At 29.3% G+C, this 457229-nt stretch carries 353 protein-coding genes, 23 tRNA genes, 2 other RNA genes and 57 pseudogenes (1 of these 435 only partly in view); 287 read left to right on the forward strand and 148 right to left on the reverse strand.

Translation table 11 applies throughout. The features are described from left to right. The 5 genes from yidC to ACWUD1_RS02255 all read left to right on the forward strand — a co-directional run. Positions 1-1146, forward strand: the 3' portion of a protein-coding gene (gene yidC / locus ACWUD1_RS02235; protein ID WP_472756234.1) for a membrane protein insertase YidC. Its footprint begins 501 nt before the window's first position; 1146 of the gene's 1647 nt are visible here — the last part of the coding sequence; its start codon lies beyond the left edge, outside the window; its stop codon occupies positions 1144-1146. After that, positions 1143-1868, forward strand: a complete 726-nt coding sequence (jag, locus tag ACWUD1_RS02240) for an RNA-binding cell elongation regulator Jag/EloR (RefSeq protein ID WP_472756235.1) — start codon at positions 1143-1145, stop codon at positions 1866-1868. Before yidC ends, jag begins: the two co-directional genes overlap by 4 nt. 103 nt (positions 1869-1971) lie before the next feature. Further along, positions 1972-3027: an NAD-dependent epimerase/dehydratase family protein gene (locus ACWUD1_RS02245; protein ID WP_472756236.1), complete on the forward strand. Its 1056-nt coding sequence runs from the start codon at positions 1972-1974 to the stop codon at positions 3025-3027. 183 nt (positions 3028-3210) lie between these two features. After that, positions 3211-4290 carry a class II fructose-bisphosphate aldolase gene (gene fbaA / locus ACWUD1_RS02250; protein ID WP_472756237.1) on the forward strand — a complete coding sequence of 360 codons (1080 nt, stop codon included), beginning with the start codon at positions 3211-3213 and terminating at the stop codon, positions 4288-4290. Between the two features lie 250 nt (positions 4291-4540). Then, positions 4541-4951 carry an Hsp20/alpha crystallin family protein gene (locus tag ACWUD1_RS02255; protein WP_472756238.1) on the forward strand — a complete coding sequence of 137 codons (411 nt, stop codon included), beginning with the start codon at positions 4541-4543 and terminating at the stop codon, positions 4949-4951. Between the two features lie 36 nt (positions 4952-4987). Here the strand turns inward: ACWUD1_RS02255 and aspS are convergent, their stop codons facing one another. The 7 genes from aspS to ACWUD1_RS02290 are packed head-to-tail and all read right to left on the reverse strand — an operon-like array spanning position 4988 to position 11812. Further along, positions 4988-6736 carry an aspartate--tRNA ligase gene (gene aspS, locus ACWUD1_RS02260; protein ID WP_472756239.1) on the reverse strand — a complete coding sequence of 583 codons (1749 nt, stop codon included), beginning with the start codon at positions 6734-6736 and terminating at the stop codon, positions 4988-4990. A gap of 3 nt (positions 6737-6739) precedes the next feature. Further along, a complete protein-coding gene (locus ACWUD1_RS02265) occupies positions 6740-8860 on the reverse strand; it encodes a cation:proton antiporter domain-containing protein (protein WP_472756240.1) in 2121 nt (706 codons plus the stop codon). After that, positions 8857-9138 (reverse strand): HPr family phosphocarrier protein, encoded by a 282-nt coding sequence (locus tag ACWUD1_RS02270; protein ID WP_472756241.1) that lies wholly within the window; start codon positions 9136-9138, stop codon positions 8857-8859. The genes ACWUD1_RS02265 and ACWUD1_RS02270 overlap by 4 nt, the downstream gene beginning before the upstream one ends. 14 nt (positions 9139-9152) lie before the next feature. Beyond that, on the reverse strand, positions 9153-9449 hold the full coding sequence (locus ACWUD1_RS02275; RefSeq protein ID WP_472756242.1) for an HPF/RaiA family ribosome-associated protein: 297 nt from the start codon (positions 9447-9449) through the stop codon (positions 9153-9155). Then, positions 9424-10692, reverse strand: a complete 1269-nt coding sequence (rpoN, locus tag ACWUD1_RS02280) for an RNA polymerase factor sigma-54 (RefSeq protein WP_472756243.1) — start codon at positions 10690-10692, stop codon at positions 9424-9426. Before rpoN ends, ACWUD1_RS02275 begins: the two co-directional genes overlap by 26 nt. Positions 10693-10694: 2 nt before the next feature. Continuing rightward, positions 10695-11228: a chromate transporter gene (locus ACWUD1_RS02285; protein WP_472756244.1), complete on the reverse strand. Its 534-nt coding sequence runs from the start codon at positions 11226-11228 to the stop codon at positions 10695-10697. Beyond that, positions 11225-11812, reverse strand: a complete 588-nt coding sequence (locus ACWUD1_RS02290) for a chromate transporter (protein WP_472756245.1) — start codon at positions 11810-11812, stop codon at positions 11225-11227. The genes ACWUD1_RS02285 and ACWUD1_RS02290 overlap by 4 nt, the downstream gene beginning before the upstream one ends. Positions 11813-12001: 189 nt before the next feature. Between ACWUD1_RS02290 and ACWUD1_RS02295 the strand changes: the two genes are divergently transcribed. Next, positions 12002-12868: a mechanosensitive ion channel family protein gene (locus tag ACWUD1_RS02295; RefSeq protein ID WP_472756246.1), complete on the forward strand. Its 867-nt coding sequence runs from the start codon at positions 12002-12004 to the stop codon at positions 12866-12868. On the opposite strand, the gene ACWUD1_RS02300 is transcribed toward ACWUD1_RS02295, so the two are convergent. After that, a complete protein-coding gene (locus ACWUD1_RS02300) occupies positions 12865-14019 on the reverse strand; it encodes a glycosyltransferase (RefSeq protein ID WP_472756247.1) in 1155 nt (384 codons plus the stop codon). The genes ACWUD1_RS02295 and ACWUD1_RS02300 overlap by 4 nt on opposite strands. A gap of 59 nt (positions 14020-14078) precedes the next feature. Here ACWUD1_RS02300 and holA point away from each other — a divergent pair. Further along, positions 14079-15062: pseudogene (gene holA, locus ACWUD1_RS02305) on the forward strand (DNA polymerase III subunit delta). A gap of 33 nt (positions 15063-15095) precedes the next feature. On the opposite strand, the gene uvrC reads toward holA, so the two are convergent. Next, positions 15096-16904 carry an excinuclease ABC subunit UvrC gene (uvrC, locus tag ACWUD1_RS02310; RefSeq protein WP_472756248.1) on the reverse strand — a complete coding sequence of 603 codons (1809 nt, stop codon included), beginning with the start codon at positions 16902-16904 and terminating at the stop codon, positions 15096-15098. A gap of 110 nt (positions 16905-17014) precedes the next feature. On the opposite strand from uvrC, the gene ACWUD1_RS02315 reads away from it, so the two are divergent. From ACWUD1_RS02315 to ACWUD1_RS02330, 4 genes are all read left to right on the forward strand, one after another. Next, positions 17015-18532 (forward strand): fibronectin type III domain-containing protein, encoded by a 1518-nt coding sequence (locus ACWUD1_RS02315; RefSeq protein ID WP_472756249.1) that lies wholly within the window; start codon positions 17015-17017, stop codon positions 18530-18532. Next, positions 18525-19832 (forward strand): tetratricopeptide repeat protein, encoded by a 1308-nt coding sequence (locus ACWUD1_RS02320; RefSeq protein ID WP_472756250.1) that lies wholly within the window; start codon positions 18525-18527, stop codon positions 19830-19832. The genes ACWUD1_RS02315 and ACWUD1_RS02320 overlap by 8 nt, the downstream gene beginning before the upstream one ends. Positions 19833-19899: 67 nt before the next feature. Beyond that, positions 19900-19989 (forward strand) — tRNA-Ser (locus ACWUD1_RS02325). Positions 19990-20051: 62 nt separating this feature from the next. After that, positions 20052-20137: transfer RNA gene (locus ACWUD1_RS02330), tRNA-Ser, on the forward strand. Positions 20138-20174: 37 nt separating this feature from the next. On the opposite strand, the gene ACWUD1_RS02335 is transcribed toward ACWUD1_RS02330, so the two are convergent. Next, complete coding sequence (locus ACWUD1_RS02335; RefSeq protein WP_472756251.1) at positions 20175-20858, reverse strand: DUF3298 domain-containing protein; 684 nt, start codon at positions 20856-20858, stop codon at positions 20175-20177. A 127-nt stretch (positions 20859-20985) separates the two neighbouring features. Here ACWUD1_RS02335 and ACWUD1_RS02340 point away from each other — a divergent pair. The 17 genes and pseudogenes from ACWUD1_RS02340 to ACWUD1_RS02420 all read left to right on the forward strand — a co-directional run bounded on the left by ACWUD1_RS02340 (position 20986) and on the right by ACWUD1_RS02420 (position 33940). Next, positions 20986-21059, forward strand: a tRNA-Arg gene (locus ACWUD1_RS02340). A gap of 15 nt (positions 21060-21074) precedes the next feature. Next, positions 21075-21161 (forward strand) — tRNA-Ser (locus ACWUD1_RS02345). Positions 21162-21163: 2 nt separating this feature from the next. Then, positions 21164-21261: signal recognition particle sRNA small type (gene ffs / locus ACWUD1_RS02350), an RNA gene on the forward strand. Between the two features lie 171 nt (positions 21262-21432). Further along, complete coding sequence (gene dnaX, locus ACWUD1_RS02355) at positions 21433-23163, forward strand: DNA polymerase III subunit gamma/tau (RefSeq protein ID WP_472756252.1); 1731 nt, start codon at positions 21433-21435, stop codon at positions 23161-23163. 4 nt (positions 23164-23167) lie between these two features. Beyond that, on the forward strand, positions 23168-23467 hold the full coding sequence (locus ACWUD1_RS02360) for a YbaB/EbfC family nucleoid-associated protein (RefSeq protein ID WP_472756253.1): 300 nt from the start codon (positions 23168-23170) through the stop codon (positions 23465-23467). A gap of 2 nt (positions 23468-23469) precedes the next feature. Continuing rightward, on the forward strand, positions 23470-24054 hold the full coding sequence (gene recR / locus ACWUD1_RS02365) for a recombination mediator RecR (protein ID WP_472756254.1): 585 nt from the start codon (positions 23470-23472) through the stop codon (positions 24052-24054). 294 nt (positions 24055-24348) lie between these two features. Then, complete coding sequence (locus ACWUD1_RS02370) at positions 24349-24858, forward strand: nucleoside-diphosphate kinase (RefSeq protein ID WP_472756255.1); 510 nt, start codon at positions 24349-24351, stop codon at positions 24856-24858. A gap of 1 nt (position 24859) precedes the next feature. After that, positions 24860-25684 carry a DNA adenine methylase gene (locus tag ACWUD1_RS02375; protein ID WP_472756256.1) on the forward strand — a complete coding sequence of 275 codons (825 nt, stop codon included), beginning with the start codon at positions 24860-24862 and terminating at the stop codon, positions 25682-25684. 238 nt (positions 25685-25922) lie between these two features. Further along, positions 25923-26459 carry a hypothetical protein gene (locus tag ACWUD1_RS02380; protein ID WP_472756257.1) on the forward strand — a complete coding sequence of 179 codons (537 nt, stop codon included), beginning with the start codon at positions 25923-25925 and terminating at the stop codon, positions 26457-26459. Then, positions 26456-27160 carry an LptA/OstA family protein gene (locus tag ACWUD1_RS02385; protein WP_472756258.1) on the forward strand — a complete coding sequence of 235 codons (705 nt, stop codon included), beginning with the start codon at positions 26456-26458 and terminating at the stop codon, positions 27158-27160. Before ACWUD1_RS02380 ends, ACWUD1_RS02385 begins: the two co-directional genes overlap by 4 nt. Beyond that, positions 27105-27929: an LPS export ABC transporter ATP-binding protein gene (lptB, locus tag ACWUD1_RS02390; RefSeq protein WP_472756259.1), complete on the forward strand. Its 825-nt coding sequence runs from the start codon at positions 27105-27107 to the stop codon at positions 27927-27929. The genes ACWUD1_RS02385 and lptB overlap by 56 nt, the downstream gene beginning before the upstream one ends. Continuing rightward, positions 27926-28615, forward strand: coding sequence for a peptidoglycan editing factor PgeF (pgeF, locus tag ACWUD1_RS02395; protein ID WP_472756260.1), 690 nt, complete (start codon positions 27926-27928; stop codon positions 28613-28615). Before lptB ends, pgeF begins: the two co-directional genes overlap by 4 nt. Then, positions 28616-29362: a Nif3-like dinuclear metal center hexameric protein gene (locus ACWUD1_RS02400; RefSeq protein ID WP_472756261.1), complete on the forward strand. Its 747-nt coding sequence runs from the start codon at positions 28616-28618 to the stop codon at positions 29360-29362. 9 nt (positions 29363-29371) lie between these two features. Then, positions 29372-29884 carry a signal peptidase II gene (gene lspA, locus ACWUD1_RS02405; RefSeq protein WP_472756262.1) on the forward strand — a complete coding sequence of 171 codons (513 nt, stop codon included), beginning with the start codon at positions 29372-29374 and terminating at the stop codon, positions 29882-29884. Between the two features lie 238 nt (positions 29885-30122). Further along, on the forward strand, positions 30123-30941 hold the full coding sequence (locus ACWUD1_RS02410) for a YmdB family metallophosphoesterase (protein ID WP_472756263.1): 819 nt from the start codon (positions 30123-30125) through the stop codon (positions 30939-30941). A 63-nt stretch (positions 30942-31004) separates the two neighbouring features. After that, positions 31005-32284: pseudogene (gene murA, locus ACWUD1_RS02415) on the forward strand (UDP-N-acetylglucosamine 1-carboxyvinyltransferase). Between the two features lie 301 nt (positions 32285-32585). Beyond that, positions 32586-33940: pseudogene (locus tag ACWUD1_RS02420) on the forward strand (MATE family efflux transporter). 122 nt (positions 33941-34062) lie between these two features. Here ACWUD1_RS02420 and ACWUD1_RS02425 read toward each other — a convergent pair. Then, complete coding sequence (locus ACWUD1_RS02425; protein WP_472756264.1) at positions 34063-34455, reverse strand: hypothetical protein; 393 nt, start codon at positions 34453-34455, stop codon at positions 34063-34065. 407 nt (positions 34456-34862) lie between these two features. Between ACWUD1_RS02425 and tuf the strand changes: the two genes are divergently transcribed. The 31 genes and pseudogenes from tuf (at position 34863) to ACWUD1_RS02580 (ending at position 52181) form a co-directional block, all read left to right on the forward strand. Further along, entirely contained in the window at positions 34863-36047 is a 1185-nt protein-coding gene (gene tuf, locus ACWUD1_RS02430) for an elongation factor Tu (protein ID WP_472756265.1), read from the forward strand. A gap of 46 nt (positions 36048-36093) precedes the next feature. Then, positions 36094-36405, forward strand: a complete 312-nt coding sequence (rpsJ, locus tag ACWUD1_RS02435) for a 30S ribosomal protein S10 (RefSeq protein ID WP_472756266.1) — start codon at positions 36094-36096, stop codon at positions 36403-36405. Between the two features lie 35 nt (positions 36406-36440). Further along, on the forward strand, positions 36441-37070 hold the full coding sequence (gene rplC / locus ACWUD1_RS02440; RefSeq protein WP_472756267.1) for a 50S ribosomal protein L3: 630 nt from the start codon (positions 36441-36443) through the stop codon (positions 37068-37070). Between the two features lies 1 nt (position 37071). Beyond that, a complete protein-coding gene (gene rplD / locus ACWUD1_RS02445) occupies positions 37072-37701 on the forward strand; it encodes a 50S ribosomal protein L4 (RefSeq protein WP_472756268.1) in 630 nt (209 codons plus the stop codon). Positions 37702-37724: 23 nt separating this feature from the next. Continuing rightward, positions 37725-38021, forward strand: coding sequence for a 50S ribosomal protein L23 (gene rplW, locus ACWUD1_RS02450; protein WP_472756269.1), 297 nt, complete (start codon positions 37725-37727; stop codon positions 38019-38021). 18 nt (positions 38022-38039) lie between these two features. Continuing rightward, on the forward strand, positions 38040-38873 hold the full coding sequence (rplB, locus tag ACWUD1_RS02455) for a 50S ribosomal protein L2 (protein ID WP_472756270.1): 834 nt from the start codon (positions 38040-38042) through the stop codon (positions 38871-38873). 9 nt (positions 38874-38882) lie between these two features. Then, positions 38883-39160 (forward strand): annotated as a pseudogene (gene rpsS, locus ACWUD1_RS02460) (30S ribosomal protein S19). Between the two features lie 5 nt (positions 39161-39165). Next, positions 39166-39528 carry a 50S ribosomal protein L22 gene (gene rplV / locus ACWUD1_RS02465; protein WP_472756271.1) on the forward strand — a complete coding sequence of 121 codons (363 nt, stop codon included), beginning with the start codon at positions 39166-39168 and terminating at the stop codon, positions 39526-39528. 3 nt (positions 39529-39531) lie between these two features. Next, positions 39532-40365, forward strand: a complete 834-nt coding sequence (gene rpsC / locus ACWUD1_RS02470) for a 30S ribosomal protein S3 (protein WP_472756272.1) — start codon at positions 39532-39534, stop codon at positions 40363-40365. A 17-nt stretch (positions 40366-40382) separates the two neighbouring features. Further along, positions 40383-40799: a 50S ribosomal protein L16 gene (gene rplP, locus ACWUD1_RS02475; protein ID WP_472756273.1), complete on the forward strand. Its 417-nt coding sequence runs from the start codon at positions 40383-40385 to the stop codon at positions 40797-40799. A gap of 3 nt (positions 40800-40802) precedes the next feature. Next, entirely contained in the window at positions 40803-41003 is a 201-nt protein-coding gene (gene rpmC / locus ACWUD1_RS02480; RefSeq protein WP_472756274.1) for a 50S ribosomal protein L29, read from the forward strand. A 5-nt stretch (positions 41004-41008) separates the two neighbouring features. Next, positions 41009-41248, forward strand: a complete 240-nt coding sequence (rpsQ, locus tag ACWUD1_RS02485) for a 30S ribosomal protein S17 (RefSeq protein ID WP_472756275.1) — start codon at positions 41009-41011, stop codon at positions 41246-41248. 41 nt (positions 41249-41289) lie between these two features. Next, the gene (gene rplN, locus ACWUD1_RS02490; protein ID WP_472756276.1) at positions 41290-41658 is read left to right on the forward strand and encodes a 50S ribosomal protein L14; all 369 of its coding nucleotides are present in this window, start codon (positions 41290-41292) and stop codon (positions 41656-41658) included. An 11-nt stretch (positions 41659-41669) separates the two neighbouring features. Then, entirely contained in the window at positions 41670-41975 is a 306-nt protein-coding gene (rplX, locus tag ACWUD1_RS02495) for a 50S ribosomal protein L24 (protein ID WP_472756277.1), read from the forward strand. Positions 41976-41978: 3 nt separating this feature from the next. Continuing rightward, positions 41979-42527 (forward strand): 50S ribosomal protein L5, encoded by a 549-nt coding sequence (gene rplE / locus ACWUD1_RS02500; protein WP_472756278.1) that lies wholly within the window; start codon positions 41979-41981, stop codon positions 42525-42527. A gap of 14 nt (positions 42528-42541) precedes the next feature. Continuing rightward, positions 42542-42727 carry a type Z 30S ribosomal protein S14 gene (locus ACWUD1_RS02505; protein ID WP_472756279.1) on the forward strand — a complete coding sequence of 62 codons (186 nt, stop codon included), beginning with the start codon at positions 42542-42544 and terminating at the stop codon, positions 42725-42727. 9 nt (positions 42728-42736) lie between these two features. After that, positions 42737-43135, forward strand: a complete 399-nt coding sequence (gene rpsH, locus ACWUD1_RS02510; protein ID WP_472756280.1) for a 30S ribosomal protein S8 — start codon at positions 42737-42739, stop codon at positions 43133-43135. 21 nt (positions 43136-43156) lie between these two features. Next, positions 43157-43699, forward strand: coding sequence for a 50S ribosomal protein L6 (gene rplF / locus ACWUD1_RS02515; RefSeq protein ID WP_472756281.1), 543 nt, complete (start codon positions 43157-43159; stop codon positions 43697-43699). Positions 43700-43718: 19 nt separating this feature from the next. Further along, positions 43719-44078 (forward strand): 50S ribosomal protein L18, encoded by a 360-nt coding sequence (gene rplR, locus ACWUD1_RS02520; protein ID WP_472756282.1) that lies wholly within the window; start codon positions 43719-43721, stop codon positions 44076-44078. Continuing rightward, positions 44071-44586, forward strand: a complete 516-nt coding sequence (gene rpsE, locus ACWUD1_RS02525) for a 30S ribosomal protein S5 (protein ID WP_472756916.1) — start codon at positions 44071-44073, stop codon at positions 44584-44586. The genes rplR and rpsE overlap by 8 nt, the downstream gene beginning before the upstream one ends. 3 nt (positions 44587-44589) lie before the next feature. Then, a complete protein-coding gene (rpmD, locus tag ACWUD1_RS02530; protein ID WP_472756283.1) occupies positions 44590-44901 on the forward strand; it encodes a 50S ribosomal protein L30 in 312 nt (103 codons plus the stop codon). Continuing rightward, positions 44894-45331 (forward strand): 50S ribosomal protein L15, encoded by a 438-nt coding sequence (gene rplO / locus ACWUD1_RS02535; protein WP_472756284.1) that lies wholly within the window; start codon positions 44894-44896, stop codon positions 45329-45331. The genes rpmD and rplO overlap by 8 nt, the downstream gene beginning before the upstream one ends. Before the next feature lie 11 nt (positions 45332-45342). Further along, positions 45343-46647: a preprotein translocase subunit SecY gene (secY, locus tag ACWUD1_RS02540; RefSeq protein ID WP_472756285.1), complete on the forward strand. Its 1305-nt coding sequence runs from the start codon at positions 45343-45345 to the stop codon at positions 46645-46647. Positions 46648-46656: 9 nt separating this feature from the next. After that, positions 46657-46770 carry a 50S ribosomal protein L36 gene (gene rpmJ, locus ACWUD1_RS02545; RefSeq protein ID WP_472756286.1) on the forward strand — a complete coding sequence of 38 codons (114 nt, stop codon included), beginning with the start codon at positions 46657-46659 and terminating at the stop codon, positions 46768-46770. A gap of 9 nt (positions 46771-46779) precedes the next feature. Beyond that, positions 46780-47157, forward strand: a complete 378-nt coding sequence (gene rpsM, locus ACWUD1_RS02550; RefSeq protein WP_472756287.1) for a 30S ribosomal protein S13 — start codon at positions 46780-46782, stop codon at positions 47155-47157. 30 nt (positions 47158-47187) lie between these two features. Then, positions 47188-47576, forward strand: a pseudogene (gene rpsK / locus ACWUD1_RS02555) (30S ribosomal protein S11). A gap of 15 nt (positions 47577-47591) precedes the next feature. Continuing rightward, the gene (locus tag ACWUD1_RS02560) at positions 47592-48623 is read left to right on the forward strand and encodes a DNA-directed RNA polymerase subunit alpha (protein ID WP_472756288.1); all 1032 of its coding nucleotides are present in this window, start codon (positions 47592-47594) and stop codon (positions 48621-48623) included. Positions 48624-48641: 18 nt separating this feature from the next. Then, on the forward strand, positions 48642-49013 hold the full coding sequence (gene rplQ / locus ACWUD1_RS02565) for a 50S ribosomal protein L17 (RefSeq protein ID WP_472756289.1): 372 nt from the start codon (positions 48642-48644) through the stop codon (positions 49011-49013). Between the two features lie 73 nt (positions 49014-49086). After that, a complete protein-coding gene (gene rny, locus ACWUD1_RS02570) occupies positions 49087-50628 on the forward strand; it encodes a ribonuclease Y (protein WP_472756290.1) in 1542 nt (513 codons plus the stop codon). Next, the gene (locus ACWUD1_RS02575; RefSeq protein WP_472756291.1) at positions 50618-51409 is read left to right on the forward strand and encodes a TIGR00282 family metallophosphoesterase; all 792 of its coding nucleotides are present in this window, start codon (positions 50618-50620) and stop codon (positions 51407-51409) included. Before rny ends, ACWUD1_RS02575 begins: the two co-directional genes overlap by 11 nt. After that, the gene (locus ACWUD1_RS02580) at positions 51390-52181 is read left to right on the forward strand and encodes a TlyA family RNA methyltransferase (protein WP_472756292.1); all 792 of its coding nucleotides are present in this window, start codon (positions 51390-51392) and stop codon (positions 52179-52181) included. The genes ACWUD1_RS02575 and ACWUD1_RS02580 overlap by 20 nt, the downstream gene beginning before the upstream one ends. On the opposite strand, the gene ACWUD1_RS02585 is transcribed toward ACWUD1_RS02580, so the two are convergent. Next, a complete protein-coding gene (locus ACWUD1_RS02585; RefSeq protein ID WP_472756293.1) occupies positions 52178-52696 on the reverse strand; it encodes a GerMN domain-containing protein in 519 nt (172 codons plus the stop codon). The genes ACWUD1_RS02580 and ACWUD1_RS02585 overlap by 4 nt on opposite strands. Positions 52697-52722: 26 nt before the next feature. Further along, positions 52723-52935, reverse strand: a complete 213-nt coding sequence (locus tag ACWUD1_RS02590) for a hypothetical protein (RefSeq protein WP_472756294.1) — start codon at positions 52933-52935, stop codon at positions 52723-52725. 97 nt (positions 52936-53032) lie between these two features. On the opposite strand from ACWUD1_RS02590, the gene der reads away from it, so the two are divergent. The 7 genes from der (at position 53033) to trxB (ending at position 67352) form a co-directional block, all read left to right on the forward strand. Then, positions 53033-54355 carry a ribosome biogenesis GTPase Der gene (der, locus tag ACWUD1_RS02595; protein WP_472756295.1) on the forward strand — a complete coding sequence of 441 codons (1323 nt, stop codon included), beginning with the start codon at positions 53033-53035 and terminating at the stop codon, positions 54353-54355. Continuing rightward, the gene (locus ACWUD1_RS02600; RefSeq protein ID WP_472756296.1) at positions 54352-55611 is read left to right on the forward strand and encodes a hypothetical protein; all 1260 of its coding nucleotides are present in this window, start codon (positions 54352-54354) and stop codon (positions 55609-55611) included. The genes der and ACWUD1_RS02600 overlap by 4 nt, the downstream gene beginning before the upstream one ends. Before the next feature lie 5 nt (positions 55612-55616). Next, positions 55617-56306 carry an HAD family hydrolase gene (locus tag ACWUD1_RS02605; protein WP_472756297.1) on the forward strand — a complete coding sequence of 230 codons (690 nt, stop codon included), beginning with the start codon at positions 55617-55619 and terminating at the stop codon, positions 56304-56306. Between the two features lie 20 nt (positions 56307-56326). After that, complete coding sequence (locus tag ACWUD1_RS02610; RefSeq protein WP_472756298.1) at positions 56327-63016, forward strand: SpiroCoCo family coiled-coil protein; 6690 nt, start codon at positions 56327-56329, stop codon at positions 63014-63016. An 11-nt stretch (positions 63017-63027) separates the two neighbouring features. Then, entirely contained in the window at positions 63028-64578 is a 1551-nt protein-coding gene (gene pheS / locus ACWUD1_RS02615) for a phenylalanine--tRNA ligase subunit alpha (RefSeq protein WP_472756299.1), read from the forward strand. After that, positions 64571-66274, forward strand: coding sequence for a phenylalanine--tRNA ligase subunit beta (gene pheT / locus ACWUD1_RS02620; protein WP_472756300.1), 1704 nt, complete (start codon positions 64571-64573; stop codon positions 66272-66274). Before pheS ends, pheT begins: the two co-directional genes overlap by 8 nt. A 103-nt stretch (positions 66275-66377) precedes the next feature. Then, a complete protein-coding gene (trxB, locus tag ACWUD1_RS02625; protein ID WP_472756301.1) occupies positions 66378-67352 on the forward strand; it encodes a thioredoxin-disulfide reductase in 975 nt (324 codons plus the stop codon). 52 nt (positions 67353-67404) lie between these two features. Here trxB and rlmB read toward each other — a convergent pair whose 3' ends face one another. From rlmB to ACWUD1_RS02645, 4 genes and pseudogenes are all read right to left on the reverse strand, one after another. Further along, positions 67405-68130: a 23S rRNA (guanosine(2251)-2'-O)-methyltransferase RlmB gene (rlmB, locus tag ACWUD1_RS02630; protein ID WP_472756302.1), complete on the reverse strand. Its 726-nt coding sequence runs from the start codon at positions 68128-68130 to the stop codon at positions 67405-67407. A 1-nt stretch (position 68131) separates the two neighbouring features. Continuing rightward, positions 68132-69230, reverse strand: a pseudogene (gene dnaJ, locus ACWUD1_RS02635) (molecular chaperone DnaJ). Then, positions 69230-71128, reverse strand: coding sequence for a molecular chaperone DnaK (gene dnaK / locus ACWUD1_RS02640; RefSeq protein ID WP_472756303.1), 1899 nt, complete (start codon positions 71126-71128; stop codon positions 69230-69232). Before dnaK ends, dnaJ begins: the two are co-directional and overlap by 1 nt. Positions 71129-71157: 29 nt before the next feature. After that, positions 71158-71670, reverse strand: coding sequence for a nucleotide exchange factor GrpE (locus tag ACWUD1_RS02645; protein ID WP_472756917.1), 513 nt, complete (start codon positions 71668-71670; stop codon positions 71158-71160). 556 nt (positions 71671-72226) lie between these two features. Between ACWUD1_RS02645 and ACWUD1_RS02650 the strand changes: the two genes are divergently transcribed. The 4 genes from ACWUD1_RS02650 to ACWUD1_RS02665 all read left to right on the forward strand — a co-directional run bounded on the left by ACWUD1_RS02650 (position 72227) and on the right by ACWUD1_RS02665 (position 75651). Then, positions 72227-72322 carry a hypothetical protein gene (locus ACWUD1_RS02650; protein WP_472756918.1) on the forward strand — a complete coding sequence of 32 codons (96 nt, stop codon included), beginning with the start codon at positions 72227-72229 and terminating at the stop codon, positions 72320-72322. Positions 72323-72518: 196 nt separating this feature from the next. Then, entirely contained in the window at positions 72519-74072 is a 1554-nt protein-coding gene (gene nadE / locus ACWUD1_RS02655; RefSeq protein WP_472756304.1) for an NAD(+) synthase, read from the forward strand. Further along, complete coding sequence (locus tag ACWUD1_RS02660) at positions 74069-74647, forward strand: hypothetical protein (protein ID WP_472756305.1); 579 nt, start codon at positions 74069-74071, stop codon at positions 74645-74647. Before nadE ends, ACWUD1_RS02660 begins: the two co-directional genes overlap by 4 nt. Next, positions 74608-75651 carry a PP2C family protein-serine/threonine phosphatase gene (locus tag ACWUD1_RS02665; RefSeq protein WP_472756306.1) on the forward strand — a complete coding sequence of 348 codons (1044 nt, stop codon included), beginning with the start codon at positions 74608-74610 and terminating at the stop codon, positions 75649-75651. Before ACWUD1_RS02660 ends, ACWUD1_RS02665 begins: the two co-directional genes overlap by 40 nt. A gap of 82 nt (positions 75652-75733) precedes the next feature. On the opposite strand, the gene ACWUD1_RS02670 is transcribed toward ACWUD1_RS02665, so the two are convergent. Continuing rightward, positions 75734-76159, reverse strand: coding sequence for a hypothetical protein (locus ACWUD1_RS02670; RefSeq protein WP_472756307.1), 426 nt, complete (start codon positions 76157-76159; stop codon positions 75734-75736). A gap of 118 nt (positions 76160-76277) precedes the next feature. Between ACWUD1_RS02670 and ACWUD1_RS02675 the strand changes: the two genes are divergently transcribed. Together ACWUD1_RS02675 and ACWUD1_RS02680 are read left to right on the forward strand one after the other, a co-directional pair. Then, positions 76278-78002: a hypothetical protein gene (locus ACWUD1_RS02675; protein ID WP_472756308.1), complete on the forward strand. Its 1725-nt coding sequence runs from the start codon at positions 76278-76280 to the stop codon at positions 78000-78002. Between the two features lie 81 nt (positions 78003-78083). Beyond that, positions 78084-78863, forward strand: coding sequence for a type III pantothenate kinase (locus tag ACWUD1_RS02680; protein ID WP_472756309.1), 780 nt, complete (start codon positions 78084-78086; stop codon positions 78861-78863). Between the two features lie 29 nt (positions 78864-78892). Here the strand turns inward: ACWUD1_RS02680 and ACWUD1_RS02685 are convergent, their stop codons facing one another. Genes ACWUD1_RS02685 through ACWUD1_RS02695 form a run of 3 tightly spaced genes read right to left on the reverse strand, consistent with a single transcriptional unit; the run spans position 78893 to position 81582 of the window. Then, positions 78893-79699: a TIGR02757 family protein gene (locus tag ACWUD1_RS02685; protein ID WP_472756310.1), complete on the reverse strand. Its 807-nt coding sequence runs from the start codon at positions 79697-79699 to the stop codon at positions 78893-78895. Then, entirely contained in the window at positions 79686-80300 is a 615-nt protein-coding gene (locus tag ACWUD1_RS02690) for a glucosaminidase domain-containing protein (RefSeq protein ID WP_472756311.1), read from the reverse strand. The genes ACWUD1_RS02685 and ACWUD1_RS02690 overlap by 14 nt, the downstream gene beginning before the upstream one ends. Position 80301: 1 nt before the next feature. Next, positions 80302-81582: a hypothetical protein gene (locus ACWUD1_RS02695; RefSeq protein WP_472756312.1), complete on the reverse strand. Its 1281-nt coding sequence runs from the start codon at positions 81580-81582 to the stop codon at positions 80302-80304. 395 nt (positions 81583-81977) lie between these two features. On the opposite strand from ACWUD1_RS02695, the gene ACWUD1_RS02700 reads away from it, so the two are divergent. From ACWUD1_RS02700 to ACWUD1_RS02715, 4 genes are read left to right on the forward strand one after another with little or no spacing between them, the layout of a single operon-like run. Further along, positions 81978-82736 carry an MBL fold metallo-hydrolase gene (locus ACWUD1_RS02700; protein ID WP_472756313.1) on the forward strand — a complete coding sequence of 253 codons (759 nt, stop codon included), beginning with the start codon at positions 81978-81980 and terminating at the stop codon, positions 82734-82736. 14 nt (positions 82737-82750) lie between these two features. After that, positions 82751-83509 (forward strand): exodeoxyribonuclease III, encoded by a 759-nt coding sequence (gene xth, locus ACWUD1_RS02705; RefSeq protein WP_472756314.1) that lies wholly within the window; start codon positions 82751-82753, stop codon positions 83507-83509. A 32-nt stretch (positions 83510-83541) separates the two neighbouring features. Beyond that, entirely contained in the window at positions 83542-84291 is a 750-nt protein-coding gene (locus ACWUD1_RS02710; RefSeq protein ID WP_472756315.1) for a hypothetical protein, read from the forward strand. Next, positions 84288-87134, forward strand: a complete 2847-nt coding sequence (locus ACWUD1_RS02715) for a M16 family metallopeptidase (protein WP_472756316.1) — start codon at positions 84288-84290, stop codon at positions 87132-87134. Before ACWUD1_RS02710 ends, ACWUD1_RS02715 begins: the two co-directional genes overlap by 4 nt. 39 nt (positions 87135-87173) lie before the next feature. On the opposite strand, the gene ACWUD1_RS02720 is transcribed toward ACWUD1_RS02715, so the two are convergent. The 9 genes from ACWUD1_RS02720 to fusA (ACWUD1_RS02760) all read right to left on the reverse strand — a co-directional run bounded on the left by ACWUD1_RS02720 (position 87174) and on the right by fusA (ACWUD1_RS02760) (position 93050). Next, positions 87174-87860 carry a hypothetical protein gene (locus tag ACWUD1_RS02720; RefSeq protein ID WP_472756317.1) on the reverse strand — a complete coding sequence of 229 codons (687 nt, stop codon included), beginning with the start codon at positions 87858-87860 and terminating at the stop codon, positions 87174-87176. A 118-nt stretch (positions 87861-87978) separates the two neighbouring features. Then, positions 87979-88623, reverse strand: a complete 645-nt coding sequence (locus ACWUD1_RS02725) for a hypothetical protein (protein WP_472756318.1) — start codon at positions 88621-88623, stop codon at positions 87979-87981. 62 nt (positions 88624-88685) lie between these two features. Next, a tRNA-Glu gene (locus ACWUD1_RS02730) sits at positions 88686-88757 on the reverse strand. A gap of 6 nt (positions 88758-88763) precedes the next feature. Continuing rightward, positions 88764-88836: transfer RNA gene (locus ACWUD1_RS02735), tRNA-Lys, on the reverse strand. A gap of 111 nt (positions 88837-88947) precedes the next feature. Further along, positions 88948-89020, reverse strand: a tRNA-Lys gene (locus ACWUD1_RS02740). A 70-nt stretch (positions 89021-89090) separates the two neighbouring features. Continuing rightward, entirely contained in the window at positions 89091-89705 is a 615-nt protein-coding gene (locus ACWUD1_RS02745) for a tetratricopeptide repeat protein (protein WP_472756319.1), read from the reverse strand. Positions 89706-89735: 30 nt separating this feature from the next. Next, entirely contained in the window at positions 89736-90128 is a 393-nt protein-coding gene (locus ACWUD1_RS02750) for a bactofilin family protein (protein WP_472756320.1), read from the reverse strand. Positions 90129-90265: 137 nt separating this feature from the next. Continuing rightward, positions 90266-90961 (reverse strand): Bax inhibitor-1/YccA family protein, encoded by a 696-nt coding sequence (locus tag ACWUD1_RS02755; RefSeq protein WP_472756321.1) that lies wholly within the window; start codon positions 90959-90961, stop codon positions 90266-90268. 10 nt (positions 90962-90971) lie between these two features. Next, on the reverse strand, positions 90972-93050 hold the full coding sequence (gene fusA, locus ACWUD1_RS02760) for an elongation factor G (RefSeq protein ID WP_472756322.1): 2079 nt from the start codon (positions 93048-93050) through the stop codon (positions 90972-90974). A 433-nt stretch (positions 93051-93483) separates the two neighbouring features. Between fusA (ACWUD1_RS02760) and ACWUD1_RS02765 the strand changes: the two genes are divergently transcribed. From ACWUD1_RS02765 to ACWUD1_RS02795, 7 genes are all read left to right on the forward strand, one after another. Then, positions 93484-93711: a KTSC domain-containing protein gene (locus tag ACWUD1_RS02765; RefSeq protein ID WP_472756323.1), complete on the forward strand. Its 228-nt coding sequence runs from the start codon at positions 93484-93486 to the stop codon at positions 93709-93711. 159 nt (positions 93712-93870) lie between these two features. Continuing rightward, on the forward strand, positions 93871-94245 hold the full coding sequence (locus ACWUD1_RS02770) for a hypothetical protein (RefSeq protein ID WP_472756324.1): 375 nt from the start codon (positions 93871-93873) through the stop codon (positions 94243-94245). Positions 94246-94320: 75 nt separating this feature from the next. Further along, complete coding sequence (locus ACWUD1_RS02775; RefSeq protein ID WP_472756325.1) at positions 94321-95010, forward strand: hypothetical protein; 690 nt, start codon at positions 94321-94323, stop codon at positions 95008-95010. Positions 95011-95158: 148 nt separating this feature from the next. Then, on the forward strand, positions 95159-95698 hold the full coding sequence (locus ACWUD1_RS02780; protein WP_472756326.1) for a hypothetical protein: 540 nt from the start codon (positions 95159-95161) through the stop codon (positions 95696-95698). 114 nt (positions 95699-95812) lie between these two features. Continuing rightward, positions 95813-96448 (forward strand): hypothetical protein, encoded by a 636-nt coding sequence (locus ACWUD1_RS02785; RefSeq protein ID WP_472756919.1) that lies wholly within the window; start codon positions 95813-95815, stop codon positions 96446-96448. Positions 96449-96655: 207 nt separating this feature from the next. Continuing rightward, positions 96656-97876 (forward strand): ribose-phosphate pyrophosphokinase, encoded by a 1221-nt coding sequence (locus tag ACWUD1_RS02790; protein ID WP_472756920.1) that lies wholly within the window; start codon positions 96656-96658, stop codon positions 97874-97876. A gap of 4 nt (positions 97877-97880) precedes the next feature. Further along, positions 97881-99254 carry an FGGY-family carbohydrate kinase gene (locus tag ACWUD1_RS02795; RefSeq protein ID WP_472756327.1) on the forward strand — a complete coding sequence of 458 codons (1374 nt, stop codon included), beginning with the start codon at positions 97881-97883 and terminating at the stop codon, positions 99252-99254. Here ACWUD1_RS02795 and ACWUD1_RS02800 read toward each other — a convergent pair. The 6 genes and pseudogenes from ACWUD1_RS02800 to ACWUD1_RS02825 all read right to left on the reverse strand — a co-directional run bounded on the left by ACWUD1_RS02800 (position 99237) and on the right by ACWUD1_RS02825 (position 104478). Further along, the gene (locus ACWUD1_RS02800; protein ID WP_472756328.1) at positions 99237-99938 is read right to left on the reverse strand and encodes an SPOR domain-containing protein; all 702 of its coding nucleotides are present in this window, start codon (positions 99936-99938) and stop codon (positions 99237-99239) included. The two genes, ACWUD1_RS02795 and ACWUD1_RS02800, sit on opposite strands and share 18 nt — an antisense overlap. Next, entirely contained in the window at positions 99925-100530 is a 606-nt protein-coding gene (gene coaE, locus ACWUD1_RS02805) for a dephospho-CoA kinase (RefSeq protein ID WP_472756329.1), read from the reverse strand. Before coaE ends, ACWUD1_RS02800 begins: the two co-directional genes overlap by 14 nt. Then, positions 100503-103282: pseudogene (gene polA / locus ACWUD1_RS02810) on the reverse strand (DNA polymerase I). Before polA ends, coaE begins: the two are co-directional and overlap by 28 nt. Then, positions 103279-103677, reverse strand: a complete 399-nt coding sequence (locus tag ACWUD1_RS02815; protein WP_472756330.1) for a hypothetical protein — start codon at positions 103675-103677, stop codon at positions 103279-103281. Before ACWUD1_RS02815 ends, polA begins: the two are co-directional and overlap by 4 nt. After that, positions 103667-104086, reverse strand: coding sequence for a flagellar export chaperone FliS (gene fliS / locus ACWUD1_RS02820; protein WP_472756331.1), 420 nt, complete (start codon positions 104084-104086; stop codon positions 103667-103669). The genes ACWUD1_RS02815 and fliS overlap by 11 nt, the downstream gene beginning before the upstream one ends. Next, positions 104083-104478, reverse strand: coding sequence for a response regulator (locus tag ACWUD1_RS02825; RefSeq protein ID WP_472756332.1), 396 nt, complete (start codon positions 104476-104478; stop codon positions 104083-104085). The genes fliS and ACWUD1_RS02825 overlap by 4 nt, the downstream gene beginning before the upstream one ends. Positions 104479-104693: 215 nt before the next feature. Between ACWUD1_RS02825 and ligA the strand changes: the two genes are divergently transcribed. After that, positions 104694-106721 carry an NAD-dependent DNA ligase LigA gene (ligA, locus tag ACWUD1_RS02830; RefSeq protein ID WP_472756333.1) on the forward strand — a complete coding sequence of 676 codons (2028 nt, stop codon included), beginning with the start codon at positions 104694-104696 and terminating at the stop codon, positions 106719-106721. Position 106722: 1 nt separating this feature from the next. On the opposite strand, the gene ACWUD1_RS02835 is transcribed toward ligA, so the two are convergent. After that, entirely contained in the window at positions 106723-109197 is a 2475-nt protein-coding gene (locus ACWUD1_RS02835) for a coiled-coil domain-containing protein (RefSeq protein ID WP_472756334.1), read from the reverse strand. A gap of 272 nt (positions 109198-109469) precedes the next feature. On the opposite strand from ACWUD1_RS02835, the gene ACWUD1_RS02840 reads away from it, so the two are divergent. The 6 genes from ACWUD1_RS02840 to crr all read left to right on the forward strand — a co-directional run bounded on the left by ACWUD1_RS02840 (position 109470) and on the right by crr (position 115359). Further along, on the forward strand, positions 109470-111320 hold the full coding sequence (locus ACWUD1_RS02840; protein WP_472756335.1) for a hypothetical protein: 1851 nt from the start codon (positions 109470-109472) through the stop codon (positions 111318-111320). After that, positions 111307-111768 (forward strand): hypothetical protein, encoded by a 462-nt coding sequence (locus ACWUD1_RS02845; RefSeq protein ID WP_472756336.1) that lies wholly within the window; start codon positions 111307-111309, stop codon positions 111766-111768. Before ACWUD1_RS02840 ends, ACWUD1_RS02845 begins: the two co-directional genes overlap by 14 nt. Next, positions 111765-112628: a xanthine dehydrogenase family protein subunit M gene (locus tag ACWUD1_RS02850; RefSeq protein ID WP_472756337.1), complete on the forward strand. Its 864-nt coding sequence runs from the start codon at positions 111765-111767 to the stop codon at positions 112626-112628. The genes ACWUD1_RS02845 and ACWUD1_RS02850 overlap by 4 nt, the downstream gene beginning before the upstream one ends. Before the next feature lie 160 nt (positions 112629-112788). After that, positions 112789-113049 (forward strand): HPr family phosphocarrier protein, encoded by a 261-nt coding sequence (locus tag ACWUD1_RS02855; protein ID WP_472756338.1) that lies wholly within the window; start codon positions 112789-112791, stop codon positions 113047-113049. Between the two features lie 15 nt (positions 113050-113064). After that, positions 113065-114786, forward strand: a complete 1722-nt coding sequence (gene ptsP / locus ACWUD1_RS02860) for a phosphoenolpyruvate--protein phosphotransferase (RefSeq protein WP_472756339.1) — start codon at positions 113065-113067, stop codon at positions 114784-114786. A 3-nt stretch (positions 114787-114789) separates the two neighbouring features. Further along, a complete protein-coding gene (crr, locus tag ACWUD1_RS02865) occupies positions 114790-115359 on the forward strand; it encodes a PTS glucose transporter subunit IIA (protein WP_472756340.1) in 570 nt (189 codons plus the stop codon). A gap of 69 nt (positions 115360-115428) precedes the next feature. Here the strand turns inward: crr and htpG are convergent, their stop codons facing one another. After that, complete coding sequence (gene htpG, locus ACWUD1_RS02870; protein WP_472756341.1) at positions 115429-117276, reverse strand: molecular chaperone HtpG; 1848 nt, start codon at positions 117274-117276, stop codon at positions 115429-115431. Between the two features lie 121 nt (positions 117277-117397). On the opposite strand from htpG, the gene gnd reads away from it, so the two are divergent. Further along, positions 117398-118789 (forward strand): decarboxylating NADP(+)-dependent phosphogluconate dehydrogenase, encoded by a 1392-nt coding sequence (gene gnd / locus ACWUD1_RS02875; protein WP_472756342.1) that lies wholly within the window; start codon positions 117398-117400, stop codon positions 118787-118789. Positions 118790-118841: 52 nt separating this feature from the next. On the opposite strand, the gene ACWUD1_RS02880 is transcribed toward gnd, so the two are convergent. Beyond that, complete coding sequence (locus ACWUD1_RS02880; protein WP_472756343.1) at positions 118842-119384, reverse strand: BAPKO_0422 family outer member beta-barrel protein; 543 nt, start codon at positions 119382-119384, stop codon at positions 118842-118844. A 193-nt stretch (positions 119385-119577) separates the two neighbouring features. Here ACWUD1_RS02880 and ACWUD1_RS02885 point away from each other — a divergent pair, with 193 nt between their 5' ends. Then, positions 119578-119874, forward strand: coding sequence for a hypothetical protein (locus tag ACWUD1_RS02885; protein WP_472756344.1), 297 nt, complete (start codon positions 119578-119580; stop codon positions 119872-119874). Here ACWUD1_RS02885 and ACWUD1_RS02890 read toward each other — a convergent pair. Continuing rightward, positions 119855-120025 (reverse strand): hypothetical protein, encoded by a 171-nt coding sequence (locus ACWUD1_RS02890; RefSeq protein ID WP_472756345.1) that lies wholly within the window; start codon positions 120023-120025, stop codon positions 119855-119857. The genes ACWUD1_RS02885 and ACWUD1_RS02890 overlap by 20 nt on opposite strands. Positions 120026-120327: 302 nt before the next feature. Next, positions 120328-120840: a BAPKO_0422 family outer member beta-barrel protein gene (locus ACWUD1_RS02895; RefSeq protein WP_472756346.1), complete on the reverse strand. Its 513-nt coding sequence runs from the start codon at positions 120838-120840 to the stop codon at positions 120328-120330. A gap of 395 nt (positions 120841-121235) precedes the next feature. On the opposite strand from ACWUD1_RS02895, the gene ACWUD1_RS02900 reads away from it, so the two are divergent. The 8 genes from ACWUD1_RS02900 (at position 121236) to ACWUD1_RS02935 (ending at position 128968) form a co-directional block, all read left to right on the forward strand. After that, complete coding sequence (locus tag ACWUD1_RS02900; RefSeq protein WP_472756347.1) at positions 121236-121772, forward strand: chemotaxis protein CheW; 537 nt, start codon at positions 121236-121238, stop codon at positions 121770-121772. Positions 121773-121786: 14 nt separating this feature from the next. Next, positions 121787-122098, forward strand: a complete 312-nt coding sequence (locus ACWUD1_RS02905) for an STAS domain-containing protein (protein WP_472756348.1) — start codon at positions 121787-121789, stop codon at positions 122096-122098. A 24-nt stretch (positions 122099-122122) separates the two neighbouring features. Continuing rightward, positions 122123-124198 carry a chemotaxis protein CheA gene (locus ACWUD1_RS02910; protein ID WP_472756349.1) on the forward strand — a complete coding sequence of 692 codons (2076 nt, stop codon included), beginning with the start codon at positions 122123-122125 and terminating at the stop codon, positions 124196-124198. 69 nt (positions 124199-124267) lie between these two features. Next, positions 124268-125431 (forward strand): chemotaxis protein CheB, encoded by a 1164-nt coding sequence (locus ACWUD1_RS02915; protein WP_472756350.1) that lies wholly within the window; start codon positions 124268-124270, stop codon positions 125429-125431. After that, the gene (locus ACWUD1_RS02920) at positions 125421-127190 is read left to right on the forward strand and encodes a BB0569 family chemotaxis protein (protein WP_472756351.1); all 1770 of its coding nucleotides are present in this window, start codon (positions 125421-125423) and stop codon (positions 127188-127190) included. The genes ACWUD1_RS02915 and ACWUD1_RS02920 overlap by 11 nt, the downstream gene beginning before the upstream one ends. Before the next feature lie 37 nt (positions 127191-127227). Then, complete coding sequence (locus ACWUD1_RS02925; RefSeq protein WP_472756352.1) at positions 127228-127602, forward strand: response regulator; 375 nt, start codon at positions 127228-127230, stop codon at positions 127600-127602. Between the two features lie 275 nt (positions 127603-127877). Then, complete coding sequence (locus ACWUD1_RS02930) at positions 127878-128000, forward strand: M20/M25/M40 family metallo-hydrolase (protein ID WP_472756353.1); 123 nt, start codon at positions 127878-127880, stop codon at positions 127998-128000. A gap of 230 nt (positions 128001-128230) precedes the next feature. After that, a complete protein-coding gene (locus tag ACWUD1_RS02935) occupies positions 128231-128968 on the forward strand; it encodes a zinc-binding metallopeptidase family protein (protein WP_472756354.1) in 738 nt (245 codons plus the stop codon). 182 nt (positions 128969-129150) lie between these two features. Here the strand turns inward: ACWUD1_RS02935 and ACWUD1_RS02940 are convergent. Beyond that, positions 129151-129234 (reverse strand) — tRNA-Leu (locus ACWUD1_RS02940). Between the two features lie 8 nt (positions 129235-129242). Continuing rightward, positions 129243-129932: a UMP kinase gene (gene pyrH / locus ACWUD1_RS02945; RefSeq protein ID WP_472756355.1), complete on the reverse strand. Its 690-nt coding sequence runs from the start codon at positions 129930-129932 to the stop codon at positions 129243-129245. 207 nt (positions 129933-130139) lie between these two features. Between pyrH and ACWUD1_RS02950 the strand changes: the two are divergent. The 9 genes and pseudogenes from ACWUD1_RS02950 to recG all read left to right on the forward strand — a co-directional run bounded on the left by ACWUD1_RS02950 (position 130140) and on the right by recG (position 143199). Continuing rightward, positions 130140-131203, forward strand: a pseudogene (locus ACWUD1_RS02950) (glycosyltransferase family 2 protein). A 61-nt stretch (positions 131204-131264) separates the two neighbouring features. Next, positions 131265-132071: an ATP-binding cassette domain-containing protein gene (locus ACWUD1_RS02955; RefSeq protein ID WP_472756356.1), complete on the forward strand. Its 807-nt coding sequence runs from the start codon at positions 131265-131267 to the stop codon at positions 132069-132071. 4 nt (positions 132072-132075) lie between these two features. Beyond that, a complete protein-coding gene (locus tag ACWUD1_RS02960) occupies positions 132076-132936 on the forward strand; it encodes an ABC transporter permease (protein WP_472756357.1) in 861 nt (286 codons plus the stop codon). A gap of 315 nt (positions 132937-133251) precedes the next feature. Continuing rightward, positions 133252-134862: a glutamine hydrolyzing CTP synthase gene (pyrG, locus tag ACWUD1_RS02965; protein ID WP_472756358.1), complete on the forward strand. Its 1611-nt coding sequence runs from the start codon at positions 133252-133254 to the stop codon at positions 134860-134862. Positions 134863-134977: 115 nt separating this feature from the next. Next, positions 134978-135563 (forward strand): annotated as a pseudogene (locus ACWUD1_RS02970) (hypothetical protein). Positions 135564-135785: 222 nt separating this feature from the next. Then, a complete protein-coding gene (locus ACWUD1_RS02975) occupies positions 135786-136967 on the forward strand; it encodes a methyl-accepting chemotaxis protein (protein ID WP_472756359.1) in 1182 nt (393 codons plus the stop codon). 138 nt (positions 136968-137105) lie between these two features. Beyond that, positions 137106-140549 carry a DNA polymerase III subunit alpha gene (gene dnaE / locus ACWUD1_RS02980; protein ID WP_472756360.1) on the forward strand — a complete coding sequence of 1148 codons (3444 nt, stop codon included), beginning with the start codon at positions 137106-137108 and terminating at the stop codon, positions 140547-140549. A gap of 11 nt (positions 140550-140560) precedes the next feature. Beyond that, positions 140561-141133 carry a YggT family protein gene (locus ACWUD1_RS02985; protein ID WP_472756361.1) on the forward strand — a complete coding sequence of 191 codons (573 nt, stop codon included), beginning with the start codon at positions 140561-140563 and terminating at the stop codon, positions 141131-141133. 9 nt (positions 141134-141142) lie between these two features. After that, a pseudogene (gene recG / locus ACWUD1_RS02990) lies at positions 141143-143199 on the forward strand (ATP-dependent DNA helicase RecG). Between the two features lie 22 nt (positions 143200-143221). Here the strand turns inward: recG and ACWUD1_RS02995 are convergent. Then, a complete protein-coding gene (locus ACWUD1_RS02995; RefSeq protein ID WP_472756362.1) occupies positions 143222-144022 on the reverse strand; it encodes a M15 family metallopeptidase in 801 nt (266 codons plus the stop codon). Between the two features lie 119 nt (positions 144023-144141). Here ACWUD1_RS02995 and ACWUD1_RS03000 point away from each other — a divergent pair, with 119 nt between their 5' ends. The 3 genes and pseudogenes from ACWUD1_RS03000 (at position 144142) to murD (ending at position 148392) form a co-directional block, all read left to right on the forward strand. Beyond that, on the forward strand, positions 144142-145491 hold the full coding sequence (locus ACWUD1_RS03000) for an MATE family efflux transporter (RefSeq protein ID WP_472756363.1): 1350 nt from the start codon (positions 144142-144144) through the stop codon (positions 145489-145491). 178 nt (positions 145492-145669) lie between these two features. Further along, positions 145670-147013, forward strand: coding sequence for an MATE family efflux transporter (locus tag ACWUD1_RS03005; protein ID WP_472756364.1), 1344 nt, complete (start codon positions 145670-145672; stop codon positions 147011-147013). Between the two features lie 63 nt (positions 147014-147076). Next, positions 147077-148392: pseudogene (gene murD, locus ACWUD1_RS03010) on the forward strand (UDP-N-acetylmuramoyl-L-alanine--D-glutamate ligase). On the opposite strand, the gene ACWUD1_RS03015 reads toward murD, so the two are convergent. Next, positions 148364-149449: a lipid II:glycine glycyltransferase FemX gene (locus ACWUD1_RS03015; protein WP_472756365.1), complete on the reverse strand. Its 1086-nt coding sequence runs from the start codon at positions 149447-149449 to the stop codon at positions 148364-148366. The pseudogene murD and the gene ACWUD1_RS03015 overlap by 29 nt on opposite strands. Before the next feature lie 39 nt (positions 149450-149488). Further along, the gene (metG, locus tag ACWUD1_RS03020) at positions 149489-151681 is read right to left on the reverse strand and encodes a methionine--tRNA ligase (RefSeq protein WP_472756921.1); all 2193 of its coding nucleotides are present in this window, start codon (positions 151679-151681) and stop codon (positions 149489-149491) included. Positions 151682-151800: 119 nt separating this feature from the next. Between metG and pta the strand changes: the two genes are divergently transcribed. Further along, positions 151801-152850 (forward strand): phosphate acetyltransferase, encoded by a 1050-nt coding sequence (gene pta / locus ACWUD1_RS03025; protein WP_472756366.1) that lies wholly within the window; start codon positions 151801-151803, stop codon positions 152848-152850. Here pta and rsmA read toward each other — a convergent pair. Together rsmA and ACWUD1_RS03035 are read right to left on the reverse strand one after the other, a co-directional pair. Then, a complete protein-coding gene (gene rsmA, locus ACWUD1_RS03030) occupies positions 152821-153678 on the reverse strand; it encodes a 16S rRNA (adenine(1518)-N(6)/adenine(1519)-N(6))-dimethyltransferase RsmA (protein ID WP_472756367.1) in 858 nt (285 codons plus the stop codon). The genes pta and rsmA overlap by 30 nt on opposite strands. 18 nt (positions 153679-153696) lie before the next feature. Beyond that, on the reverse strand, positions 153697-154971 hold the full coding sequence (locus tag ACWUD1_RS03035; RefSeq protein WP_472756368.1) for a ComEC/Rec2 family competence protein: 1275 nt from the start codon (positions 154969-154971) through the stop codon (positions 153697-153699). Between the two features lie 117 nt (positions 154972-155088). Between ACWUD1_RS03035 and ACWUD1_RS03040 the strand changes: the two genes are divergently transcribed. Together ACWUD1_RS03040 and ACWUD1_RS03045 are read left to right on the forward strand one after the other, a co-directional pair. Beyond that, positions 155089-155793 carry a CPBP family intramembrane glutamic endopeptidase gene (locus ACWUD1_RS03040; RefSeq protein WP_472756369.1) on the forward strand — a complete coding sequence of 235 codons (705 nt, stop codon included), beginning with the start codon at positions 155089-155091 and terminating at the stop codon, positions 155791-155793. Between the two features lie 13 nt (positions 155794-155806). Then, on the forward strand, positions 155807-157738 hold the full coding sequence (locus ACWUD1_RS03045) for an AMP-binding protein (protein ID WP_472756370.1): 1932 nt from the start codon (positions 155807-155809) through the stop codon (positions 157736-157738). 59 nt (positions 157739-157797) lie between these two features. On the opposite strand, the gene argS is transcribed toward ACWUD1_RS03045, so the two are convergent. Genes argS through ACWUD1_RS03060 form a run of 3 tightly spaced genes read right to left on the reverse strand, consistent with a single transcriptional unit; the run spans position 157798 to position 162378 of the window. Next, the gene (argS, locus tag ACWUD1_RS03050) at positions 157798-159561 is read right to left on the reverse strand and encodes an arginine--tRNA ligase (protein ID WP_472756371.1); all 1764 of its coding nucleotides are present in this window, start codon (positions 159559-159561) and stop codon (positions 157798-157800) included. Then, on the reverse strand, positions 159551-160150 hold the full coding sequence (locus tag ACWUD1_RS03055) for a hypothetical protein (protein WP_472756372.1): 600 nt from the start codon (positions 160148-160150) through the stop codon (positions 159551-159553). The genes argS and ACWUD1_RS03055 overlap by 11 nt, the downstream gene beginning before the upstream one ends. Before the next feature lie 14 nt (positions 160151-160164). After that, the gene (locus ACWUD1_RS03060; protein ID WP_472756373.1) at positions 160165-162378 is read right to left on the reverse strand and encodes a methyl-accepting chemotaxis protein; all 2214 of its coding nucleotides are present in this window, start codon (positions 162376-162378) and stop codon (positions 160165-160167) included. A 198-nt stretch (positions 162379-162576) separates the two neighbouring features. Between ACWUD1_RS03060 and ACWUD1_RS03065 the strand changes: the two genes are divergently transcribed. After that, positions 162577-163806: a hypothetical protein gene (locus ACWUD1_RS03065; protein ID WP_472756374.1), complete on the forward strand. Its 1230-nt coding sequence runs from the start codon at positions 162577-162579 to the stop codon at positions 163804-163806. After that, on the forward strand, positions 163803-164777 hold the full coding sequence (locus tag ACWUD1_RS03070) for a methyl-accepting chemotaxis protein (RefSeq protein WP_472756375.1): 975 nt from the start codon (positions 163803-163805) through the stop codon (positions 164775-164777). The genes ACWUD1_RS03065 and ACWUD1_RS03070 overlap by 4 nt, the downstream gene beginning before the upstream one ends. A 41-nt stretch (positions 164778-164818) precedes the next feature. On the opposite strand, the gene murB is transcribed toward ACWUD1_RS03070, so the two are convergent. After that, entirely contained in the window at positions 164819-165742 is a 924-nt protein-coding gene (murB, locus tag ACWUD1_RS03075) for a UDP-N-acetylmuramate dehydrogenase (protein ID WP_472756376.1), read from the reverse strand. Between the two features lie 189 nt (positions 165743-165931). On the opposite strand from murB, the gene ACWUD1_RS03080 reads away from it, so the two are divergent. The 4 genes and pseudogenes from ACWUD1_RS03080 to ACWUD1_RS03095 all read left to right on the forward strand — a co-directional run bounded on the left by ACWUD1_RS03080 (position 165932) and on the right by ACWUD1_RS03095 (position 170952). Beyond that, positions 165932-167377, forward strand: a complete 1446-nt coding sequence (locus ACWUD1_RS03080) for a cysteine--tRNA ligase (protein WP_472756377.1) — start codon at positions 165932-165934, stop codon at positions 167375-167377. Positions 167378-167380: 3 nt separating this feature from the next. After that, a pseudogene (locus tag ACWUD1_RS03085) lies at positions 167381-168948 on the forward strand (IPT/TIG domain-containing protein). Beyond that, positions 168926-170179: a serine hydroxymethyltransferase gene (gene glyA, locus ACWUD1_RS03090; RefSeq protein WP_472756378.1), complete on the forward strand. Its 1254-nt coding sequence runs from the start codon at positions 168926-168928 to the stop codon at positions 170177-170179. Before ACWUD1_RS03085 ends, glyA begins: the two are co-directional and overlap by 23 nt. A gap of 29 nt (positions 170180-170208) precedes the next feature. Then, positions 170209-170952 carry a J domain-containing protein gene (locus ACWUD1_RS03095; RefSeq protein ID WP_472756922.1) on the forward strand — a complete coding sequence of 248 codons (744 nt, stop codon included), beginning with the start codon at positions 170209-170211 and terminating at the stop codon, positions 170950-170952. A 153-nt stretch (positions 170953-171105) separates the two neighbouring features. On the opposite strand, the gene ACWUD1_RS03100 is transcribed toward ACWUD1_RS03095, so the two are convergent. Beyond that, positions 171106-172950 carry an integrin-binding adhesin P66 family protein gene (locus ACWUD1_RS03100; protein ID WP_472756379.1) on the reverse strand — a complete coding sequence of 615 codons (1845 nt, stop codon included), beginning with the start codon at positions 172948-172950 and terminating at the stop codon, positions 171106-171108. 164 nt (positions 172951-173114) lie between these two features. Further along, positions 173115-174620 (reverse strand): lactate permease LctP family transporter, encoded by a 1506-nt coding sequence (locus tag ACWUD1_RS03105; protein WP_472756380.1) that lies wholly within the window; start codon positions 174618-174620, stop codon positions 173115-173117. A gap of 76 nt (positions 174621-174696) precedes the next feature. Here ACWUD1_RS03105 and ACWUD1_RS03110 point away from each other — a divergent pair. The 12 genes and pseudogenes from ACWUD1_RS03110 to ACWUD1_RS03165 form a co-directional block, all read left to right on the forward strand. Continuing rightward, positions 174697-175638, forward strand: a pseudogene (locus ACWUD1_RS03110) (D-alanyl-D-alanine carboxypeptidase family protein); the annotation flags it as partial. Positions 175639-175838: 200 nt separating this feature from the next. Further along, the gene (locus ACWUD1_RS03115; protein WP_472756381.1) at positions 175839-176330 is read left to right on the forward strand and encodes a chemotaxis protein CheD; all 492 of its coding nucleotides are present in this window, start codon (positions 175839-175841) and stop codon (positions 176328-176330) included. A gap of 233 nt (positions 176331-176563) precedes the next feature. Then, complete coding sequence (pepD, locus tag ACWUD1_RS03120) at positions 176564-177985, forward strand: beta-Ala-His dipeptidase (protein WP_472756382.1); 1422 nt, start codon at positions 176564-176566, stop codon at positions 177983-177985. A 98-nt stretch (positions 177986-178083) separates the two neighbouring features. After that, positions 178084-178155 (forward strand) — tRNA-His (locus ACWUD1_RS03125). Between the two features lie 17 nt (positions 178156-178172). After that, positions 178173-178246, forward strand: a tRNA-Arg gene (locus tag ACWUD1_RS03130). Between the two features lie 57 nt (positions 178247-178303). Further along, positions 178304-178384 (forward strand) — tRNA-Leu (locus ACWUD1_RS03135). 5 nt (positions 178385-178389) lie between these two features. After that, positions 178390-178461: transfer RNA gene (locus ACWUD1_RS03140), tRNA-Gly, on the forward strand. 47 nt (positions 178462-178508) lie between these two features. After that, positions 178509-179852 (forward strand): trigger factor, encoded by a 1344-nt coding sequence (gene tig, locus ACWUD1_RS03145; protein ID WP_472756383.1) that lies wholly within the window; start codon positions 178509-178511, stop codon positions 179850-179852. 14 nt (positions 179853-179866) lie between these two features. After that, positions 179867-180451: an ATP-dependent Clp endopeptidase proteolytic subunit ClpP gene (gene clpP / locus ACWUD1_RS03150; RefSeq protein WP_472756923.1), complete on the forward strand. Its 585-nt coding sequence runs from the start codon at positions 179867-179869 to the stop codon at positions 180449-180451. A gap of 23 nt (positions 180452-180474) precedes the next feature. Continuing rightward, complete coding sequence (clpX, locus tag ACWUD1_RS03155; RefSeq protein ID WP_472756384.1) at positions 180475-181779, forward strand: ATP-dependent protease ATP-binding subunit ClpX; 1305 nt, start codon at positions 180475-180477, stop codon at positions 181777-181779. Further along, positions 181754-184159 (forward strand): endopeptidase La, encoded by a 2406-nt coding sequence (lon, locus tag ACWUD1_RS03160; protein WP_472756385.1) that lies wholly within the window; start codon positions 181754-181756, stop codon positions 184157-184159. The genes clpX and lon overlap by 26 nt, the downstream gene beginning before the upstream one ends. Positions 184160-184209: 50 nt before the next feature. Next, positions 184210-184356 carry a hypothetical protein gene (locus ACWUD1_RS03165; RefSeq protein ID WP_472756386.1) on the forward strand — a complete coding sequence of 49 codons (147 nt, stop codon included), beginning with the start codon at positions 184210-184212 and terminating at the stop codon, positions 184354-184356. A gap of 112 nt (positions 184357-184468) precedes the next feature. Here ACWUD1_RS03165 and rpsD read toward each other — a convergent pair whose 3' ends face one another. The 3 genes from rpsD to ACWUD1_RS03180 all read right to left on the reverse strand — a co-directional run bounded on the left by rpsD (position 184469) and on the right by ACWUD1_RS03180 (position 186573). Next, positions 184469-185095: a 30S ribosomal protein S4 gene (rpsD, locus tag ACWUD1_RS03170; RefSeq protein ID WP_472756387.1), complete on the reverse strand. Its 627-nt coding sequence runs from the start codon at positions 185093-185095 to the stop codon at positions 184469-184471. 18 nt (positions 185096-185113) lie between these two features. After that, positions 185114-185187 (reverse strand) — tRNA-Met (locus ACWUD1_RS03175). A gap of 78 nt (positions 185188-185265) precedes the next feature. Further along, complete coding sequence (locus ACWUD1_RS03180; RefSeq protein WP_472756924.1) at positions 185266-186573, reverse strand: cation diffusion facilitator family transporter; 1308 nt, start codon at positions 186571-186573, stop codon at positions 185266-185268. A gap of 115 nt (positions 186574-186688) precedes the next feature. Here ACWUD1_RS03180 and ACWUD1_RS03185 point away from each other — a divergent pair, with 115 nt between their 5' ends. After that, positions 186689-187057, forward strand: coding sequence for a hypothetical protein (locus tag ACWUD1_RS03185; protein WP_472756388.1), 369 nt, complete (start codon positions 186689-186691; stop codon positions 187055-187057). A gap of 58 nt (positions 187058-187115) precedes the next feature. Here ACWUD1_RS03185 and cdd read toward each other — a convergent pair whose 3' ends face one another. Further along, positions 187116-187580, reverse strand: coding sequence for a cytidine deaminase (gene cdd / locus ACWUD1_RS03190; RefSeq protein WP_472756389.1), 465 nt, complete (start codon positions 187578-187580; stop codon positions 187116-187118). Between the two features lie 126 nt (positions 187581-187706). On the opposite strand from cdd, the gene ACWUD1_RS03195 reads away from it, so the two are divergent. After that, positions 187707-188669 carry a DHH family phosphoesterase gene (locus ACWUD1_RS03195; protein WP_472756390.1) on the forward strand — a complete coding sequence of 321 codons (963 nt, stop codon included), beginning with the start codon at positions 187707-187709 and terminating at the stop codon, positions 188667-188669. Here the strand turns inward: ACWUD1_RS03195 and ACWUD1_RS03200 are convergent. After that, positions 188656-190203, reverse strand: coding sequence for a glycoside hydrolase family 3 N-terminal domain-containing protein (locus ACWUD1_RS03200; RefSeq protein WP_472756391.1), 1548 nt, complete (start codon positions 190201-190203; stop codon positions 188656-188658). The genes ACWUD1_RS03195 and ACWUD1_RS03200 overlap by 14 nt on opposite strands. A 441-nt stretch (positions 190204-190644) precedes the next feature. Here ACWUD1_RS03200 and ACWUD1_RS03205 point away from each other — a divergent pair. Next, positions 190645-190718 (forward strand) — tRNA-Met (locus ACWUD1_RS03205). 13 nt (positions 190719-190731) lie between these two features. Continuing rightward, complete coding sequence (locus ACWUD1_RS03210) at positions 190732-191277, forward strand: DJ-1 family glyoxalase III (protein WP_472756392.1); 546 nt, start codon at positions 190732-190734, stop codon at positions 191275-191277. 171 nt (positions 191278-191448) lie between these two features. On the opposite strand, the gene ACWUD1_RS03215 is transcribed toward ACWUD1_RS03210, so the two are convergent. Both ACWUD1_RS03215 and mfd read right to left on the reverse strand, forming a co-directional pair. Beyond that, positions 191449-192663 carry an acetate kinase gene (locus ACWUD1_RS03215; RefSeq protein WP_472756393.1) on the reverse strand — a complete coding sequence of 405 codons (1215 nt, stop codon included), beginning with the start codon at positions 192661-192663 and terminating at the stop codon, positions 191449-191451. A 41-nt stretch (positions 192664-192704) separates the two neighbouring features. Then, positions 192705-196076: pseudogene (mfd, locus tag ACWUD1_RS03220) on the reverse strand (transcription-repair coupling factor). A gap of 97 nt (positions 196077-196173) precedes the next feature. Here mfd and ACWUD1_RS03225 point away from each other — a divergent pair. The 3 genes from ACWUD1_RS03225 to ACWUD1_RS03235 all read left to right on the forward strand — a co-directional run bounded on the left by ACWUD1_RS03225 (position 196174) and on the right by ACWUD1_RS03235 (position 199319). Next, complete coding sequence (locus tag ACWUD1_RS03225) at positions 196174-197136, forward strand: hypothetical protein (RefSeq protein ID WP_472756394.1); 963 nt, start codon at positions 196174-196176, stop codon at positions 197134-197136. Then, a complete protein-coding gene (locus ACWUD1_RS03230) occupies positions 197093-199174 on the forward strand; it encodes a LysM peptidoglycan-binding domain-containing protein (RefSeq protein ID WP_472756395.1) in 2082 nt (693 codons plus the stop codon). Before ACWUD1_RS03225 ends, ACWUD1_RS03230 begins: the two co-directional genes overlap by 44 nt. A gap of 73 nt (positions 199175-199247) precedes the next feature. Further along, a tRNA-Asn gene (locus ACWUD1_RS03235) sits at positions 199248-199319 on the forward strand. Positions 199320-199325: 6 nt separating this feature from the next. Here ACWUD1_RS03235 and rnmV read toward each other — a convergent pair. Both rnmV and ACWUD1_RS03245 read right to left on the reverse strand, forming a co-directional pair. Beyond that, complete coding sequence (gene rnmV / locus ACWUD1_RS03240; RefSeq protein ID WP_472756925.1) at positions 199326-199853, reverse strand: ribonuclease M5; 528 nt, start codon at positions 199851-199853, stop codon at positions 199326-199328. A gap of 3 nt (positions 199854-199856) precedes the next feature. Further along, positions 199857-201125 carry a M18 family aminopeptidase gene (locus ACWUD1_RS03245; RefSeq protein ID WP_472756396.1) on the reverse strand — a complete coding sequence of 423 codons (1269 nt, stop codon included), beginning with the start codon at positions 201123-201125 and terminating at the stop codon, positions 199857-199859. Between the two features lie 100 nt (positions 201126-201225). Between ACWUD1_RS03245 and ACWUD1_RS03250 the strand changes: the two genes are divergently transcribed. Continuing rightward, entirely contained in the window at positions 201226-201954 is a 729-nt protein-coding gene (locus ACWUD1_RS03250) for a hypothetical protein (RefSeq protein ID WP_472756397.1), read from the forward strand. Between the two features lie 59 nt (positions 201955-202013). Here the strand turns inward: ACWUD1_RS03250 and ACWUD1_RS03255 are convergent, their stop codons facing one another. Then, positions 202014-203861, reverse strand: a complete 1848-nt coding sequence (locus tag ACWUD1_RS03255) for a fructose-specific PTS transporter subunit EIIC (RefSeq protein ID WP_472756398.1) — start codon at positions 203859-203861, stop codon at positions 202014-202016. 135 nt (positions 203862-203996) lie between these two features. On the opposite strand from ACWUD1_RS03255, the gene pfkB reads away from it, so the two are divergent. Next, on the forward strand, positions 203997-204920 hold the full coding sequence (gene pfkB, locus ACWUD1_RS03260) for a 1-phosphofructokinase (protein ID WP_472756399.1): 924 nt from the start codon (positions 203997-203999) through the stop codon (positions 204918-204920). Between the two features lie 136 nt (positions 204921-205056). On the opposite strand, the gene ACWUD1_RS03265 is transcribed toward pfkB, so the two are convergent. The 5 genes and pseudogenes from ACWUD1_RS03265 to ACWUD1_RS03285 all read right to left on the reverse strand — a co-directional run bounded on the left by ACWUD1_RS03265 (position 205057) and on the right by ACWUD1_RS03285 (position 215133). Continuing rightward, a tRNA-Asp gene (locus ACWUD1_RS03265) sits at positions 205057-205130 on the reverse strand. 46 nt (positions 205131-205176) lie between these two features. Further along, positions 205177-207003: pseudogene (recD, locus tag ACWUD1_RS03270) on the reverse strand (exodeoxyribonuclease V subunit alpha). Between the two features lie 10 nt (positions 207004-207013). Next, positions 207014-210456, reverse strand: a pseudogene (gene recB / locus ACWUD1_RS03275) (exodeoxyribonuclease V subunit beta). A 10-nt stretch (positions 210457-210466) separates the two neighbouring features. Continuing rightward, positions 210467-213682 (reverse strand): exodeoxyribonuclease V subunit gamma, encoded by a 3216-nt coding sequence (locus tag ACWUD1_RS03280; RefSeq protein ID WP_472756400.1) that lies wholly within the window; start codon positions 213680-213682, stop codon positions 210467-210469. Positions 213683-213688: 6 nt separating this feature from the next. Further along, a pseudogene (locus ACWUD1_RS03285) lies at positions 213689-215133 on the reverse strand (nicotinate phosphoribosyltransferase). 201 nt (positions 215134-215334) lie between these two features. Between ACWUD1_RS03285 and zwf the strand changes: the two are divergent. Together zwf and ACWUD1_RS03295 are read left to right on the forward strand one after the other, a co-directional pair. Further along, positions 215335-216768 (forward strand): glucose-6-phosphate dehydrogenase, encoded by a 1434-nt coding sequence (gene zwf, locus ACWUD1_RS03290; RefSeq protein WP_472756401.1) that lies wholly within the window; start codon positions 215335-215337, stop codon positions 216766-216768. A gap of 677 nt (positions 216769-217445) precedes the next feature. Beyond that, positions 217446-218791: pseudogene (locus ACWUD1_RS03295) on the forward strand (Na+/H+ antiporter NhaC family protein). 30 nt (positions 218792-218821) lie between these two features. Here ACWUD1_RS03295 and ACWUD1_RS03300 read toward each other — a convergent pair. The 5 genes and pseudogenes from ACWUD1_RS03300 to ylqF all read right to left on the reverse strand — a co-directional run bounded on the left by ACWUD1_RS03300 (position 218822) and on the right by ylqF (position 223479). Next, positions 218822-219871: an ABC transporter substrate-binding protein gene (locus tag ACWUD1_RS03300; RefSeq protein WP_472756402.1), complete on the reverse strand. Its 1050-nt coding sequence runs from the start codon at positions 219869-219871 to the stop codon at positions 218822-218824. A gap of 17 nt (positions 219872-219888) precedes the next feature. After that, the gene (locus tag ACWUD1_RS03305; protein WP_472756403.1) at positions 219889-220680 is read right to left on the reverse strand and encodes an ABC transporter permease; all 792 of its coding nucleotides are present in this window, start codon (positions 220678-220680) and stop codon (positions 219889-219891) included. A 15-nt stretch (positions 220681-220695) separates the two neighbouring features. Next, positions 220696-221492 (reverse strand): annotated as a pseudogene (locus ACWUD1_RS03310) (ABC transporter permease). After that, positions 221485-222540: an ABC transporter ATP-binding protein gene (locus tag ACWUD1_RS03315; protein WP_472756404.1), complete on the reverse strand. Its 1056-nt coding sequence runs from the start codon at positions 222538-222540 to the stop codon at positions 221485-221487. Before ACWUD1_RS03315 ends, ACWUD1_RS03310 begins: the two are co-directional and overlap by 8 nt. 87 nt (positions 222541-222627) lie before the next feature. Then, a complete protein-coding gene (gene ylqF / locus ACWUD1_RS03320; protein ID WP_472756405.1) occupies positions 222628-223479 on the reverse strand; it encodes a ribosome biogenesis GTPase YlqF in 852 nt (283 codons plus the stop codon). A gap of 155 nt (positions 223480-223634) precedes the next feature. Between ylqF and ACWUD1_RS03325 the strand changes: the two genes are divergently transcribed. Together ACWUD1_RS03325 and ACWUD1_RS03330 are read left to right on the forward strand one after the other, a co-directional pair. Continuing rightward, the gene (locus ACWUD1_RS03325) at positions 223635-224330 is read left to right on the forward strand and encodes an N-acetylmannosamine-6-phosphate 2-epimerase (RefSeq protein ID WP_472756926.1); all 696 of its coding nucleotides are present in this window, start codon (positions 223635-223637) and stop codon (positions 224328-224330) included. 40 nt (positions 224331-224370) lie between these two features. After that, positions 224371-225912, forward strand: a pseudogene (locus tag ACWUD1_RS03330) (PTS transporter subunit EIIC). Between the two features lie 43 nt (positions 225913-225955). On the opposite strand, the pseudogene ACWUD1_RS03335 reads toward ACWUD1_RS03330, so the two are convergent. From ACWUD1_RS03335 to ACWUD1_RS03345, 3 genes and pseudogenes are all read right to left on the reverse strand, one after another. Next, a pseudogene (locus ACWUD1_RS03335) lies at positions 225956-226929 on the reverse strand (alpha/beta hydrolase). 63 nt (positions 226930-226992) lie between these two features. After that, positions 226993-227484, reverse strand: coding sequence for a transcriptional repressor (locus ACWUD1_RS03340; RefSeq protein ID WP_472756406.1), 492 nt, complete (start codon positions 227482-227484; stop codon positions 226993-226995). Between the two features lie 91 nt (positions 227485-227575). After that, entirely contained in the window at positions 227576-229264 is a 1689-nt protein-coding gene (locus ACWUD1_RS03345) for a histidine kinase (protein WP_472756407.1), read from the reverse strand. 240 nt (positions 229265-229504) lie between these two features. Here ACWUD1_RS03345 and groL point away from each other — a divergent pair, with 240 nt between their 5' ends. The 6 genes and pseudogenes from groL (at position 229505) to ACWUD1_RS03375 (ending at position 235703) form a co-directional block, all read left to right on the forward strand. Further along, positions 229505-231142: a chaperonin GroEL gene (gene groL / locus ACWUD1_RS03350; protein ID WP_472756408.1), complete on the forward strand. Its 1638-nt coding sequence runs from the start codon at positions 229505-229507 to the stop codon at positions 231140-231142. A gap of 58 nt (positions 231143-231200) precedes the next feature. Beyond that, the gene (locus ACWUD1_RS03355) at positions 231201-231497 is read left to right on the forward strand and encodes a hypothetical protein (RefSeq protein WP_472756409.1); all 297 of its coding nucleotides are present in this window, start codon (positions 231201-231203) and stop codon (positions 231495-231497) included. Positions 231498-231512: 15 nt separating this feature from the next. Beyond that, positions 231513-231821, forward strand: a complete 309-nt coding sequence (yajC, locus tag ACWUD1_RS03360; RefSeq protein ID WP_472756410.1) for a preprotein translocase subunit YajC — start codon at positions 231513-231515, stop codon at positions 231819-231821. 64 nt (positions 231822-231885) lie between these two features. After that, positions 231886-233646, forward strand: a complete 1761-nt coding sequence (gene secD, locus ACWUD1_RS03365) for a protein translocase subunit SecD (protein WP_472756411.1) — start codon at positions 231886-231888, stop codon at positions 233644-233646. Next, complete coding sequence (gene secF / locus ACWUD1_RS03370) at positions 233630-234529, forward strand: protein translocase subunit SecF (RefSeq protein ID WP_472756412.1); 900 nt, start codon at positions 233630-233632, stop codon at positions 234527-234529. Before secD ends, secF begins: the two co-directional genes overlap by 17 nt. A gap of 23 nt (positions 234530-234552) precedes the next feature. After that, positions 234553-235703, forward strand: a pseudogene (locus ACWUD1_RS03375) (hypothetical protein). 21 nt (positions 235704-235724) lie between these two features. Here the strand turns inward: ACWUD1_RS03375 and ACWUD1_RS03380 are convergent. Next, positions 235725-236563 (reverse strand): annotated as a pseudogene (locus ACWUD1_RS03380) (DnaJ domain-containing protein). 121 nt (positions 236564-236684) lie between these two features. On the opposite strand from ACWUD1_RS03380, the gene psgB reads away from it, so the two are divergent. Next, positions 236685-237824 carry a HemN-related non-iron pseudo-SAM protein PsgB gene (gene psgB, locus ACWUD1_RS03385; protein WP_472756413.1) on the forward strand — a complete coding sequence of 380 codons (1140 nt, stop codon included), beginning with the start codon at positions 236685-236687 and terminating at the stop codon, positions 237822-237824. Here the strand turns inward: psgB and rpiA are convergent. Beyond that, on the reverse strand, positions 237811-238494 hold the full coding sequence (gene rpiA / locus ACWUD1_RS03390) for a ribose 5-phosphate isomerase A (protein ID WP_472756414.1): 684 nt from the start codon (positions 238492-238494) through the stop codon (positions 237811-237813). The genes psgB and rpiA overlap by 14 nt on opposite strands. A 208-nt stretch (positions 238495-238702) precedes the next feature. On the opposite strand from rpiA, the gene gpmA reads away from it, so the two are divergent. After that, entirely contained in the window at positions 238703-239452 is a 750-nt protein-coding gene (gpmA, locus tag ACWUD1_RS03395; RefSeq protein WP_472756415.1) for a 2,3-diphosphoglycerate-dependent phosphoglycerate mutase, read from the forward strand. Positions 239453-239614: 162 nt separating this feature from the next. On the opposite strand, the pseudogene lysS reads toward gpmA, so the two are convergent. Continuing rightward, positions 239615-241179: pseudogene (lysS, locus tag ACWUD1_RS03400) on the reverse strand (lysine--tRNA ligase). An 84-nt stretch (positions 241180-241263) separates the two neighbouring features. Continuing rightward, positions 241264-242136 (reverse strand): GTPase Era, encoded by an 873-nt coding sequence (gene era / locus ACWUD1_RS03405; protein ID WP_472756416.1) that lies wholly within the window; start codon positions 242134-242136, stop codon positions 241264-241266. A gap of 77 nt (positions 242137-242213) precedes the next feature. Here era and ACWUD1_RS03410 point away from each other — a divergent pair, with 77 nt between their 5' ends. The 3 genes from ACWUD1_RS03410 to ACWUD1_RS03420 are packed head-to-tail and all read left to right on the forward strand — an operon-like array spanning position 242214 to position 243429. Beyond that, positions 242214-242540 (forward strand): hypothetical protein, encoded by a 327-nt coding sequence (locus ACWUD1_RS03410; protein ID WP_472756417.1) that lies wholly within the window; start codon positions 242214-242216, stop codon positions 242538-242540. A 47-nt stretch (positions 242541-242587) separates the two neighbouring features. Continuing rightward, positions 242588-243001 carry a hypothetical protein gene (locus ACWUD1_RS03415; protein WP_472756418.1) on the forward strand — a complete coding sequence of 138 codons (414 nt, stop codon included), beginning with the start codon at positions 242588-242590 and terminating at the stop codon, positions 242999-243001. 17 nt (positions 243002-243018) lie between these two features. Then, the gene (locus ACWUD1_RS03420; protein WP_472756927.1) at positions 243019-243429 is read left to right on the forward strand and encodes a DUF192 domain-containing protein; all 411 of its coding nucleotides are present in this window, start codon (positions 243019-243021) and stop codon (positions 243427-243429) included. Between the two features lie 7 nt (positions 243430-243436). Here ACWUD1_RS03420 and ACWUD1_RS03425 read toward each other — a convergent pair whose 3' ends face one another. Then, positions 243437-244087: a hypothetical protein gene (locus ACWUD1_RS03425; RefSeq protein ID WP_472756419.1), complete on the reverse strand. Its 651-nt coding sequence runs from the start codon at positions 244085-244087 to the stop codon at positions 243437-243439. A 44-nt stretch (positions 244088-244131) separates the two neighbouring features. Between ACWUD1_RS03425 and ACWUD1_RS03430 the strand changes: the two genes are divergently transcribed. The 8 genes and pseudogenes from ACWUD1_RS03430 to ACWUD1_RS03465 all read left to right on the forward strand — a co-directional run bounded on the left by ACWUD1_RS03430 (position 244132) and on the right by ACWUD1_RS03465 (position 252779). After that, complete coding sequence (locus ACWUD1_RS03430) at positions 244132-245091, forward strand: glycosyltransferase family protein (protein WP_472756420.1); 960 nt, start codon at positions 244132-244134, stop codon at positions 245089-245091. After that, the gene (locus tag ACWUD1_RS03435; protein WP_472756421.1) at positions 245084-246079 is read left to right on the forward strand and encodes an N-acetylmuramoyl-L-alanine amidase family protein; all 996 of its coding nucleotides are present in this window, start codon (positions 245084-245086) and stop codon (positions 246077-246079) included. The genes ACWUD1_RS03430 and ACWUD1_RS03435 overlap by 8 nt, the downstream gene beginning before the upstream one ends. Next, entirely contained in the window at positions 246069-246608 is a 540-nt protein-coding gene (locus ACWUD1_RS03440; RefSeq protein ID WP_472756422.1) for a flagellar filament outsheath protein, read from the forward strand. The genes ACWUD1_RS03435 and ACWUD1_RS03440 overlap by 11 nt, the downstream gene beginning before the upstream one ends. Positions 246609-246688: 80 nt before the next feature. Continuing rightward, positions 246689-247714 carry a flagellar filament outer layer protein FlaA gene (locus ACWUD1_RS03445; RefSeq protein WP_472756423.1) on the forward strand — a complete coding sequence of 342 codons (1026 nt, stop codon included), beginning with the start codon at positions 246689-246691 and terminating at the stop codon, positions 247712-247714. 109 nt (positions 247715-247823) lie between these two features. Then, positions 247824-250395: pseudogene (locus ACWUD1_RS03450) on the forward strand (chemotaxis protein CheW). 7 nt (positions 250396-250402) lie between these two features. Continuing rightward, on the forward strand, positions 250403-251788 hold the full coding sequence (locus tag ACWUD1_RS03455; protein WP_472756928.1) for a CheR family methyltransferase: 1386 nt from the start codon (positions 250403-250405) through the stop codon (positions 251786-251788). 11 nt (positions 251789-251799) lie between these two features. Then, positions 251800-252285 carry a chemotaxis protein CheX gene (locus tag ACWUD1_RS03460; protein WP_472756424.1) on the forward strand — a complete coding sequence of 162 codons (486 nt, stop codon included), beginning with the start codon at positions 251800-251802 and terminating at the stop codon, positions 252283-252285. A 53-nt stretch (positions 252286-252338) separates the two neighbouring features. Then, a complete protein-coding gene (locus ACWUD1_RS03465) occupies positions 252339-252779 on the forward strand; it encodes a response regulator (RefSeq protein ID WP_472756425.1) in 441 nt (146 codons plus the stop codon). A gap of 10 nt (positions 252780-252789) precedes the next feature. Here the strand turns inward: ACWUD1_RS03465 and ACWUD1_RS03470 are convergent, their stop codons facing one another. From ACWUD1_RS03470 to ACWUD1_RS03485, 4 genes are read right to left on the reverse strand one after another with little or no spacing between them, the layout of a single operon-like run. Beyond that, on the reverse strand, positions 252790-253305 hold the full coding sequence (locus ACWUD1_RS03470; protein WP_472756426.1) for a hypothetical protein: 516 nt from the start codon (positions 253303-253305) through the stop codon (positions 252790-252792). Continuing rightward, complete coding sequence (locus tag ACWUD1_RS03475; RefSeq protein WP_472756427.1) at positions 253302-254348, reverse strand: hypothetical protein; 1047 nt, start codon at positions 254346-254348, stop codon at positions 253302-253304. Before ACWUD1_RS03475 ends, ACWUD1_RS03470 begins: the two co-directional genes overlap by 4 nt. Then, positions 254342-255205: a hypothetical protein gene (locus tag ACWUD1_RS03480; protein WP_472756428.1), complete on the reverse strand. Its 864-nt coding sequence runs from the start codon at positions 255203-255205 to the stop codon at positions 254342-254344. Before ACWUD1_RS03480 ends, ACWUD1_RS03475 begins: the two co-directional genes overlap by 7 nt. Further along, positions 255202-255864, reverse strand: coding sequence for an HAD family hydrolase (locus ACWUD1_RS03485; protein WP_472756429.1), 663 nt, complete (start codon positions 255862-255864; stop codon positions 255202-255204). Before ACWUD1_RS03485 ends, ACWUD1_RS03480 begins: the two co-directional genes overlap by 4 nt. 219 nt (positions 255865-256083) lie before the next feature. Between ACWUD1_RS03485 and ACWUD1_RS03490 the strand changes: the two genes are divergently transcribed. The 5 genes and pseudogenes from ACWUD1_RS03490 (at position 256084) to ACWUD1_RS03510 (ending at position 264062) form a co-directional block, all read left to right on the forward strand. Then, positions 256084-257664 (forward strand): ABC transporter ATP-binding protein, encoded by a 1581-nt coding sequence (locus ACWUD1_RS03490; RefSeq protein ID WP_472756430.1) that lies wholly within the window; start codon positions 256084-256086, stop codon positions 257662-257664. After that, positions 257665-258822: an ABC transporter permease gene (locus ACWUD1_RS03495; protein ID WP_472756431.1), complete on the forward strand. Its 1158-nt coding sequence runs from the start codon at positions 257665-257667 to the stop codon at positions 258820-258822. Continuing rightward, on the forward strand, positions 258794-259720 hold the full coding sequence (locus ACWUD1_RS03500; RefSeq protein ID WP_472756432.1) for an ABC transporter permease: 927 nt from the start codon (positions 258794-258796) through the stop codon (positions 259718-259720). Before ACWUD1_RS03495 ends, ACWUD1_RS03500 begins: the two co-directional genes overlap by 29 nt. A 164-nt stretch (positions 259721-259884) precedes the next feature. Next, positions 259885-262121 (forward strand): annotated as a pseudogene (locus ACWUD1_RS03505) (methyl-accepting chemotaxis protein). A 39-nt stretch (positions 262122-262160) separates the two neighbouring features. Next, positions 262161-264062 carry a methyl-accepting chemotaxis protein gene (locus ACWUD1_RS03510; protein WP_472756929.1) on the forward strand — a complete coding sequence of 634 codons (1902 nt, stop codon included), beginning with the start codon at positions 262161-262163 and terminating at the stop codon, positions 264060-264062. 94 nt (positions 264063-264156) lie between these two features. Here the strand turns inward: ACWUD1_RS03510 and mnmA are convergent, their stop codons facing one another. After that, a complete protein-coding gene (gene mnmA, locus ACWUD1_RS03515; protein WP_472756433.1) occupies positions 264157-265221 on the reverse strand; it encodes a tRNA 2-thiouridine(34) synthase MnmA in 1065 nt (354 codons plus the stop codon). 105 nt (positions 265222-265326) lie between these two features. Here mnmA and ACWUD1_RS03520 point away from each other — a divergent pair, with 105 nt between their 5' ends. From ACWUD1_RS03520 to mvk, 6 genes are read left to right on the forward strand one after another with little or no spacing between them, the layout of a single operon-like run. Further along, positions 265327-266550 carry a hydroxymethylglutaryl-CoA synthase gene (locus tag ACWUD1_RS03520; RefSeq protein ID WP_472756434.1) on the forward strand — a complete coding sequence of 408 codons (1224 nt, stop codon included), beginning with the start codon at positions 265327-265329 and terminating at the stop codon, positions 266548-266550. Then, positions 266534-267598, forward strand: coding sequence for a type 2 isopentenyl-diphosphate Delta-isomerase (fni, locus tag ACWUD1_RS03525; RefSeq protein WP_472756930.1), 1065 nt, complete (start codon positions 266534-266536; stop codon positions 267596-267598). Before ACWUD1_RS03520 ends, fni begins: the two co-directional genes overlap by 17 nt. Continuing rightward, positions 267588-268844 carry a hydroxymethylglutaryl-CoA reductase, degradative gene (locus ACWUD1_RS03530; protein WP_472756435.1) on the forward strand — a complete coding sequence of 419 codons (1257 nt, stop codon included), beginning with the start codon at positions 267588-267590 and terminating at the stop codon, positions 268842-268844. The genes fni and ACWUD1_RS03530 overlap by 11 nt, the downstream gene beginning before the upstream one ends. Position 268845: 1 nt before the next feature. Beyond that, the gene (mvaD, locus tag ACWUD1_RS03535) at positions 268846-269784 is read left to right on the forward strand and encodes a diphosphomevalonate decarboxylase (RefSeq protein WP_472756436.1); all 939 of its coding nucleotides are present in this window, start codon (positions 268846-268848) and stop codon (positions 269782-269784) included. After that, positions 269775-270728, forward strand: a complete 954-nt coding sequence (locus ACWUD1_RS03540) for a GHMP family kinase ATP-binding protein (protein WP_472756437.1) — start codon at positions 269775-269777, stop codon at positions 270726-270728. Before mvaD ends, ACWUD1_RS03540 begins: the two co-directional genes overlap by 10 nt. Next, a complete protein-coding gene (mvk, locus tag ACWUD1_RS03545) occupies positions 270729-271625 on the forward strand; it encodes a mevalonate kinase (RefSeq protein ID WP_472756438.1) in 897 nt (298 codons plus the stop codon). A gap of 178 nt (positions 271626-271803) precedes the next feature. Here mvk and ACWUD1_RS03550 read toward each other — a convergent pair. Next, positions 271804-271877: transfer RNA gene (locus ACWUD1_RS03550), tRNA-Val, on the reverse strand. A 52-nt stretch (positions 271878-271929) separates the two neighbouring features. Next, positions 271930-272374: pseudogene (locus tag ACWUD1_RS03555) on the reverse strand (CAP domain-containing protein). Positions 272375-272444: 70 nt separating this feature from the next. Between ACWUD1_RS03555 and ACWUD1_RS03560 the strand changes: the two are divergent. From ACWUD1_RS03560 to rnc, 16 genes and pseudogenes are all read left to right on the forward strand, one after another. Continuing rightward, positions 272445-272968 (forward strand): annotated as a pseudogene (locus tag ACWUD1_RS03560) (Dps family protein). Positions 272969-273094: 126 nt separating this feature from the next. Next, positions 273095-275107, forward strand: a complete 2013-nt coding sequence (gene fusA / locus ACWUD1_RS03565; protein WP_472756439.1) for an elongation factor G — start codon at positions 273095-273097, stop codon at positions 275105-275107. A gap of 295 nt (positions 275108-275402) precedes the next feature. Further along, positions 275403-276611: a host adaptation transcriptional regulator BadR gene (badR, locus tag ACWUD1_RS03570; protein ID WP_472756440.1), complete on the forward strand. Its 1209-nt coding sequence runs from the start codon at positions 275403-275405 to the stop codon at positions 276609-276611. Positions 276612-276672: 61 nt separating this feature from the next. Next, complete coding sequence (gene ffh / locus ACWUD1_RS03575; protein WP_472756441.1) at positions 276673-278022, forward strand: signal recognition particle protein; 1350 nt, start codon at positions 276673-276675, stop codon at positions 278020-278022. Beyond that, positions 278019-278273 carry a 30S ribosomal protein S16 gene (gene rpsP, locus ACWUD1_RS03580; protein WP_472756442.1) on the forward strand — a complete coding sequence of 85 codons (255 nt, stop codon included), beginning with the start codon at positions 278019-278021 and terminating at the stop codon, positions 278271-278273. The genes ffh and rpsP overlap by 4 nt, the downstream gene beginning before the upstream one ends. A 9-nt stretch (positions 278274-278282) precedes the next feature. Then, on the forward strand, positions 278283-278531 hold the full coding sequence (locus ACWUD1_RS03585; protein WP_011772630.1) for a KH domain-containing protein: 249 nt from the start codon (positions 278283-278285) through the stop codon (positions 278529-278531). Positions 278532-278534: 3 nt separating this feature from the next. Then, the gene (gene rimM / locus ACWUD1_RS03590; RefSeq protein ID WP_472756443.1) at positions 278535-279035 is read left to right on the forward strand and encodes a ribosome maturation factor RimM; all 501 of its coding nucleotides are present in this window, start codon (positions 278535-278537) and stop codon (positions 279033-279035) included. Then, positions 279032-279751: a tRNA (guanosine(37)-N1)-methyltransferase TrmD gene (trmD, locus tag ACWUD1_RS03595; protein WP_472756444.1), complete on the forward strand. Its 720-nt coding sequence runs from the start codon at positions 279032-279034 to the stop codon at positions 279749-279751. Before rimM ends, trmD begins: the two co-directional genes overlap by 4 nt. Continuing rightward, positions 279729-280091: a 50S ribosomal protein L19 gene (gene rplS / locus ACWUD1_RS03600; RefSeq protein ID WP_472756445.1), complete on the forward strand. Its 363-nt coding sequence runs from the start codon at positions 279729-279731 to the stop codon at positions 280089-280091. The genes trmD and rplS overlap by 23 nt, the downstream gene beginning before the upstream one ends. Beyond that, positions 280069-280926 carry a hypothetical protein gene (locus tag ACWUD1_RS03605; protein ID WP_472756446.1) on the forward strand — a complete coding sequence of 286 codons (858 nt, stop codon included), beginning with the start codon at positions 280069-280071 and terminating at the stop codon, positions 280924-280926. The genes rplS and ACWUD1_RS03605 overlap by 23 nt, the downstream gene beginning before the upstream one ends. Continuing rightward, complete coding sequence (locus ACWUD1_RS03610; RefSeq protein WP_472756447.1) at positions 280923-281183, forward strand: EscU/YscU/HrcU family type III secretion system export apparatus switch protein; 261 nt, start codon at positions 280923-280925, stop codon at positions 281181-281183. The genes ACWUD1_RS03605 and ACWUD1_RS03610 overlap by 4 nt, the downstream gene beginning before the upstream one ends. 162 nt (positions 281184-281345) lie before the next feature. Further along, the gene (locus ACWUD1_RS03615; RefSeq protein WP_472756448.1) at positions 281346-281891 is read left to right on the forward strand and encodes a hypothetical protein; all 546 of its coding nucleotides are present in this window, start codon (positions 281346-281348) and stop codon (positions 281889-281891) included. A gap of 5 nt (positions 281892-281896) precedes the next feature. Next, positions 281897-282394, forward strand: coding sequence for a pantetheine-phosphate adenylyltransferase (coaD, locus tag ACWUD1_RS03620; RefSeq protein WP_472756931.1), 498 nt, complete (start codon positions 281897-281899; stop codon positions 282392-282394). Positions 282395-282444: 50 nt separating this feature from the next. Continuing rightward, positions 282445-282627 (forward strand): 50S ribosomal protein L32, encoded by a 183-nt coding sequence (rpmF, locus tag ACWUD1_RS03625; protein ID WP_472756449.1) that lies wholly within the window; start codon positions 282445-282447, stop codon positions 282625-282627. Between the two features lie 37 nt (positions 282628-282664). Then, entirely contained in the window at positions 282665-282892 is a 228-nt protein-coding gene (gene acpP, locus ACWUD1_RS03630) for an acyl carrier protein (protein ID WP_472756932.1), read from the forward strand. A gap of 66 nt (positions 282893-282958) precedes the next feature. Continuing rightward, on the forward strand, positions 282959-283630 hold the full coding sequence (gene rnc, locus ACWUD1_RS03635; protein ID WP_472756933.1) for a ribonuclease III: 672 nt from the start codon (positions 282959-282961) through the stop codon (positions 283628-283630). On the opposite strand, the gene ACWUD1_RS03640 is transcribed toward rnc, so the two are convergent. Beyond that, positions 283602-284825, reverse strand: coding sequence for a CCA tRNA nucleotidyltransferase (locus ACWUD1_RS03640; protein WP_472756450.1), 1224 nt, complete (start codon positions 284823-284825; stop codon positions 283602-283604). The genes rnc and ACWUD1_RS03640 overlap by 29 nt on opposite strands. 125 nt (positions 284826-284950) lie before the next feature. On the opposite strand from ACWUD1_RS03640, the gene ACWUD1_RS03645 reads away from it, so the two are divergent. The 18 genes and pseudogenes from ACWUD1_RS03645 to ACWUD1_RS03730 all read left to right on the forward strand — a co-directional run bounded on the left by ACWUD1_RS03645 (position 284951) and on the right by ACWUD1_RS03730 (position 303808). Further along, a complete protein-coding gene (locus ACWUD1_RS03645; protein WP_472756451.1) occupies positions 284951-286717 on the forward strand; it encodes a DUF5312 family protein in 1767 nt (588 codons plus the stop codon). A gap of 9 nt (positions 286718-286726) precedes the next feature. Further along, the gene (locus ACWUD1_RS03650; protein ID WP_472756452.1) at positions 286727-287047 is read left to right on the forward strand and encodes a hypothetical protein; all 321 of its coding nucleotides are present in this window, start codon (positions 286727-286729) and stop codon (positions 287045-287047) included. Between the two features lie 79 nt (positions 287048-287126). After that, positions 287127-287200 (forward strand) — tRNA-Thr (locus ACWUD1_RS03655). Between the two features lie 6 nt (positions 287201-287206). Beyond that, positions 287207-287288 (forward strand) — tRNA-Tyr (locus ACWUD1_RS03660). A 192-nt stretch (positions 287289-287480) separates the two neighbouring features. Beyond that, complete coding sequence (gene mltG, locus ACWUD1_RS03665; protein ID WP_472756453.1) at positions 287481-288515, forward strand: endolytic transglycosylase MltG; 1035 nt, start codon at positions 287481-287483, stop codon at positions 288513-288515. A 5-nt stretch (positions 288516-288520) separates the two neighbouring features. Next, a complete protein-coding gene (gene dnaG, locus ACWUD1_RS03670) occupies positions 288521-290290 on the forward strand; it encodes a DNA primase (RefSeq protein ID WP_472756454.1) in 1770 nt (589 codons plus the stop codon). Continuing rightward, entirely contained in the window at positions 290283-292181 is a 1899-nt protein-coding gene (gene rpoD / locus ACWUD1_RS03675) for an RNA polymerase sigma factor RpoD (RefSeq protein WP_472756455.1), read from the forward strand. Before dnaG ends, rpoD begins: the two co-directional genes overlap by 8 nt. A gap of 28 nt (positions 292182-292209) precedes the next feature. Continuing rightward, positions 292210-292968, forward strand: a complete 759-nt coding sequence (locus tag ACWUD1_RS03680) for a zinc ribbon domain-containing protein (RefSeq protein ID WP_472756456.1) — start codon at positions 292210-292212, stop codon at positions 292966-292968. Between the two features lie 19 nt (positions 292969-292987). Next, positions 292988-293330, forward strand: an RNA gene (gene rnpB / locus ACWUD1_RS03685) — RNase P RNA component class A. Between the two features lie 21 nt (positions 293331-293351). After that, positions 293352-294317 carry a tetratricopeptide repeat protein gene (locus ACWUD1_RS03690; RefSeq protein WP_472756457.1) on the forward strand — a complete coding sequence of 322 codons (966 nt, stop codon included), beginning with the start codon at positions 293352-293354 and terminating at the stop codon, positions 294315-294317. A gap of 12 nt (positions 294318-294329) precedes the next feature. After that, complete coding sequence (locus ACWUD1_RS03695; RefSeq protein ID WP_472756458.1) at positions 294330-295379, forward strand: MreB/Mrl family cell shape determining protein; 1050 nt, start codon at positions 294330-294332, stop codon at positions 295377-295379. 12 nt (positions 295380-295391) lie between these two features. Beyond that, positions 295392-296237: a rod shape-determining protein MreC gene (mreC, locus tag ACWUD1_RS03700; RefSeq protein WP_472756459.1), complete on the forward strand. Its 846-nt coding sequence runs from the start codon at positions 295392-295394 to the stop codon at positions 296235-296237. Beyond that, positions 296234-296715: pseudogene (locus tag ACWUD1_RS03705) on the forward strand (rod shape-determining protein MreD). Before mreC ends, ACWUD1_RS03705 begins: the two are co-directional and overlap by 4 nt. A gap of 2 nt (positions 296716-296717) precedes the next feature. Then, on the forward strand, positions 296718-298520 hold the full coding sequence (gene mrdA / locus ACWUD1_RS03710; RefSeq protein WP_472756460.1) for a penicillin-binding protein 2: 1803 nt from the start codon (positions 296718-296720) through the stop codon (positions 298518-298520). A 5-nt stretch (positions 298521-298525) separates the two neighbouring features. Then, positions 298526-299843: pseudogene (gene rodA / locus ACWUD1_RS03715) on the forward strand (rod shape-determining protein RodA). Positions 299844-300003: 160 nt separating this feature from the next. Next, positions 300004-301754: pseudogene (thrS, locus tag ACWUD1_RS03720) on the forward strand (threonine--tRNA ligase). A 16-nt stretch (positions 301755-301770) separates the two neighbouring features. Further along, positions 301771-302295, forward strand: a pseudogene (gene pgsA, locus ACWUD1_RS03725) (CDP-diacylglycerol--glycerol-3-phosphate 3-phosphatidyltransferase); the annotation flags it as partial. 72 nt (positions 302296-302367) lie between these two features. Next, a pseudogene (locus tag ACWUD1_RS03730) lies at positions 302368-303808 on the forward strand (hypothetical protein). Here ACWUD1_RS03730 and cyaB read toward each other — a convergent pair. Beyond that, positions 303785-304309, reverse strand: coding sequence for a class IV adenylate cyclase (gene cyaB / locus ACWUD1_RS03735; protein WP_472756461.1), 525 nt, complete (start codon positions 304307-304309; stop codon positions 303785-303787). The pseudogene ACWUD1_RS03730 and the gene cyaB overlap by 24 nt on opposite strands. 85 nt (positions 304310-304394) lie before the next feature. Between cyaB and ACWUD1_RS03740 the strand changes: the two genes are divergently transcribed. The 4 genes and pseudogenes from ACWUD1_RS03740 to ACWUD1_RS03755 all read left to right on the forward strand — a co-directional run bounded on the left by ACWUD1_RS03740 (position 304395) and on the right by ACWUD1_RS03755 (position 308889). Continuing rightward, complete coding sequence (locus ACWUD1_RS03740) at positions 304395-305714, forward strand: TrkH family potassium uptake protein (RefSeq protein WP_472756462.1); 1320 nt, start codon at positions 304395-304397, stop codon at positions 305712-305714. 6 nt (positions 305715-305720) lie between these two features. Then, positions 305721-306508 (forward strand): annotated as a pseudogene (locus ACWUD1_RS03745) (potassium channel family protein). Positions 306509-306523: 15 nt separating this feature from the next. Next, positions 306524-307495 carry a nucleotide-binding protein gene (locus ACWUD1_RS03750; protein WP_472756463.1) on the forward strand — a complete coding sequence of 324 codons (972 nt, stop codon included), beginning with the start codon at positions 306524-306526 and terminating at the stop codon, positions 307493-307495. Positions 307496-307530: 35 nt separating this feature from the next. Further along, positions 307531-308889, forward strand: coding sequence for an ATP-dependent 6-phosphofructokinase (locus tag ACWUD1_RS03755; RefSeq protein ID WP_472756464.1), 1359 nt, complete (start codon positions 307531-307533; stop codon positions 308887-308889). Between the two features lie 7 nt (positions 308890-308896). Here the strand turns inward: ACWUD1_RS03755 and ACWUD1_RS03760 are convergent, their stop codons facing one another. The 5 genes and pseudogenes from ACWUD1_RS03760 to ACWUD1_RS03780 all read right to left on the reverse strand — a co-directional run bounded on the left by ACWUD1_RS03760 (position 308897) and on the right by ACWUD1_RS03780 (position 316671). Continuing rightward, a complete protein-coding gene (locus tag ACWUD1_RS03760; protein ID WP_472756465.1) occupies positions 308897-310228 on the reverse strand; it encodes a CoA-disulfide reductase in 1332 nt (443 codons plus the stop codon). A gap of 21 nt (positions 310229-310249) precedes the next feature. Beyond that, positions 310250-311643 (reverse strand): annotated as a pseudogene (locus ACWUD1_RS03765) (L-cystine transporter). Between the two features lie 139 nt (positions 311644-311782). Continuing rightward, on the reverse strand, positions 311783-313372 hold the full coding sequence (locus ACWUD1_RS03770) for a glucose-6-phosphate isomerase (protein WP_472756466.1): 1590 nt from the start codon (positions 313370-313372) through the stop codon (positions 311783-311785). Between the two features lie 36 nt (positions 313373-313408). Further along, on the reverse strand, positions 313409-313813 hold the full coding sequence (locus ACWUD1_RS03775; RefSeq protein ID WP_472756467.1) for a ParB N-terminal domain-containing protein: 405 nt from the start codon (positions 313811-313813) through the stop codon (positions 313409-313411). A gap of 5 nt (positions 313814-313818) precedes the next feature. Further along, positions 313819-316671, reverse strand: a complete 2853-nt coding sequence (locus tag ACWUD1_RS03780) for a penicillin-binding protein 1A (RefSeq protein WP_472756468.1) — start codon at positions 316669-316671, stop codon at positions 313819-313821. 256 nt (positions 316672-316927) lie between these two features. Here ACWUD1_RS03780 and plzA point away from each other — a divergent pair, with 256 nt between their 5' ends. Next, a complete protein-coding gene (plzA, locus tag ACWUD1_RS03785; RefSeq protein ID WP_472756469.1) occupies positions 316928-317713 on the forward strand; it encodes a c-di-GMP-binding receptor PlzA in 786 nt (261 codons plus the stop codon). Between the two features lie 7 nt (positions 317714-317720). Then, positions 317721-318809, forward strand: coding sequence for a tetratricopeptide repeat protein (locus ACWUD1_RS03790; RefSeq protein WP_472756470.1), 1089 nt, complete (start codon positions 317721-317723; stop codon positions 318807-318809). A gap of 22 nt (positions 318810-318831) precedes the next feature. Here ACWUD1_RS03790 and ACWUD1_RS03795 read toward each other — a convergent pair whose 3' ends face one another. Then, positions 318832-319836 carry an L-threonylcarbamoyladenylate synthase gene (locus ACWUD1_RS03795; RefSeq protein WP_472756471.1) on the reverse strand — a complete coding sequence of 335 codons (1005 nt, stop codon included), beginning with the start codon at positions 319834-319836 and terminating at the stop codon, positions 318832-318834. A 152-nt stretch (positions 319837-319988) separates the two neighbouring features. Here ACWUD1_RS03795 and ACWUD1_RS03800 point away from each other — a divergent pair, with 152 nt between their 5' ends. Next, entirely contained in the window at positions 319989-320780 is a 792-nt protein-coding gene (locus ACWUD1_RS03800) for a septal ring lytic transglycosylase RlpA family protein (protein ID WP_472756472.1), read from the forward strand. Here the strand turns inward: ACWUD1_RS03800 and ACWUD1_RS03805 are convergent. Then, positions 320777-322843 carry an ATP-dependent DNA helicase gene (locus tag ACWUD1_RS03805; RefSeq protein ID WP_472756473.1) on the reverse strand — a complete coding sequence of 689 codons (2067 nt, stop codon included), beginning with the start codon at positions 322841-322843 and terminating at the stop codon, positions 320777-320779. The two genes, ACWUD1_RS03800 and ACWUD1_RS03805, sit on opposite strands and share 4 nt — an antisense overlap. Before the next feature lie 310 nt (positions 322844-323153). On the opposite strand from ACWUD1_RS03805, the pseudogene ACWUD1_RS03810 reads away from it, so the two are divergent. Beyond that, positions 323154-324154, forward strand: a pseudogene (locus ACWUD1_RS03810) (tRNA dihydrouridine synthase). After that, positions 324147-326776, forward strand: a pseudogene (valS, locus tag ACWUD1_RS03815) (valine--tRNA ligase). Before ACWUD1_RS03810 ends, valS begins: the two co-directional pseudogenes overlap by 8 nt. A 173-nt stretch (positions 326777-326949) precedes the next feature. Here valS and mnmC2 read toward each other — a convergent pair. After that, complete coding sequence (gene mnmC2, locus ACWUD1_RS03820) at positions 326950-327630, reverse strand: tRNA (5-methylaminomethyl-2-thiouridine)(34)-methyltransferase MnmC2 (RefSeq protein WP_472756474.1); 681 nt, start codon at positions 327628-327630, stop codon at positions 326950-326952. 216 nt (positions 327631-327846) lie between these two features. Then, on the reverse strand, positions 327847-328119 hold the full coding sequence (groES, locus tag ACWUD1_RS03825) for a co-chaperone GroES (RefSeq protein ID WP_472756475.1): 273 nt from the start codon (positions 328117-328119) through the stop codon (positions 327847-327849). Positions 328120-328261: 142 nt separating this feature from the next. Between groES and ACWUD1_RS03830 the strand changes: the two genes are divergently transcribed. The 3 genes and pseudogenes from ACWUD1_RS03830 to ACWUD1_RS03840 all read left to right on the forward strand — a co-directional run bounded on the left by ACWUD1_RS03830 (position 328262) and on the right by ACWUD1_RS03840 (position 333861). Then, positions 328262-329893: an ABC-F family ATP-binding cassette domain-containing protein gene (locus ACWUD1_RS03830; RefSeq protein ID WP_472756476.1), complete on the forward strand. Its 1632-nt coding sequence runs from the start codon at positions 328262-328264 to the stop codon at positions 329891-329893. 46 nt (positions 329894-329939) lie between these two features. Next, positions 329940-331622, forward strand: a complete 1683-nt coding sequence (locus ACWUD1_RS03835) for an outer membrane protein assembly factor BamB family protein (protein WP_472756934.1) — start codon at positions 329940-329942, stop codon at positions 331620-331622. A gap of 125 nt (positions 331623-331747) precedes the next feature. After that, a pseudogene (locus tag ACWUD1_RS03840) lies at positions 331748-333861 on the forward strand (P83/100 family protein). A 128-nt stretch (positions 333862-333989) separates the two neighbouring features. Here the strand turns inward: ACWUD1_RS03840 and ACWUD1_RS03845 are convergent. Both ACWUD1_RS03845 and ACWUD1_RS03850 read right to left on the reverse strand, forming a co-directional pair. Next, positions 333990-334061 (reverse strand) — tRNA-Pro (locus ACWUD1_RS03845). Positions 334062-334070: 9 nt separating this feature from the next. Continuing rightward, positions 334071-334144 (reverse strand) — tRNA-Arg (locus ACWUD1_RS03850). A gap of 83 nt (positions 334145-334227) precedes the next feature. Between ACWUD1_RS03850 and ACWUD1_RS03855 the strand changes: the two genes are divergently transcribed. Further along, positions 334228-334863, forward strand: coding sequence for an endonuclease III domain-containing protein (locus tag ACWUD1_RS03855; protein ID WP_472756477.1), 636 nt, complete (start codon positions 334228-334230; stop codon positions 334861-334863). A gap of 10 nt (positions 334864-334873) precedes the next feature. On the opposite strand, the gene ACWUD1_RS03860 is transcribed toward ACWUD1_RS03855, so the two are convergent. Genes ACWUD1_RS03860 through ACWUD1_RS03870 form a run of 3 tightly spaced genes read right to left on the reverse strand, consistent with a single transcriptional unit; the run spans position 334874 to position 337147 of the window. After that, positions 334874-335722, reverse strand: a complete 849-nt coding sequence (locus tag ACWUD1_RS03860; protein WP_472756478.1) for an ABC transporter permease subunit — start codon at positions 335720-335722, stop codon at positions 334874-334876. Beyond that, entirely contained in the window at positions 335722-336669 is a 948-nt protein-coding gene (locus tag ACWUD1_RS03865) for an ABC transporter permease subunit (RefSeq protein WP_472756479.1), read from the reverse strand. Before ACWUD1_RS03865 ends, ACWUD1_RS03860 begins: the two co-directional genes overlap by 1 nt. 25 nt (positions 336670-336694) lie before the next feature. Further along, a complete protein-coding gene (locus ACWUD1_RS03870; RefSeq protein ID WP_472756480.1) occupies positions 336695-337147 on the reverse strand; it encodes a septum formation initiator family protein in 453 nt (150 codons plus the stop codon). Positions 337148-337204: 57 nt separating this feature from the next. Between ACWUD1_RS03870 and ACWUD1_RS03875 the strand changes: the two genes are divergently transcribed. Beyond that, entirely contained in the window at positions 337205-338776 is a 1572-nt protein-coding gene (locus ACWUD1_RS03875) for a hypothetical protein (protein WP_472756481.1), read from the forward strand. A gap of 523 nt (positions 338777-339299) precedes the next feature. On the opposite strand, the gene ACWUD1_RS03880 is transcribed toward ACWUD1_RS03875, so the two are convergent. The 6 genes from ACWUD1_RS03880 to ACWUD1_RS03905 all read right to left on the reverse strand — a co-directional run bounded on the left by ACWUD1_RS03880 (position 339300) and on the right by ACWUD1_RS03905 (position 345861). After that, entirely contained in the window at positions 339300-340310 is a 1011-nt protein-coding gene (locus tag ACWUD1_RS03880; RefSeq protein ID WP_472756482.1) for a DUF4340 domain-containing protein, read from the reverse strand. 10 nt (positions 340311-340320) lie between these two features. Further along, the gene (locus ACWUD1_RS03885) at positions 340321-341823 is read right to left on the reverse strand and encodes a Gldg family protein (RefSeq protein ID WP_472756483.1); all 1503 of its coding nucleotides are present in this window, start codon (positions 341821-341823) and stop codon (positions 340321-340323) included. A 7-nt stretch (positions 341824-341830) separates the two neighbouring features. Then, positions 341831-342565: an ABC transporter permease gene (locus ACWUD1_RS03890; RefSeq protein WP_472756484.1), complete on the reverse strand. Its 735-nt coding sequence runs from the start codon at positions 342563-342565 to the stop codon at positions 341831-341833. Continuing rightward, entirely contained in the window at positions 342562-343488 is a 927-nt protein-coding gene (locus ACWUD1_RS03895) for an ABC transporter ATP-binding protein (protein WP_472756485.1), read from the reverse strand. The genes ACWUD1_RS03890 and ACWUD1_RS03895 overlap by 4 nt, the downstream gene beginning before the upstream one ends. Before the next feature lie 21 nt (positions 343489-343509). Next, entirely contained in the window at positions 343510-344469 is a 960-nt protein-coding gene (locus tag ACWUD1_RS03900) for a ribonuclease Z (RefSeq protein WP_472756486.1), read from the reverse strand. Between the two features lie 330 nt (positions 344470-344799). Further along, positions 344800-345861, reverse strand: a complete 1062-nt coding sequence (locus ACWUD1_RS03905) for an NAD(P)/FAD-dependent oxidoreductase (RefSeq protein ID WP_472756487.1) — start codon at positions 345859-345861, stop codon at positions 344800-344802. A 248-nt stretch (positions 345862-346109) separates the two neighbouring features. On the opposite strand from ACWUD1_RS03905, the gene ACWUD1_RS03910 reads away from it, so the two are divergent. From ACWUD1_RS03910 to ACWUD1_RS03920, 3 genes are all read left to right on the forward strand, one after another. After that, positions 346110-346703: an ATP-dependent Clp protease proteolytic subunit gene (locus ACWUD1_RS03910; protein ID WP_472756488.1), complete on the forward strand. Its 594-nt coding sequence runs from the start codon at positions 346110-346112 to the stop codon at positions 346701-346703. Positions 346704-347146: 443 nt separating this feature from the next. After that, on the forward strand, positions 347147-347407 hold the full coding sequence (locus ACWUD1_RS03915) for a hypothetical protein (RefSeq protein WP_472756489.1): 261 nt from the start codon (positions 347147-347149) through the stop codon (positions 347405-347407). 59 nt (positions 347408-347466) lie between these two features. Then, positions 347467-347550 (forward strand) — tRNA-Leu (locus ACWUD1_RS03920). A 1-nt stretch (position 347551) separates the two neighbouring features. Here the strand turns inward: ACWUD1_RS03920 and ACWUD1_RS03925 are convergent. Beyond that, entirely contained in the window at positions 347552-348427 is an 876-nt protein-coding gene (locus tag ACWUD1_RS03925; RefSeq protein ID WP_472756490.1) for an undecaprenyl phosphate translocase family protein, read from the reverse strand. 48 nt (positions 348428-348475) lie between these two features. Further along, positions 348476-348805, reverse strand: coding sequence for a nucleoside triphosphate pyrophosphohydrolase family protein (locus ACWUD1_RS03930; protein WP_472756491.1), 330 nt, complete (start codon positions 348803-348805; stop codon positions 348476-348478). Between the two features lie 105 nt (positions 348806-348910). On the opposite strand from ACWUD1_RS03930, the pseudogene ACWUD1_RS03935 reads away from it, so the two are divergent. After that, a pseudogene (locus ACWUD1_RS03935) lies at positions 348911-349797 on the forward strand (LysM peptidoglycan-binding domain-containing M23 family metallopeptidase). Between the two features lie 94 nt (positions 349798-349891). On the opposite strand, the gene ACWUD1_RS03940 reads toward ACWUD1_RS03935, so the two are convergent. The 14 genes and pseudogenes from ACWUD1_RS03940 to flgF all read right to left on the reverse strand — a co-directional run bounded on the left by ACWUD1_RS03940 (position 349892) and on the right by flgF (position 362726). Beyond that, entirely contained in the window at positions 349892-351247 is a 1356-nt protein-coding gene (locus ACWUD1_RS03940; protein WP_472756492.1) for a sigma-54-dependent transcriptional regulator, read from the reverse strand. Further along, positions 351240-352399, reverse strand: a pseudogene (locus ACWUD1_RS03945) (two-component system sensor histidine kinase NtrB). Before ACWUD1_RS03945 ends, ACWUD1_RS03940 begins: the two are co-directional and overlap by 8 nt. Beyond that, entirely contained in the window at positions 352399-353442 is a 1044-nt protein-coding gene (locus ACWUD1_RS03950; protein ID WP_472756493.1) for a hypothetical protein, read from the reverse strand. Before ACWUD1_RS03950 ends, ACWUD1_RS03945 begins: the two are co-directional and overlap by 1 nt. Before the next feature lie 8 nt (positions 353443-353450). After that, entirely contained in the window at positions 353451-353936 is a 486-nt protein-coding gene (locus tag ACWUD1_RS03955) for a CvpA family protein (RefSeq protein WP_472756494.1), read from the reverse strand. Beyond that, positions 353926-355014 carry an undecaprenyldiphospho-muramoylpentapeptide beta-N-acetylglucosaminyltransferase gene (murG, locus tag ACWUD1_RS03960; protein ID WP_472756495.1) on the reverse strand — a complete coding sequence of 363 codons (1089 nt, stop codon included), beginning with the start codon at positions 355012-355014 and terminating at the stop codon, positions 353926-353928. The genes ACWUD1_RS03955 and murG overlap by 11 nt, the downstream gene beginning before the upstream one ends. 188 nt (positions 355015-355202) lie before the next feature. Continuing rightward, positions 355203-355997, reverse strand: a complete 795-nt coding sequence (locus tag ACWUD1_RS03965; protein WP_472756496.1) for a pyridoxamine kinase — start codon at positions 355995-355997, stop codon at positions 355203-355205. After that, entirely contained in the window at positions 355994-357028 is a 1035-nt protein-coding gene (gene tsaD / locus ACWUD1_RS03970) for a tRNA (adenosine(37)-N6)-threonylcarbamoyltransferase complex transferase subunit TsaD (RefSeq protein WP_472756497.1), read from the reverse strand. Before tsaD ends, ACWUD1_RS03965 begins: the two co-directional genes overlap by 4 nt. After that, positions 356994-357920 carry a divergent polysaccharide deacetylase family protein gene (locus tag ACWUD1_RS03975; RefSeq protein WP_472756498.1) on the reverse strand — a complete coding sequence of 309 codons (927 nt, stop codon included), beginning with the start codon at positions 357918-357920 and terminating at the stop codon, positions 356994-356996. The genes tsaD and ACWUD1_RS03975 overlap by 35 nt, the downstream gene beginning before the upstream one ends. A gap of 25 nt (positions 357921-357945) precedes the next feature. Then, a complete protein-coding gene (locus tag ACWUD1_RS03980) occupies positions 357946-358749 on the reverse strand; it encodes a sigma-70 family RNA polymerase sigma factor (RefSeq protein WP_472756499.1) in 804 nt (267 codons plus the stop codon). Between the two features lie 123 nt (positions 358750-358872). Continuing rightward, on the reverse strand, positions 358873-359202 hold the full coding sequence (locus ACWUD1_RS03985; RefSeq protein ID WP_472756500.1) for a rod-binding protein: 330 nt from the start codon (positions 359200-359202) through the stop codon (positions 358873-358875). 2 nt (positions 359203-359204) lie between these two features. Further along, positions 359205-360200: a flagellar basal body P-ring protein FlgI gene (locus ACWUD1_RS03990; RefSeq protein WP_472756501.1), complete on the reverse strand. Its 996-nt coding sequence runs from the start codon at positions 360198-360200 to the stop codon at positions 359205-359207. A gap of 212 nt (positions 360201-360412) precedes the next feature. Further along, positions 360413-361072 (reverse strand): hypothetical protein, encoded by a 660-nt coding sequence (locus tag ACWUD1_RS03995; RefSeq protein WP_472756503.1) that lies wholly within the window; start codon positions 361070-361072, stop codon positions 360413-360415. Next, a pseudogene (gene flgG, locus ACWUD1_RS04000) lies at positions 361069-361865 on the reverse strand (flagellar basal-body rod protein FlgG). Before flgG ends, ACWUD1_RS03995 begins: the two are co-directional and overlap by 4 nt. Positions 361866-361877: 12 nt before the next feature. Next, on the reverse strand, positions 361878-362726 hold the full coding sequence (gene flgF / locus ACWUD1_RS04005; protein ID WP_472756504.1) for a flagellar basal-body rod protein FlgF: 849 nt from the start codon (positions 362724-362726) through the stop codon (positions 361878-361880). A gap of 271 nt (positions 362727-362997) precedes the next feature. On the opposite strand from flgF, the pseudogene ACWUD1_RS04010 reads away from it, so the two are divergent. From ACWUD1_RS04010 to ACWUD1_RS04095, 18 genes and pseudogenes are all read left to right on the forward strand, one after another. Beyond that, positions 362998-363534 (forward strand): annotated as a pseudogene (locus ACWUD1_RS04010) (DUF2147 domain-containing protein). A gap of 79 nt (positions 363535-363613) precedes the next feature. After that, on the forward strand, positions 363614-364147 hold the full coding sequence (locus tag ACWUD1_RS04015; RefSeq protein ID WP_472756505.1) for an adenine phosphoribosyltransferase: 534 nt from the start codon (positions 363614-363616) through the stop codon (positions 364145-364147). A 140-nt stretch (positions 364148-364287) separates the two neighbouring features. Beyond that, positions 364288-364602, forward strand: coding sequence for a 50S ribosomal protein L21 (gene rplU / locus ACWUD1_RS04020; protein ID WP_472756506.1), 315 nt, complete (start codon positions 364288-364290; stop codon positions 364600-364602). Then, positions 364602-364934 (forward strand): ribosomal-processing cysteine protease Prp, encoded by a 333-nt coding sequence (locus tag ACWUD1_RS04025; RefSeq protein WP_472756507.1) that lies wholly within the window; start codon positions 364602-364604, stop codon positions 364932-364934. The genes rplU and ACWUD1_RS04025 overlap by 1 nt, the downstream gene beginning before the upstream one ends. Then, positions 364921-365166, forward strand: coding sequence for a 50S ribosomal protein L27 (rpmA, locus tag ACWUD1_RS04030; RefSeq protein WP_472756508.1), 246 nt, complete (start codon positions 364921-364923; stop codon positions 365164-365166). Before ACWUD1_RS04025 ends, rpmA begins: the two co-directional genes overlap by 14 nt. Before the next feature lie 33 nt (positions 365167-365199). Continuing rightward, positions 365200-366183 carry a GTPase ObgE gene (gene obgE / locus ACWUD1_RS04035; protein ID WP_472756509.1) on the forward strand — a complete coding sequence of 328 codons (984 nt, stop codon included), beginning with the start codon at positions 365200-365202 and terminating at the stop codon, positions 366181-366183. A 74-nt stretch (positions 366184-366257) separates the two neighbouring features. Next, positions 366258-366830, forward strand: a complete 573-nt coding sequence (gene nadD / locus ACWUD1_RS04040) for a nicotinate (nicotinamide) nucleotide adenylyltransferase (RefSeq protein WP_472756510.1) — start codon at positions 366258-366260, stop codon at positions 366828-366830. After that, positions 366831-368012: an LCP family protein gene (locus ACWUD1_RS04045; RefSeq protein WP_472756511.1), complete on the forward strand. Its 1182-nt coding sequence runs from the start codon at positions 366831-366833 to the stop codon at positions 368010-368012. Beyond that, positions 367987-368337, forward strand: coding sequence for a ribosome silencing factor (gene rsfS, locus ACWUD1_RS04050; RefSeq protein ID WP_472756512.1), 351 nt, complete (start codon positions 367987-367989; stop codon positions 368335-368337). The genes ACWUD1_RS04045 and rsfS overlap by 26 nt, the downstream gene beginning before the upstream one ends. A gap of 111 nt (positions 368338-368448) precedes the next feature. Continuing rightward, the gene (gene spoVG / locus ACWUD1_RS04055) at positions 368449-368739 is read left to right on the forward strand and encodes a septation regulator SpoVG (RefSeq protein ID WP_472756513.1); all 291 of its coding nucleotides are present in this window, start codon (positions 368449-368451) and stop codon (positions 368737-368739) included. A gap of 64 nt (positions 368740-368803) precedes the next feature. After that, positions 368804-368875, forward strand: a tRNA-Gln gene (locus tag ACWUD1_RS04060). Positions 368876-368898: 23 nt separating this feature from the next. After that, on the forward strand, positions 368899-369447 hold the full coding sequence (locus ACWUD1_RS04065) for a 50S ribosomal protein L25/general stress protein Ctc (RefSeq protein WP_472756514.1): 549 nt from the start codon (positions 368899-368901) through the stop codon (positions 369445-369447). A 7-nt stretch (positions 369448-369454) separates the two neighbouring features. Next, positions 369455-370021 carry an aminoacyl-tRNA hydrolase gene (gene pth, locus ACWUD1_RS04070; RefSeq protein ID WP_472756515.1) on the forward strand — a complete coding sequence of 189 codons (567 nt, stop codon included), beginning with the start codon at positions 369455-369457 and terminating at the stop codon, positions 370019-370021. Continuing rightward, a complete protein-coding gene (gene tilS, locus ACWUD1_RS04075; RefSeq protein ID WP_472756516.1) occupies positions 370021-371337 on the forward strand; it encodes a tRNA lysidine(34) synthetase TilS in 1317 nt (438 codons plus the stop codon). Before pth ends, tilS begins: the two co-directional genes overlap by 1 nt. Beyond that, a pseudogene (gene ftsH, locus ACWUD1_RS04080) lies at positions 371334-373240 on the forward strand (ATP-dependent zinc metalloprotease FtsH). The gene tilS and the pseudogene ftsH overlap by 4 nt, the downstream one beginning before the upstream one ends. A gap of 20 nt (positions 373241-373260) precedes the next feature. After that, positions 373261-374737 (forward strand): annotated as a pseudogene (locus tag ACWUD1_RS04085) (hypothetical protein). A 19-nt stretch (positions 374738-374756) separates the two neighbouring features. After that, positions 374757-376394 (forward strand): S1C family serine protease, encoded by a 1638-nt coding sequence (locus ACWUD1_RS04090; protein ID WP_472756517.1) that lies wholly within the window; start codon positions 374757-374759, stop codon positions 376392-376394. A 44-nt stretch (positions 376395-376438) separates the two neighbouring features. Then, positions 376439-377539 carry a thymidine kinase gene (locus ACWUD1_RS04095; protein WP_472756518.1) on the forward strand — a complete coding sequence of 367 codons (1101 nt, stop codon included), beginning with the start codon at positions 376439-376441 and terminating at the stop codon, positions 377537-377539. Here ACWUD1_RS04095 and ACWUD1_RS04100 read toward each other — a convergent pair. Together ACWUD1_RS04100 and tmk are read right to left on the reverse strand one after the other, a co-directional pair. Beyond that, the gene (locus ACWUD1_RS04100) at positions 377536-378153 is read right to left on the reverse strand and encodes a hypothetical protein (RefSeq protein ID WP_472756519.1); all 618 of its coding nucleotides are present in this window, start codon (positions 378151-378153) and stop codon (positions 377536-377538) included. The genes ACWUD1_RS04095 and ACWUD1_RS04100 overlap by 4 nt on opposite strands. A gap of 49 nt (positions 378154-378202) precedes the next feature. Continuing rightward, positions 378203-378811, reverse strand: coding sequence for a dTMP kinase (tmk, locus tag ACWUD1_RS04105; RefSeq protein WP_472756520.1), 609 nt, complete (start codon positions 378809-378811; stop codon positions 378203-378205). A 76-nt stretch (positions 378812-378887) separates the two neighbouring features. Between tmk and ACWUD1_RS04110 the strand changes: the two are divergent. The 3 genes and pseudogenes from ACWUD1_RS04110 (at position 378888) to ACWUD1_RS04120 (ending at position 386322) form a co-directional block, all read left to right on the forward strand. After that, positions 378888-383282: pseudogene (locus ACWUD1_RS04110) on the forward strand (translocation/assembly module TamB domain-containing protein). A gap of 57 nt (positions 383283-383339) precedes the next feature. Continuing rightward, entirely contained in the window at positions 383340-385769 is a 2430-nt protein-coding gene (gene bamA / locus ACWUD1_RS04115) for an outer membrane protein assembly factor BamA (RefSeq protein WP_472756935.1), read from the forward strand. Positions 385770-385803: 34 nt separating this feature from the next. Next, positions 385804-386322: an OmpH/Skp family outer membrane protein gene (locus tag ACWUD1_RS04120; protein ID WP_472756521.1), complete on the forward strand. Its 519-nt coding sequence runs from the start codon at positions 385804-385806 to the stop codon at positions 386320-386322. A gap of 36 nt (positions 386323-386358) precedes the next feature. Here ACWUD1_RS04120 and ACWUD1_RS04125 read toward each other — a convergent pair whose 3' ends face one another. Beyond that, entirely contained in the window at positions 386359-386868 is a 510-nt protein-coding gene (locus tag ACWUD1_RS04125) for an STAS domain-containing protein (RefSeq protein ID WP_472756522.1), read from the reverse strand. A gap of 97 nt (positions 386869-386965) precedes the next feature. Between ACWUD1_RS04125 and mutS the strand changes: the two are divergent. The 15 genes and pseudogenes from mutS to ACWUD1_RS04200 all read left to right on the forward strand — a co-directional run bounded on the left by mutS (position 386966) and on the right by ACWUD1_RS04200 (position 406780). Then, a pseudogene (gene mutS / locus ACWUD1_RS04130) lies at positions 386966-389547 on the forward strand (DNA mismatch repair protein MutS). A 4-nt stretch (positions 389548-389551) separates the two neighbouring features. Beyond that, entirely contained in the window at positions 389552-390157 is a 606-nt protein-coding gene (locus ACWUD1_RS04135; RefSeq protein ID WP_472756523.1) for a type I phosphoribosyltransferase, read from the forward strand. Positions 390158-390271: 114 nt separating this feature from the next. Then, positions 390272-390703, forward strand: coding sequence for a ribosome maturation factor RimP (gene rimP / locus ACWUD1_RS04140; RefSeq protein ID WP_472756524.1), 432 nt, complete (start codon positions 390272-390274; stop codon positions 390701-390703). A gap of 13 nt (positions 390704-390716) precedes the next feature. Further along, complete coding sequence (gene nusA / locus ACWUD1_RS04145) at positions 390717-392162, forward strand: transcription termination factor NusA (RefSeq protein WP_472756525.1); 1446 nt, start codon at positions 390717-390719, stop codon at positions 392160-392162. Further along, positions 392143-394844: pseudogene (gene infB / locus ACWUD1_RS04150) on the forward strand (translation initiation factor IF-2). The gene nusA and the pseudogene infB overlap by 20 nt, the downstream one beginning before the upstream one ends. 24 nt (positions 394845-394868) lie before the next feature. Continuing rightward, complete coding sequence (gene rbfA / locus ACWUD1_RS04155) at positions 394869-395225, forward strand: 30S ribosome-binding factor RbfA (protein WP_472756526.1); 357 nt, start codon at positions 394869-394871, stop codon at positions 395223-395225. Positions 395226-395237: 12 nt separating this feature from the next. After that, positions 395238-396082 (forward strand): annotated as a pseudogene (truB, locus tag ACWUD1_RS04160) (tRNA pseudouridine(55) synthase TruB). Between the two features lie 319 nt (positions 396083-396401). Continuing rightward, the gene (gene rpsO, locus ACWUD1_RS04165; protein ID WP_472756527.1) at positions 396402-396668 is read left to right on the forward strand and encodes a 30S ribosomal protein S15; all 267 of its coding nucleotides are present in this window, start codon (positions 396402-396404) and stop codon (positions 396666-396668) included. Positions 396669-396681: 13 nt separating this feature from the next. Then, positions 396682-398841, forward strand: coding sequence for a polyribonucleotide nucleotidyltransferase (gene pnp, locus ACWUD1_RS04170; protein WP_472756528.1), 2160 nt, complete (start codon positions 396682-396684; stop codon positions 398839-398841). Positions 398842-398865: 24 nt separating this feature from the next. Beyond that, positions 398866-400365: a hypothetical protein gene (locus tag ACWUD1_RS04175; RefSeq protein WP_472756936.1), complete on the forward strand. Its 1500-nt coding sequence runs from the start codon at positions 398866-398868 to the stop codon at positions 400363-400365. Next, the gene (locus ACWUD1_RS04180) at positions 400340-401629 is read left to right on the forward strand and encodes an LptF/LptG family permease (RefSeq protein ID WP_472756529.1); all 1290 of its coding nucleotides are present in this window, start codon (positions 400340-400342) and stop codon (positions 401627-401629) included. The genes ACWUD1_RS04175 and ACWUD1_RS04180 overlap by 26 nt, the downstream gene beginning before the upstream one ends. Then, positions 401626-402693, forward strand: a complete 1068-nt coding sequence (locus ACWUD1_RS04185; RefSeq protein WP_472756530.1) for an LptF/LptG family permease — start codon at positions 401626-401628, stop codon at positions 402691-402693. The genes ACWUD1_RS04180 and ACWUD1_RS04185 overlap by 4 nt, the downstream gene beginning before the upstream one ends. A gap of 19 nt (positions 402694-402712) precedes the next feature. Further along, positions 402713-403840: a tRNA guanosine(34) transglycosylase Tgt gene (gene tgt, locus ACWUD1_RS04190; RefSeq protein WP_472756531.1), complete on the forward strand. Its 1128-nt coding sequence runs from the start codon at positions 402713-402715 to the stop codon at positions 403838-403840. Beyond that, a complete protein-coding gene (gene murJ / locus ACWUD1_RS04195; RefSeq protein WP_472756532.1) occupies positions 403833-405353 on the forward strand; it encodes a murein biosynthesis integral membrane protein MurJ in 1521 nt (506 codons plus the stop codon). Before tgt ends, murJ begins: the two co-directional genes overlap by 8 nt. Further along, the gene (locus ACWUD1_RS04200; RefSeq protein ID WP_472756533.1) at positions 405350-406780 is read left to right on the forward strand and encodes a HEAT repeat domain-containing protein; all 1431 of its coding nucleotides are present in this window, start codon (positions 405350-405352) and stop codon (positions 406778-406780) included. The genes murJ and ACWUD1_RS04200 overlap by 4 nt, the downstream gene beginning before the upstream one ends. Here ACWUD1_RS04200 and coaBC read toward each other — a convergent pair. Continuing rightward, positions 406774-407951 (reverse strand): annotated as a pseudogene (coaBC, locus tag ACWUD1_RS04205) (bifunctional phosphopantothenoylcysteine decarboxylase/phosphopantothenate--cysteine ligase CoaBC). The gene ACWUD1_RS04200 and the pseudogene coaBC overlap by 7 nt on opposite strands. Before the next feature lie 128 nt (positions 407952-408079). Between coaBC and ACWUD1_RS04210 the strand changes: the two are divergent. The 9 genes from ACWUD1_RS04210 to miaA are packed head-to-tail and all read left to right on the forward strand — an operon-like array spanning position 408080 to position 415441. Next, the gene (locus ACWUD1_RS04210) at positions 408080-408202 is read left to right on the forward strand and encodes a hypothetical protein (RefSeq protein ID WP_472756937.1); all 123 of its coding nucleotides are present in this window, start codon (positions 408080-408082) and stop codon (positions 408200-408202) included. Further along, the gene (panF, locus tag ACWUD1_RS04215) at positions 408195-409622 is read left to right on the forward strand and encodes a sodium/pantothenate symporter (protein ID WP_472756534.1); all 1428 of its coding nucleotides are present in this window, start codon (positions 408195-408197) and stop codon (positions 409620-409622) included. Before ACWUD1_RS04210 ends, panF begins: the two co-directional genes overlap by 8 nt. Before the next feature lie 7 nt (positions 409623-409629). Next, positions 409630-410592 (forward strand): pseudouridine synthase family protein, encoded by a 963-nt coding sequence (locus ACWUD1_RS04220; RefSeq protein WP_472756535.1) that lies wholly within the window; start codon positions 409630-409632, stop codon positions 410590-410592. Continuing rightward, positions 410570-411526 carry a hypothetical protein gene (locus tag ACWUD1_RS04225; protein ID WP_472756536.1) on the forward strand — a complete coding sequence of 319 codons (957 nt, stop codon included), beginning with the start codon at positions 410570-410572 and terminating at the stop codon, positions 411524-411526. The genes ACWUD1_RS04220 and ACWUD1_RS04225 overlap by 23 nt, the downstream gene beginning before the upstream one ends. Beyond that, entirely contained in the window at positions 411507-412913 is a 1407-nt protein-coding gene (gene murC / locus ACWUD1_RS04230; RefSeq protein WP_472756537.1) for a UDP-N-acetylmuramate--L-alanine ligase, read from the forward strand. Before ACWUD1_RS04225 ends, murC begins: the two co-directional genes overlap by 20 nt. 11 nt (positions 412914-412924) lie before the next feature. Further along, entirely contained in the window at positions 412925-413791 is an 867-nt protein-coding gene (locus ACWUD1_RS04235) for a YicC/YloC family endoribonuclease (RefSeq protein WP_472756538.1), read from the forward strand. After that, positions 413788-414324 carry a (d)CMP kinase gene (cmk, locus tag ACWUD1_RS04240; protein WP_472756539.1) on the forward strand — a complete coding sequence of 179 codons (537 nt, stop codon included), beginning with the start codon at positions 413788-413790 and terminating at the stop codon, positions 414322-414324. Before ACWUD1_RS04235 ends, cmk begins: the two co-directional genes overlap by 4 nt. A gap of 27 nt (positions 414325-414351) precedes the next feature. Further along, positions 414352-414549, forward strand: a complete 198-nt coding sequence (locus ACWUD1_RS04245; protein ID WP_472756540.1) for a DNA-directed RNA polymerase subunit omega — start codon at positions 414352-414354, stop codon at positions 414547-414549. Then, positions 414536-415441 (forward strand): tRNA (adenosine(37)-N6)-dimethylallyltransferase MiaA, encoded by a 906-nt coding sequence (miaA, locus tag ACWUD1_RS04250; RefSeq protein ID WP_472756541.1) that lies wholly within the window; start codon positions 414536-414538, stop codon positions 415439-415441. Before ACWUD1_RS04245 ends, miaA begins: the two co-directional genes overlap by 14 nt. A gap of 160 nt (positions 415442-415601) precedes the next feature. On the opposite strand, the gene ACWUD1_RS04255 is transcribed toward miaA, so the two are convergent. Next, a complete protein-coding gene (locus ACWUD1_RS04255) occupies positions 415602-415961 on the reverse strand; it encodes a hypothetical protein (RefSeq protein ID WP_472756542.1) in 360 nt (119 codons plus the stop codon). A 75-nt stretch (positions 415962-416036) separates the two neighbouring features. On the opposite strand from ACWUD1_RS04255, the pseudogene ACWUD1_RS04260 reads away from it, so the two are divergent. Continuing rightward, positions 416037-416583 (forward strand): annotated as a pseudogene (locus ACWUD1_RS04260) (outer membrane beta-barrel protein). Here the strand turns inward: ACWUD1_RS04260 and ACWUD1_RS04265 are convergent. The 5 genes from ACWUD1_RS04265 to topA all read right to left on the reverse strand — a co-directional run bounded on the left by ACWUD1_RS04265 (position 416576) and on the right by topA (position 424666). Next, entirely contained in the window at positions 416576-417373 is a 798-nt protein-coding gene (locus tag ACWUD1_RS04265) for a phosphodiester glycosidase family protein (protein WP_472756543.1), read from the reverse strand. The pseudogene ACWUD1_RS04260 and the gene ACWUD1_RS04265 overlap by 8 nt on opposite strands. Next, the gene (locus ACWUD1_RS04270) at positions 417366-417881 is read right to left on the reverse strand and encodes a hypothetical protein (RefSeq protein WP_472756544.1); all 516 of its coding nucleotides are present in this window, start codon (positions 417879-417881) and stop codon (positions 417366-417368) included. The genes ACWUD1_RS04265 and ACWUD1_RS04270 overlap by 8 nt, the downstream gene beginning before the upstream one ends. Before the next feature lie 114 nt (positions 417882-417995). Then, positions 417996-419450 carry a PTS transporter subunit EIIC gene (locus ACWUD1_RS04275; protein ID WP_472756545.1) on the reverse strand — a complete coding sequence of 485 codons (1455 nt, stop codon included), beginning with the start codon at positions 419448-419450 and terminating at the stop codon, positions 417996-417998. 185 nt (positions 419451-419635) lie between these two features. Further along, the gene (locus tag ACWUD1_RS04280) at positions 419636-422125 is read right to left on the reverse strand and encodes a helicase-related protein (RefSeq protein ID WP_472756546.1); all 2490 of its coding nucleotides are present in this window, start codon (positions 422123-422125) and stop codon (positions 419636-419638) included. Between the two features lie 3 nt (positions 422126-422128). Next, the gene (gene topA / locus ACWUD1_RS04285) at positions 422129-424666 is read right to left on the reverse strand and encodes a type I DNA topoisomerase (protein WP_472756547.1); all 2538 of its coding nucleotides are present in this window, start codon (positions 424664-424666) and stop codon (positions 422129-422131) included. A gap of 75 nt (positions 424667-424741) precedes the next feature. Here topA and sbcD point away from each other — a divergent pair, with 75 nt between their 5' ends. The 4 genes and pseudogenes from sbcD (at position 424742) to ACWUD1_RS04305 (ending at position 430436) form a co-directional block, all read left to right on the forward strand. Beyond that, the gene (gene sbcD, locus ACWUD1_RS04290) at positions 424742-425977 is read left to right on the forward strand and encodes an exonuclease subunit SbcD (RefSeq protein WP_472756548.1); all 1236 of its coding nucleotides are present in this window, start codon (positions 424742-424744) and stop codon (positions 425975-425977) included. Continuing rightward, a pseudogene (locus ACWUD1_RS04295) lies at positions 425964-428829 on the forward strand (AAA family ATPase). Before sbcD ends, ACWUD1_RS04295 begins: the two are co-directional and overlap by 14 nt. Positions 428830-428877: 48 nt before the next feature. Then, positions 428878-429807 (forward strand): ROK family protein, encoded by a 930-nt coding sequence (locus ACWUD1_RS04300; protein WP_472756549.1) that lies wholly within the window; start codon positions 428878-428880, stop codon positions 429805-429807. A gap of 9 nt (positions 429808-429816) precedes the next feature. Beyond that, positions 429817-430436, forward strand: a pseudogene (locus ACWUD1_RS04305) (copper homeostasis protein CutC). 81 nt (positions 430437-430517) lie between these two features. On the opposite strand, the gene ACWUD1_RS04310 reads toward ACWUD1_RS04305, so the two are convergent. The 4 genes and pseudogenes from ACWUD1_RS04310 to ACWUD1_RS04325 form a co-directional block, all read right to left on the reverse strand. Continuing rightward, entirely contained in the window at positions 430518-431342 is an 825-nt protein-coding gene (locus ACWUD1_RS04310) for a lipoprotein (RefSeq protein WP_472756550.1), read from the reverse strand. Beyond that, the gene (ileS, locus tag ACWUD1_RS04315; protein ID WP_472756551.1) at positions 431330-434476 is read right to left on the reverse strand and encodes an isoleucine--tRNA ligase; all 3147 of its coding nucleotides are present in this window, start codon (positions 434474-434476) and stop codon (positions 431330-431332) included. The genes ACWUD1_RS04310 and ileS overlap by 13 nt, the downstream gene beginning before the upstream one ends. Continuing rightward, a pseudogene (locus tag ACWUD1_RS04320) lies at positions 434461-436700 on the reverse strand (AAA family ATPase). Before ACWUD1_RS04320 ends, ileS begins: the two are co-directional and overlap by 16 nt. 16 nt (positions 436701-436716) lie before the next feature. After that, positions 436717-438429: a phospho-sugar mutase gene (locus ACWUD1_RS04325; RefSeq protein WP_472756552.1), complete on the reverse strand. Its 1713-nt coding sequence runs from the start codon at positions 438427-438429 to the stop codon at positions 436717-436719. Positions 438430-438552: 123 nt separating this feature from the next. On the opposite strand from ACWUD1_RS04325, the gene uvrB reads away from it, so the two are divergent. The 3 genes and pseudogenes from uvrB to ACWUD1_RS04340 all read left to right on the forward strand — a co-directional run bounded on the left by uvrB (position 438553) and on the right by ACWUD1_RS04340 (position 446799). Further along, a complete protein-coding gene (gene uvrB / locus ACWUD1_RS04330; RefSeq protein WP_472756553.1) occupies positions 438553-440520 on the forward strand; it encodes an excinuclease ABC subunit UvrB in 1968 nt (655 codons plus the stop codon). Between the two features lie 29 nt (positions 440521-440549). Beyond that, complete coding sequence (gene uvrA / locus ACWUD1_RS04335) at positions 440550-443390, forward strand: excinuclease ABC subunit UvrA (protein ID WP_472756554.1); 2841 nt, start codon at positions 440550-440552, stop codon at positions 443388-443390. Next, positions 443345-446799, forward strand: a pseudogene (locus tag ACWUD1_RS04340) (LPS-assembly protein LptD). Before uvrA ends, ACWUD1_RS04340 begins: the two are co-directional and overlap by 46 nt. A gap of 622 nt (positions 446800-447421) precedes the next feature. On the opposite strand, the pseudogene ACWUD1_RS04345 reads toward ACWUD1_RS04340, so the two are convergent. Beyond that, positions 447422-448015 (reverse strand): annotated as a pseudogene (locus ACWUD1_RS04345) (ribonuclease H1 domain-containing protein). A gap of 6 nt (positions 448016-448021) precedes the next feature. Continuing rightward, positions 448022-449623 (reverse strand): hypothetical protein, encoded by a 1602-nt coding sequence (locus ACWUD1_RS04350; RefSeq protein ID WP_472756555.1) that lies wholly within the window; start codon positions 449621-449623, stop codon positions 448022-448024. Positions 449624-449793: 170 nt separating this feature from the next. Between ACWUD1_RS04350 and arcA the strand changes: the two genes are divergently transcribed. From arcA to ACWUD1_RS04380, 6 genes and pseudogenes are all read left to right on the forward strand, one after another. Further along, positions 449794-451023 (forward strand): arginine deiminase, encoded by a 1230-nt coding sequence (gene arcA, locus ACWUD1_RS04355; protein ID WP_472756556.1) that lies wholly within the window; start codon positions 449794-449796, stop codon positions 451021-451023. Positions 451024-451049: 26 nt separating this feature from the next. Then, positions 451050-452044: pseudogene (gene argF, locus ACWUD1_RS04360) on the forward strand (ornithine carbamoyltransferase). 55 nt (positions 452045-452099) lie between these two features. Then, positions 452100-453513 (forward strand): annotated as a pseudogene (locus ACWUD1_RS04365) (YfcC family protein). Between the two features lie 26 nt (positions 453514-453539). Further along, positions 453540-453728, forward strand: a complete 189-nt coding sequence (locus tag ACWUD1_RS04370) for an amino acid kinase family protein (RefSeq protein WP_472756557.1) — start codon at positions 453540-453542, stop codon at positions 453726-453728. Then, entirely contained in the window at positions 453715-454203 is a 489-nt protein-coding gene (locus ACWUD1_RS04375; RefSeq protein ID WP_472756558.1) for a hypothetical protein, read from the forward strand. Before ACWUD1_RS04370 ends, ACWUD1_RS04375 begins: the two co-directional genes overlap by 14 nt. Before the next feature lie 14 nt (positions 454204-454217). Next, positions 454218-454397 (forward strand): hypothetical protein, encoded by a 180-nt coding sequence (locus ACWUD1_RS04380; RefSeq protein WP_472756559.1) that lies wholly within the window; start codon positions 454218-454220, stop codon positions 454395-454397. Between the two features lie 928 nt (positions 454398-455325). Here ACWUD1_RS04380 and ACWUD1_RS04385 read toward each other — a convergent pair. The 5 genes from ACWUD1_RS04385 to ACWUD1_RS04405 all read right to left on the reverse strand — a co-directional run bounded on the left by ACWUD1_RS04385 (position 455326) and on the right by ACWUD1_RS04405 (position 456877). Then, a complete protein-coding gene (locus ACWUD1_RS04385) occupies positions 455326-455469 on the reverse strand; it encodes a hypothetical protein (protein ID WP_472756560.1) in 144 nt (47 codons plus the stop codon). 113 nt (positions 455470-455582) lie between these two features. Beyond that, the gene (locus tag ACWUD1_RS04390) at positions 455583-455726 is read right to left on the reverse strand and encodes a hypothetical protein (protein WP_472756561.1); all 144 of its coding nucleotides are present in this window, start codon (positions 455724-455726) and stop codon (positions 455583-455585) included. Between the two features lie 92 nt (positions 455727-455818). After that, entirely contained in the window at positions 455819-455995 is a 177-nt protein-coding gene (locus ACWUD1_RS04395; RefSeq protein ID WP_472756562.1) for a hypothetical protein, read from the reverse strand. A 173-nt stretch (positions 455996-456168) separates the two neighbouring features. Beyond that, entirely contained in the window at positions 456169-456402 is a 234-nt protein-coding gene (locus tag ACWUD1_RS04400) for a hypothetical protein (RefSeq protein ID WP_472756563.1), read from the reverse strand. A 346-nt stretch (positions 456403-456748) separates the two neighbouring features. Beyond that, positions 456749-456877: a hypothetical protein gene (locus ACWUD1_RS04405; protein ID WP_472756564.1), complete on the reverse strand. Its 129-nt coding sequence runs from the start codon at positions 456875-456877 to the stop codon at positions 456749-456751. Positions 456878-457229 lie beyond the last annotated feature (352 nt).

A 457229-nucleotide genomic window follows, 5' to 3' on the forward strand; every position in this document is an offset into this window, starting at 1 on the left:
TATTTGATCAGACTAGAGGTCTTTTTAAATAATATTGATGTTAATGAGGCTATTGATATTGATGCTTATAAGTTTATATTAAGTTCTGATATTGAAAAATTAGGTGATAGAGGAAAGTTTCAATACAATAATTATTTATCTCAGGCTATTTATTATGATAATAAACTTAGATATGGTAAAGATGGTTTAAGTGTTATTAATCCTAAGTGGGTTGGCTCAAGTACTAAGTATTTTGAAGTTTTAGTTTCAAAAGCAAACATGAATATGGATATTGAATTTAAGCAAGAAAATAAAATTTTAAAAGCTTTTATTTTAAATAAAGTTGATGATAAAAAGATTGATGATACTTTTTATATTTATGCAGGGCCTAAAGATAATGGATATCTCAATATTTTTGATAAAGATACTCTTAATAGTTTTGGTTTGTCTGATACTGCATTTGGGATGTCTGTGGAGAAGGGTTCATTATACTTTATTCAAGTTCCTATGCAGTTGATAATGCAAACTTTTTATAATGTTATTCCCAATTGGGGGCTTTCAATAATGTTTTTAACAATTGTTGTAAGAATACTTATATTTCCTTTAACTTTTAAGAGTTTTAGGGCTACATCGGAACTTTCTAAATTACAACCTAAAATGAAAGAGATACAAGTAAAATTTAAAAATGATCCTAAGAGATTAAATGAAGAGATGGGCAAACTTTATAGAGAAGAAGGCGTTAATCCTCTTGGAGGGTGTTTGCCTGTTCTTTTGCAACTACCTGTGTTTTTTGCTCTTTATGGGCTTGTAAATAATTTCTTTTTACTAAGGGGGGCTAGTTTTATTCCGGGTTGGATTGATGATTTATCAATTGGTGATAGCATATATTATTTTGGGTATAAAGTTTTTTTATGGACTGATATTAGAATTTTACCTTTTATTATGATGATTACTCAGTTGTTCTCTACAATGATTAGTTCTAATGTTAATTTTAAGAGTCTTGGTTCACAACAAAAAGTTTTATATTTTGGTATGCCCATGATGTTTTTTTTCATACTTTATGATATGCCATCAGGACTTTTGATTTATTGGGTTACAACTAATGTTTTTACTATTTTGCAACAATACTATATAAAGATGATTGTATCTGAAAGGAGGAGCAGATGAGTTATGAATTTTATGGAAAAACAGAGCAAGAAGCAATTAAAAAGGCCATGAGAGATCTTGATTTAAGAGAAGGCGAATTTGATGTAGAGATTCTGGATAAAGAAAAAGTTGGATTTCTATTTAAAAAAGAAATGATTAAGATCAAAGTATCTCCTCATGTGAAGGAAGAAGTTACATTAAAGTCTAATGTTCAGATTAATGATAAGGTTTATGCTAAGGCTTTAGACTTTATTAAAGAAATGATAAATAAAATGGGTTATTGTGTTGAGTTGAAGATTGAATCCAAAGAAGGTGACTACATTAAGATTGGTATCGAGACAGACAGTCCAAATATATTGATTGGGAGAGAAGGAAAAAATTTGGATGCTCTACAGCTTTTAGCAAATGTTTATGTGTCTAGGCTTATTGGGGAGAATGGTAATTTTAATAGAATAATATTAGATATTGAAGATTATAGAGAAAGATTTAAATCAAGATTTATTAATTTGGCAATCAATTCTTTGCATAAGGTTAAGAGGAGTAGACGTTCTGTTCTTTTGCCAACCATGAATCCTTTTGAGAGAAGAATTATTCATACTACTTTAAATCGTTATAGTGATATTAAGACAGAGAGTGAAGGTGATGGAAATCTAAAGCGAGTTAGAATTTCTTATGTTAGAAATAGTAAATATAATAATAATTTTCGTAGTTATCACAAAAGGGATTCTAATATTAGAAAGTAAAAATCTTATTTCCTGATATTAGTAAACCAATAACTTATGATTAATTTAAGTTTTGATCAAAATTTAATTTTTTGTTTATATAGTAATGTATGGGGATTATTGTATGAAAGTGTTTTTAACAGGTGTTGCAGGATTTATTGGGTTTCATGTTGCCAAGAAGCTTGCTGATAGTGGGCATGAGGTCTTAGGTATTGATATCTTAAATGATTATTATGAACCTGATCTTAAATATGAAAGATTGAAAGTTTTAGGATTTGAACGTGATGATATCAATAGGAGAAGTGTTGTTCAGAGTAATAAATATAATAATTTAAGATTTATCTACCTTGATATCTTAAATAAAAAACAAATTATATCTATTTTTGGTGATTATAAATTTACGCATGTTTGTCATTTGGCAGCTCAGGCTGGTATTAGGGATAGCATTGAGAATCCCGATAGTTATATTTCAGTTAATATTGTTGGATTTTTTAATGTCATAGATGCATGCAGAATACATAAAAATTATATTGAGCATTTTGTTTATGCTTCAACATCTGCAGTATATGGCATAAATGAAAAAATGCCTTCAGATGAAGATAGTATTACTGATCATCCTTTAAATTTATATGCGGCTAGTAAGAAATCCAATGAAGTAATAGCTCATGCTTATAGCGCATCTTTTAATATTCCAACAACAGGATTAAGGTTTTTTACAGTTTATGGTCCTTATGGGCGACCTGATATGGCATTGCATTTGTTTGCGGATGGCATCGAAAAACAAACTCCCATTGATGTTTTCAATAATGGAAATATGGCTAGGGATTTTACATATGTAGATGATGTTGTAGATGCTGTTTATAATGTACTTCAAAAGCCAGCCCAAGGTGATAGTAATTTTGATGTACAAAATCCTAAATCTTCAAATTCAATTGCTCCTTATACAATATATAATGTGGGTACAGGAAATGCTATTAGATTGATGGATTTTATTAATGAGCTTGAAATAAATTTTGGAAAAAAGGCTTGTAAAAATTTTTTACCTATGCAAAAAGCAGATGTTATTGAGAGTTGTTGTAATGTTTCAAAACTTAAAAATGATTTTGCTTATGGATCTCTAATTTCTGTTAAGGAAGGAATTAAAAAATTTGCAAATTGGTATAAATCCAAGATTATCTAAGATAATTTAAGTAATTTTTTGGTAAGAGAATATTTTATTTATTAGTTTTTATGAATTTTGTTTGCCCGAAAATAGAGTCAATTTTTATTTAAAATAATATAATAAAAATATAAAGGTTATAAGAGTGTGTTATGAAAGATACACAATATATATGCCAATTTATGAGGCAGGAGGGTGTTATATATGGGTGTTTTAGATAAAATTAAGCCCGGAGTAGTTTATGGTAAGGAATTGCATACTTTGTATGAAATATGTAAGAGTGAAGGATTTGCAATTCCTGCAATTAACTGTATAGGTACAAATTCAATTAATACAGTTTTGGAAGCGGCAAAAGAAATTAATTCTCCGATTATGATACAATTTTCAAATGGTGGGTCTTCCTTTGTTGCTGGTAAAGGATTAAAGGTTGAAAATCCTCAAGGCACAGCTGTACTTGGGGCCATTTCAGGTGCTATGCATGTACATTTGATGGCGGAATATTATGGAGTTCCAGTTGTGCTTCATACGGATCATTGTGCAAAAAAATTAATACCTTGGGTTGAAGGGCTTTTGGAATATGGAGAAAAATATTATAAAGAGAACAATAAGCCTTTATTCTCCTCACATATGTTAGATTTGTCTGAAGAGCCAATTAAAGAAAATATTGAGATTTCAAAAAAATTTTTAGAGAGAATGTCTAAAATAGAAATGTTTTTAGAGATTGAACTTGGCATTACTGGTGGCGAGGAGGATGGTGTTGATAATTCAGATAGGGCGCATCATGAGTTATTTTCGACCCCTGAGGATATTTACTATGGATATTCTGAACTCATGAAAGTGAGTCCTAATTTTCAAATTGCAGCGGCTTTTGGAAATGTTCATGGTGTTTATAAACCTGGAAATGTTAAACTTACTCCTACGGTATTACGAGATGGACAAAATTACGTTAAGTCAAAAACCAATGCAAACAATCCAAAGCCTGTCTCATATGTGTTCCATGGGGGTTCTGGCTCTACAATGGAAGAGATTCAAGAAGCGCTTTCTTATGGTGTTGTGAAAATGAATATTGATACAGACACTCAATGGGCTGCTTGGGAAGGTATATTAAATTATTATAAGAAAAATGAAAATAGATTGCAAGGTCAACTTGGTGATGGTAGTGATGCTGATGTCCCAAATAAAAAATTTTATGATCCGAGAATGTGGCTTAGAGAATCTGAGATTAGTATGAAAGAACGTGTAAAGCTTGCTTGTAAGAACCTTAATAATATTAATCGAAATTAATGATTCAGGCAATTGAGTGTAATTAAGGAGTTGAATTTGTCGCCTGCAGGGGCGACTTTTTTCATTTATGTGTATTTATTATACATAAATAGGTTTTTTTTATATTTAATGTTCCATCTATTCTCATTGTGTTTTTATTGCAATTATATTTTTCATTTGTTTGTTTAAATATTAAGTAAATATTTAAGTTGAAGGCTTGGTATGGTTTTTGCTTGAAGTTTTATATGCATTAATAAAAAAGGAGTTTGATATGTGGTTAACAAATTATAAGAAAAATCTTTTGGATTTTTTAAATGATGATTTTGATTTTGTGAATTCTAGAGGTGTACAAGATGTTCCGGTTAATATTAAAGATGAAGGAGATTCATTCATTCTTGAAGCTTACTTGCCCGGAATAGATAAAAAAGATATTTCGGTTTTAATTAAAAATGATTATTTGACAATAGCTTATGAAACTGGAACTGAAACTGAGGAGCAACATAATAAATATTTGAGAGTAGAGAAAAGAGATATTTCTTTTTCAAGAAGTTTTAGATTGTCTGGTAATATTGATCAAAATAGGATCAAATCAGAACTAAAAAATGGTGTTTTGTTTATTAAGCTTCCTAAAATGGAAGAAGTCATTAAGAAGAGCAAAGAGAAAAAGATAGAAATTGACTAAAGATGCCATGGTATCTTTAGTTTTTATAATTTGATTTCATGCTTTAATAAACAAGTTTAATTCTTGTAATTGTTCATTTGAAATCTTAGAGGGAGATTTATCAAGTGGGCTGGCTGCGAATGAATTTTTTGGGAAAAGTATGACGTCTTTTATTGAACTTGAATGAGTCATGAGCATTAATAGTCTATCAATGCCAATAGCTATGCCCCCATGAATAGGAGCCCCATATTCTAGTGCCCTTAAAAAAAAGCCAAATCTCTCTTCTGCTAGTGTGTTTTTAAATCCCACTATGTTAAAAATTTTTTGTTGAAGTTCTCTTGTATGAATTCTGATTGAACCTGAACCAAGTTCCATGCCGTTTAATACAAGATCATAGACTTCCCCTAATACTTTACTTGGATTGCTTTCTAACATATGGATATGTTTTAGTTTAGGAAGTGAGAACATATGATGAGCTGCTTTATAGCTTTTTAACTCTTCATCGTATTCAAATAGTGGGAAATCATAAATCCATAAGAACTCAAATGTACTCTTGTTTGCGAGATTGAGTTCAGTTGCAACCTTGATTCTAACTTGTCCCATGGCTTTGCAAGCAATTTCCCATGAATCAGCTATAAAAAATATTATGTCGTTGTTTTCAAGTGAATAAGTGTCAATTAGAATTTGCTTTATTTCATTTAAAAATTTGGAAATGCCCCCTGTAAATTCATTATTCTCTATTTTTGTAAAGTAAAGGTTTTGTGCCTTATAAATTTTGGCATGTTCTTCTAGATTATTGATCTTACTTCTTGAAAAATTATGAGCTTGATTTTTGATTATAAGCGCTTTTATTGCACCTTTATTTTGTATTGCATCTTTAAAAACACTAAATGATGATTGCTTGAAGTGTGTGCTCATGTCTTGTATTAATAATTCATATCGGATATCTGGCTTGTCACTTCCATATGTATTCATTGCATATTCGTAGGTCATTTTTTTGAACTTTTTAGGTAAAGTAATATTTAGTGTATTTTTAAAAACTGTGAAAATAAGATTTTCTATTAAATTAAATATATTTTCTTTCTTTATAAAGCTCATTTCAAGGTCAAGTTGTGTGAATTCTGGTTGTCTGTCACCTCTTGAGTCTTCATCTCTGTAACATCTAGCTATTTGAAAGTATTTATCAAGTCCAGCTATCATTGTAAGTTGTTTATAAAGTTGTGGTGATTGCGGTAGTGCATAAAAATGACCTTTATGTATTCTTGATGGAACAAGAAAATCCCTTGCTCCTTCTGGCGTTGCTTTGACAAATGTTGGAGTTTCTAATTCTAGAAAATCTTTTTTTGCTAAGTAATTTCTAATTATGTGAATTACCTTACTTCTGAGTATTATTTTTTGTTTTTGTTCTTCTCGTCTTAAGTCTAAGTATCTATATTCAAGTCTTGTATTATCACTTGCATTATTATTGTCTTCAATCATAAAGGGCAATTCATTACATTTGGAAATTATGTGTATATTTTCTGCAAGTATTTCAAATGCCCCTGTTCTCATTTCTTTATTTACAAGTTCTGAAGGTCTTAATTCTAGTTTGCCTTGGACTTTAATGCAGTATTCCATTTTTATTTGTGATGCTATTTTTAAAAGTTCTTCATCATTTATTAGTACTTGTGCTTCATCATATCTATCTCTAAGATTAATAAAGGTAACTTTTCCATGATGTCTTATTTTTTTTACCCAAGCATTTATTTCTACTCTCTTATTTACAAGTTTATTGTTTATCTGATTGCATTTAATAATATTAAACATAATTTATCCTACTATTATATTATAAATTTCTTTGTTAGTTTTAGCTTTAAGCATTGCTTTTTTATTAGCTTCGACTTTGCCTACAATAGATGCTAAAATTCGAGGGTAATTAATATACTCTTTTGCTGGATATAATATTAATATGAAGATAAGACTTAGGTTCTTATCAATGGCATTAAAGTCAATCCCAGTATGACTGATGCCAATGGCAATATGCATTTTTTTAATTAAATTAGTCTTTAAGTGCGGTATTGCAAATCCTTCTTTAAGGGCTGTAGTTATGAGTTTTTCTCTTTTCATTAAGTCTTGTAATATTGCCTCTTTGTCAATGTCAACTTTTATTACATTCAGCAGTTCTCTGAGTACGTCAGTTTTATTGGTTGATTTTAAGTTTAAGATGATATTTTCCTCTTTAATTCTTTTATCTAATGCGATGTTACTTCGTATTTTGTAGTAATTGGTTGAGTAATCTAATTTTTGTGCCTTCTCAGCAACGGTTTTAACCTCATCAGTTATTCTTTCTAGATTTAAAATGGTTTCTCTAAATAAATCTTTTATGATGATTAGATGTTTGTTTGGGCATTCTAATGTAATTTTACTCCCTTCTCTTTTTATTGATATTGCAACGTCATTTCGTCTTGCGTTTATGTATTGAGAGAAATCATTTTTTACTTGTTGAGTGAAAAATCCTTCATTTCTGAGTTCATTCTTCAAGTCCCATACAAGTATTTTTGTTAGGTTGTCATATTTAAGTGATACCGTGATTTGAGTGTTATTTTCTGTTTTAATTTCTTTTCTTAGTCCATTTTTGTTTATTTGGAATAATAAATTGATTATTGGTGTTGCAATGATTGTTGGTAAGAATACTATTATTATGATTATTCCAAATATTTTTTGGCTTATAAATTCAGAAGATAATGCGACATTTGCAATAATTAGTGATATTTCTCCTCTTGGAACCATGCCAAAAGCTATTCTTAGTGAGCCTAATTTGTTAAAGCCCAAGAAACATGATGGAATAAAACAATATATAATTTTGGTTGCTATGGCTATGAAGCTAAGCAGAATTCCGAGCATTAATACTTCTTTTGATAATATTACATTGATGTCAGCCATAAGGCCTATTGATGTAAAGAATACTGGTATAAAAAACCTTTCAAATATTGTTAATTTATCATGAATTACACATACAATATCTGTTTTTGACATGGCAAGTCCAAATATGTAAGCTCCAATTACAAATGACATACCTAAATTTTGAAAAAAACTTGCAACGATAAAGGTAAAAGTAATAGTTATTACGGTTGCTAATGTGACACTGTTGAAGCTTTTGAGTAATTTTGAAATTGGTTCTGATAGTAAGATTAAGATGAATGTTAAACAAAACCAAATTAGTATATTTTTGATTGTAGCTGTAATTGAGATAGCAATATCAAGATCCGAGAGCGATCTTGATATTGTTATCACACTTGTCAGCATAATCATTGAAAGTACGTCATCAATTATTGAAGTTGATATTATTGTTACTCCTTCTGATGTGCTCATTTTTTTTCTAGCAGATAGAATGCTTGCAGCAATTCCCGCAGAAGAAGGAGTTGCAATAATTCCTATAAATAAAGCTGTGGGACTAATGAATTGCACATCAAATAGGATAGTGGATATCAATGCAAAGCTTGTAAAAGTGCCTATGACCTCTGTTATCCCTATTAATCCCCCACGTGGTAAAAATTTAAGGAATAATTTTAAATCAGTTTCAAGACCTGCCATGAAGAGTAAAATAATCGATGCTATTGTTGATATTGCAAATATTTCTTCATTTATTAAATAATTATCACCAACAGTAATGATTCCCGATGGAAATAATAAAGGTATTTTAATCTTACCAAGAAATGTTGGACTTAAGATTATGCCTGCTGTGATTTGTCCTATTACTTTTGGGATTCCGAATTTGCCTACTAAGTTTCCAAGTAAACTAGCTGATATTACAATTATTGCTAGACTCATTATGAAAGAAGAGATTTTAGCATCGATATTGTAACCGGTGTCTTTCATATAGTCTACCGAGCCAAATGAAAGGATCGGGTTTATAATAAATAATAATTGGTATAATATTTTTTTGTTCATTTTTTAATCTCTTTTTGAAAGTTTGATTTTAATAGATTTGATAGTTTATCACTTACTTCAGATTCTTCGTTGCCATCTACGATAACTGTTATTTTTTCTTTATATATGACCCCAAGTATCATAATTTCAACTGTAGATTTGGCATCAGCTTCTCGTCCATCTTCTGTTACTAGCTTTATATTACAAGAAGAATACTTACTTGCAAGTTCTGCTATCATACTTGATGGCCTTGAATGAAGTCCTTCTTTATGAGTTATTTCAATTGTTACCTGTTGCATTTATTTTTATTTGTTTATTTTAATGTTCCTCTTTTATCTTTTTCTTTGTTTGCTGAATTTTGTAATCTTTCTATTAAACGTTCTATCAATGCATATAATTCTTTCCCTTGCTCTTTAATATGTATGATTTTTCCCCAGTTGAAGTGAAGATGTGCATCTAAATCAAAAATATCATTTTCTTTTTTGATTGTTATTTTAAGACTTTCTGAGTTTTGTTTAATATGTATTTTAAGTTTTTCTAACTTTTTTATGATAAAGTCTTTTGTGGTATCGCTTAAATGATAATTAATAGATTGTATTGTAGGTTCCATAAAATTCCCCTTTAAATTTTAATTCATTTCTATATTTATTTACAGTTCTTCTTGAAATAGTGATTCCTTTGGATTTTAGTATAGCAGAAATTTGACTATCTACCATGTTTTTATTTTGTTCTAATATTCGCCTGATTATTATTTTAATGCTTAATTTTGAAAATTCATTTGTTTTGGCACCTCCAATTGAATTGAATAATTTTCTGATTGGTATTGTACCCCAATTAAATTGCAAATATTTATTTTTTATTGCTCTTGATATAGTTGATCTTGATAGATTAATTTTGACTGATATATCATCTAATTTCATTGGTCGTAGACTTTTAAATCCTCTTCTTAAAAATTCTTTTTGCAGTGTGTATATTGCTATTCCTATCTTAGCTAATGTTTCATCTCTGTATTTTAAAGATTCAATTAGCCATTTTGCTTGTTTATATTTTTTTGAATCTTTGATTTTTTGTTTTTTAATTTCTTTTTTAAAAATATTAACTTCTTTGATTTTAAGCTTAAGTTTATTGTCTTTGTTAATAACAATGATATCCGGTTCAATATAATCATTTGCATTGTCTTGATCTTGGAACTCAGATGTGGGGTTAGGATTGAGTTTAAGTTTAATTGTTTCAAGGGCATAATGTAAGTCTTGGGTGCTGATATTAAGCTCTTTTTTTAGCCTGTCTTGATTATTGTTAAGCAAATCTGCTCTTTTGAGGATTTGAATTATGTTAGTATCTAATTTGTGATGTTTTGCTTGTACTATTAATGATTCTATGATATTGGGTACACAGATTCCTATTGGATCAAATTTTTGAATTAGTGCGATTATCTTAGCTACTTGAGGACAATCTTCTTTTTTAAACAAATCATAGGGGTTAATTATATAAAATCCTTTGCTGTTTAGATTATTGATTATGATTTCTCCTATATTGATTTCAATTTGACTGAGTCTTTGAATTCTTAACTGTACTAGAAGATATTCTTTAAGAGAGGTCTTAAGTGATATTTTAGTTAGTGCAATTTCATGTTGTGTTTTATGATTATCATTTTTATATAGAAATTTTTTAAATCTATAGGATTTTAACGCTTCAAAAAATATTTTATTTTGATCTACTTGTAGATATTCATTATTTTCAATTTCGTCTGATATGATTTTTATCAATTCTTTTTGGGCAAGACTTATCATTTGGATTGTGTTAGTTTGCATTATTTGTAATTTTTGTGTTAGTTTTAAGTTTTGTTTAAGCATCTCTACATAAAAATATACATTATACCACTAAATATTATTAGTAGTGCAGTAGTAATATTTTTATAAAGTAATAAAACTATTAAGTTTAATCCTGCAAGTATAAAGCTTTTTAAAAATTCTGTGTTGTTATGACTTGTTTTTAAGAAAATACTTTCAATCATAATAACTATTGTCATTATCCATAATGCTATGATGACTGGTCTTAGGTGTTGAAGGTAGTAATTTATAAAGTTTATTTTATGCAGTATCAATGTTATAAGGGTAATGACTAGTATTGGTGCGGTTATTAAAGCTATTGTGGCAATTATTGCGCCAGGGATTCCACCTACTTTTGTACCCACATATGTTGCTATATTGGTGGCAATGGGACCAGGAGTGATTCTAGATATTGTGATGACATTAATAAATTCTTCTTTTGTAATCCATCCTTGATTATTAATAATTTCTTTATTTATAATTGTCGCTATTCCATTCCCCCCACCGAAATTTAGAATTCCTATTTTAAAAAATGTGATAAATAAATTTATTAAGATCAAATCCGCGGTACCTTTTTTTTAAAAAAAAAATTCTTAGTAGTATATGTTCCAGCACATATTAATAAAGTTACTAGCAGTATATATAATAGATCTATTTGAAATTTATATAGTATGTATGTGATTAATAAACAAGTTAGCCATTTGAGTATTGATCGATTTAGCATTTTTTTTGAGAATTCAAATATTATAGTTGACATTATGATCGTTGATGATATTTTTGCACCAGTGAGAAACTTTTGAAGATATATATTATTTGAATTTAAATTTATATAAAGTGCTAGTATTGTAATTACGACTATGGATGGTAGTATGCCAGCAAAAGTTAGTATAATTGCACCTTTAAATCCTTTAAGTTTTTTCCCAATTAAGAATGCAAAATTAATAGCTGTTACTCCAGGAATTACGTTTGATGTTGCAAGTATATTATTGAAATCTTGTTCAGATATTAATTTTTTTTTATCCACAATGATTTTTTTAATTTCAGAGATTATTAATAGTCCTCCGCCAACTGTAAGCGTTGTTATTTTCAATATAAGATAGAATAATGATAGTAATTCATGCGTTGTCTCTTTTGTTTTATTCATGTATCTTTTCTGTCCTAAAAGCCTTAAAAAAATTAGAAATAATGATGAGAATCAACTCACACTAATAAATAGTACCATATTATATCTATTTATTAATATAATTGCTTTGAGCAATAGTTTTTGTTTTGCTGATAGATTTTTTGAAGATTGTATTTTTTATTGTGTCTTTATACTATAATTTAATAATTGATGGATGAACAACAGGGAATATTAAGTTTATTTAAAGAAATATTTGCTTTTCATGATTATGCTAACAAGCTTTTTGAAGCCGTAGTAGGTTATGGATTGAAAGTTTTAGTAGCGCTGGTAATATGGTATATTCTAAGGTTTTTTTTAAATAAATTAAGTAAATTTTTTTTTAAGGCTTTCAGGAAATCCAAATTGCGAATCACGTTGGATTCTACTGTTTTTGATTTTTTTGAGTCATTTTTACAGGTAATGACAGATGTAGTACTCATTTTGATGATTGTGCCTTATTTTGGTGTTCCTACAACTTCTATTTGGGCTGTATTTGGTTCTTTGGGTCTTGCAATTGGTCTTGCTACTCAGGGGATTTTATCTAACTTCGTTAGTGGATTCGTTGTTTTAAATTCCAATTTTTTTAAAATAGGCGATTATATTAGCTGTGATGATATTGAGGGGCAGGTAAAGCATATTCAAATATTTTTTACCACACTTAGAACTGTGGATGGTAAGATTATTAAGATTCCAAATAGTAAGTTTACAAATACTTCAGTTATTAATTTTTCTACAAGTCCCAAAAGGAGGATTTCTTTCAATTTTCAAGTGCCTTATGATATAAATATTAGTTTACTTAAAAGCAAAGTAGAAAACTTGGCATTTTCATTCAATAAGAATCAATATGGTATTGAAATTCCGAGTGTTATTGTAACAGAATATACTCCTTGTTATATAATCATGCAGATAAGATGTTTTGTAAAAACTGAGTTTTTTTGGGACTTTCAATATTTTATAGCAGAAAATATTAAGGGTGTTTTAGATGATATGGGAATAAAATTTCCCATCCATGTCTTGGATTTTAGTAAGTTGCATTAACATTGTTGATTTGAGATTATTTCAGAATAATACTGTTCAATTCTTTCTATGAAAAATGAACTTGAAAACATTATAGATAACTCTTCGGTATTTTTCTTCAAAGTTTGTAATTTTTCGTCATTTTCTATTATATCTTTCATGTATTTATATATGTCTTCATAACGGTCTATTAAGAATCCGTTTATTCCTTGTTGAATTACATTTTTGTATATTATGTCATTAATAAGTATTGCAGGTATTCCAGCAGTTAAGGCTTCAATTATTGTCATTGGGTACACTTCACTGTTTGATAGACTTGCAAATACATCAGATATTTTGTAATAATAATACATTTCTTCCCAAGGTATTGTTCCAATTAGTATTATTTGTTTTTCAAGCCCATATTGTTTTTTAAATTGTCTTACCTTGGTTTCTTCTTGTCCCTTTCCTATTAAAATAAGCTTACAATTTTTATTCTCTATTAAAAGTTTTTTTAAGTGTTTAATTAAAAGGTATATATTTTTTTCTTTATTTATTCTACCAACAAAGATTATGATTTTATCATTTTTACTTATGCCATGTTTATTTAAAATTTCTTGTCTTTTCTCTTGGTTAAAATTTTTTATGAAAAGTTTTCTGTCTATCCCATTTGGTATGATTTTATAGTCAGCGTTTTTTGCAAAATGAAAATACCTATCACGTGCTTTAATAGATGGATAGATGAAATGATGAGTCTTATCATAAAATTTTTTCATTATTTTGTCAGGATTAGTCAAATATTTAAGAATCCCTAAGTAGTGTAGATAATAATTCCACATTGTATGGTTTGTGTGAACAATTGGGATATTGTATTCTAATGCCATCTTTTTTCCAATTTTGCCCATAACAAATTCTGAGTGTGTATGTATTATTTCAGGTTTATATTCTTGTATTACTTTTCTTATTTTTTTTTTGCTTGGAAATGCTATTTTGGCGTCTACTTTGTGATTCAATGAAATTGAGGGATATCTGTAAACGTTATTTTCTTTTATTAAATCTGTCTTGTGAGATTTTGGACAAAAAATATAGACACTATGACCTTTTGCTTCAAATCCTTCTTTAATCTGCTTTACAGACGTTGCAACACCGTTTTTGTCGGGGAGGTATGTATCTGTAAATATTGCAATTTTCATATTTGCCTCTCACAATTGAAGTATAACATATTTGTTATTTGAATTATAATTTTATTTAAATGAAAGAAATTTATTTACTTTTAGGCAAAGAACAGGGATTAAAAGAAACTTATTTAAATAATATCTTGAGTAAGTTAAGTGTTGATGATGCATGTGTTACTAAACTTTTTTTGTCAGATTTGTCATCCCTGGAGCTTTCTGAACGACTTTTAACCAACTCTATCTTTTCCAAGAGAGAAATTTTTATTATTTATGAGGCTGAAAACTTAAAAAATAAAAAAGATTTGGAGTTGATGTATAATACAGTCTTAAAATCTTTAAATAAGATTATTATTTTTATTTCTAATGAAAACTCAATCAATTTTGATCCTAAAGGTTCTATTAATTTAATTAAGAAAGTTTTTTATGAGTTATCTTATAATGATAGATTTTCATTTGTAAAGAAAAATTTTTTTGAGCTTGGGATTAAAATTACGGATTAAGCAATAAATTTAATGCTTTTTATGCTAGATGCTGACACTAAAGTTTTGCAATTTTATATAAATTCTTTTGCTCTTATAGTTAAGAATAAAATCATTGATGAACATGACATCAGTTCTTGGCTTAGTTTCGTACGTCCTGAAAATACTTTTTCCTTATTCGAGTCAATTCTGATGAAAAATCTAAAATGTTCTTTAGTTAAATTTAGAGCCATTCTGGCACAAGGTGAGGATTTGATTAATGTTTTAATGAGTCTTAGTTGGCAATTCAAAAAATTTTTAAAGGTTAAGATTGATTGTGAAAATTCACATAATATTTCACCTGTCTTTAAAAAGCATAAAATATTTGTCTCACTAGAAAAAGTTTATAAAATGGGATTTGAAAATTATTCAATTTTTGATATCAAATTTGTTTTGAAAATTCTACATAAATTTGACTTATATGCAAGAATTTATGGTAAAAATATGCACTTGAATTTGTCATATTTTATGATATTTATCTTATTAAGTCAGGATGATACCATGTTGAGTAGTTTTTCTTTCAAATCTGAATGTAATTTTTAAATATTTTCATTTAAGTATTTTCAATATATAAGACTAAGATTCTGTGGAATTTGTATGTTTTGAATTTTGCTCTTCTGAAAATTTTTTTATTTTTTTTGCGAGTTTGATGTTTATTTTAGTCTTTTTGGATATTTCATCTTCACTTAAAGGTAATATATCTTTATATGTTCCAAGTGTTTTTAAAATGTTTTTAGCTTTTTTCTTTCCAATCCCCTCTATCTGACTGTAATTCAATTTTATATCTTCTCGTAGTTTTTTGTTAAAGCCATTTGCTCTTCTGTGAGCTTCATCTCGAACGTTTTGTAATATTCTAAGGGCAGGATTTCCTTTTGGAAGTTTAATACCTTGTGTTTTATTAGGTAAAAATAATGTTTCTTCTTTTTTTGCTAGTGAACAAATAGTAATTTTATCTTCGATTTTTAGGCCTTTTAAAATGGAATACGCGGAATTTAATTGCCCTCGTCCTCCATCAATTAATACCAAATCGGGTAGTTCTAATTGTTCATTAATCAGTTTTGAATACCTCCTTGATACAACTTCTTGTATTGCCTTGTAATCATCAATCTCCCCATGATTTAATGAATTGATTTTATAAACCCTATATCCATCCTTGAAAGGTTGTCCCATTTTAAAGGTAACAAGTGATGCTACTGTTTTATGTCCATTAAGATGCGCAATATCAAATCCTTCAATTGTTTTTGGTAATTTTTTCATTTCACAAATGAGTTTTAAATTTTCTATTGCTTTATTTTTTTCATTATCATATGATTTCAGTGCGATTTTTGCATTAGAGATTGCCATTTCTATTATTTTTGTAGTGTCCTGAGTTTCTTCATAAATTATTTCAGGTTTTGTGTTTTTAAGTTCATTTATTAGTTTTGTGATATTTTCAGTTTTGATTTTTTTAAAAATATATATTTTATTGGGTACTATCATATTTATATGTGTATAGTATTGCGTTATAAATTCTGCTACTAGTTCATCCTCTTCGTATATACTTTCATCAAAATTTATGTCTTTTTTTACTAGTTTGCCGTCTTTATATTTAAGTATTACTATTACATTCAAATTATCGGTTTTATGAATATATATATAGTCTGCACTAAGTTTGTTCATTCTTGTAATTATTTGTGTTTGAGTTATCTCAATTAATGCTTTTCTAGTATTTTTTACTTTTAGTGCTGTTTCAAAATCTTCTTTTTTAATGGCTTCTTTCATTTTAAGTTCAATTTCATTCAAGAGTTCAGATATGTTTCCATTTAGGATAAGTTTTATTTTGTCCACTTCTTTTTTATATTCTTCTTCAAGGTCTTCTCTGTAACATACCCCAAGACATTGTCCCATGTGAAAATAAAGACAGGGAGTATATGATTTCTTTTTGCACTTTCTGGTTTTAAATGTTTTGTTGATGAAATCTAGCACTAAGTCTAAGTTTTTTGCATTGACATATGGACCAAAGTATTCACTTCTATCATTTATTATTTTCCTAGTCTTAAAGATTCTTGGATATTTCTCACGAGTAATTCTTATCATTGGATACCCTTTATCATCTTTTAACTTGATATTGTAATCTGGTTTGTGTTTTTTTATTAAATTGCATTCTAAGAGTAGAGCTTCATATTCACTGTTTGTGGTGATTATCTCTATATTTATTACGTTTTTCATTAGTATTTTTATTCGATTGTTGATTCTCTCTAGGAAGTAATGTTTAACTCTTGCTCTTAAATTTTTTGCTTTCCCAATATATAGTATTTTATTGTCTTTTGAATACATTTTATAACATCCACTTGTTGTTGGGAATTCTTGTACTTTTTTATATAAACTGTCCAAATGCTTTCTCATGTTGTGTCTATTGTTGCTTTTTAATAATGATTTTATTTTTGTGATATAATATTATATCAATATTTAGATTATTGTATAATTTTGTATTAAAAAATATCAAAAGGTCTGTAATGAGATTGATTTGTGTATTCGTGTTATTTTATCTTTGCGTTTTTAGTGCTTTTTCTCAAGAACTTAAATTGATTCTTGACTCCAAAGATGAATTTAAATTTATTCAAGAAGCTCATAACATTAGTTTTGCAAGAGATAGCAGAGGTATTCTTGGAATCTATTTGGATAGACATAGGGGGCTATTAGACATTAATAATGTTGATTTTAGATTAGAAATAGAAAAAGATAATAGTGTCAAGGATGCAGCCTCAAATTATTTTATTGATTTAAATAATGCAAAAATTTCAAATTCTTTCTATAATATTTCGGGTAGTTCTTTGATTTTTTATTCAAGCCGAAATACTGTTAAACTTAAGCCACTAACAAAAAAAGCTTTTTTTTATTCAGGTAATATGATTTCTGATTTTACTATTCAATTTTGGGCATATCGTTCTACTTCTATCACTGGAGAGGTTATTGTAAGTTGGAACGGTTATAAGAATATTAAGGGTGTATGGTTAGATCAGGCTATTCGGTTGGAAAGTGAAGGTGGTACTTTTGTTTGGAATTTTAATAATGTGTTTTTAAATGATAATGGAGAACCTATTAAGATTAAGCTTAAAAGTGATGATGATTTTATTCCAAAAGAGTGGCATTTGCATACTGTTCGGTATAGACAAAAGGATGGATTATTAGAATACCTAATAGATTCTAAGCCTCAATCTATAGCATATATTACTGCTGATAAAAAAGAGGGATCTGGATATTTATTGAATATTGGTAATTTTATTGATTTTACATTGGGACAGTATTTTACAGGAGCTATTGAAAATTTTGAGATTCATAAAAGCTTTGAAGACGTGCATAATGCTTTCTTTTCAAAGGAGATGGGATATATTATTACAAAACCAATCAAATTATCTAAAGATTATTCTCAGATTTTATCTGTTGAATTTGATAGTTATAAACCAAAAAATACAGATATTTTTTATTATTATAGGGTAGATAATAAAGTATTTTATGAAACAGAGCAGAATGGGGAGATAAAAAAGAATCTGACGGGAGATTGGATTCATTTTGATCCTAAAGGTGGGTTTTCTAAATTTGATGTATCAAAATATATTCAATTTAAGGTTGAATTTTATCCAAGCGGTAATCTTGTAGAAAGTCCATCTCTTTATGGAATGGTGATTACTTATATACCCGAGGCTGCACCTTTTCCACCACTAATAACAAAGGCTGTACCAGGGTCTGGCGAGATATTATTAGAATGGTTTCCTGTTATTAATAGTAATATTGGGGGTTATTATATTTATATTGGTGTTGCCCCTGGTAATTATTATGGTAAAGTTGGAAGTGTTTTTACATCCCCTATTGATGTTGGTAATCAAACTTCTTTTAGAATTACGGGTCTTGAAAATGGAAGGCTTTATTATATTAGTGTTGCATCTTATAATTTAGATAAGAGTGTAAATAATACATCTTTTTCAAAAGAGGTTTCTGTAAGGCCTATGGAGTTTTTTAAGCAAGATGAGTAGTATTGATTTTGAAAGTGCATTAGAGCTTTATAAAAAGGGTGATTTTAAGAATGCTCTTTCAAAGTTAGATGTTTTTGATGATAGTTTTGACTCTTTGGCTCTTAAATCTCTAATTTATTTTAAATTAAAAGATTATAAAGCGCTATTTTATGTATTAAATACTTATCCCATTTTAAAGGAATATAGGTTTTTAGTTGAACTTTTACATCATGGTAAATTTGAAGACCAAGAAGATGAACTTACTTATTTTCAAAATTATAATCTTGGTGTTTTTTATTTTGGACTTAAGAATTATAAGAAGTCTTTGAATTATTTTTTAAAAGTTAATAAGCAATGTCCTAGTTTCATTCAGGCCATTAATAATGCTGCTATTTTGTTTGAAGTGCTGGGTAGAAGAGATAAGGCTTTAAAGATGATAGCTAAAGCTTCTTGCGTGGATAAAAATAATGCCTTAATTAAATTAAATACCTGGTTTTTAAAAAATAATTGTATATTCAAAAATGTCAAACCATGTGAGATAGATAAAAGCTTTTCAGAGGTTAATCTTTCTCTTATTGTTAATTATTTAATGTATTATCTTTATTCTATTGGGGAGATAAGTAGTGCAATTAAATTTTCCGAGAGATTTTTAACAGATTCTAATTATTCTAAATATATTTGGCATAATAGAGCAACTATTTTACACAGCATAGGTAATATGACCCAAGCAACTAAATCTTATATGAAAGCTATTTTAAGTTTTCCTAATATTTATACAATATATAATATGCATATTGCTACAATAGACCTTTTAGGTTTTTCTCCTAAAAAATCTATTGATAGAATGTTATTAGATTATCCTAATATGGATTTGGTTTATTTTTATGCTTTTTTGTTTTTTTTAAGGAATCGTGATCTTGAAGATGCTTATTTTTATATGAAGAAACTTTGTGAAATTAGTCCGAATGTTTATTCTAATTTTTTAAATCTACTTGAATCTAGAGAAGATATTTTAATTGAAGAGTTGTTAAATGAGTTTGCAATGGCTTTAAAAGGCAAATGGCCTTTGGAATATTTGTTTTTTATTGATAATTCCTTGGATTTAAAAGGGCCCGTTTTTGTGTTTAATTATGATACTAGACTTTATTCATATCTTTGGAAGATTGGAGATGAGCATATTGAACTTAGAGCAGGTAATAATGAGGTAGAGATTATTAATACAATTTTCTCAGATGAGATTACAAGCATTAAATTTGATGTTGCTATTAAGGAAATTAAGGATTTAATAGAAGCTTATAGAGATTTTAGAATTAATTTTTAAATTTTGAAAATTAATTTTGTTGACAATGTAATGACTCTAATATACTATTTATTAGTATAGTTATAAAGGAGAGATGCCAGAGTGGTCGAATGGGGCTTCCTGCTAAGAAGTTGTCCTTTTAAAAAGGGGACCATGGGTTCGAATCCCATTCTCTCCGTAGGGATTTTTGTTGGAATTTCCAATAAAGATTTCTTTAGTTTATTAATGTGATAATAGTTTGGAGAGGTGGCAGAGTGGTTTAATGCTACGGTCTTGAAAACCGTCGTAGGTGAAGCCTACCGTGAGTTCGAATCTCACCCTCTCCGTTTTGTTATAAAATGGATTATCTATTTTTATTTTTCTTTAGTTTTCAGTATTGTGATCTATTGGAAATGTAAATTCAATTTTCCCATCTGCCCGTGATCGTATTATCATTGGATCGTAGAAAATTATCACATTATTATTTTTGAAGTAATATTTATATTGTCTGAAAGCTTCTTCAAATTCGGATTCGTTATTTTTACTGGTAGAGTCAACGTTAAATTTAATAAAGTCTTTTTTGACTTGTTCTCTTAGTACTTGCATTAAGGAATCTAATTGATCTTTTGAAATTATATCTGTAAGTTGTATTTTTTCTTTTCCACGTATGTTAATTGGATGATACGTTGTACGTCCATTTGCATTATACGATGCTATTGTATATTGTGAGTACAAAATAGATGTGATTTTAAGGTCTGGATTTTTGAATGTCTCAAAATTAGAATGATAATTGAATTCATAAGCGTGTTTTTGTGACTTTTGAGTTTTAAGAAATTCAGTTTCATTAATTTTCCATTTTTTTATAAGAGCTTCAACACTTAGTTTTAGGCCTTCTATAGTGGGAATTTTGGCATCTATATTAAAGATATTGTTATTTTCATCAGTTATGGTTTCTTTAATAGTTTTTGTTTCAATATGAATTTCAGCGCTTTCTATCTTTTTTTCGTGTTTTTTACATGATATTAATAATAATAATGTTGATATTAATATTGGAAGTTTAATTGTCATTTATTACTCCTTTTATTTTATTAATTAATGTTCTTATTTGTAAGAATAAATTTGACTATTTTATATAAACTTGACTTTATTGTAATAAATAATAATTTTTATTACAATTGAAGTTAAATGTTTGTTTGTGCCCATAGCTCAGCTGGATAGAGCATTAGATTGCGGTTCTGAAGGTCAGAGGTTCAAATCCTCTTGGGCACGAAAGTTATTGGTTTTGGAGAGATGGCCGAGTGGCTTAAGGCGCACGCTTGGAAAGCGTGTATATATGAAAGTGTATCATGGGTTCGAATCCCATTCTCTCCGATTCCTAGGATCCGCACTATTGGGGATTGCCTAACTCCGTCAGGACTGGAAGGTAGCAGCGGTAAGTAATTACTCAATGAGTGCGTACATCTTAGGATAAATTTATTATTTTTTTGGCTAGGCAGTTTGATTAAGTGTGTTTTATAAAATTCATGCTAAAAAGAATTGTGTTATATTTGACTTGCTTTAAGAATAATTTTTGTTATTTGAATGTTTTTAATTTTGTTAAATTTAAGGTTTAAGTGAGATTTGTTGGTGTATGGGGAGTGGGATGATATCTGCAAGAGGTACTGCCATTAAGAGGCGCCCAAAAGATTTTAATTCTCTTGAGGGGCAAGATTTTGTTGTTGAAACCTTAAAACATTCGATAGAAAATAATAAGATAGCAAATGCTTATATATTTTCAGGTCCACGAGGAGTTGGCAAGACTTCTTCTGCAAGAGCTTTTGCACGGTGTTTAAATTGCCATACAGGTCTAACAAGTATGCCTTGTGGTGTGTGTTTCAGTTGCAAATCTATTGATAATGATAATAGTATTGATATTGTTGAAATTGATGGAGCCTCCAATACTTCTGTTCAGGATGTTAGACAGATAAAAGAAGACATAATGTTTCCTCCTGCTAATTCCAGGTATAGAATTTATATTATTGATGAAATACATATGCTTTCAAATTCTGCTTTCAATGCTCTTTTAAAGACAATTGAAGAGCCGCCCCGTTATATTGTTTTTATTTTTGCTACCACAGAAGCACACAAGTTACCAGATACAATAAAGAGTAGGTGTCAGCATTTTAATTTTAGACTTTTGCCTTTAAGCAGGATTTATGAGATGTTAAGACATGTTTGTATTGAAGATAATATTAGGTACGAAGATGAGGCTTTAAGGTGGATTGCTTATAAAAGTGGAGGAAGTGTAAGAGATGCTTATACTCTCTTTGATCAAATTGTTTCATTGAGTAATTCTGACATTAAATTTGAACAGATTAAATCTAAGATGGGACTGACTGGAGATGAATTTTTGAAAAAGTTGGCCTTAAGTATTCTTAATGATGATTTAAAAGAATTACTCCATGTTTTAGATGCTGTCTTCTTAGCTGGGATTTCATGTGAACAATTTTTACTTGATGCGATTGAATTTTTTAGAGAGATTTTATTTTTAAAATTGGATATTCAAGATCTTACATTTATTGGTATTAAATCCAAGAGTTTAAGAGAAAAGTTGTTAGCTTTTGATTTAAAGCATGTTGAGAGAAGTATTGGTGTATTACTTGAGACCTATAGGGATTTGCAGTTTTCATTAAATCCTAAATATGAACTTGAGATTAATTTTATTAAAATACTTAGACTTAAAAATTATGTGCCCAACCATGTTTTAATTAAGCAAATTCAGGATATTGAAACTAAGGTGCTTGATGAAATTGGGTTTAGTGTTAGTGATGTTGATTTGGATACTGATTTAAAGGCCGATTTCAAACTTGATTTAAGGCCAGAATTAGATAATGTCTCTTTGATAGAACCTGAGCCTATGAAATTAGATTTGGATGACAAAATTAAGACTAAGTTGAAGAGTGAAGTTGAAGACCTGATACATGTTGATTCTAATATTGTTATTGATGCCGATTCTAGTGTTGAGCCTGATGTTGATTCTGATGATGGTGACATTGATGAGATTTTTGTGGAAACTAGAGATGGTTTTGATAAGGCGGATGATAATGATAGAATTAAAGAACGTTTTATTTATTTAGTATCTAAGTATGTTCAAACTTTGGTGTACTCAGGAGAGGTATTAATTGATAATGGAGTGCTTTATTATAAAATTTTTAGTGAATTTGAGTATAATCAGTTACAGGCTTATCATAATGAGATAAGAGCTGAATTTTACAGAGAATTTCCTAGATTGAGTATTATATTTCAGAAGCAGTTTAAGGAGAATGAGGATGAATTTGAGAATGAGGTATTGAGAATTAAAAATATTTTTGGAGCAAGTGAGGTGAAAGAGTAAGACAATGGCAGTAAATCCATTAGATTTTTTAAAGAATGTGTCAAATTTTAAAGATAATATTGATAATATTAAAAAAGAAATCTCTCAAGTTGTTGTTTATGGTAAAGCAGGAAGTGATGTCATTATTGTTGAGATGAATGGAGAATTTGTTGTTAAAAAAGTTTCAATCAAGGAAGAATTTTTTAGTGATTTAGATAATGGGGCCCTTGAACATATGTTGAAATCAGCTTTTAATGATGCTATTTCTAAGGTTAAAGAAGAAATAAAATCAAAAACCATGGGCTCTATTCCATTTGGGATTTAATTTTGATTATACAAGAATTAGTAGATTTGATTTCTAAATTACCAGGCATAGGCAAAAAAACGGCAACACGCATGGTTTATGATATTTTGTATAATGATGAAGGATATGCAAGGAGTTTGGGAGAGATTCTAACCAATCTTCATTTTAGAATCAAAAAGTGTAAAAATTGTTATAATTTTTCTGAAGAAGAGTTTTGTAGTATTTGCAAAGACATCAATAGAAATAAGGATATGATTTGTATTGTGGAAATGCCACAAGACTTAGAGGTTATTGAATCTACCGGGGAATATTATGGGCTTTATTTTGTGCTTCATGGTCATCTTGATCCTTTAAAAAATATTGGTCCAAGTAAGTTAAATCTTGATAAATTGGAAGACTATATTAAAAAACTTAGAACCCAGGAAGTGATTGTTGCTACAGAATTTAGTATAGAAGGCGATGTAACGGCCAATTATATTAGCAGTCTTTTAAAGGATTTAAATATTAATGTTACAAGAATAGCATCAGGCCTTCCTGTTGGGGGTAGTATTGGTAGTGCAGACAAGATTACTACTTTGAGAGCTTTGCGTTTAAGATTTAAGATGTAAATCTGAGCTATTTTATAGCATTTTTAAATTGTTTTTATTAATTTTAATTTATTGTAATGTATGTTGTTGGAGTTATAAGTTTAATTTTTTTTATAAAGATGTTTTTTAAGCCTAAGTCCATTTGTTGAGTTATTTTAATATTTATTTTATTGATGTCTTAAATTGTTGTATTAATAAATAAAAATTATTAAAAATAATAATTTTTATTTATTCTTGTGAAATTAATGTTTATAAAGTGTCCAAATTATGTCTTATAATTAACTTGAATTGTATTAAAACATTGGGAGGTTTTTTATGTCTACTTTGATACAAAGAACTTTATGTATTATTAAGCCTGATGGCGTTAAAAGGGGATTAATTGGCTATGTGATTTCTAGATTTGAAAGGGCGGGATTAAAAATTGTGGCCACTAAAATGACTTTAGTTAATAGAGAGATGGCTAAGGCACATTATTTGTATGATGATATTGCTTTAAGGCATGGTGAGTTTGTGTGGCAAGCTTTAATTGATTTTATAATGAGTTCGCCGGTTTTTGTATTCGTTGCCGAGGGTGTTGAAGCTATTGAGGTTGTTAGAAAGTTTTGTGGTACCACAGAGCCAAAAACGTCTCCTCCCGGCACAATAAGGGGTGATTTTGCTCATCATAGTTTTAATTATGCGAATGAAAAGAGGTTTGCAATTTATAATGTGATTCATGCTTCTGCTAATGCTGTTGATGCTCTTCGTGAAATACCCATTTGGTTTAAAGAAGATGAAATATTGACTTACGCGAGAGATGATGAGCTTGAACATTATTATGATTGATATGAATGTAAATATTGCAATAAGGCCTGTTTTAAAATGGGCAGGTGGTAAGCAAAATTTATTGAAATCTATTTTCAATAATATTCCTATTTCTTTCAATAATTATGTTGAACCTTTTGTTGGAGGTGGTGCATTATTTTTTGCATTGAATTTAAATAATTCAATTATTAATGATATTAATTCTAATTTAATTAATTTTTATAGAGAAATTGCTTATAATTTAGATAATTTTTTATTGGCAATTGAGAAGTATGATAATGTTCCTTTAGTTAAGGAGTATTATCTCTATATTAGGAATAGTTTTAATAATAAGGATTTGACTAATTTAGAAAGAGCATGCATTTTTCTTTATTTAAATAAAACTTGTTATAATGGTCTTTATAGAGAAAATGGAAATGGAAGATTTAATACTTCTTTTGGCAAATATAATCGGGTTAGTCTTTATGAAATTAAAAATTTGCAATTGGCATCTAAGCTTTTGCGGGAGGTAAAGGTTCTTAATCTGGATTTTTTTTGTTTGCTTGATTTTATAGAAAAGGATGATTTTGTTTATCTTGATCCCCCTTATATACCTTATTCAAAAACAAGTAATTTTACAAATTATAATAAGTATGGATTTGATTTTAAAATGCATGAAAAATTATTACATTTTTGTGACAAAATAGATAAGAAAGGGGCTAAGTTCTTACTTTCAAATTCTGATACTGATTTTAGTCTTCAGTTATATAAGAATTATAATATTACTTTTGTTGAGTCTAAGAGATCTATTAATTCAAATTCGGTTAGACGTGGTAATATAAGAGAGATTTTAGTGAAAAATTTTTAAGAGGATTATACAAATATTATTGTATTTTTGTGCAGTGTGAGTATTAATATTTAAAAAATAAGAAGTATTAATTTATGAATAATATGATATTATAAATTTTTTAAATTTAAGTGATGTTAAGTAATAATATATTTAAATTTATGAATGAAAGTCATGTTGAATTTTCGATATTCGCTTTTTGGTTGAAAAGCTTCAATATAGCGTATTGCAAGCTTAAGCAAGGATTTAGAGGACTTATATGATAAGATTTGTTTTATTGTATGTTTTTTTTTCTTTGTTTGTCTTAGGTTGTACGTTTGATTATACAGAGTATACGGGTAGAATGGGGGCTGCTAAGGAGACGCCTTCAATACAGATATTGGGAATTAGTTATCATAATATTGTAGGTGGAAAGAAACAAACGACATTGGAAGCCTTAAACTTTAATTATTTTCATTATTATAAAATTTATAGAGTTGATAATGGAAGATTTTTATACCATGCTTTGGAAAATCGAATTTCAGGTAAATTTAATAGTTTAGAAGGTTCGCATGTTACTAAAGATTTAGATATGAAAGATTCTGTGGAGTTAAAGGTAGAAGATGAGGATAATTATTATCTAATCAACACTAATAGACTTTTATGGAAAGATGACGAAAAAAAATTATCATCTCCTCCAAATGAATTGGTTTTTATTAGATTTAATGAGAGCAATATAACAGGGAATGGATTTTCGTATTTTGTTAAGAGCAATAATTTTTATTTTTATTCTGGTATCGAAGGATTTGTAAAATGAAAAGATTGATTATTTGCTTGGTTTATATTTCTTTTTTAAGTAGCTATGCACAGAATAAGGGAAATTTAGATAAATCTTCAGATGTACAAACAGTTAGAGATAAAGATTCTAAAAAAAAGAATGAATTTATTTTTAGGGCTGATTTCTCTCACGGTATTTTTTCTCCCCTTTATAGAAAAATTATTTTAAAGGGAAATCCTGAAGTAATTTCTGATGATTTCAGACTTAGAGCTGATGAAATTGAAATTTATGGTGAGGGAAGTTCTTATATTGAGGCTCGTGGTAACGTTTATTATGAGAATTATAAGGATAAGATGAATGTTAAGTCACAATTTTTATTTGTTAATAGAAAATTGGATAATTTTTATCTTCAACAAGGTGTTGAGCTTGAAGATTTAGAAAATGAACTTGTTGTTAAGGCTGAAAGAATTGAAGGTAGTCGTAAGACGAGTGTTTATATTATGCAGTATTCTGTTAAGATATATAAAGGTGATATTTTTGCTCGGGCTGAAAATGGTATTTATAATAAAGAAAAAAAGGAAGTTATTCTTGAAGGTGTTCCTGTAATTTATCAAGATGATAATTATTATTCTGCTTCAAGAATAATTTTGAATACTGAAACTAAAAAATATAATCTTGAGGGTGATGTTGAAGGTAGATTTACTCAAGTGGAGGGAGAAGTTCCTTCGCAGAAAAAATAGAACAAAGTTAATTAAAGAAAAACTTAACCTTGGCACTGTCAATGATATTATTCTTAAAGCAGATAATATTGTTAAAAGGTATGGTGAGAAGTTGGCTGTTAATGGCGTAACTATTGGTGTTCATAGGGGTGAGGTTGTAGGTTTGCTTGGACCTAATGGCGCTGGGAAAACTACAACATTTTATACCATTGTAGGTTTTATTAAAGCTAATGGTGGACGTGTTTTGCTTAATGAGCATGATGTCTCTAATCTTAATATGTATGAGCGAGCACGATTAGGAATCGTGTATTTGCCACAAGAACCATCTATTTTTAGAGAACTTACAGTTGAAGATAATATTTTAGTTGCTCTTGAAAGGCGCGAAGATTTATCACAGGCTGAACGTAAGATGGAGCTTGTGAATCTTCTTAAAGATTTTGAAATTAAGAGAATACAATATCAAAAGGCCTATACGCTTTCTGGTGGAGAGAGAAGACGAACTGAGATAGCAAGAGCTTTAGCAGTAAGTCCATATTTTTTATTGCTTGATGAACCTTTTGCAGGTATTGATCCTATCGCTATTGGAGATATAAAAGATATAATAAGGATTTTAAAAAGTAAAAATATTGGTGTTTTAATTACTGATCATAATGTAAGAGATGCGTTTGATATAATCGATAGAGCTTATATTATCTATCAAGGCCAAGTTCTTGATGCAGGAAATGTTGATTATATTATAAATAGTGAAAAGGCTAAAAAACTTTATCTTGGTGAAGAGTTTAGATTATGAGAGTAATAGAAAAAGAACTTTATTATGAATTCGAATTAGAGCCCGACGTTAAATTACTTTATACTAAGAAACCTTTTGATTTGGATATAAAGGATATTAGTAATGATAGTTTGAGCTTTGTTCCTAAAGATAAAAATATAAAATATTTAAAACAATTACACACAAATATTGTTTATAAAGTTTCTGATGGGTTTGTTAATTATCAAGAAGGTGATGGACTTGTATCTTCTTCCCCTGATGTTGCACTTCTTGCTTACTATGCAGATTGTCTTCCAATATACATGTTTGACAAATCAAAAAAATATATTGGACTTGCTCACAGTGGCTATAGAGGTAGTTTTAAGTTAATAATTTTAAAAATGTTACTTATGTTTGAGAATATGGGTTCTGATTTTGAAAATTTAAAAATTATATTTGGTCCTTGCAATAGATCATGTTGCTATGAGGTTTTGCCAGAATTTTTATCAGAGATAAATTTAAAATTTAGTAAAGAATTATTAAATATGTCTTTTTGTAAAAAGGATGATAAAATATATTTCAGCAATGTTGATTTTAATCTGGGATTGATTTCTAGCTTTAATTTAGATGTTGGGGATGTTCAAATGTGTACTTATTGTAATGAGAGTCTTTATTCTCATAGAAGATTAAGGGGAAGTAGAAGTTATGCTTTAATTTGGAGGACTTGATTGACTACTAGGGAGTTATCATTTTTTTTGGATGAAATATTTAGGGTAAATGATTATCGGAATATTGACAAAAGTCTTAATGGATTACAAGTAGGTAATTTGGAGAGTGAAGTTAAGAGAGTTGCTTTTGCTGTTGATGCAAATATGCCGACTTTAAGAGAAGCAAAAGATTATGATTTTTTAGTAACTCATCATGGTATTTTTTGGTCAAAGTCGGAAAAAATTATATCTGGAACGTATGCAAAAGTTAAATGGCTTATTGATAATAATTTATCACTTTATTGTGTGCATTTGCCGATGGATGCTCATCCTGATTATTCGCATAGCAAAGTACTCTCTGATTTTTTGGGTTTTCGTGATTCTATACCCTTTGCAAATTATAAGGGTGTCAATTTAGGTATTATTGCTACTGCTGATCTTAATTTTTCTGAAATTTTGAAGAGAATTGAGGCTCATAATAAACATATTCTTTATTATAGAAAATTTAAGGATCATGTTGAAAGGGTAGCAATTGTTAGTGGTTCTGGATATTCTTTTTTTCAGGAAGCATTAGAACTAGGTGTTGATTTGTTTATAACAGGAGATACTTCTCATCAGATATATTCTTTAGCTGAAGAGTATGATGTGAATTTAATATTTGCGGGACATTATTTTACTGAGACATTTGGTCTAATGAAGTTAATGGAAGATTTGAAGGGTAAAAGAGAATTAGATGTCAATTTTATTTTAAAAGATACTAATTTATAAGGATTGTATATGAATATCAATAGAGGAATATTAATTAATAATTTTGTGTTTATTTTCATTTTAGTTTTCCTTGATCAATGGTCTAAGTATTTAGTTGCTAAATATATTGATATAGGAGCTGAATATTTATCTTTTTTTGGAGATTTTTTTAAAATAATACATGTTAGGAATACTGGAATTTTGTTCTCATTAGGTGCTAATATTGATTCTAGTTTGAAGAATTTATTTTTTCTTATAATTCCTATTATTATTTTGATTTTCGTTTTTTGTTTTGCTTTAAAAGAAACTAATATGACAGCACGGATTGCTTTTATATTGATTTTATCTGGTGGTATTGGAAACATAACAGATAGACTTTTTAGGCCTTTAGGGGTTGTAGATTTCTTGGATGTGAAATTTTTTGGTATTTTTGGTCTTAAGAGATGGCCAACCTTTAATTTTGCAGACAGTTATGTTGTTATAGGAATAGCTTTATTTGTAATTTACGATTTGTTCACTAAAAATAAAAGTACTAATTTATGAAAATTTTATATTTTATTTTATGCTCATTGATTAATTTATCTTTAATGTTCTTGATTTTTTTCCTGGAGTTCCTTTTTATTGCTAGAATGAATATTATTGTTTCTTCTGTTTTTCAGTTTATGTTAGTTTTTTTTATGGTTGTTATTGCAATTGTTATAAGTTATTTTTTATCAAATATTATTTTGAAAAATATTATTCTTAAATTTTTTAAGTTGGATCAATAAAGAGAGAGGCCTTGGTGAGTTTGCGAATTTTAATTACTGGTGAAGTTGTAGGTAAACCTGGTATTGTTGTGATAAAAAATTTTTTATCGTCTTTTAAACAAAAGAAGGAAATTCATTTTGTGATATCTGGCAATAATTTTACTACAGGTTTTCGAGGGCTTTGCAAAAGGCATGCATTTTTGCTCAAGAAGTATGGCATTGATGTTTTGACTTTAGGGGAAAATGCATTTGTACGAGCTGGGCTTAGTGATGAACTTGATAAATATAATTTTATTTTAAAGCCTTTAAATTATCCTACCAAATTAAAAGGTTACTCTTATTTTATCTATAATGTTAATGGCAGTAAGCTTGCTGTTATTAGACTTGTTGGACAAACAGGAATTACAAAATATAATTTTAATAGTCCTTTTTTTGCTTTTGATTATTTTTATGAGAAAATTAAGTTACATACTAATAACATAATTGTTCTCTTTGATTCAAATACTACAGCCGAGATCAATGCTATGTTTTTTTATCTAAAATCTAGAGTTAGTGCTTGTTTGGGTATAGGTAAGAGAATATTAACAGCAAATCTTAGAATTTTTGATAGTACTGCAGTTATTACTGATCTTGGTAGAGTTGGTAGTTTAAATAGTGTTATTGGATATGTTCCTAAATTTGAGATAGAAAAATTCGTAAAGGGGTTATTAAGTAATAGATTTACCGAATCTTGGGATGGTCTTGGTTTTAATGGTGTTATGGTTGAGCTTGATGATGGAAAAGTTTTATCAGCCGAAGTCATAAGGGAATTTATTGATTTCGATGGTAGTAATTTTGAGGCTAGCAATATTTAAAAGAATTTCTTTAATTTTCTAAAATTTAAGGTTATATAAGCTTTATTTATTTTGGAGGTTGTGATGTATAGCTATCTTGTAGAAGGCGGTTTTAAAATAAGTGGAAAAATAACAGCTAGTGGGAATAAGAATGCGGCTTTGCCTTGCATTACGGCAGCTTTGCTTACAGATGAAGAAATTATTTTAGAAAATATTCCAAATATTAGAGATGTAGAGGTTATTTTAAATATTTTAAAGGATATAGGAGCTGATGTATTCAGGGAAGGTAATATCCTTAGATCAAGGCCTTAAATGTTGTAACAACCGAGATGAATTCTGCTTTGACGGATTTAATTAGGGCCTCAATTTTATTTGTAGGGCCTATGCTTGCTAGATGTGGTAGAATCGATATTGCCCCCCCTGGTGGAGACATTATCGGTAAAAGACGACTTGATACTCATTTTTACGGACTTGGAAAGCTCGGAGCGAGGCTCAAAGAGGGTGATCGAATTGTTTTAGAGATAAATAAGTTGGTTGGTGCTAAGATGTTTTTAGATGAAGCATCAGTTACTGCCACTGAGAATATTATTATGGCAGCTGTTCTTGCTTGTGGTGAGACTGTGATAATGAATGCTGCATGTGAACCACATGTGCAAGATTTGTGCAATATGTTAAATTCTATGGGTGCTAATATTTCTGGTATTGGTTCTAATATTATTCGAATAAAAGGTGTTAAAAGATTACGAGGAACTAGGTTTCGTATAGGGGCTGACTTTATGCAGGTGGGTTCTTTAGTTAGTCTTGCTGCATTAACAGGAGGCGAGCTTGAAATTAATAAAGCTAATCCTGAAAATTTTGCTTTAATAAGACATATATATTCAAAACTTGGTATTAGTTTTGAGTATGATGATCATAATATATATGTTAAAGGAAAACAGGATTTAAAGGTAAAATTAGATTTCGGGGGACATATTCCCAAAATTGATGATGGACCTTGGCCGGCTTTTCCAACAAATCTTATGAGTATAATGATAGTAACTGCTACTCAAGTTCATGGAACTGTTCTTATTTTTGAAAAAATGTTTGAATCAAGAATGTTTTTTGTGGATAAGCTTATTAAAATGGGCGCTCAGATTGTTTTATGTGATCCTCATCGTGTGGTAGTTACAGGAAAAACTGTTCTTAAGGGAGATTGCGTATCTTCTCCTGATGTTAGGGCTGGTATGTCTTTACTTATTGCAGCTCTTTGTGCTGAAGGCGAGAGTCGTATTCAAAATATTTATCAGATTGAGAGGGGATATGAAAATGTTGTTACCATGTTAAGTTCTTTGGGAGCAAAGATTAAGAGGGTAGAGGAAAAATAAAATTTTTATTTTTGATTTGAGTTTGATTATTTAACTAAAAGTCAATTTCTCTGTATTAAGAAAGACAAACTTATGGATGCTTTTATAAGTGTCTGGGGTTTACAAGTTATTTGTTTGACATATTACGTTCAAATAAAATATTTCGTTTATTATCTCTTTTGGCTGACTTTATAGATGAGGAATCTTTGTAAGTTGCAAAAATTACCATAAACTAATTTTATTTATCTTTTAAATTTAATCGTAAATATTATTATAAAATCTTGCAGTTTTGCCAGTATAATAAAATTTAAGGTGTTTATTTATGTCTGTAAGCAAAACTAGAACTAAGGTTAGGGAATTAATATTAGAAGGTAATGTATGTCGAGTTATTTTAGTGATCAGCTTTCCTATTATGGTAACTAATATTTTTCAGGCACTTTATGAGCTCGTGGATATGTTTTATGTGGGAAAGCTTGGAACTATGCCACTTGCCACCTTGTCTCTTATTGGTCCCCTTAATTTCCTTATTATGGTATTTGGTATGGGAATGGCTATAGGAAGCATGTCGTTAATGTCTAAATGTATTGGGGAGGAAACTTTTGCTAAATTTTCCAAATATGCAGGCCAATTAATATTTTTAAATTTTATGTTATCCTTGCTTGTTACAGTTTCCTTTTTGATATCTATGGATTTTATTTTAGATGCCATGAATGTAAAAGGAGAGCTTAGAGGACTTGCAAAATCTTATTTTTATATTGTGATTTATGCTGTACCTGTAATGTTTTTAAGTGTTTCTGTTATTTACATATTAAATTCTCAGGGAGAAACCTTAATTGCAATGATATTAATTTTGGTTGCAAATATTATCAACTTTGTTCTTATCCAATCCTAATGTTTACTTTTGATTTAGGTATTGCTGGTGCTGCTTGGTCTACCCTTTTTTCGAAATTGATGACAGTTGTGTCTTATTTTTTCTTTACTTATAAGTTAAATTACGGCCTTAAAGTTCATTTAAGGGATGTTATTCCAGATGTCGCTCTAATAAAAAATATCATTAATTTGGGACTTCCAGCAGCTTTTGGGCAGGTTATGGCTTCTCTTTCGTTTTTGATTTTTAATTACATTGTAATTAAAATTAGTCCAAAATTCTTAGCGGCTTATGGTATGTCTAATAATATTATTGCTTTTTTGCTTCTTCCTGGAGTAAGTATTGGTACTGGTATTGTTTCAATTGTTGGACAAAATCTTGGCGCAAAAAAAGTCCATAGGGTGGGAGACATATTAAAAAAGGGATTTTTTGTTACCTTAATAGTAATTTCGGCAATCGCTTTATTTGTGATCTTTTTCAGGGAGGCTATAATAGGAATCTTTACAGATGATCCGGAAGTTATTGGTTATGCTAATAATTATTTGTTATTAGCGTCGATTGGAACTATTGGGTTTGGATTGCAGCAAGTTTTCTTGGGAGGATTGGTTGGGTCAGGTCTTACAAAGGTTGTTATGATAATTGTTTGTATCCGTCTTTGGGTTGTTCGATTGTCAGCTGTCTTTATCTTTCAATATTTTGGCATCATAGAGAACTCTTTAGGATATGCTTTTGTAATCTCAAATTATGTGGCTTTAGGTATCTTTTTATGCTTAACTTTGACTAGATATTGGGAAAAGCATAATAGGTAAATTTGACCTGGTTTGTGTGTTAGTTTAATTGCAATTGCATAATAGATGAGTGTGTGAGGCAATAATTAAGAATCTAATCTTAATTACCCCTTAACTATATGATTATATGGAGCAGCCTTAAATCAGTCTTGTTTTAAAAATATATGAAACGTATTTTTTTGTTTTTTATTGATATTGATATTTACTTTAAAAGTTTTTTCTTCTCCTGACTTAAGTCCTCCGTTAATTATGTAACCAGTTTTATTTCCTTTTTTGAAAATAGCTAATGAATTTGGTTTTATGTCTGTTGTTTTGTTGTTTTTAAGAGTAATAATTAATTCATTTTTATTTTTGGTGGTATAAAATCTTATGATTTCAATCTTTTTTGTATTTTTTTGAAAACTGATAATATAAACGATCTCTTTTGCGGTTTCTTTTGATTTTACAAAATTGTTTTTTGTGCAGCATATAATTATAGATATAATTGATGGTATAATAATATTTAATAGTCTAGTTTTTAAAGCATTTTGAGACATCTTGTTATTGTATTATGATTTCGTAAATATCAAGTTTATTATAACCTTTAGTTATAAGTTTTAAAATAACTTGTAAATTTTGATATTCATATTTTTCAACTTAAGTCATTTTGAATCAGGTTTTTACAATGTATTGCTTGTTTGAAATAAATTTTATATTGATAGTATGAAGTGTATTGACTATATTCTAAATAATATGTAAACTAACTAAGTTGTTAAGGATTCTTTTAGAAAAACACGGAAATCGGGTCAATTTCTAAGAAATTATGTTTTTTTAATATGATAATTTTGCATTGTTGTTATAATCTTATTATCCTAATAAAGAAACAAAATAGGATTCTTAAAGTAAGAGTTTTGAAGATATAGATAGGTAAAGATTTAGAATACAAATTTTTTGGAGGTGATTCATGGCTAAGGAAGTTTTTCAAAGAACAAAGCCGCATATGAATGTGGGGACAATAGGGCACGTTGACCACGGTAAAACAACATTAACTGCGGCTATTAGTATTTATTGTTCAAAGGTCAATAAGGATGCTAAGGCGCTTAAGTACGAAGATATTGATAATGCACCTGAAGAGAAGGCTAGAGGAATAACAATTAATGCTAGACATATTGAGTATGAGACCGCAAATAGGCATTATGCTCACGTTGATTGTCCTGGACATGCTGATTATATTAAAAATATGATTACAGGTGCGGCTCAGATGGATGCTGCAATATTATTGGTTGCTGCTGATAGTGGGGCAGAGCCTCAAACAAAAGAGCATTTACTTCTTGCACAGCGAATGGGAATAAAGAAGATAATAGTATTTTTAAATAAATTAGATTTAGCAGATCCTGAACTTGTTGAACTTGTTGAAGTTGAAGTTTTGGAACTTGTTGAGAAATATGGATTTTCTGGTGAAACGCCAATAGTAAAGGGTTCAGCTTTTGGGGCTATGTCAAATCCTGATGATCCTGAAGCTACCAAATGCATAAAAGAACTTCTTGACACTATGGATAATTATTTTGATCTTCCTGAGAGAGATATTGATAAACCATTTTTGCTTGCAGTTGAAGATGTTTTCTCTATTTCTGGACGTGGTACTGTTGCTACTGGGCGTATTGAAAGAGGTCTTATTAAAGTTGGACAAGAAGTTGAAATTGTTGGAATTAGAGAAACTAGAAAGACAACTGTTACTGGTGTTGAAATGTTCCAAAAAATTCTTGAACAAGGTGAAGCAGGGGATAATGTTGGTCTTTTACTCAGAGGTATTGATAAAAAGGATGTTGAGAGAGGTCAAGTTATTGCTGCTGTTGGTACAATTACGCCCCATAAAAAGTTCAAGGCTTCTATATATTGTTTAACTAAGGAAGAAGGTGGAAGGCACAAGCCATTTTTTTCAGGCTATAGACCACAGTTTTTCTTTAGAACAACAGATGTTACAGGTATGGTTAGTTTAGAGGGTAAGGAAATGGTTATGCCTGGAGACAATGTTGATATTGTTGTAGAACTTATATCTTCAATTGCTATGGATAAAAATGTTGAGTTTGCTGTTAGAGAAGGTGGTAGAACTGTTGCTTCAGGAAGAATTCTTGAAATATTAGAGTAGTGTGGGTTTTAGAAGATTTTATATCTCTAAATTTTAGGAGAATAAATTGGTTACTAAAGATAAGATACGGGTAAGGCTATTTAGTTTTGATGTTAAGATATTAAATCAAAGTGCTGAATCTATTGTTAGGGCTGTTCAAAAGTCTAAGGCACAAATTAAGGGTCCTATTCCTTTGCCGACAAAAGTCAAAAAATATACTGTTTTGCGTTCTCCTCATGTGAATAAAAAATCAAGAGAACAGTTTGAAATGAGAACTCATAAGAGGCTTATTGATATTTTAGAGCCTACTTCTGCTTTAATGGACTCTCTAATGAAATTAGAGCTTCCTGCAGGAGTGGAGGTTGATATTAAGCAGTAAATAGATTTTTTAAGTTATGAATTTGAGGTGTTTTAATGTTGGGATTGATTGGAAAAAAAGTTGGCATGACGCAGGTCTTTCAAGGCAATGGGGTTGTAGTTCCTGTGACTGTGATAGAATTTGAACCCAATTATATTATAGGAAAAAAAACGGTAGAAAGAGATGGATATGATGCCTTGATAATGGGTTCTGTTGATCTTAAGAGTTCTAAGATTACAAAACCTATAAGAGGTCAATATAAAAATCTAGAGAATGTTGAGCCTAAGAGATACATTATAGAATGTAGGGGTCTTAGAGGTTATGATGCTGGTGATGAGGTTGGTCTTGATGCTTTCAGAGAAATTAAGTATGTGGATATTACTGGTACCACTAAGGGCAAAGGTTTTCAAGGCGCTATGAAAAGGCACAATTTTAGTGGGGGCCCATCTTCTCATGGTTCTAAATTTCACAGACATCTTGGTGGTACAGGTCAAGCTACTACGCCTGCTAGAACTTTTAAAGGAACCAAGATGTCTGGTAGAATGGGTGGTGAGCAACAAACTATTCAAAATCTTGAAGTTGTTTTTATTGATGAGGAAAAAAGAGCCCTTTTGGTAAAAGGAGCTGTGCCGGGAGTGAAGGGTTCTTTTGTTATTGTTAAAAAGGCAAAAAAAGTGGGTGTTTAGTATGGAAAGAAAAGTTTTTTCTAAGGATGGACAAGAACTTCGAACTATAGATTTAGAGGATAGAGTTTTTAATATCGATATTAGTTATGGTTCTATATATAATGCTATTAATAATGAGCTAGCTAATCTTAGAGTTGGGACAGCTTCAACTAAGACTAGGTCTGAGGTTAAGGGTAGCTCAAAGAAGCCTTGGAAACAAAAGGGTACAGGACGTGCCAGGGTTGGTACTAAGAGAAATCCAGTTTGGGTTGGTGGAGGCGTGGCTTTAGGACCAAAACCGAAGGATTATAGTTATAAACTTCCAAGGAAAGTTAAACGACTTGCTTTTAGATCTGTTTTAAGTTTATGTGCATCTGTGGAAGATAGATTGCAAATTATCGAGAATTTTACTATTGAATCAGGAAAGACGAAAGAGCTTGTTTTGATAATGAAAAATCTTATTAAGACTAGTGGTAAAACAGTAATTTTATTGGGGAATGATGATCAGATGGTTAAAAGGGCAGGAAGAAACATAAGGGATTTGAAAATTTTATCTTTTAATAGACTTAGAGTTGTTGATTTGTTTTATGCCAAAAATTTAATAGCACTTGAGTCTGCTGTTGATGGACTTAATGAGCTTTATGTTAAATAAGATATAGATGTAAGGGAAGAGTTATGAAAGCTTATGATATAATAATTTCGCCTATGCTTACTGAAAAAACTAATATTCAAAGAGAGAATATGAATGTTTATGCTTTTAAAGTCAGGAAGCAAGCAAATAAGAAAGAGATTGGTGCTGCAATTAAAGAGCTTTTCAATGTTACTCCAATATCATGCAATTTGCTTAATGTTAAGAGCAAGGTTAAGACGGTTGTGTCAAGAAAGGGGTATCCTATTGGTAAGGGGAAGACTTCTTCATGGAAAAAAGCGTATGTGTATCTTAAAAAAGAAGATAAGATAGATATTTTTTAATGGTTTTGGAGAGAGTATATGGGTATTAAGACTTATAGGCCAAAAACTTCATCTTTGCGTTATAAGACAACTTTATCTTTTGATGAGTTAAGCAAGGGTAATAAACCCTTAAAGTCTTTAACTAAAGGGAAGGTATCTAGGGCTGGAAGAGATTCTTCTGGGCGAATTAGTGTTAGAAGAAGAGGTGGAGGACATAAAAGGCGGTATAGGGAGATTGACTTTGGCAGAAGGGATAAGTTTGGCATACCTGCTCGAGTTATGTCTATTGAGTATGATCCAAATAGAAGTTCTAATATAGCTTTGCTTTTTTACAAGGATGGAGATAAGAGATATATTATTGCTCCTAAGGGTATTAAAGTAGGTGATATTTTGGAGAGTGGTCCTGCTGCTCCAATAAAAGTGGGCAATGCTTTGCCACTTGAAAATATTCCTGTTGGTAAAACAGTGCATAATATAGAGCTTAATGTTGGAAAAGGTGGGCAGCTTGTAAAAGGTGCTGGAGGTTATGCGATGGTACTTGCTTCGGAGGGAGATTATGTAACAGTTAAGCTCCCATCAGGTGAGATGCGCATGATTTTTAAGAAATGCATGGCTACTCTTGGAGAGGTTGGCAATGAGGATTATATGAATGTCTCTATCGGCAAAGCTGGTAAGAGCAGGTGGCTTGGAAAGAGGCCTAAGGTAAGAGGTGTTGCTATGAACCCTATTGACCACCCACATGGAGGTGGTGAGGGAAAGACTTCTGGTGGTCGTCATCCTGTATCTCCTTGGGGGCAGCCAACTAAGGGATATAAGACTAGGAAGAAAAATAAGTACTCAGATAAATTTATTATTAAGAGAAGAAATAAGTAGGAGCGTATAGTGGCGAGATCTATTAAAAAAGGACCTTTTATAGAAAAAAGTCTTTATCAAAAAGTTTTGGCTTCTTCTAGCAGAGAAAAAAGGGTAGTGATTAAAACCTATTCTAGGGCCTCAACAATAATTCCTGAAATGGTAAGTCTTACTATATCTGTTTACAATGGGAATCCTTTATTCCTGTGTATATTACTGAGGATCTTGTTGGGCATAAGCTTGGAGAATTTTCACCTACAAGAATTTTTAGGGGCCATGCTAAATCGGACAAGAAGGGAAGGAAATAGGGCTTATGGTTATAAATAGAAGATATACTGCAAAGGGTAAAAATTTACCATCTTCTCCAAAGAAGGTGAGGCCTATAGCTGATAATATACGAGGCAAGTCTTATACTGAAGCTGTTGCAATACTTTATTCTATGCCCAATAAGGGAGCTAAGCTTTTGGGCAAGGTGGTCAAATCGGCAGCATCAAATGCTATGTATCATAATAGGAATCTTTCTGAGGATATGATTTTTGTAAAGACAGTAATGGTAGATGACGGCAGGCGACGTAGGAGTATTTGGCCTAGAGCTAGAGGTAGAGCAGATAGGCTTATTAATAGAAGTTGTCATATTTTTGTTGAAGTTTATGAAAAGATGTATGGTGGAGAATAAGATATGGGTCAAAAAGTACATCCTTACAGTTTAAGAATTAAGATTAATAGGGATTGGAAATCAAAGTGGTATTTTGATAAAAAGTTATATTCTGAAATTCTTCACGAAGATTTCTTAATAAGACGAGAAATTATGAAGTTTCTTCAAGGAATTAGGTTTGATATTTCTGATATAGAGATTATTAGAAATAATCTTCAAAGAGTGACGGTGGTTATTTCTACCCCAAGGCCTGGTTCTGTTATTGGAGTTAAGGGTGCTAATCTTGAGAGAATTGGGCAATTATTAACTAGGAAAATATCTAAAAAAATTAATATTAAAATAAAAGAAATTAAGAAGCCAGAATTTGATGCTCAGATTGTTGCCAATGGAATAGCAAAACAGTTAGAAAATAGAGCTTCCTATAAGAAACTTTTAAAGTCTGCTCTTTTATCTTCTATTTCCAAGGGCATTCAAGGTGTAAAAATTAAAGTTGCAGGCAGACTTGGTGGGGCTGAGATTGCGAGAAGTTTTGAAGTTAAAGAGGGACGAGTTCCTTTGCATACTCTTAGAGCTAATATAGATTATGGTTTTGCTGAAGCTCAAACAACTTATGGTGTTATTGGTGTTAAGGTTTGGTTGTTTAAGGGAGAAGTTTTAGGTAAGCAAACTATTTCAGATGCTGGTCAGGTTATTAACAGAAAGTCCCCAAGAGATAGAAGTGAACATTTTGAGAAAAGTGGTAGGATAGATGATAGGGGTAAGAAGGTTATAAATGACGATAATTTTTCTAAAGAAAAACTAGAACTTGGATCTAAGTCCAGTAAAGATTTAAGGAAGAAAAGTGGTTTTGATGTCTAAAATTAAGGAGCGTTTAAATGTTAAGTCCTAAGAAGGTTAAATATAGGAAGAAGCAGAGGGGAAGACTTTCTGGGGAGGCTCAGAAGGGTAATGAAATATCTTTTGGAGAATATGGACTTGTTTCTCTTGAGACATATTTTATTACCGCAAGGCAAATTGAGGCGGCTCGTGTTGCTATGACTCGTAAAGTTAAAAGGGGAGGTAAGGTTTGGATTAGGATATTTCCGGATATTCCTTATACCAAAAAGCCAGCTGAAACTAGAATGGGTAAAGGCAAGGGGGGAGTTGATTATTGGAATGCTCCTGTTAAGCTTGGAACCGTTATGTTTGAGATGGCTGGAGTTCCTAAAGAGCTTGCTGAGTCAGCTATGATGCTTGCTAGTTCTAAGCTTCCGGTTAAAACTATCTTTGTAGTAAGGCGAGATTTGAGGTGAATTATGTTAAAAAAATTTAGAGATCTTAGTCTTGAAGATATGAAATCCAAGAGATTAGCTTTAAAAAAGGAATATATGGACTTAAGATTTAAGGCTGTGGTTGGTCATGTTGAAAATCCTTTAAAAAAAAGAGAGCTAAGGCGAGATATTGCAAGGCTTAATACAATGATTCATGAATACGCAATAGGTATTAGGAAGGTTTAATTGTTATGGCAAAAGAGAATAAGAGAGAGCTAATTGGAAAAGTTATTAGTGATAAGATGAATAAGACAATAGTTGTTGAGATTGTGCAAAGAAAAATGCATCCTATTTATCATAAGTACTTAAAGGTTAGTAAAAAAGTTAAGGCTCATGATGAGAAAGAAGAATCAAGAATTGGAGATAAGGTAAAGCTTATTGAAGCCAGGCCTATTAGTAAAGAGAAGAGATGGATGCTGGTTGAGATCTAGAAAAATCAAAGTAATTCCAATATTTATATAGGAGATTAATTATGGTACAGATGCAGACATATTTAACGGTTGCTGACAATACGGGTGGTAAGATAGCTCAGTGCATAAAGGTTCTTGGTGGTAGTAAAAAACGATATGCTAGGGTTGGAGACATAATAGTTATTGCTGTAAAGCAAGCAATTCCTAATTCACCTGTTAAGAAAGGGGATATTCATAAAGCTGTAGTTGTTAGAACATCGAAAGAGATAAGACGTAAGAATGGTACTTATGTTAGATTTGATGATAATGCATGTGTTATACTTGATGCCAATTTGAATCCAAGAGGTAAGAGAGTTTTTGGGCCTGTTGCAAGGGAACTAAGAGATGCTAATTTTATGAAAGTTGTTTCATTAGCTTCAGAGGTAATATAAGGGGTTATTTTATGAAGACGAAGTTGAAAGTAGGCGATAATGTGAAGATTATTTGTGGCAAGGATAAGGGGAAGACGGGTAAAATTATTAGTATAGATAGGAAGAATCTTAAGGTTATTGTTCAATCTTGCAATATAGTTAAAAAAGTTATCAAGGCAAGAACACCTCAAGAGAGGGGCAAGATAATTTCAAAGGAATCACCTCTAGACATTTCCAATGTAATGTTGTTTTCAAATGGGATAACTTCAAGGATAGGAATTAAATTTGAAAGTAATGAAAAAAAGAGATTCCTTAAAAAGAATGGGGAGAATGTTTAGATTATGAGTTATATTCCTGAATTAAAGAAGCATTATAAAAATAAGATTATAAAAGAGCTTGTTAGTGAATTTCAATATAAATCTATTATGCAAGCCCCCAAAATAGAAAAAATTGTTGTTTCTATGGGAGTAGGTGATGCTGTTAAGAATAAGAAGCTTTTAGATTCAGCTGTTTTTGAGCTTAGTCAGATTACTGGGCAGAAAGCTGTTAAGACAAAGGCTAAGAAAGCCATTGCTGGATTTAAGATTAGGCAGGGTCAAGAAATAGGTGCTAAAGTTACTCTTAGGGGTAACATTATGTATGAGTTCTTATATAAACTTATTAATTTAGCGTTACCTCGTGTTAAGGATTTTAGGGGTGTAGATAGTAATGCTTTTGATGGCAATGGTAATTATTCTTTTGGGATAGCAGAGCAAATAATATTTTCTGAAATAGATTATGATAAAATAGAAAGAATATCTGGCTTGAATGTTACAATCGTAACTACGGCTTTAAATGACAGAGAGGGTAAAGCTTTGCTTTCTAAGTTTGGTATGCCATTTAGCAGTTAAAGGAGTTTTTATTTATGGCTAAAAAGTCAATGATAGTTAAGGCCTTACGAAAGCCAAAATATAAAACAAGACAGAAAAATAGATGTAAGTTGTGTGGGCGTCCAAAGGGATATATGAGAGATTTTGGCATGTGTCGTATATGCTTTAGGAGTTATGCATCTACAGGATTGATTCCTGGTGTCTCAAAATCAAGCTGGTAAGGAGAATTTATGGCTGTTACGCATTCAGTAGGAGATATGTTAACTAAGATAAGAAATGCAAGTAGGGTTAAGCATGAATTTGTAGACTTAAAGATGTCTAAAATAAATAAGTCTATCTTAAGTATTCTCAAAGAAGAAGGATATATTAGAAATTATAATATCTTTGACAAGAAAGGAATTTCTTTTATTAGGGCAATACTACATTATGATAGCAAGAGGAATCCGGCTATAAATAGAATAGATGCTATTTCAACTCCTGGTAGAAAAGTTTATTCTTCATATAAGAATATGCCAAGGATAAAAAATGGATATGGCATATTAATAGTATCTTCTTCTAAAGGTGTTATTACTGGTAAACAAGCCAAGGAAAACAAAGTAGGCGGCGAGCTAATTTGCTCAGTTTGGTAAAGTTTAAGGGGGTAGGTAAATATGTCACGTATTGGTAAACTTCCTATAAAGATAATTGACTCTGTTAAAGTTGACATTAATGACAACGTAGTAACAGTTGAAGGAAAGAAGGGTAAATTAAGCCAAAAAATTAATAGTAGCATTAATGTTAAAGTTCAGGATAGCAGTATTATCGTTGAACGTTCCTTTGACGACAAACGAACAAGAGCTTTTCATGGACTTTATAGGAGTTTAATTTTTAATATGGTTAAGGGAGTATCTGATGGATTTTCAAAATCTCTTACTATCAATGGTATAGGGTATAGGGTTGAGCAACAAGGCAATAGTCTTTTTTTCAACTTGGGATATTCAACTCAATTTGAGTATGTAATTCCTGAAGGGATCAATATTAAACTTGATGGTAATACCAAAATTTCTGTTGAGGGTATAGATAAGTGTAGAGTTGGACAAGTAGCTGCTGAAATTAGAAGTTTGAAGGCTCCAGAACCATATAAGGGTAAAGGAATTAAATATGACAGTGAAATAATTAGACGAAAGATAGGAAAATCAGGGGTAAAAAAATAAGTTTTAGGTGCAAATATTTATGAAAAGAATAAAAGAAGCTGAAAAAAGAAATATAAAGCGTAAAAAAAGGATAAGGGCTAGAATTGGGTTTGGCGTTGCAGATAGGCCTAGAATTACAATTTTTAAGTCCAATAAATATTTTTATGCTCAAGTCATTGATGATATGGCAGGTCATACTCTTGCCAGTGTTTCTACCATTGAGAGAGATCTTAAATTGAATAAGAATATTGATGATGTAAAGAAACTTGGTGAGGTACTTGCAGAGAGACTGAAGGATAAGAAAATAAGTAGACTTGTTTTTGATAGAAATGGTTATAAATATCACGGTCTTATTGCAAGTTTTGCAACTTCTTTGCGTGAAGCCGGTATTGATGTTTAGGGGGGGAATTATAGTGGAATCTCAAGTTCATAAAAAGCAAATAGAGAAATTAATATCGCTCAATAGAGTTACTAAAGTTGTAAAGGGTGGAAGAAGGTTTTCTTTTTCTGCTTTTATGGTTGTTGGTGATGGCGAGGGTCAAGTTGGTTGGGGTTTTGGCAAGGCTAATGATGCTAGTGATGCAATCAAGAAAAGTTTGACTAATGCTAGGAAAAACTTAAGATTGATTCCTATTAGAAAAGGGACTCTTCCTCATATGGTTATTGGGGATTTTAAGAAAGCCAAGGTTTTAATTAAGCCAGCAACTCAAGGTACTGGCATTATTGCAGGTGGTCCTGTTCGTGCTGTCATGGAAGCATTAGGAGTGCATGATATTTTGAGTAAATCTCTTGGTTCAAATAATTCTATGAATGTAGTAAAAGCGACTTTTAAAGCATTTGATCTGGTTTTAGATGCTAGGAAAGTAGCACAGATAAGAGGTAAAACTTTAAGGACTTTATGGGGTTAGTTTATGATTAAGAGAAAATTGCGACTTCAACTTAAGAAGATTCGGTTTAAAGCTTCAAGAGCCAGAATTAAAAATAAAGCTTTTATTAAAAGAATGGAAAACAATAGGGAAATTCTTGGTAGAAGAGATAGCGAGGTTGAAGTTGAGCTTCGGAGGAGTCTTATTGGAAAATTAGACAGTAAGGTTAAGACGTTGAAGGCTTTGGGATTAAAGAGAATAGGAGATAAAAGGGTTCATACCTTAAATAAATCTATTCAAGGGATGCTTAACAGTGTAATTAGCATGGTGTTATTAAGTGAGGTAAAGAATGATTAAGTTAAGGAAACCTTTAGGGGCTAATAAGTCTCGAAAAATTGTTGGTAGGGGCCCAGGCTCTGGGCTTGGCAAGACTTCTGGTCGAGGGCAAAAAGGACAAAAGGCTAGAAATAGTTCGCCAAGGGTTGGCTTTGAAGGGGGGCAAACTCCTCTTTATAGGAGGCTTCCAAGAAGAGGTTTTTCCAATCATGACTATAAGGTTAGATATGAGATTGTAGGCCTTGAAGATATAGATAGAAAGTTTGAGGATGGGGATCTCGTAAATTATGATTCTTTGTTGCAAAAAGGGCTTATAGGTAAGGATAAAAAAAATATTAAGATTTTGGCTAATGGCAAACTCACTAAAAAGGTGAATTTTGAAGTTTCTCGTATGTCAAAGCCTGCTGAGGAATGCGCAACAAAGATTGGTTGTAATATTAAATTGATTTAGATGGTAGTAGAATGAGAGGTTTATTTTTTAATTTGTTGACACTTAAAGACTTAAGAGTTAAGTTTTTATTTACTTTGTTTATTCTTTTTATTTTTAGAGTGGGATTCTACTTACCAATACCAGGAATAGATCCTGTAGCTCTTAGAAGTCACTTTAAGTCCCAGTCAGATTTTTCCATTACCAATTATTTTGATTTTTTTTCAGGTGGTGCTTTTAGCAATTTTTCCATATTTATGCTTAGTATAGGTCCTTATATTTCAGCATCAATTATTATTCAGCTCCTTGTTTATTCTTTTCCTGCTCTTAAAAAGATGCAAGAAGAGGACAATGGAAGGAAAAAAGTAAAAAAATACACAAAATATTTAACTATTGTTGCAGCAATAGCTCAAGGATATGCTACTAGTGTTTATGCCAAAAGTATTCCAGGAGCACTTAATATACCTTTTTATAGATATATTTTTATTGCTATTTTAACGGTTACAACAGGTACTTTTGTCCTTTTATGGCTTGGCGAACAGATTAATCAGAGAGGAATTGGGAATGGTGTATCTTTGATAATTTTTTCAGGGATAGTGGTTAGACTTCAGGCAGCTTTATTTAATTTGTTTCAGAGCATGCGAGACCCATCTCAAAATATTAATCCTGTCTTTGTGATATTAGTACTAAGTATTTTCCTTTTAGTTGTAATATTAATTATATATGAATATAAAGCCCAAAGACGTATTGCTATTCATTATGCTAGAGTAAACTCACGTAGTACAGTTAGTTCATACTTGCCAATCAAGCTTAATCCGTCAGGTGTTTTGCCTGTTATTTTTGCATCTGTGCTTATTACTTTACCTTTGCAAATTTTGAATGGATTTTCTGAAACTTCTGTTATCTCACGACAAATTTTATCTTATTTAAGGCCTAACGGACTTTATTATACTATATTAAATGTAGTTTTAATTATAGGGTTTACATATTTTTATTCAAAAATACAATTGAGTCCTAAAGATATAAGTAATAATATTCGCAAAAACGGGGGAACCATTCCAGGTATAAAGGCAGACGAGATGGAAGGTTATTTGGATAAGATCATGAATAGGACATTATTTTCAGGGTCTATCTTTTTGTCTATTATTGCAATTATTCCATTTTTAGTGCAAAATATCTTTAGATTTCCTTATGATGTCTCAAGGATCATGGGTAGTTCCTCATTACTTATTATGGTAGGCGTAGCTCTTGATACGTTAATTCAGATTGATGCATATTTAAAGACTCAAGGATTGTCTCGTAGGACTGGTAAGAAATATGCTTTTTTGCAGAAAATTTAGGAGTAATTTATGAAAGTTAGGGTAAGTGTAAAGCCGATTTGTGAGAAATGTAAGGTAATAAAGAGAAAAGGTGTTTTAAGAATTATTTGTGATAATTTTAAACACAAGCAAAGACAAAGATAAGGGGAGAGAATGGCTAGAATAGCAGGAATAGATTTGCCGAATAACAAACAACTTCAGATAGCTCTTACATCTATTTATGGCATAGGAAGGGCTAGAGCTTTAGAGATTTGCAAGAAGACAGGTATTTTGCCAGACAAAAGAGCTAAAGATTTAGATAATGATGAAGTTAATAAGCTTAGAAAGATAATTGAGAGTGATTATGTTGTTGAAGGAAAACTTAGAAGTGAGCTAGCTATGTCTATTAAGAGACTTATGGATATTGCATGTTATAGGGGTCTTAGACATAGGAAAGGTTTGCCTTTAAGGGGTCAGAGAACTAAAACTAATGCAAGAACTAGGAAGGGCAAGAGAAAAACTGTGGCTAATAAAAAGATAGCTGCTAAATAAAGTTGTTTTATTTATGGAGGAGGGAGAAGTTTGAGTGCAAAAGTGTCAACTAATAAAAAAAAGATAAAGCGGAGTATTGGTGAGGGTAATGTTTATATACAGGCTACTTTTAATAACACAATTGTAACTGTGTCAGACATAAGAGGAAATGCTTTGGCTTGGGCGAGTGCAGGTGGGATGGGCTTTAAGGGTGCTAAAAAATCTACTCCTTATGCTGCTCAGATAACTGCGGAAGCGGCTTTAGGTAAGGTTAAAGATTTTGGCATTAATTATGTTCATGTTTTTGTCAAAGGGCCAGGAATTGGTAGAGAATCTGCTATACAGCAGTTGGTTCAGCAGGCATAATTGTCAAATCAATCTCAGATGTTACTCCAATACCACACAATGGGTGTAGACCTAAGAAAACTAGACGAGTTTAGTTAGAGGAGCTATTGATGTCTTTAGGAAAACTTTTAAAAGATTTTACTATACCTGACAGGATTGAGTTTTTAAGAGGAGAGGATGATGGCTCTTATGGAAAGTTTATAATATATCCTTTTGAGAAAGGCTTTGGTGTTACTGTTGGTAATACATTAAGGCGAGTTTTGTTATCTTCTGTTGAGGGATATGCTATTTCTGCTATGAGAATTCAGTCTAATCAAGGTGGATCTTTAAAGATTGTTTCAAGCGAATTTGATTTAATACCTGGGGTTGTAGAGGATACTCTTGAAGTAATTGCTAACATTAAAAATGTTCATTTAAAGTTGGATGAAGGAGTTAACAGTATGACGATCAATCTTTCTGTTAATGGGAGAGAGACTAATGTTTTAAAAGCATCCCATCTTGAGAGAGAGGGAATTGAAGTTTGTAATAAAGATTTAGTTATTGCGACACTTTCAAGTGATGCAAATTTAGATTTTGAGTTTCAAATTGATTATGGGAGAGGATATGTTTCCTCTGAACAGAATGCTAAGTATTTAGAAGAAGTTAACACTATTGCGCTTGATTCTATATTTTCCCCAATAGAGAAGGTGACATATTCTGTTGAAGATACTAGAGTTGGACAGAGATCTGATTATGATAAACTTGTTATAGAGATTTGGACAACGGGTGTCATTAGTGCTAAAGATGCAATTAAAAAGGCAGCATCTACTGTAAGGGAGTTTTTACTTCCATTGGTTAATTTCGAAGATAAAGTTGTACATTCTGTTGATGATTTTGAATTTAGAGATTCTGATATACTGAGTATGAGTATTGAAAAATTAAATTTATCTGTTCGGTCTCTTAATTGTTTAACTAAGGAAAATGTGAAGACTTTAGGAGAGCTTATTAGTAAGACCGCAGAGGAACTTTCAAAGGCTAGAAATTTTGGCAGAAAAAGTTTAGAAGAAATAGTTGAAAAGCTTAATGCTTATGGATTGTTTTTAGGCATGTCTAAGACAGAAGCTTTAAAAATATTAAGTAAGAGCGATAAAATATCTCGTTAAAAAGGAGATCATTTTTATATGAAAACGAAGGTAGGATTTAATAGATTAGATAGAAAGGCAAGTCATAGGAAGGCTCTTTTGAGAAATATGATAATTTCTCTTTTTAGACATGAAAGAATAACTTCTACTAAAGCAAAATTAAATGAAGCTAAAAGGTTTGCTGAGAAGTTAATTACCAGAGCTAAGGTTGATAGTGTGCATAATAGGAGAGAAGTGTCAAAATTTATACATGATAAATATATCCTTAATAAATTATTTACTAAAATTTCCCCTATCTTTAGAGAGAGAAAGGGTGGTTATACTAGGGTGATTAAGCTAGGACAAAGGTATGGGGATGCAGCTGAGATGGCAATTCTTGAACTAGTTGATAAAACCTTAGAAGAAAAGTAGTAGTCTTACACAATTAGATATTTTCTTTTAAAGTAATATTTAATTGGTTTGGTGGAATAGGGGGGTAAGTTATATGGAATATATTACTTTTTCTTCTATTCTTGCTGGTATCCTGGGTATTATCTTAGGTTTTGTGATAAGAATTATTTTAGGTAGATTTTCTTTATTAAATTTAGATAAAAAATTAAAGAAGATACAGGAAGAGTCATTCTTAGAGATAGAAAATGAAAGAAAACGAGTTATTTCACATGCAAAAGCACAAATGCTTAAAGAGAAGAACCAGCAAGATAGGGACATAAGAGAGAGAAAAAATGAGGTTTTTAATTTAGAAAGAAGATTATTGCAACGAGAAGAGACTTTAGACAAAAGGGTAGCGTCTCTTGATAAGCAGCAAGGCAGAATTGAATTTAAACTTAAAGAATGTGAACAAAAGGAAAGGGTAATACGCGATAAGGAATTATCTCTTGTTAAAAAGTTAGAAAATATTGCAGGTTTGACAAAAGAAGAAGCAAGAAAGATTGTAATTGAGAAGATTGAAAATGACGTTAAAAGAGATGCTCAAATTATTATCAATAAAAGTGAACAGGAAGCTCAACTTTTAGCAGATAAGGTCGCAAAAGAGATTTTGGTCTCTACTATGCAACGTATAGTGACAGAAGTTAGTTCTGAGTTTACAGTTACTTCTGTTGAACTACCTAATGATGAAATGAAAGGTAGAATCATCGGTAAAGAAGGGCGTAATATTAGGGTTCTTGAAACTTTAATAGGTGCAGATATTATTATTGATGATACCCCTGAGGCTGTCGTTATATCTTGTTTTGATCCCGTAAGAAAAGAGATAGCTAAGAGAACTCTTGAGAGACTTGTTGCAGATGGGAGAATTCATCCCGCAAGAATTGAAGAAATTGTTTATAGTGTTACTAATGAAATTAATAATATTATTCTTGAAGAAGGTGAGAAGGCAGTATTTGATTTAAATATACATGGATTTGATAAAAGACTCATTAAGGGACTTGGAAGACTTTACTTTAGAAGTAGTTATGGTCAGAATGTTTTAAGTCACTCAAAAGAAACAGCGATAATAGGAGAAATTTTAGCTAAAGAAATGAAATTGGATCCTATTGTTGTCAAAAGGGCATGTGTTTTACATGACATCGGAAAAGGTATGGAGAGTATTTCTGAGAATAGTGAGGGGCATGCTATTACAGGTGCTGAACTTGCTCAGAGTTGTGGTGAGAGTGATATTGTCGTTAATGCTATTGCTGCACATCATAATGAGATAAAGCCTGAGAGTTTAGAGGCTATTGTTGTTCAAATTGCCGATGCTATTTCTGCATCTCGACCTGGTGCAAGACGTGAGAGTTTAAACAATTATATAAGCAGACTTAAGAGGCTTGAAGAGATTGCGTATGGTTTTGAGGGTGTGCAAAAATGTTATGCAATCCAAGCAGGGCGTGAGGTTAGGATTATTGTTGACAATTTATTAGTTAATGATGATAAAGCTACTATGCTTGCAAGAGATATTGCAAAGAAAATAGAGATTGAGATGAGGTATCCTGGTAAAATAAAAGTTACTATTATTCGTGAGACTAGAGTTATCGAGTATGCAAGATAAAGATGTTATTCGATCTTTAATTATTGGAGATATTGTAGGTGATGGGGGACTTAAAAAGATTTTTTTTAATCTTAAGAGTCTTCAGGAGAAGTACAACATAGATTTAACAATTGTTAATGGAGAGAATTCTGCAGGTGGATTTGGCATTACTCCAGAGATAGCAGAAAACCTTTTTAAGGCAGGTGTAAATGTTATTACCACAGGTAATCATGTTTATGCTGATCATAGCATAAGGGAATATTTGGATAAGCAGGAATATGTTTTAAGACCAAATAACTTTTCAGATTTACTTGAAGGGCACGGATATTGCATTTTAAATGTTAAAAGTGAAAAGGTTGCTGTTGTAAATGTTCAAGGATTTTTAGGAATGACTTTCATTGTTAAAAATCCTTTTGAAAATATAAAAAAAGTTGTGAATATGATTAAAAATAAGGCTAAAACTATTTTTGTTGATTTTCATGCTGAGAGTAATTATGAAAAGGAAAGTTTTGGATATTTTTTAGATGGTTTGGTTACTGGAGTTGTTGGTACGCATACGCATGTAATGACTCAAGATGAGAGAATTTTAGATAAAGGAACTGCTTATATTAGTGACCTTGGGATGACTGGTAGTTTAAATTCTGTTATAGGCTTTAATCCTGAAATTTCTCTTAAAGGTTTGCTTGAATATGTAGCTTTGCGAACGGAAACTGTTGAAGAAGGTGTAATTATACAAGGAGTTGTTATTACTTCTCATTTAAAGACAGGACGTGCTTTAAAAATTGAAAGAATACAGAAATAGTTTATTAAATGTGCTTTGTAAGAATTATCCTAAATTTACAAGAGAAGAGTTAAGAATTTTAATTTTGACTGGAAGAGTGTATGTTAATTCTCATAGAGAACGAAATCCTAAAGTTTTGTTACTGAAGAATAGCAAAATACACTTAGTAGAAAATCAGTCTAGACAATTTGTTTCAAGAGGCGGAAGCAAGCTTCTTGAATCTTTAGAAGCATTTAAGATTATAGTTAGAGATAAGATTTGCATTGATGTTGGAGCTTCAACAGGTGGCTTTACAGATTGTCTTTTGCAAGAAGGTGCTAGGTTGGTTTATGCAGTTGATGTTGGATTTAATCAATTGTCTTATAAACTAAGGGTTGATCCAAGGGTTAGGGTTTTTGAAAAGACTAATATTTTTGATATCAAACAATTTGACATACAACCTAATTTAGCCGTTATTGATGTTTCTTTTAGATCTGTAATAAATATATGTGTGGAATTAATGGGCAGTCTTACTGATAAGCTTATTATTGCTCTTGTTAAACCTCAATTTGAGCTTAAGGGATTAAATTTAGATATAAAAGATTTTAATGGTATAGTTAAAAATAGATATTTAAATGAGATATTGGATAGAGTAATTAGAATATTTTATAATAATGATCTTCAAGTGAAGAATATATTAAAGCTTACAACTAAGGGGCGGAAAGGGAATCAAGAATTTATGTTTTTAGTTGTTAAAGATAATGATATAAGTCTTAATCAATCTCTTGTATTTCTTAGGGATATGAATTTTTAATATTTTGAAATTTTTTTATTATTTAAAATTCCTGAAAAGTTGAGATTTAAATCTTCAAATATTATTGGGCTATTTTCAATTTTTAAGGTGATTCCGTTAATACCTTGGATTTCAAGGCATGTTGAAATAATTTGTTTTACCTGATGAATTATTCCTTCGACTCCAAAGCTATTTTCATAAAACTCTTTGGATAAATTTATATGAGCAATTCCATCATTTATGCTTAAATTTAGTATCTTGGTATTGATAGGAATTAAACTTAAAAAATTATTTTTAAGTTCATATTCATTTGGACCTTTAATTAATGCTTTTAATGTTTCTTCAAGGATATTTTGATCATAATGAATAATTCTTTTGGTTCCTTGTTTGAAAAAATGTCCCTCAGAGGTAACTTTAATAAAATATAGCTTAACTTCTTTTTGGTTTTTTAAGTATTTTTGTCCTTGATATTTAAATTCTTCTTCAATTTTTTGTATTTCAGGTGGTTTGATTAAATAATTTTCATTATTAAACATTTTAATAGTTTCACTTTCTGTATGATCTAATTTTGCGTCGATTTCTTAGATTTTGATTCGATAAATTCAAAATTATGATTGTTATCAATTTGTTCAGTGAATATATCTCTAATTAATGAATTTTTAATTGTTAGTAATAAACACAATGTTGTTAGCATACTTGCAAATAATATTAAGAATATGTCTGTTTGAGTAAAATTACTTTTCTTTCGTCTGCTATTCTTTTTCTTTCTTATCAATTGAACATCCATTTATAATTGGCATAAAGGTATAATATTTGATAATATAAGATATTATAATAAAAATACCTACGTATAAGAAAGAGGCGGGTTAACTTTGGATAGTTCTACTAGAGTTCAAAATTATAAAAGTGTCCTTATTGCTGGCAGACCAAATGTTGGAAAATCTACTTTATTTAATAAACTTTTAAGTTTTAATAGGAGTATTACTGATAAGGTTTATGGTGTTACTAGGGATTTGGTAAGAGAAGTTTGCACTGTAGATTCTCATAAATTTTATTTGATTGATGCTGGTGGATTTACTCTTTTAAAGGATGAACTTAGCAAGGCTGTGGTTAATAAAGTTATAAGTTTACTTGATAGTGTTGACTTGATTTTACTTGTTCTAGACGTAAATGAAATGTTGTCAGAAGATTATGAACTTATTGAAAGGCTAAGAAAATATAGAGATAAGATAGTTTTGGTGTTAAATAAGGTAGATAGTCATCATAAGGAAGCTTTAACTTATGAATTCCAAAAATTGGGTTTTAGAGAGAATTTTTTGATTAGTGCAATTCATGGAAAGGGAATTAATAGCTTAAGAACTTTTTTGAAAAGTGTAGTGGGTAGTTTAAGTAGTGATGATAATAATATTGATGTTAAAATTGGTATTATAGGAAAGCCAAATTCGGGCAAATCTACTCTTATTAATTTTTTGGCCGGATATGAAGTTTCAATTGTATCTCCTGTGGCGGGAACCACTAGGGATTTTATTAAAGCAAAATTGCAAAGAAATGGCAAGACATTTGAGATTATTGATACGGCTGGAATAAGACGCAAATCAAGAGTAAATGAATCTATTGAGCATTATTCTGTCAGCAGGTCTTTAAGAGTCATTGATATGGTAGATATTGTTCTTCTGTTAATTGATCTTAAAGAAGATTTAACGACTCAAGATAAAAAAATAGCTCATTATGCAACTAAACGAGGCAAAGGAATTATTATGGTGTTTACCAAGTGGGATCTTGTAAAGTCAAAGAATGGTTATTTTGATGCTTTAAAGGAACGTGTTAGGTTTTTTTTCCCAATTTTAAATTTTGCCCCTATATTAAGAATATCTGTTCATAAGGAAGTAGGATTAGATAATCTTTTTAAAGAGGCCATTAAGTTAAAGAAGCAACTTGATCTTAAGATAAATACTTCTGATTTGAATAAGATGTTAGATTTATGGATTAAGGACTATCATTTAAATATTTCACATAAAGTGAAATATTTAACTCAGATTAGTGTTAATCCTGTTAAATTTATTTTATTTGCGAATAAGATAACTAATTTTCCAAATTCTTATTATAATTATTTAGTAAATAATATTCGTAAAATTGGCTATTATAATATTCCAATTTTAATAGAACTTAGGGACAAGACAAGAGACTTAAAGTGAGATATATATTTTTATTTTTGATAGTTGTTAATCTAAATCTCTTTGCATTTGAAAATTTTGTTTATGATTTTAGTGTCAGGTCCAATTATGCAAAATATTTCAGCTCAGATAGTACTACTTTCAATATAAAACCTAAAAAATATTATATTGCAGATAAGGTTTATGTTGAAGTATCAAGTTCAAAATTAGGGGATTGCACTTATTATTCTTTTTTTAATAGAAAGGATAATGTTTCTTATATTTTACCAGGTTCTTATGTAATTAAAGTGGGGAGATATGGCATTGAGCAGATAAAAATATTTCTTTTAAATAGGGCAGATACTTTTATTAGAATCAAAGCAGGTAGTGTTAATTGTAGTGCTGATTTTTATTTGGTCAATACTTTAATTTATAGCAATATTAACTTGCCGTTTAAAATTAGCGATATTGCTACTGGCTCCTTTGTAGAAATAGCTAGATATATTAGCGATTTTATTGATTTAGGACTTTTTATGCCTAAGTATTATGATACCTATAATAATGTTTCTAATTTTGTTGATAATCTAGAATCATTTTTCAAGCTTTATCCTTTTATGGTTGAAGTACATGATGGGGCAATGAATGAACTAGGTGAAATGGTATATATTAATACGGGTAAGCCTCAACGAGAGCCTGCAGGATTTAATTGTTCTGGATTTGGCAAATGGATAGCAGATTCAATTTACAAGGCAATGACAGGTAAGCTTTTGAGAATAAATGATCTTAAAATTAGGCATATTGGAGTTAGAGGTAATAGTTTTACTGGATACTATGAGTTTAGTAGGGATCCATTCTTTGGACTTGATTGGACTCGTAATATTGCTTATAAACTTAAAAATGTTGATTCTGATTTAGATCTGTCTAAGATTAAGGATTTGGATGTAAATAACGTTAATTTTTTTCAATATATTGAAAATCGTGGATATGAGATTGATAATTTAGAGTTTATTTTGTATTATTTAGCTGTAAAGGAGCCTGGTCATATATATTTTGGCTCTGTTAGTACAACAATTGATGAGTTTCCAGGAAAGATTTTTCACAGGCATGTTATTGTGCTATTTCCATTTATTGACAAAGAATCAATTTTTAGAGTATCTTTAATGGAAATTAATAACGAAGCTTCAATTAAATCGCTTAAGGATAGATATCCAAATTCATATGTGCATTTGGTTAGAACCAAGATTCCAAAGAATATGTCTATAGTTCCGATACCGATACCAAAAAGGATAAATAACTAGACGTTATGATACAGGCTGTAGTATTTGATCTTGATGGGACTCTTTATCCTGAAATTAGTATGAATTTAGGAATGTTGCCTGAATTTTTAAAGCATATTAAATTTTTTTTAACTTTTAAAAAGGTAAGAAGGGAAGTAAGACTTTTGCAAAATGGCAAAAATACCCCTTCTAATAGATCTGAATTAATGTCTATGCAAGTTAAAATGCTTGCTAACTATCTAAAGTGTAGTAATGATAGGTGTGAGTTTTTATTAAATAAAATATATTATAGTGAATCTTTTAGTAATAAATTCAGGAATTTCAAACCGTATGTTGGCGTTCATGATTTGATTTATTTTCTTAAATCGAAGGGAATAAAATTAGGAGTTATGTCAGATTTTCCAATTGCTGCTCGCGTAAGTAATTTGCTCAACATTGGTGATAATTTTTGGGATATTCTTTATTCGTCAGAGGAGACTGGTTATTTAAAACCAAACAAAATGGCTTTTTTTAGGATTATGGATGAGTTAGGTATATCCAGTGAGCACATTTTATATGTTGGTAATTCTTATGAGTATGATATTGTAGGTGCCAGAAGTGTGTGCATGAAGACTGCTTATTTTTCTAAGAAACGGTTGATTAAAGATAATATGGAGTGTGACTTCATCTTTAGTGATTATAGAGACTTGCAAAGATATATACTTTTAAATATATAAGAGCATGGGTAAAATATTTTATGATAGATGTTATAACCATTTTGGTTAATCTTTTATTAGTTGTTGTGATTTTATTTTTTTATAGACAGTATGATAGGCGTTCAAGGGCTTTAGATAAGATTAAAAAATTTGTTGACATTGCTAAGGGTAATCTTGAAGATTTTATTGATGAGAAAACTAAAGAGATGAATAATCTTGCTGTTGATATGGAAGCGTATCAACGCTCTAGTATAGAGATCATAAAGAAAATCGATGAAGTTCAGCAAAAGATTAAAAATAAGAGCAATGATTTTGCAGAAGTTGAGAAGAAAATTGCTTATCATAATTCTATGCTTAAAGAGTTAGATGATATGGCTCTTAAAGTTCAAGATAATATACAGAGACTTCAAGTAGATGGAAAGATCGTAGATAAACTTTCAAGAACCTTAAAGAATTTTAATTCTCAGATCGACTCTATTGATTCCAGATTAAATACAGTTTTTGAGAAATTTAATAATACAAATAAAGAAAATCTTGAGGCTATCAAGATTGAGAGTTGGGATAAATTTGATAACACTATTAAAAATTTTAGTGTGAGAATGGATAATTTAGATAAAGATCTTACATCTTATCAAGAATCATTGATAATGATTGAGGAGAGGAAGCAAGAAGTTTTAGGTAAGGGCAATGAAAGACTCGAGAATGAGTTTAGAGAGTTTATATTAAAAATTGAATCTAGTATAGATAGTTATAATAATTCCATTGAGGATTCTTTTAATGTGTATGAAACTAAATATAAATCAATAGAAAATTCTCTTGAGCTTATTTTGGAACAAGTTAAAACTAAAATTAATGATAAAGAAGATTTTATTTTAACTAAATTGAATGAAGAACTTAAGATAAAATTTGATGAAGTATTTATGTATGTTGATAAACGGTCTAATCAAATAAAGGACAAGCTTGAAGGTAAGTTAGTATTAATAGACAATGAAATTGCTACTTTAGGTTCTGTTTTTAAGGATGATACCTACTCTAGGCTGAATTCTCTTGAAGAAACTATAAGACAAGAAATGAGACAATATGAAGAGCAATTTGCAGATATTTTGGGGCAATTTAGGATTCAGATTGAATCTAATGTTGGTGATATTTATAGGGAGTATGACAATAAGATAAATCAGTTTGATAAGGACATAAGAGAGAGAATAGAGGTTAGTCTAAAGGATGCCAATTCTAAAATAGAGAGTGTACAAGTTGATGTTAAGACATTACTTGATGATCTTGAAGATGATTCTAATAAGATTTATTTTGAATTTAAAGAGAGAGTGAGGGGTGATATTAATAATTTCAATGAAAATGTGTTTTCAAGAATGAATAATATTGGCAATGAATTAGAATTGAGGCTTGCAAATATCAATAAAGATATTCAAGACAAAATTTCTAAGTTAGATGGTAGTTTGTCTTTAGGGCTTAAAGAAATGAATGATAGGTTTATGAATGATTATTCATGCTTAGATAATGGCATTAGCTTAAAGTACGAGACTCTCTTAGAAGCTTTAAATTTAAAAAGTAGTGCATTAGAGACGCAGCTGGAGAGCAAGTATAAGAATATTGCAGATAGGTTTGAGAAAGATATTTATAATTTTGTCGTTAAATGTGATGAAAAATTTAGTGAGATATCTGAGAAATCAGATCATGATTATCAAAGTTTTGAAATTACTAGTAAAAAGATAAAGGAAGGAATAACTTCTTTAAACAACTTATTGGCACAGGATTTTGAAGGGTTAAGAAGAGATTTTGAAACCAAGTTCAGTAATATAAGTACTGAAATCAATAATGAAGTATCTAATTTGAAAAATAATTGTGGCGGGGATATAGATAAATGCTTTAAGCAAATAGAAGATAGTAAATTGCAACATGAAGCTTTACAAAGAGAAGTAGATTTGAATTTAGAAAATATTAGATCTCATTTAGATAGAATCAATGAAGAATTTTTAAATTTGATTGAAGGTCAAAGGACTCGGGGCAGAGAACTTAGTGATAATGTTTTTAATGAGCTTTCAGAACATATTCAAAAGAAATCAATTGATATGCATACTAATTGGAAAGATGAGCTTATTGTTTTAAACAAATCTTTTCTTGATATTAAAATTGCAAGCGAAGAATTGCTTTTATCAGCTTCTTCAAAGATTGAATCCTTTGAAAAGGATGTTAATGAGAGACTTGAATATGTGACATCAAAGAGTGAAGATTTTGAAAGTTCAATATTGAGTAAATATAAAGAATTAAGAGATGTGTCATATAAAAATAGTGAAGAGGTTTTATCAGGGGTTAGAGAATTTATTGACAATCAGGCCGAAATGATTCATGACAAGATTATCATGATGCTTAATGGACTTAATGAAGATTTTTCCAATAAAGAAGATTTAGTTAAAGGCAAGATAGAAGAACTCGATTATAAACTTAAAGATTTCAGGCTTGAATGTGAAGATATTTTAAATAATCTTAGATTAGAACTTGATGTATTTATTGACACCAGATCACAGAAAGTTTCTGAAATTAAGCTAGATAATCAGATGCAGATAGATGATTTTTTAAATAGGATATCAGAAGATATTTTAAGTAAAAGAGATGTGCTTAATAATGAAATCGATAATAAGCTTAATGATTGGCAAGGTAAATTAAGTGAAATATCAATTAACATTGAAAATATAATATCCTCAGGAAAGGTTGATATCAATACGCTTGATTCTGAGATGACTTTGAAGATCAAGGATCTCAAGGTTACTTTTGAGGGACTTGAGAATTATTATCTTGAAAGGATAGATGAATTTAGGAATCAAGGAAATATATATGCGGATGAACTTCTGAAAAACATTATGAGTCATTTTGACGCGGATACTAAAGATCTTGAGGAAAATTTATCTAAAAAATTTGCTACAGTTTTAGAAGAGTCAGAAGAATTTGTTAAGGAAGTTGATAGTTTGCTTAAGGATAAAAGAACAGATATTGCTTCATTTCAAGCAAGTATTGATATTACCATTGATTCTCTTAATTCAAGATTTAATGATGTGAATAGAGAAATTAATGAAAAATATAATAAGGTAATATCTGACTCTAGAGGATATTCAGAGACCCTTGCAAGCAAATTGGAAGATGAAATAGGATATGAAATTGAAAGTGTAAATAGAAGACTAATAGATAAGATAGATATTTTTAGCAAAAATATGGGTGAAAGTTTGGAAAACTTTAAGTCATCTTTTGATGTATCGAAGTACCAAGTTGAAAATTTTGAGGTTAGAATTAAAGACATAATAGAAAAAGAAGAACTAAGAATAAGTGAGTTACTGAGAGAAATTGAACAGCAATATAAAATTAGATGGGAAGAGGCAGTTGATTACAAGAAAACCATCAATAGTGATATTCTTAAGTTGAGAGAACAGTTTATAGAGGTGGTTAATGAACTTAAGAATAACATAGAAGACAAATCTGATTTTTTAAATGAGCTTTATAAAGAAAGATTCAAGATTATTGAAAATAATTTTGAAGAAAGATATTCAACATTTTTTATTGAGAGTGAAGATGCTATTTCAAAGATTAGGGATGAGATCTATAAGATACTTACAGATAATGATGAACATTTGAGAATAAAAATTTCTGAAATGGATCGTAATTTTGAATTAATTGAGGAGCGTTCAAAAGAAATTTTGAGACTTGAGGAGGATTTAAGAAATAGAATACAAGAAGGTAGTAATAAAATGCATGATCAATTTGATACCATTAAGTCTGGTGTTGAAAAAGAGATGAAAGAGCAATTTAATACTTATATTCAAAAGGTTACTGTTGCAATTGATGAAGAGATTGAAAAGTATGATCAAGAGCTTAATGATAAAATATCTGCTCTTAAGTCAATTGGAAATAGTATCGACATTATCGAACAAGATTTAAAGGAAAAAATTAATGAATATCAGTATGAGTTAGATAAGATTTTTGAGAGCAGATATATTGAGCTTATGGCGAAGTGTGATGAGAAATATCTGATTGTAGAGAAGACAATAGATGATAAGACTAATTTAATTGATAAGTTGATTTCAAGTAAGTATACTGAGCTTACGGACAAGTATGATGAGAAATATCTGATTGTAGAGAAGACAATAGACGATAAGACTAATTTAATTGATAAGTTGATTTCAAGTAAGTATACTGAGCTTACAGACAAGTATGATGAGAAATATCTGATTGTAGAGAAGACAATAGATGATAAGACTAATTTAATTGATAAGTTGATTTCAAGTAAGTATACTGAGCTTGATAGCAAATATTCTGATATGCATGTTACTATGAAAAATAGGTTGGATTCATATATTGCTGAGCTAGAAGTGGAGCTTGCTCGTTCAAGCGAGAATATGGATAAGGGGATTAAGGAGCAGCTTCAAAATCTTAGTGAACTTAAGTTAACTTTGAGTAATATTGAGGGTGATGTACTAAAGCTTAAAGAGGATTCGTATCATAATGTATCATCTCGTCTCGAGCTTCTTGAAGAAGATTTTTTTCAAGATTTGAAGAAAAGGGGTGATAATTTGAAAAGTTCTTTGAAAAATTTTGTGATGTCTTCAGATCAAAGAATTGAGAATTTAGAGAAAGAGATAATCAAGAGTTTGGAAGAAAAAGAAATCCTTATGAAGAATTTTAAGATTGAAATTGAACGGGAATTGATGATTAATAAAGAAAATCTTTATTTGGAATTTAATAAAGAGTTTGATACCAGAAAACAAGATACAGAGGATAAGATCGTTTTAATGGAAACTAATGTTTCCAATAAAATAGATGAATTTATTAAGTTTGTCGATAGTCGTCAAAATAATGTTGATTCTTGGCTTTTAAAAGTTCAAGATGATATGACAAATTGGCAGGAAAATACTTACAGGGAACTTGAAGCGAGAACTGAAGTTGCTCAGAGGAATCTAAATGAAATTGCGAATGGTATTTCTGTTGTTGAGAGCGATTTGAAAGTTATTAAAGATAGTGTTAATCAAAGAGCAAGAGCAATTTTTGATCATGTGCATGAAGATATTAAGGAATTTGAAAATAATTCTTACCTTAGTTTAAAAAATATTTCAGATGAGGTGCAGAATAAGGTTTTAAATATTGAAAATTCCATGGATTTGAAGATTAAGTCTGTAAATGAGAAGATAAATTCTCATTTGGAAGAGCTTGCAACACAGGTTGAAATTAAGTTTTTAAGTCAACAGAAAGATATTGAAGATAAAGTCATTGAGTCTGGAGAAAAATTAGAACATGAATTTACTATGATGATTTCTAGGCTTGAGAAAGAGAAGCAAGGTATTTTAAATAGATTTTCAAATGACAAAGATGATTTTGAATCTCAAGTAAAGTTAATTCAGGATGATGTTTTAAAGCTTGCTGAGAAGGTTAATGTATATAGGACTGATATTGAGGGCACAATTAGAAAAAATTATGATTCTTTTTCCAACTCTATGCAAAAGGAATATGTTGCGTTTGAAAATAAAATTAAGAATGGTTTAAATTATTCAGAAGAAGAAATAAGAGTTTTAAAGGATACTTTAAAAATTCAGGTTAGCAGCATAGAATCTGAATTTAAAGATAAATATAATTTAATGATTAAAGGTATTGATGAAAATATATTACAGCTTAAATCGAAGCTTGTAAGCTATGATAGTGATCTTAATCATTTCATAGATGAAATTAAAGATAATTTAATTATCTTTAAGGAGGGCTTGAGAGAAGAACTTGACAAGCGCTATCTTACCATGAGTACTAAGCTTGAAAATTTCAGGAGACTTGAAGTTGAGCTTGAGAGGAATAATGATCTTATAACAGAAGTTTATTCCTTTAAAGATAAATTAGAAGGGTTGCAAGAGACTTTAGTTAGTGAAATAGATATTATACAAGGATATAAAGGTGACTTTGAAGGCATTACTAGAGAAATTGGAGATATTAAAGTTAAATCATCAAATATTATTGAGGTATTTAATGATTTGAAGATGCAACAGATGGATGTTAAAGGGATTAAAGCAGAGCTTGATCAATTTCTTGAATTTCATGCTTCCTTTAAAGAAAGGTATAAAAAATTTACAGAGTCTTATGATGAAATTCAAATTTACAAAGCTAAGCTTAAGGAGATCAAAGAAGAGCAGAATACCATCCTTGCAAATTATGATAGAATGAGTAATAAGGATAGTATCCTAAAATCTACATTAGAATCTGTTGATAGAAATTTTGATTTAATAAATGAGATAGAAGGTAAAATGAATCTTTTATTTAAAGAGAGCTCTGGATTTCATCAAGATCTTAGTGAATTGAAAGGTATTATGTCAGAATTACTTGTAAACAAAGATTTATCACTAGAAGTTTTAAATAGTGTTCAAACTCTTAAAGAAATGCTAGGAGATGTTGAAAGTAAGCTGACATATATTAAAAACGTAAGGGAAAAGGTTGCAAAATCTGAGACTCGACTAGAAAATTTAAATGTTGCTGCAGAAGAGAGAATTAAGACTCTTGGGATTCTCGTAAAAACCGAATCTAAGTATAAAGATAATGTCGGGCTTAATAATGAAGCGGTCAGAGATTCTGTAATTAAGCTTATGAGACAAGGTTGGAGTGCTGTAGAAATTTCAAGGGCTACTAAATTATCTGTTGGAGAGGTTGAACTTATTTTAGAACTTGGGATTAGTAGCAAAAGTGATGATTAAGGGATAACTTTATGGAAAGTGATTTTGAGATAGTAAAGACATTGCATCCTCTTGAGACAAAGGTCATTTTAAGTTATAAGGAAGGAGATGAAATTTATGCATTAAGGCTTATTTCTGATTTACATTATAATGAAGGACAGTCAAATAAAACAATTGAATGGCTTGTTGCTAAAGGTATTCTCAGCGAAACTTTTAGAAAGAATAATGTGTTTTATCGTTTGACCGAAAGAGGTATTGATGCTTTAAATAATGGTTTAATTGAAGAGAGAATCATTAGTCTTGTGTCTAGAAAAGCAGTTTTAGTTGCCAATTTATCTAAGGAATTAGGGCTTGATGTTAAGGATACTGGTAAGGCTTTTGGTAATTTGTCTAAGGAGGGAGTTCTTTCCTTGGGACTAGATAAAGAGATTGTTGTTAAGGACTTAAGTCGTGGTAGTTACAAGATAGTTAAAGAATTACTTATCAAAGCTAAAGAGGGGGCTCTTTTAGAGGATGATTTATCTAGAGATGAATTGCTAGTTATTTCTAATCATTCTAAGAAGAAGGGCGCTAATGATGCTTTATTTAAGATAATAGAAAAATTAGATTTAAAATTTAAATTTTCTCAATTTGGATCAGAAATAAAATCTGAGCTTAAAAAGCGTGCTATCGAAGGTGATGAGATTGTAAAATTAACCCCTGAAATATTAAAAAGTAAATCTTATGAAAATAGAAAATTTAGGGCTTATAATATTCATATTGCATCAAGTAAGGCTTTTATTGGGCGTGTGAATCCTTACTCAGAATATATTTCTAAAGTTAAAGATAGGCTTGTAAGTTTTGGGTTTGAAGAGTTTGATGGTCCTTTAGTTGAAAGTGAATTTTTTAATAATGATGCTCTTTTTATGCCCCAATTTCATCCTGCACGTGATGTAAAGGATGTTTATTATATAAAAGAACCAAGTTCACTAAAGTCCTTGCCCGAACCTTACTTTTCTAATGTTAAGTCTGCTCATGAAAATGGTTATACTACGGGATCAAGAGGTTGGAGATATGATTTTAGTAAGAGTATTTCAAAGAGATTGGTGCTTAGAACGCAAGGTACGGTGCTTTCAGCAAAACAATTAGTTGACATTAAAAATCCTGGTAAGTATTTTGGAATTGTTAGGTGTTTTAGATATGATCAAGTTGATGCTACTCATGGAGTTGATTTTTATCAAACAGAAGGGATTGTTATTGGTGATGATGTTAATATTAAGACTTTATTAGGTCTTCTTGAAATTTTTGCTAAAGAACTAGCTGGTGCTACTGACGTGAAATATGTGCCTGCTTATTTTCCATTTACAGAGCCTTCAATTGAAGTACATGTGAAGCATCCTGTCCTTGGTTGGTTTGAATTAGGCGGAAGCGGTATTTTTAGACCAGAGGTTACAAAACCTTTTGGAATTGATGTGCCCGTTATTGCTTGGGGTATTGGTATTGATAGAATGGCTTTGATGTATTTGGGTTTAAATGATTTAAGAGAGCTTTTTACCCATAATATTGGTGATGTTGTATTGAGGCGAGGAAAAGCAAATGCCTAAGATTGAAGTTTATAAAGGTCTTTTATTAGAAAAAATAGGAAAAAATTTAACAAATGATGAGATTATATCTGTCCTTGAGATGATTAAGGCTGAAGTTTGTGAGTTTGATACTATAAATGATAAAATAAAAATTGAATTTAATGATACGAATAGACCTGATTTGTGGTCTTATACAGGACTTGCTCGTCAAATTAAGACATATCTTTTAGGCAAATTGCCTTCATTTGAGTTTATATCAATGGCAGGTAGTTTGCAGAAATTTTATGGTGAAATTTTGGTCAGTTCTGAAGTATTTGGGATTAGGCCTTTTATTTTTGGATTTTTAGCTAAGGGTATGATTTACAACGAGCAAATGCTTGAGACTTTAATCCAATTACAGGAAAAACTTTGTCATAACTATGGACAAAAGCGTAAGAGGGTTGCGATGGGAATGTACTCATCAGCTTCTATCAAGTTTCCATTAAATTATATTGCGTGTAATGGAGATTATAAATTTGTTCCTTTAGGTATGGATCGTGAAATGTCTATTGAAGGGATCAATAAGGTACATCCTAAGGGAATAGAATATTCACTTATTTTAAAAGACTTTAATTTGTATCCTTTGTTGTTAGATTGTAATGCTCAGGTTCTCTCTTATCCTCCGGTAATTAATTCTCATGATATTGGGACTTTAAGGGTAGGTGATACTGATTTATTTATTGAAGTTACAGGAACTAATCTGGAAGCTACTTTATTATCTTTATCGGTTGTTGCTTGTGATTTGCATGATATGGGATTTGAAATTTTGCCAGTAAAGACCACTTTTCCTGAGGAAACCTTATTTGGTAGGGAAATAATCAGTCCTTATTATTTTCAGGATGCTATAGAGGTTAGTGTTAATAGCGTTAATAAGATACTTGGCAGTGATTTTACAGCAAATGATATGTGTCTTGACTTAAAAAAATTAGGAGTAGCATCTTACTTGAAGGAACCCGATAAATTTTATGTTGTTCCCCCTGTTTATAGGAATGATTTTTTTCATGCAGTGGATGTTATTGAAGAAATAATGATAGGTAGGGGACTTAATAGTTTTAAACCAGAGCTTCCTAAGAGTTTTACTATAGGGAAATTGACTCCGATAGAAGAATTTTCAAGAAAAATTAGGAATTTAATGATTGGAATGGGATTTCAGGAGATGATTTATAATTATCTTGGTTCTAAATCTGATTTTATTGAGAAGATGAATATTAAGGGAGATAATTTGTTAAAAGTGTCTAATCCAATGACAGAAGGGTATGAGTATGTTAGAGGCTCTATAGTGCCTGACTTGCTTAAATCTGAGAGTATTAGTTCAAATTTTCCTTATCCTCATAAAATTTTTGAGATTGGGAAGGTAGCTTTAAAGGATTTAAATAGCGTGGATGGTAGTATTACTTATGACAACTTGGCTTTTTTGATGGCTGATAAAAAATTTTCATTTAATGATATTAATGCTTTAGTTTCATCGCTTTTTTATTATTTAAATATTGAATTTACATTAAGAGAATCAGATAAGACTCTTTACATAGGTGGTAGGGGAGCTAATATCTTAATAGGCGATAGTGTGTTAGGTAGCTTTGGCGAGGTATCACCTTATATATTGAATAATTTTGGAATTATGGTTCCATGTTGTGTTCTAGAAATTAATCTTAATAAGCTTTTACATTGTTTTGGATAGCTTTAAATTACTTTAAGTAGAATTTTATTATTAATGGGTGTATTCATATTTATATATTTTATGTAGCATATTTTGATGAGTTAATGGGGGATAAGAGATATTTATGTTAAAATTCGAGTCACTGGACATAAAGTTGAGTAAAGAGACTATAAGAACAGAGATGGATTCTATTGAAGATGTGATAATTGTGGGTTCAGGGCCTGCGGGACTTACAGCTGGGATCTATACTGTTATGAGTGGATATAAAACTGTTGTTTTAGAAGGCCCTGAACCTGGAGGACAGCTTACAACTACCACAGAAGTATATAATTATCCAGGGTTTAAAAATGGTGTGAATGGAAGGGAATTGATGTTGAATATGAAAGAACAGGTAATTAATTTGGGTGCTACTACTTATTTTGAGGTTGTAAGAATTATTGAAAAGAGAGATAATCTTTTTTATCTCTTTACTGATAATTATGTTTATAAGAGTAGATCTGTTATTATTGCATCAGGATCAGTACCTAAAAGACTTGATACTCTTAAGAATTCAGATTTATTTTGGAATAAAGGCATTTCAGTTTGTGCAATTTGTGATGGACATCTCTTTAGGGGCAAAATTGTTGCGGTAATTGGTGGAGGCAATACAGCAATTTCAGAGGCTATTTATTTAAGTAAATTAGCAACAAAGGTATATGTTATTGTTAGAAAGGGTTATTTAAAAGCTATTTCTATGCTAAAGAAAAGTGTCGCAGAATTATCTAATGTTGAGATCTTATATAATTGTGAGGCCATAGAAGCTAACGGAGACAACTCTTTATCCAAAGTGCAGATTATGAATGATAAGAATAATTCTACTTTTGAATTAGATGTAGATGGGATATTTATAGCTATTGGTTATAAGCCAAATACAGAATTTTTAAAAGGGTTTTTGGAATTAGATGAGGATGGATATATTTCTACTTCTAATTTTGTTAAGACTAGTGTTGAAGGGGTATTTTCTTGTGGTGATGTTAGCAACAAGATGTATGCTCAAGCTATTACGGCTGCAGCTGAAGGATTTATGGCTTCTGTTGAGGTGAGAAATTTTTTGGGATAGTAATTTAAGTTAATTAATATCAATCAATAATATCAATCAATATTGAATATAGTTAAAGTAAATTAAGCTGTCTTTTAATTTCAAATATTAAAATTCCTGTTGAAACTGATACATTGAGTGAGTCTATTTTGCCCTTGGTTGGAATTTTGACTAAAAAGTCTGAGTTTTTTTTTGTTAAATTATGTATTCCTTTTCCTTCATTGCCCATAATAAGTGCAATTTTAAAATCATTTATTTTAATGGTATTTATTGCCGTCCCTTGAATATCACTAGCATATATCCAAAATCCATTCTTTTTTAATTGTTTGATTGCATTATTTATATTTGGAACTATCAATTTATTAACGTATTGACTTGCACCAGAGCTAGTACGTAAAATAGTTAAATTATCTTTTGCACTTCGTCTCTGGCTAGTAATTACAAGATCAATATTAAATTGTTCGGATGTTCTAAGAATTGCCCCAAAATTTTGAGGATCTTCTATTCCATCAAGTATTAAAATAAATACGCTATTTTTATTTTGAAATTCATCTAAAAATTTTTCTAAGTCCTTATTTTGATTGTTAGTGTTATGTAATTTTAGTTTTAATGCAAAACCTCTATGATTATTGCTACCAATTATCTTATCAAGATCGTTTATTTTAGTTATTTTAATGTTATGTTTTTTAGCTAGTTTTTCAATGGTTATGCTTTTTGGATTTGTCTTTGAAATATATAACTCAAGTCCTTGATTGTTTTTTATGCTTTCAGTGATTGAATTGGCGTGTGTAATATACATACTAAATTTTATTTAAGGTAATCTCATCAACGTCTTTGATTTCGTTGCTTAAAGCTTCCAACAGATTAATAGCATTATAACTTAAATTTTTAGGAGTTTTGATCTTAATAATTAAGAGCAGATGTCCAAATTTTTCTGTATGTAATATTGGCATGCCTTCATTCTTGATGATAATTTTTTCATCATTTTCTATGCCCTTTGGAATTTTTAGTGCAATTTCTTTTTCTGATAATGTGTGTATTTTGATCTCTTTTCCAAGTGCTGCTTGAGTAAAACTTATCGGAAGAATTGCAAGCAATCTTTTCCTTCTCTTTTGAAAATTTTATGAGGTTTTATCGATATTCTTATATAGAATCCCCATATTGTTGATTTTCAGGATTTACACTCCCCTTTCCTCTCATTTTTATTTGTTGAGAGTCATCAATGCCTGCTGGAATATTGAGTTCTATTGTTTCTTTATGCTTAATACTGCCCGTTCCTTTGCATGATTTGCAAGGATTTGATATTATGTGTCCATTTCCATAGCATTTTGGGCATGTAGTTGTTACTCTGAAAAATCCCCCCCCTTGCATTACTCGACCACTACCGTTACACATATTACATGTTGAAGGCTTGGTTCCTTTCTCAGATTTTTTTCCAAAACAAGATTCGCATAACATATTTCTTGTTATATTAATATTATTTTTATAGCCTGAATAAGCATCTTTAAGTGATATATCTATTTGGTATGCTATATCTTGACCTTTTGCACTCTGCCTGCTTTTATCTTGTCCGCGATTGCCAGTGAAAAATGAATCAAAAATGTCTCCAAAATCTTCAAAAATATCTGAAAATCCGCTAAATCCATTGGAAAATCCATTAAATCCTGAAGCTCTGCCTTCAAAAGCTGTGTGACCAAATCGATCGTATTGAGCGCGTTTGTTATCATCCCCTAAAATTTCATAAGCTTCTGTTGCTTCTTTAAAAATAGATTCAGCTTCTTTGTTATCTTTATTCTTATCAGGATGATATTTAATTGCTATTTTCCTGTATGCTTTTTTGATTTCATCTTTTGAGGCTCCTTTTGAGAGCCCCAAAATTTCATAATAATCTTTTTTCACTATTTCTTATCCTCATCAACAACTTCGTAATCGGCTTCTTTACTTTCATTACTTGTATTGTTTTGAGTATTGCTTTGATTTGATGTATTAGCTTGATTTTCTTTGTACATCATTTCAGCTATTTTATAAGATGCTTGTTGAAGTTCTTCTGTCTTTGATTTGATTGAAGATATATCTGAACCTTCTAGTGCTTCTTTGAGTTCTTTGATTTTATTTTCAATAGCTTCCTTATCTTCACTTGTTATCTTGTCTTCATATTCTTTTAGAGATTTTTCTGTTTGGTAAATCAAAGAATTGGCTATGTTTTTTGCTTCTATATTGTCTTTTAGTTTTTTATCTTCCTCTGCATGAGCTTCAGCATCTTTTACCATTCTCTCAATCTCATCCTCAGACAGTCCTGATGATGATTCAATTCGAATTTTTTGTTCTTTTCCAGTTCCCATGTCTTTAGCAGAAACATGCACTATTCCATTAGCATCAATATCAAAGCTGACCTCTATTTGTGGCACTCCTCTTGGTGCTGGTGGTATTCCATCAAGAATAAAATTACCTAGTACTCTATTTTGTGATGCCATCTCACGTTCACCTTGTAATACTTTAATGTCTACAGAGGTTTGATTATCAGCTGCTGTTGAGAAAACTTGACTCTTTTTGGTAGGAATTGTTGTGTTTCTTTCAATTAATTTTGTCATAACTCCACCAAGCGTTTCAATACCTAGAGATAGAGGGGTTACATCGAGGAGTACCATATCCTTGGTTTCTCCTGTTAAGATTCCACCTTGAATTGCAGCCCCTATTGCAACAGCTTCATCGGGGTTTACTCCTTTATTTGGTTCTTGACCGAATATCTCTTTTACGATTTTTTGAATGGCTGGTATTCTTGTGGAGCCCCCTACGAGTATAACTTCATTGATGTCGGAAGCTTTAAGCCCAGCATCTTGAATGGCCTTAATGCAAGGTTCTTTTGTTTTTTGAACTAAATGATCTACCATCTGTTCAAACTTTGCTCTTGTAAGGGTGTATTGTAGATGTTTAGGCCCGTTTGCATCGGCTGTAATGAATGGAAGATTGATTGATGCTTCTTGAGCACCTGAAAGTTCGATTTTGGCTTTTTCAGCTGCTTCTTTGAGTCTTTGGAGGGCCATTTTATCGTTTGATAAGTCAATAGCATTATTTTTTTTGAACTCAGTGATTAAGTATTTGATGATTTCATCATCAAAATTATCTCCCCCAAGATGGGTATCTCCATTTGTTGATTTAACTTCAAAAACACCATCTCCAAGTTCAAGTATTGAGATATCAAATGTTCCTCCACCAAGATCGTAGACAGCAACTATTTCTTCATTTTTTTTCTCAATTCCATAAGCAAGAGCCGCAGCTGTTGGTTCGTTAACAATCCTCTTAACGTCCAGTCCAGCGATTTTGCCGGCATCTTTTGTTGCTTGTCTTTGCGCGTCATTAAAATAGGCTGGAACAGTAATTACAGCTTCAGTAACAGTTTCTCCTAAATAAGCTTCAGCTGTTTCTTTCATTTTAGTAAGAGTTGCAGCTGATATTTCTGGTGGTGACATTTGCTTTTTGATGTTGGAAATGTTAACTCTGGCATCTCCATTTTTTCCCTTTTCTACCTTATAAGGAACCATTTTGATTTCGCTTGCGACCTCTTCAAATCTCCTTCCCATAAATCTTTTTATTGAATAAATGGTATTTTCTGGATTTGTGACCATTTGGTTTTTTGCGACTTGTCCTACAAGTCTCTCACCTTTATTTGTATAAGCTACGATTGATGGGGTGGTTCTTCCTCCTTCTGAGTTCTGTATGACAACGGGTTTGCCATGTTCCATTATCGCCACACATGAATTTGTTGTTCCAAGGTCAATTCCTATTATTTTTCCCATATAAAGCCTCCTTTTTTTGATTGCTAATATTAATTTTTACTTTGTGCAACTTTAACTTTTGCAGTTCTTAATATACGATTGTTATAGCAGTATCCTTTTTGGTATACTTCTACGATTTCAGGGGTTTTAAGTCCAGCTTTTTCTTCTATGCTTATTGCTTCATGTTGGCTTGGATCAAATTCTTCCCCTGATTTTCCAAATTTTTTTAGATTATATTTTTTGTCAAAACTTGATAGCATTTCGCTTTCAATCATACTAATTCCTGATAATAAAGTATCAAAATCTTTTGATTGTTTTGATGAATCTATTGCTCTTTCTAGATTATCAAGAAAGTTAATTATATCTTTCATTATGTTTTCATTTGCAAATTTAATGAAGTTTTCTTTATCCTTTTCAAGCCTTTTTCTAAAATTTTCAAATTCTGCTTGTTTCCTTAAATACAAATCTTTTAAATTTGAAATTTCATTTTCTAGTTCAATAACCTTTTTGTCGATGTTGGGACTATTTCCATTTGTGAGAGTTTCATGTTCTTTTTCTTTAATTTCTTCAGGTTCTTCACATTTTTCCTTGTCGTCCACTTTGACCTCCTTTTATAAAGCATTTTATATTTAAAGAAAATATTTTACAAATTTTTTATTTACAAATTTTTTTTTGAATTTGATTCATTTTAATGATTTTTAAAAGGGTTGGTTTTGACTATTAAATCATAATAGTATAATATTGACACATATTTCATGGTTAATAAATTCTTATGTGTACTTTTTTGTCAAAATAAAAAAATAATTAATGTGTTTTTTTATTTAGTCTTATTTTTAAAGAATTGTGTTTAAAAACCTATTTTTATGTGCTTGATTTAAGGGGTTTTTTGAGTATCTATGGTTTTAGAGTAAGGCTTGTAGCAGGATCTTAGATTTTTCTTTTAGATTATATTCACAAGGTATTGCTTATAGTGAACTTATCAAATAATTGTAGTTATGCAGAACACTATTAGGATTTGGAAATGTTTTATGTAGGTTGTATTCTCACAGAGTGGTTTGTGTATTGGGATTTCCTTGTAATTAATTTGGATTGCAAGAACCAGGACCAGATAATGAAATTTTGACTTTTTGTCGGACAATGTACAGTGTTTTATTTCCTATTTTCTCTAAATTAGATGTTAATGGTGAGGATCACATCCTTTGTATAAGTGTTTAAGCGGAAGTTGCCAGCAAAATTAAAAGGTGGTATTCGGTGAAATTTTACTAAGTTTTTGATAGATCAAGAAGGTCAAGTTGTAGCTAGAGATAAACCTAAGATACTCTGGGGAGTATTAAAATTAGAATTCGGAAATTGGTAAGTGTGACTTAAGGTTTTCTTGTAATTTTTTCTGTTATTGCGTATTATTTACCATGTGAAAATATGTATAGCACAGACGAAATGTAGACTTTTTAATTTTAAACAGATTTTGGGTGAGTTCAAGGAAAATTATGACTATGCTCTTCAACATAACGTTGATATTTTGGTTTTTCCTTTTATTTTTATTGGAGGCATTGAGTACAAGAATTTGTTTCATAGACCAGAATTTTTAAAGAAACTTCTGGATTGTCTTAATTTTATAAAAGCTCAAGTTGATGATAGGCTTTGTGTTGTATTTGGGCATTATGATTTTTATGAGGGCAAATTATGTGACTTTGTATCTGTGGTAAATGATCATAAATTTATCTTGACGGCTAGAGAAAGCCATGTGCCGGTTTTATTTGACTATAAAGGTCGAAGTATTGGTATCTTAAATTTAAGAGGTGAATTTTTCTTTAAGAAGGGATTTGATGAAGAATTGAATGAACTTTTAAGTAAATCTGATTATCTCTTAATCCCATCAAAGTCTTATTTTACTATTGATAATAATAACTTGAGGCTTGAATTTTTAAGAAAGATAGCTATGAAGAATAATGTGGAAATTGCTTATGCCAATTTGTATGGAGTTTATGATTCTATTGTATTTGATGGTTTGAGTTTTTTTATTGATAAATATGGAAAAATAAAACAGGCTAAGGAATTTGAAAGTGATATCATATTGAATGAAGGATTTGATGATTTAGAACTGGATATTGAGTCTAAGAGCTTTGATAACCTTATTAAGGCATTGGTAAGTTCTTTAAGAGAATATGTGGAGCTTGCTGGATTTGAGCAGGTGCACTTGGGTATTTCTGGAGGTATTGATTCTGCTCTTGTAGCTTATATTGCATGTGTTGCTTTAGGAGCCCATAAAGTTGTTGGGATTTCTATGCCTAGTAGATTTTCATCTACAGGATCTATTTCTGATGCAAGGGACCTTTCTAGGAATTTGGGATTTAAGTTAATTGATATGCCTATTGAAAACATGTTTCAATCTGTTTTAGAATTTTTTAATGGGTATTTTGATACAAAGGGAATTACTGAAGAGAATATTCAAGCCCGATTACGAGGTCTCTTTTTAATGTCTTATAGTAATGCAAATAAGTCTTTACTTTTAAATACTAGTAATAAAAGTGAATTTGCTGTTGGTTATTATACTCTTTATGGTGATTCTTGTGGTGGAATTTCTTTAATAGGCGATCTGTTTAAGGTAGATGTTTATAATCTTGCTAAGTATATTAATTTAAAAGAAGGAAAGGTAATCATTCCTGTTAATATTCTTTTAAAAGAACCTTCAGCTGAATTAAAACCTGATCAAAAAGATAGTGATTTTCTTCCTACCAGGTATGAAATTCTTGATGAGATATTGTATAGGTACCTGCTTAAAGATGAGCCTTTGGATATGCTGTATAAGTCTTTTGGGAAAGAAGTTGTTACAAAGGTATTAGATCTTTATTATAGCAGTGAATATAAACGAAGGAACAGTCCTATGGTAATTAAAGTTTCTAGAAAAACTTTTGGTAAAGACATTTCACTTCCTATTTCAAGAATTGCGTTGACTTCAGAATGAATAGTAAATGTGTTATTAGTATATTAAGTGAGTTTAGTCTAAAACTAGAAGAAATCTTTTTACTTCTAAATACTTATTCTTATGAACTTTATAAGGAAACCCCTAGATATTTTTGTAATGATATTACAAATTATCTTGAATTAACAATGGGAATTGTTAATAGGTTTCAAGGGGAATTTGAAGACTCTCAAGAATTAGATTTAGGTAGATTTCTTATTAGGAGCATGAAATGTGATTTAATATCTTATTTATATTTATCTTTGGAATTAATCAATAATTCTATGCAGCATACTGGTATTAAAGATACTGGTATTGCCTTTTGTAAGGCCCTTTCTTGTAAACTCTCATCTGTAATATCTTACGTTGAGGTTGAATTTGAAAATATGGTTCTTTCTTCTGCGTTTACAGGTAAACAAACTCTTAAAAGCGGTGGTCATAAAATATTGATTTTTTCTTGTGATAGTATTTATAGTAAAAGACTTACAGATTATTTGATTTTAAAAGATTATACTGTTTTATCTACAGATACTGTTGATTGTTCAACCAATTACTGTGTAATTATTTTTATGATTTAATTATTCTTGATTTAAGTTCGGATGAGGATGTACATTTAATTTTAAACTTGCTTAGGAATATTAAAAGTCATAGTCTTTATGAGATGATTCCTGTTATTGTTATTTCTCAGATAAGTAGAACAGACATTATTCAAACTTTTATTGAAGAGCAAGTAGATGATTATTTTTTAAGGAGTTTGGATTTTTTGGTACTGGGCATTAGGATCAATAGTTTTATAGAAAAGAAAAGGGTTATAGAGCAGGGGCAAAAGTGTTTAGATCTTGTACTTCATGGTAAAGAATGTTTTGAGAGTGAATTAATTGATGCTGGAAATTATATTGAGAATTTATTGCCTAAGAAAATACAAAACGAATTTTTTAATTCTAATTGGATTTTTATTCCATCAAAAAGAATTGGGGGTGATTTTTTTAATTATTATTTTGCTAATGATGATGATTTGATAATTTATTTGATTGACGTTTCAGGGCATGAAATAGGTTCTGCACTTTTATCTCTTAGTGTTTCAAGTGTTATTAATTCTTATATTATGAATAATAATAATATTAATCCATCAGAAGTATTAAGTTATGTTAACAGCTATTTTTTTAAGTTTAAAAGTGATATGTTTATTACGTTATGGTATGGTGTTTTAAATGTAAAAACAAGACATCTAAGATTTGCTTCAGCAGGATCACCGCCTGCTGTTGTTTTAAGTTCTAAGGACAATGTTTATCTTAATACAAGGGGAGCAGTTCTTGGAATTGAAGAGATGTATTCTTGCGAGGATAGTGAATATGTCTTGAGTAAATTCTCACATCTCTTGCTTTTTAGTGATGGCGTTTATGAAGTTGAGAATAAACATGATGCAATAATGTCTATCGATGATTTTTATGAAATATTGGAAGAAAATTCATATAACTTAGATGATTTTATTTTAATGCGTCTTTATGAAAAGATGTTGAATTTATCAAGGTATAATACATTTAGAGATGATTTTTCTATTTTGGAGTTAATTATTAATTAGTTAATTAATAAAATAATTAAATGTAAGTTATTGAATATAAGTTAAGTTTTTGAAGAAAGATTTATTAAGTATGTTGATTGTTTTACGTTTTTTTAGATGTTTTTTTATCTTGACTTATAGTTGAATTATTAATAGTTTTTAGTAATTTATTTAGTGTCCAAGTTGAAAACTTAATATAAAGTTTTTTAATCGGATTTTTTGTATTCTTAAGCAGTACTTTTAAAGATTCTATGTTCATTATGGTTATTATTTCTTTTAAAATTTTTGGTAAGGTATTAAAAATTTTAGAACCAACTTTATGTCCCTCTATGATAAAATTTTGGAGCATTATTTGATCTCTCTTTTGTAATCTTCGCATGTATAATTTTAGTGTTCTTTCTTGTACGTTCATTATTTCTGAATTGATTTGTTCTTGTTTTTTTGATATTTTTTTTGATTCAATAATAGGCTTTCTGGGAAGAGACTTGTATGGATTTGTTCCTGGAATATAATTTTTTGGAATCTTCATTTATTTTTTTACTCCTAATTTATAGTGATCGTACATATATTTATTAATTTTATTAAGTTTTTTGCTTTTATACAACCGATATTGATATTTTAATTCTTTATTATTAATATTGAATGATATGAAGAAATATTTGGGTTCGAGTTTTTTTTATTTGCTAATAGGCATATTTTTTTTATTTTCGATTATTTTAATTCAATTTAAAGCCTTAAGTTTAAACATTTTTTTATTAAATGATTTAAAATTATTAGTTAATAGCAAACTTGAAGATAATAGGTATGTTTTAGATGGTCTTACTATTAATGTAAGAGGTATTAAAATAAGTTTGTCTAAAACAAAACCTCTTATTGTTCCCGAGAATGAGCTCCAACTTTCGCCTATTTCTTATAAAATTCAAGACAATGCGGTTCATGTTTATTTTGAAAATAATATTTTCTTATTATTTTCATTTGACTCAGACAATAATTTTAATGTTAGTTCGAATCTCTCTAAAAAACTGTTAATAAGTTATGAAACTGATAGGGATTATAATGTTTTAATTGATAAAAATATTATTATTAAGGGCTTTGATAATCATTTTGAAGTTTCATTAGGAAAGCATAGTAAGATGAATGAGAGAGAAATTTTAGTTAGTCCTCAGGAAGTTTTTAAAATAGGAAATTTAGTTGAAGAATTTACTACTATTGAAGAAGTAGCTGCTAAGGAATCTTCTACGGATATTCCTTTAGATATAAATGCAAATTTCAATGCTATATATTCTTTAATTAAGAAGGTAAGTAAAGAGGATTTTGACTCAGAGTTAATGAAATTTAGAGATAAAGCATATAATGCATGGAGTGATAAATCAAGTTTTAATGTTAATAAGGGTGGTTGGCGTAAGGGCAATGTATATTCTTTTTATGAGAATATATTTATTTATCTTTTAGCTGAGTCTTTAACAAGACCTGATTATGAAGCTTTATTTTTAAAGCTTAAATCTTTAATGAGTCTTAATGAACATCATTTAACATATTTAAGTGCAAGTTATTATGTCGATACAGAAAAGATTAATAGGTTTTTTCGTTATTTATCTATAAATAAAACTTTTATTAATTCTCTTGAATCGAATAAGCTTTTAATATATTTAAAAGAAGATGCGTATCTTTTGGAGAAAGTTTTTTTATCTGAAAATGTTTCTATTTTAAATGATATATTAAGTATTTTAAGAAAACCAGAAGTAATATTGACATCTGAATTTAATTTGATTCAAGCTTATAATGTGCTTTCTAATTATATTATATTCTTGAAATTTGATAATAATAGTTCTGTCCTTGAGAAGTTGAGAGAGGCGTTAACTGGATTTGTATCTACTTTATTTTCTGTAACTAGTGATGGGGAAGCGTATGTCTCTGGAAGTAAGAGAAGCGTATCTTGGGATTTTGAATATACACTTAAGATTGCAGGTTTGCTTAAAAGGCTTGCTTCTAAGTTGGGAGATAATTCAATCTTAGAGCTTGCTCTTAATGCAATTTATTATTCTTTGCTTAAACCTAAGCTTAAAAATATACCATATGAAAATTATTATGCTGATATTGTTGACAATGAATATGTTCCAAAATTTATTTTGTTTCCAAATATTGGGATTGGGCATTGGATCTATGGTGCCTCAAAAATTGTAAATTTTAACTTTTCTAATGCGTTTTATTCTATTGAATTTGATCGTAGCTTAAATTCACCTGGGTATTTCTTTTTGAAAGGTATTTCATACCCTACCTTGGTTAGGTTTAGAAATATTAATTGGTATACAATCCTCAGTTTTACATATATTCTGATGGATGGAGATATTATTTTGATAATAAAATATTAATTTTAAAAATAACACCTAAAAAATCTGATGATACAAAGATTCTTTTAAGATTTGATAATGCAAAGGTATTGAATAATATTGATGAGTAACCTCGTAGGTGAATCACAGCTAATCATTGATATTGGAAACACAAGTATATCTTTTGCAGTGTATGTAATGGATAAAATACATGTGTTTTACAGGCTTAATACAAAACATGATTTAAGCTTTGAGGAGCTTTATGAGTTTCTTAAAGATAAATTTGACTATGAGATTGATAGGGTATTCGTAAGTAGTGTTGTTCCTGTTATTGATAGAGTTATTACAGATGTAATTGTTGCCCTTTATAAAATAAAGCCTTTGTTTATTAGATTTGATTTGAATTATGATTTAAGTTTTAATTTTTATAATAGTGATCGATTTGTATTAGGAGCTGATGTTTTTGCCAATCTTGTTGGAGCTATTGAATATTATAATATTGATAATGCTTTAGTAGCAGATCTTGGAACGGCTTGTACGATTTTTGCAATCAGCAGAAAGGAAGGTATACTTGGCGGTCTTATTAATGGTGGTCCTTTCACTAGTTTAGATTCATTAATTCAAAAGGCATATCTTTTAAATGATTTTGATCTTGAAGTCCCCAAAAAATTGTTAGGATTATCAACTATTGATAGTGTAAATAGTGGTGTAATTTATCAGTATAAGTATTTAATAGAAGGTGTTTATCATGAACTCATGCTTACTTATAATAGGAAATTTAAATTGATAATTACAGGTGGAAATTCTCACTTGGTCTTACCTTTAATAAATGTGGATTTTATATCTAACATGTATTTAACCCTTGAAGGCATTAAGATTTTGGGGAATGCACAAAAGCAATAATTAGTACCTTTTCTTTTAATTTTCAGTATTTAAATTTTAAATAGATTTGTAAATAGTTCTTCTTTATTAAATTCTCTGTTTATTCCAAATCGAGTTAAGGAAAAATCATATTTCACAGGATCATTGCTGTTCATCTTTGCAAAGTGTTTTGTGACTTCTATTGCTCTTTTAAGACTTACATTTTTGGTATTTTGGAGATTAAATAGTTTTGATGAGATATCTGTCATGTGGGTATCCATTGGGACTATTAAATCTGATGGGTTAAATTTATCCCAAATTCCTAAGTCAATATTATCTTTTCTTATCATCCACCTTAAGAATAGAAATAATCTTTTACAAGCACTTCCTCTTGAAGGTTTTGGTAACATTATGCCAAATGAATGTTTATTGACGTTTTCCATTTGCGTTATTAACTCATTTAAGCTTGATATGAAATTTTTATTTTTTTTATAAATCTTATAAAGTAAATTTTCAATTGTTAAATATTTTTCTTTTATTGTTTGAAAAGATGTTAGTAATTTTATAATATCTTCTGTTTTGAAAAATCGATAATTAAAATTTTTGTATATGATGTATAGATCGTCTTTGTTAAGTGTTCTGAGAGTTTTTACAGGCCTGCTACCAAGTGGTTTTAAGACTGTATCAATTGCTGATAATATTTTTTCAACTCTTCCTAGCGCTAATGAAGAACTAATAAGACCTACAAATTCAATATCTTCTTTTTCTGTATATTTATATAAAAATTCTAGTGGATCTGGATGAACGAATTCTCGTTTATTATAGTTGTTATATATAAATTCTAATATATCTAATATATTATTTTTATTTTGTTGCATTGTCGAATTCTAATAATTCCAGTAGTATTTTTTTTAATTTTTTGTCATAAAGTTTATCTGTGGCCCATTTTCCTGTAAGATCGTATATTGTTGGAGCAGAGCCCCTTTTAACTAGGTAAAATCTAGGGTCAACCATATTGGAATTTATGTTTTGTCTTGAAGCATAAGCTTTTAAATGTTGGATATGTGCTCTTATTCCTTCTTTAATATTAGAAAAAGAATTTCCTTTGGTTGATTTATCAGTGGCCCCTATTCCTGAAAAATTGTGTTGTTCTTTTGATACAATACCGTTGAATTTTAAACTACCTGTTTCAAGTAGCATTTGAGCATAGGCAATATCATAATTTATTCCTTCAATTAGGGATTCGTCTATATAAGTTTGAGCAATTGTTTTTACATATTCAACTTCAAGATAGGGATTCATTTTTAACGTATACTTTACCAGATCTTCTACTTGGCATTTGCCTTTACTTAGTAAAAAAGGGATATATTTTTCTTTTTGTAGTTCATCAGTATTGATTTCAATGATATCTTCGATACAATGAATTTTTACTGTTGTTAATAGCAATGAGATTAACAACAGTATAGATTTTTTTTGCATTTTAAGATCCTTTGATGAATTTATCAATTTCGTTGATTACAAAATCAAATCTTGGTAACATTAATTTTTTATCTTCAAGTAGATTAAAACTCTTTAAATAATTTCTACTGAAGATGAAGTCGGAAATTTCACCAATATTATTCATGTTTATTACTTTTATAGAAGATGATTCTATGTTTGTTTTTTGCCATTCATTTTCATCTTGTTTCATTAGTAATTGTAATGTTTGTATATTTAAATTTTGAGGTTTTCCACCAATATTAATGTATTTTTTGATTTGTTTGTTTTTATTAATGATTGCATTTGCGATATTTGCTTGATTTCCCACTGTAATTAGAATTAGGTTATTTAGATCCATTCTTAGATCTAAAAATTTTAACTTTTGTGTTGATTTAATAAGTTCAAGAACATTTTGGATTTTTGCAACTTCAGATGCTTTATCTTCTCTATCACTAAAAATTTTGATAGGTTCTATTAAATACTTAATAGTTAAGTTTGCAAGATGAATTAATCTGTTTGAATCATTATTTTGAATAAAATTATTGGTTTTTATATGTTTGTATTGTGGAGTATATAGGTACACAATATTTCCTTTTTTTACTAATCTGTTTACTAATGATTTAAACATTGAATCATGAGAGTAAAAGGGTAATATAATTAAGATATTGTCATATAGTTTTTGATTGTTACTGATTTGGGCATCTTTATATACGTTTTCATATTTTGGTAGATAATTCATTTCATTTATGAAAAACGGGTTAAAATCATAATAAAAAAATGGATTTTGACGTTTAAGTCCTAATGTTAGACTGATTGGATACCAAACTGATAAATTTAAATTATTATTTTGATCTTTGATTATTGTAAATCCTACTTTATAACTAGGGTTTACATCTTTTGGATAATTCGTAAATAAGGCAAAGTATGAAAACATTGTTGTGGTTAGTACTATTATTATTGCTGGCACTACTATCATTATTTTAAATGGGATAATAAAAATTATTCTTTTGAGTTTATTATCTTTTTTTTTAATTTGTCTTCTAAAAATGATTGTTTTGATGGTTTTTAATGTAGTTGTCATTAAAAAAAATAAAAATATGGGACCAACATAAAACATAAGTGGCCTTATTTCTATTAGATACAAAGTAATTATAAAGAATATTCCTGGGAAGATTATGAAATAGTCCTCATAAGAAAATTCTTTTTTAAAATTGAATAAGTTTATTACTAAAAATATACTAAAGCTCAGTAAAAATATTGTTTCATAAGATTGTTCATGCATAAAAAATAAATGTCCCTTAAATAATTATAAGCATAAATAATGATATTTACAAAACAATTGATTAAGTTATAAACTATTTTATAATGATTAAGATAAGTGGTGTCATATAATTTAATCTATGTTGATTTATAAGTACAATAAATACCAGATTAATTTTATTGTGTTTTGCTTTTATCATTAACTGATAATTGGTTATAATTTTTTGAGTATTAGATTTGAAAATCTAATATTAGAGATATAATTGATTTAGGTTGTTTTATAGTTTCTTTTTCTGAATTTTGGTGTGAATTTTTAAATTCGCATTATTAAGAATTTAAAATGGTTTATTACTTCTCATTTTATCAAGCATTTTTTATTATGATATAATTAGATTCCTTAAGGGGCAATAGTAATATATGTTAGGAATCTTTTTAGGAACTGGCTCATCAAGTGGTGTTCCTATGCTGAATTGTAAATGTAGAGTTTGCAGTTTAAATTGTGGTAAAAGTAGAAGGCTGAGAAGTGCATTTTTTATCAATTTCTGTGGTGTTAATTTATTAATTGATACAGGTCCTGATATCAGAGTGCAGCTTTTAAGAGAAAATATTGTTAGATTGGATTTGATACTGTATACCCATGAGCATTATGATCACATTATGGGTCTTGATGATATTAAGTTTTATACAAGAGCTGAACCTTTACCTATCTATGCTCGAGAGAACACAATGCAGCATATTAAAAACGCCTTTCCTCATAATTTTTCATCCAGATTATCTGTTAGTGGAAAGGCAAGGATTGTTCCCAATTTGGCAGTTGATTTGCAGCAAATCTTTTTCAAAGGAATAAAGATAATCCCTGTTCCTTTATTGCATGGGGATATAATTAGTTTAGGATATAGAATAAAGAATTTAGCATATCTTACTGATGTTAAATCTATTCCTGAAATTTCTTATAGTTATTTAAAGGGATTAGATGTACTAATAATAGATGCTTTGAGAATTAAATCTCATCCTGGGCACCTGAATTTTGATGATGCTATTACTGAGGTAAAAAAAATAAAACCTAAGATTGCATATTTTACGCATATTTCACATGATATAATGCATGAGGAATTTGATTATTTAAAAAGAAATAATATTTATTTGGCTTATGATGGCTTACGGATACATATTTGAATTGGTAGGTGGTTGTGAATTTAATTTCTTGGAATGTTAATGGAATAAGAGCTATTCTTGGTAAAGGTTTTATTGAGTTCGTTGAAAAATATAATCCTGATATCCTATGTCTTCAGGAAACTAAAGCCTGCAAAGAGCAGTTGCCAAAAGAGCTCATTAATGTTAAAGATTATTATTCATATTTTTCAAAGTCTATAATAAAGGGTTATAGTGGGGTTTGTATTTATTCAAAGATTAAGCCTACTAAATTAGAAAATATGAATATAGAAATATTTGATAGGGAAGGGAGATGCCTTGTTGCTTATTACCGTGATTTTATTTTGATTAATGGGTATTTTCCTAATTCTCAGTCTCTAAGGAAGCGACTCACCTTTAAACTTGAGTTTTTAAAGAATCTTGAATCTATTGCAAATTCATTTGTGGCTTCTGGAAAAAATCTTATTATTTGTGGCGATTTTAATATTGCTCATACAGAGATTGATTTATCTGATCCGAAGTCCAACAGGGAATCCGCTGGTTTTTATGTTGAGGAAACTGGTTGGATGGATAAGTTTTTAAATGTAGGTTATGTTGATACTTTTAGGATGTTTAATAAGGAACCAGGTAATTATACTTGGTGGGATTATAGAACAAGGGCAAGGGAGCGTAATATAGGTTGGCGGATTGATTATTTTGTTGTAAATGAAGCTTTTAAATCTGAAGTAAAAGATGCTTTAATTTTAAACGAGGTAATGGGTAGCGATCATTGTCCCGTTCTTTTAGAATTGAGGTAGTAAAATGGATCCTGTAAGGGGGGGGAATTTATATGAGTAAGTTTTTTTTAGTCGTTTTAAGTATTTTAGTTTATGGTTTTGTTTTTGGGATTGATTTAGAGAGTATTGATTTTTATCGCAGTTTTGAAAAGAAAGACTTGTTATTTGTACTTCACTTGTTAGAACGAGAGAAACATTTGACTAACAAAAATGAACTTTTTACATATATTGATTTGGCCAAGCGAGCTTTGGCTGAAAAGGGGGGAGTGCAGATTCTAAATGTTGATAGCAAGTTAGATGTTATACGGCATATTGAAACTTTCCAACGTCCCAAAAAGTATAATAACTCAAAATTTGTTTTAAGAGCATCAAAAGCTTTAAATGTTTTTGTTTATTTTGACGATGGTGATGGATTTTTGAAGACTTTGGATGGACGTAATGTAGGTATTCAGAATGGGAATTTTGTTATTTTAGATTCAGAACCTTTTAAAGGTTATGTTGATGTGTCAAGTGAATATGCTACTATTGAAATTTATGAGAAAAGTATTTTAAATCCTGATTTTAGTAAGTTGTGTTTGGATAAGTTGAAACCTTTTGTTTATGTTCAGGAAATGGATAAGAGAGTTTATTTTGATGACATTTCAAGGTTGTCTAAGGAAGAACTTTTATTTTTATTTTATGAATTATTTCCTATTGCTAGATTAAAGGGTATAAAGGATTGGTATAATTTTGGATTTTCATCTATGCTTAGAGAAATTCAGAAAGTTTATAATGTGAAAATAAATTCGAGGAAAGTAAAATGAAATGTAAAAACATTAATCAATATATTAATTATATTAACGTATTAAAATTTGTCTTTTTAAGTATGGTTTTTGTTTTATTATCTTGTTCATCTTTTAAGTTAAAAGTTGATAAAAACTTAGTAACAGGTCAACTTGAAAATGGGCTTAGATATTATATCTATGGCAATCAAATTCCAAGTAAGGCTGTTTACATGGGAATTTTATTTAATGTTGGATCTTTAAATGAAGAGGATGATGAGCGAGGCTTGGCGCATTATCTTGAACATATGGCTTTTAAGGGTACAACTGATTATCCTGGGGGTGAGCGTATTTTAGAACTCCTTAAGGATTTTGGAATGGAATTTGGGGCTGATATTAATGCTTATACTAGTTTTGATAAGACGTATTATTATCTTGAGTTGTCGGATGGTAATAATGAAGCGGAGATTAATGAAGGTTTAAATATTTTAAGGAACTGGGCTTCAAAAATTGAGTTTAATGAGGCAGAAATAGATAAAGAGCGTAATGTGATTCTTGAGGAAAAGAAACGAAGAGAGAATTATATGGGTAGATTGCTTGAGAAAGTATATGGGGTTATTTTTAGGAATAGTAAATATTCAGTCAGGTTTCCTATTGGACTTGAAGAGAGAATTTTGTCTTTTAAATCAGAAGATTTTAAGAAATTTTATAATAAATGGTATAGACCGGATCTTGCTAGTGTCATTGTTGTGGGAGATATTGCCCCTGATAAGATTGAGAGTAAAGTGAAAGAGTTGTTTGCGTCTTTAAATAGGCCTAAAGATGATCCTGATAAAATCAAAATCAATTTGAGTACTGTTAATGATGAAAAATTTGTAAGTATCGAAGATTTCGAGACATCATTTCCTAGCATTGGTTTTATAGTTAAAAAAGAAATTGATAAGGGTAGTTTTGATACCATTGAGAAAGTTAAAAAAACAGTTGAGACAAATTTATTAGATTATCTGTTTATAAATAGATTTTATGAGTTAAAGACAAGTGGAACGCATCCTTATTTTAGAACTCTTGAGAAATCAGATTTAGATTTAATGAAATCAGATGATAATTATATTTTGATTAGGGATATGTCTTTTGAAATTGATCCAGAATATTTTAAAGAAACTATTGAAGATTTTTTTTATGAAATTGAGAGAATTAAGAGATTTGGCTTTACTAAGGGCGAAATCAATAAAGCTAAATCTAAGATTATTAGTTCTTATGAAGTTTTCAAAGATAATGTTAATAAGCGACATTCATCTAATATTGCAAGTGTTTTAGTAAGTGTTGCATCTACAAATTCTCAAATGTCTGATATGAATGAATATTATGATATTGCTATTGAGCATTTAAATAAAATTAGTTTCGATGAAATAATGGATTTGGCTAAGAATGAGGCATCTCTTGATGATAAGATGATTATTTATTCTTATGCTAAGAAGCCTCATCCTAATTTGACTTTTGAGGATATGCAAGAATTACGTAATCTTGCCTTAACCCGGGAAATGAAACCTTATGATGATGTGCCAATTCAGGAAGGAGAATTTTTTAGAGAGTCTCTAGAAAATAAAAATATTATTGAAGAAAAAGAATTATCAAATGGAATTTCGTACTTTATGATAGAAAATGGAGTTGAGATTTACTTTAAACATAATGAACGTAATAAAAATATAGTCAATTTTAGAGCAGCTTCTTGGGGCGGTCTGCTTGATGAAGAGCCTGATTTGATACCTGTTTTATCTTTAGCTCCAGCAGTAGTGTCTGGTTCAGGGTATGGAGATTACTCTAAGCTTCAAGTTGAGAGGTATTTATCAGATAAGATCGTGAGTTTAACGCCAACAGTTGGTGATCAAATGTCAAGCATTAGTGGTAGCGCTGATACCAAGGATCTTGAGACTTTATTTCAGCTTATATACTTTACATTTAATGAGCCAAAGATAGATGATGTGATTTTGCAAGATATTATTAGTGATGTAAAAGCATCAATTAAGAGTAGAGCAAATGATTCTAGGAGACTCTTTTCTAGTGCTATTAGAAAATTTAGTAATAATAATGATTATCGTTTGAGAGATATTGAGGAATCTGACTTGAAAAATGTACCAAAAAACGCCATTTTAGATTTCTATAAAAAGCGATTTACTTATGCAAATAATTTTAAGTTTGTCTTTGTGGGAGATACTGACTTAAAAACGATAAAAGATCTTGCAAGTAAGTATTTAGGTAATTTAAACTTTAAGAAGTTAGATGAGTTTAACGATTTGGATTATTCTTATAAGCTGGGTACAGATAGAATAGTTATAAAAAAAGGTGAGGATTCAAGTAGTATTGTAGGCATCTTGTATCCTTTTAAGTTTAATTATACCCCTGGGGATATTTTGAATTATGAGGCTTTAGCGTTCTTATTAACAGAAGACCTTATTAAAGTCATTAGAAGAAAATTGTCTAGTGTTTATTCAATAACAGCTTCTTTTGATTATACACTTAGAAAATATACAAGTTCAGATGGGTTTATGGTTATAAACTTCACAGTTGATCCTAAGTCTTTAGATAGTGTTTTGATGGCTGTGAATGATTACTTTTTAGAGAGTCAGAAATCAGGTTTTGGGGATAAAGATTTTGATTATGTTAAGAAAAATATGATTAAAAATAATGATAATCAATCTATTGGCAATGGGTATTGGATTTCAAAAATATTATACCCAGTTCTTTGGCACGGTACTTTAAAAGATACTTTTAGTACTAAATTTATTGAGGATAGTTTAAGTAAGGATGTCATAAATACATTATTTAAGAGGATTGATTTTACGAAGGGTACAGAGGTTGTATTGGTTCCTGTCAAGGATAATTAGTATGCTTAGTTTAAAATTTGATTATCATATATATTTTTGTTATTTTATTAGTTTTTCATTTAAAAGGATTAATAGTTCTCCAGCTATTAATCCTTTTGTTTTCCAAATTAATTCTTCTAATTTTAAAGTCCATTTTTCATATCTTTTAACTCCAAGTTTAGAGAAATATTGGGTATTGGTTAAATAATTTGCTATATTTTCTTTTGGAATTTGAGTGGCATAGGCATAAAATTCGTTTATTACTAGAGCTTTAAATTTAACATCATAACCTTTGCTGTCTAGAAATTTAAGCCAGGAACGTTTATCTCTTTTGGAAACATTTTTATACCAGAAATTAGATATAGCTCTATTAAGATAGGTATCTGTGAAAAAATACATGTGTAAGATTTCATGCATCAATATTATCATTTGAGTTGTCTTAGGCATGGCATCGCTTTCTGCGTAAGTTGCAAGTGCTATATTTCTTGATTTGTTTTTAATTTTAAGCTTTTTTTTTGCAGTATAATATGCCCATTTGTTGATTAAAATTAAGTTTTTTAGAGTTATTTCTTCCTTGTTGAGTGTGATATTGGGCCACTTTTGCGCCACTGCATTGAAAAATGCAATTATATCTTTAAGTCTGTAATTATGTCCTTTCCATCCTATTTTATTTTCTAGCTCGTTGTTTGATAATATTTTTCCTCTATAAATTTTTTTTTCGATAAAAAATGCCAGTCTTTTTAGCATTAAGGATTGACTATTTAAATTTTAAATTTGATTACATATATGTTGGGTTCTGATATTAGATTAAAAAATTCAAATGAAGTTCTTCTATAATTTTCTTTTTTATAGTTAAAAATAAATTTTAATTAGAATTAATAGGTTTATTTATGTCATAGTAAGAAGTTATATCAATATATCCAATTTTGTTTATTTGAATCATATTGTTATTTTTAGATAACCTTATTTCATCATTGCTAGTCTTTAGTGATATATATTTTGTAAGATTGGATAGTACTACCGTTTGTTCTTCGCTTTTTGAATATAATTTTGTTATCATTGGATTTGATATTTTCTCTTTTGCCTTAAAACCTATAATAGGAAATCCATTTTTGTTTAGGTTGAATTTAATTGAATATTCATTTTGGTTAATTAATATTTTAAATTTATTAAGCTTTGATTGTTCTGTTTTTATATTAGGAGATTTGATTTCAATGCTATTATTTAGTTTAATAGATTTGATGTTACTCATTTTAATTTCCATTGTTAATGTTTCATCTTGATTGATGATTTTTGGAATGTTATATAAGTAATTCTTGTGTTGGGTTTTGATTTCTACACTTGCATTTTCACTGATTTGTAGGTTTAGTATAACAGGGGAGTTTTTTGATCTTTCACAGCATATTATTTGAACTTTATCATTACTTGTTGAAGATTGTTTTTTACCTTTGCTGACATATTTTTCATGGAAACTTATTAGTAAAATTAATATCACTAAAACAGTTTTCATCATTACATATTCATTATCATACAATAATGAAAAATAAAAAACCCATAAAATTACCTGTTGTACATCCTCTAGGGGACTCGAACCCCTGCTGCCAGGATGAAAACCTGGAGTCCTAACCACTAGACTAAGAGGACAAAAATTGAGCTCAGTAGGACTTGAACCTACGACCCTCGCCTTAAAAGGGCGGTGCTCTACCACCTGAGCTATGAGCCCTTCAGGTGCATTATTAAATTCACCAGCATCTATTATATCATTTATTTCAAAATATATCAATATCATCAATATATTGAAATAATCAAAAGTTTAAGTTAACACAAGTAAGAGTGAGCTGCACAGGACTCGAACCTGTGACCTGCGGGTTAAGAATCCGATGCTCTACCACCTGAGCTAGCAGCCCTTGTTTATTAATAAACTAATAAATAGGATAAATGCTTGCAAATATAATGTCAAGAATTATCCTGATTTTTTTATATATTTTCTAGCAAATTTTTTGCTTCTAAGTGATTGGGATTTAAGGTTAATAGCTTTGTTAAAGCTTCTTTTGCTAAGATTTTGTTTTTAGCATTGATTCTTGCTTTTGCTAGCTTAAGAAGTATATTTTGATTATTTGGCAAGTGTCTTAGGGCATTTTCATATGCGAAATCGGCTTCATTATATCGTTCAAGTTTATAAAAAGAATCTGCAGTTAAGGTATATACCTTGCCTATTCGTGCTCCATTGGATTCAAGGCTAATATATTTTTGAAAATTTTTAAGAGCATTTTTGTATTGTCCTTGAAAAAAGTAAGTTTCTCCTAATGCTTGGATTATTCTTGCATCATGCTTTTTTATTTCAAGTCCTTTGAGTGATTCTATTTCTGCTTTTTTGTATTCGCCTGTTGCTATTAAGCTCCATATGAGTATTACTCTTGCATCTAAATTTCTTGGATTATATTTTATTTCATTTTGGGTATTTATGATTGCTTCTTGAAATCTACCTTGTCTATAAAGTAAAAGTGAATCTTCTTGTTCTTGTGCCCTTAGTGGACTTAGGGATAAAAGCAAGATAATAGTTGTTTTTAAGTAAAAAATTTTATTTATCATTTATTCTCCATTATTCTCCATTATTCTCCATTATTCTCCATTATTCTCCATTTCGCAATTTCCGTTAAATAATGCCCCTGAATCTATGAAGAGTTCTTTTGTTTTAATATTTCCGATTAACTTTCCAGTTTTATGAATTTTGATTGACTCTAAAGCATCTACATTACCTTTCATTGTTCCGTAATTTAGGAAATTATAACATTTAATATCTGCTTCTACATTAGCTTTTTCTCTTAAGTATATTGTGCTTGTGGAATTTATAATTCCTTTAAATATTCCTTCAATAATTATTGGTTTATTGCTTTCTACATATCCTTCAAATTCAAAACTGCTTTTTATAATATTTTGGGTATTATTTTCTTCAAATTCTAAGGTATTTGTGTTCAATTTATCTCCTATAAATGAATGCTTAAGTTTAAGCATTCATTTATTACTTTAATATCACTTAATACTTTTATATTGAGCCAACATTGGGTCATGTTAGTCTTAAGGCCGCATTTTGACTCATGTTGTTGTGCCTTTTAATCTTATTAGTTTCCTATTAATCCCTATTAATCCTTTTAATCTCTTCTTTGTCCTAAAAACCTTAGTAAATATAGAAATAAATTTATAAAATCTAGATAAAGTTTTAGAGAGGCTACAACTGCCATTCTGCTTTTGATTTCAGTACCATCTTCTAACATGTCGTTCATCTTTGAGATATTTTGAACATCATAAGCTGTTAAACCTGTAAAAACTATAACACCTGCAATTGAAATTAAGAAGTTAAGACCTGAACTTCTAAAGAATATATTAATGATGGATGCAATGATAATACCCCATAACCCCATGATAAAATAGCTTCCCATTTTTGTAAGATCTGTACTTGTTGTATATCCGTAAAAAGACATTGCAAGGAAGGTTATAGAAGTAATTCCAAATGTATAAAATATTGAACTCTGGGTATATATCATAAACACAGAAGATAATGTGACTCCTGTTAAAGCTGAGTATCCCAAGAAAAGTGCTATTGCTGTGTTGCTTGATATTTTTTCAATTGCTCCACTTATTGCATAAACAAGTCCAAACTGTACAAGTATCAGTGCTATGTATGACATTGGATTTGTGAATACAATGGCTCTCATTGTTGGATTTTCAGATGTTGTGTATGCAAATATTGCAGATATTAAAAGACCAATTGCCATTAATCCAAAAACTTGAGCTAAAAATTTATTTTTTATTCTTATCTCCTGTTTGTTTTGAGTTAACTCAAACATAATGTCCTCCTTATTTATTTTGTTCGTTAAATTTTTTACATAATTCATTAAATATTGCGCTTGGCACTTTGCCATATCTTAAAAATTCCATTGAAAATTCAGCTTTTCCTTGTGTGGAAGATCTAAGCACCGTTGAAAATCCAAACATCTCGCTTAGAGGTACTTCGGCTTCCACTTTTGAAAAACTTCCCTCTTCAACAGAGCCTAGGATTATTCCCCTTCTTTGATTTAAAAGACCAAACATATTACCTTGGAATTCGGTTGGACCTTCAAGAGTTACTTTCATGATTGGTTCAAGTATTGTGGGTTTTGCTTTGTTATAGGCTTCTCTGAATGCTCCAATTGCTGCAAGTTGGAATGCAATATCTGACGAGTCAACAATGTGGTATTGGCCATCATTAATTGTAATTTTAATTCCAACAATTGGGAAACCTATTAGAGTTCCTTTTTCCATAGCTTTTTGGAAACCCTTATCACAAGATGGAATGTATTCTGTTGGAATTACTCCACCTTTTATGAGATTGACAAATTCATATGTTTGTCCTTCTGTATCAAGTGGTTCCATAAATCCGGCAACTCTTCCAAATTGACCCGCACCTCCCGATTGCTTTTTGTGAGTATAATTAAATTCTGCTTTATCTGTAATGGTTTCTCTGTATGCTACTTGTGGCATACCTGTTTCAACTTCTGCTTTAAATTCTCTTCTCATCCTTTCAATATAAACCTCTAAGTGTAGTTCACCCATTCCTTGTATGATTGTTTCTTTTGATTCATTATCTACATAAGTTTTGAATGTAGGATCTTCTTTGGTAAACCTTCCAAGAGCTTTTGCCATATTATCAGCGGATTTTTTGTCTTTGGGTTTTATTGATAAAGATATGACTGGTTCTGGAATGTACATTGATAGCATGGAATATCGAATTGAAGGATCACAAAACGTATCCCCTGATGAACATTCTATTCCAAATAATGCAACAATGTCTCCACTGTTTCCAAATTCAATATCTTCAGTGTTATTAGCATGCATTCTAATAAGTCTTCCGACTTTAAACTTTTTAGAAGTCCTTGAGTTTATGAGTTCTTGTCCTTTTTTTAAGACACCTTGGTAGATTCTAACATAAGTTAATTGTCCGTATTGTCCATCTTCCAATTTAAAAGCTAACGCCACAGTTGGCAAAGTGTCATCAGTTCTAAGTTCAATTTCTTGTTCGTTTGCGTTTAAATCAAGTGCTACATTTTTGATGTCATGAGGAGAAGGTAAAAACCTATTTACAGCGTCAAGTAGTAACTGCACACCTTTGTTTTTGTAGGCAGAACCCACGAATACAGGACAAAGTTTTAAGGCTAAAGTACCTGTTCTAATGGCATCGTATATTATCTCTACGGCTATATTTTGTCCTTCCATGTGAAGTTCCATAAGCTCATCATTGAAATCAGACAAAGCATCAAGCATGATTTTTCGTTTTTCTTCTGCTTCACTTAGCAACTCAGCAGGAATTTCTTTTTCTATGACTTCCGTTCCACCTTCGCCTGTAAAGTAATAGGCTTTCATTAACACAAGATCAACAACTCCCATGTGTTTGTCTTCTAGCCCGATTGGGATTTGCATTAAAACTGAGTTTAAATCGAGTTTATCTTTAAGTTGCTCTTTTACATTGTTGGGATTTGCTCCGGTTTTATCACATTTGTTTACAAAGGCAAGACGTGGTACGTTATAGCGTTTTAGCTGTCTGTCAACTGTTATTGATTGGGATTGGACTCCTGCAACAGAATCAAGAACAAGTATTGCTCCGTCTAAAACTCTGAGTGAACGTTCAACTTCTATTGTGAAGTCAACGTGACCTGGGGTATCAATAATGTTGATTGGATGATTTTTCCATTCAACATGAGTTGCAGCTGATGCGATTGTAATGCCTCTTTCTCTTTCAAGTTCCATTGAATCCATTGTTGCTCCAACCCCATCTTTTCCTTTGACTTCATGAATTGCGTGAATTTTGTTACAATAAAAAAGAATACGTTCTGTGAGTGTAGTTTTCCCTGAATCAATGTGAGCACTAATACCTATGTTGCGCAATTTTTTATAGTCCATGGAATATTTTCCCTCCTGAGTGGTATGTATAATTCGAACACTAATTACTTTGTATTTTACATGATTTTTAAAAAAAAGTCTATTTTAAACTGTTGCAGTCGAGTTTGACTTAGAAGCATGGCATTGTCTAAAGGGAAATAATATATTGATTATATTGCATGATTGTCTTTTGTAATAAGGAAATTTCGACGTTCTTTATGTGCTTTATTAATGGATTAATGTTAATTATTTTTAGATTTTCTTTTGAGGAAGTTAAGTTATTTTAACATATTTGCTTGACTTAGGTTGTATGAAACATATACAGTTAATTATAAGGAATATATCATTTAGTAAATTTTGATTTTATTGATTAAAGATGCTGAATTATTTAATGAATTTACTCTTTCTTTACTTTATATTTTATACTCCTAAAATAATTATTGGAGGATATAAGTTGAATACTTTAACAATATCTCATGAATTGAGCAAAATATGTCAGGTTGATTATGATTCTGCTTTGTTTGAACTTTCTGTATTTTTTAAAGATGGAAGGGCTTATAAATATTTTAAGATTGAGCCAAGGCATTTTAATATAATATCTAAGCTTGTACAAGAGAAAAAATCAGTTGGTAGATATCTAACTGAGCATATATTTAATAAATATGACCAAGAAAAACTTTAGTTTTTGTTTTGAACTTAGTGATTTGAGAGAGATTCCTGTTAGGGAATCTTTTTTTTGTGCTAGTTGAAATTTAACATGATATAGATTTGTTTCATTGAAAAATGATAATTATGTTGTATTATTCTGCCATAAAGGTTACACTTAATACAAGTGCAATTGTTGAATAGTTTATTTGCTTTGCAGGGTAACTATTTGGAGTATATTAAAAGGCTTGATTCTATGAAAAAATTTTTATTATTTTTATTTTGTATTATGTTATTTTCGTTTCCTAATATATCTTATGCCAAAGTTCTATATTTTTCAGCGGGTTTTAGTACACAAATGAGTCTTGAATCTCTTTCTCTATTTAGTAAAAAAACAGGTACAGTTTTAGATAAATTGATGAGTTTTGAAATATTCCCTATTTTAAGAAATTTTCAACGTGACTTTTCGAGTGGCTTAAATTCATTTGAAGCTAGTATGACTAGTTTATATGAGTCTTTTCAAAAAAATTTGTCTCTTTTAATTAGACTGTATAAGGGCAGAAAAGATTGAGAGGGCAATATTGAAGAATCCGATTTGGACGATTTAGGTCCGCTTGTAAATAGTACCCATAATTTACAGCAGTTCGTGTCCGAGTTAAAAAGATTAAATACAAAGCAAGTGCTTAAAAAGCTGGATGCAACTGGGTTGGCTATGAAAGACCTTTTGGATCAATTGGGACGCACAGCAGAAGAGGCTATTAAGCTTAATGAAACATTATTTGGTTCATTAAATGAAATTGGAATTGGTAGTTTAGATGATTTTTTGCAATTATGGAAAGATGTGTCTACACCAGGAACTGTTTTAAATAATGCTTTAAGGCAGAAACTATCTCCTTTGTTTAGTACCGGTTTCCAAGGTTACTTTCAGGTAGGACTTCCCATTGCTTTTAGTGATTTTTATTATGGATTTGAGCTTGGATTTGGTATAAATCTTGGAAGGTTGCTTGCTCCTAATGTGAGCTTTTTAAAGAGCCCTTATCCTGTTAATTTAGGTTTTGGGGTTATGCCACGATTATTTGTAAAATATGATATTTATTATTTTGCCGCTACTTTATTTTCAGGTTTTGGTGATAAGTCTTTAGTTGTGGATCCTCTGTATGTAGGGAATTTGCGTGGACCTAGCAAAGTGACTAATCCTTTTAGTGTGATTGAAACAGGCCTTAGGTTGAGATTAGTCTTTATTAATTTAGAATCATCTGTATTGTTTTCTATTAATGATTTCAAGTATAGAGACTTAAGAGTTGGACTTGGATTTGAGGTTCCAGTAATTATTTAGTAATTATTGATTAGTAATGTATTTAATTATTTAATTTAGATGTCAAGTTTGATTTTTAATTGTTGATATTCTATTTTATTATGTGCAATTTTAGCTTATTATATGATATAATATGAATTTTCAACTGTGGTATTCAGGTTTTATTTTAATGAATAAAATGTTGTATTTTGCCCTTTTCTATTTGTTATTGTCTTGCAAAACGCTTGTTAAAGATTATCAAGCTATTTCAGATGAGTATTATAAACTTGCCAAGTTAAATGAGAAGCTTGGCAATGATCAAGCCTCAGTTGAGCTCTATGAGCAAGCTATTAAATTTAATTCTAATGTTAATGAAGCATCTAGTTATAATTTTATTTTGGCTTATATCAATTTAAAAAAGTATGAAGATGCTGAATTAAAGCTTGAACCCTTATTAAAAAATGATCCAGACAATATTTTATTGATTAGCTTAAAAGCTTATTTGTTCTTTAAAAAAGATAATTTGGAAGAGGCTTTGAAATTTTATTTGAAAACTTTAGAATTGGCACCAGCTAATCAAGAAGCATTATTTAATATTTTCTATATTTATTATTTAAAAAAAGATCTTGAAACTGCAAAAAAGTATATCTTGAAATATAAAGAATTAAAATATTCAATCCCTTCTAATGCTATCGAGATAGTCGAATCTGTTTTGGGAGAGCAAAGTTAAGAATCGTTTTGTACTAATTTGTTATTTGTACTAATTTGTTATCTGTTATTCTGTGAGCTTATGTACAAATACGTTTCGTTTAAGTATTTTAAGGAGGCTTACATATTTATGCGGATTATGCGGATAAAGATTTTATTTTTAAGTTTATTGATGTTTATTACAGGTAATGCTTTTGCATATGTTAATTTTGAACTTAATTTGGGACTTGGTCTAGATTTTCCAGTTGGCACTGTTTCAAGTTTATATGATACGGCTTTATATATTGGTGAAAAACTTGATGATAATGTGTCTGATTTGGAAAGAGTGAAGATCGTTAAAGAATTTTCGGATAAGGTTAATATTGCTAAGGCTGGATTGACTTATGGAGGGCATGTTCAAATGGGGGCAAAATTTGATGATTTAATTTCACTTGGGTTTGAACTTGGATTGGATTTTAATGTATTTAAAAGAGTTGACTATGGAGGACGACTGGGAGATAATCTTTCGTTTATTATGGCTATTGAACCTAGATTTTATACAAGGTTGGATTTGTTCGTTGGAGCTGTTGCGTTTTTTACTGGGCCTAGAGCTAATATAGCTACTGCTGTTCAAGATTCTATTTTGTCTGAGTTTGGAGTGTTTGGTTGGGATATTGGTATGAGAGCCACATTTGCATTCTTGGCACTTGAAGGATATTATTGTTGGAACATTAAGAATCATAGATTTTGTGATTTTAAGTTTGGGGTAGGCTTTGAGTTTGGGGTTATTTAGATAGATGGACAGTTATTATATTAGTTGGTTTTTGATTATTTTTATAATAAAAATTTAATAAAAGTTTTCATTACTTAAAATTTATAATATAAGCTTAAGCTTGTGTAAATTATTTATATTATAGATCAGAGCTTAAGCTTGTATGAATTATTTGTATTAATGTACAATGAAATAAAGATTTCTGTTTTAAGAGAGGGAGTTTTAAAATTGAGTTTGCTTATTAAAAAATCAATAGGGGTTATTGCTTGCCCTGGTGGGAAAGTGTTTGCAGATAAGATAATGGGAGAACTTAAAAAGATATTTTTAGATACTGAGAATAAAGTTATTGGAAAAATTTCACAAACTTTTAGTTATGTAAAAGAAGATGTTCTAAAACTTGAAGAAATTTTGTTTCCTTTTTTAGAAGGATTTGAGTTTTCTAATTTACGATTTGATGAGACCATAGAAGTCCCTGTCAATTTTGTTAAGTTTGCTAATGGGGAATTTAAAGCAGAAATTTTAAAGACTATAAGACATAAAGACATTTTTATTGTTCAAGATGTTGCTAATACTTATCCGGTTAGTGTAAACGATGATGAACAAGTAGTAATGACAGTTAATGATCATTTAATGAATTTGATGACTACGATAGATGCATGCAAACAGGCCAAGGCTAATTCTGTGAGTGTTATTGTCCCTGCTTATCCTTATTCAAGGCAAGATAAAAAGCATTCAAGAGAAGGACTAACAGCAAGTCTTTTTGGTAGATTTTTGGAGGAATTGGGAGTGAAGCATATTTTAACACTCGACATTCACTCAAAAGCCATTGAAAATGTTTTTAGAAAAACATATTTTGAAAATTTAAATGTATCTTATGAAATTTTTGATGCTTTAGCCGAATTGATTGATATTCGAGATTCAAATTTAGTAGTTGTTTCTCCGGATACAGGAGCTGTTAATAGGAACAAATTTTTTGCATCTAGTCTTAAAAGGCCCTTGGCTTTACTCTATAAGGAAAGAGATTATTCAAAAATAACTCATAATGTTAATGATACTAATATTTCTGTTACTAAGCTTTTAGGAGATGTGGAAGGTAAAAATGTTTTTATGAGCGATGATATTTTAGCTACTGGTGGAACATTTATTAAAGCTGTGAAACTGCTAAAAAGTATGGGGGCTAAAAAAATTATATGTGCAATAAGTCTCCCATTTTTTAATGGGGATGCAATTAGATACTTTGATAAAGCTTATGAGGAAGGTTATTTTTATAAGATAATTGGAACGAATGCTGTGTATCATGATGATAGACTTATAGGTAAACCTTGGTATTACGAAGCTAATGTTGCGCATCTTTTTGCAGGTGCGATTTTTGCAATTCATAATAGACTTAGTTTACAAAAAATTCTTGATAGAAGTCAGGATATTCAAAATTTAATTTCTAAGAGTTAAGTTTATGAATGTACTCAGTATTGATATTGGTACTAGTACTTTAAAATCCGCTTTGATTAATTCCCATCAGGGAATTTTAGAGAGTTTTGATATAAATTATTTTGATTATTTTAATGTTGATTTTGAAAACTTTGATTACAAAATATGGTTATTTGCGTTTAAGAAAGGAATTTCTAACTTCAGAGATAAAAAAATAGATTGTATTTCTATTAGTGGCATTTCTCCATGTTTAATTGCTCTTGATTCAGATTTAATTCCTTTGGAGGTTTTACATTGGAATTCTTCTAAGGTAGTTAATAATTTTCAAGGGAAATCAGCTTTTTTGCCCTTTGTGCTTAGCACGCTTGAGAGGGGAATTTATGGTAAGGTTAAATATTTTGTATCTTGTTTTGAGTATTTTATTTATTTACTTACAGGTAATTTGATTACGAGTTATCCAAGTTTATCTTATATTCCGTTTATTTGGAATGATATTGAAATAAAAAAATATAACCTTGATATAAATAAATTTCCCCCTTTTTTAAAGATGGGAGCGAGTGCTGGTTGTGTTACTACTGGTGCTAGTATTGAATTTGGTATTGATAGTGGAATAGAAGTGATTATTGCTGGAATGGATTATTTAAGCGTTCTTGTTGGAAGTGGGGCATTCTTCTCAGGAATTATATCTAATAGAACAGGCACAAGCGAAGGTTTTAATTTTGTCTCGGATGCATATTTGCCAGGCTTTTCTTTGCAGTATCCTTATTTTTTAGATAATTTCTTTGTTATTGGAAAAATAACCCCTTTGGGGTACTTATTGCAATTACTGAAGGATAAGTTGTTTAAAGATAAAAAATCATTTGAAGAATTTTTTGAAAACATTTCTAAGATATATAATTTATATAATTTGAGCAGTATTTATTTTTATCCAAATAAAAAAAAACTTTTCTCTGACAATATTTTAATAGATTCAGAGATAAGAGATTATTTAAGTAGAGGCATTTTGGGCAAATTAGATGATCCTTTACAAATTGGAATTGCAATTCTTGAATCCACCTATTTTTCATTTTACAATAAAGTTCTTCAGCTTAAATCTTTTAATAGGGATATCTTAGATATTTTTGTGAGCGGTTCTAATTCAGATAATTTATTTTTCAATCAGCTTAAAGCTAATATTATCGGTAGAGATTTGAAGATTTTTGAATTTAAACATTCCGAAATTGTCGGTAATGCAGTCTTAGCTTTTTATTGTTTGGGAGAATTTGATAGCTTAAATAAGGCATTTAAGAAAATTGTTAAATTTAAACGAGTTATATCTTGTAATACTAGTATGCACGAATCTTATTTAGAAAAATATCATAAATATGTTTCTAACTTTAATTTATTTGTTAATCGTTAATATATAAGCATCTTTAAACGAACTTAAACCCGATATCTTTTGCAAGTCAAGTTTTGCTTCTGTTATAGTTTTATAAGGCCCTGATCTGACTCTATAGATATCTTTATCATTGACTGTTGCTGAATAGAGTTTTGCATTGATTTTATATTTCATTAATTCTTGAACGTTATGATCAGCAGAAATTGGATCCGAGAGTGATGCAAATTGTATGTAGTATTCTTTTTTGGGGTCATATTTATTTTCAAGATTATTATGCTTTTTTTCAGATTTTGTTGATTTATGTGTCTTTATAATTATTTTTTGAGGTGCTTTTTCTTTTGTATCTGTTTTTATAGTAGGCTTATGTTGATTTATGATTTGTGGTGCTTTCTTGTTTATAATTGTTTGGTTATTTTGATTTGTGTTATTACTTAGACTTTTGTTTTGTTTGATGTCTTGTGTGAGATCAATGATGATTTCATTGGGCTTGTCAATTACTGTTAAAGTATCATCAGTATTGTCAGGCTCGGTATCTTTTTCATCTTTTGTTTCTTGTAAAATAATGTTTTTACTTGCAATATCCGAAGCTAAATTTTTATTTGGAAAGAAAATAATTATTCCAAGAAATATGATTGTACAAACAATTACAATTGAAGTTAATGCCACCAAAAAGCCTTTAGTATTATTTTCATTAAAATCTTTCATAAATTACCCCTTGCATTTTTGTCCTAATTTCTTTTTCTAGATCCCCATAACTATCATTGTTAGTGATATCAATAATTTTTATTGAATTTTCAATTCTTTTATTAAAAAAAATATCTTCTTGCCGTTTGAGAATGTTTATAATTAAACTTTCATCAAAGATACAGTCATTTAATCTTTTTTTTATTATCTCATCATCCGTCTTTATTATGAATATATGCTTGCAAAACTTTTCTAGATTTAATTTAAAAAGTAGTGCAGCGTTAATTATAAATTTATCTGATCTGTTATTTAATATTAATTTTTCTACTGCCTTGTATATGGGCAGATGTGTTATTGTTTCTAGTTGTTCTAGTTTTGATCTGTCGTTAAATACAATATTGCGAAGTTTTGTTCTGTCTATCTCATTATTATTATTTAATATTTGTTTGCTAAATGTCTTAATTATTTTTTCTTGTTCGGATATTAAGACTTTATGTCCAATTTTATCTACATTGATTATGCGAAAACCATATTCATTACTAATTATTTTTGAAACAGTATCTTTACCAGTTGCTATTCTACCAGTTATGCCAATCGATGAATTTCTCCCCATGATTTTCCAATCCCAATATTTGTTCTTAGAGGAAGCTTTAAAGGATAAGCGTTTTCCATCATTTCTTTGATTATCCGCTTTGCATCTTCACATTCTTGTTCAGGCGATTCAATTAGTATTTCGTCATGTACTTGTAAGAGTATTTTTGATTTAAGGTTTTTACTTTTAAATTCATTATATACTTTGATCATTGCAATTTTCATTATATCAGATGCACTCCCTTGGATTGTACTATTTATTGCTATTCGTTCAGCTGATGAGCGTTCTGAGTAATTTTGACTGTTAATTTCTTTTATGTACCTCCTTCTTTTTAAAAGGGTTTCACTATATCCATTTTTTCTGACAAATTCTATTTGGTATTGTATAAAAGTTTTTATCTTAGAATAAACAGTAAAGTATGAGTCTATAAATTTTTGAGCGTCTTCTCTTTTGATAGATAGTTCTTGTGAGAGTCTAAAGGCTGACATTTTGTAAATTATTCCAAAATTGATTGATTTTGCTATTCTTCTCATAGAAGGTGTTACTTCATTCTCATTTACTTTGAAGAGTTGAGATGCTGTTTGTATATGGATGTCTTTTTTATCTCTAAATGCTTGAATTAGTGATTTGTCTTCTGAAAGGTGTGCTAGTATGACAAGTTCAATTTGTGAATAATCAGCAGAAATAAAAATATTACCTTTCTCAGGTTTGAAGGCTTCTCTTATTTTGCGCCCTTTTTCATCTTTGATTGGAATGTTTTGTAAGTTGGGAGCAATACTTGTAATACGGCCCGTTGCTGTTCTTGTTTGTATAAAGTTTGTATGTACTTTATTTGTTTTTGAATTGATAAATTCTATTAAGTTGTCCGTATATGTGTTTTTTAGCTTTGAGAGGTGTCTATGTTGTATAATTTTTGGTATAGCTTGATGTTGATATTTGATTGTCTCTAATACTTTAATATCTGTTGAGTCTTGCTTGACAGTTTGGGGTACTACTAACTGCAGGTTTTTGAATAAAACTGTATGTAGTTGTTTGGGTGAATTTAGATTAAACTTCATACCTATACTGCTTATTATTTCATTTTCAATTAATTTTAGTTCTTTTTCAAGCTCCTTGCCATATTGGTTTAGATAATCTTTGTCTAGGTAAATTCCGCTTTCTTCCATTTCTGTAATGACATTACTAAATGGCATTTCTATATCTAGCATTAAATTTACAAGGTTATCTTCTTTGAGCTTTTGTGAAAAGATTTTAAATAATCTAAAAGTAATATCGGCATCCTCAATAGCGTAATTAGAGACTAACTCAAGTGATACGTCTTTTAAGGTATTATTTTTTGTTACGATTTCTTCATACTTTATATTCTTGTGCATTAAATATTTTTCTGCTAAAAAATCAAGAGATACTTTTGTATTTGGATCAATAATGTATGCTGCTATCATTGTATCAAAATAGGGAAAAATTACATCAAATTTATGTTTTTTAAGTATTTTATAATCAAATTTATAGTTTTGACCGATGAGTTTAGGTTTTGTTTGAAAAAATTCATTAAATTTTTGTATTATATACTCTTTTTCAATGGAATTTTCTTCTTTATTTTCTATCGGGATATAGTACCCTTCAAATTCTTTAAATGAAACTGATATGCCGAGTATTTGTGCTTCATAGACGTTAGTTGAAGTTGTTTCTGTGTCTATTGCCACATATTGTGCTTTCTTTAATTGCTCTATTAATGAGTCCAGTTGATCTTTTTGTAATATTGTCTTATATTTGATGTTTTCTTCAGATATTGTTTTGAGGTTATTTGGGTATGATGATTTTTTTTGCAAAACTTCCATGTCTGTTGGATTTAGTTTTGTCATGTCGGTCTCAAAGATTGATTTTTGTGTTTGATTTGATATTATAGCATATTTTTTTAATATAGTTTTATAAGTTTTGATTAGAGTTGTTGCAGAATATTCTTCAAATAAGGGGATGATATCTTCACTAAGATCTTCTAATTTAAAATATTCAAGTTGTGGCAACATGAGGTCTTCTACAAGACTTATAAGTTCATAACTTAAAAAGGCATTTTCTCTCTCTCTTATCAGAATTTCTTTGTGTCTCTTATTAATGGAGTCTAAATTTTTATATATGTTTTTTAATGTTTGAAATTCATTTAACAGTTTAACGGCCCCTTTCTCTCCAATTCCTTTGATTCCTGGAATATTATCTGATTGTCGCCAACAATGGATAAGTAATCTTTAATTTGGGATTGATGTACTCCAAATTTTTTCATCACATAATGATTATCCATTTCCACAAGATTACTATTCTCGATTTTAAATATCTTGATCTTTTCTGACATTAACTGTAGTAAATCTTTGTCTGGGGATATGATATAGGTTAAGTAATCATTGAGTTCTGCTTTTCTTGAAAAGCTGGCTATAAGATCATCAGCTTCATATCCCCGTAGCTCAAACATTGGAATGTTTGCTTTTATTAAAGCTTCTTTTATCCAATAAATTTGTGGAATTAGATTATCTGGAGGGGCATCTCTTGTTGCTTTATAGTCTGGATACTTTTGTTGTCTAAATGTTGGGGTTTCTGAGTCAAAAGTTACAATTAGATTTTCTGGATTTTTTTCTTTGATTATGAAAAAAAGAGTTTTAAAAAACCCAACAAATGCGTTAACATTTTCCCCTTTGCTGTTTGTTAAGGGATTATTTTTCATTATGTGGTAATTTCTGAATATGATATTTAAAGCGTCAATTAAATAAATTTCTTTTTTCATACTTTTGTATCTATTAAAATGGGATTATTATAGTTAAAGGGATTTTTAGAAAATTTTATTTTTGGTTTTATTTTCTTATAATCAAATATTTTTTTTATGGTTTTGCGTGTATTTTGATATTGAATGTATATTTTTTCTTTCAATAAATAAGTATCTTTGATTAATTTTTTAGTTTTTTCTTGTAGCTTGTCTTGTTCTTTTAGCCATGAATTTATGGTTATATAATAATTATTGATTGAATTCAATATTAAATCTTTTGCAGGATTTGTGATGTCTAATATTTCTAGCATTCCTTTATTAATCTTTTCATCTTCAAATTCTAAAATGGCTTTTAATTTTTTTAGTTCAAGCATTAGATCTTTTAAGTATATTTCTAATATTTGATTATCCGACAATATTGATCCCTAATTTTTTCTTAATAATATTATTATCTTTTTTAAGCAATGCTTTCCAAGCTGTGTGTAGATTTTTTAGATGTTTTAGGACTTCTTGAATATTATCTCTATTTTTTTCCAATGTGACACTTTCTAGGGCTTTGTTTAAAAAGGAGTATATTGAAAATAAGTTATTTGAAATATCTCCACCATCTTCAAAATTTAGTGTAGACATTAATTCAATGATTATATCTTGTGCATGGTAAACTTTTTCATCGGCTTTTGAGGTATTGGTTGGGTCTTCGCTTTTATAAAATTCTTTAGCGATTTCTAGATCTTGTATTGCTTTCTCATAAAGCATTACAAGTATTGATATAGGATTTGATGTTCTAATTTGTACTTTTTTATAGATGTGTTCTTTTGTTATCAAGAATTTTCTCCTAAGTTTAGCTTCTTTATTTGTTCTGCTATTTGTTCTTCTCTGAAAGGCTTTGTAATGTATCCTTTTGCTCCAAGTTCTAAAGCTTTTGCAATAAGGTCTTGCTTTCCAAGTGCTGTGACCATCAATACATTCATCTTGCGTGCAAGTTTAGCGTTAACTGCATTGATCCTTTCAAGAGCAGTAATGCCATCCATTCCCATCATTGTTATATCAAGGGTTATTAAGTGAATTTCTTCTTGTTTTTCGAATTCTTTAATAGCTTGAATTCCATCTTCTGCCTCGAAAAATTCGCTAAATCCTAATCTACTCAGTATTTTAATTAAATTTTTTCGCATAAAAATAGAATCGTCTACTATTAAAGCTTTGCTATTTGCTTCCAAATCCATCTCCTTGTTTAATTTTAACATAATAACATTAAAAATCATTTAATAATAAATAAAGATATCATGTATCAATATCTATTTTGTAGCTTATTTATAGATTTTAAGATGAATGAATTTATTACTCAAGAACTTGGGTTGGAAATTTATATTTTTATTTATATTATTCTGTTAAAATGTAATGTAAATTTTTAAGTAGAGTTGATAACAAAATTATGACTAAAGACATAGAAGATGAAATTTTACGATTAAGGGATATTATCAAAAAATGGGACAAAGAATATTATATTGATTCTTCACCTAGTGTAGATGATTTTACTTATGATAAAGCTCTTTTACGACTTCAAAATTTAGAAAGTAAGTATCCTGAGTATCAAACCTTGGATTCCCCTACTCTTAAATTTGGGAGCGATCTTTTGAATAATTTTAAAGAAGTTAAACATACGTTTCCCATATTAAGTTTGGATAAGGCTTATGATATTAGGGAATTATTATTATGGATTGATAGAATAGTGTTAGATAATTCTATCTTAGAGTCTGATACTTGTATTTCAGTTGAACCCAAAATAGATGGATGCTCGATTGTTCTTTATTATAAAGACGGAATACTTCAAAGGGCATTGACCAGAGGAGATGGTAGAGTTGGCAATGATGTTACTGAGAATGTAAGAACTATTAAAAGTGTTCCTTTGCGTATTGAGCAAAGGATTGAATTGGTGTTACGAGGTGAAATTTATATTACTAAGGAAAATTTTTTGAAAATTAATCAGACATTAGCAAATTCTTATATTAATGCCAGAAATTTAACCTCAGGTATATTACGGAGGGTCAACAGCAAAGAAGTAGCTAATTTTCCTTTAGATATTTTTGTTTATGATATTTTATATTCTAGTTTTGAATTGGATACCAATCGCGATGCTTTTGATAAACTTAGGCAGTTTGGATTTAAAATGAATCCTTTTTGTAAATTTTTTGTTGGTAATAATTTGGGAAAAGATATTATTAGTTATATTAAAGAGCTAGAGACTCGAAGAGATGTTTTTGAATATGAAATTGATGGTATTGTACTGAAAGTTGACAGCTTTTATTTAAGAGAGATTTTAGGATATACTTCTCATCATCCCAAGTGGTCAATAGCTTATAAGTTTGAGTCTTGTACGGTAATAAGTAAGGTAATTGATATCATTGTGCAAGTTGGCCGTAGTGGTAAGATTACTCCTGTTGCGCGTATAGAAGAAGTTCTTATTTCTGGAGCTTTCATTACTAATGTAAGCCTACATAATCAAGATTATATAGATTTTATTGGCTTAAATATTGGAGATGTTGTTTCAATTGCAAGACGTGGTGATGTGATTCCTGCCGTTGAATTGGTAGTGGAAAAACTTGCTGTTGGTAATTTTAAGATTCCTAGTGATTGTCCTTCATGTAAAATGACTTTAATAAAGGAAGGCGCACATCTTTTTTGTATAAATAAACATTGTCTTAGGCGTGTAATTGAGCAAATCAAATATTTTTGCAGTAAGAAATGCATGAATATTGTAGGACTTTCAGAAAAGACAATAGAATTTCTTGTTAGATTGAAATTTATATCTTCAGAAATCGAGCTTTATACTCTTGAACTTGATAAACTGATTTGTATGACGGGTTTTGGTCGTAAGCGGGTAAACAGGTTGAAACGTTCAATTGAAAATAGTAAAAATCGACCATTTAGTAAGTTGCTTCTTGGAATGGGAATTAAGGAGCTTGGTGCAAATACAGTATTGATGTTGATGAAGAATCATTTAAATTCATTTGATGCACTTAGTATGCTTTGCAAAAATAAAGAAGTTGCCCTTGCCAAACTTTTAAAGATTGAAGGGATAGGTGAAAGGATAGCTTTAAATATTATTGAAGCCTTTAATGACAAGGCTATACTTGATAAATTCATTTTTTTTAAAGAGTTGGGATTTAAAATGGAAGAAAAAAATACCAATTATGTTATAGATTCTTCTTCATTTTTATTTGGTAAGAAATTTTGCATTACGGGTTCTTTTGAAGGGTATTTCAGACATGTTCTTATTGAAAAAATGAGACAAAAAGGTGCTATTTGTAGCAATACAGTTACTGAGCATTTGGATTTTTTACTTGTTGGAGATAATCCTGGTGGAGCAAAAGTTAAAAAAGCTGATGAGTTGGGTATTAAGCTTCTTAAGCTTTCTGATATTAGAGACTTTGTGAAGTTAGATGATATTCTAGATGATTAGTTTATTTGATTATTCTTATATTTTTAAATTCTGATGATAAACTTTTGTATAAAGTACCTATTTCATTTATGTGTTCTATTTTTATTAGGTTTCTGAAAAATTGTTCTTTATGTTTTAATGATGGATTGATGAAATGTGTTTTGACATTATATTTTGGAATTAATTTATAAATTTCTTTTGCTCTGTATAAATTTTTTGTTGGTTCTATTTCAATATAATATCCATTAGACTTTTTGAAATCAAATTCACTACTTTGATCTTTAAAATTGTAGTTGTTTGCATGTGTGTCCGGATATATTTTAAATTCAGCGATTTTAATTGTGACATTTTTATAATTTATTCCTTTAGTTTTAGGATGAAATTCATTTTGTATGGATTGTAATTTGCCGTTTTCACGTTTGAAGGTGTTTTTATATTTTGTAAATTCTTTCTTAAGTTTTAAAATGGTATTTTCATTGTCTGTTAACCTTTTATCTAAGACATTTATTGTATCTTGCTTTTGTTGAATTATATCTTTGTTTTCTCTGTATAATTCTTCGTTCTTTGTAAGCTTATCCCTTAATGCGTTTATTACTTTCTCTATTGAAGATAAATTATTTTCTATGTTCTTTAAGTTTGTGTCATGAGTATTTTTTAAATCTACTAATTCTTTTCTAAATGCTATTAGTATGTTTTCATTGTTATCTATTTTATCATCAAGTTCACCTAGTTTTAGTGAGTGGTTGCTAAGAGAGTCTTTGTTGTTATCTATTTTATCATCAAGTTCACCTAGTTTTAGTGAGTGGTTGTTAAGAGAGTCTTTGTTATCATCTATTTTATCATCAAGTTCACCTAGTTTTAGTGAGTGGTTGCTAAGAGAGCCTTTGTTATTATCTATTTTATCATCAAGTTCACCTAGTTTTAGTGAGTGGTTGCTAAGAGAGTCTTTGTTGTTATCTATTTTATCATCAAGTTCACCTAGTTTTAGTGAGTGGTTGTTAAGAGAGTCTTTGTTGTTATCTATTTTATCATCAAGTTCACCTAGTTTTAGTGAGTGGTTGCTAAGAGAGCCTTTGTTATCATCTATTTTATCATCAAGTTCACTTAGTTTTAGTGAGTGGTTGCTAAGAGAGCCTTTATTATTATCTATTTTATCATCAAGTTCACCTAGTTTTAGTGAGTGGTTGTTAAGAGAGCCTTTGTTATCATCTATTTTATCATTAAGTTCACCTAGTTTTAGTGAGTGGTTGTTAAGAGAGTCTTTGTTATCATCTATTTTATCATCAAGTTCACCTAGTTTTAGTGAGTGGTTGTTAAGAGAGCCTTTGTTATTATCTATTTTATCATTAAGTTCACCTAGTTTTAGTGAGTGCTTGCTAAGAGAGCCTTTGTTATCATCTATTTTATCATCAAGTTCACCTAGTTTTAGTGAGTGGTTGCTAAGAGAGTCTTTGTTATTATCTATTTTATCATTAAGTTCACCTAGTTTTAGTGAGTGGTTGTTAAGAGAGTCTTTGTTGTCATCTATCTTATAATCAAGTTCACCTAGTTTTAGTGAGTGGTTGCTAAGAGAGTCTTTGTTGTTATCTATTTTATCATCAAGTTCACCTAGTTTTAGTGAGTGCTTGCTAAGAGAGCCTTTGTTATCATCTATTTTATCATCAAGTTCACCTAGTTTTAGTGAGTGGTTGCTAAGAGAGTCTTTGTTATTATCTATTTTATCATCAAGTTCACCTAGTTTTAGTGAGTGCTTGCTAAGAGAGTCTTTGTTATCATCTATTTTATCATCAAGTTGACTTAGTACTTGATCTTCTGAATTGAAATATTCTTGTTCTGGGACATATATATCATATATGTCCTTTTCAGATAGATAATTATATTCTTCATTTACTATATCTTTGTTTTGATTTTTTTTGTATTTTTGGTCATTATAATTAATATTGTTTTTTGATTGAAGAGTATGATTTATGGAGTTTCCTTTCATTTGAATTAGCTTTTTAATTTTTTCAATTTCTTCTTTTAAGCTTTTTGTTATAATTTCGTATTCTTTATTCTTTTTTTTAATTGATTTTATGTTTGTCTGGTTTAAAAAATTTTCTATATTGTTTATTTTTCTCTCATAATTTTCAATTCTAAGCTTTAAATTGTCTATATTTTTTATAAGCCAATCATCTATATTTTCTTCTTCTTCTTCTTCTTCTTCTTCTTCTGAATAACCTTCATTTGAGTAAAAATTTTTTGTTTTTAAACTTGTTGGATATTGTAGTTGTGAGTTTGTTAAGAGGTTATTTTTTACTTGTCTATTACCGTTAAAAATTGCATTTTCCTCATAATAACTTGATTTTTTTGAATTTTTAAGATCTTCGTTTGGGATGTAAATTTGCAAGTGGCTTATGATATAATCAGTTGTATTTTTTTGATAACCTTCCAATAATATACATGAAAATAACATGCAGATTTTAGAGAGTATTGAAATTATCTTTTTACCTTTTCCCATAAATACCTTGTTAATATTATTTGATGCTATTCAACTTAATTTTGATATTATCATAGATTTTAAGATTTATCAAAAGAAAAAGTTTAATAATGTAAATGTTAGAACGTATTATTGTAATTTTTAGGTATCTGACTTAAGTGAACTTGGTTGTTTATCTAGCATATTTTGATTTCCAATAGCAATTTTGTTGGTATTGTGCCATAATGTACGCATAGAAAGTAAGTTAGAAGATGTATTATAAAATTTTGATTTTTTATTTTACTTAATTGGTTATGAAGCTAGAAAATATGGATGAAGTTTGGGCATTGCCAGTTTGTTGTGATAGTAAGAATTCTATCATTGAGGATTTTAAGCTTCCAGATAAATATAAAGATCGGATTTTTAATATAAGTTATAAAGATGATATTATCTTAAAATTTGTTGATATTGTTGATTCTAATGAATTTGACTTGAAGCTTTTTGATAATAAAATAGACTTTGAAGGGCAAGTTCCTTTAGTTTTGTATTCTGATGATTTGGACTTTTTATTAGAAGCAGAGGCGAGTATTGTCTTTGAAGTAAAAAATATTGAGACTGATGTTGATTTTAATTCAAAAACTTTGGAATTAGATGAGTTTAGAATTCATAATGCTTGTTATCAATTTGAAGACTTCTTAAACTATTGTAGCGATGTTCTTTTAGTTAGAGTATGCTTTAGAGACAATAATTTAATTATTGATGCAGATCTTGATAATATTACGCTTGTAAAAAAAATTATTAGCGATAATTTTTGTATCTCTGCAAACAAGATAGTGATTAATCCTATCAATAATGATTTTGGCAATGTTTTGTTTCCAGTAGTATTTAATGCTGTATTACAAGGTATAATAATTGCTAAGAAACTTAAGCAAAAGGTTAATGTGATTTATTATAAACGACATTTTTTAATGACACAATCTTTGAATTTGAAATATGAGGTTGTTAATTGTCTTTCTGAGGAAAATAGATTAGCCAAGATTATATTAGATATTGAAATTAATAGGCCGTTGAATTTTTTATATAAATTTTATTTTGACTATCTTAGACGTACTTTTAGTAATTTATTTTTTGATGTGTATATACATATTAATTTTATAGCGACTAAGAGTAATGCTGTATTTTTTTATGATAACCATTTCTTATTTGAAAATTCTGTTTATAATTTCATTTATTCAAATTTTTATAATCTTGCAATTAGTTTGTCAATTGAACCTCTGAGTTATTTACTCAGCTGTGTGAAAAGTGAATACGATCTCTTTTTTAGACTTTTTAAGGAATTGGATTTAAAAAGTTCTATAATGCGTAAATCGTCTTCTCTAAGCTTAAATACTGAATATAATGTTTTAGATGTTAGAAGAAAAGGTATAGGGTTTGCTTTCTTAAGTTTGGATACTACTTTTTTGGGTGGCAGTCAAACTGTTTCTATGAGATTAAATAAAGACAAATTAGAAGTATTTATTCCCTATAAATTGATAGATGTCAATTTAATGAACTATTTAAGAAATACTCTTGCTAAAACTTTTCACTTATCTTATGGTAATGTCAATTTTATTGTTAGTGAGCCTTTAAGGGGTGATGTTGAACTTTATAGCATATTGATAAAAGAATCTTATCTTATTGAAAGAGAAGTTTTGGCTGTTAAGGATGATCTTGTAGTAATTATGGGTGAAGACTTTAAGGGGGAGTATCCTATTATAGTTGATAGATACTTTGTTATAGATATGGATAAGCAATTTAATGTTGCTTGTTCTCTTGAGATTGATATAAAAATAAATTCATTTAATATCGTATTTAGTAATGTTAACTTTTTTGTTGCAAATGGTAAGTTTGATAAACTTAGGATAAATAATAAACGCATATTTTCAATTTTTAATTTGGCAGTTAACTATGTGTTTGGAAAAGTTGTTTATGATATTGTTAATCCTGTAGAACTTGAGTTTATTGAAGATGGTGAATTTATTTTTTCTTTTAGAATATTATTTATTGCATCTGTTTCTGCAATTAGAACAGCCTTAATTCAGGCTTTTGATTTTAATATATGTAAAACTCCTATTTCTCTTAAAGATATTTTAAATAGTTGGAGTGTGAGAGTTGATATTAATTAGCTTTAATTTGAATGGAGAAACTCTTTCAAAAAGTATTGGACTTTCTTTAAATACCCGGGAACTTTTAATAAGTATTTTTTATTCAGTTAATCGGAATTTCATTGAAAATATAAATAAGAAATTTTCATTAGTGCTTTTGGACTTAAAACCCGTATATTCATCTATTTTGCCAGCTTTTATGTTGAATGGGCGTAGTATCATTACTGTTGAAGGTTTGCAAAATACGACCTTTTACGAGACTTTAACCAAAATTTTATTGGAAAATGATTTTGGATTTTGTACAAATTGTTTTTCATCTAATGTATTGTTATTTTATTGTCTTTTGAAACGTAGAGTTATAATTAGAACTGATATTTTAGGATATTATAATATATTAAGATGTCATTGTCTTGATTTTAATACTTTTTTAGAGCTTTATTTGCGGTTAGAAGAGTTAGAAAGAAAATGAGTGATGTGAGAGTATATTACCCAGAAAATTTTAATGTTCTTGTTAGTTTATTTAGTAGAGATTTAAACAATTATATAGTTTATAATGAGATTGATTTTCACAAAAATTCTGAAATTTTTATGAAAGATGAAATTTCAGGCAATTTTTTTATAATTAATAATTTTGAGAGATTTGGTAAGGTTTCTCTTAAGAGTAATTTTTTGGAAATGGGCCCATGTGTGACGTATAATTCGATATTACAATTTGGAGAGAAGAATATACCAAGATTGTTTTATGAATTTATTTCAAGGTTAAATGATAGGATATATCTAAATAGCATTAATATTGCCAATGGATTTTATTATAAAAATACAGTATTTGATTTATACCCCTTATTATTAAGTCTTGATGCTCAACTTGAATTTAAAAATATATTAACTAAAAAAACTTATACTTATAATGCTTATAATATTAACAGGGATGATTATATACAAAGTCGACATACTTTGTTTTTGAGTAAATTAAAATTTCCAATCACAAGTTTGTGGAATAAGAGTTTTTATAGTAGTATATTCGTTGATACTTTTTCACTTGATATTTTAGAAGAGGTAAACATTGTTTTCATTTGTGTTCTTTTAAACATTAAAAAAGATATTATAAATGATTTTATGATGAAAATATTTTATAATGATAAAGTTATCACTTTAAGAGATTTTCAAGTGTTACTCCTTAATAAATCTTTACCGTTATCTTTAGTGGAAATTGAGGATTCCATTAAGATGTTAGATAAGAATATTCGTGATGTTAAAAATTTTAGTTTAGGAGAGAGAAGTTTAAGACTTATAAAAAATTTTTATTTCGATACATTATTTAATTTTTAGGATTATAATAATTAGCATTATTAAAGAATTGCTACCAATTTGGCATTATTTTAATATAAAAGCAGTATGATTAATTTATCAATTTGTTTTTATGCATTATAATATTTATTTGTTAATAACTTAATCAAAAAATAATTATTCAAATAAGGGGCTTAAGCTTATGGTAAAAAAAGAGGCTACAATTAAAGCCGTTAATGGTTTGCATGTTAGACCAGCGTCAACGTTTGTAAAAAAGGCTAAGGAGTATGTTAGTGATATAACTATTGAAGCTGATGGAAAATCGGTTAGTGGAAAAAGTTTATTTCGATTACAAACCTTAGAATTATCTTGTGGCAAGAAACTTGTAATTTGTGCTGAGGGTGATGATGAAGAGAAAGCTGTTACTGAACTTGTTGAGCTCGTTGAATCTTTTACAGAATAGGTATGGAAGGTTAATATGACTTTATCGGGGAAAAGAATATCTAAAGGGATAGGTATAGGAGAGGCACTTTTTATTAAGAAGGATTTTGATACATTCATTGATAAATCAAAGATTACTTCTTCGCAAATTGATGGTGAGGTAAAGAAATTTAATGATGCTAAGTTAAAGGCTATATCTGCACTTGAGGGTCTTACAAAAAAGGCTATAGCACAATTTGGTGCTGACAAGGAAGGTATCTTTGAAGGTCAGATATTAGTTATTGAAGATGACGAGCTTTCTGATTCTGTGATGAGTTTCATTAAAGACGAAAACTATAGCGCTGCTTATGCTGTTTATCTATCTTTCAAAGAATTGATTGCAAGTGTAGAAGAATATACGGATGCTTATTTAAAAGAAAGGGCTTCTGATTTTAAAGATATTAGGAATAGGCTTATTGCCAATATTTTGGGGCATGTAATCGATCTCTGTGAGATTAAGAGAGATGTGGTTCTAATTACTGAAGAATTGACACCTTCTGATACAATGCAGGTTGATTTAAGTTATGTTAAAGGGTTTGTGACTACAGTTGGTGGGGAAACTTCTCACGCTGCTATTTTGGCAAGGACAATGGGACTTCCAGCTCTTGTTTTAGCACCTTTAGATATTGCTAAGATTAAAGAAGGTGAGCAGTTGATCATTGATGGACTTTCTTCAGTAATTATTGGTAATCCTTCATCTGAGGAACTTGATAAATATACACATAAGATATTAGAGTATAATGAGCATGAGAGAAAGCTTTTTGCATTGAGAAATCAGGATGCTAAAACAAGAGATGATATTAAAATATCTCTTAAGGCTAATATTGGAACTCCCGCTGATATTTTCTATGTTAATAAATATGGTCTTGATGGTATAGGGCTTTTTAGGACAGAGTTCTTATATATGGAGTCTGTAAAGCCGCCAACAGAAGATGAACAGTTTGAAGCCTATAAGCGGGTTGTAGATACTATGGAGAAGAAAGGTGTTATTACTATTCGTACTCTTGATATTGGGGGAGATAAGGAGATTCCATATTTCAATTTTCCAAAGGAAGATAACCCTTTCTTGGGATACCGTGCCCTTAGAATGTATATGGATTATGAAGATTTAATACAAAGTCAATTTAATGCAATTTTTAGAGCTAGTCATTATGGTAAAATAAGGATCATGATTCCTATGGTGTCTAGGTATGAAGAGATTGATATAATTAATTATTTCGTGGATAAAGCTAAAGCAAGTTTGAAGTCTAGGAATTTGCCTTTTGATGAAACTTTAGAAGTTGGATGTATGATAGAAGTTCCTTCAGCAGCTTTACTGGCACATGAATTTTCTTGTAAATTGAATTTCTTTAGTATTGGTACCAATGATTTAACTCAATATACTTTGGCTGTAGATCGAGGTAATCAGAAGATATCAAATTTATATGATAAGTATAATCCTGCTGTCTTAAGGTTGATTAAAAATGTTCTTGATGCAGGTAATAGTGCTGGTATTGATGTTTCTGTTTGTGGTGAACTTGGAGGCGATGAGGCTGGCGCTTTGATTCTTATTGGACTTGGATTTAGATCTTTAAGTATGGTTCCTAGTGCTTCACTTCGAATTAAGTGTTTGATGAGAAAATATACGATGGCTGATTTGAGTGAGCTAGCAAGTCAAGTCTTAAATAGTAATTCAGAATCAGAGACTTTAAAAATTTTAGAGAAATATATAGGAGATTAATTTATGGGATTTTTGGGTTTTTTTAAAAAGGTAGTCACTTTAGATTTAATAGCACCTGTTAGTGGGAAGGTTGTTTCAATTGATCAGGTGCCAGATGAAGCTTTTGCTGAAAAGATAGTTGGCGATGGAATTGCAATTGTGCCAATTGGGAATGAGTTGGTTGCTCCTTGCGATGGAAATATTGGTAAAATTTTCAAAACTAATCATGCCTTTAGTCTTGAAACTAAAGAGGGTGTGGAAATCTTTGTGCATTTTGGTATTAATACTCTTAATTTAAATGGTAAAGGATTTACAAGGGTTGCTGAGGAAGGCATGAATGTTAAACAGGGAGATGTTATTATTAGGCTTGACCTTGAGTATTTAAAGGCACATGCAGAATCGGTAGTTACGCCTGTTGTTATTGCCAATTCTGATGAAGTTGCAAGTATTGAGTATGTGTTTGGAAAGCTTAATGATGGTTCTGAATATGTTATACCGTCTTCAACTACTTTGACCGAAGATGTTAAACTGAAGATATCTCAGACTGGCCCTGTTGAGGCAGGCAAAGATTTAGTTCTTAGAGTGAAAAAATAAGTTCACAGCTTATTATGTGAACTTATTTTAGTTATATATTATATTAACTATTATGTTTTTATATATACGTTATATATTTTTTTCTATTATTTCATTTATGATTTTTATAAATTGACTTGGGTTTTTATTGGGTAGGCCTGAAGTTATCATAGCTTCTTCAAGAAGGACAATACTTATTTTTTCCAAGTTTTCATCATCTAGATTTTTTAAGTTTTGAATAATTTTATTATTGGGATTGAGTTCAAGGATAGGTTTTATTTCTTTCACCTCTTGTCCCATTGATGCCATAATTTTTTGCATTTGATAAGTAGGATCAGCGCTGTCGATTATTATTGCTGATGGTTCTTGTGTTAATGTTGCTGAGAGTGATACATCTTTGACATGACTTTTCAGTATTTCTTTGACTTTAAGTAATATAGCTTTAAATTCTTCTTCCATGTGCTTGAAATTTTCATCTTTTAATTCATCGCTGGTTTCATTTTTATTGATTGCTTTTAGCTTTACTCCGTCATATTCTGTGATGAAATTTAATATTGCCTCATCAAGCTCATCATCCATAATAAGAGTTTCATATCCCTTTTCTTTGTAAGCATTTACAATTGGATTACTTTTCAGTATATTTTCTTTCCCTCCGGTTATATAGTATATGCTTTTTTGTTCCTCAGGCATTCTTTCTCTATATTCTTTTAAAGATACAAGCCCTTCTATATGTGAAGACTTAAACCTGATTAGGGATATGAGTTTGCTTCTGTTATCAAAGTCAGAATAAAGCCCTTCTTTTAAACACCTTCCAAATTCTTTAAAAAATTCATTGAATTTTATGTGGTCATTTTCACTTAGTTTTTCAAGTTCGCTAAGTATTTTTTTTATAGAAGCTGTTTTTATTTTAGCTAATATTTTATTTTGTTGTAAAATTTCCCTACTTACGTTTAGTGGCAAATCTTGACAATCTATTATTCCCTTTATAAACCTTAGGTAATTTGGAAATAAGCTGTCAGCAGAATCTGTAATGAAAATTCTATTTATGAATAATTTTACACCGGGTTTAGAATTTGGGTAGTAGAGATCATAAGGGGCTTTGCTTGGGATATAAAAAAGACTTATATACTCAATACTTCCTTCTGCTTTTGTATGAATATGGATTAATGGATTTTCATAATCAAATGTTAAATTTTTGTAAAATTCATTATATTCTTCATCAGTTATTTCACTTTTATTTTTTATCCAAATGGCTGTTGTGTCGTTTAATTTATCTTCCTTATCTTCAAATCCTTCCTGTTTGCCATCTTTCATTACAGGGTCTTTATACTTAATGAATATAGGATAACTTATATGATTTGAGTATTTTTTGACAATTTCTTGAATTTTCCATTTGTTAGTATATTCACTACCTTCTTCGTTGAGATAAAGAATTATTTCAGTTCCATTCTCATCCTTTGTTGTTTGTTCTATTTCATATCCTGTTTTGCCGTCACTAGACCAGATATAGGCAGTATCTTCTAGAGCTTTTTTTGTTATAACTTCAATTTTGTCTGATACAATGAAAGCACTGTAAAATCCAACTCCAAACTGCCCAATTAAGCTTGCAGCTTTTTTTTCATCTTTTTTTAAGTTATTGATAAATTCTTTAGTTCCTGATTTTGCAATTGTTCCGAGATGATTAATTAGGTCTTTTTCATTCATTCCAATTCCATTGTCTTTGATCCTAATGAGTTTTTCTTCAAAACTGATTTCGATTTTTGGATCTAATTTAATGTCCTTAAATTTTTCGTTTGTTAGATTTAAAAATTTGAGTTTATCAATGGCATCAGAAGCGTTTGATATTAATTCTCGTAGAAATATTTCTTTATGAGAATATAGAGAATGTATGATTAAATAAAGTAAATCATTAACTTCTGTGTCAAATTGTTTTTTCATAAAATTCTCCTGTTTCTTGCATTTGTTTTAATCTTTACTTTTTTTATAATATAACATAATCTAAAAATAATGAATAAAATCAATTTATTTATAATGAAAGATTAGGGTGGGGGAGAATAGAATGGATATTGGTATTTATGGGCTAGGAGTCATGGGCAGCAATTTATCTTTAAATATTGCGGATAACGGGTTTAATGTTTCTGTTTATAATAGAGATCATGATAAAATGGAAATTTTCTTTGTAAACAATGTTCATAAAAAAATTAATGGGTTTAAAGATATTGAGACCTTTATTGGGAGTTTGAAAAAACCTAGAAAAATTATTCTTATGGTAGCAAGTTCAGCCGTAGATGAAGTTATTGAACAGATCTTACCTTTGGTTGAAAAATTTGATGTTATTATTGATGGAGGAAATTCTCACTATAAAGATACAATAAGAAGAGAACAAGAATTATCTTCTAAGGATATTTATTTTGTTGGACTTGGAATTTCAGGTGGTGAAATGGGTGCACGGTTTGGACCTTCTTTGATGTATGGTGGTAGTAAAAAGGCGTATGGGCTAATTGAGCCTATTTTAAATAAAATAGCCGCCAAGACGAACACTGGAGATATTTGTTCTGCTCATGTTGGTGAAAATGGTGCTGGGCACTATGTAAAAATGATACACAATGGAATTGAATATGCAGATATGCAACTCATTAGTGAAGCATATTTCTTTATGAAAAGGGCTTTTGACTTAGATAATTTAAGAATTTCTGAAGTATTTGATAAATGGAGTGAAGGTGAGCTTTCTAGTTATTTGATAGAAATAACATCTAGGATTTTAAAATATAAGGAAAATAATGAGTATTTATTGGATAAGGTCTTAGATATTGCAAATCAAAAAGGTACTGGAAAATGGGTATCAATTGAAGCTTTGCAATTAAATGTACCAGCAAATCTAATTTTTGAATCTGTATTTGCAAGGATCTTGTCAGGGTTAAAGCATGAAAGAGTGATTGCTAGTGACATCTTAAAAATGGATGTGGACTTTGTTAAGTTTGATATTAGTGATTGGATTTTGGATCTCTATTATGCCCTTTTAATTTCTAAAATAGTAGCTTATGCACAAGGATTTATGATGCTTAAGAATGCGTCTGTTAGTTATGCTTGGGACTTAAATTTGGGAAAAATTTCTTTAGTATGGCGAGAAGGTTGCATTATTAAAAGTGCTTTTTTAGATAAGATTAAATTAGCTTATGATAAAAATCCACATCTTATTAGCTTACTTTTTGATGATTACTTTTTGGATATAATAAAAAGGCATCATCAATCTTTAAGACGAATAATATCAAAAGCTAGCGAAATTGGAATACCTTTGCCAGTATTTTATTCAAGTCTTTCTTTCTTGGATTCTTATTCTACTAATTGCTTGCCAGCGAATTTAATTCAGGCTCAAAGGGATTTTTTTGGAGCGCATAGTTTTGAGAGAATTGATTCAAAAAGAGGTGAATTTTTTCATAGTACTTGGTAATAGTTATGGGAATAATTTTGAGAACTGATAGGTGATAATTTAAGCTTGATATTTAAATAATGTAATACTTGATAAATATCCCACCAGTTATATTTATTTTGAACCCTGCATAAAAATAGTGATATGCCATGGATTTTGCATTGGATATGAATTCTAGTGAAGGTGCCATTTTTACTCCTATTTCTATTTTTGATGTTAAATCATACAAAACGACCATTGGTATCCTAAATCCAAATCCCATTTCCATGTTTGTGAAACTTGATCTGTTAGATGATATATGTATGTTTCCACCAATTCCTGTTCCAATAAATAATTTTTTCATTATCGGAATTGTAAATATTAAATCTAAAGCTGAGAGTATGAATACCTTGAAATCATATTGTTTTGATTTGAGAGTGTCAGGCGATAGATTGATACCATTAGTGCCTCCGTAGCCTATTTCAAGATCGATAAATGGGAATGACATAATACAATTAAGTATTGGATTTCCAATACTTCCCCCAAATCCTATTGGTCTGTCTGAGTATGAGCTTTTTCCAAATGCGCCAATCCATGTGACTAGTATTAGTAATACTCTTAGTACTAATTTTTGCATTAAGTTCCCGCCAATGAATATTTTATATTATTATATGTCATTTTTGATTATTAATAAAATTGTATAAAAGGCATTCATTTAATTTGACCTTAAAAATTGAGAGGCCAATAATATTATTGATTCTTATGCAAGTTATAGTTTTGTATTAAGTTCAGCAAATGCTTCTCATTTTTGTTTTTAATTATTTTCACCTGTGTTCCAGATATTAATGTTTGTTCCTGTTTTTAAGAACATATCAAAACTTTTTTTAATAATTGGTAAGGTTAGAGTAAGAGATATTCTGATTCCTATATTTATTGACTTGGATATTTTATGGATATTTTTTCATTCAGATACCATCATAGCCCCTAAATTTCAATTCCTAATGATGCGTATACCATTTGAATTTGATGAGAGCGCAATAAATTCTAAGGATATAAACAATATGTTGAAAGTTTGGAATAGGTTTTTAATCCATTGTGCATTCCAATTTATATTTCTATGTTTTTAGTTAAAGTTAGTTGCAATGCGTTTGATAATGGTCCTAAGATTCCAACACCAAAATGACCTTTATTGTTATTTGCACTGATATATGCATGTGTATGTTTTGCTTGAGCATCAAAATAAGTTATTAGTAATAAGATTAAGATTATTTTTGTCATGTGATAGTAGTGAATCCTTTATTTATAAGTAAATATCTTTATTATGTTTATATTCTCAAATATTTAAATTTTTAAACGAAAATGGCAGTTATGACATTTAGTATAAAATTAGTATAAAATATGTGTTAGGAATTGGCAGTGATTTGGATATTGGTGGTTTCTAATCCTATTGTCAAAGATTGTTATAATAGAACCAGTCTTTAGTGACCTTGATTTTAATCTGTTTTTAAGTTTGGTTTTGATATTTTGTAAATCTGTAAAGAGATGACCTTAAGCACTTCTCTTTATATGATAAAGTTTGCTTATGCAAACCATAGTCGCATACCAATTCCGGCAAACATTTCCCATCTAAATCCAACTCCACCACTCCGTATATTTATTCCAAGACCAGGTGCGATTTTTAGAAATATGTCAAAATTCTTTCTAGCTATTGCCAGATTTAGCATTAATGGTAATCGTCCCCCCAAACTCACTGGTCCACTATCTGCTTGATTATTGCTCCATCTTGAGAACCATATTGTTCCATAACCACCCCCCCCAACAGCAAAATCTAGAATGTCAACTCCCCCAAAGGTATGTATGTAGAAGATATAATCTACTGCAAGGAATAAGGTTTGCCAGTCCTGAAAAAGATTATTTGCGCCGTTATAAATACCTAAATCTATGTCAAAGTTTTTGATATTGAGTTCTAATGTAATTGGAAATGGCAGTAAGATTCCCATTCCAAATTTGCTTCTATTTATTGATGTTGGATTTGCAAATGTAGATATTGAAAGTAGCATAAATATTAAAGCAATTATGCTTTGTTTTTTCATAAGTTTTTTCCTTTATTATTAAGATATGAAATAAAGTTTAATTCTGGATTTACATAATACAATAAATTTGTGCCAAGAGGTCTTCTTATCGTTTACTATCTTTTATTAAATTTCTTGTTAATACTTTTGTGCAATGCTTTACTTAAGTGTAACAATTGTTTAAGTGATCAGATATTATTATGTCTAGTTAAGTAGCTAATTATGTATTTATATTTTGGTTTTACTGGATGAAATAATTATATTAAATTTTATTCCTTATATATAATGTTTTAACATTGTTATATTTGTTTAGTATTGGAAATTTTGGTTTATAATTGATACATAAAATATGTGAGATATGTGAAGAATGAATAAAACGTTTTGACTTATGTAAGTTATGTTATTAAGAGGCATTTATGGAAGTAGAAAATGATATGCAAGGTACATTAAATCAGTATCTTTTATTTAGTTTGGATGAACTTTATGCTATTGAGATTAAATATGTTGTGGAAGTATTAGAATATACTAAAATCTCAAAAATACCAAGAACTCCTGATTATATGGCAGGTATAATTAACAATAGAGGGAAAATAGTTCCAATAATTGATATTAGAAAGCAATTTGGTATGGGAGAGCGTAAAGTTAGTGATGATGGGAATAAGAAGAAAGAGGTTAATATTTCAAATATTATTATATTAACTTTAGTTTATGAGGGTGATGAATTAAATCTTGGAATTTTGGTAGATTATGTTAATGAAGTTCTTGAGTTAGGATCGTCTGATATTGATGATGCTCCAAAGATTGGTACGAGATTCAATTCAAGATTTATATCTGGAATAGGTAAACATAATGATAAATTTATTATTATTCTTGATATAGCGAGTCTATTTGATATTGCAGAACTCTCTAAATTTAAAAATACTACAATATATGATGGTCATGATGATCAGTAGGAGTTGTACGTGTTATGATCTATAACCCAGAAGGAGAACTTGTAGTAAACAATATTTTCAAAGTTAAAGAAGATCTTTTAAATATTTTTAAAGAGATGAAAGAAAAAGAGACTCTTGTGATTAATCTTTCAAATGTAGAGAAAATAGATGTTACTTTTATACAAATTTTGTATGCTTCCAATAAATATGCTAAAGATAGAAATTTATTTATAAAGATAGAATATCCATCGGACGAAGTTTTAAGTTCATTGATATATGGTGGATTTTTAAATGACATTGAGGATATTGATAACTTGGATTTAGGCCTTAGTTTAGTTGAATTTTAGTTTTATGTATTTAAGGGCAAGTTTATGAACAGTAGTGATATGATAGATAAATTTAAAGACTCTTTTAAAGAAGAGTCTATAGAAAATATTGCAGACATTGAGCATGCACTTCTTAATATTGAATTTGAGTCGGGAGAAGAAGTTATCAATTCTATTTTTAGGAATCTTCATACAATAAAGGGTAGTGCAGGGATGTTTGGCTTTAATTTGACAGCTTCTCTTGTACATGAAATAGAAACGGTACTTGAACCTGTGAAAAAAGGTTCTGATAAGTTTAATCAGGACACTGTTGATTCTATTTTAATGGCGGTTGATTTTATTCGTGAACTTATTGAAGGAGATGAAGCCATTGATGAGAATGCATATAAGGAACGTGAAAAAAATCTGATAGACACAATCAAGAAGGAATTTGGGTTTAAGGATGATTTTGATTTGCATCAATCTGCAATGGATACATCTTTGAGCAGAGATAAGTTTGAGGATGAAGCTTTAAATGTTGAGACTAAGGTATATAGAATTCTTTTTTCGCCTTCAAGGGGAATTTTATTTCATGGGCACAAACCAATCAATTTTTTAAAAAAATTATTAAATTTAGGAAATGGGCAAGTAAAAGCTAGGGTTGCAAATATTCCTGATTTAGAGTTGATATCACCTGATAATGTTTATGTTGAATGGGAAGTTAAGTTAGAAACAGAAGAAAGTGAGAGATCTATAGAAGATATTTTTATATTTTTAGATGGGCAGTCAAAATTTGTTGTTGAAGAAATGGATGAGTTTTATGAAATATCCGAGGCTTTTGAGCTTGAGCCTTCGATTGGTAATTTAGATGGTGACATGTCCATAAAAGAACAAGTTATGTCAAAATCAGAAGGGCTATATGATAAAAATAGGACAGTCTTTAAAGGTGGAATTAATGGTGATACTGTTAAAAGTAAAATAAACATTTCAAGTATTAAGGTTGATTCAAAAAAACTAGATCATCTAGTAAACCTTGTTGGTGAACTTGTTACAATTCAGTCTAAGCTTGCAAAAGAAGCTGAGAATAGTAATAATAATATTTTAAATTCGATAGCGGCTGAATTTTCTTTGATTATTAGCGAGCTTAGAGATTATACTACAGGGCTTAGAACGGTTCCTATTGAGATTTTGTTTGTCAAATTTCAAAGAATAGTTAAGGATTTATCTACTCAGCTTGGCAAATCAATTCATTATTATTCGCAGGGTGGAGATACTGTTCTTGACAAGAGTATTATTGAGAGATTAAATGAACCTTTAGTGCATTTAATAAGGAATTCAATTGATCATGGAATTGAATCGGTTGAGGAGAGGATAGATGCAGGGAAGGAATCTCAGGGTGCAATTAAACTTTCTGCCTATCAATCAGGTGATTCTGTGGTTGTTGTTATCGAAGATGACGGTAGAGGACTTGATAAGAATAAAATAATTAAGCGCGCTATTGAAAGAAATATAATATCTGAGTCTATTGCAAAAACTTTGTCAGATATAGATATTTATAATTTAATTTTCGAACCTGGATTTTCAACTGCTGATGTTGTTACAAATATATCAGGGCGTGGTGTTGGAATGGATGTTGTGAGAAAGCAGGTGGAGTCTCTTAGAGGGCATGTGATTCTTGAGAGTGAATTTGGTAAATATACTCGCATAAAGTTGATTTTCCCATTGACTTTAGCAATTATTGAAGGGTGGTTGGTCAGAGTCAAGGATGAGCATTTTATTGTTCCGCTTTCTAGTGTTGAATATTGTCTTGAAGCTGATAAGTTGATTTCTAGAATGTGTGGCTTTGAGAGTAATAGTAATGTTATGAACTATAGGGGGAGTATGATTAGCTTCATACGTCTTAGAGAATTTTTTGAAATATCTGATGAGAAGAATGATAGTGAGCATGTTGTTGTTGTTAATACAAATAGTGGCAAGATAGGCATTGTTGTAGATGAGGTGTTAGGACAGCATCAGACTGTTGTAAAGACTTTAGGTAAAATTTATTCAGGAGTAGAAGGGATTTCTGGAGCTACAATACTTGGGAATGGTAGCCTGGCATTAGTGATGGATATTGATGCAATAACCAAAATCATAAGGTAGCTATAGTAGACTTTAACATGTGGTATGTTTTAGGGTTTTTTAAGGCAAGGTAGAGGGTATACTAAAATAATGAAAGTATTGGTAATTGATATTCAAGGGCTTATAAGACAGGTTTTTGTTAGAACTTTTTCTAAGGATGCAGATGTTGAGATATTAAGCCCAGGTGCTAATTCTTTAAATCTTATTAATGTTTTTTTACAAAAATTTCCTGATCTGGTTATTATTGATGAAAATACAGCCAAATCACATTTTGGAAGTGCACTTAATAATGTTCTGAATAATATTTCTTTGCCTGTTGTCTTTATAGCAGAAGATGAAATTTATCCTAAGCTTGGCTTTCTTGAACCTAAAAGAGATAAACTTAAATTAATAATAAATAAACTTAATTTTAAGCTTACAGTTAATTTATTTAGAAGTGATTATTTGGATTTAATAAAATCTGAAATTAAGCAATTGGCCAGCAATAAATTTATTGCTTCTCTTGAAACTAAAAGAATAAAAGCGCCTGATTTTTTTGCTAAGTCTGAGAATAGGAAAAAACATGATAGTCATATTACTGGTATAACAAAAAGTTATAAGGTTTCAGATGTTATTAATGTTGCTCCAAAAAATGATCCAGATGTTGTCTTGAAGTATCAAGGTATTATTAATAAAAATAAAACAGGAAAAGTGATTTTTGTTGGCTCTTCGACTGGTGGCACTGAAGCTTTAAGAATTTTTTTAAAGTTTTTTAAGAAAAATTCCCCTCCGATTGTTGTTGTTCAACATATGCCAGGGGGATTTACAACATCTTTTGCAAAAAGTTTGAATAATGAACTTGAAATTGATGTAAAAGAGGCTGAGGATGGAGATATTTTAAGACCCGGGCTTGTAATAATTGCAAATGGTAATTATCATTTAATTGTTAAGTATGCTAATGGAAATTATTTTGTTAATTTGTTAGATGGCCCTTTGGTTAGTAGGCATAAGCCTTCTGTCAATGTTTTGTTCCGGTCTGCTGCTATGTATGCTGGGGAAAATGCTATTGGAGTAATGCTTACGGGTATGGGGGATGATGGTGCTTATTGTATGCTTGAGATGAAAAAAAATGGTGGATATAATATTGCTCAAGATCAAGCAACATCTGTGGTGTTTGGTATGCCTATGGAGGCCATCAAAATAGGTGCTGTAGATAAAGTACTTCCTTTAAATAAAATATCTGAATATATTTTAAGGAGTCTTAATGGAAGATAATAAGTTGTTAGATATTGACTCGCATATTAATAAATTATTTGGCGAACTTGAAGCCTTTGATAGCCGCTCAAGACAAGTTTATGCTAATTTAAGCAAATCAATTCCCAAATTGATAGAAAAACTTTCTAAAGATATTAAGGATTTATCTTTCAATATTGAATTTGTTTCTGATCTTGATATTGATAATGAATATTCTTTAAATACCTTTATCTCTAAGGTGTTAAAGGTGTTAGATGATTTCATATCTTATTTTAATTCTTCAACTGAATTGCTGGAATCTCAGTTTGGAGTAATAAGGGATAAGGTTAAGGACATAGAAATTCTTGAAGATGTGATTGAAAAAATGAAAAAGAGCTCTATTGATATGGAAATAATGTCTATCAATACATTGACTGTTGCCATGAGAGCAGGAAATGCAGGGAGTGCTTTTTCTTATATTACAAATGAAATTAAGACCTTAACTCAGTCTATGATCAAGCAAGCAGATCAGCTTACTAGTAAGGGTAGGGATATTAAAGTTGGACTTGATTGTGCTAAGGATAAAATACTTGAAAATAATACGGCCGAGAATAAAATTCTTGAAGAATTTAAAGATAGTTTGGTTAAAAATATAGATGAATTTTCAGGGAGCATTGGAGAAGTTATTGCCTTTTATGATGATATATTGAATATACTAGGTGAATTTAAATTCAAATTTGTTAATGCTGTATCTTATTTGCAGTTTCAAGATAGACTTACTCAGTCTTTGTATCATTTAAATATTATGTATTCAAGTGTTGATGTTTTTAAGTTTAGAGATATAAGTGAGCTTCAAAAGTTAAAAGTTTTATCTCTATTTACAGATTCATCCAAAATGATTGTCAGCGATGTTATTAATAAATTAGATGAAAATTTGGTAGTTTTTGAAGAATTTATTGACACGTCTATTGCATCTATTCAGAGAATCAATGATTTAAAAGCAGATAATTCTTTATATATTGATATTTCAAAGGCAGTAGAATCTTTTTCTGTTATTTTATCGAATTTACTTAAAAGGATCGATGATGTTGAAACTAATAATTCTAATTTTTTGAAGCTTTATTATGAACAGATTAAGCTTGTTAAATCTTTAGAATTAATGTTTTCAAATATTTCGTCTATCTCTTCTAGATTTCAAAATATCAATATAGCTTCTAAAATAGAGGTTGTCAAGAGAGTTGAACTTGAGGATATGGAAGGTAATATTTCTGAAATGTCAAAAATTATTAATAATATTGAGCTAAATATTACTAAAGGACGAGAATTCTTATCTCAAATAATATTTTTCTTTGAAAAAGTTTTAAAAGATTGTGATAATAGATTTTATCTTGAGAAAAATTATTTTAATAAATTTAAAAAATTATTCATGGAAATCAAGAATAATATTTCTGAGATAAAAAAGATAGCACTTGATCATATATTATCATATGAAATATTTCCAGTTGATTTCTTAGAAATATTTGAAGAAGTAAAATTAGATATTCACAATATTAAGAATTTAAAAATGGATTTTTTAAATCTTGAAAAGACTTTAGCTGAAATAGAGAGTGATATTAATAGTAGTCTTAGCTCAGAATTATTGAACAATGGCTTAAATTGTGTTGAAATTGAAGATAAGGAATTTATTCTCAGAATTGCTAATAGGTTTACCTTATTTGTTCATAAAAAATATTTATTGTCTCTTATTGAAGATGAAAGAGATGTCCATTCATTTGATGAGGGTAGTGTAATTTTATTTTAACTTTTGTATACTTTTATGTGGGTTTTAGGAGTGTTACATGCAAAAAAGGATTTTGGTTATAGATGACAATAGGGCTATTAGACAAAGTGTTGCTTATATCTTGGAGCAAAATGGTTTTGGAGTTTCTGAGGCTCAAGATGGGCTTGAGGGTGTGGCTAAATTTAAGGAAGCTGTTGGGCAGAGCGATAAAGATTTTGATCTTATTATTACGGATATTAATATGCCCAATTTAGATGGAATAGGTGTAATTAAACAGATAAGAGAGTTTGGGAGTTTTGTTCCAATATTGGTTTTAACAACTGAATCTGAGCAGTCCAAAGTGGATGAGGGGCGTAGAGCAGGTGCTACTGGTTGGCTTGTCAAACCTTTCAATCCTGATACTCTTATGCAAACAATATCAAAGATATTTTAATTTTAAGATATTTGAAATTGTTTTTGGGGTTTTATCTTAAAGCATTATGAGTTTTAATTTAAAAAAGCAGTTTTATTTTCATTTAGAAGAATTGATAAAGTTTAATGGTATGAATGCCCCCCTGCTTTAGAAAATAGACCTTTTGGAGAACAAATTGCTTTATGTTGAAATAAAGTTTTAGAAATATCACAAGATATTGGTTTTAAAATTTATAAAGATTGAGATGGATATTATGGTTTTGCTGATATAGGACAGGGTGATGAACTTATAGGTATTTGACTCACATTGATATTGTTGATGCTGGCAATGTGTCTAATTGGTATTCAAATCCTTTTAAGCTTAGTTTTAGAGATGGCAAGGTGTGTGCTAGGGGTGTTTTAGATGATAAAGGGTCTTGAATGGCTATTCTTTATGCTTTTAAATTGTTAATCTTGGAAGAAATTTTATCAAAAAACGGTTTAGAGTATTTTTTGGGACGGACGAAGAGAGTAAATGGTGTTGTATTAAAAAATATAAGATTAGGGAAGAGATTCCTGATTTTTCCTTTACACTTGGTGGTGGTTTTCCTGTTGTTAATGCTGAGAAGGGTTTATTACAGTTTGATGTTATTCGTAGTGAAAGATTTTTTATGAATTTTGGACTTGGGACTGGATATAATGTGACCCCTGATGATGAGTGTTCTTTTGAACTTGGCGATTTTAATAGGGACGATTTTAGGATTTTACTTGACAGTCTTGATGGTAAGATTAGATATAAATTTTTTGAGAATAATGTTTTAATTCACGGAATTTCGGCGCAGGCTTCTTTGCCTGAATTTGGTATTAATGTTGCTCCTTATGTACTAGACGTTATGAAGTCTTTAGGTATAAAAGCTAATTTTATTAATTTTTTTGAAGATAAAATTGGGTTTATTATTAATGGTGAAAAATTATTTGATAAGGTTTTGGAGGATTCGAAGTCAGGCAAACTTACTCTTTGCTTGACTAAGATTAAGTTGTCTAAGACATCTAATCAAGTTTTATCTTTTGATATGAGATATCCTATAAGCTATAGAAAGGAAGAATTGGTTGATTTAATAAAGAAAACTTTAAGTTTATATTTTTTAGATTATCATGAAATTTTTTTTCTTGAGCCTTTTTATGTTGATTCTAACTTACAATTTATTAAGGCTTTAATTAAAGTTTATAAGGACTTTACAGATGAGATTGGAGTTAATCCTATTGCTATTGGCGTTGCAACTTATTCCAGGGCGTTAAAAAACTGTGTTGCTTTTGTCCCATTGTTTAAAGGTTCAGACAATACAGCTCATAAAACTAATGAATATATTGATGAGAGTGAACTTATGAAACTTATTTTTAATTTATAAAAATGCTATTGAGAGACTTAATATCTAAACCTTTGTTTTAAAAAATTTGATATCAATATAATAAGTCATTTTTATTCCTCGGATTGCAGTTTGATCAACATCTTTTAATATACGTAAATGCAAAGAGATTTCTTTAAGTGAATTATGCTTTTTGTCTAAATGAATTTTGAAATGAGTGCAAGTACCGGTAGTCGGGGTCGAACCGACACGAAGTTGCCCCCATCAGATTTTGAGTCTGACGCGTCTACCAATTCCGCCATACCGGCAATAGATTTTATTTTACTACAATAGTTCCTAAAAAATCATCATTTTTATCTAAAACTTTCTTTAAATTTTGAAGATTGGTTCCATTTAATACGTAAGCTTTAAGACCAAGTTTTGAGGCTAATTTGGTTGCCATTGGATCAAATGGTAGATTTGACCCAGGATCCCAACTGTTTCCAACAATATTTTGTAATTCGTTCCAAGTGATACTTCGTAGTCCTTTTGCGTCCTCAAATTTTCTTGGATCTTTATCGTAAATTTGATTTACATTAGTTAAATTAATTATTTCAGTTGATTTAAGCTTTTCTGCAAATTTTACAGTGATGTAATCTGTTGAAAATCCAGGTTTCCATCCTGATGCAATTAGTATTTGTCCTTTGAAATTAAAATCTTGTGTTGGATCTTTTACAATATCATCAATGCAAAATGGTTGCATTACTTTGCTTATAAGCTTGGCATTTAGTTTAGTTGCCATTATTCCAATTTCATCAAGTTCATGGTTTTGAAAATTAGGGTTGATTTGTTTATACGCATCTTGATACTCTCTTGCTGTTTTTCCGCCCCCTGTAATTAAAATAATTTTCCTTTTATTCTTATTTTGTAACCATTGAAAAATAAGATTTTTAAGATTTTTAATATACTCTATGTTAATTTTGTCAGGATTGATTATTCCGCCTCCAAGGCTAATTATTTTGAGCATTGAAACTCCTTGTGTTCTCTGAGATTTATCTGTTTCTTTAATTTATATTATATAGTATATTTATATACTGGTTTGCTTGGGGAATATATTTCAAACATGTGGGCTTATTAACTATGCTATACGGTATTTCCTTATGATTAATATTATTAGTATATTTAGTTATTAATGCAGACTTTTTATTAGGTTGGGTTTATTTAGGAGGATTTTATGTATAAGTACAAGGTCTCTGTAATTATTTGTTTTTTTAATTCTGAGAGTACCCTTGAATTGATAATAAAGAATGCTGTTAATCAAACATTAAGAGATAAAGAAATTATATTGGTGAATGATGGATTTATGATAGAAGCTTAAAAATAGCACAGAAGTATGCTGATCAATATGATTTTGTTAAAATTATTAATCAGAAAAATATGGGCATAGCTGCTTCTAGGAATAAAGGACTTGAAACTTCTGAAGGGGAATATATAATCTATTGGGATAGTGATGATTCTGTTGAGAATACTATGCTTGAGGTATTATATAATAGAGCGAAGGCTGATAATTCAGATGTTGTTTGTTCTCAGTTTTATCTTTACTTTGTTGTAAAAAATATTAAAAGAAAATCTTTACTTCCTTTTCCAAACTATCCAATTACAGGAGAATGTGCTTTTAATAATTTGTTGCTAACTGTTTTTTCTAGTTTTGTTAAAAAAAATTTTGTTGTTGGTACATTGTGGGATAAGTTGATTAGAAGAGATTTAATGATAAAAAATAATATTAAATTACATGACGTAATGTTGGAAGATATAGTTTGTATGCTTCATATTTTTTTAAAAGCAAGTAAAGTTTCTTTTGTCAATAATTATTTTTATACTAATTTTCAGCGGATGGGAAGGGCCAGTTCGACAATTAGTGTAATCGGTAAGGTTAGTGCATCTATGAAGCTTGTGGAGAATTTTTTAAAAGAGGAGGGACTTTTTGAGAAGTATTTTGAATATTATAAGAATTTTTACTTACAGATTTATTTTTATATTACTTTTAAACAGGTTTATATCATAGGTTATCATATTAAAGATCGGCTTATTTATAAGGCTTATAAAGAAAAACTTATTTCTGTTCTTAATGAAATTCGGGCATCGAAGGAGTTTCAAAATTATTATGTAACCCTTAAAGGTTCCAGATTCAGGGAGATTCCAATATTGCCAAGAGTTATGCTTAAAATTTTGAATTTTAATGCAAGACTTTATGTTAATTTTTCTATACTGCTTTGTAGTGTTTTTTTAAAAAATTAAAGTCTTGTCCTTGTATTTATTAAAATCTCTTTTTACAATTAATGTATAAGGAGAATTTTAATTGAAAATAGAATTTGTAGATACTTCATTTTCTTATCATAATAATAAAGTTTTTGAAGATTTAAAGTTAAATTTTTCAGAGCCACAGGTTTATTTGATTCTTGGCAAGAACGCATCAGGAAAAACTACTTTACTTAAGCTTGTCAGCGGACTTTTAAATCCATCAAAGGGAGAAGTTTTATTTAATTTCTTGAAAGCCTTTCCAAGAGATCCTTTGAATTTGGCAAATTTATTTTTTGTACCTGCAGAATTTAAGTTGCCCAAGATATCTTTAAATGATTATTATAGGTCTTTGTGTGGGTTTTATCCAGATTTTAAGGAAAACAATTTTAAAGAATATCTATCAAAATTTGAGATAGATTTAAATCTAAAGTTTGTATCTTCGTCATACGGGCAGAAGAAGAAAAGTATTATTGCTTTTGCTATTGCTACAGGTGTTCCTATCTTGATATTTGATGAACCAACGAATGGCCTTGATATTGCCTCCAAGAATGCTTTTAGAGAACTTATAAGTGGTCTGGAAAACAAAATAATTTTTATTACAGGTCATAATATTAGAGATTTGGTAGATGTTATAGATTATGTCACCATTATTGGTAATAATGGCATTCTTTTTTCAAATTCAGTTTCTTATATTAATGCTAATTATAAAATTAAGTTTGTAGATAAATTGAATGGAGAAGAGCTTTATTATAATAACTTAAAAGATAAAAGGTTTAAGGCGCTTTATCGTGTAAATGAACCTTATGATAGTGTTGTTGATTCTGAATTTTTCTTCTTATATATTACGAGTAAATTGAAGGACTAATAGTATGTTTAATTTGAAGAGATTTTTTTTGTTGTGTAAGTTTGATTTTATTAATCATAAAAAATTGTATTTTTATTTACTTAATGCAATTTCGGTAGGTTTTTTTGTAATGTATATTTTTTTTAAAATTTATGGCTTTCGTTTAGTTGATTTGCTTTTTAATATTGATGGTATATTATTTTTTATACTTTTATTTTGTATCGTATATATTGTTTCAATATACAATATGTTTGTTCATTATAATCCTATTCATGATTCACTTAAAGATGTATTTTATTTGTCTCTGCCCGCCTCTACACTAGAGAGATATATATTTGATTTATCCAAATTTTTATTTATTTTTCCCTTATTTCTAAGTTTTTGTTGTTATGTAGGTTTGGGTTTAACTATGTTTTTAGATAAAAGTTTTTTTATTGGGTGTATATCAGATTATTCTTATCCTTCTTTAGATTTGAGCTTCAGCTTTTTTAAAGAGGCTTATATTTTTTATTTTGTAGGATTTTCTATGTTTTTATTGTCTAGACTTATGTTTAAAAATTATCCTTTTTTAAAAGCTGTTATCATGGGAAATCTGTCTTTAATGTCATTGCTTATCTTTTTTTATTTTGTTAGATTTTATATCAATAATTATTTATTTAAGGTTACGTCTTATGCCAGGTTGAAGCAAAGCGATTATGATTTTATAGGATTTTTTTATATAATCTTATCGGGATTAATTTATTGTTATTCATATTTTATTCTTAAAAATTTAGGGAATTTAAATCCTAAGAGTGGTTTAGATATTTTTGTAAAATTAATGTCTTTTCTTGTAGCATCATTTTTATTTGTGTTGGCTTGGCAGTTATGTAAATTATATATATTTTGATACAACAAATTTCATTATTAAAATTCAAAAGTATAATTAATTGTGTCTTTATGTAAGTTGAATGTTAATATTTCATAGATAGCAGTTTTATTGAAATTGCTTTAAAGACAGTTTTTATTTATACATGAATTGTATTGTCATGATAAATTTATTTTTATAAATGTGTGGATAGTAGTGTTCTTCAATTTATAAATCTTTTTTTAATTGTATATATAATAAATAGTTTGAGAATGATAATATTAAAAGTTTTGATTTAACTATTTTAAAGTGTTGATATTGGTCGTTTGAATTTATTTTTTTTTGGGGGGGTAATTAATGATAGATAATCTAAAAATTTTGGTAGTAACAGGTGGTGTGATTTCTGGAATAGGTAAAGGAGTTACATCGGCAAGTATCGCACGGTTATTTAAAGATGATTTAAGAATAACACCAATTAAATGTGATGGCTATTTAAACACTGATCCTGGGACTTTAAATCCTGTTGAACATGGAGAAGTATTTGTTCTTGATGATGGCGGAGAAGTGGATATGGATTTTGGTCATTATGAGCGGTTTTTAAGTTTGAATGCAAAATCTAGTTGGAACATTACGATGGGTAAGATATATAAGAATATTCTTGAAAATGAGAGACAAGGAAAATATTTGGGAAGAACTGTGCAACTAATTCCTCATGTTACTGATGAGATTAGAGATACGATTTTTAAGATTGCTAAAGAAGAGTGTAGTGAACTTTTATTAATCGAGATTGGTGGTACCGTAGGGGATATGGAAAATATTTTGTTTATTGAAACAATGAGGCAGATCAAATATGAGATTGGGGTTGATAATATTGCTTTTGTGCATTTGACTTATATTCCAAATCCTGTTGGAATAAATGAGCAAAAATCAAAACCTACGCAACAAAGTGTGAAAACCTTAAATAAAGCTGGAATTTTTCCAGATTTAATTATTGCAAGAAGTTCTCAACTGCTTACAAAACAAATAAGACAAAAAATAGCAATGTTCTGTAATATTGATGCATCATCTATTATTGATAATATTGATGTTTCAACTATTTATGAAATACCCATTTCTTTTTATAAGCAGGGATTACATGAGATTTTAGCTTCAAGATTAAAAGTTAATGTTAAACCTAAGGTGGATGGTCTTGAACGATTGGTAGGTGTAATAAAGAGGAATTTGAGTTTTTCGCAGAGAGTGGTAAATATTGCTATTTGTGGTAAATATATTGAGCTTGGCGATTCTTATGCATCAATATTTGAGTCTTTGACGCATGTATCTGCTAATTTAGATATTTTAGTTAAAACAACCGTAATTGACAGCATGAATTTTGATGAGGAAATGTTAAATGGTATAGATGGCATAATAGTGCCTGGAGGATTTGGAGGTAGAGGATATGAAGGTAAAATACGTGCAATTAAATATGCTCGGGAGAATAATATTCCTTTTCTTGGTATTTGCTTAGGTATGCAACTTGCGGTAATTGAGTTTGCACGTAATGTTTGTGGCATACTTAATGCTGATACTGAAGAAAATTTATCCGAGGAGCATTCTGCATGCAATTCTATTAGTCCTGTAATTCATCTCTTGCCTGAGCAAAAGGAACTTAGGGATAAGGGTGCTACAATGAGACTTGGAGGATATCCTGTTTTATTAAAGGAAAATACACTTGCTTTTAAGCTTTATGGACACAAGATGATTGTCGAGAGATTTAGACATAGGTATGAAGTTAATAATGATTATCTTGATTTATTTAAGAAGCATGGGCTTACGATATCTGGAGTTTCTGAAGATTCACAAATAGTAAAGATAATAGAAATACCAAAGAATAAATTTTTTGTGGCTTGTCAATTTCATCCTGAGCTTGTTACGAGACTGGAAAACCCAGCTAAGCTTTTTGTAGGCTTGGTAAAAGCATGTCTTTGATTTTTATAAGGCATGTTTGTATGAACTGCTTTTATAAAATCCTTTAAAAAATTGTATTAAATATTTAATATAATTTATGATGGTTTATTTTTTAGAATATTTTTTAGGAGGAATGATGAGAGAATATGATATTAAAAAGGCAATTGCTATTAAGAGGTTAGTTAAGTATTTTTTTGATGAGCTTAAATATAGAATGAAAATACCTTGTCTTAGACCTAATAATAAAGATATGAGTACAAGGTATATACTTCTTAATCTTTTAAGAAAGATAGCTAATCTACCATTTAATAAACAATATGAAATTGAAGAACAATTCCCCCTTGATGTTTTGGGAAAAAGCATGATTGCAGATGCAGTGCTTATCAAAAGAGTAGATTATGATAGATGTGTTATTACTGGTATTATTGAGGCAAAAGCGGAACATGTGGATTCTTGAGTATGAATTTAAGAGATTTTTTATTCAAAGTGGTAATGTTAATGTTCTTTTTTGGCAGCCTAAACAGGTTATTTTAAAGCAGAATGAAGATTTAATTAGGTTGGATAATGAGATTCTTAATCTTGATACGGATCTTTATTCATCTGCTATAAAAGAGAAGTTGGAGGGTTTTATTAATATTCTTGTTCAATTCTTTTCTTATGAGTATGTTTTATTTGAGTATAATAGAACATATAGTAAATATGTTTTAGTGAAAAATAAATAAATTCCTTGTTTGATGTATAGGTTATATTTTGATTCCATTAAGGATAACTATTATTTAATAATAGTTATTATTCATTGCTTATATGAAATTTAACTTTGTAATTTCATGTTAAACTATTTTTTTGTAATTATTTATTTTTAAGTTCATTGTATTTTAAATATTCATTAAATTAAGATGTGTTAAATATTGTTAGAAAATTCTTTTTTGTGGTAAAATTTTTTCATGTATAAATTTTCGTTTTTTGGTAAAAAAGAATCTGATATGTCTAAATCGTCTAAGAATGAGTCTTCAATTGGTATTGATGATGGTAATGAAGGTTTAAATGTGCATGAATGTTTAGCTCCTGTTAAAGAAGTGATAAAGGGATTTTATCATGCCAAGTCTTCTATTAGTAATGTATTAGTTCGTATTGAGTTTTTGTGTAAAAAGTTGTTTTCTAACTTTGAGAATATTGATAAAGTCTTTGAGGAGCTTATTGAGAAGGCAAATGATGCGCGTAATCAGGTCAGTATGATCTTTGAAGATATTGAGAAGAATAATGAAGAAAAACTTAAAAGGGTTAGCACTGTTATTGTGGGAGTTCAGGGCAGTTTAGAGACTATTAATAGTTTTTTAGGTGCGACTAATATGATTTCTCTTAATGCCAAACTTGAGGCGGCAAGAGCAAAAGAATATGGAAAAGGGTTTTCTGTTGTTGCTGATGAGATTAAACGGCTTTCGAATCAGGCAAAAAATGTTATGAGTATGATTTCTATTAAGGAAATTGAACAGGTATCTAAGGATTTAGTTTCTGATAATATTAGAAAATTGCAATCAGATATTGATGATTTTTTTTCAAATATAATTGAAAAACTTACTTCTCTTGAAGATTTATTTAAGCATTTTGTTGGTAAACAAGGTGAATTTACAACATTAATTGGTGAGCTTGAAAATGTTGAAGCTAATATTTTATATTTATCAGGGAGCTGTGATGTTTTGTCTAGTTCTGAAGCGTTTATGTATTCCAATGATGAATTTTTAAAAGAATTGGAATTTATCATTTCAGAACAGATGTCTTGGATAAATATTGTAAGAACAATGGTTGATAATCAAAAAAATATGGCTATTCAAACTGATCCTATGAAACATGGTTTTGGATTGTTTTATAAGGGACTTGCTCCAAAGGCTTTAGAACTTAGAGAAATCTGGGAAGAGGCTTATTCTAGTTATTTAAATATTCATAAACTTGTTGTTGGAATAATAAAAGTTTTTGAACAAGATAGTGTTGACAGTGTAAATTTAAAACGTGCAGTAGATTTTTTAGCCCAAGCTGAAAGTTTATCAGATGAAATTGTTAGCAGGCTTGAATCTATTCGAAAAATAGTAGTTGAATATGAAAATCAAGGCATTAGTGTTTTTGCATGACCTTCGATTTATTATTTTTATTGTTTTATTTTTTTGTGGGGTTGAAGTTTAATATTTAAAGGTTTAATATTTAATATTTTGCTTTAGGTTAAGATATGTGTCCAATAAAATTCAAGTTTTGGTGAAATAAGTATAAGTATGGATTTAGAAGCTAAATTTATTCATTTACATGTGCATTCAGATTATTCTCTTTTAGATGGAGCTGCTAAGATTACAGATATTGTGGCAAAGGCAAGAGAATATAATATGTCTCATATTGCATTAACAGATCATGGAAATCTTTTTGGAGCTATTAGATTTTACAAGGAAGCAAGAAAGGCAGGGATAAAACCCATCATTGGTATTGAAGCTTATATGTCGAGTACTTCAAAGAATATGAAGAAAAATGATGAATTTGGTAGGCCTTATTATCATTTAATTCTTCTTGCAAAGAATGAATTGGGTTATAAAAATTTGTTAAAGTTGGCAAGTATTGCTTATCTAGAGGGATTTTATTATCGCCCAAGGATAGATAAGGGTGATATTGAAAAATATTCTGAAGGGCTCATTTGCACGTCTGCATGTATTGGTGGAATTATTCCTCAATTGATTCTTGCAAATAGGTTTGATGATGCAAAGAATGAAATTATTTGGTTTAAGAATGTTTTTGGTGATGATTTTTATCTTGAATTGCAACGCCATGGAATTAAACAACAAGAGATAGTTAATGAGAAGTTGATTACCTATTCCAAAGAATTTAGTGTTCCACTAACTGTTTCTAATGATTCTCATTATGTAAATAAAGAAGATTCAATAGCTCAAGATATTATTGTTTGCATTGGAACGGGGGCTAAGAGAAATGATCCTAATAGACTTAAAATGGAGACAGATGAATTTTATATTAAATCTCAAGAGGAGATGTGTGAGCTTTTTAAGGATTTGCCAGAAGCTTTAAAAAATACTTTAAAGATAGCTCAAAAATGTGATGATTTTGAAATTAAGTTTCCAGGCCCTATTTTTCCTGAATATCAGCTGCCTAGTGAATTTGATACTTTGGGTCAATACTTAGAGTATTTAACACTTGAAGGTTTGAAGTTTAGGTATACAAATATAACTGATAGCATTAAGGAACGGACTTTTTATGAACTTTCGATAATCATAAAAATGGGATTTGAAGCATATTTTTTAATTGTTTGGGATTTTATTAAATTTGCACATGATAATGGCATTCCGGTTGGACCTGGGCGTGGTTCTGGCGCTGGTTCTATTGTTGCATATGCTCTTAGAATTACTGATATTGATCCTTTGAAATATAACTTACTTTTTGAAAGATTTTTAAATCCTGAGCGTATATCTATGCCTGATTTTGATATTGATTTTTGCTTTGAAGGCAGAGATGAAGTTATAAAGTATGTTACTAGAAAATATGGTGAGGATAAGGTTGCGCAGATAATTACCTTTGGTACCTTAAAACCTAAGGCTGTATTTAAAGACGTGGGACGAGTATTAGATATTCCTTTTGTTGAGTCTAATGAACTTACCAAACTTATTCCTGATGGTCCCAAAGTGTCTCTAAGAGAGGTTATTGAAGATGGATTTTTAAAGGATTATTTAAATAAGGGAGCTGTTTATGATGAACTTCTTGAAGCGGCTCTTGTTCTTGAAGGCATGAATAGGCATGTTTCAACCCATGCAGCAGGCATTGTGATTTCAAGAGCACCTTTAACAGATTATGTACCACTTTATAAGGACTATAAGCAAGATACTATTTCTACACAGTATACTATGGACTTGTTAGAAGATTGTGGTCTTGTAAAGATGGATTTTCTTGGACTTAAAACATTAACTTTAATCAAGAATGCAGAAAACCTTATTAAGATTACTAATCCTGATTTTAATATTGCTACTATTTCTGATAGCGATACTAAGACTTTCAAGATGTTATCTGAGGGGCGTAGTGCGTCTGTTTTTCAGTTTGAATCTGAGGGTATGCAACAAGTTTTAAGGGAGGCCAAACCTGATAGTATTGAGGATTTAATTGCTTTAAATGCACTTTATCGTCCAGGTCCCATGCAGTTTATACCTCAATTTATTGCAGCTAAGACAGGAGCTAAGCGGATTAAATATCCCCATTCAGATTTAAAAGAAGTTTTAAAGCCAACATATGGAGTTATTGTTTATCAAGAACAAGTGATGGAAGTTGCAAGAATTATTGCTGGATTTTCTCTTGGAAAAGCAGATATTTTAAGACGTGCAATGGGTAAGAAAAAAGAAGATGAAATGAATAAGATGAAAGTTGATTTTATAGAAGGTGCTATTAGTAAAGGTTATGACAAAACTCTTGCAAATGATATATTTGAACTTTTAAAACCATTTGCTGGTTATGGATTTAACAAATCACATGCAGCTGCGTATTCTTTAATAGCTTATCAAACGGCATATCTTAAGGCCAATTATCCTGCAAATTTTATGGCTGCCAATTTAACAAATGAGATTAATAATACTGAAAAGTTGTCTTATTATATTGAAGAAGCAAAATCTATGGGAATTAGCATTTTAAGACCCGATATAAATCAGTCTTTCAAAGAGTTTCGTGTGATTGATTGTAATATTTCTTATGGGCTTACTGGTATTAAGAATATTGGGGAGGGAATGGTTGATTTGATAATTGTTGAGAGAGAAAAAAATGGAAATTATAAATCCTTTGAAAATTTTATTCGAAGAGTGGATGATAAGGTTATAAATAAAAAATTTCTTGAATCTGCAATAAAATCCGGACTCTTTGACAGTCTTGACCAGAATAGAAAAACTCTTTTTGAAAATCTTGATAAATTAATAGATTCTGTAACAAAAGATAAAAATGATAAAAAACTTGGTCAGAGGAGTTTGTTTAGTATTCTTGACTCTAATGATATTGTTCAAAGTAGTTTTAATTATCATGTATTTGAGGAATATTCTTATCCTGAACTCTTAAGATTTGAGAAGGACCTTTTAGGATTCTATGTATCTGGACACCCTCTTGATCCTTATAAGACTGAATTGGAGCGATTTACAAATTTTAATGTTTTAGAAGAACTTGCGCTTAGAAAGGATACTATTGTTAGATTTGCTGGTAGTTTGAATTTAGTAAAAGTTATTTATACTAAGAAAGGTAATGATAGAATGGCCTTTGGAGTTATTGAAGATTTTAAAGGCGCAATAGATCTTGTGATTTTTACCAAACCTTATGAAAAATATAGACATTTATTGATTGAAGGTGATGTAATTGGTGTTATAGGTAAGCTTACATTTAATAGAGATAAGTTTTCAATAATTGTTGATAAAGTCTTAAGCATTGAAGATATTTCTGTTAATAAGATTAATAATATTCATATTAAGTTTTCTAATGAGAGATTAAATGATTCTGATCTTCTTTATGCTTTAAAGGATAAGCTCTTTAATTTTGAAGATAGTACTGGCTATTCACATGTTTATTTTTATTTAAGCAGTGATGGTAGAAATGTAAAACTTAAAATGGATTTGGCCTTAAAATTTAAGCCTGATGAGTTTAAACTTAATGAATTGAGATGCCATGAAATAGTAGAAGATATTTGGGTTGATTAGGAGGATTAGTTGTGATAATAGAAACGTTAATTGTGTTTTTAAATATTTATAGAATTTTAATTTTACTTAGAATTCTTCTTAGTTGGCTTGTATCTTCAGGAATTAATGCTAGTAAGTTTTTTAGATTCATATATAATTCAACAGAACCATTTTTATCTATTTTTAGAAGGATTCGATTTTTTAGGCTTGGCATGTATGATTTTTCCCCAGTTGCAGCTTTAATTACTCTTACAATATTTGAGCGAATGTTGTCTTATGGTGATTATAAGCTGTCTACATTTGTTATATTGTTTATTATAGAAATTTGGGGAATATTAAGAAGTATCTCTTTTGCGCTTATTTTTTTCTTTGCTTTAAGATTAATATTTTTATTTTTACATTTGTTTGATGGTACTGATCTTATGAAAAGCGTTGATTCATTATTAATTCCTTTGTCTATTAGAATAAATAATATAGTTACAGATAAAAGTATGTCTTATGCTGTGAATTTAATTGTAGCAGGAGTGTTACTGTTGGCATTTATCATTATTTTTGAGCAGGCTATAAGGGCAATTAGCATCTTAAGCTATTATTTACCGTTTTAGGATTTTATCATGTTTTTACATGAATTTTTGCATGATTTACAAAGTATACGTGGTCTTGGTGAGAAGGGAGTTGCTAAATTAAATAGTTTGCATGTCACAAATATCAGGGAACTTATAGAATATTTTCCTAAGAGATATGAAGATCGTCAAAATATCAAAACCTTTCCATATCCACTGCAGGTGAGACATTGTGAATTTATGACAATTTTTACTGTATTGGAACATAGAAATTTTGGAAATAATTCTAAGAAGAATTTGAGACTTATAGTTCAAAGTGAAAATAATGAGATATTTGAAGTTCTTCTTTTTAATAGAGGGTTTTTAGAGGGAATTTTTAAGATAGGTCAAAAATTTTATATTTATTCTAAATTCAATTATAACGATTATAATCAGATGTGGAGTTGTTCTAATTTTGATAGTGAAGTATTTAGTTATAACCCTGAGAAATTTAACAAAATTATGCCAGTTTATTCTCTTTGTGAAGGATTGACTTCTAAAAGGATATCGTCTTATGTCAAAGTAGCGCTTGGTTATTTTTTAAAGTTTGGGCAATCAGATATGCCCCAATTTTTGATAGATAAATATTCATTATTGCCCTTTCATGAGGCTTTAAATGAGATTCATTTTCCAAGTACTCTTGAAATGCTTGATATAGCAAAAAAAACCCTAATTTATAGGGAAATTTTTTTACTTCAATTTTTTTCAAGAGGAAGAAATCCTGTAGTTTATTTAAGGGAGAGAAGAAATTTGCCAAGGAGTTTACTTGAGCAAGTTGTCTTAAAACTTCCATTTAAGCTTACAAAAGATCAAAAAATTGTGATTGATGAAATAATTAGTGATCTTGAAAGTAGCAAACCAATGAATAGGTTATTGCAAGGAGATGTTGGTAGTGGCAAAAGCCTTGTTGCATTTTTATCTGTCATTCCTTTAATTGAAGCTGGGTATCAAGTTGCATTGATGGTACCTACTGAGCTTTTAGCACGGCAACATTATAATAATTTGAAGGGTATATTAAAGGATTTTAGTATTTCTCTGGTTCTTTTAACTGGTAGTCTGAAAAAAGGGGATAGGGATTGTGTTGTAGAACAAATCCAAAATGGGACTTGCAGTTTAGTAATTGGTACACATGCTCTTTTGTCTAAGGGAATAAAATTTAAAAACTTAGCTTATGTCATTATTGATGAACAACATAAGTTTGGTGTTGAACAGAGAGAAGAACTTAGAAACAAAGAAGAAGGAGTTGATTTGCTTTTAATGTCAGCAACCCCTATCCCTAGAAGTTTAGCTTTAACCCTTTTTGGTGATTTGAGATATCTTTAATTAAAAGAGGGCCTGCAGGTCGAATTCCTGTTACTACTTACTTAGCAAAACATGGAAATGAAGATAAAGTATATGAATTTTTAAGAACTGAACTTGCAAAAGGACATCAGGTATATTTTGTTTACCCTTTAATATCATCTTCAGAGAAGTTTAATTTAAGAGATGTTACTAGCATGTGTCTAAAACTTAAGAGTGTTTTTGAAGGGTATGTTGTTGAAATGATTCATTCTAAACTTGAACCTTATGTTAAAGAAGAAATTATGCATGATTTTTACTTGAAAAAAGTGAATATTTTGGTTGCAACGAGTGTAATTGAACTTGGTATTGATTGTCCAAATGCAACCTGTATGGTGATAGAGCATGCAGAACGTTTTGGGCTTTCTACCTTGCATCAGATTAGGGGACGTGTTGGCAGAAGTAACTTAAAATCTTTTTTATTTTTGCTTTACAGAGAACCTTTGACAGAGGCGGGAAAATTTAGACTTAAGACTATAAAAGAAAATGTTGATGGATTTAAAATAGCAGAAGAAGATTTGAACTTAAGAGGTCCTGGTAATTTATTTGGCTTTGAACAAACTGGTTATTTAAAACTTAAGATAGCTGATTTTATTGAAGATAGAGAAGTTGCGAGTTTGATAAGGGAAGAACTTAATATGTTTTTTTTAAATAAGTCTTCTTATTGTAAAACAGATATTGAATTACTTGACAACCTTTTACTCTCATATGTAAGTTCTGTTGAAAAATAGAGGGAATATTAATTATTTATATTTAGATATTCTTTGTATATTTTTGGATTAATTTTGAGAGTTCTTTTTTGTGTTCATGCCAGAATTCGAGAAGTTTATGTTGTAAATTATTAAAATATTTTTTTTGTAATATGCATACTTGTTTTCCAACATACATATAATGCCAAGGTTCTGCTTTATAACCAGTGTCTTTCTCATAGTTTTTTGGATATGATAATGAAAATCCGTATTTTGATGAATTTTCATAAAGCCATTTGCCCATCTTTGTTTCTAGTAAATTATCATCTAGACTGATAAAGTCTATAGTTGTTCCTAGTTGATGCTGTGAATGATCAGGCATGGCTGATTGAATTTTTGCTGCCTTAAGACCATAAGTCTTGACGTTATATTCAAATAAAAATTTTTGATATTCTTTTGTTCTGTATGCTGATATTATTGTTATTGGAAATCCATTTTCTTTTCCTGCTTTTACAAGGCTAATTAAGTCATCTATTAATATTTGTCTTAGCCTTAAATTTTTCTTTTCAATGTTCTTTAGTTCTTTGAAATCTTTTAGATAAACTAAATCAGTTGGATTGTAGTTTTTAGGAATTGAGATTTTTTTGTTTATATGTATTAGTAAATTATTTTTTTCTGCTTCAAGTAATGGTCGAAGTTCTTTTATGAATTGAATTGGGTTATCTTTTATTTGTTTTTGGTGAGACTTATTTAAAAGCTTTATACTTTGAAGTAAGATTTTTAGATCTTGATTTGGTATTGTGTTTGATCGTAACTCAAAGTTATTGATTAATAACATTAATGAAAAAATATGTATTGATCTCATGAAAACGTAATTAATATTATAACTTATTTTTATTATGAGAGTTATTGTAGAAGCGATTTTAATACTTTATTAATGTTAATTTTAAATTTTGTTTGTAAAAGTGATAAACTAAATAAGATATGCTGAAACAGTTTAATAATCATCGTTTGGTATTACGAGAATTGTTGATATTGGCCGTTCCTACGGTTTTTGAATCTTTTTTATTTCAATTAGTAACATTTTTTGATAACTATATGATTGCTTATCTGGGGTCTTATCAAGTAACAGGAGTTTCTCTTGCCAATCGAATAACTTTTCTTTTCTTTATTGTTATATTTGGACTCGGCAGTACGCTTAGTACTTATGTATCTCAAGCATTTTCTAAGAGAAAATTTATGCATGTTAAGCAAGTGTTTGCTTATGCTTTGATGATTGGGATGACTATTGGAATTATTTTCTTTTGCATATCTTTTATTTTTTCAAGGGAGATTATTAAACTATTTGTGAAAGAGGATGGGTCTTTAAATTTTGGCAAAGATTACTTAAGAATTGTTGCTGTTTCCTATATTTTTATGCCTTATTCTTTTTTATCCGCCATGGGGTTTAAGAGTATTAAAGATATTAAAATTCCCTTAATTATTACCACATGTGTTGTAATAATTAATATTATTTTAAATTACATTTTGATTTTTAGATTTGGTATGGGAATAAGTGGAGCAGCTTATGCTACTTTGATTGCTAGAATTATTGAGTTTGCTTTTTATTTTTTTTATAATTTTTGGTATGTAAATTCTTATTATTATCTTCAAATAAGAGATTTTGTCGTTTCAAAGAATATCAAAATAGCCTATTTGAAAATCTTAATTCCTGTTTTGTTACATGAAATTTGTTGGGTTTTAAGTATAACTATTCTACATGCTTTTTATGCTCGACTTGGAAGTAGTGAGTATGCATCTTTTGCAGTGGCATCTAATCTTTTGGATTTATGCTTTGTTATAATGCATGGAATGGGAGTTGCAACTGGTGTTATTATTGGTCATTTAATGGCAAATGATAGGGAACATGTTAGAGAATTGGGAATATTTTTATCATTTATTGGAATTCTTTCAGGGTTTTTTGTGGCGTTTATTCTTTGTTTGGTATCTAAAATTGTTCCTATTATTTTTAATAATTTGGATTATCCTGAACTTGTAAGTACATTTATTCTTATTTTTGCAAGTATTGTTGTTTTTAAGGGTTTTACAACCCAGGTACTTATTGGTACTTTTAGGGCTAGTGGAATTCCTAATATTTGTTTTTGTATTGAGATAGGAGTGATTATTTTTTATACATTACCCATTGCTTATTTTTTAGTTTTTTTTACTAATTTTAGATTACCATTAATAGTTTTTATTGTTAATCTTGAAGAGATTATTAAAAATATATTTATTTTAATAGAGTTTTTTAAAGATAATTGGATAAAGGAAATTCATTATGAAGAACTGACTTAATCCTTAAAATGTGTTATGCTGGTACCTAGAATATTTATGACCAAAATGAATTTAAATTCATTTTGGTTTTATTTAATAAAAGGATTCCTGCTACATTTCTATAGTATATTTTTTAAGTTAAATTCGTCTATTTTTTGACAATTTGAAGACTTACTGTTTTTGTGTTTAGGAGGGGGTTGTGTATTTATTAAGCAAATCCAAAAAAAGCAGTGTATGTCGTGATATTTTAAATATTGCCATTCCCACGGCCATTGAGTTATTTTTATTTAATATTGTTGCATTTACAGATAATATTATGGTGTCTTATCTTGGTGATTATCCTGTTGTTGGCGTATCTCTTGCAAATAAATTGTTTGAACTTTTTAATACTATTGCCTTTGCAGTAATGGGAGCTTATAATATATTGGCAACAAGACAATATGTCCAAGGCAAATTCGATAATTTTAAAAATACGTTTTTTATTAGTATTGTAATCCTTTTATTATTTTCATTTTTATTTATAGTGATCTCACTATTTTATTCATATTTTTTTATTGGTTTATTATCTGATGATCCAATTGCTATATTTTATGGAGTATCTTATCTTAACATTGCTGTTTACTCTTTTATATTTGCAGTTGTTAAGGGAATTATTGCTAATTCACTTAAAGTTGTCAAAATAACTAAAATTCAAATTGTTACTTCTGTTATTTCAGTTATTATTAATATAGTTTTGAACTATTTATTTATTTTTGTGTTTAATATGGGAGTAGTTGGTGCTGCTATTGCAACTACGTTGGTTCGTTTGATTGAACTTATTTTTTATCTTCTTTATACCGTTTTTAATATAAATTCACATTTTCATCTTAAGTTTTCAAATTTAAAAATTAATCCTGTAATATTTTCTGAATTAATTAAAGTGTTCGTTCCAATTTTTTTAAATGACTTTATTTGGTATTTGGGATACTTTGTCTTAAGTGCAATTTTTGCAAGAATTGATACGGCGAAATATGCAGCTTATAGTATAACGTTTTCTATTTATTTTATTGGATTTAATATAATTTATGCTTTTTGTTTTGCTGTTAATATTATTATGGGACATGAGATGAATAATGATAAAAAAGAAATCATGTCGGTTGCGATCTATTTAAGCAGAATAGGGTTGATTCTAGCTGTTTTGACTTCTTTTTTTATGTTTGCTTTATCATTTATAGCTCCCTATATTTTTTATCAATTGGAATATTCAGAGCTCATGGGTGTTATGTTAAGATATTATTCTATTTCAGTTTTTTTTACATCACTTGCGTTTCAATACTTATTTGGGTTTTTTCGTGCAGGCGCATCACCAAATTTTGGAGCTATTATGGAAGGTTCTGTGACTTTAATTTATACTATTCCTATTGCATATTTTTTAGCAAACTATACACGCATTCCATTTGAACTTATTGTTTTTATCCCTACTCTTGAAGATATAATTAAGTTTAGTATCTCTTTGCCTTATTTTTATAGTATTAAGTGGATTAAATCTATTAAAACGGGTTAATTATTTTGTTATAATATTTGTGTTGTGTGTTTAAATGAAATAAAGGATAAAAATCTTTTGATTATGGGTTTAGGGGTTAATGGGGGGGATTAGCTGTTGCCAAGTTTTTGTTAAAACATGGTTGCAATTTAGTCATTACTGATTTAAAAAGTGAACTGGAATTAGCTTCAAGCATTAGGGATTTGGAGCAGTTTAGAGATAAAGTACGATATGTTTTAGGACGCCACGATGAAGATGATTTTAAAAGAGCAGATATTGTTATTAAAAATCCTGGTGTAAGATCTAATAATAAATATTTAAAACTTGCAAAAAGAGTTGAAACTGATATTAGTTTATTTTTGATGTTTAATCGTAATCCCATAATTGCTATTACAGGCACTAAGGGAAAATCAACTCTTGCATCTCTTTTGTATAAGGTTTTGCATGCTTGGTATCCAAATTCTAAACTTGGTGGTAATATTGGAATATCCCCTTTGAGTTTTATGGATAAACTTGATGGAACTTCGCCTATTGTGTTAGAGCTTTCTTCTTGGCAATTGCATAATCTTAAAAGTTTAAGTCCTATTATTAGCATTATTACAAATATTTATTATGATCATCAAAATTATTATTCAAGCTTTGCTAATTATATAGAAGATAAAGCAAAGATTTTTATAAATCAAAATATGGGGATCTTAATTTCTCAAGATCAAGCTTATTATAATTACTTTTCTAGATTTAAATCTAGCTCCAAGGTAATTCTATTTTCAGAAACTATGCCTTTCAATTTTGGAAATGATATCTTTTATTTTAAAAGAGGGGTAGTTTATTTAAATAACGAGGCTATCGGTACTCTTAATGAATCAAAATTTGTGCTATTGCTTTCTAAGATGATTACAATGTTTATTGCAAAATATTTATGCATGGATTTAAGTGTTGTATCTAGTATTATGGCTGATTTTGATGGAATTGAACATCGTTTGGAATTTGTAAGAGAATTGAGAGGTGTTGAATATTATAATGATACGGCATCAACAATACCTGATTCTACAGTTTTGTCTGTTAAAAGTTTAAAGTTTTCAGAAGGATTAATTAATCTTATTACTGGTGGGACTGATAAAGAGCTTGATTTTACAGCTTTTGGTGAGATTTTAAGTATGGTTAAAACTTGGATTTTACTTAAGGGAAGTGCTACTTTAAAGATTGTTCGATTTTTAGAAGATAATGATGTTAATTATTTTATTTTTACAACTTTAGAAGATTGTGTTTATTATGCTAGAGAGATTGCTGTTCAAGGTGATATAGTTTTGTTTTCTCCGGCTAGTGCTTCGTTTGAGCTTTTTAAAAATGAATTTGATAGAGGATTGAAATTTAAGACTTTAGTAAATACTCTAATTTAGAGCATTTACTAAAGTCTTTTTTTATGACCTTATAGTAGACGTATCTTATTATCTCAAGAAATGTATATATTTGATATAAAAATTTTTTGTATACGAAGTCGTAGCACCCAGCTCTGTGTATAAGCCTTCCCCCAAATCCAGTTTTAAATTGAAATAGACCAAATAAAGGGTGTTTTACATCAGCAATTGGAGGGATTCCTAAAAGATCATATTCTTTTATTTCAAAGCTTTTAAGCATTTGTATGGTTTTAAATTGAACCGCGTAATTGGGCATTAAGTGTCTGTTCTCTGTACTTGAGGCACCATAAAGATATGTGGCTTTATCTTTATATATACCAACAATAATTCCAGATATTAATTGTTCATTGTGTAGTGCAATTATTAGTTTTATTTTGGAATTCTTATCTTCTTTAAATGCTTGTATTAACCCTTGTATGTAGTCTTTTGAGTGAATAGCAAATTTGTCTCTTTGTGATGTTTCTTGATAAAGTTGATAAAATTCATCAAAATATTTAAGGTCATCATCTATGATAACTGTAATGTTTTTTTTGCTGCTGAGATTTATGTTATATCTTGTTTTCTTTTTCATCTTAGCTTTAATGATTTCTAATGGATCGTTTAAATCTATGATGGTTGTGTTTGATGGCTGTATGTTGTCAAATGATTTTTTGAGATTTTTGAATTTAAGTTTGAATGGAATATAATCTTCTCTTAAGTTTCGTGAGGTATAAAACATCAAGTCATATCGTACAAAGATAGTATTTTTATGTAAATATTGTCTTATTTGTTCACTAAACTTTTTAATTTGGATATTAATTTCATCTATATTAATTTCTGCGATTGTTTTATTTGAAAATTCTGGATGAGCAATATAACTTAAATAAAAGTTTCCAAATATTCTTCTTTGCATAACAAGAATTTTATTGAAATGACTACTACTTAAGGCTATAGCTTTCCATGGGCTTTGATTGCTTGTAGTTTTTTTGACAATTGTCCATAGTTTACTTTGAAGGTAACTTTCGTTTAAACTTTCTATGCTTATTATTTTAATGTTCATCGTATTTGTTATATCTGTTTATTTTTCTTGAGTTGAGATTTAATACACCTTTCCATTGGGAATTTCTTTAGATAGTATTTTTTCTTTAGAATTCTCTAGTATTAGATTAATACCGTTTATTTTAAGTTCCCCATCTTCTGCTACAATTTGAGTTTTAAAGAATTTATCTATGCTAATCTTTGGTGGAGATTTTAACTCCTTACCACTGTCACTATCAAGTATTATTCGTTCTCCAGGGGTAGGATTATCTTTAAAATCTTCTACAATTATTACTTTAAAATTTTTATTCTTATCTTCAGTTGCAATTAACATCCCTTCAGATCTTATTCCTCTAAATTTAGCAGGTTTCAAATTATCAACTATGATTATGTGTTTTCCAATTAATTCTTCTTCTTTGTAATGATCCGCTAGACTACTTACGATTTGTTTTTCGTCAGAAGAACCCCCGTCATCAAGTTTTAAAATAAATAGTTTTTCTGCATCTGGATTTCTTTCTATTGTCTTAACTTTAACAACTTTTAAGCATACTTGTTCACTAAATAAATTTATTGGATTATTTGCTGCTTGATCTTGCATATCTCTTCTCCCTGAATATTGTGTTTTTAAGCTATCAATTAATTTTTTTTCTAGTTTGGCAAATAGTACTTCTGTAAATAGAATTGTATTTAGACCTAAATTTGTTCCTAATAATGTATGAGAAATTTCGTAACTCTCTCCAAAAAATTTCCTTATTCTGGCACTTGTGTGAGGAATGAAAGGTGAAATTAAAATGGAGAGATCTCTTATTAAATATATTAGATTCAATAATAGTGTTTTTGTCTCATTAGGGTATTTGTCTTTTATTTTCCATGGTTCGTTATCTTGAAATATTTTATTACCTGTTCTTGAAATATCAAGAATTTCTTTTAGAGCCGATTTGAGTTCTATTTTTTTGAAAAAATTAAGGGTTTTATCATATTTAATATTGATTTCTTTCCAAAAATCTTCTTTTATATCTATTTTATCTATTTTGTTCCCAAAAAATTTTTTGTAGAATGTTAATACTCGATTAACAAGGTTTGAAAAATTTCCAATAAGTTCACTATTGACTCTTTCCATAAAATCGTCCCACATAAATTGAAAATCAGATTTTTCAGGTCTATTATAATATATGTAAAACCGCCAGACATCAGAAGGTATGCCAGTGGTCATGACATCGTTTCCAAATATACCAGTCCCTGCAGATTTTGAAAATTTTAGATTTTCATAGTTTAAATATTCACTTGAAGCTATCTTGCTTAACATTGTCCAGTTTTCCTTGCTGCCAAGCATGATGGCAGGAAATATGATGGTGTGAAATAAGATATTATCTTTTCCGATAAATTGTACTAAATCTGTCTCTTCATTATTTTTCCACCATGATTCCCAATCCTTTAGAACTTCTTTTGTAATTGAAATGTATCCTATTGGTGCATCAAACCATACATAAAACACTTTATTTGCATATTCCTTTTTGGGTACTGGTATGCCCCATTTTAAATCTCTTGTTATTGCTCTTTCTTTAAGACCGTCTCTTAAGAAAGCATTTGTTATGCTAGTGGCATTAATATTCCAATTTTTATTTTGTTTAGTTGTGCAAATCCAATGTTCAAGCTCATTTTGTATTTTTGGTAGGTCAATGTAGAGATGTTTAGTTGTTCTTATGATGGGTGTATTTTTGCAGATTATACATTTTGGATTTATTAATTCAGTTGGAGATAGTAACTTAGAGCAGCGATCGCATTGATCTCCTTTTGCATCATACTGACAATTTGGACATCCTCCTGTTACATATCTATCCGCTAAGAATATTTGATCTTGTTGACAAAAAAATTGTTCACTCTCTTTATCTATGATATAATCATTTTTTTCTAGTTTTAAAAACAAATCTTGTACGATGTCTTTATGGGATTTATTAGTTGTACGTCCAAAAATATCAAATTTGATATTGAACCATTCGTATATTGATTTGTGTATTTCATAATATCTGTCGCATAGTTCTTCAGGGGTCGTTTTTTCAATTATAGCCTTAGTTTCTGTGGCTGTACCATATTCATCTGTTCCACAGACGTAGAGTGTTTTTATATTCATCATTCTTGAATATCTCGTAAAAGCATCTGCTGATAAAACTTGCACTAGATTTCCAAGGTGGGGTATGTTGTTGACATATGGTAATGCAGCTGTAATTAGATTCTTTTTTTTCACTTGATTTATATTTTCCTTTTTTGATGTAATATATTCATATTTTAATACTAAAATAGGTTATTTTATTCATTTTGTTTATTAATAATTTATGCTTTTATTAAAGATAATTATGTAATATATGAGGTATTATGGTTTCTTTTAATTTTAAAGATTATGTTTATTGTAAAGCGCAAAAAATTGTGATGATGAGGGGCAATAAGGCTAGTATAGTTTTTCCTGAAAGTAATGATGTTAGGATTTTACAGGCAACTATTATCCTGTTAAAGAAAAAACTTGCAGGACTTGTAGTGCTTCTTGGATGCGAAAATGAGGTTTTTAGAATATTAAAAGAATTTGTGGGAGCTAGAGATGATATTCTAGCGATGATAAGAGTTATAGACCCCAAATCTTTTAAAAATTTGAATTGGTATTTAGATGAATATTATAGTTTACGACATAATAGTAAATTAACTTTAAATAAAGCTAGGGCAGAGCTTTTAGATGAAATTGTTTTTGCTATGATGATGGTAAGACTTGGCGAGGTTAAAACATGTGTTTGTGGTGCCTTAGCACTTTCTGCTAAAGTTTTAAAGAATGTATTTACAATACTTCCTAAACTTGATGATACTAAACTTGTGTCTTCTTTTATGATTATGGATACCGGCAATGTTTTAAATAAGTTTAATACGTCGTGTTTTGGGTATGATGGAATTTTATTGTTTGCTGATTGCGCTGTAGTGATCAGTCCAGATTCTTTGCAGCTTGCAGAAATTGCAATACAGAGCGCCAATTCATTTAAGAATATTTTTAGTGCTGAGCCAAAAGTTGCTCTTTTAAGCTTTTCTACAAAAGGCTCCGCTCATTCTGTGGAAGTTGAAAAGGTAAGAGGTGCCTTAGAGATTGTGAAAGGTAAATGCGCGGATTTAATTATTGATGGCGAATTGCAAGTTGATGCGGCTTTAGTCAAAAGTGTAGCAGATAAAAAATGTAGTAATTCCTTGGTTGCAGGTGATGCAAATGTACTGATTTTTCCTAGTCTGGAGTCTGGCAATATTGGATATAAACTTGTTGAGAGATTAGCTTCTGCTAAAGCCTATGGGCCTTTTTTGCAAGGTCTTAAAAATCCTGTTAGTGATTTATCAAGAGGTTGTTCTGTAGATGATATCGTATTAGCAAGTGCTTTGATGATCTGTAGTTAGTTTATTGGAAATGTCAATGAATTCTTTGACAGAAATTTCTTCAGGTCTTTTATTTAAGAATTTTTTTAAGAAGTCTGCTTCAAGAATATTTTTATCTTGAATAAAATTAACAATTGTATTTTTAATTTTTTTTCTGCGACTTGTGAATACTGTTCTGACCAATTTGTTGAATAATGTAAAATCTTTAATTGCCTTTTTGCAAGGAATGAGCTTAAGTGTCGTTGATTTTACTTTAGGAATTGGATAAAAATTCTTTTTATCAATATCCATTATTTTAATTACATTAAAATGTGATTGAACTAGTACCGTAAATGATGAATAATTTTTATTCCCCCTTTCTGCAAGCATTCTATCTGCCAGTTCTTTTTGTACCGTTAGTACCATGTGAATTAAGATTTCATCTTCAATAAGTATTGATATTACTTTTGATGCAATGTTATAAGGCAAATTTGAAAATATTTTGTTAATGTTTTTTTGTTCTTGCTTGTATGTTTTTAAAAAATCACCTTCTACCAACTTAAAATTTTTAAATTTACCAAATTTTTCATTTAAAATTTCTGAGTACTTAGGATCAATTTCGAAAACTGTCAGAAAATTTGCTTTTTTAAGTAAGATAATTGTCATTGCCCCAAGTCCTGGTCCTATTTCCCAAATTTTATCATTGTTTTTAATTTCAAGCGCATCTATGATTTTTGTTCTTATATGTTCATTAATTAAGTAGTTTTGTCCCCATATTTTTCGTGGAGCTATATTTTTGTTTTCAAGTACACTTTTGATACTATTGATACTGTTATAATTTATGTTCATACATATTAAAGATAATAGCATATTGTATTTAGGATTTTTTTAGTATTTTATGATTCTGTTGAGGCATCTTTTTTCTTGTTCTAATTTATAAATCATATAAATTATCGTTAGTATGCTTAAGATTAAAAATATTCTTATGTTATGATTTTGAATTGCTGGAAATTTGCTAAAGATAATAGCTGTGTCTTGTATTGTTTTGACTATATAGGTGTTTATTAGATCAAAGAATAAAAACAGGTGTGTGTTTACGATATAGGCTCCTAAACTCAATATTGTTATTATGAGAAACATTAGCATTAAAGGAGTAATGATTAGATTTGATAGTATTGATATTGGTTGGAGATTTAAATCATTAACATAAAGAATTGGAGCTATTGAGATTTGAATTAAGAGGGTTGTAAAAATTGGCGATATAAACTTATTTAACTTATATCTTTGATTAATGATAAGAGAAATTGATATCCCAAGTACTGCAAGATAAGACAACTTTAATCCTATTGAATTTAGTGTGTGTGGTAATATTATGGCATTTATTATAAAACTGATTGACAATGTGCTAAGCAGGTTAATTTTTCCATACACTGATTTGTAGAGCATAAATGTTTCTATCATTATAAATGCTCTTAGTGCAGCCGGAGAAAAGTTTGTTAATATTAGGTAATTGAGTAGTATTATACTTAAGATTGCATATTTAAGTTTTTCACTTTTGACTATAAGAAGTAAGTAATAGATTATAAGATAAATTAGATAAAAATGTAGACCAGATACCACCAAGATATGTGATATGCCTGCTTTTTGAAATATTAGACTTTCATATTTTGTTATATCCGATTTATTATTTGTTAGAATTGCTTTTGAAAAATGAGAATATTTGATGCTGATTGAGTTTAAAAACCGAGTTATTACCTCATTATATTTTTCTCTGATTTTTACTAACAGAGGTCTTTTGATAAGTTGTATTTTATTATTTTGAATTTTAATTATATCCCCAATACAATATTTATTTTTAATATTTTTGAATATGAATTTATGTTTTTGACCAAGTCCATCTATTGCTTCAATTTTAATCTTTAAGTATTTTGTAAGATATGTGATATTGACTACTTGATACAAATTATCATTAAGTCTTTTAAAATTTAGGCTGATTTCAAAGATGATTAGCAAGCTTATACTAATCATAAATGTTAGAGATAAATGGGCATTTCTTTTTATTAAGAAAATTAACATTAAGATTAAATTTAAATATAATGGATTTAAGTTTAAGTAATATTTTGTTAATAAAGTTGATGCGCTTATTATAAATAATAAAATCACTGAAATTTTCTCTTAAGTTAAGTATATATTAAATATATCAAAAATATGTCAGCTCATTTTAAAACGTTAATTATTATGAAGTTTGACAATCTTCTATTTATATATCTATAATTTATTATGACATTGTTAAATAAGTACCCTTTAAAATATGCTTTTTTAGAACTTATACTATCTTATTTTATAATTACTTGTATTTCGCCTTTTGATAATGTTAATGTTAATCTTTGGAACTCAATTCAAAATCATTATTATTATTGGTTATATAGCGCTTTTTTGATTTTTTTTGTTGTGCATTTTGCTAGGTTAACAAGTTCTTATGATTTTAGGGACGAGTTTTTGATACCCGAGTTTAAGTTCGTATTTATTTGGCAAGCATTTTTGGTTTTTGTTAAGTTGCTTATTTGTATTTTTTGCCTATTAGGTATAGTTTTATGTATTGCATATTTTTTCCCAGGATTATTACATTTATGGTCTAAGTCAGATGAAATTGATTTTGTATGGAATATAGGTAGCAAAACATCGCTTTATTTAATGGCTATTACATCTCTTTTTACAGGAGGCATTGAAGAATTATTTTATAGAGCTTTTATTATTACCAAACTTAAGCAAATGGGGATTGCTTCGTTGGTTGCAGCACTTTTGAGTAGTATTATTTTTGCTTATGGACATTTATATTATGGTTTTATTGGTTTTTTTGTTACATTAATTTTTGGGGGAATTTTATCTTATATATATTTAATATATAAAAATATATATTATGCAATTTTTGTTCATGGTTTTTATAATATTTTTGTTAGTGTTTTGCTCTTTTTATTAAATTAATTAAGGAGGATTTATGTTGGATACCGTACCCAAGCGTTTTAGGGAAGTTGTAGGACTTTATGGTGAGCTTGATATTTTTATTTATAGGGAAAATGAGTCTAAGGATTTTAAAAAGCAGATATACTCTGATTTTTGGAGTGAAGTTAAGAGTATTGGATGTGGTCTTTTGCATTATGGTATTAAAAAAGGTGAAAGAGTAGCTCTTATTTCTGATTCAAGAAGAGAATGGATTGTTATTGATGTTGCTGTTATGAGTTTAGGATGTGTTGATGTTCCAAGAGGTAATGATTCGTCTGAAGATGAATTATCTTATATTATGAATCATTCTGAGTCCAGTTTTGTTTTTGTGGAGAATGCCAAACAGCTTCAAAAAATCCTTTCTAAAAAACATGAGCTTAAATTTATTAAACATGTTGTTATTATTGATGACAATAAACTTTATGAAGATAAATTGGGAGATATTACGATTATCTCTTATAAGAAACTGCTAAGCTTGGGGTATGAGTATTTGAAAGATAATCCTAAGATGTTTGACCTTGAGCTTGAAAAGGTTTCTGGAAAAGATATTGCTACCATAATATATACATCAGGGACTACAGGATTGCCTAAAGGAGTTGTACTTCGTCATGAGTCTTTTATCTTTCAATTAGATAGGATCCATGATTATTTGCCTACCCTTGAACCGGGGAAAATAATGATCTCTATTCTTCCTCTTTGGCATTCATTTGAGAGAACCTGTGAATATATAGTTATCCTTAGTGGCATAGCAATTGCTTATTCAAAACCTATAGGACCTATTTTACTTAAAGATTTTGCAGCTTTAAATCCTACTGCAATTATTTCTGTTCCAAGAATTTGGGAGGGTATCAGGAGCGGTATTATTAAAAAAGTATCAGAATCATTTTTTAAGAGAGTTTTATTTAATTTTTTCTTAAAGGTGGGAATGATTTATGTAAAGCTTAATGAAAAAATTTTAGGACTTGTTCCTGTTTATAAGAAGTCAAATTTTTTAGTTTCATTTTTAAAGAAAATTATTTTTCTTACTGGATTAATTTTAATTTCACCTCTTAAATTTTTAGGTCATATTTTAATTTTTAGAAAAATTAAGAAGGCATTTGGAAGAAGATTTGAATTTGGTATTTCTGGCGGTGGGGCTTTGATAGATTATGTTGATTATTTCTTCAAAACTGTGGGTATTTTAGTGCTTGAAGGTTATGGTCTGACAGAAACGGGACCCGTTTTGAGTGTAAGACGTCTTAAGACACCTGTTGCAAATACCGTTGGCCCTTTATTGCCAGATGTTGAGTATAGAGTAGTTGATGGCAATGGCAATTCTTTGCTTCCTGGTGAGAAAGGTGAACTTTGGGTAAGGTCTCCTCAGGTTATGAGTGGTTATTTTAAAGATGAAGCTACAACAAAAGAAGTTTTGACACGAGATGGTTGGTTTAAGACAGGTGATTTAGTTTGTGCAACAATTAATAATGAAATTTCAATTGTTGGAAGAACTAAAGATACAATTGTATTAAGAGGTGGAGAAAATATTGAACCTGAACCTATTGAAAGAGCTTTATCTAAATCTTTGTTTATTGAGAATGTTGTGGTTGTAGGGCAAGATCAAAAATTTTTGGGCGCTGTGATTGTGCCTAATTTTGAAATTCTTGAGAAGTGGGCTACCTCTAATGAGGTAGTGTTTTCTTCTTATGATGATTTAATATCCAATGAGTCTGTTAACAAACTTTATTCTAAATGTGTTTCAGATATAGTGAATTCTAAGTCTGGATTTAAGAGCTTTGAAAAAATTGCTGGATTCGTTTTATTACGAGATGCCTTTGTTATTGGCGAGGAGCTTACTAATACTCTTAAGCTTAAGAGATATTATATATTTGAGAAGTATCATAAAAAAATAATGTCAATCTTTAGTAAAGATGATTGCGAGTTATTATAATGTGTGTAGAATAAGATGGTATAAATTTAATTGTGGATTTGACACTTGAGTTTTGACAACTACATCTTTTGCATGTAGGGAATGTTAAGTAAATTCATACAATTTTTTATTGTTTGTAAAACTGTCTTTGATAAGATTATTCTTGCATGCGTAAGTTCAAGATCTTGATCTATTATTTTTGTGTCTTGATAGTATGTACTGAAACTTTTTGCAAGTAAGTAAGAATAATTAACTATAACGGAAGGATTAAGATCCTTTGAAGCTTTAATTATATGTTCTTCAAATTCAGATATAATCTTGATTATTTCCCATTCTTTTTCATTTGATAAAAGAGCAAAATCAATATTGTTGTTAGATTTTTTATAAGATAAATTTAGTTCATCATACTTTTCAAGAATACTATTAATTCTTGCTCCTACATATTGAATATATGGACCCGAATTCCCAGTGAATGATAGACTTTCTTCTTTGTTGAAGAGTATATCCTTGTGTATTGTCGTTTTGAGTAAATAATAATGAAGAGCCCCTAATGATATATTTAATGCAATTTGTTGATGATTTTGTTTGTGGAAATTTCTATCCTTTAGCTCTAGTATAATCAGGTTTTTTAGGTCATGAATTAGATTGTCAGCATCAATTACATTGCCTTCTCTTGATTTCATTTTACCTTCAGGCAGGTTTACCATGCCATATGATAAGTGTCTGAGATTGTTCTCTTTTGTGATACCCAATTTATTTGCAACATAAAATAAAGTTTTAAAATGATAAACTTGTTCACTTCCAACTACATAGATCATTTCGTCAAAATTAAATTCATTTTTTCTAGTTACTATATTTCCTAAATCTTGAGTTAAATAAATAGATGTACCATTGGCTCTTAAGAGTACTTTTTGTTTAAACTTTTGATTAGTGATTTCATTTTCTTCTGTAGGTATGTCAATGCATATTGCACCATCTTTTCTTTTATAGCATAAACCTTCTTCTAATCCTTTAAGTATAATTTCTCGCCCAAGCTTAAATATTTCGCTTTCAAGGTAAATTTTATCGAATGTGATGTTTGTAAGCTCATAAGTTGCTTTAATGCCCTCAATTGCCCATTTGTTTAATTTTTTCCAGAGTTGTACAGTGTCTGTATCGCCTTTTTCCCATTGACACAACAATTCTTGTATTTCAGATTCTGCTATTTCATTGTCTTTAGCATATTCATTGTATTTTACATAGAAATCACCTATAAGATGATCTCCTTTTTTGAAGGAGAGTTCAGGAGTCGTATTATTACCAAATTTTTTGTAAGCGAGCATGGATTTGCAGATGTGTGTTCCTCTATCATTGATCAGGTTTATTTTTGTTACCTTTGCACCAGAAGCTTTTAATATTCTTGATAAGCTTTCTCCTATAATGTCATTTCTAAGATGTCCTATATGTAATGGTTTGTTTGTATTTGGTGATGAAAATTCTATTATTATTTTTTTGTTTTGAAGTGTATTATTTGTTCCATATTTGTCCTTTTGTTCATTGACTTTTTTGATTGTGTCTTCAATGTATTCTTTTCTGTTGAATTTGATGTTTAAGTAAGGCCCCATTGAATCAATTTCATATTGATTTTCAATCTGTTTGATAAGCTCTGCAATAATTATAGATGGATTGCGTTTTAAGATTTTACTAAATTCAAATATTGGTATTGATAAATCCCCCATTTCACTTTTTGGAGGTTTTTGCATTACAATATTTATTGTTGAAATATTAATGTTTTCTCTTAATGCCATTGTTTTTATAGTTTTGCTAATTTTGTTCTTCAAATCTTTTTTTATTTTATTGATCATTTTTTTTCCTTTTGATATTTATTAATATGTTAATTAACAAGAAAGCTAAGGATGCTATTAGGAAAACATTTGAACTATAGGCTTGTGTTTGAAGGCTATTGCTATATTTAATGATTGATAATTTAATGTTGAAAAATTTTAGGCTGCCAGTATTTAATATTTCTCTAAAAAGTGAAATTATTGTGCTTAGTGATATGAATATTATTATTGGTAATTTAGAGTATTGGAATATTTCTGCTGAGTCTTTTAAGTTTTTAAAAGGTTCATTTTTGTGAAATGAGATTATTATGACTATTAAAATGGGGATTGAGAATCTTAAATTTTCATAAAGAATAGGAGTTGCATAATACATAAATAGGTAAGTTAAGCTTACAATAATTCCTATTATTAGCAGATAAATTGCTAATATTTGCTTTCTAAGTCTACCACCTATTTGTTTAATAATTATTGCTGGGAGTAAAATACAGATTGAAATCCAAATTGATATTATGATGCCTTCTAAGAAATTTTTTGTATAGGCAAAGATTGGAAAGAGCATTAAAGAAGTTTTTAGGTATTTATCTGTGATGTAAAATATTTTATTTTGCATAATTTTGCCTTTATCTATTTTGTTTTGAATTGATTTGTATCTGTTTTGATTTCTGCGATATGATCTGAGTTTGTTGTTCCAAAAGTTCTGATGCTTTCAATTGCTTCTATTAGTTTTTTAATTTCTTCTTTTAATCCTTTCATTGAATTTGAAACCGTGATATTAATTTCTTCTAGAACGGAAACCGTTTTGATTATCTCTTTATTCCCTCTGAACATTTCATTAGATCCTATTTTTACCTCATATGTTATTTCTCTCATTGTATTCAAGGCTTTTAAAATTTCTTGACTGCCAATTGATTGTTCTTGCATGGTGTGATTGATTTCTTCTATCACTTGAACTACAAGATTAATTGAATTAAATATCTGATTGAAAGCTTTATTTGTAAGCTCGGATGTTTTTACTGTTTGATTTATTGAATCCATTATTTCATTTATTGATGCTGCAACTGACTCAGATTGTGACGTTACTTGCTCTGCAAGGTCTTTAATTTCTTCTGCTACTATTGCAAAACCTTTCCCAGCTTCCCCTGCATGAGACGCTTCAATAGCGGCATTCATAGATAGCAAGTTAGTTTGGCTTGCTATGGACGATATTAATGCATTAGCTTCTTGGAGTCTTGTTGAATTTTTATAAATATCTTTGATGCGCATAATAACTTCTTCTTGTTTTTTTCTACCATCATCGGAAAATACTTTAAGTTCTTCTGTGCTTTTTGCAGCTTTTTGTGTTATTTCTGTAACTGATTGTATGCTTCCTATCATTTCTTCAATAGCTGAGGATGATTCTTCAACACTTGCAGCTTGGGTTTCAATTGAGTTGTCAAGCGATGAAATATTTTTAGATAAGTTTTCTATTGTGTTTGTTGTATTTGAAATGAACTCAACTTGTTTTTCTATCTCACCTTGTGTTTTTTCTATATATTTATTTGAATTTGTTATTGTATCATAAGCTTTATTTATTTCATTAAATAGTAAGTCACCGTTTTCTTTTAGCAATCTTACTCTACCTTGTAGTGAATTTATTACATTTTTTAGATTTTCAATGAAATGTCCGAAATGATTTATTGTTGCACTTATTGAGTCTTTTCCTTTTGATGCAATTTTGATTGTGAGGTCGCCCTCTTTGACTTTTGGAATAATATCATTAAGTTTTTCTATTTTTGATATGATTAATTTTTTGATTGTGATGATCATAATTAATATAAATAATATTACGAGTAATATTATTGTTGATATTGACATTAATTTGATATTTTGTAGTTCATGTGAAAATATGTGATTATAATTCATTCTTATTGCTAAATACCAAGGTGAAGATGTAAGTCTTATAATAGATATTATATTGTTATTGAAACTGGCGCTATAGTTGCTTTTTCTCTGATTTATTGCATTTAATAATGAATTTGTCATTTCTGTATTATTTTCAAGCAATACAGAAATGGATAATTTAATAGGTTTAAGCGTCTCTTCATCTTGTTCACCAAAAATATCTCCTTTATTGTTGATCGCATATATTTGGAAGTAATGGGAGCTTTTGTGGTTGTTGTGCCTTTCTAATAAAGATCTCTCTAAAAGCAGAAATATATTGTTTCTTAGTGTCCTTATCTGTTCTAATATATCTACATATAAAACGACATATCCATTATGCTTGCTAAGCATATCTTGTTTTGAAATTTGGGAATTATTTGTAGTTTTGAAACCATTTGGCTCCGTTTGGGGAAGCTTATAAAGAATAGGCACATATGATTTATTATTTATCATTATTAAATCTTGGCTTAATAGAAGTGTATTATGAGCATCTGCATTATTGTCAGCTTTCATTTCTTGTAAATTTATGTAAGAGTTTAATCTTTTCTCATTGTTTGAATATAATATTTTTCCGTTTTTGTCTGTATATTCTACTAGCTTGATGTATGATGGGAATAAGCTTAAATGGTCAGTGGATATTATATTTGTTAAGGGGGCATTTTTTTGTGTATTCAAATTCGGGTGACTATTTTTAACAAATTTATCAATGGCGATTAACATATTTCTTGTGTCTCTAGAGAAACTTCTTATCATGATATTGTTGACGAATTTTGTGAAACTTTGAAGTTCTTTTGTTATTATTTTTTTATACCCATGATCTAACAGTAGGAAAATGATTGTAGCAATAATAATTGTATAAATTACAATAACAATATTAAATTTATAAAAAAGAGTGGAACTGGAATGATTTTTTTTCATTTACGGCCTCACAAAACTTTCTACAAAATATTATAACTAACTAGTATTATATACGTTTTATTATATAATACTACATATATAGAATAATAAAATATATTATTATATTGATTATTTATGTGGCACTTAGAGGGTGCTATATGCTTTAAAATAGCTTGAAATTTTATTTTTATAGGTTTGATTTATTGGAGAAATTTTTTTATGGGTGAGAATTTAGTCAATGTTAAATTAAAAAATATGAGTTTTCTTATCTGTTTCATATTTTTTATTTTTGTTTGTTTTGGTTTATTGTTTTTAGGTCAAGCTTATTTAAACTATAAAAATAGATATTTGGAGCGTGTTGAATCTGATTTTAAACTGTTATCAAATAATGTGGCGTTTCAGATAAAAAATAAATATGATAATGCTGTTGGGGTTTTAAAAGATCTCATTAAGGATAACAAGGTATTAAGTGTTTTTCATAATGTTGCAAATAGTTTTATTAAAAGTGTTGATTTGCGTGTTATGGATTTGGACACAAGTATTGCTCTGTTTTTAAGTTCCGGTGGATTTAAGGAGATAAGCAAAGTTTTAGGTCATATCTCTCTTGAGGCGAATTCTTTGGAAGGTATTTTTTATGTTCCTTTTGGTCAAAATATTTTAATTTCAAATAAAAACTTTTCATTCTTGGGTATAAATGATATTACTCAAGATCCAATTTATTTAATTCCCGCAAAGAATCGAGTGACATATTATTCAAGTTATAAGAGAATAAGGAATAAACTTTATTCGGTTGTAAGCATGCCGGTTATGAATAATAATTCTGATGTTTTAGGCGTGATCTGTTTTTTTGTTTATTTTGATAATTTATTTTTTGATATTGAGAGCCAATTCAATTCTTATCTTAAGCTTATCAATGCAAATTATGAATTTTTTGTGGTTGATAGGGAGTTTAATCCTTTATTATTAAAACTTGATGACCTGAATATTAATGATTTTTCAGAAAACTATAAAAGCAGTATACTAAGCAAGGTTATAGATCTTGTCAAGGAACAGCCTAATATTTCTAGAGATGTTTTAAAGCACAAAACTTTTTCTTATGTTTTAAGCACTGCAAGAGTTGATGGAGATGGCATTCAAGGCATTATGTTAAATATGAGGCATCTTCCTTTTAGGTTTCAGTCAAATGCAATTTTTTTCTTAGGATTTATATTTTTTGCTTATCTAATTATGTTTTATTTTTGCAATAAGCTTGTTTTGCCTTTTATTGGAGATTTTAAGACTTTGCTTAAATATAAAAAAATAAGAGAGGATATTTTAAATCTTGACAATCCTGATTTAGAAATTCGGTATAATCTTTTATTTTTGCTTATATTAGTGCTGAATTTGATAAATTTTTTGCAAAAATTGCTAGCATTGGAGATAACATTAAGATTTATTTGCAAGACATGAGACAGTGTCTGAATGAGGTAAGCATACCTGATGAAAGTGTAAATAAGGTGCATACTAGTCTTGCTACTTACGATAGAATAGGAGATGTTTTTTCTAAGTTTGAGAGAGAAGTTGTGAATATTTTAAAGGATTTTGAGTCGATATCCAACCCCATTAGTGAGCATAATAAAAACATATTGGATATTGCTACTAAATTTGAAGAGAATGCCAATTCTTTTTATGGAATAGATAAGAATTTGGAACTTTTTAATAAAGTTGTTACATCAAGTTCTGCAAGTGTTGATAATATCAAGAGTAAGGTTTTTGAATTGAATTCTGTTTTTGAGAGTGTTAACAAGAATTTTTCTGAACTTTTGTCTCAAACTAATAACCTTCAGAGTGCAAATAAGCTATTGGTATTAATATCAGCTCAGACTAATATGCTTGCAATGAATGCAGCCATTGAAGCGGCCAAGGCTGGAGATGCCGGCAAAAGTTTTGCGGTTGTTGCAGAAGAGATTAGAAAACTGGCCATTAATTCCGGAAAATATTCATCAACTATTAAGGATGAGCTTAAGATAGTGAATAGTATCATTTCAGGTATAAGTTCAGAGATTGATGCTATTTATAAGGATTTTATTGATATCCAAGATAATATTGATAATAATTCTGTACAACACGAAAGAATTATTGCTACTCTTGCTAAGCATGTAAAAGAGATTGAAGAATTTAAGGATAAATATTTATCTCATGATATTAAAATTAAAGATACTAAGAATATGTGTAAGGAAATATTTAACAGTTATTTTGTTATAAGTGGGAAGTTTAATAATTTAAATAATGATTTAAATGAATTTAAGATTTCTAAGATGAGTTTAGATGCATTAGAGTCTTTGCGTGAATATATATCTTTAATTGATGGATATAAAGAAAGTGTTTCTAAGATGAAGGGTATTGTTGATAACATTAATAATGAATTGCGTGATATGTAAATACAATAAATCATTCAATAATAAATTTATTTATAAAATTTTTATTGTGAATTTTTATCGTGAAACCCGATATAGAGCACTTCTTCTTCAAGTAAAAAACCTGTTTTTACTTGAACTTCAGTTTTTACTTTTTCTATTAAAGTTTTGACATCTTTTGCAGTGGCGTTATTATCATTTATAATAAAATTACCGTGGTAATGGGATACTTTTGCCCCCCCAATTTGTAGTCCTTTTAAGTTACATTCTTCAATTATTTTTCCAGTAGGCTTGAAAAAGTTTTTATTATTTTTAAAAATACTGCCACTACTTGGAAAGAGGTAATGTCCTTTTTCTTTTCTATTTTGTTTATTTTTTTGCATGTTCTCTTCAATATATTTTTTATTTCCCTTTTTCAGGTTTAAGGTTGCTTTTAATATTACCGTGTTTTTATTTTGAAATGGTGAAACTTTATATGCAAATTCATTTTTTTTAAATTTTTTGCAAATGGTTTTTCCATTTTCGTCTACAAAAACAATCTGATCTAATATTTCAGAAATTTCGTTTCCAAAACATCTGGCATTCATCCAGATTGCCCCCCCAAGTGTTCCCGGGATCCCATATATGAATTCTAATCCGCTTAGTTCATTTTGTAATGCAAAATTACATAGATCGTCAAAATTAGTTCCGCATTCAGCAGTAATTTGATTATCTTTGAGTTCAATTTTATTTAAGTAGCCAGTGTATATTATAGGGAAATTAATATCTTTTTCATCGTTGATTAGTAGATTGGAGCCCCCCCCTAGAACAAATATTTTGACTTTTTCTTTTATTGCCATGCTGAATATGTGTTCTGTGTCTTTTATTGTTTTAGGGGCTAAAAATAATTTACAAAATCCCCCTATTCTATAAGTTGTATGATTTGCAAGATTTTCTGTTGTGGGTTTAATACTAATTTGTTTAAGGAAATTATTTATATTGTTAAACATGTTTCTTAATTTTATATTGGATTATTATTTTTTTCAAATTTGGATTAAAATTTATTTGGATTTAGTTGTGCTCAATTTGTCAAATTTTTTTAAATATACTAAACTTGTATAGTAAGTTATGTAGAGGTTACATTAATTACGATTTATTGTGGTATTTTTGATTTTTAGAGTTAATTTTCGCGGGATATAATGTTTCTTAAATTGTATAATACAAAGACAAAGAGTTTATTTGAAGTAAAAAATTTGACAAATACTAAGGTATATGCTTGTGGCCCTACTGTCTATAATTATGCTCATATAGGCAATCTTAGGACATATATTTTTGAAGATATTCTTATTAAGTCCTTAAGGTTATTGAAATATGATGTTAATCATGCAATGAATATTACTGATATTGGTCATTTAACGGGTGATTTTGATGGGGGAGAAGATAAAGTAGTTAAGGCTGCCCGAGAGAGAAGACTTACGGTTTATGAAATTAGTAATTTTTTTACAGAAGCTTTTTTTCGTGATTGTGAAAAATTAAATATAGCTTATCCTGATAAAGTGCTTATTGCAAGTAAATATGTTGAAAGTATGATAGAGATGGTTAAAGTCCTTGAAAAGAATGGATTTACATATTTTGTAAATGGTAATGTTTATTTTGATACTTCTCGTTTTAAAAGTTATGGGCAGATGGCAGGTATTAATCTAGAGCATGCTGGATGTTTTTCTATTTCAAGAGTTGAGGTAGATACATTAAAAAAGAATAAATTAGATTTTGTTTTGTGGTTTACAAATTCAAAATTCAAAGACCAGGAAATGAAATGGGATTCTCCTTGGGGCTTTGGCTACCCAAGTTGGCATTTAGAATGTGCTGCAATGAATTTGGATTATTTTAAAAGTAATCTTGATATCCATTTAGGTGGAGTTGATCATATTGGAGTGCATCACATTAATGAAATAGCGATAATGGAATGTTATTTAAATAAAAAATGGTGTGACATATTTGTCCATAGTGAATTTTTAATTATGGAAGATGAAAAGATGTCAAAATCAAATAGTAATTTTATTACTATGCAGGATTTAGAAGATAATGGATTCTCACCTTTAGACTTTAGGTATTTTTGTTTAACGGCACATTATAGAACTCAACTTAAGTTTGCTTTTGACCATTTGAGGGCCTGTAGGGCGGCTAGAAAGAATATGCTTAGTAAGTTAACTTTTCTTTATTCGTCATTAAATCAATCTGATATGTCATTATTTTACAAATATGATGGCAATATTGAATCTGATCTAGGGAATGAATATTATAATAATTTTTTGGAAAAAATAGCTTTGGATTTAAATATTCCTCAGGTATTGGCATTGTTATGGGATATTATCAAAAATGATGATTTAGATATTATTTTAAGACTTAAACTTGTCTTTAAGTTTGATGAAGTTTTATCCTTGAGTTTAAAGGAAGGAGTGCTTAGAGAGATTAATAAGGATAGAATTACTCTTGATGAGACTATGAATGCTTTATTAGAGGAGAGGCGTCTTGCTAAGTTAAGAAAAGATTTTAAGCGGGCTGATGAGATTAGGGAATATTTTTGTTCTAAAGGGTTTGTGTTAATTGATACTCAAGAGGGAACTGAGGTTAAAAGAGGTTAGTTTTTGGCAATCTTTTTCAAGAGCAGGTATTTTGTTTTAATTCTAGTTTTTCTAATTTTTTTTGGCCTATTCATTTTTTCTGGATTTTTGTTTTATTTAAAGCCTGTAATCTATGAGATATCACCAATGCCTGCTTCTCATAAAAATATAATTACAATTAAAGGATATAATTTAGGTAATAACGTTGGTGAGATTAATATTAATGGTCATTATTTAATGAAAAGTAGTATTGTTAACTGGAGCGATGACAGAGTAATTTTTAAAATTACAGATGAGATCAACTCAGGTCTTATTTTCATAAAGAGTGACAAGGGAATTAGTAATGAGCTCTTTCTTGTGATTAGTCGACAAGTTCCAATTAAACTTGATGGGCAAGATAAGCCTTTGATCTTTGCTGCTCAGGATTTAAGTTTAATGACAAATGTTCCTGTTACATTAAGGGGGAGAAATTTAGTACCAATTTCTGATGCTGACTCTGTTGAAGTATTGATTCAGACTGAACGCGAACTTTATAAAGTTGCTCCTCAAGATATATTTGTGCTTGGTAAAGAGGATATTAAATTTATTCCCCCAAAGACCTTGCATGCTGATGGTGATATTTTTTTGTTAGTTGATGGAGTGAAAACTAATAAAATACCTTTTACTTTTAAGACTAATTTTTTTAGGTGGAATTTAAAGAAAACTAAAACTTTTAAAATATCTCATAAAATTTATTTTGTTAAAGTTGACAATAAGGATTCTAGTTTAACGTTAGATGATATCAATTTTAATGTCTTTTATTTAAGTCCAATTGAAAATGAAAGACAAAAAATTAAGGTTTCAGACAATAATGGAACTGCTTTGGATTTAAATAATTTATTCTTTAAAAGTTTAAAGTCAAATACCTATCATTTACAGTTTGAAGTTGAGACTTGTAAATTGGATTTAGATATTGTTAATAGAAAGGCTTTAGAGAGCATTAAGGTAAGTACTAATAGTGATATATATGAATTTAAAACTTATGTTTTAAATAAGAGAAATCGTTATTTGTTTTATGATTCACTTGATTTAAGTTCAATTAATTTGCATATAACAGTTAAGGATTCGGCTTATGAATTGGCAAAATCTATTATTGATGCTTTAATTTCTCACTTTACTGTTACAGATAATGATTTAACTTTGGATGAGTCTATTAAGAAGAGAGAAATTTCAGCTGATAACTTGATCTTGCTTACTAATCTGTTATTTTTGCGTAATAATATTCCTTTAAGAAATGCAGTTGGATTTTATTTGATCCCGAGTCTTCTAGTCTGAAGGGGCATAGTTGGTGTGAATTTTTTTTAGAGCATATTGGATTTATTTATTTTGATATAGTAAATGCAGTATCATTTAGGGATAGATCTAATTATTTTGTAAATATGTCAGAGAATTATATTCATTATGGGTACAGGGAAGATTATGATGACTTATTATTTAATGATTATTTAGATTTGGTAATGTTTAAGTATAAAAGTTTAACAAATAGTAATTACTCTTTGGATTATAAGGTTACTTTGGAGGAAGATATTAATGAAAGATACCATTCTGTTTGATTTAATTGCAAGAGAAGCTAAGAGAGAAAGAGAAAATATTGAATTAATTGCTTCAGAAAATTTTGTCTCATCAAGTATAAGACAGGCTGTTGGAAGTATTTTGACTAATAAGTATGCTGAAGGTTATCCTTCGAAGAGGTATTATGGTGGATGTTCTGTTGTTGATGATATTGAGAATTTGGCTATATCGCGAGCAAAAGAGCTTTTTGGTGCAAATTATGTCAATGTTCAGCCCCATAGTGGTTCTCAAGCTAATATGGCTGCTATAATGGCACTTATTAAGCCTGGGGATAGAATTCTTGGCATGGAGCTATCTCATGGGGGGCATTTAACTCACGGTAGTAAGGTCAGTTTTTCTGGAATGCTTTTTGATGCATATTCTTATGGAGTGTCAAGAGAATCTGAGATGATTGACTATGATGATGTTATGAAGATAGCCAAGGAATGTAGACCTAATTTAATAATAGCAGGTGCTTCTTCGTATTCAAGGGAAATTGATTTTAAGAAATTTCGTGAAATAGCGGATGAGGTTTCGGCGTATCTTTTGTGCGATGTTGCACATACAGCAGGTCTTATTGTTACAGGTTTTCATAATTCTCCTATTGATGTTGCACATTTGACCACAAGTACCACTCATAAGACGTTAAGAGGACCTAGAGGGGGATTGATTCTTTCAGGTAAGGAGTCTGATATTAAAGTGAATTATAATGGTAGGGAAAGAATGTTGAGGGATGCTGTTGATTTCTGCGTGTTTCCAGGAACTCAGGGTGGCCCTTTAGTGCACGTTATTGCAGGAAAAGCAGTTGCGTTTGATGAAGCTTTAATGGATGATTTTAAAGATTATATTTCTAGAGTCATAATTAATACTAAGGCTATGGCTGAGTATTTTATATCAGAAAATTTTAGGATAGTAAGCGGTGGAACCGATAATCATTTATTTTTAGTTGATCTTGGTATTTTGGGTATTACAGGAGCTGATGCTGAGAGGATCCTTGAAAGTGTAAACATTACTCTTAATAAGAATGTGATTCCTTTTGATCTAAAGAGTCCTTCTGTGGCTTCTGGTATTCGAATTGGAGCTGCTGCCATTACTTCAAGGGGTTTAGATAGAGATAATTCTATTAAGGTTGCTCATTTTATTGTTAGGGCTTTAAAGGCTAAATCTGATAATGAGCTTAAGAGAATAAGACGAGAAGTTATAGAGTTTATTAGTGGTTTTAGTATGCCTTAATTTTTGAGTTGTTTTATTTTAGAGGTCTAATTTTGTTTCAAGTTTTCTTTTTATTATTACCATTTATTTTGATTTTTAGTCCTTTTCTTGTAAGTATTTTTTTCATATTGTTTATTTTTTTTATAATTTCTAGTATTTTTGGTGGGTTTAGGATATATACGACAAGAGATTATTCTTATTCTAAATCGAGAGAGTTTGAATTTTATAGATTATCGTTTTTGCTGATGGCCAAGTTGATTTCTATTTTGGGATCAATGACCGGTGAACAATTAAATTATATTAATTTTATAATGGGTTCATTGAATTTATCCGAAAGACATAAGTCAGAACTTTATAATATATTTCATTTTTCTGTTGCTCAAAATAGGAATGCAGACAAAATATTATATACTTTGAAGCTTGGATATTTCCAGCATAAAGATCTTTTTGTATGGCTTGTTTCAGTTTTAAGAGAACTCAATAAGTTAGCTAGATATGGGAACTTAGAAGGGGATAAATTTATTCGTTATGTTAGTTCTTTTCTTGAGCTTGATTTTGATAATCAGTATTCTTATCAGAATATTAATATAGAGATTGTTAATCCTTATGAAGTATTAGGTTTAAAGTATAGTGCTAGTGATGATGATATAAAGAAGGCTTATAAAAAATTGGTTATTAAATATCATCCAGATAGGTTTGCAAATGAACCTATTAAACAAAAAGAAGCAAGTGAAAAATTTATTAAGATTCAAGATGCTTATGAAAAGATCTGCAAAGAGCGAAATTTAAAATAATTGGATTCTAGTTGCAATAAAATCATCATAATGAAACTAAAAATCATGAAGGTAGAAGTTTAAATGAGTTTTAGGTTTTGATTTGAAATAGATTTTATAGAGCTTTTATATTGAAAGAATAGAAATCTATTCTTTCAATATAATTTTATAAGTTTATTCAGAAAAGTTTATTGTAATTTGTAGGAAGACACTTCCTTTTTGATTTTTTTGCGCAAATAAGTCGTTTGAGTCCCATCCGAGTGATATTGTTGTTAATTTTATTAATTTATCCAACTCTATTCCAGCTTTTAGGTATAAATTTTTATCTGAACCTTTAAGTGACCCTAAAATATGAGTACCTACATATGGGATTAAATATGCATCTGATGATATAGACTCTATAGGTATTGCATAATCCATGTATAGAGCCCCTCCAATTTTAGTTGCGTCAACAAATGCAACCGTTTTATTGTTCGTAGTGTTCGGTACATTGTTTGTTGTAGCTGTGGTACTTGCTGTGAGACTAGTTATTACATCATCATCTGCTTGAGGTCTTTGTCTTAGTAAATCATAAACTCCAATTGAAGCTATCCACCCAAGACCAGGAATAATTCCTTTTTTGTTATCTTCATAAGTTGAAAATTCGGCGTTAAAGGTTTTAAATGCCTTTGAAGCGATTTCTTGTATTAATTGGTTTGAAGATGTAGGCTTGTATAAATTTTGACCATAGGTAATTCCGATTGCCATACCAGATTTTTTGTCTTGTTCACCAAATATTTTTGTGCTGTACGAATTTTCCCCGTCAATTGAGTATGCTTCTGTTTCACCCTCATCTGTATTCCAAGTTAAACCAATACTAGTTCCTACAGAAAATGAAAAATTAGTTTTTGTCTTTCTATCAAAATTAAATTTATTTAACTTTGGCTCGAGTTGACCCTTAGAATTTGTGTTTGCCTTTTTAGAGATATGTCCAAGTACAGAGAAATCACTGGCAAATGGATCGATTCCCAAATCAGTTCCGGCTTGCAATAAGAGATAAGTATTTCTGTTATTGATTTTTGTAAGACCAATCTTATAAGTAGCTCCGATGGAAGCCATGATAGCTGCATTTGATAGAGTTGGACTTGTAAGATCTGAGCCAACAATAGATTTATCTTCAAGAGCATATGTCATTGATGAATAATTAAATGTTGAATTTCCTATTGCTCCTGAGAATCCAAAATTTAATTCTAATGGAGTTTCTGCAATGACATCTGAGCTGTATTGATCTAATTCATTTGTCATTGGTTTCCAGTTTATATGAGTTCCGTAAATAATACCTTTGTAGGTATTATTGTAAGGAGTTTGTTCTTTTTTCTTTTTATCATCTTCAGAATCACCATCTTTTTTTTGATTATTCCTATTACCTGTTCCTGTTGTTTCAATCGCAAGCACGAATTCTAATTGTGGAATGTTGTAACCAAACTTAAGTGTACCTAATTTTTTTTCTGTACTTCTTGATAAAATGGTATTTCTTACAGCTCTGTCATTATCTGAGAAGCCGTAGTAATCGCTTGAAATACCAGTTAGTGGTGCAAAACTGAATAATGATTCTTGGTTAAAATCAAAATTTTTATTTGATTCAATTTTAAGATAAAAATCATATATGTTGATTTTTGCTGTGATATTTTCTACATCAAGTTTAAGTGTACCCTCTTCTTGATTTTTAACTTTTAAAGTTAAATTTTTTACTTGGATATAGCCTGATAAAGGATCTTCCTTTCCTACTTCGTGTTCTTTATTGGACGGAGCAATTTGAATTCCTACTGAACTTTTGTTTTCCAAACCAGGCACAAGTTCATCCATGTCAAATCTAAATTCACTGCTATTTTTAAATGTTAATTTGGGGAACCATGGCCATGGTTTTGATTTAGTCTCATTTTGAACACCAGTAGTTTCATTTGTATCTGTATTATCCGCAAAGAGTAAGTTAGCATTTAATAGCATCATAAAGATACATGATAATATTATTTTTTTCATCCTTATCTCCTTTGTTATGTTATGGTTTTGGGACTTCATTAGAAGTTTTAAGTAATTATATGCTTTTAGTCTTTGGCTATCCATGATATTAGTTCTTAGATAAAAATTCAAGTGTTTTTGAGCTATATATTAGTTTTATTATAAATTTATTATTTATAATAAATTTATAATAAAAAGTGAACTAATATGCCTGATATGACAATATATCCAAGGGCGTATATGATGGTTTTTGATAATAATTTACCTTCTTGTCCAATCAGTCCTGCAGTTGTTGTTGCTATTGTGATATTTTGAGGTGATATCATTTTACCCCCAGTTGCTCCTGTTGTGTTTGCAGCTGAAAGCCAATAAGGGTTGGCATCAATATTTGCTGCAATTTGTGTTTGTAATGGCCCAAATAGAACATTTGAAACGGTATCGCTTCCTGTCAAAAAAGTTCCCAGAGCCCCAATTAATGGACTGAATAATGGATACATTGTACTTGTCAATGTTGATATTCCATTTGCAAGATCTTTTATCATACCACTATGTGTCATTAATCTTGATATTGATACTATGCAAATAATTATAAAAGAAGATAATGCCATTTTTTTTATTGTAAGTAAAAATATTTTGAGTTGTGTAGCTATGGAAACACCTCTAATTGAATAAGACATTACTGTCGCAAAAATGATCAAGAGGCCTGGGGAAGTTAACCATTTGAATTTTAGTGGACTTGCTCCTGGATAAATTGAAAGAGTGGTTTTGAAAGTTGATAGATATTGATTTATTTCATTGAAAAGTGGTGAAACAAATATTATAAGTGAGACTATTAAAATATAGGGCAGGCACGCAAGGAAACCTTGCATAGCTGGTATTTTTATATTGTGATTATTAGTTATGCTTTTTTTTTCAAAAATCTTTGCATAAATTATAGTTATTGTCATAGCGGGTATACTTCCAATTATTGCTGGAAGTTCTGGTCCTAAGGTTTTTGAAATATAAACTTGAGATATTGCTATTGATGCTCCTGAGAGAAGTGTGAGTATAAATATTCCCCCTCTAAGAGCTTTAATCCCACCCCCCACAAGCATGACTAGTATGAATGGTATAATAAGAGTTGGCAAGATTAGTTGTAAAGAAATATCATATGATAACATTTTAACATCTAATTCTGTTGCTTGAGCTAAAGATATTATAGGAATTCCTACTGAACCATAGGCAGTTGACGATGTGTCCATTATTAGACATATAAGGCAGGCGAAAAATGGTTCAAATCCCATTGCTATTAGTATTGATACAGGAATGGCAACAGCAGTTCCATATCCCGCAACTCCTTCTAAGAAGTTTCCAAATCCCCATACGACAAGTAAAACTATTATTCGTTTATCAGAAGATATATTTGATAACATGGATTTTATTATATTCATATCATTTTGACTTTCGGCCATCTTGTATGTGAATATGGCAGCTATGATAACAATGACTATTGGCCATATTCCCATTATTGTTCCTTCAAATATAGCAAGACCTGTATTAACTACGCCTAAGTTCTTATCAAATAAAGCTATTGCGATGGTGACTATTAAACATGTTGGTATTACATAATATGCTGGTTTTTTAATGATTCCCAGTCCTATAATGATTAGAATAATTGGTATTAAGGCTTTAATAAAATCATAAAAATTCATAGTAAGAGCGCTCCTTTATAGACTTACCATTTAATCTTATAACAAATTTTTATACAATAATATACAGTTTTATTTTATGAAAGTAATTGATAATGTGCTTATTATTTTAATTTTATTTAATAGTTTTAGTAAACTTTTTGCAGTTGATTTACTTGAGATTGAAAAAACAACAGAAGACGCCAAGTCAGTTGTTTTGCTTGATTATGATACCAAATATGTTATTTATGCTAAAAATCCAAGTTTGGTTTTCCCACCTGCATCTCTTACTAAACTTGTTACTATTTATGTTGCTTTAGTTGAGGCAAGGAGAAAAAATATAGATTTGAAGACCACCGTTCCTATTAGTAGTTCTGCATCGTATTATAATCTTCCTTTAGATTCTTCATTAATGTTTTTAGAAGAAGGCCAGAGAGTAAGCTTGGAAGAATTACTTAAAGGTCTTGTGATTTCATCAGGTAATGATGCTGCTGTTGCTATTGCTGAGTTTATAGTAGGTAAGAATTTGGGTGATTTTATTGATTTAATGAATACCAGTGTTTTAGATATGGGACTTGTAAATATGAATTTTGTTGATACATCGGGTTATAGTAGTGCTAATAAGATCACGGCGTTAGAAATGGCATTATTTGCAAGAATTTATATAAAAGAGTTTGAGTTTATGCTTAGCATACATTCTCTTAAAGATTTTGTTTACCCAAGACCTGAAAATTTAGGCAGTACTTCTTATTCCAAGGTATTAAATTTAAGGCAAAAAAATAAAAATAATTTGATATTTAATTATCCTTATGCTGATGGATTAAAAACAGGCTATATTAATACATCAGGCTTAAATTTAGTTGCTACAGCTAAAAAAGATGGTGTAAGATTAATAGCGGTTGTCTTGGGGGTTGATAAAGTGGTTAGTAAAGATATTAATGATATTGGGGAGAGAAAACGAGCCTTAATTGCCCAGAAATTGTTTGAATATGGATTTAGTAATTATGCTAAACTTTCTTCAATTGGTAAAATTAATAGAAAGAAGTTATAATTAGGATGCTTGGTTTTATTTAAAGGACTTGAATATGTTTTATTATAAAAATGTTAATTTATTACATTATAGGCGTTCAATGAGTTGGAGGATTAGTCTTTAGGTATTTTAAGTTAGATATATTATAAATTTAGTGATTTGTTTATTTATGTTTAGAAATTTTATCAAAAATTTAGAGAGTAATTAATTTTATGTTAAATCATTTTAATTTTAAGTTTAAGAGAGATGTTACAATAATAGTTCCAGGCGAAGCTTTTGTATCAAATGATAGGGTTATTTCTACAATACTTGGTTCTTGTGTTGCTGTTGTGCTTTATGATAAGCTGAACCAGCTTATAGGAGTAAATCATTATGTTCTAGTAAAGTCTGATTCGGTAGTGGATACTGCACGGAAAGGTAGATATGGGATTTATGCCATTCCCATGTTAATTAATGCTATGATAGCAAGTGGTGCATCAAAGACTAACCTTAAGGCTAAGCTTTTTGGGGGCGCTAACTTTATGGCCAAAGGGATAATCAAGGTTGGTGCTGAAAACTCAGATTTTGCGGTTAGTTTGCTAAGCAAATATGATATTCCGATTGTAGTACAAGATTTGAATCAGTCTAAATCCAGGAAGATTTTTGTTTTTCCTGAAGATTGTAAGGTTATTGTGGAATATCCTGATGGTGTTAAAGTTTTTTGATTTTTAATTGATTTAATAAAAAACATTAATGAATGTCAGTATAGCTATTTTATTGTTGTTCGTGTTGATCAAGTCTTGTTGTTATAGGTTATAACTTTATGGAAAGGTTCGCTTTGCTCATTTTAAGTTAAGTTGTTTATGTGAATTTTTAAATTTAAAAAACATGTATTTCAAGTATATATTTATATTAATAAATATATTTAATTTTGAATTTGATTTTTAGAGGAATAGATATGGAAAACATTGTAATTCGTTATTTTAAGCAAATATCAGAGATTCCTAGATGTTCAAAAAATTTAAAAGGTATTAGTAATTTTATTAAGGAAGAAGCTAAAAAGTTTGGACATCCCTTTAAGGAAGATAACGTTGGGAACATTGTGGTTGAAGTTAAGGCTAATGCTTGTAACAGCGTGTTGCCTATTATTTTGCAAGCCCATACGGATATGGTTTGTGAAAAAAATGAATCTGTTGTACATGATTTTGAAAAGGATCCTATCAATATAATTGAAGATAACGGGTATTTTTTTGCATCAGGCACTACTCTTGGTGCTGATGACGGAATTGGGATTGCTATGATGCTTGCTATTATGAGCGAGTCGTCTACCTTTAAACATCCTGACTTAGAGCTTCTTTTTACTGTTGATGAAGAAATAGGTTTAATAGGTGCTATTCATCTTGAATCTAATTTTTGTAAGGGGAAGATGTTAATTAACCTTGATGGAGAGGAAGAAGGGTATTTTTTAATTGGTTGTGCTGGTTCTCGACTTGTTCATATTAACTTTGAGCCACAATATAGGCAATCTAAAAAAAAGATGGGTATTGAAATTTTATTTACGGGTCTTAAAGGTGGTCATTCTGGTGCAGATATTCATTTTAATTTAGCAAATTCTTTAAAATTGATGTTTTTTGTTCTAAATAAACTTAGAATAAGGATGGAATTTGAGATTGGGTATATTTTTGGTGGAAATAAAAGTAATGCCATTCCTAGGGAAGCAAAGGCATTGATCTTAATTGAAGATGAGCATTATGTTTTATTGGAAAAAGAATTGGAATCATTTAAAAGTTGTGTACAAGAGATGCATACTCTTGAATCTGATTTTGAAATTATTTTAAGAAGAGTAGATTTTTCTGGAAATGTATTAAGTGATATTGATCAAAATAAGCTTTTAAATATGGGTATGGCATTTTTACATGGAGTGCAGAAAGTTGAAAGTTATGATAGGGAACTTATTAGAACATCTTTAAATTTTGCCAGTCTTTTAAAAGTTGATAATGCGTATCGATTTGTATTTACAATACGATCCCTTTTAGATATTGAAAAAGAATATATTTTTAATCACTTAAAGGCTATTAGTAATCTTTCAGGTGCTAATTTGGAAGTAGTTTATGATTATTCTTCGTGGCAACCAGATGAAAATAACAAGCTTTTAAAGCATCTCAAGGATGTTTATAAAGACATGTATTTAAAAGAAGCTAAAACTGTGGTGATCCACGCTGGTCTTGAGACTGGCATTATATCTGAGAAATTTGGAGGAATAGATTCGGTTACAATTGGACCTTGGATCAAAGATGTTCATACACCAAGAGAACGAGTTGATATTGCATCGACTATTAGAGTTTATGATTTTTTAAAGAGAAGTTTAGAGACTCTATAAATTCTATATTTTGTACCGCTTTTGTAGTAGTGGGACATTTTAGTTGACTTACCATTTAAATATGGATACAATAATTTTACATGTAGTTGAATATAGTGGTGATTGTAGCTCAGTGGTTAGAGTCCCGGGTTGTGGTCCCGGTTACGCGGGTTCGAATCCCGTCGATCACCTTTGCTATTATTAAATAGCACCCATGGCTCAATTGGATAGAGCATTGGACTTCGAATCCAAAGGTTGCAGGTTCGAGCCCTGCTGGGTGTGAAACATTAGTTTTATACTTGAAAAAGCTTTTTAAGTTTTGTATACTACCTAAAGTATGCAGGAGTGGTGGAATTGGTAGACACGCTAGACTTAGGATCTAGTGCCTTAGGCATGTGGGTTCGAGTCCCACCTTCTGTAAAAATGCGAAAGTAACTCAGGGGTAGAGTGTCACCTTGCCAAGGTGGAAGTCGCGGGTTCAAATCCCGTCTTTCGCTTAAGTTTAATAATTATTAATAAATTGTATTTTAGTTTGAGGAATGGCGTGATATTAAATAATGATATAAAATTGATGCCCGGTTCAAAGGTTGAAGCTATTATTAGGATTTCAAAAGAATTTGTCAAAGGCAAATATGACGAAGTTTTACATGATTATTCTTCTCGTCTTAAGATTAAAGGTTTCAGAACTGGAAAAGTTCCTTTAAATATTGTTGAGGGCAAATATTCTGATAATATAAGAGCTCTTACCATAGAAAAGCTTATTCATAAGTCATTGGAAGAATTTTTTAAAGAGGTAGCACATAAACCATTAAGTTATGCTGTTCCTACAATATTGGACGAAAAATTAGAAATTAATTTTAATAGAGATTTCGAATTTACTGTTGCTTATGAGGCTTATCCTTCATTTGAGCTACCCGATATATCTGAGATTGAAGTAGAAGTTCCAGAAGTTACTATCTCTGATTCTGATGTTGAAGATGAGCTTAAATTGTTACAACTTGAGAATGCAATTGTTGTTGAGGATAGTGGTGATGTTGAGGTAGGAAATATTGTTAGGGTAGATTTTGTTGAACTTGATGATGATTTTAATGAAATTTTGGCAACTAAAAGGCAAGATTTTGTTTTTACTGTTGGTGAGTCTAATAATTATTATGGATTTGATGATGACGTTATTGGGATGAGTAGGGGTGAAGAAATAATAATAGAAAAAAATTATGATGCCGATTACAGATTTAGTGAACTTGCCAATTCTTCTAAAAGATTAAAGATCGCTGTTAAGAGTATAAAGAGGCGTGACATTCCTGAACTTGATGATGATTTTGCAAAGGATATTAGAGATGACTTAAATACGTTAAGTGATCTTAAAGAGTATGTAAAAGGTAATATGTTGAATCTTATTAAGGAAAGAAATGAATCTACTAAACTTTCAAAATTGTTATCTAATATTGCAGAAAAGATAGATATTGAAATTCCAGATGCTATGTTTGAGGCTGAATTTAAGAATGCTTTAAATGAATTTTCAAAAAAGAAAGTTGGTCTTGAACAATTAAACAATGTTTCTACAGGCGAGAGTAGTGTTAGTGATGCTTTTAAGGAAACTGTATTCAAGAAAATAAAATCCAAGTTAGTTTTTCAGAAAATTGTGGATAATGATTTAACAGAGATCACTGATGATGATTTAGAGAATGAGCTTATGAAGCAGGCTGAAAATGCAATGATGGAACTTGCAGAGGTTAAAAAATTTTATCAAGAGAAGAACTTGTTTAAGGCTTTAAAAGATGAAATTAAGACTCAAAAAGTTAAAGAACAACTTTTAAAAAACGTGAGAGAAATTAAGCTTAAAAAAGTTGCTTTTAGAGATTTTATTAATTATAAAACAGGTGAGTAATGATAAGAGAATATATGCATAATTTAGTGCCTACTGTTGTAGAGCATACTGGAAATTATGAACGTGTATTTGATATATATTCAAGATTATTAAGGGATAGAATAATCTTCCTGAGTGGTGAGATTAATGATGCAAGGGCAGACACAGTGATTGCACAACTCCTTTTCTTAGAGTCTGAAAATTCTAAGAAAGATATATTTGTTTATATAAATTCTCCTGGAGGTAGTATTACTTCAGGACTTGCAATTTATGATACTATGCAGTATGTTAAACCAGATGTAAGAACAATTTGTATTGGTCAGGCGGCTTCAATGGCTGCATTTTTGCTTGCGGGGGGTGCTATAGGCAAACGAGAATCATTGTCGTATTCAAGGATAATGATACATCAACCTTGGGGTGGAATAGGAGGTCAAGCCAGTGACATTAGTATACAAGCAAATGAAATTATAAGACTTAAAAAGTTAATAATAGATATTATGTCTGATAAGATAGGAGTTCCTAAAGAGAAATTATCTCTTGATATTGAGCGAGATTATTTTATGACACCAAAAGATGCCCTTGATTATGGTATTATTGATGGTATCTTAGTAAGAAATTAGTTTTATTTTAGGTGAGATTTTATATGGCAAGAAGTAAAAGTCAAAAAATTGAAGGTTGTTCTTTTTGTGGACGTACTAGTGTTGAGGTTGAAGGAAAAATTATTTCAGCTAAATCGGTAGCTATTTGTTTTGAGTGTTCTAAAATATGTCATAACCTTTTTCAAGAAGAAGTAGAAAGGCCTCAGAGGGGCAAGTCCTTGAGGGGACTTCCAACTCCTAAGCAACTTAAAAATCATTTGGATAAGTATATTATTGGTCAGGAAGATGCAAAGAAGGTATTATCTGTTGCTGTTTATAATCACTATAAAAGGATATTTAAGGGTAATAAGAAAAAAGATAATAAAGATAATGATTTGATTGAACTTGAGAAGTCCAATATATTGCTTGTGGGACCTACGGGTAGTGGTAAAACTTTGCTTGCAAAAAAATTGGCAGCTGAGATGCGGGTTCCATTTGCAATTGCGGATGCTACAACACTTACTGAGGCTGGATATGTGGGAGAGGATGTTGAAAATATTTTACTTAAGTTGATCCATGCTGCTAATGGAGATGTGAGCTTTGCAGAAAGAGGTATCATTTATATAGATGAAATAGATAAGATTGCAAAAAAAGGAGAGAATGTTTCAATTACAAGGGATGTGTCTGGAGAGGGTGTTCAACAATCTTTATTGAAAATTATTGAAGGTACTATTGCAAATGTTCCCCCTAGGGGTGGGAGAAAGCATCCTTATGAAGAGACTATTGAGATCAATACGCAAGACATACTATTTATATGTGGTGGGGCTTTTGTAGGGCTTGAGGATATTATTAAAAGAAGAATCAGTAAAAGTTCTATTGGATTTTCATCTTTTAGTGCAGGAGATTTTGGCGATGGGCATGTTCTAAAATATTTAGAGATGGAAGATTTAATTAAGTTTGGACTTATTCCAGAATTTATAGGTAGATTATCCGTGCATTCTTATCTTGAAAAATTAGAAAAGTCAGATTTAATCGATATATTGGTTACACCTGAGAATTCTATCTTGAAACAATATTGTCATATGTTTAGGTTAGATAATGTTGAGTTATTGTTTGAAAAAGATGCTCTTGATTCAATTGCAGAAGAAGCTATGTTGAAAAATACAGGTGCTCGAGGGTTGCGTTCTATTTTAGAAGAATTGCTTACAGATGTGATGTTTGAGATACCTTCAACTAAACAGATTAAAAAAGTTATTGTTACTAAGGAATCCGTCTTAAATCGTAATGTTAAGCCCTTGGTCTTGACGGGGAAAAATATTAATAAACCTTGGGCAAAAGAACTTCATGAAATCAATTCTCAACTTAATTAGTTCTAAAAAAGATGATCTTCCAGTTGTTCTCTTAAGGCAAAATGTTTTTTTTCCCAATGTAACCTTGTGGGTTAGTTTAGAGGATATTACTGCAATTAATGCAGTATATCAATCTATGTTAGAGGGCAGATTAATCCTATTTTTTTATGTCAGGGATTTTAAATCTAGTAATGATAATAAGATTAGTTTAGAAAATTTATACTCCATTGGTACTTATGCAAAGATTGTTCAAGTTGTCAAAGTCACAGAAACTTTAATAAAAATTTTAGTTAATTTTCAAGATAGAGTTATTATAAAAAGTATTTTAAAGAAGAATAATTACTTTAGAGCAAAAGTTGATTTTATAGATGATAAATGTGAATTTGATACCAAACTGTTTACTTATTCTAAATTCTTAAAAGAAGCTTATGAAACCTATAAATCTTGTTTGCTCGTTAAAACTTTAGAAGAAGGTGATAGTAATAATTTTTTTGATAGCCCAGCGAAGTTTGTTGATATTATAGCTTCTAATATAAATTTGGAATATAAAGTTAAAATAGAACTTTTACAAGAGTTAGATGTTAAGGTAAGAATAGAAAAATTAATTGTAAACTTAAGTATTGAGACTGACCTTTTAATTCTTAAAAAAGATATTAAGACTAAAGTTAAGGATAAGCTTGATAAGGGGCAAAGAGAATATTTTTTAAATGAACAGATTAAAGAAATTCAAAAGACATTAGGTAGGGATGAGGTTGATTATCTTGAGAGACTAAGCTTGAAAGATATTCCTGATGATATTAAGTTTAGAATTGAAAAGGAAATATCTAGATTGGCCCGCATGAATACAAATTCACCGGATGCTAATATTGTTAGAAATTATGTTGAATTATTGCTTGATTTGCCTTGGAATGAAAATACTGCTATGGAAAATTCTTTAAAAGAGATTGAACTTATTTTAAAGAATTCTCATTATGGTATGAATGAAGCTAAAGAAAAAATACTGAACTTTCTAGCTGTTTATCATATTAATTCTAAAGTTCAGGCCCCTGTTTTATGTCTTGTTGGTCCACCAGGTACTGGTAAAACTTCTCTTGCCTTATCTATTGCTAAGTCTCTTTCTAGAAAATTTGCAAAAATTTCACTTGGTGGCTTAAGAGATGAGACAGAAATTAGGGGGCATAGAAGATCTTATATTGGGGCTCTTCCGGGAGCTTTTATTAATGCAATTAAAGTGGCAGAAAAATCCAATCCCGTTATTCTTCTTGATGAGATAGATAAAATTAATAGTACTTATAAGGGTAATCCAGAAGCGGCCCTTTTAGAAGTTTTAGATGCCGAACAAAATACCAGGTTTGTTGACCATTATTTAGAAATTCCTTATGATCTATCTAATGTGTTATTCGTGGCAACTGCCAATTCTCTTAATGAGATTTCTAGGCCTCTTCTTGATAGGATGGAGATTATTAAGGTAGAAGGATATTCTTGTGTTGAGAAATTAGAAATTGCAAAAAATTTTTTAATACCAAAGATAGTTAAAGAAAGTTCATTAAATAAAGTTTATATAAGAGTAGAGGATAATGTGATTTTGCATATAGTTAGAAACTATACTATGGAGTCTGGAGTTAGGAATTTAAAAAGAATTTTAACTAATTTATTTAGAATGGTTGTAAGAGAATTACTATATGTCTATTCAAAGGAAGATATAATTGAAGGAAATTTTTATTTTCCAAGTTCATTGATGCATAGTAATAATTCTTTATTTACTCACGATCCTGATATTCCTGGTATTTATAAAATAATTAATATGAATAATTTTTATATGTATATGGATTGTGAATATAAATTTCATTTAATGAAAGTCGATTCTCCTGGATTTGTTTATGGACTTGCTTGGACAAGTTATGGGGGAGCTGTGCTTCCTGTTGAAGCTATTAAGTTTAATAAGACGGGTGATATTATTTTGACAGGTAGCCTTGGAACCATTATGAAAGAAAGCGCTCAATTGGCCTATTCGGTTGTTAAAACTTATTCTGTTGAGCTTAATATTGATATAAATGCTCTTCCTGAGATTCATCTGCATTTTCCGGAAGGGGCTACACCAAAAGATGGGCCTTCTGCTGGAATTACTATTGCAACAGCCATAGCCTCTATTTTATCTGATAAGAGAGTGCCTTTAGATCTTGCAATGACAGGTGAAGTTACTCTTAAAGGTTCAATTCTTCCTGTGGGGGGTATTAAGGAAAAGGTGTTGGCAGCTTATAGAAATGGTATTAATAAAGTTATTATTCCACGGGATAATAAGAAGGATTATGTTAAGCTTCCAGCGGATATTAGGGATAATATTGATGTTAGATATGTATCCCATTTGGAAGAAGTATTTGGTTATTTAAATATTATTTAAGTACTTAAGCTTTTATATATGTTAAAATTTATTCAGGAGGAAATATAAATATGAAGGATGGAGTTAGAAAGCCCTCAGGTAATAGAGCATCATTTAATTCCCAAAGTTCTGTTAAAAATATGTCTAAAAACAATTTTTCATACTTTTCAAACAATAGCTTTGGTAAAAAATTTGCTAAGAAGAAAAAAAATAAATAAGATGAGGATGAGGTAATTAAGTTGAGTAAATCAGACAATACCAATCAGCAAGTAACCCAAATAAAGTAAGTAGAATATTCTACTTACTTTATTTGGGTTCTACTTTGTGCTCTTATGCTCTCTTAGAATAATATTCAACAATCATTTGCTCATTTGCAAGGGTAGGTATCTCATCTCTTGATGGAGGACGGGTTACCTTTATATTTAAATCATCGGCATTTACTTCTATCCAAGTTGGTAGTTGCCGAAGGGTTGATGTTTTTTCTATATTAGATCTAACTAATTTTTTAAGACTATCTTTTTCTTTTACTTGTATTATGTCATTTGCCCTTAGAGTAATGGATGGAATTGTGACTCTTCTTCCATTAAGCATTATAATTCCATGTGAAACTATTTGTCTTGCATGAGCTCTTGAAATAGCAAACCCAGCCCTATATACAACATTATCAATTCTTCTTTCAAGTAATGCTAAAAGATTATTTCCTGTAACTCCCTGTTGTCTTCGCGCTTCTTTGAAGATATTAGTGAGTTGTCTTTCATTTACACCATAAGTGAATTTTACCTTTTGTTTTTCGATTAATTGTTTTCCATATTCTGTGATCTTAGCTCGTCTGGATTTTCCATGCATCCCAGGTGGGTTAGGTTTCTTTTTAAGCAATCTATCATATTTGGGTTGCTCAAAAATATTTACACCAAATCTTCGAACTAATTTTCCTTTGGCTATGTTTTTCCTATTCATTAATCCCCCACATTTAAATTGCAGGAGTAGGACTCGAACCTACGACCTTCGGGTTATGAGCCCGACGAGCTGCCATCCTGCTCCATCCTGCTTCTATAATACTTAATTTACCATAAATTTGCTTTAGTTGTCAATTGATTTTATTTTGTTATGTTGTGATCTAAGTTATACTATACTAGTATGTGGACTTCACATATTTCTTTGTAGCGTTCTTTTATTTTATATTTTATTTTTTTTATTTTGTGTATCAAACTTTTCAGGTTGTTCTCATAGTTTAAATCTAGCTTTATATAGAGATTTAAATCATTTCCGTGGTAAAAAAATTTAAGTTCTTTGAAATTTACATTGATATCTTTTAGTGTATTTTTTATTTTTCTTTTTAAGTTTATATCTTGTTTTGAGAGAAGATTATTAATATTATTTATGATTACGTGTAATCCTTCTTTGATCATTATAAAACTAATGCATATAGATATGATTCTGTCAAAACCTGTCCATATATAATTTGCAAGTAATAGGCTTAGTGTGGTGCCTCCATGAGAGAATATACAGTTTTTATCAGATGATGATAATGCTAGAAGTAGATAATTATTATATCTTTTGCCGATTTGAAATTTTATCAAATATTCGATTATCTTTATTAAGAAAAATATAAAAGGTATTAATGGTATCCATATGCTTTTTTGAAAAGAGTGATTTGAAAAGATTTCTAATATGTTTTTTTTGTCTTCATGATAATGATTGCCATTATCATGAAGACTATCATGGCTATGTAGGCTATGTAAATGTAATTCGGATTTTTTTTGAAAACTTTTTATTTTATTGAGCCCTGTTGTGTTTAAGAATATCGTGAATCCTGAGATTATTATAATGATGCCTATACTCAATGCCGCTAAGTTTTCCATTTTTTTATATCCATAAGGATAATAAATTGTTTCAGGCCTATTTGTAATTTTTAAACTAAAATAGGTAATTGTAGATAGTATAAAATCTGATGTAACATGAATTGCATCTGCAATGAGCGCGAATGAATTAAAAATAATACCAATAGTAAGTTTAGATATTATTGATGCTACTTCTGCTAATACTGAGATAAGTCCTATCCTCATGACAAGTGTATTTTTTTTTGTTTCATAAGTTAAATCTTTTTCATATACATTGTTGTTCTTCTCAAACCCTAGATCCATAAGTTCTTCTTTTATGTCGTAAATTTTGCATAAAATTTTTTGCAATTTATTTTTTTTGCCATAGTGAATTAGGTTATGAATTAATATTCGCTCTATTCCTTCTGCTTTAAAATTTGGATTAATATAGAAATTATTAATTTTAATTTCTTTTTCTTGTTTCTGAGCTTTTAGATATGAAACTGTTTGAACATTATTTTCTATGTAAGCGATGTAAATTTCATCTTTTTTTAATCTTTCAAATTTTAAGTGAATGTATTTGCTAATGTTTTTGTCGTTGATTATTTTGATTATATTTGCACTTTTGCTTTTCTTTGTTGCATAATCCTACTATTATATGTAAAGATATCATTATTCTTTTTAATGTTCAATTGATTTAAATATCATAAATGAGATTAGGGGGGGATATATGTTACAATCTCAATTGTTTGTCAAAAGGTGTAAAAGATTGATTTTTAAAGATAAGGATTTAATAAATAATTTAAAGAATATTGAAAATATTTTTTATGATTTTCTTAAAATGTTTGATAAAAGGTCCTTGAATAAGGCATTCAGTTATTATTATGAAAATTTTAATTTTGATGAGGGAATATATTCTTTTATCGATAAACTTATTCCTGTTATTAATTTTTTATCATTAGAAGTATTGGATTACGAATTTAGCATTGATGAGAAAAAATTTCTATTAGATATTTTTAATTCATCAGCATCTACTCTTGAGGCTAATAAATTAGGTGATTACGCTAGGGCTATTATTTCTCTGGATATTCTAAATTGAGCATTGAGTCTTTTTAGACTTTATTTTTATCTAATTTTTGATTTATTTAGTCTTGAATTTATGTTTTCTGTATTTCTTGATTTGCTTTAGATATTCTTGCTAATTCTTCTTTATTAAATGGAATTTTAAGTAGATCTTTAAGTGTGTAAGTGTTTAAAATTGTTTTATTAGTGTTAAATTGCTCAGGGTCTGTTATTAATATTTGGGTACCGTCTTCAAAAAATTCTGACATTACTTGACGACATATTGCACATGGCACACTTGCTGGGGTTGTTGTAATTAATATAAAATCTATCTTTTGTGTACCAATAGATGATATCATGTTCATCATTGCCGCCTGTTCTGCGCAGCGAGTTGCTCCAAAACTTGCATTTTCAACATTTGTACCTTGAAAAAATAAATTATTTTTGGTTTTAATACAAGCTCCTACTTTAAATTTTGAATATGGTGAATATGAGTTGTTTCTTGCAGATTCGGCCAACTTAAATGCTTTTTCAATTGCGTCTTGTTTAATATTGACCATTTAAAACCCCCTAGTTTTATTATTAATTATAGCACATTGTTTATAATTTTCTGTTAAAATATTGTAGAATATTTAACGGTAAAATGTAATTTTTGATTTATGCGGAAGGTTTATTGATATTTTTTTATGATAGATAATGCTATTGAATTTATTAGGAAATACGATAATTTTGTTATTATAGGGCATAAAGATCCTGATTTTGATTGTATTGGTTCATCTTTGGCTTTAGCATCTTTTTTATCTAGAATAGGTAAAGAGGCGATTATGTTAAATGAAGGTCCTTTTATGAGAAAGGAAGTAATTCCTTTTAAGGATAAGTTTTTATCTAGATGGCCAGATATTGATCCTTCAGATTATGCTGTTATTATTTTGGATTGCTCCATATTTGATCGCATTGGAGATGAATTTGTTTTTTATGTTAAGGGTATGCCTATTCTCGTCATTGATCATCATGCATCGGGTGATAAGTTAGATGTCCCTGGATATATTGATCCTTATGCGCCTTCAACTACTTTTTTGATTGAGAAGTTAGTTAGAGCATTCGGATATGAAGTTACTAAAGAAGAAGCATGGTATATTTTGATTGGGTTTTGTACAGATACAGGATTTTTTAGGTTTATCTCAAGCACTGATTCTGAACCTTTTGAAATGATAGCTAGGCTTGTATCTAAGGGAATAAGTCTTAAGGATGTTTATAGATATATTGAATCTGTTAAGAGCTTAGCTTCAATTCATATGGTTGGAGTAATGTTAAATAATCTTAAATCTTATTTTGATGGGAAAGTATTGCTTACTGTTGTTCCTTTTGATTCTAAGGTAGAAAGCAATAGTAGTGGTGTTAATGAACTATTTTATTCACTTCTTTCTAATGTTGAAAATAATGAAATATTAATTGTTTTAAAGGAAACGGAAGATGGGTCTATTTTAGTGGGACTTCGTTCTAGAGAATATTTTGATGTGGGAGAGCTTGCAAAATATTTTGGGGGCGGGGGGCATAAACATGCCAGTGGGTTTAAAATTAAAAATGATTCTTTGAATTTTTTAGAGAGTCAAATAATTGCATACATAAAGAATGCTATTCAAGTTTAAAATTCATTAAAGGAATTTGTCCTTTTGGACTAAAATCTTCTGTTAACGTTAAAAATCCAGATTTAAATGATAAGGTTGTTGTTCCGTATACTATTACTATATTTGGTATCCAGTCTAGTTTTTTGATGTATTGAGGGGTGAGTGAGACAATAATACTTATTTTATCTTTATATTCTTTTAAGTTGTCTATGTATTTGCGACTGGCAGGTGTTGAGAGATTAAAAATTACTTGATCATGTGTTTCAATTAAATTTTTTATTTCTTGTAATTTTGTTGGCTTAGTAGTGTTTAAGGGGTAATAATCGTAATAATAAACAGAATTATTTTGAAATATTTTTTTTCCTTCTTTGATCATTGTGTTATAAGGTGATATTAAAAGCGTTTTTTTATGCTTAGATATTTTTTTTGATAGTTTGACTTTTGTTATTCCTTTTAGTGTACTCTGTTCAAAAAAATTTTTAGCTTCTTGAGTAGGGATTGCTTGTGCCTTTTGATAGTTTGGATAAATTTCTGTTTCATTTTTATTTTCTTTTAAGTATTCTAACTTGATTTTGAGTATTCTTTTATTTGATTTTATAATATTCTTTCTTATTTCATTATCTTTTTGCATGAGATTTAATAGTGTATTGTAAGCGTTATTTTGTATGTCTTCGTTTAATGATATTAATAAAATATCAGTTTCAGTTCTAATAATCCTTTCAATTGTGTCATAAATACTTTCATTTTTATATCTTACTGCATTCATTAATAAATCGTCTGTTATTACTAAATTATCATATTTTAAGTGTTTTCTAAGTATTTCTTTTATAATTTTAATTGATGATGATGCAGGTATTTTTTTGCCATTTGTGAGCAGTGGGTAGGCTAAGTGTCCACTCATGATCATAGGGATGTTTTCTTGTATTAATATTCTATATGGCAGTAGTTCGTTTGAGTACACTTCTTTTAAACTTAAGTTTATTATTGGCATTTTTGTGTGAGAATCAATAACAGTATTGCCATGTCCGGGAAAGTGTTTGGCTGTTGAAATGACTCCCGCTTGTTTTTGTCCTTTATAAAAAGCCAGCGCAAAAAGAGAAACGATTTGTGGATTATTTGAATATGTTCTTGGTCCTATTGTAAAATTTTCTTCGTTATTGTAGATATCTGTTATTGGTGCAAAATTAAGATTAATTCCAAGTTGCTTCAGTTCATTTGCTATATAATACCCTGTAAGATAAGAGTCGTTTGGTGATAAACCGGCTGTAATCCCAAGATTTCCTATTGTTTTTGATGTTTGAAGCTTTATATGTTGTGTCCATCCACCTTCTTGATCTGTTGCTATAAATAAGGGAATTTTAAATCTGTTATTTTGAGACATTGATTGTGCTTTGTTGATACTGTCTAGTAGCGAGTTTAAATTTTGGGCATTCCATCCAAAGATTTTAATTCCTCCCAAGTTTCTATCTTTTATGAAGTTCAGGGCAAACTTTGTTATTTGTTTGCCAGGATAACTTATCATAAACATTTGACCCAATAGTTCTTTATCATCCATTTGGCTTACTATTTTGTCTATTAATTTTTTTTTATCCTCTGTAGACCAGAAATTATGAGGAAAGCAATTGTTGTGAATAAGAAAGATAACTATACAAACAATTTTTTTCATTTAAGCCATATCATTTTTTGTTTTTGTATTTTCCAATCCTTTAATTATATCATATTATTTTTAATTTGCTCATTTCAGGTTTTCTATGATTTGTATATCTTATTCTGATTCAGAAGGTTGCTTAAGTTATAGATTTTAATCTTATGCACATTAATGCATTTAATTTGTTGTCAACAGTTATATTATGATTTACTTGTTTTGTAAGTTCAATTCTTTATTGTGTTGATTTAGTATATTGATTCGTTATTTGATGAAGTTAATGTGTGTTTTTAAGAATGTGGTTTTGTATTGACAAAATATCTTTGAATTTATACACTTTAATGGCTGCAAGCTGATGTAGCTCAGTTGGTTAGAGCACTCGGCTCATATCCGGGTTGTCGTGGGTTCAAGTCCCTCCATCAGCATTAAGGAGTTTTTATGAGAGTAGCAATTGTGTTAGCAAATGGCTTTGAAGAAATTGAAGCTGTGATTCCTATGAATATTTTAAGGCGTGGCGGTGTTAATGTAAGAGTTATAAGTCTAAATGATGATAGGGTTGTTGCAGGCTCAAAAGGATTTACTTTCTGGACTGATGAGAAAATATCAAATTGTAGCGCAGATAATTTTGATTTAATAATACTTCCTGGAGGAATGCCTGGTGCTACAAATCTTTTTGAATCCAAACATTTGGATAATATTTTAAGGAATATGGCTTTACAAAACAAATTTATTGCGGCTATTTGTGCATCACCAGCAGTTGTACTTTCTGCAAAGGGACTCTTGGGTACAAATAAATTTACTTGTTATCCGGGGTTTGAAAATAATATTAGTGATGGTGAATTTGTTGACGAGAGTGTTGTTATTAGTAATAATTTTGTTACCTCTAAGGGTATTGGGACAGCTTTTGAATTTGCTTTTGCTTTACTTAAAATTATTAAAGGTGAGAGAGTGCTTGAAGATGTTAAGAAAAAGGCCTTGCTTTAATATCTTTATAATGTCAATTTGAATAATTTTAATTGAGTAATATTGAGTAATTAACTAAGTTTTTATCTATTAAGAGTAATTATTGTACTTATTATTTAAATTTAAGCTTTATTAAGCGTGTCTAATAAAGCTATGTTGATTATATGTCGTATTTTTCTTTGTATCTTTATTTTAGATTTTCTTAGTATCCCGTATTAAGTTATAAGTATCTTCAAATATTGTTAGCTCTTCATTAGTTGGTATTACAAGTATTTTTGTCTTGCTTTTATCACTTGAAATATCAGATTCTATATTTTTTTCTGTTGCCAAGTTATTCTTTTGAAGATCAATTTCTATTCCAATCTTTTCTAAACCTTTTAATGACAGTTCTCTTATTCTATGATCAGCAACACCAATGTTAGCTGTGAAAACTATTGCATCAATATTGAAGTTGAGTACTGCAAGATAAGAGCCAATATATTTTTTTATTCTATAGCCCAATATTTCGACTGCAAGTTTAGAGTTATATTCATTGTTGTCTACCCCTTCCCAAATATCTCTTAGATTGTTTGATTTAAGAGATATGCCAAGCATACCACTTTCCCTATTGAGGATTTCTTCAATTTTTCTTGGTGTTTTATTGAGTAATCTGCTCATTAAAGGAATAATAGCAGGATCTATGTCACCACTTCTTGTACCCATTACAAGTCCTTCAAGGGGAGTAAGTCCCATACTTGTGTCGTAAGATCTTCCTTTTTTAACCACGTTAATGCTTGAGCCATTGCCTAGATGTAATATTATTAAGTTTAGAGCTTTCATGTGTTTGTTAAGTATTGTTGCAACTCTTTTAGTTATATATGAATATGATAAGCCGTGAAATCCATATTTTCTGATATTATAAGTTTTATACCAAGAATATGGTATTGCGTATAAAAATGCATGCTCATTCATTGTTTGGTGCCATGCTGTGTCAAAGCATAGAACTTGCTTTGCATTTGGAAATATTTTAATTGCTTTTTCTACGACTTTTATTGCAGTGGGATTGTGAAGAGGTGCAAGCGGGGATATCTTTTTTAGTTCACTGAAAATCTTTTCATTCAGAATTACTGAATTTTGAAAATTTGGGCCTCCATGTACAATTCTGTGTCCTATTGCTTGAATTTCATTTAAATTTTTGATGATGCCCAATTGTTTATTTATAAGTAGTCTAATTAGTTGTTTTAGTGCATTATTATGTGACTTAATGCTTTCGTTTGTTTTTTCTAGCGACTCATTTTTGGTTTTAATTTTAATTATTGATTTTTTTGTTTTTATTTTTTCAATTGTTCCTGATGCTATTACTTGTGTGTCTTTGTATAGTGCAAATTTTAATGATGAGCTTCCTGTGTTGAGTGTTAATATAGTCATATCTTTTACCATATTGCTATTATAGCCTTATTTATAAGATTTTATAATAGTAAATTTAGATTTTTATATATACAGTTAATTTTTTCCTCTCCTTGGATATTTTCTAGATTTAAAAAAATTGAATTTTTATATTCTGGATTTATTTTGATTATAGCAGGATTGTCTTTTATAATTTGCATTATTTTTGTGACAGGAATACTTTCTATGTTTAAATATTCAACTTCAAGTAACTTGTTTCTTTCCTTAATGCTAGTGATGTTGAGTTTTTTAGCGAGTAGTTTTAATTCTGATAGTGTAAGTAAGGTATTAAGCTCTCTTGGAATTGGTCCAAATTGATTGTAAATTTCAGCTCGTATTTTATTATTTTCTTCTTCATTTTGGATTCTTGCGATTTTTTTGTAAATTGAGATTTTATCTTGTTCATTTTTTATGTAGCTATCAGGGATAAATCCGTTATAGTTAATTTCAATAGTAATTTCAGATTCTTGAAAACTTTTACCCACCATATGTTTTTCAATTGTTTTGTTCAACATTGTTAAGTAGTAATCTATTCCAATAGATTCAATCTCACCGTGTTGTTCTCTTCCAAGTAGATTTCCAATACCTCTTATTTCCATGTCTTTCATTGCAATTTGAAATCCAGCTCCAAGCTCTGAAAATTCGGCTATTGCTCTTAGTCTTTCAATAGCCCCTTCATTCAAGTTTGAATTTTCTCTATATAAGAAATAAGCAAAGGCTTTTTGCGAACTTCGACCAACTCTTCCTCTTAGTTGGTATAATTGTGCAAGTCCAAATCTATTTGCATTGTTGATTATGATTGTATTTGCATTTTCAATATCTATTCCATTTTCTATTATTGTTGTTGCTAGCAATACCTGATATGATTTGTTTATAAAATCATGCATAATATTTTCAATTTGCTCACCCGTTAGTCTTGCATGGATAATTGCAATTCTTGCATAAGGAACCATTTTTTCTAGCATTGTTTTTATTAGATCTAATTCTTGAATATTGTGATGTACAAAAAATACTTGACCATTTCTTGCAAGTTCATTTTCTATTGCATGTTTAATGAGTAATTCGCTAAATTCTTCCACATAAGTTTCTATTTTGATTCTATTTTGAGGGGGAGTTTTTAAAATAGAGATATCCCTTAATTTAATTAATGACATATGAAGAGATTGGGGAATTGGAGTTGCAGATAAGGAGAGACAATCAACGGAGACTTTGATTTCTTTTAATTTTTCTTTTTCCCTTACTCCAAATCTTTGTTCTTCATCAATGATTATGAGACCCAAATTTTTATATATTATTTTTTTAGATAGTATTTTGTGTGTTCCAATTATTATATCAATTTTGCCTGTTTGTAAATTTTGAATCATTTCTTTTTCTTCTGATTTTTTTATAAATCTACTTATCATTGCAATTTTGATTGGAAAATTTTTGAATCTTTTCTTAAAAGTATTGAAATGTTGTTCTGTAAGAATTGTTGTTGGAGTTAGCATTGCTACCTGTTTTTTTCCCATGACAGCCTTAAATGCGGCTCTCATTGCGACTTCTGTTTTACCAAATCCGACATCTCCGCATAAAAGTCTATCCATTACTTTTGAGCTCATCATATCTTGTTTAATTTCTGATATTGCTGTTAATTGGTCTGGAGTCTCATTGTATGGGAATTCTGATTCAAATAATAATTGCCATTCATCGTCTTGGGGGTATGCAAATCCCTTAGCGCTTTCTCTTTCTAAGTAGAGTGTAACAAGCTGATCAGCAATTGCATCAATTTTTTTCTTTGCAGAGGTTTTTTTCTTTTCCCAGGTCTTTGAGTTGATTTTATCTAATTTTACGTTTTGAGTTTTATTTCCAATATATCTTTGAATTAGATGAGTTTGTTCAATTGGGATGAATAGTTTTTCATTATCTGCATATTCAATTTCAATGTAGTCTTTTTCAATAAGAGTTGTTTTGATTCTTTTTATCTGCCTAAATATTCCAATTCCATGATTTATATGCACGATATAGCTGTTTTTCTCAATTTCAACAAATGAATCAATAGCTTTTGTTTTTGATGATTCGAAAATTTTATTTGTTTTTTGTTGTCTGTTAAATAGATTCTGACTCAAGAATAATGGCTATTTTTTCTTGGTTTATTATGAGTGAGCTTGATATTTTTAAAACTTCAATTTTAATTTTCATTAAATTTTAAAAAGATATTTTAGTTTTTCTTTTTGTGAGTTAGACTCTGCTGCAATTATTACTTTAAATCCATTATTTAACCAGTTTTGTATCTTTTCCTTTGCAAGCGTTATTTTTGAAAAAAATTTGCATTCACTTTCAATTTTAAATTCTATGAATTCTTTTATTGTTGTGTGTTTAGAAGGCTTGCCGAAAAAGATATTGATGTTTAATTTTAGATCACTTAAATTTATGAGAGTTTCTCTTGGTGAAATCGTATTTTCTCCCGCTTCTATTGCTTGGCTATAGAGTTTTTCATATTCTCTATGAATTTTTTGACTCTCTTCTTGTAAATCTGGTATTTCGAAGTTTATAATCGGTATGTCTGCATTTATTTCTTGACTTAAATATGTATCTCCTATTAATGGATAAAATATTTCATCTGCTCTTGCATGATATTTTGTTTCAATTTGTTCAAATAATTTTTTATATTCATTTGCTTTGATGTGTTGTTTTAATTTGTTTATGTTTTCATTACTCCAAATGACTTCCTTTTTTGGAATTATATCAAATTCGGTAATTGTATTTCCTTTTTTTAATTGAGTTAAGGAATTAAAATATTTAATATCTTCTATTTTATTAATATGGAATGAAATTCTGATGGGTTCAGGTTTGTTAAATGGATGTATGTCTATTAAGTCATTTTTTATTGTGAATTCTCCAGGCAATGTAACTCTCATTGTTTTTTCATATCCTAGTTTGATAAGTTCAATTTCAAGATTTTTTATATTTATATTTTTACCTGTGTGAATTCTATAAATATTTTTGAATAAGCTTTCTTTTGTAGGAATTTTGCTAAGTAAAGATTTAAGCGAAACAATGTAAATTCCAGGATTATTTTTATAAAAATTGATTAAGAATTTTACTCTTTCACTAAAGATTTTGCTTTTTGAACTTATACCTTTATATGCAAGAGGACTAAAATAATTAAATTCATATATTTGATCTGTAATTTGCATTAAGTCATCTCTGATCTCACAAGAAATGGATTCATTTTTAACTATTAATATCACTTTATTACTGTCACTGAATTCTTTTATTTTGTTGATTAAAAAAGCTTTAAAAAATCCTTCATATCCTGTTACTACAAAGGGTATTTTTTGTTCGGTGAATTGTTTTATTTTTTTTAAATTTTGATTGTCATTTAGTTTGTTGTTTAATTCTTTTTCTATATTCATTTTTTACCTTTTTGTTTTTGTAGTTTAGTATAATATTATATATTAATAGATATGTGCTGTTCCGTTATGTATAATATAATTAGATTTTGAGGAGTTTATGGATTTTAGGAAGTTATTGTTTATTATATCTCTTATGGTTATTCCCTATATGCTTTTTTCCGGCGATCATAAAGGTCTTGATTTTAAGATAAAATTTTTTAATCAATCAATTTATCGTGTTAATAGTAATATTTCAATTGAAGTTTCACTTGGCAATTCATCTGATGATTTAATTACGCTTGAAATAGGAGATATTAATACTTTTGGTTTTGATTTTGATGTTACGGATACTACTAATATAAAAGTTAAGAGGTCTTTTGAATATGTTAAAAGTAAAGCAAAAAATGTTGCGATTCCTATAAGAACTTTGAGTTTAAGACCTAATGAGAAATTTTCTGTAGTTATGAGTTTAAATCAATTTGTAAAATTTGATAAAGATGGGGTTTATTTTGTTAAAGGTATGTTTTTTCCAGATATCTCGGATCCACAAAATCGTGTAGAGTCTAATATTATTACTTTATTTTTAAAGCCTAAGGCGGATGATATTGATGACAAATTTAATTTTTCTAATTTATCTTCTAATCATAGGATTCAAGGTGTTTTAGAAAGAGAGGCTTTATATCCTGATAAGGTTGTTGAATATTTATTTTCAGCTTTGCGGCTTAGGGATAGGGAGAAGTTCTTTTTGTATATCGATGTTGAAAGCCTTATTTTAAATGATCAGAACAAATCATATCTTTATAAGCAAGAACTTAAATTAGGCTCTAATAGTATGCTAGAAGAATATAAGGAAGCTTTATGGAATGATAGCAATTCTGGTATTGCAAAAGTTCCAAGTACATTTTCTATTGTTGAGACTACTTATACGGATTCTACAGGTAAAGTTGTGTCTGATGTGTATTTTGAAGATGGTCATTTTTATGTAGCCAAACGATATACCTTTTTTTTAAAAAAGTATGATTATTATTGGATCATTTATGATTATGCTGTTCAAAATACTGGAATTAAGGAGAAATATTAGAACTTCTATTTTTAAAATTAAAAGAATTAGTGTTGTTCTCTGGATAGTAAGTTCCTTTAATTTATATGCTGATCTTCAACATAAGGTTGTTAAAGGTGATACTTTATATTCAATTGCGCGTAAATATAAGGTTTTAATCAAAGAACTTAAAAGGGCAAATAATTTGAGGTCAGAAAATATTAGAATTGGGAGTATATTAATTATTCCAAATTATTCTGATCTTAAGACTAGTAATAAGGTTAATAAAATTCTTGCTAAGAAAAATAATAAAGAAGTTAACTTTAGAAATTCTAATGTTGATGCTAAGGTTCATGTTGTTGCAATAGGTGATACTCTTGAGGATATATCAAAGAGATATAAGGTTGGAGAGAAAGAATTAATGGCTTGGAATAATTTGACTTCTAAGATTCTTAAAGTTGGTTCTAGGTTGAATTTGGATGAGCCTGATTTTTTAAAGCCTTATATAGTCAAAAAAGGTGATTCGCTCTCTAAGCTTTCTGTAGATTTTGATATTAGTATTAAAGATATTTTGCGATTTAATTCTATAGAGAGTGAAAATTTAATCATTGGCCAAAAATTATATTTAAAGAAATCTTCTGGAAATGTTAATTTACATTATGTAAGGAGAGGAGAAACTCTTGGAAAGATTGCATATGTTTATGGTGTTACCGCAAAACATCTTGTACGTCTTAATGGAGATAGGGCAATAAATTTAAAGGCAGATTCAATTTTAGATGTGTCATCAAAAATGATTGAAGAAAATTTACCCAATTCTAATCATTTACAATTAGAGAGCCAAAAACGTGGCAATGAGATATTTATATCCCACAAAGTATCTGTTGGTGAGACTTTATATAGTGTTGCTCGTAAGTATGGAGTTTTACTTGAAAATCTGAAGAGTTGGAATGATTTGAGCGGGAATAGTATTTTTCATAATCAGGAACTTAAGATTTATGATAAGAAAAAGGAATCAATTATTGCAAATAAAAAGTTAAGAGAAGCTGTTGACAACACTGAAACTCCTAAAACTAAAGTTAAAGCTATTGCAAATATTGCTTCCACTAAGAGTAAAAAATTAGACTTAAGTTTTTCTAATGTTTTAGATAGAAGGGATGCTTTTGATATTGGAGCTTTAGTTGTATTGGAACCTAAAATACCTATCTTTGAAGCTAATGGAGTTTTTTACTATTGGTACAAACCTAAAAAAATCAGTCAGCCAAGTGAATTTTATTCAGAAGATTGGTATTCGCCTTTGAATGCTTATAAGAGGGCAAGTCAGCTTTTTAAGAGTTTTGAAAGTCTTGTTCAATCTCGACCGATTAAAAACAATAGTTTAAAAAATAAATTAATAATTATTGATCCTGGACATGGAGGACTTGATCCCGGTGCTATTGTTAAAGCTAGAGATGGACTTAATAATGAAATTTTTGTTGTCGAAGATGAATATGTTTATGATATTGCTTTAAGGCTTTATGTATATCTTAAAGAATATGGTGCTAATGTTGAGCTTACTATTTTATCACCTGATCATTTGATTAGGGATAGCGTGTCTGCTAATAATACATTTGTTAATGTTAAGAATGAAGTTTATAATGATTATGATTTAAATAAGACTGACACAGTTGATTCTTGGATAAATGGTACTATAGAAGGCTTGAAGAAGAGATTAATTGTTGTGAATAAATTTGTAAATAAATATAAGAATGTTAAGGACAAAGATATTCTTTATATTAGTTTACATTCTGATAATAGTGTTGGTGCGCCTCAGTGTATGGGATTTTATTATCAGTCGGAAGATGGAAAGAGCTTTGACGCTTATTCTAAGGGTGTGATTGAAAAAATGATAGAAGGGTTTAGGAAGCCCCCTTATGTTAAAGGACAAAATCTTTATATGTTAAAACACAATATTATTAAAACTAAATTATTGGTTGAAATTAGAAATCTGGCATTTAACGAGGAAGCATGGGCAATTAGGTCTTCTAAACTTAGGGATAGGGATTCTAAAATTCTTGCTGATGCTATTTTGAAAATTTTATAGATAGGAATATTTTTTAGTGAATTTAAATGCTTGACAAAAGATTTTATATCTAGGATAATGTTTAGATGTTAAATCCCCTATAGCTCAGCGGTAGAGCAGGTGGCTGTTAACCACTTGGCCGGAGGTTCGATTCCTTCTGGGGGAGTTTTGTTTAAAATATGATTTTTTCTATATCTTCACGTTTTACTTTAAAGTAATTAAGTCTTTCAAGTAGTTTTTTGTTATTTCCATGGCCTAAGTTAAAGTGATTTTGTATTTGTTCCCTTCTTTGTTTAGATTGTTCTCCCGTAATACCAAGTTCTATTAGGTCACTTAAACTTAAACTATCTGTTTGTTTTTCATTATCGAATGTACCCACTTTTTTTAAAATTTTGGCTATTTCGAGTTTTGATGACATTTCTACTTCTTGATTTTTATTTTTAAGATAAGCATGTTTAATTTTATCTTGATCTAAGTAACTTATTCTTTCAAGTATTTGTTTTCGAATTAATTTCCCTGCCTTATCGCTATCGGTAAAAATAATAATTCCATTTGTTTCGATTGCTTTTTTTAAAATATCAAAGGTTGTTTTTTTAATGTAAAATCCACCTGTTTCAACTATTGTGCACTTAAATATTTCTTTTATTCTCTTAGCGTCATCTTTGCCTTCGACAACAATTATTTCTTTTATATATTCCAGGTTTTAATTCCAATTTTCAAAAAAAGATCTTAAAAGTCTGATTGCCTCTATGTGATCTGCTATTGCAATGGTTTCCCTTAAAGAATGCATTCCCCACATTGGAACTCCAATATCTATAGTTTCAATTCCTGTTTGGGCATTTACAATTGGACCAATTGTGCTACCAGCCTTAGTATTTGCTTTCATTAATATTTCTTGAATTTTAATATTATTTTTCATAGCTAAAGCTTTAAGTTTGGCCCATCCATGTGCTGTCGTTGCATATTTAAAATTAGCATTGCTTTTAATAGTTACACCTTTTCCCAGACTGATTTGATAGTTTGGATCATGTGTATATGGATAACCCGGATGAATTCCATGTGCGCCATCCATTGAAATATTAAATGATTTGTTTAATTTAATTAGATGTTCTTCTCTGCTGAGTTTTAAAGAATGGTCAATTCTTTCTAAGACTTCTGTTAATAGGTTTGAGCCAGCTCCCCTGGAGGTCATAGATCCAATTTCTTCATTATCAAAAAATATGGCCACTTTATTTTTATTATTATTTGTATGAACAAATGCATTCATTACCGCATGACACCCCGATTTATTATCTAGATTTTTAGATGCTAAAAACTCACTCTCATGTCCTATGATTTTAGACGGCTCAGATGCTGTAAATATTAAATCGCAGGATAATAAGTCTTTTGCAGGTATTTGCAGTGTTTCTATAATTTTTTCTTTAATGCTTTTTTGAAGACTTGTGATAACCACAATATTTTCATGGGTATCATATGCAAACCCTTCATTTACCTTTCGATTTAAATGAATAGCAACATTTGGTATAATTCCAATATTTTCAATTGTTATCAGTTGTGCATTAATTATATCGTCTTTATTAAAGTATACTATTCCTGCTAAGCTTAGATCTCTATCAGTCCAGGTTGAAATTATTGGTCCACCATAAGTTTCAATGTGGCAAGAGAAGACATTGCCTTTGTATTGTGTAGATTCTATCTTAAGTTTAAGTCCAGGGCTATCCGAGTGTGCCGCTGCTATCAAGAATGGTTCGTATATGTTGGTTGTGTTAATATTGAATGCAATTAGACTTGTTCCTTCTTTTTTTACATAGTAATATCCTGTTTCTAGTATCCATTTGTCGTTGAGTTTTAATTCTTTTGCATTAAGATAATACATCAATTTTTGTTCAATATAATTTACTAAATGGTATGGAGTTAAGCTTTTGTCCAATAGATTTTGTAGGTGTGATATGTCTAATGTTTGATCATTCATTTTTATTTTTCCCTTGTAATTTTATTGTTTTGATATCTAATATTTTATTATAATAGCTGGTGCATGTATATACTTTTATATTATGTAAGGAGATTATTAAATGGTTAAGTTCTATAATAAATTGATATTTGTTTCTCTATTATTTATTGCTTGTGCAACGGTTGCAGAGGTTGATTTGAAAGATGGTGCTAGTGGAACAAGTATGGTAATATTAAATGTTAATAAAGAATTTGAGAGAATCAGAAAAGAACTCGCAGCAACTCTTGTAGGAGAAGAGGCTTCTAAACTGCCCCTTTTTCCTGTTGATAAAATAAAGCAATATTTTAATATTGAAGGTAAGAAATTAGGATTAAAACTTTTAAGTGTTAAAACAAGTGGTGATTCCCTTAAGTTATTTATTCAATTTGATAATTTGATTAATGTTTTCGAAACTTATTTTGCAAAAGAAAAAATGCCCATATTTAAAGTTGAAAAAAAGAATGGGAAAAATATTTTGGATATTAATTTTAATTTAAAAAATGTTACCAAAATTATCAATGCAAATAAGGATAAGGTAAATGATGCTCTTGCTGCACTTTTGCCTTCAGAAGAAATACCAATATCTGAAAAGGAATATAAGGATGTGTTAGTTTACTTTCTATCAGACTTTACTCCACATGCAAGTGAACTTATTGATAACTCTAATATTACAGTTAAATTGAAAACTTCAAGAAAGGTTCAGGAACAATTTGGATTTGAACAGCTTAATCCAAATACTTTAGAACTTAAATTAGGCATGGTTAGAAGTTTAAGTCTTGAAGTACCGATCAAATTAAGATTAGTGTATTAAATTAGTGCGTAAATGATATGTTTAAGAGATAAAAGTAGTTGTAAGTTAAGAGATAAGAATTAATTCTTATCTCTTTTGATAATTCCTACTAGTAAACCAGTTGTTATAGTCCCTATTAGGATAGATATTATCCACATTAAAGGATTAGTTACTATCGGAAGAATGAAGATACCACCGTGTGGGGCCATGAGTTTTACTTCAAAGAATGCAGATAGAAAACCCCCTATAGATGAACCTATTATGCAAGAAGGTATTATTTTTAAAGGGTCTGCTGCTGCTAAAGGAATTACTCCTTCTGTTATGAAACAGGCACCTAAAATATAACAAACTTTGCCAGTTTCTTTTTCTTCTTGTGAAAATTTTTTATTAAAGATGCTAGTTGCAAGTGCGACTCCAAGTGGTGGAATCATCCCCCCTGACATTATGCTTGCATGAGGAATATAATTTCCAGAGCTTATCATTGCAAGTCCAAATGTATAAGCTGCTTTGTTTACGGGCCCGCCCATATCTATCGCCATCATGCCACCAAGTAGTGCTCCAAGTAGTGCCATGTTTGTCCCACTTAGTGAGTTTAATGCATTTGTTATGGATGCGTTAATATACGCAATAGGTGTTAGTAAGAAGTATGTCAGGAAGCCTGATATTAATACTGAGCATAATGGATAGATCAAAACAGGGTTAAGACTACTTATTTTTTTTGGTATTACTTTTTGACTTATTGATTTGATTATTACAGTGACATATCCTGCAATAAATCCCGCTAAGAGTCCCCCTAAGAAGCCTGCTCCTCCTTTATGCATCATTAGTCCCGTAATCATTCCAGGAGCAAGTCCAGGACGTTCTGCTATACTAAATGCAATATATCCGGCAAGTATTGGGATTATTAAGGAAAAAGCATTCTCGCCACCAATTTGCATTAAGATATCTGCTATTTTATTATAACTTGGATCATTTATATCGAAAGCCTGAATACCAAACATGAAGGCTATTGCAATAATTATTCCTCCCGCTACTACGAATGGGATCATGAAAGATACACCATTCATTAAGTGTTTGTATACACCACCATTTGTTTTATTGAATTTAACACTTTCGTTTGTTGTTTTACTATTATAGATAGGAGCTTTATTATCAAGGATATTTTGAATGAGAGCTTTTGCTTTGTGTATTCCATCTTTTACACTGACTTCAATTAGTGGTTTATCACTAAATCTTTCTTTATCAACATTTCTATCAGCTGCGATAATTATGCCTTTTGCTCTTTTAATTTCTTCTTCTTCTATTTTATTTTCAACTCCGCTAGAACCATTAGTCTCTACTTTAATCTCTACTTTTAGTTCAGCTGCTGCTCGTTTTAGATTGTCAGCTGCCATGTATGTATGGGCAATTCCTGTAGGACAAGCAGTTACTGCTAGGATAAGGTCTTTGAGATGATTTTCATTAGTTATAGTTTCTGTTTTGTCATTTGAAAGAATTTCTAGAAATCTGTTTGTATCATTTGTGCTCATAATTTCTTGTCTTAAGATTTCATTATTAAATATGTTATTAAGATAAGATATTGTTTTAATATGAGTATCGCCTGTAGTTTTTTCAGGAACAGCTATCATAAAAAATAATTTTGAAGGTTTAGAGTCGGAAGCACTAAAATCAAATCCTTCCCCTTGAACTCGTAATATGGCTATCCCATGTTTTTCAACGAAATTACCCTTTGCATGCGGCATTGCAATATATTGTTCTAAACCTGTACCACTTATTTTTTCTCGTTTTTTGATATCTGTTATAAAATCTTCTTTATTCTTAAGATATCCATTTTCACTAAGCATATCTGCCATTTTTTCAATTACATCATTTTTACTTTTGGCTTCATAATTCAATAATATTAATTTTTCGGAAAATAAATCTTGCATAGGAAACTCCTTGCTATACTGTGATCTTCATATTATAATGAGTATAACAACTATTTATTATAACATATAAGTTATAAGTGTTGAATATTTGATTGTTTAATCATTTTACTTAAATTAAGAAATAAGGAGAGTACCTTGATATATACGCTTACTCTTAATCCTGCTGTTGATTATAAAATAGTTATGGACAGGCTTCAAAAAGGATGCCTTAATAGTATTATTAGTGGTAATTTTTTTGCTGGTGGTAAAGGGATCAATGTAAGTAGCGTGCTTAAAAATTTCAACACGGAAAGTATTGCTCTTGGATTTTTGGGAGGATTTACAGGTAATTACATAAGAGCTCAACTTGATTTTATGAGAATCAAACATGATTTTATTAGTATATCTGAAAATACTAGAATCAATATTAAAATGATGTCAGGTGGACAAGAGACAGAAATTAATGGGAATTCACCTACCATTCTTGATGGTGATTTTGAGTCTTTAATTTTAAAATTAAAGAAATTAGATAAAGATATATTAATAATGTCTGGAAGTATTCCAAGTTCGCTTGGATGTGGATTTCGGGTTTATAATGAAATAGCTAACAATCTTTCAAATAATGTTAAATTAATTATAGATACAAGTGGTCCTGCTTTACAAAAAATTATAGAGCTTAGGCCTTTTTTAATAAAACCTAATATTAATGAACTTAGGGAACTTGCGAATATGGATTTGGTTTTTGATAAATCTATAGTTAATGCTGGGTATGAACTTATAAAAAAGGGGGTACAAAATATCATAGTATCAATGGGAAGTGAAGGTGCTGTTTTTATAAATAATGATGATGTCTGTGTAGCCCGTGTTCCAAAAATCAATTCTTTAAGCACTATTGGAGCAGGAGATTCTATTGTTGCTGGATTTGTGTATGCATATCAAAATGGTAATTCTCTTTGTGACTCTTTTAAACTTGGAGTTGCAGCAGGTACTGCAACGGCATTTAAGGGGCACCTTTGTAATCTTGATGATGTTAAAGACATGCTTGATAAGATAAAGCTTGAACAGCTTTCTTTAGATTAACGTTTAGACTAACATAGTTAGACACTTAAATATGATGTGAATAGGATTGAATATATTTTTATGGTAAATTATGAAAAACATTGCAGAGTAAGATTAAATTAAGATTAGACTGAAATTTATAGCTTTAGATTATTACCGGGAGCGACGGGTCTCGAACCCGCGACCTCCTGCGTGACAGGCAGGCGTTCTAACCATCTGAACTACACCCCCAAATGCAATATTTAAGATTATATTGTTTTTCTTTTTGTTTGTCAATTTATTTCAAGATATCTATGTGTTCTGCGATTTTTGAATCTCTATCTATTGTTTTTAAGCTAACATTTTTAATGATATCATTGCTTGATATTATTTCTATGCTTTCTTGGGCTCTGGTTATTGCAGTGTAGAGCAATTCTTTTGTTAAGAATGGGTGATCTTCTATTATTATTTGTGCATGTTGATACTCAGAGCCTTGGCTTTTATGTATTGTGGTTGCAAAACTAAGTTCATATTTATTTATTAGATTTAAATTTATTTTTTTATATTTTTCATCGCTTCTTTTAAGTAAAGCATAGATTTTGAAGTTATCTTTAAATAGAATTCCTCTTTCTCCGTTAAATAAGTCGTTTTTATAATCATTTTGTGTAATCAAAATTATTTGTCCAACTAAATTACCATAAGTTTTTTTTAAATATAGTTTTATTATTTCATTTATTCTTTTTGTTCCAAATTTTCCAAAATTTCTTGAGCATAAAATGATATTGTTAAGCAGAGTATTAATTATTGATTCAATTTCTTTGTCATCTAGTAAGTTGAGATCAAAATTAGAGATATTTTTATATATATTTTTGATATGATTTAATAATTCAGTTTCAATATTTGTTTTATTTATATTCTTTAAAATTATATTTTTCTTGGCAGCAAGTTGAATGTCAATTAATTCTTTATCTTCTTTATATATTGCTTCGGCTAGTAAATTTATCTCATCATTACTTCTAAAGTTTTTTTTAAGTATTTCTACATTTTCATCGTTTATATTTTTGATTGTCATAAGACTTGAATATACATTTCCCCCAGCTATTGCTGGGAGTTGATTTTTGTCCCCTGTTATTATGAGTTTGGTATTTAAATTTATTGCCTTTAGTAATTTTAAGAAAGTGTTTGCATCTATCATAGATGCCTCATCAATTATTATTATTTCAAATTGTAAAGGATTGACTTCATCATATTTATCCCTTTTGTTTATAAATGACATTTTTAGTAATTTTTGGATTGTGCTATATTCTATTTCAAGATTTATAAATGACCCTTTTAAACTTGACTTTAGTTTTTGACTTGCTTTTCCAGTTGGTGCTGCAAGAGCTACTTTTTGCTTGGTGTTTAAATTAATATCAATTGCTTTTAGAATATAATTGATAGTTGTTGTTTTACCTGTACCTGGACCGCCACTGAGGATAAAAAAATTACTTTTTAGGGATTTTGTAATTGCATTAATTTGTTCCCCACTAAGATTTTCAGTGTTTAAGTTATCTATTATATTTTGTATTTTTTGAGTATTTATTTCATAATTTGTATTATTTTGGAGTCTTTAATCTATTTTTTTTATTAGTTCTTCTTCTTCTCTAAAATTTTTTTGAGTGTAGATATGAGTATTATTCTCTAGGATTAAAGGAGTTATAATTTTTGCATCTTGATTGAAGTTTTGGAGTATATTATTTTCTTTTAAGTGTAAGATTATTTCTTGTATGGTTGTTAAGTTTGTAAATTTTTCAAGTTTTTTTAGTATACTTATTTTTTGATTGTCTTGATTTTCTTCTTCTAATTCAATGAGAGCACATTTAATTGTGGTTTGAATGTCTTTTATGAGTAAATTGATATTAGCTCTTAAATGTCCTTTGGAGAAATAATTAAATAGAAATATTAAAAAAAGAGTAAGTTCATTATATTGTTCAGTTTTTATTTTTCTTGTAAGTAAATGTGATTTGTAGTAATTTTCTACATTTATGTTTAAAGTTTCAATTATGTCATAAATCTTGAGTTCTGGATTTAAATAGTTCCTTTTATGCCCTTTTAAGAATTCTTTTAAGACTAAATAATTTTTCATATTTCCCTTTTTAATATTTTAATTGCAAATATATTTGTTCTAAATCACATTCTTTAAAGTTAGGTATGGTGAAAAAAATTCCGTTTTGAGTTTTAGATTCTTCTTTAATATTTTTTTGAAATGCTCTTGTAAAGAGATATATCACCCCCCCAAAGCATTTGTTGTATTCTTCTATATTCTTAAAGAGTATTTTTTTTATTCCTAACGTGTAGAGCTTATATTGTAAATCATATTGTTCTTGTTTGATCTTAAGTTTTAAGTTTTTTGAGTTATAATCTTTCAAATTGTCTCCAAGGTAATTGGTTTTATAGTCTAAAATATATATTTTGTTATTTATTTTAAAGATAAGATCAATGATGCCTTTGACGTATCCTTCATTAAATATTAAATCTAGCTTATTATAGTTTTTAAATATGGATTTTTGTTCGTAGATTTTTGTATCTACTTTAATTAAAAATTCCATTTCTCTTTGCAATTCTTGAATATCACACAGTCTTGAATCAATGGATTTAATTTTTATGTTTAAGATGTTATAAATCATCTCCCCTAACATTTCTTGTATTTTAGGTGTATTTAGCCTTGAATTGAAATAGTCTATGCTTTTTTGTATGAGTTCAAGATTAATTTTTTGAAAATCATTGAAGTTATTCTTTCCATCTTTAAAATTTATGTCTTTCATTATGGCATGTAAAATATTGCCAATGTCTTTACCCTTTGGGAGTACATTTTCAGTATAAGGAATATCATCATTGTCATAAATCTCATCATTTCTCATTTCTTGATTTGCATGATGTCTGGCTTTATAAATTGATACAAGACTTGTGTAACTATGTGTATATTCTTTTCTAAATAAATTTTTATTTATGCGTGATGGAGGGATTAATTTTATTTCTTTGTTGTCATTTGTGAATTCATTGAATTGATGAGTTTTAATCAGGTGATGTACATTAAAGTCTAAGTTTATTCCAGCAATTGTTTTGATTTCTGATAACTCTAACATCTTATTGATTATTGTTCCTTTATTGAGGATAAATAGTGCAAATCGAGAACGTGTTGTTCCCACATAAAAAATATTTTTTTCTTCATTTAAAATTTTGTTTTTAGCAAATTGTTGATTTTCTTTTAATTTTAAGAAATCAAATCTCATTTTATTATCTAAGCAAAACTTATAGAACGTATCTGATTTTTTTAATAAGTTATCATTTTGTTGCATGTCGCCTATGAGGAATACGATATTTATACTTAATCCTTTTGATTTATGGATTGTCATTAGTTCTATGGCTTGATCATTTGAAGTAGTAGTTTTATCTTCATCTTGTTGGATATCTTGGTTAAGTATTAGATCTTCTAGAGTAGATATTAATGATTCTATATTTTTATCTTCATAGTAAATTTTGGAAATAAAATCTAGACTTGTTTCATAGTTTTTAAGTGACTCAAATTTTTTCTCATTTATGAGGGTTTCTCTATAACTTTTTTTTGATCGTACAAATTCGGTGAATTTAGTATTATTTAAAGTTTTTGACAAGTGAAGCCATAAATCTTTCTTTAATGTAATTTCTTCTATTGCTTTTATTAATGTTATTTCTTGATTTTCAAGTAAATGTATTAGATCGCCAATAGCTTCTTCTATATGTTTAATTTCATTACTTTCAAGTAAATTTATGTATAATTCCCATGGAAGATTAATTATTTTGCTGACTAGAGTGTAATTTAGTGTTTGGAAGTTTTGTTTTCTGTCTAAACATTTGATGAGATAAAATATTTCGTTGAATTCTTTTGTCTTCAAGAATGACTCTTCAGATTTATTAGTTTTTATATCTTGTGTTTTAAGTTCTGTGTCGATTAAGTTTATTTCTCTGCTTGTCCTGCAAAGCACTTTTATATCTGATTCTTTAATTTGTCTCAGTTTATTATTATCATAAATTTTACCGTTTGTTAGTAGATATTTTATTGTTAGTGCAGTTTTTTGTAAAATGTTGTCATTTTCATTGTCAGATTCTATTATATTAATTGCTTCTATTTCTTGGTCATTTATAAAAATTTTATTTTCATCATTTTTAGGCTCAGTTGTTGATTTGATAAAATCTATTTGTTCTATTGGAGATATATCGGTTTTATTATAGATATTATCGAACATGATATTTAAAGGTTCAATCAATTTCTTATTTGATCTGTAGTTTTTCAGTAAGGTTATTTTTGCATTATTTTCTATTTTATTCTTTATTCCTTGATTATAGTATGATATATCGGCATTTCTAAATGTATAAATTATTTGCTTTGGGTCAGCTATGAATACTAGTTTTATGCCACAAGAGCCTAAGAATTCAAATATTTCTATTTGTGTTAGATCTAAATCTTGTGCTTCATCTATTAGTATGATTTTATATCTGTTTTTTATTGAAGTTAGTAGCTTTTGATCATTAAACTTTAAGTGCTTTTTGAAATTTAGCATTATATGTTTTTGGTCTATTGTGTTTGTTACATTAATGATATTTGTAAGTTCGTTGTCTATATATTGGAGTATGTTATGTTCAATTTTTAGACTAATATATCTTTTAAGTGTATTCTTGTCTTCTCTGTTAATATTTGTTTTATGACTAAGTTCTCTTAAATCGGTTTGTATTTTTAGTTCTTTAGGTAAGAGAGTAACATTTTTTTTTAGATTAGCTTCTACTATTTTAGAGAAAAACTTATTGGTTGTAAGTATGTCTATTATTTTGACTATGTCATTTTCTTGGTTATATTTTATTTCTGATATTTTGCTTCCTTGATTATGTTTATTTAAAAAGATTCTTTTCTCTTCCATAGTCATTTCGTTTAATTCTTCTATTATTGAGTTGTATTTATGGATGAATTTATTTTGATTTATAAGTATTTTTTCAAAAGTCTCTTGAATTTTTAACCAATCTCCAAGTTCTTGTATTTTATCCCTTTTGTACTCTTGTTTGAGATATTGAATCATACCTTTTGTATTTTGAAATTTAGATTTAAAGATTTCAAATTCATTGTCTTTGATTTTTAGTTCTTTTTTTAGGAAATCTGACTTTCTTAAGAATTCATAAATTATTTCATCAATTTCCGATGTAAAGTTTTCTTTTACATTGTATTTGGAAAAGTTTTCTGTCTCAATTTGAAAGTTATTTAGAGAATATAGTGCAAATTTATTTATAGTTGAAACCATAATTTTATTTGATTGTTCATAAATGATTTTTAGCAATTTATCTGTTTTTGAATCTTGATATGCATTTTCAATCGATTTTAATATTCTAATGTGCATTTCATCTGTTGCTTTTTTTGTGAATGTTAGTATTAGGATCTCATTTGGGAGTACATCTTGCTTATGAGTAAGTTTGTGACGATGTTTTCAAGTGTATAGGTCTTTCCGGTTCCCGCTGATGCTTCAATTAATATTTTTTCATTGTGTTTGATTTTATCTATTATATTTTTCATTAAATTAACTCTATTCCTTAATAAATTTGGCATAAAAATCTTGTAGTAGTTTTTCCAAGTTTACATCTATATCTAAGTCGTGAGTATCTTTAAATCTGTTATAATATGGACACCATGTTATATCTTTTTGTTTAAGAATAAATTCCATACTTTTATTAATGCTAATGCTTTTCTGTGGATATTTTATTTGTGTTTTTAATACAGTTGGAAACTCATTTATATCTTTTATTTTAGTTAGGCTTTTTTGTATTAGATCTTGATAAATGGGAGTAGGATAGCTTGAAATATATGTTATTTGTTTTAGTAGATTTATAAGGTCAGAAGATTTTATTGCTTCGTTTGTGTATTTATTTTCAAGTGATACTTTTGAAGTATCATAAATTATTCTTATCTCTTGAATTGAGTCTATATCTTCAATTTCGGTTTTTAATATTAATCCTATTATGTATAGATTGATTTGCCTGATAATTTTATCTTGACTATAATCTTTTTTTTCTAGATCAATATAATAATATTGATTGCCGATTTTGTATATATTTTGCAATTTTCCACGCAATTTAAATTCTAGTATTTCGTTCTGGAAGTTAATCGATATGCTTTTATTTAATATGCTATCAACTTTCTGCATTGTGAAAAGTTCTTGGCAATTAATAGCAATATTATTTTTGATTTCATTGAATTTTGTTATGAATTCTTCTTTTAAGTTTGTTTTTTTGATATTCATAGGAATTATTCCTTGTTGAATTTGATGTTCAATTATATTGTCTATTCTGTCTAAGATATAATGTTCATTATTTTCATTTTTGAAGTATTCATTTATTTGTATGAAATTCTTCATTAACTTATAATTCAGATTATCAATAGCAACAATTTGTTCTTCTCGTATTTCCTTAATTTCGCTAGTTTGATTTATGTCTTTGATGTATATATTTAATATTTCTTCGTAAAAATATTTGTATGGATTAATGATGGCTTTTTGTATTTGTTCTATTTCTAGTGTAGTTTGTTTTTTGAATTTGAGTCTTTTTTGTTTAAAGCTTGAGTATTGATTTTCTTGTAGTGACTTTGCGATATTAAAAGCTTCTGTATCATAATTGATTAAGTAGTTGTTTTCATGCTTGAAGTATTCAAAGTCATAATTTTCATTCGGGTGTATCTCAATTTTTAATTCTTGATTCGAATCTTTTATATAATTGATTAGTTTATTTATTACTTTAGGTTTGCTGATATCGGCATTTAGAAATTCACTTACTGAATAATAGAGATAAAATTTACTTGTTGCCGCAAATAGTATTTTAATTAGATTTGAAATATTATCTTGTTCCAGATTTGTATAGTTATAATATTCATTTAATAGGTTCATGTTATCAAAATTAATGCTTGAGTTTAATATGTGTGCTCCTAAAAAATGAATTTCAGATTTCTGCAAATATTCGATTTTATCAGAACTTGCAACGAGTATACCTATGTTTTGATTATTTGGTTGATATTTGATCTGTTCTATACTTTCTTCAAGCATTATTTTAAAAAGAGCAAAATCAACTTTTTTGTCTTTAATTGTTGTCATGTAATCTTTATAAAGATTTGCGTTAAAATCCCTTGAAAAATTTTTAAGGGATTGTATTCTTGTTTTTATGTGTTCATCAATTTGATTATTGTCTTCAAGTTTAATATATTTATCTATGAATATATCTATTATTTCTGCCCATTCATATACTGTGTATTCTTGTTCTTTAAAATATGTTATGTCTTCATATAGGCTTTTTATTATGTTTATCAATTTTATTATTGAGCTTGGGTCTTGAAAACTTATATTTTCTTGATAATTGTTGCATTCGTATTTTTCATTAAAGATTTCAGACATGAGAAATCTGTTAAACCCATCTTCCCATGAATTGAGAAAGTATGTATTATAAAATAAGGTTTTTTTATGATATTCATTCATTCCAAAATTAATATTCATTGTGTCACTGAATTTGATTAGGTATTCAAGTTCATTTATTGAGATATTAAATTTATTCATTACTTTTGTATTACTTAAAAATTCAAGTATTTCTTTTCTGTTGAAATTACTAATTGTTCCTCTGTTTGAAATGAATAATTTCATTAATTGTTTTAATGCTATTATACTTTTGCTTTTTGAGATATTTTTAGAATTTAGAATAGTAAATTCAAGTTCATATTTGTTTAAAAATTCTTCTATGTATGGTAAGTACATGTCCATATCTTTTGCTGGGTAAGTAATTATAATGTCATTTATTCTTAAATTCTTATTTTGTGTTGAATGTAAAATATTGTTTATTAGAATTTCTACTTCTCGTTTTTTTGTTTTTGCTTCTATTATTTTAAAACTATTATCTGGCTTTAATAGGGGGGTACCTTTAATAATATTATTTTTTAAACTTGCTAAGAAATTTTTATCTTCAAATAATTGAATATCAATTTCTTCCTCTATTTGTATATTTAAAGTATGTTTGTTGACTTTTACAGGTAATAATTCATCTATGAGGGTAGATGGAGTTTGAATTGTATCTTCAAGTATTAATTCGTATATTTTGATGTCGAAAATTTTTTGTAATGAGTGTAAAATTTGTCTATCAATTTCTCTACTTTCTCCTATGATTATTATTTTTTTAGTTTCAATACTTTGTTTAGTATTTGTTATTTCTTGTTTTATCTTATCGTGCAAATCAAAAATGTTGATTTGATTTGCGAATAGTTTTTCAAACATTTCTTTTTGCATTGCTTCATAAAATATTTTATTATCATCTTCGAATAGGAGCGTATTTCCTCTCCAATTATCAATCAGATTTGAAAATTTAGAGTAGTATTTATGAAAAAGAGTTATTATTTTGGATGTAAAGATATATCTAGTTTTTGGTGATTTAAATTGTTTTATGTCTTTTATTTTATTTTCTTTTAATATGTGATATAAAATAAATTTTTCTGTTTCTGAGTAAAGTAGTAAAGTATTATTTTCTAGAAAATTTTTTATATTGTGATTTTTTATTGCAAGATTATAGATTGTCTTTATTATATTTTGTTTGATATTAAGATTATATGACACTCCATTCATGGTTGCTAAATATTTTTTAAGTTCTTCACTGAGAATATTTTTTTTTGAAATTATGATAGTTTCTTTTTGAAAGATGTCATCATTTTGAATTAGTTCTTTAATTTTATTGTAAATTTTACTTATCTTATTTGTTTTATATATCTTATACATAATGTGTTATAGTATCTTATTTTCTTCAGTGAGTTTATTTTTTAAATTTTTTAAATTTTGCGTAATACTTACTTTATACATGTGCGGATTTATGATCCTTTTATATGTATGATCAATTTTTTTAGATCACTTTTAACTTTTTTTCTTATATTCTTTAGGTCTGATTCAAAAGTGTTATAAAAATTACCATTTTCAAAAATTGTGTGTATTAAAAATTCAAAACTTTCATATGTTTTTATTTCTTTAAAGACATTCTCTTGTGTTGGATGAAAAATTGTAAATTTCTTTTTTGCCCTTAACATTTCTTCTATCTCATTTTCTTCTTCTTTTAAAAAAATTAGATCAAAAATCATTTGTTCATTTGAGTATATTCTGACAACCCCTTTTTGAGAAGGAAGTGTTGCTTTATCAAAGTTATTTGATATTTTCATTTTAGGAATGAATTTATCGTTTTCTTGGATTGATATCATTTTATATACCCCTGAAAGATTGGGATCTCCTTTTGCAGTAACTAGATTGGTTCCTACCCCCCAACAATCAATAGGAGCATGAATTGAGCTTAAATACATAATAATATCTTCATCAAGCTCGTTTGATATAATAATTTTTACTTCAGGTAGCCCATTTTCGTTAAGATTTTTTCTTATCCTTTTACTTAAATATTCTAGATCGCCACTGTCAATTCTGACAGAAAAGTTTTTTTTATCTTTGTTTTTTAATGCTTGAAAAACTTTTATTGCATTTTTAAGACCACTGTTGAGTGTATCATAAGTGTCAAGTAGTAAACTTACATTATTTGGATATGTTTTTGCATATTCCCAAAAAGCTTCTTCTTCGTTTTTAAAACTCATTACCCAACTGTGGGCCATTGTGCCGGTAACAGGAATATTATATTTATATCCTGCAAGTACATTGCTTGTAAAGTCAGCACCCCCTATATAGGCAGCTTTGCTTGCCGAAAGTGCACCATTGATGCCTTGAGCCCTTCTAAGACCAAATTCAGCTAGATTTTTAGCACCAGCTTCTTTAATCCTTGATGTTTTGGTTGCAATTAAGCTTTCAAAATTTATCGTATTTAATACTAATCCTTCTATTAGCAAAAGTTCAATTAAATGTCCTTCAATAATCAGTATGGGTTCATGAGGAAAAACTATTCTTCCTTCTTCTATTGAGCTTATTTTAATATTTAATTTAAGTGTTCTTAAGTATTCTAAAAATTTTTTGTCAAAATAATTTAGGCTTTGTAAATATTCAATTTCTTCTTCTTTAAACTGCAAGCTTTTTATAATATTAATTAATGTATGAATTCCTGCTAAAATTATATATCCATTTTTAAAAGGTGTTTTTCTGAAAAACATTTCAAATTTAGCTTTTGGATTGATATTTTTTGTGAAATAAGCATTCATCATTGAAAGTTCATAAAAATCTGTAAATAGTGATAAATTATTCATTATTTTTACATTATACACTATTGTACGTTATCTATATCGATGTTTTAATTTTTTAATTTTTTAAATTTTACTTAAAAACGGGCTTCAAGATTAAGTTTAAAGTAGATAAAATTTTTATTCTAAAAAGAGCTCCATATATGCTAGTATAGCATGGTTTTTGATGTGACAATAATAGTATAATTTTATTCATTGGAGATGTTTATGAGTGAAAGGAATGTATCTAATTTTGATATTGTGCTATTTGGTATTACTGGTAATTTATCTAGAAGAAAACTTATTCCTTCTCTTTTTAATTTGTATAAAGATGGTTATATCAATAATTTTAAGATTATTGGGTTTGCGAGAAGAAATTTTACTGATGCGGATTTTAAGGTCTATATTAAAGATTCTCTGTGGCAAGAAGAGCCGACTGCTTTAATTGATGATTTTTTGAAATTTTTTGTTTATTTATCAGGAGATTTTAGAGAAAGGGATGCTTATGTAAAATTAACATATCTTTTAAATAACAGGGAGAGAATATATTATCTTTCGACATCCCCTGAGTTTTATGAGGTGATAATTGAAAATTTAAAGCCATATTCGTTTAATAATATGTTTTATATGTCTAAAATTGTTCTTGAAAAGCCTTTTGGTAATAGTCTTGATACATCTAGATATTTAAATTCTCTTCTTTATTCTGTGTTTAAAGAGGAACAAATCTACAGAATAGATCATTATTTGGGCAAAGAAACTGTTCAAAATATTTTTACATTTAGATTTGGAAATTCTATTTTTGAAAATATTTGGAATAATCGTTATGTAGATTTTGTTCAAATTACTGTGGCAGAAGAAATAGGAGTTGATGGTAGGGCTGAATATTATGATTCTGTTGGTGCTTTAAAGGATATGTTCCAGAATCATATCTTGCAGCTTTTAAGTTTAATTGCAATGGAGCCTCCTATTGGATTTAATGCAGACTTTATTCATGATGAGAAGGTTAAGATTTTAAAGAGTTTGAGAAAGTTTAATAAGGCAACTATTCAAGATTATGTTGTGAAGGGACAATATGTGTGTTCGCAAGTACAGGGGATTTCAAAGAAAGGATATAGAGAAGAAGCTGATTTTTTAAGTACTTCAAATACTGAGACTTATTTGGCCATGAAATTGTTTATTGATAACTGGCGCTGGTCAGGGGTTCCATTTTATGTTAGGACAGGAAAAGCACTTATGAGAAAATTTTCAGAAATATATATTCAATTTAAAAGACCTAATTTTAATATTTTTACTAGTGAATTGCGTAATATTGCAAATGCTTTAGTTTTTAGAATTCAACCAAGAGATGGCATTGAAATCAAGTTTAACATTAAGCGCCCAGGATATAATTATGAAATTCATAAAGCTAATATGGAATTTTCTTATCAGTCCTCATTTAACAAGTTTTTTGGTGAATCTTATGAGAGATTACTTTTAGATGCTTTTTTGGGTGATAAGACTTTGTATGCTCGTAATGACGAGATTGAGAATTCTTGGGAATTTGTGTCCGATATCCTTGATAAGTGGAAGGATATTAAGAATTGGGACTATTTGCATGGCTCAGAAGGACCAGCTGAGGCAAATATAGTTTTAGAAAAGGATCATTTTTGGCGTAAAATGTGATATCGTGATATATTAGTTTTATTGTTATATGAATCAAATATAGAATGTGTTTTGCTATTTTTTGACTTAAAATGAGATTTTTAAATATTTTTATGTGGTATAATATATAGAAATATATTTATGATTTTGAACTTATAATGGAGACAAATTTTTATTTATCTTTTGTCTTGTAATTTTAGGTTAAGAATGTTGATATGAATGTTAGATCTAGTGTTGGATTTGCTCTTTTTTCTTTAGTAGGAAGAAAGTGGTCGGCTTGATTTTTCTCTAAATATTGGCAACCATAAGTCTTTTTGTTGTATTAGGAATGCAAAAATTGATAAGGATTGTAAAGTAATAATTTTTGTTAGGTGAAAGTTTTATGGTCATATGTCATCTGTTTATGGTTGATATTTCTTTTTATAAAATTGTTTTTTATTTAGGGATGTTTGTTTGTATTTTGTTAAATTACAAGTTCTTGTGTAAAAGCTTGTGGAATTTAAAGATTTGTTTATGGATGAATGATTATATCTTTAATTAATTAACTATTTTTTTGTTTTTTGTTATTTTATCTATGGTTTTAGTATGGGATTTGAGATTGTTGTTAAAAATTAAGTTTATATTAAAGATTTCTTAAATTGAATGGAGATCTTGAGTAATAATAATTCATAGATATATGAATTATACAGGGGGTTAAAATGGACAAAAGTAGTCATGTAAAGCCAAATTTTTTGGGACTTGTTCCTTTTCTTGTTTTTATTGTTATTTATGTGGGAACAGGGATAGTTTTGGAAATTCAAGGTGTAGAGATGGCTTTTTATCAGATGCCACCAGTAATTGCTATGTTATTAGCTGTGGTTGCAGCATTTATTTTATTTAAAGGTTCATTTGTAGATAAGTTAAATGAATTTATTGAAGGGTGTTCTCAAAATGATATTATATTCATATCTTTCATTTTTCTCATTTCAGGTGCTTTTTCTGCTGTTTGTAAAGAAATAGGTAGTGTTGAAACCGTAGCAAATATTGGTCTTAGTTATATACCCTCTAATTTGTTGGTGGCAGGAGTATTTTTAATATGTCTTTTTCTCTCTACTGCAACTGGTAGTTTTCTTGGTACTGTTGTAGCTATTACTCCAATTGGATTTGAAATAGCAGGGAAAAGTGGTATCCCACTACCAATGGTTGCAGGGGCTGTACTTGGGGGGGTGCTTTTGGTGATAGTATGTCTTTAATATCAGACACAACTATTATTGCAAGTCGTACGCAAGGAGTTAAAATTATAGATGTTTTTAGAAATGGTGCCTGTTTCACATTTCCAGCATCTATTTTAGCAACTATAGCATTTGCTTGTTTAGGTTCTTATGTTGGTGGTATTGGAGTTAATGTTGAGCTTGGTGAGATAAATTATTTTAAGGTAGTGCCGTATCTTTTTGTTGTAATTTTTGCATTCTTGGGATTTGATGTATTTTTAGTTTTATTTTTTGGAATATTAATTGCTGGTGGTATTGGTATTTTAAATGGTGATTTAAGTTTGCTTTTAATGTTACAAAGGATTAATTCGGGACTTTTGGATTTAAGTGAGATGCTTATTCTTGTTGTTTTTACAGGAGGGATTTCTTATATGACTATTAGTCATGGGGGTTTTGAGTGGCTTTTAACTAAATCAAAGTATTTGGCTAAATGTAGGAGGAGTGCCGAGTTTACGATTACTTTTTTAATAATAATGGTAACAGGTTTTCTTTCAAATAGTGGTCTTGCAATTTTAGTTAATGAAACTGTTACTAAAGGTATATCTGAGGCTAATTCTGTGTGTCCTAAGCGGTGTGCAGCATTGCTTTCAATTACTTCATGTGCTTTAATTGGTGCCCTTCCTTATGGTATGCACATGATAAGCGTGATGAATATTTCAAAAGGTGCCATATCACCGATTGACATCATGCCATTTTTGTTTTATCAAGTGTTATTGGGTATAATTATTATTTTGTCTATATCTTTTTTTGGATTAAAAAATCAGATTTTAAATTCTTCTAAAGCTTGTGAGTAATGAATAAAAGGCACCTTATAAGGTGCCCTGTTAAGATGACAAGTTTACATATATTCTCATTTGTTCTTCTTTGATCTTTTTGGGTACTGCTTTAAATACTTCATGTTTTGAAAAGTCTTTTGGAACAAATTTTTCATTTAAATATAAGTTAAGCTCAGGATTGGTTTTTGCGTCTTCTCGCAACTTTTTAAATACATTTTTATTTGGAGAGTTGTATTTTGTCTCGTCAAAGTTTGCATATGATGATTCATTTTCATAAAGAAAATTTATGAATTTGTAGGCAAGGTCTTTGTTAGGTGCATCTGATGGAATAACCATAACATCGATCCATAGATTTGTGCTTTGAGGTACATAAAAGTCCAAGTTTGGATCTTTAAGCATTGCATCTAGGGCTTCCCCGCTCCATGTTAGTTGAATCGATGCATCACCATTAAGCATTAGTGATTTTGCTGCAATATCTGAAAAATAGCCTATTACTAAAGGGGACTGTTTTTTGAGTAGTTCTTCAGCTTTTTTGATAATTGATATGTCATGTTCATTAAAGGAATAACCAAGCTTTTTAAGTGCAACACCAATATTTTCTTTTGGGGAGTCTAACATAGCTATTTCTTTTTTATATTTTTCGTTGAATAGTATATCAAATTCATTCATGTCTTTTATATCTACTTTGGTTTTATTATAAAGAATACCCATTATGCCCCAAAAGAGAGGTACTGAATAAAGATTACCCGAGTCGTGTTCTAACATGTGAAATTCATCTAACAAGTTGCTTCTTACATTTGGTAATTTTGAATGGTCTAGTTCTTCAATTTTTTTTGCACTTACTAATTCTCCAACCAAGTATTCTGATGGAACTATGATATCATAATAACCTTTTGTATTATTAAATTTGGCCATCATTTCTTCATTATTATTAAAGCATTCATAATTTATCTTGACATTATGTTCTTTTTCAAATTTAGATAGTAAATTTTCATCAATATATTCTGCCCAGTTAAGAATATTAAGAGTGTTTTTTTGCTTTCGAGAAGAACAGGCAATTATGATTAAAATAATTATTAACGTTAAAAATTTTTTCAACATTAAACCCCTTTTTATTAAATTTCTGTGTTCATTGTTAATTTTTTAATCCCTACGAATTTGTTGATGATAAATAATAGACTAAGTATTACAAAGAATAATATGGAAGATATGGCATTTATTATGGGTTTTATTCCCCTTTTAGCTAAAGAATTTATGAGTATTGATAAGTTATCAAAGCCTTGACTAGTTGTAAAAAATGATATTAAAAAGTCATCGACTGATAATGTGAATGCAATAAGACTTCCTGTTATCACACTTCCAATTATTTCTGGACATATTATGTTTTTAAAAATTTGAAGTTCTGATGCTCCAAGATCTCGAGCGGCATCAATAATGTTTTCTGGAAGAGAGTATAGTTTAGGTAAAATTATTATTACTACATAAGGCACTGAAAAAATTATGTGTGACATTAGCATTGTAGGAAAGCCCAGTTGTACTTTTATTAAAGAATAAAATGTCATTAAACTAATTCCTGTTACGATATCGGGATTGATTATTGGTATTTTATTTATTGATAGCAGGATGGTTTTTATTTTTTTATTTTTTGTTTTATAAATACTGTAAGCCCCTAAAACTCCAATTATAATGGAGATTAAGGATGATATTATTGCTACTAGTAAAGTATTATATATGACCGTTTTTATTTGTTTTGATATGAATACTTCTTTATACCATTTTAGGCTAAATCCTTGAAAGTAAAATCCATTATCGCCCGCATTAAAAGAATAAATTATTAAAATTATTATGGGAGCATAAACAAAACCAAATGTTAAAGATAAAAAAGTATTTTTTAGTATTTTAATCACATGAGTATCCTTATTTTAGGTTGTTTTATGTATTAATTTAAGTATTGTTAAATTAAATATTAATATTACTATCATTACAATAAATGAAATAGCAGCCCCTGTGTTCCAATCTTCTACGAACAAGAACTGTTTTTCAATTAAATTACCGATTAAAATTTGTTTAATCCACCTAATAAATCTGAAATGATAAATACAGTGATTGAAGGGATGAATACCAATATTATACCTGTTGCAAGATATGATAATGTTAATGGCAGTTTTATGTATAATAATATTTGCCACATTCTTGCACCAAGGTCTTTTGCTGCCTCAATATATTCATATTTTATTTTGGAGAGTCCTATATATATTGATAAGACCATAAATGGCAGAAAATTATATACCATGCCAATTATTACAGCCCTTTCATTGTAAAGTAATTCTATTGTGTTAAGTCCCATTGCTTCAAGTAAACTATTAATAATTCCATTTTTTCCTAATATTTTGATCCAAGCATAGGTTCTAAGTAGAGTATTGATCCACATAGGGAGTATAATCATTATTATAAGCATATTTTGAATACTTTTTTTTGACATGGATATGAACCATGCTGTGGGGTATCCAATTAATATACAAAAAATGGTTGTAATTAATGCAAAATTTATACTTCTTGAGAAAATTTTTAAGTAACTTGGTTCTAGTAATCTTATAAAGTTTGCAATTGTGAATTCATTGTGTTCATTTAAGAAACCCAAAGCCATTATTATGACTAATGGAAAGATAATGAAAATTGATAAAAATAAAGCATATAGTGCTAGAATTACTCTATTCATATTGGCCTTCTTTACACATTACATGAATATCATCAGGCCCTAATGATATATCAACTTCTTTACCAACTTTTGTCAATTTTGTGCTTTGAACTAACCAACTAGATTTTTGAATCTCTAGTGTCATTTCGTAGTGTACGCCTTGAAATATTGCTGAAGTAACTACACCACTTAAGTGTCCTTCTCCTTTTGGCATTATTTTTACATCTTCTGGTCGTATTACAAGGTCAACAGATTCTTTATTTTTGAATCCCTTGTCAAGACATTGAAAATCTTTTCCAAACATGTTCACTACGAATTCTTTTTCGTATGTCCCTTCAAAAATATTACTCTCCCCAATAAAACTAGCTACAAACTTTGTTTTAGGCTCATTATAAATCTCCTCAGGTGTTCCAACTTGAAGTATTACACCTTCATTCATTACTACTATCCTATCACTCATTGTTAGTGCTTCTTCTTGATCATGTGTGACGTAGATAAATGTTATTCCAAGCTTTCTTTGTATTTTTTTAAGCTCTCTTTGCATTTCTTGTCGCATTTTGAGATCAAGGGCTGAGAGGGGTTCATCTAATAGTAATAGTTTGGGTTCCATAATGATTGATCTTGCAATAGCTACTCTTTGTTTTTGGCCACCTGATAGTTCATTGATGCGTCTGTAGGCGTATTTTTGCATGCCAATTAGGGAAAGGACGCTTTTTACTTTTTCTTTTATTAAATTTTTGTTTATCTTTTTCATCCTAAGTCCAAATGAAATATTGTCAAAAACATTCATATGTGGGAATAGAGCATAGTTTTGAAATACAGTATTAATTTCTCTTTTATTAGGCGTGATTTTTGCGATTTCTTTTGATAGAAAATAAATTTTTCCTTCTGTTTGATTTAAAAAACCGCCTATTATTCTTATTAATGTTGTTTTGCCGCATCCTGATGGACCAAGTAGAGTAATAAATTCATTTTTATTAATTTTTAAATTAATTTTATCTAGAGTTTTATTATCACTATCAGTGTAATAATGACTTAAGTCTTTAATCTCTAGGATATAATTATTCAACTAATGGGACCCTCCTTTTTATATATCTCTATTTTTAAGATATATGACATCAAATTATACTTTATATTAATGCTTATGTAAATGGTTTTATTTGTTGTTATTATGACGTTTTACGTCAAGTATAATTTTCCCAAAGTTTCCTTCTCTATATTCTTTTATTAATATTTTTGATGCTAGTTCAATATCTATTTTATGTTTTTTATTTATAAATCCCCTTGTTGTTGCAAATTTTTCTAAGATTTCAAGTGAATCTGTGGATGATATATTATATTTATTTAGTAATTTGGTTTTATTGTTTATATGCATTTTTCTTAGTAGGTATAGTGCAAGTTCTGTGTTATCTATTATTTCATTTTTGATCATATCTAGTATTGCGAGTTTTTTTGCAGTTTCTTGATCTTCCAGGTTGTGCCATAAAATTCCTGGCATGTCAAAGATATTAATGTCTTCGGTTATCTTTACTATTTGTACATTCTTTGTATGTCCTGGTTTATTTGCAACACTTGTGCTTTTTCTTTCTACCAGTAGATTAATTATTGATGATTTTCCAACGTTTGGTACTCCTATTACTAACACTTTTATTTTTTCTCTATAAGTTTTAATTTTTTTGACATTGGCTGTTTTTTTTATTTTATCTATTATTTGTCTTCTCATTCCTTTTTTATATATGTTTGTTATTAATACATTATTTCCAAGTGTTTCAAAATATGATTTCCATTTTAAAATTTCTCCTTCTTGTGAAAGGTCTGATTTATTTAAAAGTATTATTTTGTCTTTATTTGAGTCTTTAATTATTTTAGCAGTTAGTGGATTTTGACTACTAAGAGGTGCTCTAGCATCAAGTATTTCTAATACAATATTTGTTTTCTTAATATTTTCTTTGATTAAGTCTAGGGCTTTTTTCATATGCCCAGGGAACCAATTGATTTTATTTGACATTGTTAAATTATAGCTTAATTTAAATCAGAGATAAAATTTGTTTTTTTGTTGTTTTTTGTATACATAAGTTTATGATAAATTGTATCCTTTAAAGAAATGGTATAGGTTGTAATTTGAGATTAGTTATCGATTAATTGATAGGAGGAGGTTTTGGTATTATTGGAAAAATTAAAAAGGGGTTAATTGTGTCATGCCAAGCACTTGAAGGCGAACCATTATATAGTAGTTTTATTATGTCTAAGATGGCCTTAGCAGCAAAGATGGGAGGGGCTGTTGGAATTAGAGCTAATAGTATTGTCGATATTAGTAAAATAAAATCAGAAGTTGATTTGCCTATAATAGGTATAATCAAAAGAGTTTATAACAATTCACCTGTTTTTATTACACCCACCATTAAAGAAGTAGATGAACTTTGTAATGAAGGGGTTGATGTGATTGCTCTTGATGCTACTCTTAGAGAGCGTCCTGATGGGCTTTCGCTTTCTGAATTTTTTGCTCAGATTAAAGTAAAATACCCTAATCAACTTTTGATGGCCGATATTGCATCTTTAGAAGAAGCTGTTAATGCAGATAGACTTGGATTTGATTTTATTGGTACGACTTTACATGGGTATACTGGAGATACAGAAGGGTGTGATATTGCAGATAATGATTTTGCCTTCTTGAAAAGTTTACTTAAGTGTAATTTGAAATCCGAATTAATAGTTGAGGGAAGGATTGATACACCTCTTAAAGCTAAGCGAAGCTTTGAATTGGGAATCTCTTTAGTTGTTGTAGGCGGGGCTATTACACGTCCTATGGAAATTACAAAAAGTTTTGTTGATAAGATAAATGAGGTTAAAGAAAATTGAAAATGTTTATTGTCTTAAAATAGACATATAGGAGGGTTTTATGGGGAAATTTTTTGAGAATGCTCAAAAATTTGGGCGTTCTTTTATGTTGCCTATTGCTATTCTTCCTGCAGCAGGATTATTTTTAGGTATTGGAGGTGCTCTCTCTAATCCAGCAACTATTAGCGCGTACTCTTTTTTAGATGTGTTTTTTTTCAGTCGATATTTAATGTAATGCGTACCGCAGGTGCTATTATCTTTGCTAATTTGCCACCGATATTTGCAATTGGAGTTGCTGTTGGACTTGCAAAATCAGATAAAGGAACAGCAGGTCTTTCTGCTTTTATTGGATATCTTGTTTTAAATTCTACTATTGGTATTTTAGTTGATATGTTTGGAAAAGTGGAGGATTCTGTCAACTGGAGCTGTTGGATTTATACTTGGAATTAGAACTTTAGAAACAGGTGTTTTTGGTGGCATTATTGTTGGGATTTTGACTTATTGCCTGCATAATAAGTTTAACAAAGTTGAATTTCCAAGAGTGCTTGGATTTTTTTCAGGATCTAGGTTTATACCAATAATAGTTTCTTTTTCAAACATCCTTCTTGCTGTGTTAATGTTTATGTTTTGGCCATTCATGCAATCTGGAATTAGCAAAGTAGGTGCACTAGTAGACGCAACAGGATATGTTGGTACGCTTATTTATGGGATCTTTTTAAGAATGTTAGGGCCTTTTGGATTGCATCATATATTTTATTTGCCTTTTTGGACGACTGGTCTTGGTGGTTCTGAAATTATTAATGGTAAATTAGTTGAAGGTACACAAAACATCTTTTTTGCTGAACTTGCTTCACATGATACTGATAAATTTTTTATCGGAACTAGCCGTTTTATGAGTGGAAGATTTATTACTATGATGTTTGGACTGCCAGGTTCTGCACTTGCACTTTATCGTGTTGCCAAGCCTGAGCAAAGGTCAAAAGTTTTTGGACTTTTATTTTCAGCAGCTTTAACTTCCTTTTTAACGGGAATTACAGAGCCACTTGAATTTTCTTTTCTTTTTGTAGCACCAGTTCTCTATGTGATTCACGCAATATTTGATGGTTGTGCATTTATGGTTGCACACATTTTAAAAATTACAATAGGACAAACTTTCTCTGGGGGATTTATTGATTTTATTCTTTTTGGTGTTTTGCAGGGAAATTCAAGAACAAATTGGATTTTAGTTCCAATAGTGGGTGTTTTTTGGTTCGCTCTATACTACTTTAGTTTTATATTCTTAATATCTAAGTTTGACTATAAAACTCCCGGGAGAGAAGATATTTTTGATGTGCAAGATGTTCCTCTTGATGTAAATGGTAAAAGAGATAATGTTGCTTTTCAAGTAATTATGGGTCTTGGGGGTATTGATAATATTGTTGAATTTGATTGTTGTGCTACAAGACTTAGAGTAACTGTTAAGGATTCTTTAAAAATTGTAAAAACTATTTTAGAAAGCACAGGGTCTAAGGGAATCATCATTAAGGATAATGGTGTTCAGGTTATTTATGGACCTAGTGTTAGTGTCCTTAAAAATGAAATTGAAGAGATTATTGGTAATTAATGTTTAAATTATAATAAAGCGAGTAACTATTCAATTACTTGCTTTATAATTGTTTAATAAAAGCAACAGCATACTTTGTTAGGTAAGATGTATTTTGCGCACTTCTGTAGCTATGATTCCCGACAGGAACATGAGAGTAAAAGCCTTCAACAAGAACCATTGGTATTATTTTTTTATATCCGCCATATTCATTTATGAATTTGTTTATTTGAGATGAGTCTACTGTAGGGTCGTTTGGCGAGTAAGTTATTACTAGGGGAGTTCTGAGTTTACTAAAGTTGTTATCGTTAATTAATTTAACAAGACCCATCATTGCAATGATGGAATCAACTTGTCTGATTGGTGAGTGGAATGGTTTAATCTCTTCGTGTTCTATTTTTTTAGTTTGTATTTCCTTAAGTTCATTATATCCACCTGTTATAAGGTAAGCAAATTGACGTCCCCAAGGGTAGTAAATTATGTTGGTTCTTTTGTCTTTAGGAGAGATATTAGGTGATATTAATACAGCTGAATGTATTTTATCTGAGTAGTTTTTTAATGCCCAAATAGCGCAAGCTCCCCCATTTGAAGTACCAATGAGTATTAATTTTTCTCCTATTGCTTGCCCAATTTGAATGGCTTCATCTATGTCTTTGAGCCAGTCTTGAGTTTTAACATTTTTAAATGCATCTTTATTGTTAATTCCATGTCCTTTAAGCCTTGTAAGGAAGAGATTTGCATTTAATGTTTTGGCGATATTATGTGGAACAGGGTAAATTTCATTCTTAGATGCTCCAAAACCATGAATATATACTACTGAGTATTCTGTTTTTTGGGATCCGAATTCCATATGATTTCTTTTTTTGTATTTGCTTCTAGGTTAAACTTAGATTCTTCAATTAGGAGATATTGATCGATTTCTGTAAGTTTGCTAGGAACTTTAACTTTTTCAAATTCATTCCTAAATTTTATTCTTGGTCCTACTATGACTAATAGGAGTAAGAATATAAATATAAAAATAACATTTTTTATGTTCATATATCTTTTTCCTTTTGATAATTTTCGTATTTAAATTTAAATATTTTTATATTCAACATTGAATTATTCACTTTGAGATTCTTGATAACAATTATTACATGAACCTGAGTAAATAATTTCAATGGATTTTGTTTTCCATTCTTCGCCAAGTTTGTCTTTCAGAATATCTTTAATGTCATCAAGCTGAATAGGATATACTTGATTGCATTTGTTGCATTTAAAGTGAGCTATTGTAGAAGTCAAACTTAAGTAAAATCTTGTTTCTTTCTGATTGGTTGTTTTAATATCTTTAAGAATATTACGTTCTTTTAAGATGTTTAATGTATTGTATACTGTTGCTTTTGACAGGCTTGGTATTTCTTTTATTAGTTTATTGTAAATCTCTTTTGCTGTAAAATACTCTCTTGGATTGGAAGCAATATGTAGAATTATTCTATTTCTTGAATGTGAGGCTTTCATTCCCAACTCGGTTGTTAGTGATTTTAGCAAGATAGGGTCATTAGTAATTCCGACTTTTTCTAAAGTAGAATGTACCTCTATTGTATTGTTGTCCATATATCATACCCTTTATTATTTAAGATTAAGTACTTTAATGTCCTTATAAAAATAATTTTATAACGGTTTATTGATATTTTGCTACTGATAGCTATTTATTTTCATTTTTTTTTATATTTGGGTAAAAAAGTAGAGTTTTTATTTTTGAATTTATTTTTATTTTATTATCAAAATTATTATTAATTGGTAATAAGAGCAAATTTAAACTCAAAGAATAATTTTCTAAATTTTCAGTCTTTACTGTATTATATGAGCCCCCTATATTCAAAATGAACCATTTCTTAAATCCTCTTTTTTCAATTTTATAATTAAGAGTGTATATAATATGTTTTTCAATATTTAAGAAACTTATGAAGAAATTACTATTTTGATCGTTTCCTTTGCATATTAAAAATTCTGTGCCATTGATATATCCTTTTGTATCTTTTTTCGTTTCAATGATCTTTTCATAATTATCAGAGTCATTATATCTTGCAATAACTTTTAAATTGACCCCTTTTTCAATTTCAAAAATAGGTATTTCTAAGCTTGAGTATTCAGATACATAATTTATGTTATTTGCCTTTGAGTTTTTGTTGTTGCAAGATATAACAGAAGGCCATACTATTTTCATTGATATAAAGAAACTGGCAAGACTTTCGTCTAGGAAGAAATCAATAATTGATTTTTCTTTTGCATTGAAATTTAAATATTGTCTAATGCCCACAATTTTTTCATTTGAGAATGAAAATGAACTTTCAATAATAGGTTCTATAATTCTTGCCTTTTTTGATAGGACTTTAATGTAAGTCCTGCATGAGTCTAAGAATTCAATATTTCTTTCTTTATATTTGATTTTATTTAACTTGCCCTCTTGAAACTTTACATGGTACTTTTCATGAGATAATGTAAAATTACCTTCCATGTTATATTCAAGATTTTTACTTGTAATAGGCTCTAAATTAGTTGGTTGACATTCGATATTTTTATTAATTAAGAATTCTTTTAAAAAAGTTTCATTTATTTGATATTCTTTTAATCTCTTGTTCTGAAATTGTAGTATTAATTCTTGTTCTTTTAATGAATTGAATTCTGGAAGCTCCAATAGTTCTGTTGTTATTTTTTTGCCGTCTAGATTTTGTATTTTCATACTATAAAAGTTTGCATCTAGTGTTTTTAAAGCGAGTAAAAAGTTCTTTAGTTCTTGGTTGTTATATTCATGTTTGATTTCATAAAAGTAAAGAAGTGTATCCATATTTTGGTTTTGTGTTTCAGGTTCTTGGACTTCTGATAAGAATTGACAGTTGTTTTTATAAAAAATTAAGTATTTTTTATTGTTTTTTGCAATTCTTATTCCTTCGATATAGTTAAAATTAAGTCTTTTGTATAGTTCAAGTACTCTCTTTCTTAGTTTTTCCATGTTATATATGTAAAACATATGAGGATTATTTTTAAATAAATCTTTGTATCCGCTCTTAAATGGGTTTTTTAAAGCCCAATATAGATCTACATGGATTTCATCATGTAACATGTATTCATGAGGACTTCCGCTGTATGTGCTTGGAATGTAAATATCCCCATTATCTGTAAGTCTTTTAAAAAACCATTCATTTAATTCTAGATTTGATTTTAAAATTTCAAAAAAATATGTTGGAAATGTCCAATGTATCTTATAATTTAAATTTTTATTTTCAATTAAATATTTACTATTTGATAAAATGGAATATAATTTATTCTCAGCAAATGCTGTTATTGAAATTATAATAATGTAACTTTTTGAGTTTCTAAATTTTCTAAACATCATATGAAGTCTTTACCTAAGTATATATTAAATATATATGAAATTAGTATAGATGGTATTGATTTTCCAGGAAATTGCTAAAAATAGATTGTTTGATTTTTATGTGATTTTGACATGATTACTTGATTAATGGCTAAAAAAAAATTATATTTTTATAGTGATATGTATGAAGTTCATGCTAACTTTATAATGCGCTATTTAGTTTAACTTTAATTTTTATGCTTAAAAGGAGTAAAATTTATGGCTAAGGACATATATTTTAATGAAGATGCTAGGAAAAGTTTGCTCAGCGGCATTGAAAAATTATCAAATGCTGTAAAGGTAACTCTTGGTCCTAAGGGGAGAAATGTCTTAATTGATAAAAAATTCGGTTCTCCTACTGTTACAAAAGATGGAGTAAGTGTTGCTCGTGAAATTGAACTTGAAAATACGTTCGAAAATATGGGTGCACAATTATTAAAAGAAGTTGCGATTAAAACAAATGATTTGGCTGGAGATGGCACTACTACAGCTACTGTACTTGCGTATGCAATTGCAAGAGAAGGTCTTAAAAATGTCTCTTCTGGTATTAATCCAATTGGAATAAAGAAGGGAATAGATCGTGCTGTATCTTTGGCTGCTGAGAAAATACGCAAATCTGCCAAGAAAATTACTACCAAAGAAGAAATTGCACAGGTAGCATCTATTTCTGCAAACAATGATACTTCAATAGGTGAAAAAATTGCTGAGGCAATGGACAAAGTTGGAAAAGATGGAGTTATTACTGTTGAAGAATCAAAAACTTTTGATACTACAATTTCTTATGTTGAGGGAATGCAATTTGATAGGGGTTATTTATCACCTTATTTCTCTACAAATAAAGAAAACATGAGTGTAAGTTTTGATGATGCTCATATCTTAATATGTGAAAAAAAGATTAGCACAATTAAAGAACTTTTGCCAGTGCTTGAAAAAGTTTTAAATACAAATAAACCTTTGTTAATTATTGCTGAGGATATTGAGGGAGATGCACTTGCTGCACTTGTTTTAAATAGTGTACGCGGAGCTTTGAAAGTTTGTGCTATTAAAGCACCTGGATTTGGTGATAGGCGTAAGGCAATGCTTGAAGATATTGCAATACTTACTGGAGGAGTGCTTGTTAGTGAAGAATTAGGGCTTACTCTTGAAAATGTGGAGCTTGAACAACTTGGGCATGCTAAATCAGTAAAAGTTGATAAAGATAATACTACAATTATTAGTACTGGGAATAAAGAGCAAATAAAAGAACGAGCAGAACTTATAAAAAAACAAATTGAGGATACAAGTTCTGAGTATGATAAAGAAAAGCTACAAGAGCGTCTTGCAAAACTTGTTGGTGGGGTTGCTGTTATTAACGTTGGTGCTGTTACTGAAGTTGAACTTAAAGAAAAGAAACATAGAGTTGAGGATGCTTTATCTGCAACCCGTGCTGCCGTTGAGGAAGGTGTTGTTCCTGGTGGTGGATCCACTCTTATTGAAGTTGCGATGTATCTTGATACAGTTGATGTAAGTAAACTTAGCTATGAAGAGAAGCAAGGTTTTGAGATTGTGAAGAGAAGTCTTGAAGAACCAATGAGACAAATAATCTCTAATGCTGGATTTGAGAGTTCTATTTATATTCATCAGATTAAAACTGAGAAGAAGGGACTTGGTTTTGATGCAGCTAGTTTTCAGTGGGTAAATATGATTGAGAGCGGTATAATCGACCCTGCCAAGGTTACAAGAAGTGCTCTTCAAAATGCAGCTTCAATTGCAGGATTGCTTTTAACAACAGAATGTGCTATTACTGAAGTTAAAGAAGAAAAGAGCAATGTTGGTGGCGGCGGTTACCCTATGGATCCTGGAATGGGAATGATGTAGGCAAAATTGACCTACATATTCTCTTTATTAGGATTTGTATTGTGGTAAGGAGTTGCATTTGAGTGAAAATGAGTTTGTTTTTTGTATAGGTTATGATGGCTCTAGAGCAATAATAGATAAAGAGCTTTTAAGTCAGCATAAAGGCAAAAGTGTAGAAGAACTTTTTGAGCTTGGATTTTATAGGAGTGCTTTTAGTAAGGCTCTTTACAGGAGAGATAGTAGGCTTATTGAATATTTAATTAACAGTTATAATAGAATTAGCAAGTCTAATTATAGCAAAAAAGAGGAGCTTGAGCTCCTCTTTGGAGTAGTCTACCCAGATGATATTGATAATATAAAAGTTACTTATGTTTAAAAGTTAGGAAATTGTATGTTTGTGTTACAAGAATTTAGTCATAGTAGTAGTTTTTTTAGAAGTTTATTGGTTTTTGTTCCTGTGATTGCTATATTTTGGTTCTTAGTGATATCACCTCAGCGTAAGGAAGATAAGAAAAAAAAGGATATGCTCAAAAACCTTAAGAAGGGAGATAAGGTTTTAACTATAGGTGGAATTTTTGGAGTTGTAAAAAAAGTTAACGCTTCTGAAGTTGTGCTTGAGCTTAGTTCAACTTCAGAAGCAAGATTTATAAAAAGTTCAATTGAAAAAGTTATTTTTGATGAAATTAAAGATAAAAATTAAGGCGTTGGAAGTAATTATTAATATCTAATTATCTAATTTGAATTAACAAAAGAAGGTGTTATTTATGAACAAAGTCTCTAAATTTATATTAATACTATTTGTTACATCATTTGCTTATTTTTTGATATTCCCTACTTTAAAATGGTATTTTTTTACTAATGATAAAGATAAAGAAATTAGTTCATATTCAAAAGAGACTTTAAGAGATTATTCTAAGAGTAAGGCTTTGAATTCTCTTATGAAACTTAAAGAATTGTATCGCAAAGATCCGAGTGCTAAGATCCCAAATGATTTGCAGTATTTAATTCCAGTTGCAAAAAATAACTATAAAATTTATGGAAAAAAGTTGCCTAAATTTTTTAATATTGAATCTTTAAGAGATGGGTTTTTAACAGATACTGATATTGATGAGCTTAGTCTTGAAATTTATAGGTATTATGAAGAAATAAAGAAAAATAAAAACAAGATCATACAACTTGGTCTTGATTTGTCTGGAGGAATGAGTGTTACTATTTCTCTTGATTATTCAGGACTTGAACAGAGATTGGGTAGGAATTTGAGTGTTTTAGAAAAGGAAGAAGTTCTTGGACGTACAATGCAGATACTTAAAGAGCGGGTAGACACTTTTGGGCTTACAGAACCTAAAATTACAAGGGAAGCAGGCGGAAACAGGATTTTCTTGGATATTCCAGGAGAAAAGGATGAGAAGCGTATTGATTCTCTTTTAAGTGGTAAAGGAAGTTTAATCTTTTATGTAGTTGATAAGGAAGCTACTTCTGCGCTTAATGCCAAGATCCTAGAAGCTGGTCCTCTTTATTCAATTTCTGATATTAAAAACAACATGGGGCTTGGAGAGCATAAAAAAGTTTTTCCATGGTATGTTAAGGATTCCTATGGCATTGATGATGAATCCAAGGTTCATTATTATGTTGTTGACTCTAGTGTTGATAATTTTTTTGATGGTTCTCATATTAGGGATGCTGGGGTTTTTAATGATAATAAGATGGGCAGAGATGTGGTTACATTTAGTCTAGATAATGAGGGAAGTGAAAAATTCTTTGTATTTACACAAAAAAATATTGGCCAGGCTTTGGCTGTAGTTATGGAGGGAAAAATTAAATCCGTAGCTAATATTAGTCATGCTATTGCTGGTGGAAATGTTTCAATTCAGGGAGATTCTTTTGACAAAAGAGAAGCCAATGAGCTTGCACTTGTCTTTAAGACAGCAGCTTTTCCAGTTGAAATCAAGGTAGATGATTTGAGAGTGATTGGGCCTACTATTGGTGAGAAAACTGTTGAGCTTGGAATGAAAGCATCTCTTCTTGCACTTGTTTTGATATTTTTATTTATGTTTGCATATTACAAGATGAGTGGTTTTGTAGCTGGTTTTTCATTGGTTATTTATAACCTATTTTTAATATTAGCAATTCTCTCAGCATTTAACTTCACTTTGACTCTTACAAGTATTGCAGGTCTTGTATTAACTATGGGGATGGCCGTTGATATTAATATAGTTATTTATGAGCGTGTGAAGGAAGAAATTAAAAATGGTCGAAAATTTGAGAGGGCTTTTGAAGACGGATTTAAGAAAGCTTTTTGGGCAATAATGGATTCAAACGTTACAACGTTTATTGCTGTTCTTTTTTTAACTCTTCTTGGAACCGGTACTATTCAAGGTTTTGCTTGGTCTTTGTCTATAGGTATTGTAGCATCACTCTTTAGTAGCTTAGTCTTTTCAAGATTTATTTTGGAATTTATTATGTCTTGCAGTAAGAACAAATGTGTAAGTATCTCTTGGAGTTCAAATTATGCAAAAAGTGTTTAATTTTTTAAAGTATGGAAATAAGGTTATTATAGTTAGTCTTTTTGTTATTTGTTTAGGCTTTGTTTGTACCTTTATGTATCATGGTGGTTATAATTGGGGCATAGATTTTTCTTCAGGAGTTAATATCAGTTTTGTCATAGACAAAGCAGATATTAAAGAGCATGATATTGTAAAGATACTCTTTCCAGTTTATAAGACATTTGATGTTAATGAAATTATTTCAAGTGATTTATCTAAGAGCCAGTTTTCTGTTATTGTAAAGTCCGACATTACTGATTATGCTTTAAAAAAAGAGATTCATAGTGTTTTAGTTGATAAGTTAAGAACTGAATTTAGTGCTAATGTTGAGGTGCTTGATTCTTATTTTATTGATTCAAATTTTTCATCTATTTTAAGAACAAAATCAATATTATTGGTTTGTTTAACATTTGTACTTATTTTAGTTTATGTGGCATTGCGATTTAGGTTCAGTTATGCTGTTTCATCCATATTTGCAACGATACATGATATACTTTTTGTTGTTGCTTTTTTAGGGGTATTTAGAATAGAGGTAAATAGCTCAATAATTGTATCTATATTGACAATTATTGGGTATTCGTTAAATGACACAATAATTATTTTTGATAGAATTAGAGAAAATTCTAAAGGTATGACAGATACTTCATTTATAAATGTTTTGAACGTAAGCATCAGCCAAACTTTGTCAAGAACCATCTTAACATCTATTACGACATTTGTTGCTGTGTTTTCTATTTATGTGTTTACTGAAGGTGCCATTAAAGATTTTGCTTTAATATTCATGGTAGGTGTTATTGTTGGAACCTATTCTTCGATTTTTATAGCATCACCTGTTCTTTTAAGTTGTTCTAGAAGAATTAAATAGATGTTTTGTTGTAATATTATGATATGAAGTTTTTTGATTTTGGATCATTAGGATTTTATAGATTTTTTGATTTTCAAAAACATTTGAATTTTAGTATTTTTAGGTATAGTTTAATAAATTATTATTCTTATAAGGAACAGTCAAACCTTATTAATGATGCCAATTTGCTTAAAAGTAAGATTGTTTTTTTAGATAAAGCCTATAAGGACTGCACAGTTACTGGTGTTTCTTCATCAAAGGTGGATGATAGTTTAAACAGTAATAAGAAGATGTTTTGCGATGTTTTAGACACTGTTAAGACTTTGATAAAAAAGTATTACCCGGAGTCAGAATTTCTGGATTTAGGATGTGATGTGCTTTTAAATGATGAGGATACTTTTAGTAACTTTTTAGATAAGCTTAGGTACTTAAATTTTAGGGTGGATTTAAAAAAAAGATTGAGGAATTTGATAAAAGAAATAAAACATTATATTCTTGCATAAAAATTGCTACCTTTTTTATTAAAGAAGAATTTTTAGAGAGACTAACAAATTCAATTGATTTTTTTTCTAACGAAGCTAATAATAGTAGCTTGGATTTAATTAATCAAGAAATAGATGAATATTGTGAAAAGGTTGAACAGGTTAAGGTCAGTGAGTATATTAAGGATACGCATAAAAAATTTGTTGTAGAATATGCAAAAGAGAGAATATCAAAGATTATGAAAGAACATAGTCTTGATGTGTCTAAATTGCTTATTAAGATTTCTTTGTTAGATATTACTATTCAGTGTTTTGAAAGTTATTATTTAAATTTGTTAGAAACCCTCAATATTCTTTTGTCAATAGGTAACATTATTGAGATTGGTTTAAATGAATTACCCGATGCCATTTTTAATGAGTGGAATGAGTTTATTTATTTGCATAGGAAAGATTTTCAAAGACTTGTTTTAATATCAGATTATGTTTTTCAAAAAAGGATAGTATCTACTATAAATTCTGGAGGCTGGAAATTTACTTTCTTTAGTTTGTCACCACGTCAAGGTGATGTTATTCAGTTTTCGGTAGATATTAATAAAAGTTTTCATAATGTCGAAGATGGAATTAAAGAATATAAACTAAAAATCAGTAGACTTAATAATCTTAAACTTGATTGGGAGAGAAGCTTAAAAACTTTTGAACATTTATTTGTTTAAAAGTTCTTTTTTTTGTAATTTCTAATTATATATTTCTTTTAATCTTTCATATATTCGTCTTACTTCATCATTAATAATTGTGGGTACATTTACTATTAATTTAACTTTAAATCTCCTTTGATAGTATTTCCAAGTGCAGGCATGCCAAGACCTTTTAAACTAAGTATCTCTCCATTTTTTGTATCTTTTGGGATTTTTATTTTTATTTTTTTATTTTCAATTGTTGTGAAGATTTTTTCACTACCCAAAGCTATTTCCCATGGATATACATTAATTGTTGTTTCTAAATTTCGTTCCTTTAGAGTAAAGTTTTTATAACTTGATATTTCGAATTTAATGATTAAGTTACTTCTTTTTCCAGAAATTGGATTTATATTTCCCTTTTCATTGAGCTTTAATTTAGTAGTTTCAATTGTTCCCTTTGGAATATCAAGTTCAATTTTTTCGTTATTTATTAATATGAATTTTTTTCCCCCCATATAAGCTTCATATAATGAAATCTTAATAGTTATCTCTTTGTCTTTAAGTGTTCCCTTTGTAGAACCTTCAAAGATTTTAGAAAACAAATCGAAGTTATCAAAATGGTGAAAACCAGCATTTCTAAATTCTTCACTAAATGATTCTGCATTGAAATTATTATTAAATGCAGCATTGCCAAAATTGTCGTAATTGGCTTTTTTTTGAGGCGACGATAGAACTTCATAAGCTTCATTTATTTCTTTAAATTTTTCTTCAGCAAATTTATTCCCTTTGTTTTTATCAGGGTGATATTTGATTGCTAGTTTTTTATAGGCTTTTTTGATTTCTTCGGTAGTAGCATTTTTGTTTATTCCAAGTATGTTGTAATAATCTTTAGACATTCAAACCTCTTGTTTTTATTTCCCATTTTATATTGAATTTATTTAAATCAATTATAATTGATGCCTGTTATTATATATACTATAATTAAACTGAAATTTTTTAAAGGTCATTTCTAGAGTAGTGAATTTTGTACGTTTGATGGATTTAAGTATTTATATTGATCTTACTAGATGTTTGAGTTATGTTTTTTTTGATAAAATATTACATGAAATTTCTTATTACCTAAAAGTTTTAGGTTTTCCCGCAATTAAAACTCTTTATGTTAAATATAAAGCACCCAAACTTGAGAGTGGCTTTAATTTGGTATCTTTTTTAAATTCTTTATCTGAGAATTTTTCTTTTACTACATTAAATGAATTTACGTTTGAATTACACCCAGGGGAAATTACATTGTCTCTTTTAACAATTTTAAATAATTTCTCTGTTAATAGAATCAGTCTTGATGTTAAGAGTTTTTCCTCAAAATTGTTAAATGTTATGGGTGTGTCTGACATATCTGCAGATAAAGTAAATACTGCCATTGAGAATATTTGTAAATTTAATTTTAGTTTAAATATTGATTTGAATATTAATATTCCTTATCAAGAAAAAATACACCTTAAGAATGATTTGATAAGGGTAGTTGCATGTGCTCCTGAGCATATTTGTTTGTCAGAAGTTTTAATTGGTGAGGATAATTGTGCCATTGATCTTTTTAAGAATGCCTTTTTGGATTATGATGAGGCTAAAGCTGAGGATTTTTGGTTTTATGCTTTTGACTTTTTGCAGTCTAATGGCTATATGAATTATGAAATTTCAAATTTTGCTTTAAAGGGGAAAGAGAGTAAACATAATTTGCGATATTGGGCACTTGAGCCATATTTAGGACTTGGGGTAGGTTCTGTTAGTTTACTTATGACGGATAAAGGAGGTAATTTGGGGGCTATAATAAGAACAGATAATGATTTTTTAAGTAATACAAAATCTACTGCGGTTTTTGAGAATGTGAGTGATTTAGATTTTTTTATTTATCATTTTATTACAAATCTTGGCACTAAGAATGGTCTTGATGTTTCTGTTTTAAAACGTAGATTTATATATAATCAGGAAGATTTTTTTAAATTTATTGATTATCTTTTAAGTTTAAATAAATCATTTGTGTTTAAGAATAATCTTCTTTGTTTAGATGGACAGGAGAGATTTAAATTGGATTTTTACCTTAGATTGATTAGGAAATATTTAATTAATAATTCTTTTAGAATTAACTTTAAGTCTCTTTAATCTTTTCATTTTGATAATATATGATTTTAGTATTTTGATGATTAAAAATACCAATTTCGAGTATTCCTGGGATTAATTTAAAATATTTTTCAGTTCCTTTAGGATTTTCAATGTTCATTTTTACATCTAAGATGTAATTATTATTATCAGTTATTATTGGTCCTGCTTTCGACTTACAAGTTCTTACAATGGGTTTGAAGTTCATTTTTTCTAAGTGGTCCATAATAAATGCAAGAGCATCTGGAACGATTTCAATTGGTACAGATACTTTTTCTAAGTTTTGTACAATTTTTGTTTCGTCTGCAATAATCAATAATTGATGGGAATTATATGCTACAACCTTTTCCATTAAATGGGCTGCACCACCACCCTTTATTAGAGATTTATTTTCTAATAAGATTGCATCAGCACCATCAATTGTGATGTCTATATTGTTATTAAATTTTGTAAATCTAGATTCATATGTAATATTTTCTCTTGCAAGTAAATATTTTGTATCATGACTTGTTGGATGGAGTTTGAGTCCTTTTAGTTCTTTGGATTTTATTTTTTTACTTAAATATTGAATTGCATAAAAAACAGTTGTTCCTGTTCCAATTCCGAGACGCATGTTGTTTCTTACATAATGATCAATTGCGTATTGTGCAACTAACTTTTTTTGTTCTTCCATTAGTTATGCCTTTATAAGATAATAGACTTTAAAATTAATTATATCATTAAGAGATGTTGTTAACTAATAATATAGAGGTTTATTAAAATCGTTATGTTTATTTATAAATGAATAAAGGTTTGTGAGTATTAACATTAGCTAACTTTTATGTTAATTTATAAATAATAAATTGTTATTAAAATAATCAAAACATTTCTTAGGAGATTTTATGTATAAATTAGTTTTAGTGCGACATGGCGAGAGTGAGTGGAATAAGGAAAATCTTTTTACAGGATGGACTGATGTTAAACTTTCTGATAAGGGTATTTCTGAGGCCCTAGAAGGTGGCAGGGTTCTCAAACGAGAAGGTTATTTTTTTGACATAGCTTTTAGTTCGGTTTTAGTAAGAGCTAATGATACTTTAAATATTATTTTGCGTGAACTCGGGCAGTCTTATATTGACATAGAGAAATCTTGGAGACTCAATGAGAGGCATTATGGAGCTTTGCAAGGGTTAAATAAATCTGAAACGGCTGAGAAATATGGAGAAGAGCAGGTTTTACTTTGGAGACGTAGTTATGATATTCCTCCCATGCCTTTAGAAGAATCTGATAAGAGACATCCAATTCATGATTTAAGATATAAAGGAATTCCTAAAAGTGAACTTCCTTCAACAGAATGTTTAAAAGATACCGTTGCACGGGTTGTACCTTATTGGACAGATAAAATTGCCAGGGCTATTCTTGAAGATAAAAGGGTTATTATAGCTGCGCATGGTAATTCTTTAAGAGCCCTTGTCAAGTATCTTGATAATATGAATGATGATGATATTTTGAAACTTAATATTCCAACTGGAATTCCTTTAGTTTATGAACTTGATAAAGATCTAAGACCTATTAGGCACTACTATTTAGGTGATGAAGATCAAATCACGGCAGCCATGAAATCTGTTGCTAATCAAGGGAAAAAAAATAAATAAAATAAAATGAATAGTGAGTAAATAATAATATTTAAGACTATCTTTAAAAGAAAACATGAAAACCATCATAAAAATTATGTTTTTTAACATTTCTTTAACATTGTTATTTATGATTTACATGTTTTCTAAGATTTTTATTATATTTCATAGCTTATATTAAGGTTAAATATAGTGTTTTACAATTTCTTCAAATTTTTTAATACCAATTGTTTTAATGAAGCCTGCTAATTTTGGACCTTTATCTTTGTTGATTAATACGTTATAAAGTTTCTTAAATAATAGTGAAGGTTCAAGATCATTGTTTCTTGCAATGTTGTAAATTTCATCTTGAATTTCTTTTTCAGTAATGTTATTGAAATCTTTTTTTAAGAAATCTAATAATTGGTGTATTCCTTTTTTATAAGGGTCTTTTAAAGGTTCAATGTTGTCAAATGTAGATTTAGTGAAAACTTAAATTCTTCAGGTGCAAATTTTTTGGTCCAATTAATAGCGCATTCAATTTTATTTATGAGTTTTGCTTTTTGATTGTCTTTTACGTCCTTGAAGAGTGTCAGGATTTTATCTTTATCACCTTCGAAAATTTGACAAATTACGCTTAAATGTCGAAAACCTATTTGGTAGGGAATTTCTTTGTCTGGCTCCTTTGGTTGAGATAGTTTATAAATTCTTTTAAAAGCTTCCTTTTTGCTTTCTTTAATTTCGTCAATGCCATAATATACTCTTTCAAACTTGTCATAATCTTCATAAATTTTTATTACATCAAGATCAAATGATATTGAAAATTCTGTATTAGGTTTTGTTGATGCAAATAAGAATCTTGTAACTTCAGGAGTATATATTTCAAGAACGTCTTTTAGTGATACAACGTCCCCAGATGATGATGATATTTTTCCACCACGTCCTTTGATTGATATGAAATCATACTGAAATGTGATTGGAGGAGTCCCACCAAAAAGTTTGACAATTTTTTTTGCGGTGTCAAAGCTTCCCCCACTACTGTGGTGATCTTTGCCTGCAGGTTCAAAGTCAACATTTTCATATTTCCATCGCATTGGCCAGTCAATTCGCCATGGAAGTTTTGCAGCCCATGTTTTTCTTAAATCGAGTGATTCTTTGTGATTGCATTTGCAGTAGTATTCGACGGAATAATAATAATTATAACTTTTTATTGTTGTGGTATCTTTGTTGCATTTGGTACAAAAAATGCTAATAGGATACCAATCCTCTGCAAGTTTTGTTGTTCTATATTCATTAAGGATTTGTGCTATCTCATCTTTGTGATCTAATGCAAATTTAATTTGACTTGAATAATCACCTGACATATATTTTAGACTTTGATTTATAAATTCTGGGTTAATGCCTACAGTAGGTAAATATCTTTCAAATTCTACTTCATTTGCTTTTGCGTAACTTGATTCATTAGTCTTAGTATCAGGCACTTTTGTTATTGCTTGTCTTAAGTAGGTTACAAGTAATTCTTGATTAGGCATGTTATTGGGTACTTTTCTAAATACATCATAATTGTCCCATGAATAGATAAATCTTACATTTTTACCCGCATCTCTTAATGCTCTTGCTACAAGGTCAACTGAAATTACTTCTCTAAAATTACCAATATGTACAGTTCCTGATGGAGTAATACCTGATGCAACTGTATATTGATTCTTTTCACCCTTTTCTTCTATTATTTTTTTTGCATAAAAATCCGCCCAGTGTGCTGTTTTCATAATATCAACCCCTACTTAAAGTTGATTTTATCATTCTATGTTTTTTGTTTCAAGATTTTTAAGAGGTGTTTTATGATATCAATTTCAATTAATTAAATTTTTAATTAATTGAATATTTTTATTCCAATTTTTCCTTAATTTGACTTGTAAAAATAAATCACATTTTTTTTTAAATATTTTTGATATTATTTGTCTTGCCTCTTCTCCAATTGCTTTTATTCCTTTGCCTTCTTTGCCTACTATTATGCCTTTTTGACTTTCTCCAGCTACAATAATGTTTGCCTTGATATAGAGCTTGTTTTTTGTATCTTCTAAAATATCAATATCTGTGTATATAGAATATGGTAATTCTTCTTTGAGTTTTTTGATTGTAACGCCCCTAATGATTTCACTAATTCTTAAGTTTATTGTTTGATCTGTATAATACTCTGCTGGATAGTAAAGGGGTCCTTCTTGAAGATTTGCATAAATCTTATCTTTAACCGCTTCAATATTGATTTTTTTTTCAGCAGAAATTTTTATGATATTGTCATTTTTTATTCCCTTTTGATCTAAGAAGTGCATTATTTCTTTTTCTTTTGCTTTCTTAATGTCAATTTTATTGATAACTACTAAAAAATTAATTTTTGATTTAATAATAATTGTTAATATTTCATTTTCTTCAATTCCAGGTTCATCTTGGATGTCAATTAAGTAAAGAATTAGTTCTGTTTCTGTCATTGCTGAATTTATGTTATTCATCAATGCTATATTGAATTCTTTTTTACTTATATGAAATCCAGGTGTGTCTATAAAAATAATTTGACCCCTTTCGTCTGTAAATATTCCTTTTATTTTATTTCTAGTTGTTTGTGGTGTGGATGAAATAATTGATATTTGGTGCCCACATATTGAATTTAAGAGGGTAGATTTTCCTGTGGAAGGTCTACCTATTATTGATACAAATCCTGATTTCATGTTAAACTTCCTGTTTAAATATAGTAATATATTTTACATGAGTATGCTATCTTTAAAATTTTTTCAAGGATTATTATTTGAGAAAAGTTAAGTTTGAAGTGTTTTGTGAGCAATGTGGAGAAAAGGTTGGACTTGATAAACCTGTGTGTTTGAATTGCAGTGCCAAATTAGGAGATGTTGAATGTCCAAATTGTGGCTATTCAGGTGGTATTACTGTATTTGAAAATGGTTGTCCAAAATGTAGTTATAGTCCTTTTAAATCAGAGTCTAAAGAGAAATCTTTTAGAAGAAGACAAATGGTAACAGGATTTAAGGGATCTTGGGGCAATGATGAATTTTTAGATCAAGATTTAATTTTGGTTTTAATATTAATGTCATGCTTTATTTATTTTCAAGTTTTTTAATAGTTGTACTTGCTACTTACATTTTCTTTTTCTAGAAATGAGTTTATATGGGCGTTACGGTTTTTTATTTATTTTCTGTTTTTTTATCGTTCAAGATGGGAGATAGTGTTGAATCTGTGGGAAATAATGTTAAGCAAAACTCTATTTTTCATTATGATATTGAAGAAGTTGAGTTTGCTTATGCTGAAACACAAACTTTACACTTTGAATGTAAAGCCCCTATGAGATATGCTTACTTTAATTTTGATGGGGATGAACTTTATTCGTATACTTTTGTTTTTGATAGAAAACTAATTCCTAAATATTCTATTTTTCTTAGTGTCAAGGAAAAATTTGGTGATGCTACTATTGCCACCCCTTTGAATTATATTTGGGATAGTGGTGATTTTATTATTGTTTTAAGTGATAATATTTTACGCATGACATTAAAGTCTTATATTAGTAAGGATAAAGCAAGTTGATTTTAAGATTTCTTTTTATGTTAATTTTTTATGTGTCTTATGCGCATGTATATGATAGAGAAATTGTTATTAATGATGCCAAATTTTTTGTTAAATTAGCACTTGATGGGCCTACTAGAGCTAAGGGGTATATGGGTACTTTGAGTATAAGTCAAAGCAATGGCATGCTTTTTATTTTTAAGGAAGAGAGGATTTTATCTTTTTGGATGAAGGATACAACTGTTCCACTTGAAATAGCTTATATTGACTTTAGAGGTATTATTAAGGAGATTTATAGTTTAACTCCTTTGTCAGAAAGGGTTGTAAGTTCTAAGCACAAGGTTAAGTATGCCCTTGAGGTGCCAGAGGGTACTTTTTCTAAATTTAAAATCAAAGTAGGTAATAAAGTAAAATTCAATTTTGACATTGATTCTTTGAATATTGAATAATATCAGTTTATGTGGCTTTTATTTTTTGAAGTTCTTCTTCTGCAGGGTCTTTTATTTTAACTTCATTTTGTAAGACATTGTTGTCAGTTTCATCGGTGGTTGTATTTTTAATATTAATTTCTGTATCGTTACCCTTTATTACCTTTTTAAAGATAGATATTGTTGTTGCAACTTCTTCAAGAGAGTCGATTAAAAAAGTTTCTTTTGCATTCTCTTCAGCTTTGATGATATATACTAAGGAGTTATTACCTCTTTCAGGATCATGAATAATTTCCCATGAGCCTAGGACTCGGTTATTGTAACTGTCACTCATTAGAGATTCCGATATTTCTTGTATTTTGTCTGAATTAACGTCAAATATCTCGACAATTCCAAATATTTCTCTTATCTTTGAATTTTGATATAAGTTTAGCTTTGATCTAACTATTATTTCTATTTTTGTGCCATTAATGACTTTTGATACAATAAAATCATTTTCTTTGTCTATTTTATATTCAATTTTGTTCTTATCAAGTATTTTTTTTATTCGCTTGTCGTAGGTTATGTGCTTGTCTTTGCAACTTACCAGTGTCATAAGTATTAAAACGGCAATAACTATGTTATATTTTAATTGATTGATATTTGAAATACTTGTTTTTAACATTTTAGTGCTTATCATGTTAGTTATTATAGTTTAATTATAAGGATTTTTGAAGTAAAATTATGCATTTTAAGAGCGATGACTATTCCTATACTGTAATTCAATCTAAGAATAATTATGTCCAAAAATCAACTTTTGGAATTTCTTTTGTGATTTTAAATAGAGGTACAAAGATTTTTAGAGAAGATTTATTTGAATTTCTCTCTAATTTTGATTTTATAAGGGAAATTATTTCTATTGAAAAGCAAAGTAATAGGAATTCGCTTCAATTTATGTCAGAGAGTTATGATAAATTGAAGTTTATTTTACTTTCTGATAATTTGAATTCTGGTGAAAAAGTCAACTTAGCTATGAAAGAATCCATTTGTAGTTTTGTTTTTGTATTGCAAAGTGACATGTACTTATTAAACCCTTTTTGGATTCCTAATATTTTTGATGAAATAGTCAAAAAGAATGTACTTCTTGTTGGTGGAGAATTTTTTGATAAGGAAGAAGAAGTTGTTCCATCAGTTTTTTTGCCCACTATTGATGTTCAACAAAAATTAAAGGTAATCTTAATAAATTCTGAGAGAGATTATGAGAAGACGCTGATTACTATGGATTATTGTGGTCTTTATTCTAAAGAGAAATTTGTTCAGCTGGGTGGATTTGATTGGAGAATAAAGAACGAATACTTTCAAAGGCTGGATTTTGGGTTTAGAGCTATCTTTTTTGGAGAAAGTACACATATTTATAGAAAATTACGAATACAATATACTGCTTTAAATGTTCCAGAGGACTTGACTAAAAATAAAAGTTTTTTGATTTTTTTACTTAAAAATTATGTTCCTATTTTTATTGGAAATGGAATAAAATTTTCGTTCTTTAGATTTTGTAAACTATGCTTAAGATATGGAATTAATCCTTTTAATTTTGGCAGAGAGTTTAACGATATTAAACGTGAAACTATGAAAAATAGCTTAAGGTTTAAAGGTGACTTAAAGAGTGCAATTGAACTTTGGGAAACTAATATTATTGATTAATTTAATTTTTATTGCTTTATTTTTATCAGCTCAAGAAGACGAATATGTTAATATTCTTGACTCATTTGATGGTAAATTTTTTAAATTTAACTTTAATATTGAAAATGATGTTCTTACTATTGAGCATGCAAAGGGCAATCTCAAGCTTAAAGTAGGTTTTGAATATGGTCTTTCATCAATTGGTTATTATATTTATGTAGAGCCTATTCTTTTAAAGAAAGGGGAGATCTTGATAACCAAAAGAGCTTTGATGCAGATTGAAAATCATTTTAAATCTTTGCAAAGCTACAGTAAACCACGAATAACATCGATAGTAATTGATCCAGGTCATGGTGGACATGACCTGGGAGCTGTTATAACTCATAAGATCAATGAACATGATATTACTCTTTTTGAGAAAGATTTTGCTTTAACTTATGCGATGCATTTATATAAAATGTTGAGTAATTATTTTTTAGACAGAAATATTTTATTGACTCGTGTAGATGATGTTTTTGTGCCTCTGAAGGATAGATCTGAGTTTGCAAATGCGATTAAACCAGATTTTCCAAATAATGTTATATTTTTGTCGATACATGCAAATAATGCTCCAAATTCTGATGCTAGAGGAATTGAATTTTGGTATTTGCCTCAGAATTCAAAGAGGGAAGTTGTAAGGAATTTAAAAGGGTATGATATTAGAGGTAATAGATACTTAAAAGAACTTAATGATATACTAGATATTAAATATAAGTATGAGTCAAAAAAATTAGCGGAGATTTTATATGAAACTTTTATTGATATTTTATGCGAGACCAAAATTAGAACAATTAGGGAAGAGCAATGGTTTGTAATAAAAAATAGTAGCATGCCTGCTGTTTTAATTGAAATTGGGTTTTTATCTAACATTGATGATGCAATGCTAATTTTGGATTACAATTATATGAGCAAGGTTAATATGTTAGTGCTTAAGTCTTTAATTAAATTTATTGAATTTTATGAAAAATAATATTTTAAATTCATTTTTTAAAAAAAATTTTGTCTATTGTAACTTTTTTATTCATATTGGAACAAAATACTTGCTTGAGATATTAATTGGACTTTTGTTTTTAAGTTTTTTGTTATCTTCATGTGTGATTTTCTGTAACTATGAGAATATTTTTTTTAGGAAAATATTCTATTTTTATTCTGAGAGCGAATTAATTTCTGATTTAAGATATTTAAAGGAAAAAAAAACTTTTAAAGAAAATTTGGATTTTTTAGTTAAAGATTTTCTATTAGGTAATAGTAAGGGTTTTTCTCTGCAATTTGATACAAAGAGTGTGAAGCTTTTATATTCTTTTATAAGTAATGATGTATATTTTATAGATCTCTCAAGGGAGTTTTATAATTCTTTTGAAAATGGTATTTATAATGATTCTGACAAAATGAGAGTCAATTTATTTGTAAAGTCCTTAAAGAAAACAATTGATTTTAACTATCCTGGAAATGTTAAAAAAATTATTGTTTTTATTGAAGGGTATATTCTAAATATTTAGGGTATCTTTAGTGCGTATGAATATACGTAAAAATTAAAAATGAGAAGCTTTTAGACTATTTGTGTAAGGAGTTGGTTTTTATGGTTAAAATTAAAAACATTATTTTTGTTTTATTTTGTTTCATTCTCGTAAGTTCCCTTTTCGGGCAAGAAAAACCTGGGGCAGTGTTAAATAATAATGCTACTGATAATGAGCCTGGTGAATTGGTGCTTGATTTTGCAGCACTTGCGAGAGATGCAAGTGCAACTCAGATTGATCTTTCAGATTATGTTGAACGTGTATATTCTGGGGGTTCAGGTATTGTAAGTAGAGAAGATATGGTATTAGATCTTGGAATAAGTAATTGGGTTGTTCTTTTAACCCCTTCAGCTAGGATGCAGTCTTATGTAAAAAATTCTATTATTGCGCCAGCTGTTGTTAAAAGTGAATCTAAAAGGTATGCAGGAGATACAATCTTGGGAGTAAAAGTATTATTCCCAAGTAATTATCGATCTTCTGCAATGGTTTTACCTCCATTTAAGATTCCTTTTTATGCAGGAGAAGATGGTAACCAGTTTGTAGGTAGGGGTCTTATTGACAATGTTAAGATTATGAAAGAAGTTAAGGTTATCGTTTACAGTTTAGGTCATAATGTTGATCTTGAAGTTTTATTTGAAGATATGAGTGGTATGGAATATGCTTATCCTTTGGGCACCTTAAAATTTAAAGGTTGGGCAGATTTAGTGTGGTCAAATCCTAATTATCTTCCAGGCGTGAGTACTCGAATGTTCAAAGACGATATTCCCAATTATCCTCTTCCTTCAAGTAAGATGAGATTTAAGGCATTTAGGGTTTCAAAACCGCATGGCTCAAGGGAGCAGAATTTTATTTTTTATGTTAAAGATGTAAGAGTGATTTATGATAAATTAAGTGTTTCTTTAGATAGTGATATTGATAACGAGTCTATATTTAAAATTTATGAAAAACGTGGAGCAGAATTACTTCGGAAATTTAAGGCACAAGAAGCTCTTAAGAGAGTTTTAAAGATTAGAGAAGCGGTATCAATGCCAAATGAATCTTTTAAGGATCGTTTGGAAAAGGATATAGAGAAAGATAGAGAAAGATAATAGTGATAAAACTTGTGTGTTCAATTAAAGAAAATAAATTATAATTATATTAATAGGGCGAAACTTTTTATAGTTTGTCCTATTAAGCTTAAAATAGGAAAATAGGTTAATGCTAGATTCAGAAAATGCAGAGCTTTTAGAGATTTTTTTTGAGGAAGCTCAGAATCTTGTGGATACGCTTGAAGAAAATATCATGTCATTAGAAGATGATCCTAATAATGCAGATACTATTGATGAGATATTTAGAGCGGCTCATACCCTTAAGGGTGGTTCAGCTTCTGTTGATATGATGGAACTTTCAGGTTTTACTCATATTGTTGAAGATGTATTTGACGCTATTAGAGATAATAAGTTGAAAATAGGTAATGATCTTGTTGATTTACTATTAAGTTCGCTTGACGTAATAAAAAGTATGCTTGATGCACGTCTGAATGGAGATGTTTATTCACAGGATGTAAGTGATCTTAAAGATAAACTAAGAGGATTTTTAGGAAATGAATATCAAACGACTTCTTTATCATCTGTAGAGGATACAGGTGAGGGTGAATTATTACTTTCGTCGCTTGAACTTAGTAATATGCACGAAGTTGTAGGACTTGGACAAAAAGTTTTAAGAATTAGTATTTGTTTCAATAAAGATAATCCTATGGCTACAATTTCTGGTATACAGATGTTTCAAACTTTAAAAGATTTAGGACCAATTCTTTATACTGTTCCTAATTATGAGCAGCTTGTTGCAGATAAATTTTTAAGCAGAGTAGATTATTATTTAATATGTGTAGATAGTGATAAAGTCGAAGAAAAGATAAATTTGTCAGATGTTGCTTTAACTTATAAAATTGATGAGTTTGATATTGATAGTGAGTTAGAAAAAGCAACTTCAAGAGAAAAGGCTATTATTAGTCATAATGATGTTAAGGCGGAATTTCAACTTTCTGGTGATGAAATGATTAGTTTAAGAGAACGTATCGGCGATGCCAAGTTATTTGAGGTGAAGTTAAATTTCAACAAAGACAATCCTATGGCTACAATTTCTGGATTTCAGATGTTTCAGGCATTAAACAGTCTGGGAGAAATTTATAAATCTATTCCTGATAGTGAAGATTTATTATCCGATAAATTTTTTGATGTTATTGTGTATTATTTAATCTCATCTACTTCAGTGGATAGTATTTCTAGGAAAGTAGATTTATCGGATGTTATTGTTAGTTTTGATATTAATGAAATTGATTTAAGAATATTCAAGATTTAAATTTGAATTTAACTACTGAAGTTGATAGTGATACTACTGTTAAGGAAGTTAAGAGGTCACCTGTAAACGTTAATTTAATTAGAATTGATAGCAAGAGGATAGATGCCATATTAAATCTTGTAAGTGAAGCTGTTATAAGTAAGTCCACTTATAATCAAATCAATTTTGATATGACATCTTTTCTTTCTAGGTTCAACTATTTTTATGATTATCAAGAAAGTTTTCGCAATAGTTTTTTAGTAGATTTAAAGATGATTTTTAAAGATTCAGGATTAGAATTAGAAAGTTCTGTTGAAGAGCAAATAATAAGTTTGATGGAATGTAAGCTTGATAAAACTTTACATGATATGGTTGGACTTAGAGATTTATTATTGAAAATTGTTCAAGATTCTAAATTTGCCTCTAATAGACTATCCAGGATAATTACTGATTTGCATGAGAGTGTTTTAAAAACAAGAATGTTGCCAGTCTCTGGTATTTTTTCAAGATTTGTAAGGGTAGTAAGGGATCTTTCAAAGAAGTTGGATAAAGTTGTAGAACTTAGTACTGAAGGTGGGGATACCGAGATTGATAAGTCGGTTATAGATGACCTTGTGGATCCTTTAATGCATTGTATTAGGAACTCTATGGATCATGGGCTTGAGACTGTTGATGAGAGACTTAGCAAGGGTAAAGATAAAGTTGGTCATATAATTTTGCGTGCTAAGAATGAAGGTAATGTGATATCAATTGAAATTGAAGATGATGGAAGAGGTATAATCCAAATATTATTAGGCAGAAATCAATTGAGAGAGGTTTAATGAAGGAGGATACGGTTCTCTCTGAGAGTGAGATTTTAAATTTGATTTTTGAAGCTGGATTTTCAACTGCTAGTAAGGTTACAGATATTTCTGGTAGAGGTGTGGGACTTGATGTTGTTAAGAGTAACATTAAAAAATTAAATGGAACCATTGTCATAGATTCCAAAGTTAATGTTGGTACTATTTTTAAAATAAAGCTCCCTTTGACATTAGTGATTGTGCAAGGTCTTCTTGTAAAATCTGGTAGTGAGATTTATGTTATTCCTTTAAATAGTGTTCTTGAGACACATAGAATTAATGAAGAGAACATTAAGCTTCTTGAAAACGATCATGAGGTTTATAATTTAAGAGAAGAAGTTATATCTGTGCTTAGACTTAATGAGCTTTTTAGTATAAAGGGTGATCAAGATTTGTATGAGAAGTTTTTAATAGTTATTAGTATTAATGATAAAAAGGTAGGTATAGTTGTGGATTCTATTCTTGGAGAAGAAGATTTTGTTGTAAAACCTATTAAAGATAAGTATGCTTCAAGTCCGGGAATCGTTGGAGCTACAACACTTGGTAATGGTAAAGTTGTTTTGATTATTGATGTGTTTAGACTTTTTGATCTAAAGGATATGAAAGAGTAATCTTATGATAGAAATAAGAGAGATATATTTAGATGATCATAATTCAAGTAGTAAGAGTAAAAAAGCTACCCCTGCTAATTTAGATTTTAAAGTAGTGTCTTTCAATATTGGGGATGAGAATTATTTAGTAGACATTATGCAAGTTAAGGAGATCAGGAAATCTGGTAATTTTACATATGTTCCAAATGCTAAGAAATATGTCATTGGTCTTGATAACTTAAGAGGAGAGATAATTTCTATTCTTGATTTAAGAATAATGTTTAATTTGGAAGTTGTTGAAAAAGATCTTGAAGATATTATGGTTCTTAAAAATGACGATTTACTAATAGGGGTTATTGTTGATAAAGTGAATAATGTTTTTTCAATTGATTCTTCTTTAATTCAGGAGCCTCACCCTGTGTTATCGCAAGAAGCATTTATACATTATATAAAGGGAGTGGTTGAATATGGTGGTAAGTTATATATTCTTCTTGATGTTGATAAGCTTTTTAACTATGATGAAGGGGAAGAGCATTTATTAGAAGGTAGTGGCAGCGATAATAATGAAATAAATGCTTCTAAAGATAAGTATGAGTCATCATCTTATAATAATGACTCTTTAAGGTTACAAGAATTAGCGGGTGATGAACTTGTAGCATCCCCAGTGTCTTTTAAGGATGATTTAAAGGTTATTAGGGAAAATCTTTTTCAATATTCTTTTAATGCGTCTTTAGTGAAGGATGAATTTTTAATTAAAATAGGTACAAAATTAGATATTGCAAATATTAATGATTTAGCTTATGATAATTTTTTAGGTGAATTTTATTCAAGAGCATCTGGATGCTTATGGGATGATAAATATTTAAAAGAATTTCAGGATGAAATCGTTGAAAAGTATGTTAATGATATGAGTGGTATTGGCACTGTTTTAAATATTTTTGAAATTGGTTGTGGTAATGGAAAGGAGACAATATCTTTTGTTAATATTTTATATGAATCTTGTAAGCATCCTTTTAAGGTAATAGCTATTGATAATAATTTAGTTAAGGTTATTGGCACTTCTAGTTTGGTTTTTTCAGAGTCTGATATTAATTTGAGCGAGGTTTATAGAAAAAACTCCTTTGAGCAACAACCGGGAGTTTATAAATTCAAGTCAGAGATTATGAATAGTATTTTATTTGAATATTCAGATGCTATCTTATCAGAATTTCCAGACAATTTAGGAATTATCTTTTTAAGGGATATTTTATGTTTCTTAAATGATGATGGACAAATGCTAATTTTAGATACAATTGCAACAAAATCTGTTAAAGGTGCTCTTTTAATTTTAGGAGATAATGAAGAACTTAAAAACAATGATCTTTTTGTGAAAGATAAAACTGTAAAATATTTTAACCTGTACAAAAAGATCTAAAGGAGAAATTAATGAGAATAGATTATATAGAGCCATTTTTAGATGCTGCATCTTCAGTTTTAAGGGATATGTTACTTGTTGAAGATATTCATATGGGCAGTCCTGGGCTTAAATCAATAAATCAAAAGATCAGAGGGGTTTCTGTAATTGTAGGACTGGCTGGTTCTGTTGAAGGTAGTATTATTATTGATATGGATATTGATACTGCTCTTTTTGTTGCATCTAAATTGAATTTTGAAGAGTATGTTGATTTTGATGATGAAGAGACTAAGGAGATGGTAGCTGCGACTCTTACAGAAGTTGGTAATATTATTGCTGGTAATTTTGTTACTACTTTGCATGCTAAAGGTTTTGTATTTGATATAACTCCGCCAGCTTTTATTTATGGAGAAAATATGAAAATAAGTAATAAGGGCTCTGAGGCATTGATAGTACCCTTTACTTTGCCAGATGGTAAAATTATAGAAGTTAATATTGCAATAAGAGAAAGGGTTTGATATGATAATGGAGTTGAAAGTACTTATTCTGATTATAAAAAAGAGGGATTAATATGATCCAGAAAACTACAATTGCTATGGATTTTTCAAATAAGCCAAAGGGGATTAATTATGAAACAGGAGCCCCTTTTAATGTTTTGGTTGTTGATGATTCAGTTTTTACTGTAAAACAGCTTACACAGATCTTTACTTCAGAAGGATTTAATATTATTGATACTGCTGCTGATGGTGAAGAAGCTGTAATAAAATATAAAAATCATTATCCTAATATTGATATTGTTACTCTTGATATTACTATGCCTAAGATGGATGGTATAACTTGTCTATCTAATATTATTGAGTTTGATAAGAATGCTAAGGTGATAATGATTTCTGCTTTAGGGAAGGAGCAGTTGGTTAAAGATTGTTTGATTAAAGGTGCAAAGACATTTATTGTAAAACCTCTTGATAGGGCTAAAGTTCTTCAAAGAGTTATGTCTGTATTTGTTAAATAAAGTAGCTTGTTTAGCTTGGTTTATAAAAAATCATTTCATTGCTTGTTTCATTTAAGTTTTTTAAGAAGTATGACATATTAATATTAAAAATTTCTATTTTATTTTTATTATTGTTGCCTATATATAACTCTAATTTGTAAAATCCTTTTTTTGTATATATTAAAGCTAAGCTTTTAAAAATTGAATCTATCTTTTTTATTTTGAATATTTTATATTTTGAAAAATCTTTGTCGATAATTTCACTTTGAAGTAAATATTTATTTGTTTCTCTATAAGTTGGAGTTATTGTCGTGTAAGCAATTTTTCCTTTTAGAATACTTTTTATAAAATTTTCCGTTAATTCATATATTTGTATTTCATACATGCTTGTTGGATATTGAGTATAATATTCTTCTTCTAGTATTAAATTAAAGGAAGAATATTTTCTTGTTGTTTCTGATGAGCGCCTTTCAATTGAGGTTGTTATTAACTTTGAATGAATTGGTGTGGTGATAATTAATATTAGAATAGATATTATTTTTATCATCTATATTCCTTATTATTATTTATTATTTTTTTCACTTTTTCAATTTCTAAGTTAAGTTTACTCCTTCTTTTTGTGTTTAGTTTATCTTTTAGTAAGACATTATTAAATGTTTTTGCCATTTCATATACTTTTTCTTCACTGAAATAAAATGGAATTTGAATTTTACGATACTCAATCGGATCTTGTAAGATTTTGTGCATTAGTGTAATTGGATTTAAAAAACTTGCTTTAAAGAATTTATAAAAATTTGTTAAAAACAGTGAAAATGATATGAAGAGTGCGAATAGAAACAATCCGATTACAGAATCATTTTTTCTTTGTAGGTATTTATCTATATAAAATTTTGTGTTATCTATTTCAATAATTTTATATTCACTAGGACTATAGTAAAGGAATATGTCATCAGATTTGGAATATATTGTTTTATCTATGTCTTTAATTATTAATATGAAAGGATACATTTCTTTAATGTAATTTTTTTCGCTTGTTATTGAAATATTTTTTATAATATTAAATTCTTGTTTTTCTGGAACTGTATTTGCAAAGCTTGAACTTGAAAATATTATGAAAAATATAAATGGAATTAATAAACTTATTGAAAATGTTCTGGCAAATGCAATTAAGATCAAATTTTTTTCTTTTGGATTATAATAAATTTCAATCATTAAATCGTTGAATCTCAGAAGTCTTAAGAATCTTAATTTAAAAAGTGAAAGTATTATTGGATTTAAAATTGTTTCATGGGGATTAATTATGTTTTGAATTTGATTATGGCTATAGAATATTAAAGGAATTAAGCAATGAATTAGATCAAAAAATAGATTATTTCTTATATATATTTTCAGTGTCTTTAAAAAATATGCTTTTAAAATTTTATATAGAAAGATCAAGATTAATATTATGTCGAATAAAAAACCAATAAATATTAGTGCAAACCTGACCTTATATGGTAAGAAAAGTATTATTGATAATTCTTCTATTAAAAATGTAAGTATTGAAGCAATTAAAATAGCTTTAAAAAAATTTACAAATATCTTTACCATTGATTTTTCCTAGCTACTTCTAGAAGTTCTTTAATAATTCTTGGATCAAAGTCTTTTGAATTTGATTGTTTAATCGAAAACCAGCTCTCATCATATCCCATAACTCCTTTTGTCCTATTGTTTTTAATGTTTGGTATTTTGGCTCTGTTTGCGAATATAGATATTAATGTTGCAATTGGTGACATATTATTTAAATTCTCATATTTAAACAAACTTTGAGTTATTAGTCTAACTGTGTTATCATCTAGGAAACTAATTTCCCTACTAACTAATTTTGTTGTATTTTCAATGTTTTTTGGATTTAATTTTATTTCTTTTTCTAAATAAAACTTGATTACTAAGACCCTTAATAAGAGTAGAATTTTTATGTAATTTTTGACAAGTTTTGAGGAATCAAGTATATTATTCTCTTTTTTAATTAGATATGTTGTGTAGGAATTTTTGTCTTCAAAGAGTTTGTTTATATAAAATGTTATGTGCCCGCTACTTATAGCATTGAAATTGTACAAGAATTCTACTCTTAAATAAGGGTTTGTCTTAATAGAATTAAATATTAATTCCAAATTAGTTTTATTAAGTTCTTTTTTAAATAAACCTTTTACAATATTAAGGTCAATAGATTCAATGTTTGATAGAATAAGAGGAGTGACTATTATATCTGTTTTTTCTTTAACGTATTTAATAAGTGAATTTACATCAGATTTAAAATTTTCGTTTATAAATGTTGAAATAGTTTTTTTATTTTCTTCTAGGTATTTAATTATCTCAATTTCTTTTTCAAAAACTGACAAGCCCTTTAGGGTTTCATGATTAAATAGATAATGATATAGATGCGGAAAATATACTTTTAAGTTCATTTAATTATGTCCAAGAGTTCAGAAGGACTATTTAAAATATATTTTGCCCCACTTGCTTTTAATTCTTCTATTGTTCTAAATCCCCATGACACACCTATAGGTAAAAAGCCAGCATTTTGAGCAGTTAGTATGTCAACATCGCTGTCACCAATATATGCTATTTCTTTTGGCATAAGGTTTAATTTTGTTATCATATCAAGTGCATTTGCAGGATCTGGTTTTGCTTCAAATTTTGATGAGTAACCTCTAACTTCAAAAAAAAATATTTCTTTAAATATATCTTTTGATATTATTAGTAATTCTTCATGGTTTTTATTACTTAATATTCCAATAGGAATGTTAAGTGAGTTTAATTTTTTTAAAAGTTCAGGTATGCCATCATATGCTCTTGTTCTGGAAGAAATATTTTGATTGTATGTTTTGACAAATTCTTGATAAAGAGCATCTTGAAGATGCGCATCATTTAAGGGTATGCCAAGATATTCTAAAGTGTTTTCTACCAATTTAGAATATCCTCTTCCAACAAGAGTATTAAATTCATCTGTTTTGATATCTTGATACCCTAATTTTTTTAGTGCAGTGTTCATTGAGAATGCGATATCCATTATACTATTTATTAAAGTTCCATCCATGTCAAAAATGCAAGCTTTGATCCTCATATTTTAATCCTCTTACAAGTAATCATTATTGTAATGTGCCTTCATTTTATCATTATTTTTTGTATTTTTATTAAATTTATTTCATGATCTTTAATATTTTGCATGACTTTTAATTTTTTTCTGAATATATATTGAAAATCTTTGTTTTTAGTTTTAACATTTTTCGTTAGGATATAGATCAAATGTTAATTACCTTTATTGGATTACAGGTCATTTTTAATGAAGGATATATTGATTCTAGATAAAGTTACTAAGCGGTATGGTGACTTTATTGCTAATGATAATATTTGTATAAATTTTAAGAAGGGAGAAATACATGCTATTCTTGGTGAGAATGGTGCTGGCAAGACCACTTTGATGAAAACTATTTATGGCATTCATCAGCCTGATAGTGGACAAATGTTTTTGCGAGGAAACGAACTAAAACTTAAAGATTCAAGTGAATCTATTAGAAGTGGTATTGGAATGGTTTTTCAGCATTTTATGTTAATTCCAAAATTTACGGCTGTTCAAAATATCATTCTAGGATATGAAGATTCAAAATTTGGGGTCATTAATTATAGACGATTGAGAGAAAAGATAATTAAACTTTCTGAGAAATATGGTTTAAAAATAGAAGCTGATAAGCCTGTTGAGAATTTAAGTGTTGGAATGGGACAAAAAATAGAAATACTTAAAGTTCTCTATAGAAATGCAGATATTATTATTTTTGATGAACCTACAGCAGTACTTGCACCTAATGAGGTTGATGAATTTGTTAATATTTTAAAGATATTGGCTTTAGAGGGACATACTGTAATACTTATTACGCATAAAATAAAAGAAATAAAGGCTGTGGCACAAAGATGTACAGTTATGCGCCTGGGAAAAGTAGTTGGAACTTTTAATATTGACCAGATTGATGATAAAACGCTTACTCAATTAATGATAGGCAAAGAAACTTCTTTTGATATGTCTAAGAGGCAGGTTATTGATTACACTAATGTTCTTGAAATTAGAGATTTAAGTGTTAAAGATGAACGAGGCATTTTGAAAGTTAAAAATGTTAGTTTTAATCTTAGAAAAGGTGAAATTTTTGGAATAGCTGGAGTTGAGGGAAGTGGTCAGGAAGAATTGATTGAAGCAATTCTTGGGATTAGAGATGTTTGTAGTGGAGACATAATGAAAAGAATTGATGGAAAATTTGAATCAATAAAGGGTCTTAGTGTTAAACAAATAATAGATAAAAAAATTGGCCATATCCCATCTGATAGGCAAAAACATGGTCTTGTTTTAGATTTTAATATTTTGCAAAACATTGGAATTAAGAGTTTTGATGATGTAAATTATTTAAAAATGAATAGCAATAATATAACTAATGGTAAGTTAAAATTTGGATTTTTAAATACTTTGAAGAAACAGTTTGTTGATTTTAATTTAACTTTTCTTAAGAAAATCAGTGAACAGCTTGCCATTTCTTTTGATATTAGACCAAGAAATATTTTTAGTAAGGTGAAAAATCTTTCCGGAGGTAATCAACAAAAGGTAATTGTTGCACGTGAGATTAATTTAAAACCTGAGATTCTTTTAGCGGTTCAGCCCACGAGAGGACTTGATGTAGGTGCTATTGAAAATATTTATAAGAAGACGATGGAACAAAGAGATTTGGGAATGACAGTTCTTCTTGTATCTCTTGAGCTTGATGAGCTTATGAGTATTTGTGATAGAATAGCTGTAATGTATGATGGCAAAATTGTTGGTGTTTTAGAAAATAACTTTGATGCTGATGTTATTGGTAAAATGATGATAGGTGTAATTTGAATGAATATTAATAAGTATAAATATATATATAAAGAGATGATTATAGTATTTTTAAATTCATCAATATTTATTAACTTTTTTGCATTTTCTTTAGGGATTTTGATTCTTGGATTAATAGTATTATTTCTTGGCTATTCTCCTTTTAAAATGTATTATATAATGTTAGAAGTTATATTTTTTTCCCCTAGACATTTTGGATATATCATAAGTTATGCCACGCCATTAATTTTTGCAGGCCTATCGATTGGCATTGCCTTAAAAGTGGGACTTTTTAATATTGGTGTCGAAAGTCAGTTTATGCTTGGTTCAATTTCAGCTTTAATAGCTGGAATTTTTTTTGATTTGCCCCCTTTATTTCACGTAATTTGCATTTTTCTTTTTGCTTTTTTTGCATCAGGAATTTTAGGAGTTGTAATTGGATATTTAAAAATTAAATTTAACATAAATGAAGTAATTTCCGGGATCATGTTTAATTGGATCTTATTTCATGTCAATAATATAATCATAGATTTACCTGCTATAAAAAAGGATAATAGTGATTTATCTAAGCCGATTCGAGAAAGTGCGTTTATTGATTTTTTTGGTTCTTGGAAACTTTCAACCGAAGGACTTGCTTATAGAGTAGAACATCCATTTATTAATGATTTATTAAAAGCACCTATTAATTTTGGAATAATTATTGGAATTATTGTTGCTATTTTAATGTGGATTTTATTGAATAAGACAATGCTTGGTTTTAAAATAAGAGCTGTAGGGCATAATAGCATAGCCTCTTATCGTGTGGGCATTGATATTAATAAAGTTTTTATGTTTGCCATGTTTCTTTCAGGGGCGCTTGCAGGAATTGCAGGAGCTATACAGGTTATGGGTGTTAATAAAGCAATATTTAAACTTACATATATGGAAGGGACAGGTCTTAATGGTATAGCAGTTGCTTTAATAGGCAATAATTCCCCTATAGGAATAATTTTCTCAAGTATTTTATTTTCGATTTTGCTTTATGGCAGTAGCAGAGTTCAGAGTTTGATGGGATTATCCTCTTCAATTGTGTCTTTAATGATAGGGATAGTGGTACTTGTGATTTCTGCTAGGCATTTTTTAAATAAGTTATTTTTGGGAGGCATAAAAGATGCTAAGCGTACTGATATTTCTCATTAGTGAGACTTTGGTTAATTCTCAAACTTTAATTTTGGCTGGTCTTGGGGGGCTTATAAGTGAGAAAAGTGGGATAATCAATATTGGTCTTGAAGGGACAATGGCTCTTGGAGCATTTGTTGGTGCTACATTTGCATATTTTTATGGTAGTCCATTGTTGGCAATTTTTATTGGAGGTGTTTCAGGACTTATTCTTTCAGGTTTGCATGCTATTTTTACTATTTTGTTTAAATCAGATCAGATAATAACAGGAATGGCTATTAATTTTTTAGGACCTGCTGTTGCGATTTTATTTGGAACTTTTATTTTTGGCGCTGCATCAACTCCCCCAATAAATATTAAATTACCCATACTCTTTGATGGGATTTTAGATAAAAAGTCTATTATATTTCAAATTTTTGGAAAGAGATATTCACTTTATATTGCGATAATATGTGTTATTTTTTTCCACTTGATGTTTAAATATACTAAAATTGGACTTCGAATTAAAGCTAGTGGTGAGAATCCGGAAGTTTTAGAATCTCTTGGTGTTAATGTCATTATGATTAGGTTTTGTTGTGTGTTGTTAAGTGGATTGCTTGCAGGGATTTCAGGAGCAGTCTTTTCTACTGTGATTGCTTCAAGTTATATGCAAGGAATTATTGGTGGACAAGGCTTTATTGCCATTGTTATGTTAATTTTTGGGAATTGGCAACCTTTTGGAATTTTAATGGGTAGCTTATTGTTTTCTTTTATCAAAACCTTGGTTGTTGTGATGTCTCAAGTTTCTTTTTTGTCTGTAGTTATTCCCCTTAAAATATTAATCATTTTGCCTTATGTTATTGTGATATTGAGTCTTGTATTTTTTGCAAAAAACAGTTATGCTCCTAGAGCTTTAGGTTTGCCTTATAAAAGAGATTGATTTTTATATTTATTTCTTTTAAGATACATTTTAAGATACAGTTGGAATTATTTAGGGTTTATTTGGGAACTGTATTTTTTGGTATAAAGTTATGAGGGATATCTACTTAATTCTTATTTTTGTTAAACTAATTAATTAAGGGAATGATTAATTGACGAGGTAGCTTGATGTTGAAAGTTAAGTACAGATTTGTTGGATTTTTATTTTTGTATTTATTGGCAACTATATTGTTTTTTTCTTTGATTTTTAAATTTATTTTGGGTGGTTATTTAGAGCGATACTATAAACAGCTTACAAGATCTCAGGTGAGACGAGCGGCTTTCGCTATGCAGTCTTTATTAGATACATTCTATATCATGATTGAGGGTGCAAGTTCTAATTTAGCTCTTGAGACTATAGATGAATATTCTAATATGAAAAATGGTGGGCATATGTTTTCAGAAGCCGAGTTGGACAGGATTAGAGGAAATTCTAAAGCGATTCTTAATGCTGTTAAGGTAAATAAAAAATATAGACGACGGATTTATGATATATTATGGGATCTAAAACTTGATACTTTTTATGAAGAATTTGCGTTTCTTGATTTTGATGGTCAAGTAATTGTGACCACAAGGCATGCAAATAATATAGATTTTGGTCAGTCTGAGTCAAATACAGAGTATTTTAAGCATATTGTGCACGATTATCAAAAAGATAAATTAGATTTTATTGGTTGGTACCACAGTCTTGCTGAGGGAATAGCAGGAGAGGTTGCTGTTAGATCTGCTTATAAGGAGAAAAATGCTTCAGCCATAGTTGTTCCTGTGTATTCAGCAGAAGATAAAGTAGTTTTTGGTTATTTGGTAGGTTATTTATTAGATGATATTATAAGAGTTCAATTAGAGAAATCTAGGTTTGGTTTTTATAATAGAGGAAATTTGTTTTATATAGATCCACATAATACTCTTGTTAATCCTTTAATAGAATATAATGAAAGTTCGAAGATTAGTGATGCGTATATTAATCATTTGAAAAATACGCTATCTAAGCCCCCTAAGCCGTCTTCTGTGGCAACTGAGGTGCCTGTGCATGAGATTGAGAGGGCGTATTTCCCAGAGATGGGATTATATAACTATTACGCCATATTGCCTATTAGTAGCGAACTTGGAGGTAATAGTGGGATGCTTATTGCCAGGATTCCTTATGAAGATATTTATGGAGTTATGAGCAGTTTATCTCTTCCATTTATTACATGTTCTATTTTGGGAATTATTATATTGATTATTATTCTTTCAACAAGAGTAGAGGCAATTATTAGTTTTAGGTTGAATTTGGTTAGAAATTTGGTAAAAGAATTGGTGCAAGGAAATTTAGATAAAGGGCGCACCATTAATGATGGTAAGTATTCTGATGAACTAGATTTATTGGGCTTGCAAATTATCAAGATGAGAGATGCTATTGCAGATGCTATTACAAGTGTTCATAAGAACATTAGTTATGTTAATAAGGCAAGTGTTGAGGTTGCAAACTCAAGTCAGAATTTGAGTTCTAGCGCATTACAACAGGCTTCAACCCTTGAAGAAATGTCAGCCAATATTGAGCAGATATCAGATGGAGTTAAACTTAGTGCAAATAATTCTCAAGAGACAGAACGAATTGCTTTGATTACCAATGATAATGCTCAAATAGGTAGTAAGGCCGTTGGAGAATGTATTGTGGCTATGCATTCTATTGTTGAGAAGGTTGGTGTTATTGAAGAGATAGCTAGAAAAACTAATTTGCTTGCTTTAAATGCAGCTATTGAGGCTGCAAGGGCTGGAGAAGAGGGCAAGGGATTTGCGGTTGTTGCAAGTGAAATTAGGAAGCTTGCCGATCTTAGCAAGGAGTCTGCTCTTGATATTAGTGAATTAGTAGAAGAAAATTCTAGGTTGGCATCGGAAGCCGGATCAATATTTGAAGATATGTTGCCCGAAATAGAAAAAACTACCAATCTTGTGAAAAAAATTACTGAGGGAAGCTACAAACAAAATGAGCAAATTACACAGTTTAAGATGGCTCTTGAGCAGGTTGGAGAAGTTGTTCAAGCTTCAGCATCAAGCAGTGAAGAACTTTCAAGTATGGCTGATAGGATGCTTGAAAAGGCGCGTGAGTTTAAACAGATAATATCTTTTTGCAAAGTTCAAGATATTGATGTTAATTCTTCTGATGGTGAATTGAATCCTGTTAATAGTGACTTTATGACAAAAGATGATACTCCTTTGAGTATGAGAGACAATTTGTCTTTCTTAAAAGATACTCAAGATAATATACATGATGATTTGAATGTTAGTCATAAGTCTATTAATAAGAGAGTAATCCTAAAAAAGCTATTGATGTTGCTGATAAGGATATGGGTTTGGACGAAGACTTTTCGGATTTCTAGAATTTATTTTTGTAATAAGAGGTGATTAATTATATGAAATTGAGGCTGAAGGTTAGATTATTACTTATTGTTAGTACTCTGATAGCAATCTTTGTTTCTATATTGTTTTTTGTGTTTGGGATGTTGATTAATTCTAGTTTAGTAGAACAACAATTAGATCTTATGCAAAACCTTATTGGAAATATCAAAAATTCTTTAACAATTTATCTCTCCTCAATGGAAGAGAGGGTAAAAATTAATGCAATGTATTTAGATTCATCAAGCAGATTTGAAATCATTTCTAAGAGTAAATCTAGGAGAATGGAGGCTATTTTAGATCAACTTGAAATTTTGCTTAAGACAGGAAGAGGTAATAACTTAATGATAACTAATAAGAGTGGTGAAATAATATTTACTACTGCTGTTAAAGATAATAGTGATTATGGCGTTTCTGTTGCAGATAAAGAATACTTTTCTAAGTTAAGGGAAAGTAGTTCTATCTATAATTCTTCTGTTCTTTTAGCAGATGTTAATTCTGTCGAAGAAGTCTTAATGAGAGATGTGTCTAAATTAAGGAATAAGTCAGGACAAATTCCTTATTTATTAATAGGCGTTCCTTTAAGAGATAATGATACAAGTGATATTTTTGGTTATTATATGATCTTTTATGCGGTTGATTACCTTTACAATTCATTTAAAGGTATTACTTTTGGAGCATTGAATAGTGGTAGAACTATGGTATTTGATACAGCAGGTACGTTTTTAGTGCATCATAATTGGTTGCCCGGTGATAACTTTTTTGATTCTCATGCTTATTATCACGATGTAGTGCAAAATACTACTGAGGATTTGTTTCATAAAAATGCACCAATTAGTTTGAGACATTATGTTGATCCGCATGGAAAAGAATTTGTTGGATTTGCTCAGAAGATAAAATGCCAGTTGTCTGATTTTTCATTTATAGTGTATTTAAGAGCTAGCGCTAAAGATTTTTATTATATGACTGGGCTTACTACTGTGATTTTGGGAATAAGTTTTATAGTGACTTTAGTTGTTCTTGGATTTGTTACTATTTATCTTGTAAATAGACTTAGTGGTGCTTTAAATGGAATTTTGAGTCATTCTGAAAGACTCGCTTCTGGTGATTTTACTGTGTCAAATTATTCTTTAGAATGGAAAACAGTAGAGCTTCATGGGCTATATGAAGATTTGGAGCTTGTAAGAGCTAATTTTTCATCTGTTGCCAGAGGAATTATTGAAAATCTTGATTCTCTTTATGAAAATGCAATTCAGATAGCAAATGCAAGTCAAAATTTAAGTTCTGGAGCGGTTGAACAAGCGTCTACATTAGAAGAAATGACGGCAAATATTGAGCAGATATCTCAAGGTGTAACTGAAAATACCGATAATGCGTCTACTACTGAGGTTATTGCCGTTAGTACTAATGAAAAAACTAAGGCTGGACATCAATCTGTTATTAAAGCTATTGAAGCTATGGAAGTTATTACAAATAAGATAGGCATTATTGATGAAATAACACGGCAAACCAATTTGCTTGCTTTAAATGCTTCTATTGAGGCTGCTAGAGTGGGAGATAAGGGTAAGGGATTTGAAGTCGTTGCTGCTGAAGTGCGGAAGCTGGCGGATCAAAGTAAGGAATCTGCTAAGGAAATTATTAATATTGCTCATAAGAGTTTAACTATTGCAGGTAGGGCAGGTAATAATTTTGAGCAAATTGTTCCTGGAATGGAAGAGACAGCTAAGCTTGTTAAAAATATTACACGTGAGAGTTCTAACCAAAGTAGCCAAATTGGACAATTTAAAAATGCAATAGAGCAAGTAAGTCAATTGGTTCAAACAACAGCATCAAGTAGTGAGGAGCTGTCAGCAATGTCTGAGAGAATGTTAGAAAGTGTGAAACATTTAAAGGAATCTGTAGATTACTTTAAAATTGATAAATAAGTTTAAAGGGACCTCAGTCCCTTTAAGTTAGAATATTAAATTGCATATGTTATTTAGCCTTTAAGTAACATTTTATGTAGTATTATAGTCTTTGTTATATTAGTGCCTTAAGGATTTTTGCTCCCCCTAAACATTCATCCTGATGATAAAATATGCAAAATTGACCAGGCGAAATTCCATACTCCTTTTCTTCCAGGTGAATTTTTATTGTATCGTTTTTTAGAATTTCTATTTTGCATTTTATTTTTTTTTCACCATGTCTTATTTTGACATTTAGATTATAGTTGTCTAATGGTTTATTTATCCAGTTTATTTGGTGCACTAAAAATTGTTCTTTTCCTTGTTTTAGATAATTTATACTATTTGAGACATAGATGGTGTTATTTTGAATATCTTTATCTGTAACAAACCATGGCCCATGACTAAGCTTGATACCTTTTCTTTGTCCAATTGTAAAAAACCAATATCCATTGTGTGTGCCTAGTATTTTGCCCGTTTCTTGTTCTACAATATTACCTTTAAGTTCTCCTAGGTGGTATTTTATGAATTCATCATATTTAATTTTTCCAAGGAAACAAATCCCTTGACTATCTTTTCTATTTTTATTGGGCAAATTTAATTTATGTGCTATTTGCCTTATTTCAGTTTTTAGTAGATCTCCTAATGGGAAATGTAGTTTTGATATTTGTTCTTTAGAGAGGTGAGATAAAAAATAGCTTTGATCTTTTATTTTATCTTTAGCCTGTTTAAGTATGTAGTTATTATTTTGGTTTTCTATTTTAGCATAGTGTCCTGTGACGATTAAATCGTAATGTTCATTGATCCTATCAAAGAATGCACCAAATTTGATTCTTTGATTGCAAAATATGTCTGGACTTGGGGTATTACCAATTTTTAATTCTTCAATAGCATAAGTTACTACCCTTTTGTAATATTCGTCTTGCAAACTAATGATTTCATATGGTACATTGAATTTTTTACATACGGCATCTACGTAGTTAATATCTTCTTTCCAAGGACAATTACCTATATAGGAAAGTTCATCCTCAAGCCAAATTTTTAAATAATAACATTTTATGTGTTTATATCCTTTTTGTATCATTGTATAAAGAGCTATAGAACTATCCACCCCACCAGATAGAAGTACTGCTATTTTCATAAGTTTAATTTCTCCAATATAATCATATTATATTGGATTTTAATGTTTTTATGATCTATAGTAGTAAATAATATTTGAGAATCATTTTTTTATTGGGGGTTATTGATGAGAGTAGGTATTAGTGATATTAGAGTTTTCTTGCCTTTAAATTGTTTAGATTTGAATGTTCTTTTAAGTCATTCTTTATACAGATCTGATGAAAATTTTTTCAAAAAATTTAATAGAGCAATTGATGCAACACAGCAGAAAGCATTTAGGTTTACAAGTCCTAATGAGGATAGTGTTACAATGGCGAGTTCTGCTGTTAAGTTAATTTTTGATAATAATAATCTTAAGTTAGATAAGATGAGGGTATTTTTAGGTGGAACTGAAACTGGAGTAGATTATTCAAAGTCAATTTCATCTTATGTTTATGGAGCTTTAAAGTTAGCTGGTATTGATTTAAAGAATAATTTCTTGACTTTTCAAGCGCAGCATGCGTGTGCAAGTTCTGCACTTTCTCTTCATAGTGCAGCAAGTGTTTTAAGTCATTTGGATGAGTCTGAATATGGTATAGTATTTTCCAGTGATATTGCACATTATAATAATCTTACTACAGCAGAGATTACTCAAGGTGCTGGAGCTACAGCAGTTCTTATTGAAAAAAATCCTAAAATTTTATCTATTAATTTATCTGAGTTTGGGGTTTATACTGACGATGTTGATGACTTTTTTAGACCATTTGGGAGCCTTGAGGCTAAGGTAAAGGGACGTTATTCTATTGAATGTTATAATAAGGCAAATGAAGAAGCTTTGGCGGATTTTGCACGTAAGAAAAATATAAGTATTAAGGACTTATTTTTTAAGTATAGATTTATTTTACATGTACCTTTTGCAAAGATGCCCATAGATTCAATGCATTATGTTTTAAAGAAGTATTACAGTGAAGATGAGTCTGAGAGAAATGCTTATTTAGAATCAATAGATTTTTATGATTCTATTGAGGCTTCTAAGGAAGTGGGTAATTTGTATACAGGGTCAATATTTTTATCTTTAATGTCTTATTTGAAGCGAGTGTTTTTAAAGAAGGATATTACTGGGGAAAAGATACTTTTTTGTTCTTATGGGTCAGGTAACATTATGGTTATTTATGAGCTTACAGTTGAAGATAATGCTTGTTGTATTATTAAGAGCTGGGATATTGATAGGGTGCTTTCAGTCAGACATAATGCCACTTTTGATGAATATAGGAATTTTTTTGAAAATAAGATCGTTCCAGGTGAGTCTCAAGGCTTTTATTTAAAGGAAATCAGGGAAGATGGATACCGGATTTATGGCTATCGAGCCTGACATCTTAAATAATAAAAAGCGGCATATTGAAATTTGTTTAAGAAAGGAAGATGTTAGTAAAAGTGAGAATCTTTTAAATTTTGTGAATTTAAAACATGATGCACTTAGTGAGCTTAATTTTTGTGAAATAGATACTAGTGATAACATATTTGGTTATGATATTGCCATGCCTGTTTTTATTTCATCAATGACGGGGGGTGTGAAAGAGGGTAATGATCTAAATAAAACGCTCGTTAGGGTTGCAAATGATCTGAGGATTCCAATGGGTCTGGGATCTTTTAAACTCATATTTAAATATCCTGAATGTGTTAAAGATTTTTCTTTAAAAAAGTATGCTGATAATATTCCTTTATTTTCAAATATTGGTGCTCTTCAACTAGAACAATTTGGAATTTCTGAAATAATTGAAATGAATAAGAGACTTGAAGTTGATGCAATGATTGTACATTTAAATTTAGGTCAGGAATTAATGAATTCACTAGGTGAGAGAAATTTTAAAGGTATGAAAGATTCAATTGCTAAGCTTTGTTCTGTTTCAGATTTGCCAATAATTGTTAAAGAGACAGGCTTTGGGATATCACCTAATTCTGTTATCAATTTGCTAGATCTCGGGGTTGCTTATGTTGATCTTGCTGGTAGTGGGGGGACTAACTGGGTTTTAGTTGAGGGAATAAAGGAAGGAAATTTAGATGTTGCATCTTGTTTTTCTAATTGGGGAATATCTTCTGTTTTGACATTACTTAGTATTGAAGATTCTTTTAAAAATAGAATTTTTGCATCAGGAGGATATGAGACGGGGATGGATATTGCCAAAGGTATTGCTATTGGGGCTAAGTTAATAGGTGTTGCGGGAGCTATTCTTAGAACCTTTTGCTTAAGAGGTGAGGATGCTTTGTATAAGCTTTTCAAAGATTATGAATATGTTTTAAAGATGGTTATGCTTTTAAGTAATAGTAAAGATTTAGAACAACTTAGGTTAAATAGATATTTTGTGAGTTATCCGTTGATGTTGAATATTAAGAATTTTAGAGATTTTTATGAAACTTAGTGAAAATTTTAGAAATAAAAATATTTTGGATAAAAAGCAAGAGATAAAGAATTTTTTGAATCTGAGTTCACGAGATTTTTTTTATGATTCTGTTAATGAGGATTTTCTTTCTCATATGATAGAAAATTATATTGGTTATTTATCTCTACCTGTAGGTATTGTAAAAAACTTAAAGGTAAATGGGAAGTATTATTCTATACCTATTGCTACAGAAGAATCTTCAGTGATTGCTGCGTTGAATCTTGCAGCTAAGGTTCTTGATAATGCTAATTTAAATTACTTTGTGGATGAAGTATTAGGTATTGCACAAGTTTATATCAAAACAGATAAAGATTTAAGTGACGTATTGCTTGGTCTTTTTGAAAGAATAAATCTTTGGTCTAAGCCTCTTTTAGGTAGGATGGAGCTTAGAGGTGGTGGGCTTAAAAGACTTGGTGCTAAGTTTATTGAAGACATTGGTATTCAGAAATTAAATATCTATGTGGATGTTTGTGATGTTATGGGTTCAAATTTATTGAATTCGATTGCTGAGAGAGTGGCTCATCATCTTACTTTGGAGTTTGGATATGAGTGTGTTTTAAAAATTTTGAGTAATGATTCAAATGATTTTGTAGTAAGAGCTAATTTTAAGTTAAATGCTAATAATCTACTTGTAGATGCAGATAATGAAAGATCTTTAGCTTTAGCTTGTAATATTGCACTTATTTCTAAGATAGGATTTTTTGAAGAAGAACGTGCTATTACTAATAATAAAGGTATTATGAATGGCATAACAGGCTTATGTCTTGCTACACTTAATGATACTAGGGCTCTTGAAGCATGTATACATAAGTTTGCTGCAAGAAGTGGTAAGTATTTGCCTGTTAGTAAGTTTTATATTTCTGATGAAAATTTGATTGGAGAAATTGAGTTGCCTTTGCAGGTTGGGATTAAGGGGGGGGCGGTAGGTTCTCATGTGGCAGCTTTGTTAGGTTTGAAGATTATGGGTATTGATTGCAAAAAAGAATTTATGGGTGTTCTTTCTTGTGTTGGTCTTGCAAGTAATTTTGCAGCTTTAAGAGCACTTGCTTTGGATGGAATTCAAAGGGGGCATATGAAACTGCATGTGAGTAAAATTTTATATCTTCTTGAGAGAGATTATAATATTTCTAGCAATGAGAGAGAAAAAATACTATTAAAAATGACTGAGAGTGGAATTTACTCTACTGATTTTGCTCTTAAATTTTTGAATGATTTGAGAAAATAGTGTGAAGATTAGATGCAAGGTTAATCCTAGTCTGGCGTTAATTAAGTATTGGGGCAAGAAAGATAAATTTTTAAATGTACCAGCTACTTCAAGTATTGCTGTAAGTATTGATGAGTTTTATTCAATAAGTGAGCTTGAATTGTCATATAAGGATGAAATAATTTTGAATTCAAAGTCTGTGGTATTGTCAGAAAGGGAAATTAATTTTTTTAATTATGCAAGACAAATCTTAAATAAGCCAGATGTCAGGTTTAAAGTAATTAGTGAAAACAACTTTCCAACAGCTGCTGGACTTGCAAGTTCAAGTTCTGGTTTTGCATCTATTGCTGCTTGTATTTTAAAATATTTTGATGAATATTCTCATCAAAAAGCGTCAGATCTTGCTAGAATAGGTTCAGCTTCAGCATCAAGAGCCATTTATGGAGGATTTGTATTTTTAAAAGAAGGCTCTAAGCATTCGTTTAAATTAATCAGTGGCAATTGCTTTGATGAGTTGCGAATAATATTTGCTATAGTTGATAGTAGTGTTAAAGAAATTTCTTCAAGAGTTGCTATGGAGATTTGCAAGCAAGAAAAATTTTATTGGGATGCTTGGATTAAGTCTAGTAGGGATATGTACAAAAAAGCTTTATCTTGTTTTTTAAGAGGAGATTTTCATGGATTTGGTCTTACTGTTATAAAAAATTATCAGTGTATGTTTGCTTTAATGTTATCATCTTCCATTATTTATTTTAAGAATGATACTATAGAATTAATAAAATATATTTCCGAGCTTAGGAATAAAGGTATTTCTGTTTTTGAAACGATGGATGCTGGACCTCAGGTTAAGATATTGTGTTTAGAGAAAGATTTGGAACTAGTTTTAAGTAAACTTACTAGTAATTTTGAAAATATTAATTTTATTGTTTCAAAGATTGGAAGTGGTTTGGAATGGATGTAATGAATTTTTCAGTACCTGGAAATTTACTTTTGATGGGTGAATATTCTATTTTAGAGGAAGATGGTTTCGCACTTTCAATTGCTATCAAAGAGAGAGCTTATTTTTCTTTTAAACGAAGTAACAACCGGAGTAATTCTTGGCGTTTTTTTTCCAAAAAGAATAAGTCTGATAATTTTACTTTAATGGAAGACGATAATGAGTTTGTGTTTAAGATATTTAGATATTTAAAACAGAGATATTTTTCTAATTTAGAAGATTTATTCTTTGATGTTTATATTGATACAAGTAATTTTTTTTTGAGTAATGGCGTGAAAAAAGGATTTGGTTCAAGTGCCGTTGTTGCTGTTGGGATTGTATGTGGAATTTTTTTGATATCAGTTGGTAGTAATTGTCTTGTTAAAGATCAAATTTTTATGTATTGTTTAGAAGCTTACAGGTATGCTCAAGGGGGCATGGGTAGTGGATATGATGTTGCTACAAGCCTTTTTGGAGGTGTTATTCGGTTTCAGGGGGGGAATTTTCCTAAGTATGAACTTTTAGGAAAAATGTGTTTTAACGATTTTTATTTAATGCAAGGCCCTAGTTCAGTTAAGACTACCAGTTCAATTATTCAATATAATGAGCATAGGGTTTCTTTAATGAATTTTATAAGAGATGTTAATATTGTAATGAAAAAAGTTATTCTTAATGTTACCAACTCTTCTGATTATTTGTTATCTGGTTTAAGGTTGGCAAAAGGTATAGGATTGGAAATTGGTAGAAAGATAGGTATTTCTGCTGCTTTGCCCTTAAATCTTGCTTATCTTGAACATGAATGTGTATTGATTAAGGCTTTGGGTGCTGGAAATGAAACTTTTTTAGTTTACCGACCAAATTTTGAAGTTTTTAAACAATTTAATATTGAACCAATAAATTTAGATTTAGATGGTGTTAAGTTTCAGTAAATGTTTATAATTAAAAAACCTTCTAAAATATTGTTTTTAGGAGAACATAGCGCTGTTTATGGTTTTCCAGTAATTGGTGCTACGATACCTTTTCTTAATATGTATCTAGTTTATACTTTTTCTGATTCCTGGAAGTACTTAGGGCCCCCTTCTTTAAAAATAGATGAGGTAATACATTTTATTAATAATAGATTTAAGAAAGTTAAACCTATTGAATTTTCAATATTTTCTCGGGTTCCGGTTGGATTAGGATTTGGTTCGTCAGCCAGTCTTAGTTTATGTTTTGCTGAATATATTGTAAGTCATAATGAATATAAATCTTATAATAAGATTTTGGTGGCAAGAGAAATTGAAAATATTTTTCACGGTAGATCTTCTGGTATGGATATTTTACTTGTTGAGCTAGATGGAATTTTTTATTTGGAAAACAAAAATGGCATATTGACTCATCAAAGAATATCTTCTTGTGAATTTTATTTTTTGATTGGAGCAGTTAAAAGGGAATGTACAACAAATAATATAATATCTGATTTGAATTGCAGAATATCCCGGGATAATCGTCAATTTGAAATTATTGAAAAATTAGGCCTTATTACTAAAAATTCTTATATTGCTTTTTCTAAACGAGATATTACTTTATTGGCAAATAATATGAATATTGCAAATAGTTATTTGAGTTCCTTAGGTGTGTCTTCAAAGGAACTTGATTATATAATAGAGAGAGGCAAGACACTTAAAGCCCTTGCTGGCAAATTGAGTGGTGCTGGGAGGGGTGGGGCTTTTGTTTTGCTTTTTCAAGGTAAAAATGAAGCTAATCTGTGTTTGGAAAAACTGAGTGAGGACTTGGATAGAAATAATATTGATTTGATTTTTAAACTTAAAATATTTAAATGCTGATCCGAGTAAGAGATTATGCTTAGAATATTCTTGCGGAAAAACTTTTTTATAAAGGTGTATTTATATGTATACTTTTATGATGATTTGAATGAATTTTTTGATTCAATGATTTAATCTATTTTTATTTTTTGCTGTTAAAAGTGGATAATATGCTTTGAAAACGTTGATAAGACAATTTTGGGCCCAGAGGGATTCGAACCCCCGACATCCTGCTTGTAAGGCAGGCGCTCTGACCAACTGAGCTATGAGCCCGCTTAACACCGGAGATTATTATATAAAATAAATTTGATTTATGTCAATTTATTTAAGATTTTTCCCCGAATAAAACTACAAATATGTTTTTTTTGTCCTGTGTTTTTAGTACATATCCCCCTATTTTGCTCGTATCTTTGTTTAAAAGGGCTTCTTTGTGTTTGGGACTTTGAAGCCAGGCATCAGTTACATTTTCAACCTCAAGTCCTGATGCTAGAATTTCTCTTATTTTATAAAAATTTTTATCATACTTTTCGACTCTCTGCATAGGAGTTGTTCCAAAAAGTGTATGAGTTAGTACATTGTTTTTGTGAAGATTTATTGCATATTCTTTTGCAACCGTTTCAAGAGTGTGATTCTATTATTAGCTCTTTTAAATTCAAATTATTCCTTAACTTATGAATTGATGAGTAGAGAAGCCTTAAGTCTTCATTTGTGCTTAAGAGTGAACATTGACTTGTGAAAATGAGAATAATAAAAATGAGATTCTTTTGCATAATATATTTAATTATACTACAATATTACTATTAATATTACATATATCTAATTATACTATGAGGAGATAGTATGGAAGATCATTTAAGTTATTTGAAGAGGGATGATTTAGATAAAATAAATTTAAAATTACAAGGGTTATTAGCTGGGCTTCATATTTTTTATGCTAATTTAAGGGGTATTCATTGGAATATAAAGGATATCAATTTTTTTGTGATTCATAAAAAAACAGAAGAGCTTTATGATTATGTTGCAGAAGTTATTGATATTATAGCTGAACGATTAGAGCACTTGGATATGACTCTGAATTTAGGTGTTCTGAGTTTGGTAAAAAATCCTTTATTAAGGAAATTGATGTAGATACCACTTCAAATTTTGAGAATTCAATTAATAGTATTGTTTGTAACCTTACTGATATTCTTGAAAATATGTCTGAAATTAGATCTTTTATTGATAGCACATCTGATTATGGAACAGCTAATATTTTAGATGATATTATTGTTTCTTTTGAGAAATATTTATGGATGTATAGATCCTTGTTAAGTAATGTTGCGTTTTCATTTCATAAGAACAAGTGTTGTAGTGAGAAACCTTGAACTTATGATATTATAAAAATAATTTTTAGTAATTTATTTTTGTATGTCTTAATGAATCATATAATTATGATTTAATTGAATAAAGCTATAGATTTTGCTATAGCTTTTATGATATTTGAGGACTTTATGGAAATTAGGAATATTGGAATTATGGCACATATTGATGCTGGAAAAACTACTACTACGGAAAGAATTATATATTATACTGGTAAAACTCATAAGATAGGTGATGTTGATTCTGGCAATACTGTTACTGATTGGATGGCACAAGAACAAGATAGAGGTATTACAATTAGTTCTGCTGCTATTACTTGTTATTGGAAGAATCATCAAATAAATATTATTGATACTCCAGGGCATGTTGATTTTACAGCTGAAGTTGAGAGATCTCTTCGTGTTCTTGATGGTGGTATTGTAGTTTTTAGTGCTGTTGATGGAATTCAGGCGCAAACTGAAACAGTTTGGCGGCAAGCATCAAAGTATAGTATTCCAAGAATTGCATACATCAACAAGATGGATCGTATGGGAGCTAATTTTTTCAAAGTAGTTGAAGATATAAAAATTAAATTTGGTATAGTTCCGATAGTTTTACAAATTCCAATTGGGAGTGAAAATAATTTTGAAGGAGTTATAGATATTATTCGTAATAAAGAATTACATTTTGAATTTAAAGATGGAAAACCTATTGTGCTTGAGGATGCGGTTCGTGAAAAGTTTGTTGAAGATGTTAAAATTTATAGAGAAAATTTAATAGATTCTATTAGTAATTTTAGTGAAAAAATTACTGAATTCTTTCTTGAAAATTCTGTTATTGATAATTCTCTTCTGATTGAAGAGATTAGAAGATGTACTATTGGTGGTTTTGTTATTCCTGTTCTGATGGGAACTAGTCTTAAGAATATTGGTATAGAACCTTTAATAGATGCAATTGTGGATTATCTTCCAAATCCTTTTGAAAAACAAATCAATGCTTATTCTTTAAAAACGGATAGAAATGTATTAATTGATCCTAGGGAAGATCAAAAGTTGTCTGCACTTGTATTTAAGGTTCAATATTTTAGTGCAATTTCTTCTCATCTTTATTTTATTAGGGTATATTCAGGAGAGCTTAATTCGTCTAAGAAAATTATTAATGTTTCTAAGAATAGGCGTGAAAAATTTACTAGGATTTTTCGAGTTTTTTCAAATAAGAATGAACAGATTGATGAGGTTAAAGCGGGGGATATTGGGGCAATTATTGGGCTTAAGCATTCTATAACAGGAGATACTCTTGTTGAAGAAGGAAATGAGATTGTGCTTGAATCTTTAGTATTTCCAGAGCCAGTTGTTCTAATATCTATTGAGCCAGAGAGAGCATCGGATGATGCTAGACTTAAAGAAGTTCTTGAAATTATTGCCAAAGAAGATCCTACATTTAGTTATAAAGAAAGTAAAGAGACGGGTCAATTATTGGTATCTGGAATGGGTGAGTTACATCTTGAGATTATTGTTATGCGGATAAAAGATGAATTTAAACTTAATATTTATACGGGAAAGCCTCAGGTAAGCTATAGAGAAAGTTTAAGTTTAACAGTCAATGATGTGTTTGAATTTGACAATATGTTTGCAGGTAAGGGACTGAATTTAAAAATTGGGATGATTGTTAGTCCTCTGGCAAGGGGGGAAGGACATAAAGTAGAGTTTGAATGTGATATTGACTCCCCTTTATTTAAAGCCGCGATATTAAGAGGCATTACTTCTGCCTTTTTAAGTGGAATTATTGGATACCCAATTGTTGATGTGGGTGTTAAGATTACCTTATTGGACTGTGATAAATCCAAGGTTAATGAGTCTATTATTGAGTCAATAGCAGGGCTTGCTTTTAATGAATTTTTTAGAAAAGCAAATCCTATTAAGCTTGAACCGATAATGATGTTAGAGATTAAAACACCTATTGAATATACAGGGGAAGTTATTTCTACATTGAATTTTGTTGGTGGCATGATTCATTCTATTAGCAATGTTGAGGAGTACGAAATAATAAAGGCTGAGGCAGCTTTTGAGAAGCTTTTTGGATATACTACTGTTTTAAGAAGCGCTACTAAAGGCAGAGGAGTTTTTACTATGGAATTTTCGTATTTTAAAGAAAAGTGTGAATAACAGGCTTGGGATGTTTTGAAGTTGATTTGTGTGTAGGTTTTCTTTTGAAGTAGTTGTGTTTATATTTTTTCTTTTTTTTTAAATTTTGATATTTTGATCTTTGGTTAATTGGTTTTAAAATTTTGATTTTAATACTTTGTTGGATTATTTCAATCATAAAGAAATGCAAGTTATTTTTTATTATTAAAAAAGATTGTTTTTGTCCTATAAGTGCTACTAGAATATTAAGGTGATTTTTTGATATTATGTCTTATTATTAATATTTTTTTATTTTAAAAATAAAGGGGGTTATATTATGCAGGGTGAGAATATGGTTTCAATTAGAGGCGGTAATAGAAAAAAAATACTCCTTAGTTTAAAGAATATGCAATATTCAAGGACAGATTTGGCCCGTAAATTATTATTGACAAATGCGGCTGTAACGATTCTTACTAACCATATGATCAAGGAAAATATTTTAGTTGAGGTTGGTTCAAAGGAATCAGATATTAAAAAGCATGGACGAAAAGAAATACTTCTTGATATTAATAAAGATTTTGCATATTCAATGGGGGTAATTATTTCAAGTAATTATTTTCAGATAGGAATTGCAAATCTTAAGTGTGAGGTTTTAATAAGTGAGACTTATTCTTTCGAACCACCAGTTAGTGCTTATGAAATTTTGGAAAAAATTAAAGATCATATGATTGAAATTATTTGGAAACATAATTTTTCAAGGGATAAATTTATTGGACTAGGATTTAGTATTACTGGCATTATTAAGGATAAGGAATCTGGAATTGTTAATGATAGCCATGGTGCATGGATTGAAAAAGATGTGCCTGTTAAGGCTATATTAGAAGAGTATTTTTCACTTACGGTATATCTTGAGAGTTATGTCAAAAACCTTTCCCTTGCTGAATTTATGGGTAAAAATGTGGATAATATCATGTTTTTTGATTATACAGATACAGCAGAACTCTCTATTTGGTCTGATGGTAATGTTTATTCTGGATTTAATAATAAATCAGGTATGGTTAGTCATATGGTTATTGATTATGGAGGAGAGAAAAATTGTCCTACATGTGGAAACAAAGGTTGTGTTAATATGTTGATATCTAATTTTGCACTTCAACGTTTGATCTCAAAAGAGTTTATGAATGGAGAGATACCTGAACTTTATGATAAATATGAAGGTAGACTTAAAAAAGTTACTATATATGATATTTTTGATCTTCATGATAAATATGAATTTATACATAAGATAATGAGAGATACGGTTAGATATTTGGCAATAGTTATTATTAATATTCAAAGGGTTCTTGATTTTAATTATTTAGTACTTTATGGACAAAGTTTTAAACTTAAGAGTTTTTTTGATTTATTAAAAGAAGAAATAAAGCTCTTAAATAAAGAGAGAATAATATTAAAGCTTAGTTCTCTAGATACTGAAGTATCTGTTGTGGGCCCTGCTTCTAGTGTTATTTTCAATAAATTCTATTTGACAGGAGGAGATATTGATTAATGTTTCCTTTTTTTGTATTGTATACTTTGTAGGATTTTTTTACAAATGAAGGTGATTTTTGGTGTTTGAGGGTTTAGGTGCAGGTTTTAGAGACTTTGTCAAGTATGTTTCTGGCAAAGCTGTGATAAATGCAAAAAATATTGAAGAGTCCGTTAACACTATTAAAAATGCTTTAATTGAAGCTGATGTTAATTTAAGAGTTGTAAGACGTTTTGTAAATTCTGTTGTTGAAGAGGCAAAAGGAATTAAGGTTTTAAAGAATGTTGATCCCAAGTCTCAATTTATTAAGATTGTTAATGATAAACTTGTAAATTTTTTAGGCGATAAGCATTCTGAGCTGATTTTAAATCCTGTTAATAAATTGTCGTGCATTTTGATGCTTGGACTTCAGGGCTCTGGGAAGACTACAACATGTGCAAAGCTTGCTATGCGACTTAAATTGGAGAATCGAAAAGTTCTTCTTGTTGCTGCAGATACTTTTAGAGCAGCAGCAATTGAGCAATTAAGAATTTTAGGTATGCAAATTGGTATTTCTGTTTTTGTTCTTGAAGATGAAGGTGATCCTATTAAGGTTGTAAAGAAATCTATTGAGTATGCTAGAGTAGAACTCTTTGATACTGTAATAATAGATACTAGAGGGCGTCTGGAGGTTGAAGATTTATTATTAAAAGAGATAAAAGAAATTAAAGATACTGTGGTTCCTACGGAAACAATATTAGTTGCAGACGCGATGACAGGTCAGATTGCTGCAAGTATTGCAAAAGAATTTAATGAAAAGGTTGGGATTACAGGTGTAATTTTTACAAAATTTGATTCTGATGCCAGAGGCGGTGCAGTTTTGTCACTTAAGACTATTTGTGGAGCTCCTATTAAGTTTGTTGGGGTTGGGGAGAAACCTGAGGATCTTGATATTTTTTATCCAGATCGAGTCGCATCACGAATTCTTGGCATGGGAGATATCGTTAGTCTTGTTGAAAAAGCCCAGAGTGTTATAGATAAGGAAGAAGTTTTAAAACTTGAAGAAAAACTTAAAAAGGTTAGTTTTAATTTTGAAGATTATTTAAATCAATTTAAGTATATGCGCAATATGGGTGGAATTTCTAATTTGATGGGGATGTTGCCAGGCGTTTCATCAGAAATGTTGGGTCGTAATATTAATGAAAGAGAACTTAAACGAGAAGAGGCAATTATTCTTTCTATGACTAAAAAGGAGAGATTAAATCCTGTCATTTTAACTAGTCCTTCAAGAAAGAAAAGAATAGCTTTGGGAAGTGGGACAACGGTTTTTGATGTAAATAAACTTATTAAAAAATTTGGACAGACAGTTTTAATGATGAAAAGGATGAAAAATAAAAGCTTTCAAAATAAGATAACATCTCTTTTGGGAGGTAAAGGAGGAATTGTAGATTGAGTGTTAGGATAAGATTAAAAAGGATGGGGGCAAAAAAGAGACCTTATTATCGAATTGTAGTAATGGATTCTGCTTCACCTAGAGATGGACGAGCTATTGAAGAGCTTGGGTACTACCATCCTGTTGAAAGGCAAAATCAAGTCAAAATAAATGAAGAGAAATTGAAAGGTTGGATCAAGAAGGGAGCTATTCCAAGCGATACGGTTAAGAGGATTTTAACTAAAAATAATTTTAATAAAGTTGAGAGTTAGGAGGACTTAATGAAAGAATATGGTAACGAAATTGAGCTTATAGAATTTGTAGTAAAATCTCTTGTAGATAAGAGAGATGAGGTTAAGTTGAATGTAGTTGAAGGTGAGAAATCAACTATTTTGGAATTAAGAGTTTCTGCAAATGATGTTGGTAAAATCATTGGAAGAAGAGGTCGCATTGCAAGGGCTATTAGAACGCTTCTTAGTGCTTGTGCTGCAAAAACAAATAGGAGAGTACAGTTAGAAATTTTGGATTAATTTATGTTTGTAAAGGGCATAATATTGTCATCTTATGGAATTAATGGATATGCTAAAGTTAAGAGCATATCCAATGATTTTAATGATTTTTTTTGTCTAAAAGGTAATAAATTAGTTCTAAGGAAAGACGGTTGCTCTTCAATTGAGGTTAATGTTGAGGATATATCTTTAATAAAGAATTCATTGTTATTAAAATTTAGAGAATTTAATGCTCCTGAATTCATTAAGAATTTAATCGGTTTCGAATTATGGGTAAATGATGAATTTGCATCTAAATTGGAAGAAGACGAGTATTATTTCGGAGAACTTATTGGGTATAAGATTGTTAATAATAGAAAAAAGTTAGGAGTTATTGTATCTTTTTGCGAATGTGCAAAATCAGTTCTTCTTGAAGTCAAGGTTGGTAGTAAGTTTTTTTTTATACCCTTTTTAGATGTGTATCTTGGGGACATCAATAGGGAACTTAAAACTATTGAGCTTAAGGTATTAGATCTCTTAAGATGAAGATTACAATTCTTTCTCTATTTCCTTCAATCATTACCCCATTTTTTGAAAATTCAATAATGAAAAGGGTTATAGATAAAGGTATCATAAGTTATGAAGTTGTATCTATCCGTGATTTTTCTACAGATAAACATAAAAGGTGTGACGACATTCCTTATGGTGGAGGCGTAGGTATGGTTTTAACAGCTCAACCTGTTGCTGCTGCTCTTGAGCACGTAAATGCAAAGTCAAAAACTACGATATTTGTAAGTCCATCTGGATTGCAATATACTCAAAACTTGGCCTATGACTTGTCAAAAAAGAGTGAACTTGTTATAATTTGTGGAAGATATGAAGGGCTTGATCAGCGCGTGATTGATTTGTACGTTGATCTTGAAGTTTCAGTTGGCGATTATATATTATCTTCAGGTGAAGTTGCTGCCCTTGTTATAATAGATAGCGTATATAGATTGTTAGATGGTGTAATAAATCCAGATTCTTTGCGTGAGGAATCTTTCAATTTTGAGTGTGGTTTACTTGAATATCCTCATTATACTAGGCCTTATGAATTTAAAGGATTGAAGGTTCCTGATGTGCTTTTATCAGGTCATCACGAGGAAATAAGAAAATGGCGATTTATTAAATCTGTTGAAAAAACAAGGCAAAATAGAAATGATTTGTACCTTAAATATTTGGAAATGAGAGGAGAAAATAATGGATTTAATAAGAAAAATTGAAACTCAAGGGAAGAGGACAGAAAGTTTTGGTTTTAGGATAGGGGATACTGTACGTGTTAGTTATAAAATTATTGAAGGAGTTAGTGAGAGGATTCAAAATTTTGAGGGTCTTGTTATATCTATTCAAAATAAAGGCATTGGACAAACTTTTTTAGTTCGAAAAATTTCTGCAGGTATTGGAGTTGAAAAGATTTTTCCAATGCATTCACCTATTATAGATAAAGTTCAGGTTTTGAAACGAGGAAAGGTAAGGCGTGCTAAACTTTATTATATGAGAGATAGGATCGGTAAAGCTGCTATGAAGGTAAAGGAACGTCTTGACATTAAGAAACTTAAGTAATGCTCAATTATCTAAAGTTGCTTTAATAAAAAATTTTCATTTGAATTTATTGAATTTAAATGATTTGCATGGAAGATTGAAAGTTATTAAATCTATTGGTGCAAATAAATGGCTTGTATTTTTTTTAGATAATTATTTTGAAATAAAGAGTAGCTTGCCTTTAAAAGTCGGATTTAGTTATTCTGCTAAAATGGCTAGTATTTCAGGCAACTTCTTGATTCATATTAATTATACTTCTTTTTTTAAAGATTTAGATTTATTTGAGAGCGGTAATAGATTAATTTTTAAATTAGGGAATAATTTTTTAGAGAGAGATTCTAAGGAATTATTTGAGAGAGTTTATGACAATATAAAAGATGAATTTATTTTAAAATTTCTTTTATCTTTGCATGGTCAAGGAATAGAAGAGCAAGATTTTATGCAAATTTATGATTATTTTGGAAGTAGAGCAAGCGTAAGGGAACAAAATAATAAATTTCCAATTTTTATTGAAAACGGTAACAATTTTATTATTGCAATTCCTTTTAAATTTCAAGAAAGCAATGGTTTATTATTTTTATTTATTTGTAAAGATTTAAAAATTCTTTATAAGTGGAGTTTCGTTTATTTTTTCAATAAACAAGAAAAAATTATTTGTGAGATTAATAATACGGATTCTAATTTTGACTTAAAGGTATATGCAGATTTTAATTTAGACAGTAATTTTATTAAAAAGCTCAAGAATTTGCTTTTTTGTTTTAATATAATTAATATAAACGTAGTGGATTCTGTTCAAGAATTTGAAGATTTTGATTGTAAAGTAATGGTCATGAAGAACATTAACTATAAGGTATGAGCGAAGAAAAATTAGCATTATTAATTAAATATGACATCGAATTTCCAGCACCTGTTGTTTTGGCTAAGGCTAAAGGGGAGAGAGCTTTGCGTATAACAGAGCTTGCCATCCAAGAGAATATTCCTATTGTGAAAGATAAACATTTGTCTGAGAGCTTGTTTTTAGTTAATGAGGGTGATTTTATTAATTCTAAATATTTTAAAATAATTGCGCAGATTTTATCTGTTGTGTATGAATTGAAAGGTAAAAAGTTATGAGTAGTATACGTATGTAAGCTTTAGAATAAATAAATAGCTATTAATCGGTCTTATGAGTATGTGATTTTGATTCTGAATCATGTAAGATGTTTTTTGATTTTGTGTTTAATTATAAGAAAGGATAAATTACTTATTTATTTAATGTAATTAAAGGAGACAGTCTTGAAATTTGATCGAAATAAAATTGGTGTCAATGATTTGCGAAAGAGTAACAAAGTACCCTATTGGAGAATAAGAAAAGCGAAGTCTGAGATTAAGAAACAAAATATTGTTACAAATGTTAATGGGAGTAAGTCTTTAGGTGATACTCCTAATGACCAAAAAAACCACAAGAATAATAGACATAATAGACAAAGAAATTTTAATAAAGAATATAGATCCCGCATAAAATTTAAAGGAACATGTCCTATTTGTGAAAAGCAGATCAGGGATATTATTTTTTGTATGTCTATGCCATTTAATGGAGAAGATAGTCCTGTGCATTTTGATTGTGCCATTGAGAAGGTAAGGTCTGAGAATGCACTTTTGAAAAATGAAAATTTAGTGTATGGAGGCATTGGTAAGTTTTTTGTTATTGATAAATCTGTTAGAGGAAATAATTTATCTTTTAAGATAATTAAAGAAATTAATTTTGAGAATTTAGAGAGTCGTCCTATTTGGCGAGAAAAGATTCTTCAAGATATGAGTAAGGGGCTTAAATTTTATTAATTATGATGAGGGTAGCATTATTTCCTGGTTCATTTGATCCTATTACTTGGGGACATATTGATTTAGTTAAGAGAGCATCTTTGATTTTTGATAAGGTAATTGTTCTTGTTGCCAATAATAGTGCAAAGAATTATTTGCTGAGCGATAATGAGAGGTATGAGCTTGTATTTGAGGTTATTGCGTCTCTAGGACAGTCAAAAATTATTGTAGATAGATATAATGGAATTATTTTGGATTATGCTTTAAAGAATGGTATTGGTTTTATTGTAAGAGGCGTTAGGGCTTTTCATGATTTTGAGTTTGAATTTGAGAGATATGTTATTAACAATAAGCTTAGTTCTTTAGTAGATACGGTGTTTTTACCAAGTAATGATAAGTATTTGTTTGTGAGGTCAGACCTTGTTAAGGAATTAATAAAGAATAAAAAATTTGACCTTTCAAGTTTTGTTCCAAAGTTAGTGCAGAAGAAGTTACAATCTAAATTTATTGACAAATTATCCTAATAATATATATATTATTAGGATACGTTTGTTTGTATTTAAGGAGACAAAGCATGGCTGTTCCAAAATTTAAGCCTTCAAAGGCTAGGAGTAGGACAAGGCGCAGTATAAATATGAGAAAAAAAATACCTCAGCTGCAGGCGTGTTCAAATTGTGGTAACCTTGGAATAAGGCACAGAGTATGTGCTAAGTGTGGTTATTATCGAAATAGTCAATATTTAGAATTAGAATTGTAGTTTTAATGGGGAATGTTTATTTATGGATTAAAGTGAAATTTTTAAAAAAGTTAGATCTATCATATCAGAGCAGCTTGATAAAAAGGAAGATGAAATTACTATGGAATCTAGATTTGTAGAGGACCTTGGTGCTGACAGTCTTGATATTTATGAACTTTTGTATTTACTTGAGGAAGCATTTGATGATAAGATTCCAGAAAATGAAGCTAGTGAATTTGAGACTATAGGAGATGTTGTAACCTTTATTGAAAAGAAAAAAGATTGAATATTAAGGGGTTCTTCTGTGGGTAAGTTGGATATCGATTGGAGACAAAAATTAGATGAGTTCTTGATGGGATTGCATATTGATTTTAGGGATATTAATTTGTTGAATATGTCTTTAAGTCATTCATCATATGCAAATGAATTTGATCATAAATATGCTAATAATGAAAGATTAGAATTTTTAGGGGATTCAGTTCTTAATCTTATTATCACAGATTATTTATATAAATTTTATCCTGAAAAGAGCGAAGGGGAGCTTAGTAAGGCTAGATCTTATATTGTAAGTGAAGATTCTCTTTCAAATATTGCGAGAGAACTTAGTCTTGGTAGCTATATTTTGCTTGGTAGAAGTGAAGAGAGTAATGATGGGCGTAATAAGAAAGGCATTCTTGCAGATGCTATTGAAGCTTTTGTGGGGGCGCTTTATCTTGACGGAGGTTTTGAAAAAGCATCGGAGTTTGTGGTAGATCTGTTTGAAGTTCATATAAGATTGATGTTTAATCGTGGTGATTTCAAAGACTATAAAAGTCTTTTGCAGGAATATGTTCAAAAAAAATATAAAATTTCACCAAGTTATAAGCTGGCTAAAGAATTAGGCCCTGATCATAATAAGATTTTTTGCGTTGAACTTTATGTTAATGACAAATTTGTATCTAATGGTAGGGGTAAATCTAAAAAAGAAGCTGAAATGATAGCGGCTGAAATGGCGCTTAAGAATATTGCGAATATTGATCTTTAACTTTGTTAATTAGATTTTCCTTTTTATTTAATTTAGGATTAATTAATACTTCTTTTAATAAGAAGTTTAGAATTTCACCGATGTTTTTATTGTCTGTTAATGCAAGGTTTTTGATGTCATCTCCATTTATTTTGAGTTCCTTTAAAAATAGAGGATCTTTTAGTAATTTTTTGCTTTTTATCTTATTTATTATATATTTAAGTTTATAATCTTTCCCTTTAAGCGCTTTATATATATCGAGTATTTCTCTGTAATTTTCTCTGGTGGCTTTGTTTAATAGATTTCTAATATCATATAATTTTTTAATTTGTAGCGTAATAAGTTCATTAATGATAGTTTTATAAAATAGTATTAATTTGATGTCTTTATTTGAAAATCTAAGTAATTTTAAATTTTCTTTTAAAGATGGGATTTCTTGTTTTATTGTAAGAATAACTATTGCTTTTAAATAAAATTTATTTTTGCTTAAAAGGTTGATTTTATTTTTTAATTTTTTGTTTATTTTTATATTGAAGAAATATTGAAAGAAGCTTATTTTTTGTAGGTAACTGATTCCTTTTGTTGGGTTTTTTCCTTCTAGAAGTTTGATAAATTCATTATTTATTCTTTCTTTTGACAGAAGTAATAAATTTACTTTTTTATATTTCATGGATACCAATGTATTTTTATCAATTGTAAAGTCAAGTGTAGATGCAAATCTTATGGCTCTGAGTATTCTAAGAGCATCTTCTTCAAACCTTTTATTTGGTTCCCCTATACACTTTATTAGTTTTTTATTGAGGTCTTGTTTGCCATTATAGCAATCTATTATCTCGTTGTTTAGTATATTCATTGCAATTGAATTAATTGTAAAATCTCTTCTTTTGAGATCTTCATTTAAATTTTTTGTAAATTTTACTTTTTTAGGAGATCTTTTGTTTTCATAATCTATGTCTATTCTGTAAGTCGTAACTTCAAAAATTTTTTTGTTAAAGATTATGCTTATTGTTCCATGTTTTATTCCTGTTTGCATGTTGCTTGGAAATAATCGCATTATTTCTTGTGGTGTTGCATTTGTTGTGAAGTCAAAATCATGGGGCTGCTTTTTAAGTAGCAAATCCCTTAAGGCACCCCCTACGAGGAAGAATTCATAGTTATTTTCATTGAAGATCTTACTGATTTTTACTATATCTTTAGTATTAATACCTACATTCATATAAAAATATATTATAGTTGAAATACTATTTTTCTAGGGTTAGAATATTATTTTAGTTTATTCTTCAAATATCGTAAAATAATATTTGTTTGATTACATATTGAAACATTTATAAATGGGGGTTTATGAACAAGATTAATATTAATATATATGATTCTATTGATAAGCTTTCAAGAGACTCAAGAGTTAAATTGATAAAGGAAATAAAGAAAAATCTTAGTTTAAATTCTTCAGTGATATCTGAGGATAATTTTGATTACTTAAAAGCAGGTTCTACAGCTCAAATTGATGATTTTTTATCTAAGAAATTTAAAGAAGAGTCATTTTGGATAAGAGTATGGGTATATATTTTAAATTTTTTTCAAAGAGATAAAACTAAAGAAGATATTTATAAAATACATCTTATGAAGACCCTAGAAGGTTATGTTAATAGCATGTATAAACATCCTGTCATAGATTATAGAAAAAAATGTCTACGTATGGGTTTTATAGAAATGTTGATTGGATTTTATTGTTGTTCAATGAAGCTTAAAGAATATTTTAAGATGTTTGAGACAGGCAATATTATTGAGCAAGCAATCTTTGAAATTATTCAGAATAAGGCACCTAATTCTTTGTGTAAAATGGAAGATTTTTTAACACTTGGGGAGTATGAACGATTTTTAAAAAAAGAACAAAGTCAAAATGAGTTAGAAGAGATTATTAAAATGAAGATTAAAAATTATATTGATTCAATACCTGTACAAGTATATACAGTTGTAAAGGGGGTGTTTGAATTTTTTTATGTTTTAAATGGTATTGCATTTTTTCCTTACAAGTCTTTTTTTTCTTTTTTTAATATTGAATTTTTAGATGATATAGATAGTTTAGATGCTATCGATCTTGATAGCACAATTGGTGTTAGTTTTAAGAGTGTTGATAAATATTTTAAATGTCTTTTTGAACTTTTGCACACATTAAAAGATATTGAAATAAATGAAGAAGTATTAAAGAGTATTGTTAAGAATTATTTTTTAATAGTCAAATCAAATGAAAGAGGTCTTTTAACTGAGGAAAATCTTTTAGAGATTGATTCTATGTTTAAGAATATTTTGAACAATATGGTAAAAGTTGTTAGCTTTTCTAAAACTTTGCCTTATTTGGATATTTTTAAAATATGTTATGAGAGTCCAGTTTTAACACCCAGAAAATATATTCCATACTTTGATATAAAAAGTTTTTATGAAAATATTTTATTTTTAAATATTAGTAGTGAGATTGTTAAAAATCATGATAATCTTTTAGCAGATTTGATGGATAGAGAGCTTAAAAGTTTAATTAAAAATTATAGTGTTATTATGGATTTAAATAATACTCTTTTTAGCGGTCTGGGAATTGAATATTCAAGCTTTAAAAAGTTTTACTTTTTAAATGAGTTCTTTAGGGAAGTTTATGATGTAAAAATGAAAGAAGTATTACGCACTGTTAATAATATAGTACTTGCCAATAGTATTGATTTGAGAAGTTTGTATATTAAGATTGAAAGAGGTATCAATATACTGAAAAAGGAAGTTTATGATTTTTATTTTGAACTTAATGCTAAAAATGAGGAGTATGAAAAATATAACAAAGATTTTGATATTGGTGATTCTTATAAGGAGAAAATAGCACAATGGTGTTTAAAAGAGACAGGGACTATTCAAAAATTAATTTTTCGTTTTATGAGTTATTTTATTGATCTTAAAGAAAAATATGTTGCTCTTTTGGAAAATAATAATGCTTTTATACAAAGCGCTCTTAATATTTCTCATAAATTATCTATAGAGGATAACACGAAGATTAGTTTAGGCTATGTTGTTAATAGTGTTTTATTTATGATAAAACAGGCTCTTTTTATAATTGAGAATTTATAGGAGTCAATTATGTCACGAGAATTAAAGATGAATGAGTTAAGGTTAGTTTCAATTATTATTAGAGTTTTAGTAATAATTTTATTTTTTAATTCTGTGCTTAGTTTACTCCTGTTTTTAACAGGTGCTTATAATGTTTTTATGGAATCTTTTCAAAAATTTTCACTTGAATTGACAATTGTGCTTAGTGCTATTTCTTTTGGTCTTGAATTTACTCGGTTATTATTATTTTACTTTTTGCGAAAAAAGAGAATCAATCATTATATGATTTTAATTTTTAGCTTTATTATTTGTTTTTTTGCCTTTTTTATAAAAATTTTCCTTTTATTTTGAAATATAATAGATTTACTTTTGGTCTTTAACTATTGACTAATATATTTTATTTTTATAAACTAACCATTAGCTTTATTATGCCGACTTAGCTCAGATGGCCAGAGCAGCGGTCTTGTAAACCGCAGGTCGTCGGTTCGACTCCGACAGTCGGCTTTTAGGGGGGCGGTACCGAAGTGGTTAACCGGGGCAGACTGTAAATCTGTTGGCATTGCCTACGTGGGTTCGAATCCCACCCTCCCCAGTTTTTTAAAGTTGTAATTTGCCTAAGTTCTATGTAGGGTTTCATTTTTTTGCTTGATTATTTGAGGTGTTTTGGTATTTATCATAATTAAATTTGAGTTAATATTTGTAATTTACGTTTTTGTAGGGAGAATGTGTTTTTTGTCTCTCATTTGATATAGCTTGGGAAAGTGTAATTTTTTTCAAAGTTCTTATGGTAATGAAAAGGATTTTTATTCTTCTTTGTGTTTTAGTTATTATTTTATCTCTCTTAGTAGCTTTTTTATGTTTTTTAAACTCTTCTCCTCTTGAATCTGATTTGGTGTATGAGTTTGAAATCCAAAAAGGATGGGGAGTAAAGAAAATAGCTTGGGAACTTAAGAAAAGTGGACTTATTAGATCTGGTAAGCTATTAATAGCTATTTCTTATTTTTTTGGTAGTGATAAGAATTTTCGGGAAGGTAAGTATTTAATCAGTGGACATTGTTCAACTCTTGATGTTTATAGGGAATTTCTGAAAGGTAGACCTGTACTTCCTATTAATATTACTATACCTGAAGGATATACAGGTAGAAGAATAGCTTTAAAGCTTAATGAATCAGGCATTATTGTTGATGTTCAGAGCTTTATTGATTTAATGAATGATGTTAAATTTATTCGTGAACTTGGATTAAATTATGATTCTCTTGAAGGATTTTTATTTCCAGATACTTATAAATTTTATAAGGGTATTGACATGAAGGAAATAATACGGATTTTAATTGGTAATTTTTTTAATAAGCTTGGTTCAATTGGTATAAATTATAAATCTTATTCTAGTGAAGACTTTTACAGTAAAGTGATCCTTGCATCTATTGTAGAGCGTGAATATCGAGTTAGGAGTGAAGCGCCAATAATAGCATCTGTTTTTTATAATAGAATAAAGTCTAATATGGCATTACAATCTTGTGCTACAATTGAATATATCATTACTGAAGAGTTAAGAAGACCTCATCCTGAGAGAATTTATTTTGCAGATTTAAAGATTAATTCTGCATATAATACTTATATTAATAAAGGTTATCCCCCAAGCCCAATTTCTAATGCCGGGATCATAGCTTTAAAAGCCGTTTTTTTTCCAGATAATACGAATTATTTGTTTTTTGTTTTAAAAGATCCTATAATTGGAACTCATAAGTTTTCTTCAAATTATAATGATCATCTTTTATCTGTAAATAATTATATTCGTAATTTTATTTCTAAGGATTAAAAAGTATGGAATATGCTAAAATTGTAGATTTAATTAAACAAAGAGTGGATATTGTAACTTTAATAGGAGAGCGTGTTAAGTTAATTAAGTCAGGATCATCTTATAAGGGTCTTTGTCCTTTTCATGCTGAGAAGACACCTTCTTTTTCTATAACTCCTGCCCAGGGATTTTTTTATTGTTTTGGATGTAAAAAAGGGGGGAATGTTATCAAATTTTTGATGGATATTGATAAGTTAGATTATAATAGTGCTGTTAAAGCTCTATGTAGTATGGTAGGTATTGTGCATGATGGTACTAGGCAAACTACGGAGACTGGAAATAAACTTCAATATAAGTTAATAATTTCTAAAATATATGGTTTGAATTCTAAATTGATTAAGACTTTTTTATTTTTTTTAAATAGTAATCAATCAGTTTTGAATTATCTTTTGCAAGAAAGAGGTATATCTCGAGAAGTTATTGATTTGTTTAGTATTGGTTATTTGCAATATGATGTTGTAGGTAAGTTGAGTTTTTATGACTTTTTGCTTTCAAAGGGCTATTCAGATGATCTTTTGGCTAAGAGTGGTCTGTTTGCTAAGAGAAATAGAAAATTTTCTATTTTATCTGGAAGATTAATTTTTCCAATCAAAGATTTTAAAGGAAATGTAGTAGGATTTGGAGGTAGAAATTTAGGAGATAATGGGCCTAAGTATATTAATACTAGTGAAACGGAGGTCTTTAAAAAGAGGGAATTGCTTTATGGATTTTATGAGGGCTTGTCTGCAATTAAAGAAAGTAGATCTGTGATATTGACAGAAGGGTATATAGATGTTCTTGCTTTTTTTACAGCTGGTATAAAAATAGCGGTTTCTGCGCTTGGTACATCTTTTTCCAGGGAGCATCTTGCTTTAATTCAGAGATATGCATATAAAATAATAATATGCTTTGATGGTGATGATGCTGGACTTATGGCTACTCTTAAGGCCTATCAACTTTGTTTGCCGTTTGATCTTGATGTGAGTGTAATTAGAATGCAGAGTGGAGTTGATCCAGCAGATGTTTTAAAGAATAAAGGTGCTTCCGCCTTAAAAAATATGCTTAATGATAGCTGTGATGCTTTTGAATATCTTTTGGAACAATATTCAGTAAAATATGATTTGAGCAAAACAGCAGATTTTAATAAAATGATTAGTGTATTTATGAATTTGATAAGCTTATCAAACACCCATTCACAAAGAGAAATTCTTTTAGGAAAACTTGAGAGCAGATTGGGTATTAGGTTGGAAACTTTAAGAAAAGATTATTATAGTATGAGGATAAAGGATGCAATTGCAAGTTATAAGAAAAATGCATATTCTTATGAAGTAAACACCTATGAGAGATATTTATTAGTTGCCTTATTGAAAGACTTTAATTATTTTAATATAATAAGGCGTAATATTATTGATAGTGACTTGAATGACGATTACGTAAAAAAAATTTTTGTATGTTTTGAAAACCTATTTGAGAGTGGTAAGGGTTTTTCGTTGCTTAATTTAAAAGAATTGCTGATAAATAAGTATGGTATTAGTGAAACTTTTTTTGAAAATATGCTACAAGTAGAATTTGAAGTGGATAATGAGATGGTTGAGCAAATTTTATTTGCAATTAAAAAAAGAAAAGTAGAAAATCGAATTTCAGTAGTTGAAAAAATGAACAAAAATAATTTTTCAATAGATGCTAAAACTCAGATAAGAGAATTGATGTTTTTAAATATGCAAAGAGAAAACTTAAGGATATATTTAAATGAATAGTATAGAAGAGAATAAAGATTTGCAGATTTTTAAAAAGAAAAATTCAAAAGTAATCAAGAGGATTTTAAATTATTTAGGAGATAAGAAATCAATTACTTTTGAAGAATTGTCCACGTTCCTATCAGGAGATATGTTAGAGCCTGACAACATTGATTGTATGTACGGAGTCCTTGAATATGAGGGAATACGTTTGATTAATGAAAAGATGGATGAGCCTGATGTTTGTGATATTGATGGGCTTGATGATGAAAGTAAACTTGATAGTCATTGCATGATGTTAGATGATATTGTTCAGAGTGATGATGAGATTGATGATAAGTTAGATGAATTTGATGACGAGACTCTAGATAAGGAAGATTTTAGTTCAGGATATATTAAGAGTGGTTTACTAAAAGATGGCAATTCTGAAGACCCAATAAGGCTTTACTTAAAAGAGATAGGAAAAGAATTTTTGTTAACTGGAAATCAAGAGGTTGAACTTGCAAAGCAGATGGATTCCGGGGAGAGTATAATTGAGAATATTCTTAAGAATGAAGGCTTGGTTATAGAAAATTATTATAATTTGGTTAATGCCATTTATTCAAGAATAGATAAGGAAGAGTTTTTTAAAAAAGAAAGAGAAAGAGAAAAAGATAATAATTTTGACTATTATAACAAAAAAAAAAGAATCACATCTTTTTATAAGGCTCCATTAAAACCATTGCAGGATCGTTTAGTAAAGTATATTGAAAAAAAACATAAATTATATGAGCTTGGAGAGGATATTTTTGATGCGAGTACTAATAAAGAGAGATTGGATATAAAAGAAATGCTTAAGTCTGTTCCTTTATATCAAGAAGAATTGCGTATTTTTTCAGATGATTATATTGATTCTGCTAGTAAAATAAAGGATTTAAAGAGACAACAAAAGACTATATTAGATAGATTAAAGATAGATAAGGTACGCAATCTTAGAATCCTTGGAAGAGACTTAGCTATTCCTGAGAGACGTGAGCGAATAGAGAAGGCCTTAAATATTCGCGAAGACCGTATTAAAGAACAAATTACTGAAGCTCAACTTGCTCAAAAAGAGCTTGAAAGGATTGAGATGTATTATGAATATCCAATGGATAAAATAATAAGTATGTCTGAAGAAATCCTTAAGGGCAAGCAGATGATGCAACATGCTAAAGATCAGCTAATTAAAGCTAATTTAAGACTTGTGGTAAGTATTGCTAAAAAATATGCTAATAGGGGGCTACATTTTTTTGATCTTGTTCAGGAAGGCAACATTGGTTTAATTAAGGCAGTTGAGAAGTTTGAGTATAAGAGAGGTTTTAAATTTTCTACTTATGCTACATGGTGGATTCGTCAAGCAATAACTAGATCAATCTCAGATCAGGCGCGTACTATACGTGTTCCTGTACATATGATTGAGCAAATAAATAGACTTAATAGGGAAACAAGATATTTAGTTCAGGTATTAGGTAAAGATCCAACTGATGAAGAATTGTCAGCTAGGCTTGGATGGGATCTTAAAAAGGTAAAGACTGTAAAGAATGTTTCAAGAGAGCCCGTTTCGCTTGAAACACCAATTGGCGAGGAGGAAGATTCTGTTCTTAGTGATTTTATTGAAGATAAGGCAATCAAGAATCCTGCAAAACATACATCTTTTGTGGTATTGCAAAATCAAATAAGATCAGTTCTTGGCACTCTTCCAGAAAGAGAGCAGGAAGTTGTTAAGATGAGGTTTGGTCTTGAGGATGGATATTCTTTAACTTTAGAAGAAGTTGGACTTCATTTTAATGTTACAAGAGAGAGAATTAGACAGATTGAATCTAAGGCTTTAAGAAGACTTAAGAATCCTAAAAAAACACAAAAACTTAAAGATTATTTAGAGGATTTAAATTGATAGAAAGGATAAAAGGAGGGGACACTTCGTGGAAAGTAATATCGATATATTGAAAAACCTTGAGGATATATATAAAGCTAAATTTGAACTTGAAGAGAGGCAAAAAAATATTCCTAAATATTTACAAACCAAGAAGGCTCAAATTGATGGACTTGTTGAAACTCTTTATGAATTACAGTGCAAATTTCAAAATTATCAAAAAGAAGATTCATCTTTAAAATTAGATATTCAAGATATTAATGTGAGAAAGAGTAAGGCAGAAGAAAAAATTGATAGTATTAAAACCCAAAGAGAGTATGAGGCTCTTGAAAAAGAATTACAGACTATTATTGACGATGAAGTTGCTATTAGAAAAAAAATGACACATATTACTGGACTTAAGACAAAAATAGATAGAGAGATAGCTGATATTAAGAATAAACTTGAGGTTGTGCAGGGTTCTTATGCTACTGAGAGTAGTGATTTTGAGAATGAACTTTCAGAGATTATAAAAAAGCTTAGTTCTATAAGAGAAGAAGAAGAGAGATATGCTTCTCGAATGGATGAAGATTTTTTATTTAAATTTCAAAGAATTATTAGAAATAAATCTAATGGAGTTGTACCTTTAATCGATAATGTTTGTAAGGGTTGTCATATGATACTGCCTGTTGAATTTGCAAATAAGGTAAGACGTGAACCTGATGATATTAAATTTTGTCCTTATTGTAGTAGAATACTTTATTATCAAGATAAATTTGAAGTTGGTTTAGAAATGGTTCCTGGTGGTTTGGCAGATCTTATAGATTAAAATTTATGCATAGTTTTAAGTTGATATCCAGTCATCGCTTAATATGTTTTATTATATTAAGAGGAAAGTCCGAGCTCCAATAAGAGCATAATGCTAGGTAACTCCTAGGAGTTTAGAACTTAAGAGAGTGTCACAGAAAATTACCGCCTTTATGGTAAGGGTGAAAAGGTGAGGTAAGAGCTCACCGCTTATTTAGTGATAAATAAGGTCAAGACAAACCTCATTAGGAGCAAAATCAAGTAAGCAAGTTTCCTTAGCTCTTGAGGGTAGGCTTGTGGGTAGATTGCATGATTTTTTCAGTAATGAAAAAACAAGATAGATGATGACATAGTACAGAACTCGGCTTATGGATGTCAACTTAAATTTTTTGTAGAGAGTCTTATATGGGGATTAATTATCTAAAGGGTACTTTTTATTTAATTATAAGCTCATTTCTTTTGTTTTTTATTTTTTATGTCTTATCTTATTTTAAAGCCTTTTCTAATTCTTATTTAAAGGCAGGTCCTACTGAGGTGAACTTACTTGTTCTTTGGGATAATAAAGAATATAAAGAAATAATAGACTATGCTGAAAATGGTCTTAAGACTAATAAGTTTGATTTTAATTTAAATTTGCTTCTTGGATTTTCATATTTTTATTATTCCTTAATGTTGAATGATAGTTATTTAAGAAATCAGTTTTTAGATAATGCAATAGAAAAATTGCGGTTTTTGATGTCGATTAGTGATGATGCTCCTATGGGTTCGCTTTATTATATTTTGGGCAAAGCTTATTCTCATAAGGGCGAATATTATAGTGATCTTTCTGTTAAATATTTGAGTAAAGCTTTGTATTCAAGTAGTTTTGATTTTATGAGTGTAAAAGAAGATATTTTTGAATATTTAGGATATTCTTATCAACTTTTAAGAGATTATGATTCTAGTTTGAAGTTTTTTGAAAAAGCTTATAAAGAGAATAAATCAGATCTTGTTCTTTGGAATTTAGCTTATGTGAATTATAAGACGGGTAGTGTTGATAAGAGTGTTGAATATATAAATAAATTTTTACAAGAAGAGAGTGTAGCATTAGATAATGCAAAAAGTGATGATAATTTGGTACAAAAGGTATATTTATTGTATGGAGATATCTATTTGGATAAAGGCGCTTATGAGGACGCTTTGCATTGTTATGATAAAGTACTTAAAATTAATAGTTTAAATCCTAATGTTTATGTTAAAATAGGAGACATATATAGAAAGAGAGATAAAGATTATCCTAAGGCTAGAAAATATTGGAGAGAAGCATTAAGCATTAATCCTTATTTGGAAGAAGCACGGGAAAGACTTAAACTTAGTCTAGAGGATTTTTAGGGGGAACTGATTTTGAATTTTTTTAAATCTTTTTTGGTAGATATTGGCATTGATCTTGGTACATGTAACACTTTAGTTTATATTAAGGATTATGGTGTTGTAATGAGTGAGCCTTCGGTAGTTGCTATTGATGTTAATAAGAATAATAGAGTTGTAGCTGTTGGTCGCAATGCCAAGAAGATGCTTTGGAAAACACCGGAAAATATTAAGGCCGTAAGACCGCTTCGTGATGGAGTTATTGCTGATATCGAAAATACAGAAAAAATGATTAGGTATTTTATAAGTCAGATTTTTTCTCGGAAGAAATTATTCTTTAAGCCAAGAATGGTAATAGGAGTTCCAACTTGCATTACAGAAGTTGAAAGGAGAGCTGTAAAGGAAAGTGCAATGAATGCTGGTGCACGTGAAGTTAAGGTTATTGAAGAATCTTTAGCAGCTGCCATTGGATTTGATATTCCCATTTTTGAACCAACAGGTCATATGGTATGTGATATTGGAGGTGGAACTACTGAAATATCGGTTATATCACTTGGTGGTATGGTAGTAAGTAGAGCTATTCGAACAGGCGGTGATGAGTTTGACGAGAGTATTATCAAATATATGCGAAATGCTCATAATATTATTATTGGACAACAAACAGCAGAAAAATTGAAAATTAAGATAGGAAATGTTTATCCAGATACTCATAATTTGAAAGTTGAGACTATAGATATTAAAGGAACAGATGCTGTTACAGGTTTGCCTAGGAAGCAAATTATTGATTCTATGGAAGTACGGGAGTCTTTGCAAGAGCCTATTGATAATGTCGTTGATGAGGTTAAGCGAACTCTTGGAGCAACTCCCCCGGAGCTTGCAACAGATATTGTTGAGCGTGGGATCATATTAACAGGAGGTGGAGCTCTGCTTAAGGGGCTTAGTAGACTTTTATCAAAGGAAACGGGGGTGCCAGTATATGTTGCAGATAATCCTCTTTTATCTGTAGCTGTTGGAGCCGGTTTATTTTACGATTATGCTAATAGGATAGATATTAGTAAAAATATATATAGTTTTATTAACGAATAGATATACAAATATATGAGGTTTCTGGTTAATTTTAAGAATTTTATTAAGGTATTTAGTGTATTAATAGTTTCCATTTTTCTTATGATTTATGACTCAAGTGGTTCTAAGCTAGACAAGAAAGACGATTTTTTTATTTTTACTTTAAATTCATATATTCAACGTAATATGTATGATTTTTTTAATTTTGTTTCTAGTATTTTTAAGGCTATAAATGAGTATAAGGATTATGGTGAGACAATAGAAATCTATAAAAAACGAATACAACAGCTTGAAATAGTTATTCAGAATGTGCAAGTTTTAAGACAAGAAAATTCTAGACTTAAAGAACAGCTTGGATTTTATTTGGCCCATTCTAATGATTTTATTTCAGCAGAAGTAATTTATTTAAATTATGCAAATGTTTCATCTTTGATGGCGATTAACAAGGGTTATAATGATGGTGTTCAAAAAGATATGATAGCTGTTGCTTATCAAGATGGATTTAGTGGGCTTGTTGGAAAGGTTGTTAAAGTTTATGCAAATACTGCTAGAGTTTTGCCTCTAACCAGTTATGAAAACTATGTTTCTGCAAGAATTCAAAATAGTAAATTTATTGGTCTTGTTGAAGGTAAGGGGTATGGTGAATTTCTTGAGATGAACTATGTTAACAAGTTAGCTGAAAATGCTTTAAAGGTTGGAGATTCTGTTGTTACTGCTGGATTTAGTGATTATCCTAGTGGGATTTATATAGGCAAGGTTGTTGATTTCAATGTTCTTGAATATAATTCTCTTTTAAATATTAAAATAGAACCCATAATAGTTTTAGATAAGTTAGAATATATTTTTTTGGTTAAGGGTAATAAGAGGATAGAAAAGTGATATCTTTTATATTCTATTATATTATTAGTGTCTTCTTGGGACATGTTTTTCAATATTATTGTGACATTAGTTTTTCTTTTTCAATCGATATATTTTTAATTATTTTAATTTTTAATTCTTTAAACTTTGTGTTTAATGTAGGTTTAATATCAGGTATTTTACATGGTTTAATTATGGAATACTTCAATGGATTGCCACTTGGATTTTTTGTTTTTAGTTATGTTTTGGTATTTTATCTACTTGAAAAGATTAAAATGATTATTCCAAAGAGTATGTTTAGTATAACAATATTTTTTATTTTTGCAAAATTTATTATTTGGTTTGTGGCAATGAGTTTTGCAGATTTTATTGATTTAAAGGATTCAATTATTCAATATTTGATATTAATCTTCTTATAAACATAGTTTTTTTAAATTTTTTATATCCAATTTTAAATTATTGTACTAAGAGTCTTTATACTATTAGAGAGGAATATTAACAATGAAAGTTATTTTGAAGGGCAGATATAGATTTGGACTGTTTCTTCTATCTTTTGTTTTTTTTTCTTATCTTTTTACTTTATTTAAAATGCAGATTGGAAGGCACTTGTTGTATGATAAGGAAGCAACAGTGCTTTTATCCCGAGTTGAAAAGATCAAAGCATCAAGGGGTGAAATTTTGGATTCAAATTTGAATGTGCTTGCAAATAATCTTACAGCATTTGTTTTGAAAATTAGTTTGGAGCAATATTATAGCATGCCTATTGAGGATAGAAATGAAATGTTAGCTTTTTTGTCAAGCAGTTTAGATGTTGAAAAGGAACTTATTGTTTCTAAAATTGAGGCTCCTAGAGGGTATTTAAAAGATGTGGAAATAGTTGAACTGAGTCCAGAAATGTTATTTAGAGTAGCTGAAAAGAGAAATTATTATCCTGCACTTTTATGGACATATTCTTTTAAAAGAAATTATTTAGTGGATAATTCTTATTCTCATTCTATTGGATATGTTGGTAGGATTAACCAAAGAGAACTTCGTGCTTTTTATAATGTTAAGGGGTATGATAATAATTCTACAATAGGAAAATTAGGCATTGAAAAAATTTATGATAGCTATATTAGGGGTAAAGAAGGTCTAATTAAGTATAGGGTAGATTCTAGGGAAAAAAGGATAGATAGTGGTTCTATTATAGAACATATGACCCCTGGTAATAATATTGTTTTGAATATAAATAAGGATATTCAAATGCTTGCAAAGAACACTTTGGGAGAAAGATACGGGATTATAGTAGCATTAAAGCCTGCAACGGGAAGTATATTGGCACTGCATAATTATCCTTATTATTCAATGCACGATGTTTATAACAAGAATTCTGAGGAAGATTATTCTTTTCTCAATAGGGCGATACAATCAGTTTATCCTCCAGCGTCTGTTTTTAAATTGGTAATGGCTACGGGATTATTAGAGGAAAAGGTCCTTGATAAGGGTAAAAAGATTCATTGTCCGGGGTATTTTAGGGTAGGAAACAGAGTATTTCATTGTTGGCAACGCGGGGGTCATGGCTATGTTGATTTGGAACTTGCTGTTGCTCATTCATGTAATGTTTATTTTTATATATCCGGACTTAAATACCTTGGTATTGAAAAAATCATCAAATATGCTAAGGAGTATGGTTTTGGTGAGAAAACAGGCATTGACTTGCCAAATGAGGTTTCTGGGCTTCTTCCAAGTCCGGAATGGAAGGAAAAAAATTTTAATCAGCCTTGGGTAGGTGGGGATACTGCTAATGTTTCAATAGGGCATGGATTTTTAAATGCTACCCCTATTCAGATTGCTAATATGATAGCTATGATTGCAAATGAAGGTATTATTTATAAACCAAAAATTGTTAATAGGATCTTGAATGGAACTACTAATGAAGTTGTTCTTGAAAATGTTCCTGAAATTCTTAAGAAAACAAATATTATTAGTCGAAAGACTTTTAGGCTTTTAAAAAAGTATATGAGAAATGTTATAACTTATGGAACTGCTAGGAATTCAGTTTTAACAAAAGCTGTGGAAGTTGGAGGAAAGAGTGGTACAGGGCAGACTGGTGTTACTGGTATTGAAAATAGTTCTTTTGTTGGTCTTGCGCCTTATAACGCCCCATCTAGTAAACAAATTGTTATTTTTAGTTTGGTTGAAGGAAAAAGTAGTACAGCAGATATGTGGTCTGCTAAGTCTGTAGATTTAATGATGCAAGGGATTTTTGCCAAGCAGAGTTATGAAGATATTCTTAAAGAGTATAGACCATGGTATCTTAGGTAAGATAAATGGCTGTTTTTAGAAAAAATTATGATAGAGTAACATTATTTAGTTTGGTGATGATATCTTTTATTGGGATTACTTATATATTCTAGTGATTATACTTCTAATGGTTCTTTAATGAAAACTGAATATATAAAGCAAATTATATGGGCTCTTGGTGGATTTTTTGTAATTTTTATAGTAGGAAGATATAATCTTAAAATTATACATGGCATGGTTTATCCTTTATATTTTATGTTAGTTGTTTCTTTGATTTTCACTGCCTTTTTTGGTGTTACTGTTAATGGAGCTAGATCTTGGATTGGGATTTGGAAATTAGGAGGACAACCGTCAGAGTTTGGTAAAATTATTAGTATTTTGGCCCTTGCTAAGTTTTATAGTAGTAAAAATGAGTATAATAATTTATTAATTTTTATTTTAGCTTTTATTTTAATCTTGCCTGTTATTCTACTTGTGTTTTTGCAACCTGATTTTGGTACCGCTGTGGTTTATTTAAATATGTTTATATTTATTTCTTTTTTTGCTGGTATAGATATACATTATATTTTGTGTTTTGCGTTAACAGGATTTTTTTCATTTCTTTTTGTGGTGTTGCCGGTTTGGTATGAATATAAATCGGATATGGGAAATGTTCTTTATTTAATTTTTTCTAATAGTTTTTATTTTCAAGTGGCTTTTTTAGTATTAATTTTATTGCTTTTATCTTCTGCTGTAGGCTTTTTTATTTCTAAAAATAATTTAAATATTAGATTGATTTACTTTTATATATTATTTATGAGTTCAATTTTGCTAGTGGCAGCTTTTTTGTCCAAATTCCTTTCAAAATTTATGAAACCTTACCAAATTAAGAGATTTTTAGTTTTTTTAGATCCAAACATTGATCTTAAAGGAGCTGGCTGGAATTTAAATCAAGTAAAAATTGCCATTGGTTCTGGAGGTGTTTTCGGCAAGGGATTTTTAAAGGGTCCTTATACTCATGCAAATTATGTTCCATCTCAGAGCACGGATTTTATTTTTTCAATCCTGGCAGAGGAATTTGGTTTTTTGGGAGTGAGTATAATTTTAATATTATTTTTTCTTATTCTTTTGAAGATTTTGGTTATAATGAATCAAAGCAAAGACAAATATATGTCTTTGGTGCTTGCTGGCGTATTGGGCCTATTATTTTTTCATACTTCTTTTAATATTGGAATGTCTTTGGGGCTTTTGCCAATTACAGGTATACCTTTGCCTTTTTTATCTTATGGTGGTTCATCTACTATTACTTTCTTTTTGGCTATGGCTCTTTATTTTAATATTGAATCTATGGTGACCATAGATTAAAAAATTTTATTTATTGGTTCTTATTATTTTATCTATTTTTTTAGTAAATTTTTTTGTATATTGTATTGATAAGATTTTTTATTTGTCTGTATTTTATCAGTTAAGCTTGAGTGTATTGTATTTATGTGTATTTGTAATCTTATAAATTTAGGGTGTTGTTATGAGTGAAAAGTTAGATAAAGAAGGTATTTTATATAAAAAGAGACATTCAATTGCGCATGTTATGGCAGAAGCTATTCTTGAATTGTTTCCTAATACTAAGCTTGCTATAGGTCCTCCTATTAAAGATGGATTTTATTATGATTTTGATTTTGAAAAAAATATTACAGAAGATGATCTTCATTGATAGAACAAAAGATGAGAGAAATTCTAAAAACAGGGAGTTCTTTTGTAAGGGAAGTAATGACTAAAGAACAGGCTTTAATGTTTTTTAAAGCTCAGCCTTATAAAATTGATTTAATTCAAGGATTTGATGTTAAAAGCGAGATTTCAATATATAAAAGTCATAATTTTATTGATCTTTGTAAAGGTCCTCATGTTGATAGTATGGATAAAATTGATCCAAAGGCATTTAAATTAACAGGTATTGCTGGTGCTTATTGGCGTGGTGATGAAAAAAATAAAATGCTTACTCGTATTTATGGTACTTTATGGAATAATGAGAAGGATTTAAAGGCGTATCTTAAATTGCGAGAAGAAATTAAGAAACGAGATCATAGAAAACTTGGACGAGAACTTGATTTATTTTCTGTTCATGAGGAAGTAGGACCTGGTTTTGTATTTTTTCATCCAGATGGTGCTAGAATAAGGACTTTAATAGAGGATTTCTGGCGAGAAGAACATTTTAAGAATGGTTATGATATACTTTTTACTCCTCATGTTGGCAAATCTTGGCTTTGGGAAACTTCTGGACATTTAGATTTTTATAAAGAGAGTATGTTTGAAAGAATGGATATGGACAAAAGCAATTATTACGTTAAGCCCATGAATTGTCCATTTCATATTATGATTTATAATACCTCTAAGCATTCTTATAAAGATTTGCCATTTAGATGGGCTGAACTTGGTACGGTATATCGTTATGAAAAGTTAGGCGCTCTGCATGGTACTATGCGTGTTAGGGGATTTACACAAGATGATGCGCACATTATATGTACTTATGAGCAAGTTAAGTTTGAGGTTAAGGAAGTATTAAGATTTGCGATTTATATGTGGAATAAATTTGGATTTACTGATTTAAAGGCATATCTTGCAACAAAGCCAGAGAAATCTGTTGGGGATGAAGATGATTGGAAGATGTCTACAAAAGTTTTAGAAGAAGCTTTGATTGATTACAATATTGCTTATGATATTGATGAGAAAGGTGGAGCTTTTTATGGACCTAAAATTGATCTTAAAATAATTGATTCTCTTGAAAGAGAGTGGCAAATGAGTACAATTCAATTTGATTTTAATCTTCCTGAAAGATTTAATATGACATATACAGCAGAAGATGGTAAGAAAAAACGTCCTTTGATGATTCATAGAGCTCTTCTTGGTTCTATTGAGAGATTTTTTGGTATTTTGATAGAACATTATGGGGGGGCATTTCCTGTATGGTTGGCGCCCCTTCAGATTGTAATTATTCCTGTAAATAGTGTTGTAGGAGAATATGCATCAAAAGTATTGTCTATTTTTAAAAATGAAGGAATAAGAATAAAACTTGATAATGATTGCAATGTGAGGATGAATGCAAAGATTAGACAATATCAAGCCAAAAAAGTTCCCTATATGTTTATCATAGGAGAGAGGGAAATGGTAGAAGAAAAAATTTCAATTAGAACTAGGACAAATGATCAGCGCAATGGACTTGATTTAAGAGAGACGATTGAATTTGTGAAATTAAAGATAAGTAATAAGGAGATTTTATAGATTGTATGGTAAGTGTATGATAAGTCCAAATAAAATAACTTTTTTTAGAATTATATTATCTTTTATTATTTTATTTATATTTTGTCTTGAAGATTTGTGGAATCTTTATTTATTTTTAATATTAATTTGGAGTTTAATCATTTTTAATGAAATAACGGATATTATTGATGGATATGTTGCCAGGAAATATGCTTTAGTGAGTGATGTAGGTAAGATTTTAGATCCCTATGCGGATGTGTTACAACATCTTACATATTTTGTTTTTTTCTTTTATAAAGGTATTACTCCATATTATTTTTTTGTGATATTTGTGTATCGCGAACTTTCTGTTGGTGTTATTAGAAATCTAATTATTCAGTTTAATATAGTTCAGCAAGCTAAATTTTTAGGAAAGATGAAAACGTTGTTTTATGCTATTTCAACATTTGCCAGTCTTTTTATTTACAGTCTAGACAGACTAAAAATTATTACATTTATTGAGAATCTTATTAGCTCAATTTTAAATTTGAGTTTTAAGTTTTCTTTTATTGTAGGGGTTATATATGCTGTATCCGCCTTTTTGACTGTCATATCATTCATTGGGTATTCCGTGATATTTTTGGATTTAGTAAATATGAAAAATAATGTATTATTAATATTTGCTTTGTTACTGATTGGTTTTTATTCTCATGCGCAGTCAAAGCAAATATTAACAGAATTAAGTCCTTTAAGTATTTCAAGTAAAAGCGGAAAGGGTAGTATTTATTTAAAGGTTAGTAAGTCTTCTAATTATATCTTGACATTTGATATTTCTATAGGTTCAGACTATGTCTATATGGTATATGATGTTGTTAATAAAAAATATGTGACAGATAAGATAAAAAAAGAGATATCAAACTTCAATTGGACAAAGATATTCTTTATGCTGTAATTTATGTTACATCGACAGATGTAAACATTAATTTTTCTCTTACAGATTTAGATTTATCAATAATAAGTGATAATACTCTAAAGGTTAAAGCATCTTACATAAAAAAACAGGATAAGACTTTTTTATTAATGGATTTGCCAAATTTTCAGATGGGGTTAAAGCTTAAGAAGTATATTTTAAAAACTTATGATAGTATTCTTTATATTGCTTATCAGCTTGAAGGTAGTGATAATATTAAGGTTTCTTCATTTATTAAGAATATTGGTTGGTTTGATATAAGTACTGCTGTTAATGATAATATTACTGATATTGCATGTTTTGATTTTGCTATTAATTCTAAAGGAGAATTGTATGTTGTATTTACTACCAATAGTAATGATAATTTTTCTAGTGAACTTATAGTTAAAAAATTTAATAGACGTAAGTGGATTGATATTAGTCCTAAATTTAGAGACAATATTGGATGTTTGGTAAATATTCGTATTGATAATAGAGATAATTTATATGTAGCGTATTTAAATAAAGTTGGTAGTGAATATAAGGTGAATTTTGTTTTAAATAGAGGATATAGTAATATTTGGAATGATGTTATGGATTCTTATATGTCTAAAGGCAATGCTGATGTTGATGTTTCAAATATTGGCATCATTGCTGATCCTTTTTTGGGAATTTTTTATAATTATAAAATAAATAATTATGTTAGTTCTGAATTTATTATTGATAGGGGCAATAAAACTTGGGCCAATTTAAATGTCCAGTCTGCAAATACAGCAAATTCTGTCAACATTTTGTCTAATTCTAAATCTGATCAGGTTATTTTAAGTTATATAACAAAAGATAGACTTGTTGTAAGTTCATCTACCTTGCAATATGATAAATGGCGAAATATAAGTCCCAATATCAAATCAAAGGAATTAATAGTGATGTTTTAAGTTATAGAGACGATTTATTCTTGATTTTTGAGGATAATGATAATATTAGACTCATTTATTTTAATGATAATGATTGGTATTTTTTCAATGGAGCTGAAATTTTTCAAGAATCTGTTTGTAAGCCTCAATTTGAAAGGTATCAGGATGAAGGATTTATATTATCATATCTAAGTTTAGATTTTAAAATTTTATCCTTTAAGTTGATTCGCTAGTATTAATTCAAAGTAAGTTTTTTTTTCAATATTATTTTGTAATTTAAATTCTTTGATTGTTTCGTAAATTTCTTTTTTAGCAAGCTCCAATTCATTTTTGTCATGAATTATTTTTTCGATTTCTAAGAAAAAACCAAGATTTTCAATTTCATTGATTTCGATATTTAAGCTTTCTTTTTTATAAATTAGACTTTTTTTGAGTTTTTTATATAAAATTTTAAAATTCATTTCTTCCAGAAAGGATATAAAATTGATTATGCAGTCTACTTTAAATTCAATTTCTTTGCTTATTTCTATATCCTCTTCTGGAGACTTGATTTTAAAGGTTATAATCTCTTCTGAATCGTTTAGTTTTCTTATTCTTATCATTTTTTCTGTATTGCAATAATAAGTATCATTTTTAATTTCTTCTTTAATAAATTTATATTTTTGATTGGCTAATTTTACAATTTTTTTAAGTTCACTTTTAGGAATAAAAGCTTTTAATTCAATTTCAAACATGTATTAAAAATAGTAAAATTATGGTAATATTTCAATGTTCTGAATTTTGCTATTTTGATAATGATGTTTTATCTTTTATTTTTTTATGTTGAAATTTGAATTTAGTGATAGGTTTTTTCTTTTTAGTTATTTTATTCTGATTATATTCTTAGGCTCGTTTTTTTTGTCATTGCCTATTGCTTGGAATGGTGAGAAGGAATTAGAATATATAGATGTTTTATTTACATCTGTATCTGCTGTTAGTATTACAGGACTTGTTACTGTTAAAATAGAGAGTTTTTCTACTTTTGGATTTATTGTCATAATGTTGTTGATTCAGTTTGGTGGTCTTGGTTTTATAACGATTACTACTTTTTATTTGCTTATTCCTAAACGTAAGTTGAAATTAACTGATGCCAGAATCATCAAACAATATTCTCTTTCAAATATTGAATATAACCCTGTCAAAATTTTGAAAAGTATACTTTTAACAACTTTTTTAATTGAATTAATTGGAGTACTATTAGTATTAGTATGTTTTAGACTGAGAGGAGTTAGTATTTCGGTGCTTGAGGCTTTATTTACCGTAATTTCAGCTTTTTGTAACGCAGGGTTTACTATGCATTCTGAGAGTATTTATGCATGGCGTAATGTTCCTGAGGCTATAATTGTTATTGCTGTTTTAGTTATTTGTGGAGGACTCGGCTTTATGGTATATCGTGATATTACGAATACTATTAAATATCGTAAGAAATTATCTCTTCATGCGAAAATTGTTTTTTTAGTAAGTTTTTTTTTAATTGTTTTAGGCTCAATTTTATTTTTTCTCTCAGAAAAGCATAAGCTTGGAAAAAGTTATTCAATTGGAACTCTTATATTTAATTCAATATTTTATTCAATAAGTACAAGGACCGCTGGGTTTAATTATCTTGACAATTCTCTTATTACAAGTAAAACCCAAATGCTTTCCTTACCATTTATGTTTATTGGAGGTGCTCCAGGTTCAACTGCTGGAGGAATTAAAATTACTACATTTTTTCTGATTGTTCTTGCATTAATCAAATCTCAGGATGGTAATGGGTATATTATTGGTTCTTATAAGGTTTCCATTGATAGCATAAGATTTGCTCTTTTATTTTTTGTACGTGCCGTTTTTATTTTGTGTATTTCATTTTTTATTCTTCTTGCTTCTGAAGGAGGTGGGAAGTGGAGGGTTATTGATTTAGGATATGAAGTTTTTTCTGCTTTTGGTACTGTTGGTTTATCAGTTGGAGTTACTCAGGATTTGTCATTTTTAGGTAAAGTAATTATAATTTTTACTATGTTTGCAGGTCGCATAGGGCTTTTTTCTATGGCAATTTTTGTTTCACGAAGGTCGCGTTTTGAAGAATTTACAAGACCAAGACAGGATATTTTGGTAGGGTAGAAAATAGTGAAAACATTCGTTATTATTGGCCTTAGTAATTTAGGAGTTCATATTCTTGAGAATTTGAGTAAACTTGATTGTCAAATTATTATTGTTGATACATCAAGAGAACTGGTTGAAGAATATGATATTATTGCTACAGAAAGCTTTATTTTAATCAGTTTACTAAGAATGCTTTAAAAAAGGTTATTCCTATAGATACTGATGCTGTTATTATTGATTTTGACAATGATCTTGGGAAAAGCGCGCTTGTTACGCATTATTGTAATCTTTTGGGTGTTAAAGAAATATGTGTTAAAACTGAGGATAGGGATGATGCTGAGATATTAAAAACTCTTGGTGCTACAAAAATTATATTTCCAAGTAAAGATGCTGCAAGAAGATTAACTCCATTATTAGTATCTCCTAATCTTTCAACATATAGTATTGTTGGTCATGATATCATTGTTGCTGAGACTGTTATTCCAAAAGAATATGTAGGTAAAACTCTTCTTGAGGCTGATTTAAGAAGAGAAAAGGGGATTACAGTTATTGCTGTTAGGAATCTAAGCAATTCTAGGTATGAGTTTGTAGATGGAGATTATTTTTTCTTAAAAGATGATAAGATTGTCATTTGTGGCAAGCCCGATAGAATTGAGAATTTTACAAATAATAAAGACTTGATTAAAGATTTAATATCAGTTTCTAAGGCAGAGGATGCTTCTTATAAGGGGGAGGATGGTTCTAAGAGATTAGGATTTTTAAGGTTGTTTAATTTCACAAAAAGGTTTAATAAAGGTAGAAAAAATGATTAGTAGTAGGATTTGAAGATGACTAAGATTATTCCTGTTGCAAGTGGAAAGGGGGGTGTGGGAAAAACGTCTTTCGTTGCTAATATTGGCTATAAGCTTGCACGTTTGGGCAAAACCGTGATACTTGTTGATCTAGACCTTGGCGGTTCTAATCTGCATACTTGTCTAGGAGTTAAGAATACTGGTGTTGGGATAGGTGCTTTTATTAATAGACGTGAGAAAGATTTTTCGAGTTTAATACTTAAAACACCTTATAATAAGCTTTATTTGGTGCCAGGAGATGCCCTTTATACAGGAACAGCTAATATTCCTTTTTCTATTAAGAAAAGAATAATAGATGCAATTCAAAGAGATCTTGTTGCTGATTTTGTTTTTATAGACTTAGGGTCAGGTACGTCTTATAATACAGTAGATTTTTATTTAACAGCTTACAGCGGCATAATAGTGACGGTTCCTGAGACCCCTTCAATACTTAACGCTTATTCTTTTTTGAAAAATGCATTGTATAGGCTTTTATATCTGGCTTTTCCATCAAAGAGCACTGAACGTGAATATATTAGTAGTTTTTTTAAAAATAAAATAGAAGGTACAAATGTTAAGTTTAAAGATTTAGTTGCGGGAATTGAAGCTATATCTTTAAGTTCATCACTTAAGATAAAAAGAATTATGAATAATTTTTATCCTAGAGTTGTATTAAATAGAATAGAATCTAGTGAAGAGATAGCTATGTGTGAAAATTTAATAAGTGTTGTTAAAAATAATATTAATATACCAGTTGAATTTATCGGTTTTATTCCGTTTGCAAAGAGTTTTAGGGAATCAGTTAATAATAGAATTCCGTTTATTGATTTTGATAGGAATTCAAAACTCAATAAATATTTTGAGTTTATTGCAGGTAACTTGATTAAGTCACCTGTTGAGGGTTCTCCATATATTTATGATGATATATACGATATGATTAAGGAGCAAAGTCAATTTATTAGAAAATAATTAAATTATGATAATTATTACGGAGGAGCAACTTAATGCATAGACTTAAGGATAAAAATTTAGATTTTAAAATAGAGAGCTTAGGAGAATGTAAACAAAATAATCCTTTAGTTAGTTTTTATGATGATGAGAGTCAAGGGCATTTTACTGGTGAGACTGATAAGATTAGATTTAATATTTATCAAGGTGATAGTGATTGGAGTCAGTATGAAAATATTTTCTTGGAAAAGGCTGGACCTAGGCATAAGATTTATTTCATGCCTAGGCATGTTAAAGCGGCAATTATTACTTGCGGAGGTCTTTGTCCAGGTTTTAATGATGTTATTCGTTCAATTGTTAGGACTTTGTGGAATGTATATGGAGTGCATAATATTTATGGAGTGAAGTACGGATATCAGGGGCTTTTGTCAGATTCTGATTTGAGTTTTATTGATCTTAATCCTGATGTAGTGGACGATATTAATAAACTTGGTGGTACAATACTTGGTTCATCAAGAGGAGGAATTAAGCCTGTTGAGATAGTTGATACTTTGGAGAGAATGGGAATTAATATGATGTTTAATATCGGTGGAGATGGGACACAAAAGGGTTCTTTACTGATTGCTGAGGAAATAGAGAGAAGAAATTTAAAGATTGCAGTAGTAGGTATCCCAAAGACAATAGATAATGATTTTATGTTTGTCCAAAAATCTTTTGGATTTGAAACTGCTGTAGAGCAATCGGTTGCCGCGGTTGCTGGTGCTCACTTTGAGGCAAATAGCGCCTATAATGGAATTGGTCTTGTAAAGGTTATGGGTAGAGATTCTGGGTTTATTGCTGCTTATACTGCTTTATCTTCTAATGATGTTAATTTTTGTTTAATTCCAGAACTAGATTTTGATATTGAGGGGCCTAATGGGCTTCTTGCGCATCTTGAAAGACGGCTTTTAGAAAAAGCAAAAAAGGCAGCAGGACATTTAAACACAATCCCTCATGCAGTGATATTGATAGCGGAGGGGGCAGGACAAAAATATTTTGATTCTAGCATGCGTAAAAGAGATAATTCTGGTAATTTGCTTTATGAGGATATTGGACTTTACATTAAAGATAAAATTAATATATATTTTAAATCTAAAGATATTCCAATTAATCTTAAGTATATTGATCCTAGTTATATTATTAGAAGTTCACCAGCTAATGCTAGTGATTCTCTTTATTGTGCGCGCCTTGGTTCAAATGCGGTTCATGCTGCTATGTCTGGTAAGACAAAATTATTAATTGGTTTATGGAGTGCTAAATTTGTGCATATTCCGATAAAGATGGCAGTCATTGATCGCAATAAAGTTAATATAAATGGTTCTTTCTGGAAAGATGTTCTTGTAAGTACTGGTCAGCCATTTAACATGAAAAACTAAATATTTTTTATTTTGCTGCATTCCCTGCAACATTTAATGCATCCCAAGTTTTTGAGAATGGTGGAGCATATGCAAAATCCATCATTCCAAGTTCATTTGTTGTAAGTTTTGAATAGATTGCGAGGGATAATGCATGTATTCTTATTGCGGCCCCATTTTTACCAATTATTTGTGCCCCAATTATTTCTTTTGTGTCTTCTTTATATATCAATTTAATATATAAATCTTCTTGATTGGGATAATAATTTGTGTGGTTTTTATCTTTTATGAATACTGTTTTGTATTTAATTCCAAGTCTTGATGCATTGTCAGCTGTGATACCAGTTCTGGCTGCCTCAAGGGATAAAACTTTAATTGAAGCAGAGCCTAGTGTTCCTTTAAAGGAAACACGTTTTCCTGCTAGATTTTCACCAATGACCTTTCCTAATTTGTTAGCTGTTGTTGCAAGAGGAATATAATCATTTTTCTTACTTACAATGTTATAAATTGTAGCACAGTCTCCTGCAGAGAAGATGTTTTCTGAACTAGTCTCACCATATTCATTTACAATTATTGCTCCATTTTTTAATGTCTTAAGTTGCCCTTCTAGAAATTCAGTAGCAGGTTTGATTCCCGTAGCAAGAATGACGAGATCTGCTTTGTACTCGGCTTTATTTGTAATTATGCCTTCAACTTTTTCTTTTCCTATTAAGCTTGTTACAAATTCATCTGTGTGGAGTGATACATTATTGTTAATTAATTCTTCTTCCATTATGTTAGTAATTTCTGTGTCAAACGCTTCGGTTAGTATTCGTTTATCTAGTTGGATTATTCTTACATTTTTTTTAAGTACTTTGGCAGCTTCGACCATTTCAATTCCAATATATCCAGCTCCAATTATTACTATATCTTGTATCTCTTTTTTCTTAAGGAGTTCTTTTATTGCCTTTCCTTCTTTCATGTTACGTAGAGTGTAGAAATTATTTAATTGAATATTGCTAATTGGTGGGATGATGGGATTACCCCCTGTTGCAATCATTAATTTGTCGTAATTATCATTAAATATCTGTTTTGTTTTGAGGTTTTTTACTTGAAGGGTATTATTTTTTGTGTCTACTTTAATAACTTCATGTTCAGTAAGTACTGATATTCCTTTTTGTGCAAATTCATCAGGCGTTCTGGCTATCATCTTGTTTGGTTCATCAAAGAAACCACCAATGAAATATGGTAATCCACAAGCCCCAAAAGAAATAATGTCTGTTTTTTCATAAATAGTAATATTTAAGTTTTGATTTGTTCTTTTTGCTTTGGCAGCAGCAGTGGTACCTGCAGCAGTGCCCCCAATAATTATTATTTTCATAAAAGTTCCTTACTTTTTATCTTACTTATCTATTTCATTTTGATTGTTATAAACATTTTTGTCTAGTTGCTTAAGATTTTTTGCTGTTATTACCCCTGCAACCATTGAATCGCTGACATTGACAGATGTTCTACCCATATCAATTAAAGGTTCAATAGATATTAATAAACCAACAAGTTCAACAGGCAGATTCATTGATGAGAGAACCATTAAAGATGATATTGTTGCACCCCCCCAGCTCCCGCTGCTCCGAATGAAGTTATTATGATGATTCCTATAAGCTGGATAAGGAATGAAGGATTTGTTGGGTTTATTCCTTGCGTAGGGGCAATCATTATTGCTAGCATGGCAGGATGGATTGCCGAACAACCATTTTGTCCAATTGATGCCCCAAATGCACTTGAAAGATTTGCAATGCCTTCACTGACCCCTAATTGTTTAGTTTGCACTTCTACATTAACAGGTATTGTTGCTGCACTAGAACGAGATATAAATGCGAATGTTAAGACTGGCCATGCTTTTCTAAAGAAAGTAATGGGATTTAGTCTGTTAAGTGCAATTAGTGCCATGTGCATTAAAAGTGTGATGCCAATAGCAACATAGGAGACAAATGCAAATTTTCCAAGTTTCATAATGCTTTCAGTGTCACTTGTTGCCGATATCCTTGTAATCATTGCTAATATGGCATAAGGAGTTGATTTTAGAATTAATATTATCATTCCTGAAGTTAAATCTTGTGCTGTTGATATTATTTGCTTGAAAAATTCTATTGATTCTGGTTTTTTTTTAGCAACTCTAAGAGCAATAATACCTATTAGACCAGCGACTATTACTATTCCAATTGTTGAATTTGGTCTTGTTCCTGCCATATCTGCAAATATATTCTCAGGTATAAGTTCTGATAATTTTTGTGTAATAGGCGTTTGTTGCAGATTTGATAGCTTTTGATTTAATTTTTCTCCTTGTGTAATTTCATCTATTCCAGATTGAAGTCCTTCTGCTGATAGTTTAAAGAATAGAGATGCATAAATTCCGATTGTTGCAGCAAGTCCTGCTGTGAATATGAGTATAAATATTACAAATAGGCTCATTTTCCAGATTTCTTGACTGTTTGTTAATTTTACTATTGCGGATATTATTGAAACAAGTATGAGTGGTATTATCATCATTTTAGTGAGTCTTATATATCCTGTGCCTAAGATATTAATCCACTTGATAGTTTCTTTTAGTATTATTGGTTCTGATGCATAAAAATGTTTCATAGATATACCAAAGACTATTCCTAATCCTAAAGCTATAAGTAGTCTTTTTGTAAATGAAACGTGTTTTTTGTGTAGGAAGTATATAAATCCTATTAATATAAACATAACTGTAATGTTTGTTAATATATACATATACGTTATTGTTGTACCCATTATTTTCACCTCTTATGTGTATTATTTTAATACAATATGGGCTATTTTAATTATGTTTTGAATCTCTATGTGCATGATTTTAGTAGCCAGTCGCTATTTAAAATATGTTCTGAGATTTTATTTTAGCTTGATTACTTGTTTATTTGTGACTGTGTTCAAGTAAGCTATTGTACGATTGTATTATTTCATCTTTGAAGTCATCATCCTTTAAAATTTTGTTTGCGATTGTCTTGCCAAGTTGAACCCCTTCTTGATCAAATGAATTTATATTTAGTAAGAATCCTTCAAACATAACCTTGTTTTCATAGTGTGATAGTATTGCACCTACTGTATACGGTGTAAGTTCTTTTGAATATATTAATGCAGAAGGTTTTTCGCCTTCAAAGTTTTTGTTTTGGTTGATGTCTTTTTTTCCACAAGAGAATGCAATTATTTGAGCTATTAAATTTGCTTTTAGCTTAGCATTGTTTGATGTTCCGTTTACAGTGATGTCTTGCTTGAGTTGAGAGTCACTAAATCCTATTAAATCCATTGGTACTGTCTCTGTGCCTTGATGGAGCATCTGGAAGAATGAATGTTGGACATCTGTTCCAATACCTCCCCAGATTATTCTTACTGTTTTATAATCAATTTTTTCTCCAAACCTGTTTACGCTTTTTCCATTACTTTCCATTTCAAGTTGCTGTAAATGAAGATAAAAATTTTCCATTGCCTTTGAATAAGCAATAATGCAGTTGTTACTGTAGTTGAGAATATTACCCTCATATATACTAATTAGTGCTGCTAGGAGAGGGGCATTGTCTTTGACATTTTTGTTTAGTGCTGCTTTATCAACTTCATGAGCACCTTTTAAGATTTCTTTTGTGATTTTTTCTGTAAAACACAGAGTAATGAGGATCATTCCCACAGCTGATGTTGGCGAAAATCTTCCTCCGATTGAGTCGTGCATAAAGAAGTGTTCAAGGTATCCTTTTTCAAGTGCTAACATGCTTCCCTTTGAGGTAATGATTATGATTTGCTTTTTATACTCTTTAACATCATTGTCTTTTAATTTTTTAATTAAAAACTGCATATTAGAAGCTGTTTCTAGCGTGGTTCCGCTTTTTGATACTACGATAAATAGTGTTTCTTGAAGGTCTATTTCACTTAAAACTTCTTCTGCTTCGTCTGGATCAATGTTTGAAATGAAATAGGCTTTCATCAGATGTAAATTTTTACTTTTAGCATAATTTTTGATTGCGGTATATAGTGCTTTTGGACCAAGGCTTGAGCCACCAATTCCAATTTGTACCACGTTTTTAAAGACTTTGCCATTTATGTTTTTAATTGTTCCATTTTGAACTTGAGTTGCAAATTCAAAACTTCTATTAAGTTCAGTTTCAAAGAACTCTTTCATATCTTCATTATCTTCTGTGACCTTTTTTCCAAGTTGCCCTCTTGTTAAATGGTGGAGAACCTTTCTATTTTCACTGATATTAATATGTGTTCCATCAATGAGTTCTTGATATTTTTCTATTAAATTTGCTTCATCGCTTAAACTTTGAAATATTTTTAGATGGTGTTCATTAATTTGTTTTGTGGCATAGTTATAATGTACTTGGTGCCCGTCTATCTTAATATCATATGTTTTGATACGTGTTTTATTTAACGTATTTTTTAGTTTTTCGGGAGCGGTTTGCTTTAATTCCTGAAAACTTTTAAGTTTATTAAGATTTATATAACTAGTCATAAAATAACCTCCATAGTTTTTGTGTATTGAATTTATTTATTTAAATTTTGCGTTGTTTTTTTTAAAGAATTTTTTTATTTTGAGTATTATAAGTTTTAAATATCTTATAATTATATTTTTTTCTGAATAGTTTTGTAGTTGTTCTTCTCCTACTTCTGATTCACTTTTTGTAAATGATTTTCTGATATTATTCTCATCAAGTTCGATTTCAAGCAATGTCTTTTTGTCTTCTATGGGAATGACTTTGACGTCGATTTCTTTGTATCCAAGTTCTTTTAATACTTGATATCGTCTAAAACCTGCTACTAGATTTTTGTTCTTATCTATGATTATTGGATAAATTAAACCATGTTTTTTAATACTTTCTTTCAGAGATGTGGTATCTCCTATATTTTGTCTGATTCGTCTTTTAATTTTTATTTGCTCTAAATCTATTAACATTTTCCTTAATCCAATTGAATAGTTTCGCCATTTGCGTCTTTATGATCATTTTCATCATTGTCATCAGTAAAAACGTTGTCTTTGATTTTTGTGTCATTTTGAGATTCATTTGTTTGATCTGTTTTATCGATTGTGACAGGATCCATTATTTTTTCCCCATTGATATTGTCATCTATATCATTTACTTTTTCTTCATCTGTTCTTTTATAGTTGGCATTGTGTTCTATGTTTGTATTTAACATAGCATGGTTCATGCTTTCATTATTGCTTTCGCCTTTCAAATTGTTATCTTTATTATCTGCGTTATTATTAATTTGATTAGGGTTATTCGTAGATTCTGTTTTGTTATTTGATTTACTTGATTGATCGAAGTCATAGGTTAGATATTCAAATTCGTTAGTTTCGATATTGAGCTCATCATTGTCATTTATTTTATCAATTCCATAGATGTTAAATTCCATTGTGTTTAAAAATTCAGATTTGTTTTCATAGTATCTTGACCTTTCAAATGGTTGGGTTCCTGCAATGAATATTTCATTTATTGTTGTTTCATTAGGTACTCCTTCTGGCAATAATCCTGTTTCTGATTGTACTTGCACATTGATTATTCCTTTAGGTCTTACGAAAACTTTTCTAGGTAAGTCTTTGTGGTATTCTGCCATAAATTTGCCCCAACTAGGGCCAGCAAGACCTGTTCCTGTGCCAGCAGTTCCTAATGAATATCCTTTTTTATCAAAACCAATCCACAAGGCCGTTGTTATGTACGGAGAGTATCCTATTGCCCATCCATCAGACCAGTTTTGTGTGGTTCCCGATTTTCCTGCAATGTCAGATTTAAAGTCTTTAAGATTTGTATATCTTTGATTAGCCAGGGTTCCATATTGGATTGTTGATTTCAGCATGTCTGTCATAATATAGGCAGTTTGAGGAGATACTATTTGGGCATTAGAGCCTTTGTTTTTAATTGATGTTAGAATTTCAGATTCTACGTTTGCTATTACTTTTCCGTTTCTATCTTCAATATATCTTATTCCATATGGCTCTACCTCTTTACCGCTATTTCCCAAAATTGCAAACGCCCTTGCCATTTGTATTGGCGATGTTGATATGATACCGAGTGCAAGAGGGTATACCTTTGGAAATGTTTTGTTTATTTCATTTTGATCTTTTATTCCTAATAATTTAGCAGAATATTTAATTGCTTTTTCAAATCCTAATATATCGAGTATTCTAAGTGCAGGAATATTGAGGGATAAAGCTAGTACTTTTCGTGTTAATACATTTCCTCTCCATCTGCCACCGTAGTTGTCAGGGGCATAAATTTCTCCATCTTGATTTAAAAAGGCCACTGGAGAATCTGAAAACATTGTTGAAGTTGTGATTCTTTTTAAGTCTATAGCTGCTGAGAAATATAGGGCTTTAAATGCACTTCCAGGTTGTACTTTTGCTTGGGTCGCTCTATTAAATTCACTCCCCTTTCTGTACCCACTTCCTCCAATCATTGCCTTTATTGCTCCCGTTGTGGTATCTAGTGCTATGAGTGCGCCTTCTGGTTGTACAATTGAATTTGGATGTGTTTTATTATTTATCGTGTATTCTTTTGTTGCTTTATCTATTTTATCAATTCCTAGTATTGCAGCAAAACTTGCAATTAAATCGATATTATCTTCATAAAATTTTCTTGTTCTTAATTTTTTATATTGTCTTCCGTTGACTCTGGTGCTGTTTATTCCAAATAAATCAGAAATTGTATCAATTACGGGAACTAGTTCTGAATTAATTGTCAGTGTTTCAGATGATTTGGTAGAGTTATACATTTTTCTTGCTTGTGTAATCATATCTTGTGCAGCTTCATTCGCATGTTTTTGGGCTTTAAGGTCTAGTGTTGTGTATATTGAGTATCCGTCTTTGTATATGTTTGCTCCGGCTGGAAGATATTTAATTATTCTTTGTCTTATATATTCTGAAAAATAAGGAGCATTATCTTCTTTGCCAGAAATAGCAGATGTGTCTGCCATTCGAGTCCAATCATAGTTTTTCCAGTATTCATTAAATTCTGCTTCAGCTAATTGAGGACTGATAATTCCATTGGATACTACTTGATTTAATACAGCCTTTTGTATTTTTTTAGCAAACTTTGGATTGTAAAATGGTGAATAGAGTTTTGCATTGGGTAGTTGTATAATCATTAAAACAGCTTCTGCAGTGTTAATATTTTGGACACTTTTGTTAAAAAAGAATTTTGAGGCTGCTACTACACCGTAATTGCCATTTCCAAAATAGACTTTATTTAGATATTTCTCAAGTATTTCATATTTTGATAGTTTTTTTTCAAGTTGTATAGACCACCATATTTCGTTTAATTTTCTTAAAATTGATCGTCTTGCTTGATTGGTGTATAAGAGTTTTGCCAATTGTTGTGTTAAGGTACTTCCTCCTGAAAAATATCTTCCAAGAGCGATATTAAAAGCAGCTCTGAGAATACCCATAAGCGAAAAGCCTCTGTGAAAAAAAAAGCTAAGATCTTCGCGTATTAAAAGTGTGTTTATTAAATTATCAGGCATTTCTCTTAAAGAAAGGAGCTCTCTATTTTCATCGGATATAAATTGTGTTATGAGCTTACCATTTGCATCAAAAAGTTTTGATGGTATAGCTGGATTTACATCTCCAAAGCTTTTATCTTTTTGAATGTTGATAGTTTCGACTATAGCAATTGACAGCAAAATAATAGAAAAGCCTATAGTAAAGTATGTTAAATAAATAAGTATGATAGATCTTGTACTAAAGTTAATATTCTTCAAATTACACCCTTCCGTGACAATTATACTATAAATATTATAAGATTGATATCTGTGCATAAGAGCTTTTCTTTTAATAAGATTTTTTTATAGTTTTTTTATACGATCGGTTTTATACTTTGACTTTGTTTGAATGTGGATTTGGTTTTTTCAATAAATTATTAACTATTGGTTGTATCTAATATTTTGGGATAGAATTATTTTAAAGTGTACTCTATGCATAACTTAAGATTTTTGAATTTTATTTCTTTAAAGTTCCTGGATATCATTTTAGCATTTTTATCATGTTTGTTAGATTTTAAAGGAGGAGAGGTTTATGTTTTTGTCTAAAAAAATAAAAGATTATGAAACTAAATATAAGGGTAAGGAAATTAAGATGAGCACTGAGATTAATAGTTTCCTTAATATTAAAAATTCTGTTGAATTGAAAGTTGGTACTTACGTATCATATGGTATAATTTATTCTATTTCTATGAATTCTATTAAGCTTGTTTTTCAAGAAGATACAATTTTATCTGTTTTAGCCCAAAATGGAAATTCAGGCAATATTCAATTGAAGAGTTTTGATAATGTTGCAAATGGTCCTTATTTTATTCCTTCTTTAGTTATTAAACTGGTCAATACGTCTTCTTATTCTGTTCAAGAGAGGGAGTATAATTTATTGACTTTAGATTTTATATCCCCTATTCCGGAAGGGTTTGCAATTAAGATTGGTAAACTTCTTGATTTGAAACTTGGGCAAAATCAAAGAATTCATGAACGTATTATTATTAATAAGGATTCTCTTAAAAAGCTTAATCTTAAATCTGATAAAGCTTTTCTTGAGATTAAGGGTATTCAGCATCGATGTTTGATTAAAGACCTCTCTTATGGGGGTGCTCTTTTAATATCTTATTTTAATTATGAGGGAATGGATGAAAATGACAATGATTTAATTTTCAATTTTGATATTGCAGGCAAGAAAGTATCTATTGTTGGGAAAGCAAGAAATTTAAGTGTTATTCAAACTCCTAATGGTAAGGTTTTGGCTTTAGGTGTTGCTTTCTGTGAAGAAAAGATCCCTCTTGACTATACTATGTTAATCCATGATTATTTTAATTAGAGGATTTATGCTGAAAAATATTGTTTATGTTTCTCTTCCGGAAAATTTTACAAGTCAAATTAAAGATTTTATATTTGATCCTAGTATACTTCTACCTGTCGAAGTTGGTGATGTTCAACATTTTTCTCAAGATGAACTTAATTTTGAGTCTGTCATGTCTGCTATTCTTAAGATATCAGCTTATGATCAGGGTAATATTAATTTTCCTTATTATAAAAAGCTTCTATTGGCTTTAAATCCAGATATTGTCAACGTGCTTATTCATGTAGGTCTTACTAAGATTGATTCGGGGGATTATAACTTGGCGCTTGAGATTTTTCTGGCATTAAAAGGTATTGATGATGAGAATGAAATTCTTCTTTTTAATTTAGCCTTATTGTATGAGAAGATGGCTGAAAATTTTTCAAAAATCGATCATGATATGGCTGCTTTAGATAGCAATCAAAATGCCTTAAAAATTTATGAGAGACTTTTAGAATTTGAAAATCCGAATGAAAATGTGTTTGCGAATGCTGGTTTTTTCTTTGTTAAACAATACAAATTAGACAGAGCACAAAAGTTGCTAAAACATTATTTAAAGATTTCTAATAATCTAAAATTAAAAAATAAGGTAAATGAGGTTTTACGTGCTATAGGAGTTCATAAAAGTTTAGCCTTAGAGCTTGAGAGAATATATGATTTGATAATTTTGTCAAAAGAAGAGCAAGCTATTTCTGAACTTATTAAACTTTTGGAATATCATGAAAATTCTTGGAATGCTTGGTTTTTGCTTGGATGGGGATATAGAAGAAAGGGATTTTACTTTGAGGCAAAAAATGCTTTTCTAAGGGTGTTATCTCTTGATGTTAAAAATATTGATGCTATGAATGAGATTGCAGTCTGTTTTATGGAACTTCTTGAATTTAAGAATAGTCTTAAATATTTACTTAAGGCTTTAAAGCTTGAACCTGATAATATCAAAATTATTTCAAATCTTGGGATTCTTTATTTAAAAATGGAACAAAAGAAAAAGGCCAAAGAATGTTTTGAGATAGTTCTTGAATATAATTTAAATGATTCTATTGCCCTTAAATATTTAGAATTATTAAATAAATAGTTTTAACTTGTTTGATATTATTTTAAGTAATAAATTTGTTAAGACTGGCTTTTTTAAGTCTATTATTAATTGAGTATCCAATTTGACTGTTTTCCACAAATTCAGCAAGTATTTGTTTATATTTTTTCTCGGATTCTACGAATATTTTGTAAATGTTTTTTGCATATTCTTCTAATGTGTTAAATACACATATATTGTTCATATCCCATGATCCAGTGAACCAGTATGATCTAAAAGTATCTTGCATAATGAGCACTTTTGTATCTCGTCTTAATACATACCGTCTTATGCTATCTCTTTGTCTAAATAAATAAACAGGTATTCGTGGTCTGTAATGTTCTAATAAATTTCCAGGTGACTGAGATATTTCTTTTTCTGTTGAGGAGTATTCTACTGTAAATTTTCCTTTAAGTTCTTTTTCTATCATTTCTTTTGTAATTGATCCGGGTCTGAGTATTGATATGTTGCCTTTAGGATCAAATCCTATAACAGTTGATTCTATTCCAATTCTCGATACCCCATCTTTTTTTCTGATTATTCCCTTAATTAAGCCATCAAATTCATTGATTGCCATTTCGAAATTAGTGGAACTGGGGCGTCTTGATAAGTTTGCTGATGGTGCTGCTATTGGAACCCCGCTCATCTTAATTAGCTTTAAGGCCACGGGTTCTGAGGGTATTCTTACTGCTATACTGTCAAGTCCTCCGTTTACGAAGCTAGATATTTTACCTGCACTTTTTAATATAAATGTTAAAGGTCCTGGAGTAAACTTTTTCATTAAAGTCAGTGCACTTTTTGGTATGTTTTCTACAAGTCCACTTATCTTTGCTATTGATTCTACATGCACTATTAAAGGGTTTGTGATGGGACGTTTTTTTACTAGAAAGAGCATTCGTACCGCATCATCATCGTATGCATTAGCACCAATTCCATATACTGTTTCTGTAGGAAATACTACTAATTCTCCTGTTTGTATAAATTTTGCTGCCTTATTTATTTCTGACTGTTCTATAATTTCTGTTTTCATTACTTGGACTTCCTATTATTAGTTTTACTTGACTTAATTTATTAAAGCAAAAAAGTTGCAAATAAACAATTTAAGTTGATGGAGTTGATTACTTTTTGTGTTGTAAGTTTTAATCTTTATATTATCGTATACAATATAGTATAATGCGTAGTATGATAAGTTTATTTGATCTTATTATGAGTGCTAGGTTTAGATTGTTATTGTTATTGTTTGCGGTTGCCCAGTTAAATGGTGCTATTGTGGGACTTGCTTCTTGGTACGGCGAGGCTTTTCATGGCAAACCTACTGCTAATGGTGAAAAATTTGATATGACATCTCTTACTGCTGCACATAAAGAACTTCCATTTAATACTGTTGTAAGAGTTACTAATTTGCTTAATAATAGAACAGTTGTTGTAAGAATTAATGATAGGGGTCCTTTTAGAAAAGATAGGATAATTGATTTATCAAAATCCGCTGCTGAAAAACTGGATTTTCTAGGAATAGGAGTTGCACCTGTAAAACTTGAGATATTGGAACAACTAGATGATAAAAAGGTTATAGCTGAATCTAAAAAACCTAAGCAAACTTCTAAGGAAGTAAGTCATCCTGAAAACAACTTTGTTGTTACAGAGCCAGAATTGAACAAAAATTCTGACTTAGATAAAGTTCGTCCTGAAGTTGCAGAGAGAATAGCAGATAGATTAAGTTCAGAACCAGATTTTTATATACAAGTAGGTTCTTATAAAATGAAAGATTATGCGCAGAGAGCTTATAAAATACTTAAAAAAGCTGGACTTAATGTTTTTGTAAATTCTCATGGACCTTTTTTTACAGTATTTATTCCTACTTATGCTGATGATGTTCACAAGAATGTTGAACTTATTAAATCTACAGGATATAAGGAGATTTTGGTAAGGAAGACCAAAATTCCAGGTGATAATGTTTCTATGGATATAGATTAATATAGATATTGATTTTGATCTATTTTTTTAAAAAATTTATTTATCATTAATTTTATATTCTTATGAGTTGAGTAATAGGTATTAATATCAGGTAATGATTGCAGAAATAATTTACCATATTTTTTTTCGAAAATTCTTTTATCAAAACATACTATGATTCCATAGTCTTTTGAATCTCGAATCAATCTTCCAAATCCTTGTTTGAATTTCATTATTGCTTGTGGCAATGTTTCTTGTATAAAAAAATTTTCATTTGCTTTAATAGCCAATTCATTTTTTGCTATCAAAATTGGATCTGATGGAACTTGAAATGGCAGTTTGGGAATTATTACCATTGTTAATTTATCCCCCTTAATATCAATTCCTTCCCAAAAATTTTTTATTCCTATAAGTACACTTTTTTTTTGTGAATCTTTGAATGAATTTATTAATTCGTTTTTTGGTAATTTTCCTTGTATGAAAAGATTGATGTCGCTTTCAATTAAATAATCTTTAATGTTTGCATTTATATATTCTAGACTTTTAAATGATGTTAAAAGTATTAAAGTGCCCCCTTTATTTAACGTTATGAGTTCTTTAATATACTGTGTTGATTGACTTAAAAATTTTTCTTCTTTACTAGGGTCTTCAATGTCAGATACAACTGTGAGTATTGATTTTTCTTTATAAAGAAAAGAATATGGTAATTTTACAGTTATGATTTTTTGATCGCTTAAGTTTAATCCTGTTTGATTTAAGAAATATGAAAATGACTGATTTATCATAAGAGTGGCTGAAGTAAAAATTATCCTTTTTGCTCTTCTGTACATAATCTTGTTTAGTTCGGGACCTAAATAAATCTCTGAAGTTTTAAATATAGGTATATTTTTTTTATTTTCTATCCAGAAACAAAGATTGTCATATTGACTTTCAGAGATGAAATTTTTAATTAATGATTCTTTGGATTCTATGTTTTTAATTAATCGTTCTATTTCAATTTTAACTGTTTTATTTTCCATGTCTTGTAGTATTGTCATTATATTTGTTTTGTATTTTTTTAGATTATATATTATATCTTTCAGATATATTACGATTTGTGTATAAAAACTCGTTTTGTGTGTATCATTTGTGATTCTATAAATTGATGGGAATTGTTTTTGTCTTTTTATCATAAGTTCAATATTTTCAAAACCTAGCATTGTTTCGGCTTCGAAATTTTTCTTAAATTTATCATTTATACTTTGTTTCTTAATGATTCTATCTATTTTTGTAAAAATTTGTTTTATACTAATTCTTGAAAAATTTTTACTAAATAAGGTTCTTGCAGCTTCTTCCAGATAGTGCGCTTCATCAATTATTATATTTTTTATATTGGGTAAGATTAAATTAAGCTCATCATCAGCATCATTTTTTTTAGAACTATGTTCATAATTTTCTTTTCCTGTTAATATTTTGTCTTTTATATAAAGATTATTTAGAAGTAGATGATGATTGGTTATGATAATGTCACATTCTAATATTTTTCTTCGTGCCTTTTTAAAAAAACATTTATTTTCATCGGGGCAAGTAATCCCGGAGCATGTCTCAGAATTTGCTGACACTTCTTCCCAGATTTGATCATCGATAAAATTAAGTTCATCTTTATCTCCTGTTTTTGTATTTTGTGACCAGTAAATTAATTCTTCTAATTTTGTTTTGTTTAGTGTATGTATTAAAAGGTTGTTTTCAAGTTCTTCAAGCCGGCGAAGGCAGAGATAATTTTTCATTCCTTTAATTATTCCAAACTTGACTTCAAAAGGGAGAATTTTTGCTAAAGAGTCTATATCTTTTTTAATTAGTTGTTCTTGAAGATTAATCGATGCTGTTGAAATTATTACTTTTTCTTTTGTTTTTTGAATGAAGTCAATAGCAGCAATTAGGTAAGCAAGGCTTTTTCCAGTTCCTGTTGGTGCTTCAATTACTAAAAAACTTTCATTTTCAAAGGCTTCTTTTATTTTTTCTATCATCTTTAGTTGTGTATTTCTTTTTATAAAACCTTTGATTTTTAATTCACTTTTTGCGAGTATGTATTCAGTTAGGTTCAATCTTGATAAGTATCCTTTTTGAGTAATGCATATATTTTTGCTGAAGTTATTGTAAATTCCTTATGATTTAAACTTGCATATCTTTATGTTTACTTTCATCTTCTTTTAAAAAAATGTATTATTACAAACATTATCTGTAATTCTTGTGATTTTTGAAAATTCATTTTTTGAAATCTTCTTAAACATTGTCATTAGCATTTTCCACTTAACAGGCTTTTCATTTCAAATTTAAGTTTTAGAATTCTTTTTTGAAGATTCAATTTTATACATTTCTTTGTCATATAGTATTATCTTATTATATATTTATTTTATGAATTTTTTAAGTAATATTAAGCGTCCAATTATGATTTTGGCTCCTATGGAAGATGTTACAGATACTGTTTTTAGGAATTTGATTCATTGGATAGGGAATGGGAAAGATGTTCCTGATATTTATTTTACTGAGTTTATCTCTGTAAGGGGACTTCTAAATAAGTCAAAACAGTCAATGCAACATATTTTAACAAAAAATGATGAACTGAGTAGACCATTGATTGCTCAAATTTGGGGAAATGAACCCAATGAATTTTTTAAAGCAATAGAAATTTTAAGTAATTTTGGATTTTGGGGTATTGATCTTAATATGGGATGTCCTAAAAAAAGATAGTTAAAAAAGGTACATGTGCTGCTTTAATTAATAATAAATCTTTGGCTCGTGAAATCATTATTGCAAGTAAAGAAGCATGTGTTAAATTTGGATTGTCGCTTAGCGTGAAGACAAGACATGGATTTTTTTATCCTGAGATTGAAGATTGGTTAGGATTTTTACTTGAACTAGGTATTGATATGTTGACTGTGCATCCCAGACTTGCTATTAATCAGAGTGAAGGGCCTATCGATATTGCTGTCTTTGATAAGCTTGTTAAACTTAAAGAACAAATCAATCCTTCTACATTAATTATTGGAAATGGAGATATTTTAAGTCTAGAGCAAGCCCATCAAATTGTAAGAGAACATTTTATTGATGGGGTAATGTTTGGACGTGGTATTTTTAATAATTTAAACTTATTTAGGCAAGATGTACCTAACTTTTTGAGTAGTAATTTGAATTTGAGATTAAATATATTAAAATTGCATATAATGGATTTTTATTCTACTTGGAGTCTTACTAAAGATTTTAATAAACTTAAGAAGTACTTCAAAATTTATTTTAATGAGAATGAAAGATGTAGTGAATATTTTCACAATATTATGAATTCAAAGAATTATGATGAGCTTTTTGAAAATTTAGAACAAGTAGATATTATAGGAGATTCTTTAAGTAATGAGTGATGAACTTTCAAAAAATTATAACCCTAGGCTTTTTGAAGATAGAATTTATAAAAAATGGTTAGATAATGATGTGTTTAGTCCTAACAGAGATTTTAAATTAAGATTTAGTATGGTTGCTCCTCCTCCAAATGTTACCGGCATTCTTCATATGGGGCATGCTCTTAATTTTACTTTACAAGATATTCTAGTTCGTTATAAGAGAATGCGGGGGATTAGTACCCTTTGGCTTTTTGGCACAGATTATGCTGGTATTGCTACTCAGTCGGTTTTTGAAAAGCAGCTTAAAGAGCTTGGAAAGGAGAAAGATGATTTTAGTCGTGAAGAATTCATTGAAGAAATTTATAAATTGAAGGATAAACATAGAGAGATAATTGTTAATCAGATAAAAAAACTTGGAGCATCTTATGATCACTCAAGAGAGATATTTACCCTTGATGCAGGTCCTTATCGGGCTGTTAACAAGGTTTTTATTGACTTATACAATAAGGGATTGATTTATAAGGGAGAATACCTTGTAAATCTTGATCCTGGATTTGGAAGTGTTGTTAGTGATGAAGAAGTTGAATATAAAGAGGTTGTGGGAAAGATTTATTTTATTAAATATTTATTAGATGATGATACTTTTATTGAAGTTGCAACTACCAGACCTGAAACAATGTTTGGAGATGTGGCTGTAGCTGTTAATCCTGATGATGATAGGTATAAATCTTTAATTGGTAGAGATATTACAGTTCCTATTACAAATAAAAAGGTTAAGATAATAGCAGATAGTTATGTTGATATGGAGTTTGGTAGTGGTGCTTTAAAGATAACACCTGCTCATGATCCTAATGATTTTGAAATTGCAAAAAGACATGATTCTTGCTAGGATAAATATTTTAACTAAAGATGCAAAACTTAATGAAAATGTTCCAATTGAGTACCAAGGCTTGAGTGTTAGTGATGCAAGAAGCAAAATAGAGAGAGATTTAAAGAATAAAGGATTTTTAATAGATATTAAGAGTCATAAACATCAGGTTGGACACTGTCATAGATCTGGGGAGGTCATTGAACCTTATTTATCAAATCAATGGTTTGTAAAAATGAAACCATTGGCTGATGCTGCTTTAAAAGCTTTAAGAGATGGTGATATTAAATTTTATCCTAAAAAGTGGGAGAATACATATAAAAATTGGTTATTAAATATTAGAGATTGGTGCATATCTAGACAACTTGTTTGGGGGCACAGGATTCCTGCTTGGTATGATGTTAATACAGGAGAGATTATTGTTAGTGAATCTGATCCTTCGCTTGACAAGGAGGAGTATAAGGGCAGAAGTTTTAGAAGAGATCCGGATGTACTTGACACTTGGTTTTCTTCTTGGTTATGGCCATTTTCTTCTCTTGGTTGGCCCGAAATTACTCTCGATTTTAAAAATTATTATCCCACTACTACTTTGATTACAGCTTATGACATAATATTTTTTTGGGTAGCCAGAATGGTAATGGCAGGACTTGAGTTTACAGGTCAAGTTCCTTTCAGAGAGATATATATAACGCCACTTTTAAGAGATAAAGATGGCAAAAAAATGTCAAAATCTTTAGGTAATGGCATAGATCCCCTTGAAATTATCGATCAAGTATGGAAGTGATGCTTTACGTTTTACACTTGCATTTTTATCTGTGCAAGGTCAGGATTTGAATATTGATATTAAAGATTTTATGTTTGGGGCTAAATTTTCAAATAAAGTATTTAACGCTTCTAAATTTATTTTATCAAATTTAGAAGGTAGGGCGGTACTGGATAAGTTTGAATTTGATGACATTGATAAATGGTTACTTATGAGTTTAAATTCAACTATATCTGTTATAGATTATGCTTTTAAAAATTATAAGTATAATGAGGCTACTAAAGCAATATATGAGTTCTTTTGGAATGATTTTTGTGATTGGTATATTGAAATTAGTAAAATTAATTTGAGTAGTAATGATATTAATATTCAAAATATAACTATTTCTAAGCTAAGTTTTTTCTTAAAAGAATCTTTGATTATGATGCATCCTTTTATACCCTTTATTACTGAAGAGATTTATTCTAAGCTTATGTCTTATAAAGATGTGCTAGCTTTAACAAAATATCCTGAGTTTGTAAATCAGAGAGATTTTAAGGAAGAATTTCAGCAGTTTAATTTATTTAAAGAATTTATTATATCAATTAGAACTCTTAGAAGTGAATTTAGTATAGTTCCTAATATTAAGATTAATGTTGCTTTAAAATTTGATGATACTTTTAGATATGGAAAATTTTTTAAAAAGCATGAACATATTGCCAAGAAGCTTATTAATTTTGATTGCATTTTTTACAATCAGAATTATGTTAATATGATAGGTGTTCCTAATGTTGGCTTTGAGAGTTTTGCAGATATTAAGCATTTAATAGATTCTAATAAAGAACTTGTAAGACTTAAAAAACAATTAGAAAAATATGAAAAATTCAAGTATTCAACTCTTTTAAAGCTTCAAAATCAAAACTTTTTGGCAAATGCTCCCGGTGCAGTTATTGATTTTGAGAAATCAAAATTAGAAGAATTTAATTCTTTTATTTCAAAAATTAACAATTATATTAATAATTTAAGGAAATAGTTATAATCTCTTTAAATTAAGGTATGTCACATAGATTGTATTGACGTTTATTATTTGTGGTATTGAGTTAAGATGGGTAGTTTTGTATGAGTTCTTATTTATTATTTATCGTTTGGAACTATTTTTGATATTCACGTTTTTGTTTTTTAACTTTGAGTTCTTTTTGCGAAGGTTTATTTTCCCTTTTGTGCTTTTATCATATGTCTTTTATTGTTAAAGCCCTTTACTTTAGAGTAATTAAAGTTGCTGCGTTTTAATCCATCTTTTACAACTCTTGCGGCAGAAAATGTTGAGAGTTTTGTTCCAATTTTGCTTTTTTTTGCAATTATAGTAAATATTTCCTCATTCCACATTTTTGGATTTTTACTTGGACTAAAACCATCTAAAAACCAGTAATCTATGTGGCTTGGTAATTCTTTAAGTTTTTCTTTAGCCTCCCCAATTAATATTTTTAAATTAATATTGTTTGTTATTTTACATTTTATATTCTTTGTTGGTCTATTAGGATATTTTTTAAGCAATGTATTGAAATAGTTACGTTCTGAGTTAAAAAATTGTGATATTTTTTTTATTTGTTGTTTTTTTAGTGGAAATTTTTCAATTGAATAGTAGTTAATTTTTGCTTTGATGAGGCTATTTTCTTTTATATACTTTAAAAGGGCTATGAAATTAAGACCAGTACCAAATCCCAATTCTGCGATTGTTGCATTTTGTAGATATATAAGTTCTTTATCTAAGTCACAACCTTTGATAAAAACATACATGCTTTCTTCAAGTCCATATTGTGGGTCGTAATAAATATCCTTAAATTTATTTGAATATATGGTTTTATCTTTAAATATTAACTTATCCATTCGTTGTATGAATGGATAAATGATAAGTGATGAAATATTTTTTTATTAGAAATTTTATAAATAAAAAAAACCAATGTATTTAAAAACATTATTATTCTCACAATTAATTTTGATTTTTGTTTGACTAGGATAATAAGATTTAAACCCCTAACCCTAAAGGTCTTTGCCTGGTTTTTTTAAGAGAAACTAATTTTATTCTTTAGTTTCTCTTTTATTTCATTCTTCTATAATAGCTATTATTTCTTTGGCTTTTAAAATTAAGTGTTCCTCATCTTCAATTTTTACAGCCGCTCCAGCATATTTTTCATAAAGTACTATGTCTCCAATTTTAACAGTAATTTCTTCTTTACTAGAGCCAATAGCCATGACCGTTCCGATATTTGTTTTTTCTTTTGCATTTTCGGGTATATATAATCCTGAAGTTGTTTTACTTTCGGCTTTTTTTATTTTTATTAAAACTCTATCACCTAAAGGTTTAATATTCTTCATTTTCAAACATCTCCTTAATTTGATAATATAAATATACGAAAAATTGGAGTATTAAGTCAATATATTTAGATAATACTTGAAACTTCATCCAATTTTAAAGATAATTCTTTTAATAAAAGATCAAGTTTAGGTGGAAAAAGGTGTGATAACAGTAAGTAATTTAGAAGTTGCGTTTGGCGAGAGAATTTTATTTAAAGATGTTAATATTAAGTTTTCTTCTGGAAATTGTTATGGAATTATTGGTGCTAATGGCGCAGGGAAGAGTACCTTGTTGAAGGTTTTAGGTGGGACTATTGAACCTAGTAAGGGAGAGGTATTGTTTGCCAAAAATCAAAGAATGGCTGTACTTGAACAGAATCAATTTGCTTATGATGATTTCAAGGTTATTGATACTGTAATCATGGGACACAAGAAACTTTATGCTGTGCAAAGAGAAAAAGATGAAATTTATGAAAAGCCTGATTTTAGTGATGAGGATGGAATTAGAGCTGGGGAACTTGAGGCTGAATTTGCTGAACTTGGGGGTTATGAGGCTGACTCTAATGCTGCAATACTTCTTAAAGGGCTTGGCATAGATGAATCTGTACATTCTAGTTTAATGGGAGATATTGAGGCAGCTTTAAAGGTGAGAGTACTCTTGGCACAGGCTCTTTTTGGAGATCCTGATATATTACTTCTTGATGAGCCTACTAATAATCTTGATATTCAGTCTATTAAGTGGCTAGAAGAATTTTTAATTAATTTTGAAAATACAGTTATTGTTGTATCTCATGATAGACATTTTTTAAATCAAGTTTGTACTCATATCGTTGATATTGATTATGGAAAAATTCAAGTTTATCTTGGTAATTATGATTTTTGGTATGAAACTAGTCAGATTTTGAACAAACAATTAAAAGATGCTAAGAAAAGATTTGAGGAGAAAATAGCAGAACTTAAGACTTTTATTCAGAGGTTTTCTAGTAATGCATCGAAATCCCGACAAGCAACTTCAAGAAAGAAATTAATTGATAAAATTAGAGTTGAAGATTTAAAGCCATCTTCGAGAAAGTTTCCTTATGTTAACTTTAAGAGTGAAAGAGACCTTGGGAAGAATGTTATTACAGTTAAAAATTTGACTAAAGAATTTGAAGGACAACATATTTTGAATAAGTTTAGCATTGTCATAGAACCTGGGCAAAAGGTTGTCTTTTTAGGAAGTCCAATATCGACAAGTTCTCTTTTTGATGTGATTACCAATGAAGATAGAGATTATAAGGGTCATTATGAATGGGGTACTACTGTTAATTTTGCATATTTTAAGAGAGATAATGAACAGTATTTCAGTGTAAATTTGAGCTTGGTAGATTGGTTAAGGCAGTACTCAAAGGAGCAGGATGAAACTTATATTAGAGGATTCTTGGGACGAATGCTTTTTAGTCAAGATGAGGCTTTAAAGAAAGTGAGTGTTCTCTCAGGAGGTGAAAAGGTAAGGTGCATGCTTTCAAAGATAATGCTTAGTGGGGCTAATGTATTATTGTTAGATCAACCTACTAATCATTTAGATCTTGAAGCAATTACATCTCTAAATGCGGGTCTTAAGGATTTTAAGGGGGTTGTGTTGTTCACTTCACATGATCATCAATTTATTGATACTATTGCGAATAGGATCATTGAATTTACCCCTAATGGAATAATTGATCGTTTTATGACTTTTTCAGAGTATATTGATGATCTTAAAGTTAAGGAATTAAGGGATAGTCTTTATGAAGGACATGCTAGTTTGAAGCTTTAATTATACATTTACTGTGTGTTTTTAATTGTGTATTTAACCATTTGGAATATTTGTGGTTTTTAAAACAAACGTTTGTATTTTTATATTTTTATGTTCTCATTTTTTTCTTTCAGCAAATGTTAATCTTTATTTTCAGAAAGCTTTAACAGGGCAAATTTTAGGAAATCCTATTATTGATGAGAGACGTAATACTATTACGGTGTTAACTAAGGATAGGTGGTTGATAACTTATACGATGTCTTTAGATAAAAAGTATTCTTATAGGTTAAATCGAACCCCGTACCCCTTTCTTTTAAAAGACTTTGGTAATGGATACTATGTTATTACGGTGCGTAACGAAGTGCAAAAAATTAGAAGAGGAAAGCTTATATGGAAGTATAATTTAGGAGCCTCTCCTGTAAAGCCCCCTTCAATAGGAAATGGCTATATTTTAATTCCTCAAACTAATGAGAGGATTATTGCTTTAAGTCTTGGCGAGGGTCAAAAAGTTTTTGAAATTAGTATAGAGGGTAGAGCAGCAACTTCTTCTGTTGTTCTTGAGAATGGTAATTTTTATATCACAAATGAAAATTATAGAATGTTTGCTTTTAATCCCCAAGGAGAGAAATTATGGAGCAAGGATTTTGAGTCTTTTCCTAATGTATTAATGGTGAGTACTAATAACGAGATAATTGTTGGATATGAATCTGGAGATGTCATTGTTTATGATAGTGATTTTGGCAGTACATTAAATTCCATTAATTTAAATTATCCTATTAATTTTTTATTTGAAAAGTTCGATGGAGAATATGTTGCAGTGTCTAATGTTGGGATTTGTTTTAATTTAAGTAGGAATTTTAATCTCATGTTTTTTGAAGATTTATCCTTAAAACTTAAGGAAGCTTTGCTTTATGATAATGAGAATCTTTTTGTTGTCATGGAATCAAATAGAGTTTTATCTCTTGATAAGTATTTCAAACCGGTTGACAGGTATGATATGAAAGAAATTTCGGGACTTGTTGCTAATGTTGGCATCATTGCGACTGGAGGATTTAATTGGATACTAACTGCCTATTATTATAGGTATAAAGATAATCTTGATATGACTGTTTGGAACCATGCATTAGGTAATAGATACCATCAAAATAGGATAGACTTTAGAGAGAAGTTTTTAGTAGAGAATGAAGATATTTATTTCACCCTTGATAAAATGCTAGATGCTAAATATAGTAATCGGACTTATAATAATTTTTTGAGTACTCTGGATTCTTTATTGGCTCAATATGGAAGTTTCCCTAAAAAATATTTAGATTTATATAAAAAGGTTATTGATAATTGGCTTGCTCCGAAAGGTGAAGTTGATAGGATCGTGCAAAGAGGACAACTTTATAAGTATTATATGTATGTTGATGATTCAGATTCAATTAAAAATTTTATCAATGTAGCACTCGAAGAAAAGAATATCAGTAATGTAATTCAGTTAGTTAAAATGATTTCTAAATTTGAATATTATCATGAGCAAGATGAGCTTGTATATGATTATATTCGGTATATAATATTGAATTACCAGGGTAATTTAGAGATAGCTTATGCTGTTCTCATAAGTTTACGTAAGATAATTCTAAATTCTACGGAAGAAAATCTCAAAAAATATAGGGATAAATATTTAACTCTTTTGAAATTTATAAAGAGGCAAAATTTTTCTGAAAAAATTAATCGGTGTGTTGACAAAATTATTGTAGAGCTTTAATTCATTTTATTGATGATTTTGTGTTATTATTTATTGAATACATCTTATAGTGTGTTAGAGTTGATATTTTATACTGATTTGATTAGTAGTTAGAGTTTATTAATTAAATAGGGGGAGAATTTATTATGAAAAGAATACAGGTATTTTTTGTTTTTTTATTTATCTTTTTAAATATTTTTACTTTTCATGCTAGAGAAGTTGATAAAAAGAAATTGAAAGATTTTGTTAATATGGATTTTGAATTTGTGAATTATCGAGGTCCTTATGAGTCCACGGATACGTACCAACAAATAGTAGGTATTGGTGAATTTTTAGCTAAGAACTTAACTAATAACATGTCTAACTATTATAACAAGTATCATATTAATAGGTACATTAACAGTGAGGATGAAAAAAGTAGTTCAGATGTCTTCATTATTAGTGAGAGAGCTTCTATTGATAGCATTTTAAATCTTAGAAGAATACTCATGGGGTATTTAATGGAAGGTTATAATTATAGTAAAGAGAGTGCAGAATTACTTGCTAAAGCCATTACAATATATAATGCTACCTATAGAGGTGATTTGGACTATTATGGTGGTGCTTATATTCCAACTGCCCTTCAAGGCCTAAGTCAGAATAATATAGGACTTTCGAGAGTTTATAGTCAATGGGCAGGTAAGACGCATATTTTCATTCCTATTAAGAAAAATATTTTATCAGGAGATATTGATTCAGATGTTGATCTTGATAGAATAGTTACAGAAAAAGTGGTAGCATCTCTTTTAAGTGAAAATGAATCAGTTGCTGGTACGGATTTTGCAAGGGATTTAACAGATGTTCAGGATGAGATGCGAGATGTTGATCAGGAAAAAATTGATATTGAATCTGCTACTTTAAAAAACATTGATGATGAATTAACAGAAACCATTGATAATTTAAGAGAGCAACTTGAGAAGGCCACTGATACTACTGATAAGGAAGATATAAGAAAACGTATTGACGATAAGATGATCGAGAAGACTAATTTAAAAGATAAATCAGAGGGGATTAAAAAAGCACAAGAGAAATTAGACGATTCACAGAAGAAACTAGATAAGCAGAGGGATGTGGTTAGGGACAAGATACAAAAAAGTATTGACAAGGAAAACAAGGATAAGAATTTGCTCAAACCCGGAGAAGTGAGTTCGCCAAAAGTAGATAAAAAATTGCAATTATCTGAAACTATCGAAGATTTAGAAGAGCAACATGAGAAATCGATGTTGCTGATGATCAGGAAAATATAAAAAGGCAAGTTGATGATAAGGCGACTAAAATAAACACCTTAAGTGACATTCCCAAAAACAAAGAAGAGGAGGGAGTGGGAAAAGCACAAGAAAAATTAGATAATTTACGAAAAATACCGAATAACATACAAAATAAAAACATACAAAATAAAAACATACAAAATAAAAACATACAAAATAAAATAGATAATAAAAGAGATATTGCAGCTAAAAATGAGTCCAAAGGAAATATGAGTAGAGGAAGGAAGGATAAGAATTTATTAAATCTGGTAAGAAAGTAGATTCACCAAAAGTAGATAAAAAAATAAAAGCAGTTAAAGAGTTAAAAAAACAACTTAAAAAAGCTACTGATCCTAAAAATACTTCCCCTAGCGTTTCAAATAAGCAAATTTCTAAGCGTTTTCCGGATAAACCATCAATGTCTAAAGGGCAACCACAGTCAGGTCAACTTGCAGACATAGGTAAGGAAGATATAAGTAGGTTATCTCTTGAGAGTGAGAACTCGTAAACCTGTATTTTTAGAAATTATCAATCCTAATACAAACTTGGGTGTTCTTAGGTTAATTGATTCAGATGAAGAGAAATTAAGAGAGACTTCTCAATATGGAATTAGAAGATACGGAGTATATGAAAGGAAAGACGATTTTGTGGCTATAAAACTTTGTTCAGGCGTTGCCAAGCTTCAGTTACTTAGTAAGGTAGAAAATTTGCAAGTTAAATCTGAAGCAGAGTTTGAGTTGAATAGGGATTCTTCTTTATTTGTTAATGAAGAAATGATTTTAGTGGTTGTTAAGGATAATAATGTTTGGAAATTGGCCAAGTTTGCTTCACAGGATTTGAGTAAATTTATTTTATCAGAAGGCGAAGTTTTGCCATTTACAAGTTTTACTGTTAAGGAAAATCGAATTTATTTGCAAGATTCATCTAAAAAAATTGTTGCTTTAGATTTAAGTACTTTAAAGAAAGTAGCTTGAAGAGATTTTTAAAGCAACAATTTAAGGTAAAAAAATTAAACAAATTGAATAATCTTTAGGTAATGAAAAAAGGAAGAATGAAACTTCATTCTTCCTTTTTTGTTAACTTCCTTCTTATATAGAAACAATCGGGACAGTGAGATTCGAACTCACAATCCCCTGCTCCCAAAGCAGGTACCTTACCACTAGGCCATGTCCCGAAAAAATTACGCGCCAATTAGGACTCGAACCTAAAACCTACAGATTAGAAGTCTGTTGCTCTATCCAATTGAGCTATTAGCGCTTTTGAGCCTAAAATTGAGTATAGCATGTTGAAAAAACCTTGTCAATAAAAAGAATATTGCTTATATTTCGTTAGAATGCGAGATGCTTTATAATTATTTTATGCTTAATATTGATTTAATTGTGGATGAAACTTTATTGAGATATCCAGATGTTAAACCTTTTTTGAATTTTAGCAATAATTATGAGCTTTTGATAATGGTGATTTTGAGTGCAAGGACAACTGATAATATGGTCAATCAAATTGCACCTGAATTTTTTAAAATATATGAAGATTTTGAAAGTTTAGCTAATGCTGACTTAATAGATGTTGAGAAGTTGATTTATAAGTTAGGATTTTATTCAAACAAATCTAGAAATATTATAAACTGTTCACGAATGATCTTGGAAAGGTTTAAAGGTATTATTCCAAACAATATTTTTGATTTAGTGTCTTTGCCGGGAGTGGGTAGGAAGACAGCTAATGTTATTCTTGGGGTTATTTATAATAAGCCGGCTATAATTGTAGATACGCATTTTAGTAGGGTCGTTATGAGACATGGAATTACCTGCGAGAGTACTCCTTTAAAAATTGAACTAGATTTAAAGAATAAAATACCTGATTTCAAACAATATAGATTTTCTATGGCCATTAATAGACATGGAAGAGACATCTGCACTTCTCGCAGTAAGACTTGTAAGAATTGTTTTCTAGAAAAATTTGCGCCAAGACTCATTTGATGTGATTTAATCATGAAATTAAAGGTTTCATATATTTTTTAAGTTTTAAATTTATTGATGCTAGTATGATGTTAATGATGAATAGTATAATCAGGGGATTTATCCATATCCATAAGTATTCTTTTCCCATTTCTATGTATTTTAAAAGTTCCCCGAGGCTTGGATAGGAATTTTGATCTGCTTGTTGTAAGAAATTGATTATTTCAAAAGTAGTAAGACTTTTAGAGATTTGTAGGGGAATTATTGATGAGATTGATGAAAAAACTTCTGGGAATATATGATGTATGATTATTCTAAATTGATTTGCACCCATAGTTTTGCTTGCTTTAACATAGTCAAGATTTTTAATGAGTAGTGTGTTATTTCTTGTTATGAATGAAAATTTGATCCACCCATGTATTAAGGCTAAGGTGCAGGCGACTTCTAAAATATTATAACTTTTTTGTTTGGCAAAGTAGTGGTAAATTAGCATTAATATATAGGTAAATGGGATTGTTTGTAGTGCTTCTATCGGTTTTGAGATTATCAAGCAAGTTTTAGATTTTAAGCTTCCTAGTGCTATTCCTATGAATATTCCAATTATTGCAGAAATTGTTTCATAATTCAAAGCAAGTAAAATAGAATTCCTAGTAGCAATTATTAATCTTGCTAGTATGTCTCTACCCATTTTATCCGTCCCTAGAGGATTTGTGGTTGTTGGTGTTTGAGGTAGTTTGTTTATTGTTTGAATATATGTTTTATTTGGATCTTTTTTGTATATTGCAAACTTGGAATTTTCATTAATTAATTCAGGGATTATTATTAAAAATAAAATAAAAAAACCTAATAGTATGGTATATAATTTTTTGAGTTTATTCATTATTCTAATATTTCCTTATAAGGATTAATGTTATGTATTAAGATGTCTGTTATTAGATTTGATATGAGCATGATAAAGACACCAATAAATACTAGATCTTTGTAAAGAAGATAGTCATTGGTTTTAATTGCATTAATTGTGAGAGCTCCAATTCCATCAATTCCAAACATTTTTTCAATAAATGCTGAGCCAAAGAAAGCTGTTGCAAGAGTAGTTCTAAGATGGGTAATTAATGGTACTAAAGAAGGAATTAATGCATGGCGTGTGATTATTTGAAAAGCTTTTATTCCCCTTGATTTTGCAGTTATGATGTATAGTTCAGATAAATTTTTGTCTAGGGATTGTTTAAAAACAACAGCATTAAAGATTAAGGGTTGCAAAAACCATGCAAATCCACCTAGTATTAGGTTTTGTGGGTTTATTTTTAGATAAAAGAGTAAAGCAAATATTAATGTTGCAATTAAATTTCTTGGCATTGAATGTAAGAATAACATTATATATTCTAGAATATTGTTTAAGATGTTATTATGTATAAATAAGGACCAGGTTATAATGCAAAGAATAGCCATTGTATAGGATATTATAATACCTGGAATTGATATTTTAAGTGTATTTTTCATCTTGCTAAAGATTATACTAATTGATGATTTATCTTGTGTAAGAGGTGAATTATTAGGAGTTCCCCATATTAAGCCTTTATATTTTGTTTTGTAGACTATGTACAGGTTGCTTGAAATTTGTTTTGCAAAATGATTTTTGCTTAAAGGTGTCTTAGGGTCAAAATCGTACATTAGTTTGTAACTTTCAATACTCTTGATTATGCCAACATATTCCAAATAATCTTTAAATATATTTTTTTTTATAAAAGGAATATTTACATTATCATTTGCAAACATATCGATCAGTGATATGCAAAAAAATGTTGATATAACAGCATTAAGCAACATATATAATATATTCTTTAGAATATATTTAACTGTGATTTAATCTCCTTTTATGAAGAATTTTTATTTGATCAAAATAACTTAGTAAAAAATAAGAGATCAGTGAAATTACTATTGATATTAAGTAAAAATTTTGCTCTATATTTTTATTACCCCAGGTGTGTTTTATGATTAAAACATCACCTTGATGGTAGTGTTCATCGTCATCAAGAATTTTAATGACGATAGAATTTTTAGGATAATATCCTAATTTACTTGCTTCTCTTAAAATTTCTGGTTTAGATGTTTGTAAATTAATATACTTTTTTTTTAAAGTTTTTTGTATGTCTTTTAGATTTTCAATATAATTTTTCATTAAAATTAAGTTGTTATTTAAGTTTTTATAGTTGATGATTCCTGTTTCTCCAAAGATTGGAGTAATTATGAAATGGCAGATCACACCTATGTAAATAGATAACGTAATTTTTTTTACTAAAAACATACCGCCTTGTAATTATATCTTTAATATATTATATTTACAAGTGTGTAGTCGTTGACTATGGGTGCTTATAACCTTTGTTTTGAAATAGATTTGGAGAAAAATTTTGATATGACAAATCATAAAAATTCTTTTTTTATTAAGGAAGAACCTAAAGAAGTTGATTTCGATGTAAATAGTGTGTTTTTAGAGCACTCAGTTAATGACAAAACTATTTCCTTACGTTCTGGAGAGATTAAAGATCTTTTGGATGAAAAATTGTTAATACTTGATGCTTCTTTAAGGCAAAGACATTGTGAGTTGGTTGATTATTTGAGAAAGGTCGAAGAGCGGATTTTAAGAGTTGAAGACGAAATATTGGGATGTAATATGCATTCTGTTGAAAAACTTGCTAATTCTTTAAAGCCAGCAAACTTTATGGATTCTAAAAATGACACTGATATTAAGGTTGATGACTTTGGTGAATTGGTAAGAAAAGACAATAATTTGCCGAATATTTCACTTGATCAAGAAGAGTTGGATGCTTTGCTTGAAGGACTTAATGAAATTTCAAAGGATAATAAAAAAAGTTTTATTAATAATAATGGTTTGGAGAGTGACTCTGATATAGATGTTTCTCTTGAATCAATTTCTAGAAATGATTTTGATAACTTGAATGCCGAGCATAATTTATCAGCAGAAACAGGAATTAGTACACATAATATTATTGATTCGATTCCTAAGAGGGAAGATGAGTCTTTAGGCGATAATATTTCTACGGTTACATCTCAGAATGATGCATTGGATAAGTCTTCTTCTGGTATAACCAGTGTTGTTAATGATGATATTGATATTCAAGATTCAATGACAAATTTAGGTGAACCTGAACAAGTTTTAAAAGAATCTATAGTTGACAGTAATTCTATTGATTTTGATGCGGATATGGACATTGATTCGTTTTTAGATAATTCTGTTCTTAATGAGGGGGGGCTATCTGATGTAGGAAGCGTACAGGAAGAAAATATTGCGTCTTATAAGCAAGATAGTTTAAGCACTCAAGATGCTTTCAATAATGAAGTAGATAAAATTGAGTATTCAAACGGGAATTTAGAGATTTTGAAGACTTTAGATGATAAAAAGATTGAAGAATTAAGTAATTTAAATAATATTACTGATATTACTATTTCTAGGAATGATGACTTAAATGTTAATTTGGAACAAGAACAGAAAATTGATAAGAGCTTTTCTGGTTCAAAAAGGCTTGATAACTTTGAAGATGTTTTAAGAGCAGATTTGAAATGTGTTGATTTGCAAAATTGTATTAAAGATTTTGAAGAAGAAAATCTTTATGATGATGAAGTAGGTGATTTAGAAGAAAAATTAGATCAAAGTGAAGATTTAGAATTAGATCCTCTAAAGGAACAAGCTATTAACAGTGATGATTCCGATTTTAGTTTTGTTGAAGTTGAGAATATAGTAAGTAAGTTTAATGATAATGAGTATTTAAGTAAAATTAAGTTGAGTGATGGCGAGAGAACCGCGTTGATAAGATTTATTAGTAAGTTAGAAATAGATCTTGATTCTAGTCCTAAAGCTAATAGCTTTAAAATTAAAAAAGAATATGAGATTTGCAGAAAATTAAGCGTTTACTAATAAGAGAGTAGGGCTATCTATTTAATTAGATATTATTTTTTATTTTTTATTGCTGCAGTTTTATTATTATTTCTAACTTTTTTTTATTTTATCAATAAATTTTTAAATCAAATTGATTGTGATTTTAATGATTTAATAAATGATATAAAGTCATATAATAATATAAATTTTTTTAGAGATTTAGATTTAGAAAATTATTTTGATAAGACTTTATTTGATAATGATTTGGTTAATTCTTATTATTTGCTATCATCAGTTAATGGAATATTAATTCATAATACAAAGGATAGTTCGATTTATAAATTGACTGATAAACTAGAGCCATCTTCTTTGACTCATAGTATTTTTATAAAGGAAATTAAATTTAATTTTGAATTGGATGATAACTTTATTAGTTTAGTTATATATTATAATATCCTGCCCCAGAACAGGATACTTTATATTTTATATTCTTATCTTTTTTTGATGTCTCTTATTTATTTTTGTTTTTCTATTTTTGTTTTGTACCGCTTACATAGAGATATTAATGATGGTGATCATGATTCATTGTTGTCTCTTTCAGATGATCGTCCTTAGAATCATTATCTTTTGTTGTTATTTTTTTTTCTAAATTGAATACATTGAAAAAAGCCCATTTAGTAGTGGTGTAATAATACATATCATGATCTCTTTTTATTAAAATATCCCTGTTTTTTTCATCTTTATTGAGATAAACATCAATATGATTAATACTTTTATTATTCCATTGTATTTCAATATTATATTGGAGGTTATAATCGTTGATTTTAGTTTGATCTATTTCAAGTCCATCTGTTGTAAATTCTTGTATCATTTGTAATAATTTTTCCTTGTGTAATACTTCCCCATTAAAAAAATAAAGACCATCTTTAGTAGACACATTGTAATTATTTTGTATTGCCTCTTCTTCATCTTTTTTTGATTTATTGAGTACTTTTAAAGATAAATGTTCTATTTTTGTATCTTTATCTTCAAAAAGTTTAGTATTTGAGAATGTATTGTAAGAGTTACCTTTATATGATAGGAAAATATTATTTGTTAGATATACGTTGTTATCACTGCCCTTTATGTAAGATAATTTTGAGTCCCCTTCTCCTGGATTTCCAATAAATATTTCTGTTAATAAGTTATTTTTATCGTCAAAGAATTTAAAATCTGCTTTTTCCTTTATTCCTAAGTTTTTGTGTTTATTTGGGTCTCTACTTACAAGCTTATTTTTTTCCAATTGTTTTAAATCTTGAATCATGGAATCGACTCTTTTCGCGTCAATTGGAAGTTTTATATCATTATATTGGAGTTCCCAATCCTTGCCTGATTTTATAATTATCCCATCAAGTTCTGTCTCAATCTTTGCAGTTTGATTGAAATCTATTGTAAAAAATTTTTCTTCTAAAAGTCTTGCAACTTTGTTTTGATTAGAAAATGTTATTCCTAGCACAAATGTAGATATTAAGATTATAATTATTATTATTTTTATATTTTCTTTCATTTTGAATAACGCTATTTTATTGTTCATACACTCTCCTTTAGTTGATTCTTCTTTTTTTGGTAAATCTTATAAGTCCAAATATTATTATTGCTATAGGCAATATGATTAGATTCATGATTATTAATGAAAATTTTGCATTTAACATTTCTTTTGATGAATTTATAAAGTTTAGTTTTGAACGTATTTCTCTTGATTTAATACCGAAAAAAGCATCTTTTTGCATTAAGTAATCTGATATTCTTCCTGCGAGTTCAAAGTTTGAAGGAGAACTGTTATACATATAATCACTAAATATCATGCTTGAGCCTAATAGAATAATTTTTGAATTTTCAGATCTTTTATCTTTGTATAAACTTTTAATGTTTCCTTCAACTAAAATCCCAAGAATTTTTTGCTTATCTTCTTTGTCAAAGGTTTTTGGAACATTGAATGAATGCATTGCTATGCTTGAAACTTCTTCATCATTTACTTGCCAAGATTCTTTAGAGCTTGCAAATAAGGGTAGATATTTGACGTTATCATTATCTTTATTTTCTGTAAGACTGAGTGAGTTGCTCCAGGGAAGTATGGCATCATAGAAATTTTTAAGTAGCGGATTATTAGAATCCATGATATTGCTTTTATCAATCAAAATCCATGGATAGTAGGTTTGAAAATTACCCCCTAAAAAAAGAGTAGGTGCTTTTTTGTCAAGTATAATGTTATCGTTATATTTAATTCCATAGCTTTCAATTAGATTGAATAGTTCAGATTTAATTGAGGTTGTTGTATATGGATTTTGGGGATTATAATCAATTTTGCTTGTGGCAAGTAGTATTTTTCCATTGTCAACAATGAATTCATCAATTTTTTTTAAGTGAGCTTCATTTATTTCTTTAGAGCCAATGATAAACAGTCCATTTATATCGTTTAGTTGATCATTGTTTAAGTTTATTGCTTTAACTTCAGTTTTAAAAGCTTTTTGCATTATTTCTGTAAAGTTTTTGTGTATTGTTTTTAATTTTTCATCTCCAAATACAAGACCTAATACTTTTTTTGTATCATTTATTAATTTATCTAAACTGCTTGCAAGATCGTATTCTAAGTTACTAATTTCTGTTACTATTGGCAGTACTTCACGTTTGCCTTCATACATTATTTCAATTCCTGAATATATTTTGAGTATTGAAAGCTGATTGATTTCTCTCAAATCGATTTGTTGAGATGGAATTCCAATTTGTTCTAAAGGGGTAGTCAGTTTATCAGCATCTACTTCCTTATAAATTACTTTTCCGCTTGAAGAATCGGAAAAACTTGTTAGGAAGTTTTTTATTTGTTCTGGAAATGCAAAATAATTGTCAAGACTTGAGGAGCTATAGTAAGTAATATATATTTTTTCATTTGCATTTACAAATAAATCTTTTGTGACTTGAGAAATCGTAAAAGCTTTGTTTTTAGTAAAATCTATTTTGAAAACTAAAATAGATATGTTACAAAAGATTAGAAAAATTATTATAAGATTTAACGTTACATTTAAAATCTCTTTATTTTTATTTTTCATAAAATTATTATCTCCATTTTTTTAATCTTATGCTATATGAACTTAACATCAAAAATGTGACTGAAAATGTAATAAAATAGATAAGATCTGCTAAGTTTAATATTCCCATATTGAAGTAACTAAAGTGATTGGTAATTGATATATACTTAAGTATATGCCCAAATATATTATCTTTTCCAAATATCATCACTAACTTTCCGGAAAATACTATTATGATTAAAATGAATACACTTAATATATAGGATACTATTTGACTTTTAGTAATAGATGATATAAATACTCCCATGCTAAGTACCGAGTAAGCATAAAGTATTATTCCTAAATATTGAAGAAATATTATGCCAAGATCAAATTCACCCATGAAAATTGTCATTATTGTTAGTGGTAGTGTAAGAATAAAAAGTATTAGTGTAAATATTTTAAGTGTAATGAATTTTCCAAGTACTATCTCTTCTGGACTTATCGGTAAGGCATAAAGTAATTCGATGCTTCCTGTTTTATGTTCTTCTGAAAATACCCCCATACTAAGAGCTGGTAGTACTAACATTAAAATGATAGGCATTGATGAGAAGTAGGACATTAATGATGCATTATCTTTCATAAAGAATCCCGATAGAAAAATAAAAGAAAAATTTACAAATATTAGAAAAAATAACATTACAACATATGCAGTTAGTGTGCCAAATAAGACTTTTAGTTCTTTTTTTGACAAAATTAAAGATTGTTTTAAATTTATTTTCATTTCTTTCCCCCCTTTGTGAGTTTGCTAAATATCTTCTCTAAACTTTCATGTTTTGGCATCATTGCTTTTAATACCATTCCTTTGCTTACAATATAATTAAAAAGCTCTTTTTCGGTCTTGTCAGGTGCAAGTTTTAATGAAACGTTTATTTCTTTTTCATATTCTTCTATTTTAATTGAGGTAAATATATCATTTTTATTAAAATGTGTCTTTATAATTTCAGAATCTTTATAAATGATGAGATCTAATTCAGTTTCTTTAAGCCTATTTTTAACTATATTTTCCTTTGTATCGTCAGCAATAATTTCCCCACTATTAATAATAATTATTCTCTTACAAATTGATTCAACTTCGCTTAAAATATGAGAAGAAAAGAGTATTGTACTACTTTTTGCAAATTCTTTTAAAAATTCTTTAAATTCTATAATTTGATTTGGATCAAGTCCATTTGTAGGTTCATCAAGTATTACAAGTTTGGGGTTGTTAATTAAAGCACCAGCTATTCCTACTCTTTGCTTAAATCCTTTTGATAGGGTAGATATTAACTTATTTTTTACACTCTCAAGCTTAAAAATATCGATTGCCTTATCTATTTCTTTTTTTGGATTTTCAACATTTTTAATTTCTGATATGAAATTTAAATACTCCTTAACCGATAGTTCTGGATAAAGAGCTAGTTTTTCGGGGACATATCCTACATTTTGTAATATTTCTTTTGAATGTTCTGTAATGTCTTTTTCAAAGATTTTTACATTGCCCTGATTAGGATAGTGGAACGATGTTAGGATTTTAATTAAGGTTGATTTTCCTGCTCCATTTGGGCCGAGTATTCCAAGTACTTCTCCTTCGTTAACCTTGAAGCTAACATTAGAGAGAGCTGTAAATAACCCATATGTTTTAGTGACATTTTTTACATTTATCATATGCTATCTCCTTAGATATTATTATTTTATAATAAATTTATTTTTGTCCGCTGTAAGTTTCATGCCATCTTTTGTTAAAAATATTTCTCCATTTGGGTATTCTTTTTGTGCTTCATCTAGTAATTCGTATAAATCTTTATTTAGCGTATATCTTTCACTGAAATGGATCAGTCCTGTTTGTTTGACTTTTGCTTTTTTTGTAATTTTTGCTGCTAATTTTGCTGTTAGGTGTAATTTTTTTTTAGCTTCTTCTCTTAAATCATTTTTGAATGTACTTTCAATAATTATTAAATTAAAGTTTGCAATATATTTGCTTAACTCTTCAAAGTAAGCCGTATCTGTAATATATGCAAATTTTATCCCTTTTTTAGATTCACCTAATATTTCATTAGGCAAAATTGTTCTTCCATTAAGTATTACTTCATGTCCTTCTTGTAATTTTTTTCTGATAGGTCCTTTTGGTATATTTAGAGTTTCTGCCTTCTGAGTATCGAATTTACCAGGTTTGTCTTTTTCTATAAATAGATACCCAACGCAGTCTATTGAATGTTTAAGCCTTATATATTCAATTTTTTTCTTTTTATCTTCGTATATGGTAGGTTCTGTTTTATTGATTGTTATTTCTTTGCATATTATCTCATAATTTTTATGTACTCGTAAAAGTTCAATATTTGTTTCTAAATATTTTTTGATTCCAATGGGTCCAATTATAGTTAGAGGTTCTTTTCTTGTCCCCCCACTTTGTGCCATCAGCATTACTATTCCAAGTAAACCTGTTATGTGATCGGCATGTAAATGTGTAATGCAAATTACTTTGATTTTTTGCCATGATATTTTTTGTTTTCTAAGAGACATTTGAGTAGCCTCTCCGCAATCAAATAGGAAGCTTTCACCGTGGTATTCTATTAATACAGAGGTTAAATATCTATTGTGTAATGGTCTTGTGCCTCCTGTACCAAGAATATGAATATTAAAATTCAAAAACAATCTCCCCATTCTTTGTTGTTAACAACATGTCAAGATACGTTTTAAAATTGGTTTTTAAAATGAATATACAGTTTGTGTTGATGTCTTTTATTTTTTTGAAATAATTTTTTACTTTAATAGTACTACTCTCCTTAGTATTTGAGATAGAGTATTTGTTTGAACAAAAAATTGGTATACAGTATTTTGATTGTAAAATTTTAGCTTTTTATGCATTTAAATATTATATTATTTTTTTTTGAATTTCGAAATATTAATGTAAATTAAATACAAATTTTTTATTAAAATTAGGTTTTAAGAGAAAGTTGTCAATATCATGTAACTTTGTTATTCCAAAGTGTTATATAAGTTTTCATATCTTTTAATATCATAATGAGTTGGGAGCTTAGATTTATTTTCAATATAATCTAAAATTTTTTTAGATAAATATGCTGCCATTGATACTCCTCTTGTTCCAAATCCATTTAAGATAAATATGTTTTTGTGCTTTGGATGTTCGCCAAGAAAAGGTTCTCGATCCAATGTAGAGGGTCTTATGTGTGCTTTGTGCTGTATTACCTTATGATCTAGGTTTGTAATTTTTTTAAGCTTAGCTAATAATTCGTTTTTTGCCCATTCATTTGTGCTTGTGTCTAATGTTTGCCATTCATAAGTTCCCCCAAGATAAAATTTGTTGTCTTGTAGGGGAATTAGTGATACATATCTATTGTAAATTTCTCTAAGATGTAAGTCTTGAATTTTTATTATGAGCATTTCTCCTTTTGCTAGTTTGAATGGAAGATATGAAAATAAGCCTGTAATTTTCTCTTTATATCCCCGTGTCAATATTACTTTTTTGAATTTAAATTTATTGATTGTAAAATATTTGGCATTTATTTTAATTTGTTTTTCATTGACTTCTGATTTTATGTATGCATTTTTTTTTAAAAAATACTGTTTAAGAGCATGTATATATAAGTTAGTATTCATTACTGCTCCCTTTATTAGTATGCCTCCGTAAATATCATTGGAAAAATCGTATACTTTACCTTTTTTTATTGCAATGATAAAATCTTTTATATTTTCATCGTTTTCCATTTTTGTAAGCAGTTCTTCTTTTTGTGTTGTTGTAGTAAATGGTCTAAAAATGAGATTTTCTTTCAAGAAATTGCAGTTAATATGCGTTTCCATTTCTTTGTAGTATTGAATTGCAAATGTAAAAATTTCTGGTTCTCTCCAGGCAATATTCATTTTTCTTCCCATAATAGGATTAATAAGTCCCCCTGCTACAGTTGTTGCTTTCTCAATTCCGTTGTCAAAGAGAATTACACTTTTTTTTCTTTGAAGTAGCTCATAAGTTAAAGTGCTCCCAGCAATACCTCCACCAATTACTGCAAATTCATATTCCATAGATATTCCTTTTCATATATCTTTTGCTTTATAATTTTAAAGAATTACTCCTTACTTAAGCAATTTATTTGTAAAATTCTTAAGATTTTGAACCGTTAAAGCTTAGATTGCTTTTAAGAGGCTTATTGCTTTTCAATTGTATTGAGTTGTATAGGAATATATCGTTCTTATATTTATGTTGACGTTTCAAAACCTTTTGTTTTTAATTATAATATTTATCACATTATTTTTATTGAAAAGGTAAGTTTATGGATTTTAAAGATATGAAAATACAAACAGAAATACAACAACAATCATTAGAGTTTGCATTAAAGAGTAGGGCAATAGTTATTACAGGAGAGATTGATAAAGATACTTCTAAGGTATTTCAAGAGAAAATATTATTTTTAGAGGCATCAGATTGCAATAAACCGATATTTGTTTATATTGATTCAGAAGGTGGCGATATTGATGCTGGATTTGCAATTTTTAATATGATACGCTTTGTAAAGCCTAAGGTTTTTACAATTGGGGTTGGGCTTGTGGCAAGCGCAGGTGCTCTGATTTTTCTGGCTGCAGGTTCGAAGAGTAGATTTTCTTTGCCTTATGCTAGGTATTTATTACATCAACCTTTAAGTGGTTTTAAAGGAGTTGCTACAGATATTGAGATTTATACAAATGAGCTTAATAAGGTTAAGAGTGAACTTAATGATATTATTGCAAAAGAAACTTCTCAAAAGCTTGATAAAGTTGAAAAAGATACTGACAGAGATTTTTGGTTGGATAGTAAATCCGCAATGAAATATGGTCTTGTCTTTAAGATTGTGACAACTAGACTTGAACTTGAAAAATTTATTTCTTAGTTTTTTGATTTTATCTTGTAGTATACCTAAACGGAATTTTAGCATTTTGGAATTTGGTATTATTGATTGGCAGAAAATTTTACTTCTTTAAATTCATTGGTAGACGTGGCTTATAATATGTTTTTGTCAAATTTTGATTTGGTTATTATTAAGAATCTGGGTAATAAAAAGAAATTGGATCTATCAATAATAGAGTCTCATTTGGGAGTTTTGAAAATGCATATTTTATTCAACAAAATAATAGTTCTTCTATTAGTATTCTTGCTAAAGATAACGTTGAAATTCAGATTTTAGATTTCATTAAAGGATTTTATGAATATAAGTTAGGAGTAGTAGTTGATTTCATTTTTAATGATAACCATTATGGCATTGTTGTTTTTAATTTCGATGATGAAATTGTTGATGATTTAGATATTTCTATTGTCGATGATCAGATAACATATTTGGGTTATGGATATAAAAATTTGCTTTTTATTTTAGGTAAACATAATTTTGGCGTATTGGATATGATTATTAAAAATGGTTATTTTAGTTTGATTTATGACTCAAAAAATCCTTTGCATATAATTAATGCCATTGATGATAGAGTTTATGCTAATTTTGCAGCGCAAATATCGCTTTATTCTTTGACATATGTTATTTTGAGCTTTTTATATGATAATTTTTATCTGAGTAATTTTCCAAAACGTATTTTGATTAAGTAAATTTTACTAATATTAAGTTCTTGACATCATTATTTCATTGTTATATCATTACTAGCGATGCCGAAATGGTGGAAATGGTAGACACACAGGACTTAAAATCCTGAGGGGGAAGCTCCGTACCGGTTCAAGTCCGGTTTTCGGTATTTAAAGTTTGAATGTTATTATTTTTTTGTTTTCAAGTATTTTATTTATATAAATTCCTAAAATAAACATGAGGCTTGCAAATAGTTTAAACATTAAAGTAGGGTTGGCATTAAGTTTTATTATCATAAGGAACATTTGTATGATTGACCCCAAAATTAGGCCTATAGATAAATAAAGAAATTTCACGAGATGTTTGTCTATTGTTTTCTTAATTATTAGTATTGTAATGCCTATTCCTATTATTGTAGATATACCAAATACTATGCATGGTATTATGTAAAATTGTGAAATGATGCTAATAATTTCTTTGTAAGTTCCAAGGCTTAACAATATAAGTGAACCAGAGATACCAGGCAGGATCATCGCACAGCCACCTATTATTCCTGAGCTACCGACTAGTAAATAATATTGAATTGAGTTTTTATCTTGATATGCTGCTATGTTTAATGATATATTATACGTTTTTAGTATCAAGAGAAACAGCATGGCTAGAAATCCAGTTAAAAATAAAAAATATTTTGTAATAGCTTTTTGTCTATTTATTTCTGTTTTGGTATTTATTTCTTTCTTTAATGTTAATATATTGCCTGTAGTTAATCCTATAAAAAGTGCATTTAGATATGCTTCTCTTATTGTTGAACCTAACATATAGTTTTTCAACGTTTTTGCAAGTATTATTGATGAAGTTAATATTCCAAGTGATAATATTCCAAGAAAAATTGAGTTTTCTTTTATTTTCTTCAGTCTTATAAGATTTGTAGATGAATATATTATGTTATAGTAGATTCCTAGAATTAAAGCCAGGGTTCCACCTGAGACTCCTGGTACTATGCTTGCGATACCAATTAATAAACCTTTTATATAGATAATTATCATTTTTTATGTATGAATTTATACACGAAAATAAGTGCGTTTAAAAGGATTTTATCGTTCGTCACCTTCACCATTGATTGTGCCATTTTCATGTCGTTTTTTTAATTTTTCTAGATTTGTCATAGCAACATCTTCAAGTGTAAACCCAAGATTATTGCTTAAATTTGAAATATACCATAACACATCGCCAAGTTCTTTTTTGATTGACACTAAATATTCATCATCAAGTATATAATCCTTATCACGACCTAATTTTTTTATTTTTTCTACGACCTCACCTGTTTCCCCCGCCAGTCCCAGAGTTGTTAAAATTAGTTCTTCCTTTTTATTTTTATATTTGGCAGTCTGCTTAGCTTTTATTTGGTATTCGTTTAATTCCATAATTAAGATTAGTTTAATATAGTTTTTATTTATTTACAAGTTTATTTATTATTTCTTTTTTTTTAATATTTTATTATATTAAATTTAATTAATTGGAGTTTATCTATGGATAAATTGGTGTTCTTTTTAAGATTTATTTTCTTTGTGTTGCAGTTTGATTGTCTTTATTCTTATCCAGAGATAAAAAAATTTTCAAATAAAGATCCTATTTTTTATAATCTTAAATCAAAAATTGCTAAATATAATAAGAGAGAAAATGTTCCTTTATTTATTTATTCATATAAGGTTAAAAATGGTGATACCTTTTTTAAGATTGCAAATAAGGTAAATGGCTGGCAAGCTAGTATTGCGACAATCAATTTATTAGATACTCCTTTTTTAAAGGAAGGGCAAGAGATTTTGATTCCTAGTAAAAAAGGGCTTTTTATTCTTAATAATAAGGAGCATAGATTTAATAATTTACTTCTAGCAGCAAGGGATTTAACAAAGGCAGAGAGAATAAAAATTAGGAGGAATAACAAAATTAATGAGTTTTATTATTTTGATTTTCTTAAACATCCGGAATTAAGTTATCTTTCAAGTACAGAGATGCTTTTCTTTTTAAATTCTGAGTTCATTTTTCCCTTAAAGAGATTTATTATTAGTTCTGATTTTGGATTTAGGCCAATCCTTTTACTGGTGTTAGAAGTTTTCATACGGGTATAGACCTTGCAGCACCAATAGATTCTTTGGTTTTATGTTCATCTTATGGTGTCGTAGTTGTAGTTGGTTATAATGATATTTATGGTAATTTTGTTTTAGTTGAACATAAAAACAACATTAAATCTCTTTATGGCCATCTTAATTCTTATATTGTAAATAAAGGAGATATCCTGAAAACAGGAGACACCATTGGTAGGGTGGGCCGGACTGGTCGTTCAACAGGGCCGCATTTGCATTTTGAGATATTGAAAAAAGATGCACCTGTTAATCCTGTTGGATTTTTAAAGTAGAGGTTATAAGTATTTTATTTGTTTGGGTTTTGTTAATTTTAAAAAACTATTCTTAAATTTTTATATTTATTTATGTTTAAATGACTAATATTTTTTAATCTAAATTGTATTCTATTATTTTATTATGCAATGTTTTTCTTCCTATCTTAAGTATCTCAGCACATCTGCTTTTATTGTTTCTAGAATGTAAAAGTGTTTGCTTAATTATTTCTTTTTCTGCTTCTCTTAAGCTTATGCCTACTGGTAATGTTATTTTTATTATTTGATTTAGATTATTTCTAAGCTTAGGAGGTAGATCATCTTTTACAATTTGTTTTCCCTTAGATAGTATTAATGCACTTTCAAGTACGTTTTTAAGCTCTCTAATGTTTCCTGGCCAATCGTATGTATAGAGTGCCTTTAGTGCATCGTGAGAGAGACTTTTTTCTTCCCTGTTATTTTCATTTGCTACACCTTTAATGAGTATTTTTGTTAAATTTGCTATGTCATCTTTTCTCTCTCTTAATGGCGGGATATTGACATTGATTATATTAAGTCTGTAGAATAAGTCTTCTCTAAATCTACCAGCTCTAATTTCTTCTTCAATATTTTTATTGGTTGCTGTTAACAATCTGATATCAACTTTCATAGTAGTCTCTCCACCTACTCGTTCAAATGTTTTATTTTGAAGTACCCTTAATAGCTTTACTTGAACTTCAGGTGATATTTCTACTATTTCGTCTAAAAATATTGTTCCTTTATCTGCTAATTCAAATCTACCTTTTTTTTGAGATATTGCACCTGTAAATGCTCCTTTTTCATGTCCAAAGAGTTCGCTTTCAAGTATGCTTTCAGAGAGAGCAGCGCAATTAACTTTAATAAAAGGCTTATCATTCCTATTTGATAAATCAAATATGGCATCTGCTATTACTTCTTTTCCAACACCGCTCTCTCCAGTTATTAATACGGATGCTTTTGATTTAGCTATTTGTTTTACAAGGTCTAAAGTTTTTTGCATTATAAGAGACTTTCCGAATATGCGCTCATAATAATTTAAATCTTTTCGGATAATGACATTGTCTTGAGATATACTTTCATGTCTTTTTTCGTTTTTGCCATTGAGTACGCGCTTTATTATGAGTAACAGTCTTTCAAGGTCAACGGGTTTTGTTAAAAAGTCGTAAGCGCCTTCTCGCATAGCATCAACGGCTGAATCAACAGTTCCATGAGCTGTGAGAATAATGAAGGGTATATTTAAGTTTTTATCTTTTACGATTTTTAATAGTTCTTCACCTGATATTTGAGGCATTCTGAGATCAGATATTATAACATCAATTTTTTCATTTTCGATTGTCTCAAGGGCCTCGTCTCCATCACTAGCAGTAAATATAAAATATCCTTCTTCTTCAAGATAAGTTGCAATTCCTTCCCGTATATTTTTTTCATCATCTGCTACTAGTAGCTTACTCATCTTCTAAACATCCTTCAATTAGAATTTTGCCTGTATTTAATTTTGGAAGTGTAATTGTAAAAGCTGCTCCTTTCATCTCTTTGCTATCTACAAAAATTTCACCCCCATGTTCTTTAACTATTTTATAAGAAATCGTAAGTCCTATACCACTTCCACTTTCCTTTGTACTGAATTGAGGCTTGAATATATCATCTTTTGTTTCATTCTTTATCCCCCCCCATTATCTTTGATAGTAATATATATTTCCTCTTTGCTTTCATGTGTAGAAATTTCTATTTTCTTTAGTTTTTTCTTTGATTCAAGCAGTGCTTCTTCTGCATTTTTTACTATATTAATTATTACTTGTCTTATGAGTTTTTCATCTATTAAAACGGGACTTACTTTCTTTAAGTTGAGTAAAAATTTGATATCTTTATTCTGTAATTTTGGATTTAATAAATTATATACACTTTTTATTATATTAGTAATATATCTTTTCTCTGGGGTTATTTTTATTGGTCTGACTGTGAATAAAAAATCTGTCACAGTTTTATCCATTCTGTTGATTTCTTCTTTTATTATTTGGAAATAATTATTTGCTTTTGTGCTTTTGATGTTTTGTCTGTCTATTTCTTTTTTTAATAGTTGTAAATTTATATCAATTGCTCCTAAAGGGTTTTTGATCTCATGTGCAATATTTCTTGCATGTCGTGTAAAAGCAGCCAAAGCTTCAGCTCTTCTGAAGAGTTCATCTTTATGTTTTTTTTCCCTAATATCTTCAATTAGAATAATATTGCCTTCAAGTTTTTGGTTCCTAACATATGGCATAAATGATACTTTAATGTATATATTTGTGGAAATTTGTACTTCAAATCCTATTATTTTATCTTCATTTATTGCTAGCTCTTCTATTAAATTAGTTAAAGTTGGGATTTGAATGTCTTTAAGTGTTGCTAATTTATACTTAGGATTTATGGCTAAAATTTGAAATAGCATTTTATTGAGATAAATTACGTTATTAAGCTTATCAAGTACTAAGATTCCTTCATTAATGGATGCAAAAATACCATCGTATATTTCTATTTTTTTATAAATATCTTGAATAAACTTAAGTTTTTGTTCATTTGATAATTTATTTAATTTTGTTAAAGTTTTCTTTAAGAAGCTGTTCATTAATCCTCATAATTTAGCATTAAATTCTCGATTATTAATTTTTTATTCTGATTATATGGACTGTATTTTAATATATATTTTAAATATTCTAATCTTTTTAGATATGTATGAATATTGAGGTTGTGATTGAAGAATTCATCTCTAAGCTGGTTTATAAGTTCTTGTAGGAGTAATTTCAGCGTATTTTCATCTTTCAGGAAATTGAATGTGTCAAGGTTAAATATACTTTGTTTTTCTTTTATGATATTTAAAATTCTGCTGACCTCTTCTTTTAATTTTATGTGTTCTTCACTATAAAATGAATTGAAATATTCTTCTGTTGTCATTTCATAATTTTTATTAAAGGTGACTTTGAATTTTGCAATCTCAAAATCTCTATTTTCTTTTTTAAATTTGTATACCCTGAGTCTTGATAAGATTGTTTTTGGGATCTTGTTTTTGTTTCTTGTAGATAAAATAAAGTAAATGTTTGAAGGAGGCTCTTCTAAGATTTTAAGTAATGCATTATAGACATTAAAGCTTAAATTTTCAATTTCATTGATATAAATTATCTTTATTTTATTTTTCTCGGATAATGCCCAGGACTTAATTTTCCTAACGTCATTAATGGTAATATTAAAATTTATGTCTTTTATTATTTCTTCAATTTTTTTAATGAGTTCTTGTGTAATTGTCTCATTATATGTGTTTTTATAGTATATATCATTAACAAAATTGATCTTTGTTTCTATTTTTTTTAAGTTTTTGTCGCTGCTAAAATTGTATTTGGTAAAAATAATATTTTTAACATATTCCAAATATTTATTTATAACTTCATTTGAATTTACACTAAGGTATGCTTTTGCCTCGACAGTGTTAAGACTTGAGAAGATTATTAAGTTTGGATTTGTTAAATTTTTTGTGTTTAAAATTTTTTTTGCTAGTGCAATTGCTGTTGTCTTTTTGAAAGAAAATCTGTCTCCCCAAAATAGTATTGCATTTGGCAAGCTACCATTTTCATATTCATTAATTATTTCTTTCAACATTTCAGGTGTTTTATCCATATTTTTTATTATCCTTTTGATATTTTAAAGAGATAGTTAATTCCAGGATAAAGATATTCAAGCAATTTGCTTCCTCCTAAAAATAAGTTGGGATTAAAGATTTGTTGTGAATGAATTATGTATACTACAATTGCAATTATTCCAAAAGCTTCAAATAAACCGAGAATTAGTCCAAGGAGCCTGTTAAAAAATAATAATCTGAGATGATTTATTATCGATTCAATTAATGCTTGTAAAATTAAAAATCCTACGTGTATTATTAAAAAAAATACTAATAATGCTTGTACGTATGATAGATCAAGAATAGGTGAGATTAATATTTTGAAATCATTGGTTTTATTATAAAGTAAAAATATTAAAGTAAAAATCTCAACAAATCCAGCAATTTCTTTGATAAATCCACGCAAAAATCCCCTAAGTCCTAGTGATGAAAAAATTATTATTATTAATATGTCAACTATACCGGTTATTTTGAAAGGATTGTTAACTAGCATTTATTTCCTTTAAATTTTTAAGCAATAGCTTGGCTATTAAGCTTGATGACTCTTGATTGTGAAATTTTTTTATGTTAATTCTAAGTGTGTTAAATTTTTCTTTATTTGCTAAAATCTCTATTATTATATTGATAATTTCGTTTTCATTTAGGTTTTCTTCGTCTATTCTTAAACATGCATTTTGCTCTTCTAGTAGTTTTGCATTTCTGACTTGGTCTCCTCTTGAACCCTTTACAAATGGAATGAAGATTACACATGCACCAGCATTAGCGAATTCTTTAATAGCACCCGCTCCTGCTCTGCTTATTATTATGTTTGAAAATTTTATTATGCTTGCCATTTCTTCTGCATTAAAGAATTGACGTCTTAAATAATTATTTTCTTGAGTTGTATTTAGATTATTACCGCATTGGTGAATAAAATATGCATCAATTTGATTTTTGATATTAAGAGTTAATTTATTTAAAACTTCTGCTCCAAGTGAACCTCCAAGTACGCTAATGATGGGCTTTTGTGTATTTTGAGTTAAATTTTGGATAATATTTGGATTTGGGTTTAAGAATTCTTTTCTTATTGGTGATCCTGTGTATAAGATATTTTTATTTTTGAAGTATTTTGTACTTTCTTTAAAGCTTATATGTATTTGGTTTGCGAATTTTGAATTTATTTTTGTTGCAAGTCCCGGATCAAGATCCATTTCATGAGTTATGCTTCTTACCCTAAGTAATCTTGCTGCAATGATTGAAGGGGTCGATACAAATCCTCCAGTTGCATATACAATTTGGGGCTTATATTTTTTTATTATGAAAAAGCTTTTGATTATTCCAAGTATGACTTTAAAAAAATCAGTAATATTTTGTAGTGAAAAATATCTTCTAAGTTTTCCTGATGGAATTGAAATGAACTTAATATATTCATATTCTTTTATGATTTTGTCTTCCATTGAGTTTTTTTTGCCTATCCAAAAAAATTTAATATTTGGATCAAGTTCTCTTAAGTTTGAAATTATTGCTATGCCTGGAAAGATATGTCCTCCCGTTCCTCCACCTGTAAAAAAAATAGTTTTTTTATCTTTCATATTATTTTTCATATATTGGTTTAAGTTTATATATATAGTAATTATTCTATTTTAATTTAATAATGCATCTGAATGCAACTTTTATATATTGTATTAAACTTTGATTAAACTATTGATCTATTATTGAAAATAATTGTTTGAACTTGTAAAGAGGGCTGTAATATTTTGTATTAAATTATATTAATGGGTTAGAAAGTGTTTGTTAAAAATTGCTCAATTTGAATACCTTCTTTTTTCGACGCATTGTTTTTAATTGAATATTTGATTATTGAATGAATAACTGTAGTAGCCTTTTTTAAAGCAGATTCTATATCGAACGTTTCCAAATATCCTATGAGGAGACTTGCAAATAAATCACCTGTACCACTAAAATTTTGTTCTAATTGCTCTGAAAAAACTTCAAAATATTCTTTTGTTTTACGGTTATAAGCAATATTGCCTATGAGATTTCCTTTTTCTACGCTTGTAACTACAACCGTTCCTTTTGTGTCAAGGCTTGATATTGCTTTTATTATTTCGTCTTTAGTTTTTATTCTATTAGTCTGAGTTAACATCTTTAATTCTGTGATATTAGGGGTTATGATATCTGCATGTTTTATTAGACTTCTAAATCCACTTATGATTTGTTTGTCAAAAGTAGGGTATAGTGTTCCATTATCTGCAAAGACGGGATCAATGATGATTTTATCAAATTTGAATAACTGGAACATATTTTTTATTATTTTTTGTTGATTATTACTTCCAAGAAATCCACTATAGAATATATCAAAATTTTCATTTTGATTTTTCCAGGATAAAATAAATTTTTTTAACTTATTTGTTAAATCTATTATTTCGAATCCTTTATAGTTTGTTGTTGCTGATAAAACGGCAGTGACAAATGGGCAAACTTGCATGTTAAATGATGATATAACAGGTATGCACATTGTAAGTGATGCCCGTCCTATAGTTGAAATATCATGCATAGCGAGTACTCGTTTCATAGGATGACTCCTTTTGGATGCTGATTTGGTTGTTTATGTTTATAGTTTTCTATTCTTGAATTTGCATCAGTATCAATTGAACTTGCTCCATATTTTAAATACATAAGGTAGCCAATTCCGGCAATCATTGCTCCGTTATCCGTGCAAAGGTCAATAGGAGGATAATACGTTTCTATATTAAGCTCTTTGATTCTTTCTTTTAAATAAAGATTACTTGCAACACCTCCTGATATGATTAATTTTTTTATATTGGTATCTTTGACTGCTCTTTTAATTGGAACAATTAAATTTTCAAAAGCTACTCTTTGAAAACTTGCGGCAATGTTATTGTTTGTTATATTTTCATTTTTATCTTTAAATTTTTTAAGTTGATGTATGCATGCTGTTTTGAGTCCTGAATATGAAAAATCATATCTATTTTCTTTTTTATCAAAAATTGTAATTGGAAAATTGAAAGCATATTGATTGCCATTTATGGCAAGTTTTTCTATATTTGGTCCACCTGGAAAGCCCATTTTGTAGTATTTTGCTACCTTATCAAATGCTTCTCCACAAGCATCATCAAGTGTACGTCCAAGTATTTCAACTTCATCGAAGTTATTCTGTTTTGCAAGGATTGTGTGTCCTCCACTAAGGATTAGAGATAGAAAAGGATATTCTATTTTTTTAGCCATTAAAGGAGCATAGAGATGACCTAGAATATGATCAATGCAAATTAGAGGTTTTTTAAGGGCAAGTGACAAACCTTTAGCAAAGTTAACCCCAACAATTAGGGAGCCAATAAGTCCTGGCTTAGATGTTACTGCTATTAAATCAATATCTGATGTGTGAATTTGAGCATTTTTTATTGCCTTTTGACAAACAGACATGATAAATTCTGTGTGTAGTCTTGAAGCAATTTCTGGTACTACACCATAATATTTTTTGTGTTCTTGTTGACTAAGTTTAATATTACTCAAGATATTGATACCATCTTTTACTATGGCTGCGCAGCAGTCATCGCATGAACTCTCGATTCCAAGCACTATCATTATTTTCCTCTTTTTGATAAAGGTATATTAGATTTTTAAATTCAAATTCTTTATTTAGACTTTCTGATTCTTGTTTTAGTATTTTAAGCGTGTTTTTTGACCAAATATGACCTATTACTTTTACAATACCTGTTGTTCTTGCTATTTGCTTTGCTCGACCAAGCGCTTTAATGACCGCTTGTTCATTATCTTTGTTATCAAGAAATATATCTCTTTGCTCTACCATGATTCCAATTTGCTTACCAATTTGTACAGATATGCTGTCTGTAGTAGTTAAGCTATCGAAAAAGTATCTATTCTTTTCTTTAAGTTTCATTAGAATAATTTTCATTATATTTTCATTTGAGGTAATAAGGCTTCCCATATGATTATTCATGATCTTTGCATTGGGATAAGTTTTGAATGTTTTTTCAATTTTGTCTCGTATTACAGATTCGTTATCATTGATGTTTATATGAAATCTTTCTATTGAATTTTTATATTTTGATTGCATCGGAAAATGAATCATTGTGATTTTGTTTTTGTTTATTAGTTTATTGTAAAAATCCATTGATTTTGGCAAAAAAGGTATGATTGAAAAATTGATGTTTAAGTCAATTTTGATGAATTCATTTAACATAAATTCATCATAGCCAACATCATCAATTATGAGATAGAATTTGGGTTTTAAATTATTAAATTTTAGACTTTTTTGTGTTTTCATTAAATTTGTATTTTTGATTTTTTGTAATTTTTCTTTGAGGTTGAAATTAATTTTCTTTGAATTTGATTGCATATATGCAAGACTAGAAAACATTACAATTATTGAAGCAAAAGATGTGGTGATAACAAACAATATTGTGATTTTTGATTTATATTTTTTTAGTAAAATAAAAGCATTCTTAATATTCATGCCTATAATTTAATGCTGGCTCTATTTACTGATAGAGTTCTTCTCTGAGTTTTCTGAGGACTCTTTTTTCAATCTGTCTTACGGTTTCTGAGGATATTCCAAGTTCATTAGAAATATCTTTTAAAGTGCTTTTTTTGTCACTGTTATCTAAATTATATCTTTTTCTTATAATGTACCTTTCTTTATCGTTTAGTTTTGTCTCTAATATATGATTAAGATGTTTTAAGGTTGAATTTTGTTCAAGAGTACTCTCAGGATTAAAAGAATTATCTTCATAAAGATTTAGAAGTGTAGAATTTTCCGAACCTTCTATTTTTTTATCAAGAGAATATTCTTTTTCAAGATAAGGAATGATCTTGACATATTGAGCTGTTGTTAAGTTAAATCTTTCCATTATGTCTTCTTTTTTGGGAGCTTTTTCTTCTTCCATAAGGTATTTATTTATTTGGAGTATTAGGTTTTCTTTTCTGTATGGTACTTTTACAAGTCTTGTTTTAGTGTTTAATGCTCTTTGGAGAGACTGCTTAATCCAAAATGAAGCGTAAGTTGAGAATTTGGTATTTTTGCTTGGATCATATTTTTCAGCGGCTCTAATTAGACCTAAATTTCCTTCCTGTATTAAGTCTTCAACTTTTAATCCTTTACCCGCATATCTTTTAATTATTTTTAAAACAAGACGTAAATTGGCATTTATCATTTTATTTTTGGCTTTTAGATCCCCGCGTTTAATTTGTTTTGCAAGCTCAATTTCTTCTTCATGTGTTATTAAATTGTGCTCTCTTACTGATTTTAGGTATATGTTTAAATCTTCATTACTAAATATATTCACAATATTTCTCCCATCTTTTAAATTTGTTATGTATCAACATTCTTCTCCCCCTTTAATGTGATTCAAAAATCATACCAACTTAGAAAATAATTCGTATTTAGTAATATTAATTATTTTCTAAAGTTATTGACCCTTAGCTATTTGGTTATAGATTAAATCAGCAAGCTTAAAGCTTTTAGATTTAGCTATTTGTTTTGCTCTTTCTAAATAGAGCATATCTTCGAAAATTTCTTCTGTCTGACCCCCGTTAATTAAATTATTTTCTTTATTTAAAGAGTTTTTCATGCTCTTAAGCATTTGATTGACAAATATTGCCTCAAATTCTAGTGCAGCTGCATAAAGTTTATTGTCATTTTTGATTTGATTTGTTTGAGTTAATTTGTCTTGTAGGCTTTTTATATGTTTCATTTTGTTGGTGATTCTTGAATTTTGTAGATTGATTTTGTTTATCATATTTATTTCTCCAGAATTAATTCTCCATGTAATTTATTAATTTTTGCAGCAGCTTTAATTATCTTTATTAATTCTTCGTTGCGCAGTATATCTGCATTTTTTGATATAAATTCATTCAGTTTTATTTTTTGTATTTCTATTTTTATTTTTCTGTTATTCTTGTTTTCAAATGAACTTATGTCATCTCTTTCAATTGATAGTATAAGGGGACCTATTTCTGCATTTGTACTTGCTATAATGATTTTGTTTTGTTCGTTTACTAAAACTTTAGGCATGGTATCTATTTCTATTTTTTCAATTTCTTTTAATAATCCAATTTCATTAATATTAACTTCTATGATATTACCCGATTTGATATTGTTGTCTATATTTTTGCTTTTCAGATTTCTGCTTATTGAATCTGCTAAATTATAATCCTCTTTTTTAAGAATTATATTGTACTTTGTAGAACTATTATGTTCATGTATTGTTGCCCCATTTAATATATACCCTGTACCTTTTGATTTCGTATTAATTGTTATTGGACCTGATGCGGTTGCTAGTACTTTGCCTTTAGTGTCTTTCAATTCTGTTCTTAAGAGAATACCATTTGTTAAATCTTTTGAATCTAGCATAGATGCTATGTAGACATCTTGATTTGTGCCTTTGATCATATTTCCACTTATATTGATAGTTGCGCTTACTAATGCAATATTTTTACTTTCCGTATTTGTTATATCTATTTCATTTATTCCAATCTTATTTAAAGTTTTATTTAAAATTTCTTTGTTTTTAATAGAATCTCCCTTATTAGTAAGTCCTACTACGATTCCAATTCCTGTTAATGTGTGTGAATCGGTAGATCTTATTTCGGCCATATCCTTTAATTTTGTTCGTTCACTTATTTGATTGATAATATTGTTTCCATTAGAAGGAGTTCTTGAAAGTTGATTTTCTTGTGCAAATGAATTTAATGCCACATTTAAGTTTAATATTGCTAATATTATCAGCTTTTTCATGATTTTATTCCTTGTATGGCAATATAGTTTACCTTTATTTTAATATTATTTCAATTGTCTTTAGTCTATTCATTTTTGCTTTGGAGTTGTTTATATACTTTAAAATTTAATTATAACATTAAAGAAAAATTTCTTATAGTGATTTCATTATTATAATGGAAGAATAAAATTAATAATGAATTTGAGAGAGAATTTATATACTTAGATGTTCATTATTGTTGTTTTTGTATTTGATTTAGTTTTAGCATGTTGTTTTTCATAATATCTTTTAGTACAATGTATTTACTTTCATTTAATTCGTTTAAGCTTAAAGTTTCATTGTATATTGTTGTATTTATTTTATATTTAAAATAAACGTTATTTTCGTTTAAACTTTGACCTGTTTTTAAATCTGTTTTTGCGAATACAATTGGCTCTATTATGTCAATATACATATTTACTTTATTATGTTTTTGATAATTTTCAAATTGTTTTGCATAATAAATCAAAGTTTTTTGTATAGGTATATTTTTATAAGAGCTATCTTTTATTGCTTTGAATTTGAGATTGTTAGAGAATTTGTTTTCTATATTGATTTCTGATTCGTCAAAACTAAATTGTAGTATGTAAATATTTTTATTTGCTAGATCTTTTGTGATGAAGTTTATCATTTCAAATATTATTTGCTTTTGTTTAAAATGTGAACCTATATAAATTTGTGATAAATTATTATTATTGCACATTTTTGAGTATCCTTTTGAAAAAAAATATGTCTTGCTAGGATGTATTGTAAAACAGGTGTCATAAGTAGCATGCGGCATTATTTGTGATAAGTTAATTGTAAGCGAATAGACTATATAGACTAATATAAGCTTATTGTCAGTAGTTTTCATTGCCTTTTTAGATTGTTGGCAATTCCTAGCATATTATCTGAGGTTTGAATTGCTTTTGAGTTTATTTCATAAGCTCTTTGTGCAACAATCATTGTAACCATTTCTTCTGCAATTGATACATTTGACATTTCAAGGATACCTTGTCTTATACGCCCCATTCCATCATTGCCTGGAGTTCCTGATATCTCTTCTCCAGAACCAATAGTTTCTTTAAAGACGTTGTTTCCAATTGCATTTAGGCCTGCTGGATTTACAAATCTTGAGATTTCTATTTGGCCAAGTTCAATTGGATTAGGATTATTATCAACTTTTACGGATATTACACCTTCTTGAGATATTGTAATAGAATCTTTTATGTATCCCTCAGGAAAGGATATATCAGGTAATAATTTATATCCTTGATTTGTCACAAAGTCTCCATTCGCGTCAATTTTGAAAGAACCATCTCTGGTGTATCCGTAAGTACCATCTGGTAGAAGAAGTTTATAAAATCCATCACCTTCAATAGCAATATCAGTGTTTATATTTGTGGTTTTTAAGTTTCCTTGTTCAAAGATTTTATGTGTTGCTGATACTTTGGTTCCGTGTCCAACTTGGTTGCCTATAGGGCTTACTGTGTCTTCGGTAGCAGGAGTGCCCGCTCTTCTTTGTGTTTGGTATATTAAATTTCAAATTCTGCCCTTGTCTTTTTAAATCCCGTAGTATTTACATTTGAGAGATTATTAGCAATTGTATCTACATTATATTGTTGTGCTTTCATTCCGCTGGCTGCTGTCCAGAGTGCTCTCATCATACTTCAAACCTCCTAAAACTTTCCAATTTCATTAATTAATTTCCCAAGAAGCAAGTCTTCAGTTTGTATTGTTTTTTGATTTGCTTCATAGGCTCTGTTAACTGTAATCATTGATACCATTTCATTAATTGCGTTCACATTTGATCCTTCTAAAGCACCAATTTCAATTTTAGGTCTTGAATTTATTGTGATATTTTGGGCGTGTCCAGATATTTCTGTGCTTTGCCAGAGTGAACTTCCTTGCTTTTTTAAAAATCTTGGCTTTTCAAAATTTACAATTTTGAGATTATCAAAGAGTTCATAGTGTTCCCATGAATTTTCATATTCACTTACAAGTCTTTTGGGGTTTCCTTCAAATATTGGGTTGTAAAATATTTGGCCCTGATCCGTTATTTTAAAATTATTATCTTTTAGATATATATAACCTTTCTCTCCAAGCACAGGATATCCATCTTTTGTAACAAGAATACCTTCTTTTCCAAGCGTGAAAGAACCATTCCTTGTATATCTTTCTCCTTCTGGGGTGTGAATAACAAAAAAACCTTCATCAGTTAATGCTAAATCAAGAGGATTGCCGGTTATTTTCAGTGGCCCTTGTTCAAAAGAGGAATAGATCTCATTTTCTTCAACCCCCGTGCCAAGCTTACCAATAACAGGTGCTGTTTCTAGATATCCTTTGGGAAATTTATAAAGACCATCATCATTGATTCGCCTGATCAGCATTTCAGGGAAGGCTTTCTGTACAGATAAATCTTTTTTATACCCTGTAAGATTGATGTTTGCTAGATTATTAGCAATAACATCCAATTTATGTCTTTGTGCCATCATTCCGCTGGCAGCAGTATAAATGCCTCTTACCACATCAAACCTCAGTGTTTTCTTATTTTTAATGTTAATTTTAACATTAAAATTGTTATATATCAATTCTAACAATTTTAGTTTCTTTATTGTGTGTATTTTTTACATTTTGCGTCTTAAGTTAAGAGTATCAATTTGTATTGAATAATTTTATTTAAATGGCATAAAGTGTGCTTTTGCAAAAAGTATAAAATAGTATAAAATAAATGTATAAATTTTCGTTGTTATGGTCTATTGAAGTTGTTGGCTTAGAGACTAATGTTAAGGAGGTTTCATGAGTAGGAATCTATTAAAAATCACATTTTTATTTTGTTTTTCTTATTTTGTATTTGCAGAATCTGAGAAAACAGAAAACAAAAAAGACGGTAGTGAAGTTTTAGGATATTGGGTTGGGTATGATGATGCTACCAATGTTAAGAATTCTGTGATTTATGTATATAAGTATAATGATAAAGTTTATGGGCGAATTTTAAATGTAATCAAAGGTGGCAAGGTATATGATGTTAATAATCCTTCTGGTTCTAAAGTTGTGGGTTTTGAGCATTTAACTACCGAAGGCCTTGATTTTATGTGGGGACTTAAATATTTTGAAAATCCTGAGAAGTGGGATAAGGGCAAGATCATTGATCCTAATAATGGCAAAATTTATACTTCTGAAATGAGGATAGATTGAAAAACGGGCAATCTTGTTACTAAGGGGAAGGTTTGGATTTTTGGCAGAAGTAAGATTTGGACAAGAGCTAAGGAAGATGATATTCCAAAATTAGATGTAGATGGTATAATACCAAATCCTCCTGTGACAGAAAAATGATATTTTTTTAAAAAATAAAAACAATTAAAAGGCATGAGAGGATAAAAAATTAAGTGTTGAATTTTAAGGAAAATCTTACATGATAGATAAAACGGAATATTACGACGGGTTTATTATAAAAGTATCTAACTTCCCAAAGGAAGGTATACTGTTTTATGACATTACTAATGTTTTGCTTAAAACAGAAGCATATAAATCTTTAATGGAAGATGTGCATGCTTTTTATTCTTCAAAGAAAATTGATTGTATTGCGGCTATCGAATCAAGAGGATATCTTATTGGTGCGCCTTTGGCTTTAAAAATGGGTTTGCCTCTTTTGCTAATTAGGAAAGGGGGTAAGCTGCCAAGACAGATTTTAAGGGAAGAGTATGAGCTTGAATATGGAGCTAGTAGTCTTGAAATACATAAAGATGATGTTAAAAAGCATGCAAATGTTTTGTTAGTCGATGATGTTTTAGCTACTGGGGGCACTTTAAAGGCGGCTGCTATGTTGCTTCAAAAGGCAGGTGGAGTGGTATCTGATATATTTTGTTTTATTGAACTTGTGGGTCTTAATGGTAGGGATATCTTAAGTGAGTATAGATTAAATTCTCTTGTTAAGTATTCCTTATAGTTATTTAATAAATATTAATATTGTTTTTTTGTGTTAATTAAGAGAGACTTGGTAAAACAAATGATTTGATCAAATTTGAATAATTGACTTTACATTTTATTAAATTTATAATACTTAGCTGAATATGAGAGGTGATTGTGATGTATGCGTTGTTGGAAATAAAGAGTAAGCAATACAAGGCGGTTATGGGAGAGATGTTAAAGATAGATAAGATTGGGGCTTGTGAAGGTGATAAATTAGAATTTAATAATATAATGCTTGTAAATAAGGATGGTGATGTAAAGATAGGAAAGCCTTATGTTCCAGGTTGTTGTGTAAAATGCACTTATATAGGGGACAAGAAGGATAAAAAGGTGATTTCTTATAGGTATAGGAGAAGAAAGGCAAGTGAGCGAAAAGTTGGACATCGTCAGTCTTATTCTTATGTTTTAGTTAATGATATAATTGTTAGTTAGTGATTAATGTTCTAATAAAGACACGTGACAATATAGTTGTTTATATTTTAGCTAATGGGCATGCTAAGGGTAATAATGGTATTAATATAGTTTGTTCTTCTTTTTCTTTTATTTTAAGGACTTTTTTGAGTATTCTTGATTATGAGAGAGAGAATTTTATTATAGATAATGCTGTGAAAGGTTATTTAGAGTTTAAGGCATCTTTTAAGAATTTGAATAAGCAGAGTCTTTTGTATTATAGTGGGTTTTTGATACGAGGAATAAAAGATTTATGTTGGGAATATCCTTGTGATATTAAATTGATTTTGGAGGAAATTAATGGCAACAAGTAAAAGCGGTGGTAGTTCTAAGAACGGAAGAGATTCTATATCTAAGAGACTTGGTGTTAAGCGTAGTGGTGGGCAATTTGTAAAGGCTGGAGAGATTATTGTAAGACAGAGAGGTACGAAATTTCATAAGGGCAAAAATTCTGGACTTGGCAGAGATTATACGATATTTGCATTAAAGGATGGTATAGTAGAGTTTAAAACTTGTAAAGGCCGAAAGTATATAAATATTATTTAATATAATATTTGAGATATTATATTTGAGGTTGATTTGCATATATTTAAAGACTATGTAAACATAACTGTGTCCTCAGGCAATGGAGGTGCTGGATGTGTTTCCTTTTTGCGTGAAAGATTTAAAGCCAAGGGAGGCCCTGATGGCGGTAATGGGGGGAAAGGTGGAAATGTAATCTTTAAAGTTAAAGCAAATCTTAAAACTCTCTCTCTTTATAAAAATGGTCAAAGACTTATTGCTGGCAATGGTAAGCCTGGGATGGGTTCTAGGAAGAGTGGGGCTTTTGGTAATGACTTGATTATTTTTGTTCCCCCAAATACTTGTGTATATGATATTTCTACCAATTTTTTGTTATTTGAGTTGCAGGATCTTGATGATGAAATTGTTGTATTAAAGGGCGGAAGAGGTGGACTTGGAAATGCACATTTTAAGAGTTCTATAAAACAGATACCAAGATTTGCTCAACCTGGAGAATTTGGTGCTACCTTAGATTTGCGTCTTGAATTAACATTGATAGCTGATATTGGGCTTGTTGGGCTCCCTAATGCAGGCAAATCTTCTCTTATTTCTAAAATAACTGCTTCAAAGTCAAGGGTTGCAAGTTATCCTTTTACTACTCAAATACCGCAATTTGGTGTTTTGAGAGTTTTTTATGATGATTTAGTAATTGCTGATATTCCTGGAATAATTGAGGGTGCAAGTCAAGGTGTGGGTCTTGGACTTGAATTTTTAAGGCATATTTCAAAAACTAAAATCTTGGTCTTTTTGATTGATGTTTCTAGCAATAATTTTATGGATGCTTATAATATTCTTATTGATGAACTTAGAGCATATGATATTAAACTGTTGAATAAGAATCGAATAATTATTGCCAATAAACTTGATTTAGAAGGGGCCATTGAGAATTTTGCTCAGTTGAAAAAAACTTTAAGTGGGGAAAGAGTTTTAGGAATTTCTATTTATGATAATAGAGGCCTAGATGAACTGATTAGTGAACTTTTTACTTTGTCAAGAATTTGAAAAAAATTGTTATATCTGAAGTCTTAAAATTGATGTTATTCAGATTTTAATTAAATACATAATATGGGAGATATATGAAAATAGCAATATTGGGTGGCACTTATAATCCTGTTCACATTGGTCATTTATTCTTAGCAAAAGAGATAGAGCATTTATTGAATGTTGACAGAATACTTTTTGTTCCTACTCATAATCCTGTTCATAAACCTGTTGAAAATGTTAGTGTTCAGGACAGAATTGAGATGCTTAAGTTGGCGCTACAATATGAAAGTAATATGTTGATTGATGAATGCGATATCATAAATGGTGGAATTACTTATACTGTTGATACTATTAATTGTATTAAGAATAAGTATGTTCATGATGATATATATTTGGTAATTGGGGATGATTCTTTTGAGAATTTTTCTTCATGGAAGAATCCAGAGAGAATAGCTGAATCTGTTAATCTTGTGGTTGTTCATAGGATTTATAGTACTAAACTAATTAGTCGGTTTAAGCATGTTTATATTGATAATAGAATGTTTCCTATTTCTTCTTCAGAGATCAGAAATAGGATTAAGGAAGGATGTCCAGTAGATTATTTGCTTCCCTTTGATGTTTTACAATATATTAAAAATAATAATTTATATGTTAAAGGTAAATAGTTGAGAAAAGAATTATTTTTTTTAGTTTTAATGGTTTTAATAGTTCTTGGTATTATAATTTTTTTTGTTGATAGTTCTAAAAGAGAGCAGATATATTTTGAATTGAACACTAAGAGTAATATTAGCTTTTTATTTCTTGTAGAAGATAATAATAATAATCTTTTGAGCATGCAAGAGATTTTTATTAATATCAAAACAGGCAATGTTGGATTTTTGGATATTCCTGTTTATACGGGTTATGAAGATTTGAAGGGAAATATATCTTGGTTTGAAGATTTGTATAAAAAAAATAGCTTTAGTGAGTTTTTGGCTAAGGTGTCTAGCCAATTAAATCATGAGCCCGATTATTATATTCGTTTTAAAAAGAATAATTTTGTAAAATTTGTTGACTATCTTGGTGGAATACGACTTCTTGTTAAAAATTCTGTTAAAGTGTACAGTTCCTCACGTCCTATTTTAATATCGGCTGGCAACTCAATTTTTGATGGAGATAAGGCTTATGATTATTTGAGCTATTTCAGAGATATTGCTTCTTATGATGAAAGATTTGAATTTTTTAAGGAATTTTTCAAAAAAATCTTAATACAATTTTCAGATTTTCAAGAAGAGTATGATTATTTTTCCAAGATGTATCTTATGTTGGAAACTAATCTTTCTGAGACCGTATTTGAATATATTCTTGCTAATTATAAAATCAATAATGAGAAATTGATTTTGATTAGTATTAAGGGTCAAGAGGAAATATTTAAGGATGGTGATAACTTAATTAAAGTTGTCTTTCCTTATTATGGTGGGGCAGTTCTTAAGGAATCAATAGAAAATCTAAATAAAGACTTGATGGGTGAAGGTAGAAATGAAGAGGCAAACAAAGTTGTTATTTTAAATGGTACTCAGACTGCTGGACTTGCAAGGAATGCGGCAGAAATTTTTAAATCTTTTAAATTTAAAGTTGTTAGATTTGGCAATGCAGATAGGCATAATTATTCTCATACAGTAATAATAAATAATTCAGATAATTTAGAGATTGCCATTAAGGTTGGGGATGTAATTGGAGCTAAGAATATTAAACCAATTTCTGAGTTTCATATGGATACTTTAGGACTTGATATACCCGAAATGAGTCCTGATGTAATAATTATTTTAGGAGATGATTTTGATGGGAGATATGTTAAGAACAGATGATGTTAAAACATTGTGTAATATTATATCTGATTTTGGCGGAATTGATGTTTTAGGTATTAATGTTACTTCTGTTTGCAATTGGGCTGATTTTTTTATTATTGTTTCACTTGCATCATTTAAGCAAATGGAAGCTTTGTATACTGAAAGGTTGGAGACCTTTTTTAAGGAGATGGAGTTTGATTATTGTGTTCAAGGAAAAGACTTTAGTTTTGATTGGACAATTATTTCATGTGAAGGATTAGTCATACATTTAATGAGTGAAAAGGGCAGAGAATACTATGAGCTTGAGAAAATATGGGATAAGGGAGAAGTTATTTATCCTTAAGAGTTTTTAATTAAAGTAATTTAATTAAAAAAAATAAAAATATCTCAAAAATTATTTACAAAAAATTAAAAATATTCTAGATTTAAAACATGTATTTAGGGAGGCCTAGAAGTGAATATTACAGATGTAAGAATTAGGAGAGTTGATAATAAAAATTTCGGTTCAAAGCTATTGGCATATGTGACGGTTACTTTTGATGATTGTTTAGTTTTGCATAATATCAGGGTTATTAGGGGGCAAAAAGGTGTTTTTATTGTTATGCCTAATAGGAGAACTAAGGCCGGGGAGTATAAGGACATTGTACATCCTATTAATCAAAGCTTCAGAGAACTTTTGCAAAGTGCTATTTTTAAAGAATATGTTAAGGAAAATCCTTTAAATCTTGGTCTTGAAATGGGCTAATAAAATATTATTGACAAAGTTTATTGTATTTTGTATCCTTTTGACTTATGGATAATTAAGTATTTGGGACGTCGACAAGTGGTAAGTCAACTGGTTTTGGTCCAGTCATGCGAGGGTTCGAATCCTTCCGTCCCAGTATTTTATATTAGGAGTTTCATTGTGGATAGTAGTAGGATTTTAAGATATGAGAGTAGGTCAGATTTTGGATCTTTGTTTGCGCGTAGGATACGAGCAAAATCTGATATACCGGCTGTTGTGTATGGAAAGGAAGATAGTGTTTTGCATATAAAGATTAAGAGTAGTGAGTTTAATAAAAAGTTTGCGAAATTTACTGATAATACTGTATTAGTTTTAAGTGATGGAGAAGTTGAACGGTGTGTTTTTATTAAAGATGTTAGTGAAAATCTTACTAAAAGATTTATTTATCATATTGATTTTTATGAAGTTGATAGTACTAAAGATATTGAAAAAGATGTTGCAATTAAATTTGTAGGTGCATCTATTGGTGTTAAGGAAGGTGGATCTTTGAGTGTACTTAGGACTAAAGTCAAGGTTAAGTCTTTGCCTTTAAATTTGCCAGAATTTATAGAAGTAGATCTAACCCCTGTTAAGAGAGGCGATCAAGTAATTTTGAAGGATGTTAAGCTTCCTGATAATGTTAAACTTGCTGAAAAGGATGAAAATTTAGCTATTTTACTTGTGAAATGAAAAAATTATGAATTTGTTAATAGTTGGCCTGGGGAATCCCGGGTCTAATTTTTTGCATACTAGACATAATGTTGGTTTTGAACTTATAGATAAATTGGTTGCAAAGAATGATCTTTCTTTGTGCAGATTTAAAAATTATGAGTATTCTGATTTTAAAATTAAGAATAAACGAATAGTTTTAATTAAGCCCTTAACATATATGAACTTAAGTGGCAGCATTTTTCCTTCTGTTTTCGCTAAGTTTTGTATGAAGATGGCTAATTTGTTGGTTGTGGTTGATAATGTTGATTTGCCCTTAGGAAAATGCAGACTAAAAAAGATGGGGGGTGTGTCTACGCATAATGGACTTCGTTCTGTTTCTGGTAGTCTTGGGAGTACGAAATATAGTAGACTTTATATTGGGGTTGGCAGTAATGAACAGTTTAGTCTTAAAGATTTTGTTCTTGCGAAATTTAGTGATGATGAGACTAAGTGTATTGACAATATATTTGACTTTTTAAGTGAAGAGATATTGGATATTGATGAGCTAAATTTTGAACATAAGGTTGCGACTATTAATTCTAGTAGTTTTTGATGTTTTGGAATAATATAATAACAAGAATAGATCATTTTTATAAGAAAAATTCTTTAATTAAAGGGAAAGTAATTGTTGCTTTTTCTGGGGGTGCAGATTCTACTGCCTTGCTATTAGGGTTAAAGAAATATTTAAATAATGATGTTATTGCGCTTTATTTTGCGCATTGTATAAGATCAGAGTTTGAGCAGAATTTAGAAATAGAACATATAAAAAAATTTTGTGATTTTTATAATATTATTTATCAGATAAATAGATGTAGTGTTGATATAAAGAGAGAGTCTAAGCGACTTAATGTGTCAGTTGAAGAGCTGGCCAGAAAATATCGTTATGATGCCTTATTAAGGGCTTTTAATGAAAATAAAGCTATTTATATTGCTATTGCACATAATAAAAATGATCAGTTTGAGACTTTAGTGATGAGATTTTTCCAAGGTTCATTTTTAGATGGGTTTTCTGGTATTCCAATTATCAATGGTAATATTATTAGACCTTTACTTGAGGTATCAAGAGAAGAAATAGAAAAATTTCTTTCTTTGAATAATATTGTTTACTGTATTGATAGTACTAATTATGAAGATTTATATTTAAGAAATAGAATTAGAAATAATCTAATTCCAGTTATTAAAAAAATTTTTCAAGGATATGAAAGAGGTCTAAAAAGGATAGCTGATTTTTCAGGTGAGCTTGTGAATTATTTTGATAGGAAGGATTTTCTTCACCCTAGTAAGGGTAACTATTATTATTTTTTTGATGCTATGGTTTTTTTTAGTTTGCCAAAGTATTTGGTTTTTAGGAGTCTTTTTAAGATTTTAAACCTAGAGGGTATTATATCAAGTTTGTCATATGGAGCTTTAGGTGAAATTTTTAGAGTAAATCTTGTTGATAAAAAAAGTAAAATTTTACTTAAAACCAATGATTTTTTTTTAGAAAAGCGTAAAGACAAAGTTAATCTTATCTTTAAGAAATCCGAGGAGCTGCGGGAGCCTTTTGATTTTTTCTTAAGAGTTAATGAATATCATAGTTTATCTTTAGGTAAGATTTTGTTAGAATATTTGGAGTGTGAAGATGATTCTATGCTAACAGTAAGATGTTGTTCTTATGAGTTTAGGCATAAATTTTTTAAAAACAAGTTACAATCGAAGAAGTTCTTTTCTAAGTTTGTAAGGTATAATCCACTTTATTTAATGTTGTTAGTGTTAAATAATAAGATAATTGGAATTATTGATTTAAATACTTTAAACTTAATATGGAATGATAAGAGTATTCTTAAAAAAATTAATATATCTTTGTTCGGAGGATTTTTAAAGGAATGAATATTAACAATAATAATTTGAATAATAATGGTAAATCTAATAATAAAAAGAAAAATAAGAATTGGATTTTAGTCCTCGTTATAGTCTTCTTAATTTTAGCAATATTCATGTCTTATTTTATGCGGGGTGGAGAGAGTTATAAGAACGTTCCTTATAGTACATTTCAAACTTATTTAGATAGTGATTTAATTGAGTCTGTTGTAATAATCGATAAAAGTCAAATTCAGTTTATTGTCAAAAATTCAAATTTAGAGAAATCCCATTTTTCTACTAATATTCCTTATTTTGATATTAATTTGTTGTCTGAACTTAAGGCTAAAAAAGTTGAAGTGAGTTCTGGCAAGAGTCAAGCATCTTTGATTGGTGTTGTTCTTCAAACTTTACCATGGATATTATTTTTTATTTTTTTCTTTTTTATATTTCGTCAAACTCAGGGTGGTGGTGGCAAAGTTTTTTCATTTGGAAAGAGTAATGCTCAAAAGTATGAAGCAGGTAAGAATAAGATTACTTTTAAAGACGTTGCTGGTCAAGAAGAGGCTAAGCAAGAGCTTGGTGAAGTAGTTGAATTTTTAAGAAGTCCTACAAAATTTGAAAAAATAGGTGCAAGGATTCCAAAAGGTGTTCTTTTAGTTGGTTCTCCTGGAACAGGAAAAACTTTATTAGCCAAAGCTGTTGCAGGTGAGGCTGGCGTGAATTTTTTTCATATGTCAGGGTCTGACTTTGTTGAAATGTTTGTAGGAGTTGGAGCAAGTCGTGTTAGAGATTTATTTGACAATGCGAGGAAAAATGCCCCGTGTATAATTTTTATTGATGAACTTGATGCTGTTGGAAGAAGTCGTGGTGCTGGTCTTGGTGGCGGTCATGATGAGCGAGAGCAAACTCTTAATCAGTTGCTGGTAGAAATGGATGGTTTTGGAACATATACTAATGTAATTGTAATGGCAGCAACAAATAGGCCAGATGTTCTTGATTCTGCTTTACTGAGACCTGGGAGATTTGACAGGCAAGTAACAGTTACTCTTCCTGATATCAGAGAGAGAGAAGCAATACTTAATATACATGCACAAAAGACTAAACTTTCAAAAGACATTGATTTAAAGATAATAGCAAGAGCTACTCCTGGTGTTAGTGGTGCTGATCTTGCAAATTTGATTAATGAAGGTGCTTTGATAGCTGCAAGGAATAATCAGCTTGAGATTTTTATGCATGATTTAGAAGAAGCTAGAGATAAAATATTAATGGGTGTTGCTAAGAAATCTATGACTATTACTGACAGGCAAAAACTTGAAACAGCTTATCATGAAGCAGGGCATGCTTTGTTGCACTATTATCTTGAACATGCTGATCCCTTACATAAGGTTACTATTATTCCTAGAGGTAGAGCTTTAGGAGTTGCTTTTTCTCTTCCTAAGAAGATAGATTTTCAATAAATAAAAATCAGATTCTTGATAAAATTAAGATATGTTATGGAGGCTATGCCAGTGAGCAAATTAATTTGGGATTTACTACAGCTGGTGTGCAAAATGATTTAATGCAAGCTACTAATTTGGCAAAGAAAATGGTTACAGAATGGGGCATGGGAGAGGATGTTGGACCAATATTTTTGGTAGATGATGAAGCTCCGATTTTTCTTCCAAAGGAATTTTCTAAATCAAAAGCATATTCTGAGAATACTGCTGATAGGGTAGACAGAGAAGTAAAAAGGATTCTTGAAGGTTGTTTAAAAGAAGCGTCAGATATCTTGATGAAACATAAAGATCAGTTGGTTAAGCTTGCAGAAACTTTGGTTGCAAGGGAAACTTTGACAGACAACGAGGTAAGAGAGCTTTTAGGATTTGAAATTATAGTAGATGATAATGAAAAAACCTTAAAAGAGTCTAACTTGGAGATAATTAATGAGTAAATAAGCTTTTAAGGGGTCTTATGAGTATCTTAAAAATTATGTTCCTAATTTTATTTTTAGCGAATTTAAATGCTAATTTAAAGGAGATGAGTACAGATATCTCAGAGATTCTTTTCATTGAAGCAAAAAATTTTGTTGGCACCCAAAGAGAACTTGATATGTTGTATGGTTCTCTTGAATTTAATTTAAAAAATTCAGATTCTCTTTATGAACTTTCACTGAGAAGTGATATTCCATTGCTGGATAGGATTTATTTTTTAAAATCCGCTATAAAGATTGATAATTTTAAGTTTATAAAGCCTAGAGAGTTATATTATCAGTATTTTTCATTGATTCTCCTCAAAATGAAGATATTAATAAAAACAGAGAAATTATTGAATTTTATGATAAACTGGATGGTGATTTACAAAATGATCAAGACTTAATTTATATGAGACTTGAGGCTTCTAGTAGACTTAGAGATTTTAAAGGAAGTTTTGGTAAAGTTTTAGCAAAGTCTTTTGCTATGTATAGTGATGATTTTAGATTTTTTAAATGGTTTTTGAAGGAAGATAAATTTTTTCCAGCTCTTTTTAGCAAACTTAAATTAAAAGAAGACTCATTTTTTAAAAGTGACAATATTGATTTTATTTTTAAGAATACATTATTAAATGAACCTAATTCTGTTGCTTTATTTACTTTTTTAAAGAATAAGAGCAAAGAATTAAACGGTATGCAGAGTATTTATTTGCTTAAATATAAACTTTTGACACCTGATGAAGCTTATATGATTTTTAAAAAAGAGCCCCCTAAAACAATAGGTGAATATAAAATGTTTTATGACCTTTTAAAAGATCCTAATATACAAGATGAATTTTTAAGTAATTATAAAACTTTGTCAGGCATGTGTTTTGTGGACGATAAAAGCAATGTCGCGATCTTTGAAGATGGGCATTTAGTAAGTTTTTTTTCAAAAATTGTAAATTATGCTACAGATTCAAATTTAGGTAATGAGTATTTTAATAAAATTTATTTCAAAGATAAAATGCCTATTCGTTATGAGAATACTTTGCTTAGGTATAAAGTTAGTTATTCTGTTTATCCTTATGTCAGTATGATTGAGATTGATTGTGAAGATAAAAAATGTGTATATACTTTTGCTTTCAATTCTTTTCAATATGAAATTTTTGATGATTTTAGTTATAACTTTGATTATGTAGGAATAAATAAATTTTTGACAGCTAATATACCAGAAATTTTTCTTCCTACAGTATTAAATTTAAATCCAAGGCAGGTGTCTAATTTAAATATTAAAAAGAGTTTAATAAATAAAAAAATTTTAAATAATTCTGATGTTATTGAAATTAAGAGTTTTTCTTTTGGAAATTTAGTTTCAATTTATAGAAAAGTTAATGGATTTCAAAATTTAATTATGTTGAAATTTATGATAAAGGAGTTTTAAAAGTTAAGAAAGTTATCTTAGATGATACTTTTGATATCTATCATAACATCAATTAACTTTTGATAATTATTATTGATGCATAAAAAAATTTTTATTATATTGATGTTAATTTTTTCATGCAACACAATAAAAGACATAGAAGACAAACAAATTTATTATATTCCATCTGAGAGCATAAGTAAGCATATTGAAGATAATAATTATGAGATAGCTCTTTCAAGTTATTATAATTTAAAGAATAATGGTTTTAATATGAATGCTATCGTCTTAGACTTAAAAGATAAAGCTTTATCTGGGATTTATAATGAATATCTTAAATTTTGTGAGGAAGGGGAATATGATAAAGCACTCTTTAAGCTTGAGACTTTAAATTTATTCGGTATTATGCTTAATGAGAGTAGAGAACAATTAATTCTAAAGCATCTTAAGAGTTTAAAGAGCAGGGATCCAATGCTTGCGAGTTTTTTTGCAAAATATTATTTGTTCGATAGTACTTTTGATTCTTTAAAAAGTTTTATTATTAATGAAAAATATTCCTCAAGGAATGTCTTGCTTGATACAGCTGTATTAACAGTTTGGGTAGATATGGGTACTAAAATTTCAAATGGCCGTGGATTACCAAATATTTCTTTAGGTTCTGCTTTTGTTGTTGATAGCCTTAAAGGCTATGCTTTGACTAATTATCATGTAATTAGTTCTCAAGTGGATAATAATTACCGTGGAGTTTCAAATCTTTATGCCAGACTTCCAAGAGGCAAGGGTGAAAAACTGCCTGCAGAAGTGATTGCTTATTCAAAGGAAATGGATCTTGCTTTAATTAAGGTTGCATTTAAATTAGAGCATCAATTTAATTTAAATTATTCCTCAAATATTAATGTTGGAGATAGGATTTATGCCATGGGTTCTCCTATGGGTTTTGAGAAAACTATTACTTCAGGAATAATTTCTGGGAAGAATAGAAACTTGTTATCTGTGGGTGATTCTTATCAAATTGATGCTGCCATTAATCAGGGAAATTCTGGAGGTCCTGTGATCAATGAAAGAGGTGAATTTGTTGGACTTACATTTGCTGGGATTTTACATTCTCAGGGGCTCAATTTTGTTATACCTTCAAAATGGGTTTTAAAGGTCTTGCCATTTATGTATGGAGGTGGCAGTTTAAAAAATAAATGGTTAGGATTCACTTCATCAGAGAGTTTAAAAAAATTGGAAGTATCATATGTAGCTCCTAATTCTCCTGCGGATATTGGTGGACTGAGAAGCGGAGATTCTATTATCAGTGTGGATTCTTTAAAATTTGATAGCTTAAGAGAACTTCAATATTATATCTTACAAAGAAAATCTATGGTTAAAATTAAATATAAAAGAAATGATAAGGAATATGAAACTTATCTATACCCACAAGACCGACCAAAAGATGTTATTACAAATATTATAGAGTGTGATTCTTTTAAGAATGTGATGGGGGCTTTTTTGGGTTTGAATTTGAATTTGATTGCTGGGAGAGAGTATAGAGTATCTAAGGTATTTACGAATAGTCTTGGTGATGATCTTAATTTTAAAACAAATGATGAAATTTTTGTTTATACTTTTAAGTATATTAATGATAAGAGGGTATTTGCCTTATTGCTTTATGTGAAAAGGCTATTTTCAGGATATTTAGGAGCTCCTTTGCAACTTGTTATTCCCTTTGATTCTGTTGTATTTGTATAAAAAATATTTTAATTTTAATGGGGTAATTTTTTGTGAGTTTTTATTTGAATTTGGTAAGCGGAGATACTGAATCCAAGCTTACTAATATTGTGTCTATTAGTCATTTTGATTTTAAGGATAACTTAAATTTAATGCTTATAGTTGGACCTATGGGTAGTGGTAAGACAGAATATGCTGCTAAGGTTTATAAAGATTCTCTTGTTATTAAGAACAAATCTTCTAAAGTATTGAATTCCATTACAAAGGGGAGTAGATGCAGGGCCAATGTATTTTTTATTAGAAGTCTTCTTGATAAGAAAAGATTTAAAAATTATCCGGAAAATGTTATTCCTTATAGAGGTGGTGGAAGTGATAAGATTGATGGAGTTGATTTTGCGAGCAACTCATTCGATGTAAGTCAGTTGATAGATGATCATCCTGAATATGGGACTTTTATTATTGATGAGACTTGCTTTTATGATGAGCGTTTGGTTTTTGTTTTGAATAAAATCTCATTAGATTCAAATGTGTTATTTATACTTCCTACCTTACTGTATAATTTTAGGAAAGAAATATTTAATAATACCATTAAACTTTTGATAGAATATTCAGATAAGATTTGCAGACTTGGTGCTTATTGTGAGCACATCAATTGTATGGATGAATCTTTTTTAACATATAGATATTATTCTTATGAAGGCAAGGAAATAGCAGCTCCTTATTTTGATCCTTTGTTGATTGTTGGTGGCGATGAGTTTGTTGAATCTGCTATTTATCCAAACTATGCGACAAGATGTTCTAGGCATCATTATCTTGTTGGTAGGGAATATTTTTTTACTATTCTTAAACCTTTTGCGTTGTTTTATGCTCAAGGTGATAAAAAATTACTTGAAAAGGAAATCTTTGATCTAAGTAATAATGTTAGGAATTCAAATTTTGAAAATTCTCTTTTAATTGAATCTAGGGGAAGATATGATATTTCAGTGCTAGAAAATTTATTTAAATTGCCTTTTTTAGCAGAGAGATCCTTAATTATGCTTTCATTGGAATGTAATATTCTTAGTAAGGGAGATTTTAAAGAGCTTGTTGATAAATTTTCTCTTAGTAAGGATTATCTTCAAAAGGTAATTGTTTCAAAAGAGCATAAATGGATTTTTGAGCACTAATAATAATTTGGACTTTGTTGAAAAATTTTTTTTGTTTTTTCAATACGTTTTAATTCTTTTTCAATGATATGATAATAATCAAGTTCTTTTGTTGTAATCCTATGGTATTCATCTTCCCAATTTGTTATTCCATCGTCTTGCATTTTGGTGAATTTATACTTTTGCAATTGTTTATGATATCTTAAAGCTTCTGTATAATAGTTAGTGGCTATTTTATACAAATTTGTGGCTTTATTTAAGTTTTCAAGAATTCCCTTCTTTTTGGGTGCTTTATAGAAATATGCATGTCGTGTGTCGAATAAGTTTCCTAAATACAGGTGTTGCTTGACAAGGAGTAGATTGACATGCATTTTAAAGAGAAGTTTATATTTATCCCATTCTTTTTTTGTGTCTACTTTTGCTAAAGAATAATTTGGATTTCCGAATGGGTATTTTAATGCGTTTTGTAAAAAAAATATATTTCTTTTATAGTTGGCAGGGACTTTTTTCATTTGTTCATTAAAAATGACATACCATTGTTCAGCATAGAAAATTTTTGATGATGCATTTATGTTGGTTATAAGTAAAATTGAACATATTATTGTACATAATGCAGAAAAGTTTTTACAAAACATATTGATACCTTTTTCTTTAATTATATGATTTTAATAATCAAATTTTATATTAAAATTTGATTAATTCAAAAATTTTTTGTGGGCTTATGTCTAAATCTTCTTCATTTGAGTTTTCAATGTATACGGTATCAATTATCTTATTAAAGATTTTAAGCATTTCTGTGTATTTGGAATTAATTTCTTGTAACTTTTTTGCTTCGGTTTCAAAAATATCAGTTTGTTTTCTATTTTCTTGAATACGTTTATATGCAATATTGGGGTCTATTTTTATAAAGAAAAGTTTTTCAGGAAGTGGAAAGTCTTTGTTTAGTTTATATCCCAATTCTCCTTGATATGCTATAGATGAAAATAGATATCTATCAGTTATTACTTTTGTTTGTCCTTGGTTTAATATTTTTATTATTCCATTTTCTTTATTATATAAATGTTCATATCTGTCTGCTACATATAAGTATGCCAGTGATGTTTGACTTAGGGGATTTTGAAGGTTGTTGAGTTGCGATCTTATGAAATTTCCAATTATCCCTTGTGAGGGCTCTTTTGTGAAGTGATATTGAGATTTGTTATTGCATATTTTTTTTAGTCTTTGAATGATACTTGTTTTACCACTCCCATCTATTCCTTCTATGCAATAGAAATTTTTTAAAATTGTATTCAAAAGAATGGTCTCCTTAGACGTTTGTTTAAGTTAGATACTTACTTTAAGTATTATATAATAATATATACATAGATATATGAATTTGTTTTTTATAAAAAATAAGATTGCGCTAGCTTTTGCCTTTTCAGTTTTAGTCTTTATATCAATTCTTATGGCTTTTATTTTATTTGTTCAGGTGCAAGTTTATTCCGCCAGATTATTGATTATGAATTATCTTGAATCAAAATCGGGATTTAAAATCAAATATGATAAAATTTCACCTTATTTTTTATCTTCAATCAAAATAGATAATTTGGAATTGAGCTTGAATGATAAAGATAAAGTATTGATGGGTGTTGTTAAAGTCAATTTGGATTTATTTAGACTACTCTTAGGAGATAAAAACGTTATTTTAGATATTTTTGTTAAGGGTAGTACTTTGAATTTTGATTTAAATGATTTTAAATTTCTTAAATTTAATAGTAATGCAAATTCAATAGATTTGAATTTGAAGAATGATAATACTGTTGGTCATGGGGTAGTTAGCAGATTATTTGATTCCTTTGGTAGCCTGCATGCGTATTTAGAAAATATTAATATAAATCTTAAACTAAATTCCGATAAATTGTTAAAGTTGCAGATTGAGAATTTTGCATTAAAAACAATTGATAATGATTTTTTATTTAGTCTTATTGTTAATTGTAATGTTCTTTCAGCTTTAAATTCCGATGTTAGTCTTAAAAAAATTCTTGATTCAACTTTGTATTTTGAAGGTAAATTTAAAAAAGATTTGAGGGTGGGTATATTAATTTTAGTTTTTCAAAATTACATACAGATTATTTTGTTTTTCTTGAGCAAGGATTTCAAGTAAATTATTCAAAGGGAAATATTGAAGTTTTTAATATTATAAGAGAAAATTTGGATTTTAATTTAAAATATGATTTTAATAAAGATTTTTTAAGATTGGATGCTTTGTTTTTCGATGTAAATCTTTTAAATTGGATAAGTCTTAATAAAAACTTAAATGATTATGAAAATCATCTTGATACAAGTTTAAATGGTCAATTGGCATTTTCTTATGATTTTAAAGATAAAGACTTAAGGTATGCATTTTTGTTAAATTCATCTTTAAAAACTAATATGGGTGACAAAGAGATTCAGGGAGTAAAGGTGCATGTTAAAGGTAATGATGAAATTGCAGATGTGCAAAATGCTTTTGTGAAGCTTAAGAGAGGATTTATTAGTTATAAGGGCTACTATGATTTGAAAAATCTATTGCCTATAGGAAGACTTGATTTTAGTTCTGCAAAAATTTTTAGTTTTAAAGATTTAATGGCTATTTAGATTTTAATAGGGAATCTCAATATTTTTGTGTAAAGTCGAATGATTTTAGAGTCGGTAGGCTTAGAGTTCGAGATTTAAATATGAAAACTAGTTTTGGTGAAAATAATATTGAATTTGATTATTTATTCAATTTTGCTAACAATAATTCTCAAATTTCATTAAGGGGTGATTTTAATAAAAAATATTTTAATCTTAATTTAGGGGTTAAAGAATTTCCTATTCTTTTTTTGAAAGATGTTCTTCCAGAAACTTTGATGGTTAAGATCATTCCTGAACATTTTTTATCGGGCAAATATTTAAATTTGACTTCTGATTTTGTTTTAAACACTGCTGATTATACTAAGAATAAATTAAATAATCTTACTTTTACTTTATTATCAAAAGTAGATGACTTTAATTTGGTATTTGATGCAAGTGGAGAAAATGATACATATAAAGTGCAACGCTTCAATTATAGTAATGGGAATGATAATATAGATTCTAATTGTTTGATACGGTTATTTGAGAATAGTTTAAATATAGATATTGAGTTAAATTATTTAAACACGAGCTATCCTTTTCATTTTATGTTAGATTTCAAAAATAGATATGCTAACTTGCAATTTTCCCCTGCAGTACAAGTTGGTTTAACTTATTCTGATTCATCTATAGTTTATTTTTGTGATATTAATAATTTTCGTTTTTATAATAGAACCTCTGAGATTTTGTTAAATATTCATTCTTCTGGGGATTACCAGAGAATAAATGATGATTTGAATGTTTCAATTACTAAGTTTGGATTAGATAGGATTGCTAATAATCCTGCTTATAATTTTAATTTTAGTTTTGAGGGCTCATATAAGGATAAAAAAGTTAATCTTTTGAATATTAGATTTGTCAATAGGACTTCAAACTTGCAGGGGCAAGGGCATTTTAATTTAGGTGATAAGTTGAATGGTAATTTAAATTTATTTTCAAATATTACCCCAGAGCGTTATTTCTTAGGTGTTGATTCTAATGAAGATGGAAGTTATTTTGTTGGTAGATTCCAGGGATTTGATTTTAGTAATTTAAAATTCTTTCCATTACTAAATGGAAAGATGAATGGTAATTTTATATTGGGTTTTAAAGAGAATAATTTATTTAATTATTCTCTTAGTGCTTATATTGAAACTGATGATCTGTCTTTGATAGGTATTCCTATGTATTGTTCTTTGAATTTAGGCTTGGTTGATAATAATTTTAATATTTATAATATAAAGGTGAATCAGAATGAAATGGAAATTCTAACAGGTAGTTTGAGATATGATATTAAGAATTCTATTGGGATTTCTAGATTGAATATTAATAGTGCGCTTTTTTCTTCCAAAGTAAATGCAAGTTTTCAAAAATTTGAAGATAAAGTTGATGAAAACTTTGGTATTTTAAGGAGGGAAACCGGTGGGGAGATTGCTTTAAGAGATTTAAAATATAGAGACAGGGATTCGCTGATCTTACAATTGAATTTAGAAATAGTTTTAAAAAGTTTATATTGTCATCAGTTGAATATGATCTTGTTAGTTGTTTATATGAGTATGATAGTGGTAGTTTTAATTTTAAACTAAATGACTATTTACCTATCAGTTTTATTGCAGCAGGTAATATTTTCAATAATAAAATTAGTAGTGATATTCAAAATATTAAGTTTAATTCAGATTTGATTACGAAGGATTTATTGAATTCAACGACCTTTTTTAATATTAATAAGCATTTTGTTCTCTATAATTTTGATGTAACTGGTACATTGAATGTTAGTGGTGATTTATATAATCCAAATCTTAATGGAGAGTTTAATATAGTCAATGGGTTGATTAGTACTGAGTATTTAAAATTGTCTAGACAATATGGAAAAAGTAGGACTTTGGAATTAATTGATGTACCCATGATTATTAAAAATAATAGTGTAATTATTGAGAATAAATTTAATTTAGATTATTATTCTGATGTCAGCGTTGCTGCTCTTTTGAACTTAAATTTTTTAAGTGATAGCATTGTTGACTATTATAGGATCAATATTGTTGTTCCTGATAATTCTGGAGTACCTATTCAATTTGATAAAGTGACTGTAAATTTTATTGGACATGCGTCAGGTGATTTTTTTATTGAGGGTAATTCTGAAGAAATTATGTTTAAAGGAGATATCAATGTCTCTAATGCTTGGGTCTATTTGCTTGAGAATTCAGTTTTTGATCTCTTAATAGATCCTTATAAAAGATTAAAAATCGACTTTAAAACATCTAATGCTAGTTCCAGAGGTTTAGATATTATTACAGATTTGACAGTTAATTTTGATAGTAATGTTGCTTTTCATTGGCCAGATAATAAAATTTCTTTTTTGAATGCTACTATTGCAAGGGGTAATAAGCTTGAGGTCAAATCTGACACTAAAACGGATGATTTTATCCTTAAGGGAGATTTAAATATTGCAAATGGTTCTTTCAATTATAGTAATAAAAAATTTGTTTTCAAGACTAATTCGTATATTTCATTTAATGAAAATAGGAATAAATTTGATCCGTGGATAAAAACTGAAGCTACAAGTGTGATTAAAGATGGTGGTGAAGATTTACATGTAACGATGAGGATGGATGGTCCTTTGAGTTTATGGAAACTTAGTTTTTCATCTTATCCTGTACGAACAGAACAAGAGATAAAATATCTTTTGTCAAATGCAATAATCGGTGGTGAGCATGGATTACAGTCAGCAGGTACAAATACGGCTGAAATGGCACTTGGACTAGCTGGTGATATTATAGTTGATCTGATAGTGCAACCTATTGAAGATTATGTACGTTCTGTATTAAAATTAGACCTATTGAGTATAGAAACCGATATATTGAGGAATGCTATAGGTATTTTGGGAAAGTCGCCAACTTTTGCCGGTGTAATTGATAAAACGAATGTTCGAGTGGGTAAATATATCATCGATGGTGTTTTTTTGAAGGGGGGATTTGGATTTATAAAAGAAGATGTGACACCATTTACTCAAAATTTAAATTTTGTTGTTAATTTTGGTCTTGAGCTTGATTCGCCATTTTTCTTTGTTAACTATATTTTTGACTATAATTTTATGAAATATGGTGACAGAGTAGGAAATCAAATATCTGTTTATTGGAAATTTAAATACTAAGATAAATACTAAGTTATATAAGGGGTTTGAGTGCAGTTATTTCGAATCTTTATTTTTATGTGTTTTTTCTTGTTTGTATTTGATTTAGTGTATTCTAGAGAAAGCTATAAGGATAAGATTATAAAAAGTATTGATTTTGATGGGCTTAAAAATATAAGTGAAAATGACTTTGGTTCTATTTTAAATGCTTATTTAGGTCAAGCTTATTCTGATGAACTTTTTGATAGATTGCAGATTGATCTTTATTCTCTTGATTATTTTGAAGGATTTATTCGGCCCGAGTTTAAAATAGAAGATGATAAGCTTATAATTACATTTTTTGTGAAGGAAAAATCTTTAATCAAAAGTGTTACTTTTCTTGATAATAGTGGGATTTTTTGGAATAGTGAGTTGCGTGACAAATCAGATGTTAAGGTAAAAGAGGCTTTAAATATTTCAAGAGTGAAAAAAAGCGTTGTTAAGTTTGAAGAAATGTATAGGGATTCTGGATATCTTGATGTTGCTGTTGAATTTGATATTAAAGAGGAAAATCATTTAGTAGATGTTATATTTAAAATTAATGCTGGTTCTAAGTATGTTGTTAAAGAAGTTTCTTTTGAAGGAAATTTAAATTTTAAGAGTAGTGTTCTTAGAAAATATTTAGCGTCAAAGCCAGTATCTTTATTTTCTGATGGTAAATATTTAAAATCAAATGTTGATAAAGATAAGATGCAAATTGAATCTTATTATAAAAATAATGGATATATTAATGCAAAAGTTGTAAAGAATGTTGTTGATATACGAGTTAGTGATTCTAAAAAACCAGAAAAAGAAGTTTACTTAAAATATTTCATTTCAGAAGGCAATATTTTTAAATTTGGGCAGTTTGAAATTACTGGTAATTTAGTTTTTTCATTAGAAGAATTACAATCTTTTATTACCTTTAAAGAAGGAGATATTTTTGATGATTCATTATTTGAACGTGATTTTGCAAAAATTAGGGAAAAATATTATTCAGATGGTTATATCTTTACAGAAATTGTGCCTTCTAGAGTAATAAGAGGTGAATTTGTAGATCACTTTATTAAAATATTAGAAAAAGAAAAAGCACATATTGAATCCATTACTGTTTCTGGGAATAAGAAAACTGCTTCTCATGTAATACTTAGGGAAATTCCTTTAATGGAAGGTGATGTTTTTAGTTTGGAAAAACTTAGAATGGGAATGTTTAATTTGCAAAGACTTGGTTATTTTGGGAATGTTATACCAGATGTCGTTCCAAGTAATATTGAAGGTTTAATGAAAATAAATTTTGCTGTTGAAGAGCGAGAGACTGCAAGTTTTAGGTTTGGTATGAATTTTGGTGGGTCTACTAATTCGTGGCTTCCATTTTCACTTTTTGGACAGTGGGAGCAGTCTAATTTTTTAGGTGAAGGATATTCTTTATCTGCAAAACTTAATCTTGCTTTTTTAGAGCAAAGTTTTAATTTAATGTTTGAAAATAATTGGTTTATGCAGACTAGATGGACTATTGGTGGATATTTTGATTTGTCCCATTCTATAAATACAGCTTATCAGGATATTAATGGTCCTATTTTTACAAGCAAAAAGGAAGTACCAGATCCTTTTGTAAGTTGGGAATCATATAATAATGCTAAAAACTTTTCAAATTTTAATATTATGAATTATTCTTTAGCTAAATTTAGTATTAGTGGGTTTACTGGATATACTTTTTCTAATTACCTCGGCAAGCAATCATTTTTTGGTAATATTCAAACAGCTTTAAAATATGTTTATTATGATGATAATGTCAATAGACCCTCAAATTATTATTTAAGAGATAATCATAACACTGTTAGATTTGAAAATTCTATTGGTTTCAGTGCTTCATGGGATACAAGGAACTCTCAGTCTTTACCTAATAATGGGTTTTTATTTAAGCAGCAGTTTGAGCTTTTTGGTGGTTTTTTATTTGGACAGAGCCATTTTGCGAAATCTACAACGACTTTTGAAAGGTATTTTTCTCTTTTAGGTTATCAAGATGTTTTTACGCCATATTTTGATCTAATCTTAACTTTGCGAAGTGTTTATTCAAATATTTTGCCACCTCTTGGAAATGGTTTTGAAATTGAAGTACAACCACATCATCTTATAGTTATTAGTGAAAATTTTATGATTGCAAGGGGATGGGGGACTTTAAGTAATATTTATAGCTCATTTGTAAATACTATTCAGTTATCAATGCCTGTAATTAAGAATATTTTAGTTTGGGATATTTTGTTCTTAGATATGGCATCATATTCTCTTGAAGGGCAGGAAAATGCTTTATTTGTTCCTTTTAGTAATTTTATTTTTAGTTGGGGATGTGGAGTTAGAAGTATACTGCCCCAAATGCCTTTGTCTTTTGTAATAGCTTATCCATTTTATTTTAATAATGAAGGTGTTAATAGGCATTCTAATCATTACGGCGGATTTAGATTTTTCTTAGCTATTGATATGAGATACTGATATAATTTAGTTAGGTTTGTATGAGGAGGATTGTATGGCTTGCATGTTGCTTTTGATTATGTATCTCTTTCCCTTAAATCTTTTTTCAGTTAATGTTACAAAGGTAGGCATTGTTGATTTTGAAAAAGTTGTAATGAGTTTTTTAAATCCACAGTTAAAATCTAATCTTGAAAAGTTAAAAAATCATTATCAAGAAAAAATAGATATATTGAATTCTGAGATTAAGGATTTGAGGAAAATGTATGATGAATCTGTTAGTGCTCATGACTTAGAAAATGCGAAATTTTATGGCAATCAGTATAATTCAAAGATAGATGAGCTTAAAAAGCTTAAAAGCTTGGCTAAAAGCAATCTTGAGCAGCAGAAACAGGTTAATATAAATAGTCTAAATAATGATGGATTGCTTTGGAGTAAGATACTTAATGGAATTCAATATATTGCAGAGACTAATGGTATTTCTTTGGTTATGAAAAAGGATAATCCTTATATTCTTTATTATAATAGCACAGTTGATATAACGGATGATGTTGTTAAATATTTAAATGCACAATAACATATTTGTGCTGAGATGATTCTTTGGAATTATTTTTTAGTTATTATTTTCTTGCTTAAGTCTTCTGATTAAAGTACAAAATTCTTTTTTGTTATTGTTATTAAGGCTTGATAGCAAAATATGTGATTTTAGCATTGATTTAAATAGTGTGTTTTTATATGAATTGAAGCAACAATGTTCTTTCATATCATTTTTTTGTAGCTTTTCTTTTCTATTTTCTATTGTTAATATCTTCTCAAGCCCAAGAGATTTTAAGTTTTCCAGTGCTTCTTTGCTGGAATTTATTATTTTAAAGGTTTTTTTGTGTTCATTACTCTTGTGATCGATATATAATAATACTCCCATGAAAGTTGAGTCTAGATATTTGGTTTCTGATAAATCTATATATAGCTTATTGATTTTATCATTGTTATTTATGAATATATTTTTAATGAATATCTTAAAATTTACAGAATATAATGCAGTCAGTCTGTTAATTAGTTTTATGAAAATAGAATCGCCTTTACATACATAAAAAATATTGTTTTGAAAACTGTCTTTTTCCATTTTGTATTCTTTTGATAATTTTAAGTATATTGTAAAGTTTTGATAATATCAATTATAATTTTAATGTTATGTACTGTATAGAGAAATTGTTTGTGATATGAATAGAAATCTTACACCGATGATGAGGCAATATTGGAATATTAAGAATCAACACAAAGATGCTATTCTATTTTTTAGAGTAGGTAGCTTTTATGAGATGTTTTTTGATGACGCTCTTGAGGGAAGTAAGCTTTTAGGATTAGTTTTAACTAAAAGAGAAAATGTTCCTATGTGTGGAGTGCCTTGCCATACAAGTAGGGAATATATAAAAAAGTTAATTCTGCTTGATAAAAAGGTAGCAATTTGTGAACAAGGGTTACAGACTGAATCTAAAGGACCTTTGAAAAGAGAAGTTGTTGAAGTCATAAGTCCTGGAGTTGTAATTGACGAAGATTTTTTGCAAGAAGATGTTAATAATTACTTAATAGCTATTAGTGATTATAAGGATTATTATTCATTTTCTTATATTGACTTATCAACTTCTAAGCTTGGGATAATTTTTTATGAGGGGAGTTTTCTAGAAAAGTTAAAACGGGATATTGAGAAGTATTCTCCAAAAGAAATCATAGTTTCAGAAGATTTTTATTATGAGTATTTGGAAAAACTTACTCTTGATAGATTTTTAGTCAATAAGGTTCCTCATTGGAATCTGGATAAGGAGATTGCTAAGAAAACATTAAAGGAACATTTTAATGTTTTGAGTTTAAGTTCTCTTGGATTTAAAGAGGACGAGCCTTATTATATTTCATCTTTTTTGATAATAGATTATATAAAGAATAACTTAAAGAATTTATTGAGCAATATTGATACTATTCATATTAACAATGATTCTGAATATATGTTTCTTGATGATGTTACTCAAATCAATCTTGAACTTGTAAAAAATAATAATGATCTGACAGCTTCTTATTCTCTTTACTCAGTATTAAATGATTGTAGGACTTCAATGGGTAAGAGACTTTTGAGAGAATACGTTTTAAATCCGCTTTTAAATATTGATGCAATTAATAATAGATTAGATCATGTGGAATTTTTATATGATAATGTTAACTTAAATATGAAGTTAAGAGAAATTCTTGGCAATGTTTGGGATATTGAAAGAATAATCTCAAGATTTCAAATGAGAAAGTATGCCAAGAAAGATCTGTTATTTTTGAGAGGGACTTTAATATCATTTTTTTTAGTAAAAAAATTATTTAATGAACATGCCTTTAGTTATTGGATATTCAATTTTGATGATGAAGATAGTATAAGAGAAATATACTCTTTAATTGATAATGCAATTTCAAAGGAAAACGATGAGCTTATTAAACATGGGTATAGTTCTAAAATTAATAATTTAAGAGAGATTAAAAATAATGCCAGCAAATATGTTGATAATTATCTTAATTTTGAGAAAAATTTTAGCAAAATTAATAGTCTTAAAATTAGGAGGACTAATGTTCGAGGGTTATTTTTTGAGGTTACGAAGAGTTATTATGGACAAGTTCCTGCACATTTTATAGAAAGCCAGGCTTTAAATTCTGTTAAAAGATATAAGACTAGTAAACTTATTGAACTTGAAAGGGATATTAATGATGCTGAGGATAATTTATTGGCCCTTGAGCAAGAAATATTTGACGAAGTGGCTTTAAAGATTGTTGAGCATAGTGCAGTTATTAAGAAGATAGGTGAATTTTGTGCATATATTGATGTAATTTCTAATTTTGCATATTTAGCTAAAAAAAATGAATATATAAGACCCATTTTAACTAATAATAAAGAAGTTATTCTTGAATATGCTAGACACCCTGTTGTTGAGCATTATATGAAAGGTGTGGAAGTTTTTACTAAAAATTCCATCAATATTGATGCCGAGAAGCATTTTTGTCTAATCACTGGACCTAATATGGCAGGTAAATCAACCTATTTACGGCAGACCGCTTTAGTTGTCCTAATGGGACATATTGGTTCTTTTGTTCCTGCCGATAAAGCTATAATAGGAATTACAGATAAGATTTTTTGTAGAATCGGGGCAAGTGATAATATTGCAAAAGGCCAATCTACATTTTTAGTAGAGATGAATGAAACGGCTAATATTTTAAGAAATGCAACTTCAGACAGTTTGATCATTATGGATGAGGTTGGAAGGGGTACTAGTACTAATGATGGGCTTGCTATTGCATTTGCAATTGTTGAATACATTTTAGAACATATTAAGGCTAGAAGTTTATTTGCAACGCATTTTCATGAGCTTTCAGCTATTAATTATAAATCTTTTTTTAATCTTTCAATGAAAATTGAAAGGCAAGGAAATGAACTTATCTTTTAAGAGAGGTTGAAGGAAAGCCTTCTCTTAATTCTTATGGAATTTATGTTGCTCGTTTGGCTGGGATACCTTTAAAAATTATTCGAAGGGCCAATGTTATTCTTAAAAATTTGGCTAGTAGGGAACGCTTATGTGCGCAGGAATTTTTTACGTCAGATATTTTGGCTATTGATGATAGAAGTGAAGACGGTAAAGAAAACTTAAGTTACCAGTCCGATTTAGCTGCTTATCTGGAACTTAAGAAGTTTATTTCTAAAATAGATATAAATAATATTACCCCTTTTGAGGCGATGAATTTATTAAGTGAGATAATTTTAAAAGCTAAAGAATAGTATAGTGTGGAATTGGACAGTTTTAAAAAGTGTATTTTTTCCTTTTTGTTCTTATTGTCATAATGATTATGTTTATTTGCATGCTCTTTGTAAGAATTGTATTAAACTTTTTCATTTTGATATTAGTTTAAGGGATGATGTTTGGTATTTTTTTGAGTATGAAAATGAGTATAAAGAATTGATTCTTGCTTATAAAAGAGATAACCAGAGGTTGCTTGGACATTTATTTGCAAATGCAATCTTACAATTTTTGATGGATATTGATTTTGATTTGGTGGTTAGTGTTCCTTGTAGTTTTAAAAGAAAGTTTATTTATGGTTTTGATCATATGGAATACATTGGGAATTTATTAGGCAGTCATGGAATAAATTATATCAGTATTTTTAGACGAGGATTAGGTAAGAGTCAAAAATTATTGCGTGGAGACTTGAGACATAGCAATTTAAAGAATAAAGTTAAACTAAAATCAAAGTATGGAAATATTGAGTTTAAGAGAGTTGTGCTTATTGATGATATCGTAACGACGGGAGCATCTATGGAGTTTTGCAAAGATGTTCTTGTGAAACAAAGAGTTTGCAGTGTAATCAAGCTTGCAATTGCTCGGGTCTAGCTTTGAGTGTTGATATCTTGACATTTATTATTTTTGATGTTATCTTTACTTAGATTGATTATTTGATTTAATAAGGTTCTTTTCAAAAGAGCCTTATTCTTTTTAGGGATATGATTGGTTAAGATTATTAATAATAGTGAAGTTTATAATTTAATAAAGAATGTAACAAATCAATTGGGAATTGAAATTGTAGAAATTAACGCTTTTAGGAAAAGAGATGAGGGTAGAATTCAAATAATTCTTTATAGAAGTAATAATTTTGGAGTTGATGCTCTTTGTGATTTACATAAAATGATTTTATTGAGTTTGGAGTCGGTTCTTAAATATAATTTTAGTTTGGAAATTTCTACTCCAGGAATCAATAGGAAAATTAAGAGTGATAGAGAGTTTAAAATTTTTGAGGGTAGAAAAATTAAGTTGATGCTAGGTAATGATTTTGAAGAAGGGCTTATTTTAAAAGCAGAGGATGATAGTTTTATTTTTAAGACAGATAATAAAGAGGTGCAAATTCTTTATAGCGATGTCAAGAAGGCTAAGCTATCGTAAAGGAGAGTTGGATATGATAAAGGGTACTGGTCAAATGATTTCCAATATTGCTAGTGATCGGGGAATGGGTGTAGATGCTATTCGAAAAACAGTTAAAGAGTCTATAATAATAGCTTATAAAAAGTATTTTGGGACGAGTGAGAATGCTTTGATTAAGTTTGATGATAATACGGGAGATTTAATAGTTTATGCTAAAAAAAAGCTTGTGGAGAAAGTTCAAGACGATATACTTGAAATAGCGAAAGATGATGCTCAAGAATTTGAAATCATTGAAGATGGGTATGTTTATGTTGAGATTGATCCTAAGATTTTTGATAGACTTTCAATTCAAGTTGCCAAACAGAGGACTAAGAACGATTTACAGGGCATTGAAGATAATGAGCTTTATTTAGAATTTAAACATAAATTGCATAAGATTATTATAGGCTATGTTCAGCAAAATAGGAATGGAGACCTTTATGTTAATCTTGGTAGTACAGATGGCGTTATTCCTAAGAAATATCAATCCCCAAGGGAAGTCTATGGGCTTAATGATAAAGTACGGGTTCTTGTCTACAGTGTAAAGAAGGGAAAAAATGGAATAGAGGTTGTCTTGTCAAGAACCCATCCTAAATTCATTGAAGAGCTTCTTACTCTTGAGATTCCTGAAATAGAAGAGGGTATTATTAAAATTCATAAGATAGTAAGAGATCCGGGTTATAGAACTAAGGTTGCTGTTTATTCTGAAAAGGAAGAAATTGATCCTGTAGGCCCTTGTATTGGGCAAAAAGGAGTTAGAATCCAATCAATAATTAAGGAACTTGAAGGGGAGAAAATAGATATTATTCCTTATTCTAAAGATATTAAGGAATTTATTAAAGATGCCTTGACTCCTGCAAAGATAGATAATGTATATATTATTGATGAAGATTTGCATAAAGCTTTAGTAGTTGTGAATGATGAACAATTATCACTTGCAATAGGCAAAATGGGACAGAATGTTAGACTTGCTAATAGGCTTCTTGATTGGTCAATTGATGTTAAGACTAATAGTCAGTTTTCAGAAATGAAAGCAAGTGGGGAGTTTAAACAAGAGACTCTTGAAATGTTTGATAAGATTATTCAAGACAATGTTCAGGAAGACGAATTTGAGGAAATAAATAGGATTAGTGAACTTAAGATTCTTAATGATGATATTGTTGCCAAGTTGATTGGGGCAGGTCTTGATGATATTGATAATTTTTTAGATTCTAGTGAAGAAAAACTTTTTGAATTGGGAATTAGTTATGAAAAGCAAGAAGAAATAAATAAGATATTAAAAGAAGGGATGGTAATCATTTCTAATGATGATGATTCTATTGAAGGTATGAAAGATGAAGAGGAGTTGCTTTGTCCTGAGTGTGGGGCTGTTATTAATGAAAACATGACTTTTTGTCCTGGCTGTAACATAGGGCTTAGCTTTGAATTTGAAGAGGAGTAATAGTTTGTCAGAAAATATTGATGATGATCGCAGTGAAGATGAGAAAAAGGTTAAAGTTGTTAAATTGCGCAAAAAAGTAGTAAAGGTTGTAGCGCATACTGATAGAAATTTAAATAAACCCAAGGATGATGTTGTTGAACTTCCAAAGTTGTCTGACAATCAGGAGCCTCATAGAGGATATTCTCATAGTAGTTTCCACAATAGTTCTCATGGCGGTTCTCATAGCAGTCGAGATAGGGGTGGCATGAGAATCTTCTGCACATGGAGATAAGGGGCACACTGGAGGCCAGCAAGGCAACAGGGGATATCCTACTAGGAATTATACTAATAATAGAGAGAATAGAGGGTATTCTCATAGTAGTTTCCACAATAGTCCTCATGGTGGTTCTCATAGCAGTCGAGATAGGGGTGGCATGAGATCTTCTGCACATGGAGATAAGGGGCACACTGGAGGCCAGCAAGGCAACAGGGGATATCCTACTAGGAATTATACTAATAATAGAGAGAATAGAGGATATTCTCATAGTAGTTTCCATAGTAGTCCTCATGGTGGTTCTCATAGCAGTCGAGATAGGGGTGGCATGAATCTTCTGTACATGGAGATAAGGGGCACACTGGAGGCCCGCAAGGCAACAGGGGATATCCTACTAGGAATTATACTAATAATAGAGAGAATAGTAGTAGTAGTTCTCGTCAAACGATGTTTAGACGAGTAGTAAGAGCTAAGGTTGTTTCTAATGTTGTGCTGTCTCCATCTGATTCTGATAATAAAGGTCTTAATAGGAAGCTTGGTGAGAAGAAGAAACAACAACAAGAAAGTCAGAAAGGTTATAAGAGAAAAAAAGAAGAAATCGAGAGTCAAACAATAGAACAAAAAGTTTTTGAGCAGCTTCAAAAAAAGAAGAAAGAAAATTTAGCAAATCCGATTCCTAAATCGGTTGATATTATGGGGACTATTACTGTTGCCGAGCTTGCAAGAAAAATGAATTTGAAATCTTCGGATTTAATTGCTAAATTAATGACTTTGGGTGTAATGGCAACTATCAATGAGAAGATTGATTCTGATACCGCTACTATTTTGGTTGAAGAATATGGCTCTAAAGTCAATGTTGTGTCAATTTATGATGAAACGGTCATAGAAGCAGAAGAAGATGATGAGAGCCAGAGGGTTGCAAAGCCCCCTATTATTACAATAATGGGGCATGTTGATCATGGGAAAACTAAACTTTTGTCAATGTTACGCAATATTGATATAAATAAGACTGAATTTGGAGGGATTACGCAACATATTGGTGCTTATACTATTCATTATAATGAGCATGAAATAACATTTTTAGATACTCCAGGGCATGAGGCTTTTACTATGATGAGAAGTCGGGGAGCTCAGGTTACAGATATTGTTGTACTTGTCGTTTCTGCTGTAGATGGAGTAATGCCACAGACTGTTGAGGCTATTAATCATGCAAGGGATGCAAATGTGCCAATTATCGTTGCAATCAATAAAATTGATTTGCCAGATTCGAATTTAGATAGGGTTAAACATCAGCTTTCAGAGTATGATTTGGTTCCTGAAGATTGGGGTGGCAATACGATTTTTGTTGCAATCTCAGCTCTTAAGAATATTGGCATTACAGAACTGCTTGATATGATTGTTTTGCAATCTGAAATAATGTCATTAAAGGCCAATCCGACTAAAAGAGCTACTGGTAGGGTTCTTGATGCTAAAATTGACATGGGTAGAGGAGTTGTTTGTTCTGTTATAATTGAGGATGGAACTCTTTCCATAGGCGATTCTTTTGTTGGAGGCATTTATTATGGCAAAGTAAGGGCATTAATTAATGAGAGAGGAGTATCTGTTAAGAGTATTGGTCCTGCAAAGGCTATTAGTGTTTTAGGTTTTTCATCAGTCCCTCAAGCTGGTGATCCATTTCAGGTTACAAAACAGAAAGAGAGGCTAAGCTAATTAGTTCTAAAAGGCAAGATCTTAAGAAATATGAAGATGCTAAGAATGTCAAAAAAGTTACTATGTCAAATCTTTATGATTCAATTAAAGATGGTGAACTTAAAGAGCTTAAGATAATTTTAAAAGCGGATGTACAGGGTTCTGTTGAGGCTTTAAAGCATTCTCTTGAAAAATTAACTAATAATGAGATTAAAGTTAAAGTTATTCATTCATCAGTAGGAGCAATAACAGAGACTGATATTAATTTTGCAGCAGCAAGTGAGGCAATTATTATTGGTTTTCACGTAAGGCCTACAGTCAAAGCACAATTGTTAGCTAATCAGGAGAAAGTTGAGATTAAAAAATATAATATAATTTATGATGCAATTAATGATGTTAAGGCGGTTCTTGAAGGAATGTTAGAACCAGATATTGAACAGCAGTTTATTGGATTTGCTGAAGTTCGTGCCGTTATCAATATTCCTAAGGTTGGAGTAGTGGCTGGGTGTTATGTTTCACAAGGATGCATAAAACGGGATGCTATAACCAATGTTATGCGAGAAGGATTTCAGGTGCATTCTGGTAAGATTTCTTCATTAAAGAGATTTAAGGAAGATGTTAAGGAAGTTAATGCGCAATATGAGTGTGGAATTATGATTGATAATTATTTTGATATTAAAGAAGGGGATGTCATTGAGGCATTTGAGATTAAGAAAGTGAAAAGGCGTTTTGGAGTTTAATAACTATTTACATTGTTGTGATTTATGGAAAAAGAGATAAGAAAATCAAAACTTAAGAGTTTGTTAATTCAAGAAATTAGTAATTTGATAGTAACAAAGGCTATTAAAGATCCTAGAGTTCATGAGTTCTTAACCGTTGTAAGGGTTGAGATTTCAAATGATTTAATAAATGCCAAAGTGTTTATTGGTTCTATTAAAGAAGGTGCATCTCTTGATAATGCTGTTAAGGCATTAAATAATGCTAAGGGGTTCATTCAAAGAGAGCTTGTTAAACATATTAGGCTTAGAAATACTCCTAAATTAAGTTTTTTAAGAGATGACACTATTTCTAAAGCTTTTTATGTTAATAAAATAATTGAAAATTTAGGCTTTAGTGAATAGCAACATAATTTAATGAATGGGATTATTTTATTAAATAAGAAATCTGGAATCACTTCTTGTGATTCTCTTTTGGCATTGAAAAAATATTTTTCTACGAGACGGATTGGGCATGCTGGTACTCTTGATAAATTTGCAAGCGGTCTTTTAGTTGTATTGGTTGGTAAATATACTAAACTTTCAAATTATATTATGTCTTTAGATAAAGAATATATATCAGAGTTCGAGTTTGGAATTGAAACTGATACTCTTGATCCTAATGGAAGAATAGTAAATACAACAGATTATGTTCCCAGCTTAGAAAAATTGAGTTTTGGTATTAGATCTTTTATAGGTGAGATTGAGCAGGTTCCACCTAAGTTTTCTTCAGTGCATGTTAAAGGGACAAGGGCTTATAAGTTAGCGATTAGTGGGGAATCTTTTAATCTTCAGTCTAGAAGGGTTAATATATATGATATTCAGATTTTAGATTATAGTGTTGATTCTCGTATTTTGAGGTTAAAAATAAGATGTTCTAAGGGGACCTATGTTAGAAGTATAGCAAGAGATTTATCATTGTCTTTAGGATCATTTGCTTATGTTAAGAGTCTTGAGCGAATTAAAATTGGCAACTTTGCATTAGATAGTGCTTGTTTTTGTGAAATCTGAATAGTCATTCTTTAATGAGCCTAGAATCTTTAGGGCATTTTAACGAAGTCTATGTTGATAATAATATGATAAAATTTGTTCAAAATGGTGCTTATATTAATGTTGAAATTGATTTTGGTGAGTTTAAGATTGTGAAATCTAAAGACGAAGAAATACTAGCTTTAGTTTATGGTATTGGGTTAAATAGGTATAAGTATATTATTATTTTTTGATAATTGGTTTTTAAGGAATAATTAGTAGTATGCATGTTCAAATAGGTAAAATTATTGGTTTTTATTGTATTGCTTTTGATAAGTAATTTTCTAATATAAAATTTTTTTAGAATCGAGGGTTAAATATACTAAGATTATAATGACTATAACTAATAATTAGTTTAGTTGATCTGGTTGTTAATTTTGTGTAAATTAGATTAAATGTCTTTGATTCGTTTTTGTTATTTTAATAAAAAAATATTATAATTTACTGTAAAGATTTAATTATAGCAATAAGGTCTAGTTTAGGCTTTGCTATGATGGTATAGGAGTCATTTAAATGATTAGTAAAGAACAAAAACAAAAAATAATTATAGAGTTTGGGAAGAATCCAAATGATACAGGTTCAGTTGAAGTGCAAATAGCATTAATTACAGATAGAATAAAGTATTTAACAGAGCATTTAAAGATCAATAAGAAGAATCATAGTTCTAAAAGAGGTTTATTAAAGTTAGTTGGTAAGAGAAGAAGTTTGTTAAGGTATTATCAAAAGAGAGATTTGGGAGCTTATAGAGCCTTGATATCTAAACTTGGACTTAGAAAGTAATAAGGGGTTAATTTTGAGAAAAATTTTGAAGTTGAAAGTAGGAAGGGAAGATTTAATTTTGGAAACCGGATTATTGGCTAAGCAAGCAAATGGTGCAGTTCTTGCTACTTATGGTGGTTCTACTGTTCTTGCTACAGTTTGTTGTTCAGACACAGTTCGTGAGGATTTAGATTTTGTTCCTTTATCTGTTGAATATAATGAAAAATATTATGCCGCTGGAAAAATTCCTGGGGGATTTATTAAAAGGGAAGGTAAACCAAAAGATAAAGAAGTACTTGTTTCTAGGTTAATAGATAGACCAATGAGGCCACTTTTTGATAAGAGGTTTGGTCGAGACATTCAGGTTATTCCAACAACCCTGTCTACGGATCAGATGAATCCTCCTGATATTGTTGGAATGAATGCTGCTTTTACGGCAGTTTTTTTATCAGATATTCCATTTAATGGTCCAATTGCAGCTGTTAGGATAGCCTATTTAAATAATGAGTTTATAGTTAATCCTTCTTTTGATGAGATACAAGATTCGATTTTAGATATTGTTGTTGCAGGAAGTTTGGATGGTATTACAATGGTTGAGGGTGGTGCTAATGAGGTTAGCGAAGAAATATTGCTTTCTGCTATAGATAAAGCTTATGAATGTATTCAACAAATTTGTGAGCTTCAAAAAGAATTTATAATTGCTGTTGGTAAGAGAGAAAAATTACCTCTTGCTTATGAGGAAAAAGTATTTGAATTTAAAGATGATCTTAGAAATTTAATTTATGCTGAACTTCAAGATGCTTGTTTTGTTAAGGGTAAGCTTAATAGAGATAAAGCTATAAAATCACTTAAGCAAAAGGCGTATGAACATTTTTTTTCTCTGGAGCAGGTAGATCAAGATACTGAGACTCTTTTTAACAAAGCTTTTGATGAATTTGAGCAAGAAATTGTTAGAAAATCAATTCTTGAAAATCGTATTAGAACTGATGGTCGTACTCCTACACAGATAAGGAATATTGTTGCTGAAGTTGATCTTTTAAAAAGAACACATGGTTCTGCTCTTTTTACAAGGGGTGAGACCCAAGCATTGGCTGTCACAACTTTGGGTACAAGTATTGATGAGCAGATAATGGACGATATTGATGGTGATAAACGTCTTAATTTTATGCTTCATTATAATTTTCCTCCGTTTTCTGTTGGTGAAACGGGTAGGCTTATGACGGGTAGACGTGAGGTTGGACATGGGCATTTGGCTCAAAAATCTCTGGAAGCTATGTTACCTAAGAAAGATGATTTTCCGTATACTATTAGGGTAGTATCTGAGATATTAGAATCAAATGGTTCATCATCAATGGCTACAGTCTGCTCTGGTAGTATGTCTTTAATGGCTGCTGGAGTTCCTGTTAAAGAGCAAGTAGCAGGAATAGCTATGGGGCTTGTTAGTGATGGTGCGAGATATGTTATTTTAAGTGATATTCTTGGAGAAGAAGATCATTTAGGTGATATGGATTTTAAAGTTGCAGGTACTAAGAATGGCATTACTGGTTTTCAGATGGATATTAAGATTTCAAACGTTACAAAACAATTGATGAAGGATGCTCTTGAACAGGCACGAATTGGACGAATGCATATTTTAGGTATTATGGATTCTGTAATTGCAAGATCAAGGGATGATATATCTGTTAATGCTCCTAAGATTCTTCAGTTGCAAATTGATATTGATAAAATATCTCTTGTTATTGGGTCTACTGGCAAAACGGTTAAAGCCATTACTGATGAATTTGAAGTTAGGGTACAAATTGAGCAAGATGGCAGGATCACTCTTTTCGGAACTGATAATTTAAAAATGCAAAAAGCTAAGGCAAGGATAGAGAGTATTGTAAAGGAGCCTAAAATAGGTGAGGTCTATGAAGGTATTGTTAAGAAGGTTAATAGTTTTGGGGCTTTCATTGAACTTACTCCTACTAAAGAAGGATTTTTAAGTAATAGGGCGAGATCAAGGGATGATAGGTATGGAAGTGATATGAAGCATTCCAGATATGGCAGTAATAGGTATTCTTCTAGGTATGGTAGAGATAGTAGGAGCACATTTGGTGCGCGTCCTCCAAGATTAGAAGAAGGGCAGATGGTTAGAGTTATAATATCTGATATTGATAAGTTTGGTAAGATTGAGCTTGAGCTTGCTAGAGATTAGAGTATTATGGAATTTGTAGATCATATAAGTATTATTTTGAGAAATAAGCTTGTTTTTGTGAGCTTATTTTTATTTTTATCATGTCTGACTAATAAAGATACTGATTTTTCTCTTGATTTTATTAAAAATATTCAAAATTCAAATGTTGATGAGTTAGATTTAGATAGATTAGATGATAATAAAAGAAATTATTTATTAGGTCTTGGAGATGATGAATCTTTTTTTTTAAGTGATGCTTTTTTAAGGGAGGATAATCCTTATTTTAAAAGTGCTAGGGAAAGTTATGCTCAAAAAAATTTTGGCATGACCAGTTATTATTTAAATAAAATAATAACTGATGAAAAAAGTTATGGTAGGGAATTAATTGCCAAAGCCAATTTATTTTTTGGTTATGTAAATTATGGTTTGGGTCTTTATGATCTCTCTGAATATAATTTTGATAATTTTTTAAAATATTATAAATATTCCCATGCTAGTCTTAGGGCTGCTGAATTAAAATATTTTGTTAGGGATAGACTAGGTGCAATCTCTGCATTAAGGGAAATTGAGCAAATGTCTATTAAATCAAGTTATGATCAAGGAATTTATGATTTCTTATGTAATAAGTTTAGAATAAATTATTTAAATCTAAAGTCTTTAGGGTTTTTAGATAATAGTGTCTTTGATATGTTTATTTTAGGCAATAATATTTTTGTTTCAAATATATTAGGTGGTCTTTTAAGGTATGACATTAAAAATAGTAAATATAAGATTTATGTTAAAGATAAGAAAAGTATATTTTTAAATGGACTTAGGGGCTTTACGGAGCATAAGGGGGTTGTATATATTGGGGGTAATAATGCTATTTATTATATTGATGATTTACAAGGTTCTGTTAAGCAAGTTAAAACACCTTTAAATGTTAATTTAAATAGTATACAAGTTCTGTTGGGTTCTAGGGATGGTATTTTTGTTGGCACTTTAGATTCTGGATTATGGTTTTATTCTGATAAAGGTGAATGGTCTTATATTAAGCTCGGTTCTAATAGGATTTCATCATTGTATATAGACGAACAAAAAAATTTATTATTTGTAGGAACAATGGATAAAGCTGTTTATAGTCTTGATCTGGCTAATTTTGATAAAATCAAACATTTAAGTTTTTTTAGCGAGATAGATAGTGAAAAGAATATTAATTTTATAAAGAAGCATGATAATGGTTATTATGTTGGAACTTACGGAGGTGGTCTTTTTAGGTTAGATTTAGATAATCATACATATATTAAATATAATGTTAATAATAATTTCAATATTGGCTATTTTCTTGATATGGAGATTAGAGATAATAAGTTATTATTTGCAACTTTTGAGCATGGTTTATTAATTTATGATACAGCTAATAATAGTTGGGATTATTTGGGTCCTGGTGGGGGTCTTATTAGTTTAAATTTAGTAAAGGTTGTAAATTTTAATGATTATGTAATACTTGGTACTTTAAATAATGGTTTGGTTTTTATAAATGAAAGTATTAAAAAACAATTATGAAGCTTACATAATTACTGAATTTTTTAAATACTTTTTAATTACTTTTTTGTTCTTTTTATTTGTATTTCTAATAAATCAAATACTTTTTTTTATGAGAATACTGCTTCAGAATTATGTTCCATTTGTGAAGGCTTTTATTTTTGTTATATATTCACTTCCTATGGTAATTGCTCTCTCACCTCCTTTTGCAGCTTTACTTTCAGTGGTACTGACTGTTTATAGATTCAAACTTCATAATGAAATATTAGCTTTTAGATCAATTGGTATATCTGTTTTTAATCTTTTAGTTCCATTTTTTAAATTAGGGATAGTTATTGTATTGGTTTCATTTATAATAAATGATTTTTTGCTTCCTCTTGGTTCTATTGGTAGATTAAAAATATTTAATGAGATAAAAGAAGAGATACCGCATTTGGCATTAAAGCCCTATTCAAGTAAACAGTATGGAGATTTAATATTTGTTGCAGGAGAGAAATCTGAGACTGGCTACAAAAATGTTACTTTTTTTGATAATACTAAACTTAGGGGTTATGACAGAATATTTATGGCCAGGGAGCTTAATATTCAAAAAGAAAATTATCAAGTATATTTTATTTTGAATGATGTTTTATCAATTGCTTTAACAGAAAATGAGAGTGGATTTTATGATTATTTTTATGCTGATCGGATGAAATATTCAATAGATCAAGTTACATTTAGTGATAGTTCGATGTTAACTAATGTATCACCATCTCAAATGAGCATAAGAGATGTTATAAAGCGTATTGATAAGAAAAACAAATTGATTGAAAATTTAAATATGAAAAATAATTTAGATGAAGATATTTTATATATAAATTTTTCAAATGTTTATTTAAATTATTTGTATAATGAGAATAATTTTTTGGATGAAAGTTCCATTATCGGAAACTTAAATTATATGTATAGTCTAAATGTAAATTATAAACCTTATGAAGATCTAGCTATTAAGAGAAGTTATACCCTTGATTATTTAGAGTTGTATCAAAAGATTAGTTTGCCATTATCTGTTTTATTTTTTATTTTCTTGGCTTTTGGCATGGGTATGTATTCCAATAAAAAATATTCTATTATTCTTGAACTTGTGATTTCAATTTTGATTTGTGTTTTTTATTGGGTAATGTTTATGGGTGGAAAGGTTTATACTTTGCAGTATGCTCCAAATCCTTTTCTTGTTACTATTCTTCCAAATGTCCTGCTGATTTTAATAGGTACAATATTTTTTTTAAGACTTTTGAAAAAATGAAAGTAGATAAGTTATTTATAAATAATATATCATTGACTTTTTTATTTATGAATTTTCTTTTTGTAATCTTAATTATTATCTTCGATTTATTTACAAACCTATTTAACTATCTTGAACATAATCTTAGTATTAGCGATATCGTTTATATTTATTATCTTTATTTGCCAAAATGTTTTTCAGATGGTTTAGCCTTGTCTTTTCTTTTTGCTATTTCTAATCTTATTGGTAACCTTTCTATGAGAAATGAAATAATAGGGCTTTTTAGTTGTGGTATTTCTATTTTTAGAATATTAAGATCAATTCTTATGCTTAGTATTTTTATTTCGATATTACTTTTCTTTTTTGATAATTATTTGGTCATAGAAACTGTTGCTCGAAGAGATACTTTTCTTAAAAGTACTATTGGTAATCAAAATGCAGTTGATAGGAAGATAATTATTAGGGATTTTGCAAGAGAAATTTATAATATTAAATATTATGATATCGAGAATGATGTTATTACTAATTTGATGGTGATTTTAAAGGATCAAGATGATAATTTTAAAAAGAGGTATGATATCAGTAAAGCTGAGCGGGTTGGTTCTGGGTGGCGACTTTATAATGTAAGGGAATTTTTTCAAGTAGAACGAAATTTAGTGGAAAAATTTCATGAGGTGCTTGATGGGACGGGTATTATTAATTTGGAACCTGAATATATTAAAATAGTTATTCTTTCTTCAAAAACTTTGAATTTCTCAAAGCTTATTCGTTGGATTGGAGATTGTAGGAGAGAAAATTTAAATTATTCTGAAGCTTTATTTGATTTATTAAGTAGAATATTTTTTTCATTTAGATTAATACTTCTTAGCTTTACTGTGAGTTTCGTAAGTTTGATTGTGAAAAAAAATATTTTTATATGGAGTTTGATAAATAGTATTGTATTTGCAGTTGTTTATGTTATTTCGATTATAGTATTTAGTTTTTTAGCAGATCTTGGTTATTTGCCCATAACAGTTGCAAGCTCATTGCCCACGATTTTATTTATTATTATTAATTTTATCATTTATAATTTTGTATGTAAGTAATAGGTTTTTTAGGGATTTTATGTTTAATGTGATTAAGACAGATAAAGGGTCTAATGCAAGGCTTGGCGTAATTGAACTTCCCCATGGGAAGGTTACAACTCCATGTTTTATGCCAGTTGGTACTGTAGGTGCAATGAAAGCTTTAAATCATGATGTACTTGATAAATTGGGATGTAATTTAATGCTTGCAAATACATATCATCTTTACTTAAGGCCAGGTATTGAGGTGATAAAAAAATATGGAAGTTTACATAATTTTACAACTTGGAATAAAAATTTTTTGACAGATTCTGGGGGATTTCAGGTTTTTTCTTTATCTGGTTTAAGAAAAATTGAAACTGAAGGTGTGCATTTTAAATCTCATATTGATGGGTCTAAACATTATTTTACACCGGAGAGTGTATTTAAGATGCAAGAAATTTTTGAAAGTGATATTATTATGGCGCTTGATATTTGTAGTTCTTACGGGATTGATTATGGTGAAGCAAATTTATACACCAATATTACTACTTCTTGGGCCCGACGTATATCATATGCATATAAAAATAGGAAAGAAGGGTATAATGGTCTTTTATTTTTAATAACCCAGGGTAATTTTTTTAAAGATTTAAGAAAAAGAAGTACTGAAACAATTTTAGAAATGGATAGCCCTGGTATTGCGATTGGTGGTATTTCTGTTGGCGAACCAAGAGAGCAGTACTTAGAAATTCTTGAATATAGTTCTTCATTAATACCTAAAGATAAACCAAAATATGTAATGGGAATTGGTACACCTCATTATATATTAGATGCAATCTATAATGGTATTGATATTTTCGATTGTGTAAATCCTACAAGAATTGCTAGACATGGTTCGCTTTTAACCGATAATGGAATATTGCGTATTAAGCGAGTTGAATTTGATGTTGATACTTGTCCTGTTGAGTTGGATTGTTCTTGTACTTTATGTTCAAGATATTCAAGAGGGTATTTAAGGCATTTAATTAAATCAGGAGAGCTGCTTGGAATAATGTTAGCCAGTGAGCATAATATTTATTATATGTTTAGGCTTATTCAAAAGGCTCGAGATGCAATTATGAATGATGATTTCGTAAAATTTAGAAAACTTTATTTAAGTAAGTATGATGAAGGCAATTTCAATGAATAGAGATATAACTTCAACAGTTATTGTTATGATTTCAATCTTTTTTTCGCGTATAATGGGTTTTATCAAGATAAAAGTATTTTCTTACTATTTTGGAGCAGGTCTTGAAGCAGATATTTTTAATTATGTATTTAATATTCCAAATAATTTAAGAAAAGTTATTTCAGAAGGTGCAATGACTTCAGCTTTTATGCCTGAGTTTACTTGTGAGAAAAGAAGATCTGATAAGCATGCTATTAATTTTTTCAGACGAGTTATCACTTTTAATATTATAAGTATTAGTCTTATTATTTGTATTATGATCCTTTTTTCTAGGCAAATTATGTATTTTGTATCTTCATATAGAGGTAGTCGTTTAGATTTAGCAAGCTATATATTCAATTATTTAATACTTTATGTGTTATTTATAAGTTTATCATCGATATTTGCGTCAGTTTTAAATTCTTATAAGTTTTTTTTTATTCCATCTATTTCCCCCGCTCTATTTTCTTTAAGTATTATGTTAAGCATATATTTATTTTCAGGACAATATGGAATATATAGTGCTATTATTGGAGTTATCGTTGGCGGAGTGTTGCAGTTTTTAGTTCAGATGATAAATTGTATTTATATTGGTCTTACATATAGACCTGTTTTTAAGTTTAATGATACTTCATTTTTAAGATTCTTAAAAAGATGGGCACATATGATTTTATCAGCTTTGGTATTGATTATTACTCAGCAGATTTCTTTTGCCTTAGCATCAACTTTAGATGTTGGAAGTGTTTCTGTTTTAAGCAATGCAATTGTTTATTATCAGCTTCCTGTTGGGATTTTTTATGTGTCTATTGCTACAGTTATTTTTCCCAAAATGTCTGAATATGCTTCTTTGGGAAATAAGAGCGGATTAAATGCTATTTTGAATTGGGGAATTGATATTTTAATCTTTATTTTAGTTCCCATATCATTTTTAATGTATATTTGGGCTGGTCCTATTTTGAATTTGTTGCTTACAGGGGGGAAGTTTTCTGTATCTGATACCCAGAGAACTGTTAGCATACTACAATATTTTTTGGTTGGATTATTATTTTCTTCGATTTTTGGACTGTTTCAGAAATATTATTTTTCAATACGCAACTCAAAAATCCCACTTTATTTTAATCTTCTTTTTGCTAGCATTGATATTGCAATTTCAATTCTTGGTATTAAGTTTTATAAGGTAAATATTTTGCCTATTGCGCAGTCTGTTTCGTTTGTTTTGTGTGTAGTAATTTTTTATTTTGTTGGATTTAAGAATGGATTGAAGCTTGAATTTATTAGGTCTTTAATAGCTTTTATGAAAGCATTTATTTCCCTTATTCCTTTGTATTTATTCTATCTTCTTTTTAAGAATATTAAGTGGGATATAGGGTTTAGTTTTAGTAATTTTTGCTTACTAGGTATTGCTGGTGTAGTTAATATTTTTATCTTAATGGTAACATATTATTTGCTTGGTGTTAATAAGATGTTTAAGTTTATTGATAGGGAGGTTATTTGAGGTATTTAAAGTTTATTTTGCTCTTTTGTATTTTATTTAATATTTTTGTTATGCAAGTTTTAGCGTTATCGAGCATAAATTTTGTATCTCAAGAGTCTGAACCTAAAATTGATGAGGATATGAACGAAGATCCTTCTCGAGGAGATGCTTTTTTAGAAAATCTTGATCTTAAAAATGTTGATTTAGATGTTAGACAGATAAGAGATGCTATTTCTTATGGACTTGATACTCAAGTTATTGAGATTGTAAATAGCCTTAAAAGATCAGGTGATGGTGAATATAACGCTTTACTTGAGAAAAGATTGCATAAAACTTTTAATATTGATCTTAAGCGTGCAATTCTTGATTTGTTTGTATCACTTAAATATGCAGGTGGTATTGATACCGCTAATTATATTCTTGATAATCATGAGCGTAATAAATATCCTAATAATTTGATTAATTTAGCAATTCTATATCTTAAGGAGTTTGGTGATAAAGATGCTCTAAAAAAAGCTCTTATTGATATTATTGAAAATAAGAAAGGGAATATTGTTGCTACTGCGGCTTATTATCTTGGGGAGCTTTTTTCTTCTGAGTATGCAAAAGATATGATGAATGTTTATGATCGATATTCTGGTAATGATGGGGTTAAATCCGCAATACTTATTGCACTTGGCAAATCTAATGCTACTGATTATGTAGATAGATTTTATGAAATTTCCATTGATAGTTATGAAAATTCATCCATTAGAGCTTCAGCTATTAAAGCATTATCGTATCTTATGCCTGAGAGAGTAACAGAAAATGCTTCTTTATATCTTCAAAATAGTAATAACAATTATAATATTAAGCTTGCTATTGTAGAGGCTCTTTCAAGGGATGTATCTTTGAAATCAAAGGAGATTTTGCAGGATTTTTTGAGAGATTCTGATGCTAATATTAGACTTAAAGCTGTTGCTGCTATTAAAGATCATAATGATATTGCTTCAAAAGAGGTATTAATTTATAAGTTAAAAAGTGATCCTTCCTTAAAAGTTAGAGAAGCAGCTGGTAAAGCTTTGGTAGATATGAAGTTGGGTTATGAAGAGATGCAAAATTTCATGTTAGATGCTAGTGTTGGAAATGATTTTAAGCTTACTATGTTTAGTTATCTTTTAGACAAGAATGTAGATTCTGCACGTTTAGTTGCCTTACGTCTTTTAGAAAAGGAAAATATCAATAGACCTTCAAAATTGATTACAGGTATTGCCATGTTTTTTGCATTCAGGAAGGGCAATTTTGATGACTTTTATGTTAAGATAATTGAGAGTAAAAATATTGATTTAATGAATCTTGCAATTAAGGGAGCTGTTTATAATAAATCTTCGTTACTTTTAAGTAAACTTAAAGAGATTAAAAGAACAACTCAATCAGAATATTTAAAGAGACTTTTAGTAAATTATTGATATAAGATTTTTAAAATTTCTATTGCCGTTTTTTGTTTTGACATTTCAGGAAATTCTTTAATGTTATTTTTATCTAATATATAAATTTTATTTAAGTTTGAGCCAAAATATTTTAAGTCATTTGCAATAATATAATTTAGATTTTTGGTTTCTAGTTTTTCTTTTGCTTTTTTTATTAAGCATTCTTTTCCTTGTGCACAAAATCCGATAACAATTTGATTTTTAGTTTTGTTTTTACCTATATGTTTGATTATATCTGGATTTTTAATGAATTTAATATTCAGGATGTCTTTATTATTTTTTTCAAGCTTAGTTTTGCAAATTTTGTCAGGTCTAAAATCTGCAACAGCAGCAGCAGCAATTATTACATCAAATTCTCGGTATATATTTATTGCTTCCTTGTACATTTCTAATGCCGTTTTTATTCTAATAACTTTTATTCCATAAGGCGTTTTTTCAGTGCTGGGACCTGTAATGATTGTTACATCAGCCCCAAGATTCTGTGCTTCAATTCCTAGACTGAAACCCATCTGTCCTGTTGACTTATTTGAGAAGTAACGAATTGGATTAGCGATTCTTCAGTCCTAGAAGCAGTTATTAATATTTTTTTATTTTTTAATGTTAATTTTGATTCTAGTTCGTCTGAGATTATTTTTAAAATATCATTTTCATTTTTAAGGCGGCCAATCGCATTTAAAGAACATGCTAAAAATCCTTTATCGGGTTTAATGAATTTATAATTATATTTCTTCAATTTTTTAATGTTTTCTTTTAGAATGGGATTTTGATACATATTGTCATTCATTGCTATTGCAAAATAAGTTGTGGCACTACTTGCAGATATGATTGTACTTAATGCATCATCAGCAATTCCGGATGCGATTTTGGAAATAATATTGTATGTTGCTGGAATAATTAATATTAAATTTGCCCATCTTGCTAAGTTTATGTGTTCTACTTCCTTGTGGGTTGTGTCCCACAGATTTGTAATTACGTTATTTTTAGATATAGTTTCTAGTGTTAGGGGAGTTATGAATTTAGTTGCATTTTCTGTCATTATTACTTTGACATTGTGTCCCATTTTCACTAGACTTGAGATAATATAGGCTGATTTATAGGCTGCAATTCCTCCGCATACTCCTATTAATATATTTTTGTGTTTACTACTCATGCCGATTTTATACAATATTATATAATTGTATTTAACATTTTTGAAAGGATTTTTGATTGATAAATAAATTATTTTTTGCAAGTATAATATATTTATTTCTTTTTATTTGGTGGCTTTTTTCTGCCTATTTGTCTTATTTTTTTATTGCAATATTTGACATCCCTCTTTGGTTTTTTTTATCATGTATTATTTTTCCTATTTTCAATTTGTTATTAGTTTGTGTTTTTGTGATTTTGTTTAAGGATGAATAGAGGACTTTTTATATTTTTTGTATTTTTAATTTTATATTGTATTTTTGGTCTTTTTTCGTTTTTTGGAAGAAAAATAGAAAAGTCTTTATTTTTGCAGGATTATTTTCTGGCAAATAAAGGTTTAAATTTTATTGTGATGGCATTAGTTGTTGCCTCTAGTTATGTTAGTGCTAGTAGTTTTATTTCAGGACCTTCTGCTGTTTATAGATATGGATTATCTTTTATATTTTTAGCAGTTATTCAAATTCCTACAAGCTTAATTTCATTTGTTATCATTGGCGAAAGATTAAATGTAAAAACTAAAAAAATCAATGCAATCAATATTATTGATTATATTGGATTTAGATATAATAGTCATTTTTTAGTTTTAGTTAGCAGTTTAATAATAATTTTCTTTTCTCTATTTTTGATCTCGGCTCAACTTATGGGAGGTGCTAAATTTTTAGAAGTATTTTTTCAAATTGATTATACCGATGCTCTTATTTTTTTTTCTCTATTTGTTTTTTTATATGTTTGTTTGGGGGGATTTAAAGTAATAGCATATATGGACTTAATACAAGGTATTTTAATGGTCATAGCAGCTGTATTTTTATTTTCACGATTAGTTGATTTGGGAGGTGGAATTAATAATATTTTTAAGTTAGCTAAATTAAATCTTAGATATGATTTACTCTTGCCATCACATTCAGATTTGAAGATTGAGTATATAATTTCTTTTTGGATATTGATAGGGGTTGGAATAATGGGTTTACCACAATTTGTTAATAATTTTATAGCATTTAAAGACATAAATACTATGCGATTTTCTCTCCCTATTGTTATTTTTGTAATAGGATTTTTAGTTGTTTTTATGCATTTAATAGGTTTTTTTTCTCTTGTTATTTTTCCTGATTTGGAACCAAATGATAAAGTGATTTTGACTGTAGCGTTGAGAGTATTAAACCCTAAAGTATTTATATTGTTTTTTATAGGGCTTTTATCAGCAATAATGTCTACAATAGATTCAAGTTTTCTTTTATTATCTTCTATTTGGGTAAAGGTAATATTGTCTTTCAGTAAGAATATTGATACTAAGATTGGAATTAATAGAATTACTGTTATTTCTAATATTTGTTTTATGTTAATAATACTTCTCTTATCTTTAAATCCACCTAAGTTTTTACTTTTTTTAAACATTTTTGCAATTGGAGCTCTAGAAGTTTCATTTTTTTGTATTATTGTTTTTGGACTTTACTTTAAATTTGTAAGTAAAATATCAGCCTTTGTTTCTCAGTTTTTGGGACTTTTAAGTTATTTGGTTATAGCTTTTTATAATGAGTTAAATATTTATGATTTTCATCCTGTTGTTCCCGCATTTTTTATTTCAGTTTTTTCATTTTTAATAGTTAATTTTATTTGTATGAAGTGTAGTAAAATTTAGTGGTCGTATGTTATTTTTTGATGCTAAAGGTATTGGTAAGTATAGTATTATTAATGTTTTAAAGAATGATGATGGTAAAAGACTTGATGCGGTGTTAATAAAGTTTTTAAAATTGCCTAAATCTAAAATAATTAGGCACATTAGAACTGGAGATATTCTTTTAAATAATTCAAAGGTTGCTTTTTCTCATAGAATTTTGAAGGATGATAAGATTTATTTATATAAACCTTTATTGCAAGGTTTAAGATTAGACAGGGTTATGGTTAAAGATGATGCTGCTATATTGCTGGATATAAAGAGACGCATAGTATACGAAGATGGAGATTTGCTCGTAATTAACAAGAGAAAGGGAATTTTAATTCATGGAGATCAATATTCACTAGATACATTGGTTAATGCTTATCTTGTAGATGCAAATCTTAGGTCTCTTAGTTTTAAGCCTTCAGCTGTTCATAGGTTGGATAGAAATACTTCAGGACTTGTTATTTTTGCAAAAAATATAAATTCTGCAAGAATTTTAAGTCAAGCATTTAGTAGTGGTATTGTTACTAAAAAATATCTGGCGTTGCTTGATGGTGAGATTAAAAAATCTTTAACTTATAAGAACTTTTTATATCGTGATAAGATTGCCAAGAAAACTTTAATTGTTAGAAATATGGATAGATACAATGCAATAACTGATGTTAAGCCAATTTTAGTGTCTAAGTATTCAACGCTTGCAGAGGTATCAATTAAGACGGGATTTACACATCAGATAAGAGCACAATGTGCTCTTAATAGGCATTCATTGGTTAATGATAAGAAATATGATTCTAAATTTAAAAAAAATAATTACTTTTTACATTCTTTTTTGATAAAATTTAATCAGCCTTTATTTTTAAGGAATGAGTTTTTTGCTGAACCCAGTTCAGATTTTTTAAAACAGATAAATAATATTTTTGGTGTATATGACTTTAAAGGACTTATTTAATAAATTTACATTTAAGAATGCGCTAGGAGTGGCGAAGAACATCTCAATTGCTATTAAACATAAATTTGTAAAGATTAAGGTTTATTCTTTAGTAGGTGTTGCTGGCACTGGGAAAAGTTTTAGATCTCATTTAATAGCAGATAAGTATTCTATCCCATTAATCATTGATGATGGTGTTTTGATAAAGAAGATGAAGATTATTGCTGGGAGTTCTGCTAAGTTTGAAGATAATATGTTTGATGCGATAAGGCGTTCTATTTTTGAAGATGATGTTCATAGAAATGAAATTGTTGATGCTCTTCGTAGAGAAAATTTCAATAAAATATTAATATTAGGAACCAGTATTCGCATGATCGATAAAATAACCTCTAGACTTTTCCTGCCTAGTTCTTCTAAAATCATTTATATAACAGATGTTTCCACTAAAAAGGAAATAGAGAAAGCAAAAGTTTCAAGACAGATGGGTGAGCATGTTGTTCCAGCAGCTGCTTTTGAAATAACGTCTATTAAGCCCAATCTATTACTAGATTCAATTCTAGTTTTTTTTAAAAGTAAAGGGTTGTTATCAAAGAAAAAAAATTATATTCGTTCTATTGTAAAGCCTCATTTTCATGAGGATGTGGGAATTTTATCTGTTTCCAAGAATGCTGTAAGACAAATTATTGAACATTGTGTTTCTGAATACAATAAGGATTATATTGTCTATAATTTAAAAATCAAAAAGCATCAGAGCAGTTATTCTTTTAAGTTGTTTTTAGATATTCCACTTGAGAATGACTTACTTGATAATGCGGAGATGCTTAGATATTATATTGTTGAAAATATATTAAAATATACAGTGATTAATATATCTGGCGTTGATGTCATCATACATAGGTTTTATGAGCAAAAAGGTTCTGATTTAGAAAAAAAAGATGAATGTTTTCATGGATAATTTAAGTAATATTTTTTTAGTGGGCATTAAGGGTTCTGGACTTTGTTCCCTTGCTTGTTTTTTGAATGCTAAGGGATATTTTGTAGAAGGTGTTGATGTTCCTTTAAAATTTCATACAGAAGATATATTAAAGAGTAATAATATATCTTATTATGAAAATATCTATGAGTTTTCATTAAAGATGCATAATAGTTCTTATGATCTTTTAATATATTCACCAGCTTATGATAAGTATAGTTTGACTGTTTTATTGGAAGCACGTGAACTTGGTATTCCTATTTTGTCTTATCCTGAGGTTATTGGAGAGATTTCTAAGAGATATTATAGTATTGGAGTTGCAGGTTCTCATGGCAAGACTACTACATCGGCATTTTTAGGCATATTGTTTAATAGTTTAGGCCTTAGTCCCAATGTAATACTAGGCTCTAGTGTTAAAGATTTTGGGGATCAATCTAGTCTTGTTGGTTTTAGCGATATATTTATTGCAGAGACTTGTGAGTATAGAAATCATTTTTTGTATTTTTTACCAGATATAATTGTTTTAACTAATATTGATTATGAGCATGTTGATTTTTTTGAAAGTTATGAGGCAGTTGAAAATATTTTTTTGCAGTATATTAATAATTTAAAAAAAAATGGCATTCTGATAATCAATGCTGATGAAGTTAATTTATGTAAAATTAAAGATAGAATTTCGAGAAAAGATATTAAGGTTTTTAGTGTTGGATTTAATTCTTTGGCTGATTACAGAATTGAACATTTTGAGATAATAGAGGGGTTTTTAAAGTTTGATTTTTTAGGGGGTATTAATATTAAATTAAGAACCCCTTTGATACATAATGTTTTGAATTTTTCGCTAGCACTGCTTACTTTAAAGCTATTTTTGGAGAAAAATAAAAAGTTGGCTTGGAGTTTTGATGGAAGGATAAAAGTAGTAGCTGAAAAGTACATGGGTATAAAAAGAAGAGTGGAGTTTATTATGGAGAAAGATGGGGTTATATATCTTGATGATTATGCTCATCATCCAAAGGAAATTGAAAGTACACTTTTAGGACTTAAGAGTTTTTATAAGGGTAGGCGTATTGTTTTAGATTTTATGCCGCATACTTTTACAAGGACAAAAACTCTTTTTAATGAGTTTGTTAAAGCTTTAAGTGGTGTTGATATATTGATTCTGCATAATATATATCTTTCTACTAGAGAAAATTTTGATCCTAATAAACTTTCTAAAGAATTATTTTTAGCTATTAAGGATTTAAATCAGAATGTTTATTTTTTTAAGGAAGTTATAAATTCTGTTGATTTTATCAAAGGTTTATTAAAAAGAAATGATTTATTTATTACAATGGGAGCTGGCAGTAATTTTATATTACATGATTTTTTGTAAAGGTATTGTGAATGAAAAGTATGACTGGATTCTTTCATTTAGAAAGAGTGATTGCGAATCATATGTTTAGTATTAATTTAAAATCTTATAATGGTAAATTTTTAGAATTTAAATTTAAATTGCCTGAAATTTTATATGCTTATGAGCTTGATATAAGAAGCTTTATTTCAAATTATGTTAAAAGAGGGAATGTTTTTTTAAATGTAGGTTATAAGGAAATAGTTCCAAATGTTAATTTTAATTTAAATCCTCACTATATTGAGGCTATTGCTCGCCTTAGAGATAGCTTATTGCGTGTTAATCTTAATATTAAGGATGAATTAAGTCTTGGTGATTTTTTATCTTTAAAAGGGGCTTTAATTATTGATGAGGACGATGCTAATCAAGAAATTGTTTATAGCGCCTTTAAAGAAGTTTTAGAAGAAACTTTATTAAATTATGATAAGAGTAGGATTTTTGAGGGTGAGAATACTAAACATGATATTATTTCGATTCTTATGTTATTACAAAAGGATTTAGAACTGCTAAAAAAATCTCAGAGTAGTATTAATAATAAACTTTTTTTGAGTCTTAAGGAAAATTTATTAAAGTTACTAAGTGATTTTAATGATGTTAATATTGCAGAAGAAGCTGCTAAGATGTCAATTCGGTTAGATATTAATGAGGAGATAGTAAGATTATATTCACATATAGATAATTTTTATAAAAACCTTGAAACTGAGGTATGTGGTAAGATTTTAGAGTTTATTGTTCAGGAAATGCATAGAGAAGTTACAACAATGGGTAATAAGGCAATTGATCTTGATATTAGAAATTTAATTTTAAATATGAAATTAAGTTTAGAAAAAATAAAAGAACATTTGAGGAATATTGAATGAGAATAGCTATTTCTAGTAAAAGTGGTTGTGGTAATACGACTATCAGTGGAATGCTTGCAAAGCATTATGGTTTAAAACTTATTAATTATACTTTTCATGACATTGCTAAAGAAAAAAATATGTCATTTGATGAGTTTTATGAAAAAGAAATCATTAACAGAAATGATTATTATTGGGATAAATATCTTGACAATAAATTATTGGAGCTTTCAAAAGAAGATAATACAATTCTTGCGTCTCGTCTTGCCATTTGGCTTGCAAAAAATGCTGATTTAAAGATATATCTTTATGCTAAGATAGAAATTAGAACAGAGAGAATAATAAATAGAGAAGGTGGTATGTATTCCGATATTTTAAGACATACTTTTAATAGAGATTCACATGATTTGCAGCGATATTTATCTGTGTATAATATAGATATTGATCACTATATAGATGTGGCTGATTTGATAATTGATACAACTGATAGATTTGCAAACGACGTTTTTAAATCAATAAGAGATGAAATAGAGAAAAGAGGTTTGCGTTATTAAATAAATAAGAGGGGAGGTTTTAAATAAATGAAAATACCTTTGAAGGATATACAAGATTTTAGTGGCAATTATTATGAACTTGTTATGGCTGTGATAGTTCGCACAGATCAGATTATTGAGCAAATTTCGTTAGCAGGACATACTATTTCTGATGAAAGAGTTGTAGGGCAAGCTTTCAATGATATTTTGACAGGTCGATTTAAATATTCAATTGAAGAGAAATAAAGTAGTTTTTATATTTGGTCCTACAGCTGTAGGTAAGAGCGATATTATATTTAATTTCCCAAAAGGTGTAGCTGAAGTAATTAATGTCGATTCTATTCAGGTTTATAAGGAGTTTGATATTGCATCTTGTAAACCTAGCATTGAGTTGAGATCACATGTCAATCATCATTTAGTGGATTTTTTAGAACCTACTGAAGAATATAACCTTGGTATTTTTTATAAAGAGGCGTGCAAAATTATAGAAACTTTAAGTGAACAAAACAAACTTCCTGTATGTGTAGGTGGATCAGCTTTTTATTTTAAACATTTAAAATATGGATTACCTACCACGCCATCTGTTTCTTCTGAAATAAGATTTTTTGTAAATGAACTTTTTGCTACAAGAGGAAAGAATTATCTTTTAGAAATACTCAAAAGAGTAGATTTTGAAAGGTACAAAGAAATCAGTAGGAATGATATTTATAGGATTAAAAGAGCGCTTGAAGTGTATTATCAAACGGGTATTTCCATAAGTCAATTTTTAAAAAAAGGGAGCTCAGTGATGGAGAATGTTTTAGCAATTGGTTTAAGGAGGCCTATGGAAGAAATGAAGGGCAAGATAATATCTAGAATAAATCATATGATTAATTGTGGATTGCTTGATGAGATTAAGAGATTATTAGGTAAGGGATATGATGAGACAACACCAGCTTTTAAAGGAATAGGATATCGTGAATTTTTGTTGTGGAAGAGTAGACCTTATTCTACGTTAAATGATATAATTGATTTGATAATTAAAAATTCATTTTTATATGTAAAAAGGCAGATGACTTTTTTTAATAAACTGCCTAATGTTTTGTGGTTTCATCCTGACGATGACTTAAGGGTCATTTTGGACTTAATTTTTGGTTAATAAGGAGATATAAGGCGTGCCTTGTGGAAGAAAAAGAAAATTAAAAAAAATATCTACTCATAAACGAAAGAAAAAGAGAAGAAAGAATAGACATAAAAAGAAAAATAAATAGTTGAAATGTTAGTTGGTTTTTTACTAGCTGACATTTGGCGTTATTAGTTTATTCAATGATTATATGATCTATTATATTTATGTCTTTACTAAAGACATATCCTTTTTTTCCTTTGTAGGTTATTAATATCCATTTGCCTTGGATTCCGTATTTTTCTGTGTTTTTCATAATTTTTTCAATTTTCACTATTTCATCTTTTCTAATTATTGTTAAATAATCATAATTAGTACTATCTATATTAGTTGTATGATTTAAAATAACGTAATTTTTTGTTATGATTCCTACTTTTCTTGAGAATCCTAAAATGCTACTGTTGGGTAGTTTGAATTTTTTTATTAGAGGAACTTCTAATTTTTTATTGCATGCTAAAAACATTATGGAGATTAAAGATAACAGTTTTATTTTCATAATTTTAGTTGTATTATTTGATATACCATTACATATAATAATATAATGTTTTTTTAGAAAGTTTAAGGATTATCAATGAAAAGGTACATTTTTTTATTGTTTTTATTTTTTCCTTCAAGTGCTTTATTATTTGCATATCCATTATTTTTTGGAGGGGGGAGTTCTTATCAGTTTACTAATTATACCATCAGAAATGATTTAAATGAGGCCAAAACAAATTTTAGTAGAGTAGATAATGGAATAAATTTCAATTTATTTTTTGATGCAAATTATGTTATTTTAAATTTTCTTATAAAGATGCTTTTTTGACTAGTCACCATAGTAGATATTTTTCTTTTGGGATTTATGGAATTTATCCTATTCTTTTTAAAGAATATGTCAGAACATTATTTCCCCTTATTGGGATTAAATATACTATTGATTTAAGTCCTAAGAGACTCAATCTGGTGTTTTTGTCTTTAGGATTTGCGACAATCTGGCTATTCCTGAGGTTAAAGGACTGTATATTAGACCTTTATTTATATTTTCAATTTCACCTACTTCTCTGTCTGTAAAAAATTATTCTTCTTTAACAACTGAGATTACTATTGGGATTAATATTGGTTGGCAATTTCTCACTTAGGTAGTTTTATTCCTAGATGAAAAGGCACTATTCTCTCTTGTCCAAAAAGGTTGGGTGTAGTATTGAGTTTATAAGGTAAGTTATTTGATTTTGTTACAAGTGTGCTTGAACCACCCCCATCTAGATTAATGGAATTGGTAATATTGTAACTTAATGTCAGATCAATTGCTTCATTTAATGAGATACCTTTGCTATTATTGGCGCCCCTTCCTTCTATTGTTATTAGATATAAGTATTGATTTTTTTGATTTGTGCCTATTATTGTTCTTGGATGTTTATTTTCTTTAAAATTTTTGGTGTATTTTCCATTTTTGATTAAGGGATAGAATCCACTAAACCCATAATCAGAATTTTTGATTTCATCTTCATTGGGATTTAGTGTTATTTGATTATTCTTGATTATAATGATTCCCTGACCTTTTTTTGCATGAGATATTATTTTTTTATTATATAGATATAAACCATTAGGATAGAACACATTTTCTTTAATTTTATATGGACTAGTATTAATGGCAATATCTACATCATTAGAAATTAAAAATTGACTTGTTGTTTTACCTTTAAAATAATAGTTATTCGTCTTTTTATCATAAATAGGTTTTGATATTATAAACTTTAAATTTTCGTTTTTGATTTTGGCAATGATATATGTGCTTTCTTTAAAAGAACCTTTGATTATTTCGTATTTCATTGCTGTGTTTTCTGGGTTGGGTAGTGATTTTTGTTCTGGTGCTGATAAAACGCTTAATATCAAAATCAATATTATTATGCGTAAGATTATTTTATTCATTTCTTTTTATTTTATAAGAATAAATGCTTTTAGGATAGTTTTCTAAAATTATATTTTTTATCTTTAAAGATATTTTGTCGTTTTTGATTTTTGTTATATTATATAATTGATAAATAATTTTTATGTCTAATTCTTTATATTGTTGTAAAATATCATTGATTTCCTCTTCGCTTATATTTTCTTCATTAATTTTTATCTTTATTAATAAAATTTCGGTTTTTATGTTTTTATCTTTAGATTCTTTCATCTTTTCTAAAAAATTATTAGCATCTTCATACTTTTTGATTTTGAGTAAATATTTCGCCATAAGTAAATAATAATATTCTAGATTTAGAGGTTTAATTGCCTTTATTGTTTCAAATTTTTTTGGTAAGTTATTATTTAAGTCATATAACATATATAATTTATTTAATTTTTCAAAATTTTCTTTATTTGTGCCGTATATTAGAGCATTATGGAATATTAATAAAAAAATTAAAAGTATTTTATTAGATGATATTAGGTTCATGTTATTTCATCCAGGATATTATACACTATTCTTTATGATTGTGGGAGTAATAAGAATAAGAAGAGATAAGGTTGCGAGTAAAATTTTTTCTTCTTATTCTTTTGTCACTTTAGTTTAAAGTTTAGATTTTATATAATTTGAAATTTGTTCAGACTTTGCTCCAAATATTACTTGTGCCTGATTTCCTGATGTGATGACTGTTCCGGTAGCCCCAAGTCTGGTCATTAAGTCCTTATTGATTAATGAAGAAGATTTAACATCTACTCTGAGTCGTGTAAAGCATGAATCAATATTTGTTATATTGTTAAGTCCACCAAGAGCTTGGATGATTGTATCAAAATTTTCATCTTGAGAGTTTTGAGACAACTCAAAGATACTATTAGAAATTGTGTCTTTCTGAATGTCATCTTCGCGTCCAGGTGTTTTAATATTAAATGTTTTTATTAGTGTTATGAATATAGTGAAGTAAACAACTCCGACTGCTAATCCTATTGGAAATATTAATAGAGCATTTGTTGATTTGGGGAACATTAAGAAATAATCTATAATTCCTGCCGAGAGTGCAAATGCTATTCGTATTCCAAATATATTGGTAATGATTAGTGCTATTCCAGTTAAAATGGCGTGTATTAGATAAAGTAAAGGAGCTATTAGCATGAATGTATATTCTATTGGTTCTGTAATTCCTGTTAGTAATGAGGTGAGTGCTGCTGATATTAAAATTCCGCTTACTTCTTTTTTTCTTTCTTGTTTAGATGTTAAGTACATTGCTAAGGCTGCACCTGGTAAGCCAAATAACATGATAGGATACATTCCTGATGTGAATGAGCCGGCGGTTGGATTGCCATTTAAATATCTTGTGATTTCTCCTTGAACTATATTTCCATCACTTGTGGTATATTCTCCAAATACAAAATATACTAAAGTATTTAGAAGTTGATGTAACCCTGTTATTAAAAGAAGTCTGTTTAGAAAACCAAATACAAACAATCCTATGTTACCAGCTTCTATCATCCAGACGCCAATTTGATTAATAGTTGTTTGTATTGGAGCCCATAGAAATCCGAATATTATGGCAAGTATTACAGACAGTATTCCATTAGCTATTGGTACCAATCTTTGTCCTGAAAAAAATCCTAGAAATTGTGGTATTCTATAGTTTACTACTCTATCGCTAAGAAAAGCTGAGTTTGCACCTGTAATAATACCCCCCAATACTGACATGTTAACAGGTTCTGACTTGTCGTTAATCATTATTGTGAATGTGGACAGTCCCGCATTTAAAATTAAATATCCTACAGCACCTCCAAGTGCTGCAGCCGCCTTATTATTTTTAGATAGTCCCATACCGGTTCCGATTGCAAATAGTATTGGTAAGTTTCCAAGAATGGCGCCCCCTGATTGTTCCATTAATTTTCCGATTTTTTGAAGGATGCCAAAAGGCTCTGTAGTTTCTATTATTAAATATCCAAACCCAAGTAAAATTCCAGCAATTGGTAATACGGCTGCAGGAGTTTGCAAAGCTTTTCCAAGATTTTGCATATTTTTCATTATTAAATTATTATTCATATTTGACCCCCATTAATATATTTTATTTGTTATAATAGCTTAGTTTATATTAACTTTTAATATGAGTCTAGTTTAAATATTATTTACATAAATTATTTATATATAAATAATTTATGTAAAGTTTTTTTATTGGCCTTTTTTTAAAGTTTAAATAGAGTTTAAATGTTATTTTGTGTTTCGAATTCTTAAAAAAAGAAATTTAGCTTTTTATAGACTTTATTCAATGTCTTGTTAATAGGAGTAAGTTTTTTAATATTATCTTGATTGTCAATCAGGGTTTTAATGCTATCCATTGATTCTTCAATTGCTATTATAAAGCTTTTTTGAGGCTTTAACCAAAAATTATCAGAATAATCACTTCTAAGCGATAGAAAAAGAACAGAAGCTTTATTGGGATGTTTAATAAAGTTCATAGTATTTTCTAGGATATTTTTTATTTTATCAGTTTCATTAATGTTGACATTTGAGTTTTCATATGTTTTGACAAGCGTCCAGTTTGGCTCCATGCCATTTACTATACGCATTATTTCTATTAATTTTTTATTTTTAAATATAATTAAGTTTTCATGTGTTAAGTTTACGAGCATATTTTTTATGGCTTTCTCTTTTTCATTTTTTAGTCCTTTCAAGATTAATTCTTTGGCTTCCTTTAAACTCAGTGTTAATTGATTGTTATGTTCATTATGATTATTAAATTTCTTGCTCCCAAGAGTAGTTATTTCATTTTTTAATGAAGATTTCTTATCTTTTTTGCCTAGTGTTTTATGGGCATTATTTAGTTTTTTATCCTCTTTGTGCGTATTTTTGTATTCATCTGCACCATTAAGATGGATATCATTGATCCATTCTTTTTTAAGTACTCCAATTGCTCTGGCATATCTTTTACTTGTTTCGATGATTTCTCCTGCAACGAAATATTTCACAGAATCTGTGTTAATCAGTGAGCCAGGATGAATTACTACATTTTTGGCTTTGATTGTTTTATATTTATTTTTTGAGGTTTTAAAGCAAATATAATCTTTCATGCCTCTCATTATAGATTTTAGATAGCCTTCATGATCAATTGTGTTCTTTCGTACTATTGGAATATTAAAGCTACTCACAATATTTTCAAGCTGTCTTTGCACATTAGTAATTTCTTCAAGGCCTTGCAAGTCTAAGTAGTTTTCTTTGGCAAATTCTTCTTTATTAAGAGCTTTTTTGTAGTCTTCAAATATATTAATAAATCCTATTAAATCTCCTAGCGGATTTTTATATTTCAAATGAGCTTGTCTAGCTTCTATTTCTTCGTTTTGAGGTAATAAGAAAATTCCACTTGTGGATAAGAATGATAGACCAATCGTTGTTGGATATATTGCTTGTTGATACTTCATCATTGCTTCAACTAACGCCCTTGAATGTATTGGTATTAGAGGAAAAATTATCATATATTTGCCAATTTCCGTAAGTTCATTTTTTTCATTTATTGCATCTAGGGATCTTAATATATCACTTGCTGTTTGAATGGATTTAATTGACGGTTTCGAAATGAAGTCAAATTTTGTAAAATTTCTGATTCCTATGTCTGCCATTCTTAATATTACTTCAGAGAGATCTGTTCTGTATATTTCTTCCTTTTGATATTCATCTCTTAGTTGATATTCATCTCTTTTATATAGTCTGTAACATGTTCCTTTTGAGAGCCTTCCTGCCCTTCCTGCTCTTTGTGTTGCAGATGATTTTGAAATTGAAACTTCTTGGAGTGAGTAAGTATGTGTTTTCATCTGGAATCTATTTGTTTTTACTTTTCCGCTATCAATTACTATTTTAATGTTTTCAATTGTAATTGAAGTTTCTGCAATGTTTGTAGATACTATAATTTTTCTTTTATTTTTTGGTGTGGGCATGAATATTTGTTCTTGCGCCTCTTTTGCCATTCGACCATATAGGGGTAATATTATTAGATCTTTTGACTTTAATTCGTGAATTGCTTTTATTGTTTCTTTTATTTCCTTCTCTCCAGATAAGAATATAAGGATATCACCTTCTTTTTTTTCTTTGATAATCCCACTAATTATTTCTTTTATTTTTAATATCATTGATTTTGATGTATTCAATAATGGTGGATTATAGATTATTTGTACAGGATAAGCAATTGTTTCTATGCTAAGTATTGGTGCGTTGTTAAAATATCTTGAAAATACTTGTGTATTAATTGTGGCAGATGAAATGATAACTTTAAAATCGTCTCTTTTTTGTAGTATATCTTTAATAAGCCCTAGGATGAAATCTATGTTTAAACTTCTCTCATGTGCTTCATCTATTATTATTACATCATATTCATAAAGCAGAGTATCTTTTTTGAGTTCTTGTAATAAAACTCCATCTGTCATTAATTTGATTTTGGTCTTTGGACTTATAATTTCTTGGAATCTTATTTTATAGCCTACCTCTTCTCCAAGGTCTACGCCTATGTGCTTAGCAATGTATTCTGCTATTGATACTGTGGCTATCCTTCTTGGTTGTGTCACTCCGATTTTACCAGATTTTGACAACCCTGCTTCATATATTATTCTTGGTATTTGTGTAGTTTTTCCACTTCCTGTTGGACTTTCTACTATTAAAACACTATGTGTTTTTAAAATCTTAATTAATTCATTTTTATATTTATAAATTGGAAGTTCAAAATCATTCATATCCTACATTAGTCCGAAAACATAAGTTGCATCTATTTTATTAAGGTCAATATTAGTAGGCAAATCAACCTTTTTCCTTTTAATTTTAGCATAGAATTTATCATTTTGTTTGTAAACATAAATTTTATTTCCAACTTTATTTTTTGATAGCGATATTATTTTTACAATAATTCCGTTTTTTTCTAGTTTTGCATCTAGGAGTTTAATTGCGTCTTCTAATGTTATTTCATATGCTTTTATTCCCTTCTTGAGTGGGCATATTATGCTGTTAGTTTCAGTTTTAATATAATCTCCAAAAATTCCTGTTGTAGCAATTATTTTTTCATTGTTTTTTGGATACTCTCCTATCACTTTAGGAAGTGATAGGAGCTTGAGCGCAAGCTCTAGGTTTATATTTTCATATGCTATGTTTTTTGTTGAAACTTTTTTAGCTTTTATTAATTTAGCCTTTTTAGGCTTACCTTTTTTTGTGAATTCTTGTGGCGCATATGTGTCCTCCCCAAGTTGAATAATTCCTCCATATTTTGAATTTTTATATATTATGTTAAGCCCTGTTTCAGGATCGACTCCTAATATATTAGGTTGTATTTCTTTTTCTGCTATTATTTTTTTTATTTCCTGTTCTTTATATAGATTTTCTAATGGTGTTGTTACATTGATTGAGTAATTATTTCCGTTAGAAATTAAATAAGGACCAAATTTGCCAATATTAATTTTATAATTAAATTTTTCATCATTTTGATATTCATAGACTACTCTAAATTCTTCGGGACTGATAATGGGTTCTATCTTATTTATTGTGTTTCTTAGTCCTTCCTCTCCATTATAGAATTTACTTAGATATTTTATTTTGTCTAGCTTGCCTATTGCAATTTTGTCTAGGTTTTCTTCCATATTAGATGTGAACTGTAGTTCAATTAGTACTGGGAAATATTTTTTAAGAAGATTTATAACCGCGGCTCCTTTTATTGTTGGTATTAGCGTATTGTTTTGTTTAAAAATATATTCTCTTTCAAAGAGTGTGGAAATAATTGTTGCATAAGTTGAAGGTCGTCCTATGCCTTCTTTTTCAAGTTTTTGGATAAGTGATGCTTCTGTGTATCTAAATGGAGGTTTTGTTTCGTGTTCTTCTGGTTTCATATCTAATATAGTAAATTTATCACTTTTTTTTATGAGAGTAAAATCTATTGAATTGTTTTCATCAGACATTTCACTGTTTTTTAGAAACCCATCAAAAATGATTTTTGTGGAACTTGATCTGAAAGTTAAATTATTATATTGCAATGTTATTTTAATAACTTTTTTAATTGCATCTTTCATGACCGATTCAATAGTTCTATCCCATATTATTTTGTATATTTCTTTGGCAGTATCACTTTCTATTTGTATTTTTTCAGGGGGAGTAAACATTTCCGAAGGTCTTATGGCTTCATGAGCATCTTGTGCCATTTTGGCTTTAGTATATATTCTGTCGTTTTGTTCTATATATTCTTCACCATATTGTTGCTTTATGATGGTTTTAATTTTCTCTCTAGCAGTTTTTGCGATATTATAAGAATCTGTTCTCATATAAGTTATGTAACCATTTTCATACAATTTTTGTGCATAATTCATAATTTGTTTGGTTCCTATTTTTAGTCTTCTGTTGATTTCTTGCTGCAGAGAAGATGTAATGAATGGTTTGGGAGGAGATTGTCTCATCTCTCTGGTTTCAATTGAAATCACTTGAAGTGTTTTCGACTTGTTTAATTCATTTATAATCTCATTTATTAATGTTTTGTCTATTACAATGGTTTTGTTAGGATCGCGCAGAGTACCTGTGTCATTTACAAAGTCTTTGCTCTCGGCGACATTTTTATCATCAATCTTTTCCAATATTGTTTTAATCTGCATAGCATTTTCAGCGTGCTTACATTGAAGTGTAAGAGAGTAATACTTGGCTTTTTTAAAATTTATTCTTGTCATTTCCTTTTCTATAATCAATTGAAGACCAACGGATTGTACTCTACCGGCAGAGAGGCCGTAGGCAATTTTTTTCCAAAGTAAAGGAGATATGGTATACCCATAAAGCCTATCTAGTATTCTTCTTGTTTCCCCGGCATTAACAAGATTCATATTAATTTCTCTTGTATGCTTAAGTGAATCAATTATTGCGCTCTTCGTAATTTCATGAAACACCATTCTTTTATATTTTTTAAGCTGTAATATTTCTTTTAGATGAAATGCTATTGTTTCTCCTTCTCTGTCTTGGTCAGTTGCAATATATATTTCATCTTTATCTTTTATTAGGTTCTTAAGTTTTTCAATTACCTTTCTTTTATTATCTGGGATAATGTAGAGTGGTTTAAAGTCATTTTGATAGTCTATAGAAAGGCTTGCCCATTCCAATTTTTTATATTCTTTAGGTATTTCTTTAGCACTGTTTGGCAAATCTCTTATGTGCCCTATGCAGGCTTCTATTGAGAATGACTTATCAAGATATTTTTTTATTGTTACTGCTTTTGTTGGTGATTCTACTATGACTAATTTTTTTTGTTGCATAAAACCCTTATATGTATATAATATAATATAATGTATAAATTATTATAATTTTTCAATAAAAATCATGTGGTATTTATGAGTTCTTGGAAAGTTTTGCATACTTCTGATTGGCATATTGGTAAAAAAATTGGAAATTTTTCTAGGCTTGAAGAACAGAAAAGTTTTTTAAATTTTTTGTTAGAATTTATTAAAAGTGAAAAAATTGATCTTTTGCTTGTTGCTGGCGATGTTTACGATTCTAGGAGGCCTGGTTTTGAAGAACAAAAGCTAATAAATGATTTTTTTTATGAATTATCTTTTACGTCTTGTAAGTGGTGTGTAGTTATTACCGGAAATCATGATAAGAGAGATTATTTTAATATTAATAAAAAGATATTTTCAAAATTGAATTTTTTCTTAGTTACTGAAGATGAATTTTCCAATAAAGTGATCTTTTTAGAAGATGATCGTTGTGATATTCAATTTATTATTGCTTGCATGCCTTACAGTAATGAAAGACTTATTGTGAATCAAAATTGTGGGGATAATATAGAATTACAAGATGTAATTTTTCAAAAAAAGCTACAAGAGGCTTATAGAAATCAAATAATAGATATTATTGAATCTCTTGATGATAAGTATCGTCATATTCCTAAAATATTAATTGCACATTCGTTTTTTTCTAATATCCGAGTAGTTGGCAATATTGGAAATAGCTTTATTATTCCTGTTGATGTTTTTGGAAATGATTTTTCTTATATTGCGCTTGGACATATTCATAGCTTTAAAAAATTAAAAGATAACATAGTATATTCAGGTTCTCCAATTCAGTATTCATTTGATGAGGATATTAATAAATATGTGAATGTTCTATTTTTCAGTGAAGGGAAATTAGTTGATCAAGATAAGATTTTGCTTCCTGTATTTGGTAAATTGCATTTTTTACAAGGTTCTTTTAATGAGATTATGAGTGATTTGTATAAGGTTAAAAATGAGACTTCTTATCTTTGTTACGTAAAAATTGAACTTAATGAGAGAATAAGCGCAGAATTTGAAGAGCAGATTTATGCTTTAATCAGATTGAGCCTAATTAATATATTTGATATTTATTATAATGTTCAAGATTCAGAAGAGTCTTTAAAAGAAGAGAGAAAATTATTTTGCAGAGATGAAATACTAAGTAGAGATGAGAAGTATTTTTTTCAAGAAAAGTTAAAAAGAGATATTATGAATGGCTTTAGGAAGGGAAAAAAATTTAAGGAAGAGGAACTTATTGCTCTTTTTGAAGAGGTGGTGCTTAAGGGAAGAGCAGGAGAATATGAGAATAAATAAATTAGTATTTAAAAATATTGCTTCTTATAAAGGCGAATATGAAATAAATTTTGACACTCCTATTTTAAAGAAGTCTGGTATTTTTTTGATTTCTGGCAATACTGGTTCTGGCAAGAGTACAATTTTGGATTGTATTACCCTTGCTCTTTACGCACGAGTTTATAGACTAGATAGAAATATAGCAGATTCAATTTCAAGAGGTTTTGATAGTGCTTATGTTCAACTTACCTTTACTGTTTCTGAAAAAATTTATAGTTCGTTTGTTGAACTTAATATAAAGCAAAAGGAGACACCAAAAAATATGGTGTTAAATTGTTTTAGTGAGGGGACTGTAATTGAAAATAGAGATGATGCTTTAGCTTATATTAAGAGTCTTTGTAGATTGGATTTTGAACAGTTTTGCCAGACTGTTATTTTGCCGCAAGGTAATTTACAGGAATTTTTAACGGCAACTCCAAAAAGTAAGACAGCAATAATTGATAATATCTTTAATTTAAAGAAGTACGATGATATTGAAATTTTTTTAAAAAAAGAATTAGAGTTTACAAAATCCAATAGAGAAAAATTGGAATATTTGGATAAAAATGCAAAAGATGAATTTAACCTTAATAAGAAAAAATTAGATGAGTTAAGTGATTTTTTAAGTTTAGTTGATATAGAAACTTTAAAAGGAAAACTTAATAATATTTATAATTTAATATCTGTTTGTGAGGAAATAATCAAGTTTAATCAGAATTATTTAGATATTCAATATAGAATAAATGATTTGGAATTAGAATTATCTTCTAAGGCTAGGAGTAGAGAAAAGTTACATTATGAGTGTTCTTTGCAAGAAGAGGCTAAATCAAAATTGGATGAAGAGCTTGAATTTTACACTTCTAATAAGTTTTTAGAATTGGAAAATTGTGTTAAGAGACAGAGTGAACTTTTAAAAGATAAAGATAGATTTGTATTGGAGCTTTTAGATATTCAAAAGGATTTAGAGGAATTAAAATACTTGGATTTAGATAACTTTAATTTTGATTACGTAAAAGACTTGTACCATCAGAATGTTCTTTTTTCTGCAATAGACTTTGATGAAAGAGCTTATGATAGATTGCTTGCAAAAGAAAAGCAGTTGGAAGATAAGATAAAGAAATTATCAGTAGAGCAGAAAAGTAAAAATATTGAAATTAAAAATATTACTTCGGAAACAAAATCTTTTGATTTTGATCAGTATGTTTATTATGAGGCATTAAAGTTATTAAAGGGATTTTACGAAGAATTAATATTAAAGTATAGAAAAGAGCTCGATTTATTATTAAAGTCAGGTGATAGGGAGAGTAGTGATTCCTCGCAAAAGATCGTCATTAATATTAAAACAGACTTGTATAAAGCATTTTTAGAACACCTTGATGTTAATAAACGGTCTTCTGAAATAGATATAGAAAATCTTACGTATCTTGAAAGTGCATATAGAGCATATCAAGGGAAAGAGCAATTAAAAATTAGTAGTTTAAATGATTTCTAGAGTTGAATTCAAGACTTCAAAATTTGCAATCAGAGTTAGATAGTCTTAAGCAGGATATCTTGAATAATAGAGAAAATAGAATTAAATGGGAATCTCAAGTCTTAAATTTTAATAAAAATAATGCAGAAATTTTAAGAAGAATTGGTCAAGATTTGTTTTATAAATATATAGATTATTCTGACAGGAATAAAATTTTGATTTTTGAAGATAAGCTGAGGGAAGTTGCAAATTTGAGATCAATGTTGAAAGATTTGAGTTCTAAAATCTCTTTGAAAGAAGTAGAAATTAAAGAGATTTTGGAGAAAATAGGAGATTTAGTATTAAGTTTTAATTTAAATATAAATTTAAGTGATCCTACTTTATTGGAAAATAAGCTTGACGAACTTTTAAGAGCTAAAGGGAGATAAAGAATAATCATGCTAGGATAGATTTGCTTCTTAGTAAGAGTATTAATGAAAAGCTGAAACTTGAAAGTCAAATTGAAATCATAAAACAAACCATATTGGGTTTTGAAAATGAACTTAAAGATAGCTTTGATAAAATGATTTCTAATTTTTTAAATTTGAAAAGATTAATGGAAGATGGGTTAGTTGGTATTGCTATTGAAGATTCTATTTTTTTTCTTGATTCTTTAAAACCTAGTGAAGATAGTTTAAAGAATTTTTTGAAGTTAAAGTCTGATTTTATGTCCCAAATTGAGGTTGTTTCCAGGGATATTAGTCAATATGAGTCAAATCTTTTAAGTTTACAGACTCTTAAGGCAGAATTGAGTGAACAACAAATTAAGTTAGAAAATCTTCAAAATGAATTAATTAATGTAAATGAGCATAATGATAAATTGGAAGTTTTAAAGAAAGTTGTGACTGTTTCTCCTAGTTTGAAGTATTATGTTCAAAGCTTTTTGATTGATGAGATCTTGACTATATCAAATAAAAAATATTTAAGCATTATTCTTCCCGATTTTGAGCTTAAAATTAATACAGGCAGCAAAGATTTTAATTTTTTGGTTCAAAGCAAAAGAGATGGAAATATGACTCGTAGTGTTAAAACTTTGTCTGGTGGTGAAAGATTTCTTGTATCTTTGTCTCTTTCATTAGCCCTTTCAGATATGATAAGAGACAGTGAGCTTAAGATAGAAGCATTTTTCCTTGATGAAGGGTTTGGAAGTCTTGATGAGGACACTTTGAAAATGGTTATTCCAAAACTTGCAGAGTTTCAGCGTGTTGATGGGCGTCAAATCGGTATAATATCTCATGTTTCTTATTTAAAAGAAGAGATTAAAACTCAAATAGTGATAAGTAAGATTGCAACAGTTTCGCGAATTACTATAGAGGGTTTTTAATTTTTTATTGTATAATTACCTGACTATTTGAAGAATATGGAGTTTTATATGGAACATTATGTTTCAATTGATGTTGGAGGTACTAGTACTAAATATTCTCTTGCAGATGGTGTTGGTAATTTTCTTGATAGACATGAAGTTAAGTCGGGTACCACTGTTGACGAGCAAGTTAGTATTTTGGTCGAAATAATTAATTTTTATCAAAAAGAAAGAAATATTAAAGGTGTTGCAATTTGTATGCCCGGATTTGTTGATCCTAAGGGAATTGTGATTAGGGTTAATGCCATTAAAGGATTTATTGATTATCCTTTAAAGAAAAAGCTTGAGGATTTAACAGGGGTGAATGTTGAGATTGAAAATGACGCTAATTGTGTGGCTTTGGCAGAAAAATTTAGAGGTAATGCTATTCATTCTAATAATTTTATTGCTTTAACTCTTGGGACAGGTATTGGCGCTGGAATCTTTATGAATGGAAAACTTTGCAGGGGATATTCTTTTATGTCTGGCGAGGTTGGATTTATGATTACTAGAGGCCTTGGCAATAATATTCCTTTTAATTGTAGATGGGAGTCTATAGCTTCTGTTGCGTCTTTAAGGAAGAGAGTTGCCAGTCGTTTGGAAATGAATTTTGATGAAGTTTCTGGAGAATATGTCTTTGCTCTAGCTGAGAATGGCAATATGCATGCCAAAAATGAAATAGAGTGTTTTTTTGAAACTTTATCATTTGGCATTTTTAATTTGACTTTCATTTTAAATCCTGAAAAAATCTTAATTGGAGGCGGTATAAGTTCCAGATCTGATCTGATAAGTAAAATATATGATCAATTAGAAAATTTATGGTCTTTAGAGTTAGCGCATATTTATAATAATGACATCAGAAAACTTGTTAGGCTTGAGACAACTAAATTTAATAATGATTCTGGTAAAATTGGAGCATTATATCATTATTTTGTTGAAAATAAATTACTATTTAATTAGGGCATTTAGATGATAAAAGAGGCATGTGTTTTTAATCTATTAGAGGCTTTAAATGCTGCCAAGCTTGGTGCCACTAGGATTGAGCTTTGTGAAAATACAACTTGTGGGGGAACTACCCCTTCTTATGGTACCATAAAAGTTTTAAAGGAAGCTTTAGATATTCCTATTGTTGTTATGATTAGGCCAAGATGCGGGAATTTTGTATATTCTGATTTAGAATTTCAGGCTATGAAAGAGGATATTAAGTGTTGCAAGAATCTTGGAGTGGAAGGTGTAGTTTTTGGAATTTTGAGAGCTGATTATGAGATTGATATAGATAGAACTAAAGAGTTATTAGACTTATCTTATCCTTTAAAAATTACTTTTCATAAAGCAGTGGACAAAACTTTTGATCTTAATCATCTATTGCGAGTCTTTTAGATATTGGTGTTCATCGAATATTGACCTCAGGAGGAGGGGCTAGGGCTGAAGATTCACTTATAGTACTTCAAGACTTAATCCGAATGACGGGAGACAAGTTAGAGATTGTTGTTGCAGGTAAAGTTACTAAGAACAATATTGATATTATTGATTCTGTTTTGGGTGCAAAAGCTTATCATGGACGACTTATTGTCGGTAATTTAAGTTGATTTTGTGAATTTAAAAAGATGTGAGATTAATTTGATGAATTATTAGTTATTTATTAGACGTTGAGTATTTGATTCAGATATTTATGAGTTTTCATGTTTATTTAATATTAAGTTTGTTATGAATTCTTTTACACTCATTTTATTAACATTAAATTTAAGTTCTACGGTATGTTGATCTTGTATTCTGGATTTTATAGGACTTGAAATTTTTATTTTTGTTGCACCTGCTATCAGAATTGGCATTAGTTTCTTGGATAAAATAGATAGTATTGTTGGATTATCAGTGTTTAAGTAAATTTTTAAATTATAGTCATTGTCATTTTCACTATTGGCTATTAATATCCCTTTGTCAAAGGGCGTGAGATTTATTTTTGCTAGTTTGCTTGGCATTAATTTAGTGATATCTTTTATCCAAATAAATATTTCATTCTGATTAAGTATATCCATGTATTGGGTTGTTAATATATTTTCTTTGTTATGTGTTATTTCTTGTTGATTTATTAAGATTCCCCTTTTATTTTTAGTGGGTGTTATATAAATATTTGAATTTTTTATCTTCCATTTTGGATTTGTAAAGATGTTTCCATGGGATTTAAAATTTGAGTTGTTATGTATTCCCCAAAAGATATTTTTAGGAAAATTTCCTGTTATTACTGCTGAAAAAGTTTCCGGTTCTTTTGTGTAACTTAAATATAAGTTGCCAACAGCATGAAGTCCGATTTTGTGTTTTAGTTTGAGCGTACTGTAAATGAATCTGTTTTTAGATAGGTTTATATAAGCATATATATCTGCTCCAGGATCTAATAGCATAATTGAAGATATATTTTTTTTAGGTTCATTATAAGTTAAAGTTTGACAGCCCATAAAAATAACAACTATGCAGATGTTGATAATTAATTTGACCATTTTTCAATACCTATATTTATTAATATTTCATCGTCAATTTCTATCTTTTGCAATGCTTTTTTTTGGTCGATTTCTATTTTTAGTGTTAAGGTTTCAGTTTTAATATGACTTTCGAATTGATTTATTATTTTATTCAGTATCTTATTGTTATCTATATAGAGCATGATTCGATCACTAACATTCAAGTTACTTTCTTTTCTTAGATTTTGTACTTTTCTTATAAGTTCTCTTGAAAGTCCTTCTAAATATAATTCTTCTGTTATCAAAGCATTAAGTCCAATTGTAACAGAATCTTTATTTATTATTTTCAAGTTTTCTTTTTCGTGTCTTTCTAGAATTATGTCTTTTAGTGTAATATTATATATATCTTTCTTAATTTTAATTGTATGTTGATTACCATATATGATTTTTAGTATATCTTCATTCTTGAGCTGCATTATTTCTAATGCTACTGCTTTCATATTGTTGCCAAGCTTACTTCCAAGTTCTTTAAAGTTCGCTTTTGCTTTGTAAGTTACTAGTTCTTCTTCATTAGATTTTATTTTTATTTCTTTTGCATTAATTTCCTCAAGTATTATGTCTTGCATTTCATTTAATATTTGTTGTTCTTTTTGATTTTTTGTAACGACATAAATTGTGCTAATAGGTTTTCGTATTTTGATGTTATGCGATGTTCTAAGTGCTCTTGCAATGGAAACTACCTTTCTTATAAAATTCATTTTTTCTTCAAGTTCTGTGTTGATAAGTGAATCAACCTTTTGTGGATATTCGTTTAAATGGATTGATTCTTTTTCATCTTGAATTTTCAGATTTTGATAGATTTCTTCTGTTAAGAATGGAATAAACGGTGCGAACATTAGTATTAAATTCTTTATTGCATAGTACAGTGTTTCATAAGCGTCAATTTTATCACTATCATTTTCAGATTTCCAAAACCTTCTTCTTGATCTTCTTATATACCAATTATTTAACTTGTTAATGAATTCAATAAGTTCTTCTATTGATTTTGTTAAATTATATTTGTCTATCTCTTCATTTAATATTTTTTTTAGACTTTCAATTTCGCTGATGATCCATTTATCAAGTATATTAGTTTTTCGTAGTAGTACTATATTGTCTATATTTTTTTTAGGTTCAAAATTGTCGATTCTGGCATAGGTTATGAAAAATGCATAGGCGTTCCAGATAGGAATTACAATATTTTTTAAAACATCTCTAACTCCATCATCGTTATACTTTAAATCATCAGCTTTTACTACAGGGCTCATTACTAGATAAAGTCTTAAGGCGTCAGCTCCAAATGTATTTATTACTTCCATTGGATATGTATAATTTCTAAGTGATTTTGACATTTTTCTTCCATCACTAGATAGTACTAATCCGTTGACTATTACATTTTTAAACGCTGTGTTTTCAAAAAGAGCAGTTCCTAGAATTGTTAACGTATAAAACCAACCTCTTGTTTGATCTAAGCCTTCTGCAATAAAATCAGCAGGGAAAATATTGTGAAAATTATTTTTATCTTTAAATGGATAATGCTTACTTGCATAAGGCATAGAACCAGATTCAAACCAACAGTCTAAAATTTCACTTGTTCTGATATATACACCACCATATTCACTAGGCCAAGTGATTTTATCAACTTTATCTTTATGTAGGTCATTTATTTTTTGTCCTGAGAGTCTTTCAAGTTCTTCTCTCGAGCCTATGCATATTTTTTTTCCTGTCTTTGAACATATCCAGACTGGTATTGGGTTTCCCCAAAATCTATTTCTACTTATTGCCCAATCACGCGCATTTTCTAGCCACTTTCCGAAACGCCCCTTTTTTAAGTGTGAAGGCATCCAGTTTATTTGTTCATTTGATTTTATGAGTTTTTCTTTTATCGCTTCAATATTAACAAACCATGAGCTTATTGGTCTGTAGATTAGAGGTGAATTTGTTCTGTAGCAAAATGGATATCTGTGTAGAAAGTTTTCTCTTTTGAATAAAAGGTTCATTGATTTTAATTTTTCTATTATTTGATTATCTGCATCTTTAACAAATAGTCCTTCTAAATCTTTGACTTCATTTGTGAATCTGCATTCAGCATCTATAGGCGTTATCATATCAATTTTTGTGTTTTTTCTAAGTATTTTATAGTCTTCTTCTCCAAAAGGTGCTATATGCACTATGCCGGTCCCATCATCAGTTGTGACATATTCTGCTGTGTGGATTCTGAAAGCACCTTTGTCGCGTTGATTTGAGAAATAATTAAATACGGGTTCATATTCTATCCCTTTGATGTGTTCACCTTTGAAGTTTTCTATTATTTTATATGATTGTTCGTCTTTGTAGTAATGACTTAATCTTTTTGTTCCAATTATAAATGTTTGATTTTTTTCTTTGTCAAATATTTTTGAGTAGTCTATATCTTTTCCAACAGCAATACCAAAATTTGTAGGTAGTGTCCACGGTGTTGTTGTCCATGCTAGTAAATATTCATTTTTATCTTTAACTTTAAATTTTATAGTTATTGATGGGTCATTGATTTCCCTGTATTCACCAAGATTAACTTCAAAATTTGAGAGGGGTGTTGCAAGCTTTGGGGAGTATGGTAATACATAATAACTTTCATAAATTAAACCCTTATTATAAAGTGTTTGGAACACCCACCATACAGATTCCATGAAGGTTATGTCCATCGTTTTATAATTGTTTTCAAAGTCAACCCATCTGCCTAATCTTGAAATTGTTTTTTGCCATTCTTTTGTGTATCTGAGAACTATATTTCTGCATTCTGCATTAAACTTGTCAACTCCATATTGTTCTATTTCATATTTTCCAGAAATTTTTAAATATTTCTCTACTTCATATTCTACGGGTAAACCATGGGTATCCCATCCAAAATATCTTTTAACGTGCTTGCCTTTCATTGTTTTATATCTTGGGATTATGTCTTTAATTGTATTTGGAACAAAATGTCCAAAATGAGGCAGCCCTGTTGCAAAGGGTGGTCCGTCATAAAATGTAAACTCTTCACACCCTTCTCTTTGTTGCATTGATTTTTCGAAGATTTTATTATCATTCCAAAATTTTAATATTTTTTCTTCTATCTTGGGGAAATTTGCTTTGCTTTCTACTTTTTTGAACATGAGATTTCCTTCTGTTTGATTTTTATATCATTTTGTTCTATTTGTTCTAAATTTATTTTTATTAAATTGATATTGGGATTTTTAAATATTTGGTTAAGAATTTTTTCTTCTATCTGTTCTTTTATTGCATTTAATATACTTCTTGCACCAGAATTTTTATCATAATAGTTTTTGATTATATGTTGTTGAAGCTTTTTATCAATTTCTATTTTAATGTTTTTTAAATTGAATTTTTGAGTGATTTCTTGGCAATAATTATCATAAATTAAACATAATCTTCTTCTTTTAAGACATTAAGAATTATTTTCTTTTGTATTTTATCTAGTATTGATGACTTGAATTTTGTTTTAAGTTCATTGTCTATTTCATTTTTGATATTTATATTATTGTTTATGTGATTGAACCCAATGCTTCCTTTTCCAAGTAATGTTTTAGTGCCAATAGATGTACTTAGAACGATAATGGCATTTTTAAATGATATTTTATCTTCTTTAGTACTGATTAACTCTCCGTTTTCAAGTATTTGTTCTATTACGTTAAGTACCGAATTATGTGCATTTTCAATATTTTCAAGTATGATGAAGGTTCTGGGGTTATATTTTAATCTATTTGTTAAAATTCCACCATCGCTGTAGCCTGTGTAACCTGGATTTGTTCCTATTAGCTTTGATATGGAAATTTCTTCTTTATAGTCTGACATATCTAGTTTTAATATTGAATTTTAATCTTTGATCATGATACTTGATATTGTTTTTGCTAGCATTGTCTTTCCGCTTCCGCTTGAACCTATGAGTAGTATTGATGTTAGAGGTTGTGTGTTATTGATGTTAAGTTTTGACCTGACCATCTCTATGATTATCTCATTTATGGCATGTTCTTGTCCGATTATTTTTCCTTTTATATTGATTGCTTCTGTTTTAAGTATATCTATTTCTTCTTTTATGTTAAATCCTACCTTAATATCTAATAGTTCATCAACTGTGCTTTTGATATCTTCAATGTTGACTATCTTTTTATTTGTTTTTTGTTGTTTTTTTTGAGCTCCGGCCATATCGATTAAGTCGATGGCCTTATCGGGGAATTTTTTGTTGATTAAATAATGTGATGATAGATAGATGACATTTTCTATGGCTTCCTTTTCATAGGTAACACCGTGGTAATCTTCAAAGTTTTTTATTATGTTATTGAGTATGTTAAGAGTTTCTTTTTCATCAGGTTCCTTGATCGATATTGTTTGAAATCTTCTTGTAAATGCTTTGTCTTTGGCGATATGTTTTCTATATTCATCATAAGTTGTTGCACCTATCATCTGTATTGCAGAGCGAGCCAAAACAGGTTTTAAAATATTTGCGGCATCAATAGAGCCTTCAGAATTTCCAGCTCCTATCAGAGTATGTATTTCATCAATAAATACTATTATGTCTTTATTGTTTTTGATGGATTTAATTATATTGTTGAGTCTTTCTTCAAATTCACCCCTATATTTTGTTCCTGAAACTAAGTCAGAAGCGTCAATTTGTAATATGACTTTGTTTTGTAATTGGCTCTTTATTTCTTTACTTGCAATTTTTATGGCAAGTCCTTCAACGATTGCTGTTTTACCAACACCTGGGTCTCCTATTAAAATTATATTATTTTTATTTCGTCTTTCAAGTGTATTTATTAGTGTCTGAATTTCTTTTTCACGACCTACTAGAGGATCAAGTTTGTTTTCTTTTGCAAGTGTTGTTAGGTTTTTAACATATTTATCGATTTCAAAGTAATCATTTGTAAGTCTTATTTCGTCTTCAAATTCTTTGTATGTTTCAATTAATCTTATTTTGTCTATACCTGCCATTACGTTCTCTTCATTAAAATTAAAGCTTAATTTGTTAAGTTTATATTTTTTTAGAAGTTTTTTTGTTTTTAAGATTTGATAAAAGATTTCTTTTGTGCCTATTGAAGCTTTAGACTTAAATTCTTTTTTTGTTTGTTCAATAAGTATGAAAATTTCTCTATTGATCTTTGGGATTATAATCTCATTTACATCGACTAGAACTTTTTCTAACTTTTCTATTTCACATAATGTGTCTTGTTTGATATTTTTCAAAGTTTTAGTGTCTATTTTTTTTATTTCAGATTTCTTTGGACAAATCAGTATGGACATTAACAAATGCCAGATTGAAACTTCTCTATTTTTATTTTTTCTAGCAACTTCTCTCGCACATACTTCAACTAAATTTATTAAGTTTTCTGCTATATTAATACCTTTCTATCTCCATCTTGATGTTATTCATTATATCAAAAATATTATTTTTTTGTTCGTATCTTGCATATATGGATACATAAAATTTAATTTTAGGTTCCGTTCCAGATGGTCTGATAGTTATTTCTGTTGAGTTTTCTAATAAAAGTTTGATAGCGTTTGTAGTATGTTTATATTCTTTTATTTTGTGTATATTCCCATTAATATCTGTCTCTTCTAATGTTTTGTAGTCTAATTTTTTGATTATGCGCATTCCTGCAAATTCTTTTTTGATTTCGTTTCTAAATTTTGACATTAATGCTTCTCTTAAAAAGTCCCCATTATTTTCTTGAAAATTTTTATTGATTGATAAGTCTTCATAGTATCCAAATTCTTTGTACATTTCTTGGAGATATTTTGCTAATGTTATCCGATTTTGCTTTAATGTAAACATTAAGTCGCAAAATCCTTTTATGGCTGAAAATGCATCTTTATCTCTGGTGCCAGTTCCTATTAGATATCCATAACTTTCTTCACATCCAAAAATAAATTTTTTGTTTGGGCTTTGTACTTTTATCTCGTCTATTAAATGACCGATCCATTTAAATCCAGCATATGTTCTAAATAATGTTGAGTTATATTTTTGCGCTATCTTATTTAGCATGGGCGTTGTAACGAAAGAGGTTATTGTAAATACGTTTTCGGGATTCTCTTCTTTAGATAATAAGTAATTCATTAAAATACAAGCAATTTGGTTGCCGTTTAAAACTTTCCATTCTTTATTGTTTTTGAAAGCTATGCCCACCCTATCAGCATCTGGATCGGTTGCAAATGCAATATCACAGTTTTTTTTCTTTGCAATTTCTATTACTTTTGACATGGCTGTATGTTCTTCAGGATTAGGATATCTGACTGTAGTAAATTCTGGATCAGGGTTTATTTGACTTGGTTCAGTTATAATCTCTACTTTACTGCCTTTAAAGAGTGCATTTATTATTGTACCCCCCGTTCCATGTAATGGAGTATATGCTATCTTTAATTTTACATTTTTGCTTTTTTGATCGAAATCAAGAAATTTTTCATTGATTTTTTCTACATATGTCATATCCATTTCATCGTTAAGCTCAATTATTGTTTGCTTTTTTATCTTTTCTTTTTTTGTGATGATCGTATTGTTAATATTATGAACTTTCTTAATTTCTGATATTATTTTTGTGTCATGAGGGGGTATTATTTGAGCACCCCCTTTCCAATATACTTTATATCCGTTATATTCTTTTGAATTGTGACTTGCTGTTATCATTATTCCAAAATCGCAATCTAATTTTCTAACTGTATAGGATAATTGAGGTGTTGACCTTAGACTCTTATATATATAGACTTTAAGCCCATTTGATGCAAAGATTTCAGCAGTGTTGTATGCAAATTCTTTTGAGAAGTATCTTGAGTCATAACTTATTGCGACTTTAGGCGATTTCGTTATTTTAAGGATATAGTTGGAGATTCCTTGACTTATTCTTGCAACATTGTAACTGTTTATGTAATGCGTTCCAGCCCCAATAATACTTCTCATTCCAGCGGTACCAAATTCTAAATCTTTATAAAATCTATTGTGTATTTCTATTTCATTATTTTCATTAAGCAGTCTTATTGCTTCGTCTTTGAAATATTTATTTTTTTCAAGTTGAATATATTTTTCTAATTTTTTTTTAAGCTCATTATTTTTCACAATATCCCCTTTATTTTATCATTTGAGAATTTATAATTAAATTATAAAATAATGATACTACGTATAAAATTTATAGAGTTAGTTGTTATATTTTAATTTATAATCTTTTTATTTGAGGTTTGTATGCGGTTTTGTTTAAAGTCTGATTATTCTCCTGCTGGTGATCAGCCAAAAGCGATTAGAGAAATGAAGGAAGCTATTTTACTTAATAATAAGTATCAGACTTTAAAAGGTGTTACAGGCAGTGGTAAAACTTTTACAATAGCTAATATTATTAGGGATTTAGATAGACCTTCTTTAATAATTAGTCATAATAAAACTTTGGCTGCCCAGCTTTATAGAGAATTTAAGGATTTTTTTCCAGGCAATGCAGTTGAATATTTTGTGTCGTATTATGATTATTATCAGCCTGAATCTTATGTCCCATCAAAAGATCTATATATAGAAAAGGAAGCTACTATTAATGAAGATATTGAAATAAAAAGGATAAGAACGGTGACATCCCTTTCTAGAAGGCGAGATGTTATTGTTGTTGCTACAGTTTCTTCGATTTATGCATTAGGTTCTCCGGACTTTTTTAAAAGCGCTGCACATGCTTTTTTTGTGGGACAAAAAATTTCCATTAAGGAGATGGCAGATATTTTTGTTAAACTTCAGTATGAAAGAACATTGATGAATCTTGAACATGACAAATTCTCTGTTAAAGGTGATGTAGTTGAAGTGTGGCCTAGTAATGAGCATGGTGATTTTGCATATAGAATTTATTTGGACTTTGATGAAATTATTAAGATAAATAGAATAAGTCCACTTACAAAGAAAATTTTGGGAAGTACTGATGAATTTACTCTTTTTGCTAAATCTTATTTTGTTATTCCTTATGAGAGTATATTAGATGCCCTTCCTAAGATACAAGTTGATTTAAAAATTCAGTATCATTATTTTAAGAAAAATGGTAAGTTTGTTGAAGCTGAAAGACTTAAACAAAGAGTGGAATATGATATTGAAATGTTAAGGGAAACTGGGGTGTGTCAAGGTATAGAAAATTATTATAAGTATTTTGGTGATAATGAAATGGATAGGCCTTATTGTCTTTTTGATTTTTTTCCTAAAGATTATTTGCTTTTCGTTGATGAATCTCATGTTACTTTGCCCCAGTTTAGAGGGATGTATAATGGAGATTATTCAAGAAAATTAAATCTTGTAAATTTTGGCTTTAGACTTCCTTCTGCACTTGCAAATAGACCCCTTAAATATTATGAATTTGAATCTCTGATTAATCAAGCTGTTTTTATTTCTGCAACACCTGGTCTTGAAGAGTGTCAAAAGAGTAGTGTTATTGTTGAACAAATAATACGTCCAACGGGTCTTGTTGATCCAGAAATTATTCTTAGATCTTCAGACGGCCAAATGGAAGATATTTATAATGAAATTCAAAAAAAAGTAGCCTTGAATGAAAAGGTTTTACTTACAACCTTAACTAAAAAAATGGCCGAAGATTTAACGGATTATTTATTGGGTCTTAATATAAAGGCTAGGTATCTACATTCAGAGTTTAATGCTATTGAAAGAGTGGATATTATTACATCTCTTAGAAAGTCAGAAATTGATGTTATTGTAGGAATTAACTTGTTAAGAGAAGGTTTAGACATTCCTGAAGTTTCTCTTGTTATTATATTAGATGCTGATAAAGTAGGATTTTTAGAATCAACCACTTCACTGATTCAAATGATTGGTAGAGCTGCTAGAAACTCAAATGGTTATGTTATAATGTACTATGATCAAGTAAGTTGTGCAATGCAAAAGGCTATTGACGAAACTAATAGAAGACGGAATATTCAAATTGAATATAATAAGACAAATAATATTGTTCCAAAGACTATTATTAAAAAAGTACAAAATATTTTAGAAAAAGAATTAAAAAACGAAACTGTTAATGATGACATTAAAAAGATGATTTCTGATAAAAAATTATCTAAAAAATCTCTTGTTATGCAGCTTAAGTTTAAACTTGAAGAGGCGGTTAGTGATGAGAGGTTTGAAGACGCTATCTTTTTACGTGATAAGATAAGAGAGCTTGTTAAGAAAGGTTGAGATTTTTTTAAAATGAGGAGTTTATATTTTTGAAGGAAAAAATTACAGTAAGAGGTGCAAGGGAGCATAACTTAAAAAATATTAATGTTGATATTCCAAGAAATAGCTTAGTAGTGATATCTGGCAAGAGTGGTTCGGGTAAGTCTTCTTTAGCTTTTGATACAATTTTTGCCGAAGGTCAAAGAAGATATATGGAGTCTGTGTCTTCTTATGCAAGACAATTCTTGGGAGTAATGAAAAAACCTAACGTTGAATATATAGGAGGGCTTTCTCCTGCTATTGCAATTGAACAGAGAACAATAAGCAATAATCCAAGATCAACTGTTGGGACAATTACTGAAATTTATGATTATTATAGATTGTTATTTGCCAAAATTGGCAAGCCGTATTGTCCAAATGATGGAAATTTAATCAAAGAGCAATCTATAGATAATATGATTAATACCGTTTTAAGCTATGCCCAGGGTTCTAAGGTTATATTATTTGCTCCTATTGTTATGGGTGCAAAAGGTACTCATAAGAAAGAGCTTGAGAAGATATTGAATCAAGGGTTTAGTAAGGTAAGAATAGATTCTAAAGATTATTTGATAGAGGATGCTGTTGATTTAAGCTTAGATAAAAATAAGAAACATAATATTGAAATTATAGTAGACAGAGTAAAATTGAGTAGTGATTCAAGACTTAGGCTTTCAGAATCTATTGAGACCGCTTTATTAGTTTCTAATGGATATCTACGTGTAGAGATTGAAAATGATTTAGAGAAAATAGATAAAATATTTACAGAACATAATAGTTGTGCCTTATGTGGATTTTCTCTTCCTGCAATAGAACCTAGACTTTTTTCATTTAATAGTCCATTTGGAGCTTGTAGTGAGTGTTCTGGTCTTGGTATTACACTTGATTTTGATTTTGAAAAGATTTGTCCTAATTCGAAGCTTTCTTTTAATGATAATGCATTTATTACTTTCAAACCCAGTTCTTCTTGGGCTTTGGCAATTTTTAAGGGACTCTCTAAACATTATGGCTTCAGTTTAGACACTCCTGTAGAAGATATTCCTGAAGATATTCTTAAAAAAATTTTGTATGGTGCCAATGAAAAGATAGATTTTCTTTATAGATCTAGAGAAATGGAGGATAAAGAAATAACAAGTGGATTTCATTATTCTAAAAAATTTGAGGGACTTATGCCTCTTTTAAAAAGACGTTATCTTGCAACTGAATCTGAGAGTACCAGATTGTTTTATGAGGGTCTTATGTCTCGCAAAGTTTGCAATTCTTGCAAAGGTAAAAGGTTAAGTCCTGGAGCTTTGTCTGTGAAACTAGATGGCAAGGACATTCAGGAACTTAGTAATCTTTCCGTTATGGATTCTTATGCTTTCTTTGAGAAAATTGAGCTTGATAATCTTGATGCAAAAATTTCGAAAGAAATTTTGAAAGAAATTAAGAGCAGACTTAAATTTTTAATTGATGTTGGACTTTCTTATTTATATTTAGATAGGATGTCTGGTACCCTTTCAGGGGGGGAGGCTCAGAGAATTAGACTTGCCACTCAAATAGGATTAGCTCTTGCTGGAGTTCTTTATGTACTTGATGAACCTAGTATTGGATTGCATCAAAGGGATAATGAAAAATTAATACGTACTCTTGTTAATTTAAAAGATTTGGGTAATACAGTAATTGTTGTAGAGCATGATGAGCAAACTTTGCGTACTGCTGACTATATTATAGATGTTGGCCCTGGAGCTGGGATCCATGGTGGAGAGATAGTCGCCAAGGGATCTTTATCTGATATTTTGCATAATGATAATAGCTTAACTGGTAAGTATTTGAGTGGTCAACTTAAAATAGAGGTTCCAAAAATAAGGCGTAGGATAGGGAAGTCTGAGATTGTACTCTTGAATGCTAGTAAAAACAATTTGAAGAATATTAATGTACATATTCCTTTGGGAGTTTTTACTGTAATAACGGGAGTTTCTGGTAGTGGGAAGAGCACTCTTCTTAATGAGGTGTTGTATCCTGCTCTTGATAGCAGGTTAAAATCAAATACAAGTTATTTTGATGGGTTTAAGGATATTATTGGATATGAACAAATTGATAAGGTTATTCAGATAAACCAAAAACCGATAGGTAAAACTCCAAGATCAAATCCAGCAACATATGTTGGATTTTTTACAGAAATAAGAGAGCTTTTTGCACAACTCCCAGAGTCTAGAGCAAGAGGATTTAAGGCAGGTAGATTCTCTTTTAATGTTAAGGGTGGGCGTTGTGAAAAATGTCAAGGTGATGGGTATTTAAATATTCAGATGCATTTTTTGTCCGATGTTCTTGTTCCTTGCGATTTATGTAGAGGTAAAAAATTTAATGAAGAAACCTTAGAGATTAGGTATAAGGGAAAAAATATTTATGATGTTTTGGAAATGAGTGTTCTGGAGGCTAAAGATTTTTTTGAAAATATTCCAAAGGTTAACTATTATTTAAGTATTTTAAAAGAAGTGGGACTTGAATATATTAAGTTAGGGCAATCGTCAACAACTTTTTCAGGAGGCGAAGCTCAGCGGATCAAATTAGCTTTTGAGCTTGGCAAAAAGAATACGGGAAAAACTGTGTATATCATTGATGAACCTACAACAGGATTGCATTTTGATGATATAAAGAAATTGTTGGAGGTATTGCAGTTGCTTGTTCACAGTGGAAATACTGTAGTTCTTATAGAACATAATTTAGATGTGATTAAACAAGCGGATTATATAATAGATTTAGGTCCTGAGGGTGGAGTGTTTGGAGGCAATATTGTTGTATCTGGTACTCCTGAAGAGGTTTCAAAATGCAAGTATTCCTATACAGGAATGTTTTTAAAAAATCTTATATAACATTATTTTTGGTCAATATTTTTACTTGTTTCATCTTATTTGCTCAAGATGTTAATGATAAAAATGTTAATGATAAAAATAAAAAAAGCCTTGAAAAAAATTTAACTTTAATTCAAAAGGCTAATTTGAGAGAACTTGAGCTTTCTGATGATGAAAATTTAAAAAAGTGGGCCTTAAAGGAAGGTATTGAGGAAGAAGATCTTTCTAAGATCAAAACATTACTCTTGGAAAAGTTTGGAATATCCCCTAATCTTTTTTCAAAGGATAATAAAGATGCAGGCAGATATAAAATAACTATTGAAAGTACGGATAATCTTGAAAATTTTACTTATGAAGTTACTGGAGATGAAACTATCATATTTAAAGGTAGGGTTAGTCTCATTATTGAAGATGTTAAAGAAAATAAAAAACATAACATTAAGAGCGATAAGATTATTTTTAATAGAAAGACCAAGAAGCTTTTTTCTAGTGGAAATGTAGATTATAGATTTGATTTAAATGTTAATGAGAAGTTATATTTTTATGGCAGTGAATTATTTGTTGATTTTGATTCTCAGAATTTTCTTCTCAAAAAAGGGGTTGTTCAAAAAAAAATTCATAGAAATTTACTTGAGCATATTGTTTCATTTGGAGGAAAAGTTTTAAGAAGATTAGATAATGATGCAAACATATTGGAACAGGCTTTTATTACATCTAGCAAATTACCAGACCCCTATTATTCTATTAGAGCTTCTAAAATGTGGATTTTGCCATCTGGGGATTTTGGTGTTCTGAATGCTGTGTTTTATATAGGGAGAGTTCCTATATTCTATATTCCATTTTTTTTTAGACCAGGTGATAGTTTATTTTTTAATCCATCTTTGGGATATTCTTCAAGAAAAGGTCTTACTCTTTTTAATACTGTATATTTGCTTGGAAAGAAGTCAGCTAATTTTGATGAGTCTTCACTTTTAGATTTTGATTTTCACTCAGTGTATGATTCAGATAAGAAGGCTTATATTAGAAATGGTTATTTAACTTATTTTTTTGCAAAAGATGTTATATCTGAGATTAAGAAAGACTATTTAAAATTGATTTTCGATATTTATTCGAATTTGGGGTTTTATTCGGGTATTGATTTTAGTTTAGGCAATACTTTGAAATTTTTTAAAACCTTTCAAGGTAGTTTTGGTTTGGGTTTTACAAGGACTCTTTATAATAATCGGGATGGTATTTATCGTCCCTTTGAGATGAGTAGTATTAATTATTCTCTTTTTAGCTTTGGTAATATAAATAAAAGTGACATATTTGGATTTGAAGTACCTTTTAGATATCTGTTTAATTCTAAATCCGAATTTTTGATTAGTGATGCACTTTTTTCACTTACTATGGAACATTATTCAGATCCTTATGTGATAATTGATTTTCAAGATAGATTAGAAAGTGCAACATTTTTTTCTATTTTAAGTCCACAAAAGGATCTCTTGGAATCAGAAAAAATGATAAAGACCTTTGATTGGAATTTAACATCTTTTTATAATCGGACTTTTGATAATGGTTTTTTGATTGATTATAGATTAAATAATCTTGGATTTACTTTTAAATTAGCAAGTCATGAAAATATCGGTGGTGAGAATCCTAAAAGCATTAAGGATCCAACTAGAAAGTGGTTTTATTTGGAGAGAGTGCACTTACCTTATATTGATTTAACTTTGCAGAAAGATCTTTATAATAGTAGTTGGACTTCACCTTCTAGTAATGATGGCAAGGATAAAGAGATAGTTATGGTGCCTAAGGTTAAAAATGTTGAAGATGATAAAGACATGATTGCTACTGAAAAAATTAAAGAAAAAAAAGATTTAAATCAAGATTTGTATTTGTACCCTAAGCCAATTGTTTCTCACGAGCTTAATAAGCAGGATTCTTTTTATATAAAATTCGGTATTAATCCTTATTTGAAAAATAATATATTCTTTGATGATCATAAATTTAGTTCCCCTCATGAATTTCAATATGAAGTAAAAAATTATTTATTTGATATTAAAAATAAAATGGATTTAAAACTCCACGCTGATTTTTATAATCAACTCATTACATTTGAAGATGTTTTATATTTTAATACGGTTGAGTATAATCCTCTAGATAAAAATTACAAATTGATTGATAAAGATAAAAAGGGTGAGCATTCGGTTGTTAATAAAGTTGATTTGAATTTATTGCCCTTTATAATGTATCCAGCTTTTTCTAGGAGTAATGTTAAGTTTGAGAATAAACTCACTCTTTATTCATTTGATAAGAAATATGATAAAGATTCTAAAATGTTAAAAGGTAAGCATACAACCGTTTTTTGGAAAAGTCCTGAAACTTTTTATCAGGAATTAAATTTTGGTTTGATTTATGATTATAGATTTTTTAGCACTATTCTTTCAGGTAGGTTGAAAAATACTTTTGAAAATATATATGCTTCTTCTGAACTTAAATTTATGTTAGAGTTTCCTTATTTGTTGCAGGAAATAGGTATTGGAGTTAAATATGATAAAAAATTTAAGGAGGATAAAGATAAGCAGCAATTGTCCAAGAAGACATTTATTAGTCTGGAATCTTTAAAACCAAAGTCTCCTTATAAAAATCTGGAGATGAGTCCTGCTTTATATTATAAAATAGAGCCAAGATATTTAGATTATTTAAAATTTGTCTTTTTAGCAGCTTATGACCCTTTACTTAATGAAGTATCGGAACTTTCATTTAATTTTAATGTTTATGATTTTCGAGCTGAATTTTCTATGAAAAACGACTTTGAGTATAAGTATGACAAACAGATTGGGGATTTTGCAAAGGTGGGATCTACAACTAAGCTTATTCCGTATTCTTTAAGTACTCAATATAAGAGAGATCTATATAGTTGGAAATTTTTTGATGAAAAATTTTCAATTGGATTAGGAATAGATACTGGATGGAAAACAAATTTGCAAAAATTTATAGATAGTGAGTTGTGGGCTGAATTTACTTTTAAGTTTAAGTATACTGAATTTTTTGAGTGGAATTTATCTACCCGTTCTATTAATACAAAAACTTTTAGATACTTTGGGGGATATATGGAGCAGGCTGACCTTGAAACAATTAATCCTTTCGTAGACTTGTTTAAATCATTTAATTTTTTTAATACCCAGGATAGAAAGGATGCATTATTTAAGATTAAGAAAATTAGTACAAGTTTTAAATTTAATTTCTATGACTGGAAATTCGTGGGGAATATAGTTTAAGTCCAGATATTTTAAGAGATAATAACGGTAGATACTCTTCTATTTGGAGAAATAATTTTACAATTTATATTACTTGGAATTTTTTTGAGCCCATTAAGTCATCATTTGAAAGTAACTCAAACACTGATTATGAACTTTTAGTTAATCATAACAAATCTAAAAAATAATAAAAAAACAATAGAAAAGTTTTTAGATTGAATGTGTGATTTGATTTCTTATGGTTTAATAGATATTTTTATAGTGAGAGAACTTAAATTTTATTGCTTACTTGTGATCCTTGATATTAAACTATCAATAGTTTGGTTTGGATTAATATCAATTTTGATATGCTTAGCTTCAAAGTAGCTGGGTATTTGATATGGGTTTGTATTTTAAAGTTATTAATTGAGATTTTAGTGTTTTGTTGAGATTTGTTGTCTAATAAATATAATTTAAATGAATGGAAAGTTTTAGGGGGCCTGGTCCTACAAATAATTTTTTATATTTGTTTGTGTAAGTTTTGAGATTATTGCTTAGTTAAATATTATTTTTCACTGTAACTATTTTTGCTCCAATATTATCTATGCTAATATATTGTGCTGTGCATTAGACTTTATTATCTCAAAATTTATTCCGTATTCTTGTTTAAGTTTTATAGCTGTTTGTAGTACAGGAAATAACAACCATTAATGTTGCTATGATGAAGATTATAAAAACGATTATAAAAATATTTTGTGCTAGCATATATTTTTTATAAAGTGTATCTTTATTTTTTATAAAGTGTATCTTTATTTTTTATAAAGTGTATCTTTATTTTTTATGAAAACCAAGAATCTGCAATATTGTTGTCTCCTGATATCAATGATATTTGTCCTCCTTTTCTTCAAAAATACGTCTTAATGAGGTTACATTTTGAATTAACTGAAGAGTTGTTTTGCTTAGGTTTTTGTTATAAAATCCCTGAGACCAGTAATCAATTACAAGTTTACTATCTCCGAATATATTCTTTTTGTTTTCTTGTAATGCTATTTTTAGCGCAATGTATAGTCCTAAAAGTTCACCATAATTATTGCTAATGCCGTCAAAATCTTTGACATAATAATTATTATAGTCATTAATCAGATTTTGATCTATTACTTTGTTTATTATGGATACCCCTTTTTCATTAACGACTCTAATCTCTATTCCTTTTCCCCTTCCGGTTCCAGAATCGAAGTATATTCCTTCTGGATAAATATCAGTAGGCTTTCCATCTCTTGCGAGCCAATTTTCTGCTTCTTCTCTTGTTTTAAAGCTTTTTATTTTATTTTTTTGCCCTTTAATTTTATTTTTGCATTCTTCCCAGGATGTAAAAATAATTTTTTCGTTTGCGTTGCTTAATATGCATGCATAGTATTTTTTCATCTTGAATTAACTCCCTGAGCACCAAATATTAGTTACATTGCAAGGTTTTCCAAATCTTTGTTCATTTGAAATTTTCATTTCCATTAAGTCTTTTATTTCTCTATTATATCCGATAAATTTTTCTTTAAGTGTTGGTTTAATGACCCTTTTTGGTAGCATGCTGGGAAGTATGCCTGATATTGTATATGACATATAAAAATCGTAAGCAGCTGCATTTATCTCACCAGGAGTCACTATACCTGATACTTCATAATTTCTAGAAATATTAAGACCAGCTATTCTATATGTTCTATCAACTACTAATGAACAGTAAGTTTTGTGATGAATCTCTTCGAGATTGATTGAATCAGACCACATATTAGCAGATAATAGAGGGACCATGTATCCAAAGTTATTGTCAACATATCTGTTTCTGGCAAAATTTATTGCTTTTTGAATCGTTCTTTTGTCTGCGATAGGTGAAAATATTTTTAATATTCTTGATTGTATATAAGTTGTAAGTTTTTCGTACCCTGAGCCTTGAACAGATGCTGTATCAAATTTAATTTGATTACTTGTAATTACTGATTTTATATCAAAGCTGTCTTCGTCATTAAATACAATTTTTTTTGTATTATCATACTTATCGGCGTCGAATATCCCTGTGTGTTGCCAGAAGTAAAATAAATCAGTCCAATCTATTTTGGGTTTTATTAATAGTATGTCTCCATTTGACAGGATAGATTTTAGTTTTTGAGGTGTTATTTCTATTTTTGTTTCTGAATATATAATAGTATTAGGGATTAGGCTATGGTTGTTTGTGGGGCTTGATTTTTGTTGTGCTTGCATTGAATAATATGAATTGTTATATTCATCTGCAATTTTTTGTTTTTGTAGTATTTCTGCTATTTTATTATTTTCAATTTGTAGATGAAGCATGAATCTTTCAAAATATTTTTTATCTTTAATTTTTAGTAGTTGATTTGCTATGATATGGGGAGATATGTATTCTATACCGTTTATTATGTCTTTATTGATAGAGTAAGTGTTTATGTTGTTTCGAGGAAAAAAAGAATTACTGTTTTCGATAGGTATATATCCCATGTCTTTTTCATAAAATATTTGTTCTAGGAATGTTAAAATTTCTTTTTCTAAATACATTTGTGTTTCTGTTACCCTTGTGAAGTTTTTGTTAATCAAATTTGATGATGAAATTTGGTTAGATTTTTTTATAAAACTTGTATCGACTTTAATGCTTAAATATCCGTTCACATTGCTTTGTTCAAGAAATTTGTTCCATTCTTGTGAATTATTTAGGTGTTTTTGATAAGCTAATAGATAGTTTTGTATCTCTTCTATTTTTTGAGGATTTATTTTGAGCTCTATTGCTAGTTTTTTTAACAAATGGGGAGATTCTGTATGTTCTAATAGTGTGTTTATTAGATGCAACGGTATGTGATATTTGGTATATGTCATATTGGTTGCAAGTGCTTGATTGGGTGGGTAGTGGTAGGTTAAAAAGATGGTTTTTGAGCTATGTTTTTTTTGATCATTTGTATTATTAAATAAGGCACAAGAGCATATTAGATATAAATTTATCAAATTGAATATGTGTTTAGGATACCGCATATCAGTAATGTTATCATATTAATTATTAAGATATATATCATTCATTTATACACATTGTTTTTTTATAGGTTTTAATTATGTTGATTTTTTGTTATTTAAGTTTTATTATATTAATTAAATATAATAAATTTAAGAATTTTAAACTTTTTATAAAGACAGAGGTTTTTGTTATGAAGTATTTAAAACCAATAAATGTATTCTCAGAAATAGGTCGTTTAAAGAAAGTGTTGTTGCATAGACCAGGAAAAGAATTGGAAAATCTTACCCCTTCAATAATGCAAAGACTATTATTTGATGATATTCCTTATCTTGAAATAGCAAGACAAGAACATGATGCTTTTGCGGATACTTTAAAAAGTAATGGAGTTGAGGTTGTTTATATTGAGGATTTAATCAGTGAAACTCTTTCTGAATGTGATAAAATTAAAGAACAATTTGTATCTCAATTTATTCTTGAAGCAGGAATTAGGACTGAAAATACAACCAAAACTTTAAGAGATTATTTTTGTAATATGTCTATTAAGGATATGATTTCAAGGATGATAGAGGGTGTTAAAAAGGATGATCTTAAGAATTATAAGTCTGATTCACTTAACTCTTTAGTAAACAATGAGTATCCTTTAATTATAGATCCTATGCCTAATATACTCTTTACAAGGAATCCTTTTGCAAGCATTGGTCATGGTGTAACAATCAATAAGATGCAAACTATTACTAGACATAGGGAGACGATATTTGCAGAATATATTTTTAAATATCATCCTGTCTATAAAGATAATGTTCCTATATGGTACACTAGAAATGAAAATACCGCTCTGGAAGGTGGAGATGAGTTAGTTTTGAGTCAAGATGTATTGGCTGTCGGTGTTTCTGAGAGGACCGAGGCTGAATCTGTAGAAAAAGTAGCGCGCAAACTTTTTGAGCAAAAAACATCTTTTAGCACTGTTTTAGCTTTTCAAATTCCACAAAGTAGAGCTTATATGCATTTAGATACGGTGTTTACGCAAATAGATCATACTACTTTTACAAGTTTTACCAGTGATGATATGAAATTTACAATCTATGCCTTAACTTATGATGCGGGTTCTGACAGTATTAAAGTTAAAAGCGAAAAGGCTAAATTGGAAGAGATTCTAGGCTTTTATCTTGGAGCTGAGGTTACTATAATAAAATGTGCTGGAGGAGATTCGATTCATGGTGCAAGAGAACAGTGGAATGATGGGGCTAACACTTTGGCAATAGCACCTGGAGAAGTAATAGTTTATTCTAGGAATCATGTTACTAATAAGTTACTTAAGGAATTTGGTATCAAGGTTTATACAATTCCTTCTAGTGAGCTTTCTCGAGGAAGAGGAGGCCCAAGATGTATGTCTATGCCTCTAATAAGAGAAAATATTTAGTTAATGGAGAACGGAGGAAATAATTTATGTATGATTTACAAGATAATTTGCGAAAGAGAAGTTTTTTAAGGCTTTTAGATTTTACCCAAAAGGATATTAGATTTTTACTTGATTTATCTCATAAATTAAAAAAGTCTAAACATGCTGGACTTGAGGAGCAAAAACTTAAAGGGAAAAATATAGCTATAATTTTTGAGAAGGAGTCAACAAGAACAAGATGTGCTTTTGAAGTTGCTGCTTATGACCAAGGCGCAAATGTTACTTATTTGGGCCCAACAGGTAGTCAAATAGGCAAAAAAGAGTCGATTGCTGACACCGCAAGAGTATTGGGAAGAATGTATGACGCCATTGAGTTTAGAGGATTTTCTCAAAAAGCGGTTGAAGATTTGGCTAAGTATTCTGGTGTTCCAGTTTATAATGGGTTGACAGATGTTGCCCACCCTACACAAATACTAGCTGATTTTATGACTATTGAGGAACATAAAGGGTGTTTAAAAAATTTAAAGATGGTATTTTGTGGGGATGGTAGAAATAATATTTCTAATTCTTTAATGGAAGGATGTGCCATTATGGGAATGGATTTCAGGATATTTGCGCCAAGAGAACTTTTTCCAATCCAGAATTGGTAACAAAGGTAAAATTGATAGCTGATAAAAATGGAGGCAAAATTACTATTTCTAGTTCTATTGATGAGACTGTTAAAGATGTTGATGTTATTTATACCGATGTGTGGGTATCTATGGGTGAAACTAATTGGGATGAAAGGATCAAATTGTTGAAGCCATATCAAGTGAATAGTCGACTTGTAAGCTTAGCAAAAGCGGATGCAATATTTATGCATTGTTTGCCAGCTTTTCATGATTTAAATACAGTAGTGGGTAAGGAAATATTTGATAAGTATGGGATTGAAGGTATTGAAGTTACACATGATGTTTTTGAAAGTGCTAAATCTGTTGTATTTGATGAGGCTGAAAATAGATTGCATACTATTAAGGCTGTGATGGTTGGGACTTTGGGATAATTAGTTGTAAAATTTTAGGTTAGGAAAGTATCGATGTATTTTGAGGAGAGATAAAATGGCTAAGAAGAATAGAATGCCAAGTAGTTTTACAATAATATTTGCTTTGATAGTGATTATGACTATATTAACTTATATAGTTCCTGCCGGTGAATTTTTTAAAGAGAAGAGGGAAGTTAATGGAGGTTTGAGGGAAATTGTTGTAGCTGGTACTTATCATGCAGTAGAAAGAGCTCCTAAAGGCTTTTTAGATGGTATTTTTATTATTTTGACAGCAATGGCCAAAGGAATGGAGCATGCCGTTGAAGTGATTGTATTTGTTTTGATTGTTGGTGGGGCTTATGGAGTGATCCTGGGAACCGGTGCGGTTGATGCGGGAATAGCCTCGGTAATTAAAAGAATGGGTAATAAAGATAAGCTTTTGATACCATTAATGATGTTTATTTTCTCCATAGGAGGAACTACAACCGGTATGTATGAAGAGACACTTCCCTTTATCTTATTATGATTCCATTAGTAATAGCTTTAGGATATGATGGTATTGTAGCTGTTGCAATTATTGCGTTGGGTGCCGGTGTGGGAACTATGGCATCTACTATTAATCCATTTGCTACGGGAATAGCCTCAGCGATAGCGGGTATTGAAATAAAGGAAGGTTTTTATTTCCGCATGATTTTATATGTAGTCTCTGTGTTTGTAGCTATAGCATATGTGTTGATATATGCTATTAGGGTGAAAGATGATCCTAAGAAGTCTATAATATATGCACAAAGGGAAGAACATTATAATCTATTTGTGAAAAGTAAGAGAGGGAATGGAGAAGACAGTATGCGGAGTTTACAAATAGGCGGAAGGTAGTGCTATTGTTATATGCAGTGATGATTGTTTTTTTAGTGTATAGTATTTTGGAGCTTAATTGGTGGATGCAAGAGATGACTATGTTATATTTGGGTACGGCAATTTTATCAGCATTGATATGTAAAATGAATGAGACTAAGATGTGGGATACCTTTGTAGAGGGAGCTAAAGATATGATACCAGCAGCTCTTATTATAGGGATGGCTCGGGGTGTAATGATCGTAGCTGATAACGGTTTGATTACAGGAACAATATTACAGGCAGCTTCAGAATTTTTGCATGAAGTTCCTAAGGGAATGTTTATAGTATTAAATGAGTTTGTGCAGATATGTATAGGATTTATTGTTCCTTCTTCGTCAGGACATGCAAGTTTGACGATGTCAATGATGGCACCATTGGCTGATTTTTTAGATATGCCAAGATCATCGGTTGTATTGAGTATGCAAACAGCATCAGGCTTAGTTAATTTATTAACACCAACAAGTGGGGTGATAATGGCTGTATTAGGTATAGCAAGAATCAATTATGGTAGTTGGTTTAAATTTGTAATGCCGCTCTTTGTGATTGAATTTGCAATATGTATTTTAGTGATAATGGCAAATGTGTATTTATAGATTAATGAATTAGGAGGTATATTGGTATGAGTAAAAGAATTGTAGTAAGTCTTGGGGGGAATGCGTTAGAATGTGGTGATGCATCGTTTTGTGAACAATTGGCTAGGATAGAGACCAGTATGTTGGGGATAGTGGATTTGATAGAGCATGGTTATGAAATAGTTATCAGTCATGGCAATGGACCTCAAGTAGGGAGGATTCTTGTTAGAGAATGAAATGTGTAAAGAGACACCATTAGTGCCACTTGACGTATGTGTTGGTATGAGTCAAGGGATGATTGGGTATTGTATTGAACAGGCATTGAGGAATGAGATGTGTAAACGGGGGATTAAACGAAAAGTAATAGCAGTACTTACTCAAGTTGTGGTAGATAAAGAAGATGAGTGTTTTACCAAGCCTAGTAAACCTATTGGGCCATTTTATGATAAAGCAAGAGCGGAGGAACTTGAAATTAATGGGTATGTTCTAAAGGAAGATAGCGGAAGGGGCTATAGACGAGTAGTGGCATCGCCCAAGCCAATTGAAATTGTCGAAATTGAAGAAATACTTGAGTTAGTGAATAGAGGGTGTATAGTTATTGCGTGTGGAGGGGGAGGTATGCCCGTTCTGAAAAGTGAGAAGGGAATCATTAAAGGAGTAAGTGGGGTAATTGATAAAGATTTTGCATCATCTAGATTGGGGCAAGATTAGGAGCGGATAAATTATTGATAGTAACTGCTGTTGAGCAGGTTGCATTAAATTTTAGAAGCAAAGATGAAATTTTGCTTGATAAAGTGAGTGTTGTTGATTTAGAGAAATATGTGGGTGAAGGACATTTTGCAGCAGGATCTATGTTGCCTAAGGTAGAAGCAAGTATTGAATTTGTAAGATCTTGGAAAAAATAGAGAAGCCATTATTACATCACTTGATAAAGCTATTAAAGGAATAAATGGTATTGGAGGGACAATAGTGACTAGATAGAAAATGTAGTAGCTATATCAATTAAGAAATATTCACGTAATGAAGATGAAAAAATAGCTAGGATAGAAAATGAATTAGTAATTGGGATATTGAATTTAATAGAAAGAAAGGGAAAGGCGGGAAAAAGGAATGCAGAGATATTATTACCCAGGATGATAGCAGTTCTAAGAGTTATGGGCAATTGAGTTCCTATGAAGATATTGATAATAAAGGGGTATACTTGTATTTGATATTTTAATATGTAAAGAGAGATAGATAGGGAAAAATAGATATTTGATAACAAATTTGGATTGTGAGGATAAAAGTGAATAGGAGTTATATTTAAATTAATCCATTCGTTATAGACCATACTTATTCCAATGAAAGCATGGTATTGATGGTGTTGATTGTAAAGTGTTAAATTTATGTAATTGTGTTGAATGATGCCTATTTGTATTTGTGTTTTATTATTGTTGGTTTTTTTGTTGTAATATTCTTGGCCCCAGAGGTGAGTATAGATTATTAGGAATTGTAGTAATATGAGTATTGATGAGCTTCGCATTAGACGATGTAAAAATTGTAACATGTTAATAGCAGAATTTGAATATTTTAAGTTTATTTATTATAGAATATTTATTCTATGGGGGTGCTTTTTTCAATTAAAAGAACTTTAGCTGTTAAAAAAGAAGCAGAGACAGTTTTTTCAAATGTTCAAATGTATTAGTATTATTTTTTATTTGAATTGAAAAAGATTATGCAATTATTAAGCTACTTTATTATATGTTATAAATTTTTATCATCAACCCTTAAATTAATTTTGTTCTCTTTCCTCTTTCTTTTCACTTCTTCCTCATCTCATATGCTATCCAATCATCATAAAAATTTTATCTTTGTCCCACCCATATCTTCTCCATATCTTCTTTGAAATTCTTTAAATTCATGACCCATTTCCATGACCCATTTCATTTTGTTCTGTATTCTCGCGTCAATCTGATCAATAAACTCTTCTATATCCATCTCTTCAGATTTTTCAAGGCAAATATATGATAGTTTTTAATGAACTTAATTCCTCATTTTTTAATTTGAGATCTCTTATAATGAGATATCTTATAAATTTTGAAGCTCTTCTTTTAATCTTTTTTTCTTAAGCTTTTTTCTTTAATACTATTTTCTAACCTCTTAATCCTTAATTCATTTTCTTCAATTGAACTTTTTATGTCTTGAAGTTTTAATTTAAGCTTCTGTGATACATTAGAGGAATTTTTCAGCTTCATATCGTTATATCTTCAACTCCATAACATATTATGCTATATTTAAAGTCCTCAATTTCTCTTTCCAACTTCGACTAAACTTTCATCTTCTTTAATCAGATTTTCATATCTAATTTTTTAAATTCAGTTTTAAATTTAGAGCTAGGAATTTCCTTAACTAAATCTTTTTTTTCAATTTCATACAATCTTTTTATTCCATTTTTATATCTTTCAATATTAGATTTATATCTTTCAATCAATTGGTCCTTAGCCTGATGAAAATTTATCAGCATCTTCTCCTATATTATGTAAACTACAATCGAATAATATAAACATAAACAAAACAAAAATCTTAAACTAAAAATAATATTATAATATTATAAACTTTCACAAGTAAGCCTCTCTATACCTTGGTTTTTTAAAATAAATACTTTTCCTAACTTCCTAACTATAGAATAGAAAATTCTTATAAAAATGAGTCAACAATCATCGCACTTTCAATATTCTGCATCTTAATACTGTATCTTCCATCCACTAGCATCATGTTTTTATTATCTCTTTCAAAGATAAATTCATAATTATCGGGCAATAAAAGATTATCTCCTTTATGAAGATCAAAATCATAATTATCAGGTACTATAATACTACCCCCCCTATAAAAATTTTCATAAAAATATCTGTATTCATTCTTTTTACACAACCTTTCAAAGATTTTACTGTATTTTGGATATCTTACTCTAATTTGTTTTTATCCTCTTGTTGATTTTCTCTACTAAAGAAAATGAGTTCGGCCCTGCGCTAACCCTCTCCAATTCGTAGAAGTCCTTATCTTTAAAAGTTTGTAATTCCATTTTCAACTTATCCTGTAGCTAAATCTAAGAGCTATAAGACACTACCAGTATAGTTAGGATAACGCTCTAATAATCTTCTAACGTTACTATCGACATCGACAAGAACCATCAAAGCTTTTTCTTCAAACTGTATTCCATAAAGAATGCTTTTTCTGCATTTAGATAAGGAATATAAAGTATGATTACAAATAATTTTTATTGTTTTAAATCTTTTAATTCTTCTTCACTATTTGTTCTTTCAAAATTTTCTTTTTCTATTTGTTCCCAAATACTTCTTCTTCTAATTCTGCTTCTATTATGCCATCGGATCTTTTCTATATCCACCTCTCCTCCCCCTGGTATTGGACTTGATGACAATGTAGGTCGTTTTTAGATTTTTTGTCAGGTAATTTTTTAGATTTCAGTAATATTGATTTTTCCTTTGATTTTTGTTTTTGTTGTCTAATGTTTTAAGTTCACAAGAGAGAGTTAAAAAGAAAATAAGACAGATATTTAGTACTAACAAATTTGTTTTTTTCATTACTATATTCCTCTTTAATTTATATATAAATTAATATAAAGCATTTAGGAGGATAATTCTAGGAAATGTATTATTAATTTAGTAATAATTTTTAGGTTTATTTTGTTTGTAGTTCATTTAGTTGTAGTTCAGTTTTGTACTATTAACAATTAAATT

It is taken from the genome of Borrelia tillae, from assembly GCF_055693965.1.

Bases quoted from the DNA above. Each gene is read 5' to 3' on its own strand.
- jag (WP_472756235.1), top strand. From the start codon at position 1,143: ATGAGTTATGAATTTTATGGAAAAACAGAGCAAGAAGCAATTAAAAAG.
- ACWUD1_RS02245 (WP_472756236.1), top strand. From the start codon at position 1,972: ATGAAAGTGTTTTTAACAGGTGTTGCAGGATTTATTGGGTTTCATGTT.
- fbaA (WP_472756237.1), top strand. From the start codon at position 3,211: ATGGGTGTTTTAGATAAAATTAAGCCCGGAGTAGTTTATGGTAAGGAA.
- ACWUD1_RS02255 (WP_472756238.1), top strand. From the start codon at position 4,541: ATGTGGTTAACAAATTATAAGAAAAATCTTTTGGATTTTTTAAATGAT.
- aspS (WP_472756239.1), bottom strand. From the start codon at position 6,736: ATGTTTAATATTATTAAATGCAATCAGATAAACAATAAACTTGTAAAT.
- ACWUD1_RS02265 (WP_472756240.1), bottom strand. From the start codon at position 8,860: ATGAACAAAAAAATATTATACCAATTATTATTTATTATAAACCCGATC.
- ACWUD1_RS02270 (WP_472756241.1), bottom strand. From the start codon at position 9,138: ATGCAACAGGTAACAATTGAAATAACTCATAAAGAAGGACTTCATTCA.
- ACWUD1_RS02275 (WP_472756242.1), bottom strand. From the start codon at position 9,449: ATGGAACCTACAATACAATCTATTAATTATCATTTAAGCGATACCACA.
- rpoN (WP_472756243.1), bottom strand. From the start codon at position 10,692: ATGCTTAAACAAAACTTAAAACTAACACAAAAATTACAAATAATGCAA.
- ACWUD1_RS02290 (WP_472756245.1), bottom strand. From the start codon at position 11,812: ATGAATAAAACAAAAGAGACAACGCATGAATTACTATCATTATTCTAT.
- ACWUD1_RS02295 (WP_472756246.1), top strand. From the start codon at position 12,002: ATGGATGAACAACAGGGAATATTAAGTTTATTTAAAGAAATATTTGCT.
- ACWUD1_RS02300 (WP_472756247.1), bottom strand. From the start codon at position 14,019: ATGAAAATTGCAATATTTACAGATACATACCTCCCCGACAAAAACGGT.
- uvrC (WP_472756248.1), bottom strand. From the start codon at position 16,904: ATGAGAAAGCATTTGGACAGTTTATATAAAAAAGTACAAGAATTCCCA.
- ACWUD1_RS02315 (WP_472756249.1), top strand. From the start codon at position 17,015: ATGAGATTGATTTGTGTATTCGTGTTATTTTATCTTTGCGTTTTTAGT.
- ACWUD1_RS02320 (WP_472756250.1), top strand. From the start codon at position 18,525: ATGAGTAGTATTGATTTTGAAAGTGCATTAGAGCTTTATAAAAAGGGT.
- ACWUD1_RS02335 (WP_472756251.1), bottom strand. From the start codon at position 20,858: ATGACAATTAAACTTCCAATATTAATATCAACATTATTATTATTAATA.
- dnaX (WP_472756252.1), top strand. From the start codon at position 21,433: ATGATATCTGCAAGAGGTACTGCCATTAAGAGGCGCCCAAAAGATTTT.
- ACWUD1_RS02360 (WP_472756253.1), top strand. From the start codon at position 23,168: ATGGCAGTAAATCCATTAGATTTTTTAAAGAATGTGTCAAATTTTAAA.
- ACWUD1_RS02370 (WP_472756255.1), top strand. From the start codon at position 24,349: ATGTCTACTTTGATACAAAGAACTTTATGTATTATTAAGCCTGATGGC.
- ACWUD1_RS02375 (WP_472756256.1), top strand. From the start codon at position 24,860: ATGAATGTAAATATTGCAATAAGGCCTGTTTTAAAATGGGCAGGTGGT.
- ACWUD1_RS02380 (WP_472756257.1), top strand. From the start codon at position 25,923: ATGATAAGATTTGTTTTATTGTATGTTTTTTTTTCTTTGTTTGTCTTA.
- ACWUD1_RS02385 (WP_472756258.1), top strand. From the start codon at position 26,456: ATGAAAAGATTGATTATTTGCTTGGTTTATATTTCTTTTTTAAGTAGC.
- lptB (WP_472756259.1), top strand. From the start codon at position 27,105: ATGTTGAAGGTAGATTTACTCAAGTGGAGGGAGAAGTTCCTTCGCAGA.
- pgeF (WP_472756260.1), top strand. From the start codon at position 27,926: ATGAGAGTAATAGAAAAAGAACTTTATTATGAATTCGAATTAGAGCCC.
- lspA (WP_472756262.1), top strand. From the start codon at position 29,372: ATGAATATCAATAGAGGAATATTAATTAATAATTTTGTGTTTATTTTC.
- ACWUD1_RS02425 (WP_472756264.1), bottom strand. From the start codon at position 34,455: ATGTCTCAAAATGCTTTAAAAACTAGACTATTAAATATTATTATACCA.
- tuf (WP_472756265.1), top strand. From the start codon at position 34,863: ATGGCTAAGGAAGTTTTTCAAAGAACAAAGCCGCATATGAATGTGGGG.
- rplC (WP_472756267.1), top strand. From the start codon at position 36,441: ATGTTGGGATTGATTGGAAAAAAAGTTGGCATGACGCAGGTCTTTCAA.
- rplD (WP_472756268.1), top strand. From the start codon at position 37,072: ATGGAAAGAAAAGTTTTTTCTAAGGATGGACAAGAACTTCGAACTATA.
- rplW (WP_472756269.1), top strand. From the start codon at position 37,725: ATGAAAGCTTATGATATAATAATTTCGCCTATGCTTACTGAAAAAACT.
- rplB (WP_472756270.1), top strand. From the start codon at position 38,040: ATGGGTATTAAGACTTATAGGCCAAAAACTTCATCTTTGCGTTATAAG.
- rplV (WP_472756271.1), top strand. From the start codon at position 39,166: ATGGTTATAAATAGAAGATATACTGCAAAGGGTAAAAATTTACCATCT.
- rpsC (WP_472756272.1), top strand. From the start codon at position 39,532: ATGGGTCAAAAAGTACATCCTTACAGTTTAAGAATTAAGATTAATAGG.
- rplP (WP_472756273.1), top strand. From the start codon at position 40,383: ATGTTAAGTCCTAAGAAGGTTAAATATAGGAAGAAGCAGAGGGGAAGA.
- rpmC (WP_472756274.1), top strand. From the start codon at position 40,803: ATGTTAAAAAAATTTAGAGATCTTAGTCTTGAAGATATGAAATCCAAG.
- rpsQ (WP_472756275.1), top strand. From the start codon at position 41,009: ATGGCAAAAGAGAATAAGAGAGAGCTAATTGGAAAAGTTATTAGTGAT.
- rplN (WP_472756276.1), top strand. From the start codon at position 41,290: ATGGTACAGATGCAGACATATTTAACGGTTGCTGACAATACGGGTGGT.
- rplX (WP_472756277.1), top strand. From the start codon at position 41,670: ATGAAGACGAAGTTGAAAGTAGGCGATAATGTGAAGATTATTTGTGGC.
- rplE (WP_472756278.1), top strand. From the start codon at position 41,979: ATGAGTTATATTCCTGAATTAAAGAAGCATTATAAAAATAAGATTATA.
- ACWUD1_RS02505 (WP_472756279.1), top strand. From the start codon at position 42,542: ATGGCTAAAAAGTCAATGATAGTTAAGGCCTTACGAAAGCCAAAATAT.
- rpsH (WP_472756280.1), top strand. From the start codon at position 42,737: ATGGCTGTTACGCATTCAGTAGGAGATATGTTAACTAAGATAAGAAAT.
- rplF (WP_472756281.1), top strand. From the start codon at position 43,157: ATGTCACGTATTGGTAAACTTCCTATAAAGATAATTGACTCTGTTAAA.
- rplR (WP_472756282.1), top strand. From the start codon at position 43,719: ATGAAAAGAATAAAAGAAGCTGAAAAAAGAAATATAAAGCGTAAAAAA.
- rpsE (WP_472756916.1), top strand. From the start codon at position 44,071: ATGTTTAGGGGGGGAATTATAGTGGAATCTCAAGTTCATAAAAAGCAA.
- rpmD (WP_472756283.1), top strand. From the start codon at position 44,590: ATGATTAAGAGAAAATTGCGACTTCAACTTAAGAAGATTCGGTTTAAA.
- rplO (WP_472756284.1), top strand. From the start codon at position 44,894: ATGATTAAGTTAAGGAAACCTTTAGGGGCTAATAAGTCTCGAAAAATT.
- secY (WP_472756285.1), top strand. From the start codon at position 45,343: ATGAGAGGTTTATTTTTTAATTTGTTGACACTTAAAGACTTAAGAGTT.
- rpmJ (WP_472756286.1), top strand. From the start codon at position 46,657: ATGAAAGTTAGGGTAAGTGTAAAGCCGATTTGTGAGAAATGTAAGGTA.
- rpsM (WP_472756287.1), top strand. From the start codon at position 46,780: ATGGCTAGAATAGCAGGAATAGATTTGCCGAATAACAAACAACTTCAG.
- ACWUD1_RS02560 (WP_472756288.1), top strand. From the start codon at position 47,592: ATGTCTTTAGGAAAACTTTTAAAAGATTTTACTATACCTGACAGGATT.
- rplQ (WP_472756289.1), top strand. From the start codon at position 48,642: ATGAAAACGAAGGTAGGATTTAATAGATTAGATAGAAAGGCAAGTCAT.
- rny (WP_472756290.1), top strand. From the start codon at position 49,087: ATGGAATATATTACTTTTTCTTCTATTCTTGCTGGTATCCTGGGTATT.
- ACWUD1_RS02575 (WP_472756291.1), top strand. From the start codon at position 50,618: ATGCAAGATAAAGATGTTATTCGATCTTTAATTATTGGAGATATTGTA.
- ACWUD1_RS02585 (WP_472756293.1), bottom strand. From the start codon at position 52,696: ATGTTTAATAATGAAAATTATTTAATCAAACCACCTGAAATACAAAAA.
- ACWUD1_RS02605 (WP_472756297.1), top strand. From the start codon at position 55,617: ATGATACAGGCTGTAGTATTTGATCTTGATGGGACTCTTTATCCTGAA.
- ACWUD1_RS02610 (WP_472756298.1), top strand. From the start codon at position 56,327: ATGATAGATGTTATAACCATTTTGGTTAATCTTTTATTAGTTGTTGTG.
- pheS (WP_472756299.1), top strand. From the start codon at position 63,028: ATGGAAAGTGATTTTGAGATAGTAAAGACATTGCATCCTCTTGAGACA.
- pheT (WP_472756300.1), top strand. From the start codon at position 64,571: ATGCCTAAGATTGAAGTTTATAAAGGTCTTTTATTAGAAAAAATAGGA.
- trxB (WP_472756301.1), top strand. From the start codon at position 66,378: ATGTTAAAATTCGAGTCACTGGACATAAAGTTGAGTAAAGAGACTATA.
- rlmB (WP_472756302.1), bottom strand. From the start codon at position 68,130: ATGTATATTACACACGCCAATTCAATCACTGAAAGCATAAAAAACAAT.
- dnaK (WP_472756303.1), bottom strand. From the start codon at position 71,128: ATGGGAAAAATAATAGGAATTGACCTTGGAACAACAAATTCATGTGTG.
- ACWUD1_RS02660 (WP_472756305.1), top strand. From the start codon at position 74,069: ATGAATAGTAAATGTGTTATTAGTATATTAAGTGAGTTTAGTCTAAAA.
- ACWUD1_RS02670 (WP_472756307.1), bottom strand. From the start codon at position 76,159: ATGAAGATTCCAAAAAATTATATTCCAGGAACAAATCCATACAAGTCT.
- ACWUD1_RS02675 (WP_472756308.1), top strand. From the start codon at position 76,278: ATGAAGAAATATTTGGGTTCGAGTTTTTTTTATTTGCTAATAGGCATA.
- ACWUD1_RS02680 (WP_472756309.1), top strand. From the start codon at position 78,084: ATGAGTAACCTCGTAGGTGAATCACAGCTAATCATTGATATTGGAAAC.
- ACWUD1_RS02685 (WP_472756310.1), bottom strand. From the start codon at position 79,699: ATGCAACAAAATAAAAATAATATATTAGATATATTAGAATTTATATAT.
- ACWUD1_RS02690 (WP_472756311.1), bottom strand. From the start codon at position 80,300: ATGCAAAAAAAATCTATACTGTTGTTAATCTCATTGCTATTAACAACA.
- ACWUD1_RS02695 (WP_472756312.1), bottom strand. From the start codon at position 81,582: ATGCATGAACAATCTTATGAAACAATATTTTTACTGAGCTTTAGTATA.
- ACWUD1_RS02700 (WP_472756313.1), top strand. From the start codon at position 81,978: ATGTTAGGAATCTTTTTAGGAACTGGCTCATCAAGTGGTGTTCCTATG.
- ACWUD1_RS02710 (WP_472756315.1), top strand. From the start codon at position 83,542: ATGAGTAAGTTTTTTTTAGTCGTTTTAAGTATTTTAGTTTATGGTTTT.
- ACWUD1_RS02715 (WP_472756316.1), top strand. From the start codon at position 84,288: ATGAAATGTAAAAACATTAATCAATATATTAATTATATTAACGTATTA.
- ACWUD1_RS02720 (WP_472756317.1), bottom strand. From the start codon at position 87,860: ATGCTAAAAAGACTGGCATTTTTTATCGAAAAAAAAATTTATAGAGGA.
- ACWUD1_RS02725 (WP_472756318.1), bottom strand. From the start codon at position 88,623: ATGAAAACTGTTTTAGTGATATTAATTTTACTAATAAGTTTCCATGAA.
- ACWUD1_RS02745 (WP_472756319.1), bottom strand. From the start codon at position 89,705: ATGATAAATAAAATTTTTTACTTAAAAACAACTATTATCTTGCTTTTA.
- ACWUD1_RS02750 (WP_472756320.1), bottom strand. From the start codon at position 90,128: ATGCTTAAACTTAAGCATTCATTTATAGGAGATAAATTGAACACAAAT.
- ACWUD1_RS02755 (WP_472756321.1), bottom strand. From the start codon at position 90,961: ATGTTTGAGTTAACTCAAAACAAACAGGAGATAAGAATAAAAAATAAA.
- fusA (WP_472756322.1), bottom strand. From the start codon at position 93,050: ATGGACTATAAAAAATTGCGCAACATAGGTATTAGTGCTCACATTGAT.
- ACWUD1_RS02780 (WP_472756326.1), top strand. From the start codon at position 95,159: ATGAATAAAATGTTGTATTTTGCCCTTTTCTATTTGTTATTGTCTTGC.
- ACWUD1_RS02795 (WP_472756327.1), top strand. From the start codon at position 97,881: ATGAATGTACTCAGTATTGATATTGGTACTAGTACTTTAAAATCCGCT.
- ACWUD1_RS02800 (WP_472756328.1), bottom strand. From the start codon at position 99,938: ATGAAAGATTTTAATGAAAATAATACTAAAGGCTTTTTGGTGGCATTA.
- coaE (WP_472756329.1), bottom strand. From the start codon at position 100,530: ATGGGGAGAAATTCATCGATTGGCATAACTGGTAGAATAGCAACTGGT.
- ligA (WP_472756333.1), top strand. From the start codon at position 104,694: ATGACTAAAGACATAGAAGATGAAATTTTACGATTAAGGGATATTATC.
- ACWUD1_RS02835 (WP_472756334.1), bottom strand. From the start codon at position 109,197: ATGGGAAAAGGTAAAAAGATAATTTCAATACTCTCTAAAATCTGCATG.
- ACWUD1_RS02840 (WP_472756335.1), top strand. From the start codon at position 109,470: ATGAAGCTAGAAAATATGGATGAAGTTTGGGCATTGCCAGTTTGTTGT.
- ACWUD1_RS02850 (WP_472756337.1), top strand. From the start codon at position 111,765: ATGAGTGATGTGAGAGTATATTACCCAGAAAATTTTAATGTTCTTGTT.
- ACWUD1_RS02855 (WP_472756338.1), top strand. From the start codon at position 112,789: ATGGTAAAAAAAGAGGCTACAATTAAAGCCGTTAATGGTTTGCATGTT.
- ptsP (WP_472756339.1), top strand. From the start codon at position 113,065: ATGACTTTATCGGGGAAAAGAATATCTAAAGGGATAGGTATAGGAGAG.
- crr (WP_472756340.1), top strand. From the start codon at position 114,790: ATGGGATTTTTGGGTTTTTTTAAAAAGGTAGTCACTTTAGATTTAATA.
- htpG (WP_472756341.1), bottom strand. From the start codon at position 117,276: ATGAAAAAACAATTTGACACAGAAGTTAATGATTTACTTTATTTAATC.
- gnd (WP_472756342.1), top strand. From the start codon at position 117,398: ATGGATATTGGTATTTATGGGCTAGGAGTCATGGGCAGCAATTTATCT.
- ACWUD1_RS02880 (WP_472756343.1), bottom strand. From the start codon at position 119,384: ATGCAAAAATTAGTACTAAGAGTATTACTAATACTAGTCACATGGATT.
- ACWUD1_RS02890 (WP_472756345.1), bottom strand. From the start codon at position 120,025: ATGACAAAAATAATCTTAATCTTATTACTAATAACTTATTTTGATGCT.
- ACWUD1_RS02895 (WP_472756346.1), bottom strand. From the start codon at position 120,840: ATGAAAAAACAAAGCATAATTGCTTTAATATTTATGCTACTTTCAATA.
- ACWUD1_RS02900 (WP_472756347.1), top strand. From the start codon at position 121,236: ATGGAAGTAGAAAATGATATGCAAGGTACATTAAATCAGTATCTTTTA.
- ACWUD1_RS02905 (WP_472756348.1), top strand. From the start codon at position 121,787: ATGATCTATAACCCAGAAGGAGAACTTGTAGTAAACAATATTTTCAAA.
- ACWUD1_RS02910 (WP_472756349.1), top strand. From the start codon at position 122,123: ATGAACAGTAGTGATATGATAGATAAATTTAAAGACTCTTTTAAAGAA.
- ACWUD1_RS02915 (WP_472756350.1), top strand. From the start codon at position 124,268: ATGAAAGTATTGGTAATTGATATTCAAGGGCTTATAAGACAGGTTTTT.
- ACWUD1_RS02920 (WP_472756351.1), top strand. From the start codon at position 125,421: ATGGAAGATAATAAGTTGTTAGATATTGACTCGCATATTAATAAATTA.
- ACWUD1_RS02925 (WP_472756352.1), top strand. From the start codon at position 127,228: ATGCAAAAAAGGATTTTGGTTATAGATGACAATAGGGCTATTAGACAA.
- ACWUD1_RS02935 (WP_472756354.1), top strand. From the start codon at position 128,231: ATGAATTTTGGACTTGGGACTGGATATAATGTGACCCCTGATGATGAG.
- pyrH (WP_472756355.1), bottom strand. From the start codon at position 129,932: ATGCTCAAAATAATTAGCCTTGGAGGCGGAATAATCAATCCTGACAAA.
- ACWUD1_RS02960 (WP_472756357.1), top strand. From the start codon at position 132,076: ATGTTTAATTTGAAGAGATTTTTTTTGTTGTGTAAGTTTGATTTTATT.
- pyrG (WP_472756358.1), top strand. From the start codon at position 133,252: ATGATAGATAATCTAAAAATTTTGGTAGTAACAGGTGGTGTGATTTCT.
- ACWUD1_RS02975 (WP_472756359.1), top strand. From the start codon at position 135,786: ATGTATAAATTTTCGTTTTTTGGTAAAAAAGAATCTGATATGTCTAAA.
- dnaE (WP_472756360.1), top strand. From the start codon at position 137,106: ATGGATTTAGAAGCTAAATTTATTCATTTACATGTGCATTCAGATTAT.
- ACWUD1_RS02995 (WP_472756362.1), bottom strand. From the start codon at position 144,022: ATGAGATCAATACATATTTTTTCATTAATGTTATTAATCAATAACTTT.
- ACWUD1_RS03000 (WP_472756363.1), top strand. From the start codon at position 144,142: ATGCTGAAACAGTTTAATAATCATCGTTTGGTATTACGAGAATTGTTG.
- ACWUD1_RS03015 (WP_472756365.1), bottom strand. From the start codon at position 149,449: ATGAACATTAAAATAATAAGCATAGAAAGTTTAAACGAAAGTTACCTT.
- pta (WP_472756366.1), top strand. From the start codon at position 151,801: ATGGTTTCTTTTAATTTTAAAGATTATGTTTATTGTAAAGCGCAAAAA.
- rsmA (WP_472756367.1), bottom strand. From the start codon at position 153,678: ATGCTATTATCTTTAATATGTATGAACATAAATTATAACAGTATCAAT.
- ACWUD1_RS03040 (WP_472756369.1), top strand. From the start codon at position 155,089: ATGACATTGTTAAATAAGTACCCTTTAAAATATGCTTTTTTAGAACTT.
- ACWUD1_RS03045 (WP_472756370.1), top strand. From the start codon at position 155,807: ATGTTGGATACCGTACCCAAGCGTTTTAGGGAAGTTGTAGGACTTTAT.
- argS (WP_472756371.1), bottom strand. From the start codon at position 159,561: ATGATCAATAAAATAAAAAAAGATTTGAAGAACAAAATTAGCAAAACT.
- ACWUD1_RS03055 (WP_472756372.1), bottom strand. From the start codon at position 160,150: ATGCAAAATAAAATATTTTACATCACAGATAAATACCTAAAAACTTCT.
- ACWUD1_RS03060 (WP_472756373.1), bottom strand. From the start codon at position 162,378: ATGAAAAAAAATCATTCCAGTTCCACTCTTTTTTATAAATTTAATATT.
- ACWUD1_RS03065 (WP_472756374.1), top strand. From the start codon at position 162,577: ATGGGTGAGAATTTAGTCAATGTTAAATTAAAAAATATGAGTTTTCTT.
- ACWUD1_RS03070 (WP_472756375.1), top strand. From the start codon at position 163,803: ATGAGACAGTGTCTGAATGAGGTAAGCATACCTGATGAAAGTGTAAAT.
- murB (WP_472756376.1), bottom strand. From the start codon at position 165,742: ATGTTTAACAATATAAATAATTTCCTTAAACAAATTAGTATTAAACCC.
- ACWUD1_RS03080 (WP_472756377.1), top strand. From the start codon at position 165,932: ATGTTTCTTAAATTGTATAATACAAAGACAAAGAGTTTATTTGAAGTA.
- glyA (WP_472756378.1), top strand. From the start codon at position 168,926: ATGAAAGATACCATTCTGTTTGATTTAATTGCAAGAGAAGCTAAGAGA.
- ACWUD1_RS03100 (WP_472756379.1), bottom strand. From the start codon at position 172,950: ATGAAAAAAATAATATTATCATGTATCTTTATGATGCTATTAAATGCT.
- ACWUD1_RS03105 (WP_472756380.1), bottom strand. From the start codon at position 174,620: ATGAATTTTTATGATTTTATTAAAGCCTTAATACCAATTATTCTAATC.
- ACWUD1_RS03115 (WP_472756381.1), top strand. From the start codon at position 175,839: ATGTTAAATCATTTTAATTTTAAGTTTAAGAGAGATGTTACAATAATA.
- pepD (WP_472756382.1), top strand. From the start codon at position 176,564: ATGGAAAACATTGTAATTCGTTATTTTAAGCAAATATCAGAGATTCCT.
- clpP (WP_472756923.1), top strand. From the start codon at position 179,867: ATGCATAATTTAGTGCCTACTGTTGTAGAGCATACTGGAAATTATGAA.
- clpX (WP_472756384.1), top strand. From the start codon at position 180,475: ATGGCAAGAAGTAAAAGTCAAAAAATTGAAGGTTGTTCTTTTTGTGGA.
- lon (WP_472756385.1), top strand. From the start codon at position 181,754: ATGAAATCAATTCTCAACTTAATTAGTTCTAAAAAAGATGATCTTCCA.
- ACWUD1_RS03165 (WP_472756386.1), top strand. From the start codon at position 184,210: ATGAAGGATGGAGTTAGAAAGCCCTCAGGTAATAGAGCATCATTTAAT.
- rpsD (WP_472756387.1), bottom strand. From the start codon at position 185,095: ATGAATAGGAAAAACATAGCCAAAGGAAAATTAGTTCGAAGATTTGGT.
- ACWUD1_RS03185 (WP_472756388.1), top strand. From the start codon at position 186,689: ATGTTACAATCTCAATTGTTTGTCAAAAGGTGTAAAAGATTGATTTTT.
- cdd (WP_472756389.1), bottom strand. From the start codon at position 187,580: ATGGTCAATATTAAACAAGACGCAATTGAAAAAGCATTTAAGTTGGCC.
- ACWUD1_RS03195 (WP_472756390.1), top strand. From the start codon at position 187,707: ATGATAGATAATGCTATTGAATTTATTAGGAAATACGATAATTTTGTT.
- ACWUD1_RS03200 (WP_472756391.1), bottom strand. From the start codon at position 190,203: ATGGATGATAAAGAACTATTGGGTCAAATGTTTATGATAAGTTATCCT.
- ACWUD1_RS03210 (WP_472756392.1), top strand. From the start codon at position 190,732: ATGAGAGTAGCAATTGTGTTAGCAAATGGCTTTGAAGAAATTGAAGCT.
- ACWUD1_RS03215 (WP_472756393.1), bottom strand. From the start codon at position 192,663: ATGACTATATTAACACTCAACACAGGAAGCTCATCATTAAAATTTGCA.
- ACWUD1_RS03225 (WP_472756394.1), top strand. From the start codon at position 196,174: ATGGATTTTAGGAAGTTATTGTTTATTATATCTCTTATGGTTATTCCC.
- ACWUD1_RS03230 (WP_472756395.1), top strand. From the start codon at position 197,093: ATGATTATGCTGTTCAAAATACTGGAATTAAGGAGAAATATTAGAACT.
- ACWUD1_RS03245 (WP_472756396.1), bottom strand. From the start codon at position 201,125: ATGAATGATCAAACATTAGACATATCACACCTACAAAATCTATTGGAC.
- ACWUD1_RS03250 (WP_472756397.1), top strand. From the start codon at position 201,226: ATGGTTAAGTTCTATAATAAATTGATATTTGTTTCTCTATTATTTATT.
- ACWUD1_RS03255 (WP_472756398.1), bottom strand. From the start codon at position 203,861: ATGCAAGATTTATTTTCCGAAAAATTAATATTATTGAATTATGAAGCC.
- ACWUD1_RS03280 (WP_472756400.1), bottom strand. From the start codon at position 213,682: ATGTATAAGATATATAAAACAAATAAGATAAGTAAAATTTACAATAAA.
- zwf (WP_472756401.1), top strand. From the start codon at position 215,335: ATGAGTGAAAGGAATGTATCTAATTTTGATATTGTGCTATTTGGTATT.
- ylqF (WP_472756405.1), bottom strand. From the start codon at position 223,479: ATGTCAAATAAAATCAATTGGTTCCCTGGGCATATGAAAAAAGCCCTA.
- ACWUD1_RS03340 (WP_472756406.1), bottom strand. From the start codon at position 227,484: ATGGACAACAATACAATAGAGGTACATTCTACTTTAGAAAAAGTCGGA.
- ACWUD1_RS03345 (WP_472756407.1), bottom strand. From the start codon at position 229,264: ATGTTTAGAAAATTTAGAAACTCAAAAAGTTACATTATTATAATTTCA.
- groL (WP_472756408.1), top strand. From the start codon at position 229,505: ATGGCTAAGGACATATATTTTAATGAAGATGCTAGGAAAAGTTTGCTC.
- yajC (WP_472756410.1), top strand. From the start codon at position 231,513: ATGTTTGTGTTACAAGAATTTAGTCATAGTAGTAGTTTTTTTAGAAGT.
- secD (WP_472756411.1), top strand. From the start codon at position 231,886: ATGAACAAAGTCTCTAAATTTATATTAATACTATTTGTTACATCATTT.
- secF (WP_472756412.1), top strand. From the start codon at position 233,630: ATGCAAAAAGTGTTTAATTTTTTAAAGTATGGAAATAAGGTTATTATA.
- rpiA (WP_472756414.1), bottom strand. From the start codon at position 238,494: ATGGAAGAACAAAAAAAGTTAGTTGCACAATACGCAATTGATCATTAT.
- gpmA (WP_472756415.1), top strand. From the start codon at position 238,703: ATGTATAAATTAGTTTTAGTGCGACATGGCGAGAGTGAGTGGAATAAG.
- era (WP_472756416.1), bottom strand. From the start codon at position 242,136: ATGAAATCAGGATTTGTATCAATAATAGGTAGACCTTCCACAGGAAAA.
- ACWUD1_RS03415 (WP_472756418.1), top strand. From the start codon at position 242,588: ATGGGCGTTACGGTTTTTTATTTATTTTCTGTTTTTTTATCGTTCAAG.
- ACWUD1_RS03420 (WP_472756927.1), top strand. From the start codon at position 243,019: ATGTTAATTTTTTATGTGTCTTATGCGCATGTATATGATAGAGAAATT.
- ACWUD1_RS03425 (WP_472756419.1), bottom strand. From the start codon at position 244,087: ATGATAAGCACTAAAATGTTAAAAACAAGTATTTCAAATATCAATCAA.
- ACWUD1_RS03430 (WP_472756420.1), top strand. From the start codon at position 244,132: ATGCATTTTAAGAGCGATGACTATTCCTATACTGTAATTCAATCTAAG.
- ACWUD1_RS03440 (WP_472756422.1), top strand. From the start codon at position 246,069: ATGAAAAATAATATTTTAAATTCATTTTTTAAAAAAAATTTTGTCTAT.
- ACWUD1_RS03445 (WP_472756423.1), top strand. From the start codon at position 246,689: ATGGTTAAAATTAAAAACATTATTTTTGTTTTATTTTGTTTCATTCTC.
- ACWUD1_RS03460 (WP_472756424.1), top strand. From the start codon at position 251,800: ATGAGAATAGATTATATAGAGCCATTTTTAGATGCTGCATCTTCAGTT.
- ACWUD1_RS03465 (WP_472756425.1), top strand. From the start codon at position 252,339: ATGATCCAGAAAACTACAATTGCTATGGATTTTTCAAATAAGCCAAAG.
- ACWUD1_RS03470 (WP_472756426.1), bottom strand. From the start codon at position 253,305: ATGATAAAAATAATATCTATTCTAATATTAATTATCACCACACCAATT.
- ACWUD1_RS03475 (WP_472756427.1), bottom strand. From the start codon at position 254,348: ATGGTAAAGATATTTGTAAATTTTTTTAAAGCTATTTTAATTGCTTCA.
- ACWUD1_RS03480 (WP_472756428.1), bottom strand. From the start codon at position 255,205: ATGAACTTAAAAGTATATTTTCCGCATCTATATCATTATCTATTTAAT.
- ACWUD1_RS03485 (WP_472756429.1), bottom strand. From the start codon at position 255,864: ATGAGGATCAAAGCTTGCATTTTTGACATGGATGGAACTTTAATAAAT.
- ACWUD1_RS03490 (WP_472756430.1), top strand. From the start codon at position 256,084: ATGAAGGATATATTGATTCTAGATAAAGTTACTAAGCGGTATGGTGAC.
- ACWUD1_RS03495 (WP_472756431.1), top strand. From the start codon at position 257,665: ATGAATATTAATAAGTATAAATATATATATAAAGAGATGATTATAGTA.
- ACWUD1_RS03500 (WP_472756432.1), top strand. From the start codon at position 258,794: ATGCTAAGCGTACTGATATTTCTCATTAGTGAGACTTTGGTTAATTCT.
- mnmA (WP_472756433.1), bottom strand. From the start codon at position 265,221: ATGAAAATAGCAGTACTTCTATCTGGTGGGGTGGATAGTTCTATAGCT.
- ACWUD1_RS03520 (WP_472756434.1), top strand. From the start codon at position 265,327: ATGAGAGTAGGTATTAGTGATATTAGAGTTTTCTTGCCTTTAAATTGT.
- fni (WP_472756930.1), top strand. From the start codon at position 266,534: ATGGCTATCGAGCCTGACATCTTAAATAATAAAAAGCGGCATATTGAA.
- ACWUD1_RS03530 (WP_472756435.1), top strand. From the start codon at position 267,588: ATGAAACTTAGTGAAAATTTTAGAAATAAAAATATTTTGGATAAAAAG.
- ACWUD1_RS03540 (WP_472756437.1), top strand. From the start codon at position 269,775: ATGGATGTAATGAATTTTTCAGTACCTGGAAATTTACTTTTGATGGGT.
- mvk (WP_472756438.1), top strand. From the start codon at position 270,729: ATGTTTATAATTAAAAAACCTTCTAAAATATTGTTTTTAGGAGAACAT.
- fusA (WP_472756439.1), top strand. From the start codon at position 273,095: ATGGAAATTAGGAATATTGGAATTATGGCACATATTGATGCTGGAAAA.
- badR (WP_472756440.1), top strand. From the start codon at position 275,403: ATGCAGGGTGAGAATATGGTTTCAATTAGAGGCGGTAATAGAAAAAAA.
- ACWUD1_RS03585 (WP_011772630.1), top strand. From the start codon at position 278,283: ATGAAAGAATATGGTAACGAAATTGAGCTTATAGAATTTGTAGTAAAA.
- rimM (WP_472756443.1), top strand. From the start codon at position 278,535: ATGTTTGTAAAGGGCATAATATTGTCATCTTATGGAATTAATGGATAT.
- trmD (WP_472756444.1), top strand. From the start codon at position 279,032: ATGAAGATTACAATTCTTTCTCTATTTCCTTCAATCATTACCCCATTT.
- rplS (WP_472756445.1), top strand. From the start codon at position 279,729: ATGGATTTAATAAGAAAAATTGAAACTCAAGGGAAGAGGACAGAAAGT.
- ACWUD1_RS03610 (WP_472756447.1), top strand. From the start codon at position 280,923: ATGAGCGAAGAAAAATTAGCATTATTAATTAAATATGACATCGAATTT.
- coaD (WP_472756931.1), top strand. From the start codon at position 281,897: ATGAGGGTAGCATTATTTCCTGGTTCATTTGATCCTATTACTTGGGGA.
- rpmF (WP_472756449.1), top strand. From the start codon at position 282,445: ATGGCTGTTCCAAAATTTAAGCCTTCAAAGGCTAGGAGTAGGACAAGG.
- rnc (WP_472756933.1), top strand. From the start codon at position 282,959: ATGGGATTGCATATTGATTTTAGGGATATTAATTTGTTGAATATGTCT.
- ACWUD1_RS03640 (WP_472756450.1), bottom strand. From the start codon at position 284,825: ATGAATGTAGGTATTAATACTAAAGATATAGTAAAAATCAGTAAGATC.
- ACWUD1_RS03645 (WP_472756451.1), top strand. From the start codon at position 284,951: ATGAACAAGATTAATATTAATATATATGATTCTATTGATAAGCTTTCA.
- ACWUD1_RS03650 (WP_472756452.1), top strand. From the start codon at position 286,727: ATGTCACGAGAATTAAAGATGAATGAGTTAAGGTTAGTTTCAATTATT.
- mltG (WP_472756453.1), top strand. From the start codon at position 287,481: ATGGTAATGAAAAGGATTTTTATTCTTCTTTGTGTTTTAGTTATTATT.
- dnaG (WP_472756454.1), top strand. From the start codon at position 288,521: ATGGAATATGCTAAAATTGTAGATTTAATTAAACAAAGAGTGGATATT.
- rpoD (WP_472756455.1), top strand. From the start codon at position 290,283: ATGAATAGTATAGAAGAGAATAAAGATTTGCAGATTTTTAAAAAGAAA.
- ACWUD1_RS03690 (WP_472756457.1), top strand. From the start codon at position 293,352: ATGGGGATTAATTATCTAAAGGGTACTTTTTATTTAATTATAAGCTCA.
- mreC (WP_472756459.1), top strand. From the start codon at position 295,392: ATGAGGTTTCTGGTTAATTTTAAGAATTTTATTAAGGTATTTAGTGTA.
- mrdA (WP_472756460.1), top strand. From the start codon at position 296,718: ATGAAAGTTATTTTGAAGGGCAGATATAGATTTGGACTGTTTCTTCTA.
- cyaB (WP_472756461.1), bottom strand. From the start codon at position 304,309: ATGTTTGAAATTGAATTAAAAGCTTTTATTCCTAAAAGTGAACTTAAA.
- ACWUD1_RS03740 (WP_472756462.1), top strand. From the start codon at position 304,395: ATGTTGAAATTTGAATTTAGTGATAGGTTTTTTCTTTTTAGTTATTTT.
- ACWUD1_RS03750 (WP_472756463.1), top strand. From the start codon at position 306,524: ATGACTAAGATTATTCCTGTTGCAAGTGGAAAGGGGGGTGTGGGAAAA.
- ACWUD1_RS03755 (WP_472756464.1), top strand. From the start codon at position 307,531: ATGCATAGACTTAAGGATAAAAATTTAGATTTTAAAATAGAGAGCTTA.
- ACWUD1_RS03760 (WP_472756465.1), bottom strand. From the start codon at position 310,228: ATGAAAATAATAATTATTGGGGGCACTGCTGCAGGTACCACTGCTGCT.
- ACWUD1_RS03770 (WP_472756466.1), bottom strand. From the start codon at position 313,372: ATGACTAGTTATATAAATCTTAATAAACTTAAAAGTTTTCAGGAATTA.
- ACWUD1_RS03775 (WP_472756467.1), bottom strand. From the start codon at position 313,813: ATGTTAATAGATTTAGAGCAAATAAAAATTAAAAGACGAATCAGACAA.
- ACWUD1_RS03780 (WP_472756468.1), bottom strand. From the start codon at position 316,671: ATGCACAGATATCAATCTTATAATATTTATAGTATAATTGTCACGGAA.
- plzA (WP_472756469.1), top strand. From the start codon at position 316,928: ATGTTTTTGTCTAAAAAAATAAAAGATTATGAAACTAAATATAAGGGT.
- ACWUD1_RS03790 (WP_472756470.1), top strand. From the start codon at position 317,721: ATGCTGAAAAATATTGTTTATGTTTCTCTTCCGGAAAATTTTACAAGT.
- ACWUD1_RS03795 (WP_472756471.1), bottom strand. From the start codon at position 319,836: ATGAAAACAGAAATTATAGAACAGTCAGAAATAAATAAGGCAGCAAAA.
- ACWUD1_RS03800 (WP_472756472.1), top strand. From the start codon at position 319,989: ATGATAAGTTTATTTGATCTTATTATGAGTGCTAGGTTTAGATTGTTA.
- mnmC2 (WP_472756474.1), bottom strand. From the start codon at position 327,630: ATGGATAAGTTAATATTTAAAGATAAAACCATATATTCAAATAAATTT.
- groES (WP_472756475.1), bottom strand. From the start codon at position 328,119: ATGAAGAATATTAAACCTTTAGGTGATAGAGTTTTAATAAAAATAAAA.
- ACWUD1_RS03855 (WP_472756477.1), top strand. From the start codon at position 334,228: ATGCTTTATAATTATTTTATGCTTAATATTGATTTAATTGTGGATGAA.
- ACWUD1_RS03860 (WP_472756478.1), bottom strand. From the start codon at position 335,722: ATGAATAAACTCAAAAAATTATATACCATACTATTAGGTTTTTTTATT.
- ACWUD1_RS03865 (WP_472756479.1), bottom strand. From the start codon at position 336,669: ATGTTGCTTAATGCTGTTATATCAACATTTTTTTGCATATCACTGATC.
- ACWUD1_RS03870 (WP_472756480.1), bottom strand. From the start codon at position 337,147: ATGTTTTTAGTAAAAAAAATTACGTTATCTATTTACATAGGTGTGATC.
- ACWUD1_RS03875 (WP_472756481.1), top strand. From the start codon at position 337,205: ATGGGTGCTTATAACCTTTGTTTTGAAATAGATTTGGAGAAAAATTTT.
- ACWUD1_RS03880 (WP_472756482.1), bottom strand. From the start codon at position 340,310: ATGAACAATAAAATAGCGTTATTCAAAATGAAAGAAAATATAAAAATA.
- ACWUD1_RS03885 (WP_472756483.1), bottom strand. From the start codon at position 341,823: ATGAAAAATAAAAATAAAGAGATTTTAAATGTAACGTTAAATCTTATA.
- ACWUD1_RS03890 (WP_472756484.1), bottom strand. From the start codon at position 342,565: ATGAAAATAAATTTAAAACAATCTTTAATTTTGTCAAAAAAAGAACTA.
- ACWUD1_RS03895 (WP_472756485.1), bottom strand. From the start codon at position 343,488: ATGATAAATGTAAAAAATGTCACTAAAACATATGGGTTATTTACAGCT.
- ACWUD1_RS03905 (WP_472756487.1), bottom strand. From the start codon at position 345,861: ATGGAATATGAATTTGCAGTAATTGGTGGAGGTATTGCTGGGAGCACT.
- ACWUD1_RS03910 (WP_472756488.1), top strand. From the start codon at position 346,110: ATGGATTTTAAAGATATGAAAATACAAACAGAAATACAACAACAATCA.
- ACWUD1_RS03925 (WP_472756490.1), bottom strand. From the start codon at position 348,427: ATGATAATTATCTATATAAAAGGTTTATTAATTGGTATCGCAAGCATA.
- ACWUD1_RS03930 (WP_472756491.1), bottom strand. From the start codon at position 348,805: ATGGAATTAAACGAATACCAAATAAAAGCTAAGCAGACTGCCAAATAT.
- ACWUD1_RS03940 (WP_472756492.1), bottom strand. From the start codon at position 351,247: ATGAGTAAGCTACTAGTAGCAGATGATGAAAAAAATATACGGGAAGGA.
- ACWUD1_RS03950 (WP_472756493.1), bottom strand. From the start codon at position 353,442: ATGGATAAAACACCTGAAATGTTGAAAGAAATAATTAATGAATATGAA.
- ACWUD1_RS03955 (WP_472756494.1), bottom strand. From the start codon at position 353,936: ATGCTAGTTAACAATCCTTTCAAAATAACCGGTATAGTTGACATATTA.
- murG (WP_472756495.1), bottom strand. From the start codon at position 355,014: ATGAAAGATAAAAAAACTATTTTTTTTACAGGTGGAGGAACGGGAGGA.
- ACWUD1_RS03965 (WP_472756496.1), bottom strand. From the start codon at position 355,997: ATGAAACGAGTACTCGCTATGCATGATATTTCAACTATAGGACGGGCA.
- tsaD (WP_472756497.1), bottom strand. From the start codon at position 357,028: ATGATAGTGCTTGGAATCGAGAGTTCATGCGATGACTGCTGCGCAGCC.
- ACWUD1_RS03975 (WP_472756498.1), bottom strand. From the start codon at position 357,920: ATGAATATTAAGAATGCTTTTATTTTACTAAAAAAATATAAATCAAAA.
- ACWUD1_RS03985 (WP_472756500.1), bottom strand. From the start codon at position 359,202: ATGATAAACAAAATCAATCTACAAAATTCAAGAATCACCAACAAAATG.
- ACWUD1_RS03990 (WP_472756501.1), bottom strand. From the start codon at position 360,200: ATGAAAAAGCTGATAATATTAGCAATATTAAACTTAAATGTGGCATTA.
- ACWUD1_RS03995 (WP_472756503.1), bottom strand. From the start codon at position 361,072: ATGAAAACTACTGACAATAAGCTTATATTAGTCTATATAGTCTATTCG.
- ACWUD1_RS04015 (WP_472756505.1), top strand. From the start codon at position 363,614: ATGATAGATAAAACGGAATATTACGACGGGTTTATTATAAAAGTATCT.
- rplU (WP_472756506.1), top strand. From the start codon at position 364,288: ATGTATGCGTTGTTGGAAATAAAGAGTAAGCAATACAAGGCGGTTATG.
- rpmA (WP_472756508.1), top strand. From the start codon at position 364,921: ATGGCAACAAGTAAAAGCGGTGGTAGTTCTAAGAACGGAAGAGATTCT.
- nadD (WP_472756510.1), top strand. From the start codon at position 366,258: ATGAAAATAGCAATATTGGGTGGCACTTATAATCCTGTTCACATTGGT.
- rsfS (WP_472756512.1), top strand. From the start codon at position 367,987: ATGGGAGATATGTTAAGAACAGATGATGTTAAAACATTGTGTAATATT.
- pth (WP_472756515.1), top strand. From the start codon at position 369,455: ATGAATTTGTTAATAGTTGGCCTGGGGAATCCCGGGTCTAATTTTTTG.
- tilS (WP_472756516.1), top strand. From the start codon at position 370,021: ATGTTTTGGAATAATATAATAACAAGAATAGATCATTTTTATAAGAAA.
- ACWUD1_RS04090 (WP_472756517.1), top strand. From the start codon at position 374,757: ATGCATAAAAAAATTTTTATTATATTGATGTTAATTTTTTCATGCAAC.
- ACWUD1_RS04100 (WP_472756519.1), bottom strand. From the start codon at position 378,153: ATGTTTTGTAAAAACTTTTCTGCATTATGTACAATAATATGTTCAATT.
- bamA (WP_472756935.1), top strand. From the start codon at position 383,340: ATGTGTTTTTTCTTGTTTGTATTTGATTTAGTGTATTCTAGAGAAAGC.
- ACWUD1_RS04120 (WP_472756521.1), top strand. From the start codon at position 385,804: ATGGCTTGCATGTTGCTTTTGATTATGTATCTCTTTCCCTTAAATCTT.
- ACWUD1_RS04125 (WP_472756522.1), bottom strand. From the start codon at position 386,868: ATGGAAAAAGACAGTTTTCAAAACAATATTTTTTATGTATGTAAAGGC.
- nusA (WP_472756525.1), top strand. From the start codon at position 390,717: ATGATAAAGGGTACTGGTCAAATGATTTCCAATATTGCTAGTGATCGG.
- rbfA (WP_472756526.1), top strand. From the start codon at position 394,869: ATGGAAAAAGAGATAAGAAAATCAAAACTTAAGAGTTTGTTAATTCAA.
- rpsO (WP_472756527.1), top strand. From the start codon at position 396,402: ATGATTAGTAAAGAACAAAAACAAAAAATAATTATAGAGTTTGGGAAG.
- ACWUD1_RS04180 (WP_472756529.1), top strand. From the start codon at position 400,340: ATGAAAGTATTAAAAAACAATTATGAAGCTTACATAATTACTGAATTT.
- ACWUD1_RS04185 (WP_472756530.1), top strand. From the start codon at position 401,626: ATGAAAGTAGATAAGTTATTTATAAATAATATATCATTGACTTTTTTA.
- tgt (WP_472756531.1), top strand. From the start codon at position 402,713: ATGTTTAATGTGATTAAGACAGATAAAGGGTCTAATGCAAGGCTTGGC.
- murJ (WP_472756532.1), top strand. From the start codon at position 403,833: ATGAATAGAGATATAACTTCAACAGTTATTGTTATGATTTCAATCTTT.
- panF (WP_472756534.1), top strand. From the start codon at position 408,195: ATGAATAGAGGACTTTTTATATTTTTTGTATTTTTAATTTTATATTGT.
- ACWUD1_RS04220 (WP_472756535.1), top strand. From the start codon at position 409,630: ATGTTATTTTTTGATGCTAAAGGTATTGGTAAGTATAGTATTATTAAT.
- ACWUD1_RS04225 (WP_472756536.1), top strand. From the start codon at position 410,570: ATGACTTTAAAGGACTTATTTAATAAATTTACATTTAAGAATGCGCTA.
- murC (WP_472756537.1), top strand. From the start codon at position 411,507: ATGAATGTTTTCATGGATAATTTAAGTAATATTTTTTTAGTGGGCATT.
- ACWUD1_RS04235 (WP_472756538.1), top strand. From the start codon at position 412,925: ATGAAAAGTATGACTGGATTCTTTCATTTAGAAAGAGTGATTGCGAAT.
- cmk (WP_472756539.1), top strand. From the start codon at position 413,788: ATGAGAATAGCTATTTCTAGTAAAAGTGGTTGTGGTAATACGACTATC.
- ACWUD1_RS04245 (WP_472756540.1), top strand. From the start codon at position 414,352: ATGAAAATACCTTTGAAGGATATACAAGATTTTAGTGGCAATTATTAT.
- ACWUD1_RS04255 (WP_472756542.1), bottom strand. From the start codon at position 415,961: ATGAAAATAAAACTGTTATCTTTAATCTCCATAATGTTTTTAGCATGC.
- ACWUD1_RS04265 (WP_472756543.1), bottom strand. From the start codon at position 417,373: ATGAATAAAATAATCTTACGCATAATAATATTGATTTTGATATTAAGC.
- ACWUD1_RS04270 (WP_472756544.1), bottom strand. From the start codon at position 417,881: ATGAACCTAATATCATCTAATAAAATACTTTTAATTTTTTTATTAATA.
- ACWUD1_RS04275 (WP_472756545.1), bottom strand. From the start codon at position 419,450: ATGAATAATAATTTAATAATGAAAAATATGCAAAATCTTGGAAAAGCT.
- ACWUD1_RS04280 (WP_472756546.1), bottom strand. From the start codon at position 422,125: ATGAATGATTTTGAACTTCCAATTTATAAATATAAAAATGAATTAATT.
- topA (WP_472756547.1), bottom strand. From the start codon at position 424,666: ATGCAACAAAAAAAATTAGTCATAGTAGAATCACCAACAAAAGCAGTA.
- sbcD (WP_472756548.1), top strand. From the start codon at position 424,742: ATGAGTTCTTGGAAAGTTTTGCATACTTCTGATTGGCATATTGGTAAA.
- ACWUD1_RS04300 (WP_472756549.1), top strand. From the start codon at position 428,878: ATGGAACATTATGTTTCAATTGATGTTGGAGGTACTAGTACTAAATAT.
- ACWUD1_RS04310 (WP_472756550.1), bottom strand. From the start codon at position 431,342: ATGGTCAAATTAATTATCAACATCTGCATAGTTGTTATTTTTATGGGC.
- ileS (WP_472756551.1), bottom strand. From the start codon at position 434,476: ATGTTCAAAAAAGTAGAAAGCAAAGCAAATTTCCCCAAGATAGAAGAA.
- uvrB (WP_472756553.1), top strand. From the start codon at position 438,553: ATGCGGTTTTGTTTAAAGTCTGATTATTCTCCTGCTGGTGATCAGCCA.
- ACWUD1_RS04350 (WP_472756555.1), bottom strand. From the start codon at position 449,623: ATGCGGTATCCTAAACACATATTCAATTTGATAAATTTATATCTAATA.
- arcA (WP_472756556.1), top strand. From the start codon at position 449,794: ATGAAGTATTTAAAACCAATAAATGTATTCTCAGAAATAGGTCGTTTA.
- ACWUD1_RS04370 (WP_472756557.1), top strand. From the start codon at position 453,540: ATGAGTAAAAGAATTGTAGTAAGTCTTGGGGGGAATGCGTTAGAATGT.
- ACWUD1_RS04385 (WP_472756560.1), bottom strand. From the start codon at position 455,469: ATGGATATAGAAGAGTTTATTGATCAGATTGACGCGAGAATACAGAAC.
- ACWUD1_RS04390 (WP_472756561.1), bottom strand. From the start codon at position 455,726: ATGAAGCTGAAAAATTCCTCTAATGTATCACAGAAGCTTAAATTAAAA.
- ACWUD1_RS04395 (WP_472756562.1), bottom strand. From the start codon at position 455,995: ATGCTGATAAATTTTCATCAGGCTAAGGACCAATTGATTGAAAGATAT.